Source organism: Gordonia alkaliphila (assembly GCF_039542465.1).
Taxonomy (GTDB): Bacteria; Actinomycetota; Actinomycetes; order Mycobacteriales; family Mycobacteriaceae; genus Gordonia; species Gordonia alkaliphila.
The window spans coordinates 1-394,935 of sequence record NZ_BAABIE010000002.1; the positions used below are offsets into that span (position 1 = coordinate 1).

366 protein-coding genes, 7 tRNA genes, 4 pseudogenes and 1 riboswitch are annotated in these 394,935 nt (G+C 69.1%); of the genes and pseudogenes, 129 read left to right on the plus strand and 248 right to left on the minus strand.

Annotated features, from left to right (window positions below; translation table 11 throughout):
* The 3 genes from ABD989_RS01885 to ABD989_RS01895 form a co-directional block, all read left to right on the plus strand.
* Positions 1 to 577: arsenate reductase/protein-tyrosine-phosphatase family protein (locus ABD989_RS01885; RefSeq protein ID WP_345312215.1), on the plus strand; the 577-nt coding region annotated here is incomplete at its 5' end.
* A 104-nt stretch (positions 578 to 681) separates the two neighbouring features.
* Positions 682 to 2,103, plus strand: coding sequence for an FAD-dependent oxidoreductase (locus ABD989_RS01890; RefSeq protein ID WP_345312216.1), 1,422 nt, complete (start codon positions 682 to 684; stop codon positions 2,101 to 2,103).
* A 99-nt stretch (positions 2,104 to 2,202) separates the two neighbouring features.
* On the plus strand, positions 2,203 to 2,700 hold the full coding sequence (locus ABD989_RS01895) for a GNAT family N-acetyltransferase (RefSeq protein WP_345312470.1): 498 nt from the start codon (positions 2,203 to 2,205) through the stop codon (positions 2,698 to 2,700).
* Between the two features lie 55 nt (positions 2,701 to 2,755).
* Here ABD989_RS01895 and ABD989_RS01900 read toward each other — a convergent pair whose 3' ends face one another.
* Positions 2,756 to 3,028: a type II toxin-antitoxin system RelE family toxin gene (locus ABD989_RS01900; RefSeq protein WP_345312217.1), complete on the minus strand. Its 273-nt coding sequence runs from the start codon at positions 3,026 to 3,028 to the stop codon at positions 2,756 to 2,758.
* Positions 3,025 to 3,297: a type II toxin-antitoxin system Phd/YefM family antitoxin gene (locus ABD989_RS01905; RefSeq protein ID WP_345312218.1), complete on the minus strand. Its 273-nt coding sequence runs from the start codon at positions 3,295 to 3,297 to the stop codon at positions 3,025 to 3,027. Before ABD989_RS01905 ends, ABD989_RS01900 begins: the two co-directional genes overlap by 4 nt.
* 85 nt (positions 3,298 to 3,382) lie before the next feature.
* On the opposite strand from ABD989_RS01905, the gene ABD989_RS01910 reads away from it, so the two are divergent.
* Positions 3,383 to 4,153: a nucleotidyltransferase domain-containing protein gene (locus ABD989_RS01910; protein WP_345312471.1), complete on the plus strand. Its 771-nt coding sequence runs from the start codon at positions 3,383 to 3,385 to the stop codon at positions 4,151 to 4,153.
* 18 nt (positions 4,154 to 4,171) lie between these two features.
* On the opposite strand, the gene ABD989_RS01915 is transcribed toward ABD989_RS01910, so the two are convergent.
* The 4 genes from ABD989_RS01915 to ABD989_RS01930 all read right to left on the minus strand — a co-directional run bounded on the left by ABD989_RS01915 (position 4,172) and on the right by ABD989_RS01930 (position 7,498).
* The gene (locus ABD989_RS01915) at positions 4,172 to 4,732 is read right to left on the minus strand and encodes a TetR/AcrR family transcriptional regulator (protein WP_345312219.1); all 561 of its coding nucleotides are present in this window, start codon (positions 4,730 to 4,732) and stop codon (positions 4,172 to 4,174) included.
* On the minus strand, positions 4,725 to 5,966 hold the full coding sequence (locus ABD989_RS01920; protein ID WP_345312220.1) for a cytochrome P450: 1,242 nt from the start codon (positions 5,964 to 5,966) through the stop codon (positions 4,725 to 4,727). Before ABD989_RS01920 ends, ABD989_RS01915 begins: the two co-directional genes overlap by 8 nt.
* A 65-nt stretch (positions 5,967 to 6,031) precedes the next feature.
* The gene (locus ABD989_RS01925; RefSeq protein ID WP_345312221.1) at positions 6,032 to 6,778 is read right to left on the minus strand and encodes a hypothetical protein; all 747 of its coding nucleotides are present in this window, start codon (positions 6,776 to 6,778) and stop codon (positions 6,032 to 6,034) included.
* A gap of 102 nt (positions 6,779 to 6,880) precedes the next feature.
* Entirely contained in the window at positions 6,881 to 7,498 is a 618-nt protein-coding gene (locus ABD989_RS01930) for an LGFP repeat-containing protein (protein ID WP_345312222.1), read from the minus strand.
* 193 nt (positions 7,499 to 7,691) lie between these two features.
* Here ABD989_RS01930 and ABD989_RS01935 point away from each other — a divergent pair, with 193 nt between their 5' ends.
* Genes ABD989_RS01935 through ABD989_RS01955 form a run of 5 tightly spaced genes read left to right on the plus strand, consistent with a single transcriptional unit; the run spans position 7,692 to position 12,994 of the window.
* On the plus strand, positions 7,692 to 9,473 hold the full coding sequence (locus ABD989_RS01935) for an HNH endonuclease signature motif containing protein (protein ID WP_246995989.1): 1,782 nt from the start codon (positions 7,692 to 7,694) through the stop codon (positions 9,471 to 9,473).
* A 41-nt stretch (positions 9,474 to 9,514) separates the two neighbouring features.
* Positions 9,515 to 10,108, plus strand: a complete 594-nt coding sequence (locus ABD989_RS01940; protein WP_345312223.1) for a DNA-3-methyladenine glycosylase I — start codon at positions 9,515 to 9,517, stop codon at positions 10,106 to 10,108.
* A gap of 40 nt (positions 10,109 to 10,148) precedes the next feature.
* Positions 10,149 to 10,661: a hypothetical protein gene (locus tag ABD989_RS01945; RefSeq protein ID WP_246995986.1), complete on the plus strand. Its 513-nt coding sequence runs from the start codon at positions 10,149 to 10,151 to the stop codon at positions 10,659 to 10,661.
* A 15-nt stretch (positions 10,662 to 10,676) separates the two neighbouring features.
* Positions 10,677 to 11,921 (plus strand): flotillin family protein, encoded by a 1,245-nt coding sequence (locus ABD989_RS01950; protein WP_246995984.1) that lies wholly within the window; start codon positions 10,677 to 10,679, stop codon positions 11,919 to 11,921.
* Positions 11,918 to 12,994, plus strand: a complete 1,077-nt coding sequence (locus ABD989_RS01955) for an NADH:flavin oxidoreductase (RefSeq protein WP_246995982.1) — start codon at positions 11,918 to 11,920, stop codon at positions 12,992 to 12,994. Before ABD989_RS01950 ends, ABD989_RS01955 begins: the two co-directional genes overlap by 4 nt.
* A 6-nt stretch (positions 12,995 to 13,000) precedes the next feature.
* On the opposite strand, the gene ABD989_RS01960 is transcribed toward ABD989_RS01955, so the two are convergent.
* Positions 13,001 to 13,972 carry a pirin family protein gene (locus ABD989_RS01960; protein WP_345312224.1) on the minus strand — a complete coding sequence of 324 codons (972 nt, stop codon included), beginning with the start codon at positions 13,970 to 13,972 and terminating at the stop codon, positions 13,001 to 13,003.
* A gap of 10 nt (positions 13,973 to 13,982) precedes the next feature.
* The gene (locus ABD989_RS01965) at positions 13,983 to 14,408 is read right to left on the minus strand and encodes a UTRA domain-containing protein (protein WP_345312225.1); all 426 of its coding nucleotides are present in this window, start codon (positions 14,406 to 14,408) and stop codon (positions 13,983 to 13,985) included.
* A gap of 150 nt (positions 14,409 to 14,558) precedes the next feature.
* Here ABD989_RS01965 and ABD989_RS01970 point away from each other — a divergent pair, with 150 nt between their 5' ends.
* Entirely contained in the window at positions 14,559 to 15,023 is a 465-nt protein-coding gene (locus ABD989_RS01970) for a type 2 periplasmic-binding domain-containing protein (protein WP_345312226.1), read from the plus strand.
* A gap of 89 nt (positions 15,024 to 15,112) precedes the next feature.
* Positions 15,113 to 15,519, plus strand: a pseudogene (locus tag ABD989_RS01975) (phosphonate ABC transporter permease); the annotation flags it as partial.
* Positions 15,520 to 15,523: 4 nt separating this feature from the next.
* Here the strand turns inward: ABD989_RS01975 and meaB are convergent.
* The 3 genes from meaB to ABD989_RS01990 are packed head-to-tail and all read right to left on the minus strand — an operon-like array spanning position 15,524 to position 20,627.
* Positions 15,524 to 16,504, minus strand: a complete 981-nt coding sequence (gene meaB / locus ABD989_RS01980; RefSeq protein ID WP_345312227.1) for a methylmalonyl Co-A mutase-associated GTPase MeaB — start codon at positions 16,502 to 16,504, stop codon at positions 15,524 to 15,526.
* Entirely contained in the window at positions 16,501 to 18,747 is a 2,247-nt protein-coding gene (scpA, locus tag ABD989_RS01985) for a methylmalonyl-CoA mutase (RefSeq protein ID WP_345312228.1), read from the minus strand. The genes meaB and scpA overlap by 4 nt, the downstream gene beginning before the upstream one ends.
* Before the next feature lie 5 nt (positions 18,748 to 18,752).
* Positions 18,753 to 20,627: a methylmalonyl-CoA mutase family protein gene (locus ABD989_RS01990; RefSeq protein WP_345312229.1), complete on the minus strand. Its 1,875-nt coding sequence runs from the start codon at positions 20,625 to 20,627 to the stop codon at positions 18,753 to 18,755.
* A gap of 125 nt (positions 20,628 to 20,752) precedes the next feature.
* Here ABD989_RS01990 and ABD989_RS01995 point away from each other — a divergent pair, with 125 nt between their 5' ends.
* The 3 genes from ABD989_RS01995 to ABD989_RS02005 all read left to right on the plus strand — a co-directional run bounded on the left by ABD989_RS01995 (position 20,753) and on the right by ABD989_RS02005 (position 22,742).
* A complete protein-coding gene (locus tag ABD989_RS01995; RefSeq protein WP_345312230.1) occupies positions 20,753 to 21,475 on the plus strand; it encodes a TVP38/TMEM64 family protein in 723 nt (240 codons plus the stop codon).
* A gap of 128 nt (positions 21,476 to 21,603) precedes the next feature.
* A complete protein-coding gene (locus tag ABD989_RS02000; RefSeq protein ID WP_345312231.1) occupies positions 21,604 to 22,188 on the plus strand; it encodes a hypothetical protein in 585 nt (194 codons plus the stop codon).
* Positions 22,185 to 22,742, plus strand: a complete 558-nt coding sequence (locus ABD989_RS02005; RefSeq protein WP_345312232.1) for a hypothetical protein — start codon at positions 22,185 to 22,187, stop codon at positions 22,740 to 22,742. The genes ABD989_RS02000 and ABD989_RS02005 overlap by 4 nt, the downstream gene beginning before the upstream one ends.
* A 15-nt stretch (positions 22,743 to 22,757) precedes the next feature.
* Here ABD989_RS02005 and ABD989_RS02010 read toward each other — a convergent pair whose 3' ends face one another.
* Entirely contained in the window at positions 22,758 to 23,588 is an 831-nt protein-coding gene (locus ABD989_RS02010; RefSeq protein ID WP_345312233.1) for a DUF3097 domain-containing protein, read from the minus strand.
* A gap of 66 nt (positions 23,589 to 23,654) precedes the next feature.
* Between ABD989_RS02010 and ABD989_RS02015 the strand changes: the two genes are divergently transcribed.
* A complete protein-coding gene (locus ABD989_RS02015; protein ID WP_345312234.1) occupies positions 23,655 to 24,404 on the plus strand; it encodes a serine/threonine protein kinase in 750 nt (249 codons plus the stop codon).
* A 4-nt stretch (positions 24,405 to 24,408) separates the two neighbouring features.
* On the opposite strand, the gene ABD989_RS02020 is transcribed toward ABD989_RS02015, so the two are convergent.
* The 8 genes from ABD989_RS02020 to ABD989_RS02055 all read right to left on the minus strand — a co-directional run bounded on the left by ABD989_RS02020 (position 24,409) and on the right by ABD989_RS02055 (position 32,410).
* Positions 24,409 to 25,458 carry a ferrochelatase gene (locus ABD989_RS02020; RefSeq protein ID WP_246995943.1) on the minus strand — a complete coding sequence of 350 codons (1,050 nt, stop codon included), beginning with the start codon at positions 25,456 to 25,458 and terminating at the stop codon, positions 24,409 to 24,411.
* A gap of 1 nt (position 25,459) precedes the next feature.
* Positions 25,460 to 26,293 (minus strand): NADH-dependent enoyl-ACP reductase InhA, encoded by an 834-nt coding sequence (gene inhA / locus ABD989_RS02025; RefSeq protein WP_246995941.1) that lies wholly within the window; start codon positions 26,291 to 26,293, stop codon positions 25,460 to 25,462.
* Between the two features lie 29 nt (positions 26,294 to 26,322).
* Complete coding sequence (gene fabG1, locus ABD989_RS02030) at positions 26,323 to 27,060, minus strand: 3-oxoacyl-ACP reductase FabG1 (RefSeq protein ID WP_246995939.1); 738 nt, start codon at positions 27,058 to 27,060, stop codon at positions 26,323 to 26,325.
* Between the two features lie 16 nt (positions 27,061 to 27,076).
* On the minus strand, positions 27,077 to 28,069 hold the full coding sequence (locus ABD989_RS02035; protein ID WP_345312235.1) for a VWA domain-containing protein: 993 nt from the start codon (positions 28,067 to 28,069) through the stop codon (positions 27,077 to 27,079).
* Complete coding sequence (locus ABD989_RS02040) at positions 28,070 to 29,002, minus strand: DUF58 domain-containing protein (RefSeq protein ID WP_246995935.1); 933 nt, start codon at positions 29,000 to 29,002, stop codon at positions 28,070 to 28,072.
* Positions 28,989 to 30,098 carry an AAA family ATPase gene (locus ABD989_RS02045; protein ID WP_345312472.1) on the minus strand — a complete coding sequence of 370 codons (1,110 nt, stop codon included), beginning with the start codon at positions 30,096 to 30,098 and terminating at the stop codon, positions 28,989 to 28,991. The genes ABD989_RS02040 and ABD989_RS02045 overlap by 14 nt, the downstream gene beginning before the upstream one ends.
* A gap of 122 nt (positions 30,099 to 30,220) precedes the next feature.
* Positions 30,221 to 31,675, minus strand: coding sequence for an NlpC/P60 family protein (locus ABD989_RS02050; protein ID WP_345312236.1), 1,455 nt, complete (start codon positions 31,673 to 31,675; stop codon positions 30,221 to 30,223).
* Positions 31,676 to 31,900: 225 nt separating this feature from the next.
* Positions 31,901 to 32,410, minus strand: coding sequence for an Rv1476 family membrane protein (locus tag ABD989_RS02055; RefSeq protein ID WP_345312237.1), 510 nt, complete (start codon positions 32,408 to 32,410; stop codon positions 31,901 to 31,903).
* Between the two features lie 172 nt (positions 32,411 to 32,582).
* On the opposite strand from ABD989_RS02055, the gene acnA reads away from it, so the two are divergent.
* From acnA to ABD989_RS02070, 3 genes are all read left to right on the plus strand, one after another.
* Positions 32,583 to 35,396 carry an aconitate hydratase AcnA gene (gene acnA, locus ABD989_RS02060; RefSeq protein WP_345312238.1) on the plus strand — a complete coding sequence of 938 codons (2,814 nt, stop codon included), beginning with the start codon at positions 32,583 to 32,585 and terminating at the stop codon, positions 35,394 to 35,396.
* Between the two features lie 6 nt (positions 35,397 to 35,402).
* Positions 35,403 to 35,969: a TetR/AcrR family transcriptional regulator gene (locus tag ABD989_RS02065; protein ID WP_345312239.1), complete on the plus strand. Its 567-nt coding sequence runs from the start codon at positions 35,403 to 35,405 to the stop codon at positions 35,967 to 35,969.
* 118 nt (positions 35,970 to 36,087) lie between these two features.
* Complete coding sequence (locus ABD989_RS02070; protein WP_345312240.1) at positions 36,088 to 37,632, plus strand: acyl-CoA synthetase; 1,545 nt, start codon at positions 36,088 to 36,090, stop codon at positions 37,630 to 37,632.
* On the opposite strand, the gene ABD989_RS02075 is transcribed toward ABD989_RS02070, so the two are convergent.
* Positions 37,616 to 39,244 (minus strand): ABC-F family ATP-binding cassette domain-containing protein, encoded by a 1,629-nt coding sequence (locus ABD989_RS02075; RefSeq protein ID WP_345312241.1) that lies wholly within the window; start codon positions 39,242 to 39,244, stop codon positions 37,616 to 37,618. The genes ABD989_RS02070 and ABD989_RS02075 overlap by 17 nt on opposite strands.
* A gap of 11 nt (positions 39,245 to 39,255) precedes the next feature.
* Positions 39,256 to 40,215: an endonuclease/exonuclease/phosphatase family protein gene (locus tag ABD989_RS02080; RefSeq protein ID WP_345312242.1), complete on the minus strand. Its 960-nt coding sequence runs from the start codon at positions 40,213 to 40,215 to the stop codon at positions 39,256 to 39,258.
* Between the two features lie 34 nt (positions 40,216 to 40,249).
* Between ABD989_RS02080 and ABD989_RS02085 the strand changes: the two genes are divergently transcribed.
* Positions 40,250 to 41,410, plus strand: coding sequence for a lycopene cyclase family protein (locus tag ABD989_RS02085; RefSeq protein ID WP_345312243.1), 1,161 nt, complete (start codon positions 40,250 to 40,252; stop codon positions 41,408 to 41,410).
* On the opposite strand, the gene trxA is transcribed toward ABD989_RS02085, so the two are convergent.
* The 9 genes from trxA to ABD989_RS02130 are packed head-to-tail and all read right to left on the minus strand — an operon-like array spanning position 41,343 to position 49,347.
* Complete coding sequence (gene trxA / locus ABD989_RS02090; RefSeq protein WP_246995917.1) at positions 41,343 to 41,717, minus strand: thioredoxin; 375 nt, start codon at positions 41,715 to 41,717, stop codon at positions 41,343 to 41,345. The two genes, ABD989_RS02085 and trxA, sit on opposite strands and share 68 nt — an antisense overlap.
* 40 nt (positions 41,718 to 41,757) lie before the next feature.
* On the minus strand, positions 41,758 to 43,080 hold the full coding sequence (locus tag ABD989_RS02095; protein ID WP_345312244.1) for a S1 family peptidase: 1,323 nt from the start codon (positions 43,078 to 43,080) through the stop codon (positions 41,758 to 41,760).
* A 22-nt stretch (positions 43,081 to 43,102) separates the two neighbouring features.
* The gene (locus ABD989_RS02100) at positions 43,103 to 43,438 is read right to left on the minus strand and encodes a metal-sulfur cluster assembly factor (protein ID WP_345312245.1); all 336 of its coding nucleotides are present in this window, start codon (positions 43,436 to 43,438) and stop codon (positions 43,103 to 43,105) included.
* 1 nt (position 43,439) lies between these two features.
* Positions 43,440 to 43,886: a Fe-S cluster assembly sulfur transfer protein SufU gene (gene sufU / locus ABD989_RS02105; protein ID WP_345312246.1), complete on the minus strand. Its 447-nt coding sequence runs from the start codon at positions 43,884 to 43,886 to the stop codon at positions 43,440 to 43,442.
* A gap of 2 nt (positions 43,887 to 43,888) precedes the next feature.
* Positions 43,889 to 45,151 carry a cysteine desulfurase gene (locus tag ABD989_RS02110; protein WP_345312247.1) on the minus strand — a complete coding sequence of 421 codons (1,263 nt, stop codon included), beginning with the start codon at positions 45,149 to 45,151 and terminating at the stop codon, positions 43,889 to 43,891.
* Positions 45,148 to 45,921 (minus strand): Fe-S cluster assembly ATPase SufC, encoded by a 774-nt coding sequence (gene sufC / locus ABD989_RS02115; protein WP_246995907.1) that lies wholly within the window; start codon positions 45,919 to 45,921, stop codon positions 45,148 to 45,150. The genes ABD989_RS02110 and sufC overlap by 4 nt, the downstream gene beginning before the upstream one ends.
* A 38-nt stretch (positions 45,922 to 45,959) precedes the next feature.
* On the minus strand, positions 45,960 to 47,150 hold the full coding sequence (gene sufD, locus ABD989_RS02120; RefSeq protein ID WP_345312248.1) for a Fe-S cluster assembly protein SufD: 1,191 nt from the start codon (positions 47,148 to 47,150) through the stop codon (positions 45,960 to 45,962).
* Positions 47,150 to 48,598 (minus strand): Fe-S cluster assembly protein SufB, encoded by a 1,449-nt coding sequence (gene sufB / locus ABD989_RS02125; protein WP_246995902.1) that lies wholly within the window; start codon positions 48,596 to 48,598, stop codon positions 47,150 to 47,152. The genes sufD and sufB overlap by 1 nt, the downstream gene beginning before the upstream one ends.
* The gene (locus ABD989_RS02130; protein ID WP_345312473.1) at positions 48,595 to 49,347 is read right to left on the minus strand and encodes a helix-turn-helix transcriptional regulator; all 753 of its coding nucleotides are present in this window, start codon (positions 49,345 to 49,347) and stop codon (positions 48,595 to 48,597) included. The genes sufB and ABD989_RS02130 overlap by 4 nt, the downstream gene beginning before the upstream one ends.
* Positions 49,348 to 49,464: 117 nt before the next feature.
* On the opposite strand from ABD989_RS02130, the gene mptB reads away from it, so the two are divergent.
* Genes mptB through ABD989_RS02150 form a run of 4 tightly spaced genes read left to right on the plus strand, consistent with a single transcriptional unit; the run spans position 49,465 to position 53,939 of the window.
* On the plus strand, positions 49,465 to 51,228 hold the full coding sequence (gene mptB, locus ABD989_RS02135) for a polyprenol phosphomannose-dependent alpha 1,6 mannosyltransferase MptB (protein ID WP_345312249.1): 1,764 nt from the start codon (positions 49,465 to 49,467) through the stop codon (positions 51,226 to 51,228).
* Positions 51,229 to 51,271: 43 nt separating this feature from the next.
* Positions 51,272 to 52,210, plus strand: a complete 939-nt coding sequence (locus ABD989_RS02140; RefSeq protein WP_345312250.1) for an ABC transporter ATP-binding protein — start codon at positions 51,272 to 51,274, stop codon at positions 52,208 to 52,210.
* Entirely contained in the window at positions 52,207 to 52,998 is a 792-nt protein-coding gene (locus ABD989_RS02145; protein WP_345312251.1) for an ABC transporter permease, read from the plus strand. Before ABD989_RS02140 ends, ABD989_RS02145 begins: the two co-directional genes overlap by 4 nt.
* Positions 52,995 to 53,939: a COX15/CtaA family protein gene (locus ABD989_RS02150; protein ID WP_345312252.1), complete on the plus strand. Its 945-nt coding sequence runs from the start codon at positions 52,995 to 52,997 to the stop codon at positions 53,937 to 53,939. Before ABD989_RS02145 ends, ABD989_RS02150 begins: the two co-directional genes overlap by 4 nt.
* Before the next feature lies 1 nt (position 53,940).
* Here the strand turns inward: ABD989_RS02150 and ABD989_RS02155 are convergent, their stop codons facing one another.
* Complete coding sequence (locus ABD989_RS02155) at positions 53,941 to 54,303, minus strand: hypothetical protein (protein WP_372493248.1); 363 nt, start codon at positions 54,301 to 54,303, stop codon at positions 53,941 to 53,943.
* A 33-nt stretch (positions 54,304 to 54,336) separates the two neighbouring features.
* Between ABD989_RS02155 and ABD989_RS02160 the strand changes: the two genes are divergently transcribed.
* Positions 54,337 to 55,302, plus strand: a complete 966-nt coding sequence (locus tag ABD989_RS02160; RefSeq protein WP_345312253.1) for a quinone oxidoreductase family protein — start codon at positions 54,337 to 54,339, stop codon at positions 55,300 to 55,302.
* A gap of 24 nt (positions 55,303 to 55,326) precedes the next feature.
* On the opposite strand, the gene ABD989_RS02165 is transcribed toward ABD989_RS02160, so the two are convergent.
* Positions 55,327 to 56,337, minus strand: coding sequence for a heme o synthase (locus ABD989_RS02165; RefSeq protein ID WP_345312254.1), 1,011 nt, complete (start codon positions 56,335 to 56,337; stop codon positions 55,327 to 55,329).
* Positions 56,338 to 56,556: 219 nt separating this feature from the next.
* On the opposite strand from ABD989_RS02165, the gene tkt reads away from it, so the two are divergent.
* The 5 genes from tkt to pgl are packed head-to-tail and all read left to right on the plus strand — an operon-like array spanning position 56,557 to position 63,017.
* Positions 56,557 to 58,656, plus strand: a complete 2,100-nt coding sequence (gene tkt / locus ABD989_RS02170) for a transketolase (protein ID WP_345312255.1) — start codon at positions 56,557 to 56,559, stop codon at positions 58,654 to 58,656.
* Between the two features lie 38 nt (positions 58,657 to 58,694).
* The gene (tal, locus tag ABD989_RS02175) at positions 58,695 to 59,813 is read left to right on the plus strand and encodes a transaldolase (protein ID WP_345312256.1); all 1,119 of its coding nucleotides are present in this window, start codon (positions 58,695 to 58,697) and stop codon (positions 59,811 to 59,813) included.
* Positions 59,814 to 59,818: 5 nt separating this feature from the next.
* Positions 59,819 to 61,369: a glucose-6-phosphate dehydrogenase gene (gene zwf / locus ABD989_RS02180; RefSeq protein ID WP_345312257.1), complete on the plus strand. Its 1,551-nt coding sequence runs from the start codon at positions 59,819 to 59,821 to the stop codon at positions 61,367 to 61,369.
* Between the two features lie 10 nt (positions 61,370 to 61,379).
* A complete protein-coding gene (locus ABD989_RS02185; protein WP_345312258.1) occupies positions 61,380 to 62,288 on the plus strand; it encodes a glucose-6-phosphate dehydrogenase assembly protein OpcA in 909 nt (302 codons plus the stop codon).
* A gap of 6 nt (positions 62,289 to 62,294) precedes the next feature.
* A complete protein-coding gene (gene pgl, locus ABD989_RS02190; protein WP_345312259.1) occupies positions 62,295 to 63,017 on the plus strand; it encodes a 6-phosphogluconolactonase in 723 nt (240 codons plus the stop codon).
* A 41-nt stretch (positions 63,018 to 63,058) separates the two neighbouring features.
* Here pgl and ABD989_RS02195 read toward each other — a convergent pair whose 3' ends face one another.
* The 12 genes from ABD989_RS02195 to ABD989_RS02250 all read right to left on the minus strand — a co-directional run bounded on the left by ABD989_RS02195 (position 63,059) and on the right by ABD989_RS02250 (position 78,369).
* Positions 63,059 to 64,753 (minus strand): cation:proton antiporter domain-containing protein, encoded by a 1,695-nt coding sequence (locus tag ABD989_RS02195; protein WP_345312260.1) that lies wholly within the window; start codon positions 64,751 to 64,753, stop codon positions 63,059 to 63,061.
* 55 nt (positions 64,754 to 64,808) lie between these two features.
* Positions 64,809 to 67,601 (minus strand): phosphoenolpyruvate carboxylase, encoded by a 2,793-nt coding sequence (gene ppc, locus ABD989_RS02200; protein ID WP_345312261.1) that lies wholly within the window; start codon positions 67,599 to 67,601, stop codon positions 64,809 to 64,811.
* A 15-nt stretch (positions 67,602 to 67,616) separates the two neighbouring features.
* Positions 67,617 to 67,850 carry a preprotein translocase subunit SecG gene (gene secG, locus ABD989_RS02205; RefSeq protein ID WP_246995871.1) on the minus strand — a complete coding sequence of 78 codons (234 nt, stop codon included), beginning with the start codon at positions 67,848 to 67,850 and terminating at the stop codon, positions 67,617 to 67,619.
* A gap of 84 nt (positions 67,851 to 67,934) precedes the next feature.
* Complete coding sequence (tpiA, locus tag ABD989_RS02210; protein ID WP_246995869.1) at positions 67,935 to 68,726, minus strand: triose-phosphate isomerase; 792 nt, start codon at positions 68,724 to 68,726, stop codon at positions 67,935 to 67,937.
* 3 nt (positions 68,727 to 68,729) lie between these two features.
* Positions 68,730 to 69,947, minus strand: a complete 1,218-nt coding sequence (locus ABD989_RS02215; protein WP_345312262.1) for a phosphoglycerate kinase — start codon at positions 69,945 to 69,947, stop codon at positions 68,730 to 68,732.
* A gap of 6 nt (positions 69,948 to 69,953) precedes the next feature.
* Positions 69,954 to 70,970: a type I glyceraldehyde-3-phosphate dehydrogenase gene (gene gap / locus ABD989_RS02220; protein ID WP_246995865.1), complete on the minus strand. Its 1,017-nt coding sequence runs from the start codon at positions 70,968 to 70,970 to the stop codon at positions 69,954 to 69,956.
* A gap of 83 nt (positions 70,971 to 71,053) precedes the next feature.
* Positions 71,054 to 71,797, minus strand: a complete 744-nt coding sequence (locus ABD989_RS02225; RefSeq protein WP_345312263.1) for an immunity protein Imm33 domain-containing protein — start codon at positions 71,795 to 71,797, stop codon at positions 71,054 to 71,056.
* Positions 71,798 to 72,781, minus strand: coding sequence for a DNA-binding protein WhiA (gene whiA, locus ABD989_RS02230; RefSeq protein WP_345312264.1), 984 nt, complete (start codon positions 72,779 to 72,781; stop codon positions 71,798 to 71,800).
* A 47-nt stretch (positions 72,782 to 72,828) separates the two neighbouring features.
* Positions 72,829 to 73,860 (minus strand): gluconeogenesis factor YvcK family protein, encoded by a 1,032-nt coding sequence (locus ABD989_RS02235; RefSeq protein ID WP_345312265.1) that lies wholly within the window; start codon positions 73,858 to 73,860, stop codon positions 72,829 to 72,831.
* The gene (gene rapZ / locus ABD989_RS02240; protein ID WP_345312266.1) at positions 73,857 to 74,753 is read right to left on the minus strand and encodes an RNase adapter RapZ; all 897 of its coding nucleotides are present in this window, start codon (positions 74,751 to 74,753) and stop codon (positions 73,857 to 73,859) included. Before rapZ ends, ABD989_RS02235 begins: the two co-directional genes overlap by 4 nt.
* 10 nt (positions 74,754 to 74,763) lie before the next feature.
* Positions 74,764 to 76,764: an excinuclease ABC subunit UvrC gene (uvrC, locus tag ABD989_RS02245; RefSeq protein WP_246995857.1), complete on the minus strand. Its 2,001-nt coding sequence runs from the start codon at positions 76,762 to 76,764 to the stop codon at positions 74,764 to 74,766.
* 138 nt (positions 76,765 to 76,902) lie between these two features.
* Positions 76,903 to 78,369, minus strand: a complete 1,467-nt coding sequence (locus tag ABD989_RS02250) for a bifunctional phosphatase PAP2/diacylglycerol kinase family protein (protein WP_345312267.1) — start codon at positions 78,367 to 78,369, stop codon at positions 76,903 to 76,905.
* A 58-nt stretch (positions 78,370 to 78,427) separates the two neighbouring features.
* Between ABD989_RS02250 and ABD989_RS02255 the strand changes: the two genes are divergently transcribed.
* On the plus strand, positions 78,428 to 79,252 hold the full coding sequence (locus tag ABD989_RS02255; protein WP_345312268.1) for a hypothetical protein: 825 nt from the start codon (positions 78,428 to 78,430) through the stop codon (positions 79,250 to 79,252).
* 9 nt (positions 79,253 to 79,261) lie between these two features.
* Here the strand turns inward: ABD989_RS02255 and ABD989_RS02260 are convergent, their stop codons facing one another.
* The 6 genes from ABD989_RS02260 to rpe all read right to left on the minus strand — a co-directional run bounded on the left by ABD989_RS02260 (position 79,262) and on the right by rpe (position 84,098).
* On the minus strand, positions 79,262 to 79,771 hold the full coding sequence (locus ABD989_RS02260) for a PH domain-containing protein (RefSeq protein WP_246995851.1): 510 nt from the start codon (positions 79,769 to 79,771) through the stop codon (positions 79,262 to 79,264).
* Positions 79,768 to 80,244 (minus strand): 6,7-dimethyl-8-ribityllumazine synthase, encoded by a 477-nt coding sequence (ribH, locus tag ABD989_RS02265; protein WP_246995849.1) that lies wholly within the window; start codon positions 80,242 to 80,244, stop codon positions 79,768 to 79,770. Before ribH ends, ABD989_RS02260 begins: the two co-directional genes overlap by 4 nt.
* Positions 80,241 to 81,518, minus strand: coding sequence for a bifunctional 3,4-dihydroxy-2-butanone-4-phosphate synthase/GTP cyclohydrolase II (locus ABD989_RS02270; protein ID WP_345312269.1), 1,278 nt, complete (start codon positions 81,516 to 81,518; stop codon positions 80,241 to 80,243). Before ABD989_RS02270 ends, ribH begins: the two co-directional genes overlap by 4 nt.
* On the minus strand, positions 81,515 to 82,141 hold the full coding sequence (locus ABD989_RS02275) for a riboflavin synthase (protein ID WP_345312270.1): 627 nt from the start codon (positions 82,139 to 82,141) through the stop codon (positions 81,515 to 81,517). Before ABD989_RS02275 ends, ABD989_RS02270 begins: the two co-directional genes overlap by 4 nt.
* A 55-nt stretch (positions 82,142 to 82,196) precedes the next feature.
* A riboswitch (FMN riboswitch) is annotated at positions 82,197 to 82,351 on the minus strand.
* A gap of 59 nt (positions 82,352 to 82,410) precedes the next feature.
* Positions 82,411 to 83,409: a bifunctional diaminohydroxyphosphoribosylaminopyrimidine deaminase/5-amino-6-(5-phosphoribosylamino)uracil reductase RibD gene (gene ribD, locus ABD989_RS02280; protein WP_345312271.1), complete on the minus strand. Its 999-nt coding sequence runs from the start codon at positions 83,407 to 83,409 to the stop codon at positions 82,411 to 82,413.
* Complete coding sequence (rpe, locus tag ABD989_RS02285) at positions 83,409 to 84,098, minus strand: ribulose-phosphate 3-epimerase (protein WP_345312272.1); 690 nt, start codon at positions 84,096 to 84,098, stop codon at positions 83,409 to 83,411. The genes ribD and rpe overlap by 1 nt, the downstream gene beginning before the upstream one ends.
* Positions 84,099 to 84,297: 199 nt before the next feature.
* On the opposite strand from rpe, the gene ABD989_RS02290 reads away from it, so the two are divergent.
* Positions 84,298 to 86,091 carry an HNH endonuclease signature motif containing protein gene (locus tag ABD989_RS02290; protein ID WP_345312273.1) on the plus strand — a complete coding sequence of 598 codons (1,794 nt, stop codon included), beginning with the start codon at positions 84,298 to 84,300 and terminating at the stop codon, positions 86,089 to 86,091.
* A 4-nt stretch (positions 86,092 to 86,095) separates the two neighbouring features.
* Here ABD989_RS02290 and ABD989_RS02295 read toward each other — a convergent pair whose 3' ends face one another.
* The 9 genes from ABD989_RS02295 to mihF all read right to left on the minus strand — a co-directional run bounded on the left by ABD989_RS02295 (position 86,096) and on the right by mihF (position 94,766).
* Positions 86,096 to 86,647, minus strand: coding sequence for a hypothetical protein (locus tag ABD989_RS02295; RefSeq protein ID WP_246995839.1), 552 nt, complete (start codon positions 86,645 to 86,647; stop codon positions 86,096 to 86,098).
* Positions 86,644 to 88,035: an RsmB/NOP family class I SAM-dependent RNA methyltransferase gene (locus tag ABD989_RS02300; protein ID WP_345312274.1), complete on the minus strand. Its 1,392-nt coding sequence runs from the start codon at positions 88,033 to 88,035 to the stop codon at positions 86,644 to 86,646. The genes ABD989_RS02295 and ABD989_RS02300 overlap by 4 nt, the downstream gene beginning before the upstream one ends.
* A complete protein-coding gene (fmt, locus tag ABD989_RS02305; protein WP_345312275.1) occupies positions 88,032 to 88,988 on the minus strand; it encodes a methionyl-tRNA formyltransferase in 957 nt (318 codons plus the stop codon). Before fmt ends, ABD989_RS02300 begins: the two co-directional genes overlap by 4 nt.
* Position 88,989: 1 nt before the next feature.
* Positions 88,990 to 90,930: a primosomal protein N' gene (locus ABD989_RS02310; RefSeq protein WP_345312474.1), complete on the minus strand. Its 1,941-nt coding sequence runs from the start codon at positions 90,928 to 90,930 to the stop codon at positions 88,990 to 88,992.
* 76 nt (positions 90,931 to 91,006) lie between these two features.
* Positions 91,007 to 92,224 carry a methionine adenosyltransferase gene (gene metK / locus ABD989_RS02315; protein ID WP_345312276.1) on the minus strand — a complete coding sequence of 406 codons (1,218 nt, stop codon included), beginning with the start codon at positions 92,222 to 92,224 and terminating at the stop codon, positions 91,007 to 91,009.
* Positions 92,225 to 92,293: 69 nt separating this feature from the next.
* On the minus strand, positions 92,294 to 93,520 hold the full coding sequence (coaBC, locus tag ABD989_RS02320; RefSeq protein ID WP_345312277.1) for a bifunctional phosphopantothenoylcysteine decarboxylase/phosphopantothenate--cysteine ligase CoaBC: 1,227 nt from the start codon (positions 93,518 to 93,520) through the stop codon (positions 92,294 to 92,296).
* Between the two features lie 6 nt (positions 93,521 to 93,526).
* Positions 93,527 to 93,823, minus strand: coding sequence for a DNA-directed RNA polymerase subunit omega (gene rpoZ, locus ABD989_RS02325; protein ID WP_246995829.1), 297 nt, complete (start codon positions 93,821 to 93,823; stop codon positions 93,527 to 93,529).
* Between the two features lie 20 nt (positions 93,824 to 93,843).
* Complete coding sequence (gmk, locus tag ABD989_RS02330) at positions 93,844 to 94,449, minus strand: guanylate kinase (protein WP_345312278.1); 606 nt, start codon at positions 94,447 to 94,449, stop codon at positions 93,844 to 93,846.
* A 2-nt stretch (positions 94,450 to 94,451) separates the two neighbouring features.
* Entirely contained in the window at positions 94,452 to 94,766 is a 315-nt protein-coding gene (mihF, locus tag ABD989_RS02335; protein WP_005939231.1) for an integration host factor, actinobacterial type, read from the minus strand.
* Positions 94,767 to 94,985: 219 nt separating this feature from the next.
* On the opposite strand from mihF, the gene ABD989_RS02340 reads away from it, so the two are divergent.
* The gene (locus tag ABD989_RS02340) at positions 94,986 to 96,062 is read left to right on the plus strand and encodes an alpha/beta fold hydrolase (RefSeq protein ID WP_345312279.1); all 1,077 of its coding nucleotides are present in this window, start codon (positions 94,986 to 94,988) and stop codon (positions 96,060 to 96,062) included.
* A gap of 20 nt (positions 96,063 to 96,082) precedes the next feature.
* Here the strand turns inward: ABD989_RS02340 and pyrF are convergent, their stop codons facing one another.
* Genes pyrF through ABD989_RS02390 form a run of 10 tightly spaced genes read right to left on the minus strand, consistent with a single transcriptional unit; the run spans position 96,083 to position 107,077 of the window.
* Complete coding sequence (gene pyrF / locus ABD989_RS02345; protein WP_345312280.1) at positions 96,083 to 96,913, minus strand: orotidine-5'-phosphate decarboxylase; 831 nt, start codon at positions 96,911 to 96,913, stop codon at positions 96,083 to 96,085.
* A complete protein-coding gene (gene carB, locus ABD989_RS02350; RefSeq protein WP_345312281.1) occupies positions 96,910 to 100,263 on the minus strand; it encodes a carbamoyl-phosphate synthase large subunit in 3,354 nt (1,117 codons plus the stop codon). Before carB ends, pyrF begins: the two co-directional genes overlap by 4 nt.
* On the minus strand, positions 100,263 to 101,438 hold the full coding sequence (gene carA, locus ABD989_RS02355) for a glutamine-hydrolyzing carbamoyl-phosphate synthase small subunit (protein ID WP_345312282.1): 1,176 nt from the start codon (positions 101,436 to 101,438) through the stop codon (positions 100,263 to 100,265). Before carA ends, carB begins: the two co-directional genes overlap by 1 nt.
* Positions 101,435 to 102,004 (minus strand): PH-like domain-containing protein, encoded by a 570-nt coding sequence (locus ABD989_RS02360; protein ID WP_345312283.1) that lies wholly within the window; start codon positions 102,002 to 102,004, stop codon positions 101,435 to 101,437. Before ABD989_RS02360 ends, carA begins: the two co-directional genes overlap by 4 nt.
* Positions 102,001 to 103,287, minus strand: a complete 1,287-nt coding sequence (locus ABD989_RS02365) for a dihydroorotase (protein ID WP_345312284.1) — start codon at positions 103,285 to 103,287, stop codon at positions 102,001 to 102,003. Before ABD989_RS02365 ends, ABD989_RS02360 begins: the two co-directional genes overlap by 4 nt.
* Positions 103,284 to 104,297 (minus strand): aspartate carbamoyltransferase catalytic subunit, encoded by a 1,014-nt coding sequence (locus tag ABD989_RS02370; RefSeq protein ID WP_345312285.1) that lies wholly within the window; start codon positions 104,295 to 104,297, stop codon positions 103,284 to 103,286. The genes ABD989_RS02365 and ABD989_RS02370 overlap by 4 nt, the downstream gene beginning before the upstream one ends.
* On the minus strand, positions 104,294 to 104,860 hold the full coding sequence (gene pyrR, locus ABD989_RS02375) for a bifunctional pyr operon transcriptional regulator/uracil phosphoribosyltransferase PyrR (RefSeq protein WP_345312286.1): 567 nt from the start codon (positions 104,858 to 104,860) through the stop codon (positions 104,294 to 104,296). The genes ABD989_RS02370 and pyrR overlap by 4 nt, the downstream gene beginning before the upstream one ends.
* Positions 104,861 to 104,918: 58 nt before the next feature.
* Positions 104,919 to 105,386, minus strand: a complete 468-nt coding sequence (nusB, locus tag ABD989_RS02380) for a transcription antitermination factor NusB (RefSeq protein WP_345312287.1) — start codon at positions 105,384 to 105,386, stop codon at positions 104,919 to 104,921.
* The gene (gene efp / locus ABD989_RS02385) at positions 105,373 to 105,936 is read right to left on the minus strand and encodes an elongation factor P (protein WP_345312288.1); all 564 of its coding nucleotides are present in this window, start codon (positions 105,934 to 105,936) and stop codon (positions 105,373 to 105,375) included. The genes nusB and efp overlap by 14 nt, the downstream gene beginning before the upstream one ends.
* A 22-nt stretch (positions 105,937 to 105,958) precedes the next feature.
* Positions 105,959 to 107,077, minus strand: coding sequence for a M24 family metallopeptidase (locus tag ABD989_RS02390; protein ID WP_345312289.1), 1,119 nt, complete (start codon positions 107,075 to 107,077; stop codon positions 105,959 to 105,961).
* Between the two features lie 43 nt (positions 107,078 to 107,120).
* Here ABD989_RS02390 and ABD989_RS02395 point away from each other — a divergent pair, with 43 nt between their 5' ends.
* Positions 107,121 to 107,624, plus strand: a complete 504-nt coding sequence (locus tag ABD989_RS02395; RefSeq protein ID WP_345312290.1) for a B-4DMT family transporter — start codon at positions 107,121 to 107,123, stop codon at positions 107,622 to 107,624.
* A gap of 147 nt (positions 107,625 to 107,771) precedes the next feature.
* Here ABD989_RS02395 and aroB read toward each other — a convergent pair whose 3' ends face one another.
* The 12 genes from aroB to aspS all read right to left on the minus strand — a co-directional run bounded on the left by aroB (position 107,772) and on the right by aspS (position 122,024).
* A complete protein-coding gene (gene aroB / locus ABD989_RS02400) occupies positions 107,772 to 108,878 on the minus strand; it encodes a 3-dehydroquinate synthase (RefSeq protein ID WP_345312291.1) in 1,107 nt (368 codons plus the stop codon).
* Positions 108,875 to 109,375, minus strand: coding sequence for a shikimate kinase (locus ABD989_RS02405; protein ID WP_345312292.1), 501 nt, complete (start codon positions 109,373 to 109,375; stop codon positions 108,875 to 108,877). The genes aroB and ABD989_RS02405 overlap by 4 nt, the downstream gene beginning before the upstream one ends.
* A gap of 11 nt (positions 109,376 to 109,386) precedes the next feature.
* Positions 109,387 to 110,595 carry a chorismate synthase gene (aroC, locus tag ABD989_RS02410; RefSeq protein ID WP_345312475.1) on the minus strand — a complete coding sequence of 403 codons (1,209 nt, stop codon included), beginning with the start codon at positions 110,593 to 110,595 and terminating at the stop codon, positions 109,387 to 109,389.
* Between the two features lie 26 nt (positions 110,596 to 110,621).
* Positions 110,622 to 111,371, minus strand: coding sequence for a DUF1906 domain-containing protein (locus ABD989_RS02415; RefSeq protein WP_425556462.1), 750 nt, complete (start codon positions 111,369 to 111,371; stop codon positions 110,622 to 110,624).
* Between the two features lie 57 nt (positions 111,372 to 111,428).
* Positions 111,429 to 111,818: a prepilin peptidase gene (locus ABD989_RS02420; RefSeq protein ID WP_345312293.1), complete on the minus strand. Its 390-nt coding sequence runs from the start codon at positions 111,816 to 111,818 to the stop codon at positions 111,429 to 111,431.
* Between the two features lie 89 nt (positions 111,819 to 111,907).
* A complete protein-coding gene (locus tag ABD989_RS02425; protein ID WP_246995797.1) occupies positions 111,908 to 112,723 on the minus strand; it encodes a shikimate dehydrogenase in 816 nt (271 codons plus the stop codon).
* Entirely contained in the window at positions 112,723 to 114,525 is a 1,803-nt protein-coding gene (locus ABD989_RS02430; RefSeq protein ID WP_345312294.1) for an endolytic transglycosylase MltG, read from the minus strand. The genes ABD989_RS02425 and ABD989_RS02430 overlap by 1 nt, the downstream gene beginning before the upstream one ends.
* On the minus strand, positions 114,518 to 114,970 hold the full coding sequence (ruvX, locus tag ABD989_RS02435; RefSeq protein WP_345312295.1) for a Holliday junction resolvase RuvX: 453 nt from the start codon (positions 114,968 to 114,970) through the stop codon (positions 114,518 to 114,520). Before ruvX ends, ABD989_RS02430 begins: the two co-directional genes overlap by 8 nt.
* Positions 114,967 to 117,633 (minus strand): alanine--tRNA ligase, encoded by a 2,667-nt coding sequence (gene alaS, locus ABD989_RS02440; RefSeq protein WP_345312296.1) that lies wholly within the window; start codon positions 117,631 to 117,633, stop codon positions 114,967 to 114,969. The genes ruvX and alaS overlap by 4 nt, the downstream gene beginning before the upstream one ends.
* Before the next feature lie 49 nt (positions 117,634 to 117,682).
* Positions 117,683 to 119,077, minus strand: coding sequence for a replication-associated recombination protein A (locus ABD989_RS02445; protein ID WP_345312297.1), 1,395 nt, complete (start codon positions 119,075 to 119,077; stop codon positions 117,683 to 117,685).
* A 5-nt stretch (positions 119,078 to 119,082) separates the two neighbouring features.
* A complete protein-coding gene (locus tag ABD989_RS02450; protein WP_345312298.1) occupies positions 119,083 to 120,216 on the minus strand; it encodes a hypothetical protein in 1,134 nt (377 codons plus the stop codon).
* Complete coding sequence (gene aspS / locus ABD989_RS02455; protein WP_345312299.1) at positions 120,213 to 122,024, minus strand: aspartate--tRNA ligase; 1,812 nt, start codon at positions 122,022 to 122,024, stop codon at positions 120,213 to 120,215. Before aspS ends, ABD989_RS02450 begins: the two co-directional genes overlap by 4 nt.
* Positions 122,025 to 122,178: 154 nt before the next feature.
* Here aspS and ypfJ point away from each other — a divergent pair, with 154 nt between their 5' ends.
* Entirely contained in the window at positions 122,179 to 123,066 is an 888-nt protein-coding gene (gene ypfJ, locus ABD989_RS02460; protein WP_345312477.1) for a KPN_02809 family neutral zinc metallopeptidase, read from the plus strand.
* Between the two features lie 30 nt (positions 123,067 to 123,096).
* Here the strand turns inward: ypfJ and hisS are convergent, their stop codons facing one another.
* Positions 123,097 to 124,368 carry a histidine--tRNA ligase gene (hisS, locus tag ABD989_RS02465; RefSeq protein ID WP_345312300.1) on the minus strand — a complete coding sequence of 424 codons (1,272 nt, stop codon included), beginning with the start codon at positions 124,366 to 124,368 and terminating at the stop codon, positions 123,097 to 123,099.
* On the minus strand, positions 124,365 to 125,066 hold the full coding sequence (locus ABD989_RS02470) for an MBL fold metallo-hydrolase (RefSeq protein WP_345312301.1): 702 nt from the start codon (positions 125,064 to 125,066) through the stop codon (positions 124,365 to 124,367). Before ABD989_RS02470 ends, hisS begins: the two co-directional genes overlap by 4 nt.
* Positions 125,067 to 125,268: 202 nt before the next feature.
* On the opposite strand from ABD989_RS02470, the gene ABD989_RS02475 reads away from it, so the two are divergent.
* Positions 125,269 to 126,246, plus strand: a complete 978-nt coding sequence (locus ABD989_RS02475; protein WP_246995777.1) for a peptidylprolyl isomerase — start codon at positions 125,269 to 125,271, stop codon at positions 126,244 to 126,246.
* A 92-nt stretch (positions 126,247 to 126,338) separates the two neighbouring features.
* On the opposite strand, the gene ABD989_RS02480 is transcribed toward ABD989_RS02475, so the two are convergent.
* The 13 genes from ABD989_RS02480 to ABD989_RS02540 all read right to left on the minus strand — a co-directional run bounded on the left by ABD989_RS02480 (position 126,339) and on the right by ABD989_RS02540 (position 139,410).
* Entirely contained in the window at positions 126,339 to 128,648 is a 2,310-nt protein-coding gene (locus ABD989_RS02480) for a RelA/SpoT family protein (RefSeq protein ID WP_246995775.1), read from the minus strand.
* A gap of 27 nt (positions 128,649 to 128,675) precedes the next feature.
* Positions 128,676 to 129,254 (minus strand): adenine phosphoribosyltransferase, encoded by a 579-nt coding sequence (locus ABD989_RS02485; RefSeq protein ID WP_345312302.1) that lies wholly within the window; start codon positions 129,252 to 129,254, stop codon positions 128,676 to 128,678.
* On the minus strand, positions 129,239 to 130,948 hold the full coding sequence (locus ABD989_RS02490; protein WP_345312303.1) for an ABC transporter substrate-binding protein: 1,710 nt from the start codon (positions 130,946 to 130,948) through the stop codon (positions 129,239 to 129,241). The genes ABD989_RS02485 and ABD989_RS02490 overlap by 16 nt, the downstream gene beginning before the upstream one ends.
* Positions 130,945 to 132,039, minus strand: coding sequence for a protein translocase subunit SecF (gene secF / locus ABD989_RS02495; protein ID WP_345312304.1), 1,095 nt, complete (start codon positions 132,037 to 132,039; stop codon positions 130,945 to 130,947). Before secF ends, ABD989_RS02490 begins: the two co-directional genes overlap by 4 nt.
* Positions 132,036 to 133,634: a protein translocase subunit SecD gene (gene secD, locus ABD989_RS02500; RefSeq protein WP_345312305.1), complete on the minus strand. Its 1,599-nt coding sequence runs from the start codon at positions 133,632 to 133,634 to the stop codon at positions 132,036 to 132,038. The genes secF and secD overlap by 4 nt, the downstream gene beginning before the upstream one ends.
* A gap of 55 nt (positions 133,635 to 133,689) precedes the next feature.
* Entirely contained in the window at positions 133,690 to 134,361 is a 672-nt protein-coding gene (locus tag ABD989_RS02505; protein ID WP_345312306.1) for a SecDF P1 head subdomain-containing protein, read from the minus strand.
* Positions 134,362 to 134,369: 8 nt separating this feature from the next.
* Positions 134,370 to 134,750: a preprotein translocase subunit YajC gene (gene yajC, locus ABD989_RS02510; protein WP_345312307.1), complete on the minus strand. Its 381-nt coding sequence runs from the start codon at positions 134,748 to 134,750 to the stop codon at positions 134,370 to 134,372.
* A 76-nt stretch (positions 134,751 to 134,826) separates the two neighbouring features.
* Positions 134,827 to 135,912 carry a Holliday junction branch migration DNA helicase RuvB gene (gene ruvB / locus ABD989_RS02515; protein ID WP_345312308.1) on the minus strand — a complete coding sequence of 362 codons (1,086 nt, stop codon included), beginning with the start codon at positions 135,910 to 135,912 and terminating at the stop codon, positions 134,827 to 134,829.
* The gene (ruvA, locus tag ABD989_RS02520; protein ID WP_246995759.1) at positions 135,909 to 136,505 is read right to left on the minus strand and encodes a Holliday junction branch migration protein RuvA; all 597 of its coding nucleotides are present in this window, start codon (positions 136,503 to 136,505) and stop codon (positions 135,909 to 135,911) included. The genes ruvB and ruvA overlap by 4 nt, the downstream gene beginning before the upstream one ends.
* Positions 136,502 to 137,104 carry a crossover junction endodeoxyribonuclease RuvC gene (ruvC, locus tag ABD989_RS02525; protein ID WP_246995757.1) on the minus strand — a complete coding sequence of 201 codons (603 nt, stop codon included), beginning with the start codon at positions 137,102 to 137,104 and terminating at the stop codon, positions 136,502 to 136,504. The genes ruvA and ruvC overlap by 4 nt, the downstream gene beginning before the upstream one ends.
* 79 nt (positions 137,105 to 137,183) lie before the next feature.
* Entirely contained in the window at positions 137,184 to 137,939 is a 756-nt protein-coding gene (locus tag ABD989_RS02530; protein ID WP_246995755.1) for a YebC/PmpR family DNA-binding transcriptional regulator, read from the minus strand.
* A gap of 17 nt (positions 137,940 to 137,956) precedes the next feature.
* Positions 137,957 to 138,559 (minus strand): pyridoxal 5'-phosphate synthase glutaminase subunit PdxT, encoded by a 603-nt coding sequence (gene pdxT / locus ABD989_RS02535; RefSeq protein WP_246995753.1) that lies wholly within the window; start codon positions 138,557 to 138,559, stop codon positions 137,957 to 137,959.
* Positions 138,556 to 139,410: an acyl-CoA thioesterase gene (locus ABD989_RS02540; RefSeq protein ID WP_345312309.1), complete on the minus strand. Its 855-nt coding sequence runs from the start codon at positions 139,408 to 139,410 to the stop codon at positions 138,556 to 138,558. Before ABD989_RS02540 ends, pdxT begins: the two co-directional genes overlap by 4 nt.
* 54 nt (positions 139,411 to 139,464) lie before the next feature.
* Here ABD989_RS02540 and ABD989_RS02545 point away from each other — a divergent pair, with 54 nt between their 5' ends.
* Positions 139,465 to 141,402 (plus strand): acyl-CoA dehydrogenase family protein, encoded by a 1,938-nt coding sequence (locus ABD989_RS02545; RefSeq protein WP_345312310.1) that lies wholly within the window; start codon positions 139,465 to 139,467, stop codon positions 141,400 to 141,402.
* A gap of 55 nt (positions 141,403 to 141,457) precedes the next feature.
* Here the strand turns inward: ABD989_RS02545 and ABD989_RS02550 are convergent, their stop codons facing one another.
* The 12 genes from ABD989_RS02550 to ABD989_RS02605 all read right to left on the minus strand — a co-directional run bounded on the left by ABD989_RS02550 (position 141,458) and on the right by ABD989_RS02605 (position 152,146).
* Positions 141,458 to 142,243, minus strand: coding sequence for a PP2C family protein-serine/threonine phosphatase (locus ABD989_RS02550; RefSeq protein ID WP_345312311.1), 786 nt, complete (start codon positions 142,241 to 142,243; stop codon positions 141,458 to 141,460).
* A gap of 41 nt (positions 142,244 to 142,284) precedes the next feature.
* Positions 142,285 to 143,190: a pyridoxal 5'-phosphate synthase lyase subunit PdxS gene (gene pdxS / locus ABD989_RS02555; protein WP_345312312.1), complete on the minus strand. Its 906-nt coding sequence runs from the start codon at positions 143,188 to 143,190 to the stop codon at positions 142,285 to 142,287.
* Between the two features lie 132 nt (positions 143,191 to 143,322).
* Complete coding sequence (locus ABD989_RS02560; protein WP_345312313.1) at positions 143,323 to 143,835, minus strand: NUDIX hydrolase; 513 nt, start codon at positions 143,833 to 143,835, stop codon at positions 143,323 to 143,325.
* Positions 143,836 to 143,845: 10 nt separating this feature from the next.
* On the minus strand, positions 143,846 to 144,970 hold the full coding sequence (locus tag ABD989_RS02565; RefSeq protein WP_345312314.1) for a glycosyltransferase family 4 protein: 1,125 nt from the start codon (positions 144,968 to 144,970) through the stop codon (positions 143,846 to 143,848).
* Positions 144,967 to 145,866 carry a phosphatidylinositol mannoside acyltransferase gene (locus ABD989_RS02570; protein WP_345312315.1) on the minus strand — a complete coding sequence of 300 codons (900 nt, stop codon included), beginning with the start codon at positions 145,864 to 145,866 and terminating at the stop codon, positions 144,967 to 144,969. Before ABD989_RS02570 ends, ABD989_RS02565 begins: the two co-directional genes overlap by 4 nt.
* Positions 145,863 to 146,528: a phosphatidylinositol phosphate synthase gene (pgsA, locus tag ABD989_RS02575; protein ID WP_345312316.1), complete on the minus strand. Its 666-nt coding sequence runs from the start codon at positions 146,526 to 146,528 to the stop codon at positions 145,863 to 145,865. The genes ABD989_RS02570 and pgsA (ABD989_RS02575) overlap by 4 nt, the downstream gene beginning before the upstream one ends.
* A complete protein-coding gene (locus ABD989_RS02580; protein WP_345312317.1) occupies positions 146,525 to 147,058 on the minus strand; it encodes an ATP adenylyltransferase in 534 nt (177 codons plus the stop codon). Before ABD989_RS02580 ends, pgsA (ABD989_RS02575) begins: the two co-directional genes overlap by 4 nt.
* The gene (gene thrS, locus ABD989_RS02585; protein ID WP_345312318.1) at positions 147,055 to 149,136 is read right to left on the minus strand and encodes a threonine--tRNA ligase; all 2,082 of its coding nucleotides are present in this window, start codon (positions 149,134 to 149,136) and stop codon (positions 147,055 to 147,057) included. The genes ABD989_RS02580 and thrS overlap by 4 nt, the downstream gene beginning before the upstream one ends.
* Before the next feature lie 57 nt (positions 149,137 to 149,193).
* Complete coding sequence (locus tag ABD989_RS02590) at positions 149,194 to 150,513, minus strand: glycosyltransferase 87 family protein (RefSeq protein ID WP_345312319.1); 1,320 nt, start codon at positions 150,511 to 150,513, stop codon at positions 149,194 to 149,196.
* Positions 150,514 to 150,589: 76 nt separating this feature from the next.
* On the minus strand, positions 150,590 to 151,090 hold the full coding sequence (locus ABD989_RS02595; protein WP_345312320.1) for a TIGR02611 family protein: 501 nt from the start codon (positions 151,088 to 151,090) through the stop codon (positions 150,590 to 150,592).
* Positions 151,091 to 151,287: 197 nt separating this feature from the next.
* A complete protein-coding gene (locus ABD989_RS02600; protein ID WP_345312321.1) occupies positions 151,288 to 152,016 on the minus strand; it encodes a helix-turn-helix transcriptional regulator in 729 nt (242 codons plus the stop codon).
* Positions 152,009 to 152,146 (minus strand): hypothetical protein, encoded by a 138-nt coding sequence (locus ABD989_RS02605; RefSeq protein ID WP_345312322.1) that lies wholly within the window; start codon positions 152,144 to 152,146, stop codon positions 152,009 to 152,011. The genes ABD989_RS02600 and ABD989_RS02605 overlap by 8 nt, the downstream gene beginning before the upstream one ends.
* Positions 152,147 to 152,307: 161 nt before the next feature.
* Between ABD989_RS02605 and ABD989_RS02610 the strand changes: the two genes are divergently transcribed.
* Positions 152,308 to 153,741: an amidase gene (locus ABD989_RS02610; protein WP_345312323.1), complete on the plus strand. Its 1,434-nt coding sequence runs from the start codon at positions 152,308 to 152,310 to the stop codon at positions 153,739 to 153,741.
* 65 nt (positions 153,742 to 153,806) lie between these two features.
* On the opposite strand, the gene ABD989_RS02615 is transcribed toward ABD989_RS02610, so the two are convergent.
* Positions 153,807 to 153,878: transfer RNA gene (locus ABD989_RS02615), tRNA-Val, on the minus strand.
* A gap of 265 nt (positions 153,879 to 154,143) precedes the next feature.
* Between ABD989_RS02615 and ABD989_RS02620 the strand changes: the two genes are divergently transcribed.
* From ABD989_RS02620 to ABD989_RS02630, 3 genes are all read left to right on the plus strand, one after another.
* A tRNA-Gly gene (locus tag ABD989_RS02620) sits at positions 154,144 to 154,216 on the plus strand.
* Positions 154,217 to 154,271: 55 nt separating this feature from the next.
* A tRNA-Cys gene (locus tag ABD989_RS02625) sits at positions 154,272 to 154,345 on the plus strand.
* A gap of 25 nt (positions 154,346 to 154,370) precedes the next feature.
* Positions 154,371 to 154,445: transfer RNA gene (locus ABD989_RS02630), tRNA-Val, on the plus strand.
* Between the two features lie 305 nt (positions 154,446 to 154,750).
* On the opposite strand, the gene ABD989_RS02635 is transcribed toward ABD989_RS02630, so the two are convergent.
* Positions 154,751 to 156,154 (minus strand): HNH endonuclease signature motif containing protein, encoded by a 1,404-nt coding sequence (locus tag ABD989_RS02635; protein ID WP_345312324.1) that lies wholly within the window; start codon positions 156,152 to 156,154, stop codon positions 154,751 to 154,753.
* A gap of 472 nt (positions 156,155 to 156,626) precedes the next feature.
* Between ABD989_RS02635 and ABD989_RS02640 the strand changes: the two genes are divergently transcribed.
* From ABD989_RS02640 to ABD989_RS02680, 9 genes are all read left to right on the plus strand, one after another.
* Positions 156,627 to 156,699 (plus strand) — tRNA-Gly (locus ABD989_RS02640).
* Between the two features lie 50 nt (positions 156,700 to 156,749).
* Positions 156,750 to 156,823: transfer RNA gene (locus ABD989_RS02645), tRNA-Cys, on the plus strand.
* Positions 156,824 to 156,864: 41 nt separating this feature from the next.
* Positions 156,865 to 156,939: transfer RNA gene (locus tag ABD989_RS02650), tRNA-Val, on the plus strand.
* Between the two features lie 82 nt (positions 156,940 to 157,021).
* Positions 157,022 to 158,257 (plus strand): esterase/lipase family protein, encoded by a 1,236-nt coding sequence (locus ABD989_RS02655; protein WP_345312325.1) that lies wholly within the window; start codon positions 157,022 to 157,024, stop codon positions 158,255 to 158,257.
* Between the two features lie 99 nt (positions 158,258 to 158,356).
* A complete protein-coding gene (locus ABD989_RS02660; RefSeq protein ID WP_345312326.1) occupies positions 158,357 to 161,830 on the plus strand; it encodes a helicase-related protein in 3,474 nt (1,157 codons plus the stop codon).
* A 57-nt stretch (positions 161,831 to 161,887) separates the two neighbouring features.
* Entirely contained in the window at positions 161,888 to 164,656 is a 2,769-nt protein-coding gene (locus ABD989_RS02665) for a DUF1156 domain-containing protein (protein ID WP_345312327.1), read from the plus strand.
* 133 nt (positions 164,657 to 164,789) lie between these two features.
* A complete protein-coding gene (locus tag ABD989_RS02670; RefSeq protein ID WP_345312328.1) occupies positions 164,790 to 168,200 on the plus strand; it encodes a DUF499 family protein in 3,411 nt (1,136 codons plus the stop codon).
* Positions 168,201 to 168,206: 6 nt separating this feature from the next.
* Complete coding sequence (locus tag ABD989_RS02675; RefSeq protein WP_345312329.1) at positions 168,207 to 170,072, plus strand: hypothetical protein; 1,866 nt, start codon at positions 168,207 to 168,209, stop codon at positions 170,070 to 170,072.
* A gap of 81 nt (positions 170,073 to 170,153) precedes the next feature.
* Positions 170,154 to 170,717, plus strand: a complete 564-nt coding sequence (locus ABD989_RS02680; protein WP_345312330.1) for a GNAT family N-acetyltransferase — start codon at positions 170,154 to 170,156, stop codon at positions 170,715 to 170,717.
* Positions 170,718 to 170,748: 31 nt separating this feature from the next.
* On the opposite strand, the gene zapE is transcribed toward ABD989_RS02680, so the two are convergent.
* A complete protein-coding gene (gene zapE / locus ABD989_RS02685; RefSeq protein WP_345312331.1) occupies positions 170,749 to 171,768 on the minus strand; it encodes a cell division protein ZapE in 1,020 nt (339 codons plus the stop codon).
* 103 nt (positions 171,769 to 171,871) lie between these two features.
* Here zapE and ABD989_RS02690 point away from each other — a divergent pair, with 103 nt between their 5' ends.
* The 5 genes from ABD989_RS02690 to ABD989_RS02710 are packed head-to-tail and all read left to right on the plus strand — an operon-like array spanning position 171,872 to position 177,679.
* On the plus strand, positions 171,872 to 173,128 hold the full coding sequence (locus ABD989_RS02690) for a tetratricopeptide repeat protein (RefSeq protein WP_345312332.1): 1,257 nt from the start codon (positions 171,872 to 171,874) through the stop codon (positions 173,126 to 173,128).
* Entirely contained in the window at positions 173,121 to 174,122 is a 1,002-nt protein-coding gene (locus ABD989_RS02695; protein ID WP_345312333.1) for an asparagine synthase C-terminal domain-containing protein, read from the plus strand. Before ABD989_RS02690 ends, ABD989_RS02695 begins: the two co-directional genes overlap by 8 nt.
* Positions 174,122 to 174,844 carry a dihydrofolate reductase family protein gene (locus ABD989_RS02700; protein ID WP_345312334.1) on the plus strand — a complete coding sequence of 241 codons (723 nt, stop codon included), beginning with the start codon at positions 174,122 to 174,124 and terminating at the stop codon, positions 174,842 to 174,844. Before ABD989_RS02695 ends, ABD989_RS02700 begins: the two co-directional genes overlap by 1 nt.
* On the plus strand, positions 174,841 to 176,409 hold the full coding sequence (locus ABD989_RS02705) for an alpha/beta fold hydrolase (protein WP_345312335.1): 1,569 nt from the start codon (positions 174,841 to 174,843) through the stop codon (positions 176,407 to 176,409). Before ABD989_RS02700 ends, ABD989_RS02705 begins: the two co-directional genes overlap by 4 nt.
* 31 nt (positions 176,410 to 176,440) lie before the next feature.
* Positions 176,441 to 177,679: a glycosyltransferase family 87 protein gene (locus ABD989_RS02710; RefSeq protein ID WP_345312336.1), complete on the plus strand. Its 1,239-nt coding sequence runs from the start codon at positions 176,441 to 176,443 to the stop codon at positions 177,677 to 177,679.
* 7 nt (positions 177,680 to 177,686) lie between these two features.
* Here the strand turns inward: ABD989_RS02710 and ABD989_RS02715 are convergent, their stop codons facing one another.
* Both ABD989_RS02715 and ABD989_RS02720 read right to left on the minus strand, forming a co-directional pair.
* Positions 177,687 to 178,205, minus strand: coding sequence for a lipoprotein LpqH (locus ABD989_RS02715; RefSeq protein WP_345312337.1), 519 nt, complete (start codon positions 178,203 to 178,205; stop codon positions 177,687 to 177,689).
* 41 nt (positions 178,206 to 178,246) lie between these two features.
* Positions 178,247 to 179,041, minus strand: coding sequence for a thioesterase family protein (locus ABD989_RS02720; protein ID WP_345312338.1), 795 nt, complete (start codon positions 179,039 to 179,041; stop codon positions 178,247 to 178,249).
* Positions 179,042 to 179,083: 42 nt separating this feature from the next.
* Between ABD989_RS02720 and msrB the strand changes: the two genes are divergently transcribed.
* A complete protein-coding gene (gene msrB / locus ABD989_RS02725; RefSeq protein WP_246995710.1) occupies positions 179,084 to 179,512 on the plus strand; it encodes a peptide-methionine (R)-S-oxide reductase MsrB in 429 nt (142 codons plus the stop codon).
* Between the two features lie 4 nt (positions 179,513 to 179,516).
* Here msrB and hemQ read toward each other — a convergent pair whose 3' ends face one another.
* Positions 179,517 to 180,212 (minus strand): hydrogen peroxide-dependent heme synthase, encoded by a 696-nt coding sequence (hemQ, locus tag ABD989_RS02730; protein ID WP_345312339.1) that lies wholly within the window; start codon positions 180,210 to 180,212, stop codon positions 179,517 to 179,519.
* Positions 180,213 to 180,724: 512 nt separating this feature from the next.
* Between hemQ and ABD989_RS17715 the strand changes: the two are divergent.
* Positions 180,725 to 181,141 (plus strand): annotated as a pseudogene (locus tag ABD989_RS17715) (DUF222 domain-containing protein); the annotation flags it as partial.
* A gap of 285 nt (positions 181,142 to 181,426) precedes the next feature.
* Here the strand turns inward: ABD989_RS17715 and hemG are convergent.
* Both hemG and hemE read right to left on the minus strand, forming a co-directional pair.
* Entirely contained in the window at positions 181,427 to 182,803 is a 1,377-nt protein-coding gene (gene hemG / locus ABD989_RS02740) for a protoporphyrinogen oxidase (protein WP_345312341.1), read from the minus strand.
* The gene (hemE, locus tag ABD989_RS02745) at positions 182,800 to 183,825 is read right to left on the minus strand and encodes a uroporphyrinogen decarboxylase (RefSeq protein ID WP_345312478.1); all 1,026 of its coding nucleotides are present in this window, start codon (positions 183,823 to 183,825) and stop codon (positions 182,800 to 182,802) included. The genes hemG and hemE overlap by 4 nt, the downstream gene beginning before the upstream one ends.
* Positions 183,826 to 183,984: 159 nt before the next feature.
* On the opposite strand from hemE, the gene ABD989_RS02750 reads away from it, so the two are divergent.
* Positions 183,985 to 184,623 (plus strand): DUF3000 domain-containing protein, encoded by a 639-nt coding sequence (locus ABD989_RS02750; RefSeq protein WP_345312342.1) that lies wholly within the window; start codon positions 183,985 to 183,987, stop codon positions 184,621 to 184,623.
* Positions 184,620 to 185,879 (plus strand): HRDC domain-containing protein, encoded by a 1,260-nt coding sequence (locus ABD989_RS02755; RefSeq protein WP_345312343.1) that lies wholly within the window; start codon positions 184,620 to 184,622, stop codon positions 185,877 to 185,879. Before ABD989_RS02750 ends, ABD989_RS02755 begins: the two co-directional genes overlap by 4 nt.
* On the opposite strand, the gene dxs is transcribed toward ABD989_RS02755, so the two are convergent.
* The 3 genes from dxs to ABD989_RS02770 all read right to left on the minus strand — a co-directional run bounded on the left by dxs (position 185,854) and on the right by ABD989_RS02770 (position 191,111).
* Complete coding sequence (dxs, locus tag ABD989_RS02760) at positions 185,854 to 187,722, minus strand: 1-deoxy-D-xylulose-5-phosphate synthase (RefSeq protein WP_345312344.1); 1,869 nt, start codon at positions 187,720 to 187,722, stop codon at positions 185,854 to 185,856. The two genes, ABD989_RS02755 and dxs, sit on opposite strands and share 26 nt — an antisense overlap.
* 69 nt (positions 187,723 to 187,791) lie before the next feature.
* Complete coding sequence (locus ABD989_RS02765) at positions 187,792 to 189,087, minus strand: class I SAM-dependent RNA methyltransferase (protein WP_345312345.1); 1,296 nt, start codon at positions 189,085 to 189,087, stop codon at positions 187,792 to 187,794.
* Complete coding sequence (locus ABD989_RS02770) at positions 189,084 to 191,111, minus strand: APC family permease (protein WP_345312346.1); 2,028 nt, start codon at positions 191,109 to 191,111, stop codon at positions 189,084 to 189,086. The genes ABD989_RS02765 and ABD989_RS02770 overlap by 4 nt, the downstream gene beginning before the upstream one ends.
* Before the next feature lie 39 nt (positions 191,112 to 191,150).
* Here ABD989_RS02770 and ABD989_RS02775 point away from each other — a divergent pair, with 39 nt between their 5' ends.
* The 5 genes from ABD989_RS02775 (at position 191,151) to ABD989_RS02795 (ending at position 194,734) form a co-directional block, all read left to right on the plus strand.
* Positions 191,151 to 191,822, plus strand: coding sequence for a potassium channel family protein (locus ABD989_RS02775; protein WP_345312347.1), 672 nt, complete (start codon positions 191,151 to 191,153; stop codon positions 191,820 to 191,822).
* Positions 191,819 to 192,481: a potassium channel family protein gene (locus ABD989_RS02780; protein WP_345312348.1), complete on the plus strand. Its 663-nt coding sequence runs from the start codon at positions 191,819 to 191,821 to the stop codon at positions 192,479 to 192,481. The genes ABD989_RS02775 and ABD989_RS02780 overlap by 4 nt, the downstream gene beginning before the upstream one ends.
* A 119-nt stretch (positions 192,482 to 192,600) precedes the next feature.
* Entirely contained in the window at positions 192,601 to 193,128 is a 528-nt protein-coding gene (locus ABD989_RS02785; RefSeq protein WP_345312349.1) for an RrF2 family transcriptional regulator, read from the plus strand.
* Positions 193,125 to 194,303, plus strand: coding sequence for a globin domain-containing protein (locus ABD989_RS02790; protein ID WP_345312350.1), 1,179 nt, complete (start codon positions 193,125 to 193,127; stop codon positions 194,301 to 194,303). Before ABD989_RS02785 ends, ABD989_RS02790 begins: the two co-directional genes overlap by 4 nt.
* Complete coding sequence (locus ABD989_RS02795) at positions 194,300 to 194,734, plus strand: hypothetical protein (protein WP_345312351.1); 435 nt, start codon at positions 194,300 to 194,302, stop codon at positions 194,732 to 194,734. Before ABD989_RS02790 ends, ABD989_RS02795 begins: the two co-directional genes overlap by 4 nt.
* A gap of 11 nt (positions 194,735 to 194,745) precedes the next feature.
* Here the strand turns inward: ABD989_RS02795 and ABD989_RS02800 are convergent, their stop codons facing one another.
* Entirely contained in the window at positions 194,746 to 195,120 is a 375-nt protein-coding gene (locus ABD989_RS02800) for an OB-fold nucleic acid binding domain-containing protein (RefSeq protein ID WP_345312352.1), read from the minus strand.
* A gap of 63 nt (positions 195,121 to 195,183) precedes the next feature.
* On the opposite strand from ABD989_RS02800, the gene ABD989_RS02805 reads away from it, so the two are divergent.
* Positions 195,184 to 195,882, plus strand: coding sequence for an alpha/beta fold hydrolase (locus ABD989_RS02805; protein WP_345312353.1), 699 nt, complete (start codon positions 195,184 to 195,186; stop codon positions 195,880 to 195,882).
* A gap of 3 nt (positions 195,883 to 195,885) precedes the next feature.
* On the opposite strand, the gene ABD989_RS02810 is transcribed toward ABD989_RS02805, so the two are convergent.
* Together ABD989_RS02810 and dut are read right to left on the minus strand one after the other, a co-directional pair.
* Positions 195,886 to 196,749: a DUF3710 domain-containing protein gene (locus ABD989_RS02810; RefSeq protein ID WP_345312354.1), complete on the minus strand. Its 864-nt coding sequence runs from the start codon at positions 196,747 to 196,749 to the stop codon at positions 195,886 to 195,888.
* Positions 196,750 to 196,752: 3 nt separating this feature from the next.
* Positions 196,753 to 197,244 carry a dUTP diphosphatase gene (gene dut, locus ABD989_RS02815; protein WP_345312355.1) on the minus strand — a complete coding sequence of 164 codons (492 nt, stop codon included), beginning with the start codon at positions 197,242 to 197,244 and terminating at the stop codon, positions 196,753 to 196,755.
* A gap of 58 nt (positions 197,245 to 197,302) precedes the next feature.
* Between dut and ABD989_RS02820 the strand changes: the two genes are divergently transcribed.
* Complete coding sequence (locus ABD989_RS02820) at positions 197,303 to 197,821, plus strand: DUF3093 domain-containing protein (RefSeq protein WP_425556463.1); 519 nt, start codon at positions 197,303 to 197,305, stop codon at positions 197,819 to 197,821.
* 126 nt (positions 197,822 to 197,947) lie between these two features.
* On the opposite strand, the gene ABD989_RS02825 is transcribed toward ABD989_RS02820, so the two are convergent.
* Entirely contained in the window at positions 197,948 to 198,247 is a 300-nt protein-coding gene (locus tag ABD989_RS02825; RefSeq protein ID WP_246995672.1) for a DUF4193 domain-containing protein, read from the minus strand.
* A 186-nt stretch (positions 198,248 to 198,433) separates the two neighbouring features.
* Between ABD989_RS02825 and cei the strand changes: the two genes are divergently transcribed.
* Entirely contained in the window at positions 198,434 to 199,090 is a 657-nt protein-coding gene (gene cei, locus ABD989_RS02830) for an envelope integrity protein Cei (protein ID WP_246995670.1), read from the plus strand.
* Positions 199,091 to 199,108: 18 nt separating this feature from the next.
* Here the strand turns inward: cei and ABD989_RS02835 are convergent, their stop codons facing one another.
* Entirely contained in the window at positions 199,109 to 200,047 is a 939-nt protein-coding gene (locus ABD989_RS02835) for an inositol monophosphatase family protein (RefSeq protein WP_372493240.1), read from the minus strand.
* On the opposite strand from ABD989_RS02835, the gene ppgK reads away from it, so the two are divergent.
* Together ppgK and ABD989_RS02845 are read left to right on the plus strand one after the other, a co-directional pair.
* Entirely contained in the window at positions 200,046 to 200,840 is a 795-nt protein-coding gene (ppgK, locus tag ABD989_RS02840; RefSeq protein WP_246995667.1) for a polyphosphate--glucose phosphotransferase, read from the plus strand. The two genes, ABD989_RS02835 and ppgK, sit on opposite strands and share 2 nt — an antisense overlap.
* Before the next feature lie 224 nt (positions 200,841 to 201,064).
* On the plus strand, positions 201,065 to 202,474 hold the full coding sequence (locus ABD989_RS02845) for an RNA polymerase sigma factor (RefSeq protein ID WP_345312357.1): 1,410 nt from the start codon (positions 201,065 to 201,067) through the stop codon (positions 202,472 to 202,474).
* 65 nt (positions 202,475 to 202,539) lie between these two features.
* Here the strand turns inward: ABD989_RS02845 and ABD989_RS02850 are convergent, their stop codons facing one another.
* From ABD989_RS02850 to ABD989_RS02865, 4 genes are read right to left on the minus strand one after another with little or no spacing between them, the layout of a single operon-like run.
* The gene (locus tag ABD989_RS02850) at positions 202,540 to 203,766 is read right to left on the minus strand and encodes an acyl-CoA dehydrogenase family protein (RefSeq protein WP_345312358.1); all 1,227 of its coding nucleotides are present in this window, start codon (positions 203,764 to 203,766) and stop codon (positions 202,540 to 202,542) included.
* Positions 203,767 to 203,822: 56 nt separating this feature from the next.
* A complete protein-coding gene (locus ABD989_RS02855; protein WP_425556464.1) occupies positions 203,823 to 204,839 on the minus strand; it encodes a phosphotransferase family protein in 1,017 nt (338 codons plus the stop codon).
* Entirely contained in the window at positions 204,832 to 205,644 is an 813-nt protein-coding gene (locus tag ABD989_RS02860) for an SDR family NAD(P)-dependent oxidoreductase (protein WP_345312359.1), read from the minus strand. Before ABD989_RS02860 ends, ABD989_RS02855 begins: the two co-directional genes overlap by 8 nt.
* Positions 205,641 to 206,399, minus strand: coding sequence for an SDR family oxidoreductase (locus ABD989_RS02865; protein WP_345312360.1), 759 nt, complete (start codon positions 206,397 to 206,399; stop codon positions 205,641 to 205,643). The genes ABD989_RS02860 and ABD989_RS02865 overlap by 4 nt, the downstream gene beginning before the upstream one ends.
* Before the next feature lie 157 nt (positions 206,400 to 206,556).
* On the opposite strand from ABD989_RS02865, the gene ABD989_RS02870 reads away from it, so the two are divergent.
* Positions 206,557 to 207,180, plus strand: coding sequence for a TetR/AcrR family transcriptional regulator (locus ABD989_RS02870; RefSeq protein ID WP_345312361.1), 624 nt, complete (start codon positions 206,557 to 206,559; stop codon positions 207,178 to 207,180).
* A gap of 89 nt (positions 207,181 to 207,269) precedes the next feature.
* The gene (locus ABD989_RS02875; protein ID WP_345312362.1) at positions 207,270 to 207,458 is read left to right on the plus strand and encodes a DUF7455 domain-containing protein; all 189 of its coding nucleotides are present in this window, start codon (positions 207,270 to 207,272) and stop codon (positions 207,456 to 207,458) included.
* Positions 207,459 to 207,536: 78 nt separating this feature from the next.
* On the opposite strand, the gene ABD989_RS02880 is transcribed toward ABD989_RS02875, so the two are convergent.
* The gene (locus tag ABD989_RS02880) at positions 207,537 to 209,312 is read right to left on the minus strand and encodes a DEAD/DEAH box helicase (protein ID WP_345312363.1); all 1,776 of its coding nucleotides are present in this window, start codon (positions 209,310 to 209,312) and stop codon (positions 207,537 to 207,539) included.
* Between the two features lie 86 nt (positions 209,313 to 209,398).
* Here ABD989_RS02880 and ABD989_RS02885 point away from each other — a divergent pair, with 86 nt between their 5' ends.
* The gene (locus tag ABD989_RS02885) at positions 209,399 to 210,466 is read left to right on the plus strand and encodes a YihY/virulence factor BrkB family protein (protein WP_345312364.1); all 1,068 of its coding nucleotides are present in this window, start codon (positions 209,399 to 209,401) and stop codon (positions 210,464 to 210,466) included.
* A gap of 26 nt (positions 210,467 to 210,492) precedes the next feature.
* Here ABD989_RS02885 and ABD989_RS02890 read toward each other — a convergent pair whose 3' ends face one another.
* On the minus strand, positions 210,493 to 210,741 hold the full coding sequence (locus ABD989_RS02890) for a DUF3039 domain-containing protein (protein WP_345312365.1): 249 nt from the start codon (positions 210,739 to 210,741) through the stop codon (positions 210,493 to 210,495).
* A gap of 86 nt (positions 210,742 to 210,827) precedes the next feature.
* Between ABD989_RS02890 and ABD989_RS02895 the strand changes: the two genes are divergently transcribed.
* Together ABD989_RS02895 and ABD989_RS02900 are read left to right on the plus strand one after the other, a co-directional pair.
* Positions 210,828 to 211,229: a DUF3099 domain-containing protein gene (locus ABD989_RS02895; protein ID WP_345312366.1), complete on the plus strand. Its 402-nt coding sequence runs from the start codon at positions 210,828 to 210,830 to the stop codon at positions 211,227 to 211,229.
* A 108-nt stretch (positions 211,230 to 211,337) separates the two neighbouring features.
* Positions 211,338 to 212,300: a sigma-70 family RNA polymerase sigma factor gene (locus ABD989_RS02900; protein WP_345312367.1), complete on the plus strand. Its 963-nt coding sequence runs from the start codon at positions 211,338 to 211,340 to the stop codon at positions 212,298 to 212,300.
* Between the two features lies 1 nt (position 212,301).
* Here the strand turns inward: ABD989_RS02900 and ABD989_RS02905 are convergent, their stop codons facing one another.
* Entirely contained in the window at positions 212,302 to 215,058 is a 2,757-nt protein-coding gene (locus ABD989_RS02905; RefSeq protein WP_372493238.1) for a bifunctional acetate--CoA ligase family protein/GNAT family N-acetyltransferase, read from the minus strand.
* Complete coding sequence (locus ABD989_RS02910; RefSeq protein WP_345312368.1) at positions 215,051 to 216,295, minus strand: acetoin utilization protein AcuC; 1,245 nt, start codon at positions 216,293 to 216,295, stop codon at positions 215,051 to 215,053. The genes ABD989_RS02905 and ABD989_RS02910 overlap by 8 nt, the downstream gene beginning before the upstream one ends.
* A gap of 96 nt (positions 216,296 to 216,391) precedes the next feature.
* On the opposite strand from ABD989_RS02910, the gene ABD989_RS02915 reads away from it, so the two are divergent.
* On the plus strand, positions 216,392 to 217,072 hold the full coding sequence (locus ABD989_RS02915) for an iron-dependent transcriptional repressor DtxR (RefSeq protein ID WP_345312369.1): 681 nt from the start codon (positions 216,392 to 216,394) through the stop codon (positions 217,070 to 217,072).
* A 13-nt stretch (positions 217,073 to 217,085) separates the two neighbouring features.
* Here ABD989_RS02915 and ABD989_RS02920 read toward each other — a convergent pair whose 3' ends face one another.
* On the minus strand, positions 217,086 to 218,888 hold the full coding sequence (locus ABD989_RS02920; protein WP_345312370.1) for an HNH endonuclease signature motif containing protein: 1,803 nt from the start codon (positions 218,886 to 218,888) through the stop codon (positions 217,086 to 217,088).
* Between the two features lie 322 nt (positions 218,889 to 219,210).
* Here ABD989_RS02920 and ABD989_RS02925 point away from each other — a divergent pair, with 322 nt between their 5' ends.
* Positions 219,211 to 219,768, plus strand: coding sequence for a hypothetical protein (locus ABD989_RS02925; protein ID WP_345312371.1), 558 nt, complete (start codon positions 219,211 to 219,213; stop codon positions 219,766 to 219,768).
* 32 nt (positions 219,769 to 219,800) lie between these two features.
* Here ABD989_RS02925 and ABD989_RS02930 read toward each other — a convergent pair whose 3' ends face one another.
* The 3 genes from ABD989_RS02930 to ABD989_RS02940 all read right to left on the minus strand — a co-directional run bounded on the left by ABD989_RS02930 (position 219,801) and on the right by ABD989_RS02940 (position 222,720).
* A complete protein-coding gene (locus ABD989_RS02930; RefSeq protein WP_345312372.1) occupies positions 219,801 to 220,817 on the minus strand; it encodes a TIGR03617 family F420-dependent LLM class oxidoreductase in 1,017 nt (338 codons plus the stop codon).
* 20 nt (positions 220,818 to 220,837) lie between these two features.
* A complete protein-coding gene (locus tag ABD989_RS02935) occupies positions 220,838 to 221,938 on the minus strand; it encodes a DUF4192 domain-containing protein (protein WP_345312373.1) in 1,101 nt (366 codons plus the stop codon).
* A gap of 155 nt (positions 221,939 to 222,093) precedes the next feature.
* Positions 222,094 to 222,720, minus strand: coding sequence for a hypothetical protein (locus tag ABD989_RS02940; protein ID WP_345312374.1), 627 nt, complete (start codon positions 222,718 to 222,720; stop codon positions 222,094 to 222,096).
* Positions 222,721 to 222,882: 162 nt separating this feature from the next.
* On the opposite strand from ABD989_RS02940, the gene ABD989_RS02945 reads away from it, so the two are divergent.
* Entirely contained in the window at positions 222,883 to 223,845 is a 963-nt protein-coding gene (locus ABD989_RS02945; RefSeq protein ID WP_246997054.1) for a proteasome assembly chaperone family protein, read from the plus strand.
* Positions 223,842 to 225,947 (plus strand): DEAD/DEAH box helicase, encoded by a 2,106-nt coding sequence (locus tag ABD989_RS02950; RefSeq protein ID WP_425556472.1) that lies wholly within the window; start codon positions 223,842 to 223,844, stop codon positions 225,945 to 225,947. Before ABD989_RS02945 ends, ABD989_RS02950 begins: the two co-directional genes overlap by 4 nt.
* 13 nt (positions 225,948 to 225,960) lie before the next feature.
* Here ABD989_RS02950 and ABD989_RS02955 read toward each other — a convergent pair whose 3' ends face one another.
* Positions 225,961 to 226,893: a hydrogen peroxide-inducible genes activator gene (locus tag ABD989_RS02955; RefSeq protein WP_246995627.1), complete on the minus strand. Its 933-nt coding sequence runs from the start codon at positions 226,891 to 226,893 to the stop codon at positions 225,961 to 225,963.
* 95 nt (positions 226,894 to 226,988) lie between these two features.
* Here ABD989_RS02955 and ABD989_RS02960 point away from each other — a divergent pair, with 95 nt between their 5' ends.
* Together ABD989_RS02960 and ahpD are read left to right on the plus strand one after the other, a co-directional pair.
* Complete coding sequence (locus tag ABD989_RS02960) at positions 226,989 to 227,576, plus strand: peroxiredoxin (protein ID WP_246995625.1); 588 nt, start codon at positions 226,989 to 226,991, stop codon at positions 227,574 to 227,576.
* Between the two features lie 14 nt (positions 227,577 to 227,590).
* A complete protein-coding gene (gene ahpD / locus ABD989_RS02965; protein ID WP_246995623.1) occupies positions 227,591 to 228,115 on the plus strand; it encodes an alkylhydroperoxidase, AhpD family in 525 nt (174 codons plus the stop codon).
* A 74-nt stretch (positions 228,116 to 228,189) separates the two neighbouring features.
* Here ahpD and ABD989_RS02970 read toward each other — a convergent pair whose 3' ends face one another.
* Positions 228,190 to 229,419: an aminotransferase family protein gene (locus tag ABD989_RS02970; protein ID WP_246995621.1), complete on the minus strand. Its 1,230-nt coding sequence runs from the start codon at positions 229,417 to 229,419 to the stop codon at positions 228,190 to 228,192.
* Between the two features lie 109 nt (positions 229,420 to 229,528).
* Between ABD989_RS02970 and hrpA the strand changes: the two genes are divergently transcribed.
* Positions 229,529 to 233,197 carry an ATP-dependent RNA helicase HrpA gene (gene hrpA, locus ABD989_RS02975; RefSeq protein ID WP_345312375.1) on the plus strand — a complete coding sequence of 1,223 codons (3,669 nt, stop codon included), beginning with the start codon at positions 229,529 to 229,531 and terminating at the stop codon, positions 233,195 to 233,197.
* A 44-nt stretch (positions 233,198 to 233,241) separates the two neighbouring features.
* On the opposite strand, the gene nrdR is transcribed toward hrpA, so the two are convergent.
* A complete protein-coding gene (nrdR, locus tag ABD989_RS02980) occupies positions 233,242 to 233,706 on the minus strand; it encodes a transcriptional regulator NrdR (protein WP_246995617.1) in 465 nt (154 codons plus the stop codon).
* Positions 233,707 to 233,736: 30 nt separating this feature from the next.
* Positions 233,737 to 234,285 (minus strand): LysM peptidoglycan-binding domain-containing protein, encoded by a 549-nt coding sequence (locus tag ABD989_RS02985; RefSeq protein WP_345312376.1) that lies wholly within the window; start codon positions 234,283 to 234,285, stop codon positions 233,737 to 233,739.
* 152 nt (positions 234,286 to 234,437) lie between these two features.
* Between ABD989_RS02985 and lexA the strand changes: the two genes are divergently transcribed.
* Positions 234,438 to 235,130 carry a transcriptional repressor LexA gene (gene lexA / locus ABD989_RS02990; RefSeq protein ID WP_345312377.1) on the plus strand — a complete coding sequence of 231 codons (693 nt, stop codon included), beginning with the start codon at positions 234,438 to 234,440 and terminating at the stop codon, positions 235,128 to 235,130.
* 7 nt (positions 235,131 to 235,137) lie between these two features.
* Here lexA and ABD989_RS02995 read toward each other — a convergent pair whose 3' ends face one another.
* Entirely contained in the window at positions 235,138 to 236,841 is a 1,704-nt protein-coding gene (locus ABD989_RS02995; protein ID WP_345312378.1) for a phosphoenolpyruvate--protein phosphotransferase, read from the minus strand.
* A gap of 86 nt (positions 236,842 to 236,927) precedes the next feature.
* Here ABD989_RS02995 and ABD989_RS03000 point away from each other — a divergent pair, with 86 nt between their 5' ends.
* From ABD989_RS03000 to ABD989_RS03015, 4 genes are read left to right on the plus strand one after another with little or no spacing between them, the layout of a single operon-like run.
* Positions 236,928 to 237,698: a DeoR/GlpR family DNA-binding transcription regulator gene (locus ABD989_RS03000; RefSeq protein ID WP_345312379.1), complete on the plus strand. Its 771-nt coding sequence runs from the start codon at positions 236,928 to 236,930 to the stop codon at positions 237,696 to 237,698.
* Positions 237,695 to 238,642: a 1-phosphofructokinase family hexose kinase gene (locus ABD989_RS03005; protein WP_345312380.1), complete on the plus strand. Its 948-nt coding sequence runs from the start codon at positions 237,695 to 237,697 to the stop codon at positions 238,640 to 238,642. The genes ABD989_RS03000 and ABD989_RS03005 overlap by 4 nt, the downstream gene beginning before the upstream one ends.
* A gap of 30 nt (positions 238,643 to 238,672) precedes the next feature.
* Positions 238,673 to 240,793 (plus strand): PTS fructose transporter subunit IIABC, encoded by a 2,121-nt coding sequence (locus ABD989_RS03010; RefSeq protein WP_345312381.1) that lies wholly within the window; start codon positions 238,673 to 238,675, stop codon positions 240,791 to 240,793.
* 59 nt (positions 240,794 to 240,852) lie between these two features.
* On the plus strand, positions 240,853 to 241,113 hold the full coding sequence (locus ABD989_RS03015) for an HPr family phosphocarrier protein (RefSeq protein WP_246995603.1): 261 nt from the start codon (positions 240,853 to 240,855) through the stop codon (positions 241,111 to 241,113).
* A 77-nt stretch (positions 241,114 to 241,190) separates the two neighbouring features.
* On the opposite strand, the gene hflX is transcribed toward ABD989_RS03015, so the two are convergent.
* From hflX to ABD989_RS03035, 4 genes are read right to left on the minus strand one after another with little or no spacing between them, the layout of a single operon-like run.
* A complete protein-coding gene (hflX, locus tag ABD989_RS03020) occupies positions 241,191 to 242,612 on the minus strand; it encodes a GTPase HflX (protein ID WP_246995601.1) in 1,422 nt (473 codons plus the stop codon).
* A 43-nt stretch (positions 242,613 to 242,655) separates the two neighbouring features.
* The gene (dapF, locus tag ABD989_RS03025; RefSeq protein WP_345312382.1) at positions 242,656 to 243,579 is read right to left on the minus strand and encodes a diaminopimelate epimerase; all 924 of its coding nucleotides are present in this window, start codon (positions 243,577 to 243,579) and stop codon (positions 242,656 to 242,658) included.
* A 14-nt stretch (positions 243,580 to 243,593) separates the two neighbouring features.
* Entirely contained in the window at positions 243,594 to 244,502 is a 909-nt protein-coding gene (gene miaA / locus ABD989_RS03030; RefSeq protein WP_246995599.1) for a tRNA (adenosine(37)-N6)-dimethylallyltransferase MiaA, read from the minus strand.
* On the minus strand, positions 244,499 to 245,239 hold the full coding sequence (locus ABD989_RS03035; RefSeq protein ID WP_246995597.1) for a class III extradiol ring-cleavage dioxygenase family protein: 741 nt from the start codon (positions 245,237 to 245,239) through the stop codon (positions 244,499 to 244,501). Before ABD989_RS03035 ends, miaA begins: the two co-directional genes overlap by 4 nt.
* 147 nt (positions 245,240 to 245,386) lie before the next feature.
* Here ABD989_RS03035 and ABD989_RS03040 point away from each other — a divergent pair, with 147 nt between their 5' ends.
* Complete coding sequence (locus ABD989_RS03040) at positions 245,387 to 246,751, plus strand: DUF349 domain-containing protein (RefSeq protein ID WP_345312383.1); 1,365 nt, start codon at positions 245,387 to 245,389, stop codon at positions 246,749 to 246,751.
* A 10-nt stretch (positions 246,752 to 246,761) separates the two neighbouring features.
* Here the strand turns inward: ABD989_RS03040 and ABD989_RS03045 are convergent, their stop codons facing one another.
* Complete coding sequence (locus ABD989_RS03045) at positions 246,762 to 247,430, minus strand: Rv2732c family membrane protein (protein WP_345312384.1); 669 nt, start codon at positions 247,428 to 247,430, stop codon at positions 246,762 to 246,764.
* A complete protein-coding gene (gene miaB, locus ABD989_RS03050) occupies positions 247,430 to 248,971 on the minus strand; it encodes a tRNA (N6-isopentenyl adenosine(37)-C2)-methylthiotransferase MiaB (protein WP_345312385.1) in 1,542 nt (513 codons plus the stop codon). The genes ABD989_RS03045 and miaB overlap by 1 nt, the downstream gene beginning before the upstream one ends.
* A gap of 113 nt (positions 248,972 to 249,084) precedes the next feature.
* Here miaB and ABD989_RS03055 point away from each other — a divergent pair, with 113 nt between their 5' ends.
* Genes ABD989_RS03055 through ABD989_RS03070 form a run of 4 tightly spaced genes read left to right on the plus strand, consistent with a single transcriptional unit; the run spans position 249,085 to position 252,444 of the window.
* A complete protein-coding gene (locus tag ABD989_RS03055) occupies positions 249,085 to 249,813 on the plus strand; it encodes an amino acid ABC transporter ATP-binding protein (protein ID WP_246997046.1) in 729 nt (242 codons plus the stop codon).
* Between the two features lies 1 nt (position 249,814).
* Positions 249,815 to 250,831, plus strand: coding sequence for a glutamate ABC transporter substrate-binding protein (locus ABD989_RS03060; protein ID WP_345312386.1), 1,017 nt, complete (start codon positions 249,815 to 249,817; stop codon positions 250,829 to 250,831).
* Complete coding sequence (locus tag ABD989_RS03065) at positions 250,832 to 251,515, plus strand: amino acid ABC transporter permease (protein ID WP_246995589.1); 684 nt, start codon at positions 250,832 to 250,834, stop codon at positions 251,513 to 251,515.
* Positions 251,512 to 252,444 (plus strand): amino acid ABC transporter permease, encoded by a 933-nt coding sequence (locus ABD989_RS03070; RefSeq protein ID WP_246995587.1) that lies wholly within the window; start codon positions 251,512 to 251,514, stop codon positions 252,442 to 252,444. Before ABD989_RS03065 ends, ABD989_RS03070 begins: the two co-directional genes overlap by 4 nt.
* 22 nt (positions 252,445 to 252,466) lie before the next feature.
* Here the strand turns inward: ABD989_RS03070 and ABD989_RS03075 are convergent, their stop codons facing one another.
* The 4 genes from ABD989_RS03075 to ABD989_RS03090 form a co-directional block, all read right to left on the minus strand.
* Positions 252,467 to 252,964, minus strand: coding sequence for a regulatory protein RecX (locus tag ABD989_RS03075; RefSeq protein WP_246995585.1), 498 nt, complete (start codon positions 252,962 to 252,964; stop codon positions 252,467 to 252,469).
* Positions 252,965 to 252,968: 4 nt separating this feature from the next.
* Positions 252,969 to 254,012, minus strand: a complete 1,044-nt coding sequence (recA, locus tag ABD989_RS03080) for a recombinase RecA (protein ID WP_345312481.1) — start codon at positions 254,010 to 254,012, stop codon at positions 252,969 to 252,971.
* Between the two features lie 240 nt (positions 254,013 to 254,252).
* Positions 254,253 to 256,970 carry a site-specific DNA-methyltransferase gene (locus ABD989_RS03085; protein ID WP_345312387.1) on the minus strand — a complete coding sequence of 906 codons (2,718 nt, stop codon included), beginning with the start codon at positions 256,968 to 256,970 and terminating at the stop codon, positions 254,253 to 254,255.
* Complete coding sequence (locus ABD989_RS03090) at positions 256,960 to 260,013, minus strand: BPTD_3080 family restriction endonuclease (protein ID WP_345312388.1); 3,054 nt, start codon at positions 260,011 to 260,013, stop codon at positions 256,960 to 256,962. The genes ABD989_RS03085 and ABD989_RS03090 overlap by 11 nt, the downstream gene beginning before the upstream one ends.
* 39 nt (positions 260,014 to 260,052) lie before the next feature.
* Between ABD989_RS03090 and ABD989_RS03095 the strand changes: the two genes are divergently transcribed.
* Complete coding sequence (locus tag ABD989_RS03095) at positions 260,053 to 260,340, plus strand: helix-turn-helix domain-containing protein (protein WP_345312389.1); 288 nt, start codon at positions 260,053 to 260,055, stop codon at positions 260,338 to 260,340.
* 103 nt (positions 260,341 to 260,443) lie between these two features.
* On the opposite strand, the gene ABD989_RS03100 is transcribed toward ABD989_RS03095, so the two are convergent.
* From ABD989_RS03100 to pgsA (ABD989_RS03120), 5 genes are all read right to left on the minus strand, one after another.
* Positions 260,444 to 260,638 (minus strand): DUF3046 domain-containing protein, encoded by a 195-nt coding sequence (locus tag ABD989_RS03100; RefSeq protein WP_345312390.1) that lies wholly within the window; start codon positions 260,636 to 260,638, stop codon positions 260,444 to 260,446.
* The gene (locus ABD989_RS03105) at positions 260,629 to 261,819 is read right to left on the minus strand and encodes a glycosyltransferase (protein WP_345312391.1); all 1,191 of its coding nucleotides are present in this window, start codon (positions 261,817 to 261,819) and stop codon (positions 260,629 to 260,631) included. Before ABD989_RS03105 ends, ABD989_RS03100 begins: the two co-directional genes overlap by 10 nt.
* 14 nt (positions 261,820 to 261,833) lie before the next feature.
* The gene (locus ABD989_RS03110; RefSeq protein ID WP_345312392.1) at positions 261,834 to 262,613 is read right to left on the minus strand and encodes a PspA/IM30 family protein; all 780 of its coding nucleotides are present in this window, start codon (positions 262,611 to 262,613) and stop codon (positions 261,834 to 261,836) included.
* Between the two features lie 67 nt (positions 262,614 to 262,680).
* Complete coding sequence (locus ABD989_RS03115; protein ID WP_345312393.1) at positions 262,681 to 262,980, minus strand: helix-turn-helix domain-containing protein; 300 nt, start codon at positions 262,978 to 262,980, stop codon at positions 262,681 to 262,683.
* Positions 262,981 to 263,073: 93 nt separating this feature from the next.
* Positions 263,074 to 263,673 (minus strand): CDP-diacylglycerol--glycerol-3-phosphate 3-phosphatidyltransferase, encoded by a 600-nt coding sequence (gene pgsA / locus ABD989_RS03120; RefSeq protein WP_345312394.1) that lies wholly within the window; start codon positions 263,671 to 263,673, stop codon positions 263,074 to 263,076.
* Between the two features lie 71 nt (positions 263,674 to 263,744).
* On the opposite strand from pgsA (ABD989_RS03120), the gene ABD989_RS03125 reads away from it, so the two are divergent.
* Entirely contained in the window at positions 263,745 to 264,278 is a 534-nt protein-coding gene (locus tag ABD989_RS03125) for an amino-acid N-acetyltransferase (RefSeq protein ID WP_345312395.1), read from the plus strand.
* A 34-nt stretch (positions 264,279 to 264,312) separates the two neighbouring features.
* Positions 264,313 to 264,597, plus strand: coding sequence for a YciI family protein (locus ABD989_RS03130; RefSeq protein ID WP_345312396.1), 285 nt, complete (start codon positions 264,313 to 264,315; stop codon positions 264,595 to 264,597).
* Here the strand turns inward: ABD989_RS03130 and ABD989_RS03135 are convergent.
* From ABD989_RS03135 to thyX, 6 genes are all read right to left on the minus strand, one after another.
* Positions 264,557 to 265,552: a TerC family protein gene (locus tag ABD989_RS03135; protein WP_345312397.1), complete on the minus strand. Its 996-nt coding sequence runs from the start codon at positions 265,550 to 265,552 to the stop codon at positions 264,557 to 264,559. The two genes, ABD989_RS03130 and ABD989_RS03135, sit on opposite strands and share 41 nt — an antisense overlap.
* Positions 265,553 to 265,757: 205 nt before the next feature.
* On the minus strand, positions 265,758 to 268,694 hold the full coding sequence (locus ABD989_RS03140; protein WP_345312398.1) for an FtsK/SpoIIIE family DNA translocase: 2,937 nt from the start codon (positions 268,692 to 268,694) through the stop codon (positions 265,758 to 265,760).
* Between the two features lie 97 nt (positions 268,695 to 268,791).
* Complete coding sequence (locus ABD989_RS03145; RefSeq protein ID WP_246997042.1) at positions 268,792 to 269,424, minus strand: TIGR03085 family metal-binding protein; 633 nt, start codon at positions 269,422 to 269,424, stop codon at positions 268,792 to 268,794.
* A 12-nt stretch (positions 269,425 to 269,436) separates the two neighbouring features.
* A complete protein-coding gene (locus ABD989_RS03150) occupies positions 269,437 to 271,278 on the minus strand; it encodes a ribonuclease J (protein ID WP_246995566.1) in 1,842 nt (613 codons plus the stop codon).
* Positions 271,278 to 272,183: a 4-hydroxy-tetrahydrodipicolinate synthase gene (gene dapA, locus ABD989_RS03155; RefSeq protein WP_246995564.1), complete on the minus strand. Its 906-nt coding sequence runs from the start codon at positions 272,181 to 272,183 to the stop codon at positions 271,278 to 271,280. The genes ABD989_RS03150 and dapA overlap by 1 nt, the downstream gene beginning before the upstream one ends.
* A 38-nt stretch (positions 272,184 to 272,221) precedes the next feature.
* Positions 272,222 to 272,971: an FAD-dependent thymidylate synthase gene (thyX, locus tag ABD989_RS03160; RefSeq protein ID WP_345312399.1), complete on the minus strand. Its 750-nt coding sequence runs from the start codon at positions 272,969 to 272,971 to the stop codon at positions 272,222 to 272,224.
* A gap of 109 nt (positions 272,972 to 273,080) precedes the next feature.
* Between thyX and ABD989_RS03165 the strand changes: the two genes are divergently transcribed.
* The gene (locus ABD989_RS03165; protein WP_246995560.1) at positions 273,081 to 273,911 is read left to right on the plus strand and encodes a tyrosine-protein phosphatase; all 831 of its coding nucleotides are present in this window, start codon (positions 273,081 to 273,083) and stop codon (positions 273,909 to 273,911) included.
* Here ABD989_RS03165 and ABD989_RS03170 read toward each other — a convergent pair whose 3' ends face one another.
* From ABD989_RS03170 to ABD989_RS03240, 15 genes are all read right to left on the minus strand, one after another.
* Positions 273,912 to 274,859: an intradiol ring-cleavage dioxygenase gene (locus tag ABD989_RS03170; protein WP_345312400.1), complete on the minus strand. Its 948-nt coding sequence runs from the start codon at positions 274,857 to 274,859 to the stop codon at positions 273,912 to 273,914. It lies immediately after the preceding gene.
* Between the two features lie 67 nt (positions 274,860 to 274,926).
* The gene (locus tag ABD989_RS03175) at positions 274,927 to 275,700 is read right to left on the minus strand and encodes an HAD-IIB family hydrolase (RefSeq protein WP_345312401.1); all 774 of its coding nucleotides are present in this window, start codon (positions 275,698 to 275,700) and stop codon (positions 274,927 to 274,929) included.
* Between the two features lie 10 nt (positions 275,701 to 275,710).
* Positions 275,711 to 276,670 (minus strand): beta/alpha barrel domain-containing protein, encoded by a 960-nt coding sequence (locus tag ABD989_RS03180; protein ID WP_345312402.1) that lies wholly within the window; start codon positions 276,668 to 276,670, stop codon positions 275,711 to 275,713.
* Positions 276,667 to 277,866: a CaiB/BaiF CoA transferase family protein gene (locus ABD989_RS03185; RefSeq protein WP_345312403.1), complete on the minus strand. Its 1,200-nt coding sequence runs from the start codon at positions 277,864 to 277,866 to the stop codon at positions 276,667 to 276,669. The genes ABD989_RS03180 and ABD989_RS03185 overlap by 4 nt, the downstream gene beginning before the upstream one ends.
* Positions 277,863 to 278,375, minus strand: a complete 513-nt coding sequence (locus ABD989_RS03190) for a hypothetical protein (RefSeq protein ID WP_345312404.1) — start codon at positions 278,373 to 278,375, stop codon at positions 277,863 to 277,865. The genes ABD989_RS03185 and ABD989_RS03190 overlap by 4 nt, the downstream gene beginning before the upstream one ends.
* A 61-nt stretch (positions 278,376 to 278,436) precedes the next feature.
* Positions 278,437 to 278,844: a VOC family protein gene (locus ABD989_RS03195; protein WP_345312405.1), complete on the minus strand. Its 408-nt coding sequence runs from the start codon at positions 278,842 to 278,844 to the stop codon at positions 278,437 to 278,439.
* Positions 278,845 to 278,933: 89 nt separating this feature from the next.
* Positions 278,934 to 279,338 carry a helix-turn-helix domain-containing protein gene (locus ABD989_RS03200; RefSeq protein ID WP_345312406.1) on the minus strand — a complete coding sequence of 135 codons (405 nt, stop codon included), beginning with the start codon at positions 279,336 to 279,338 and terminating at the stop codon, positions 278,934 to 278,936.
* Positions 279,338 to 280,564 carry a winged helix-turn-helix domain-containing protein gene (locus ABD989_RS03205; protein ID WP_345312407.1) on the minus strand — a complete coding sequence of 409 codons (1,227 nt, stop codon included), beginning with the start codon at positions 280,562 to 280,564 and terminating at the stop codon, positions 279,338 to 279,340. Before ABD989_RS03205 ends, ABD989_RS03200 begins: the two co-directional genes overlap by 1 nt.
* The gene (locus tag ABD989_RS03210) at positions 280,554 to 281,072 is read right to left on the minus strand and encodes a dihydrofolate reductase (protein WP_345312408.1); all 519 of its coding nucleotides are present in this window, start codon (positions 281,070 to 281,072) and stop codon (positions 280,554 to 280,556) included. Before ABD989_RS03210 ends, ABD989_RS03205 begins: the two co-directional genes overlap by 11 nt.
* A gap of 30 nt (positions 281,073 to 281,102) precedes the next feature.
* Complete coding sequence (locus tag ABD989_RS03215) at positions 281,103 to 281,909, minus strand: thymidylate synthase (RefSeq protein ID WP_308221361.1); 807 nt, start codon at positions 281,907 to 281,909, stop codon at positions 281,103 to 281,105.
* A 36-nt stretch (positions 281,910 to 281,945) separates the two neighbouring features.
* The gene (locus ABD989_RS03220) at positions 281,946 to 282,398 is read right to left on the minus strand and encodes a flavodoxin family protein (RefSeq protein WP_345312409.1); all 453 of its coding nucleotides are present in this window, start codon (positions 282,396 to 282,398) and stop codon (positions 281,946 to 281,948) included.
* Between the two features lies 1 nt (position 282,399).
* Positions 282,400 to 282,891 carry a hypothetical protein gene (locus ABD989_RS03225; RefSeq protein ID WP_246995542.1) on the minus strand — a complete coding sequence of 164 codons (492 nt, stop codon included), beginning with the start codon at positions 282,889 to 282,891 and terminating at the stop codon, positions 282,400 to 282,402.
* Between the two features lie 3 nt (positions 282,892 to 282,894).
* Positions 282,895 to 283,647: a 4-hydroxy-tetrahydrodipicolinate reductase gene (gene dapB, locus ABD989_RS03230; RefSeq protein ID WP_246995540.1), complete on the minus strand. Its 753-nt coding sequence runs from the start codon at positions 283,645 to 283,647 to the stop codon at positions 282,895 to 282,897.
* A 108-nt stretch (positions 283,648 to 283,755) separates the two neighbouring features.
* A complete protein-coding gene (locus ABD989_RS03235; RefSeq protein ID WP_345312410.1) occupies positions 283,756 to 285,249 on the minus strand; it encodes an amidase in 1,494 nt (497 codons plus the stop codon).
* Positions 285,246 to 285,698 (minus strand): MarR family winged helix-turn-helix transcriptional regulator, encoded by a 453-nt coding sequence (locus ABD989_RS03240; protein ID WP_246995535.1) that lies wholly within the window; start codon positions 285,696 to 285,698, stop codon positions 285,246 to 285,248. The genes ABD989_RS03235 and ABD989_RS03240 overlap by 4 nt, the downstream gene beginning before the upstream one ends.
* Positions 285,699 to 285,790: 92 nt before the next feature.
* On the opposite strand from ABD989_RS03240, the gene ABD989_RS03245 reads away from it, so the two are divergent.
* Together ABD989_RS03245 and ABD989_RS03250 are read left to right on the plus strand one after the other, a co-directional pair.
* Positions 285,791 to 287,254, plus strand: a complete 1,464-nt coding sequence (locus ABD989_RS03245) for an MFS transporter (protein WP_425556466.1) — start codon at positions 285,791 to 285,793, stop codon at positions 287,252 to 287,254.
* 66 nt (positions 287,255 to 287,320) lie between these two features.
* A complete protein-coding gene (locus ABD989_RS03250) occupies positions 287,321 to 289,366 on the plus strand; it encodes a neutral/alkaline non-lysosomal ceramidase N-terminal domain-containing protein (RefSeq protein WP_246995534.1) in 2,046 nt (681 codons plus the stop codon).
* A 50-nt stretch (positions 289,367 to 289,416) separates the two neighbouring features.
* On the opposite strand, the gene ABD989_RS03255 is transcribed toward ABD989_RS03250, so the two are convergent.
* The 5 genes from ABD989_RS03255 to ABD989_RS03275 all read right to left on the minus strand — a co-directional run bounded on the left by ABD989_RS03255 (position 289,417) and on the right by ABD989_RS03275 (position 294,256).
* Positions 289,417 to 289,644 (minus strand): hypothetical protein, encoded by a 228-nt coding sequence (locus ABD989_RS03255; RefSeq protein ID WP_345312411.1) that lies wholly within the window; start codon positions 289,642 to 289,644, stop codon positions 289,417 to 289,419.
* Positions 289,645 to 290,043: 399 nt separating this feature from the next.
* Positions 290,044 to 292,263 carry a polyribonucleotide nucleotidyltransferase gene (locus ABD989_RS03260; protein WP_246995530.1) on the minus strand — a complete coding sequence of 740 codons (2,220 nt, stop codon included), beginning with the start codon at positions 292,261 to 292,263 and terminating at the stop codon, positions 290,044 to 290,046.
* Positions 292,264 to 292,759: 496 nt separating this feature from the next.
* Positions 292,760 to 293,029 (minus strand): 30S ribosomal protein S15, encoded by a 270-nt coding sequence (gene rpsO / locus ABD989_RS03265; protein WP_246995528.1) that lies wholly within the window; start codon positions 293,027 to 293,029, stop codon positions 292,760 to 292,762.
* Between the two features lie 90 nt (positions 293,030 to 293,119).
* Positions 293,120 to 293,251, minus strand: a complete 132-nt coding sequence (locus ABD989_RS03270) for a hypothetical protein (protein ID WP_345312412.1) — start codon at positions 293,249 to 293,251, stop codon at positions 293,120 to 293,122.
* Between the two features lie 39 nt (positions 293,252 to 293,290).
* A complete protein-coding gene (locus ABD989_RS03275) occupies positions 293,291 to 294,256 on the minus strand; it encodes a bifunctional riboflavin kinase/FAD synthetase (RefSeq protein WP_246995526.1) in 966 nt (321 codons plus the stop codon).
* A 41-nt stretch (positions 294,257 to 294,297) separates the two neighbouring features.
* Here ABD989_RS03275 and ABD989_RS03280 point away from each other — a divergent pair, with 41 nt between their 5' ends.
* A complete protein-coding gene (locus tag ABD989_RS03280; protein WP_345312413.1) occupies positions 294,298 to 294,978 on the plus strand; it encodes a metal-dependent transcriptional regulator in 681 nt (226 codons plus the stop codon).
* Between the two features lie 41 nt (positions 294,979 to 295,019).
* On the opposite strand, the gene ABD989_RS03285 is transcribed toward ABD989_RS03280, so the two are convergent.
* Together ABD989_RS03285 and ABD989_RS03290 are read right to left on the minus strand one after the other, a co-directional pair.
* Positions 295,020 to 295,370, minus strand: a complete 351-nt coding sequence (locus ABD989_RS03285) for a carotenoid oxygenase family protein (protein WP_345312483.1) — start codon at positions 295,368 to 295,370, stop codon at positions 295,020 to 295,022.
* A pseudogene (locus ABD989_RS03290) lies at positions 295,300 to 296,442 on the minus strand (carotenoid oxygenase family protein); the annotation flags it as partial. The pseudogene ABD989_RS03290 and the gene ABD989_RS03285, both read right to left, overlap by 71 nt.
* 644 nt (positions 296,443 to 297,086) lie before the next feature.
* Here ABD989_RS03290 and ABD989_RS03295 point away from each other — a divergent pair.
* The 5 genes from ABD989_RS03295 to ABD989_RS03315 are packed head-to-tail and all read left to right on the plus strand — an operon-like array spanning position 297,087 to position 306,420.
* Positions 297,087 to 300,377, plus strand: coding sequence for a penicillin-binding transpeptidase domain-containing protein (locus ABD989_RS03295; RefSeq protein ID WP_345312414.1), 3,291 nt, complete (start codon positions 297,087 to 297,089; stop codon positions 300,375 to 300,377).
* Between the two features lie 13 nt (positions 300,378 to 300,390).
* The gene (locus tag ABD989_RS03300) at positions 300,391 to 302,421 is read left to right on the plus strand and encodes a hypothetical protein (RefSeq protein ID WP_345312415.1); all 2,031 of its coding nucleotides are present in this window, start codon (positions 300,391 to 300,393) and stop codon (positions 302,419 to 302,421) included.
* A gap of 41 nt (positions 302,422 to 302,462) precedes the next feature.
* Positions 302,463 to 302,708: a hypothetical protein gene (locus ABD989_RS03305; protein ID WP_345312416.1), complete on the plus strand. Its 246-nt coding sequence runs from the start codon at positions 302,463 to 302,465 to the stop codon at positions 302,706 to 302,708.
* On the plus strand, positions 302,705 to 304,423 hold the full coding sequence (locus tag ABD989_RS03310; RefSeq protein WP_345312417.1) for a hypothetical protein: 1,719 nt from the start codon (positions 302,705 to 302,707) through the stop codon (positions 304,421 to 304,423). Before ABD989_RS03305 ends, ABD989_RS03310 begins: the two co-directional genes overlap by 4 nt.
* On the plus strand, positions 304,420 to 306,420 hold the full coding sequence (locus tag ABD989_RS03315; RefSeq protein WP_345312418.1) for a hypothetical protein: 2,001 nt from the start codon (positions 304,420 to 304,422) through the stop codon (positions 306,418 to 306,420). The genes ABD989_RS03310 and ABD989_RS03315 overlap by 4 nt, the downstream gene beginning before the upstream one ends.
* Before the next feature lie 61 nt (positions 306,421 to 306,481).
* Here the strand turns inward: ABD989_RS03315 and truB are convergent, their stop codons facing one another.
* The 5 genes from truB to ABD989_RS03340 all read right to left on the minus strand — a co-directional run bounded on the left by truB (position 306,482) and on the right by ABD989_RS03340 (position 311,416).
* Positions 306,482 to 307,381 carry a tRNA pseudouridine(55) synthase TruB gene (gene truB / locus ABD989_RS03320; RefSeq protein ID WP_345312419.1) on the minus strand — a complete coding sequence of 300 codons (900 nt, stop codon included), beginning with the start codon at positions 307,379 to 307,381 and terminating at the stop codon, positions 306,482 to 306,484.
* A gap of 60 nt (positions 307,382 to 307,441) precedes the next feature.
* Positions 307,442 to 309,079 (minus strand): acyltransferase family protein, encoded by a 1,638-nt coding sequence (locus tag ABD989_RS03325; RefSeq protein ID WP_345312420.1) that lies wholly within the window; start codon positions 309,077 to 309,079, stop codon positions 307,442 to 307,444.
* A complete protein-coding gene (locus tag ABD989_RS03330; protein ID WP_345312421.1) occupies positions 309,052 to 309,549 on the minus strand; it encodes an acyltransferase family protein in 498 nt (165 codons plus the stop codon). The genes ABD989_RS03325 and ABD989_RS03330 overlap by 28 nt, the downstream gene beginning before the upstream one ends.
* 1 nt (position 309,550) lies before the next feature.
* On the minus strand, positions 309,551 to 310,246 hold the full coding sequence (locus ABD989_RS03335; protein ID WP_345312422.1) for a 4'-phosphopantetheinyl transferase family protein: 696 nt from the start codon (positions 310,244 to 310,246) through the stop codon (positions 309,551 to 309,553).
* Between the two features lie 195 nt (positions 310,247 to 310,441).
* Positions 310,442 to 311,416 carry a metallophosphoesterase family protein gene (locus ABD989_RS03340; protein WP_345312423.1) on the minus strand — a complete coding sequence of 325 codons (975 nt, stop codon included), beginning with the start codon at positions 311,414 to 311,416 and terminating at the stop codon, positions 310,442 to 310,444.
* Between the two features lie 77 nt (positions 311,417 to 311,493).
* Between ABD989_RS03340 and ABD989_RS03345 the strand changes: the two genes are divergently transcribed.
* From ABD989_RS03345 to ABD989_RS03360, 4 genes are all read left to right on the plus strand, one after another.
* Positions 311,494 to 312,360, plus strand: coding sequence for an endonuclease domain-containing protein (locus ABD989_RS03345; RefSeq protein WP_345312424.1), 867 nt, complete (start codon positions 311,494 to 311,496; stop codon positions 312,358 to 312,360).
* Between the two features lie 95 nt (positions 312,361 to 312,455).
* On the plus strand, positions 312,456 to 313,658 hold the full coding sequence (locus ABD989_RS03350; protein ID WP_345312425.1) for an NAD(P)/FAD-dependent oxidoreductase: 1,203 nt from the start codon (positions 312,456 to 312,458) through the stop codon (positions 313,656 to 313,658).
* A gap of 20 nt (positions 313,659 to 313,678) precedes the next feature.
* Positions 313,679 to 313,999 carry a GNAT family N-acetyltransferase gene (locus tag ABD989_RS03355; RefSeq protein ID WP_246995509.1) on the plus strand — a complete coding sequence of 107 codons (321 nt, stop codon included), beginning with the start codon at positions 313,679 to 313,681 and terminating at the stop codon, positions 313,997 to 313,999.
* Positions 314,000 to 314,062: 63 nt separating this feature from the next.
* Positions 314,063 to 314,290 (plus strand): hexameric tyrosine-coordinated heme protein, encoded by a 228-nt coding sequence (locus ABD989_RS03360; RefSeq protein WP_246995507.1) that lies wholly within the window; start codon positions 314,063 to 314,065, stop codon positions 314,288 to 314,290.
* 40 nt (positions 314,291 to 314,330) lie between these two features.
* On the opposite strand, the gene ABD989_RS03365 is transcribed toward ABD989_RS03360, so the two are convergent.
* The 7 genes from ABD989_RS03365 to rimP all read right to left on the minus strand — a co-directional run bounded on the left by ABD989_RS03365 (position 314,331) and on the right by rimP (position 321,956).
* The gene (locus ABD989_RS03365) at positions 314,331 to 315,617 is read right to left on the minus strand and encodes an MATE family efflux transporter (RefSeq protein ID WP_308221360.1); all 1,287 of its coding nucleotides are present in this window, start codon (positions 315,615 to 315,617) and stop codon (positions 314,331 to 314,333) included.
* 8 nt (positions 315,618 to 315,625) lie between these two features.
* Positions 315,626 to 316,582, minus strand: coding sequence for a DHH family phosphoesterase (locus ABD989_RS03370; protein WP_345312426.1), 957 nt, complete (start codon positions 316,580 to 316,582; stop codon positions 315,626 to 315,628).
* Positions 316,579 to 317,043, minus strand: a complete 465-nt coding sequence (rbfA, locus tag ABD989_RS03375) for a 30S ribosome-binding factor RbfA (protein WP_246995503.1) — start codon at positions 317,041 to 317,043, stop codon at positions 316,579 to 316,581. Before rbfA ends, ABD989_RS03370 begins: the two co-directional genes overlap by 4 nt.
* Positions 317,043 to 319,844, minus strand: coding sequence for a translation initiation factor IF-2 (infB, locus tag ABD989_RS03380; RefSeq protein WP_345312427.1), 2,802 nt, complete (start codon positions 319,842 to 319,844; stop codon positions 317,043 to 317,045). The genes rbfA and infB overlap by 1 nt, the downstream gene beginning before the upstream one ends.
* A 130-nt stretch (positions 319,845 to 319,974) precedes the next feature.
* Complete coding sequence (locus ABD989_RS03385) at positions 319,975 to 320,181, minus strand: YlxR family protein (RefSeq protein ID WP_281499840.1); 207 nt, start codon at positions 320,179 to 320,181, stop codon at positions 319,975 to 319,977.
* Positions 320,182 to 320,253: 72 nt separating this feature from the next.
* The gene (nusA, locus tag ABD989_RS03390; RefSeq protein ID WP_246995497.1) at positions 320,254 to 321,309 is read right to left on the minus strand and encodes a transcription termination factor NusA; all 1,056 of its coding nucleotides are present in this window, start codon (positions 321,307 to 321,309) and stop codon (positions 320,254 to 320,256) included.
* 74 nt (positions 321,310 to 321,383) lie between these two features.
* A complete protein-coding gene (gene rimP, locus ABD989_RS03395) occupies positions 321,384 to 321,956 on the minus strand; it encodes a ribosome maturation factor RimP (RefSeq protein WP_246995495.1) in 573 nt (190 codons plus the stop codon).
* 97 nt (positions 321,957 to 322,053) lie between these two features.
* Between rimP and ABD989_RS03400 the strand changes: the two genes are divergently transcribed.
* Both ABD989_RS03400 and ABD989_RS03405 read left to right on the plus strand, forming a co-directional pair.
* Positions 322,054 to 322,551 (plus strand): hypothetical protein, encoded by a 498-nt coding sequence (locus tag ABD989_RS03400; protein ID WP_345312428.1) that lies wholly within the window; start codon positions 322,054 to 322,056, stop codon positions 322,549 to 322,551.
* Positions 322,548 to 322,982: a ferritin-like domain-containing protein gene (locus ABD989_RS03405; RefSeq protein ID WP_345312429.1), complete on the plus strand. Its 435-nt coding sequence runs from the start codon at positions 322,548 to 322,550 to the stop codon at positions 322,980 to 322,982. Before ABD989_RS03400 ends, ABD989_RS03405 begins: the two co-directional genes overlap by 4 nt.
* Before the next feature lie 63 nt (positions 322,983 to 323,045).
* On the opposite strand, the gene ABD989_RS03410 is transcribed toward ABD989_RS03405, so the two are convergent.
* Positions 323,046 to 324,782 (minus strand): proline--tRNA ligase, encoded by a 1,737-nt coding sequence (locus tag ABD989_RS03410; protein ID WP_345312484.1) that lies wholly within the window; start codon positions 324,780 to 324,782, stop codon positions 323,046 to 323,048.
* A 56-nt stretch (positions 324,783 to 324,838) separates the two neighbouring features.
* On the opposite strand from ABD989_RS03410, the gene yaaA reads away from it, so the two are divergent.
* Positions 324,839 to 325,579, plus strand: coding sequence for a peroxide stress protein YaaA (yaaA, locus tag ABD989_RS03415; RefSeq protein WP_345312430.1), 741 nt, complete (start codon positions 324,839 to 324,841; stop codon positions 325,577 to 325,579).
* 43 nt (positions 325,580 to 325,622) lie between these two features.
* Here yaaA and ABD989_RS03420 read toward each other — a convergent pair whose 3' ends face one another.
* From ABD989_RS03420 to ABD989_RS03430, 3 genes are read right to left on the minus strand one after another with little or no spacing between them, the layout of a single operon-like run.
* On the minus strand, positions 325,623 to 326,090 hold the full coding sequence (locus ABD989_RS03420; protein ID WP_246995487.1) for a hypothetical protein: 468 nt from the start codon (positions 326,088 to 326,090) through the stop codon (positions 325,623 to 325,625).
* On the minus strand, positions 326,087 to 327,334 hold the full coding sequence (gene cobA / locus ABD989_RS03425; protein ID WP_345312431.1) for a uroporphyrinogen-III C-methyltransferase: 1,248 nt from the start codon (positions 327,332 to 327,334) through the stop codon (positions 326,087 to 326,089). The genes ABD989_RS03420 and cobA overlap by 4 nt, the downstream gene beginning before the upstream one ends.
* Before the next feature lie 60 nt (positions 327,335 to 327,394).
* Complete coding sequence (locus ABD989_RS03430; RefSeq protein ID WP_345312432.1) at positions 327,395 to 328,369, minus strand: acyl-ACP desaturase; 975 nt, start codon at positions 328,367 to 328,369, stop codon at positions 327,395 to 327,397.
* Between the two features lie 106 nt (positions 328,370 to 328,475).
* Here ABD989_RS03430 and ABD989_RS03435 point away from each other — a divergent pair, with 106 nt between their 5' ends.
* Positions 328,476 to 329,162 carry a response regulator gene (locus tag ABD989_RS03435; protein WP_246995481.1) on the plus strand — a complete coding sequence of 229 codons (687 nt, stop codon included), beginning with the start codon at positions 328,476 to 328,478 and terminating at the stop codon, positions 329,160 to 329,162.
* Positions 329,159 to 329,659 (plus strand): pyridoxamine 5'-phosphate oxidase family protein, encoded by a 501-nt coding sequence (locus ABD989_RS03440; protein WP_345312433.1) that lies wholly within the window; start codon positions 329,159 to 329,161, stop codon positions 329,657 to 329,659. The genes ABD989_RS03435 and ABD989_RS03440 overlap by 4 nt, the downstream gene beginning before the upstream one ends.
* 3 nt (positions 329,660 to 329,662) lie before the next feature.
* On the opposite strand, the gene ABD989_RS03445 is transcribed toward ABD989_RS03440, so the two are convergent.
* Positions 329,663 to 331,327: a GAF domain-containing sensor histidine kinase gene (locus tag ABD989_RS03445; protein ID WP_246995477.1), complete on the minus strand. Its 1,665-nt coding sequence runs from the start codon at positions 331,325 to 331,327 to the stop codon at positions 329,663 to 329,665.
* A gap of 25 nt (positions 331,328 to 331,352) precedes the next feature.
* Positions 331,353 to 332,864 carry a malate dehydrogenase (quinone) gene (gene mqo / locus ABD989_RS03450; RefSeq protein ID WP_345312434.1) on the minus strand — a complete coding sequence of 504 codons (1,512 nt, stop codon included), beginning with the start codon at positions 332,862 to 332,864 and terminating at the stop codon, positions 331,353 to 331,355.
* Between the two features lie 235 nt (positions 332,865 to 333,099).
* Between mqo and ABD989_RS03455 the strand changes: the two genes are divergently transcribed.
* Both ABD989_RS03455 and ABD989_RS03460 read left to right on the plus strand, forming a co-directional pair.
* Positions 333,100 to 334,095, plus strand: coding sequence for an alpha/beta hydrolase (locus tag ABD989_RS03455; protein WP_345312485.1), 996 nt, complete (start codon positions 333,100 to 333,102; stop codon positions 334,093 to 334,095).
* The gene (locus ABD989_RS03460) at positions 334,092 to 335,495 is read left to right on the plus strand and encodes a mycothione reductase (protein WP_345312435.1); all 1,404 of its coding nucleotides are present in this window, start codon (positions 334,092 to 334,094) and stop codon (positions 335,493 to 335,495) included. Before ABD989_RS03455 ends, ABD989_RS03460 begins: the two co-directional genes overlap by 4 nt.
* A 20-nt stretch (positions 335,496 to 335,515) precedes the next feature.
* Here ABD989_RS03460 and ABD989_RS03465 read toward each other — a convergent pair whose 3' ends face one another.
* Positions 335,516 to 336,343, minus strand: a complete 828-nt coding sequence (locus ABD989_RS03465) for an alpha/beta fold hydrolase (RefSeq protein ID WP_345312436.1) — start codon at positions 336,341 to 336,343, stop codon at positions 335,516 to 335,518.
* 65 nt (positions 336,344 to 336,408) lie between these two features.
* Here ABD989_RS03465 and ABD989_RS03470 point away from each other — a divergent pair, with 65 nt between their 5' ends.
* On the plus strand, positions 336,409 to 337,785 hold the full coding sequence (locus ABD989_RS03470) for a protein kinase domain-containing protein (protein WP_345312437.1): 1,377 nt from the start codon (positions 336,409 to 336,411) through the stop codon (positions 337,783 to 337,785).
* On the opposite strand, the gene ABD989_RS03475 is transcribed toward ABD989_RS03470, so the two are convergent.
* The 3 genes from ABD989_RS03475 to map are packed head-to-tail and all read right to left on the minus strand — an operon-like array spanning position 337,782 to position 339,729.
* Positions 337,782 to 337,988, minus strand: a complete 207-nt coding sequence (locus tag ABD989_RS03475) for a hypothetical protein (RefSeq protein ID WP_345312438.1) — start codon at positions 337,986 to 337,988, stop codon at positions 337,782 to 337,784. The genes ABD989_RS03470 and ABD989_RS03475 overlap by 4 nt on opposite strands.
* Before the next feature lie 48 nt (positions 337,989 to 338,036).
* Positions 338,037 to 338,852, minus strand: a complete 816-nt coding sequence (locus tag ABD989_RS03480) for a flavin-containing monooxygenase (protein ID WP_345312439.1) — start codon at positions 338,850 to 338,852, stop codon at positions 338,037 to 338,039.
* A 13-nt stretch (positions 338,853 to 338,865) separates the two neighbouring features.
* Positions 338,866 to 339,729 carry a type I methionyl aminopeptidase gene (map, locus tag ABD989_RS03485; protein WP_246995465.1) on the minus strand — a complete coding sequence of 288 codons (864 nt, stop codon included), beginning with the start codon at positions 339,727 to 339,729 and terminating at the stop codon, positions 338,866 to 338,868.
* A 106-nt stretch (positions 339,730 to 339,835) separates the two neighbouring features.
* Here map and ABD989_RS03490 point away from each other — a divergent pair, with 106 nt between their 5' ends.
* Genes ABD989_RS03490 through ABD989_RS03500 form a run of 3 tightly spaced genes read left to right on the plus strand, consistent with a single transcriptional unit; the run spans position 339,836 to position 342,697 of the window.
* The gene (locus tag ABD989_RS03490; protein ID WP_345312440.1) at positions 339,836 to 340,822 is read left to right on the plus strand and encodes a heme/hemin ABC transporter substrate-binding protein; all 987 of its coding nucleotides are present in this window, start codon (positions 339,836 to 339,838) and stop codon (positions 340,820 to 340,822) included.
* An 11-nt stretch (positions 340,823 to 340,833) separates the two neighbouring features.
* A complete protein-coding gene (locus tag ABD989_RS03495; protein ID WP_372493291.1) occupies positions 340,834 to 341,907 on the plus strand; it encodes a FecCD family ABC transporter permease in 1,074 nt (357 codons plus the stop codon).
* A 4-nt stretch (positions 341,908 to 341,911) separates the two neighbouring features.
* Positions 341,912 to 342,697, plus strand: coding sequence for a heme ABC transporter ATP-binding protein (locus ABD989_RS03500; RefSeq protein WP_425556467.1), 786 nt, complete (start codon positions 341,912 to 341,914; stop codon positions 342,695 to 342,697).
* A 3-nt stretch (positions 342,698 to 342,700) separates the two neighbouring features.
* On the opposite strand, the gene ABD989_RS03505 is transcribed toward ABD989_RS03500, so the two are convergent.
* The 6 genes from ABD989_RS03505 to dxr form a co-directional block, all read right to left on the minus strand.
* Positions 342,701 to 343,534, minus strand: a complete 834-nt coding sequence (locus tag ABD989_RS03505) for a hypothetical protein (RefSeq protein ID WP_345312441.1) — start codon at positions 343,532 to 343,534, stop codon at positions 342,701 to 342,703.
* Positions 343,535 to 343,610: 76 nt separating this feature from the next.
* Entirely contained in the window at positions 343,611 to 345,413 is a 1,803-nt protein-coding gene (locus ABD989_RS03510; RefSeq protein ID WP_246995459.1) for a penicillin-binding transpeptidase domain-containing protein, read from the minus strand.
* 31 nt (positions 345,414 to 345,444) lie between these two features.
* Positions 345,445 to 346,281: a GNAT family N-acetyltransferase gene (locus ABD989_RS03515; protein ID WP_246995457.1), complete on the minus strand. Its 837-nt coding sequence runs from the start codon at positions 346,279 to 346,281 to the stop codon at positions 345,445 to 345,447.
* A 43-nt stretch (positions 346,282 to 346,324) separates the two neighbouring features.
* Positions 346,325 to 347,476, minus strand: a complete 1,152-nt coding sequence (gene ispG / locus ABD989_RS03520) for a flavodoxin-dependent (E)-4-hydroxy-3-methylbut-2-enyl-diphosphate synthase (protein WP_246995455.1) — start codon at positions 347,474 to 347,476, stop codon at positions 346,325 to 346,327.
* A gap of 16 nt (positions 347,477 to 347,492) precedes the next feature.
* A complete protein-coding gene (locus ABD989_RS03525) occupies positions 347,493 to 348,701 on the minus strand; it encodes a M50 family metallopeptidase (protein ID WP_345312442.1) in 1,209 nt (402 codons plus the stop codon).
* Positions 348,702 to 348,745: 44 nt separating this feature from the next.
* On the minus strand, positions 348,746 to 349,915 hold the full coding sequence (gene dxr / locus ABD989_RS03530; protein ID WP_246995443.1) for a 1-deoxy-D-xylulose-5-phosphate reductoisomerase: 1,170 nt from the start codon (positions 349,913 to 349,915) through the stop codon (positions 348,746 to 348,748).
* An 81-nt stretch (positions 349,916 to 349,996) separates the two neighbouring features.
* On the opposite strand from dxr, the gene ABD989_RS03535 reads away from it, so the two are divergent.
* Entirely contained in the window at positions 349,997 to 350,263 is a 267-nt protein-coding gene (locus tag ABD989_RS03535) for a DUF2631 domain-containing protein (protein ID WP_345312443.1), read from the plus strand.
* 129 nt (positions 350,264 to 350,392) lie between these two features.
* Here ABD989_RS03535 and rlmN read toward each other — a convergent pair whose 3' ends face one another.
* Positions 350,393 to 351,499, minus strand: coding sequence for a dual-specificity RNA methyltransferase RlmN (gene rlmN / locus ABD989_RS03540; protein WP_246995439.1), 1,107 nt, complete (start codon positions 351,497 to 351,499; stop codon positions 350,393 to 350,395).
* A gap of 31 nt (positions 351,500 to 351,530) precedes the next feature.
* Between rlmN and ABD989_RS03545 the strand changes: the two genes are divergently transcribed.
* The gene (locus ABD989_RS03545; protein ID WP_246995437.1) at positions 351,531 to 351,911 is read left to right on the plus strand and encodes a LapA family protein; all 381 of its coding nucleotides are present in this window, start codon (positions 351,531 to 351,533) and stop codon (positions 351,909 to 351,911) included.
* Positions 351,912 to 351,932: 21 nt separating this feature from the next.
* On the opposite strand, the gene ABD989_RS03550 is transcribed toward ABD989_RS03545, so the two are convergent.
* From ABD989_RS03550 to rpsB, 5 genes are all read right to left on the minus strand, one after another.
* Positions 351,933 to 352,775, minus strand: a complete 843-nt coding sequence (locus ABD989_RS03550; RefSeq protein WP_246995434.1) for a phosphatidate cytidylyltransferase — start codon at positions 352,773 to 352,775, stop codon at positions 351,933 to 351,935.
* Positions 352,772 to 353,329, minus strand: coding sequence for a ribosome recycling factor (gene frr / locus ABD989_RS03555; RefSeq protein ID WP_246995432.1), 558 nt, complete (start codon positions 353,327 to 353,329; stop codon positions 352,772 to 352,774). The genes ABD989_RS03550 and frr overlap by 4 nt, the downstream gene beginning before the upstream one ends.
* Positions 353,330 to 353,391: 62 nt before the next feature.
* Positions 353,392 to 354,126 carry a UMP kinase gene (gene pyrH / locus ABD989_RS03560; protein WP_246995430.1) on the minus strand — a complete coding sequence of 245 codons (735 nt, stop codon included), beginning with the start codon at positions 354,124 to 354,126 and terminating at the stop codon, positions 353,392 to 353,394.
* Positions 354,127 to 354,287: 161 nt separating this feature from the next.
* Positions 354,288 to 355,112 carry a translation elongation factor Ts gene (tsf, locus tag ABD989_RS03565; protein WP_345312444.1) on the minus strand — a complete coding sequence of 275 codons (825 nt, stop codon included), beginning with the start codon at positions 355,110 to 355,112 and terminating at the stop codon, positions 354,288 to 354,290.
* 49 nt (positions 355,113 to 355,161) lie between these two features.
* Entirely contained in the window at positions 355,162 to 356,001 is an 840-nt protein-coding gene (gene rpsB, locus ABD989_RS03570; RefSeq protein WP_246995426.1) for a 30S ribosomal protein S2, read from the minus strand.
* Between the two features lie 248 nt (positions 356,002 to 356,249).
* Here rpsB and ABD989_RS03575 point away from each other — a divergent pair, with 248 nt between their 5' ends.
* Entirely contained in the window at positions 356,250 to 356,771 is a 522-nt protein-coding gene (locus ABD989_RS03575) for a M23 family metallopeptidase (protein WP_345312445.1), read from the plus strand.
* Positions 356,772 to 356,780: 9 nt separating this feature from the next.
* Here the strand turns inward: ABD989_RS03575 and ABD989_RS03580 are convergent, their stop codons facing one another.
* Positions 356,781 to 357,686, minus strand: a complete 906-nt coding sequence (locus ABD989_RS03580; protein WP_345312446.1) for a tyrosine recombinase XerC — start codon at positions 357,684 to 357,686, stop codon at positions 356,781 to 356,783.
* Positions 357,687 to 357,784: 98 nt separating this feature from the next.
* Between ABD989_RS03580 and ABD989_RS03585 the strand changes: the two genes are divergently transcribed.
* The gene (locus ABD989_RS03585; protein ID WP_345312447.1) at positions 357,785 to 359,242 is read left to right on the plus strand and encodes an MFS transporter; all 1,458 of its coding nucleotides are present in this window, start codon (positions 357,785 to 357,787) and stop codon (positions 359,240 to 359,242) included.
* A 62-nt stretch (positions 359,243 to 359,304) separates the two neighbouring features.
* The gene (locus tag ABD989_RS03590) at positions 359,305 to 360,672 is read left to right on the plus strand and encodes a WS/DGAT/MGAT family O-acyltransferase (protein ID WP_345312448.1); all 1,368 of its coding nucleotides are present in this window, start codon (positions 359,305 to 359,307) and stop codon (positions 360,670 to 360,672) included.
* A 1-nt stretch (position 360,673) separates the two neighbouring features.
* Here the strand turns inward: ABD989_RS03590 and ABD989_RS03595 are convergent, their stop codons facing one another.
* Positions 360,674 to 361,471: a siderophore-interacting protein gene (locus ABD989_RS03595; protein ID WP_246995418.1), complete on the minus strand. Its 798-nt coding sequence runs from the start codon at positions 361,469 to 361,471 to the stop codon at positions 360,674 to 360,676.
* Positions 361,472 to 361,538: 67 nt separating this feature from the next.
* On the opposite strand from ABD989_RS03595, the gene ABD989_RS03600 reads away from it, so the two are divergent.
* A complete protein-coding gene (locus ABD989_RS03600; RefSeq protein WP_345312449.1) occupies positions 361,539 to 362,717 on the plus strand; it encodes a winged helix DNA-binding domain-containing protein in 1,179 nt (392 codons plus the stop codon).
* A gap of 16 nt (positions 362,718 to 362,733) precedes the next feature.
* Here the strand turns inward: ABD989_RS03600 and ABD989_RS03605 are convergent, their stop codons facing one another.
* From ABD989_RS03605 to rpsP, 14 genes are all read right to left on the minus strand, one after another.
* Positions 362,734 to 363,402 (minus strand): zeta toxin family protein, encoded by a 669-nt coding sequence (locus tag ABD989_RS03605; RefSeq protein ID WP_345312450.1) that lies wholly within the window; start codon positions 363,400 to 363,402, stop codon positions 362,734 to 362,736.
* Between the two features lie 133 nt (positions 363,403 to 363,535).
* Positions 363,536 to 364,351: a hypothetical protein gene (locus ABD989_RS03610; RefSeq protein WP_345312451.1), complete on the minus strand. Its 816-nt coding sequence runs from the start codon at positions 364,349 to 364,351 to the stop codon at positions 363,536 to 363,538.
* Positions 364,352 to 364,464: 113 nt separating this feature from the next.
* Positions 364,465 to 365,604, minus strand: coding sequence for a DNA-processing protein DprA (gene dprA / locus ABD989_RS03615; protein WP_425556468.1), 1,140 nt, complete (start codon positions 365,602 to 365,604; stop codon positions 364,465 to 364,467).
* On the minus strand, positions 365,604 to 367,112 hold the full coding sequence (locus ABD989_RS03620) for a YifB family Mg chelatase-like AAA ATPase (protein WP_345312452.1): 1,509 nt from the start codon (positions 367,110 to 367,112) through the stop codon (positions 365,604 to 365,606). Before ABD989_RS03620 ends, dprA begins: the two co-directional genes overlap by 1 nt.
* A 10-nt stretch (positions 367,113 to 367,122) precedes the next feature.
* Positions 367,123 to 367,527, minus strand: a complete 405-nt coding sequence (locus tag ABD989_RS03625; RefSeq protein WP_246995407.1) for a YraN family protein — start codon at positions 367,525 to 367,527, stop codon at positions 367,123 to 367,125.
* A gap of 261 nt (positions 367,528 to 367,788) precedes the next feature.
* Positions 367,789 to 368,100 carry a DUF2469 domain-containing protein gene (locus tag ABD989_RS03630; protein WP_246995405.1) on the minus strand — a complete coding sequence of 104 codons (312 nt, stop codon included), beginning with the start codon at positions 368,098 to 368,100 and terminating at the stop codon, positions 367,789 to 367,791.
* Complete coding sequence (locus tag ABD989_RS03635; protein WP_345312453.1) at positions 368,100 to 368,759, minus strand: ribonuclease HII; 660 nt, start codon at positions 368,757 to 368,759, stop codon at positions 368,100 to 368,102. Before ABD989_RS03635 ends, ABD989_RS03630 begins: the two co-directional genes overlap by 1 nt.
* A 14-nt stretch (positions 368,760 to 368,773) precedes the next feature.
* Complete coding sequence (gene lepB, locus ABD989_RS03640; RefSeq protein ID WP_345312488.1) at positions 368,774 to 369,547, minus strand: signal peptidase I; 774 nt, start codon at positions 369,545 to 369,547, stop codon at positions 368,774 to 368,776.
* A 187-nt stretch (positions 369,548 to 369,734) separates the two neighbouring features.
* Entirely contained in the window at positions 369,735 to 370,076 is a 342-nt protein-coding gene (gene rplS / locus ABD989_RS03645) for a 50S ribosomal protein L19 (protein WP_246995402.1), read from the minus strand.
* 169 nt (positions 370,077 to 370,245) lie between these two features.
* Positions 370,246 to 371,460 (minus strand): hypothetical protein, encoded by a 1,215-nt coding sequence (locus ABD989_RS03650; RefSeq protein ID WP_345312454.1) that lies wholly within the window; start codon positions 371,458 to 371,460, stop codon positions 370,246 to 370,248.
* 58 nt (positions 371,461 to 371,518) lie between these two features.
* Complete coding sequence (gene trmD / locus ABD989_RS03655) at positions 371,519 to 372,199, minus strand: tRNA (guanosine(37)-N1)-methyltransferase TrmD (RefSeq protein ID WP_345312455.1); 681 nt, start codon at positions 372,197 to 372,199, stop codon at positions 371,519 to 371,521.
* A 2-nt stretch (positions 372,200 to 372,201) separates the two neighbouring features.
* A complete protein-coding gene (gene rimM, locus ABD989_RS03660) occupies positions 372,202 to 372,738 on the minus strand; it encodes a ribosome maturation factor RimM (protein WP_246995398.1) in 537 nt (178 codons plus the stop codon).
* A 14-nt stretch (positions 372,739 to 372,752) separates the two neighbouring features.
* Positions 372,753 to 372,995 carry an RNA-binding protein gene (locus tag ABD989_RS03665; protein WP_345312456.1) on the minus strand — a complete coding sequence of 81 codons (243 nt, stop codon included), beginning with the start codon at positions 372,993 to 372,995 and terminating at the stop codon, positions 372,753 to 372,755.
* Positions 372,992 to 373,519 carry a 30S ribosomal protein S16 gene (gene rpsP / locus ABD989_RS03670; RefSeq protein ID WP_246995394.1) on the minus strand — a complete coding sequence of 176 codons (528 nt, stop codon included), beginning with the start codon at positions 373,517 to 373,519 and terminating at the stop codon, positions 372,992 to 372,994. Before rpsP ends, ABD989_RS03665 begins: the two co-directional genes overlap by 4 nt.
* Before the next feature lie 253 nt (positions 373,520 to 373,772).
* Between rpsP and ABD989_RS03675 the strand changes: the two genes are divergently transcribed.
* Together ABD989_RS03675 and ABD989_RS03680 are read left to right on the plus strand one after the other, a co-directional pair.
* Complete coding sequence (locus tag ABD989_RS03675) at positions 373,773 to 374,426, plus strand: hypothetical protein (RefSeq protein WP_345312457.1); 654 nt, start codon at positions 373,773 to 373,775, stop codon at positions 374,424 to 374,426.
* Positions 374,427 to 374,540: 114 nt separating this feature from the next.
* Positions 374,541 to 376,019 (plus strand): cobyric acid synthase, encoded by a 1,479-nt coding sequence (locus ABD989_RS03680; protein WP_345312489.1) that lies wholly within the window; start codon positions 374,541 to 374,543, stop codon positions 376,017 to 376,019.
* 13 nt (positions 376,020 to 376,032) lie between these two features.
* Here ABD989_RS03680 and ABD989_RS03685 read toward each other — a convergent pair whose 3' ends face one another.
* The 11 genes from ABD989_RS03685 to ABD989_RS03735 all read right to left on the minus strand — a co-directional run bounded on the left by ABD989_RS03685 (position 376,033) and on the right by ABD989_RS03735 (position 390,732).
* Positions 376,033 to 377,106 carry an amidohydrolase family protein gene (locus tag ABD989_RS03685; protein WP_246995390.1) on the minus strand — a complete coding sequence of 358 codons (1,074 nt, stop codon included), beginning with the start codon at positions 377,104 to 377,106 and terminating at the stop codon, positions 376,033 to 376,035.
* A 7-nt stretch (positions 377,107 to 377,113) separates the two neighbouring features.
* Positions 377,114 to 378,703 (minus strand): signal recognition particle protein, encoded by a 1,590-nt coding sequence (ffh, locus tag ABD989_RS03690; protein ID WP_246995388.1) that lies wholly within the window; start codon positions 378,701 to 378,703, stop codon positions 377,114 to 377,116.
* Between the two features lie 18 nt (positions 378,704 to 378,721).
* The gene (locus ABD989_RS03695; RefSeq protein ID WP_345312458.1) at positions 378,722 to 381,094 is read right to left on the minus strand and encodes a [protein-PII] uridylyltransferase; all 2,373 of its coding nucleotides are present in this window, start codon (positions 381,092 to 381,094) and stop codon (positions 378,722 to 378,724) included.
* Positions 381,069 to 381,407, minus strand: a complete 339-nt coding sequence (locus ABD989_RS03700; protein WP_246995384.1) for a P-II family nitrogen regulator — start codon at positions 381,405 to 381,407, stop codon at positions 381,069 to 381,071. The genes ABD989_RS03695 and ABD989_RS03700 overlap by 26 nt, the downstream gene beginning before the upstream one ends.
* 46 nt (positions 381,408 to 381,453) lie before the next feature.
* Positions 381,454 to 382,788 (minus strand): ammonium transporter, encoded by a 1,335-nt coding sequence (locus ABD989_RS03705; protein ID WP_246995382.1) that lies wholly within the window; start codon positions 382,786 to 382,788, stop codon positions 381,454 to 381,456.
* Between the two features lie 128 nt (positions 382,789 to 382,916).
* Positions 382,917 to 384,539, minus strand: coding sequence for an acyl-CoA dehydrogenase family protein (locus ABD989_RS03710; protein ID WP_345312459.1), 1,623 nt, complete (start codon positions 384,537 to 384,539; stop codon positions 382,917 to 382,919).
* Between the two features lie 62 nt (positions 384,540 to 384,601).
* Positions 384,602 to 386,095: a signal recognition particle-docking protein FtsY gene (gene ftsY, locus ABD989_RS03715; protein ID WP_345312460.1), complete on the minus strand. Its 1,494-nt coding sequence runs from the start codon at positions 386,093 to 386,095 to the stop codon at positions 384,602 to 384,604.
* Positions 386,092 to 389,667 carry a chromosome segregation protein SMC gene (gene smc / locus ABD989_RS03720; protein WP_345312461.1) on the minus strand — a complete coding sequence of 1,192 codons (3,576 nt, stop codon included), beginning with the start codon at positions 389,665 to 389,667 and terminating at the stop codon, positions 386,092 to 386,094. The genes ftsY and smc overlap by 4 nt, the downstream gene beginning before the upstream one ends.
* A gap of 37 nt (positions 389,668 to 389,704) precedes the next feature.
* The gene (locus ABD989_RS03725; RefSeq protein ID WP_345312462.1) at positions 389,705 to 389,986 is read right to left on the minus strand and encodes an acylphosphatase; all 282 of its coding nucleotides are present in this window, start codon (positions 389,984 to 389,986) and stop codon (positions 389,705 to 389,707) included.
* A gap of 8 nt (positions 389,987 to 389,994) precedes the next feature.
* Positions 389,995 to 390,402 carry an OsmC family protein gene (locus tag ABD989_RS03730; RefSeq protein WP_345312463.1) on the minus strand — a complete coding sequence of 136 codons (408 nt, stop codon included), beginning with the start codon at positions 390,400 to 390,402 and terminating at the stop codon, positions 389,995 to 389,997.
* A gap of 63 nt (positions 390,403 to 390,465) precedes the next feature.
* A complete protein-coding gene (locus ABD989_RS03735) occupies positions 390,466 to 390,732 on the minus strand; it encodes a type II toxin-antitoxin system ParD family antitoxin (protein ID WP_345312464.1) in 267 nt (88 codons plus the stop codon).
* Positions 390,733 to 390,849: 117 nt separating this feature from the next.
* Here ABD989_RS03735 and ABD989_RS03740 point away from each other — a divergent pair.
* The 3 genes and pseudogenes from ABD989_RS03740 to ABD989_RS03750 all read left to right on the plus strand — a co-directional run bounded on the left by ABD989_RS03740 (position 390,850) and on the right by ABD989_RS03750 (position 393,272).
* A pseudogene (locus ABD989_RS03740) lies at positions 390,850 to 391,319 on the plus strand (prevent-host-death protein).
* 55 nt (positions 391,320 to 391,374) lie between these two features.
* Complete coding sequence (locus ABD989_RS03745; protein ID WP_345312465.1) at positions 391,375 to 391,713, plus strand: hypothetical protein; 339 nt, start codon at positions 391,375 to 391,377, stop codon at positions 391,711 to 391,713.
* 704 nt (positions 391,714 to 392,417) lie between these two features.
* Entirely contained in the window at positions 392,418 to 393,272 is an 855-nt protein-coding gene (locus ABD989_RS03750; RefSeq protein WP_345312466.1) for a hypothetical protein, read from the plus strand.
* Here ABD989_RS03750 and ABD989_RS03755 read toward each other — a convergent pair.
* Positions 393,265 to 394,323 (minus strand): IS630 family transposase, encoded by a 1,059-nt coding sequence (locus ABD989_RS03755; protein WP_345312467.1) that lies wholly within the window; start codon positions 394,321 to 394,323, stop codon positions 393,265 to 393,267. The genes ABD989_RS03750 and ABD989_RS03755 overlap by 8 nt on opposite strands.
* 152 nt (positions 394,324 to 394,475) lie before the next feature.
* On the opposite strand from ABD989_RS03755, the gene ABD989_RS03760 reads away from it, so the two are divergent.
* A complete protein-coding gene (locus tag ABD989_RS03760; RefSeq protein ID WP_345312468.1) occupies positions 394,476 to 394,619 on the plus strand; it encodes a hypothetical protein in 144 nt (47 codons plus the stop codon).
* A gap of 98 nt (positions 394,620 to 394,717) precedes the next feature.
* On the opposite strand, the gene ABD989_RS03765 is transcribed toward ABD989_RS03760, so the two are convergent.
* Positions 394,718 to 394,935: transposase (locus ABD989_RS03765; protein WP_345312469.1), on the minus strand; the 218-nt coding region annotated here is incomplete at its 5' end.

Genomic DNA, 394,935 nt, shown 5'->3' on the forward strand with positions numbered 1-394,935 from the left:
ATCCCGCCGAGCCTCCACCGCCAACCGAGTGGCCCGCTCCCTCAACTCCAACGGGTACTTACGCTGTGCTGCCATCTTCCTCTGTTCCTCCAGGTTTCGATGTCTCCATCAAACCCGGGGCGGGACAGAACGCCTCGCCGCCCTCGCGCAGTCCACCGGCGCAACCACCAAGACCGTGCCCGAAGTGCTGTTCATCTGCGTCCACAACGCTGGCCGCTCACAGATGGCCGCCGCGCTCCTGACCCACCACGCGGCAGGACGAGTGCACGTGCGTTCAGCCGGGTCTCTACCCGCGGCGGAAAACAACCCGATCGTCGAGCGAGCCATGACAGAGATCGGCCTTGATCTCGCCGCCGAGTTCCCCAAGCCGCTCACCGACGATGTGGTCGCGGCCGCGGACGTCGTGATCTCCATGGGCTGCGGCGACGCCTGCCCGATCTACCCAGGCAAGCGGTACCTGGACTGGCAAGTCGCCGACCCCAACAACCACACCATCGAGACCGTTCGTCTGATCCGCGACGACCTCACCTACCGCATCCGCAACCTCCTCACCGAGCTCCTACCTGCCACTACCTGACCGACGCTGATCGGCCTGCCCGCACGCTCCCGCGCCTTCTCACAGCAGCGCGGTGCCCTGCTCTACCTCACATACCCGTGTCCCTTCGGAAGGAGCCGACACTCATGCCTGCACGCAAGATCATCGCTATCGGTGGATCAGACGCCGGAATCTCCGCCGCTCTGCGGGCTCGCGAGCTCGACCCAACCAGCGAGGTCACCGTCGTCGTCGCCGACGCCTACCCGAACTTCTCCATCTGCGGCATCCCGTACTACGTCTCCGGCGAAGTTACGCACTGGAGCAACCTCGCCCACCGCACCGCCGCCGACCTCGCCGCCACCGGCATGACCGTTCATACCGACACCCGGGCCACCGCGATCGACACCGCCGGGCACCGCCTCACCGTCACCGGGCCCGACGGTGTCTCGCGAGACCTCGACTATGACGCACTCATCGTCGGGACCGGCGCGGTCTCAGTGCGGCCACCGATCACTGGCCTCGAGAAACTAGGCCCTGACGACGGCGTTCACCTCCTGCACTCGATGGGCGACACCTTCGCCGTCATGAACACCCTGACCACCACCGACCCGAAGACCGCGATCATCATCGGTGCCGGCTACATAGGCCTGGAGATGGCCGAAGGGCTCACCACACGAGGCCTAGCCGTCACCCAGATCGAAGCCCTCCCCGAAGTCCTCCCCACCGTCGAACCAGAACTCGGCACCCTCGTCCACAACGAACTGGTCCGCAACCGAGTCGACGTACGCACCAACACCCTGGTCACCGCCATCGACCGCGCCGACAACGGCGACCTGACCGTCACCACCGCGAGCGACGGCCACACCGACCACCTCACCGCCGACCTCGTGCTCGTCGTGGTCGGCGTGCGCCCCGACACCGACCTCGCCGCCGCCGCCGGCGCCAACCTCGGAATCAAGAACACCATCGCAGTCGACGAACAGATGCGCACCAACCTGCCGGACGTCTTCGCCGCCGGTGACGCCGTCCACACCCACCACCGCCAACTCGGCATCACCTGGCTCCCACTCGGAACAACCGCACACAAGCAGGGCCGCGTCGCTGGCGAAAACGCCCTCGGCGGCACCGCCCGCTACACCGGCTCCCTCGGAACCCAAGTCGTCAAAATCTTCGACCTCGTCGCCGCCCGCACTGGCCTCAAAGAAGCCGAAGCCCTCACAGCCGACCGCGGCTGGACACCCGTATCGACCACCTCGACACCCGACGACCACAAGGCCTACTACCCAGGCGCCACCCCCATCAACATCCGCATCACCGCAGACCAGAAGACCGGCACGCTGCTCGGAGCCCAACTCATCGGCCACCGCACCGCCGAAATCTCCAAACGGATCGACACCTACGCCACAGCCCTGCACCACGGCATGACCGTCGAAGCGCTCAGCGAACTCGACCTGTCCTACACCCCACCCCTGGGATCACCATGGGACGCCGTCCAAATCGCCGCCCACAACTGGGTACGCGAGCACCGCCTGCACGCCCAGCGCAGCGAACTGAACCCAAACCAGTGACCACCAGCAGCAACCCCACCGAGCCCCACAACACGCGCGGTCATCGCACCAAAGGCGCCCGAACACGGACCCCAAGTCCTCGCGATCTACAAAGCCGGTATTGACACCGGCAACGCAACCTTCGCGACCGCCGCCCCAACCTGGCCCGACTTCCACCGCGATCACCTACCCGACCACCGATTCGTTGCCCTCGACCCCAACGGCAACGTCACCGGATGGATCGCCGCATCACCGGCATCGAGTCTGTGCGTCTACACCGGCGTCATCGAACACAGTGTGTACGTCGACCCCAACCACTCCGGCAAGGGCGTCGGCACCGCCCTCCTACAAGCGCTCATCGACTCGACCAAAAACCGCAGGAGTGTGGACCATCGAAACAGGAATCTTCCCCGAGAACCACGCCAGCCTCGCACTGCACCACGCCCACGGATTCCGCACCGTCGGAACACGAGAACGCTTCGGCCAACACAACGGCTACTGGCGAGACGTCGTCCTCATCGAACGCCGCAGCAACGCCTAACATCGCCGGATACGCGCAATTTCGAGCGCACCAACCACAGCAATACGCATCGAAGTGATACGCAGGGTATCCAGTAATGGTCCAGGCGCCGCCGGCCACCATTCTCTGCGCGGGTCCCCACCTGTCGGTACATCAGCTTCGGTAGATGTGAGCTCGATGGTCGATGGCGAGGATGACGATGGTGTGTAGCTCGTCATCGATCCGAAACAGGACTCGGTAGTCACCGCGTCGTGCGCTGTAAGTGCCGGCGAGCTCGTTGCGAAGCGGCTTGCTGAGCTGGCGGGGATTCCCGGCGAGCGGCCCCGCAATGAACTCGATGACTGCATGGACAATGCGGCCCGGCAATCGTGCCAGGGAGCGCTTGGCTGCCGACGCGAACTCGACTGCGTACGGCCCGTCGCTCATTCGCCGATGTTGAATTCGGACCGAAGGTCCGCGAGCGAGGTGGTCTCCCCTGCGGCGTACTCGCGATCGCCGGTGGCGATGGTCTCGCGAACGCCTGACTGCGAGAGCCAGTGGATCGTCTCGTTCAGCTCGTCGAGGTCGTCGGCCGAGATGAGCACAGCCGCCGGCCTGCCGTGCTTGGTGATGGTCACGCGGTCGTGTGTCTTGTCGACACCGTCGATCAGTGCCGACAACTTGTCTTTCGCTTCGCCGAGCGGCACTGTCGTCATGCTTCGAATACTAGCCACTATTTAGGCCAGATTCTAGATGCGAGTGGACAGGTTGCGTGTTGCTGATAATGGGCAGGTGCCGGATATGGATGTGGAGCTGTACCTCGACGCCGTGGTGGCAGCTGCCCGTCAGGCGCTCGGTGCCGACTTCGTCGGTGTGTACGCAGCAGGCTCGTTGGCGCTGGACGCCTACCAACCTGGGCGCAGTGATATCGACATCGCCGTCGTCTCTTCACAACCGCTGACCATGTTCGCCAAGCATGACTTGGTCGCACGGCTACGACACAGCGCGTTGCCGTGTCCGGCTCGTGGCGTGGAGCTCGTCGTCTACACCCTTGCCACCGTGCAGTCCGGCACCGCCGATCCGGGCTTCGAGCTCGAACTGAACGACGGCGCAGCAATGGCGTTCCGGCAGACCTTTCACCCGGCAGACCGTCCGGCCGCTGATGGCGCCTTCTGGTACGGAATCGACCGCAGCATTCTGCACCAGAGCGGCCGGGCGCTGGCGGGTCCCCCGGCCTCGGACGTGTTCGCCGAGCTGCCGCCCGACGCGCTTCGAGAACTTCTCATCGAGTCGCTGCGTTGGTGGATGGCGCTACCCGGACAGGACGACGACAAGCCGGCGGTCGGCGCCGACGACGCGGTGCTCGGCGCCTGCCGGGCGCTCGTTCGTCACCGCTACGGGACATGGCTGTCCAAGGTCGCAGCGGGCCGCCGACTCCTCGCCGTCGGCGATCAGTGGAGTGACATCATCGAGCGGTCGATCGCAGCCCGCGCCGGTGGTCCCCCGCCCACCGGCCGACGGGCTCGGGAGTTCCAGCAGTCCGTTCTGCAGGAGATTCTCGCCTCGAATTGACCCGCAGCCGCGGATGGCTCAATCCTCGTCGAGCAGATGCGGCACGACGAAACGGTCGATGTAGGCCAGTTCTGCGTCGGCGTCGGGCTCGGGCAGGGTGATCAGTCCGACGATGGTGCGGGCCAGCCAGCGGGCCGTCGCTGCCGATTCCGCGGAGCTTGCCGAGTCCGCAGTGAAGCCGTCGAGCGCGGTGGCGATCGCCTCGTGCGAGATCGCAATACGGGCAGGTAGACCGGCCTCCAGCTGGAACCACGGACCGAGCGTCGGGTCCTCGCGGACCGCGGCGAGCGTGAACACCACGCTCATCCGCACCTGCTCGCGCCGCGGCGTCAGCGCCGCGACCTTGGCCGCCACCGCCGTCACGATCCGCTCGGTGACGAGGGCGATGTAGTCGCTGATCAGTTCGTCGCGGGACGGGTAGTACCGATACAACGTGGCGCGCGAGCAGTCCGCGGCGGCGGCCACGTCGGCCATCGTCACGGATTCCACCCCCGAGGTGGCGAACAGCTCTTCGGCGGCGGCCAGGATGCGCGCCGCGGCGAGCTGTCGGCGCTCCTGCGCCAGCCAACTCTCAGGCATGCGCGCCCATCCGCATCGGGACGACGGTGGGCCGTCGAACGTAGTTTCCGGCGGCGTACTCGATGCCGTCGACGTCGACCTCGAAGTCCGGATAGGCGATCAACAGTTCTTCCAGTGCGACGCGGGCCTGCATGCGCGCGGCGGCCGCGCCGAGGCAGTGGTGGTTGCCCTTGCTGAAGCTCATGATCTGGGTGGGCGCGCGATGGATGTCGAGGGCTGCCGCGTCGTCGCCCCAGCGTCGTTCGTCCCGGTTCGCCGACGCGTACAGCAGCAGCGTCTTCTTGCCGGCCGGGATGGTGGTGTCGCCGATGGTGATGTCGCGACTGGTGCAGCGCGCCAAGCCCTGGACCGGCGAGGTCAATCGCAGGAACTCCTCGATCGCGTCCGGCAGCAGCGCCGGGTCGTCGATCAGTTCGCGACGCTGATCGCGATGCTCGCTCAGCAGCGCCGACGCGCCGCCGAGCATGCCGGTGGTGGTGTCGTTGCCGCCGGCCACCATGGTGAAGGTGAATGCCAGGATCGACAGCAGGCCGCCGGGGTTCTCGGGATCGTCGGCCAGCCCGGCCGCCACCAGGTGCGAGACAGTGTCGTCGCCCGGGTTCTTCTTCCGGAACTCGATCAGCCCGCTGAAGTAGCCGAGCATCTCCCCGACCGCCTGGCCCGCGGTGACCATCGCGCCCGCGAGATCGCCGCCCGGATTGGCGCCGACCACCGATTCCGTCCAGCGATCGAACTGCTGCCGGTCGCTCTCGGGCACCCCGAGGTAGTGTGCGACGACCATCGACGGCAGTGGCTTGAACAGATGGTCCACCATGTTCAGCTCGTCGTCGGAGTCGATCGACGCCAATTGGCCGCGCACGTAGTCGCGGACGGTCGGCTCCACTTCGCGGACCTGCTTCGGCGTGAAGCCGCGCGAGACCAGCTTGCGGAAGTCCAGGTGCTCGGGCGGGTCGAGCATCACCATCGGTGGATTGTCGGCCATCCCGATCGCTTCGAGTTCCCCGTAGGTCACCGTCAGCCCGCGCCCGGAGATGAAGTCGGCGGCGTTGGTGGCGGCGGCGGTCACGTCGTGGTAGTGGCTCAGCACATAGAAGTCGGTCTCACTCCCCTCCTCGCCGACGCGGTGCACCGGCGAGTGATCGCGCAGCCACGCGTAGCTGCCGAAGGGATCCCGCCAGGTTGCTCCGGAGCGCAGGGAGAAGCCGGCGTCCGCGTAAGACATAACCTTATTCATGTCTCAACTGTGAGTCGTCAGGGCCTCAGTGTCAAGAGCCGCAGGGTGTTGCCGAACGCCGTGGGTCAGCCGAAGTCCTGCTCGCGTGCGGCGTCGACCTGCGCTTTGACCTCGTGGTATCCCGCGACCCGGGCGATCACTCGATCGGCGGCCGAGTCGCCCGTCGGTGACGGCATCGAAGCCTCGACGCCGTAGACCATGCCGTGGAGCTCGCTGTGCAGGCGTGCGCGTTCGGCGTCGTTCAGTGCGTCCTCGCGGTCCTGGCGGAGCGACTGGTCGACGCGGTCGGCCTCGGCCGCGCACTTCGTGATCAGGTCGACGCGCCGATTGGCGCCGGCTTCGAGCGTCTCGGCGGCACGCTGCGCATCGGCGAGGAGGCGGCGATCGTCGTCGTTGGGGCGCGGCAGCGCGGCGAGGCGTGCGGCGGTACCGCGCAGCGCATACGCCTGCGCGAAGGAATCGGTGATGCCGGCGAGGTCGGCGGAGAAGTCGACGTCGCCGAGCCAACCGGCTTGCGCCGCCTCCGACCGCGCGACCTGTTCGGCTGCGGCGACGGCGCCGTCTATCCGGGCGATGGCGCGTGGCCCGAGGGTGTCGATGCGTTGCTGCTTTGCGGCGCTGGCTTCCTCTTCGCGTCGGCGCGCGCGTGTGGCCTTGGCGGACGCGGTGCCGGCGGTGATCGCCCAGACCACGAGGGCGATGACGAGCGCCCCGACGATGATCGGCCAGAACCTGATGATCACGCCGAGTACGAGGACGACGGCGACGGTCGCGAAACACCCCACGTTGCTGCTGTCGGACTGCTTGGCCACGCTCGTGCACCTCCCCTTGTGAACGGTGTCCCCAGCCTATGCGGCCCCGCCGACAAAAAGGCCCGGCCGCATCGGCGGCCGGGCCCTTGAGGAGGTGCGGGGTCAGTTGGCGGCGACTTCCTTGCCCATCACGGTGACGGTGACCTTGTTGTCGGCCGAGTTCCAGGTGATGGTGCCGTGTTCGAAGGTCGACTCTCGGACGTCGCCGTTGACGGTTTCGTCGCTGGTCGCGGCGCCGAGCGGACCTTCCGAGCCGCCTTCGCCGTCGTCCGAGGGCTCGCCCTGCGCGTTGCGCTCGACGTTCCACGCGTCGCGGATCTTGCCCCAGGTGATGTACGCGGGGGTGCCTGCGTCGTCGTTGCGGGCGGTGATCACGCCGCCGTCGAACTGCTGGTACACCACGCCGTTGTCGCTGGTGCCGGAGGCGTCGTCGCCGGTGAGAGGCTTGCCCAGATCGGCCTTCTGTTCGTCGGTGGCCGCGCTGTACTTGGCAGCGATCGGGCCGGTGAGGGTCACGGTGCTGCCGTCGGCGGCGGTCAGTTCCACCTTGCCTGCGTCCTTGGCGTCGTCGACGGCCGACGAGGCTGCGGAGGCGACGGCTGAGGTCGCCGAGGCCGCGGTGTCCTTGTTGTCGTCGCTGCTGCAGCCTGCGGCGAGGAGGGTGACGGCCGCGAGGCCCGCGATGATTCCAGCTGTCTTGCGGTGAACGATCTTCTGCATGGTCCTCCTCCGTTGATGACTGGGACGACGGCGACCGAGCCTGCGCCCGGCCCCCCATCGAGGCTATCGGCCTGTCGGTAAGTCGGTGGAAAATTCGTGTCTCGAACACTTGAACTAATGGAGATTCGAGCGTAACGTCGAACATACGAACGACGACATAGTATGTGAAGGCATATTCTGAGGAGGTGGGCCGGTGGCTACTCGACGACCGTCGCGCCACACCGTCACCGTGCCGTGGTGTCCCCTGCCGCAGCCCGTGCCGTCGCCGTGGGTCTTGGAGGACCTGTCGCCGCTCGGGCTGGAGGATCCCGAGCCCACGCTTCCCGAGGCCGACCAGGTGAACGGACTCCTCGACGTGCTGGTGAACATCGCCGAAGGTGAGAGCTTCCTGGCCTACCGGCGGCTGCGGGCGGTCTGGGACATCGTCGACCTCGTCCTGCTCGAAGCCGGCGAGGAGCTGGCGGCGTCGCAGGAATCGGAAATGTTCGACCCCTATCGGCAGGCGGCGGCTCGGGTGGCGACCGCCCTCCGGATCTCTCGCGCGGCTTCCGAGAAGTTGGTGGCCTTCGCGGACGCGGGCACCAACCGGGTGCCCGCGTTGCTCTCTCAGCTGCGCGACGGCCGCCTCACCCCGATGATGTTCGAGACCTGCGTCCGACGTGTCGAACTGGTCAGTGTGGAACACATCGACGAAGTCGACTACACGCTCGCCGAGACTTTGGGCGGCGTCGGCGCACTCTCGCAGCGACGCACCGAAGCCATCGTCGACCGTGTGGTCTACAAGATCGATCCCGACGCCGACCGTCATCGCCGTGATCGTGCCGAACTGCGGAAGGATGCCCGGGTCAAGCCGATCGACGACGGGCTCGCGAGCCTCATGGTGATCGCGTCCGCCGAGGACGCGGCCCTGGCGATGGGTGCCGTGGAAGCACTGGTGGACGCGTGCTGCGACCACGATCCGCGTTCCAAGCGAGCTCGCCGGGCCGCCGCGGCGATCGCCCGGCTGCGCGGGCTGCCCTTCACCTGCGCGTGCGAGCGCGACGACTGCACGGCCACGCTCGACGACGACGGCCTGTCCACTGCGCAGGCCAAGATCGTGCTGTACGCGATCTGCGATTCCAGCACTCTCGCCGGCGGTGACGAACCCGGCTACCTGGACGGCCACGGCGTGCTCTCCGCCGAGCACGTTCGCGATATCGCCCAGCGTGACGAGACGATCGTCCGCCCGGTGGATCTCGCCGATCTGATCGAGCCTGCTGCGCCGGTGGCTCCGGTCGATACTTCGGCGGAGGCGTCTGATCCTCCGCCCGGCGCCCGACAACGACCCCGCCCCGACAACCCGGACGCCCGTCTGGGCGAGGAAACACGTCCCGAGCCGGAATTTCGGATCTCCCGGACCGCGCTACCCAGCGATCCGTACCGGCCCACGACCACCACCGCGGTGATCGCCCGATTCCTGTTCGGAACCTGCACCACGCCGGGCTGCACGCGGCCTGCGTGGCGGTGCGATCTCGACCACGTCGAAGAGTTCGACCAGATCTGCCCGGATCGGGGCGGGCCGACGTGCCTGTGCAACCTGAATCCGAAGTGTCGGCATCACCACCTGCAGAAAACCCATGGTCGGACGCGCATCATCGACGGCAGCGTGGGTGCCGAAGCGGACTGGCGCGTGGAGTCCTGGTGGTGCGACGACCAGTTCGTCGACGAGAACGGCGACTACTGGACCTCCACCACCACGCCGGAGGGCTACACGGTGGCGCAGAAGGCGCTCAATCAGTGGCTCTTCCCCGGACTGGGCCGGCTCCGCTGCCCGCACATCGAGAACGGCGTCCGAGTGTCGACGACGAGCAGCGCTCCGGCGCCGCGACGAGCGCAGACCCGGACCGAAGCCAAACACGCCTGGCGCCGGGCACACCGAGCACGCAACCGTAGGCGGTCGGAGGCCGAAGCGATCGCCAATCCCCCGCCGTTCTGACCGCGGCGGCGGGGCCCCGGCGACGGACCTACCATGCGTGCATGGACCTCTATGTCGCCCCGGACGGACAACCGCGCTGCGGCTGGGCCGCCGACGGGCCGCTGATGCTCGGCTATCACGACACCGAGTGGGGCTTCCCCGTGCACGACGACCACCGTCTCTTCGAAAAGGTCAGCCTGGAGGGCTTCCAGTCCGGTCTGAGTTGGCGCACCATCCTCACCAAACGGCCCGCGTTCCGGGAGGTCTTCGAGGGCTTCGACCCCGCCCGCGTCGCCCTGTTCACCGACGACGACGTGGAGCGACTCCTGACCGATGCCCGGATCATCCGGCACCGCGGGAAGATCGAAGCGGTGGTCAACAATGCGGCCCGTGCACTGGAGCTGATGGACGACGCCGGCAGCCTCGCCGAGTACTTCTGGACGTGGGCGCCGCCGGCGGGCGAGATCGTCGCGCCGGCGACCATGACCACCTCGCCGTCGTCGATCGCGATGGCCAAGGATCTGAAGAAGCGAGGATGGAAGTTCGTCGGACCGACGACGGCGTTCGCGTTCATGCAGGCGATGGGCCTGATCAACGATCACGCCGAGGGCTGCACCACCCGCGGAGCGGTCGAGGAGGCCCGTCACCGCTTGTGACAGACTGGGTTTACGTGACCAGACTCAAACGGGGAGAGTTGTGCTCGGCATCATTCTGTTGATCATCGGCGGAGTCGGTCTTGTCCTGACTCTGCTGTCGCTGGTCGGTGCCGAAATCGGCAGCTTCGACGTCGACCTGGGCGATTCCGGAGTCGGCTGCACCTCCATTCTCATGCCGTTCGTCACCGGCTTCGGCCTGCTCGCCGGCGGGCTGATCGTCTTCGCCGACGCCAATGCCGCCGGTGCACTGATCTCCGGTGCTCTCGCCGGCCTGGCCCTCGCCCTCGCGGCCGGCGTCACCGCGCGCTGGCTGTGGCGCTCGGGCCAAGAACTGCCGGAGATCGACGTGATCGGCAGCTCGGCTCGCATCGTCGACCCCGTCGGCGCGGGCCGCTTCGGCACCGCCGAGGTCTCCACCACGCTCGGCGACCAGCAGATCACCGTCACCGCCGACCGGGACTTCACCCACAACGAGCGCGTCCGCGTCGTCGCCAAGCTCGACGACCGCGACGCCTACCTCGTCGAACAACTTCCCTTTTCCGACCTCGATTAAGGAACCGCTTCACCCATGTCTTCGATACTGATCGCCATTGTCGTCGTTGTCGTTCTGCTGGTGCTGATCGTGCTGCTCCTGCTGTCCCGCTACCGCGTGCCCGGTGCGGAGGAGGCGTTCATCGTCACCGGTACCGGCAAGGGCCACCAGGGCAAGGTCTACCGCGGTACTGGAACCTTCGTCCTGCCCGTGGTGCAGCGCGCCACCCGGGTCCAACTGTCGTCGATCAAGGCCGACCTGGACACCTCGACGCCCGCCAACGACGGCATCGAGCTCAAGGTCCGCGGCGTGGCCGTGGTGAAGGTCGGCGATACGCCGGAAGCCATCCTCAAGGCCGGTCCGCGTTTCGGCGACGACCTCAACCGCGTCAAAGCCCTTGTCACCGAACAGCTTTCCGGTGAGCTGCGCTCCATCGTCGGCACCATGACCGCCAAGAGCATCCTCGTCGATCGCCAGGCGCTGGTGGATCAGGTGGCGCAGTCCATCAAGGAGATCCTGGGCAACCAGGGTCTGCTGCTGGACAGCTTCTCGATCAACGACGTCCAGGACTCCGACGGTCAGTACTTCAGCGACCTCGCGGCCAAGGAGCGGTCGGATCAGGCCGCCATCGCCGCGCAGTCGCGCGCCGAAGCGCACCGCGTCGCCGAGCAGAGCCGTATCGCCAACGAGCAGGCCATCATCGAGCAGCAGCGTGAGCTCGACATCGAGCGCGAGCAGGCCCGTCAGGCCACCGACCGCGCCGCCGCCGAAGCCGACGCCGTGCGCCCGCTGGTCGAGGCCGAGCGTCGCCGCATCCAGGTGGAGAAGGACAACGAAGTGGCCGAGCAGACCGCACGTCTGCGCGACACCGAGCTCGACGCCGAGGTGCGTCGCCCGGCTGAGGCCGAGCTGTACGCCGCGCAGCAGCGCGCCGAGGCTCGCAAGGCCGAGATCGTCGCCGAGGCCGCCGCGCGCGCCGAAGGCATCCGGATCACCGGTGACGCCGAGGCGCAGGCCCTCGAGAAGCGCGCCGAGGCCCTCGGCAAACTCGACTCGGTGGGTCAGCTCGAACTGGTCCTCGGCAAGCTGCCGGCCATCGTGGCCGCGGCAGCCGAGCCGATGCGCGACGCGTCGATCACCCTGGTCGGCGACGGCGTGGATCCCCTCTCGCGCAGCGCGGGCACCGGTGTGGCCAGCAGCCTCGAACTGATTCGCGGCACCACCGGCATCGACGTCGCCGAGATGCTGAACAACCTGGGCGGCAAGGACACGCAGGAATGAGCCTCGGCAGCGCGCTGTCGTTGGCGCGCGGACCCCAGTGGCGGAATCGGATGGTGTTGGCCCCGCTGACCAATCTGCAGAGCGGCGACGACGGCGTGCTGTCGAACGACGAGTACGACTGGTTGGTGCGCCGCGGCGACGGCGGCTTCGGCCTGGTGATGACCTGCGCGGCGTACATCCGCGACGACGGCCACACCTTCCCCGGTCAGCTCGGTGTGGCCGGACCGAAGCACCTGCCCGGACTGCGGCGCCTGGCCGACGGCATCCGCGCCACCGGGGCGGTCAGCTCGATTCAGCTGCAGCACGGCGGGCGCCGCAGTGACGGTGCCCTCGACTCGGCGCTCGTCGCGCCGTGGGACGACGCAGGCAAGGGCGCGACGGCGCTCACCACCGAGGGGGTGGAGCAGGTGGTCGCCGACTTCGCGGCCTCCGCCGCACTCGCCGAGCAGGCCGGTTTCGACGGCGTGGAGATCCACGGCGCCCACGGCTACCTGCTCTCCCAGTTCCTCGACGTCCGCAGCAATCAGCGCACCGACCGCTACGGCGGGAGCACCGAGAACCGGTTCCGCGTGATCCACGAGACGGTGGCCGCCGTGCGTGCGGCCACCGGCCCGAACTTCCAACTGGGGCTGCGCTTGTCGCCGGAACGCTACGGCGTGCCGCTAGTGGAGGGGCGGGCGCTGGCTGCCGAGGTGCTGGCCGACGGCCAGATCGACTACCTCGACCTCTCGCTCTGGGATGCGTTCAAGGAGCCCTACGAGGGCGAGCACCAGGGCACGGGACTGTTGGACTACTTCACCGACCTTCCGCGCGGGCACGTGCGGCTCGGCGCCGCAGGCAAGATCCTGTCCGCGGCGCAGGCCGCCGAGATCCTCGAGCGCGGAGCCGACTTCGCGGTGATCGGCACCGGCGCGATCATCCACCACGACTTCGCCCGGCGGGCCACCGCCGACCTCGGTTTCGAGTCCGAACCCCAGCCCTTCCCGGCTCAGCGCTTGCGCGACGAGTCGGTCGGGCCGGAGTTCCTGAACTATCTGTCGACCGGCTGGGACGATTTCGTCCTCGCCGACTGAGCTCGTCTACCGGGCGCGGCGGCGGGGACGCAGGCGGCTGTTCGGCAGCGGCGGCGCCGGGATCCGCTCGTCGGCGGTCCAGCCGGCGACGGTGCCGAAGCGCTCGGCGTGCTCCTCCCACTGCTCCCGGTATTCGACGATCTCCTCGTGGGTGCGGCCGACGAAGTTCCACCACATGATGAGGTCCTCGTCGAACGGCACGCCGCCGAGCAGGATGATCCGGGCCTGCGTGGCGCCGGGATTGGCCAGGGTGAGCGTGCTGCGCCCCGGTCCGGCGTAGCCCATCGCCGAACGCTCCAACTCCACGCCCTCGAACCGCAGGGTGTCGGTGTCGAGCAGCGCACCGTGCTCGAAGCTCGGATCCACCTCGACGGTCACCTCTGCGCCGGCATCGAGGATGATCTCGGCACCCAGCATCGGGGTCGACATGGACACCGGCGACGACGATCCGACCAGCGTGCCGATGAATACGCGCACGCTCCCGACGTCGCCGGGCAGCGGCACCGACTCGGGCGCATGGAACTGAAAGTCCTTCTGCCCGTTGCGATCTGCGTCGGGCAGTGCGAGCCATAACTGCACGCCGTGCAGCACGTCGGTCTCCGGCGTAGAGATCTCCGAATGGCTGATGCCGTAACCGGCCGACATCAGGTTCAACTCCCCCGGACGCACCATGGCATGCACGCCATTGCTGTCGGTGTGCTCGATCTCGCCCTCGAAGAGCCAGCTGACCGTCGCCAGTCCGGTATGCGGATGCGGCAGCACTCGCATGCCCCCGGAGTCGTCGACGCGATCGGGCCCGTAATGGTCGGCGAAGCACCACGCGCCGACCATCGAGCGGTCCTTGGTGGGCAGCGTGCGCTGCACCAGCATGGCGCGCGGACCGCCGAGCGGCACCTTGCGCGCCGGGATCACCTCGACGCAGGCCTCCGGTGCTCCGGTGCAGTCGGTCTCGATCGGCTCTGCCTCGACGTTGCTCATGCCTCCGATACTAGGCAAGAGCCACTGCGGAGGCCGGAGCCACGAGCGCGGGGAGGTCGGCGACCGCGTCGAGGATGTGGCCGGGCACGTAGCGGACGTCGGCCGACTCCAGGATGCGGCTGGTGGAATCGGCGGTGATCTGGCAGGCCCGTAGCAGCGGGGAACCGACGGGCACGCCGAGCTGTTCGGCGTCCTCGACATCGGCGGCCACGGCGTCGACGCGATGGCGGGCGCTGTCGAGGTCGACGCCGGTGGCCAGCAGGAAGTGGTTGAGCGATCCGGCATCGGGATCGAACTCCATCCGGAGACGGCCGACGTCCCAGATGAACGTCGAGCGCTCCAGCAGGGCTGGTGTGCCGTCGAGCCGTCCGCAGACGCACCAGCGACAGAACCGGATCGCCCTCGGCGATGTGCGGTTCTTCGGCGGTCTGCGCATTCGCGCGGTGCCGCGACTGCAACAGAGTGTGCTGCCCCGGTTCGCGACCCTGGGCCCGTGCTCACGCGGTGAACGAACCGAGCTCGCTCGACGGGTGGCGCCCAGAAGCTGCAGTACTCCACCCCCGGATAGGCCGGCGACGGCACCGCCATGCTGCTGCTCCTGCAGCACGTGATGGGTGAGCAGCAGGGCCTGGACTACCTCGGCACGCTGCAGGCCAACAACATGGGCCCGTCGGCGTCGACCGGCAAGCTCGGGCCCAAGGTGGCCAAGGGTGAGCTGTCGGTGGCTAACAGCGATGTGCTGATGGCGATGGCCGCGATCTCCGCGGACCAGGCCGCGTACGAGGTGTTCTTCCCGGCCGGTGCCGACGGAGTCCGCACCACCGTCGCCCTGCCCTACTTCCTGGGGCAGGCCGCCAGCGCACCGCACGCGGCCAACGCCGGGAAGCTGATCGACTTCCTGGTGTCGGTCCCCGTCCAGCAGACCCTCGCCGAGCAGGTATACGGCACGTCGCCGCGCGCCGACGTCACCGCCACCAGCCCGCAGGCTGCGGCGATCACCAAGGCTCTCGAAGGGGGGGCACGATCTGGGAGCCGGACTGGACCGCCGTGAACGCCCGCTTCGACGCCCTGATCGACGCCTACAACCAGGCGACCGGCCAGTGAGCGCCCCGGCTGCCGCGACGTCGACCGCCGCCATCGCCGCTGATCCTCAACGGCACCCCGTGGATCGTGATTCTGGTGCAGGCGCTGCTGGTGCTGTCGTTCGCGTTCTCGATGGTGTCGGCCGCGGCCAAGGGCCTGGATCCGGCCCTCGATCAGGTCGCCGGTTCGCTGGGCGCCTCGGGCCGACGCACCCTACCCTGCCGCTGCTCACCCCGGCCATCGCCGCGGCCGCCGGACTATCGGTGGCGCTGTGCATGGGCGAGCTCGGCGCGACGATCATGGTGTACCCGGCGTCCTGGCGGCCCCTGCCGGTCACCATCTTCACCCAGTCCGATCGCGGTGACCTGTTCGGCGCGGCCGCCAACACCCTGCTGCTGGTCCTGGTGACCGTCGCGATCCTGGGCGTGCTCAGCCGGTTCCGGTCGCGCGCCCAGGTGCGGTAGCGGATCAGAGCCCGGCGGCGGCCACGATCTGTTCGGCGGCCAACGCCGGGGTCAGGCTGCCGTCGAGCACACCGCGCTCGGCGGTGGCCCGGACCTGCTGCACCGCGGGATCGTCGGCCAGCTTGGACAGGAACGCCTCCTGCACCATGGACCACGTCCACTCCACCTGCTGGCGGGCGCGGCGCTTGTCGAACTCGCCGGCCGCGGTCAGCACGTCCCGGTGCTCCAGGATCTTGGCCCAGTACGCGTCGACGCCGGTGTTCTCCCGGGCGCTCATGGTGAGCACCGGAGGAGTCCACAGGGCGTCGTGCGGGTAGATCAGCCCGAGGGCGTTCCGCAGCTCGCGGGCCGCGCCGCGCGCCTCGTTGATGTGCTTGCCGTCGGCCTTGTTCACCACGACGATCTCGGCGAGCTCCAGCACGCCCTTCTTGATGCCCTGCAACGAGTCACCGGTGCGCGCCAGCGTCAAGAAGGTGAAGGTGTCGACCATGCCGGCCACACTCACCTCGGACTGGCCCACGCCGACGGTTTCCACCAGCACCACGTCGTAACCCGCGGCCTCCACCAGCACGATAGTCTCGCGGGTGGCCTTGGTGACGCCGCCGAGCGTGCCCGACGACGGCGACGGCCGGACGTAGCCCTGCGGCGCCGCCGACAGCTGCCCCATCCGGGTCTTGTCGCCCAGGATGGAGCCGCCGGTGCGGGTCGACGACGGGTCGACGGCCAGCACCGCCACCCGATGACCGAGGTCGATCAGGTGCATGCCGAGCGCCTCGATGGTGGTCGACTTGCCCACGCCGGGTACACCCGTGATGCCGACGCGGAACGACTTGCCCGCGTGCGGCGTAAGGTTCAGCAGCAGTTGCTGCGCCGCGGCCCGATGGTCGGGGCGTACCGATTCGACCAGCGTGATCGCGCGCGCCAGCAGCGAGCGGTTGCCGGCGAGCACGCCCTCGGTGAGGGCGTCGACGTCGACCTTGCTCATACAGACAGGTCCAGGCCCTGCTGATCGGCGAGCTTGCGGATCAGATCGACGGCCGAGTCGGCGATCACGGTGCCGGGCGGGAAGATCGCCGCGGCGCCGGCCTCGTACAGTTCGTCGAAGTCGCCGGGCGGAATCACACCGCCCACCACGATCATGATGTCCTCGCGACCCACCTCGGCCAGCGCCTGCTTCAGAGCGGGCACCAGCGTGAGGTGACCGGCCGCCAGCGACGAGACACCGACGACGTGCACGTCGTTGTCCGCGGCCTGGCCCGCCACCTCTTCCGGGGTCGCGAACAGCGGCCCGACGTCCACGTCGAACCCGAGGTCGGCGAACGCGGTCGCGATGACCTTCTGGCCGCGGTCGTGGCCGTCCTGGCCCATCTTGGCCACCAGGACGCGGGGACGACGACCCTCGGCGTCTGCGAAGGCGTCGACGACGGCCATCGCCTCGTCGATGTTGCTCACCGAATCACCTGCTTCGTTGCGGTAGACACCGCTGATGGTGCGGATCTCGGCCTGGTGGCGGCCGTAGACTTTCTCCATGGCGTCGGAGATCTCGCCGCCGGTGGCACCGTGGCGCGCGGCCTCGATGGCCAGCGCCATCAGGTTGTTGTCCAGGTCGCTGCCACCGGGCTCGGCGGCAGCGCGGGTCAGATCGGCCAGCGCGGCGTCCACGGCGGACTGATCGCGCTCGGCACGCAGCTTCTCCAGCTTGGCCAGCTGCTCGGCGCGCACCTTCGAGTTCTCGACCTTGAGGACCTCGATCTCTTCGTCCTCGGCGACGCGGTACTTGTTGACGCCCACCAGCGGCTGCTGGCCGGAGTCGATACGCGCCTGGGTGCGGGCGGCGGCCTCTTCGATGCGGAGCTTCGGCAGGCCCTCGTTGATGGCCTGCGTCATGCCGCCGGCGGCCTCCACCTCGGCGATGTGGGCGCGGGCCTTGTCGGCCAGCTGCGCGGTGAGCCACTCGACGTAGTTCGAGCCGGCCCACGGATCGATCGGGCGGGTGGTGCCCGACTCCTGCTGCAGCAGCAGCTGGGTGTTGCGGGCGATGCGCGCGGAGAAGTCGGTCGGCAGGGCGATCGCCTCGTCGAGCGCGTTGGTGTGTAGCGACTGGGTGTGGCCCTGGGTGGCGGCCATCGCCTCCACGCAGGTGCGGGCCACGTTGTTGAACACGTCCTGCGCGGTCAGCGACCAGCCGGAGGTCTGCGAGTGGGTGCGCAGCGACAGGCTCTTCGCGCTCTTCGGCTCGAACTTCTCGACCAGTTCGCTCCACAGCAGGCGCGCGGCACGGAGCTTGGCGACCTCCATGAAGAAGTTCATGCCGATGCCCCAGAAGAACGACAGGCGCGGCGCGAACTTGTCGATGTCCAGCCCAGCCTCCAGACCGGCACGGATGTACTCCACGCCGTCGGCCAGGGTGTAGGCCAGCTCCAGGTCGGCCGTCGCTCCGGCCTCCTGGATGTGGTAGCCGGAGATCGAGATGGAGTTGAACTTCGGCATCTTGGCGCTGGTGTAGGCGAAGATGTCGGAGATGATCCGCATGGACGGGGCCGGCGGATAGATGTAGGTGTTGCGGACCATGAACTCCTTCAGAATGTCGTTCTGAATGGTTCCGGCCAGCTTCTCCGGCGGCACGCCCTGCTCTTCGGCGGCCACCACGTACAGCGCCAGGATCGGCAGCACCGCGCCGTTCATGGTCATCGACACCGAGACGTTGCCGAGATCGATGCCGTCGAATAGCTGACGCATGTCCAGGATGGAGTCGATCGCGACACCGGCCATGCCGACGTCACCGGCCACGCGCGGGTGGTCGGAGTCGTAACCGCGGTGGGTGGCGAGGTCGAAGGCCACCGACAGGCCCTTCTGACCGGCCGCGAGGTTGCGGCGGTAGAAGGCGTTGGACTCGGCGGCGGTGGAGAAGCCCGCGTACTGGCGGACCGTCCACGGCTGGTTGACGTACATCGTCGGGTACGGGCCGCGGATGAACGGCGCCTCACCGGGGATGGAGTCGAGCGGGTAGCTGTCGGCCGCGGCGGTCTCGTCGCGGTCGGCGCGGGTGTACACCGGCGCCACGTCGATCTGCTCGGGCGTATGCCACACGGTCTGCTCGGCGGTGTAGCCGTGCGTCCCGGCGAGGGAGTCGACGAGGGCTGAGGAATCGTCGGCGTTCGGGGTTCCGGTGAGGCCGTCGAGATCCAGTTCGACGTCGGAGAAATCGGGAATCATGTTCTCGCTCATGGTCTTTACTCCCCCGCCTGCGCGGTGATGGTGTCCAGCAGCTCGGTCAGGGTGGCGACGGCGTCGATGCCGACGCGCAGGGAACCGTCCGGGGCGTCGCCGCCGTCGGGCCATTCCTTGTCCGGACCGGCCATCAGCACGCGGTCGATACCGGCGGCGCGGGCCGCGGCCAGCACGGCCGGACCGTCCTGCGCGTACCGCGCCTTGGTGCCGCACAGCACGGCGATGGTGCCCGCACCGGTCGCGACCTGCGCGACGGTGTCGGCGGTGACCGGACCGGGGTTGACGGCCTCGATACCGCCGGCGGCGAGCAGGTTGGCGACGAAGGTGGTGCGGCCGTTGTGCTCGGCGACGCTGCCCAGCGGCAGCAGCAGGACGGACGGGCGCACGGTGGCCGCGTCGGCGCGGTCGCGCAGCTGCTCGAAGCGGCGCGCGACGCGGGCCAGGCCCGCGGTGGCGGTCGGCACGTCGGTGGTGTCGGCGAGGGCTTCAGCGAAGGCCGCTTCACCTAGATTCGGGAACTCGGAGACACCGGTGATCGGGGCGCTGCGGTCGGCGACGGCGGCGTCGCGGGCGGCCAGCGCCTCGTCGATCCAGGTGCGGATCGAGGAGAGTGCCTCGGTGTAGCCGCCGAGACGCTCGACGTCGGTGAAGACCTTCCAGCCCGCCGCGGCCAGGTCGGTGGTGAGGTCCTCGACGAACCAGGAGCCGCCGGCCGGATCCAGCACACGGCCCACGTTGGACTCCTCCAGCAGCAGCAGCTGGGTGTTGCGCGCGATGCGGGCGGAGAAGGAGGCCTTGGACGAGCGGGCCGACAGCGGCAGCGCGGCGTCGTAGCCGAGGACGGTCACCTGGTCGGCGCCGCCGACACCGGCGCCGAAGGCGGCGACGGTGGTGCGCAGCATGTTCACCCACGGGTCGCGCTGGGTGAGCATCGACAGGTCGGTGACGGCGTGGGTGAGGGCGGCTCCGGCGTCGGGGGCGCCGAGTACCTGGGCGACGCGGGCCCACATGAGCCGCAGCGCGCGAAGCTTGGCGATGGAGGCGAACTGGTCGTCGCCCACCGAGACCGCGAAGGTGATCTGGCCGAGCGCCTGCACCGGGGTCCGGCCGGCGGCGACGAGATCGCGGACGTGGGCGAGTCCGGCGGCGACCAGCAGGCCGATCTCCTGGGCGTTGGTGGCGCCGGACTGGGCGAAGTCGGTGCCGTCGACGCGGAAGGTGCGCACGCGCTCGGGGGCGTTCACCGCGAGGGCGACGGCCGCCTCGACGGCGACGGTGGCTCGCCCGGAGAAGGCTGCGGTGTACGGCGACAGGCCCAGGCTGTGCGTGGTGGACGCCATCGCGGGCGCCTCCTGCGGCGGTGCCGGGCGGTCGGCGAGGACCCGGAGGAACTGCTCGGCGGCGGCGATGCCGTCGGCGCCGGCGTCCAGGGTCACCGGAAGCAGGTCGAGGTAGATGTCGGCCAGGATCGTCGCCAGTTCCGCGTCACCGGCGGCCGCGAGCCACACGCCGCTGGCACCGTTGCCTGCCGCCTCGAGGATGGCTTCGTTGAGGTCGGCCGCGCTCTGGCCGAGCAGATCGCCGAAGCGTTCGGTGACGCGCCAGCCCTGGTGGACGTCGCGCTGCGGATCCGCGCCGCGGACGAACGGGAAGCTGCCGGGCAGACCGCGTTCGCTGTTCTCATCCTTGCGGGTGTACAGCGGGCGGACCGTCACGTCGTCGCGGGTCGGCGTCGACAACAGAGCTTCCGGGGTGTCGGGCAGATCGGCCGGATCCACCCGGCGGCCCTTGGCGAGGACGGCCGCGGCGGCCGTCGACCACCGCTGGTAGTCCTGGTCGAGTTGCTCCCGCGTATGCGGTGTGCCTGCTGTGGTCATAGCTGCCGATGTCCTCCGTGCTCGCTGGCGGTGCGCCCTCGAGCACATTATCCGATAGTGACTGTCCCTCTATCCGCCCCGGCCTGTGAGGCCGCACACGTGGGGGCGGGCCCTAGACTCTTCGTGTGCGCCGCCATCTTCGTTCCCGAGTCGTCGAGGAGCCCGTCGACCTCGCGACCGGGACGGTCGGCCCCGCTGCCTCGCCCACCGGTCGGCGGAACGTCTGGCGGGCGGTCCTCGGTCTGGCCGCGGTTCTCGTGGTGCTGGTGGCCGCCTATTTCGTCCCGCTCCCCTCGATCGAGGTGGTGCGGGAATGGTCGGACTCGGTCGGTTCGTGGTTCGTGGTCCTCTTCTTCGCGGCGTACTTCCTCGGCGCGATCGCGCCGCTGCCGCGGTCGCCGTTCACCGTGATGTCCGGGCTCTTGTTCGGGCCGCTCGTCGGTTTCGCCGGTGCCATGCTGGCGTCCTCGGCGGCCGCCGTCGTGGCCTTTCTGCTCGCTCGACGACTGGGCCGCGCCCGCGTGCAGCGGCACTTGGACCGGGCGGTGTTCCGGTCCATCGAGGAGCGTTTGGAGCGACGCGGCTGGCTGGCGGTGGGGTCGCTGCGGATGATCCCGGTGGTGCCGTTCGCGGTGGTGAACTACGCGGCGGGCCTGTCGTCGGTGCGGCTGGTGCCGTACACGGTGGCGAGCATCCTCGGCACGATCCCGGGCACCGCGGCCGTCGTCTTCCTGGGCGACGCGTTGGCCGGCGAAGCCGATCCGGTGATGGTGATCGCCTCGGGTCTGCTGTTCGCGGTGGGCGTGATCGGGCTCATCGTCGACGCCCGTCTCCCGGTCGCCGAGTAGCCTTCGTCGGCAGGAACTCCCCGGGGCGGTGCGGGTCTCCGGTGATCAGCCCGAACCCTTGACAACCAATTTTCAAGCTTTAATACTTGATTGATAGAAGTCAAGATCTAGGGCTTGAGGGGTGCGGAATGATCGTTCTCACCGCAGATCAGCGATCCAGCCGGACCGACGTCGACCGGGTACCCGACCTGCTGCGCCGGTACGCCGACCTCCCCGCCGTGCGGGGCTTCGACCGCACCGCCGGCGACGAGGTGGAGGCCGTCTTCGACGACCCGGAACGCGCCGCCGCGGTCGCCGTGGACCTGGCCGCCTCCGGGTTCTGGAGCGTCGGCCTCGGGGTGGCCGACGTCGAAACTCCCCTGCCGTCGGTGGCGCGGGCCGGTCGCGGCCCGGCGTTCATCGCGGCGCGCGAGGCCGTCGAAGCGGCCAAGAACCGTCGCGTCCCGCTGCAGGTGGTGGGCCCGTCACCGTGGTGCGTGCACGCGCAGACCGCCGCGGCACTCCTGGTCGACATGCTGACCGAACGGACCGAGGCCGGGCGGGAAGCGGTGGCGCTGGTCGCCGGTGGCCTGACCCAGACCCAAGCCGCGAAGAAGCTGGCGATCACGCCGCAGGCGGTGTCGCTCCGACTGCGCACCGCGCGCTGGGATCTGCAGCGTGACACCGAACGACTCGTGGCCCGACTGTTGACCCTGAGCGAGGAGGATCGATGATCGCACTGATCCTGTTGGTGGTGGCGACCGTCGTCGCCGTGGCCGGGGTGCCGCTGCGCACCCGCCTCGTCGTCGATCAGCGGCGCAGCGATGCCGATGTCCGACGCTACGACCTCGTGATGGCGGTCGCGATGGCGGTCGTCGCCGCCGCTGCGGCGATCGACGTCGGGGTCTCCGGCGGGTTGAGCGGTGCGGCGGCCGTGGCCGGCCAGGTGATCGCGGTGCTCGCGTCGGCGGTGACCGGCGGTTACGTGGTGCGCACCGTCCTCGCGTTCGGCGGGATCCCGACGCGCAGTGAGAATTTCGACGATCCGACACCGGACCCGCCACTGCGCGGCGGCCGGGTGATCGGACTGATGGAGCGCGCCGGGGTGACGGTGAGCCTGCTGCTCGCGTGGCCGGCCGGCATCGCGGTGATCCTGGGCATCAAGGGTCTGGCTCGCTTCCCGCAGCTGCGCGAACACCATGCGAGCGAGCAGTTCATCATCGGCACCTTCGCCTCGGTGCTGTGGGCCTGCGCGCTCGGCGGGATCGGCTACCTGCTGGGCCGGTGAGCCGCCCGCTGCGGACTACTCCGGGGGCTCGGTGACGAAGTCGAGGAGCTCCTCGACGCTGCGGATCAGCGGGACCTCCAGTTCGCGGTAGCTGGACACCGCGTTCAGGACTCGGCGCCACCCGTCTTGCGGTGTGCCCCAACCCAATTCGTCGCAGATACCGGTCTTCCAGTCGGTGCCCATCGGAATCGTCGGCCACGCGTCGATCTTCACGGCGGCCGGCTTCACGGCCTGCCAGACGTCCACGTAGGGGTGACCGCACACCAACACGTGCGGGCCCACCTCGGCGGTGAGCTTCTCCTCCTTGGAACCGGACACCAGGTGATCCACCAGGACGCCGGCCCGACGATGCGCGGCGGGCTCGAAATCGGCCAGGGCAGCGTCGAGATTGTCCAGACCGTCCAGGCTCATCACCACGATGCCCTCCGCGCGCAGATCGTCGCCCCAGACGCGTTCGAGCAGCGTCGCGTCGTGCACGCCCTCCACGAAGATGCGGCTCGCCCGCGCGGTCCGCGCCCGCTGCTTCGGCAGCGCTCGCGAACCGGACGCGGTCCGAATGGTCTGCGGCGTGTTCGGTCCGCGCCCGCGCGGACGGACCAGCGTGACCGGCTTGCCGTCGATCAGGAATGCGGCGGGATACGCGTGAAAGACCCGGGTGGCGCCGCGCCGATCCTCCAGCCGCACCATGTCGGCGGCGTAGGTCTTCTCCCAACCGACCACGGCGCCGCAGAAACCGGTGGCCGCATCCTCCACCACCAGGCCCATCTCACCGGCCACCTCGGGAGCCTTCGGCTTGCTGCGGCGCGGCTGCGCCAGAACGTCACGTCCGTAGCGATCATTGGTCACGAGTCCCCAGGCTAGGCCACGCGGAGGGTTCGACGGCGACGACGCTCCGCGTATCGTGGAGAGGTCATGTCACGATCAGTTCCCAGCTCCACGACCGGCCTACTGCGGGCCTGGCCGGCATCCGCACTCGCCGTGTGGAGCGCCGCCTGGCGCGCCGGTCTCGCCTCCCCCGACGACGTCCTGCACACGCTCCACGACTACGCCGAGACGCACGACGTCGACACCGGCGGCACCGCGTTGGACCTGGTCCGGCTAGTGGGCGCCGCCCGACGCAGCGCGGTGGTGTTCCCCGCGCCCGGCGATGCGCAGGGCCTGCCGTCGGAGGCCGAGGACGTACTGATTCTGGACCGCGCGGACCGCCCGCCGCTCGCGCTCACCGCGCGCGGCACCGCCGAGCGGTGCCGCTGGAGCGTGCGGGAACTCGGCCCCGACGTGGACGTCCTGGCGCTCGGCGGCGACCAGACCGCGGGCGAACTGGAATACGACCTGCGGGAGGCCGTCGGCGAGGCGGCGACGGTGATCGCCGGCCTCGCCGGACCGCGAGTCGGCGGTCCCGCCGACCTCCGCGACGCACTCGCCGCGCGGACGGCGGCCGTCTCGCTGGACCTGCCGCCGCACGACCGGCAGCGCGTGGACCGGATGCTCGCCACCGCCGCACAGATCGACGCCATCGTCGGGCTCGCCGGTGGCGGTCTCGGCGCCTCCGCGCAGCAGGTGGAGAATGCCGACGCTCAGCTCCGCCGCCTCTCGACGCTGACCCGCCGGGCCCGCGCCGCCGCGATCAACACGCTCCTGCGCGACTACTACCGCGACTGACGCCCTACCGGGTGGGGCGCGGCGGCAGCTGGCAGCAGCCCGGCCGGCAGAGCGCGCCGTTGTCGCCGCAACCGAGTGCGGACGTGTCGCCGCCGCCGTCGGCGTAGTCCTCGATCAGATCGGCGATCATCGCCAGGAACGCCGGGTCGGTGCCGACCGTGTCGGCGCGGGCATAGCCCATCCCCAGTTCCTCGGCGCGCTGCCGGGCCTCGGTGTCCAGATCCCAGACCACTTCGAGGTGGTCGGAGACGAACCCGATCGGACACACCACCACGCGACCGACGCCTTCCTCGGCCAGCGCGTCGAGGTGGTCGCAGATGTCCGGCTCCAGCCAGGGCACCTGGGGCGGACCCGAGCGCGACTGCCAGACCAGATCGTGGTTCTCGACGCCCAGCTCGTCGGCGACGCGTTGCGCCGCCCCGGCCACCTGGCGCGAGTACAGGTGCCCGCCGTCCTCCGGCGGCCCGGCGGTCCGGTCGGCGCCGAGCGGAATCGAGTGCGCGGTGAACACCAGTCGAGCCGGGGCGCCCTCCCCCAACTCGGCCAGCGCACGACGGACCGCCGCCGCGGCCGCGGCGACGAAACCGGGGCGGTCCCAGAACTGCGGAAGTTTGCGCACCAGCAGGTCCGACGAGCCGTCCACCTGCGCCAGCGCACCGGCGAGGTCCTCGTGGTACTGGCGGCAACCCGAGTAACCGCCCCACGCGGACGTCGGGAACACCAGCACCCGACGGTGGCCGTCGCTCCGCAGAGCGGTCAGCGCATCGGCGACGAAGGGTGTCCAGTTGCGGTTACCGAAGTAGATCGGCAGATCCGTGCCGCGCGAACGCAGCTCGGCCTGCAGCGCCGCGATCATGTCCAGGTTCAGCCGGTTGATCGGTGAGATGCCGCCGAAGTGCAGGTAGTGCTCCACCACCTCCTCGAGCCGCTCGGGCGGCACCCCGCGACCGCGCGTGACGTTCTCCAGGAACGGACGAACGTCCTCGGGACCGTCCGGTCCGCCGAAGGAGTGGAAGAGGACGGCGGTGAACTGCTCGGATGCGGCCGCCGTCATGTCAGCTCAGCAGGTTCTCGGGGAACCAGGTGTTGTGGCTGGCACCGCCGTCGACGTAGACGATGGAACCGGTGGTGGCCGGGAGCCAGTCCGACAGCAGCGCGACGACGCTCTTGCCGACCGGGGCGGGATCGTCGACGTTCCAGCCGATCGGCGACGCACCGTCCCAGTACTCGTTGAGCATGTTCAGCTTCTTGGCATCGTCGGTCGCGGTGCCGGAGATCGCCTTGGCGGCCAGGGTCTTGATCGGACCGGCGGCCACCAGGTTGGAACGCACCTTCTTGGCGTACCCCACCTCGCGGGCCACGTAGCGGTTCACCGACTCCAGCGCGGCCTTGGCCACGCCCATCCAGTTGTAGTCGGGCACAGCGGTGCGCGGATCGAAGTCCATGCCCACGATGGAGCCGCCCTCGTTCATCACCGGCAGCACGGCGCGCGCCAGCGACGCGTAGCTCCACGCCGAGATCTCGAAGGCCTTGGCCGCGTCCGGGCCGGGGCCGTCGAGGAACGGCAGCGCATCCGGACCCATCAGGGTGCGCGGGGCGAAGGCGATCGAATGCACCACGCCGTCGATGCCCTCCGGGGCCAGTGCGCGCACCTGATCGGCCAGGGCGCCCAGGCTCTCCTCGTCGGTCACGTCCAGACCGATCGCGTCGGGCACTTCCTGCGGGAGGCGCTTAGCGATGCGGTTGATGAGCCGCAGCCGCTCCGGGATGCCGGTGATGATCACCTTGGCGCCGGCCTCCTGTGCCTGCGCCGCGGTGGCGAAGGCGATGGAGGCGTCGGTGATGATGCCGGTGACGAGAATGGTCTTGCCTGCGAGGATTCCGCTCACGGGATGCTCCTAGAAAGTAGTGGGGTGGGTCAGTGACCCATGCCGAGGCCGCCGTCGACGTTGATCACGTTGCCGGTGACGTAGGCGGAGTCGTTCGAGGCGAGGAAGCTGACGACGGCCGCCACCTCTTCGGGCTGGCCCATGCGCTTGGCCGGAATGGCCTGGTCCACCGCGGTCTTGGTGTAGTCCTCGGGCAGCGCGCGGGTCATGTCGGTGTCGATCAGGCCCGGGGCCACCACGTTGGCGGTGATGTTGCGGCCGCCCAGCTCGCGGGTCACCGAGCGCGCCAGACCGATCACGCCGGCCTTCGACGCGGCGTAGTTCGCCTGGCCGGGGGTGCCCATCATGCCGACGACCGAGCCGAGGTAGATGAACCGGCCCCAGCGCTTCTTCAGCATGTCGCGGGTGGCGGCCTTGGTGACGCGGAAGGCGCCGGTCAGGTTCGCGTCGAGCACCGTGGCGAAGCTGTCCACGCTCATCCGCATGATGAGGGTGTCCTCGGTGATGCCGGCGTTGGCGACGACCACCTCGACGGGGCCCTGGTGCTCGGCGACCTCGGCGAAGGCACGGGTCACCGACTCGTCGTCGGTCACATCGCACTGCACGCCGAACAGGCCCTCGGGGGCGCCGGAGCCGCGGTGGGTCACGGCGACCTTGTGGCCGTCGGCCGCGAGGCGCTGGGCCACGGCCAGGCCGATACCCCGGTTACCGCCGGTGACGAGCACCGAGCGCGGAGTGAATTCGGGGGTCTGTGCATTCTCTGACATGGTTGTCCAACCTATCTCACGGAAGTCGGCGGTTGAGGAAGAGGGCACCCGCGGTCCCGGCGAGCACCAGCAGCGTTCCCGCGATCATCCACGGGCGGGAGTTGTCGCCGCGCTGGCGTTCGGTGCCGATCTGTTCGCGCAGCGTCGAATACACCTTGTTCAGCTCGTCCAACGACGACGCGGTGTAGAAGTTGCCGCCCGAGATGTTCGCGATCTGGCGCAGCGAATCGTCGTCGACGGGCACCGGCACGCGCTGCATCTGGCCGTTCGGCCCCTCCAGTTCGACGGTGCCGGTGAGCGTTCCGAAGGAGATGGTGGAGACCGGGATGTTCTCCTCCTTGGCCTTGCGGGCCGCGGTGAAGCCGCCGCGTTCGGCGTTCGGGCTCTCCGGCACGGTCTGTTTACCGTCGGACAGCAGCACCACGTGCGCGGGCGGCGCGTGCGAGTCGCCGCCGAGCGCCGAGTTGAGCGTCTGAATCTGGTCGAGCGCCGCGAAGATGCCCTCGCCGGTGGCCGTCTTGTCGGCCAGCTTCAACTTTCCCAGCGCGTTCTTGGTGGCGTTGTGGTCGGGCGTCGGCGACACCAGGGTCGACGCGGTGCCGGCGAACGACACCAGACCCAAATTGATGCCCGCGGTCAACTCGTCGGCGAAACGCTTGCCCGCCGCCTGCGCGGCTTCCAGGCGCGACGGCGCCACGTCGGTGGCCATCATCGAGTTGGAGACGTCCACCACCAGCATCACGGTGGCGCGGTTGCGCGGCACGTCGCGTTCGGCCAGCGGACCGGCCATCGCAATGGTCAACAAGAGCAGGCCGACGGCCAGCACACCGAACGGCACGTGCCGGAACCGGTCGCGCGCGCCCGGCGTGACCGACCGCAGCACGTCCAGATTGGCGAAGCGCAGGGCGCGGGTCTTCCGCCGCCGCATCTCGATGACGTACGCCGCCACCAGTGCGACGACCAGCAGGATCGACAGCAGCCACCACGGGTGGCCGAACCAACGGCTCATCTACCGCACCCCCGCCGCACGACGTCGACGGCCCACGAATCGCACGGTGTCGGCGATCCAGTCGCGATCGGTCTGCAGCGTCAGCACCGCCCCGCCGCAACTGCGGAACGCGGCGTGCACCTGCTCCCGGTGGGCGGCCGCGGCGGCCGCGAAGTCCGCGCGCACCTGCGGCGTCACGTCGATTTCCAGGACGTCGCCGGATTCGGCGTCGGCCAGGGTCACCGGGCCCACCGGGGGCAATGCGATGTCCAGTGGATCGAGCACCTCCACACCGAGCAACTCGTGGTGGGCGCCGATGGCGCGCAGCGAACGCGTCCAGTCGAGGGGGCCGAGGAAGTCACTGATCACCACGGCCAGGCCGCGGCGTCGCTGCGGACGACGCAGGGCTTCCAGACCCGCGTTCAGGTCGCCGCGGACACCGGCGTTGCTGCGATGGGTGGTGGCGAGCGTCTTCAGCAGGTTGCGGTCGTGGGCGCGGCCCGAGCGTGCGGGCACGCGCGCGATGGTGTCGCCGGTGACGACGACGGCGCCGTGCCGATTACCGCCGCCGGCGGTCAGGTGGACCACCGCGGCCGCCGCGGCGACGGCGAGGTCGCGCTTGGTGTGCTCCCCCGACCCGAAGTCGAGGCTGGCGGAGGCGTCCATCACGAACCAGGTCTCCAGCTCGCGGTCGGCGATCATCTGCCGGACGTGCGGCTGCGTGGTGCGTGCGGTGACCGACCATTCCATCCGCCGGATGTCGTCGCCGGGCTGATACGGTCGCGCCTCGCCGGGCTCGGAGCCCGGCCCCGGAATCAGGCCGAGGTGGGCACCCTGGAGCACGCCGTCCAGCTTGCGACGGACCGTCAGCTCCAGGCTGCCCAGCGCCGCCGTCAGCTGCGGGTCGTCGAGGTCACCTCCGCGCAGAGACGGCAGATCGCTATTGGCCGACATGACCCTCCGGGGTCGGCGCCTGCTGCGGCGCCTGCTGCTGCTGCGGGACCGGCTGCTGCTGCGGTGCTTGCTGCTGCGTGACCGGCTGCTGCTGCGGTGCTTGCTGCTGCGGGGCCTGCTGGTACTGCTGGGGAGCGGGCTGCTGCGGCACCTGCTGCTGCGGTGCCGCGCTGACCTGCGGAAGTCCGACGGTCTGCAGGATCCGGGTGATGATCTGGTCCGGCGTCACCTCGTCGGCGAGCGCGTCGTAGCTGAGCACCAGGCGGTGACGCAGCACGTCCGGAATGATCTCGACGACGTCCTGCGGGATCACGTAGTCGCGGCCGCGGATCACCGCGAGGGCGCGGGCAGCGGCCACGATGCCGAGGGTGGCGCGCGGGGAGGCGCCGTAGCTGAGCCAGGTCGCCACGTCGGTCAGGCCGAGATCGGCCGGACGCCGAGTGGCGTCGACGACGCGCACCACGTAGTCGACCAGGGCGTGGTGCACGAAGACGCCGGCGGCCACCTTCTGCAGGCGGATGGTGGTGGCCGGGTCCAGGATCTGCGAGGCGGTCGGCGGCTCGATGCCCATCCGATAGACGATCTCGCGCTCCTCCTCCACCGACGGATAGTCGACGAGGACCTTGAACAGGAAGCGGTCGCGCTGCGCCTCGGGCAGCGGGTAGACGCCCTCGTTCTCGATCGGGTTCTGGGTGGCCATCACCAGGAACGGATCGGGCATCGGGTAGGTGATGCCGCCGATGGACACGTGCCGCTCGGCCATCACCTCCAGGAGGGCCGACTGCACCTTGGCCGGAGCGCGGTTGATCTCGTCGGCCAGCAGGAAGTTGGTCACCACCGGACCGAGCTCGGTGTCGAACTCTTCGCGGCCCTGCCGGTAGATGCGGGTACCGATGAGGTCGGTCGGCACCAGATCGGGAGTGAACTGGACGCGCGAGAAGTCGCCACCGATCACGGTGGCGAAGGTCTCCACCGCGAGCGTCTTGGCCACGCCGGGCACGCCCTCGAGCAGGATGTGGCCGCGGGCCAGCAGGCCCACCATGATCCGCTCGACCAGTTCTTCCTGACCCACGATGACGCGCTTGACTTCGTACATCGCCCGTTCGAGGAGTTTGACATCCTCGGGGGTGAGTGCGTTTTCCGCGGCGGCTGAACTCAAACCGGTGACTCCTCTGTAGCTGACGGTGCTGCGAGCGACTCTACCGACCGCCGCGACGGTCAGAGTAGACGCACGACATTCGGCATGGCGCCATCGGTCCGCACCGGCGAGATCTTCACGACGCTGCCCGACTGGGGCGCCTCGATCATGGTGCCGTCGCCCAGGTACATCGCCACGTGGGCGCTGGCGTTGGGGCCGTAGAAGATCATGTCGCCGCGGCGCATCTCGGCCAGCGGAACGTGCGGCCCGGAGGTGTACTGATAGCCGGAGTACTTGGGCAGATCGATGCCGACGCCGGCGAAGGCGTAGACCATCAGGCCCGAGCAGTCATAGCCGATCTTGTTGTAGTCGCCGTAGCTGTCGGCCACGCCGCCGTCGCGGATGCCGAGCGTCGGGCCGTCGGCGTTGCCGCCGCCCCAGGCGTACGGGATGCCCATCTGCGACTTCGCGCGATTGACGACGAGCTCGATGGCCTGCGGTCCCCGCAGACCCGGCCGGGCGATGCCGCCGCCGCCTCCTCCGCCGCCGAAGAGCGCACCCAGCGAACCGGTGCCGAGGCGGGAGATCACGCCGTCGGGACCGTCGCCGATGCTGGATCCGCCCAGACCCAACTCGTCGAGCAGTTCCGAATGCGGGATCTGCTGCTCGCCGATCAAGCCGGCGAGCAGTTGCGTGCCGGTCTCCAGAGCCAGCTTGGCCACCAGGGCTGCGGCCTCGGCGGCCGCGTTCTCGGTGCCCTCGACCTGTGTGGACGGGAGCTGTTCGAGGACGTCGCTCAGCACGGGCGGGGGCGACGTCGGGGTCTTGGTGCCCCGCTGCTTGTCGAGCTTGTTCACCAGTGCGGTGCGCTGGTTGAGCAGGCTCGACCGCTTGGTGTTCTGATCGGTGACGGCCTGGCGGGCGTTGTTCACGGCGGCGATCGCATCGGCGCGACGACTCTCGGCGCCCTTGGCGGCCGCGGCGGTCTGCTTCCGCGTCGCCGACGTCGCCGCGACCCGCTTGGCCTGCTGGCCGCGCATCGCCTGCAGTCGTGCGACGGTGGCGCGCTGTTCCCGGCCCATCTGCTCGACGCTGGTGAGCTGGTCGAGCACCTTGCCGGGATCGTCGGACGAGACGTAATCCGACATCGTGCCGAGGCGATTGTTGCCCTGCCGGTTGACAGCGCGCATGAAGTCGTCGAACGTGCGCTGTGCGTCGGCCACCTGCTGGTTGGTCTTGGTCAGTGCCGCCCGTGCGGCGTCGTCCGTGGCGGCGGCCACCTGCTGGGCGGCGAAGGCGTTCTGGAAGTCGACCAGCGCCTTGTTCACGGCCTGCTGCTTGATGGCGACCGTCGTGGTCAGCTGCGACAGGTTCTGGTCGATGGTCGCGATGTCGTTGATCAACTCCGCGACCGGGGACGGCTTCTTCGCCGGGTCGGCCACCGCGTGGCCTGCGGTCAGCGTGCCCACCACCAGCAAAGCGCTGAGAGTGCCGCCGCGCATCGCCTGACGTGCGGTACTGGTTGCTCGCTTCAACAGAAGTACTCCCTTTGTGTCCCTGCTGAGTACCCGCGACGCATCTGTCTCACTGACACGTCCAACCCCTGGTTACTCAAAAGTGTCTACTGCACCGTACGTCACATCGGACACACCAGGAACCCGACAGGATGAATTACAAACGAGTGATTACCTGCGGAAATGCACTGAACAGCGGAAAGAGTGCTCGCCCCTTGCCCGTCACAGTTGGGTAACGCCGAAGGCTCAGCCGCGACGGCGAACCATGGCGATGCGAGCGCCGACCGCACCCAGTACGACGAGCACGATCAGCAGGATCGTCAGGACGGTCCAGTCCACGTGCGGCTCGGTGGCGCGGTCGTAGATCTGCTGCGCGGCGACGGCCGGGCTGGTGCCCGCTTTGACCTCGCCGGTGCCGTCCTCGAGTTCGACGCGGCTGAACTCGTCGGAGGCGGTACCCATGCCCGACGGCCCGATCACCAGCACGGTGCCGCCCACCTGCGACTGCAGTTCGGTGGCGATGTCGCGGTACACGGTGAACGGCGAATAGCTGGTCTCGAGCACCACGATCTGCAGGTCGTATCCGTCGGAGGCGGCGCCTGCGACCACCTGCTCCAGCGCGGACACCTGGTCGGCGGGGGCGTAGACCCCGGTGGACTGCAAGGCCGCAGCGATCGCCGGAATGTCCAGATCTGCCCACTGCGCGGTGGTGTCGATCGGTGCGGCGAACACGAAGGTGGCCGGTGCCGGCGTCATCTGGAGCTCCTGCGAATCGGAGAGGTACGGACGCGCTCACCTTACGGCAGGCGTGTTCGCTCTCTTGATGGCGACGCGCTACCCGCCGTTCCCGCCAACCAGTACGCCCGTACTGCTATGATGTGCGGGTAGCAGTTCTTCCGTCGACACAGCCCGTCGGCGATCACCCGCGATGAGAGTGGAGCACACCTTGAGCAAGGATTCGTTTGGCGCCCGCGGCACGCTGGAGGTGGGAGACGACTCGTTCGAGATCTTCCGCCTGTCGGCCGTCCCCGGCACCGAGAAGCTGCCCTACGCGCTGAAGGTTCTCGCCGAGAACCTCCTGCGCACCGAAGACGGCGCGAACATCACCGCCGATCACATCAACGCGCTGGCCAACTGGGACCCCAACGCCCAGCCGAGCGTCGAGATCCAGTTCACCCCGGCCCGCGTCCTGATGCAGGACTTCACCGGCGTGCCCTGTGTCGTCGACCTCGCCACCATGCGTGAGGCCGTCAGCGCCCTCGGCGGCGACCCGAACAAGGTCAACCCGCTGTCCCCCGCCGAGATGGTCATCGACCACTCGGTGATCCTCGACGTCTTCGGCCGCGCCGATGCCTTCGAGCGCAACGTCGAGCTGGAGTACCAGCGCAACGGCGAGCGCTACCAGTTCCTCCGCTGGGGCCAGGGCGCGTTCGACGACTTCCGCGTCGTCCCGCCGGGCATGGGCATCGTCCACCAGGTGAACATCGAGCACCTGGCGCGCGTCGTGATGACCCGCAACGGCCAGGCCTACCCCGACACCTGCGTCGGCACCGACTCGCACACCACCATGCAGAACGGCCTGGGCGTGCTGGGCTGGGGCGTGGGCGGCATCGAGGCCGAGGCCGCGATGCTCGGCCAGCCGGTGTCCATGCTGATCCCGCGCGTCGTCGGCTTCAAGCTGACCGGTGAGATCAAGCCGGGCGTCACCGCCACCGACGTGGTGCTGACCGTGACTGACATGCTGCGCCAGCACGGCGTCGTCGGTAAGTTCGTCGAGTTCTACGGCGCCGGCGTGGCCGAGGTCCCCCTGGCCAACCGCGCCACCCTGGGCAACATGAGCCCCGAGTTCGGCTCCACCTGCGCGATCTTCCCGCTCGACGGCGAGACCATCAACTACCTGCGCCTGACCGGCCGCACCGAGGAGCAGCTCGCTCTCGTCGAGGCGTACGCCAAGGAACAGGGCATGTGGCACGACACCGAGAACGAGGCGCAGTACTCGGAGTACCTCGAGCTGGATCTGGGCACCGTGGTGCCGTCGATCGCCGGCCCGAAGCGTCCGCAGGACCGCATCCTCCTGTCGGAGTCGAAGGTGGCCTTCCGCAAGGACATCCACAACTACGTCGAAGAGCACATGCCCGCCGAGCACACCCAGCTCGACGAGGCCGTCGAAGAGTCCTTCCCGGCCTCTGACCCGGCTGCGCTTTCCTTCGCCGACGACGGCGCAGTGAACGTGCAGTCGGCCGCCAACGGCGCCGAAGGCCGCCCGAGCAAGCCGGTCACCGTCACCTCCGACGGCAACACCTTCGTGCTCGACCACGGTGCGGTCGCGGTCGCCGGCATCACCTCCTGCACCAACACCTCCAACCCGTCGGTCATGATCGGCGCAGGCCTGCTGGCCCGCAACGCCGTCGAGAAGGGCCTGACCTCCAAGCCCTGGGTCAAGACCAACATGGCGCCCGGTTCGCAGGTCGTGTCCGACTACTACGACAAGGCCGGACTGTGGCCGTACCTGGAGAAGCTCGGCTTCTACCTGGGCGGCTACGGCTGCACCACCTGCATCGGCAACACCGGCCCGCTGCCGGAAGCGATCAGCAAGGCCGTCAACGACGAGGACCTGACCGTCACCGCCGTGCTGTCGGGCAACCGCAACTTCGAGGGTCGCATCTCCCCCGACGTGAAGATGAACTACCTGGCGAGCCCGCCGCTGGTCATCGCCTACGCCCTGGCCGGCACCATGGACTTCGACTTCGAGACCGAAGCCCTGGGCCAGGACACCGACGGCAACGACGTCTTCCTGAAGGACATCTGGCCGTCGGCGCAGGAGATCGACGACACCATCAAGTCGGCGATCAACGCGGACATGTTCACCAAGTCGTACGCGACCGTGTTCGACGGTGACGAGCGCTGGCAGGGTCTGAACACCCCGGACGGCGACACCTTCGAGTGGGACGAGAAGTCGACCTACGTCCGCAAGGCCCCGTACTTCGACGGCATGACCATGGAGCCGGACCCCGTCGCCGACATCAAGGGCGCGCGCGTCCTGGCGCTGCTGGGCGATTCGGTCACCACCGACCACATCAGCCCGGCCGGTCCGATCAAGCCGGGCACCCCGGCGGCCCAGTACCTGGACGCCAACGGTGTGGCCCGCAAGGACTACAACTCGCTGGGTAGCCGCCGTGGCAACCACGAGGTGATGATCCGCGGCACCTTCGCCAACATCCGTCTGCAGAACCAGCTGCTCGACGGCGTGTCCGGCGGCTACACTCGCGACTTCACCCTCGAGGGCGGCCCGCAGTCGTTCATCTACGACGCGTCGGTCAACTACCAGGCCGCCGGCGTCCCGCTGGTGGTCCTGGGCGGCAAGGAGTACGGCTCGGGCAGCTCGCGCGACTGGGCCGCCAAGGGCACGGTGCTGCTCGGCGTCAAGGCCGTCATTACCGAGTCGTTCGAGCGGATCCACCGTTCCAACCTGATCGGCATGGGCGTCGTGCCCCTGCAGTTCCCGGAGGGCGAGTCGGCCAAGACCCTGGGCCTGGACGGCACCGAGGTCTTCGACATCACCGGCCTGGAGAAGCTCAACGAGGGCGTCACCCCGGAGACCCTGAAGGTCACCGCCACCAAGGAGAACGGCGACGTCGTCGAGTTCGACGCAGTGGTCCGGATCGACACCCCCGGTGAAGCCGACTACTACCGCAACGGTGGCATCCTGCAGTACGTGCTCCGGAACATGATCCAGAGCTGATAGACAGTGCCACGGGTCAGCGATGACCGGCTTGCCGCGCGTCGTCGGGAGATTCTCGACGGCGCGCGGCACTGTTTCGCCGAGTACGGCTACGACGGGGCCACGGTCAAACGGCTGGAAGAAGCCACCGCGTTGTCGCGGGGTGCGATCTTCCACCACTTCAAGGACAAGGAAGCACTCTTCCTCGCCCTGGCGCGGGAAGACGCCGAACGGATGGCCGACGTGGCCGCCCAAGAGGGTCTGGTGCAGGTGATGCGCGACATGCTCGCCCGCCCCAAGGACTTCGATTGGCTGGGCACCCGGCTGGAGATCGTCCGGAAGATCCGCAGCGATCCGGCGTTCGCCCAGGCCTGGGCCGCGCACAACGACGACCTGGAAGCGGTCACCCTCGCTCGCCTGCAGCGCAAGCGGGAGGACGGCAGCCTCCGCAAGGACGTGCCGACCGAGGTGCTGGTGACCTACCTGGACCTCGTGCTCGACGGGCTCATCACCCGCCTGGCCACCGGCCAGTCGACCGACGATCTGCACGCCGTGCTCGATCTGGTCGAAGCATCGGTCCGCACTGGGGACTGACACAGCGACAGGCGCCCGTCGGCGGTGGAGTCATACAGACCCGCGGGGAATCCCACCGCCGACGGGAAGTCGGGCTAGCGTGAGGCGTACCTCACCTTCCTGACTCACTAGGAGCCCCGTGTACCCCGGAAACCACCTCGCCGCCGCGGCCGACAAGGCCGCGCTGATCCGCCCTTCCACCGGAGAGAGCGTGACGTATGCCGAGCTGATGGCACGGTCGACGAAGATCGCCAATCATCTGCGTGAGCTGGGCCTGCGGCCGGGCGACACCGTAGCGGTGGTGTCCGACAACGATCTTCGCGTCTTCGACGTCTACTGGGCCGCGGTCCGCAGCGGCATGTACGTGACCGTGGTGAACAACCACCTGACCGCGCCCGAAGTGAACTACATCCTGGCCGACTGCGGCGCCGGCGTGCTGTTCGCCTCCGCGCTGGTGGCCGACGCGGTCGCGCTCGCGGCCGAGGTGATCGACCGCTCCGACCGCCGGATCGCTTGGGGCGTAGGCGGAATCGACGGATTCACCTCGTACGACGAGGTACTCGCCGTCGCGTCGGATGCGCCGCTCACCACCCAGCCGCGCGGCACCGACATGCTCTACTCCTCCGGTACCACCGGACGCCCCAAAGGCATCCGACCGCCGCTGCCGGAGGGGCAGGTCGACGAGATCCCGGACACCGTCAGCGCCGTCTTCGGACCGTTCTACGGTTTCGGACCGGACACCGTGTACCTGTCCCCCGCACCCGTGTATCACGCTGCGCCCCTTCGCTATTGCGCGATGGTGGCGTCGCTGGGCGGCACCGTGGTGATGATGGACCGATTCGAACCGGAAGAGGCTCTGCGCCTCATCGAGGAGTACTCGATCACCCACAGCCAGTGGGTGCCCACCATGTTCGTCCGCATGCTGAAGCTCCCCGACGAGGTGCGCGGCCGCTACGACCTGACGAGCATGCGGGCCGCGATCCACGCCGCGGCGCCGTGCCCTGCCGAGGTCAAGCGGAAGATGATCGAGTGGTGGGGTCCGGTGATCCAGGAATACTACGCGGCCACCGAGGCCGCCGGCGTCACGCTGATCGGACCGCAGGATGCGCTCGAGCGGCCCGGCTCGGTCGGTCGTGCGGCACTGGGCGTGATCCACATCTGCGACGACGACGGCAACGACCTTCCGGTCGGCGAGGTCGGCACGGTGTATTTCGAGCGGGACTTCGCCGCCTTCACCTACCACAACGACCCGGAGAAGACGCGAGCCTCGCGTCACCCGCAGCACGAGTTCTGGGCCACCACCGGCGACCTCGGCTACCTCGACGAGGAGGGGTTCCTGTATCTGACCGACCGCAAGGCGTTCATGATCATCTCCGGCGGCGTCAACATCTATCCGCAGGAGTCGGAGAACGTCCTGATCAATCATCCGGCCGTGAGCGACGTCGCGGTGCTGGGCCTGCCCGACGACGACCTGGGCGAGGTGGCTCGCGGTTTCGTGGAATTGGTCGACGGGGTGGAGCCCACGCCGGAGCTCGCCGACGATCTGATCGCCTACGCCACCGAGCAGTTGGCGGCGTACAAGGTGCCCCGGTCCATCGAGTTCCTCGACGACCTGCCGCGCACGCCCACGGGCAAGCTGGTCAAGGGGGAACTGCGCAAGCGGGTGCTCACGCCAGTTCGATGATCTCCTGATATTCGTCGGACCAGTGGTCCTCGGTGCCGTCGGGCAGCAGGATCACGCGCTGCGGATCGAGGGCCGCCGCAGCACCGGGGTCGTGGGTCACCAGGACCACGGCCCCGGTGTAGCTGCGCAGGGCTTCGAGAACCTGCTCGCGGGAGATCGGATCCAGGTTGTTGGTCGGCTCGTCGAGCAGCAGGACGTTCGCGGCCGACGACACCAGGCCGGCCAGGGCGAGACGGGTCTTCTCGCCGCCGGACAGCGTCCCGGCGGGCTGCTCCAGCTGGGCGCCGGAGAACATGAACGCGCCCAGCAGGCCGCGCAGGTCCTGCTCCCCCGCGTCCGGGGCGGCGTGGCGGATGTTCTCCCAGACCGTGGCCGCGTCGTCGAGGGTGTCGTGCTCCTGGGCGAAGTAGCCCAGCTTCAGCCCGTAGCCGGGCTCGATCGTTCCGAGGTCGGGTTCCTCGGTGCCGGCCAGCAGCCGGAGCAGCGTCGTCTTACCGGCGCCGTTGAGCCCGAGCACCACCACGCGGCTGCCCTTGTCGATGGACAGGTCGACGCCGGTGAAGATCTCCAACGACCCGTAGACCTTGGTGAGGCCCTGCGCGGTGAGCGGCGTCTTGCCGCACGGCGCCGGTTCGGGGAAGCGGATCTTGGCGGTCCGGTCGGCCACGTGCTCGGCTTCGAGCTCGTTCATCATCTTCTCGGCGCGCTTGAGCATCTGTTGCGCCGCAGTGGCTTTGGTGGCCTTGGCGCCGAGTTTGGCGGCCTGCACCCGCAACGCGCCGGCCTTCTTCTCGGCATTGGCGCGTTCGCGGCGTCGACGCTGTTCGTCGGTCGCACGCTGATCCAGGTAGCGCTTCCAGTTCATGTTGTAGACGTCGGCCTCGCCGCGCACCGCGTCCAGGAACCAGACGCGGTTCACCACGTCGTTGAGCAGTTCCACGTCGTGGCTGATCACCACCAGCCCGCCGTCGTGGTTCTGCAGGAAGGTCCGCAGCCAGGCGATCGAGTCGGCGTCGAGGTGGTTGGTCGGCTCGTCGAGCAGCAGCGTGGTGTCGGACTTACCGGAGCCGTCCGACGCTGCGAACAGGATGCGGGCGAGTTCGACGCGACGACGCTGACCGCCGGAGAGCGTGCGCAGTTCCTGTTCGAGCACGCGCTCGGGCAGCCCGAGGTTGCTGCAGATGCGCGCCGCCTCCGACTCGGCGAGATAGCCGCCGAGCGTGCCGAAGCGTTCTTCGAGCCGGGAGAACTTGGCGATGGCCCGGTCGCGGTACTTGTCGTCGGTCGCCTCGGCCATCAGGGTCTGCTGCCGGGCCATCTGCGCGAGGATCTCGTCGAGGCCGCGCGCCGACAGCACACGGTCCTTGGCGAGGATCGACAGATCGCCCTCTTTGGGGTCCTGCGGCAGGTAGCCGATCGGCCCATTGCGCCGGACCGAACCGGCGTACGGCTCGGTCTCACCGGCCAGGATACGCAGGCTCGTGGTCTTGCCTGCGCCGTTCCGCCCCACCAGGCCGATGCGGTCGCCGGGGGCGATGCGCAGGGCGTCGCCGGGCGCGGACAGCAGCGTCCGGGCGCCCGCTCGTACCTCAAGGTCGGTCGCGGTGATCACGTCGCACCATGCTACCGGCGCGTCGGCAGGCCCCGAAATCGTGCGATGACGCCGTAGTGGTCAGTGCCCGGCACCTCGAAGCTCGCGAAGTAGACCGGCTCGGGTCCGCCCCGGGACAGGACGTGATCGATGGCCAGCAGCGGCGGGAACCACTTGTCGGCCGGATAGGTGCGGACCATTCCGGCACCGGTCCCCTCGGCCGCATCGGTCATGGCCGGGCGCCCCTCGGACGTCACCATCAGTTGCCGGTACTGCCGGTGGTCGTAGGTGGCGTTGAAGTCGCCCGCCGCGATCACCGGACCGGTCTCCGCGGACAGCACCGTCGACAGTTCCTCCAGTTCCCTGCGCCACTGGTCGGCGGTGTCCGGGTACGGGGGCATCACATGGATGCCATAGACGGCGATCGGCCGGCGGCCCGGAACCTCCACCACCACACGCAGATTCGGCAGCCAGAAGCCGTCGAGGCGGCGCTGGTCGGAGATCGGGTAGCGCGACAACACGGCGCCGCCGTTGCCTGCGACGGCCGGATAGGCCACCGAATACGGCAGGGCCGCGGCGATCGGCGAGGCCTCCAATCGGCCCCACGCCGCCGGCGTCACTTCGGTGACGGTCAATACGTCGACCTCCTCGCGCGCCACCGTGTCGGCCAGTTCGCCGAGATCGGCCCGCCCCTGATCCAGATTGAGCTGCATCACGGTGAACTCGCCGGGTCCCGATGTCGCGCTGAAGTACAGCGGCGCCTGCGTCAGCAGGCCGACGAGCACCACGACCGCACCGATGCCGACCACCCACCATGCGCGCACGATCAGGGCCAGCAGCAGACCGATCAGCGCGACGGCCATGAGCATCGGCGCGAACGCGACGGCACTGGTGATCAGATCGCCGGTGAACTGCGTGTAGTGCAGATAGATGCCGAGGAGGCCGACCCCGACCGCCACTCCGGCGACCCACCTGCCACTGCGCACCCACACGGCCCTCACCCTACGGGTCCACTAGCCTGGAACGATGACCGATCTGCTGATCGTCGGCGCGGGACCGGCCGGGCGAGCACTGGCGCATCGGGCGGCGAGGCACGGCGTGCAGGTGACCCTGGTGGATCCGGCGCCGGAGGCCCGGTGGGCGATGACGATCGGCGCCTTCGTCGACGATCTGCCCGACTGGCTCGATCCGACCGTGGTGGCCGCGGCCGCCGATGAGACGGTGGTCTACACCCCGCGGCGTCGATCGCTCCCCCGCGCGTACGCGGTGCTCGACGCCGCGGCGCTGCAGGATGCCCTGACGCTCGACGCCGTGCACGTGGTGCCTGCGGCGGCAGCGCGGGTCACCGCCGATCGCGTACACACCGTCGACGGTCGGCAGTTCACCGCGCGGGTCGTGGTGGATGCGCGCGGCGCCGCCGAGGTGTCGACGACGATTCCGCGCCAGCGCGCGGTCGGGACGTTCGTGGCCGCCGCCGATACGGCCCCGGAGATGGTGCTGATGGATTGGCGCGCCACCCCGGTGCACCGGCCGTCGTTCAGCTATCGCGTGCGCGTCGACGCGCATCGGGACCTCGTCGAGGAGACGTCGCTCGCAGCGGACCCCACGGAGATCGGGCGCGCAGAACTGGCGCAGCGCAACGCCGCGCGCCTGCCGGGAGCTCGCGTCGGCCCAGCAGAATGGGGCGGGGACGAGTGGGTGGATTTCCCGATGTATGCCACCGCGGCACCGTGGCGGCAGACGCCGGTGCGCTTCGGGGCGGCGGGCGGATTGATGCATCCGGCGACCGGCTACAGCGTCGCCGAGTCGTTGCGGTGGGCCGACGTGCTCGCGGCCGATCTCGCCGCCGGGGGCGTCGGCGCCGCCCTGTGGCCGCGGTCGGCTCGCTGGGTGTATCGCCTGCGTCTTCGCGGGCTGGCGGTGCTGCTCGGCTTCGACGGACCGCAGCTCACGGCTTTTTTCGACGCCTTCTTCGCACTCCCGATACGAACACAGCGAGCCTATCTGTCCGGTCGCACCGACCTGACGGGGGTGCTGGCGGCGATGCTCGCTGTGTTCGTGCGGGTGCCGTGGCGACTGCGCGTCGCCGTGGCGTTGGGGTTTCTGCGACCCGGTTTTCTCAGGCCTGGGCGTCGGGTGCCTGCGCCTGGGCCTCGGCGATCGCCTTGTCCACGTCGAGGGCCTTGACCTGCTCGAGGAGCGAATCCAGGGCCTGCGGCGGCAGTGCGCCGGCTTCGTTGAAGACGAGATGACCCTTCTTGAAGACCATCAGCGTCGGGATGGAACGGATGCTCGCGGCCTGCGCGAGCTGCTGCTCCGCCTCGGTGTCCACCTTGCCGAAAACGATGCCGTCGTGCTTCTCCGCTGCGGCCTCGAAAGTCGGGGCGAACTGGCGGCAGGGACCACACCACGACGCCCAGAAGTCCACCAGGACGATCTCGCTGTCGAGAACGGTCTGCTCGAAATTGTCACCGGTCAGTTCGATTGTGCTCATGTCTTCCTTAACGTCGTCGCGTCGCTCGGTTATTCCGAGGCTACCGGTGCGGCGGCCCGCCCGGGGACTGCGGCGGAAGGTTGGGGCGCGGCTGATTCAGCACGGTGGGCTGCTCGCCCAACGGCGGTGACGTCGGCCGCGGGCGCGGCGGCGGCTGTTGGGCCTGGGGGCGCGGCTGTGGATTCTGCGGGGGCCGCGGATTGTGTTGGGGTCGGGGCTGCTGCTGGGGCTGGGGTGGCGGGGGTCGGGTCCAGTTCTGCGGCTGCGGCGGCATCGGCGGACGCGGCCCCATCTGCGGGCCGATCGGGGCGGCCGGCGCGGCCGGGCGGCGGCGACGGCGCAGCAGCATCCAGGTCATTCCGCCCAGCAGCAGCACGCCCGCGCCGATGAGCGGACCGATCCACACCCACGGATTGAGCGAACTGTCCTGCTTCGGCGCCACCGCCAGGGTCACGCCGTGGCTCTCCAGGTACGAGCGCAGCGCGATGTTGTCGGTGATGAAGTTGAAGGACGCCTTCTCATCGCGCAGGGCGGCGCCCGAGGAATTGGTACCGACCACCGCGCCGTCGGCGCCCACGGTCGGACCACCGGACATGCCCTGGCCGAGCACGGCGGAGATCTCGGTGCGGTACAGGCCGTTGTCGCTGTTCTGCCGCGACGAGACGGTGCCGTTCTTGTACGACGGCTGCGCGATGGCCGTGGACTCGTTGGTCGACTGCACAGCGCCGGGGAAACCGACGGCGACCACTTCGTCGCCCGGTTCGGGCGCCTCGGCGGAGATCACCAGGGCCCGGAGTCCGTCCCGCGGAGCGACCTTCACCAGCGCGTTGTCGCCCTCGTCGAAGCTCTGGTAGTTCACCACGTCGACGGCGGTCCACTCCGGGAACAGCTGATGGTCGCCGGTGGGTTGACGCAGACGCACGGTGGTGGACGCACCCGCGTCGCCGTTCGGCGCACGCACGGTCCATTCCTCGGCGGCGGCCTGTTCGTAGATCCGCGACGCCCACGCATCGTCGCGCCCCTGCGCGCGGGCGACCGTCTCCACGGCACGCTGCCGGAAGGCGTTGAGGATGCCCTCGTCGGACGGATCGACGCAGTGCCCGGCGGTCGCCACATAGCCGGCCGGGTCCACCACGTAGCCGGTGCAGTTGCCGGTCACGGTGAGGTCCTCGAGCCAGCGGTTGCCGCTCTCGAACGGGATCTGCACGGCCGCAGTGAACTCGGTCTGCAGGAAGACGAGCGACGGTCCCACCGTGTCCGCGATCGACCCGGAACCGTCGGCTCGCGCCATCCCCGCGCCCCCGGTCGTGAACGCGAGCACGCCTACTGTCAGCAGCGCCAGCGCGCGCGGAAACGTCCTCACGCGGCTGAAAGTATCACAGGCCTCAGACGGTGAACCCGAGGGCGCGCAGCTGTTCGCGACCGTCGTCGGTGATCTTGTCCGGGCCCCACGGCGGCAGCCAGACCCAGTTGATCTCCACGTCGGTGCACAGGCCGCTGCCGACGAGTGCGCCGCGCGTCTGATCCTCGATCACATCGGTGAGCGGGCAGGCCGGCGAGGTGAGCGTCATGTCCAGGCGCACGGCGGCGTCCTCGTTCACCTCGAAGCCGTAAACCAGGCCGAGGTCGACGACGTTGATACCCAGCTCGGGGTCCACCACGTCGCGCATCGCCTCTTCCACGGCGTCGTGCGACGGCAGAGCGGTGTTCGGTTCGGTCATCTCAGACTCCAGTCTTCTCGTCAATTTGGGCCAGCGCGTCCTTGAAGGCCAGCCAGCCGAGCAGAGCGCACTTGACGCGCGCCGGGTACTTGCTGACGCCGGAGAAGGCGATGCCGTCGCCGATGAGGTCCTCGTCGCCGAGGTCGGCGCCCCGCGAGGTCAGCATCCCGTGGTACGACTCCACGGCCGCCAGGGCCTGCTCGGTGGTCAGGCCGACGATCTGGTCGTAGAGCACCGAGGTGGAGGCCTGCGAGATCGAGCAACCCTGGCCGTCGTAGGAGACGTCGGCGATCACACCGTCGTCGACGGCCACCCGCAAGGTCACCTCGTCGCCGCAGGTCGGGTTGACGTGGTGTACTTCGGCGCCGAAGGGTTCGCGGAGACCGCGACCGTGCGGGTGCTTGTAATGGTCCAGGATCACTTCCTGGTACATCTGCTCCATTCGCATGGTCAGTCCTCTCCTCCCCCGCTAGTGCCGAAGAACTCCTGCGCCCGCCGGATGCCTGCGGCCAGGGCGTCGACCTCGTCGACGGTGTTGTACAGCGCGAACGACGCGCGGGCGCTGGCGGCGACGCCGAGACGTCGGTGCAGCGGCCACGCGCAGTGGTGGCCCACGCGGATGGCGATGCCCTCGTCGTCGAGGATCTGTCCGAGGTCGTGGGCGTGGATGCCGTCGACGACGAAGGAGACCGCAGCGCCGCGGTCGGTGCTGTCGGCCGGGCCGATCAGGCGCAGTCCGTCGATCGCGCCGAGCTGCTCCAGGGCGTGGTCGACGAGGACGTGCTCGTGCGCGGCGATCTCGTCCATGCCGATCGCCTCCAGGTACTCCACGGCGGCGCCGAGCCCGATCACCTGCGAGGTCATCGGCACGCCGGCCTCGAAGCGCTGGGGCGGCGGCGCGTAGGTGGAGCCCTCCATGGTGACCGTCTCGATCATCGATCCGCCGGTGAGGAAGGGCGGCAACTGCGCCAACAGCTGCGCGCGCCCGAACAGCACACCCACGCCGGACGGGCCGAGCATCTTGTGCCCGGAGAACGCGGCGAAGTCCACGCCGAGGGCGTGGAAGTCCACCGGCAGGTGGGGCACCGACTGGCACGCGTCCAGCACGGTGATCGCATGCACCGCGCGGGCCCGGGCCACCAGCTCCGGCACGTCGGTCACCGCACCGGTCACGTTGGACTGGTGCGTGAAGGCGACGATCTTCACTGAATCGTCGAGGGTCAGCGAGTCGAGGTCGATCCGGCCGTCGTCGGTCACGCCGTACCAGGCCAGCGTGGCTCCGGTCCGTCGGCACAGTTCCTGCCAGGGCACCAGGTTCGCGTGGTGCTCGAGCTCGGTCACCACCACGGTGTCCCCCGGTCCCAGCGGCGCACCGTCGAACACCGTGGCCGATCGCTCGTCGCCCAGGGCGTAGGCCACCAGGTTCAGCGCCTCGGTGGCGTTCTTGGTGAAGACGATCTCGTCGACTGCGGCGCCCACGAAACCGGCGATCGCCGCCCGCGCGTGCTCGTAGTCGTCGGTGGCCTCCTCGGCCAGCTGATGGGCCCCGCGATGCACGGCGGCGTTGCGGTTCAGGAGGAAGTCCCGCTCGGCGTCGAGCACCTGGAGCGGTCGTTGCGACGTGGCGCCCGAATCGAGGTAGACCAGCGGCCGATCCTCGCGCACCGTGCGCGCGAGGATCGGGAAGTCGGCCCGGATCCGGTCGAGGTTCACTTCGCTGCGACGGCGGAGGTGAACCGGACGTAGCCGTTCTCCTCGAGCTCGTCGGCCAGTTCGGGACCGCCAGATTCCGCGATCCGGCCGTCGACGAAGACGTGCACGTGGTCGGGCTTGATGTAGCGCAGAATCCGGGTGTAGTGGGTGATCAGCAGGACGCCGCCGCCTTCGCTCTCGCGGTAGCGGTTGACGCCCTCGGAGACCACGCGCAGTGCGTCGACGTCCAGGCCGGAGTCGGTCTCGTCGAGCACGGCGATCTTCGGCTTGAGCAGCGACAGCTGCAGGATCTCCAGGCGCTTCTTCTCGCCGCCGGAGAAGCCTTCGTTGACGCCGCGGTCGCCGAACGCCGGGTCGATCTCCAGCGCGCTCATCGCTTCGCGGTTCTCCTTGACCCAGTGGCGCAGCTTGGGGGCTTCGCCGCGGACCGCGGTGACCGCGGTGCGCAGGAAGTTCGACGTCGAGACGCCGGGGACCTCCACCGGGTACTGCATGGCCAGGAACAGGCCGGCGCGGGCGCGCTCGTCGACGCTCATGGCCAGCACGTCTTCACCGTCAAGGGTGATCGAACCCTGAGTGACGGTGTAGCGCGGGTGACCGGCGATGGCGTAGGCGAGGGTCGACTTGCCCGAGCCGTTGGGGCCCATGATGGCGTGCGTCTGGCCCGAATCGAGGCTCAGATTGACGCCCTTGAGGATGTGGATGGGCTCGGCGTCGGCGTCGGCCGGGGTCACGTCGACGTGCAGGTCGCGGATTTCGAGAGTGCTCACAGTTGGTCTCGTCTTTCTTCAGGCAGGCTGGGGCGCGCTCAGGCGCCGGCGGATTCGAGTTCGGCTTCGATGGCTGCTTCGAGCCGCTCGCGAAGTTCGGGGATGGTGATCTTGGCCAGGACCTCGCCGAAGAAGCCGCGGACCACCAGGCGGCGTGCCACGTCTTCGGGGATGCCGCGCGACTGCAGGTAGAACAGCTGCTCGTCGTCGAACCGGCCGGTGGCGCTGGCGTGTCCGGCGCCGCGGATCTCGCCGGTCTCGATCTCCAGGTTGGGGACCGAGTCGGCGCGCGCGTTGTCGGTCAACACCAGGTTGCGGTTGAGCTCGTAGGTCTCGGTGCCCTCGGCGGACGGCCGGATCAGCACGTCGCCGATCCAGACGGTGCGGGCCTCGCCGCGCTTGTCACCGGACGGGTCACCCTGCAGGGCGCCCTTGTAGGTCACGTGCGAACGGCACATCGGTGCGCTGTGATCGACCAACAGACGCTGCTCGAGGTGCTGGCCCGCGTCGGCGAAGTACAGGCCCCACAGTTCGGCGTCGCCGCCGGGAGCGTTGTACTGCACGCGCGGGGACAGCCGAATGGTGTTGCCGCCCAAGCTGATCGCGAAGTGACGGAGGGTGGCGTCGCGGCCGAGCGCGAGGTGGTGCGCGGTCACGTGCACGGCGTCGTCGTCCCAGTCGTGCACGTTGACCACGGTCAGATGCGCACTGTCGGCGGCGATGATCTCGACGTTCTCACCGATGGTGCCGCCGCCGCGCTGGTCCAGGACCACGGTGGCGTGCGAGAACGCCTCGGCGTGGATCTGCACGTGCGAGTAGGCCACCTGGCCCTCACCCGGGCCGGTCATGGTGATCACGACGGGCTCGGCGACCTGCGCCTCGCGCTCGATGGTCACCACGGTGGCCTCGGTGAACGACGAATAGGCCTGTGCCGCAACGCGATCGAAGGGCACGCCGGCGGTGCCGAGGCGCTCGTCCGTGCGGGTCACGGTCTCGGTGCGGACACCGTCGCCCGCACCCTCGACCACGACGGTCGTGGTCGAGGTGGCCTCGGCGGTGCCGTTGTGCAGTCCGCGCAGGCGGCGGAACGGGGTGAACCGCCACGCCTCTTCACGCTGACTGGGCACCTCGAAGGCGTCCACGTCGTACGAGGTGAACAGCTCGCCCTTGTTGACCACCACCGCGGCGGGGGCGTTGTCGGTGATCGTGCTCTTATCCGGGGCCGCCATCAGCCGACCGATCCTTCCATCTGCAGCTCGATGAGCCGGTTCAGTTCCAGTGCGTATTCCATGGGCAGTTCCTTGGCGATGGGCTCCACGAAGCCGCGCACCACCATGCCCATGGCCTCTTCTTCGGTGAGGCCGCGGCTCATCAGGTAGAAGATCTGATCGTCGCTGACCTTGGAGACCGTCGCCTCGTGCCCCATCGTCACGTCGTCCTCGCGGATGTCGACGTACGGGTAGGTGTCGCTGCGGCTGATCTGGTCCACCAGCAGGGCATCGCATTCCACGGTGGAACGGCTGCCGTGGGCGCCCGGATTGATCTTGATCAGGCCGCGGTACGACGACCGGCCGCCGCCGCGAGCCACCGACTTGGAGATGATGTTGCTCGACGTGTTCGGCGCCAGGTGGACCATCTTGGATCCGGTGTCCTGGTGCTGGCCGGGGCCGGCGAAGGCCACCGAGAGCACCTCGCCCTTGGCGTGCTCACCGGTCAGCCACACGGCCGGGTACTTCATGGTGACCTTGGAGCCGATGTTGCCGTCGACCCATTCCATGGTCGCGCCCTCTTCGGCCTTGGCACGCTTGGTCACCAGGTTGTAGACGTTGTTCGACCAGTTCTGAATGGTGGTGTACCGGCAGCGGCCGCCCTTCTTCACCACGATCTCGACCACGGCCGAGTGCAGCGAGTCGGACTTGTAGATCGGTGCGGTGCAGCCCTCGACGTAGTGCACGTAGGCACCCTCGTCGACGATGATCAGGGTGCGCTCGAACTGACCCATGTTCTCGGTGTTGATCCGGAAGTAGGCCTGCAGCGGGATGTCGACGTGGACGCCCGGCGGGACGTAGACGAACGAGCCGCCCGACCAGACCGAGGTGTTCAGCGCGGAAAACTTGTTGTCGCCGGCCGGGATCACGCTGCCGAAGTACTCCTGGAAGATCTCCGGGTGCTCCTTCAGTCCGGTGTCGGTGTCGAGGAAGATGACACCCTTCTCCTCCAGGTCCTCGCGGATCTGGTGGTAGACCACCTCGGACTCGTACTGCGCGGCCACACCGGCCACCAGGCGCTGCTTCTCCGCTTCGGGGATGCCGAGCCGGTCATAGGTGTTCTTGATGTCCTCGGGCAGGTCTTCCCACGACTGCGCCTGCTTCTCCGTGGACCGCACGAAGTACTTGATGTTGTCGAAGTCGATGCCGCTCAGGTCGGCGCCCCACGTCGGCATCGGCTGCTTGTCGAAGATGCGGAGGGCCTTGAGGCGCTGCTCCAGCATCCATTCCGGCTCGCTCTTCTTCGCGGAGATGTCGCGCACCACGGCTTCGGACAGGCCGCGCTGGGCGGAAGCGCCGGCGACGTCGCTGTCGGACCAGCCGTAGCCGTACCGGTCGAAGGACGCGATGGTCTCTTCCTGGGTCAGCGGGGCCGGAGCAGTGGTCGCGGCGGGGTCAGTGACCGTCATCGTGAGGCCTTTCCGTCGGTGTTCGGTGCTGTAGTGGATTTTGGGGCTGTAGCGGATTCTGGGGCGGGTGTTCGTCGTGCGATGGGTACGTGCGTGGTGCACACGCAGTCGCCGTTGGCGATAGTCGCCAACCGCTGAACGTGCGTCCCGAGCAATTCGGTGAATCGTACGGTCTCGGCTTCGCACAGCTCCGGAAACTCCGTCGCGACGTGCGCCACCGGACAGTGGTGCTGGCAGATCTGCACGCCGGTGCCCACTTCGCGCACGTTGGCCGAATAGCCGGCGCTGGTGAGTGCGTCGGCGATGTCTTCCACGGTGCGGACCACGTCGTCGTCGCCGGTGGCGGGCGCCACCGAGGCGACCATGCCGTCCACCCGATCGCGAGCGAACTCCGAGACGGCCTGCTCGCCGCCGACGTCGCGCAGCTTGCGCAGCGCGGCACCGGCGAGGTCATCGTAGGCGTGTCGCAGTTTGCCCCGACCGTTCGGGCTGAGCTGGAACCATTTGGCCGGACGGCCGCGGCCGCCCTTGCCGAAGCCGGGCGCCGCTGTCTGCACATCGCCCGCATCGACCAGTATGTCCAGGTGGCGACGGACACCGGCGGCACTGATGCCGAGTCGGTCGGCGATATCACTCGCGGTGAGCGGCCCCTCATCGATCAAGAGGGAGACGACGGCAGCGCGGGTCTGGCCGTCAGCGCCAGGCCCGTCTGCGAACTGCTCGATGAGCAGCGAGTTCCCACCGTCCATGCTTTTCACAACATTATTGTGACGTAATTATTCCCGGGCTTCCAGCAAGGGTGACCTAAGCGGGTCCGTGTCGACGGGTCGCCGGAACCGGTGCCCGGATGCCTTAGAGTCTGACGGGTGCGGAACGTTCCAGGAGTGCGCGCTGCGCTCGATCACCTCGGCCTGTCTCGGCCGTCGAGGAACACCGACATCGATGCGACCGGCGATTACGGCGTATCGCTGGCCCGGTTGCACGGCGAGGACGCCCACGTCGGACCGCTCAACCCGCTGGAGAACAAGCGGCTGCGTCGCATCCGGTTGTTCGGCACCACCGGCGCCGTACTGATCCTGATCGGTTCGCTCGGCACCGGCATGATGCCGGTGCTGCAGAACCCGATCGTCGGCATGCGAGTGCTCTCGCTGCCCTCCCGGATGTTCTCCACGGCACTGACCATCTCCATCGGCGGCACCATGATGCTGGTGCTGGCCTGGATTCTGCTGGGCCGCTATGCGATCGGCAGATACTCCGTGGAAGTGGCGGAGAATCGCAGTCCGGCCCGCCGGATGTCCCGCTCGCAGGCCGACCGCACCCTGGTGATGTGGATCGTGCCGCTGCTGTTCGCGCCGCCGCTGTTGAGCAAGGACGTCTACTCCTATCTCGCGCAGAGCGCGATCGGCTTCCGCGGGATGGATCCGTACACCTACAGCCCGATGCGCGGTCTCGGCGTCGATCACCCATTGAGTCTGTCGGTGCCGAACCTCTGGAAGGACACGCCGGCACCGTACGGGCCGCTGTTTCTGTGGATCGGTGAGCACATCACCTGGGTCACCGGCGAGAACATCACCGCGGCGATCGTCCTGCATCGCATGGTGGCCCTGTTCGGCGTGGCGCTCATCATCTGGGCGCTGCCCCGACTGGCCCGTCGCTGCGGGGTGTCGTCGGTGGCCGCCCTCTGGCTGGGCGCCCTGAATCCACTGCTGATCCTGCACCTGGTCGGCGGTATCCACAACGAGGCGCTGATGATCGGCATGATGCTGGTCGGCGTCGAATGGTGCTTCCGTGCCATCTACGACAGCGACAGTCTCTGGTCGCCGCAGCGGCGCCTGCCGTCGCGGGCGGGTTGGCTGCTGCTGGCCGGCTGCGCGGTGATCGCCGCCTCGGCGATGGTCAAGGTCACCTCCCTGCTCGCGCTCGGTTTCGTCGGCGTCGCCCTCGCGCGGCGCTGGGGCGGGACCCTGCCCGCGCTGCGCAACGCGCCGTGGCGCCAATGGTGGTCGCGCTCGCGGCAGACGGTGCGGGCATTGGGCGGCGCCGCGCTCCTCACCGGAGCGGTCGCGATCGGCGTCGTGGTGGCGATCTGCGTCGGCACCGGACTCGGCTTCGGCTGGACGTCGACCACCACCACCGGCGGCATCGTCCGCTCCTGGATGTCCATGCCCACCCTGCTGTCGGTGGTGGCCGGGCGCATCGGCTTGTGGCTCGGCCTGGGTGAACAGACCCAGGTGATCCTCGACGTGGCCCGGCCGATCGGTCAGCTCGTCGCGGTGGTGCTCGTGATCCGATGGCTGCTGGCGGTGCTCGCCGGCCGCATCCATCCGCTCGGCGGCCTGGGCATCGCGATGGCCACCGTCATCTTCTTCTTCCCGTTCGTGCAGGCCTGGTACCTGCTCTGGGCCATCATCCCGCTCGCCGCGTGGGCCACGACGCGCTGGTTCCGGGTCGGCACGGTTGTGATCTCCGCGATAATCGCCGTGGTCGTGATGCCCACCAGCTCGGATACTTCACCGATGGTGGTGGTGCAGGGACTGTCCACCGGCCTGCTGATGACCCTGGTGGCCAGCATCTTCTTCTTCATCGACCATCCGACACGTCGGTGGTGGGCCGCCCGCAGGCGGGTCTGACCCGAATACCGTGCTGCGGCGCTCGGGGCCTAGGCTGGGCTACGTGCAGTCCGCTTCTGTTTCGTCCCCGGCCGTCGAGATTCGGGGTCTTCGCAAGCAGTTCGGCGAGGTCACCGCGGTCGACGGTTTGGACCTGGTCCTGCCCCGCGGCCAGATCCTCGCCCTCCTCGGCCCCAACGGGGCCGGCAAGACCACCACCGTCGAGGCCTGTGAAGGCTTCCTCCGTCCCGATGCCGGGCAGGTCCGCGTCCTCGGTCTGGACCCGATCGCCGACAACGACCGCCTCCGCGCGCGGATCGGCGTGATGTTGCAGGGCGGTGGCGCCTACCCCGGTGCGAAGGCCGGCGAGATGCTGGCCCTCTGCGCCGCCTACAGCGCCGATCCCCTCGACCCCGATTGGCTGCTCGACATGCTGGGGCTGCGCGAGAACGTGCGGACGCCGTATCGACGGCTGTCCGGCGGGCAGCAGCAGCGTCTCGCGCTGGCCTGTGCCCTAGTGGGCCGCCCCGAACTGGTCTTCCTCGACGAACCGACCGCCGGCCTCGACGCCCACGCTCGGATCCTGGTGTGGGAGCTGATCTCCGCCCTGCGCGCCGACGGTGTCTCGGTGCTCCTCACCACGCATCTGCTCGACGAAGCCGAGCAGTTGGCCGACGAGATCGTCATCGTGGACCACGGCCGGGTGGTCGCCTCGGGTGCGCCGACCGACCTCACCGGCGCCCAGTCGCAAGACCGGTTGCGCCTGCTCACCGCGACGCCGATCGACCCCGACGAGCTCGCCGCCGCCCTCGGCGCGGGGTACCGCTGCGAGCGCGGCACGAGCGGCGCGTACGCGGTGATCGGCGCGCTCACACCGCGGTTGATCGCCGACGTCGCGGCCTGGTGCGCCGAGCGCGACGTGCTCGCCACCGAACTCACGGCCGCGCAGCGCAGTCTGGAAGAAGTCTTCCTCAACCTCACCGGAGCGGAGGTCCGCCGATGAGTACGGCACGTTTCCCGGTCGGGACGTTCACCCCGCGGCCGCAACCGGCGTCGCTGCCCCGGATGCTGGGCGCCCAGACCCGACTGGAACTGACGCTGCTGCTGCGCAACGGCGAGCAGCTGCTGCTGACCATGTTCATTCCGATCACCCTGCTGATCGGCCTCTGTCTGCTCCCCATCGGCACCGCCTCCGGCGATTCGGCCGCCGACCGCGCCGCGCAGTTCGTGCCCGCCATCCTGGCGGTCTCCATCATGTCGACGGCCTTTACCGGTCAGGCCATCGCGGTGGGCTTCGACCGGCGCTACGGTGCGCTGAAACGGCTCGGCGCCACGCCGATCCCACGCTGGGGCATCATCGCGGGCAAGACCTTCGCCGTGATCATCGTGGTGGCGCTGCAGGCGCTGATCATCGGGGCGATCGGCCTGGCCTTCGGCTGGCGCCCGGAGGCGGCGGGCCTGGCCATCGGCGCACTGGCTATCGCCCTGGGCACCGCGGCCTTCGCCGCGCTCGGCCTGCTGCTCGGCGGCACCCTCAAGGCCGAGGTGGTGCTGGCGCTGGGCAACCTCATCTGGTTCGTGCTGCTGGGCCTGGCCGGACTGGTGGTGTTCGACGATCGGCTGCCCGACGGGGCACGACTGCTCGTCGAGTGGTCCCCCTCCGGCGCTCTCACGCAGGCGCTCGCGCAGGCGGTGGGTCAGAACGCCTTCGACATCGGCAGTCTTCTCGTCCTTCTCGTCTGGGCCGTCGCCGGCGGTCTTCTCGCAATCAGGTGGTTCAAGTTCGAATGAGTACTTCCGTCACTCCGGCCTCCGGCTGGCTCGGTTTCCGCACGCCCTCGCTGCGGTTCCTCTACGGCTGGGCCGTGGCCAACCTCGCCGCCAACGTCCTACTCGTGGTGACCGGCGGCGCAGTCCGGGTGACCGGCTCCGGTCTCGGTTGCCCCACCTGGCCGCAGTGCGGCGACGGCAAGTACACGCCGCCGATGACCTATCACGGCGTGATCGAGTTCGGCAATCGCATGCTCACCTGGCTGTTGGTGGCGATCGCGGTGGCGACCTGGGTCGCGGCCATGCGCTACCGGCCGGTCGATCACGTGGCCCGCCGCCTGGCGACGCTGGTGGCCCTCGGGGTGCCGCTGCAAGCCGTGATCGGCGGCATCACGGTGCTGACCAAACTGAACCCGTGGGTGGTGGCGTTCCACTTCCTGGCGACCATTCTGATCATCTCGCTCGCCACCTGGATGGTGTACCGCACGCGCCCGAACGTCGCGACCGACCCCGATGAGGTGCCGGTTCCCCGCGACTCGGTGATCGCTCGGCTCGCCACGGCACTGGCGATCACCGTCTACGCGATCACCTGGACCACGATCTACCTCGGCACCGTGGTGACCGGATCCGGACCGCACTCGGGCGACGAGGACTCCCACCGCAACAATCTGGATCCGGTGCTGGCCACCCAGTTGCACGCGGATGCGGTGTGGGCCCTGCTCGGCACCGGTTTCGCGCTGCTGCTGCTCGCCGTGATCGCACGGTTGGCCATGCAGCGGTCGGCGTGGTGGTTCGCCGGCATTCTGCTGCTGCAGGGCGTGATCGGTTACGTGCAGTACTCCACGGGGCTGCCGGTGATCCTGGTGGTGCTGCACATGTTCGGCAGCGCCTTGCTGATGATCGGCGCGACGGTGCTGCTGCTGCAGGCCGTCGACGCCGATCGGACGCGCGAAACCGCCTGAGTCAGCGGTAGTCGACGACCTTGCGGTTGCGGGCCTTCGGGAAGCGGTGCGAACCGGCGACCCACCCGGCCATCTGACGCCAGTGCGACGGCTGCACCGTCGCCTTGTTGGTGAGGTCGCGGTCCCATTCGGCCACTTCCAGGCCCTCGATGCCGTCGACGATGCGTCGGGCTTCCTCCAGGGTGGGCACCACCCGGTCGGCGAGATCGCCGTCCTGCTCGCCCACCAGCGTGATGCGGACGCCGGCCGCACCCGCGGGCTGAAGGACGGCCTTGGCCGAGCCGCCCTCGGCGGCGACGTACTTGCTGATCGATTCGACCACGCCGTAGGCGGGCGTGGTCGGCGCTGCGGTGTTGTCGGTCATGTGGCTCATCATAACCGCGTGCCACACTGAGCTATGCGAGCGATCACTGTGACGTCCATCGGCGGTCCCGACGTGCTGACACCGGGACCGGCGCCCGATCCGAAGCCCGCTCCGGGGCAGGTCCTGGTACGCGTGGGCGCGGCCGGAGTGAACTTCATCGACACCTACCTCCGCAGCGGCCTCTACCCCATGCCCGTGCCGTACGTCCCGGGCAGCGAAGGCGCCGGCGAGGTCGTCGCGCTCGGCCCGGGCGTGACGGAGCTGTCCGTCGGCCAGCGGGTGGCCTGGTGCGACGTCCCCGGCAGCTACGCCGAGCTCGTCGCGGTGCCGGTGGCCCGCGCCCTGGTGATCCCGGACGGGGTGAGCGACGAGGCGGCCGGCTCCAGCCTGCTGCGCGGGCTCACCGCCCACTATCTGCTCGACGGCGCGGCCGCGCCGCGGTCCGGCGAGACCGTGCTGGTGCAGGCCGGTGCGGGCGGCGTCGGCCTGCTGCTGACGCAGTTGGCCACACGCGCGGGACTGCGCGTGCTGACCACCGTGTCCAGCGACGCGAAGGAGCGGCTGGCGCGCGCCGCGGGCGCCGACGAGATCCTGCGTTACGGCGACGATCTGGCGCAGCGGATCCGCGTCCTCACCGACGGGCGCGGGGTCGCGGTGGCCTACGACGGCGTCGGCGCGGACACCTTCGAGCAGTCGTTGGCGGCGACCGCGGTGCGCGGACGCGTGGTGCTCTTCGGCGCCGCGAGCGGACCGGTGCCGCCGTTCGATCTGCAGCGACTCAACCCGCTCGGGTCGCTGTCGGTGATCCGCCCGACGCTGGGCCACTACATCGCCGATCCGGCGGAACTGGCCTGGCGCGCCGGCGAATACTTCGGGGCACTCGCCGACGGTTCGGTGCAGGTGCGCGTGGGCCAGCGCTATGGCTTGGACGGCGCGGCGCAGGCCCACCGGGACCTGGAGGGTCGTCGGACCACCGGGACGACGGTGCTCGTTCCCTAGGAGTACGCGAGAAGTACGAGACGCCTAGAAGTACGAGGCGATCGTGGGCCAGTCGAGCACGGCGTCGACGGCCAGGCCGCAGAACAGCAGGGCCAGGTACTCGTTGGACTTGAGGAAGATCTTGAGCGGCTTCACGTCGACGCCGCGCCGGGTCTCGATGTACAGGCGCGTCACGTACCAGAGGAACCAGCCGCCGGCGAGGATCGCGACCGCGAAGTAGATCCAGCTCGTCACCGGAATCAGGAACAGCGACGTGATCACCGTGAGCCAGGTGTAGATCAGCATCTGGCGGGTGACGTGCTCAGGAGTGGCGATCACCGGGAGCATCGGCACCCCGGCGGCCTCGTAGTCGGCGCGGTAGCGCCAGGCCAGCGCCCAGGTGTGCGGCGGCGTCCAGAAGAAGACCACCAGGAACAGCACGAACGGCTGCCAGCTCAGCGAACCGGTGACCGCGGCCCAGCCGACCAGCGCGGGCATGCACCCGGCGGCGCCGCCCCAGATCACGTTCTGCCAGGTCCGGCGCTTGAGGATGAGGGTGTAGACGCCCACGTAGAAGGCGATGGTGATCATCACCAGCACCGGCGGCAGCCACGGGCGGACGTTGCCGTACGCCTGGGTGCCGAAGTACAGGACCAGGAACGACGCGACGGCCAGGACCAGGCCGAAGATCAGCACGTGGCGAACCGGTACCGCGTGGCGTGCCAGCGGTCGGCGCTCGGTGCGCTTCATCTTCTGGTCGATGTCGGCGTCGGCCACCATGTTCAGGCTGTTGGCGCTCGCGGCGCCCAACCAGCCGCCGATCACGGTGATCAGAATCAAGCCGATGTCCACCCGGCCGCGCTCGGCCTGCAGCATCACCGGGATGGTCGATACCAGCAGCAGCTCGATCACGCGCGGCTTGGTGAGCGCGATATAGGCGAGCAGCGTGGCCTTCAGGCGGGCCGGTACCGAGGTGGGCGCCTCAGCGGTGGCCGAAGCGGGCGATGCCTCGCCGCTGGCGGAAGCGTTCGTATTTACGCTTTCCCCGATCCTCAACGACTGGCTCCTTTGTTTCTGCGCAGCACAGCCACGACGACGCGATTGCAGATTCCGAATGCGCACTGGGGCTGATGATTTAAATGGTAACTCTCCCGGCGCTATGCGAAGAATCCGGCCGGTCAGGCAGTGGCGCACGACGCGGTCTCGGCCGGATGCCGGTACATGCCCTAGGCTGGTGGAATCCGCCGTTTCTACCCCACAGGAGATTGCCCGATCGTGGCCGTTACAGATGAGATCGCAGCGCTGACCAAGCCGGTGTACCCCGCTGATTGGACGGAGGTGGACACACGCGCGGTCGACACGGCCCGGCTGCTGGCCGCGGACGCCGTGCAGCACTGCGGGAGTGGACATCCGGGGACCGCGATGAGCCTGGCACCCCTGGCGTACACCCTGTACCAGCGCGTGATGCGCCACGATCCGACCGACCCGGAGTGGGTGGGCCGCGACCGTTTCATCCTGTCGTGCGGCCACTCCAGCCTCACCCAGTACATCCAGCTCTACCTCGGCGGTTTCGGTCTGGAACTGTCCGACATCCAGGCGCTGCGCACCTGGGACTCGCTGACCCCCGGGCACCCGGAGTACCGGCACACCAAGGGCGTGGAGATCACCACCGGTCCCCTGGGCCAGGGTCTGGCGTCGGCCGTCGGCATGGCGATGGCGGCGCGCCGCGAGCGCGGCCTGTTCGATCCGGACGCCGCGACCGGGCAGAGCCCGTTCGACCATCACATCTACGTGATCGCCTCCGACGGCGACATCGAAGAGGGCGTCACGGCCGAGGCCGGTTCGCTGGCCGGCACCCAGCAGCTGGGCAACCTGATCGTCTTCTACGACCAGAACCACATCTCGATCGAGGACGACACCACGATCGCCCTCACCGAGGACACCGCCGCGCGCTACGCGTCGTACGGCTGGGATGTCCAGGTGATCGAGGGCGGCGAAGACGTCGTCGCGATCGAGGCCGCCGTGGCGCACGCCAAGAGCGTGACCGACAAGCCGTCGATCATCCTGATCCGCACCATTATCGCCTGGCCGGCACCCACCAAGATGAACACCGGCGCCTCGCACGGCAGTGCGCTCGGCGCCGACGAGGTGGCCGCCACCAAGAAGATCCTCGGCTTCGACCCGGAACTGGACTTCGAGGTCTCCGACGCGGTGATCACCCACACCCGCGCGCTGGCCGAACGCGCCGCCGCCGACCGCGCCCAGTGGCAGGTCGGGTTCGACGCCTGGGCCGCCGACAACGCCGAGAACAAGGCCCTCTTCGACCGTCTCTCCGCCCACGAGCTTCCGGAGGGCTGGACAGACGTCCTGCCGACCTGGGCTCCCGGCGACAAGGCCGTGGCGACTCGCTCGGCGTCGGGCAAGGTGCTGTCCGCACTGGCTCCGGTGCTGCCGGAACTGTGGGGCGGCTCGGCCGACCTCGCGGGCTCCAACAACACCACGATGGACGGCGCCGTGTCGTTCGGCCCCGAGTCGATCAGCACCTCCACCTGGACCGCGCACCCGTACGGTCGCACCCTGCACTTCGGCATCCGCGAGCATGCGATGGCGGCGATCCTCAACGGCATCGTGCTGCACGGCCCGACGCGCGCGTACGCGGGCACCTTCCTGCAGTTCGCCGACTACATGCGCCCCGCGGTGCGGCTGGCCGCACTCATGGAGATCGATCCGATCTACGTGTGGACGCACGACTCGATCGGCCTCGGCGAGGACGGCCCCACCCACCAGCCGGTGGAGCATCTGGCCGCGTTGCGCGCGATCCCGGGCCTGGACGTGGTGCGCCCGGCCGACGCCAACGAGACCGCCCACGCCTGGCGGCATCTGCTGACCCGCCGCAGTCGGCCGGTCGGCCTGGCCCTGACCCGCCAGAACGTCCCGGTCCTGGAGGGCACGTCCTACGAGGGCGTCGCCCGCGGCGGTTACGTGCTCGTCGAGCCCGCGCAGGCCCCGGCCGTGGTGCTGATCGGCACCGGCTCGGAGGTCTCGCTCGCCGTGGAGGCCGCGGAAACCCTTGCCGCCGAAGGCATTTCGGCACGCGTGGTGTCCATGCCGTCGCTCGAGTGGTTCGACGAACAGGATCAGGCCTACCGCGACTCGGTGCTCCCCGCCGGTGTGCCGCGCGTGGTGATCGAGGCCGGCATCGCCATGCCGTGGTACCGCGTGGTGCACGGCGGCGGCGGCATCAGCCCCGCAGCGGGCGAGATCGTCTCGCTGGAGCACTTCGGCGCGTCGGCACCGTACCAGACGCTGTACACCGAGTTCGGGATCACCGCCGAGGCCGTCGCCGCGGCGGCGCACCGGCTGCTCGAGCGCTGACCCCCCGAGCGACTCTGAAGAGAGAAGGAGAACATTCGATGACGCAGAATGCGAAACTCGCCGACCTGTCCGCCGCGGGCGTCTCGGTCTGGCTCGACGACCTGTCCCGCGACATGATCGACTCGGGTGCGCTGCGCCGCGAGATCGACGAGCACTCGGTGGTCGGGGTGACCACCAACCCGGCCATCTTCCAGGCGGCCATCGCCAAGTCGTCGATGTACGACGACCAGATCGCCGCGCTCGCCGCGCAGGGCGCCGACGTGGACGCGACGCTCACCGCGATCACCACCGACGACGTCCGGTCGGCGTGTGACGTGTTGGCCGCGGTCGCCGTCGACTCCGACGGCGTCGACGGTCGCGTATCGATCGAGGTGGATCCGCGGCTGGCGCACGACACCGACGCCACCGTGGCGCAGGCGATCGAGCTGTCCAAGATCGTCGACCGCTCCAACGTGCTGATCAAGATTCCGGCCACCAAGGCGGGGCTGCCGGCGATCACCCGCGTGCTGGCCGAGGGCATCAGCGTCAACGTGACCCTGATCTTCTCGGTGGAGCGCTACCGCGAGGTGATGGAGGCGTTCCTCAACGGGCTCGACGCCGCGCTGGAGAACGGGCACGACGTCGCCGACATCGTCTCGGTCGCCTCGTTCTTCGTCTCCCGCGTGGACACCGAGATCGACAAGCGCCTGGATCAGATCGGCACCCCCGAGGCGCTCGCGCTGCGTGGCAAGGCCGGTCTGGCCAACGCCCGCCTGGCCTACGCGGCCTACACCGAGGTCTTCGATCTCGGGGTGCGCTTCCCCGACCTGAAGGCGCACGGCGCACGCCCGCAGCGGGCGCTGTGGGCGTCGACCGGCGTGAAGAACCCGGAGTACCCGGACACGCTGTACGTCAGCGAACTGGTCGCACCCGACACGGTGAACACCATGCCTGGCAAGACCATGCTGGCCTTCGCCGACCACGGCTGGGTGAACACCGAGTCGATCGTCGGCCGGGACGAGGAGAGCCGCGGCGTCTTCGACGCGCTCAGCCGCGTCGGCATCGATCTCGGCGACGTCTTCGCGCTTCTCGAGACCGAGGGCGTGACCAAGTTCGTCGATGCCTGGGACGAACTGCTGACCGCGACGGCGGCCCAGCTCACGAGCGCTAAGGCCTGACCCCGATGGCTCCCGCGGCAGGCTCGGGCGACGGTGCGTGGACCAATCCCCTCCGGGATCCGCACGACCGGCGCCTGCCGCGGATCGCCGGGCCGTCGGCGCTGGTGATCTTCGGCGTCACCGGTGACCTGTCCCGCCGCAAACTGATGCCGGCGGTGTACGACCTCGCCAACCGTGGTCTGCTGCCGCCCAGCTTCGCGCTGGTCGGCTTCGCCCGCCGCGAATGGAGTGACCGGGACTTCGCCGACACCGTCCGCGACGCGGTGAAGGAGCATTCGCGCACCCGCTTCGACGAGGAACGCTGGGAGCGACTGGCCGAGGGCATCCGCTTCATCGAGGGCAGCTTCGACGACGACGACGCCTTCGACCGCCTCACCACCACGCTCGCCGAATTGGACCGCGAGCGCGGCACCGACGGCAATCACGCCTTCTACCTCGCGATCCCGCCGAACAGCTTCCCGACCGTGCTCAACCAGCTCAAGCGCACCGGGCTGGCCGCCCCGGGCACCGACGGATCCTGGCAGCGGGTGATCATCGAGAAACCGTTCGGCCACGATCTGGAATCCGCCAAGGAACTGAACACCCTGGTCAACAGTGTCTTCCCGGAGGAGTCGGTGTTCCGCATCGATCACTACCTGGGCAAGGAGACGGTCCAGAACATCCTGGCGCTGCGGTTCGCCAACCAGCTCTTCGAACCGCTGTGGTCGAGCCACTACATCGATCATGTGCAGATCACCATGGCCGAGGACATCGGTCTGGGCGGGCGCGCGGGCTACTACGACGGCATCGGCGCCGCCCGCGACGTGATCCAGAACCACCTGCTGCAGTTGCTCGCGCTGATCGCGATGGAGGAGCCCATCTCCTTCTCCCCGCGGGAGCTGCAGGTGGAGAAGATCAAAGTGCTGATGTCGACGCGGAATCTGCTGCCGATCGACGAGAACTCCGCCCGCGGCCGCTACGGCCCCGGCTGGCAGGGCTCGGAACCGGTGCCCGGTCTGCTCGACGAGGGCTTCCGGGCCGATTCGACCACCGAGACCTACGCGGCGATCGCCGTGGAGGTGGACACGCGCCGCTGGGCGGGAGTGCCGTTCTACCTGCGCACCGGCAAGCGTCTGGGGCGTCGGGTCACCGAGATCGCACTGATCTTCAAACGGGCTCCGCACCTGCCGTTCGACGACTCGATGACCGCCGAGCTGGGGCAGAACGCCCTGGTGATCCGGGTGCAGCCGGACGAAGGCGTCACGCTCCGCTTCGGTTCCAAGGTGCCGAGCACCGGCATGGAGGTCCGCGACGTCAACATGGACTTCTCCTACGGCGAGGCCTTCACGGTCAGCTCGCCGGAAGCCTACGAGCGTCTCCTGCTCGACGTGCTGCTCGACGAGCCGTCGTTGTTCCCGGTGAACGAGGAAGTGGAACTCAGCTGGCAGATCCTCGACCCGGTGCTCGCCGAGTGGGCCACCGAGGGCGCACCGGAGACCTACGACGCAGGCACCTGGGGCCCCGCCGACGCGGACAAGATGATGGAACGCACCGGCCGGACCTGGCGGCGGCCCTGAGGAGGCAGCGATGATCGTCGATCTTCCCGACACCAGCACGCTCGACATCAGCAAGAAGCTTGTCCGCATGCGCAACTCCGGCGGCGAGGTGACCATCGGGCGGGTACTGACCCTCGTCATCGACACCGATGCCGGGGAGGAGGCCGAGGCCGCGGTCGACGCCTCCAATCAGGCCAGTCGCGAGCACCCGTGCCGCGTGATCGTCGTCAGTCGCGGCGACCGGAACCAGGCCACCCAGCTCGACGCCCAGATCCGCGTGGGCGGCGACGCCGGCGCCTCCGAGGTGGTGGTGCTGGGTCTGCACGGCGAGCTCGCCGACCACCCGCACGCCGTGGTGACGCCTTTCCTGTTGCCGGACACCCCGGTGGTGACGTGGTGGCCCGGCCGCGCGCCGGCCCGCCCCGCCGCCGACCCGCTCGGCCGGCTGGCCTCGCGTCGTATCACCGACGCCCGGTCGGCGGCCGACTGCGACGGCGCGCTCGCTGCGCGACGTCTCGGGTACAGCGCCGGCGACACCGACCTGGCGTGGAGCGCGACCACGCCGTGGCGCGCCATGCTGGCCTCTGCGCTGGACCGACCGCCGCACGCACCGGTGGACTCCGCGGCGGTGTGCGGACCGGCGCACATCCCGGGTCTGGACCTGATCGCCGGCTGGTTGGCCCACGCCCTCGGGGTACCGGTCACCCGCCGCGTCGGGGACTGGCGGGTCAGCCTCGAGCGCAGTGACGGTGCCGTGGAACTGGTCATGGACGACGCTGGCGGCGGCATCCTGCACTTCCCCGGGCGCCCCGACGGCCGGATGCCGTTCAAACGTCGCACCACGGCAGAATGCCTCGCCGAGGAACTCCGCCGTCTGGATGCCGACATCGTGTATCGCCATGCGCTGGAAGGACTTTCCAGCGTCACACAAGAGGACTGAGGGTTGATGAGTGAACTCGAAACGCTGATCTTCGACGACGCCCCGGCGCTGCTGGAGACCGCGGCCGCGCGGTTCGTCGATGCGGTGGCCCGCGCCCAGCAGGCGCGCGGACGCGCCGTGCTCGCCCTCACCGGGGGCTCCAACGGCATCGGGCTGCTGCGCGCCCTGGTCGCCGACCCGGCCGTCATCGACTGGAGCCGCGTCGACCTGTATTGGGGCGACGAGCGCTTCCTGCCTGCTGACGACCCCGAGCGCAACGCGTGGCAGGCGCGGCAGGCGCTGCTCGGTCAGGTACCGCTGGATCCGGCGCGGGTGCACATGATGCCCGCCAGCGACGGCGAGTTCGGTGACGACCTGGCGGCCGCCACCCGCGCCTACGCGAAACTGATCGACGACGACCTCGCCTTCGACGTGCACCTGCTGGGCATGGGCGGCGAGGGCCACATCAACTCGCTGTTCCCGCACACCGCCGCGACCGCCGAGAGCTCCGCGCCGGTGGTGGCGGTGTCCGATTCGCCGAAGCCGCCGCCGCGCCGCATCACGCTGACCTTCCCGGTGATCAACCGGTCCCGCGAGGTGTGGTTCCTGGTGTCCGGCGCGGAGAAGGCCGAGGCCGTCGCCGCTGCCCACCGCGGTGCCGATCGTGCCGACTGGCCGTGCGCCGGAGCACACGGCACCGAGCGGACGGTCTGGTTCGTCGACGCGGCCGCTGCCGCGGACCTGGCCTGATCCTTAGCGGCCTGATCCTTAGCGGCCTGATCGATCGGGGCCTAACCGTCCGGTAGGCGCGTGTCGTCGCGCACCCGCGTCTCGCGGGTGCCGAGCATGTGCCGATCGAAGCGGTCCGGCTTCCCCTCGACCGGCGGCAGGCGGTCGTCGTCGTCGTTGTCTCGGGCCCGTACCGCTTCCACGGCGCGGTCGGCGAGGGCCTCGCCGGCACCGGCGTACAGGTGGATCACCACGTCGGTGCCGAGCTCGGTCAGCTCCGCCACGTCCTCGCGGTAGAGCGCGACCGATGCCACCACTGCTCCCCCGTCGCCGATGCGCTGCAGTTCACGCAAGGCCTCGATGTTGGCGTACTGCGCGGGCATCGCGAGCACGATCATCTTGACGCCGCTACCGGTGACCACCCGGGTCCAGAAGTCGCAGTCGGTGGCATCGCCCTCGATGATCTGGAAGCCCTGCGGTACGAGCGCGCGAATTCGGTTGGGGTCGTGTTCCACTCCGAGGGTGTTGTACCCGTACTCCTCGGTGAGCCGGCGGTACACGGCCGACCCGACTCGTCCCATGCCGAGCACCACGGCCTCGGCGTCGCCGACGTCGATGGGCCGGTCTTCGGGGTGGATCTTGTCCGGCGGGCGGGTGGGCAGGCGCCGTGCCAGCCGGGAGATACCCGAGACGCTGGTCGGGTTCACGAGACCGGCGATCACGAAGCTGCCCGCCACGGCGATCACCAGGGAGAGCAGCCATTCCTCGGACAGCCAGCCGTCCTCGGTGCCGATCTCCGCGATGATCAGGGCGAACTCAGAGTAGTTCGCGAGGGCGAAGGCCGCGAGCAGCGACGTGCGGTTGCGCAGGCCGAGCAGCCAGAGCAATCCCCAGTAGAGGAAAGCCTGCATCGGCAGGAGCAGCAGCAGTCCCAGCCCGATGACCACGTTCTCCCAGGTGGGGATGCCGTGGAAGCCGATGGAGACGAAGAAGCCGACCAGCAGCAGATCCTTGATGCGGAACAGGGCGTTGGACAGGCGTTCGGCGCCCGAATGGCGGGCGAGAACCACTCCCATCACCAGCGCGCCGAGACTGCCGGACAGCCCGACTGCGGTGAACAGGAGGTAGCCCGGGATCACCGCCATACCGAGGCCGAACAGCACCTCCATCTCACCGTGTCCGAGACGACTCCAGTACTTGGTGGCCCACGCGAGGGCAGGCACCACCACCACGAGGATCAGCGCCCACAGACTCGGCGCCTCCCCGCGCGAGATCGACATCAGCACCACCGCACCGATGTCCTGCACCACGAGCACGCCGATCACGATCCGGCCGTACAGCGACTGTTCGTCGCCGCGCTCCTGCAGGATCTTCACCGCGACGATGGTGCTGGAGAACGACAGGACGAACGCGATCGCCGCCAGCACCGTCAGCGATTGCGGGCCGAAGGCGCCGAGCACGCCCATCAGTGAGAGGAAGCCGATGCCGATTCCGGTCATCACCGCCATGTCCGCCCCGGCGTTGAGCCAGACCTCCTTCTTGATCAGCGAACGCAGATCCAACTGCAGACCGATCGCGAACAGGAGCAGCGTGACGCCGACCTCGGACATGATGTCCAGCCCGCCGAGCATCTCCACGTCGGCCGCCTTCAAGATGAAGCCGGCCGCCAGGAAACCGATCAGCGGAGGAAGACGGATGAGCTTGGCGACGAGTCCGCAACCGAAGACCACGGCGAGGTAGACGGCCAACAGAGTCATGCGGTCAACCCTAGTGAGGCCTCGGGCGGACCTCGAATCAGCCGCTGTTACCCGCTCAACCGCTATTGCGCAGCGCGGTGGCCAGACCGTTCATCGTCAGCTGGATGGCGCGGCGGATCTGCGGCGAGTCCTGCCCGGAGCGGAACCGCCGCAGCAGCTCCACCTGCATCAGATTCAGCGGCTCCAAGTACGGGAACCGGTTGTACACCGAGCGCTTCAGCGCGTCGTTGTCGGCGAGCAGGTCGTCGGTCCCGGTAATCGCCGCGTACATGTCCAGGGTGCGGGCGTGTTCGTTGACGATCATCCCGAAGACACGCTCGCGCAGGTCCGCGTCGGGCACCAGTTCGGCGTAGCGCGCAGCCAGGCCCAGATCGGACTTGGCCAGCACCTGCGCCATGTTCGACATCACCGAGCGGAAGAACGGCCAGCGCCGGTAGTAGTCGGCCAGCTGTGCCAGGCGGTCCGGGTCGTCGCCCACCCAGGCGGAAAAGGCGCTGCCGGTGCCGTACCAGCCGGGCAGCATCACGCGGCACTGCGTCCACGACAGCACCCACGGGATCGCGCGCAGATCGGAGATCGCCGTCGTCTGTTTCCGGGAGGTGGGCCGGCTGCCGATGTTCAGCGCGCCGATCTCCGACAGCGGCGTGGAGTCGGTGAAATACTCGACGAAGCCGGGCGTACGGTGCACCAGGTCGCCGTAGGCGCTGCGCGCCAGCGCCGCCAGCTCGTCGAGCACCGCGTAGGCGGCGGCCGAGTCCTCCCCCAGGCCCTCGGTGTCGAGCAGCGTCGATTCGAGGGCCGCGGCCACCAGGGTCTCCAGGTTGCGGCGGGCGCTGATCGGTTCGGCGTACTTCGCGGCGATGATCTCGCCCTGTTCGGTGAGGCGCAGCGACCCCTGCACCGCGCCGGGCGGCTGCGCGAGGATGGCGTCGTAACTGGGCCCGCCGCCGCGTCCCACCGTGCCGCCGCGGCCGTGGAACAGCCGCAACGCGATGCCGGCCGCGGCGGCAGCGGCCACCAGGTCGAGCTCGGCCCGATACAGCGCCCAGTTGGCGGCGAGGTAGCCGCCGTCCTTGTTGGAGTCGGAGTAACCGAGCATGATCTCCTGCACGCCTTGCTGGACGTCGATCAGGGCGCGGTAGAAGGGCAGTTCCAGGGCGGCGGTGAGGATCGCGGCCCCGGCCTGCAGGTCCTCGATGGTCTCCAGCAGCGGTACTACGCGCACCGTGCACACCGGGGCGCCCTCGGCGTCGAGACCGTAGAGCCCGACCTCCTTGAGCAGCAGCAGCGCTTCCAGCAGATCGGACACCGAGGTGCACATGCTGATGATGTAGGTCGGCACCGCGGCGGGCCCGAACCGGGCCACCGCGGTGGCGGCCGCCTCGAGCACGCCGAGTTCCTTGACGGCGAGGTCACTGAGATCGGCACCGGCCTGCAGCAGCGGCCGCCGGGAGGTGAGCTCTGCCGACAGCAGTGCGACGCGCTCGGCCTCGTCCAGGCTGCGGTAGTCCGGGCACGCGCCCGCCCACGCCAGCAGTTCGGCGATCACCTCCTCGTGGGTCTCCGAGTTCTGGCGCATGTCCAGGCCGGACAGGTGAAAGCCGAAGGTGCGGACTGCTTCGCGGAGGGCCCCGAGGCGGTTGTCGGCGATCGACGCGTCGACCGCCGCCCGCAGGGCTGCGTCGACCACGTCGAGGTCGGCGGACAGCTCCGCGGGATCGGCGTAGGCGCGGGCGTCCTGGGCCCACTCGAGTTCGGTCGCCGTCAGGAAGTCGGTGCCGAGCAGCGCCCGTCCGGTGGCCGCCAGCCGGGCGCGGACCACGCGGAGCGCGCAGCGGAAGGGTTCGTCGTCGTCGAGGCATTCCGGCCCGCCGAGCCGACGCAGGTCGTCGGTGATCGGACCGACCAGGCGCGCGGACATCGCCAGTTCCTGCCGCAGCTCGTGCACCTCGTCGAGGTGATGGCGCAGCGCGGCCGCGGCGGCGGCCGACGTCGCCTCGGTCACCACCTCGCCGGTCACGAACGGGTTGCCGTCGCGATCGCCGCCGATCCACGAGCCCATCGTGATGATGGACAGCTCCTCGAGGTCGGCCGCCGGGTAGGTCTCGCTCAGCATGCGGCGGACGTCGCGGTTGAGCCGCGGCACCACCTCGAAGAAGGAGGCGTCGTAGTAGCGCAGCCCGGTGGTGATCTCGTCGCTGATGGTCAAGCGCCGCAGCCGGATCAGTGCGGTCTGCCACAGGCGCAGGATCTGCTCGCCGATCTCGGCGTCCAGGGCCGCCGCCTCGGCGGGCGTCAGTTCGGTGCGCGCGCGCACCCGCATCAGTTCGGTGATGCGGTTCTGGGCGTCGAAGACGCTGCGGCGGCGCGTCTCGGTGGGGTGTGCCGTGATCACCGGGATCACCGCACCGTGGGCGAGCGCGGCGCCCACCTCGTCGTCGGTGCAGTCCGACGCGGCGAGGGCGGTGAGGCTGGCGGCGAGACTGGAGGGCTGGGGCGGATCACCGGCCAGCAGGTGGATACGGCGTCGTCGTTCCCGATGCAGGTCCTCAGCGAGGTTGGCCAGCAGCGCGAAGTTGGAGAACGCCCGGATCACCGGAAGCAGTTGGGCCACACCGGGATCGGTGTAGCGAGCCGCGAGCACATCGCGGGAGAGTTCGCGATCCCGAACGGCGAACGCGTCGCGACGCGAATCCTCTACCAGGGCAAAGGTTTCCGCGCCGGCGTGGTCGGCGATCACCTGCCCCAGCAGACCGCCGAGAAAGCGGATGTCTTCGCGTAAGGGTTCGGTGGCAGCCCGTCCGGTGTCGTCTACGGCCAGGCGGCTGATCATCGGCAGAGTGCTCATGCCGAAGGGTATGGCTTAGGAGTACTTGATGTCCAGGCCGACGCCGACGATGAAGATCAGCCAGATCAGACCGACGAAGATGGTCAGTCGGTCGAGGTTCTTCTCGACCACCGACGAACCGGACAAACTCGACTGCACGCCGCCACCGAAGAGGGACGACAGGCCGCCGCCCTTGGCGCGATGCAGCAGCACCAGGACGATCAGCAGCAGGCTGGTGATGATCAGGCCGATGTTCAGCGCGAGAGTCACGAGGGGAGAGTCCGTTCGGTCAAAAGAACTGTGGCAGGTCGCTCAGAGAGCAACCTGCCACAGTCTACGCGATGGTCCTTCCGATCAGAGCAACGGCCCGCCCGCCGCGATGGCGGACAGTTGCGCGAACTCGTCGGCCTTCAGCGACGCGCCGCCGACCAGTGCACCGTCGACGTCGGGCTGCCCGACGATCTCGGCCACGTTCTTGGCGCTCACGCTGCCGCCGTAGAGCACCCGGACGCCGGCCGCGGTGGCCGGGTCGGCGATCTCGGCGAGAGCCTCGCGGACGGCCGCGCAGACTTCCTGCGCGTCCTCGGCGCTGGCGACCCGGCCGGTGCCGATGGCCCAGACCGGTTCGTACGCCACCACGAGCTTGCTGATCTCCGCGGCAGAGAGTCCGGCCAGGGAGGCCTTCAGTTGGGCCACGTTGTAGGCGACGTGGTCGCCTGCCTCGCGGATGTCCAGCCCCTCGCCGATGCACACGATCGGGGTGAGGCCGTGACGCAGCGCCGCCTTGGTCTTGGCCAGCACCACCTCGTCGGTCTCCCCGTGCAGGGTGCGACGCTCCGAGTGCCCGACGGCCACGAAGCTGACGCCGAGCTTGCTCAGGAAGGCGCCGCTGATCTCGCCGGTGTACGCGCCCGAGTCGTGCTGGGAGACGTCCTGCGCACCATAGGTGAGCAGGAGCTTGTCGCCGTCGACCACGGTCTGCACGCTGCGGATGTCGGTGAACGGCACCAGCACGGTGACGTCCACCTTGTCGTAGTACTTCTCCGGCAGCGCGAACGCGACCTTCTGCACCAGTGCGATGGCCTCGAAGTGGTTGAGGTTGCACTTCCAGTTGCCCGCGATGAGCGGCTTACGCTGCTGTGCCATGGACTAACCCTCCGTTTCGAGAACAGCGAGACCGGGCAGTTCCTTGCCCTCGAGGTACTCCAGGGAGGCGCCGCCGCCCGTGGAGATGTGCGAGAAGGCGTCGTCGGACAGACCGAACGACCGCACCGCAGCCGCCGAGTCGCCGCCGCCGACCACGCTGAACGCGCCGTCCGCGGTGGCCGCGACGATCGCCTCGGCCACGCCGCGGGTGCCCGCGGCGAACATCTCGAACTCGAACACGCCCATCGGGCCGTTCCAGAACACGGTCTTGGCCGAGCGCAGCACCGCGGCGAACCGCTCCACGCTGCCCGGACCGATGTCCAGACCCATGCCCTCGGTGAAGCCGTCGCTGGTCATCGCGATCGACGTCGCGGCGTCGGGCGCGAACTTGTCGGCCACCACGATGTCGTGCGGCAGGTGGATCACATCGCCGAACCGCTCAAGGAGGTCCTTGCACGTGTCGATCATGTCTTCCTGCAGCAGCGAATCGCCGACCGGGCTGCCCTGCGCCTTAATGAAGGTGAAGGCCATGCCGCCGCCGATCACCAGGGTGTCGACCTTGGGCGCCAGCGCCTCGATCACGGCGAGCTTGTCGGACACCTTGGAGCCGCCGAGCACCACCGCGTACGGCTGCTCGGTGTCGGTGGTGATCCGGGTCAGCACATCCAGTTCGGTGGCCACCAGGTCGCCGGCGTACGACGGCAGCAGCTTCGCCACGTCGTAGACCGAGGCCTGCTTGCGGTGGACCACACCGAAACCGTCGGAGACGAACGCGCCGTCGTCGCCGACCAACTCGACGAGCGCCGTGGCGAGCTTGGTGCGCTCGGCGTCGTCCTTGCTGGTCTCGCGCGGGTCGAAGCGGATGTTCTCCAAGAGCAGGATGTCGCCGTCGGTGAGGCCCTCGGCGCGCGCGAGCGCGTCCGAGCCCACCACGTCGCCGGCCAGCTGGACGTTGCGGCCCAGCTCGGTCGACAGGCGCGCGGCGATCGGAGCCAGCGACAGCGCGGCATCCGGCTCACCCTTGGGGCGGCCCAGATGCGCGGTGACGATCACCTTGGCGCCGGCGTCGAGCAGCTGACGGAGCGTGGGAACGCTGGCCAGGATGCGACCGGCATCGGTGATCTCGCCGCCCTCGAGCGGGACGTTGAGGTCCGACCGGACCAGCACGCCCCGGCCCGACACACCTTCGGCGAGAAGGTCTTTGAGAGTGCGTACAGCCATCGTCGGTTACAGCGACTTCGCGACGAGAGTGATCAGGTCGGCGAGGCGGTTGGAGTAGCCCCACTCGTTGTCGTACCAGGAGACCACCTTGACCTGGTTGCCCAGGACCTTGGTCAGGCCGGCGTCGAGCAGCGACGAATGCGGGTCGGTGACGATGTCGCTGGAGACGATCGGCGCCTCGTAGTACTTCAGGATGCCCTTCATCGGGCCGTCCGCGGCCGCCTTCATCGCGGCGTTGATCTCCTCCGCGGTGGCGTCCTTCTCCAGTTCCACGGTGAGGTCGGTGACCGAGCCGGTGGGGATCGGCACACGCAGGGCGTAGCCGTCGAGCTTGCCCTTGAGCTCGGGCAGCACCTCGCCGATGGCCTTGGCGGCACCGGTGGAGGTCGGGACGATGTTGATCGCGGCGGCGCGGGCGCGACGGAGGTCGCCGTGCGGCGCGTCCTGCAGGTTCTGGTCCTGGGTGTAGGCGTGGACCGTGGTCATCAGGCCCTGCTTGATGCCGAAGCTGTCGTTGAGGACCTTGGCGATCGGGCCGAGGCAGTTGGTGGTGCACGAGGCGTTGGAGATGATGTTCTGGCTGCCGTCGTACTGGTCGTCGTTGACGCCCATCACCACGGTCAGGTCGGGGTCGCCGGCCGGGGCCGAGATGATGACCTTCTTGGCACCCGCCTCCAGGTGGCCCTTGGCGGCCTCGCGCTTGGTGAAGATGCCGGTCGACTCGACCACGACGTCGACGCCGAGCTCGGCCCACGGCAGTGCCGCCGGGCCCTCGCGCAGGGCGAGCGCCTTGATGCGCTGGTCGCCGACCACGATGTACTCACCGTCGACGCTGACGTCCTCGGGCAGACGGCCCAGGATCGAGTCGAACTTCAGCAGGTGGGCGAGGGTGTTGATGTCGGTGAGGTCGTTGACCGCAACGATCTCGATGTCGGCCAGACCGGCCTTGTTCTGTGCCGCCACGGCACGGAAGAAGTTACGGCCGATACGACCGAATCCGTTGATACCTACCCGAACTGCCACTGTGAACTCCTATTACCAGGGTGAAGAGCCGGTGGGAATGTCCGGCCCGCTGACTTCCAGCCTAATCGTCGCGTCTACGCGCGTCAGCACAAGGCCCCGTTGCGGGCCGACGCGAGGATGGTCCCCGCCTCGCCCATCGTGGACTCGGCGTCGAAGTAGGCGGCCAGGTGCAGGACCCCTCCGTCGGCCGCGGCGATGCCGTACAGGGCGGGCACGCGGGCGTCCGGCGCCTCCTCGGCGAGCCGGTAGCCGACGTACTGGGCGTTCTGATAGCGCCATCGGCGGACGTCGAAACGCCGTTCCGCCGATTCGGCGGGCAGACGATCGACGTATTCGGCGGGGCTGCTGCCGTCCGGGAGGTCCCAGAGGGTGAGCCACAGCGTCAGTCCCGGCCGCCACAGCACCAGCGCCCCGTCTTCCATCCGGCGGTTCATCGGTTGCGGCAGGGTCAGCGACCAGTGCTCGGACAGTTGCGTGTGTCCCTGCGCCACCGGGTAGTCCGGGTGCAGGCCCGGCGGCACCGGTGACGGCGGGGGCATCGGTGACGTCGGGGGCGCGGACTCCACCGCGAAGCCCGTCGCGGTGCGCACCAGGGCGGTGCCGACCGGCGCCTGCAGGTGCGCGGCGATCCAGGGGTCGCGCTCGAGGAGGTCGTGCAGCGCGACCACCGGGAGGTTCGCCGGATCGTCGACGTACTCCTGCGTCTCGTCGCCGGCCAGGAAACTCCACCCGAGTTCGTCGCGCACCATGTACCCGACCGGCCGTCCGTCGGCGAGGATGCGCTGCGAGACGTGGCAGGTGGCGTTCTCGGTGTTCTCGGCGGTCACTCAGGCCTCGTCGAGCAGTTCCGCGGTGACCGCGGACTCGGTGTCGGGCAGTCCCTCGAGGCGCGCCTTCTTGTCGGCCATCGAGAGCAGTCGGCGGATGCGGCCGGCCACGGCGTCCTTGGTCATCGCGGGTTCGGCGAGCTGGCCGAGTTCTTCCAGCGAGGCCTGACGGTGCTCCACGCGCAGGCGACCGGCGGCGAGGAGGTGGTCGGGCACTTCGTCACCGAGGATCTCCAGGGCGCGTTCCACGCGGGCGGCCGCGGCGACGGCGGCGCGGGCGGATCGACGCAGGTTGGCGTCGTCGAAGTTGGCGAGTCGATTGGCGGTGGCCCGGACCTCGCGACGCATCCGCCGTTCCTCCCACACCAGCCGCGTCTCCTGGGCGCCCATGCGGGTGAGCAGCGCGCCGATGGCCTCACCGTCGCGGATCACCACGCGATCGCTGCCGCGCACCTCGCGGGCCTTGGCCACCACGGACAGCCGGCGGGCGGCGCCGACGAGGGCGAGCGCGGCCTCCGGGCCCGGGCAGCTGACCTCCAGCGACGACGAGCGGCCGGGTTCGGTCAGCGAGCCGTGCGCGAGGAAGGCGCCGCGCCAGGCGGCCTCGGCATCGCTGACGCTGCCGCCGACCACCTGCGCGGGCAGGCCGCGCACCGGTCGACCGCGCGGGTCGAGCAGGCCGGTCTGACGGGCCAGCGCCTCGCCGTCCTTGCCCACGCGCACGATGTAGCGGGCGCCCTTGCGCAGACCGCCGGAGCGGAGCACGTGCACCTCGGACCCGTAGCCGTACAGGTCGTGGATCTCCGACCGGAGTCGACGGGCCACGTTGCCCATGTCGACCTCGGCCTCGACGACCACTTTCCCCGCGACGATGTGCAGTCCCCCGGCGAACCGCAGCAGCGCGGACACCTCTGCCTTCCGACTGCTGAGGTGCGCTACCGCGAGCCGACTCAGCTCGTCTTTGACCGCCCCTGTCATGGCCAAATCGACCAAGCCTCCTTCGTGATGGATCGCTCTAGGTTACCGCGGCGTCAGTTTCGTGTCCCCGCCCCCAGGAAGCCGTCGAGCGCAATCGCCGACTTGACCGGATCGTGCACGTCCGGCCGATCGGGATGCACCAGGTCGACGCTGCGCAGCTGGGCGCCGAAGAGCTGGGCGGCGCGTTCGAGGTGTTCGCGTTCGCGACCGGCCGGCACGGAGGCGGCGTCGACCACGATGTCGTCGATCGGCAGCGAGCCGGAATGCGCGTTGAGCACGTGCAGATGGCGCTCGAGCGAGAACCCGGTGGTCTCCCCCGGCTCCGCGACGAGGTTCACGAACAGCACCTTGCGCGCCGCGGTGGTTCGCAGCGCCTCCAGCTGTTCGGGTACCAGCACGTGCGGGATCACGCTGGAGAACCACGACCCGGGGCCGAGGGTCACCACGTCGGCCGCGGCGATCGCGGCGAGCGCCGCCGGGCACGCCGCGGGCGCCTCCGGGGTGAGTCGCACCCGCCGCACCACGCCCGGCGTGGTCGCCACGGCGACCTGGCCGCGGATCACCCGGCTCATGCGCGGGTCCTCCTCCAGGCCGGTCACGTCGGCCTCGATCACCAGTGGTTCGGTGGACATCGGCAGCACGCGGCCGTCGATGCCGAAGAGGTCGACGAGCTCGTCGAGGGCGGACACGAGGTCGCCGCAGTACTCGTCCACTCCGGACAGCAGCAGATTGCCCACCGGATGACCGGCGAGGGCCCCGCTGCCGCCGAGGCGGTGCTGCAGGATGCGCGCCCACCGCGCGTGGCGCTCAGCGGCCGCCGGGTCGCTCGCGCGACAGTCCTCCAGCGCGGCCGGCGCCGACAGCAGGGCGGCCAACGCCATCCGCAGGTCCCCGGGCGGAATGCGACCGAGTTCGTGCCGCAGGCGTCCCGATGATCCGCCGTCGTCGGCGACGGTCACCACCGCGGTGACGTCGGCGGTCAGATAGCGCAGCGCGGTCAGCGTGTTGTACAGGCCGTGGCCGCCGCCGAGCGCGACCGCGCGCAGATCCCGCCGCGCCGGCGGCGTACCCGCGGCGGCGCTCACTCGCGCCCCAGATCGCGATGGCCGGCCTCGACCACGTAGCGCGGATTGCCGTCGTCGTCGGCAACCGCGGTGAGGCGCCGGGTCAGTTCCTCGGTCATCGCGACGCTGCGGTGCTTGCCGCCGGTGCAGCCGATGCCGATGGTCATGTACCCCTTGCCCTCGCGGAGGTAGCCGCGCGCGACGATGTCCACCAGGTCCACGTAGCGGTCCAGGAAGTCGTCGGCGTCGGGCTGGCCGAGCACATAGTCGCGCACCGGTGCTTCGAGTCCGTTGTGGTCGCGCAGTTCCGGGATCCAGTAGGGGTTCGGCAGGAAGCGGACGTCGGCCACCAGGTTGCAGTCGATGGGCAGCCCGTACTTGAACCCGAACGACTGCACCGCGATGGTCAGGCCCTGGCTCTCCGAGGACCGGAACACGCTGGAGACCATGGTGCGCAGGCGGGTGGCCGACAGGTCCGAGGTGTCGATGACGGTCTCCGCGTCGGCCTTCACCGCCGCCAGCATCTCGCGTTCGGCGGCGATCCCCTCGGAGAGGGTGCCGGTGCCCTGCAGCGGGTGGCGACGTCGCACGGCCTCGAAGCGGCGGATGAGCACCGGATCGGAGGCGTCGACGAACAGCAGGTGCGTCTGCGCACCGCCGGCCGCCAGTTCCTGGCGCAGGTGCGTCAGATCGGCGGCGAAACTCGGGCCGGTGGGGCGAACCACCATGGCGATCTTCGGCGGTGTCCCGGCCGTCGCCGGCACGCCGTCGATCACCTGACCGATCACCGCGACCGGGACGTTGTCGGCCACGTACCAACCGTCGTCCTCCAGGACGTTCGCCACCGAGGTCCGTCCGGCACCCGACATGCCGGTGACGAACAGGACCGTCGACGGGGTGTCCGCGTGGCTCATTGGGGAGACCTCACTGGGTAGACCTTTCTGCTGGGGCGGGCTGTACTGCCGGGGTGGGTTGCTCGTCGCGCAGTGCCTCGTAGACGCTGCGCGCGGTGGTCGCTCCGATGCCGGGGACCTGAGCGATCTCGTCGATGTCGGCTTTCTTGAGGTTCGCCACGGACCCGAAATGGGTCACCAGCGCGGTGCGCCGGGTGGCGCCGAGACCGGCGATGCCGTCCAGCGCCGAGGCGGTCATCCGCTTGCTGCGCTTGGACCGGTGGAAGCCGATCGCGAACCGGTGCGCCTCGTCGCGAATGCGCTGCAGAAGAAACAGCGCCTCGGAGTTACGCGGCAGGATCACCGGTTCATCGTCGCCTGGAACCCAGACTTCTTCCAGCCTTTTCGCCAGACCGATGATCGCGACATCGGTCACGCCCAGTTCGTCCAGGACCGCGGCCGCCGCATGCACCTGCGGCTGCCCGCCGTCGACGACGAACAGGTTGGGCGGGTAGGCGAACCGGCGCGGTCGGCCGGTGGCCGGATCGAGGGCCGCCTCCGGTGCCAGGTCTCCCCCGTTGCCGGGCTGCTCAGCGGCCTGCTCGGCCTGGTCCGCGGCGAGATCGGTGCGGTGGCGCTGGAAGCGGCGCCGGGTGACCTCCGCGATGGAGGCGACGTCGTCGGAGTGGCCGTCGCCGGCTGCCTCGCGGATCGAATAGTGCCGGTAGTCGGACTTGCGCGGCAGGCCGTCCTCGAAGACCACGAGGGACGCGACCACGTCGGTGCCCTGCACGTGCGAGATGTCGATGCACTCGATGCGCAGCGGCGCGTCGTCGGTGCCGAGCGCCTCCTGCAGTTCGGTCAGGGCGGCCGACCGCGTGGTCAGGTCGCCCGCCCGCTTGAGCTTATGGCGGGTCAGGGCCTCGCCGGCATTGCGTTCCACGGTCTCGGCGAGGGTGCGCTTGTCGCCGCGCTGCGGCACGCGCAGCGAGACGCGGCTGCCGCGCCGCTGCGACAGCCATTCGGTGAGTTCGTCGTGGTCGTCGGGCAGCACCGGGACCAGCACCTCGCGGGGCACGCCGGAGCTCATCTGTAGTTCGTCGCCGTAGAACTGCAGCAGGAAGGCCGCGACCTGCTCGCCCGGGGTGGCGTTCTCCTGGACCTCCACCACCCAGCCGCGCTCGCCGCGGACCCGACCGTCGCGGACGTGGAACACGGCCACCGAGTTCTCCAGTTCGTCGCCGACCATGGCGATCACGTCGGCGTCGGTGCCGTCGCCGAGGACCACCGCCTGCTTCTCCATCGCGCGGCGCAGCGCGGAGACGTCGTCGCGCAGTCGTGCGGCCCGCTCGAAGTCGAGTTCCTCTGCGGCACTGGACATTTCGCGTTCGAGGCGGCGAATCAGGGTGTCCGTCTTGCCGGCCAGGAAGTCGCAGAAGTCCTCGGCGATCCGCCGGTGCTCGGCGGCGTCGACGCGGTCCACGCACGGGGCCGCGCACTTGTCGATGTAGCCGAGCAGGCACGGCCGGCCCATCTGCGCGTTGCGTTTGAACACGCCGTTGGAGCACGTCCGCACCGGGAACACGCGCGTCAGTAGATCGACGGTCTCCCGGATGGCCCAGGCGTGCGCGTACGGGCCGAAGTACCGGACGCCCGGCTTGCGGGCGCCGCGGTAGACGAAGACCCGCGGATACTCCTCGTTCATGGTCACCGCGAGCATCGGGTACGTCTTGTCGTCCCGGTAGCGGACGTTGAACCGCGGATCGAACTCCTTGATCCAGTTGTATTCGAGCTGCAGCGCCTCCACCTCGGTGCCGACCACGGTCCACTCCACCGAGGCCGCGGTGGTGACCATCTGCCGGGTGCGCGGATGCAGCGTCACCAGGTCGGCGAAGTAGGTGGTCAGTCGGGCGCGAAGATTCTTGGCCTTACCGACGTAGATGACCCGCCCGTGTGCGTCGCGGAACTTGTAGACGCCGGGATCGGTCGGAATGGTGCCCGGAGCGGGGCGGTAGGTCGTCGGATCGGCCACGACTCCAGGCTAGTCGCCGGTGCCGACGGCTCCGGCCGACGGGAGGGCGAGGAGAGTGTCCGGTCGATGAGGTAGCTGCCACAGAGTGTGAGGTTGTGGTGCCTGGAGCACCACAACCTCACACTCTGCCGAGCATCATCAGCGCGGCACCTTCGCGGTGCCGAAGACGCGCAGGGAGCGGTAGTCCAGGCGGAAGTCGGCGCGGGTGGTCGGTTCCCCGGCTTCGCCGTCGTGGGCGACGCGGATCGGCTCGGCCGACTCGATGGTGAACTCCGGGACCTGGGCCTCCTGGTACAGGTGGGAGTTGCGGATGCGGCCGGACAGCAGCGAGGCCGCGAGGCGCAGCCGCTCGAAGCGGTGGCCGGTGGTGAGGTACCGGACGTCGATCAGGCCGTCGTCGAGGCGCGCACGACGCCCCGGGAACAGGCCGGGCGCGCCGTACCGACCGTTGCCCAGGAAGAAGAACAGCGTCGACACCTCGGCGCCGTTCATCGTCACGGTCACCGGCGAGCTGTGCCGCAGCACGTGCAGGGCGGCGCGGAACGCGGCGACGGGTTTGCGCGCGGAGTTCTGGTAGCGCTCGCGCATGCGGACGAACTCCGGGTAGGCCCCGATACTCGCAGTGTTGAGGATGACCGTCTCCTCGTTGAGCAGGAGCACATCCACCTGCGCGGCGCGCCCGTCGCGGACGGCTGCCACGGTGGCCTCGGCGGTGGCGGTGCCGACGTCCTTGGCGAAGTGGTTGAAGGTCCCGGCCGCGAACACCGCCAGCGGGAGACCTGCGGCGAGTGCGTGCCGAGCGACGGTCGCCACGGTGCCGTCGCCGCCGGCCACTCCGAGCACCTCGGCGCCGGCCGCGGCGTCGGCGGCCAGTCGGTCCAGATCGTCGGCCTCGGCCACCTCGACGATGCGGGCGGCGGGCAGCGCCTCCGTGATGTGATCGAGGACTCGTGCGCCGGTGCCGTCCCCGGAGGTCGGGTTCACCAGGACGGTGACGCCGGCGCCGTCCGGCCGGGGCGGTTCGACGGCCGGGCTCGGCGGCGCCACGATCAGCATGTTCTCGTCGACCAGCGGGACCAGTCGCGCGCCGAGTACGGCCAGGCCGCTACCGAGGAGGAAGCCACCGAGCACATCGCCCGGGTAGTGCGCGCCGGTGGTGATGCGCGAAAGACCCACCGCCCCGGCCAGTAGTCCAAGGGCGAAACCGACCGGCCGGTTCTCCGTGGCCACCGCGGTGGCGAAGGCTGCGGCGCTGGCCGAATGCCCGGACGGGAACGAGCTCGACATCGGCTGCCGACGCAGACGCTCCACGGTGATGCGACTGGCGTTGGGACGCCGTCGCGGATAGAGGCGTTTGCCGACCTGGTTGGCCAGCAGGCTCGCCGCGCCGAGGGTCACCACGCCCCGGACGGCCGCCCGCTGGAGATCGGTACGCCGCGTCAACGCCATTCCGCCGGCCAGCACGAACCAGAGACGTCCGTGATCGGCGGACGCGGACAGGGGTCGCATCGTGGCGTCCAGCAGCGGGCTGGGAGCGTGGGCGATGGCTTCGAAGACGCGGACATCCAGGTCGGACAGGCCTTCGGTGAACGGCAGTCGGATCATTGCTCCACGGTAACGGCGGACCGCGGTCGTGTCTGCCGTGCGCGACTACTCTGAGCCCATGAGGCGCCGGATGCTGGTGTGGCTGATCGTGGTGGCCGGGCTGGTGACCGGCTGCACGTTGAATGCCGGCACGGAGTTCGCCGCCGAGTACGAGAAGTACCTCGCCACCCGCGACGACGTGGCCGACTACGACGTCCGCGGCTACAACAACCTGCCTGGTCAGGGCAATGCCGACACCCGGGTGGACCTGCGAGACGGTCTGACCGACGACCAGATCGCCACCGCGATCAGCGAGATTGCGCGGTACCGGACCGACCAGAAGGTCAACCACCACAGTCTGTCCGTCTTCGTCACCACCCCGAACGGCAGTGGCGCCCCGGCGCGCGTCTCGGTGTTCGTCCGGACCGGCGACGAACCGGTGCAGGACACCGATCCGGCCGCGTTACGCGAGCGCGTCCAGCTGGTGCGTGCGTACGCCGCCACCGATCCCGGACTGATCGAGATGTGGGCGTCGGCCGGCGATCTGGACGCGCGGACCTCGGGTGACCCGTACGCGAGCGCCGACGCGCTGGTGGCGTACGCGCAGACCCGACCGCCGACTGTCCGGCGCCTCTCAGCACGCAGCGGTCACGTCGGGTCGTTGGGCGTGGTGAGCCTCGATGCGGACGGGTCGGTCCAAGCCCTGCGCCCGATGCGCCTGATTCTGGCGGCCTTACCGCCCGACGTCACCCCGCGGCGGTGGCGGGCGACGTCGCAGGAGCCGGTCGACGCACCGCAGTTCGAGCTGGATCTGCCCGCGGGTACCGATCCTGCCGTGCTCGCGGCCGTCGAGCAGCGGGCCGCCGCGCTGGGTGTACCGCTGCGGGCGATCATCGCGCGCTGAGCGACTCGGTCAGTCCTTGCGCTCGGTGGGGGCGGCCGTCTCCGCGGGCGGGGTCTTCCCGGTGGGGTCCGTCGCGTACTGCACCTGCAGTTCGCGGAATCGTCGCATCGCGGCGACGGCGGTAGCGCCGTCGCGTGCCTGCACGGCCATCACCGGGATGTGCTCGTCGTAGGCGAAGTCGAGGCGGCCCCACTGGGCCTTCTCCGGGTACGACAGCCCCTTGACCGCGTCCCATTCGTAGAAGCGCTCGGAGACCAGGTTGCGCACGCCGACACCCTCCGGTCCGACGCGCAGCCGGGAACGGGTGAACAGCAGCAGGGAGCAGCAGATCACCACGCCGATGCCGATCAGCGCGATCTGGTCGCCCCACCCGATGTTGACGCCGGTGTAGGAGATGGTCAGCAGCAGACCGAACGTGATGTGGATGGCGAGCACGACCAGAATCGCGATGATCACGATCCGCACGATCCCGGACGGCCGATAGACCATGTCCCAGTCGGTGGGTTCCTCGGCGGTCATCGCTGCGCGAGCTCCCGCAGCGTCAGCGCCGAGGCGAGGGCCGCGGTCATCGCCTGCGCGCCCTTGTCCTCCGACGACTCGGGCAGTCCGGCGCGGTTGAGCGCCTGCGCCTCGTTCAGGGTGGTGAGCACGCCGTTGCCGACCGGGGTCGACTCGTCGAGCGAGACCCGAGTCAGACCGGCGGTCACGGCATCGCAGACGTACTCGAAGTGCGGGGTCTCCCCCTTGATGACGACGCCGAGGGCGACGACGGCGTCGTGCGTGCGGGCCAGCGCCTGCACGATCACCGGCAGTTCGATGGCTCCGGCCACGCGCACCACGGTCGGGTCGGTGACGCCCGCGGCCGCGGCGGCGTTGGCGGCGCCGTCGAGCAGCGCGGTGCAGATCACCTCGTGCCATTGCGAGGCCACGATCGCGACCTTCAGTGCGCCGGCGTTCGCCAGCTCCAGGGTGGGTTCTCCGTGACCGCTCACGCGCCGGTTCCTTCCGTGTCCGGACCGTCCTCGAGGTCGGTCAGCTCGTGACCCATGCGGTCACGCTTGGTCTGCAGGTAACGCAGGTTCTCTTTGTTGGCGCGCACCGGCATCGGCACCCGCTCGAGGATTTCGAGGCCGTAGCCGTCGAGGCCGATGCGCTTGGCCGGGTTGTTGGTGAGCAACCGCATGGAGCGCACACCGAGATCCACCAGGATCTGTGCGCCGAGTCCGTAGTCGCGGGCGTCGGCGGGCAGGCCCAGCGCAAGGTTGGCGTCGACGGTGTCGGCGCCGCCGTCCTGCAGCTGGTAGGCCTGCAGCTTGTGCAGCAGGCCGATGCCGCGGCCTTCGTGTCCGCGCATGTAGAGCACCACGCCGCGGCCCTCTTCGGCGACGGCGGCCAACGCCGCGTCGAGTTGCGGACCGCAGTCGCAACGCAGCGAGCCGAAGACGTCGCCGGTGAGGCACTCCGAATGCACGCGCACCAGCACGTCGCTGCCTTCGCTGACATCGCCCATCACCATAGCGACGTGCTCGACGTCGTCGTAGGGGCTGGAGTAGCCGACGGCGGTGAAATCGCCGTGCGCGGTGGGGATGCGGGCTTCGGCGACACGGACCACGTGCTTCTCGTTGCGGCGACGCCACGTGATCAGGTCGGCGATCGAGATGAGCGCCAGGTCGTGTTCGTCGGCGAAGACGCGCAGTTCGTCGGTGCGCGCCATCTCGCCCTCGTCCTTCTGGCTGACGATCTCGCAGATCACGCCGGCCGGACGCAAGCCGGCGAGGCGGGCGAGGTCGACGGCGGCCTCGGTGTGGCCGGGCCGACGCAGCACGCCGCCCTCGCGGGCACGCAGCGGCACGACGTGGCCGGGGCGCGTGAAATCGTGTGCGGCCGTGTCGGTCTGGGCCAGCTTTCGGATGGTGACCGCCCGGTCGGCGGCGCTGATACCGGTGCCGATTCCCTCGCGGGCGTCGACGGTCACGGTGTAGGCGGTGCCGTGCTTGTCCTGGTTCACCGAGTACATCGGCGGCAGGCCCAGGCGGTCGCAGTCGACGCTCTCCATCGGCACGCAGACGTAGCCGGAGGTGTAGCGCACCATGAAGGCGACCAGTTCCGGGGTCGCCTTCTCGGCGGCGAAGATCAGGTCGCCTTCGTTCTCGCGGTCCTCGTCGTCGACCACGACGACGGCCTTGCCGGCGGCGATGTCGGCGAGCGCACGTTCGACGGTGTCGAGGGGAACCTTCGGGGTGGTGTCGTCGGTCATGTCGCTCATTCGCCCTTCTCCTGGCGCGCGATGCCCGCGCCCGTCAGCCGCTCTACGTATTTTGCGATCACATCCACCTCGAGGTTCACCGGGGTACCGACCTGAGCCAAGCCCAGGGTGGTTTCGGCGAGCGTGGTGGGGATCAAGGAGACTTCCAGCCAAGCTTGATCGTTCTCGTGGCCGATGGCCGAGACCGTCAGCGACGTGCCGTCGAGGGTGATCGAACCCTTCTCCACGACGTACCGCTCCAGGTCCGCGGGCAGTCCGACGCGCACGACGGTCCAGTTCGGGGTCGGCGAGATCGCCAGGACGGTGCGGACGCCGTCGACGTGGCCCTGGACGATGTGTCCGCCGAACCGGCCGTCGGCGGCCATGGCGCGCTCGAGATTGACCGGCGCGCCCGCGGCCAGCTCGGCGAGCGAACTGCGCTGGAGGGTCTCGGCCATCACGTCGACGGTGAAGACGCCGTCGACGTGTTCGACGACGGTCAGGCACACGCCGTTGACGGCGATCGAGTCGCCGTAGGAGGCGTCACTGGTGACCAGGGGTCCGCGGATCGAGAATCGAGCGGCTTGGTCGAGGTCTTCGCGGGCGACGATCTCGCCGCGCTCCTCCACGATTCCGGTAAACACTTGTCTCCTTTGGCGTCCGCGCTCGGGGATGACAAGTGACGACCGGGCGCCGCACTGCCGTTCTCTCGCTTCCGGACTATGACCGTCGGCTCCGGGATCACACCGGAATCTGCTGTCCCCGCGCACAGCGCGGGCGCTCGCGGGCTCGAATCAGTGTGGTACCGATCCATTACCGCCGGTGGGGAATTGCACCCCGCCCCGAGAACTCATCATCGACGCTAGCACGACGGCGTGTCGGCGTGTCGGCGCGGCATCGGTCCCCGGCGATTTCAGCGCGGCGACAGGGTGATGAGCAGGTCCTCACCGAGCTCGGTGACCGACTCTCGACGCAGGTGATGGGCCTGCGACAGCGTCGTGACGGTCGCATCGTGGACCGCGGAGTGGCCCGCGCCGAGGATGGTCGGCGCCAGATACACCTGCACCTCGTCGACGAGTTCAGCCGCCAGGAAGGCGCCGACGATGCCCGGGCCGCCCTCGACGAGGATCCAGAGCGCGTCGGGCAGCGCGGCCAGGACGTCGCGCGGATCGTGGGAGTGCACCTGCACCAGCGGTGCCGCGCCGTCGCGCAGTCCTGCGTCCGGTGGCAGGTCCCGGGTGCCGAGCACCACGCGCGTCGGCTGGTGCGTGTGCAGGGTGCCGTCCGGGCGGCGGGCGGTGAGCGACGGGTCGTCGGCCAGCGCGGTGCCGGTGCCGATCACGATGGCGTCGAGCTGGGCGCGGCGGGCATGGGCGTGCTCCCGCGACTGCGGGCCGGTGATCCACTGGCTGGTCCGGTCGGGCGCCGCGATACGGCCGTCGAGGGTCGCCGCGATCTTGGCGGTGACGAACGGCCGCCCGTGTTCTTGGCGAAACAGCCAGTGCCGCAACGGCCCTCGGCGGGCGTCGGCCTCGCCGAGACCGCCGGCGACGGTGACGCCGGCCGCGGCGAGGGCGGCTGCTCCCCCGGACGCCTGCGGGTTCGGGTCGGCCACGGCGTAGCGCACCTCCGCTACTCCGGCGTCGAGCAGGGCTTGCGCGCAGGGGCCGGTGCGCCCGGTGTGGTTGCACGGTTCGAGGGTGACCACGGCGGTGCCGCCCCGGGCGGCCGGGCCGGCCTGGCGCAGCGCCATCACCTCGGCGTGCGGTCCGCCGACCGGCTGGGTGTGGCCCACCCCGACCACGGCGCCGTCGGCGTCGAGGATCACCGCGCCGACGGGCGGGTTGGGCGAACTCACACCGACCGCCGCCTGCGAGGCGGCGATGGCGGTCGCCATCGCCTGCTCGCGCATCAGCGTGCTGCGGTGGCCAGCGCGCGCAGGGAGGCCACGCGGGCGGCAGGGTCGTCACCGCCGTAGACCGCTGAACCAGCGACGAAGCAGTCCACACCGGCTTCCGCGGCCTGCTCGATGGTGTCGGTGGCGATACCGCCGTCGATCTCGACGATCAGCTTCAGCTGCTCGGCGTCGATCTTGGTGCGCAGCTCACGCACCTTGTCGAGCACCTCGGGCATGAACTTCTGGCCGCCGAAGCCGGGCTCCACGCTCATGATCAGCAGGGTGTCGAACTCGGACAGGATGTCGAGGTACGGGGCCAGCGCGGTGCCCGGCTTGATGCCGAGTCCGGCCTTGCCGCCGGCGGCGCGGATGTCGCGGGCGACGCTGATCGGATCGTCGGTGGCCTCGGCGTGGAAGCTGACGTTGTAGGCGCCGGCCTCGGCGTAGGCGGGTGCCCAGCGGCCGGGATCGGTGATCATCAGGTGGCAGTCCAGCGGGATGTCGGTGGCTTTCAGCAGCGACTCGACCACCGGCAGCCCCAGCGTCAGGTTGGGCACGAAGTGGTTGTCCATCACGTCCACGTGCACCCAGTCGACGCCCGGGTCGACGTCGGACGGACCGACCTTGGCGATCTCGTCGGCCAGATTCGCGAAGTCGGCGGACAGAATCGAGGGCGCGATCATCGGCGCGGGGCGTTGGCACATGGGGACGAGTCTACGACCCCGCCGCGAAACGGCCCGCCCGCTCCGCTCGTGGCCACCGGAGAAGCCACTGGAAAATCCGCCGACAAGTCATGGAAATAGACCGCCTCGAATGCTTGTTCTATTAGGTAGATCGGCGTAACGTGGAGTTAGTACACCAGAACGATCGGTGTGGCTGACTCGCTTGGGGAGGTGAGTAGGCATGACGAAGCTCGCTGCTTCCGCCTGGCCGAAGGCGGACTTGGCTGCCGTCGGCATGCCCTCGTCCAGCGTTTCTCTCGCAGAACTGTCGACCGGCGACCTCGCCGAGGCCGTCCACGCGATCAAGAACGGCCACTGCTACCTCGATTGGCGGCTGTTCCAGTTCGCGCTCTCGATGTTCGACCACGTCCAGGCCGTCAGTAAGAACGTCGCGGTGACCCAGCGGTCGATCCTCGATCTCGAGGCTCAGACTGCGCTCGAACTGCAGATGAGTCTGGACAGCACCGATCACTTCGCCCACGCCTTGCTCGACGACGCCGTCTGCGCCCGCGATCGCCTCCCGGCGGTGTTCTCGACGATGCGACTCGGGCTCATCGATCGGGCCCGGTTCCACCGCATCGTCAACGAGACCCAACTCGTCCGCGACGACGAGACCATGGCACTCATCGACCAGACCCTCGCCCTGCAGATCATGGGCCTACGGGGTGGGGTGTCGTCGATGTCGATCACCAAGACCGGCCACATGGCCCGCCGACTCGTCGCCGAATACGACCCCGACGCCGAGAAACTCGACCGCGACCGCGCCAAAGCCGCCCGCACCGTGGGTTTCCAAGCACTCGACAGCGGCATGGCGCAGATCTCCATCACGGCCACCGCCGAAGACGTGCGTTTGGTACGGCAGATGCTCGACGCGGTGATCGCCGGCCTCTGCCCGGAAGATCCACGGACTAAGTCGCAGGCCCGCTCGGACGCGGCGATCGCTCTGCTGCAGCGCATCCCATTCACCTGTCGGTGCGACAGCGACGGCTGCACCGCACAGATCAGCGACGTGCAGCTCGACGCGCATGCTGCACGGATCGTCGTGCACGTCTTGTGTGACGCCACCACGTTGGACGGTGGCGATCAGTGCGGCTACCTCGATGGCTACGGCCCGATCTCCGGTGACCACGTCCGGCAGATCGCCGAGCGCGAGGACGCCGTGATCCACCAGCACGACCTGAACGATCTCCTCGAACCCGATCCCGCAGCCGATCCGAACGACGACGACGATCTCGACGAGGCGGCGGTCCACCGAAAAGGACCCCGCCCCGACAGCCCGGACGAGTGCCGGGCCGATGACGCACGCCCCGACCCGGAAAACGACGAAAACAGCACTCCCGCAAGCGAATCCGCCGCCGGAACCGAGCCGCCGCCACGCTTCCTGATCGCGAAAACCGCGTTCCCGAGCGATCCGTATCGCCCGAACCTGCTCACCGACCTCGTCGCGCGGTTCCTCTGGGGCACCTGCTCGATCCCCGGCTGCGAACGGGCCGCTTTCGCGTGCGATCTGGACCACGTCGCCGAGTTCGACAACATCTGCCCATCGCAAGGTGGCCCTACTTGCGTTTGCAATCTATTGCCCAAGTGCCGGTTCCATCATCTGATGAAAACCCATCTGACCGGCTTCCTCGACGACCTCTGGATCGACGACCACGGGCGCTACCACTCGTCGGTGACCACCCCGGGCGGTATCACCGTCGAGCTGCTCGCACCGAACCAGTGGTTGTTCCCTCGACTCGCCGACCTGCGGTGCCGCCACCAGCTCGGTCAGCACGGGACCGCGACGAGCAGCATCGAGGACTCGCCGCAGCGAGCTCGCACGCGGACGGCGGCCAAGCATGCGCGGCGGCGCGCGGAGCGCCAGGCCAACCACGAACAGCGCGCCGTCGACCAGGCACGACAGCAGGCCGCCGAGGAAGCCGCCATCTGGGACGACTACGAGGCGAAACGGGCGATGGGGGAACCGCCGTTCTAGTGGACTAGACGGTGCCGGAGACGTAGCGGGCGCGGGAGCCGACTACTGCCAGCAGCGCGTCGTGCAGTTCCGGTCCGTATTCCTCCAGCGGCGGCCAGTCCACCAGGACCAACCCGCAGTCGGTGCGGGCGTAAGCGATGTTGCGGATGTCCCAGTCACCGATCGGCGCGGTGAATCCGCACGACGGGCACTCCTCGACCGGCTCGTCGCCGCCGTCCCACCACTCGTGCGGATCCCACTGATCCAGCAGTTCGTGGCACTGCGGGCATTCCGGCGGCGCACTGTCGGAGAACGCGCTCACCGTGGCGCCCGGGCCCAGATCCACCGAGATCGCGGCGCGTTCGTCGAGCGGCAGCGGCACGCCGTCGCTCGCCCCCTGGTGGGCGATCGCCAGGATCTCCACGAGCGCCTCGGCGTCGACCTCCTGCTGGCCGGCCTCCACCGGATCCTCGTCCGGATCCGCGCTGAGGACCAGCCGCACCGCCTCGGTGAGCTGCTGCTCAGCCACGGCGCCCGCGTCGCCGAGCGAGAAATAGAACTGCACGAACTGGCTCACGGCGCGTCCTTGCGCAGCGCGGCCACGAACATCGCGTCGGTGTCCTGCCGGTGCGGCCACAACTGCACGTGCGGGCCGGCGCCGAGACTCTCCGGATCGAAGACGTCACCGGCGACGAACGGGCGCGCGTCGAGCTGCTGCACGTCGGTCTGCTCGGCCAGCACCGCAGCCACCACCTCGGTGGTCTCGGCCAGGTTCGGCGAGCACGTCGAATAGACGACGACGCCGCCCGGCCGCACCAGCTCCAGGGCCGCGGTCAGCAGTTCGGTCTGCAGCTGCACCAGGGCGGGCACCTCCTCGGGGGTCCGCCGCCAGCGGGCCTCCGGTCGTCGTCGCAGCGAGCCGAGACCGGAGCATGGCGCGTCGACCAGCACGCGGTCGAAGCCCGGCTCCAGACCGCTGTCGCGGCCGTCGGCGACGTGCACCTGCACGGGCAGGCCGTCGACGATCTTCTCGATCAGTGCGGCGCGGTGCTCGGACACCTCGACCGCAACCAGGTGGGCCCCCTGCAGGTCGGCGAGCGAACCGAGCAACGCCGCTTTGCCGCCCGGGCCGGCGCACAGGTCCAGCCAGCGGCCGGTGTCCTCGCCGAGCACCTCGGCGCGATCGACGGCCAAGGCCACCAGCTGGCTGCCCTCATCCTGCACGCCCGCGAAGCCTTCGCGCACCGCGTCGAGCTTCCCCGGGTCGCCGTCGGGCAGGTACACGCAGTACGGCGAGTAGCGTCCCTCGTCGCCGCCGCTGATCAGGGCCAGCTCCTCGGCACTGATCTGGCCCGGCCGCGCCACCAGGTGCACGATGGGCCGCTCGTCGTCGGCGGCGAGTGCGGCCTGCAGTTCGCCCGCGGACCGTCCGAGCGATTCGAAGAAGACCTCCGCGATCCACCGCGGGTGGGCGTACGACGTCGCCAGGTTCCCGATCAGGTCCTCGGTGATCGGTGGGGCGATCTGGTCCACCCAGTGCGCCTCGTCGCGCTGGGACACCTTGCGCAGCACGGCGTTGACGAAGCCGGACGGCCCCATCCCCTTCTCGCTGCGCACCAGGTCCACCGAGGTGGAGACCGCGGCGTGCGAACCGATGCGGGTGCGCAGCAACTGGTAGGTGCCCAGCCGCAGCACGTCGAGGAGCTCGCCGTCGATCTCGGCGATCGGACGTCCGGCGGCCGCGGCGATCACCTGATCGAGCAGGCCCATGCTGCGGGCCGTGCCGTAGGTGAGTTCGGTGGCCAGCGCGGCGTCCCGGGTGTCGAGTTTGCGCTCGCGAAGGAGCTTGGGCAGCAACAGGTTCGCGTAGGCGTCACGCTCGCGCACGGCGCGCAGCACATCGCGGGCGACGACGCGCTCGGGACTCAGATTCTTGCTGCGGAACTTGCGGTCGGGGTTGCTCATGCGAAGTGCTCCTCACCGGTCAGCCGCGCGCCGCGCGCCCAGTCCGCAGCGGCCAACGGCTTCTTGCCGGGCGGTTGCACCCAGCCGAGTTGTACTGCGCCCGAGGCGGTTCCGACGTAGACGGCCTTCTTTCCGGCTGAGATCTGGCCCGGCGCAAGGTCTTTCGGCGCCACCGAGCCGTTGACCAGCTCGTGGTGATCGGCGACGAGCACCGGCCCCAGCTTGATACGGACCTCGTCGAGCTGCGTCCAGGCACCGGGCGCGGGGGTGTGCGCGCGGATCGCGCGGTTGATCAGATGCGACGGCAGGTTCCACTTCACCTGCGCATCGGCGACGGTGATCTTGTGCGCGTACGACACGCCGTCGGCGTCCTGCGGCACCGGCGACAGTTCGTCGGCGGCGATGCCGTCGACCACGTTGCGGGTGAACACGGCACCGGCGTCGGCGAGGCGATCGAGCAGTTCCCCCGCGGTGTCCGCGTCCTGAATGCGTTCGGTGAACGTCCCGAACACCGGGCCGGTGTCGAGTCCCGCTTCCAGCGCGAAGACGCTCGCGCCGGTGATCTCGTCCCCGGCGGCCAACGCGGCCTGCACCGGCGCCGCCCCGCGCCACGCGGGCAGCAGCGAGAAGTGCAGGTTGATCCACCCGTACGGCAGGGCGCCGAGTACTGCGGGCGGGATGAGTCCGCCGTACGCGACCACCACGCCCAGATCGGCGTTCCACCGGCTCAGCGCCTCCGCCACTTCGGGGTCGGACATCTTCGCCGGCGTGAGCACTTCGAGCGCGTGCGCGTCGGCGAGTCGGCCGATCGGTGAGCGCACCGCGGTGCGTCCGCGTCCGGCGACGGTGTCCGGGCGGGTGATCACCCCGACCACCTGGTGCTCGTCAGAATCGATCAGCGCCTGCAACGTCGGCACGGCCGGTTGCGGGGTCCCGGCAAACACCACTCTCATGTCAACCGATGGTAGGCGGGTCCAACTGCACGCGGATACCCGCGGTGTCTTCGTGCCGAGCGTGCCGCACCACCTGGGCGGCCCGCAGCGCCGCCGCCAGCCCACGGCCGTGCTCGCGGGCGGTGCGCAGCAGCACCCGCTCGATCCCCTCGCTCGGGTCCAGCCCGGCCGGTGCACGCACCCCCAGCGGGAGCGGGACCGGGCCCAGCTGCTGCACACCGGCGGGCAGTTCGAGCATGCCGAGGAAGGCGGCGACGGCGGCCGGCGGACCGTCGATCGACGCCATGGTCACCGCGGGCGGGAAGGCCAACTCGCGCCGCAGACCGAGCTCGTGACCGGCGAAGCCGACGGGGTCCCAGCGCACCAGGGCCTGCACCGGCGTCAACGCCGCATCGGCGACGATCACCACCCGTCCGCCGTCGGTGTGCGGCCGCACCAGCGTGGCCACCGCCATCCACGCGCGGACCGCTTCTTCGGCCGCCCGCAGATCCTGCCGGTCCAACTGTGCCCACGTGTCCAACAGCACCGCCGCGCCGTACCCGCCTTCGGCACGCGGGGCGGCGCCCGGGGTGGCCACCACGACGCGGGCGCCGGGCGGGACGTCGTCGACGATCTTGTCGCCGGCCGAGGTGAGCACCGGCACGCCGACGAAGGCGCGCCCCAGCTCCTCGGCGGTGCGCTTGTCCCCCACCATCCGGGCCCGCACCACGGTGCCGCCGCAGTTGGGGCATACGAAGCGGTTCTCCGGGCGACCGCACCAGCGGCACGTCAGATCCCCGCGCTCGTTCATCTGCAGCGGGCCATGACATCGACGACAGCGGGCGTCCTCGCGGCAGCGTCCGCACGCCACCGACGGCAGATAGCCGCGTCGCGGCACACTGAACAGCACCGGCCGGTCCTCGGCGAGCGCACGTCGCGCCGCGTCGAAAGCGATGTTCGGGATGCGGGCGGAGCGGGCCAGCGGATCGCCGGCGATGCGCCGGTCGTCGTCGGAGACGCCCTCGATGCGGGGCATATCGCCGCGGATCACGTCGCGCGCGGCGACCAGGTTGCGCGCCCACCCGGATTCGACGAGGGCCTGGGCTTCGGCGGTCCGCGCGAAACCGCCGATCACCAGTGCCGACGCCGTCTGGTGAGCACGCAGCACCGCCACCTCGCGGGGATGCGGATACGGTGCGCGCGGCTCGTCGAGACTGGGATCGCCGTCGTCGAAGACCACCGTGAGCCCGAGATCGCGGACCGGCGCGAAGACGGCGCTGCGCGTCCCGATCACCACCCGCGCCGAGCCGCGCAGCACGCGCAGCCAGCGGCGGTAACGCGCCGTGGGCCCGAGCCCCGCGGCCAGGGTGACGCACCAGTCGCCGAGCAGTTCCGCGCAGGCGTGTTCGAGCCGGTCCAGGTCCCGTTGGTCGGGCACCACGATCACCACGCCGCGCCCGGCCGCGGCCACCACGCTGGCCAGCTCCGCCAGTCGGGTCGCGACGTCCTCACCGGGTCGCGCCTGCCACGCCACCCGCGGGTGCAGCCCGTCGCGCAACGCCGACAGGAAGTCGACGCCGCCGTCGTAGTCGGCCCACCGGCTCAGTTCGGCCTCGACGGGCTCCTCGGCCGGCGGGGCCGCGAATTCGGCCTTCTCCACGCGGGCGTGCCGCGGCGGCACGGCCAGCCGCACCACGTCGGGCGTGGTGCCCGCGTAGCGTTCGGCGACGGCGTGGGTGAGCTCGACCAGTTCCGGGGTGAGCACCTGCTCGGGCGAGACGACCCGCTCCAGCCAGGCGAGTTTGCCGCCGTGGTCACTGCTCGCGCGCCGCTCCAGGAGATAGCCGTCGACCAGCCGTCCTGCGAACCGGATCCGCACGCGGGTGCCCGGCTGGGCGTCGGCGTCCATCGCCTGGTCGACGAGGTAGTCGAACGGGCGGTCCAGATGCGCCAAACCGAGCATCGGCAGCACGCGGGCCACCGGATGCTCGGTTGCGGGCAGGCGCTGATTCTTGCTCACGCCTTGGTCCCCGAAAGGGTCAGGCGATGCCTGCGGCCGCGCGCAGCTCAGCGACGCGGTTGGTCTGCTCCCACGGCAGTTCGACGTCGGTCCGGCCGAAGTGGCCGTAGGCCGCGGTCGGCGCGTAGATCGGACGCAGCAGGTCCAGGTCACGCACGATGGCGGCCGGACGCAGGTCGAAGACCTCGGAGATCGCCTTCGCGATGGTGCCCGGGTCGACGTTCTCGGTACCGAAGGTCTCCACGAACAGACCCACCGGAGCGGCCTTACCGATGGCGTAGGCCACCTGGACCTCGATGCGCTTGGCCAGGCCCGCGGCGACCGCGTTCTTGGCCACCCAGCGCATGGCGTACGCGGCGCTGCGGTCCACCTTCGACGGATCCTTGCCGGAGAAGGCACCGCCGCCGTGGCGGGACATGCCGCCGTAGGTGTCGACGATGATCTTGCGGCCGGTGAGGCCGGCGTCGCCCATCGGACCGCCCAGCACGAAGCTGCCGGTCGGGTTCACCAGCAGGCGCGGGTTGGAGGTGTCCAGCGGGGTCGGCAGATCCAGCTCGGCGAAGACCGGCTCCAGCACGTGCTTGGCGATGTCCGGGGTCAGCATGCCAGCGATATCGATGTCGGCCGCGTGCTGGGTGGAGAGCACCACGGTGTCCAGGCGGACCGGAACGTCGTCGGCGTACTCGATGGTGACCTGGGTCTTGCCGTCCGGGCGCAGGTACGGCAGCAGGCCGGTCTTGCGGACCTCGGTGAGACGACGCGACAGGCGGTGCGCCAGCGCGATCGGCAGCGGCATGAGTTCCGGGGTCTCGGCGGTCGCGTACCCGAACATCAGGCCCTGGTCGCCGGCGCCCTGCAGGTCCAGCTCGTCGGCGTGGGTGCCGGTCTGCTTCTCGTGCGAGTCGGTCAGACCCTGCGCGATCTCCGGCGACTGCGCGCCGATGGCCACGTTCACGCCGCACGAAGCGCCGTCGAAGCCCTTGGTCGACGAGTCGTAGCCGATCTCCAGGATCTTCTCGCGGACGATGGTCGGGATATCGGCGTAGGCGGTGGTGTTCACTTCGCCGGCCACGTGCACTTGACCGGTGGTGACCAGGGTCTCCACGGCCACCTTGGCGCTCGGATCCTGCTCGAGCAGCGCATCGAGGATGGAGTCGCTGATCGCATCACAGATCTTGTCCGGATGCCCTTCGGTGACGGACTCGCTGGTGAACAGGCGGGACGCTGACGCGGTCATCGGTTCCTCTCGGAAGGTAAGAAAAAGCTGAAAAGTACGGGGTGGAGCGGCGGCGGGACCGGCCGAACACTACCTATCAGGCACGAGGGCGGCGACTTCGTCAAGGATTCTGCTCGCCATCAATGTCTTTGAGCCGTAAGGCAGTCCGGTTTCGGTACCATCCGCGCGCAACAGCCATCCGGAGTTGTCGGCGGTGCCGAAGGCGCGGCCCTCGCCGACCGCGTTCACCACGAGGACGTCGCAGCCCTTGCGGCGCAGTTTGGCCCGGCCGTGATCGAGGACGCCGCCGTCCGCGTCGCCGGTCTCCGCCGCGAAACCGACGATGACCGTCGACGACGGGATCTGCGCCGCGGTGCGCGACTGCACCAGACCCGCGAGGATGTCCGGGTTGGTGGTCAGTTCGATGGGCGCCGGACCTTCGGCGCCCTTCTTGATCTTGGCGTCGGCCACGCCGACGGGACGGAAGTCCGCCACGGCCGCGGCCATGATGATCACGTCGGAGTCGGCGGCGCGGACGTTCATCTCGCGGCTCAGTTCCACCGCGGAGTCGACGTGCACGATGTCGACCGCGGCGGGAGCGCCGGGTTCGCTCACTGCGCCGGACACCAGCGTCACGGCGGCGCCGCGCTGAGCGGCGACCCGGGCCAGGGCGTAGCCCTGCTTGCCGGAGCTGTGATTGCCCAGATAGCGGACCGGATCCAGCGCCTCGCGAGTGCCGCCGGCGCTGATCAACACGCGCACCCCGGACAGGTCGTAGGGCAACGCATCGGGGCGGGTCAGCAGCAGATCGCCGAGCAGACCGATCTCGGTCGGCTCGGGCAGGCGGCCCGCTCCGGTGTCGGCGCCGGTCAATCGACCGGAGGCCGGGGTGAGGACCGTCGAACCGTGGGCACGCAACGTCGCGACATTGGCGACCGTCGCAGGATGCTCCCACATCTCGGTATGCATGGCGGGCACGAACATCACCGGGCAGCGCGCGGTCAGCAGCGATGCGGTGAGCAGATCGTCGGCGCGACCGGCGGCGGCGCGGGCCATCAGATCGGCGGTCGCCGGGGCGATCACCACCAGGTCGGCCTCCCGACCCAAGGCAACGTGCGCCACCTCGTCGACGTCGTCGAAGACCTCGGTGGTGACGGGATTACCCGATAGCGCCTCAAAAGTGGCGGCGCCGACGAAGTTCAAGGCCGAACGGGTCGGCATCACGCGTACATCGTGGCCGGCTTCGGTGAAATGCCGAATGACCGAACACACTTTGTAGGCCGCGATGCCGCCGCCGACTCCGACGATGACGTGCAACGAGGACTACTCGCCTTCGGTGTGCTCGAGCAGGTCCGCATGGATCTCGCGCAGCGCGATCGACAGCGGCTTCTCGTGCACGCCCGGCTCCACCAGCGGTCCGACGTACTCCATCAGGCCCTCGGCCAGCTGGTTGTAGTAGTCGTTGATCTGGCGCGCACGCTTGGCGGCGTAGATGGCCAGCGCGTACTTGGACGACGCGCGGTCGAGCAGTTCGTCGATGGGCGGGTCGGTGATGCCCTGCGGGGTGTCGTAGACGGTTTCTTCGACGAGATCGACGTCGATCTCGGTTTCGGTGCTCACGCTTGTCTCTCCAACGTTCGTTATGTACGGCCCGCAGAGGGGCCGATCAGCAAGTTTACCAACTGGCGGGCCGAAGCGTCGACATCGTCGTTCACGACGACGTGTCCGAATTCGCCGATGGCGTCCATCTCGACGCGGGCCGTCTCCAGTCGGCGCGCACGCGCCTCCGGGCTTTCGGTGCCGCGGCCCAGCAGGCGGCGTTCCAGCTCCTCCCAGCTCGGGGGCGCCAGGAACACCATGATCGCTTCGGGCATCTGTTGCCGGACCAGACGGGAGCCGACCAGGTCGACCTCCACCAGCACGGGGTCGCCGTGCTCCAGCGCGGCGCGCACCGGCGCGGCCGGCGTGCCGGAACGCTGCAGGCCCCCGTGGATGTCGGCCCACTCGAGGAGCTCGTCGTTCTCGATCATCGCGTCGAACGCCGGGCGGGTCACGAAGTAGTAGTCGCGGCCGTCCACTTCGCCGGGGCGCGGATCGCGCGTCGTCGCCGACACCGAGAAGATCAGCTGCGGCAGCAGTTCGCGGAGGCGGGCCACCACGGTCGACTTCCCAACGGCCGAGGGGCCGACCAGTACAACCAGTCGGCCCCTCGACGGGGAATCCTGTGTGGATTGCTCAGCGGGCACGCTCAGGAGCTGAACTTCTCGAGCAGAGCCTTGCGCTGACGGTCGCCCAGGCCACGCAGACGACGAGTCGGAGCGATCTCCAGCTCGGTCATGATTTCCTGCGCCTTGACCTTGCCCACCTTGGGCAGCGCCTCCAGCAGGGCGGAGACCTTCATCTTGCCCAGGATCTCGTTCTCCTCGGCGTCGGCCAGGACCTGCTTGAGGTCGGTGCCGCCGCGCTTGAGGCGCTCCTTGAGCTCGGCGCGGACGCGGCGTGCCTCGGCCGCCTTCTGCAGTGCGGCCGCACGCTGCTCGTCTGTCAACTGGGGAAGAGCCACGGTTCCTCCGCCTTTCGTTGGTCTTGGTTCGGTGTGGTCCACCGACGCTATACGAGCGCCGGGTGGCTGTGCACCGCGGCCCGGCGGACCGGCGGTACTTCACGACGAGTGTATCCATTCGCGTCATGACCAGGAGCGACGGTACCCCGTCGCGCCGTTCTCGGCGACTACCGCCCCGGGCGCGTCGAACGATCCGCCCGCCGAGTAGCCTCGGGGACCATGCTCGCGTCCGACCTGGCCACACTCGCGCGGGTGCTCCGCGACGACATCGCCCCGCGCACCGCCTCCACCTCGGTGGTCATCGCCGACCACCCGCACGCTCGACTGATCCGATACGGCTCTGACCAGCAGCTCAACGCCGCGCGCGAGTCCGGCGCCGTTCCGGTGCTGCTGGTGCCGCCGCTGGCGGTTCCCGCGGGCTGCTACGACTTGGCGCCCGGCGTGACACCGGGCAATTCGGTCGTCGAATTCCTGCTGTCCACGGGCACTGTGGTCTACGTGGTGGACTTCGGCGACGTGACGCGCGCCGAACGGCACCTGGGTTTCGAGGACTATTTCGACACGTTCGTGCCGCGCGCGATCGGCGAGGCGATCGACGATTTCGCGTCCGGCGGCGACGCCGTGGACCTGATGGCCTGGAGCCTGGGCGGCACGGTCAGTCTGATGACGGCCGCGCACGACAAGAGCCTGCCGATCCGGTCGGTGATCACCGTCGGCACTCCCCTGAACTACATGCTGCTGCCGCCCTATCCGCTGGTGAGGACGCTGCTGGCCCCCACCGGCGGACGTCCGGCCACGTACGTGCTGCGCGCCATGGCGGGGATCCCCGCACCCATCGTGCGGACCGTGTACCGCGGTTTCGCGTGGGAACGCGAACTCAAGAAGCCGTGGTACATCCTGAAGAACCTCGACGACCCCGAGGCGCTGGCGCGCATGCAGGTGATCGACCGTTTCCAGCGGTCGCTGCCCGGCTATCCGGGCAAGGTGGCCCAGCAGATGCTGGTGAACTTCATTGTGCGCGACGAGTTGAGCCGCGGACGTCTCGAGTTCGACGACACGGTGGTGGATCTGACGTCGATCACCGCGCCGATCTTCATGGTGGGCTCGCACCGCGACGCGATCGCCAGCCACGCGGCGGTGCGGCACGGTGAGAAGATCTTCACCGAGTCGGCCCATGTGGAGTTCCACACGGTCGAGACCAGCCACCTCGGTCTGCTGACCGGTGCGGCGGCGGCCGAACAGACGTGGCCGGCGATCGCGGCGTTCCGCGCCCGGCTGGACGCGGAACGCCTGTAGATCGCTCTCGGGGGTCTCCCCTATCCCAGCGCGGCTTCGATCTCGTCGCGGGTGGCGGCCGTCGCCGCGGCCAGCGCCGCGGGAGCCGGGCCCGCACCCAGAATGCTGCGCGAGGCGGCAGGCAGCAGCCACGTCAGATCGGCGGTGTCGCCGAAGATGGCGGCCAGATCGGCGGCGGTCGCGCCCTGTGCACCCAATCCCGGCGACAGGATCGGTCCGGCGAGTGCGGCCAGGTCCAAACCGTGCTCGCGGGTCGCGCCGACCACCACACCCACCGTCGCCGAGCCGTCCGCGTTGACCGCGGCGGCGGCATCCACGATCGACTGGGCCACGGTCACCGCGTCACCGGTGAGAGCGGTCTGCAGCGCGTGGCCGTCCGGGTTGGACGTGCGGGCCAGCACGAAGACGCCGCGGCCGGTGGCGCGCGCCTGCTCCACGGCCGGGCTCAGGGCCCCGAAACCGAGGTAGGGCGAAACGGTGACGGCGTCCGAGCACAGCGGTGAGGCGTCGTCGAGCCAGGCGGTGGTGTAGGCCGCCATCGTCGACCCGATGTCGCCGCGTTTGGCGTCGGCCAGCACCAGGGCGCCGGCCGCGGTGCACCCGGCGATGGTCTCCTCCAGCACGGCCAGTCCGGCCGAGCCGAAGGCCTCGAAGAACGCGACCTGCGGTTTGATCACCGCCGCGGTGGGACCCAGCCCCGCCACGGCGGCCTCGGCGAAGGCCCGGAGGCCGTCGACCGACACCGGCAGTCCCCACTGCTCCAGCAGCGCGGCATGCGGATCGATTCCGGCGCAGAGGCGACCGCGGGCGGTCACCGCCGCGCGGTAGCGCTCGGCGAAGCCGGTGCTCACGCCTGCGTCCGCTGCAGGCTCGCGTGCCGACGCTGGAGCGACTCGACGCCCATCGTGGCGCCCAGCGCCGCTTCGATACCCTGCACCGCGGCGCCCGCTCCGGGCACGGTGGTGACGCACGGGATACCGGCGGTGATCGCCACCGCGCGGATCTCATAGCCGTCCGCACGCGGCCCGGAACTGCCCGCCGGGGTGTTGATGATCAGGTCGACGCGGCCGTCCCGGATCATGTCGACCACCGACTCCTCATCGGCGCCGGCCTCGAAGTGCTTGCGCACCTCGGTGACCTCGATGCCGTTGCGCCGCAACACATCTGCAGTGCCGGAAGTGGCGAGGATGGTGAAGCCGAGATCGGCCAGCCGCTTGGTCGGGAAGGCGATGGACGCCTTGTCCCGGTTGGCCACCGAGACGAAGACGGCGCCACTGGTCGGCAGGGCGTTCGATGCGCCGGCCTGGGCCTTGGCGAAGGCGCGACCGAAGTCGCGGTCGAAGCCCATCACCTCGCCGGTCGACTTCATCTCCGGGCTCAGCAACGTGTCGATGGCCGCGCCCTCGGGGGTGCGGAACCGGTTGAACGGCAGCACCGCTTCCTTGACCGCCACCGGCGAGTTCACCGGGATCACGCTGCCGTCACCGGACGGCGGGAGGATCCCCTGGCTGCGGAGTTCGGCGATGGACATGCCGAGCATGACGCGCGCACACGCCTTGGCCAGCGGCACGGCCGTGGCCTTGGACACGAACGGCGCGGTCCGGCTGGCGCGCGGGTTGGCTTCGAGCACGTACAGCACGCTGTCCTTGAGCGCGTACTGCACGTTCAGCAGACCGCGCACGCCGATGCCCTTGGCGAGAGCCTCGGTGGAGCGACGCACCGCCGCGATCTCCTCGGCGCCGAGGGTGATCGGCGGCAGCGCGCAGGCCGAGTCGCCGGAGTGGATACCGGCCTCCTCGATGTGCTCCATCACGCCGCCGAGGTAGATCTCGGTGCCGTCGTAGAGCGCGTCGACGTCGATCTCCACCGCGTCCTCGAGGAAGCGGTCCACCAGCACCGGACGGTCGTCGGAGATCTCGGTGGCGCGGGAGATGTAGTCGGCCAGACCCTGCTCGTCGTAGACGATCTCCATGCCGCGGCCGCCGAGCACGTACGACGGGCGCACCAGCACCGGGTAGCCGATCTCGGCGCCGATGTCGCGGGCCTGCTCGAAGGTGGTGGCGGTGCCGAACTTCGGCGCGGGCAGGCCGGCTTCGGTGAGCACCTTGCCGAACTCGCCGCGGTCCTCGGCCAGGTCGATGGCCGCGGGGCTGGTGCCGACGATCGGCACGCCCTCGGCTTCCAGGTGCGCCGCCAGCCCGAGCGGCGTCTGGCCGCCGAGCTGCACGATCACGCCGCGCACGGTGCCGGACTCGGACTCGGCGTGGATCACCTCGAGGACGTCCTCGAGGGTCAGCGGCTCGAAGTACAGGCGGTCGGCGGTGTCGTAGTCGGTGGACACCGTCTCCGGGTTGCAGTTCACCATGACCGTCTCGTAGCCGGCCTCGCTCAACGTCAGCGCCGCGTGCACGCACGAGTAGTCGAACTCGATGCCCTGACCGATCCGGTTGGGACCGGAGCCCAGGATGATCACCTTGGGGCGATCGGGCTGCGGCGCGATCTCCGAGGTGGCCGCGGGATCGAGCTCGTAGCTGGAGTAGTGGTACGGCGTCTTCGCCTCGAACTCCGCCGCGCAGGTGTCGACGGTCTTGTACACCGGGCGCACGCCCAGCCCGTGACGGTGGGCGCGGATCGCGGCCTCGGTGCCCAGGGCGTCGTCGCCGCGCGCGCTGCGCAGCGCCGCGATCTGCCGGTCGGACAGACCGGTCGACTTGGCCTCGCGCAGCAGGTCCTCGTCGAGCACGTCGGCGTCGCGCACCCGCGCGCCCATCTCGCCGATGAAGGCGATCTCGGCCAGGAACCACGGGTCGATGGCGGTGGCCTCGTACAGCTGCTCGATGGTCGCGCCGGCCTCCATGGCCTGCATGATCTTGTACATCCGGCCGTCGCGCGGGACGGCGATGTCGGCGAGCAGCGCCGGCAGGTCGATCGTCGCCGGGTCGGGACGGTCGGGTTCGGTCCAGAACCCGGCGGCCTTGGTCTCCAGCGACCGCATCACCTTGCCGAAGGCTTCGGTGAAGCTGCGGCCCAGGCTCATCGCCTCGCCCACCGACTTCATCGTGGTGGTGAGGGTGTCGTCGGCGCCCGGGAACTTCTCGAACGCGAACCGCGGGGCCTTGACCACCACGTAGTCGATGGACGGCTCGAATGCGGCCGGGGTGGCCTTGGTGATGTCGTTGGTGATCTCGTCGAGCGAGTAGCCGATGGCCAGCTTCGCGGCCATCTTCGCGATCGGGTAGCCGGTGGCCTTGGAGGCCAGCGCCGACGACCGCGAGACGCGCGGATTCATCTCGATCACCACGAGTCGACCGTCGCGCGGATCCTGGGCGAACTGGATGTTGCAGCCGCCGGTGTCGACGCCCACCTCGCGGATGATGGCGATCGACTGGTCCCGCATGAGCTGGTACTCGCGGTCGGTCAGGGTCATCGCCGGGGCGACGGTGATCGAGTCGCCGGTGTGCACGCCCACCGGGTCGACGTTCTCGATGGAGCAGATCACGATGACGTTGTCGCGGTTGTCGCGCATGAGCTCGAGTTCGAACTCCTTCCATCCGAGGATGGATTCCTCGATGAGGACGTTCGCGGTGGGCGACGCGGCCAGACCGCCGCCGGCGATCCGGTTGAGGTCGTCCTCGTCGTAGGCCATGCCCGAGCCGAGCCCGCCCATGGTGAACGACGGGCGCACCACCACCGGGTAGCCGAGTTCGGCGACGGTCGCACGGACCTCGTCCATGGTGTGGCAGACGGCCGAGCGTGCGCTTTCGCCACCGATCTTGGTGACGATGTCCTTGAACATCTGGCGGTCTTCGCCGCGCTGGATGGCGTCGATGTCGGCACCGATGAGCTCGATGCCGTGCTTGGCGAGGATCCCCTGCTCGTGCAGGGCCACCGCGGTGTTCAGCGCGGTCTGGCCGCCGAGGGTGGCCAGCACGGCGTCGACCGGATGGCCGGCGGCGGCTTCGGTCTCGAAGACCTTCTCGACGAACTCGGGGGTGATCGGCTCGACGTAGGTGGCGTCGGCGAACTCCGGGTCGGTCATGATCGTGGCCGGGTTGGAGTTGACCAGCGAGACGCGCAGGCCTTCGGCCTTGAGCACGCGGCAGGCCTGGGTGCCCGAGTAGTCGAACTCGCAGGCCTGACCGATGACGATGGGGCCCGAGCCGATGACCAGGACGTGGGAGAGATCAGTACGGCGTGGCATTAGGACTTGGTCCCTTCCATGGCGGCGACGAACTTGTCGAAGAGGTTGGCTGCGTCGTGCGGCCCGGACGCGGCTTCGGGGTGGTACTGAACGGAGAAGGCGGAGCCGTCGATCAGCTCGATGCCCTCCACCACGCCGTCGTTGGCGCAGACGTGGCTCACGCGGCCGCGGCCGAAGTCGGTGTCGAACTCGTCACCGGCCTTGCCTTCGAGCGCGAAACCGTGGTTCTGCGAGGTGATCGCCACCGCGCCGGTCGCGACGTCGAGCACCGGGATGTTGATGCCGCGGTGGCCGAACTTGAGCTTGTAGGTCTTCAGGCCGAGCGCGCGGCCGAGGATCTGGTTGCCGAAGCAGATCCCGAAGGTCGGCAGGCCGGCCTTCAGGACCGCGCGGGTCAGCGCGACGGCGCCGTCGGCGGTGGCCGGGTCGCCCGGGCCGTTGGACAGGAAGAAGCCGTCCGGCGCGATGGCGAGCACGTCGTCGATCGTCGCGTCGGAGGGCAGGATGTGCACCTCCACGCCGCGTGCGGCGAGCATGCGCGGGGTGTTGGCCTTGATCCCCAGGTCCAGGGCGGCGACGCGGAACTTGGGCTCGCCCGCGGCCTCGACCACGTACGGCTCCTCGGTGCTGACCTCGGCGGCCAGGTCGGCGCCGGCCATCGGGCTCTGCGCCCGCACCTGGGCCAGCATCTCCTCGGCGGTGGTGACGGCCGCGCCGGAGAAGATGCCGGCGCGCATGGCGCCGACCTCGCGCAGCTGGCGGACCACCGCGCGGGTGTCGATACCGCCGATACCGACCACGCCCTGGGCGATCAGTTCGTCTTCGAGGCTGGAGGTGGCGCGCCAGTTGGACACGCGCACCGTGGGGTTGCGCACGGCGTAGCCGGCCACCCAGATCTTGCCGGGGTCCTTGTGATCGATGAAGTCCGCCGACCATCGCACCTGCGAACGCTTGCCGAGCAGGCTCTCGCCGTCCTCGGTGTTCCAGCCGGTGTTGCCGATCTGCGGGGCCGTGGAGATCACGATCTGCTTGTGGTAGCTCGGGTCGGTCAGCATCTCCTGGTAGCCGGTCATCGCGGTGCAGAAGACCGCCTCGCCCAGGGTGACGCCTTCGGCGCCGAAACTGCGCCCGGTGTGAATGTTGCCGTTCTCCAGCACCAATACCGCTTTACTCATGCTTTCTTCCTCTTCGTCTCGGTGCCTGCCGCGTCAGCGGCGTCAAGTTCGGTGCGTGTGCGTGCGGTGATCTCCGCGTAGGCCGTGGTCCACGCCGGGTAGACGGACTTGTCGTCGCCGCGGATACCGGAGTCGACCTCCACCCCGGACGGCAGTCGCCAGCGGATGGCCAGCAGGCCGTCGCGGCTCATCACCTTTCCGGCCAGGCCGCTCTCGGTGCGGACTGCGGTGATCGCCTCGGTCGGGATCCAGATCGGCGATGCGCCGGTGCGGTCGAGCAGAATGCCCTCCGCGTAGCGCGAGTAGTGGACCAGCGCGCGGTCGCCGAAGTCCTTGACCGCCACGCGGGTGGCCCAGGTCGGTGCCAGGGTGCTGCCGACGTACACGCCGGTGTCCGGTCCGTCGAGGACCTCACCGAGCTGATCGGGCACCACGGGTAGCTCCCCCAGCTGGTCGGCCTGGGCGCGGCCGCGCTTGCGCCAGCCGCGCAGTCCCAGCCAGATCAGGAACAGCCAGAACAGCGCCACGCCGCCCACGATCAGGACGTCGACCAACCACGGGCTCATTCGGCGGTCACCGTGCCGCGCAGCACCGTCAGCGCCACGCGACCGGGCAGGGTCATCGCCGCGTACGGGGTGTTGCGGGACTTGCTGGCCAGCGCGTCCGGCTCGACCGTCCATTCGGCGTCCGGATCGACGACGGTGAGGTTGCCGGGCTCGCCGACGGCGATCGGCCGACCCTGGTCGTCGAGTCCGACGATCTGCGCGGGACGTTCGCTCATCACGCGGGCCACCCCGCGCCAGTCGAGCAGACCCGGGCGGACCATGGTTTCCACCACCACCGACAGCGCCGTCTCCAAGCCCAGCATGCCGGGCTTGGCCTGGGAGAACTCGCAGCACTTCTCCTGCGCGGCGTGCGGTGCGTGGTCGGTGGCGACGCAGTCGATGACGCCCTCAGCCAGTGCCGCGCGCAGGGCCAGCTTGTCGCGGTCCTCGCGCAGCGGCGGGTTGACGCGGTTCACGCCGTCGTAGGTCTCCAGGCGGGAGTCGTCGAGCAGCAGGTGGTGCGGAGTGACCTCGGCGGTGATGGCGATGCCCTGCTCGCGCGCCCAGCGCAGCAGGGACACGGTGCCCTCGGTGGAGGCGTGCGCCACGTGCACGCGGGCGCCGGCGTCGCGGGCCAAGAGTGCGTCGCGGGCGACGATCGACTCCTCGGCGGCGCGCGGCCAGCCGGCCAGACCCAGGCGAGCGGCGGTCGGGCCGTCGTGCGCCACGGCGCCCTCGGTGAGCCGCGGATCCTCGCTGTGCTGGGAGATCAGCACGCCCAGGCCGGAGCTGTACTCCAGGGCGCGCTTCATCAGCACCGGGTCGTGGACGCACTTGCCGTCGTCGCTGAACAGCTTCACCTTGGCGGCGCCGTCGGCCATCATGCCCATCTCGGCGAGTTGACGGCCTTCCAGTCCGACGGTGACCGCACCGACCGGGTGCACGTCGACCAGACCCACCTCTTGGCCGATCCGCCAGACGAGGTCGGTGATGGCCGCGTTGTCAGCCACCGGGCTGGTGTTGGCCATCGCGAAGATCGCGGTGTAGCCGCCGCGGGCCGCGGCGGCCGAACCGGTGGCGATGGTCTCGGTGTCTTCGCGGCCGGGTTCGCGGACATGGGTGTGCAGGTCCACGAAACCGGGCAGCAGCACGCCGCCGCGGCCGTCGACGGTGCGGGCACCCTCCGGGGCCGTCAGACCGGTCCCGATCGCGGTGATGACGCCGTCGGTGACGGCGACGTCCACCGGGTCGCCTTCGCCGTACGGCCGGACATCGGTGAGCAGGATCGAACCTGAGACCGTCACTGTTGCGCTCCTGTCGACTGGTGGTGGGCGGGCGCCTCGGCGCCGCCGCTGGCGAGTAGCCGGAACAGCACGGCCATGCGGACGTGCACGCCGGCGCGGACCTGCTGCAGGACCACCGACTGCGGGGCGTCGGCCACGTCGAAGCCGATCTCCATGCCGCGCAGCATGGGGCCGGGGTGCAGGATCAGCGCGTCCTCACCCAGCAGTGCGCGCCGGGCGTCGTTGAGGCCGTAGCGGACCGAGTATTCGCGGGAACTCGGGAAGAATCCGCCGTTCATGCGCTCGGCCTGCACGCGCAGCATCATGACCGCGTCGCTGCCGGGCAGTTCGGCGTCGAGTTCGGTGCTGACCCGCACCGGCCAGGTCTGCACCCCGGTGGGCAGCAGCGTGGGCGGCGCCACCAGCGTCACCTCGGCGCCCAGTGTGGAGAGCAGGTGCGCGTTGGAGCGAGCCACGCGGGAGTGCAGGACGTCGCCGACGATGGTGATCCGGCGGCCGTCGAGCGAACCGAACTTCGACCGCAGCGTGTAGGCGTCGAGCAGGGCCTGGGTCGGATGTTCGTGGGTGCCGTCGCCGGCGTTGATCACCGACGGGCCGGTGGTGAGCGGCCGTTCCTGGCCGGGTGCCAGGTCGGGCAGGTCGGTGCCGTCGTTGGTCCAGCGTGCGATCTGCGCCGCCGCGCCGGAGGCCGGGTGGCGCACGATCAGTGCGTCGGCGCCGGCGGCCCGCAGCGTCTTGGCGGTGTCGCGCAGCGACTCCCCCTTGCTGACCGAGGAGGAGGACGCGCTGACGTTGATCACGTCGGCGCTCATCCACTTGCCGGCCACCTCGAAGGAGACGCGGGTGCGGGTGGAGTTCTCGTAGAACACCGTCATCACGGTGCGGCCGCGCAGCGTGGGCAGCTTGCGCACTTCGCGACCGGCCAGGGCCTGTTCGAAGCGGGCCGCCTCGTCGAGCAGTTCGACGGCGTCGTCGCGACTCAGACCTTCGGTGGAGAGCAGGTGCTTCACTGTGCCGCCTCCACCGTGGTGCGGACGACGACCTCGTCGACGCCGTCGTGCTCGGCCAGGTGCACGTCGACGTCCTCGTCGCGGGCGGTGGGGATGTTCTTGCCCACGTAGTCGGCACGCAGCGGGAGCTCGCGGTGGCCGCGATCGACGAGGACCGCGAGCTGCACGGCGGCGGGGCGGCCCAGGTCGCGCAGCGCGTCGAGGGCGGCGCGAACGGTGCGGCCGGAGAAGAGCACGTCGTCGACGAGGATCACCAGCGCACCGTCGACGCCACCGGTCGGTACCAGGGTGCGTTCCAGGGGGCGGTGCGGCTTGTCGCGCAGATCGTCGCGATAGAGCGTGATGTCGAGGTAGCCGGTGGGCACCTGCACGCCGGTGAATTCCTCGATCTTCGCGGCGAGCCGCTGCGCGAGCGTGGTGCCGCGGGTGGGAATTCCGATCAGGACCACCTGTTGGGGATGGTCGCCGTCGAGCGCGGTCTTCTCGATCACCTGGTGCGCCATGCGCGCCACCGTCCGACCGACTTCTGACGCGTTCAACAAGGTGCGGGTGCGAGTCGTCACACCGACCTCCTTCTCCGCCTCACGGGACGGATCGTTAAAGGATGTGCCGGTGAGAACTCTACTCCGCCGAGCCCGCCGCTCGCACCTGGGGGGCCAACGCCGAAATGCGGTCCAAAACCCCGTTCACAAAGGCAGGAGAGTCGTCGGTGGACAGTTCCGTGGCGAGCTTCACAGCTTCGTCGAGGACCACCTTGATGTCGACGTCGGGCGCGTACAGCAGTTCCCACGTACCCAGACGCAGAATCGCGCGATCGACGGCCGGCAGGCGGTCGAACGACCAGTTCTCGAGATGCGAGGAGATGATGGCGTCCACCTGGCCGGCGTCGGCCACCACGCCCTCCACCGCACGCACCGCGTAGCCGGTCATCTCGCCGACGCTGTCGTCCGTGGCGAAGACCTCGCGACGCTGCGCGATCAGGTCGGTGGCCGGCACGCCCTTGGCTTCGGCTTCGAAGAGCAGATCCACGGCGCGACGGCGCTGGCGGTGGCGGCCGCGCGGCTCTCCCGCGCGATCAGCTGTTGACACGGCCGAGGTAATTCCCGTCGCGCGAGTCGATCTTCAGCTTGTCGCCGGTGTTGATGAACAGCGGCACCGCGACCTCGGCACCGGTCTCCAGGATGGCGGGCTTGGTGCCGCCGGTGGAGCGGTCGCCCTGCAGGCCCGGATCGGTCTTGGTGACCTCGAGCTCGACGGTGACCGGGAGCTCGACGAACAGCGGCACGTCCTCGTGGGTGGCGACCTGCACGGACATGTTCTCCAGCAGGAAGCGCGAGCCGTCGCCCATCACCTCGGGGGTGATCGACACCTGATCGAAGGTCTCGGCGTCCATGAACACGAAGTCGGTGCCGTCGTTGTACAGGAAGGTCATGTCGCGGCGGTCGACGTTGGCCGTCTCCACCTTGACGCCGGCATTGAAGGTCTTGTCGACGTTCTTGCCCGAGACCACGTTCTTGATCTTGGTGCGCACGAAGGCGGGGCCCTTGCCCGGCTTCACGTGCTGGAACTCGACGATCTGCCACAGCTGATTGTCGATCTTGAGCACGAGGCCGTTCTTGAAGTCGGCGGTAGTCGCCATGTGAAGTCTCCTTTGAAATCCGCTACAGGATCAGCAACGCCCGGGGGGCGTTCGTCAGCGACCGCGGCCCGGCATCGGAGACAACGAGCGTGTCTTCGATGCGGACCCCACCGCGGCCAGGCAGATAGATGCCCGGCTCCACGGTGACGATCGCACCGTCACGCAGTGTACCGCGCGCCGCGCTCCCGATCCCCGGCGCTTCGTGGATCTCGAGTCCGACGCCGTGCCCGAGGCCGTGCACGTACTGCTCGCCGTATCCCGAGGCGGCGATCACCTCCCGCGCGGCGGCGTCGATCTCGGCCAGCGCGGCCCCGGGCACCAGGGCCGCCCGACCGGCGGCCTGCGCCTGGCGCACGATCTCGTAGATCTCCCGCTGCCACGGTGCGGGCTCGCCGAGCACCGCGGTGCGCGTCATGTCCGAGTGGTAGCCGTCGACCACCGCACCGAAGTCGATCTTGACGAAGTCCCCCGCCGCGAGGACATCCGACGTCGGACGGTGGTGCGGGACCGCGGAGTTCGGGCCGGCGGCCACGATGGTCTCGAACGCGATCGCCGCGGCGCCGCGCGCATACATCTCCCATTCGAGGTCGCGCGCCACCTCGCGTTCGGTGCGGCCGGGCGCCACGGCGCCCCGTTCCACCAGCGCGGCCAGCGCTTCGTCGCCGATCCGGCAGGCCGCCTCTACCAGGGCCGTCTCCCCCGCGTCCTTGACCTCACGCAGCGCCTGCACCAGTCCGCGGACCGGGACCAGCTCCACCGGCGACGCCTCGACGGCCGTGCACAGTTCGCCGAAGTCACCGACCGTCACCGCATCGGCTTCGAAGGCCACGCGCACCGCCGTGCCCGCGGCCCCGGCGCGTTCGACCAGCGCACCGATGGTGTCGCGGGCGAGCATCGCCTCCAGGTCCGGGCTCTGTTCGGCCACCTGCGCGGTGTACCGGCCGTCGGTGGCGATGCGGTCGCGCGAGGGATCGTCGCGCCAGATCAGCACCGCGGCGTTGCTGCCGGTGAAGCCGGTGAGATAGCGGACGTTGGTCAGGTCGCTGACCACCACGGCATCGGCGTCGTGGGCGGCCAGGGCGGCCGCCACGGCGGCTCGTCGGGTGGGGTGATCGGGAACGGTATCGGGTGCAACACGCATACCTAAGATTGTTGTACACATCTCAGGCCGGTATGTTGACCCCATGCAATCCTGGCTTCTGCGCGGCATCGTCATGTCGATCGTTCAGATCATCGCCCGAGTGGCCCTCGGCTTCGCCATCATCGCCTGGCCCGTCCAGTCGCCCATCTCGCGGTGGATCGCCATCATCGCCGTCGTGCTGGTCGCGGTCATCTGGGGCGGCTACGACGGCATTCGCGATGCGCGGGCCCATCCGGACCCCGACGACTACGAAGATCTCACCATGCGGTGGCTCAAGGCCGGGTTCTTCGCCGGTCTGGTGGCCTGCTTCGTCTGCTGGCTGCTGGGTACCTTCTGGCTCGACGGTATCGGCCAGGCCTCGTTCTGGATCGAGATGATCGCCGGCACCTCGTTCATCACGCTGCTGGTGTACGCGCCCGCCTTCTTCGGCGTCAGCGTGGGACGCTGGATCGTCCGCCGCGACCAGCACAAGAACGACCCCGAAGAAGACTGGTCGGTGCACGCGCTGCACAACCAGCCGACCGAGGTGGTCGACGCCAACGCCTGAGCAGACACGAACCAGAAACGCCGCGGACTTCCTCTCGAAGTCCGCGGCGTTTCTCTCTCCCGGTCAGGCGTGTCGCGACCCCGCTGCCGAGTCGCCACGCGGGCTCCGCGAGCGACCCGCGATCAGGGTCGCGACACGCGAGCGTGGCTAGAGCGAGATGGTGGTGCCGGAGGCGCGCCGGCCGCCGATCGCGCCGTAGGCGGCGGCGATCAACGCCGGGTCCGGGGCTTCGAGCCGGCCGGGCTTGGCCAGTCCGTCGAGCACCACGAAGCGCAGCATCCCGGAGCGGTTCTTCTTGTCCCCGGCCATGTACTGCATCAGCTCGCCGAGCGCATCCGGGTCGTAGCTGGTGGGCAGGCCCACCAGCTCCAGCAGCGTCCGGTGCCGGTCGGCGGTCGCATCGTCGAGACGCCCGGCCAGACGGGCGAGTTCGGCGGCGAAGACCATGCCCACCGACACGGCGGCGCCGTGACGCCACTTGTACCGTTCCCGGCGTTCGACGGCGTGGCCGAGGGTGTGTCCGTAGTTGAGGATCTCGCGGAGCGAGGACTCCTTGAGGTCCGCGGACACCACGTCGGCCTTGACCTGCACGCTGCGCCGGATCAGTTCGGGCAGCACGGTGCCGGTCGGATCGAGCGCGGCGTCCGGGTCGGCCTCGATGAGATCGAGGATCACCGGGTCGGCGATGAAACCGGTCTTGATCACCTCAGCCAGGCCGGCGATGATCTCGTTCCGCGGCACCGATTCGAGGGTGCCGAGGTCGATGAGGACCGCGTCGGGCTCGTGGAAGGAGCCGACCAGGTTCTTGCCCGCGTCGGTATTGATGCCGGTCTTGCCGCCGACGGCCGCGTCGACCATGGCGAGCAGGGTGGTCGGCACGTGCACCACGCCGATGCCGCGCATCCAGGTGGCGGCGACGAAGCCGGCGAGGTCGGTGGCGGCACCGCCGCCGAGACTGACGACCTTGTCGTTGCGCTTGAGGCCGATGCGGCCGAAGACCTCCCAGCAGTACGACGCGACCTGCAGGTCCTTGCCGTCCTCGGCGTCCGGGATCTCCAGGCGGTGCGCCTCCTTCCCGTGTTCGCCGAGGAACTCGACGATCTGCTCGGCGGTCTGGCGCAGCGGCGGCTGGTAGACCACGGCCACCCGGTCGGCGCCGGTGACGGCCTCGGCCAGGTCGGTCAGCAGGCCGCGACCGATCGTCACGTCGTACGGTGCGGCCGCGCGGACGGCCACCTTAACCGGCTCGGTCATGAGGGGTTCTCCTGATTCGGGGGCAATGCGGTGAGGATCTGGGCGACGAGGCGGTCGACCGGCGCGTCGGCGTCAACGGTGTGGGCGGCCACGGCGCGGTAGGCGTCGACGCGTCCGGCCAGCAGTTCGGCGTAGCGCGCGGCCGGGTCGGTGTGCGCCAGCAGCGGGCGATCGGAACCGGCGACGCGGGCGAACCCGGTGTCGGCCTCGATCTGCAGATAGACCACGTGGTGGTCGGTCAGTGCGGCGGCGATGTCCGGGACGGTCACCGAGCCGCCGCCGAGGGCGACGACGCCGTCGGCGGTGGCCAGGACGTCGAGCACGGTCTCCCGTTCGACGGCGCGGAAGGCCGCTTCGCCGTCGGCGAAGATCTCCGGGATGCTGCGCCCGGCCCGACGCTCGATCTCGGCGTCGGTGTCGAGGTAGTCCACCTCGAGTGCGGCGGCCAGCGCCCGTCCCACCGTCGACTTACCGGATCCCATGAATCCGGTGAGCACGGCGCGGGGCGTCACGGCCGCGGCGGCCGCGCGTCGATCGCGTCGCGGTAGGAGCGCAGGTTGGCCGACGTCTCGCGCGCCGAGTCGCCGCCGAACTTCTCCAGCGCCGCCTGCGCCAAGACCAGGGCCACCATGGCCTCGGCGACGACGCCGGCGGCCGGCACGGCGCACACGTCGCTGCGCTGGTGGATGGCGCTGGCCGGTTCGCCGGTGGACATGTCCACCGTCGACAGCGCGCGCGGCACCGTGGAGATCGGCTTCATCGCGATGCGGACCCGCAGATCCTCACCGTTGGTCATGCCACCTTCCAGGCCGCCGGCCCGGTTGGTGGAGCGCAGCACGCCGTCGGCGCCGGGCACCATCTCGTCGTGCGCGGCACTGCCGCGGCGGCGAGCCGTGGTGAAGCCGTCGCCCACCTCGACGCCCTTGATGGCCTGAATGCCCATCAGGGCGCCGGCCAGGCGGGCGTCCAGGCGGGTCTCGCCGGACACGTGCGAGCCCAGACCGATCGGCACACCGGTGGCGATGATCTCCACCACGCCGCCGAGGGTGTCGCCGTCGCGCTTGGCGGCTTCGATCTCCTCGATCATCGACGCCTCGGCGTCCTTGCCGAAGGAGCGGACCGGGCTGTGGTCGATCGCCGGCAGATCGCTGTAGCGCGGGGCCGGGCCGGTGTAGTCGGCGCTGTCGCCGATCGAGATGACGTGCGAGAGGACCTCGATGCCGAGCACCTGGCGCAGGAAGTTGCGCGCCACGGTGCCTGCGGCGACGCGGGCCGCCGTCTCGCGGGCGCTGGCGCGCTCGAGGACCTGGCGGGCGTCGGCGAAGTCGTACTTGAGCATGCCCGAGTAGTCGGCGTGGCCCGGGCGAGGACGGGTCAGCGGCGCATTGCGAGCGCTGCCCTCCAGTTCGGCCGGATCCACCGGATCGGCCGCCATCACCTGTTCCCACTTGGGCCACTCGGAGTTGCCGATCTCGATGGCGATCGGGCTGCCCATGGTGAGGCCGTGGCGGATGCCGCCGACGACGGTGAGTTTGTCGGCCTCGAACTTCATCCGCGCGCCGCGGCCGTAGCCCAGGCGCCGACGGGCGAGTTGTTCGGCGATATCTGACGAGGTGACCTCGACCCCGGCCACCATGCCCTCGATCATCGCGATCAGGGCGGGTCCGTGGGATTCTCCAGCAGTAGTCCAGCGCAGCACAGTGACCGATTCTTCCAGAAGCGCGGCGGCGGTGCGTCAGCGGCTCAGCGCCACTGGCCGTAGTCAGCCTTCAGAACCGTGTTGACGTCGACGTTGATGCCGCCGACGGTGCGCTGGCCGGGTATTTGATGCAGGTGAGCGGCCGGGTGGAGGTAGCCCTTGGGCGTGCCCCAGTCGTGCTGCCAGAACCACCGCGCCAAGCCGGCGTTCGACGCCCACTGGATGGTCTGCGCGTTGCCGTACACGCCGACGCGCGCCGGACCGATCACCGAGTTCCACGCCAGCAGGTACGGCGCGATCCGCGTGACGAACTGACTGAAGCTGGGGTCGTCGTCGATCGAGACGTAGATCGGGGCGCCGGCCGGGCCGCCGGCCTCGGTGTGCAGCGCCGCGCCGCGACGCCCATGCCGCAAGCCCGCGGGATAGCCGCCGAGCCAGTCGGCGGTCTCGGCCTTGCCGAACTGATAGTTGGAGACGACGGTGAGGCCGGCCGCCCGCATCGCGGCGGCCTCGGCGGCCAGCAGCGGTTTGCCGGTCATGTACTCGGCTCCCGGCCGACGATCGGACACGTAGCGGATCACCCCGGCGTGCCCGGCGGCCGCGACGGCCTTCGGATCGGGCGTCCCGACGGCGTAGTCGAGCAGTGTGCCCAACGAGGTGCCGGGCGGCAGCGACGGCGGCAGTTCCGAGGACCCGACGGCCTGCACCGTCCCCGCGGGAACGAGCGCGCCGACACCGAGGCCGACGGCCCCGGCGGTGACGGTGGACAGGAAACGACGACGAGACAGCTGCACGCCCTCACCGTAGCGGGAGCCACTCCTACAACTCCAGACCCAATAACCTCATGAGTCTCAATAGTTACCGACCGGCACCAGCCACAGCATCACCGTCGCCAGGACGAGGGCCGGACCGTGCGGGACCGCCGACCGGCCCGTGGCCAGGCACGCCGCCGCAGTCAACGCTCCGGCCCCGGCCACCGCCAGCAGCGCGGTCAGCGGGTTGCCGAGCAGGGCGCCGCAGCCGACCGCCATCTTCACGTCTCCCCCGCCGCAGCCGCGACCGAAGAACCCGATCAGATAGGGCACGGCGGCCGCCACCGCAGCCGCACCCGCCGACGGCTCGGCCAGGATCAGCAGCACCGACGCGCCCAGCAGCGGCACGCTCAGCACATTCCGGATGCGCCCGGTCCGCGCGTCGATCACCGCCAACACCACCAGGTATCCCGCGACGAACCACCCCATGCCCCTCAGCGTGGCCGCCCGAGCCGACGACGCCCCCGCGGCCGTCCACAGGCTCGCCCGCCAGGCGCGGGCTGTCCACAGGCGGGACGTCAGGTCAGCGCGGTCGCCATCGCCGCGCGCGGTGCCGGCCGCCCGGTGAACTGCTCCACCTGGCTGTACGCCTGGTTCAGCAGCATGACGAGGCCGCCCACGACGATGCCGCCGGCCTCGTTCACCGCGCTCGCCAGCGGTGTGGGCCACGGATCGTAGATCACGTCGATCAGGCGACGGGAGGCCCGCAGCGACGCGAGCACCGGGGCCGTCGCGGTGGCCGGAACCGTGGAGATCACCACGTCGGCGTCGGCCGCCGCGGACGCCAACGGCGGACCGTCCTCGAAACCGACCACGGTGCAGGCCAGCCCCAGCCGATGCGCCAGATCCACCGCTCCGGACGCCCGTGCCGCGCTGCGCGCGGAGATCGTCACCTCGTGCACGCCCCAGTCGGCGAGCGCGGCAATGGTCGGCAGCGACGTGCCGCCGGCACCGATCACCACGGCGCGGTCCGCGTCGGCGGGCACCGCCGCTTCCCGCAGGGCGCCCGTCATCCCGTCGACATCGGTGCAATCGGCGCGCCACCGGCCGTCCGGCAGACGCACCAGGGTGTTAGCTGAGCCGATCAACGCGGCCCGCTCGGTGACCTCGTCGGCCACCTCCAGCGCGGCCAGCTTGCCCGGCATGGTCACCGAGAAGCCGACCCATTCCGGTCCCGCCGCGGCGACCCGCTCGGGCAGTTCCTCGGCGGTGGTCTCCAGCCGGTCGTACGTCCAGCCGTCCAGACCGAGCGCGGCGTACGCCGCCCGGTGCAGATCGGGCGAACGCGAATGCCGCACCGGCGATCCGAGCACCGCCGCCTTACGCGCCGTCATCAGCTGCAGCCGGTGGTGATGAACTTGTTCTTGCAGGCCACGTCGCGGTTCTTCTTGTGCCGCTCGTAGCTCTGCGCGAACAGCGTGGTGCCCTGCTTGTCCACGGTCACGAAGTACAGCCAATTCCCCTCGGACGGATTCTCCACCGCGGCCAACGCACGCTCGCCGACCGCGCCGATCGGCGTCACCGGCAGACCTTCCCGCTGGTAGGTGTTCCACTCAGTCTTCGAGGTGTAGGCCTCACCGAAGACATCGATGTTGGTGATGGCGGCCGTGTAGTTGGCTGTGGAATCCATCTCCAGCTTCTGGCCCTTGTCCAGACGGTTGAGGATCACCCGCGCCACCTTGGCGTAGTCGTCGGGCTGGCTCACTTCACGTTCGACGATGGAGGCCACCACCAGCGTGTCGTACGGCAACAGGCCCGAATCGTTGGCGCTGAGCAGCCCCCACGTCTCGAACCGGGTGGCACTGCGCGTGATGAGCGAATTCAGCAGTTCCTTCGCGTCCAACCGGGGATCGACGTCCTCCCACGCTCCGGACGCGATCAGCCCCTCGATCCGGCGGTGATCGCCGTCGAGCTTGGTCACCGCCGACGTCGCCCACTCGGGCACGCCCAGTTCGGCCGCCGACGACTGCGCCGCCGCCGTCTGCAACTGCTCGACGGTGACGCCGTACGTGCGTCCGTCGGCCTCGAGCGACGTGGCATCGGCGAGCATCTGGAAGATGCCGGGGGTCACCTTGCCGTCGACACCGGTCTTGGAGTCGAGCTGCAGGCCCTCGGGGATCACGACGCGTCCCACGCGGCTCTCGCCGCCGGCGATCCGATCGACCGCGGTCGTGGCCGAGATACCGGTCGGAAGTTCGTAGTAGCCCGCCGACAGCGCCTGGTTCCCGGCGGCGTCGACGAAGGCCCGCTGACTGCCGACCACGCCCGCGTCGGTGAGCAACCGCCCGAATTCGCGCAGGGAGGCATCCTCGGGGACCGCCACCAGCACCATGGCACCGCCGGTGGTGGAGTCGAAGTCCTTGCGCGAGTCGAAGACGCCGAGCTGGCGCATGCCGACCAGGCCCACCGACACCAGCAGCACGAGAACGGCCACCATGGCGAAGATCATCCGACCGCGCTTGCGCCGCGCGGGCATACCGGGGCCCGGCTCCGCGTCGTCGAGCCAATCCGGGTTGTCCGGCGGCTCGATCGGCGGCGCGGGCGCGGCCGGCTCCGCGGCCGGCGGCTCGGCGGCCAGCGGCTCGAACACGGCGGGCTCGGGCACGATCGGTTCGGCAGCGAGCGGGACGGGGACGAACGGGTCAGCGGGGGCAGCCGCGGCGGGCGCCGTCGCGACCTCGTCGAGAATGTCGAAGGTGGGCGCTGCCTGCGGGGCCGTGGAAACCGGCGCCGTAGGCGGGGCCGTGGAAGCAGGCGGCGGTGCCGCGGCAACCGGACGCTGCGGCGGTGCCGCGGGCGGTGGTGTGGGAGCCGGAGCCGCCGACGGCGCGGGCGGGGTCACCGGAGTCCGCGGTGCGGCCGGTTTCGTCGGAGCCGCGGGGGGCTCGGTGAACGTCGAGCCGAACTGCATCTGCGGCAACTCGGTCTGCGAGTAGCGGATCTCCAGATACGGGTTGGGCGACCGCTCGGGCCGTCGGTAGTCCACCGTCGGGTCGGGCATATCCGACGGCGTCCGCACGATCGGGATACTGCCCGTCGTCGTCGGATCACCCGGGGCACGACGACGCCGATGCCGCGTGGGCGGCTCAGCGCGATGCCCCGGAATCGGGCGTTCCGGGCCGTTCTCGTCAGTCACTTGCGTCCCGTCCTTGGTTGCGTCGGGCATCCAGCCATCCCTGAAGGATAGCCACCGCGGCGGCCTGATCGATCACGGCGCGCGCGGCTTTACCCTTCCGTCCGCTGGCCCGCAGCGCACCGGCCGCGGTCACCGTCGTGAGGCGTTCGTCGTGGTACAGCACCGGCACCGGGGCGACGGCCGCGGCCACCTGGTCCCCGAAGTCGCGGGCGGCCTCCACGGCCGGACCGTCGGTGTTGCGCAGCGTGCGCGGCAGACCGACGATCACCTCGAGCACTTCGTATTCGGCCGCCAGCGCCGCGACCCGCCGCACATCGGCGTCGTCGGGCGTGCGCTGCACCGTCTCCACCGGCGTCGCCAGGATGCCGTCCGGGTCGCACGTGGCGACCCCGACCCGCACGCTGCCGACGTCGATCGCCAGGCGCCGACCGCGCGGGGCGATCACTGCTCCCCGATGATGTCGCGAATCCGCCGCAGTGCGGCATCGATGCCTGCGGCATCGCTGCCCGAACCCTGGGCCAGGTCCGGCTTGCCGCCCCCTCGACCGGACACCAGCGGCGCCACCTCGCCCACCAGGGCACCGGCCTTGAGACCGCGGTCGCGGGCGGCCGCGGTGGTCGCCACCACGAACGGGACCTTGGCGCCGTCGACGGCGAACAGGGCCACGACGGCATCCCGGTCGGCCACCTTGCCGCGCAGTTCGGTGACGAGGGTCCGCAGACCGTTCGCGTCCACGCCGTCTCCCACCCGGCCGGCCACCACGAGGGTGCCGCCGACGGACTCGGCGTCGTCGATCAGGCTGCCGACGGCCGCGCGGGCCTGCTCGGCACGGACGGCGTCGAGCGCCTTCTCCGCCTCCTTGAGACGCGTGACGAGCTGCTCGACGCGGTCGGGCACCTGCTCGGACGGCACCTTCAGCGACGCCGACAGACCGGCCATCAGGGCCCGCTCCTTGGACAGGTAGCGCAGCGAATCCATGCCGACGTAGGCCTCGACGCGGCGCACACCGGAGCCCACCGACCCTTCGCCGATCACCGTGACCGGGCCGATCTGGGCGGAGGTGCCGACGTGGGTGCCGCCGCACAGCTCCATCGAGAACGGTCCGCCGATCTCCACGACACGCACGTCGTCGCCGTAGTTCTCGCCGAACAGCGCCAGCGCGCCCATCTCCTTGGCCTTGGCCAGGTCGGTCTCGAAGGTGTTGACCGTGTAGTTGGCCGCGACGGCCTCGTTGCTGATCTGCTCGATCTGCGCGCGCTGGTCATCGCTCAGCGGCGACGAGGCGTGGAAGTCGAAGCGCAGGTAGCCGGGACGGTTCAACGAACCGGCCTGGGTGGCGGTGGGTCCGAGGACCTGCCGCAGCGCGGCGTGCACCAGATGGGTGCCCGAGTGGCCCTGGGTGGCCCCGTGCCGCCAGCCGGAGTCCACCGAGGCCAACACCTCGTCGCCCTCGACGATCTCGCCGGCCTCCACCACACCGCGATGCAGCCAGACCTGCTTGTTGAGCTTCTGCACGTCCTTGACGGCCAGGCGCGCGCCGCCGGTGGTGGTGATGGTGCCGATGTCGGCGGTCTGGCCGCCGGATTCGGCGTACAGCGGCGTCCGGTCCAGCACCAGTTCCACCTCGGTGCCCGGGGTGGCCGCCAGCACGCGCTCGCCGTCGGCGACCATGCCGAGGACGCGAGCGTTGCTGACCAGTTCGGTGAAGCCGGTGAACTCGGTGGGGCCGCGATCGAGGAAGTCGCGGTAGGCCGACAGGTCGGCGTGCCCGGACTTGCGGGCCGCGGCGTCGGCCTTGGCGCGTCGACGCTGCTCGGCCATCAGCTCGGTGAAGCCTTCGCGGTCCACCTGCAGACCGGCCTCGGCGGCCATCTCCAGGGTCAGGTCGATCGGGAAACCGTAGGTGTCGTGCAGGGTGAAGGCGTCGTCGCCGCTGATCCGCTCCCGGCCGGCGGCCTTGGTGGCGCTAGCGGCCTCGGCGAACAGCACCGAACCCGAGGCCAGGGTGCGGCCGAACGAGGTCTCCTCGGCGACGGCGACGGTCAGGATGTGGTCGTGCTGCTCGGCGAGCTCCGGGTACGCCGGGCTCATGTTCTCGATGACCTTCTCCACGATGGCGGCCATCGTGGGTGCGGTGGCACCGAGCAGTCGCATCGAGCGGACCACGCGGCGCAGCAGGCGGCGCAGCACGTAGCCGCGACCGTCGTTGCCCGGGATCACGCCGTCACCGATCAGCATCACGGCGGTGCGCGAGTGGTCGGCGATGACGCGGAAACGCACGTCGTCTTCGGCGTTGCCTGCGCCGTAGACGCGGCCGCTGAGCGCGGAGGCGAGGTCGATGACCGGCTTGAGCAGATCGGTCTCGTAGACGTTGTCGACACCCTGCAGCAGGCAGGCGACACGCTCGATGCCCATGCCGGTGTCGATGTTCTTCTTCGGCAGCGGGCCGAGGATCTCGTAATCGTCCTTGCTGGTGCCCTCGCCGCGTTCGTCCTGCATGAACACGAGGTTCCAGATCTCGATGTAGCGATCCTCGTCGGCCTCCGGGCCGCCTTCGACACCGTATTCGGGGCCGCGGTCGTAGAAGATCTCCGAGCACGGACCGCACGGTCCGGGCACACCCATCGACCAGAAGTTGTCGGCCATCCCCCGACGCTGAATGCGCTCGGCGGGCACGCCGATCACGTCGCGCCAGATGCCTTCGGCCTCGTCGTCGTCGACGTAGACCGTGGGCCACAGTCGCTCCGGGTCCATGCCGTAGCCGCCCTGCTCCACCGGATCGGTCAGCAGCGACCACGCGAACTCGATGGCCTCGCGCTTGAAGTAGTCGCCGAAGGCGAAGTTGCCTGCCATCTGGAAGAAGGTGTTGTGACGCGTGGTGACGCCCACCTCCTCGATGTCGAGGGTGCGCACGCACTTCTGCACGCTGGTGGCGCGCGGGAAGGGCGGCGTCTGGTCCCCCAGGAAGTACGGCTTGAAGGGCACCATGCCGGCATTGACGAACAGCAGGTTCGGATCGTCCAGAATCAAGGAGGCGCTGGGCACCTCGGTGTGTCCGGCCCGGATGAAGTGATCCAGGAAGCGTTTCCGGATTTCATGCGTCTGCACTGGGCTGAATGTCCTTCGCTCAACAATCGCGGGTAGTCAGCCCGTCAGTCTACCGGCGACCGGTCAACCCGCGCACGATGGCCCGGAGGCGACCCACGCGCGGACCGAGTTCCCGCTCGAAGCCGTGTTCGGTGGGCGCGTAATAGTCGCGGCCGACCAGCGGATCGGGCGGATACTGCTGGGCGACGACGCCGCCCGGGTAGTCGTGCGCGTACTTGTAGCCGACGCCGCTGCCCATCGCCTCGGCGCCGCTGTAGTGGCCGTCGCGCAGGTGCGGCGGCACCAGACCGATGCGGCCGCTGCTGACATCGCTCATCGCCGCCCCGAGCGCCGCCACCACGCCCGGCGACTTCGGGGCCGTCGCGAGATGAATGGTGGCCTGCGCCAGGGCCAGCCGCGCCTCCGGCATGCCGACCAGCGCCACCACCTGCGCGGCGGCGACCGCGGTCTGCAATGCCGTCGGATCGGCCATGCCGATGTCTTCGCTCGCGTGGATCATCAGGCGGCGGGCGATGAAGCGCGGGTCCTCCCCCGCGGTGATCATCCGCGCCAGGTAGTGCAGGGCGGCGTCGACGTCGGAACCGCGGATGGACTTGATGAAGCCGCTGATCACGTCGTAGTGCTGGTCGCCGTCGCGGTCGTAGCGCACCGCGGCGCGGTCCACCGCGGCCTCGACGTCGGCCACCGCGATCTCCCGCGGCGCCGTGTCGGACTCGTCGGACTCCTCGCCGCGCAGCACACCGTCGGCGCTGGCCTCCAGCGCCGTCAACGCGCGCCGGGCATCGCCGCCGGCGATCGAGACGAGATGGTCGCGTGCCTCGTCCGACAACGCCACCGCGCCGCCGAGGCCGCGCGGATCGTCGATCGCCCGCTGCAGCACCGTGGCGATGTCGTCGTCTTCGAGGGGCCGCAGCTGCAGTACCAACGACCGGGACAGCAGGGGCGCCACCACCGAGAACGACGGATTCTCCGTAGTGGCCGCGACCAGCAGCACGATCCGGTTCTCCACGGCGTCGAGCAGCGCGTCCTGCTGGGTCTTGGAGAACCGGTGGACTTCGTCGATGAACAGCACCGTCTGCTGGCCCTGAGCGAGGCGGCGGCGCGCGAGGTCGATCACCGCGCGCACCTCTTTGACGCCGGCCGACAACGCCGACAGCGACTCGAAGCGCCCGCCGGTGGCGCCGCTGATCATCGACGCCATGGTGGTCTTGCCGGTGCCGGGCGGGCCGTACAGCAGGACCGACGACGCGCCGGACCCTTCGATCAGGCGGCGCAGCGGCGACCGTTCACCGAGCAGATGCTGTTGGCCGACGATCTCGTCGAGCGTCCGCGGTCGCATGCGCACCGCGAGCGGCGGGACCGCCGAACCCGGGTGCGGCGCGGCGGCGGGCGCCTGTGCGTCGTCGCCGGGGGCGGCGAACAGTCCGGGTTCGGGGTCGGTCATCGCGCTCAGTCGAACCAGAAGTGCGCCAGCGCCCGCTCCATCGCGGTGGCCGCCTCGGCGAGTTCGGCGTCGTCGACGGTCCGCGCCGCATCCGCCAGGTCGGCCCACCGAGTCAGCACCACGCGGGCGTCGGTGGTGTGCAACGCCCAGTCGTGGCCGCCGGTACCGCTGGCCACGATCCAATGCGTGCTCAGCCACACCCAGAGGGTGCGCGCGTGCAGGAGCGGCCGGACGAGTCCGGCGTCGCGGGTCAGATTGGGCCACAGGCCCTTCACCTCGGCGCGCCACGCGTCGACCAGTTTCCGCTCCAGGTCCGCGCGCCGACTCACCGAGGCCTCGCCGACGTAGGCCGGGAACGTGACCAGCGCGTAGGCGACGTCCAGCGAGGCATCGCGGAAGGCGGCGAACTCGTAGTCCATGAACTGCACGCCGTCGTCGTTGAGCAGGATGTTCTCCGGCCCCACGTCCGACGGGCTGAACGCGCGCAGGTCCCCGCCGGCGAACAGATCGCAGCCGGCGGTGAGTTCCGCGGCCAGTCGCGGCGAGAGGTCGATGCCCAGCCGCGCCACCAGTTCGTGCGCGCCATCGCGGGCCGCGGCGGCCTGTGCGGCCACCGCATCGGTACCGCACGCGTCACCGTCGTCGGTCCGGCCGACGGCCTGTCGGAGCAACGCATCGAAGTCTTCTTCACCGCCGACGGTGGCCGCATGCATGCGGCCCAGGGCCTGGCCCCACGCACTCACACCGCGAGCGGCATCGTCGAAGTCCTCAGAGAGCAGTTCGATCATGCCGCGGCCGTGGCCGAGGTCGGACAGCACCAGGATGCGGCGCGCCTCATCAGCCGCGAGGAGCTGCGGGCCCGGACGGGACTGACTCGGCAACGCGGTGGCGTAGCGGTACCCCGCCACTTCCCGGAGGAAGGGCGCGGTGGGCGCTCCGTCATCGAGCACCTTGATCACCACGGTGCGGCCCACGCCGAGCGGATTCTCGCCGAGTCGGGCGCGGACCACCGTGCTGCGGCCGGTGCCGCCGAGGTCTTCGGGGTCGAACACCTCGACGGTGGACCCGGCTCGCCGAGTCAGCAGCGCCTGCCCGGCGGCGAGTGCCTCGGACAGGAATTGCGCGACTACAGCGGTCATCGGTTGGTGCCGACCTCGACCTTCGGGTCCTTGGACGCAGGCTGCTTGGAAGCCGGCTGGGCGTCGATGCCCGACTCCTTGCGCTGCTGCGCGGTGATCGGCGCCGGTGCATCGGTCAGCGGGTCGACGCCGCCGCCCGACTTCGGGAAGGCGATCACTTCGCGGATCGACGGCTCACCGGCGAGCAGCGCGGTGATGCGGTCCCAGCCGAAGGCGATGCCGCCGTGCGGCGGCGCACCGTAGGCGAAGGCGTCGAGTAGGAAGCCGAACTTCTCCTGCGCCTCGTCGTGCTCGATGCCCATGATCGCGAAGACGCGTTCCTGTAGGTCGCGCCGGTGGATACGGATCGATCCGCCACCGATCTCGTTGCCGTTGCAGACGATGTCGTAGGCGTAGGCCACCGCGGCGCCGGGATCGGCCTCCAGGGTGTCCAGGCACTCGGGCTTGGGCGAGGTGAAGGCGTGGTGGACGGCGGTCCAGGCGCCGTCGCCCACGGCGACGTCACCGGACGCGGTGGCCTCGTCGGCCGGCTCGAACATCGGGGCGTCGACCACCCAGGTGAATGCCCAGTCGCCGTCCTTGATCAGGTCCAGCTTCTGCGCGATCTCGCCGCGGGCGGCACCGAGCAGCGCCCGGCTCGCCTTGACGGCGCCGGCGGCGAAGAAGACGCAGTCGCCCGGCTGGGCACCGACGTGGGCCGCCAGCCCCGCGCGCTCGGCGTCGGACAGGTTTTTAGCGACGGGCCCGCCGAGGGTCCCGTCCTCGCCGACCAGCACGTAGGCCAGACCCTTGGCGCCGCGCTGCTTGGCCCATTCCTGCCAGGCGTCGAGCTGGCGACGCGGCTGCGAGGCGCCGCCCGCCATCACCACGGCGCCCACGTACGGGGCCTGGAAGACGCGGAACGGGGTGTCGGCGAAGTACTCGGTGCACTCGACCAGTTCGATGTCGAAGCGCAGGTCAGGCTTGTCGCTGCCGTAGCGGCGCATCGCGTCCGCGTAGGTCAGGCGCGGGATCGGCGTGGTGATCTCGTAGCCGATCAGCTTCCACAGCGCGGTGAGGATCTCTTCGGCGAGGGCGATCACGTCGTCCTCGTCGACGAAGCTCATCTCGACGTCGAGCTGGGTGAACTCCGGCTGGCGGTCGGCGCGGAAGTCCTCGTCGCGGTAGCAGCGCGCGATCTGGTAGTAGCGCTCCATGCCGGACACCATCAGCAGCTGCTTGAACAGCTGCGGGCTCTGCGGCAGGGCGTAGAAGGAACCGGGCTGCAGGCGCGCGGGCACCAGGAAGTCGCGGGCGCCCTCCGGGGTGGACCGGGTGAGCGTCGGGGTCTCGATCTCCAGGAAGTCGTGTGCGGCCAGCACGGAGCGGGCCGCGGCGTTGGCCTGCGAGCGCAGCCGGATCGCCTTCGCGGGGCCTTCGCGACGCAGATCCAGGTAGCGATGACGCAGGCGCGCCTCCTCACCGGGCTGCTCGTCGAGCTGGAACGGCAGCGGAGCGGACTCGTTGAGCACGATCAACTCGCGCGCGTTGATCTCGATCTCGCCGGAGCTCAGGGCGGCGTTGGCGCTGCCCTCCGGGCGCACCTCCACGTCGCCGGTCACCTGGACGCAGAACTCGGCGCGCAGCTTGTGCGCGGCCTCGGCGACCTGCTCGTCGCGGAAGACCACCTGCACCAGACCGGAACTGTCGCGCAGGTCGATGAAGACGACGCCGCCGTGGTCACGGCGACGCGCCACCCAACCGACGACGGTGACACTCTGGTTGGCGTTCTCGGGACGAAGAGAACCGGCGAGGTGGGTGCGAAGCACTGAGTTCCTTTCAGCGGTGCCGGGTCAGCGATGCCGGACGGCAGGCATGACTCAACCCTTGATCTTAGAGGGCGCGGGCCATTACGGGCATCTCGCGTCCGGTTCGGCTCACTTGCACACCGAAGTCGCCCACGCTCGTGCCATCATGAGCCTTGTGACTTTCCAAGGTAGTGGTGGGCTCGATACCAGCGGCGTCAGCGCGGGCGGCTCCGGCGGCGGAGGCGGATTCGGCGGCGGAGGCGGATTCGGCGGCGGCAAGATCGCGCTCGGCGGCGGCGCCGGTCTGATCCTGACCATCGTGGCGTTGCTCTTCGGCATCAATCCGGGCGACCTCATGGGCGGCACCGGCAGCAGCGTCTCGCAGCCGTCTGACGTCGGGTCGAACGCCGCGCTGCAGGAGAAGATCGACAACTGCACCATCGAGCAGGCCAACACCGACGACGTCTGCCGGATCGTGGCCACGACCAACAGCCTGAACCGCGTGTGGCCGAAGCTGATGTCCGGCTACACCGCCCCCAAGACGGTGATCTTCTCCGGGTCGATCCAGACCGCGTGCGGCGCCGCGTCGTCGGCGATGGGCCCGTTCTACTGCCCCGCCGACGAGACCGCCTACTTCGATCCGTCGTTCTTCAGCGAGCTCAAGCGCATGGGCGGGTCCGACGGCCCGCTCGCGCAGGAGTACGTGGTGGCCCACGAGTTCGCGCACCACATCGAGAACCTCACCGGCGTCCTCGCCAAGGGCCAGCGGATGGGCAACGAGGGATCGGTCCGCATCGAGTTGCAGGCCGACTGCCTCGCCGGCGTGTGGGCCGCGCACGCCGACAAGGGCCCCGACGCCCTGCTCGCCCCGCTGACCGATCAGCAGATCGCCACCGTGATCCAGAGCGCCAAGGCGATCGGCGACGACACCATCCAGGGTTCGCGCTCCAACCCGGAGAGCTGGACGCACGGTTCGGCCGAGCAGCGCGTGCGCTGGTTCACCATCGGCTACGAGTCCGGTCAGCCCAACCGCTGCAACACCTTCGCCACCAACGACCTGTAGTCGCGAACCGGGCGGCGCCCCGCCGGAACCTCAGCCGAGGTTCAGGCGGGCGCGCACCTCGGCGACGATGCCGTCGAGGGCCACCTTGGTCTGCTGACCGTCGGCGAGGTCCTTGATCTCGATGGTCCCGTCGGCGAGCTCGTTCTCGCCCAGCACCAGCGCCAGGCGGGCACCGGAGCGGTCGGCGGCCTTCATCGCACCCTTGAGGCCGCGGTCGCCGTAGGCGAGGTCGACGCTGACGCCGTGCTCGCGGAGCCGCCCGGCCAGGGCGACCAGTTCGTCCTTCGCGGCTGCGCCGAGCGGTACGCCGAATACCTGGACGCGCCCCTCACCGGCCACCGACACGTTCTCGGCCGCCAGGGCCAGCACCGTGCGGTCGACGCCGATGCCGAAACCGATGCCGGACAGCTCCTGCTTACCGCCGATCGCGGCCATCAGGCCGTCGTACCGACCGCCGCCGCCGATGCCCGACTGGGCGCCGAGACCGTCGTGCACGAACTCGAAGGTGGTCTTGGTGTAGTAGTCGAGCCCGCGGACCAGGCGCGGATTCAGTTCGTAGGGCACGCCGAGCCGGTCGAGGTGACGGCGCACCTGGGCGAAGTGTTCCCCCGCCGAATCGCTGAGGTAGTCGATCATCAGCGGCGCGGTCGCGGTCGCCTCCTTGATCTCCGGGCGCTTGTCGTCGAGCACGCGCAGGGGGTTGATCCGGGCGCGTTCGCGGGTGGCCTCGTCCAGATCCAGACCGAGCAGGAACTCCTGCAGCGCCTCGCGGTAGCGGGGGCGGCAGGTGTCGTCGCCCAGCGAGGTCAGTTCCAGGCGGTACCCGGAGAGTCCGAGACGACGGTAGCCCTCGTCGGCCACCGCGATGACCTCGGCGTCGAGCGCCGGATCGTCGACGCCGATGGCTTCCACGCCCACCTGTTGCAGCTGCCGGTAGCGACCGGCCTGCGGGCGTTCGTACCGGAAGAAGGGGCCGGCGTAGCAGACCTTGACCGGCAGCTGGCCGCGGTCCAGGCCGTGCTGGATCACCGCGCGCATCACGCCCGCGGTGCCCTCCGGACGCAGGGTGACGCTGCGACCGCCGCGGTCGGCGAAGGTGTACATCTCCTTGCTGACCACATCGGTGGATTCGCCGACGCCGCGCGCGAACAGCGCGGTGTCCTCGAAGATCGGCAATTCGATGTGTCCGTAGCCGGCGCGGTGTGCGGCGTCGGTCAGGGCGTTGCGGACGGCCAGGAAGTCGGCCGAGGCCGGCGGGAAGTAGTCCGGCACCCCCTTGGGTGCGGCGAATTCTGCACTCACAGTCCGAAACGTCCCTTCTTGGTCGCGCCCGGCAGATCCTGCAGGAACGGGTTGGCGGCGCGCTCGGCGCCGATGGTGGTCTGCGGGCCGTGCCCGGGCAGTATCAGGGTCTGATCGTCGCGGCCCATCAGGCGTTCGTCGATCGAGTCGAGCAGCTGCTGGTGGTTGCCGCCGGGGAGATCGGTCCGGCCGATCGATCCCTGGAACAGCACGTCACCGCTGAAGCAGACGGCGGCGGGTCCGGCCTCGGTCGGCACGTCGATGGACAGCAGCACGCTGCCGCGGGTGTGCCCCGGTGCGTGGTCGACGCTCCAGCGCACGCCCGCCACGTCGACGTCCTCGCCGTCGACGAACTCGATGACCTTCTCCGGCTCGCGGAACTCCATGACACCGATCATCGACGCCAGGGCCTTGCCCATGCCCTCGCCGGGATCGACGAGCATGCCGCGATCGTCGGGATGGATGTACACCGGCACCGAGTACTCGTCGGCCAGTTCCTGCGCGTTCCAGGTGTGATCCAGATGGCCGTGCGTCAGGAACACCGCCACCGGCGTCAGACCGTGCTCGGCGAGCAGTTCGCGGACCTGGGGGGCCGCATCCTGACCCGGATCGATCACGACGGCCTCGCGTCGTTCCTCATCGGCGACGACGTAGCAGTTGGTCGAGAACATGCCAGCGGGGAAACCGGTGATCAGCACGGTGGGTGTTCCTCAATTCTGGAGACGGGGCGGGTCGGCGGCACTCCCATTGTCTCAGGGAGGCTCCATTGTCTCAGGAACCGGTCGGAACCCCGTCATCGGCGTGCCAGCCCCCGGCCCACCGACGTTCCTGCGATAGCATGGGGCGCCGATGGGCCGTCGTGGTGTGCACGTCGGCAGACCACCAGGAGGATTCCCCCGCGTGACGAGCAATGAGGAGCGCCGCGAAGCCGCGAAGCGCAAGCTGGAACAGCGATTGGAAGCCGAGCAGCAGCAGGTGCGTCGTCGTCGGCTCATGCTGGGCTCGGCCGCCGGCGTAGTGGTGCTGGTCGCCGCGGCGGTGGGCGGCTTCTTCATCTACCGCGCCTGGGACGACAGCCGCCGTGTGATCTGCACCTACAACGAGGCCGCCGATCCGTTCGAAACCCTGCCCGACGCTCTGCCCGCCAACGTGCCGGACGAGTCGAAGAAGCAGATGCAGGAACTCCTCGACATGTACAAGCAGGGCGAGAAGCAGCAACGCACTTCGCCCACCCCGCAGAACGATCCGCTCAAGGAAGGCACCGTGCAGGTGACCTTCGACACGTCGGTCGGCAAGATCGCGACCACGTTGAATCGTGCGGACGGCCCCTGCAACGTCAACGGCGTGATCTCGCTGGCGCAGGACGGTTACTACGACGACGTGCCGTGCCACGGCATCACCATCACCAAGGACGCCGGCGCCATCCTGTGCGGCGACCCGACCGGCACCGCGGGCACCTCCGGCGGTTGGGCCGGCGGCAACCCGGGCTGGACCATGCCCGACGAGGTGCCGACGAACCTGAAGCCGGTCGGCGAGCCCAGCCCGCTGGATCCGTCGCAGCAGTCGGTGGTCTACCCGCGCGGCACGGTGGCGGTGTTCAACGTCAATACCCCGGGCAACCCGATGCAGATGCAGCAGCCGGTGGCCAACACCGGTGCCGGCAGCCTGTACTTCTTCCTCAAGGACAGCCCGCTGCTGCCCAACTACACGGTGATCGGTTCGGTCGACGAAGGCAGCCTCGGCGTGCTCGACAAGATCACCGAGAACGGCATCGCGCCGGCGCCGGGAACCTACACCCCGAAGCCGGGCGAGGAACTGCAGTCCGGTGTGCCCAAGACCGAGGTGGTCGTCACCGGTGTGGGCGTCCGCGAGGACTGATCCCACCTGACACGCCGACACAGCCGGGCCCCGTTCGCGGGGCCCGGCTGTTCTGGTTTCCGGCTGTTTCTGGCGTCCGAGGGTCGGCGGTCTCAGGCCGCGGAGGTGACGCGGTAGACGTCGTATACGCCCTCCACGTTCCGCACCACGTTCAGCACGTGGCCGAGGTGCTTGGGGTCGCCCATCTCGAAGGTGAACTTGCTGATCGCCACCCGATCGCGGCCGGTCTGGACGCTGGCCGAGAGGATGTTGACCCGCTCGTCGGCGAGGACACGGGTGATGTCCGACAGCAGGCGGTGACGATCGAGGGCCTCCACCTGGATGGCGACCAGGAAGACCGACGACGGACTGGGCGCCCAGTGGACCGGCACCAGCCGCTCCTCCTGCGCGCGCAGCGCGGCGGCATTGGTGCAGTCGTTGCGGTGCACGCTCACTCCGCCGCCGCGCGTCACGAAGCCGAGGATCTCGTCACCCGGCACCGGTGTGCAGCACTTGGCCAGCTTGATGAGGATGTTGTCGACGCCCTCGACCACCACGCCCACGTCGCCGGTCCGTGAGCGTCCCTCGCGCGCGACGGTCGACGGGGTGGCCCGCGCGGCGAGCTCCTCCTCGGCGCGCTCGACCCCGCCCAGGGCGCTGACGAGACGGTGCACCACGCGGCCGGCGGTGAGATTGTGCTCGCCGACCGCGGTGTACAGCGTCTCGACGTCGGCGTAACCGAGTTCTTTGGCGACGGTGTTGACCGACTCCGCCGACAGCAGGCGCTGCAGGGGCAGTCCCCCGCGTCGCACCTCCTTGACGATGGCGTCCTTACCGGCTTCGAGCGCCTCCTCCCGCCGTTCCTTGGCGAACCACTGCCGGATCTTGGCCTTGGCGCGCGGGGAGACGACGAAGCTCTGCCAGTCCTTGCTCGGACCGGCGTTCTCGTCCTTGGCGGTGAACACCTCGATCACTTCGCCGTTCTCCAGCGGCCGTTCCAGTGCCACCAGACGCCCGTTGACGCGGGCGCCGATGCAGCGATGGCCCACCTCGGTATGGACCGCGTAGGCGAAGTCCACCGGCGTGGAACCCGCGGGCAGCGTCACCACGTCGCCCTTCGGGGTGAACACGAAGATCTCTTTGACCGCCAGGTCGTAGCGCAGCGACTCGAGGAACTCCCCCGGGTCCGCGGCCTCCCGCTGCCAGTCGAGCAGCTGCCGCATCCAGGCCATGTCGTCGACGTCGGCGGTGTCGGTTCCCTTGCGCCCCTTGCCTTTTCGGCCTTCCTTGTACCGCCAGTGCGCGGCGATGCCGAACTCGGCGGTGCGGTGCATCTCGTCGGTCCGGATCTGCACCTCCAGCGGCTTTCCTTCCGGGCCGATGACCGTGGTGTGCAGCGACTGGTAGACGCCGTAGCTGGGCTGGGCGATGTAGTCCTTGAATCGGCCGGCCATCGGATGCCAGAGCGAATGCACCACGCCGACCGCGGCGTAGCAGTCCTTCACCTCGTCGCACAGGATGCGCATGCCGACCAGGTCGTGAATGTCGTCGAAGTCGCGGCCCTTGACGATCATCTTCTGATAGATCGACCAGTAGTGCTTCGGGCGCCCTTCCACGGTGGCCTGAATGCGCGACGCGGCGAGCGCGTTGTTCAGGTCGCTGCGCACCCGCGCGAGGTAGGTGTCGCGACTGGGCGCGCGGTCGGCCACCAGGCGGACGATCTCCTCGTAGCGCTTGGGGTGCAGGATCGCGAACGAGAGATCCTCCAACTCCCACTTCACCGTGGCCATGCCCAGCCGGTGCGCCAGCGGTGCGATGACCTCCAGGGTCTCGCGAGCCTTCCGCGCCTGCTTCTCCGGCGGCAGGAAACGCATGGTGCGCATGTTGTGCAGACGATCGGCCACCTTGATCACGAGGACCCGTGGGTCGCGCGCCATGGCGATAATCATCTTGCGGATCGTCTCGCCCTCGGCGGCGCTGCCCAGCGCCACCTTGTCGAGCTTGGTGACCCCGTCCACCAGGTGGGCCACCTCGGAGCCGAAGTCGGCGTCAAGCTGTTCCAGGGCGTAGCCGGTGTCTTCGACGGTGTCGTGCAGCAGGGCGGCGACGAGGGTGATGGTGTCCATCCCGAGGTCGGCGAGGATGGTCGCCACCGCCAGGGGGTGGGTGATGTAGGGGTCGCCCGACTTACGGAACTGTCCTTCGTGGTGGACGGCGGCGACGTCGTAGGCGCGTTGCAGCACCGAGACGTCGGCCTTGGGGTACACCTCGCGGTGCAGCGCCGCCAACGGCTCCAGCACCGGGTCGATCGGACTCCGTGGGCCGGCGGTCATGCGGCGTGCCAGACGCGCACGCACCCGACGGGAACTCAGCGGTGCCGCCCCGGAGTCCTCGGGCCGGCGACCGGTGTCCGCTTCACTCATGCAGCGAGCTTATCCGCTGCACTCGGGTCACCCGGTGCAGAGTCCCCACACCGGTACGTCCGTCCCCAAACCGGCCGACAGGGTGCCGCGCCCGTCGAGTTCGGCCAGCTCCATGACCACGGCGAGCCCGTGCACCCGAGCCTCCATCTGACGCAGCAGACGGGCGGCGGCCAGCAGCGTGCCGCCGGTGGCCAAGACGTCGTCGACGACGGCCACCGACCGTCCCGCGAAGGCGATGCCCTCGGCGGGCAGTTCCAGGCGGGCACTGCCGTATTCCAGCTCGTAGTCGATGCCGACCACCGGCGGCGGCAGCTTGCCGCCCTTGCGCACGGCCACCAGCCCGACACCCAACTCGCGGGCGATCGCACCGCCCAGCAGGAAGCCGCGCGCGTCGACGCCGGCGATCAGGTCGGCCCCGGCGCAGTGCTCGGCGAGTGCTCCCACCACCGCGTCCAGTCCGGCGGCGTCGGCCAGCACCGGGGTGAGGTCCTTGAAACTGATACCCGGCGACGGAAAGTCCGCGACAAGCCGGGCATGCCGATCGATCGCCGCCTGCGCGCGCAGCACGGCTGCCGAATCCAACGAGTCGGTCACGTCAGTTCCCATCGATCCATGTTCCAGCCGGTGCCGGTGCGGGCCAGGCCGGGCACCACGCGTGCGACCTGCGGAGTGTGTTCCCGGGCCCGGACGGTGCCGTAGAGCGGGATCGAGGCCAACCGGTCCCACGCCGCTGTCTCCACCGTGCGGATCAGCGGGAGCCGGGTGCTGCCGACGTCGGTCAACGACAGGTCGTTGATGGCGCCGGCGGCCCGCGCATCGTCGAACCCGGACAGGTTCAGCGGATCGCCGCGGAAGAGCGCGAAGGCGTCCGGGAAACCGGAGGCCGTGCCCGCGGCGGCACTGCCGGTGGGCCCGTTGGTGAGTAGCACGTCCACCGACCGACCGAGGTCGCCCGGGGTCACCTCCGGCGAGGCCGCGTCGGTCACGGTGATGTTCGCAGCGCTGCACGACCCGCTGATGTCGGCCACCACGGCCGCAGCCACCGGGTCCGGACCCACGTAGCCGAGGCGGATGTTCACCTTCGGCCGCCGCCCGTTCTCGTCGGTGGGACGCTGGGCGAGCAGGGTGCGGGCCCGACGCACGTCCGCACGCGGGTAGCGGCGGGCGAACTGTTCGTTCAGGGCACCGCTGAGCGAGTCGGCGGGGGCCACCGTTCGCAGCGACCACACCAGCCCGTTGGCGCCGAAGCGCTGCGCCAGGCGGTCGCGGGGCACGCACGACGCGAAGGCGCGGCGCACCAGCGGATCGGCCATCACCCCGCGGGCGGCGGGCACCAGTTCGGTGACCGACAGCGGACGCGGATCCTGCTCGGCCGTGCGGTTCTCCGAACCGTCCAGCTCCGCGGTGGCCCGTCCGGCGACGCGGTCCCCGACGCTCAGGTCGGCGGTGTCGGCGACGTCGATCCGGCCCTCGTCGACCGCCTTGCCCGCGTCGGTGCCGCGCGGCCACACGGTGACGTTCTTGGTCACCGGGGCCTGCGCCCACCACTTGTCGTTCGCGGTCAGTTCCAGGCCGCCGTCGACGGTGTATCGCGCCACGCGGTACGGGCCCGCGGAGACGAAGTCGTCCTGGTTGATCTCCTGGCCGGGGGTCAGGGTGAAACCGGTGTTCCAGGCCGTGGCGATCTTGCCGATCCGGTCCTGATCACGGGAGTCGAGCGCCCCCACGAGGTCGTCCTCGCCGGCCATCCGGGCCACCACGTGCGAGGGCAGCAGGGCGCCGACACCGAACAGCGCGGGCCACTGGGCGTAGTCGCGACCGCGTGCGAAGGTCACCAGCGCGGTCTTCTCCCCCGGCGTGCAGTCCACCCGGGCGATGTCCCGGTATCCGGCGTGGGTCGCCGCGTCGAAACCGCGCAGCTTGCCGCCCATCGCGGCCGCCGCCAAGGCGATGTCGTCGCACGTCATCTGGGTGCCGTCGGAGTAGACGGAGTCCTTGGCGAAGGTGTACCGCAGCGTGAGCGACGGACCCTCTTCCACGGTGACCGAACCGATGTCGTGGTCGGGCACCACCTGGCCGTCCGGTCCGAGGTAGCTGAAGCCGGGCTGCACCCGGGCCAGCGCCATCACCGCGCCGGAGGCGTAGCCGGCGACCGTGTTGACGTTGTAGTTGCCGACACCGGCGTCGATCAGATAGTTCACCCGGTCGGCGCCGGAGTCGCCGCAGGCCGCCAGCGACGCGGCGAGGACCGCGGTGAGACCGGCGACGGCGACCCGAGTCCAGCGCCGGGCACGACTCACGCCGCGCTCCGCTCCCGCCGGGCCAGCACCTTGCGCGTGTGCTCGGCGACGTCCTTACGACGCTCCTTCATCGACACCAGCAGCGGCGACGCGAGGTAGATCGACGAGTAGGTGCCGACAATGATGCCGACCAGCTGCACCAGCGCCAGGTCCTTCAGGGTGCCGACGCCGAGCAGCCACACCGCGACGATCATCAGGGCGATGATCGGCAACACCGAGATGACGGTCGTGTTGATCGAGCGCATGAACGTCTGGTTGACCGCCAGGTTGGTCTGTTCGGCGTAGGTGCGGCGGAGCGTGGCGAACACGCCGCGCGTGTTCTCCTCCACCTTGTCGAAGACCACCACCGTGTCGTAGACCGAGAAGCCGAGGATGGTGAGCAGACCGATCACCATCGCCGGCGTCACCTCGAAGCCGACCAGCGAATACACTCCCGCGGTCACCACGAGGTCGAAGATCATCGAGGCCATCGCCGCGATCGACATCTCCCGGTCGAACCGGATCGCGATGTAGACGAACACGACCACCAGGAACACGACGAGCGCGATCACCATCTTGCGGGTGATCTCCTTGCCCCACGTGCTACTCACGTCGGAGCTGGAGACGTCGTTGACCGTGATGGCCGGCGCGAAGGCTTCGGCGAGCGCCTCGGAGACGATCGCGGTCTGCTGCTGGTCCAGGTGCTCCATGCGGATCTGGATGGTCGACGACGGTCCGCTGCCCGCGGTCTGCACCTGCTGCGGGGCGATGCCGAGTGCGTCGCTGACGACTTCCTCCACCGAAGAGGTGGTCATCGGCGCCTTGTTGGGCAGCGAGATCTGGGTGCCGCCCTCGAAATCGATGCCGAGGGTGAAGCCGCGGAAGATCATCGAGAGGATGCAGATCAGCAGGATGACGGCCGAGACCGCGTACCAGCGACGGCGCTTGCCGATGATGTCGAAGGCGCCGGTGCCGCTGTACAGGCGGGAGAAGAAGCCCCGCTCCTTGTCGGCGATGAAGGCCTCGTCGCTCGCGGTGGTGGGCGCCGTGTCGTCGACGACGGTGTCGGACCGACCGCGGTCGGCCGGGGTCGGGGGTTGCTGATGGGTCATCGGACCGACTCCTTCGTGGCGCGCTTGCTCGCGGCGGCGGCGCGCCGCTCGCGCGCCACCTCGCTGACCGCGCCGAGGCCGTTGATGCTGGGTCGCGACAGGAACTCGGACCGGGTGGCCAGCTCGACCAGCGGATGGGTCACCAGGAACACCACGAGCACGTCGAGGATCGTGGTCAAGCCGAGGGTGAACGCGAAGCCGCGGACCTCGCCGACGGCCAGCGCGTAGATCACCACGGAGGCGATGAAGCTGACGGCGTTACCGGTCCAGATGGTGCGTCGGGCACTGGCCCAACCGCGTGGCACCGCCGACCGGAAGCTCCGGCCCTCGCGCATCTCGTCCTTGATGCGTTCGAAGTAGACGACGAACGAGTCGGCGGTCATGCCGATACCGATGATCAGACCGGCCATGCCGGCCAGGTCGAGGGTGAACCCGATCCAGCGGCCCAGCAGCACCATGATGCCGTAGACCATCAGGCCGGCGAGCACGAGCGAGCCCGCGGCCAGGAAGCCCAACATCCGGTAGTACGCGAGCGAGTAGATCAGCACCGCGATGAGGCCGATCAGACCGGCGATCAGCGCCGCGCGCAACGCCTGCCAGCCGAGGGTGGCCGAGACGGTCTCCGCCTCCGACGCTGTGAACGACAGCGGCAGCGAACCGTACTTGAGGGCGTTGGCCAACGCGGTGGCCTCGGCCTGCGTGAAGTTGCCGCTGATCTCGGTGGTGCCGGAGATCTGCGACTGGATGGTGGCCGCGCTGACCACCTTCGAGTCCAGGACCACCGCGGTGTCGCGGCCGATGTTCTCGCCGGTGTACTTGGCCCAGGCCTTACGGCCCTCGCCGCGGTAGTCCACCGAGACCACCCAGGCGCCCGATTCGTTCTGGACGGCCGAGGCCTTCTCCACGTCGCGGCCGTCGATGATCATCGGCTCCAGCAGGTAGACCATCTTGCCGTCTTCGTCGCAGGCGACGAGGTATTCGTTCGGCTTGTCGTGGCCCACCAGCGGGTCGTTCGCGCTGCAGGTCACCTTGGCCATCTGGTCGCGCAGCTGCTGCAGGCGCGCCGGATCGGCATCGGCCGGTGCCTGCCGCAGACGACGCTGCTCGGCGATCGCCTCGGCCTGCTCCGCCGCGGTCTGCTCCGACGGGCGCGGGCCCTGGTCCTCCGGCGCCGGTGCGGCGTTCGCCACGCCGGCGGTCGGGTCGACGGGGCGGATGTACAGGCGGGCGGTCTGTCCCAGCGCGCGGGCCTGCTTGCCGTCGTCACCCGGAACCGTGATGACGATGTTGTCGCCGTTCACCACCACTTCCGAGCCGCCGACACCGAGGCCGTTGACGCGCTGCTCGATGATCTGGCGGGCCAGGTCGAGCTGTTCGCGCTGCGGCGCCTTGCCGTCGTCGGTGCGGGCGGTCAGCACCACGCGGGTGCCGCCCTGCAGGTCGATGCCGAGCTTCGGTTCGGGTTTGCCGTTACCGGTGAAGAACACCAGGGCGTACACGATTCCGAGCAGCACCAGGAAAGCCGTCAACGGCTGCCACGGCGGAACGCCGCGGCGCGCCGTGGACCGGCGCGGACGTGGGGTGGGATTGCTCACGAGCGGAAAGCCTACTTGTCGTTGAAGTGATTGTCGTACAGGGCGGTCGGCGTGGTCATCGGTCGCCGGTGAAGGCCTTGGCCAGTGCCTTCGCCTCCTGTTCGGTGAACTCGCCGCTGAGGTCCATCGTTCCGCCGATCCGGCTCTGGATCGAGGCGACGCTGAGCACTGTCGAATCCAGCACCAGGGCCGTGCTGCGACCGATGTTTCGGCCGGTGTAGTCGGCCCAGACGTCACTTCCGTCCGGGGTCAGCGTCACCGACACCACCCATGCGCCCGCAGCCGTGCGGGCGGCCTCCGCCGATTGCACCGCGGAGCCGTCGAACACGGCGGGTTCGAGAAGGTAGACCGTCGCGCCGTCCTCGTCACAGGTCACCAGGTATTCGTCGCGTGCTGCGGGGCCGCGGTCCGCGGCGCAGTCCACCTCGGACATCTGCGCGCGCAGGCCGGCCGGTGCGGTGTCGTCGGCGTCGGCGGGCGCCTGGAGCAGCCCGGGGCCCTGTGCACCCGGGTCGGCCTCCCGCATGCCGTCGAGCGCCACCGGCCGCATCGCGACCCGCTCCGGCTGCCCGTTCGGCGCCGCGCTGGTCGCGGACGCGGTAGCAGCCGGAGCTTCGTCGTCGGACGTCGAGGCGATGACCACCAGGACCACCGCGAGCGCCATCACCAGAACCGCCGCAACAGCCGTCAGCGGCTGCCACAGCGGGCGTCGGGTCGATGCACTCATGGCGAGGGCTACTTGTCCTTCGCCTCGGGGTCGTTGGGCGTATCCGGCGTATCCGCAGGGTCGTCGCCGGCCTTCTCCACGCCGGGGAGGTCCTCACGGGGGTTGTCGCCGGGCGTGTACTCGGGGGCTTCGTCGGCGATCACATCGCGGATGGCCAGGCGGTTCCACGTGGTGATGACGCCGGGGGCGATCTCCACCTCGACGGACTCGCCGCCGTCGTCGCTGTGCACGGTGCCGAAGAGGCCGCAGCTCAGCTGGATGCGGGCGCCGGGCACGGCCTGCGCTTTCAGTTCGTTCATCGCCTGGGTCCGCTTCTTCTGGTTGCGGAAGCTGATGAAGAGGAACACCACGAGAAGCGCCAGCATTAGCGGCAGGAAAAGTCCGTCCATGCCCTCCAGTGTGCCAGGCGCAGGCGCGCGGCCCGGTGGTCAGGGTCGGCGTCCGCCCTCTGACGGCGGACCGCGCTCAGCCCTTGTCGAACAGCGTGGGATCGACGTCGTCGCGGGCGCGCACGCCCAGCGCCGGGTGCAACGCCCCCGGGGGCGGCGTGAGACCGAGGTGATCCCACGCGGCAGCCGTGGCCACGCGGCCCCGCGGGGTGCGCGCCACCATGCCCGCGCGCACCAGGAACGGCTCGCAGACCTCTTCGACGGTGGCCGGTTCCTCCCCGACTGCCACCGCGAGGGTGGACGCGCCCACCGGGCCGCCGCCGAAGCCGCGGACGAGGGCGCCGAGGACGGCGCGGTCGAGTCGGTCCAGGCCGAGTTCGTCGACGTCGTACACGGCCAGCGCGGCCCGCGCCCCGGTCAGGTCCACCCGGCCGTCGCCGCGCACCTCGGCGTAGTCGCGGACGCGCCGCAGCAGCCGGTTCGCGATGCGGGGCGTGCCGCGGGAGCGGCGCGCCACCTCGATCGCGGCCTCGTCGGACAGGGCGATGCCCAGAATCGACGCCGACCGGCGCAGCACGCGGACCAGTTCCTCGGGTTCGTAGAACTCCATGTGCGCGGTGAACCCGAAGCGGTCGCGCAACGGTCCGGTGAGCGCGCCGGAGCGCGTGGTGGCGCCGACCAGTGTGAACGGTGCCACGTCGAGCGGAATGGAGGTGGCGCCCGGCCCCTTGCCGACCACCACGTCGACCCGGAAGTCCTCCATCGCCAGGTACAGCATCTCCTCGGCGGGACGGGCGATGCGGTGAATCTCGTCGATGAACAGGACGTCGCCTTCGACCAGGTTCGACAGCATGGCGGCCAGGTCGCCTGCGCGTTCCAGGGCCGGGCCCGAGGTGATGCGGATGGCCGCGCCCAATTCGGCGGCCACGATCATCGCCAGCGAGGTCTTGCCCAGTCCGGGCGGACCGGACAGCAGGATGTGGTCGGGGGTCCGGCCGCGGTTGCGCGCGGCGTGCAGCACGAGTTCGAGCTGCTCACGCACCTTCGGCTGACCGATGAAGTCGCCGAGCGCCTTGGGCCGGAGACTGTTGTCGAGCTCGGAGTCGCCGGGCACGGCCATGGCCGCCATCAGTTCGGCGTCGTCGAGCCCGTCCCCGCTCATCCGCGCCGTCCGAGTCCGGCCAGCGCCGCGCGCAGTGCGGTCTGCGCATCGGCGTCCGGCTGTGCCTCGAACACCTTCGCGACGGCCTGACCGGCGGCGTTCTCGGTGAAGCCGAGACCGATCAGGGCCTCGGTCACCTGGCCGCCGACGGCCGTCGCCGGAGCGCCGGTCGGCGCGCCCGGAACGCCGGCCGGTGCGGCGACCTTGTCGCGCAGTTCCACCACGAGGCGTTCGGCCACCCGTTTGCCGATGCCGGGCACCGATTGCAGGGCTTTCACGTCGGAATCGGCCAGGGCGCGCCGCAGGTGGTCGGGTTCGAGGACCGCCAGCGTGGCCATGGCCAGCCGCGGGCCGACGCCGGTGACGGTCTGCAGCACGCCGAACAGTTCGCGCGCGTCCGGATCGAGGAAGCCGTACAGGGTCATCGAGTCCTCGCGGACCACCATCGCCGTCATCAGCCGCACGTGCTCGCCGCGGCGCAGCGTGGCCAGGGTCGGCGGGGTGGCCAGCACCCGATAGCCGACGCCCGCGCACTCGACCACCGTGTGATCGAGTGCGATGTCGATGATCTCGCCGGAGACCGAAGAAATCACTGCCCCACCGCTTCCTGTCGTGCTTGTGCCAGCCGTGCCTGCTCGAGTCGCGCCTGCTCCAACCGCCGCCGATGCGCTTCCTGGGCGAGTTTCGCCTGCTCCGCCGCGGCCGCCATCCGGTCGTTGACCGGGCCGCGCCAACAGTGGCAGATGGCCAGCGCGAGCGCGTCGGCGGCGTCGGCCGGCTTCGGCGCCTGCTGCATCCCGAGGATTCGGGTCACCATCATGGTGACCTGCGCCTTGTCGGCGCGACCGGAGCCGGTGACGGCGGCCTTCACCTCGCTGGGCGTGTGAAAGCGCACCGGCACCCCGCGCTGCGCGGCGGCCAGGGCCACCACGCCTGCGGCCTGCGCCGTGCCCATCGCGGTGCTCACCTGGCGCTGGGCGAAGACCCGTTCCACGGCCACCACGTCGGGCGAATGCGTGTCCATCCAGTGCTGGGCGGCCGCGTAGATCGCCAGCAGGCGATCGGGCAGCTCCATCGACGCGGGGGTACGCACCACGTCCACGTCCAGGGCCACCACCGCGCGACCGGCGCCGGACTCCACCAGGGCGATACCGCACCTGGTGAGTCCGGGGTCCACTCCCATCACCCGCACCGCGACACACCTCCGCTACTGACGAACAACTGTTCGATATCGTAGCGCACCGGTGCGACGATCGGTGGGAGCGGCGCGGTCAGTCGTTCTCGAGCTCGGCGAGGACCTCGTCGCTGATGTCGACGTTGGAGTAGACGTCCTGGACGTCGTCGGAATCCTCCAGTGCGTCGATCAACTTGAGCACCTTGCGGGCGCCGTCGGCGTCGACGGGCACCTCCACCGAGGCGCGGAAGTCCGGATCCGCCGAGTCGTAGTCGATGCCGGCGTCCTGCAGCGCGGTGCGCACGGCCACCAGGTCGGTGGGCTCGCAGACCACTTCGAAGTGGTCGCCGAGGTCGTTGACCTCTTCGGCGCCGGCGTCGAGCACGGCCATCAGGACGTCGTCCTCGTCGAGCTCGTTCTTGGGCAGCGTCACCACACCGCGGCGGGTGAACAGGTAGGCCACCGAACCCGGGTCGGCCATGTTGCCGCCGTTGCGAGTCATCGCGATGCGCACCTCGCTGGCGGCGCGGTTGCGGTTGTCGGTGAGGCACTCGATCAGCAGCGCCACGCCGTTGGGGCCGTAGCCCTCGTAGGTGATGTTCTGCCAGTCGGCGCCGCCGGCTTCTTCCCCGGCGCCGCGCTTGCGGGCGCGTTCGATGTTGTCGTTGGGGACCGACGTCTTCTTCGCCTTCTGGATGGCGTCGTAGAGCGTCGGGTTGCCGGCCGGGTCACCGCCGCCGGTGCGGGCCGCGACCTCGATGTTCTTGACCAGCTTGGCGAACATCTTGCCGCGCTTGGCGTCGATGACGGCCTTCTTGTGCTTGGTAGTGGCCCATTTGGAGTGCCCAGACATGGTTGGTGCGCCTTTCTTTAGAGCATCTCGACGAAGTATTGATGGACCCGCAGATCGCCGGTGACCTCGGGATGGAACGACGTGGCGAGCACGTTACCGTCTCGAACAGCGACGATACGCCCCGCCGCAGGTCCGGTCGGCACGGTGGCCAGCACGTCGACGCCGGAGCCGACGTCTTCGACCCACGGTGCCCGGATGAAGACGGCCCGCATCGGGTCGGCGTCGGGCCGGTCGGTGATTCCGGCGAAGGCGAGATCGGTCTCGAACGAGGCCACCTGGCGGCCGAAAGCGTTGCGGCGCACCGTGATGTCCAGTGCGTCGAGGTGGCGGGCATCTGCACGGGTGTCCAGGATGCGGGAGGCGAGCATGATCATCCCCGCGCACGACCCGTACGCGGGCAGCCCGTCGGCCAGGGCCGCGCGCAGCGGTGCGTACAGGTCGAAGACGCCCAGCAGCCGACTCATCGTGGTCGACTCGCCGCCCGGCAGCACCAGGCCGTCGACGGCGGCGAGCTCGGCGGCGCGGCGCACCGGAACGGCCCGCACCCCGCACGAGGTCAGAGCGGTGAGATGCTCGCGCACGTCACCCTGCAACGCCAGGACACCGACGGTCGCCGTCACTGGCCGCCCTTCATGATCGAGACCTGATCGGCGGGCACGTTGGAGCGGGTCAGCCCCTCCTGGGTCACCGCGGCCACCATCGCGCCGGACCGATCGAAGATCCGGCCCTGCGTCAAGGCGCGGCCGGCACCGGCCGACGGCGAGGTCTGGTCGTACAGCAGCCAGTCGTCGGTGCGGAAGGGCCGCAGGAACCACATCGCGTGATCGAGCGAGGCGGTCTGCGTCCGCGCCTCCGGGTGCGGGGTCTTCGACGAGCCCAGGAGCGTCATGTCGCTCATGTACGCCAGAGTGCACACGTGCAGCAGCTGGTCGTCGGGCAGGCGATCGCGGTAGCGGAACCACACGCGCTGCTGCGCGGCGAGCCCGGGCACGGGCACCAGCTGATCGCGCGGCACGATCCGGACATCGAAGTTCTCCCACTCGGCGAACAGGCTGCGCTGCGCCTCGCTCATGGTGTGGGCGTCGTCGGGCAGTTCCTCGGGCGTCACCGCCGACGGCATCCGGTCCTGGTGTTCGATGCCCTCGTCGCCCACGATGTGGAACGACGCCGACATCGAGAAGATGGCCTCGCCGTCCTGGACGCCGGTGACGCGCCGGGTGATGAACGAGCGTCCGTCACGGATGCGGTCGACGAGGAACACCGCCGGGCGATCGGTCTTGCCCGGGCGCAGGAAGTAGCCGTGCAGGGAATGCACGGCGAAGTTCGGGTCGACCGTCTTGGTCGCCGAAATCAGGGCCTGACCGGCCACCTGGCCACCGAAGGTGCGCCGCAGTCCGCTCGGGAACACTCCGCCCCGGTAGATGTCATCATCGATCCGCTCGACGGCAAGGATCTCCTCGATACTCGGCACCGCTCGATTATCGCACCCGGCCCCCGTCGTTTCCGGATGGGTAGGTTGAAAACCATGACTGCGAACACCGACACCGCCCTGTCCGCATCCCTGCAAGCCGTTCTCGACGGCCGCTGGGCCGACACCCGCAAGGTGGTGCGCGACCACATCCAGGCCGCCGGCCTGGTCCCGCAGGCCGGCGTCCCGCTCGCCGACTACCGGGCCCGCATGCTCGAGGCGATGGCCGCCATGGTGCCGCTCGGCTTCCCCGCCCAGGGCTTCTCGTCCGACGACGCCCCCGGCGATCCGGGTGCGGCCATCACCGCGATCGAGACGCTCGGCTACGGCGACCTCTCCCTGATGGTGAAGGCCGGCGTGCAGTGGGGTCTGTTCGGCGGCGCCGTGGAGAACCTGGGAACCGCAGCCCACCACCGCGAATACCTGTCCGGCCTCATCGACCTCGACGTGCTCGGCTGCTTCGCGATGACCGAGACCGGCCACGGCTCGGACGTCCAGCAGTTGGAGACCACCGCGACCTACGACGCCGCGACGCAGGAATTCGTCATCGACTCCCCCACCCCATCGGCACGCAAGGACTACATCGGCGGCGCCGCCGAGCACGCCCGCTACGCCGCGGTGTTCGCGCAGCTGCGCACCGCCGGTCCCGGGCAGGACCGGCAGGGGTACGGTGTGCACTGCTTCGTGGTCCCCATCCGCGACGAGGCCGGCCACGATCTGCCCGGCGTCACCACGTCCGACTGCGGGTACAAGGGCGGCCTGCCCGGTGTGGACAACGGTCGCATCGTATTCGATCAGGTCCGCATTCCGCGCACATCGCTGCTGAACCGCTACGCCGACGTCGACCCCGACGGCACCTACCGCAGCCCGATCGAGTCGGACAACCGACGCTTCTTCACCATGCTGGGCACGCTGGTGCGCGGGCGGGTGACCGTCGGCGCGTCCGCCGGCGCCGCCGGGCGGCTGGCCCTGACCCTCGCGGTGAAGTACGCCCTGCACCGGCGCCAGTTCGAAGGACCCGGCGACGGCGGCGCACTGCTGCTGCTCGACTACCGGACCCACCAGCGTCGTCTGCTGCCGCTGGTGGCGCGCGCCTACGCCTTCGCCCTGGCGCAGAACGCGGTGACCGCGCAGCTGCACGAGGTGCAGTCGGTGCCCGCCGACACCGTCGACCCCGACGCCATGCGACGCCTGGAGTCCCGGGCCGCCGCCATCAAGGTGGGCCACTCGTCGTTGGCCTCGCATGCGGCGATCGAGGCGCGCACCGCGTGCGGCGGCGCCGGGTACATGGCCGAGAACCGCCTGCCGCTGATCCGCGACGACCTGGACGTGTTCACCACCTTCGAGGGCGACAACCTGGTGCTGACCCAGCTGGTGGCCAAGGACCTGCTGACCGCTTACGCGGCCGACGTCGACGACCTCGACACCGTCGGCTGGGTGCGCTTCGCCGCCTCGATGGCCCGCGACGTCGCGCTGGAGAAGACCGCGGTCCGGCAGATCCTGCAGTCGGTCCTGGACTCGTCGGACGAGGCCCCCGAAGACAGCGATCTCACCGACCCGGAGACGCAGCTCGCGCTGCTGACCGGCCGCGAGGACCACCTGGTCCGCACCGTGGCGGCTCGGCTGCGGCGCGCGACCGACGACGACGCGGACGCCTTCGAGGTGTTCACCCAGACCCAGGACCACCTGATCAAGGCCGGTCAGGCGCACATCGACCGGCTCGCCCTGGAGTCGTTCCAGCACGCCGTCGAGGAGTTGCCCGCCGACAGCCCCGAGCGCGCCGTGCTGGCGACCGTGCGCGACCTGTTCGTCTACTCGACGCTCGAAGACGACCTCGGCTGGTTCCTGATGCACCGCTTCGTGTCGGTGGAGCGCGCCAAGGCCATTCGCCGCGGGGTCAACGACCTGTGCGAGCGTCTGCGGCCGGTCGCCGACGACCTCGTCGACGCCTTCGGGGTGCCCGCGGTCGCGCTCGACGTGCCGATGCTCGGGTAGCCGGATGCGAGCGACCCCGGGGCAGGCGTGCCCCGGGGTCGGTCGGTCTCGATGATCAGTCGGCCAGGCGGACCAGGAGCACCGTGATGTTGTCGTGGCCGCCGCTGAGCAGAGCGCATTCGACCAGCGACTCGGCGGCGACGGTCAGGTCACCCTCGGCCCCGGCCACCACGGCCTCCACCTCGTCGTCGGTGAGTTCGCCGTTGAGTCCGTCCGAGCACAGCAGCAGCACGTCGCCGGACACCGCACGGAAGGCGAAGTAGTCGGCCTCCGGCGTGGTCATGCCGGCGCCGAGGGCACGCGTGATGACGTTGCGGCGCGGGTCCACGCGGGCCTGTTCCGGGGTGAGGACACCGCTGTCGACGAGTTCCTGGACCTGCGAGTGGTCCACGCTCACGCTGCGCAGCCGGTCGCCGGTGATCAGGTAGGTGCGGGAATCGCCGATGTTGAACGCCACCCAGTGCGGCTCGTCGTGCTCGGTGGCGAGCACGACGCCGGTGGCGGTGGTGCCCGCACGTCGCGCCGAATCGCCTTCGAGGGCGCCGATGCGGTTCTGAGCCTTCACCAGCAGGCCCTCGAGCGCACCGGAGGTCTGCGCGAGCGACACACCCACCGGGGCGTCGGCGAGGGTCACGAGGGCCGCCTCGCTGGCGAGTTCCCCGCTCTCGTGTCCGCCCATGCCGTCGGCGAGCAGGTAGCGACCGGGCAGGGCGACCGCCGCGTCCTCGTTGGCCGGGCGCACCCGACCCACGTGGCAGGCCACCGCCCAATCCAGACGGATGCCGTCGACCTCATCGGTACCACTGGCCGAGGTGTCCCGCAGGATCACCGCTTCGGTCATCGACACGTCCCCTTTACGCCGTCTGCTGCGATATCCGCGGATCACCAGCCGCGCTCAGCCAACCGGTGCGGCTGCGGAATCTCGTCGACATTGATGCCGACCATCGCTTCGCCGAGCCCGCGCGAGACCTGAGCCAGCACATCGGGGTCGTCGTAGAACGTGGTCGCCTTGACGATAGCCGCGGCGCGCTGCTCCGGGTTGCCCGACTTGAAAATTCCCGAACCGACGAACACACCCTCGGCACCCAGCTGCATCATCATCGCGGCGTCGGCCGGGGTGGCGATGCCGCCGGCGGTGAACAGCGTGACGGGCAGCTTGCCTTCGCGAGCCACCTCGGCGACGAGGTCGTACGGGGCCTGCAGTTCCTTGGCCGCGACGTAGAGCTCGTCCTCGGGCAGCGAGCCGAGCCAGCGGATCTGATCGCGCAGCTTGCGCATGTGAGTGGTGGCGTTGGAGACGTCGCCGGTGCCGGCCTCGCCCTTGGAGCGGATCATCGCCGCGCCCTCGGTGATGCGTCGCAGTGCTTCACCGAGGTTGGTGGCGCCGCAGACGAAAGGCACCGTGAACGCCCACTTGTCAATGTGGTTGGTGTAGTCGGCCGGGGTCAGCACCTCGGACTCGTCGATGTAGTCGACACCGAGGCTCTGCAGGACCTGCGCTTCGACGAAGTGCCCGATGCGGGCCTTGGCCATCACCGGGATGGAGACCTGCGCGATGATGCCGTCGATCATGTCCGGATCGCTCATCCGCGACACGCCGCCCTGGGCACGGATGTCGGCGGGCACGCGCTCGAGCGCCATGACGGCGACAGCGCCGGCGTCCTCGGCGATCTTGGCCTGCTCCGGCGTCACCACATCCATGATCACGCCGCCCTTGAGCATCTCGGCCATTCCGCGCTTCACGCGCGCGGTGCCGGTGGCGGGGGTGGTGGTGGGCTCGGTGCTCACGTAGTGACTCCTGAAACTCTGCGGATGCGGCGGGCTGCCGCCTTCTGGTGACGTGGTCGGGAGATCAGACCTCCCTGAGCGCACGCCGTGCGCAACATTATTGCCGATGCACTCGGACACGCGCGCTGTGGGTCAGCTCGAACTCACTCGTTCGCTGATCTCGAAATAGTCGGGCGGTCGTGCGTGCCCGCCCAGCCGGAGGATCCGCACCATCCGGCGCCCGGCCAGCGTCCGCGCATCCCGGACCGAATCGTTGTAGAAGCGCCGCGCGATGCTCACCCGCGCCTGGGCGTCGGCCAACTCGGCGGTCAGCGCCGACGGACGGTCCGCGGGGTCGGTCTGCGCCAGCACCGTGGTCAGCGTGTTCTCGGCGAACTCGCGGTCGGCGGTGTCGGCGTCCTCCGCACGGTCGGCCGCGGCCACCAGCGCCGTGCCCAGCTCCACATCGGTGCTCGTCGACGCGATGGCCCGGGCGACGACCGCCCGGCGGTCCAGCGCGGCCAGCAGTGAGGCGCGCGCCAGGTCGACCCGCACGTACAGGCGGTTGAGGCGGGTGGCGCGGGTGGCAGCCAGGATGCCCAGCCAGATCAGCGCGCCGCCGCCCAGCACCACCGCGGCGGTGATGCCGAAGTCTCCGAGTGTCATCGCGGGCCGCTCAATCCGAGACCACCACCGGGCCGGCGCCCAGCGTGACCGATTCGTAGACCTTCTCGATCTGGTCGGCCACCCGCGACCAGTCGTACAGGTCGGCGCGTCGGCGGCCGCGTTCGATCTGGGCCTGCCGGGCGCCTTCGTCGTCGAGCAGGCCGATCACCGCGTCGGCGAGGGCACCGGGCGAGCCGGTCTCCATCAGGGTGCCCGCGGAGCCCTCGTCCAAGACGCGACCGAAGGCCACCAGATCGCTGGCCACCACGGCGGCGCCGGCGGCCATCGCCTCCACGAGCACGATGCCGAAGCTCTCGCCGCCGAGGTTGGGCGCCACGTAGACGTCGGCGCTGCGCAGCGCGCGCGCCTTGGTCTGGTCGTCGACCATCCCGAGGAACTCGAGGTGTCCGGCCAGGTCCCCGGCGCGTCGGGTGAGGGCCTTGCCGTCGCCGCCGCCGACCACCAGCACGGTGATGTCCGGATAGCGTTCGACGATGCGCGGCAGCGCCCGCATCAGGACGTCGATGCCCTTGCGTGGCTCGTCGAAACGGCCCAGGAACACCAGCGTGCGGCCGGGCCGCGGGAAGCCGTCGAGCAGCGGCGCCTGCGCGAACTGGGCCACGTTGATGCCGTTGGGGATCTCCACGGCGTCGTTGCCGAGGGATTCCATCTGCCAGCGGCGGGCCAGTTCGGAGACGGCGATCTTGCCGGAGATCCGCTCGCGGAACTGGCGGAGCATGCCGTCGAACAGGGACAGCCACAGCGACTTTGTGGTGGCGGTGTGAAAGGTGGTGACGATGGGCCCGGTGGCGACCATCAGCGACAGCATCGACAAGCTCGGCGAGTTCGGTTCGTGCACATGCAGGACGTCGAACTCGTTGTCGGCCAGCCAGCGGCGCAGGCGGCGCAGCCCCTTGGGCGAGAAGTTCACCCGGGACACCGAGCCGTTGTACGGGATGGCCAGGGCGGGCCCGGCCGAATCGACGTAGTCGGGCAGGTCGGTGTCCAGCGCGGCCGGGGCCAGCACGCGCACGTGGTGGCCGCGTCGGATGAAGACCTCCGCGAGTTCCACGACATGCGCCTGCACGCCGCCCGGTACGTCGAACGAGTACGGGCAGATCATCCCGATCTTCATCCCAGGCGCTCCCGGCGGGCGGCCGACCAGTCGGCCTCCCACAGCGGCTGCAGCATGTGCCAGTCGGCGGGTGCGGTGGCGATCCCGGCGGCGAAGGCATCGGCCAGGCGCTGGGTGGTGACGGCGACGTCGTCGTCCACCTCGACGGGCGTGAGCACCATCTGGGAGGTGTCCGCGTCCGGGTAGCTGTGGTGCACCGCGACCAGTGCGGCGCCGGTGGAGATCGCCAGTTTGGCCGGGCCCGCGGGGATGCGGGTGCGTTCACCGAAGAAGGTCACTGGCACGCCGTGGTCGGACAGGTCGCGGTCGCCCATCAGGCAGACCACGCCCCCGGCGCGCAGGCGCTGCGCGAGGATCTCGAACGGCGGCTGCTCGCCGCCGGTCAGCGGGAACACCTCGAAGCCGAGGGATTCGCGGTACTGCACGAACTGGTTGAACAGCGACTCGGGCTTGAGGCGTTCGGCGACCGTGGAGAACTGGCCGTGATGGGCCACCAGCCACACGCCGCAGGTGTCCCAGTTCCCCGAATGCGGCAAGGCGAAGATCAGGCCGCGGCCGGCGTCGACGAGTTCGGCGACCAGCGCGGTGTCCTCCGGCGACAGGTACGTCGTGGCGACGATGTCCGCCGGATCGGTGCTCGGCAGCCGGAACGCCTCACGCCAGTACCGCGCGTACGACTGCAGCGACTGCTCCACCAGCGCGTCCGGCACCTGCTCGGGCGTCGTGCCGATCACCCGCGCCAGATTCTTGCGCAGCTGCTCGGGGCCGCCGCCGCGCGCGGCGAGCGTCCCGACGAGGTCGAAGCTCTTGCGCGCCACCGACTCCGGCGCGTGTCGGACCGCGGCCCAGCCCGCGCGGTAGCCGAGGTCGGCGATCCGCTCCTGCCAGCTGGTCACGAGGCCGCCTCTGCGTCGTCGTCGGTCCGCGGCGCCATCGGGATGAGTTCGCGGGCACCGGGCGAGGTGTAGATCGACCACATGCGTTGGCCGACGGTGATGACGCTGGCGAAGGCGAGCACCCACATCGCGACGTGGATGGCCCAGTCCAGATGCAGGCCCGGCATATCGGTGAACCCGGCGCCGACCAGCACGATGATGAGGCGTTCGGGCCGCTCGATCAGGCCGCCGTCACCCTGCAGTCCGGCCGCCTCGGCGCGCGCCTTGGCGTAGGAGATCACCTGCGAAGTGACCAGGCAGATCAGGGTCGCGACCAGGAGCCACGAATGCGGCTCGGCCACGGCGGCCCAGTAGGCCAGGGCGCCGAAGATCGCACCGTCGGCGATGCGGTCGCAGGTGGCGTCGAGCACCGAACCGAAGCGGGTGCCGCCGCCGCGTGCACGGGCCATGGCGCCGTCGATCATGTCGACCATGACGAACGCCCAGCACACCAGTGCCCCGATGAACAGGTAGCCCTGCGAGAACAGACCGATCGCGGCGGCGACCGTCACCACGGTGCCGAGGATGGTCATCGCGTCCGGGGTGAGCCCCATGCGGAGCAGGAATCGGCCGATGGGATCGGTCACCTTGGAGACGACGATGCGCCCTTTGAAACTGATCACTCGGACTCCCCCAGCGCCGTCCACGCCTGCGCCAGCAGGGCGCGGGTCTCCTGCAGCAACTGCGGGATCACCTTGGTGCCGCCGACCACGGTGATGAAGTTCGCGTCACCGGTCCAGCGCGGCACGATGTGCTGATGCAGATGCTCGGACAGCGAACCGCCGGCCGCCGAGCCGAGATTGAGCCCCACATTGAACGCATTCGGATTCGACACCGACTTGATGGCGCGAATCGTGCGCTGGGTGAAGGCCATCAGCTCCGCCGACTCGGCGGGCGTCAACTCCTCCAGGTCGGCGACCTGCCGGTACGGCACCACCATGGTGTGGCCCGGGTTGTACGGGTACAGGTTCAGTACCGCGTAGACCGCCTCGCCGCGGGCGATGACCAGGCCTTCCTCGTCGGACATCAGCGGGATGTCCAGGAACGGATGCCCGGTCAGCGGGGTGCCGTCCTCGGTGGTCCGCGGCGGCGGCGCCGAGGTGATGTAGCTCATCCGGTGCGGTGTCCACAACCGCTGCAGCGGGTCGGTCATCGGCGCTTCCTGGCCACCTCGAGCATGGCCCCCATCGTCTCGGCGGTCGGCGAATCGTTGCGGCGCGACTCCTCCCACTCGTCGATCGCGACGATGGCCTCGTCCACCGGCACGCCGTTGAGCTGGGTGCCGTCGCGGAAACGGAAGCTCACCGCGCCGGCCTCCACGTCGCGCTCGCCGGCCAACAGCATGAACGGCACCTTGGAGGTGGTGTGGTTGCGGATCTTCTTCTGCATACGGTCGTCGGAGTGGTCCACCTCGGCGCGGACGCGGCGGCCCTTGAGGCGATGCACCACCGACTCGAGGTGCGGCGCGAAGGCCTCGGCCACCGGGATGCCGACCACCTGCACGGGGGCCAGCCACACCGGGAAGGCGCCGGCGTAATGCTCGGTGAGCACGCCGAAGAAGCGTTCGATGGAACCGAACAGGGCGCGGTGGATCATCACCGGGCGCTGCTTGGTGCCGTCGGATGCGGTGTATTCCATGTCGAACAGTTCGGGCAGGAAGAAGTCGAGCTGGATGGTCGACATCTGCCAGGTGCGGCCGAGGGCGTCCTTGACCTGCACCGAGATCTTCGGGCCGTAGAAGGCCGCGCCGCCCGGATCGGGTACCAGTTCCAGGCCGGAGTCCTCGGCGACGGTGCGGAGGGTCTCGGTGGCCTCCTCCCACAGCTCGTCGGTGCCGACGTACTTCTCCGGATCCTTGGTGCTCAGTTCCAGGTAGAAGTCGTCGAGGCCGTAGTCCCGGAGCAACTGCAGCACGAAGCTCAGGGTGGTGCCCAGCTCCTCGACCACCTGGTCCTGCCTGCAGTAGATGTGGGCGTCGTCCTGGGTGAAGCCGCGGGCGCGGGTCAGGCCGTGCACCACGCCGGACTTCTCGTACCGGTACACCGTTCCGAACTCGAACAGTCGCAGCGGCAGCTCGCGGTAGCTGCGGCCCCGCGAGTTGAAGATGAGGTTGTGCATCGGGCAGTTCATCGGCTTGACGTAGTAGTCCTGGCCGGGCTTCCGCACGGTGCCGTCGTCGTGGTACTCCGCGTCCAGGTGCATGGGCGGGAACATGCCGTCGGCGTACCACTCCAGGTGCTTGGACGTCTCGAACAGCTGGCCCTTGGTCACGTGCGGGGTGTTGACGAACTCGTAGCCGGCGGCCGCGTGCTGTTCGCGGGAGTAGTCCTCCATCTCGCGGCGGATGATGCCGCCCTTGGGATGGAACACCGGCAGACCCGAGCCGAGCTCGTCGGGGAAGCTGAACAGGTCCAATTCGCTGCCGAGACGACGGTGGTCGCGCTTCTCGGCCTCGGCCAGCAGGTCGAGGTAGGCGTCCATCGCCTCGGTCGACTCCCAGGCGGTGCCGTACACGCGCTGCAGGTCGGCCAGACTCTGGTCACCGCGCCAGTAGGCGGCCGAGCTGCGGGTCAGCGTGAACGCCGGAATGTACTTGGTGGTCGGCACGTGCGGGCCACGGCACAGATCGCTCCAGATCACGTCGCCGGTGCGCGGATTCAGGTTGTCGTACGCGGTGAGCTCGCCGGCGCCGACCTCCATGATCTCGTCGTCGTCGGCCGCGCCCTTGTCGTCGATCAGTTCCAGCTTGTAGGGCTCGCCGGCCAGTTCGGCGCGGGCGGCGTCCTTGCTGTCGTACACGCGGCGGGAGAAGCGCTGACCGGACTTGATGATCTGCTTCATCTTCTTCTCGAGGGCCTTGAGGTCCTCGGGGGTGAACGGTTCCTCGACCTCGAAGTCGTAGTAGAAGCCGTCCTTGATGGGCGGGCCGATGCCCAGCTTGGCGTCCGGATTGATCGCCTGCACCGCCTGCGCCAGCACGTGCGCGGCCGAGTGCCGGATCACACTCCGGCCGGCCTCGGAGTCGGCGGTCACCGGTGCGACGTCGGTGTCGACGGTCGGCGCCCACGCCAGGTCGCGCAGCGTCCCATCGGTTTCGGCGACGACGACCACGGCCTGCGGACCCTTGTTGGGCAGGTCCAGCTCCCGCATGGCGTCGCCCGCGGTAGTGCCGGCCGGGACCCGGAAGGACTCCGGTAGTGCGACTCGTTCGGGCGCGGCTTGGTCGGGCACGGCGGGGACTCCTCGGTGTTCTGCGCTAATCAGCGCGTTGTGCGCTGATCGGGGTGGTCAGGACGACGTCACCGGCGCGGCGACGTCGTTCGGCTTGAATCGTATCGGGTCGACGCGGGCCGTCCACCACAGCGTGACAACCACAGTCGCGAGAAACACCCAAAGGTAGGCGCCGGAGCCGATCACGGCGACGGCCGTGTCCCAACCGCGGCCCTCCGGTGGCCAGAAGAGCCGGTAGCTGCCGAAGCGCCAGCGTTCCACCCCGTCCTCGAGCACACCGACCCGCCAGGTGTAACCGATCGCGACGACTCCCGCGGGCGCCAGCCACCACAGCCAGGTCCACGGGCGGTCGCGGCGCGCGGCGTCGGCCGCCTGCACCAGCGCGATGATCAGCAGCGGCACCAGCCAGACCCAGTGGTGGCCCCAGGAGAACGGAGAAACCGCGCAGGCCGTGAGTCCGGTCAACGTGATCGCCAGCATCTCGGCGCCGACCCGATACGCCCGCCAGGCGCCGTAGAGACCGAGCGCGGCGAGCACCACGCCGACCGGCAGCCACAGCCAGGTGGGTGCGTGCCAGACGCCGACGGTGCCCATTCGGGCGAAGAAGCCGTTGAACGATTGATTGGCCACCGCGTCGACCGGACCGATCCGGGAGGTGTCCTCGCCGATCCCGGTCCAGAACTCGGCGGCCTGGCCGCGCAGAACGGCGAAGCCGAGCGCGACGGTCAAGGCGAAGACGACCAGGGCGGTGACCAGTGCCCGCCACTGCTTGGTGACCAGGAGGTAGCCGGCGAAGAACAGCGGCGTCAGTTTGATGCCGGCCGCCAGGCCGACGCCGACCCCCCGCCACCGACCGAGCGGCAGGGTGAGGCACCCGACCACGAGCACCGCCAGGACCAGATTGATCTGCCCGTTCCAGATGGTGGTGCGGACCGGTTCGGCCAGAGTCGCCGCCACCGCGAGCGCCACCAGGGTGAGCCAGAAACGGCCGTCGCGGCGGAACCGCAGCGCGCGCAGCGTGAGGAAGATTAGGAGCAGGAGGCAGAGCACGTTCACGGCGTTCATCAGCCGGAACGCCTCGTACGGTCCGAGCAGACCGAGCGGGGTCAGCGCCAGCGCGGCGAACGGCGGATAGGTGAACTGCCAGACCTTATAGACCGGCTCGCTGTACAGCGGGGTGTCGTGCAACACCGCGCGCGCACCGCCGCGATACACCTTGGTGTCGATGCCGTTGGTGAACAGCCCGTAACCGGGTTCGGTGAGCGGGAGGTACCAGAGGTGCCAGACGACGGCCACGAGGGCGAGCACGCACGCGACCACCACCACCGGGGTGGCGACGGGGCGGAGCGGACGCGCTACGTCCGGAGCGTCGTGCACCAGCCGAGGGTACGCCCGAATGGTGCGCCGCCATGCGCGGCGCGCCGCAGCCCGGCCGCCGGGCAGAGCCGGGGCGTCAGCCCATGATCGGCCCGCGCAGCCAGTCCTGATCCACGCCGACCCACGACGCTGCGGTACCGACAATCCCGAACAGCCAGAGGAACACCAGGATGAGCACCACCAGCACCACGATCGCGATGATCTTCGCCGGCAGGCTGAGGCGGTTGTAGTGGTGCCGCACCCAGTCGTAACCGCGGCGCACCCAGTGGCTGAGCCGCTGTGCCCAGACGAATTCCGACGACAGGACGGCCAGGCCGAGGAAGATCAGGATCCATCCGAAGCCGGGCGTGGGCAGCGGCACCAGGAGGGCGCCGCACAGGATCATCAAGGTGCCGACCGCACCGACCCCGGCACGATAGGTGCGGTTCCAGTGCGGGTTCAGGCGCATCTTGTAGCGCTCCTGCCGGAACCGGATCTTGATCCGTAGACGACGGGAGGTCGATCGACGACGGGGCCGCACCGGCGCCTCCGCCTGGTTCACCGATGCGTCCGTCTCCAGTGGCGACTCTGCGCTCATCGACTCCCCCGCACTTCTTCTTTCACGGGCCCGTCTGCGCCGGAAAACCCACCGTCGCCATTCTGCCCGAAGCGCCCAAATCCGTCGGGCTGTTGGTCCTGCCGATCGGCTGTCCCCATCGTCGTCAGCGGCACTGGGCACCGATGGATCCGCGGCTCAATAGGCGCCTCGGAGTCCGCCTCTTCGATCCCGTGCGCTCAGAGGAGCAGCCCGATCCGGAGTAGGCCGTCGCGCACCGCGCACGCGGCCAGGGACGTGCGATTGTCCAGGCCTGTCTTGCCGATGAGGTTGGCCACGTGCGCCCCTACGGTCCGTGCACTCACGCCCAGGCGGTATCCGATCTCCTTGTTGGTCGCCCCCATAGCGATCAGCGTCAGGACGTCTAGTTCACGTCTGGTGAGGCCGGAGGGCACCGAACCGGGCTGCACCAGTAGCAGAGCCATACGTTGCCCGCCGGCCACGGTGATCACCACGTGCACCCGCTGCCAACCGGCGTGCGCCTGCACGTAGCCCCGGAGTTCACGCCCGTGACCCGCCCCGCCGTGCAGCAGCGCCCGAGCGGCCGCGATCGCCTCAGGTTGCGGTACGACCGGTTCCGTCGACTCGTCAGTCTCCGGGTGGACCTGGACGCTGGCACCGCTCGCGTCGACGATAAAGGCAGCCGCCGACGGGTCCAGCCGGCGCGCGAGCCACCGCGGCTCCGTCGAGTGGCCACACAGGCGGCCGAGTGCGCCCGCAACCAGGTCGAGCCCGTCGCGCACCTGATCATCAGCTTTCTGAGCGTGATCGAAGTTCATCGTCAGGAGGCCGGAAACCTGGTGCCCGGCGCCCCGCAGCACGAGGGTGACGCCCTCCCGGTACCCGGCCGGATGAAGGAACTTCTCATACACCTGCGTGTGATAGAAACTCGAGCCGAAATCACGCATCCGCATTGGCATCGCAGCCGGTGAGTCGCTGCAAGGGGGCGATCAGCGCAGCCACCTGCGCATCGTGGTGCAGCACTTCGGTGACCGTCGACGCGATCTCGCTGATCGCACGAACCTGGTCACGTTGCATCCGGAACACCCACTTTCATTTGCGCCCTCGCGCCACTCCCGACCGTGCCAAACCTATCAATCACTTCACTGTTGTGGGCTACGTCATATGACCGATGTGGGACGCGACCGACCTCGACCACAGTGGCGCACACCACACCATCAACCCCTAGGAGTGCGACCATGTCCAGCCGCACCGAACTCGCCTATCTGACGGCCACCGAAGCGATCCAGCGCTTCCGCGACCGCAGCCTGTCCCCGGTGGAACTGATGCGGGCAGTGATCACCCAGGCCGAGGCCTGGAATCCGACGCTGAACTGCATCACCTACGACTACTTCGACCGCACACTGAAGCAGGCGGCCGAAGCCGAGAAGGTCTACGCCACCGATCCCGAATCGGCACGCCCACTCGAAGGCATTCCGTGCGCCATCAAGGACTGGCACTCCGTCAAGGGCGAGATCACCACCTACGGCTCCCGCGTCTTCGCCGACTTCCGCCCGGACCAGACCGCCCCGGCGGTCCAGCGGCTCCTGGACGGCGGCGCCATCATGCACTGCCGGACCACGACGCCCGAGCAGGCGCACGCCGGCGTCACGCACAGCCCGCTGTGGGGCGTCACGCGCAACCCCTGGAATCCGGAGTTCAGCCCCGGCGGCTCCTCCGGCGGCGCGGGTGCGGCCGTGGCCGCCGGCCTGACGACCATCGCCGACGGCAGCGACGGCGGCGGCTCCATCCGCATTCCGGCCTCGGCGTCGGGTGTCGTCGGCTACAAGGCGCCGTTCGGGCGCAACCCCACCGACCGGGAACATCCCAGCGAGCGGGTGCTGCACTATGGTCCGCTGACCCGCAGCGTTGCCGACGCCGCCCTGATGCAGAACGTCATGTCCGGGCTCCACCCCGACGATCCGCACACCCTCCGCGAGTCGCTCCTGCTGCCTGACTCATTCGCACCGGTCGAGGGTATGCGCGTCGCGCTGTCGATGGATCTGGGCTACTTCGACGTGTCCGCCGAGGTACGAGCCAACACCGAAGCCTTCGCTGCCACGCTCGAAGGACTCGGCTGCGTCGTCGACGAGGTGTCGCTGGACTGGGATGAGAGCGCGTTCGAAGCCTGGCTCGTCAATTGGGAGGGCCTCTTCTGGTCCCTGGCGGGCGATCAGCTGACCGACCATCGCGATGACCTGGATCCGTTCGTGGTGAAGCTGATCGAGAGCGGTTCGCGGCGCAGCCTGAAGGAGTTCTACGACGTGAACGTCACGCGGGCCGAGATGTACACGGCCATCCGTGGCGTCTTCGATTCCTACGACGCAGTGATCGCCCCCACCCTCGCCGTCCCCTCGGTGGCGGCCGATCATGACTACGACAGCGATTCGTTCACCATCGACGGGCGCCCCGCGCCAGCCTACCTGAGCTGGGCGATGACCTACCCGTTCAACCTGCTCAGCATGCTGCCCGTCGCCTCGGTGCCGTCCGGATTCTCGCCGTCGACGGGTGTGCCGACCGGCGTCCAGCTGGTCGGGCCAGCCTACGACGACCTCACCGTCTTCCGGCTGGCATCCGCAGCCGAGAAGACGATGAACTGGAATTCGATCCACCCGACACTAGACAGGATCTGACCGGGGCGCCCGGCACAGCCGACGCATAACGCCAAAACCCCCTGCCTAAGCAGGGGGTTTTCTTGTGGTCCCGGCTGGGATCGAACCAGCGACCTTCCCGGTGTGAACGGGACGCTCTTCCACTGAGCCACGGGACCGTGTTGCGCGTTCCGGGTTTGACTCCTTCACACGAGGAACGAGATTACACACCGATCCACCGGCCGCCAAATCCCGTGCTGACGCCAGGTTTTGCGGGCCTGTTTCGCAGCGGTATCGCGGCAGTTCGCTCGTCGATCGGCGATCACGCTGCAAAAACACATGCGTGTAAGTCGCTGACCACACGATTTGTGTAACCGACGGTGGGGTGATTAATGTTCTGTTCCGTTGGTGAGCAGCAGTCCACAAGACGAAGTTCACCAGCGTGCGGATGTGGCGCAGCTGGTAGCGCATCACCTTGCCAAGGTGAGGGTCGCGGGTTCGAATCCCGTCATCCGCTCGACAGCGAGCACGTCTCGCTCTGCGAGATCGTGCCCGTACGGTGAAAGAACCGTGGTGACGTGGCCGAGTGGTGAGGCAACGGCCTGCAAAGCCGTGTACACGGGTTCGATTCCCGTCGTCACCTCCAGTTGGAGGACAACTTCATCAATCCCGCGCGATTAGCTCAGTGGGAGAGCGCTTCCCTGACACGGAAGAGGTCACTGGTTCAATCCCAGTATTGCGCACCACTTCGAGATCGAGGTCCGGCACCCGCCGGGCCTCGATTTCGTTTTCCAGACGTCGATGCCACTGGGCATCGAAGGCCTGCCGAGCCCGCGCCGCCGCCTTCCCGTGGCGATCCCGCGGCGCGGGCCCCTTCTTCGCTATGGACTTCTCAAACAACGCATCGCGTCGGAAGCGCGGCTTCCGGCACGTCATTCAGATTGTTCAGGTGCAGCTATCTCGCCGATCAGCAGCCGATCATGCCGATGACGAGCCTCGTTGGCGGACAGGGACTTTCAGTTCGTTATGCGCGACTCAACACCGGCAGCGGTCAGGCCGCACCGGGCAACAACGTCAACGTGCGCCTGGCGTTCGACGGAATCGCCTCTCGTCGACGACGTGGATGATCCGGATCCGCCGGCGGGACGAACCACGGGCGCCGGTCGTGCCCGATGAACACCTCCCACCCGCTGTGATGAATCAGCATGTGATGACGACGGCACAGCAGCACACCGTTGTCCAAGCAGGTCTGGCCACCGTGCTCCCAATGCTCCGCGTGGTGGGCGTCGCACCATGACGGCGGTAGCCCGCACCCCGGGAACGCACACCCGCGGTCGCGCAGCACCAGCGCCTTCCTGATCCCCGGAGTGAACAGCCGCTTCTCGCGACCCACGTTGAGCGGCACACCCTCGCCATCCAGCAACGCCACCGCGACGGACGCCTCACACATGATCAACTCCGCCGTCCGCGCCGAGATCGGCCCGGCGAACCCGAGCCACGGCACCTGCGCCTCCACGTCGGAGAACGGAATCCGCACCACCCGACCCGGCCCGACACCCGCCGCCGAATCGATCGATTGCCCGTTCACGATCACCGCGGCAGGCACCGACAGCGTGACGTGCGGCAGTACTCCCCCGGACTCCGGCCGGTCCGAATGCGACAGATAGGTCCGCACCACCTGCGTCATGGCGTCAGCTCGCCGCCGCTTCGCCGACCGCTTATCCTCCGACCCATCCGGCTCGGGAACCGGCCGCGTCAGCGGATCCAGCGCCGCCCACAGTTCCTCCGCGGCGAGCGCATCGAGATCCAGCGTCACCGCCAACCGGCCGTCATCGGTGCGGTCCATCGTCATCTCGTTGAGGTCATCGCGTTCAGCTACAGGCACCTGCCCGGACGCGGCGGGATCGGCGGGCGCAAACTTGATGGCCAACGCCCGCGCCTTCTCCTTCACCAGCGCCGGCGTCGTCTGCACCAACAGCGAGCTGACCACCCTGGCCCGCTTCTCCGCGGACAGGTCCACGCGATCGGTGACGTGCGCCAGTCCGGTCACCACCGCATCGGCCTTCTCCGCCGACAGCGCACCGTCCCGCATGCCGCGCGTCACCGGCCCCGAGCCCTCGTCGGTCATCGCCTTCGCCAGGCGGGCGGCCCGATACGCCACCGCGGGCGCGGCATCGAGTGCGGTCAGGATCGCCGCCCCCGACCGCACGTGCTTCCGAGCGGGCAGCCCCACGCCCTCAATCCCCGCACACAACGCAGCCAGACCGTGGTCGACCACGTTCCGCAGCCGCAAGAACGCGGCGGCGAGCGCCAAAAGTTCCCGGTCGTCGGTCACCGCCCGCAGATGGGCCAAGAAATGTGCGAGGCCGCCCGCCGATTCGGTGCCGGTAGCGACACCGACGGTCAGGTCGTCCGACAACAGATCGGTGAAATCGGTCAGTACTGCTGCGTCCATATCGGACCTCTCCGGGGTAGCGAGAAGACAGCGTTTGCGCTGGGCGAGTCACGTCTCTCGTGAAGAAGCGACCACTCAACACATCGAACATCAGTTCGTAAGGAGAAGGTACCGCCGACCTACGACAATCTGGGATCCGAGACCCCGACGGCCCAGTTCACTGTCACCGGCGGACCCTCCTTGGTCATATTGACCAAGGAGGCCTCGTATATGACAGCGCAACCTCCGCCCACCCCCGGGCGCCGCGTGACTTTGCTCATAATCGCAGCCCCCCTCGGTCCCCGCCGTCACGCTGAGCGCCCGCGGCCGAGTCAGCGATCCCGGCCGGCCTCCGACCCTTCCGGACCCGTTTTCCCAGTTCAGAGAGATTGAACTCACGCCACCGAACCCCGGTTTGCTTTTGCGGACATCGCCCCGCTAGTGTTTGTTCTCGCCGGTGAGCAACAAGGTTCACAAGACCGTTCACCGACATGCGGATGTGGCGCAGCTGGTAGCGCATCACCTTGCCAAGGTGAGGGTCGCGGGTTCGAATCCCGTCATCCGCTCGGAGCGAGATTTCTTCGCAGCGAGGATCGAGCAATCCTTTCTCGCACTTGGTGGCGTGGCCGAGTGGTGAGGCAACGGCCTGCAAAGCCGTGCACACGGGTTCGATTCCCGTCGCCACCTCCACTAAGCAGTAGAATCTGCCTCAGCACAACTGCACAGATCCCGCGCGATTAGCTCAGTGGGAGAGCGCTTCCCTGACACGGAAGAGGTCACTGGTTCAATCCCAGTATTGCGCACCAGAAACGAAGGCCCGGACATCTGTCCGGGCCTTCGTCGTCACTCCCCCTCAACCTTTCAGTGCACAGGCGTACGCTGAGATTCATGATCGACGCCGCCGACCAACGCCGCGCAGAAGTCCGCGCACTCACCGAGCTCGGCCTCACCGAGGCCGCCCAGGCCGCCGCCGGGGTGCACCGGACGCACCGGGCAATCTCCGATCGCGTCTTCGCTGTAGCTCGCCGCGGCGTCGGGCCGACGGCAACTCATATCCAGCGTGTGCACGACCCGATCACCGACGGCATCTACCGGACCATCGACGCCACCGTGACCACCGCCGCCCGGCTCGGCGGCCGGTGGGCCGATCTCCCCCTGTCCACGCCGCCCTCGACCAGCACCCGCGGCGCCGGGATCATCGGGGTGGTCCACGGCCTCATCGGCGACGAACTCGATGCCAAGCAGTCGACGCTGGCCGCCAACAACCTCTCGGTGCGCGTCGCAGGCCGTCCGGTGACCCCGGACGCCGCGGGCCTCGCGCACGCCTTCCCCCGCCCGACCCGCCGCATCGCCGTCTATCTGCACGGCCTGGTGGAAACCGAGCACGCGTGGCGACTCGGTCAGCGCACGAGCGCCCCGTACGAACTGCACCTGACCAACCGCGGCGTCACCAACGTGTTCGTCCGCTACAACACCGGCCGCCGGATCTCGACCAACGGCCACGATCTCGCCGAACTGCTCGACGACCTGGTCCGCTTCTGGCCCGTCGACGTCGACGGCCTCACCCTCATAGGCCACTCGATGGGCGGACTGGTGGCCCGCAGCGCCGCCCACCACGGTCGTCAGGCCGGCCATCTGTGGCCGGACAAGGTCCGCACCGCCATCAGCCTCGGCACACCGCACCTGGGCGCCCCTCTGGAGCAACTGGCGCACCATGCGAGTGCCGCCCTGACGACCCAGCCGGAGACCGACGCCCTCGGTCGGCTGCTGCGTCGTCGTTCCGCCGGAATCCGCGATCTGCGGGCGGGGTCGTTGCTCGACGACGACTGGCTCGACAGAGATCCGGACAGCCTCGCCGCAGCCGTCGCCGCCGACGTCCCGCTCCTGCCGGGCGCGGACCACTACTTCGTCTGGGCCACCCTGGCGCGCAACCCCCGCAACCTGCTCAGCCGGTCGCTCGGCGACGGCCTGGTCCTGCACCACAGCGCCGGTGGGCGCAACCGCACCCGCAACCTCGGCTTCGACCCGGCCCACGGCTTCCACCGCGCCGGCGCGCACCACATGACCCTGCTGAACGACCCCGAGGTGGCCCGCCAACTCGTCTCCTGGATCGCCCCCGACTGACCAACCGCGACTGACCAACCACGACGCGGACCTCCCCGTACCGACACGCATCCGCGATGACGCACAATATGGTGTGAAGCTGGCAGGGAGGGAGTCACCGTGGCGATCGCCAATCTTGAAGCGTTGCAACCCAACACGATCCTGACTGGGCGGTGGCCACACCCGGTCACGTTGATCTCGCGCACCCTCCACGGCGCCGACGCGGCAACGGTGATCCTTCGCGACGAAGACGGCGCCTTTCGCGAGGAGATGCTCTACGCGGACGACCTCCCGCACATTTCGATCAGCACACCGCAGGAACGCACGTGGACGTTCACCGCCGACCCGATCGAGTTCCGTCTTGCGACCGAGGCCCTCCGTATCTCGATGGCCGGCGTCGGCGACCCGCTGGTCGCCGTGTCCACCAGCGACATCTCACCGCTGCCCCACCAACTCCGTGCCGTGTACGGCGAACTCCTACCCCGGACTCCCCTGCGCTTCCTGCTCGCCGACGACCCCGGCGCGGGCAAGACGATCATGGCCGGGCTGTACGCGAAGGAACTGCTGCTGCGCGGCGACCTGACGCGCATGCTGATCGTCGCTCCGGGCGGCCTCGTCGAGCAGTGGCAGGACGAGCTGTTCACCAAGTTCTCCATTCAGGCCACCATCCTCAGTCGCGAGCTGGTTGCGGCGAGCCCGCACGGCGATCCGTTCCCGCACAACCCGATGATGATCGCCCGCATGGATCAGCTGGCCCGGAACCCCGATCTGCTCGCCCACCTCGAAGAGTCCGACTGGGACTTGATCGTGGTCGACGAGGCCCACCGCATGTCCGCAAGTTGGCACGGACCCGCGGGGGATCTCCACGAGACACATCGCTTCAAGCTCGGCCGACTGCTGGGACAGATAACGCGCAATCTCCTCTTGATGACGGCCACACCGCACGCCGGCAATGAGGAGAACTTCCAGCTCTTCCTGTCGCTGCTCGACGAGGACCGCTTCGCCGGGCGCCCCACATCCGGCGCCGTCGCCGATACCTCCGGGCTCATGCGGCGCATGGTCAAGGAAGAACTTCTCACGTTCGAGGGCCGCAATCTGTTCCCTGAACGCATCGCAGAGACGGTTCCGTACAAGCTTTCACCGGAGGAGCAGAACCTCTACGAAGCGGTGACCCACTACGTCCGCAACGAGATGAACCGGGTCAGCGAGGACGGCGACTCTCCGCGACGCCGTACCGTCGGCTTCGCATTGACTGTCCTTCAACGCCGGCTCGCCTCCAGCACCCACGCGGTCCTACGCAGCCTCGAACGGCGTCGCGATCGACTCACCCTCAAGCGCGACGACATCAAGCTGGGCCGAGCCACCGTCGACGACGAGGTTCGGCGGATCGGCGCTCCCGAGGATTACGACGATCCGGATGAGTACTCCGCCGAGGAGTACGAGCAGATCGAAGAGCAGGTGGTGGACGCCGCGACGGCCGCCCGCACCGTCGCTGAACTCGACACCGAGATCGCCCACCTCAACGACCTGGTCACCCTCGCCACCGACGTACGACGCCGAGGGATCGACCGCAAGTGGGGGCAGCTCCGCAGCCTTCTCACCGACCGCAACCTGCTCCGCGACGGCGACGGACGTCCCCGCAAACTCATCATCTTCACCGAACACCGCGACACCCTCGACTACCTCGCCCGACAGTTGCGGAATGTGATCGGCACCGACGCCGCCGTACTGACTATCCACGGCGGAACCTCGCGGACCGAACGCATCACTGTCCGCGAGCAGTTCACCAACGAGCCGGAGCGACAGATTCTCGTCGCCACCGACGCCGCCGGTGAAGGCCTCAACCTTCAGGCCGCACATTTGATGATCAACTACGACCTGCCGTGGAACCCCAACCGCATCGAGCAGCGCTTCGGTCGTATTCACCGGATCGGGCAGCGCAATGTGTGCCGACTCTGGAACATCGTCGCCGACGAGACGCGCGAGGGGCAGGTCTACGCCCGTCTCCTCGAGAAGATGGAGCAGCAGCGAATCGCGTACGGCGGCAAGCTGTTCGACGTCCTCGGCGACGCCTTCGCCGGTGAACCGCTGCGCGACCTGCTGTGGAAGGCCATCCTCTACGGCGACGATCCGCAGCGTCTCGAGGAGATCGAGCAGGTCGTGAACGCTCAAGTGGCGCAAGGCTGCCAGACCCTCATCGACGAGCGAGCACTGGCCCACGAAACCCTCAGCCAAACGCAGCTCGATCGCCTGCGCCGACAGATGGACGAGGCCAATGCTCGCCGACTACAGCCGTATTACATCGAGCAGTTCTTCACCGAGGGCTTCCATCGCGTCGGTGGCCGGTTGATCAAGCGCGAGAAGTCCCGCTTCCAGATCAGCAATGTTCCCGCTGCGCTCCGGCAACGGGACACCCGTAAGTCGCACGCCGGCCGCCCGGTGACCCGCGCCTATGAGCGCGTCACCTTCGACCCGGCAGCGGTTCCCGGCACGATCCGCGCCGAACTCCTCGCGCCGGGCCACCCGCTGATGGACGAACTGCTGGCGACCATCGTTGATTCCGGCAGTGTGGCCCTCGACACGGGTGCAGTCCTGTTCGATCCCAACGACCCCGGCGGCGAGCCGTACGTGATCGTCGCAATGACCGGCGAGGTGGTCGACGGCCACGGAACCGTCGTCTCGCGTCGCTTCGCGTTCGTTCGGATCGACGCCGATGGAACGGTGAGCGATGCGGGCCCAGCACCGCATCTCGACCTCGCTCCGCTTCCCGACGATCTCGCCAACACAGTTGGCCGCAGCGTGACCACTGACTTCGAGCGCCTCGCCACCGACTGGGCAGCCACCCGAGCCCAGCCCACACACTTGCGAGAGGTGCGGGAGCGACTGTTGCCGACCATCGAGAAGACGCAAGACGCGGTGCGATCCCGGCTGGTGGAGCAGATCAATCACTTGCACTCCACCGCTTCGCGCTTGCGGGAGGAGCGAGACGCCGGCGGTGGACGTAAGCGACGGCAGAGTCCGGAACGATTGACCGAACTCGCCCGCGAGCTCAACGTGCGTTTAGATCGGCGAACCGCAGAGCTCGCGCGGGATGCTTCGCTCTCGGCGAAGCCACCCGCACTGCGCGCAGCGATGCTCGTGGTCCCGGCAGGAGTCGGCAACGATGCGATCGCCGACCGCGCCCGTGACACCGCGAGTACCGACCGACGGGCAGTCGCCGCCGTCCTCGCCGCTGAACGTGCCCTCGGCCGCGTGCCGGAAGAGATGCCGCACAACAACGTCGGCTACGACGTGATCTCCGAGCCGCCACTGAACACCGACGGCGAGCGCCCACCGGCGATCTTCCTGGAGGTCAAGGGCCGCCTCGAAGGCGGCGAGACAGTGCACGTCAGCTACAACCAGGTGCTGCACGCCCAGAACACCGGCGTCAACCACCGCCTGGCGCTGGTGACGGTGAGTCCGGACGGGCCGCAATACGACGAGGTCCGCTACCTCACCGACTACTTCCGCACCACGCAACTCGGCAGCGCCGCCGTCTCCGGCGTCGAACTGAACTTCCGACAGGCCTGGCAGCAAGCCCTGCCGCCCCACTGACCACGCTCCATCTCCTCCGGCGGCAGGCAGTCGCTGCCCCTCACAGCAAGGATTCCCATGACCGGTTACGCACAACATGATGTACCTCGGCGCAAGCTGATCGAAGTCAGCATCCCGCTGCAGAAGATCAATCAGGAGTCGGCGCGTGAGAAGTCCATCCGGCACGGACACCCCTCCACCCTGCATCTCTGGTGGGCACGACGCCCGCTGGCCGCCGCACGCGCAGTGCTGTTCTCCCAGCTTGTGGACGATCCCGCGAGCCGCCCCGATCTCTACCCCACCGAGGACGAGCAGAACGCTGAACGCAAACGGCTCTTCGACCTCATCGAACGCCTGGTGGTCTGGGAGAACTCGAACGACGAGAACCTGCTCGCTGAAGCCCACCGGAAGATCCTGGAATCGACGGACGGCAATCCTCCGCCGATTCTTGATCCGTTCGCCGGCGGCGGCACTATTCCCCTGGAGGCCCAGCGCCTCGGATTGGAGGCACACGCCTCCGACCTGAATCCGGTGGCGGTCCTCATCAACAAGGCGCTGATCGAGATCCCGCCGAAGTTCGCTGGCCAAGCTCCGGTGTTTCCCGGAGCCGCCGCAGAAACGATTCAGGACTGGCCGCGGGCCACCGGGCTCGCGGAAGATGTACGCCGCTACGGACAGTGGATGCGTGACGAAGCCGAGCAGCGAATCGGCCATCTCTACCCGAAGGCCGTGCTGCCCGATGGCAGCGAGGCCACGGTGATCGCGTGGATCTGGGCGCGAACGGTGACCTGCCCCAACCCTGAATGCCGCATCGCCATGCCGCTGGTCCGCTCGTGGTGGCTCGGCAAGAAGAAGGGCAAAGAGGCCTACGTCGTCCCGGTGGTCGACGGCAAGACAGTCCGCTACGAGATCGGCCACGACCTCGCGCACGCGCCGACTAAGGACAACGACGGAACGGTTGGCCGCACCGGCGCCACCTGTATCCGTTGCGCGGCCGCGGTGGAACTCAAGTACATCCGCGCCGAAGGCCAAGCCGGACGCATGGGTGCGCAGTTGATGGCCACCGTCGCCGAGGGCAACCGCCGCCGCATCTATCTCGCCCCGACGGACACAGACGAAGCCGCTGCAGATGTGCCACACCCTCAATCATCACCTGCCGGGACCTTGTTCGACTGGCCCGGGCGGATCAACGTCGTTCGCTACGGCCTGACGGAGTTTGCAGACCTCTTCACTCCGCGTCAGCTGACCGCACTCACCACCTTCAGCGACCTCGTCGACGAGGCCCGCGACCTCATCCAGCGCGACGCCCTCGCCGCCGGGATGCCCCTCGGCGACCGATTGGCCGACGGCGGCACTGGCGCTGCCGCTTACGCCGACGCGGCATCCACGTACCTAGGCGTCGTTGTCAGTAGAACCGCCGACCGCTCGTCGAGCATTGCCAGCTGGGACAGTTCAGCATCGAAGATTCGCAATACTTTCAGTCGGCAAGCCCTTCCTATGAATTGGGACTTCGCGGAAACCAACGTGTTTTCTAGTTCAACGGGTAGCTTCGCTAGTCAACTCGGTTGGCCGATCGAGACTCTCGAATCAGCCACTGCACGTACTTACGCGAGCGTCGCACAAGCGTCTGCCACATCTAGCGTGAAGCAACCAGCCCTGCTGTCAACGGACCCGCCGTACTACGACAACATCGGCTATTCGGACCTCTCCGACTTCTTCTATGTCTGGCTCCGACGCTCGCTCGGCGACGTCCATCCGTCGATCCTCTCGACCATGCTGGTCCCCAAAGCCGAAGAGCTGGTAGCCAACCCCTACCGCCACGGCGGGAAGGACGGCGCTCACCAGTTCTTCGAGGACGGTTTCCGCGAAGTCTTCGCCACCGCGCGGAAGCACGCCTACCCGGAGTTTCCGATCACCGTCTACTACGCGTTCAAGCAGCAGGACGCCTCGAAGGACGGGCAGGCCTCCACCGGTTGGGAAACACTCCTCGAAGGCATGATTCGTTCGGGCTGGCAGATCACCGCCACCTGGCCGATGCGATCCGAGCTCAGCAATCGCATGCTCAGCCAAGGCACCAACGCTCTTGCTTCGTCGATCGTCCTGGCACTCCGCCCTCGGCCCGACGGCGCGCCCCGCACCGACCGTCGCGGCTTCCTCGCCGCACTACGCGCGGAACTCCCGGACAAGCTGCGCGAACTCCAACAGGGAGCGATCGCTCCCGTCGATCTTCCCCAGGCTGCGATCGGCCCGGGAATGGCGGTCTTCTCCCGATACAGCGGAGTACTCGAGGACGACGGATCCAAGATGACCGTGCGCACCGCTCTCCAGCGCATCAACGCGATCCTCGACGAGGTGCTGGGCGAGCTGGAGAACGACTTCGACGCACCGACCCGCTTCGCCCTCACCTGGTTCCGCCAGTACGGCTTCACCAGCGGCACCTTCGGCGAAGCCGAGAACATCGCCAATGCGCGCGGTATCTCGCTCGACGCACTCGAACGCGCCGGCATCCTCACCAAGGGCGGGGGCAAAGTCGGACTGATCGCCCCGGACGATATGCCCGCCGACTACGATCCGTCAGCCGACGATCAGATCAGCGAATGGGAGGTGGTGATGCACCTGACCCGCGTCCTGGCCGCGGAGGGTGTCCCCGCTGCCTCGGTCCTCCTGGGGCAGGTCCCATCCACCGTCGACGGCGAACTGTGCCGCGAGTTGGCCAGTCTGCTGTTCACGATCGCCGAGGGCCGCAAATCGACCGCACTCGCGAATCACTTCAACAATCTCGGTGCGGCGTGGTCGGAGATCGCTCGCGGCGCCCGGACGGCAGCCCAACAGGGAACGCTGCTGTAGCGGACCGGCTTCGCGCCGGAATTCAGGCAGCGCGCGTGCACGCGGATCGTCGACTCGGGCTACTCGCCAGAGTCGCGTCCACTAGGCTCACGCAGTGCTGCACATCATATTGTGAGTACAGGGGAGATGAGTTGTGGCACTGAGTAATCGGGATCGTATTCACCAGGCACTCGACCTGCTGGGGCCGGCATTGAACGCCTACCTCACCGAGACCGTCGGTTCCGAACTGCCAGAGGATTTCGACGGCGGTTGGATCGACATTCTGCGGGCAGTCAAGAGCACCGGGCCCGGCGCGAACAAGGACTTCAATCCCGAGGATCCCTACGACAGCCTGCGGATGATCACCGACAACGTCCCGTACCGGTACCGCCGCGGGTGGGACCCGATCAAGACCCGGCTCACGCGGGCCGACATCGGGCTCGCGACCGAACTCCTCGAAGTGCGCAACGACTTCGCCCACGCTGCCTCGTTCACGTCCGACGACGCACAACGCGCACTGGATACCGCCAGCCGTCTGCTGCTGGCGATCGGTGCACCCCGCGAGGCCGAAAAGGTAGCCAAGTCGCGCGACGACTTGCGCCGCGTCACCTATGACCGCGTGGACAGCAATACCGCGCGTCACAACCCCAAGCTCAATATCGGCTCGGACCGGCTGCCGCCGTGGCGCGAGGTTCTCGCCCCGCACCCGGACGTGCAGAACGATCAGTTCAATGCCGCCGAATTCGCCGCCGACCTGTACACCGTCGCCATGCGCAGCGGTGGGCACAAGTCCGAGTACACGGACGCGCGAGAGTTCTTCGCCCGCACCTATCTCACCGAGGGGCTGCGGGATCTCATCGGCCGCAACGTGGCTCGTATGAACGGCGACGCCAACGCGTCCCCGGTGATCAACCTGCAAACCAACTTCGGTGGCGGCAAGACCCACTCGATGTTGGCCCTCTGGCACCTGACTTCTGACCACGCCAGCACCGATTTCGGCGACGAAGTAGGCGAGCTGACGGCACCGCTGGATGACGTCAAGAAGTCGGTCGGGATCCGCCGGGTCGCGCTGGTCGGCAATCAGATGGAACCGGCCAATGTGGATCACTCGGACGGCCGGCCCGGCATCCGGACGATGTGGGGCGAGTTGGCCTGGCAACTCGGCGGCCAGGATGCGTACGACATCATCGCCACCGCGGACCAAGCCTCGACCAACCCCGGCGCCTCGCTACGTGAACTGTTCGAGCTGTACTCGCCCGCCGTGATCCTGATCGACGAATGGGTCGCGTATGCCCGCCAACTCGTCAACGCCAGCGGCCTTCCCGCCGGGGACTTCGACACGCAGTTCACCTTCGCTCAGACCCTCACCGAAGCCGCCCGCGCCACTGCCGGAATCCAGGTGGTGATCTCGATCCCGGCGTCCAACAACCCCAGCGACGCCGACGAAGTGAACGAAGAGGAGGTCGGCGGTGAACACGGACGTGTCGCACTGGCTCGGCTGAAGAACGTGGTCGGCCGCACCGCCGATCAATGGCAACCGGCGAACGCCCAGGAGAGCTTCGAAATCGTCCGGCGCCGCATCTTCTCGGTGCCGGACGCCGCCGCGATGAGCGAGATCAGTGTGATCGCGAAGAGTCTCGTCGAGTACTACCGCAAGCACCATTCCGAGTTCCCCAGCGAAGCTCACGAACCGGGATATATCGACCGCATCAAGCAGTGCTATCCGATTCACCCGGAACTCTTCGACCGCCTGTATCAGGACTGGTCCACGCTGGACCGTTTCCAGCGCACCCGCGGTGTGCTGCAGATGATGAACCGTGTGGTGGGAACCCTCTGGCGCGACCAGGACCCAGCGGCCTTGGTGATGCCGGGTACCGTTCCCCTCTCCGACGCCGACGTGGTCTCCGAAGTGGCGAAATACCTCGAGGACAACTTCAAACCCATCCTCAACAGCGACGTGGCCGGCCAGGATTCGGTTCCCTACCGAGTGGATCACGATCACCAACTGTTCGGCCAGCGCGGCACCGCGCAGCGCCTCGCACGCACGGTGTTCATGGATGCCACCCCCGGTCTGCACACCCCGCACAAGGGCGCGGAGAAGAAGCGGATCTTCCTCGGCACCGCACTCCCCGGCGATGTGCCCGGAAACTTCCATTCGGCGCTCGACAAGCTCGCCAACGAATCGACGTACCTGTACACCGACGGCGGCCGCTACTGGTACGACACCCAGGCCAACACCACTCGGGCTGCCCGCGACCACGCCGCAGAACTCCCGGAGGCCGACGTCTGGGCGGACGTGCAACGCCGCTTGGAGGCGTTGCGCCGCTCCACCGGAGACCACGTCTTCACCGGCTACCACCTCTGCCCCAACGGGTCCGAGGACGTACCCGATGACCCCGCGACGCGTCTCGTGGTGGTGCCGATGAACCACGCCCACTCGGCGCGGGGCGGTACGGACACTGCGGCCCGAAAGTGGGTGCGCGACGTCTTGGAACGCCGCGGCAGCGCCAACCGGATCTTCAAAAACTCCCTGGTGTTCCTCTCCGCCGATGAGAAGCGTGCCGCCGAACTCGACTCCGCCGTCCGCGACTATCTGGCGTGGACGTGGGTTGTCGAGAATGAAGAATCTCTCGGCCTCGGCGGTCAGCAGGCCAATCAGGCCAAAGCCCGCCGCGGCGAGGCCGATCAGATCGCGGAGAGTCGGCTGCTCGAGACGTTCGTCTGGGGTATCTACCCCGTCCAACCGCTAGGCGACCGCACCTTCTCGCTCGAGGTCACCAGCACCGGCGGCGCCGACAACGACCTCCTGCTCCGAACCTCAACCCGGTTGAAGGAAGAGATCAAACAGGCACGATCGTCCTCGTTGATCCGGATGGATCTCGACGGCCCACTGAGCGAGGCGTGGAAAGACGGCCACATCGAGGTAGGCCAGTTGTACCGCTACTACGCCACCTACCCATACCTGTCCCGACTCCGCGACCGGGACGTGCTGATCGACGGTCTCTATTCCGTGAAAGACGACCTGATCGGATGGCTACAGGACGGCTTCGCGTTTGCCGAGACCTGGGACGCTGAGAGCGAGCGGTACCGCGGCATTCACTTGCCGAGCCATCAGGGCACACTCCACATCAGCGACGCGACATTGATCGTGAAGCCGAAGGTCGCGGAAGAGCAGTACGAGAAGGAATCGGGTGAGGTTGGAGGTGGTTCGGACGAAGAGTGCGAATCCTCCGGTTCGGGTGGCACCAAGCACCGCACCGATACCGGTTCAGACGGAGGCGCCAGCGGCGGATCAGGCGGAACCACGACTCCGCCGCCACCAGTGCCGGATCCCAATCGTCGATATTTCGGGTCTGTCGTTCTCGATTCGGACCTCCCCGCACGCGATTTCGCTGAGATCCACCAGGAACTGCTCCGACACTTGGCGAAGCCCGGAGTGCACGTCGACATCCGACTCGAGATCAGCGCTACCGCTCCCGACGGATTCGACACCGGAACTCAGCGAACTATCAGCGAGAATGCTGCGAACCTCCACTTCACGGAGTCCGGGTTCGTGGAAGACTGATCGACCATGACCGCACCCGAAAAGCAATCCACCGAACTCGGCGTACGTTCCCTGGTGCGGGTGTTCGATGATCCAGCCTTCGTCGACAAGGTGCACCAGCAGATCTACTCCTGGTGCAAAGCTAAACGCTGGGATGCCGAACTACTCACCGGTCCCGGCTCGGTGGCCGAGATCGCCGAGGGAGTCACCGCGTCACTGGTCGGCGAAACGCGGCAAGACGGTTCCCTTATCGAGCGCTACCGGTTCTATCAGCGGTCCGACGACGGCACCTTCATTACGCAGATCACCAACGTCCACCAACCCGATGGATCCGGTTGGATCTGGACCGACCTCCAGCAGCCCACCGGGTTCGACAAGGCAGCGGTACCGAAAGTGGTGCGGCAGATCCTCGAGGTGACCGACGGTCGCGATGGCAGTCATCATCTCACTCCGGAACCGGCTTCGGCGCACCTCGACGACGTAGACGAGATCTACGCTGCCCTGCTCGATCCTGACCGACGCGGACACCTCTATCTCTCCGGAGCTTCGGCAGAGGCGGGAATCCCGCTTCCCACCTGGACCGGGTACGTCGGTCGCCTCCTCGCAAAAACGCGGGGCCTTGCCAGTGCTTACGTACTGGACGCCGAGGCCACCGAGGCACTCAACTCTCGGCTGCCGGAGAAGCACCAGGTAGGTGCGTGGACCATTCGGACTTTCCTGCCTCAACCGGAACTCGACGATCCACGCGACGGACTCCGACACCGTGTGTTGACGACGGCGCGCATCGCAGACGATCCTCCCGCTCGACTGAGTAACATTCTCGGACGCGCCGCATGCCGCCACTCCACCACCGCGGCGCTCCCGCGCGAACTGATTCGGATAGACCGGGCACTCCGCGAGCAGTTGGACGACGCAATCGTCGATCAAGTCGCTGGCCAGATTCAGCCCACACCGAGTGCGCCGACTTCGGCGCCCAAGCCCACGCCTGTCAAAGCGCCCATCCCACCGCGCGAAGAGATCCATGCTGAGGCGTCCAACGCGGGTCAATCGGTCGACCACTCCATCCTGAATGCCATCCGCGACGTTCTGGACCGGGTGGTCGGCAAGGCTGAAGTCACCGTCGAGAACATCGTGCACCTCGGCAAACGCGCCGGCGAAGCGCTTACGCTTCGGGACAATCTCAGTACCCTGCGGACCCGGCTGGGTACGGTCCAGGCGGAACGAAACGATCTCGAAGACCAGAACGCCGAACTGAACAGCCGCGCCGAAGACAGCCAACTCGAACTGGCCGTCGCTCGGCTCGACCTCGCTGAGCGAGATACCGAGCTTCGCCATCTGCGCAGCGAGCTCGCCAAACAACAGGCACCCGACACTCAGTGGGTTCCAGAAACAGATCCGCGCGATACCCCGCCCGACTCCTTCGAAGCGCTACTCGCCAGACTCTCAGAGTTCCCGCATCTCGATTTCACCGGAGACGAGAAGCATACGTTGGAACTGGACGTATTCAGTTCGTCCTCGTGGCCGATCGGCACCTGGACGTATCTCCGCGCACTGGACGACTATTGCCGAGTCCGCAGCAGTGGGGAGTTCAACGGCAGTATCGCCGACTATGTCGCGCAGCCGCCAGTGGGCTGCGTCCCACTCACGCCTGGAAGCCACGTCCCAGACGAGACTCCCGCAACACAGAACCGCCCTGAATTTCGGCGCCAGCGGGTATTCCCCGTTCCCACGTCGATCGCCGCCTCGGGCGAGAAGTTCATGGGCGAGCATATCCGGATCGCCAGCTACGGGATGATCAGTCCACGCATGCACCTGTACAACGATGCTACTAAGAGCGGCCGTATCTATATCGGCTACATCGGGAAGCACCTGAAGAACTTCCGAACCAACTAAGCGAGACCGACTAACCTCTCACCGGATTCGTTCATGGTCCCCCAAGGGACTGCGCCGCGATCGCTCGGCCAGAATGGACCCATGCACCACGACGCCGCTCCGGTCATCACCACCGTCACCGATCCGGCGCTGGCCGACGAGATCGCGGCGGTGGCCGCGGCGACCTTCCCGCTGGCCTGCCCGCCGCACATCACCGCCGAGAACATCGCCGTGCACATCGCGAAAGCCCTTAACCCGCAACGGTTTTCGGAGTGGATCGCCGCCGACGACGTCGACGTGATCGTGGCGCAGTCCGGCACCGACGGCCCGGTGATCGGCTACAGCCTGCTGGTGCACCGCCCGCCGGAGGCCGACGACGTCCGGGCCGTGGTGCCCGGCGCGCAGATCACCGAGATCTCCAAGATGTACGTGGTCCCCGACCACCACGGCACGCGAGCCGGCGGGCAGCCCGCCCACCTACTCATGGACGCGGCCCTGGCCGCGGCACGACAGCACGGCTCCACACTCGTGTGGCTGGGCGTGAACCGCGGCAACGAGCGCGCTCAGCGCTACTACCGGAAGATGGGCTTCACCGTCGCCGGGCCCCGCACCTTCGATCTGAACGGCACCATCGAGCACGACTACGTGATGACGCGCACGCCCTGAACGGCGCGCACCGCCAGGACCGGTACGAGAACTACGCGGCGGTCTCGGCGAGGCGAGACAGGGCGAGCAGACGCGAGATGGCGCGCAGGTACTTCTTGCGGTAGCCGCCGGCCACCATCTCGGGCGTGAAGATCTCGTCGAGCTTCACCCCGGAGGTCACCACCGGGATGTCGGCGTCGTACAGGCGGTCGGCCAGCGCCACCAGGCGCAGCGCGACGGCCTGATCCTCGGCCGGGTGCACGTCGCTGATGCACACCAACGTCACGCCGTCGACCAGCGACTTGTACTTGGACGGGTGCAGCTTGGCCAGGTGCGCGGCGAGGTCGTCGAAGCTGTCGAGCGTGGCGCCCGGGGTGGCCTCGGCCTGTGCGACGAGCTCGGCCTCGGTGGCCGGTTCCGGCGCGGGCGGCAGGTCGCGGTGGCGGTAGTCGGGGCCGTCGACCCGCACGCTCTCGAAGATCGACGACAGCTTCTGGATCTCGCGCAGGAAGTCCTGCGCGGCGAAGCGGCCCTCGCCGAGCTGGCCGGGCAGCGTGTTGGAGGTGGCGACGATCGAGACGCCGCGCGCACTGAGCTCGCTCAGCAGGCGGGAGACCACCATGGTGTCGCCCGGATCGTCGAGCTCGAACTCGTCGATGCACAGGACGGTGCGGTCGGAGAGTCGCTCCAGCGAGTCGGTGTAGCCGAGCGCGCCCACCAGGTTGGTGACCTCACCGAAGGTGGCGAACGCCCGGGGGCCGGGCATCGAATGGAAGATCGACGCCAACAGGTGTGTCTTGCCGACGCCGAAACCGCCGTCGAGGTACAGGCCGATGCCCTGCGGGGTCGTCGCCTTGCGGAACAGTCCACGCTTACCGCCGCCGGCGCGGATCTTGGACGCGCGCGCCACGAAGTCGCGGGCCGCGGCGACCGCGGCGGCCTGGCTCGGCTCGTTCGGGTCGGGGATGTACGAGTCGAAACTGACCTCGTCGAACATCGACGGAGGGACCATTTCGCCGATCAATGCGTCCGCAGCGATCACGGGATTACGGTCGGAGAGATGAGCCACCATGGGCAGAGCGTAACGAGTGACTCCCTGGTATCCCACTTACAAGCACGCTAAGCGACTTACCTCACACCGAAGGGCCCCGACCAGCCGCTGTTAGGGTGGCGCCATGGATTCTGTCGGGGATGTGGCGGGGGCGCTCGCTGAGGCGCGAGTGGCCGACGATCCGATCCGCACCAGCGCGAACATCGACGCCATCGCGGCGCGGCTGACCCGGTCCGACATGGATCGCCTGGCACTTCTCCTGCGTACCGACCCGGCGCTGCGGCACGCCGGCGCCGACGTGAGCGCGGCCTGGTTCGTCGCCCATCAGCCACCGGCCGACGGACAGCCCCGCTGGGACGACTATCTGTCGACGTGGCTGACCGCCCTGCGCGACGACGACAACGACGCCTTCGAGATGGCGTCGTCGTCGATCACCTGGCAGCTGCGCAGCCACCGTCCCGACGTTCTGAACGCACTGGCCCTGAGTCAGGTCATCGCCGAGCAGGAGTCGTCGTCGGACCTTTTCGACACCCACCTGTCGATCCTGTTGCAGGCCGCGCGCTACGACTTCAACTTCGAACGAATCGAACGCATCCTGTCCGCGGTCGGCGAGGGCGTCACCAACTCGTCGCTCTATTACCGCGCCATGCTGCAGTACAGCCGCCTCGGCCGCGGCAAGCAGGTCACCGTCCAGGAGATCTCCACCATCGCGACGGCTACCGACTCGGAGAAGATCCTCTCGCTGCTGCTGCACGGGCTGTGGTTCACCGCCGATCAGCGCTTCGCCGAGGAGATGCTCTCCATCTCCCGTCGTCTCCTCGTGATCAATCCGCAGAACGCGGTGACCTACATGCGGCAGGCTTCGGCGTTGCGCCGCGTCGGACGCTTCCCGGAGGCCGTCACCTCCATCAACAAGGCGATCGCGCTGAATCCGCCGACGGACCGGGAAGTGCACAACGACTTCAAGCTCGAACGCGTCACCATCGCCATCCAGCACGACGCGCAGTTGCGTCTGGAGCGCGAAACCGCCGCACAACTCGAACGTCAGGGCCGCGTGCAGCGCCGCAAGCTCAACGCGCTCATCGATCGCACCAACGACCAACTGTCGGACTCGCTGTTCAAGGTGGTCGAGATCCTCGGCGTCTTCACCGCGATCATCGGCGCCATCGCCACCATCGTGGCCGGCAACGCCATCGGCGACGGCATCTCCTGGTGGGCCCGCATCCTGCTGGTGCTCGCCGGTGGCGTCGTGATCCTCGGCTTCTTCGTGCTGCTGCGGTTCATCGTGCGCCCGCCGCCCCCGCTGTCCGACGAGGACCTCGACGATTTCGACGACGACGAGGACTCTCCCCTGCTGCACCAAGGAGCTGCCGGTGTCTGAGCACCGACCGGAAACCGGGATCGCCGCCGAATACGTGGCCGACGACGCCGCGACGATGGCCTATCGCAGCACCAGGGTGCTGACCGACCTGGATCAGGCCGCCGACGAGGTGACCGATCTCCTGCGCGCCCGGATCGCCGCGGTGCTCGCCGACCATCCCGGCCCGCCCGGGCTGATGCTCTCCGGCGGCATCGACTCGATCCTGGTGGCCGCGGTCTGCGCCGACCTGGGTGTGCGGCCGCAGGCGCTGACCGTGGTGACCGACGTCGACGGCGGCCTCGAAGACCTGCGCGGGCGGGACGTGGCCGCCCTGCTCGGCTTCGCGCACCACGTCGTCGACCTCGACAACGAGCGCCTCGCCGAGGCCGCTGCCGCGTGCATCGCCGCACTGGGCACCTGGGAGCTGTGGGAGATCACCTCGGCGATCCCGGTGCAGGCCGCCTTCGCCCGCTTCGCCGACCTCGGTGTCGGCCCGGTGCTCACCGGCGCGGGCTCGGATGCGCTCTTCCTGGGCGGTTCCCGCCTGGCCGTCGAACCGGACGCACCGGAGGCGATCGACGAACTGCGCACCCGGGTGCGCGCCAAGGTCACCGCCAATTTCACCCGCGAGCGCCTGATCCCGGACTACTACGAGCGGCTGCTCGACGACCGCGCGGAGGAGTTCGTGCAGGTCTTCCAGACCGCGGCGTTCTGGCGGTTCGCGATGGACACCCATCCCACGCTGCTGTGGCGTCCCGGCCCCGACGGCCGCGGCTACGACAAGGCAGTCCTGCGCCACGCCGCCGTCCGACTCGGCATCCCCACCGAACTCGCCTGGACGGTGAAGTCTCCGCTGCAGGTGTCCTCGGGCGTCATCGGCGCCCTCGCCCAGTCCGCGCGCACCGACCTCGCCGCCCAACCCCACCAACTCACCTACGAGGATCCGCGCACCGAACCCCTCGAGCACACGGTGGTCCGCATGTTCCTGCGCGGCCTCAGCGAAGGCGGCCGCTGATGGTGTCCACCCTGTCCCGGACCGAACTGCTCGACGCGTACGCCTGGCCGGCCGGCCCGTGGCTGCGCACCAACTTCGTCTACAGCCTCGACGCGAGCCTCACCCGCGACGGCGTGTCGGCCGGATTGTCCGGCCCCGCCGACAGCGCCGTCCTGCACCGGCTGCGCGGCGGCGCCGACGCCGTGCTCGTCGGCGCGAGCACCGCGGTGGCCGAGAACTACATCGGGGTGAAGCTGCCCGACGCCGAGCAGCAGGCACGCACCGCACGCGGGCAGGGCGGTCCGCCGCCGCTGGTGGTGGTGACCAGGTCCGGGCAGATCGGCGAGCCGTCGCGCTTCCTCACCCACACCACGACCGGCAACTACCTGCTGCTGACCACCGACGACCCCGCCGCCTATGAACGCGCCGCCGGGCACGTCGAACGCTCCGAGGGCACCATGACGCTGCTGCACGCCCCCGACGGCCTCGGCCAGGGCATCGGCCTGCTGCACCAGCGCGGACTGCTCCGCATCCTGTGCGAGGGCGGCCCCCATGTGAGCGGCGCGCTCGCCGCCGAGGGATTGATCGACGAGCTGTGCGTCACGCTGTCGCCCGCGGCAGGCGGCGAAGGGCGCGGCGGCACCACCCCGCAGGCCACCGACGAATACACGCCCGCGTTCGTGGCCGCCGTCGACCATTTCCTCTTCACCCGCTGGATCCGCCGTCAGGAAGGCGACGCGTGACCGACTTCTTCACCCGCTCCTCCCGAGGGGCGCTGCTGGCCGTGCTGACCTCGGTCACAGTGCTCGCGACCGCCTGCACCGCCGGACCGGCTCCGGGACCGAAGGTGGTGCACGGCGACGGCGGCGACTCCGCGGCGGAGGCCGACGCGAACCGGTTGCCGACGCTCTCCGCTCCCGAACGCGATCTGAACTATTCCGACTGCGGGTCGAAGCTGGCCGACAAGTACGACGTCGAGACGCCCGACACGGTGCAACTGGACTGTGCGGCGTTCCAGGTGCCGGTGAACCCCGACGACCCCGACAGCGCTCCCCTGCTGATCACCGTGGTGCGCGGCAAGCTCGCCGAGACGCCCGCCGATGCGGCGCCCCTGGTACTGACCACCGGTACCGACCTGCCGAGCTCGCGCCTCGCCATGAACTTCGGTTCGTCGACCTTGGCGCCGCTGCTGGCCAAGCATCCGATCGTGGCGATCGATCGCCGCGGCGTCGGTCAGTCCGCCCCCGTCGACTGCCTCACCTCCGAGCAGCGCTCGACGATCATCAACGACGGCGCGTCCGGCTCCCGCGACGTCGAGGCGCGCACCACCGCGCTCGCCAAGGCCGCCCGGGAGGGCGCCGACATCTGCAACGACACCCTCGAGCCCGACCAGCTCAAGTACGCCACCGTCGACGCGGCCGCCGACATCGAGCAGCTGCGCGCCCGCTGGCAGGTGGACCGCATCGGCATCGTGGGCGTCGGTCAGGGTTCGGCGGTCGCGTTGGCCTACCAGGCGCGCCACCCCGGCAACGTGGGCCGGCTGATCCTGGACTCCCCGATCGGCCTGAACACCCAGGCCGCCCCGGCCGCCGCCGCCACCGCCGCAGGCGTGCAGAACTCGCTGAGCACCTTCGCCCGACGCTGCTCGGATGTCGGCTGCTCCCTCGGCTCCGACGGCCGGGCCATGCTCAATCGGGTCATCGCGGCCGGCGCCAGCGGCGCTCTGCCCGGACTCTCCGACACGTCGATCCTGACCGCGATCACCACCGCGCTGGCCGTGGACCCCACCGGTCCGGACGGCCTCAAGAAGCTCGCCGACGCCATCAGCGCCGCCGACCGCGGCAACGCCGACGCACTGAAGGATCTGGCCGCCGCCAGCCGGTCCCTGCGCGACACCGACGGCCAACTCCTCTCCCGGTGCAACGACATGCTCGGCCGCCCGGGCCTGGCCGACATCCCGAAGCTGGCCCGCACCTGGGGTGCCGACGCCCCGATGACGGCCAACTCGGCGGCGCTCTCGCTGGCCCGCTGCGACGGCTGGGGCAATGCCGGTGCTGCGCCCGCACCGTCGTCGTTCCCGATCCCGCCGCTGGTGCTGCTGGGCCTGAACGATCCGATCAACGGCCTCAAATCCGCCGAGGCGCTGACCCCGCTGCTGGTCACCACCGGCGCCGAACCGGTGAGCGTCAGCTGGGACGGTCTCGGGTATTCGGTGCTCACGCGCAGCGAGTGCGCCGCGCAGCTCGTCGTCGACTATCTCGGCGACAAACGCCTCACCGGTCCCGCCGAGCGTGCGTGCCCTGCCTGAGGATGCAGCGACGTGTAGTAGGTTCGCTCAGGTGAGCGTCATGGACCGGTACCTGTATCCGCGCGTGGACACCCCGCGCATCCTGTCAGTGATGCTGTGGCCTGTCGCGGTGATGATGATCTTCCACCGCTCGGTGATCCTGGCGGTCAACGGCTCGCGCACCGACGATTTCAGCACCGTCTACAACGCGGCACTGAACTTCCTCAACCGCAACCCCGTGTACGCCGAGAACTACACCACGGTGGACCCGCACTACCTGTATTCCCCGTCCGGAACCCTGCTGATGGGCCCGATCGCGGTCCTCAACCCCGACCACGCGCGCTGGACGTTCATCGCGGTGTCGGTGATCGCCCTCATCGCGTCGGCCTACCTGCTGGTCCGCCTGTTCGGCTACCGCGCCGACTCGTGGGTGTTCCCGGCCGTGCTGTTCTTCTTCTTCCTCACCGAGTCGGTCGCGAACACGCTGATCTTCACCAACTTCAACGCCTTCGTGCTGCTGGGTCTGGTCGGCTTCCTGGTCCTGATCCGCAACAAGAAGGACTACTGGGCGGGCGCCTGCATCGGTCTCACCCTCGCGGTGAAGCCGGTCCTGGCACCGGTACTGCTCCTGCCGCTGCTGCAGCTGCGTTGGAAGGTGTTCATCACCGCGCTCGGCATCCCGGTGGCGCTGAACCTCATCGCGTGGCCGCTGATCGTCGACGCCCGGTCGTACCTAGACCGCACCGTGCCGTACCTGTCGGAGACGCGGAACTACTACAACAGCTCCATCTCCGGCAACGCCCTGTACTTCGGCGTCGCCGACTGGCTGGTCATCGTCCTGCGGATCGCGTTCGTGCTGATGGCGATCTTCTCGCTGTGGTTCCTGTACCGCTACTACGCCAAGACCGACGAGCTGCTGTGGCTCACCACGTCCACCGGCGTCCTGCTGGGCACCCTGTTCCTGTTCGGCTCGCTCGGCCAGGGCTACTACTCGATGCTGCTGTTCCCGCTGATCATGACCGTGTTCCTGTCGGGCTCGGTGATGCGCAACTGGCCGGCCTGGCTGGCCGTCTACGGCTGCCTGTCGTTCGACGTCTTCGCTTCCAGGGAATGGGAGCCGTTCGGCCGCTACCTGGAGTACAACAAGGTGCCGCTGGGCTGGTCGCTGCTGATGATCACCGTCTTCTGCGTCCTGCTGTTCCGCTGGCTGGACATTCGGAACGCCGAGGAATCGGGCGAAGACACGTCCGACGACGCCCCCGTCACCGCTCCATCGCCGGGCGCCGCGTAGAAACCGATCAGTCCTCGGGGCAGACGAACGTCGCGGTGAACTTCTTCACGGTGTCTGCCCGCTGAGCGATCATGCCGGTCGATCCCTCGACGGTGTACTGGGATCCATCGCGTACCACCGTTGGGGCGGGACCGCCGGACAGCTCGTCATACGACGGCACGAAGCCGTCAGCATTCTTAGGCAGCAGGACGCTCTCGACGACCGGCTCCGGCGAGTCCGACAACCTGACCATGAACCCGTCCATGGTGATAGCGCCATCCGGGGTCGAGGTGTATCCCGCCGACACGGTGAGGGGCCCGAGAATGTCGCGGCATTCCACATCATCGGACCCGAGTTTCTGCGGTTGCCCGTCGATCACGAGGGTGGGCGGCACCGCCGACGCCGTACTCGCCCCCGCCTCCGAGGTGGAGGTGTCGTCGGACGAGCAGCCGACGACAGCAAACGACAGTGCAGCCGCGAGGAGAGCAGCGGCGCTAGATCGACGATTCATGGTTTGTCCTTCGGACCGAGGTTCAGTGGACAGCAAGGTACCATTTCTCCCCTGCTGTCTGTGCGCTCACACGCCCGTCACAACTCCGTCGCCGGGCGCAGCGTCAGCGACTGCGCGAGCATGCCGACCGGGCCCTGCTCGTCGTGCAGCGTGGAACTCGTCAGGCCGAGTCCGCCCGCGCCGAACGCCGCCCGGGTGTCGTAGCCCACCCAGCGGCCCTCCGGCTGGCGGAACAGGTGCAGGGTCAGGTCGACGTTCGGGTACATCCACTCGGCCGGATCCTGCCGCCACGAGACGCCGTTGGCCAGGTCCAGGAACTTGGCGTAGTCGCCGAGCGACGTCGCGGACTCCCCGTCGATCAGTGCGACGTCAGAACTCGCCCATGCCTGCGCGCGACCCGGGACCGTCGCGGCCGACTGGACAGCCGTCACGCTGGCGATCATCCCGCCGCGCCACCGCTTGAGCCATGACTCGTCGACGCATTCGGCCCGGCTCGGCATCGGGTCGCAGGCGTGGCCGGCGGCCGCGGAGGTGTCCGACGACGCGAGCAGCCAGCCGCGGGCCCGCAGCGTGGCGCGGCCGCCGATCACCGCGGTCGCCTCGACCAGCTCGATGGTGCGACCGGGCCGGACCACCTCGATGTCGATCTCGATCTCCGCGCGGGCGATCTGCCCGAGTACCTCGACGCACACCCGGCTGAACAACAAGCCCGGGGCGTTCTCCAGGCGCCAGCGCTCCAGGTAGTCGATGACCAGGCCGGCCACCGGCGCGAGGTGCAGTTCATCCTCGCGCCAGGCGCCGACGGAATGCTCGGTCGGCAGGAAGCGGTGGTCGTCGATCCGGGTGAAATAGCTCTGGGCGGTAGCGGTCATGCCCCCAAGCTAACGCAGTGCGATGCGCGCTACCGTGGAGGCATGAGCGCATCGCCGGAATACCCCACCGATCCCCAGGCCCTCACCGACGCCGACTGGCGCGAACGCTTGAGCGCCGCCGAGTTCCGCGTGCTGCGGCAGGCCGGTACCGAGGCGCCGTTCGTCGGCGAATACACCGACACCACCACCGAGGGCGTCTACCGCTGCCGGGCCTGCGGCGCCGAGCTGTTCCGTTCGGACAGCAAGTTCGCATCGTCGTGCGGGTGGCCGTCGTTCTTCACGCCGCTGGCCGGCGACGCGGTGATCGAACGCCGCGACAACACCTTGGGCATGGAGCGCACGGAGATCCTGTGCGCCACCTGCCACAGCCACCTCGGCCACGTCTTCGCCGGTGAGGGCTACCCCACCCCCACCGACCTGCGCTACTGCATCAACTCGATCAGCTTGACGCTCGACGAGGCCGAGGCCTGAGCCGTCAGGGCAGGGCGTTGACCAGCGCTGCGGTCTCCACGCGCGGACCGGTGAAGAACGGGGTCTCCACGCGCACGTGGTAGCGGGCCTCGGTGGCGCGCAGATCGCGCATCAGGTCGACGATGCGGTGCAGTTCCGGCGCCTCGAAGGCCAGCAGCCACTCGTAGTCGCCGAGCGCGAACGCGGGCACCGTGTTAGCGCGCACATCCTTGTAGTCGCGGGCGGCCTTGCCGTGGTCGGCGAGCATCTTGCGGCGCTCGTCGTCGGGCAGCAGGTACCACTCGAACGACCGCACGAACGGGTAGACGCAGATGTAGTCGCCCGCGGCCTCACCGGCGAGGAAGGCCGGGATGTGGCTCTTGTTGAACTCCGCCGGGCGGTGCAGCGCAGCGCCGCTCCAGGTGGGGTCGCTGGCGCGGCCCAGCACGGTGGTCCGGCGGAAGTCGCTGTAGGCGGCCTGCAGCTGTTCGATGGTCTCGGCGTGCCACCAGAACATGAAGTCGGAGTCGCCGCGCATGCCGGCGACGTCGTAGACACCGCGGACCACGACGCCGGACTCTTCGAGCCCGGCCAGGAAGCGGTCGAGATCGGCGATCGCTGCGGCGCGGTCGTCGCCCAGTTCTCCCGCGCGGACGCGGAAGACCGAGAACATCAGGTAGCGGACAGTGGCGTTGAGTTCGGTGTAATCCAGGCGAGCCATACTCCCCATAGTGCCACTGCCTCGCCCCGGAACCGACACCAGGTAAGGCGACCCTTCTTCGGTCGGCATTCCCTCTTCCTGTGTTTCTCTCTCGGAGCTCTCGACCAGTGACCTCGCCGAGGCCGTCCACGCGATCAAGAACGGCCACTGCTTCCTCGATTGGCGACTGTTCCAGCTCGCGCTCTCGATGTTCGACCACGTCCAGGCGGTCAGCAAGAACGTGGCGGTGACGCAACGCTTCATCCTCGATCTCGAGGCCCAGACCGCCCTGGAACTGCAGATGAGCTTGGACAGCACCGACCACTTCGCCCGGTCGTTGCTCGACGACGCCGTCTGCGCCCGGGACCGCCTGCCGGCGGTGTTCTCGACGATGCGACTTGGGCTGATCGACCGGGCTCGGTTCCATCGGATCGTCAGTGAAACCCAACTGGTCCGCGATGACGAGACCATGGCGATGATCGACCAGACCCCTCGCCCTGGCGATCATGGGACTGCGCGGCGGAGTGTCGTCGATGTCGATCACCAAAACCGGCCACCTGGCCCGCAAACTCGTCGCCGAATACGACCCCGACGCCGAGAAACTCGACCGCGATCGTGCCAAAGCCGCCCGCACCGTCGGATTCCAAGCCCTCGACAGCGGCATGGCGCAGATCAGTATCACGGCAACGGCCGAGGATGTGCGCCTCGTCCGGCAGTTACTCGACACCGTCATTGCCGGCCTCTGCCCCGCCGATCCGCGGACTAAGTCGCAGGCCCGCTCCGACGCGGCGATCGCTCTGCTGCAACGCATCCCGTTCACGTGTCGGTGCGACAGCGACGGCTGCACCGCGCAGATCAGCGACCTCCAGCTCGACGCCCGCGCGGCGCGGATCGTCGTGCACGTCCTGTGCGACGCCACCACCCTCGAAGGCGGCGATCGGTGCGGCTACCTCGATGGCTACGGACCCATCTCCGGTGACCACGTCCGGCAGAACGCGGCTTTCGCGTGCGATCTGGACCATGTCGCCGAGTTCGACAACATCTGCCCGAGCAACGGCGGACCCACGTGCATTTGCAATCTATTACCGAAGTGCCGCTTCCATCATCTGATGACAACCCATCTGACCGGCTTCCTCGACGACCTCTGGATCGACGACGAAGGGCGCTACCACTCATCGGTGACCTCGCCCGGCGGGACCGTACGAGGCACAGCAGGCTGCGGGCGAGCCGCCGTTCTAGCCTTCGGTCAGGCCCGCAACGATGCGGCCGGCGGCGCGACGTGCGGCCCCGATACAGGCCGGAACACCTACTCCGTCGACGGCGGCCCCGGCGAGGGCCACGCCCGCCGGCAGCTGATCGAGGGCGGTCGCCATCGCCGCCAGGTGACCGGGGGCGAAGTGCGGCAGCCCGGTGGGCCACCGCTGCACGGCCACCGACTCCGGGACCGGCGCCGGCAGCCCGGCCGCGGCGAAGACCCGCTCGAGATCGGCGAGTGCGGCCGCGACCAGTAGATCGTCGGTCATCGTCACCGGCTCCCCCAGCCGTCCGAACGAGACGCGAAGCACCGGCGGCCCGGCCTCCGCCAGGTGCGGCCACTTCTGCGTCGACAGCGTCACCGCCTTCATCGCCAGATCCGCATCGGTGGCCACCAGGACCCCCGAATGGTCCGGCAGCACGGAGCCGGGCGCCAGCACGCAGGCCACCACCGCCGAGCCGGCCGCCTGCACCGCGCTCAGGGTCGCCGCGGCGTCGGCGGCCACCGAGGTCAGCATCGGTCCGGCCTGCCACGGCGGCACGGCGACGATCACCGCGTCATAGGACGCGGCCGCGCCGTCGGCGTCGGTCACCGTGTAGCCGGGACCGTCGGCGTCGATCGCCACCACCCGGGCGCCGATACGCACCAGCGCCCCGGACGCAGCGCGGAGAGCCTCGACCAGGGTTCGGTAGCCGCCCCGCAGCGCGCCGAAGACCGGTCCGGAGTTCTGTGCGGCGGCAACGCTGAGGCCGGTGACCGCCGCGGTGAGCGACGGCGCCCCCGCATCCAGTGCTCGGGCCAGACCCGGAATGGTCTCGACCAATCCGAGTTGGTCGGCCCGCGCCGAATAGACGCCGCCGAGCATCGGGTCGACGCTGCGCGCCACCACCTCGTCGCCGAACCGGTCGCGCACCAGGGCGCCGACCGAGATCGGCGTACCGGCCTCCCAGGTCCAGCCGCGCAGGGCCTCGTCGGCGATCTTCACGCGTACCCGGTCGTCGACCAGGTCGCCGAGCGACCCGGCTCCGGTCGGGATGCCCATCACCGCGGGCGTCGGCAACGAATGCAGTCCATCGCCGGACCACAGTGCCGGACGCAGCGGCCCCGGCGCACGCACGTGAGCGGCCAAACCGAGTTCGGCAACCAGCGCGGACGCCTCCGGACGACGAACGATGAACGCTTCGGCCCCGACGTCGACGGGCAGTCCGCCGATCAGCGGGGTGTGCAGCAGCCCACCCAGCCGATCGGTGGCCTCGAAGACCTCCACGAGGGCCTCGGCGCCGAGCGTGCGGCGCAGCGCGTAGGCAGCGGTGAGTCCGGAGACCCCGCCGCCGACCACCGCGACGCGCACGCTCACAAGGTGTGGATCAGCTCGACTGCGCGGGTGATCGCGTCCGCGTCGGTGCCCGGCATCACGCCGTGCCCGAGATTGAGGATGTGGCCGCGGGCGCCCGCCGCCACCGCACGCTCGCCCTCGCCGATGATGCGGCGCAGTTCGCGTTCCAGGACGGCGTCCCCGGCCATCAGGACGGTCGGATCCAGGTTGCCCTGGATGGCCACGCCGGGTTTGACGCGGGCGGCGGCCACATCCAGCGGCACCCGCCAGTCCACCCCGATCACGTCGGCGCCGACGTCGGTCATCGCGGACAGCAGCTCGCCGGTGCCCACACCGAAGTGGATGCGCGGCACGCCGTAGTCGGCGACCTCGGCCAGCACGCGCGCCGAATGCGGTGCCACATAGGTGAGGTAGTCGGCCTCCGACAGCGTGCCCGCCCAGGAGTCGAACAACTGCACCGCGTCGACGCCGGCGTCGAGTTGGGCGCGCAGGAAGGCGATGGTGACGTCAGCGATCTTGCCCATCAGCTGATTCCACAGCTCCGGATCGGCCCGCATCATCGTCTTGGTGCGCTCGTAGGTGCGGCTCGGTCCACCCTCGATGAGGTACGACGCCAAGGTGAACGGCGCACCGGCGAAACCGATCAGCGCCTTCTCCGCGGGCAGTTCGTCGAGGATCAGCCCGATCGCGGCGGTGACCGCGCCGACCTCCTCGGGCTCCAGTCGCGGCAGCGCCGCCACATCGGCGGCGGTGCGCACCGGATCGGCGATCACCGGGCCGGTGCCGGCCACGATGTCGAGGTCCACTCCGGCCGCCCGCAGCGGCACCACGATGTCGGAGAACAGGATCGCCGCATCCGTGTCGTGCCTGCGGACCGGCTGCATTGTGATCTCGCACACCAATTCCGCGTCGAAGCACGACTCCAACATGCCGCAATTGGCCCGGATCGCCCGGTATTCGGGCAGCGAACGCCCCGCCTGTCGCATGAACCACACCGGCCGTCGCGCCGGATCTTGCCCGTTCGCGGCCGCAATCAGCGGCATAGCGTCGCCGGACCGTCGCATCCTCTGCACCTGACTCATGGGGTCCACTGTGCCATGTCTGCGGAGCTCCGCAGAACCGGTGACGGCGCCCACACCGAGCACATCCGTCAGCGGCGCGCCTCCGGCCACAACGCCCCCGCGAGGCTTACCGTGACGCGTGTGACAACAGGAGCACAGCCCGAACCGGTCGACTTCACCCGCGCCGTCGCGTCCTTGGACGAGGCCGTGGTGCGCCCGGAGATAGAGGTCGGTTCCATCCGTCCGCCGCAGCGCTTGGCGCCGTACAGCTACGCCCTCGGCGTCGAGGTGGCGCCGCCGGAGGTGGGCGGCACGTCCTCGGCCGATACCGACGTGACCGGCAGCGCTTTCGGTCGCCTGGTCTTGCTCTACGACCCGGACGGGCAAGAGGCCTGGAACGGCACCTTCCGAATGGTCGCGTTCGTTCAGGCCGAAGTGGAGGCCGACCTCGCCAACGACCCGCTGCTGCCCGAAGTGGCCTGGGAATGGCTCACCGAGGCGCTCGGCGTCCCCAGCGGCAGCACCGAATCGGCGCCGTTGCTCGGCAGCGACACCCCCGCCGTCCTCGCGCTCGGCGGCACCGTCACCGCCACCACCTCGGTCCGGTACGGCGACATCGCCGGCCCGCCGCGCGCGCATCAACTCGAACTCCGCGCCTCGTGGACCGCGAGCAGCCCGGCCCTGGCGGGACACCTGGAAGCCTTCTGCGAGGTCCTGGCCAGCGCCGCCGGCCTGCCGCCCACCGGCGTGGCCACTCTCGGACGACCGGTCGGCCAGTGAGCGAGGCGGGGAACCCCGACACCGGGCACGTTGACGAGACGGAGAATCCGATCAGGCCGCTGTTGGCACCCGCCGACGGTGTTCCCGACCTGCTGAGCACCCCGGATCAGTTCGAGCGTGCGGCCGAACTCCTCGATTCCGGCACCGGCCCGATCGCCCTCGACACCGAACGCGCCAGCGGATACCGCTACTCGCAGCGCGCCTACCTGATCCAGGTGCGTCGCACCGGTGCGGGCAGCTTCCTGATCGACCCGATCGAGCATCCCGATGCGTTGGCACCGCTCGTCGAGGTGCTCGACGGCCCGGAGTGGATCCTGCACGCGGCCGACCAAGACCTGCCCTGCCTCACCGAACTGAACTTCCGCTGCGCCACGCTGTTCGACACCGAACTCGCCGGCCGCCTGCTGAACCTGCCCAAGGTGAACCTGGCCGCGATGGTCGCCGAGTTCCTGCAGCTCGGCCTGGCCAAGGGCCACGGTGCCGCGGACTGGTCGCACCGCCCGCTGCCCGACGAGTGGCTCAACTACGCCGCGCTCGACGTGGAAGCCCTGGTGGAGCTGCGCGATGCGATGACCACCGCCCTCGACGACGCCGGACGGCTGGACTGGGCCGTCCAGGAGTTCGCCTACGAACTGGTGAAGCCGACGCCGCCGCCGCGAACGGACCGCTGGCGTCGCACCTCCAACCTGCACACCCTGCGGACTCCGCGCCAGCTCGCCATCGTGCGGTCGCTGTGGACGGCCCGCGAGCAAGTGGCCGCCCGCCGCGATGTGGCGCCCGGCCGGGTCCTGCCGGATTCGGCGATCATCACCGCCGCCACCGCGGCCCCGACCACCGAGGCCGCGCTCACCAGGCTGCCGGTATTCGGCGGCCCCCGCCAGCGTCGCCAGGCCAAGGTGTGGATGGACGCCATCGCCGACGCGCTCGCCCTGTCCGACGCCGATCTGCCCCCGCGCAAACAGGCCGCCACCGGTCCCCCGCCGCTGAACCGGTGGGAGCAGCGCAATCCCGATGCTGCGCGCCGCGCACACGAGGTGCGGCCGGCGTTGAAAGAGCTCGCCGAGACCACCGCGGTCCCGATGGAGAACATGCTGGCCCCGGACACGGTGCGCGAGCTGTGCTGGCAGGGCCTGCCGCAGCATCGGGTGGCCGACGTGGACACCTGGCTGGCCGGCCGGGGCGCGCGGCCCTGGCAGCGCGATCTCACCGGGCAGCCGATCGCCGAAGCGCTCAGCCGAGCGTCGGATCCGAGCTGATCGTCTTCACCAGCGCGTCGGCGGTCAGACCGAAGTCGTCGAGCAGTTCGTCGCGCGTCGAGTGCGTCGCGAACTGCTGCGGCACGCCCAGCTGACGCACCGGGACGTCGACGTGCGCCGCCGAGAGCGTGCGCGCGATCGTCGCCCCGACTCCGCCCTGCACGCCGCCGTCCTCCAGCGTCACCACCAACCGGTGCGCGCGGGCCTGCTCGACGACGGAGTCCGGTACCGGAAGCACCCACCGCGGATCGACGACGGTGACGCCGACACCCTGTGCGGACAGCTCCTCCGCCACCTGAACGCCCAGGCCGGCGAAGGCACCGACCGCGACGAGCAGCACGTCGGGAGTCGTCGAGCGATAGAGCACGTCGACTCCGTCGCGGAGTCGTTCGAGCGCGGGGATCTCTTGCGGCACAGCGCCTTTGGAGAACCGCACTGCCGTCGGACCGTCGGCGACGTCGAGCGCCTCGCCCAGTTCTTCGCGGACGCGCTCGGCATCGCGCGGCGCCGCGACGCGCATGCCGGGCACGATCGCCATCAGCGACAGGTCCCACATGCCGTGGTGACTCGGCCCGTCCGGACCGGTCAGACCCGCCCGGTCGAGCACGAGGGTCACCGGGAGGTTCAGGAGCGCCACGTCCATCAGCAGCTGATCGAAGGCACGGTTGAGGAAGGTGGAGTAGATGGCGAGCACCGGGTGCATGCCGCCCAGTGCCAGCCCGGCGGCCGAGGCCATGCCGTGCTGCTCGGCGATGCCGACGTCGAACATCCGCGCGGGGTAGGTCTCGCCGAACGCCCGCAGGCCGGTGGGGCCGGGCATCGCGGCGGTGATCGCGACCACCTCGGGTCGCAGGTCGCCCTGCCGCACCAGTTCGGCGGAGAACACCGACGTCCAGTCCTCGGCGGCGGTGCCGTGCGCCACGCCGGTGCGCGGATCCATCTTGCCGGTGGCGTGCATCTGCTCGGCTTCGTCGTTCTCGGCCGGGGCGTAGCCCATGCCCTTGCGGGTCACCGTGTGGACGATCACCGGACCGCCGAAGGCCTTGGCCTGGGTGAACGCTTCTTCCAGCGCCGCCTGATCGTGACCGTCGACCGGTCCGACGTACTTGATGCCGAGGTCGGAGAACATGGCCTGCGGAGCGACGAGGTCTTTGACCCCGCTCTTGAGGCCGTGCAGCACGGCGTACGCGGCGGTGCCGACCACGGGCGTCTTCTGCAGCATGGTGCGGCCGCCGGCCAGGAACTTCTCGTAGCCCGGCTGCAGGCGCAGCCCGGACAGGTGGCTGGCGAGGCCGCCGATGGTGGGCGCGTAGGAGCGACCGTTGTCATTGACGACGATCACCACCGGACGGTCGCCGTCGGCGATGTTGTTCAACGCCTCCCAGCACATGCCGCCGGTCAGGGCGCCGTCGCCCACCACCGCGACCACCGTGCGGTCGCTGCCAGCCAACTCGAAGGCCTTGGACAGTCCGTCCGCGTTGGAGAGTGCCGCCGAGGCGTGCGAGGACTCGATCCAGTCGTGCGGGCTCTCCCGCCGATCCTGGTAGCCGGTCAGGCCGTCGCGCTGGCGCAGCGTGTCGAAACCGTCCTTGCGACCGGTGACGATCTTGTGGACGTAGCACTGGTGGCCGGTGTCGAAGAGGATCGGATCGGTCGGCGAATCGAAGACCCGGTGCAGCGCGAGCGTCAGCTCCACCACGCCGAGGTTCGGCCCGAGGTGCCCGCCGGTCGCCGCCACCTTCTCGATCAGGAATTCCCGGATCTCGGTGGCGAGTTCGAGCATCTCGTCGGCGCTGAGGGCGCGCAGGTCCGCCGGCGAATCCACCTGATCGAGCACTCCCATGCGAACCTCCTACGCGGTCGACGACCATACGTCCGTGAGCGCCGTCAATCGGCGCCGATGCCAGATAGTCTACGGACTCTCCAGAAGGGCGATCGCCTCCATATGGCGTGTCCGCGGGAAGGCGTCGAAACCCTGCCACGCGGTGACCCGATATCCGTGTGTGACGTAGTCACGCAGGTCGCGAGCGAAGGCGGCCGCATCACAACCGACGTGCACCACCGCGCGCGGCTGCGCGGCAGCGATCGCGGCGACCACCGCCGCGCCCGCACCGCGCCGAGGTGGATCGACGATCACCACGTCCGGCGTGCTCAGGCCGCCGATCACCGCCGCACTGTCGCCGCGATGGGCGGTGACCGGGGCGTCCCCGAGCGCGTCGGCGGCGGCCGCGAGCGCGCCCGGATCGGTCTCCACCAGGTCGATGTGCGCCACCGGGAGCGCGCCGTCGAGCAGTCCCGCGCCGAGGACGCCGGCACCGCCGTACAGGTCCCACACGCGCAGGCCCGCGGGCAGACCGTCCACGGCGCCGACGTAGCGGCGCACCGTCTCGGCGTAGGTCGCCGGGGCGGACCGGTGGGCCTGCCAGAAGCCGGTCACCGGAATCGACCAGGTGTGGCCGCCCACCGTCTGCGTCACCGCCCCGTCGCCCTCGAGGACGCGGGTGGTCCGGTCGCGTCCGGCGCTGTGCCGGGCCCGCTGGGCCGACGCCCGACGTCCACCGCGACGCGGCCTCGCCACCGGCGACAGTTGTGCGGCATGGCGGCGTCCGTCCGAGCCCATGGCGAGCACCAGTTCGCTCCCGGGCACTGCGCCCAGCGCGGCCGCCCCGGCGAGCAGTCCGTCGACCGGCGCGACGCAGGGTGTGGTGATCAGGTCCGACGAGCCGCGCTCCCGCAGCCCGACCGCGCCGTCGGCACCCACCGCGAGGCGGGTCCGCACCCGCCAGCCGTCGGCGTCCGGCCCGAGCGCCGTGACCGTCGGTGCGGCCGGGGCCGGGTCGTCGGGCCCGAATCGCCCGAGGCGGGTGAGTACGTCGGCCAGGACGCCGGCGTGCAGCTCCCGCGCGTACTCGGCGCTCACGTACGACAGGTCGCAGCAGCCGGCGCCGGCCGCGGAGGCGGGGCAGCTCGGATCGATCCGATGCGGTGAGGCGTCCAGCACCTCCAGCGTGACGGCGCGCGCGAAAGCGGCCTTCTGCTCGTCGATCCGCGCCCGCACCCGTTCCCCGGGCAGGGCGCCGGCGACGAATACCACTCGCCCGTCGTCCGCGTGGGCCACCCCGGCGCCGCCGTTGGCGAAGCCGGTGACGGTCAGGTCGAGGGTCGACGGTGCGGGGTTCGAGGATGCGGGGTTCGACGGGGCGGTCACGGCTGATCCCTCGGAGGAGTGACACCGAAGCCGCGGCGGGTGTCGCCGGGCGCGATGTATTCGACTTCGCTGCGCTTGGCGGCCCGGTTCGACGAGTCGAGCTGCCACGGCACCGAGGTGACCATGACGCCCGGTTCGAACAGCAGGCGCGTCTTCAGTCGCAGCGCGGACTGGTTGTGCAGGATGTGCTCCCACCAGTGGCCCACCACGTACTCCGGGATGAACACGGTCACCACGTCGCGCGGCGCGGCCGCGCGGATGCGGCGCACATAGGTGATCACCGGTCGGGTCACGTCGCGGTACGGCGAGGCGATCACCTTCAGCGGGATGCTGATGTCGCTCTCCTCCCACTTCGAGACCAGGATGCGGGTGGCCCGATCATCGACGTTCACCGTGACCGCCTCGAGCGTGTCCGGCCGCGTGGCGCGCGCATACCGCAGCGCCCGCAGGGTGGGGATGAGCAACGACGACACCAGCACGATGGAGTGGGTCCGACTGGGCAGCACCCCGTCGTCTTCCTCCGCCGCGGCCTCCAGTTCCGATTCGATGGCCGTGTAGTGCCGGTGCACCAGCTTCATCAGCACGAACATGATGACCATCACGAGCACCGCGATCCACGCACCGGAGGTGAACTTGGTCAGCAGGACCACCACGAGCACGGTGCCGGTCATCACCATGCCGACCGCGTTCACCACCCGCGAGCGGATCATCCGGCCGCGGGCGTCGGGATCGGTCTCGGTCTTCAGCAGACGCGTCCAGTGCCGGACCATGCCGGTCTGGCTCAGCGTGAACGACACGAAGACGCCCACGATGTACAGCTGGATCAGCCGTGTCACCTCGGCGTCGAAGGCGATCACGAAGCCGATGGCGACCAGCGCCAGGAACACGATGCCGTTGCTGAAGGCCAGCCGGTCGCCGCGGGTGTGCAGCTGACGCGGCAGGTAGCGGTCCTGCGCGAGCACCGAGCCGAGCACCGGGAAGCCGTTGAAAGCAGTGTTGGCCGCCAACAGCAGAATCAAGGCGGTGACGACGGCGATGACGTAGAAGCCGAGCGGGAAACCGGCGAACACGGTCTCGGCGAGCTGCGCCAGAATCGCCTTCTGCTGATACCCGTCGGGCAAGCCGGCCAGTTCGGCCTGCGGGTCGAGCACGTATTTGGCGTGCAGCTTCTCGCCGAGCACCACGATGCCGAGCAGCAGCGTGATCGAGAACGCGCCGAGCAGCAGCAGCGTGGTGGCGGCGTTGCGCGACTTGGGCTTCTCGAAGGCGGGCACGCCGTTGCTGATCGCCTCCACACCGGTCAGCGCCGCACAGCCGGAGGTGAACGACCGCGCGACGAGGAAGACCATGGCCAGCGTGGTGAAGTCGCTCTGGTCGGCCACCAGGTCGTACTGCGCGGTCCCGGCCTGCAGGTCCCGGCCCATCAGAAAGATCTGCACGAAGCCCCAGATCAGCATGCTCAGCACACCGAGAATGAAGGCGTAGGTCGGGATGGCCATCAGGAATCCCGACTCGCGGACGCCGCGCAGATTGACCGCCGCCACCAGCGCGATGCCGAGGATGCAGAACAGCAACTTGTGCTCGTGTACGAAGGGGATCGCCGAGCCGATGTTCTCCGCGGCGGCGGTCACCGAGACCGCGACGGTGAGGACGTAGTCCACCAGCAGCGCCGCGCCCACGGTGAGGCCGGCGTTCGGGCCGAGGTTGGCGGTGGCCACCTCGTAGTCGCCGCCGCCGGACGGGTAGGCGTGCACGTTCTGCCGGTAGCTGGCCACCACCACGACCATCACCACCGCCACCGCCAGCCCCACCCACGGGGCGAACGAGTACGCACTGATTCCGGCCAGCGACAGCACCAGGAAGATCTCTTGCGGCGCGTACGCCACCGAGCTCATCGCGTCCGAGGAGAAGACCGGCAGCGCAATGCGTTTGGGCAGCAGCGTGGACCCGAGTCGATCACTGCGAAAAGGGCGCCCCAGCAGCAGCCGTTTGGTCGCCGTGGTGGCCGAGGTGAATCCAGGCACCCCGCAACAGTAGGCCTGACGGGGGGTAACGTCCATCGAGTGCGAGTAATCATCATGGGCTGCGGGCGCGTAGGGGCCGGACTGGCCAGCGCGATGTCGCGTCGCGGCCACCATGTGGTCGTCATCGACCAGGATCAGAACGCCTTCGCCCGACTCGATTCCGACTTCACCGGCGAGGCCGTCACCGGCGTCGGCTTCGACCGCGATGTGCTCATCGAAGCCGGTGTGCAGACCGCCGACGCCTTCGCCGCCGTCTCCTCCGGCGACAACTCCAACATCATCTCGGCGCGCGTGGCTCGCGAGACCTTCGGCGTGCAGCACGTCGTCGCCCGGATCTACGACGCCAAGCGCGCCGCCGTCTACGAGCGCCTGGGCATTCCGACAGTCGCGACCGTCCCGTGGACCACCGAGCGGTTCATCACGGCGCTGGGCGAGACCCCGCAGGCGCCGCTGTGGCACGACCCGACCGGCGCCCTGGTGCTGGCTCAGGTGGACGTGCACGAAGAGTGGTTCGGCGTGAGCTGCGCCAAATTCCAGGAGCTGACCGGCGCCCGCATCGCTTTCCTGCAGCGCCTCGGCAGCCCGATGCTGCCGGAACCGCGCAGCGTGCTGCAGGCCGAGGACGACGTCTTCGTCGCCACGCTCGCCGCCCATCTCGACAACGCGCGCGCCGCGGCCAAACTCCCGCCCGCCGAAGGAGACAACACGTGAAGGTCGCGATCGCCGGAGCCGGCGCCGTGGGCCGGGCCATCGCCCGGGAACTCGTGATCAACGGCCACGCCGTCACCCTGATCGAGAAGAACGCCCGCAACCTCAAACCGGAGTTCCTGCCCGAGGCCACCTGGGTGCAGGCCGATGCCTGCGAGCTGCGCGACCTGGAGCGGGCGCAGTTGCAGACCTTCGACGTGATGATCGCCGCGACCGGCGACGACAAGGCCAATCTGGTGGTGAGCCTGCTGGCCACCACCGAGTTCGCGGTCAACCGCGTCGTGGCCCGCGTCAACGATCCCCGCAACGAATGGCTGTTCAACGACGACTGGGGTGTCGACGTGGCCGTCTCCACCCCGCGGCTGATGGCGGCCCTCGTGGAGGAGGCGGTCAGCGTCGGCGATCTGGTGCGGTTGATGACCTTCCGTCAGGGCCAGGCCAACCTGGTGGAGCTCACCCTGCCCGACGACACCCCGCTCGCCGGCAAGGCCGTCCGTCGTCTCCAACTCCCCCGCGATGTCGCCCTGGTGACCATCATCCGTGGGCGTCGCGTGATCGTGCCGCAGCCCGACGACGCTCTCGAGGGCGGCGACGAGCTCGTCTTCATCGCTCCGGAGGAAGCCGAAAGCGAACTCGCACAGGTCATCTGCGCAGCGCCCTGACCGGCACAGAAGGGTCCGGCCCCGGCCGGAAATACCCGCCCTGACAAGGACTTTCGTCCCGGTGAGAGCTTCGCCACTTAAATTGGTAGCGGGCATGCGGATTATGTTCTGATCGGTGCGTGCAACTGACTCGCTTCACCGACATCGGCCTCCGCGTTCTCATGCGCCTCGCCGCCGACGAGGCCGACGTCCTGCACACCAGCCGCGGCCTCGCGAGCGAACTCGAAGTCCCCTACGCCCACGTCGCCAAGGTGGTCAGCCGCCTCGCCGAGATCGGCGTGGTGCATGCGCGCCGCGGCCGCGCCGGCGGGCTGATGATCACCGAACTCGGCCGCACCGCGGGCGTCGGCTGGGTCACCCGGCAGCTCGAAGGCGACGCCGACGTCGTCGACTGCGACGGCCCGACGCCCTGCCCGCTGCGCGCCGGCTGCACGCTGCGCGGCGCACTGGCACGCGCCCAACGAGCCTTCTACGAAAGCCTCGACACCCTGACCGTCGCCGACCTGATCGTCGCCGGTCCCACCCGAGTGCGCTTCCTCAGCGATCCTGCACTCCCCCTCAGCTCCCGCGCGGACGACGCGCGGGCCCGGGCGGCCAGTGATGACCGTCTTCGTCCCTCCACCGCAGAGAACAGGAATCCACGATGATCTCCGACCAGACGCGCGCCGTCCTCGCCGCGACCCTGCCCGCAGTCGAAGGTGCCCTCGACGACATCACGCCGAACTTCTACCAGCGCATGTTCGCCGCGCACCCGGAGCTGCTCGACAACCTGTTCAACCGCGCCAATCAGAAGATCGGCACCCAGCCCAAGGTGCTCGCCGGTTCCATCGCCGCGTTCGCCCGCCTGCAGCTGATGCCCGACGCGGCGCAGCAGAAGTTCATCATCGAGCGGGTCGCGCACAAGCACGCCTCGCTCGGCGTGGTCGCCGACCAGTACCCGATCGTGCACGAGCACCTGTTCGCCGCGATCGTCGAGGTCCTCGGCGAGGCGGTCACCCCCGAGGTCGCCGCAGCCTGGGACGAGCTGTACTGGGAGATGGCCAATACGCTGATCGGCCGCGAGAACGAGCTGTACGCCGACGCCGGCGTGACCCCCGGCGACGTCTGGCGCGACGTGGTGATCGGCGAGCGCGAGCAGGTGGCCCCGGACGCGGTCTCGTTCACCGTCGCCGCCCGCGACGGCGCGCTGCCGTCGTTCACCCCGGGCCAGTACATCTCGGTGCAGGTGCCGCTGGACGACGGCGCCCACCAGATCCGCCAGTACAGCCTCACCGGCGCACCGAACGATCCGCAGTGGCGCTTCTCGGTCAAGCTCGACGGCGAGGTGTCCTCGTACCTGCACGAGCGCGTCTTCGAGGGCGACACCCTGCACGTCAGCACCCCGTTCGGCGATCTCGCGCTGCCCGAGGGCGACGCCCCGCTGCTGCTGGCCTCCGCTGGCATCGGCTGCACCCCGGTGATCGGCCTGTTGCACCACCTGGTGCAGACCGGCGACACCCGACCCGTGCACGTCCTGCACGCCGACCGGTCGCGGTCGCGTCAGCCGCACCGCGGTGAGCTTGCCGACCTCGTCGACAAGCTGCCGCAGGCCCGCCTGGAGCAGTGGTACGAGAACGGCCACGACGCCGGCGACGGCGCTCGGATCGGTTTCATGTCGCTCGACGACATCTCGATCGCCCCGGAGACGGTGGCTCTGCTGTGCGGCCCGGCCGGCTTCCTGAGTTCGGTCCGCGGTTCGCTGCTCGCCAAGGATCTGCCCGAGGAGCGCATCCACTACGAGACCTTCGGTCCCGAACTGGTGCGCGTCGGCGGCCGCGGATGAGTGCGACGCTCTCCACCGGGGTGGCCCTGGTGTTCGTGTGGCTCGGCATGGTGCTGGCCATCTCGTTCCTCGAAGCGCCGCTCAAGTTCCAGGCGCCGGGGATCACCATTCCCCTGGGCCTGGGCATCGGTCGCCTGGTGTTCCGTGCGCTGAATGCGGTGGAGAGCGTCCTCGCCGTCACCCTGGTGGTGACGGCTGCGGTGGCCGACGACTGGTCCCGCTCAGTGATCTACGGGTTGATCGTCGCGGTCGGCGCACTGGCACTGCAGGTGCTGGCCGTCCGGCCGGCCCTGTCCCGGCGGACCGCGGCGGTCCTCGCCGACCCGGAGAACGTCCCGGCGCAGCGGAGCCGTGCGCACCTGGCCTATGTGGCCTGCGAACTGGTGAAGGTCGGTGGCCTGCTGACCGCCGGTATCGCGCTGCTGTTGTAGAACTGCTGCGCTCAGTCTTGGAGGGAATGCAGCTCGTAGTACGGGTTGTAGATCACCTTCATGCCGTCGACGGTGGCTACCCGGCCGCGCACGGTGATCTTGCGACCCGGCTCGATCCCGGGAATCCGACTGCGGCCCAACCACTTCAGCAGCACGGTGTCGCTGCCATCGAAGAACTCGGCCTCCACGCCCGTCTTGGTGCTGCGCGAACAGGTCTGCACCGTGCGCAACTCGCCGATCATCGTCGCCTCATCGCCGCGCAGACAGTCCGCGGCGCGCTGCGCGCCCTCGGCCCGCGACTCGCGTTCAATACGGTCGGTGTCGAGGACCTCGAGGTCCTCGGTGAGCATCCGACCCAGGCGCTTGACGAGCCCTGACGTACCCATGCCATCCTCCGAAGCAACGGAACTAGTGCGACCACACTGTACAACGCAACGGAAGGCGGGGTTATGCCGACGGTGATCCTGATGGCCGGTACCGGTTCGGACGACGACTACCTGCGCCGCAGTTTCGGCCCGGCCGTGGCCGAAGCGGTGGCTGACCTGCAGGCATTGGCCCCCTCGGCCCGACTGATCGACGACTACCTCGACGCCCTCGACGCGGCCGCCGACGCCGCGGCCGCCGCGGGCACCACGGTCGTCGTCGGCGGCGTCTCGATCGGCGCGGTGGTCGCCCTGCGCTGGGTCCTCGACCGCGGCGGGGCGCACTGCAGCGGCGTGCTCGCGGCGCTGCCGCCGTGGTCCGGCCCGGTCGGCGACAGCCTCGCCGCGCTCAGCGCACGCGTGACCGCCGACGCCGTGGAACGCGACGGCCTAGAACCCACGATCGCCGCGATGGCGGCCACCAGCCCGCCGTGGCTGGCCGCCGAACTGAGCCGGTCGTGGCGCGCCCTGGCCGACCGCGATCTGGTGGGGCAGTTGCGCACTGCGGCCGCTTACCGCGCGCCGACTCTGGCCGAGATCGCCGAGCTTCCGGTCCCGTTGGCGATCGCGGGTGCCCTCGACGACCCGCTGCACCCGATCGAGGTGGCCCGCGACTGGGCGCGGGCGGCCCCGCACGCGGCGCTCACCGAGATCCCGCTGTCCGAGTGGGGCCCGCAGCCCCATCTCCTCGGCGCGGCCTGTGTGGACGCCTGGCGCGATCTCTAGGCGCTAGCGGCGACGACGCTTCCGGCTGCTGCGCAGACGCTGCATGGCCGAGCCCTCCGACGGCGGACTCACCTGCGCGTCCTGCTCCGCTTCGTCGTCGGTGACGAGGTCCGGCTCGGCCGCCGCCTCGTCGGTGAAGACCGTTGCCGCCGCAGCCTGTTCCACCGCGCCGCCGGGCACCGTCTCCGCGGCCGACGCTGGTTCGGTCGGTTCGGCCGTTGGCGCCGCGCTCAGCGGGGACGACGGTGCGCCCTCGGCCGGCACCTGTCCGGCCTCGGCGGCCATGTTCTGCTGGGCTGCGGCCACCTGCTCGGCAAGGACCTGCGGGAGCACCAGCGGCAGCAGGTCCCGCGGCGGGAACGGCTCGTTGCCGCGACGCACCACGGTCTCGGCCAGCACGGCGCGGGCCAGCTGCGCCAACTGCGGCGCGGCCTCGTCGGGCCCGCTCGCCACGCACCGCACCATCCAGCGGGGACCGTCGACCCCAATGAACCGGTGTTGACCGCCGGGCACCGCGGCCACCACTTCGCGACCCCAGTGGCCGTCCTCCGCGCTCGCCTGGGCGCCCTCGCCGCTCAGCGACTCCATCAGTTCCCGTGCCACCTCGCGCCACAGACCGCCGCTGCGCGGTGCCGCGAAGGCGTGCACGCCGATCCGGCCCACCGGGGTCACCAGGTAGACCGCTTCAGGTTCGTTCGCCGCGGACATCTCGACGGTCACTTGACCGCCCTCCACCACGGGCACCAGGACCGATCCGAGATCCAGGTGCGAATTGGCCAGGTCGGCGGCCGGGGTGGCCAACTCCCCCAGGTCGTAGGGTCCGGCGCCGTCGCCGATGGTGTGCTTGCTGGTGTCGCTGGTCGCCATTGCTCAACCCTCCGGAGTATCGGTCGCCGAATGCAGAATTGCGTGCCCGCCGCTGGAGCCGTAGCCGCCCGTCCCGCGCGCGGTCTCGTCCAGGGTGGTCACCTCGATGATCTCCGGCAACTCCACCTTCTGCACCAGCAGTTGTGCGATGCGGTCGCCGCGGGCGATCTGAATCGACGACTCGGGATCGAGGTTGATCAGGCACACCTTGATCTCCCCGCGGTAGCCGGCGTCGATGGTGCCGGGCGCGTTGACGATCGACAGGCCCGCGCGGGCGGCCAGACCCGACCGCGGGTGCACCAGGCCGACGGTGCCGTGCGGCAGCGCGATGGCGATACCGGTGCCCACCACCTGCCGCCGCCCGGGACCCAGCTCCAGGTCGGTGGTGGAGTACAGGTCGACACCCGCATCACCGGGGTGAGCGCGGGCCGGAAGCGGCAGATCGGGGTCGAGCCGCACCACAGGCAGCGGTTCGTAGTGGAGTTCTGAGGTCACGCACCGAACACTACTCGGGGCGGGCCGGGGCGCGGCCACCACCGCGACAGCCAGTAAGATGGGCCCCGTGACTGCTTCCGATTCCACCCCCAGCTCCTCGGCCGACCGGTACTCCGAACGGCTGACCGTGCCGGTGTGGTGGTGGATCCTCGCGGCCGGTCTGGTGGCGCTGCTGGGCTATCAGGCGCAGCTCGCCGCCTACATGCAGACCTGGAGTTACGTCTTCTACCCGATCCTCGGCGTGCTCGTCGGCTGGCTGCTGTTCACGATGAACCGCATGAAGATCCGGGTCGACGCCGACGGCGCCCTGCACGCACACAAGGCGATGCTGCCCGCCGAGGTAGTGGCCCGCGGAGCCGTCGTTCCGGCGACGGCCCGCAGCGCCGCCATGGGCCGACAGCTCGACCCCGCGGCGTTCCTCGTCTACCGCTCGTGGATCAAGCCGATGGTGCTCGTGGTGATCGACGACCCGGACGACCCCACCCCGTACTGGCTGGTCTCCACCCGCCACCCGGACAAGGTGCTCGCGGCGATGGGCATCGTCGACGCCGGTGCCGCGCCGTCCTCGACCGCCTGAGTTCCGTCGACCGCCTGAGTTCTCCCGCGCTCACGACCGCCCGAACAGGACAGTCGAAAACAGGACGAACGAATGAGGCCGACCCCGTACGGGGTCGGCCTCATTTCCTCTGCTCTGTTCTATCGCTCAGGCGCAGTCCACGCAGATCAACTGGCCGTCGCGCTCGGCACCCAGCCGGTTGCGGTGGTACACGAGGAAGCAGCTCGCGCAGGTGAACTCGTCGTCCTGCTTGGGCACCACGCGCACCGACAGCTCTTCGCCGGACAGGTCGGCACCGGGCAGTTCGAACGACTCCGCGGTCTCCGTCTCGTCGACGTCGACGTCGGCCGTGCTCGCCTCGTTGCGTCGTGCCTTCAGCTCCTCCAGCGAGTCCGTCGCCAGGTCTTCCTCGTTGCTCCGCCGAGGTGCGTCGTAATCGGTCGCCATGTTCTACCTCACCCTGGTCCTGTCGTGCTTTGCCATCTTCCCCACGGCCCGTGCGACACACACGTTATTCGCCCTAGGCGCGCCGAATACTAGGCGATCGATCGCAGCGAGTCAACCCCGACCGCGGGGGGACGGCACGTGCGTCGCTTCCCGCGGTTGCCTGCCGCCTGCCCCTACAGTGGTGGCATGGTCTCCAAGTTCGCCACCGGGTACTCGACCGATGCCCAGGGACGCCCGTTTCCGCGACGCAACTACACGCCCGCGATCGTGATCGCGACGGTGCTCGCGCTCGTCGGCATCGGGGCCTGGAGTTTCGCGTTCATCGGCGACGAAGAGGAGAGCCGCCCGACGGCCTGCAACCTGCCGACCAGCGCAGAAGGCCCCGAACTCAAGGTGGTCAATCGCTCGGACATGCTGAGTGTCGCACCGGCCGCGCTGTCGACGTTCACGGTCACGGTGCTGAACTCGGCCGCCGCCCACGGCGAGGCGCGCTCGGTGGCCGACGGCCTGGCGGCACAGGGCTACGCGCCCGGCACCCCCGCCTACGGCGACGACACGCTCTACCCCGAACGCGATCTGAGCTGTGTGGCGCAGATCCGGTTCGGCACCGGTGGCCAGACGGCCGCAGCGGCGGTGTGGCTGGCCCTGCCGTGCGCACAGTTGGTCAACGACGGCCGGGCCGGCACCGACGTGGACGTGGCCCTCGGCGAGTACTACACCGCCACCCAACCGACGCAGGACATGCAGGCCGCTCTCGAGTCGCTGCGCTCGGTGGACCCGCGCAACGCGAAGTCCGGCGTCGACCGGTCCCTGATCGAGGCCGTGCACGCGCAGTCCTGCTGAGTTCACCGCCCCATCGGCTCACTCCGGAAGCTGTCTCAATCCGTCGATGTCGGTGAGCAGCGCCAGGAAGTCGTCAGCGATACCGGGTGCCACCGCGACCGTCGCATGGCCGTCGGCGGAACTGGACTGCGCCGGCGGCAGCACCACCCGTGCGCCCGCCTCGGCGGCGATCAGTCCGCCCGCGGCCCAGTCCCAGGGCGCCAAACCGTGCTCGAAGTGGGCATCCACCGCGCCGGCGGCCACCATGCACAGGTCCAACGCCGCCGCGCCCATACGGCGCACGTCGCGGATCTGCGGTAGCAGCGCGGCCAACAGCTCGCCCTGCGCGCGACGCCTGATCGGCGAGTACCCGAATCCGGTGGCGACCAGCGCCAGCGCGACGTCGTCGACCGGATTCGCGGTGAGGCGGCGGGGCTCCTCGTTGGGTCCCGCGCACCAGGCGCCGCCGCCCAGCCACGCCCAGTAGGTGACGCCGCGGGCCACGTCGACCACGGCGCCGGCCTGCGACACCCCGTCGACCTGTGCGGCCACCGACACCGCATAGGCGGGTACCCCGTAGAGGAAGTTGACCGTCCCGTCGATCGGATCCACCACCCACCGCACACCGTCGGCGAGCGCGTCGGCCCCGCCCTCCTCTTCGCCGAGGATCGCGTCGTGTGGACGTACCACGGCCAGCAGTCCGCGGATGAGTCGTTCGCTCTCGGTATCGGCGACGGTCACCGGGTCGGTGGGCGTCGACTTGGTGCTCACCGCGGCGTCGTCGGCGCGGCGACCGGTGGCCGGGAACAGGTCGGCGCGGCGCACACGCACCTGATCGGCGGCCTCGCGCGCCACCGCGCAGGCGATCTCGCACAGTTCTTGCGGGGACACGGATGTGGACGAATCGGCGGGCTTCACAGCACCCGAGTCTAGTGGCGCGCAACGACGGCCGGGTTCGCGCCGTAAGGTGAACGCCATGTCTGACGTGACCTATCTCGGCGCCGACCGGGTGCCGAGTCCCGGCTCCGGATTGAGCTTCGGTATCGACATCGGCGGGACCGGCATCAAGGGCGCGATCGTGGATCTGCGGACCGGCGAGTTCGTCGGCGAACGCCACCGCATCGACACCCCGCAACCGGCCACGCCCGAGCGCGTCGCGCGCACGGTGAACACCATCGTCGAACACTTCGGCTGGACCGGACCGGTGGGTCTCACCCTGCCCGGCGTGGTGAAAGACGGCGTCATGACCACCGCGGCCAACGTCGACCGTTCGTGGATCGGCACAGACGTGGAGGCCCTGTTCCGGCGATCGCTGCACGGACGACGCGTCCGAGTCCTCAACGACGCCGACGCCGCGGGGTTGGCCGAGCAGGCCTACGGCGGCGGTGCGCACCTCGACACCGGCCTGGTGATCCTGCTGACGCTCGGCACCGGGATCGGCTCGGCCGTGCTGTACGACGGCACCCTGATCCCGAACTCCGAACTGGGCCACATGGAGGTGGACGGGATCGTCGCCGAGCAGCAGGCCTCCGCCAAGGTCCGCAAGGACCGCGACTGGTCCTTGAAGACCTGGGCCGGGCACCTGTCGACGGTGCTCGTGCACTACGAGCGGATCTTCTCCCCCGACCTGTTCATCGTCGGCGGCGGCATCAGCCGCAAGGCCGATCGCTGGATCCCCCACCTGACCAACGCCGTTCCGGTGGTGCCCGCAGCGTTGCGCAACACCGCGGGCATCGTCGGCGCGGCGATGGCCGTCGTCGACGACCGCTGATCAGGTCCGAGCCCGCCCATCTCGTCGCGAGTCGCCACCGGAGCGCCCCGGTTCGGCCGCGTTTAGTTACAATGGAACGCGTTGGTCCGGCTCCCTCCGGCCCACTCCCCTGACCAGGCACAATGCCCCAACGCGGCCGCGCTTGCGCCGTCGCAGCGATGCGATGCGACAGCGTTGCCGTCCAATGCATGCCGTGCCGTTGATAATTGTGTGAAAGGTCGTACGTGGCAACCACCAGGACCCCGGACGCCGAGACCGACGCCGAACCGGCACCGGTTCGTAAGGCAGCGGCCAAGAAGGCGCCCGCCAAGAAGGCCGCAGCAAAGAAGACCGCCGCCAAGAAGACGGCGGCCAAGAAGACGGCGGCCAAGAAGACCGCTGCGAAGAAGACCACCGCCAAGAAGACGGCAGCGAAGAAGACCGCCGCGAAGAAGACCGCCGCGAAGAAGACCGCGGCCAAGAAGACCGCGACCAAGTCGGCGGCCACGAACGAACTCGACGACGAGACGCAGTTCACCGGCGCCGACGAGGACGCTCCCGAGAACCTCGACGAAGCCGAGATCGACGTCAACGCCGATCTCGAAGCCGACGAGGAGGAGACGCCCGCAGAGGCGGCCAAGTCCGACAAGGACGAGAAGTCCTCGAGCGACTTCGTCTGGGACGAGGACGAGTCCGAGGCGCTCCGCCAGGCCCGCAAGGACGCCGAGCTGACCGCGTCGGCGGACTCGGTGCGCGCCTACCTGAAGCAGATCGGCAAGGTCGCTCTCCTCAACGCCGAGGAAGAGGTGGAACTGGCCAAGCGCATCGAAGCCGGCCTGTACGCCACCGAGAAGATCCGCCGCGTGATGGCCGACGGCGAGAAGCTGTCGGTGGCCCAGCGCCGCGACTTCAACTGGATCTCCCGCGACGGCAACCGCGCCAAGAACCATCTCCTCGAGGCCAACCTGCGCCTCGTGGTCTCCCTGGCCAAGCGCTACACCGGCCGCGGGATGGCCTTCCTCGACCTCATTCAGGAAGGCAACCTGGGTCTGATCCGTGCGGTCGAGAAGTTCGACTACACCAAGGGCTACAAGTTCTCCACGTACGCCACGTGGTGGATCCGCCAGGCCATCACCCGCGCCATGGCCGACCAGGCCCGCACCATCCGTATCCCGGTGCACATGGTGGAAGTGATCAACAAGCTGGGTCGTATCCAGCGTGAGCTCCTGCAGGATCTGGGCCGCGAGCCCACCCCGGAGGAGCTCGCCAAGGAAATGGACATCACGCCGGAGAAGGTGCTGGAGATCCAGCAGTACGCGCGTGAACCGATCTCCCTGGACCAGACCATCGGCGACGAGGGCGACAGCCAGCTCGGCGATTTCATCGAAGACTCCGAGGCCGTGGTCGCGGTCGATGCGGTCAGCTTCACGCTGCTGCAGGATCAGCTCCAGGACGTCCTGGACACCCTCTCCGAGCGCGAGGCCGGCGTCGTGCGCCTGCGCTTCGGGCTCACCGACGGTCAGCCCCGCACCCTGGACGAGATCGGCCAGGTCTACGGCGTGACCCGCGAGCGGATCCGCCAGATCGAGTCCAAGACCATGAGCAAGCTCCGCCACCCGAGCCGCTCTCAGGTCCTGCGCGACTACCTGGACTGAGTTCCACAGAACACTGCCGCCCCTCCCGATGTGTTCGGGAGGGGCGGCAGTGTTCTGTGGGCAGCTCAGCCGTGGCGGGCGGCCTGCTTACGCAGCTCGTACCGGGCCAGCGCGTTCTTGTGCACCTCGTCCGGGCCGTCCGCGAAACGCAGGCTCCGCACCCCGGCGACCATCTCGGCCAGCGGGAAGTCCTGAGACAGTCCGCCCGCGCCGTGCGCCTGGATCGCCTTGTCGACGATCCACTCCACTGCGGTGGGGGTGGCGATCTTGATCGCCTGGATCTCGGTGTGCGCCTTCCGATTACCGACGGTGTCCATCAGCCAGGCGGCCTTGAGGGTCAGCAGTCGCAGCATCTCGATCTTCACGCGGGACTCGGCGATCCAGTCCCGGATCACGCCCTGCTCGGACAGCGGCTTGCCGAACGCGACGCGATTGCTGGTGCGGTCGCACATCATCTCCAGCGCTCGTTCGGCGATCCCGATGCAGCGCATGCAGTGGTGGATGCGTCCCGGTCCCAGTCGGCCCTGGGCGATGGCGAAGCCGTCGCCCTCGGCGCCGATCAGGTTGGCGGCGGGCACCCGCACATCGGTGAACTTCAGCTCGGCGTGGCCGCCGTGGCTGTGGTCGTCGTACCCGTACACCTCCATGCCGCGCACCACCTCCAGACCCGGGGTGTCGCGCTCCACCAGGATCATCGACTGCTGGCGGTGCCGATCGGCGGTCGGATCGGTCTTGCCCATCACGATGAAGATCGTGCAGTTCGGGCTCATCGCGCCGGTGATCCACCACTTGCGGCCGTTGATCACGTAGTCGTCGCCGTCGCGCACGATCGACAACTCGATGTTGGTGGCGTCCGAACTGGCCACGTCGGGTTCGGTCATCGCGAACGCCGACCGGATCTCGCCGTTGAGCAGCGGCGTGAGCCACCGCTCCTGCTGCTCGGGGCTGGCGTACTGCGCGAGCACCTCCATGTTCCCGGTGTCCGGGGCGGCGCAGTTGAGCGCGGCCGGCGCCAGCTGCGGGCTGCGGCCGGTGATCTCGGCCAGCGGCGCGTACTGCGCGTTGGTCAGGCCCGCGCCGTGCTCGCCGGGCAGAAACAGGTTCCACAGGCCGCGGCGTCGTGCTTCGGCGCGCAGCTCCGCCAGCACTGGGACGCTGTCCCAGTCCCAGCGGTTCTCCAGTGCGGCGAGCTGGGCCGCGAACACCGGCTCGGCCGGGTACACGTGCTCGTCCATGAACTCCAGCAGGTTCTGCCGGTACTGCTCAGTCGTTTCGTCGTAGGCGAATTCCACGTCTGTTCCTCCTCGGTTGTCGAAGCAATGTCTCGTCTGGGCTCTAGTGCCCTGTACTACTGACCGCGCAGCGCGGCGAGTCCGGCGGCGAGCAGCGGATGGACGGAGTCGCCGACTCCGGCGAAGCCGGCGCCCACCGTCTGGCCGTTCACGTAGCGGTAGTGAATGCCCTCGACGATGCCGGCGAGCTTGAAGCAGGCCAGCCCCACGTAGAAGCCGAAGTCGCTCAGGTCGCGGTCGGAACCGGCGGCGTAGCGCGACAGCACTTCGTGCTCGTCGAGGTATCCGGGCGCGGCGGCCACGTCGGAGACCGCACCCGGCGACAGCTTGCCCATCCGGTCGTACACGCACATCAGCGCCACGTCGGTCAGCGAGTCGCCGATCGTCGACAGTTCCCAGTCGATGACGGCGGCGGGCCGGTCGTCGGCGTCGAACAGCACGTTGTCGAGCCGGTAGTCTCCGTGCACGATGCCGGGTGCGCCGTCGGCGGGCACCCGGGCGGCCAGCGCCTCGTGCAGCGCGATCATGTCCGGCAGGTCCCGCGTGTGCGCGGCGTCGAACTGCGAGCGCCACCGGCTCACCTGCCGGCCGAGGAAGCCCTCGGCGCGGCCGAAGTCGGCGAGACCCACGGCCGCTGGATCCACCGCGTGGACTGCGGCCAGCGTGTCGATCAGGCGCTCGGAGATCGCCCGCGTGCGCTCGGCGCCCAGCGGCTGCAGTTCCTTGGCCCGCCGGTACGGGGTGCCGGCCACGGACTCCATCACGTAGAAGGGTGCACCGAGCACATCGGCGTCGTCGCAGTAGCCGTACATCTGCGGCACCGGCACCGCGGTGCCGGCCAGCGCCGACATCATCCGGTACTCGCGGCCCATGTCGTGCGCGGTGGCGAGCAGCTTGCCCACCGGCGGCCGTCGCAGGATCCATTCGCCGGTGCCCGCGCGCAGACGGTAGGTCAGGTTCGACTTGCCGCCGGCGATGTGTTCGGCGGTCAAGCCGTCGCCGACGGCCCCGACGTGGTCGACGAACCAGGGCGTCAGTGCCGTCAGATCCAGGCCGGGCAGGTGCTCACTCACCGCCGGCGGCCTTCCCCGCGTCCAGCTTCTGCTGCAGTCGGTTCATGCCGGACAGCCAGCGGTCGGTGTCGTTCGCGCGTGCCCGGTAGTAGTCGGCGACGTCGGCGTGCGGCAGGATCAGGAACTCGTCGCCGTCGAGCGCGGACAGCACATCGGCGGCCACCTGTTCGGCCGTCAACGCCGTGTCCCGGCTGAGGATCTCCTCCAGCGGCCCGGATTCGGTCAGCATGCGGGTCTGCACGCCCTGCGGGCACAGTGCCTGCACCACGACGCCGCGGTGCCGGTAGGTGGCCGACAGCCACTCGGCGAAGGCCACCGCACCGTGCTTGGTCACCGAGTAGGCGGGCGCCTCGAGCATGGTGAGCAGGCCGGCCGCCGACGCCGTGACGACGAAGCGGCCGCCGCCGGCGTCCAGCCATTCCGGCAGCAGCGCCCGCGCGGCGCGCACATGCGCCATCACGTTCACGTCGAGGGACAGCGCCCACTCGGCTTCGGTGGCGTCCAGGCCGCGGCCGCGGTCGACGCCGGCGTTGGCGAACCACGCCTGCACCGGACCGAAGGCTTCGCGCGCGGTGCCGATCAGTGCGGCCACGCCATCCTCCGAGGCCGCATCGCCGGGTGCGACGACGGCGGTGCCGCCTGCGGTCTCGATGACGTCGACGGTGCGCGCGGCACTCTCGGCGTCGAGATCGGCGACCACGACGTGCGCGCCGCGCGCAGCGAGGGCGGTCGCCAGGGCCGCGCCGATGCCGTTGCCCGCGCCGGTCACGACGACGCAGGCGCCGTGGGGATCGAAGCCGCTCACGCGCCACCTCCGAGGAGGACGCCGCCGTCGACGACGAGGGTCTGACCGGTCATCCAGCCCGCATCCCCGGACAGCAGGAAGGCCACCACGGAACCGATGTCGTCCGGTTCGCCGAGGCGCTTGAGCGGGTAGGCCGCGGCGACCTTCTCCTCGCGCCCCTCGTACAGCGCGGTCGCGAACTGCGTCTTCACCACGGCCGGGGCCACGGCGTTGACCCGGATGTTCGGGCCCAGCTCCACCGCGAGCTCTTCGGTGAGGTGCAGGACGGCCGCCTTGGAGACGCCGTAGAAGGCGATGCCGGGCGCCGGACGCAGCCCGGCGATGGAGCCGAGGTTGACGATGGCGCCGCCGTGCTCGCCCATCCACGCGGCGTGCACCTTCTGCGCCCAGGACAACGCGGAGAGGACGTTGACGTCCAGGATCTTGCGCGCAGCCTCGACGTCCATCTCCATCAACGGGCCGTACACCGGGTTGATACCGGTGTTGTTCACCAGGTAGTCCACCGAACCGAAGTTCTCCAGGGCCGCCGCCACAGCCGCGTCCTGGTGCGCGGTGTTATCGGCGCCGCCGACCACGTACACCGCGTGCTCGGGTCCGCCGAGCTGAGTGACGGCCGCTTGCAGCGCCGGCTCCTTGCGCGCGGTGATGACCACCCGCGCACCTTCGTCGACCAGTCGCTGGGCGATCGCGAGACCGATGCCACGGCTGGCTCCGGTCACGATCGCGGTCTTACCGGCAAATCGTTTGTCACTCATCGGCACGGGGCTCCGTTCTGCAGTGTTCTGCACTGAAATCCTCGACTAAGCGCTCGCTTAGGCTCTAGTGCTCTACTCTGCCGGTGATGGCGGTGAACGTCAACCGTTGACACGAGAACGACGCATAGGCGACAGGGTAGGACAGACAGGGCGGGCAGTGACCGAGAACACTTCAAAGGCGCAGCAGACGCGGGCCCGGCTGTTGGACGCGGCCGTCGAGGCCTTCGCCGACCGCGGTTTCCACGGCACCACCACCCGCGATCTCGCCGCGGCGGCCGGCATGAGCCCGGCTGCGGTGTACGTCCACTACCCGTCCAAAGAGGATCTACTCTACCAACTGTCGCTGGGCGGGCACCGCACCACGCTGGCGGTGGTCGACGAGTACGACGACCCCGAACTCGCCCCGGCACCCCGTCTGCACCGCCTGATCCGCGGCTTCTCCCGCCACCATGCGGAGAATCACACCACCGCCCGCGTTGTGAACTACGAGCTCGCCTCGCTCAGCCCGGAGCACTACACCGAGATCCGCCAATTGCGCCGCGAGATCGCCCGCCGGATGCGCGCGGTGGTCGACGCCGGGATGGCCTCCGGCGACTTCGCGACCAGCGATCCTCGGGCGGTGACCCTGGCTCTGCTGTCGATGAACATCGACATCGCCCGCTGGTACGACGAAGGCGGCAGCCTCAGCCCCGAAGCCCTGTCCGATGCCTACGCCGACCTCGCGCTGCGGATGGTGGAAGCCGCCGGACGACACTCCCGAACCGACCCGGGAACAATGTGAGGCTCCCAAACGTCTGACAGAGTGAGAGTCGAGACGTCCGGGACCCCGGTCGTTCGGCAGAGACAGTGAATGAATGGAAGGGGAACTCCATGACCGACCACGCCACCTCCACGATCGTCGCCGCCCCGTTGACCAAGGCCGACCGCTGCGACCGCTGCGGCGCCGCCGCCAAGGTCCGCGCCACCCTCCCGGCCGGTGGCGAGCTGCTCTTCTGCCAGCACCACTACAACGGCCATGAGGCCCGCCTGGTGGAGATGGGCGCCGTCGTCACCGCGTGACCGACGCCGGACGAAGACAGACCGACACGCGAGTGCCCGGTCTCCCCGCGGGGAGACCGGGCACTCGGCGTTCTGCTGCTACTTCCAGGTGCGCAGGGCGCTGATGCGCTCGCGCAGCTGCTCGGCGGTGGCCATCGCCGTGGGCGGTCCGCCGAGGCGCTGCCGGAGTTCGTTGTGCACCTGCCCGTGCGCGCGGCCGGTGCGGTGGTGATGCAGGGCCACCAAGGTGTTGAGTTCCTTGCGGAGCGCGTGCAGGTTCTCCCCGGTGCTGCGCTCGGCCGCGTTCGGCGCGTCCTGGGCGGCCTGCTCGTGCGCCGAACGGGCGGCCGGCGCCGACCGCTTGGTGACCTGGGCGGCCTGGCGCTGCTGGAGCAGCGTGCGGACCTGCTCGGCGTCGAGCAGTCCGGGCAGGCCGAGGTAGTCCGACTCCTCCTCCGAGCCCGGCATGGTGGCGGTACCGAACGAGGCGCCGTCGTAGATCACCTGGTCCAGTTCGGCGCTCGCGTGCAGCGACTGGAACGCCGGTTCGTCCTCGCCGTCCTCGTCCTTGGTGCGATTCGCATCGGCCAGCGCGGCGTCGTCCAGGCCCGACTCTTCGCGGTGCGGCTTGCCGAGCACGTGGTCGCGCTGGGCCTCCAGTTCGCTGGCCAGCTGCAAGAGCACCGGCACCGACGGTAGGAAGACGCTGGCGGTCTCCCCGGGACGCCGCGAACGCACGAAGCGGCCGATGGCCTGCGCGAAGTACAGCGGGGTCGCGGCGTTGGTGGCGTAGACGCCCACCGCCAGCCGCGGCACGTCCACGCCTTCGGACACCATGCGTACCGCGACCATCCATTCGTCGTCGGAGGCCGCGAACGACGCGATGCGGGCCGACGAGCCGGCCTCGTCGGAGAGCACCAGGGTCGGCTTGCGCCCAGTGATCGACTCCAACAGTTCGGCGTAATCGCGGGCGCGCTCCTGATCGGTGGCGATCACCAGTCCCCCGGCATCGGGCACGCCGGAGGCGCGGAGCTTCTGCAGGCGCCGGTGCGCGGCCGTCAGTACCGCCGGAATCCAGTCGCCGTGCGGGTCCAGGGCGGTGCGCCAGGCGCGGGCGGTCTGCTCCGCCGACAGCGGCTCGCCCAGGCGCGCGGTGAACTCCTCGCCCGCACTGGTGCGCCAGCTCGCCTGCCCCGAGTAGGCCAGGAAGACCACCGGGCGGACCACGCCGTCGCGCAGGGCGTCGGAGTAACCGTAGGAGTGATCGGCGCGCGAGCGGGCGCCGCCGCCGGGCTCGGGGTCGTAGGTGACGAACGGGATCGGCGAGTCGTCGGACCGGAACGGAGTACCGGTGAGGGCGAGGCGACGTTCGGCGTCGGAGAACGCCTCCCGGATGCCGTCGCCCCACGACTTCGCGTCGCCGCCGTGGTGGATCTCGTCCAGGATCACCAGCGTGCGACGCGCCACGGTGCGCTCGCGATGCCGGTACGGATGCGCGGCGACCTGCGCATAGGTCAGCACCACACCGTTGAAATCGGAGCTGGTGGAGCCGGTGGAGTTGGAGAAGTTCGAGTCGAGGGCGATGCCCACCCGCGCCGCCGCCTGCGCCCACTGGTGCTTGAGGTGCTCGGTGGGCGCCACCACCGTGATGCGCTCGACGGTCTTGTCCGCCAACAGCTCGGCCGCCACCCGCAGCGCGAACGTGGTCTTACCTGCGCCGGGCGTTGCGACGGCCAGAAAGTCCGCCGGACGCGCGGTCAGGTACTTGGTGAGTGCGCGGCGCTGCCATGCGCGCAGCGATCCCCCAGCCGGTCGAGCCTGAGCAGGCTCGGACGGCGCGTCGGACACAGTGGAAATCAGCCCCGGTTCAGTCATATCGGGGTCGATTCTAGACCGTGCCGCCGACCGTCCCGCCACGCCGGAGACACGGCCCGGTGTCCGATTCCCCGCGGACATGGGCAATGCTGTTACTCATCAGCAACGATGAGCCGCGCTACGCCCAGCCGGACGCCGGACCCCCGTCCGACGACCGGCCCGGAGTGCTCGCCAAATCCTGGCGGCTGGTGTGGCGCACCACCGTGAAGTCGTGGGACGACGGCATCATCGGCTGGTCGGCGCAGGCCGCCTTCTGGCAGTCCCTGTCGCTGGTTCCGCTCCTACTCGGTGTACTCGGCAGCCTGGGCTACATCGGCGGTTGGTTCGGGCCCAACACCGTGGAGATCATCAGCGATCGCATCATCTCGTTCGCCGACAGCATCTTCACCGAGCAAGTGGTCGACGATCTGATCAAACCCACCCTGGACAATGTCCTCGGCCGGGGACGCGGTGCCGTGATCTCGGTGAGCTTCATCATGTCGCTGTGGGCCGGTTCGTCGGCGATGAGTTGCTTCGTGGCGGCCATCGTCACCGCGCACGACCAGCACCAGGTGCGCAACCCGGTGTGGCAGCGCATCTTCGCGCTGATCATCTACATCTTCTTTTTGATCACCGCGGTCATCGTGCTGCCGCTGGTGGCGCTGGGCCCCACCTATCTGCGCGAGATCGTGCCGGACGACTGGAGCAACGCGGTCAGCCTCCTCATCGAGTGGGGCTACTTCCCGTTCGTCGGTCTGCTGCTCATCGGCGCTCTGGTGCTGCTGTACCGCTTCGCGCTGCCCTATCCGCTGCCGTGGCTGCGCCTGGTGCCCGGCGCGTTCCTGGCCGGCGTCTTCTTCTGGCTGTCGGCGTACGTCCTGCGCGCCTACCTGACCGCTCTGGCGAACGTCGGGTACACCTACGGCGCCCTGGCCACGCCGATCGCGTTCCTGCTGTTCGGGTTCTTCCTCGGCTTCTCCATCGTGGTCGGCGCCGAGTTGAACGCCGCCATCCAGGAGCTGTGGCCGGCCGACGTGAACGGGCCGATGGTGCGTCAGTGGGTCTCGACGCAGACCACCGAGATCACCGATACCCTGCGGCGTCGCGCGATCCGGCCGGGCTGGCACCGGTCGAGCGGTCCTCCCGAGGGGAATGGACCGCCGCCGGATGCGTGAGCCCGGCCCGGGACTCGCGGACGGACCTACTTCTTGATGCGCGCGTACACCTTCTTGCATCGCTCGCACACCGGCGAGCCGGGCTTGGCCGACTTGGTCACCGGGAAGACCTCGCCGCAGAGCGCCACGACGTGCGTGCCCATCACCGCGCTCTCGGCGATCTTGTCCTTCTTCACGTAGTGAAAGACCTTGGGAGTGTCGTCGTCCTTCTCGGTCCGCTCGTCGTGGTCTGTGCGCTCGTCGAGATCGGGGCGCTCGATCGTCTTGGTGGTCATGGTCTCCATTGTGACGCACCCGGCGGCCGATGTGCACCGCGTACTGGGCATGTGCGCTGACCGCCCAGAAGTGGGACAGTGGATGCATGGCGACGGATATGGGTGGGACGAGCGGGCAGCACGACAATCGAGCGGATGCCTTCCTCATCACCCGCGCCGACACCAGCCTCGACGAACAGCACCGTGCACGCGTGCGGAAGTACCTGTTCATGATGAGCTTCCGACTGCCCGCCCTGGTGATCGCGGGCATCGTCTACGGCGTCACCGGCAGCGCCTGGTGGGCGGTGGGCATCATCCTGTTCTCCGTGCCGCTGCCGTGGATGGCCGTCCTGATCGCCAACGACCGACCGGCTCGCAAACACGGTGAGGTGCAGTACTACAAGTTCGGCGCCGGCCGCACTGTGGGACCGGGCGAACTGGCCGCCGAGGCTTCCGAGCCGGCGTGGCGGGTGATCGACGTCGAGCCCGACCAGCGCAAACCCGAGTGATCGGAGATTCCTTAGCGAACTCTCATGTCGGCCGGGAACCTTCTGGACCCGCGTGGCGTTAGACCAGATGAACGCATTGGTTGATCGTCGCCGACAGTAGGAGGCCGCATGTCCACCGCAATCCGCCCCGTCCCCACGCCCGAAGATCTGGACGCCCAGTCGCCGTCCGCGGATCTGGTGCGCGTCTACCTGAACGGTATCGGCCGGACCGCGCTGCTCAACGCCGAGCAAGAAGTGGAACTGGCCAAGCAGATCGAAGTGGGGCTGTACGCCAACCACCTCCTGAACACCCGCAAGCGCATGGGACCGGCGCGCAAGCGCGACCTCGCGATCCTGGTGCGTGAGGGCGAACGCGCCCGCGCCCACCTCCTCGAAGCGAACCTTCGCCTGGTGGTCTCGCTGGCCAAGCGCTACACCGGCCGCGGCATGCCGCTGCTGGATCTGATCCAGGAGGGCAACCTCGGTCTGATCCGCGCGATGGAGAAGTTCGATTACGCCAAGGGCTTCAAGTTCTCCACGTACGCCACCTGGTGGATCCGTCAGGCCATCACCCGCGGCATGGCCGACCAGAGCCGCACCATCCGGCTCCCCGTCCATCTGGTGGAGCAGGTCAACAAGATCTCGCGGATCCGTCGGGAACTGCACCAGCAGCTCGGACGGGAGGCGACCGACGAGGAACTGGCCGCCGAGACCGGTATCCCCGCCGAGAAGATCGCCGACCTGATGGACCACAGCCGCGATCCGGTGAGCCTGGACATGCCGGTCGGCAGCGACGAAGAGGCCCCGCTGGGCGACTTCATCGAGGACGCCGAGGCCACCTCCGCGGAGAACGCGGTGATCTCCAGCCTGCTGCACTCGGACATCCGTCTGGTGCTCGGCACGCTCGACGACCGGGAACGTCAGGTGATCACCATGCGCTTCGGCCTCGACGACGGGCAGCCGCGCACGCTCGACCAGATCGGCCGTTCGTTCGGGCTCTCCCGCGAACGCGTTCGGCAGATCGAGCGCGAGGTGATGGGCAAGCTGCGCGAAGGCGAGCGCGCCGACAAGCTGCGCGCCTACGCCAGCTGACTCAAGAACCCAGGCGTCGCGGTCCGGTGTCGGCGAGAGTCGGCACCGGACCGATGGCGAGTCGGGCGGCCAGCACCGCGGTGCCGTCGGCCGACGACAGGATCGGGTCCAGGCCCACCTCCCGGATCTCCGGGATCGCGTCGACCAGCGCCGAGACCCGCATCAGCAGATCCACCAGCGCGTCGATGTCGGCAGGCTGCTCACCGGCGGCCCCGGCGAGCAGTTCCGCCGAACGCGGTTCGGCCACCAGGTCGCGCGCATCGTCGACGGTGAGCGGCACCGCCCGGTAGCTCCGGTCGTCGAGCGTCTCGAACAGCCGACCGGACAGACCGAACGACACCACGGGTCCGAACGAGCGACTCTCGGTGACCTGGATGCAGACGCCCGGGCCCTTGGGCGCCATCCGCTGCACCTGCAGGGTGGACTCTCCGGTCAGGGCCTGCAGCTCGGCGAACGCGGTGATCACCGCGGTGGCGTCGGACAGGTCCAGGCGTGCGCCTTCACGGTCGAGACGACCGATCCATTCGCTGGCACCGGCCTTCACCGCCACCGGGAAGCCCAGTTCCCGCGCGGCCGCCGATGCCTCGTGGAGGGTGGACACTTCGCGGAACTCCACGATGTCGATGCCGTACCAGTGCAGCACCTCCGCCGTCTCGGTGGCGGTCAGTTCCCGTCCTCCGTCGCTCATCAGCTCGCGCACGTAGCTGCGCGCGTGCTCGGCGGCGATGCCGGGCAGTTCCACCGGAGCGGCATCCGGTCGCGACCGCCACTGGGCGTACCGCCAACTCATCGCGAGCGCGTGCGCGGCGCGTTCGGGCTCGGGGTACGACGGGATGGATCCGCGGGTGGGCACACCGCCCGGCCCCGGCACCGACAGACCGATCGGAATGCCTTCCACCGCAAGGAAAGTCGTCACGATCGGCTTGGTGGCCGACTCGGGCGAGTCTTCCGCGGCCGCCATCAACGACCGTGAGTACTCGGCGGTGTCGACGGCCACCGGGGGCACGAAGACCACGATCAGCGAGTCCACACCGGGATCGGCCAGCGCGTGCGACACGGCGTCGGTCAACTCCTGCTGCGGAGTCGCCGGCCCGAGGTCGACGAGCGACACCACGTCCAGACCCGAGCTACGCGCCGAATGCGCGGCCAGCGAGGCGATCACCGACGAGTTGCCGATGATCGCGGTCCGCGGTCCGGCCGGCAGCGGCTGATAGGCCAGCACGGCGGCGACGTCGAACAGTTCGGCCAGCGTGTCCACCTGCAGCACACCGGCCTGGGCCAGCACCATCTTCGCGATGCGGTCGTCGAGGGCGCCGAAACGTTCCTTCTGCTCCCCCACCCGCGTCATCGCGCCGCGCCCGGATTTGATGGCGACGACCGGCTTGTTACGGGTCACGCGCCGCGCGATGCGTCCGAACTTGCGCGGGTTGCCGAAGCTCTCGAGGTAGAGCAGGACCACGTCGGTGGCGTCGTCGGTGTCCCAGTACTGCAGCACATCGTTGCCGGACACGTCGGCACGGTTGCCCGCCGAGACGAAGGTCGACAGCCCGAGTCGACGGCCGGCCGCGTGATCGAGGATCGCGATGCCGAGGGCACCGGACTGACAGAAGAAGCCGACCCGCCCGGGTCCCGGGATCCGCGGCGCCAGCGTCGCGTTGAGCGCGATCTCCGGAGCGTTGTTCACCACGCCGAGGGCGTTCGGTCCCACCAGTCGCATGCCGTGGGCTCGCACCTGTTCCACCAGCGCGCGCTCGGCGACCAGGCCGTCGTCGCCGAGTTCGCCGAAGCCCGCCGACACCACCACGAGCGTCTTGACGCCCTTGGCCATACAGTCGTCGAGCACTTCGCCCATCCCGGCGGCCGGCACGGCCACCACTGCCAGGTCCACCGGGTCGGGGATGTCGATGACGCGCTCGTAGGCGCGGATGGCGCGCACCGAGCGCGCCTGGCCCGGGCCGTTGACCGGGTAGACCGGGCCGGTGAAGCCCGCGGCGATGAGGTTGGCCAACAGCACGTGGCCCACCTTCTTCGGATCGGTCGAGGCGCCGATCACGGCCACCGACTGGGGGCGCAGAAGATTCGCGATGCTGCGCGCCTCGGAGGCGCGTTCCCGCGCGTTGCGCACCGACGTCAGCGCGTCGGTGGGGTCGATCTCGAACTCCACGTGGACCGTGCTGCCGTCGAAGGCGCGGCTGATCTGATAGCCGGCGTCGCGGAACACGGCGACCATGTTCGGGTTCTCCGAGAGCACCTCGGCCTCGAACTTGGTGAAGCCGTTCTCCGCGGCGGCACCGGCCAGGTGCTCCAACAGCACCGGGCCCAGACCGCGACCCTGGTGCCCGTCGGCGACGACGAACGCGACCTCGGCCGAATGCGGCTTGCCGCTCTGCGCGAGGCCCTCGTACAGGCCCATGGCGATCACTTCGTCGCCCAGCCACGCGAGCAGCGCGACGCGGTCCCGATAGTCGACGGTGGTCATCCGCACCACTTCGCGGGGCGGCAGCTTCGGGGTGGGCCCGAAGTAGCGCAGGTAGCGGGTGCGTTCGGACAGCCCCTCGTGGAAACGCACCAGCGCGTCGGCATCGGCCGGGGTGATCGGACGCAGGTGCACCACGCCGCCGTCGGAGGCGAGGGCGTCCGCCGCCCAGTGCCGCGGATAGTCGACGGCCGCCGAACCGGTCGAAACCGGTTCGGTCACAACAGCTTCGGGTGCAGCAGCGTCGGCCGCGGCAGCGTCCGGTGTCGGCTGGTCAGTCACGAGGATCCTCCGGGTCGAGTCCGTGCAGGGGGAAGACGGCGCGTCGGGTCGCCAGAATGGCGCGATCGGTCTGCTGCTGGGCCGCCTCGGTGATGCCGTCGGGCGGGGCCGCCCCCGCGTCACCGTCCCAGGGCACGTAGTCCACGTCGCCGTTATCGCCCATCATGGCAACCGGCGGCCGCGCATAGTCGGGATGCACGTGCTCGGTCATCTCCACCGCGCCTTCCAGCCACTCGGCACCCACCGGTGTGGTGAAGTCCACGTCGCGGTCGAGCACGGTCGCGATCAGGTGCGTCCACGCGCGCGGCACCACGTTGATCACGCCGTAGCCGCCACCGCCGACCGCGATCAGCCTGCCTTCGCAGTACTTGTCGGCCAGATCGCGCAGTGCCCGCATGGCCATCGTCTGACCGTCGACGGTCAGCGCCAGATCGGTCAGCGGATCGGCGCGATGACTGTCCACCCCGACCTGCGCGAGAATGATCTGCGGTTTGAAGGCGGCGATCATCGACGGCACGGTCGCGTGAAATGCCCTCAGCCACAAGCGATCCTGGGTGCCCGGCATCAGTGCGACGTTGACCATCGAGCCGGCCGCGGCGTCCGCCCCCACCTCGGTGGCCCAGCCGGTACCCGGCCACAGGGTGGCCGGATGCTGGTGCACGGAGATGGTCATCACCCGCGGATCGTGCTCGAACTGCACCTGCACGCCGTCGCCGTGGTGCGCATCGATGTCGACGTAGGCGATGCGGTCGTAGCCCTGCGCCAACAGCCACTCGATGGCGATCGACGCGTCGTTGTAGATGCAGAAACCGGCCGCGTGTCCGGGCATCGCATGGTGCATGCCGCCGCCGATGTTCACAGCGCGTTGCACCGCGCCCGAATGCACCGCCTGCGCGGCCGCCAGCGTGCCGCCCACCAGCATCGAACCGGCCTCGTGCATGCGGTCGAAGACCGGATTGTCCTCGCTGCCCAGCCCGAACAGCCGCTCCAGAATCGGTCCGCTCAGCGACGCCGTGCCGGAACCGACCGCGCGCACCGCGTCGATGTAGCCCTGGGTGTGCACGGTGCGCAGGATGTCGTCGTCCACCGGCAGCGGCGGCAACGGATCCACGCCGTCGAGCACGCCGAGTCCGCGGGCCAGATCCATCGTCAAGGCGAGCCGGATCGGGCTCATCGGGTGTGTGAACGCCCACTTGTAGTCGAGGAACTCGTCGCTCCAAATCACCGCTGTCTGCACTGCACGATCCCTTCGCCCATCACACCCAGCACGCTAGTGCCTCACCTGTCACGTTATCCGGGTAACCTGGTCGTTGGCGAAAGGACTGAAGCTCACGTGAACGAACTCGTCGACACCACCGAGATGTATCTGCGCACGATTTATGACCTCGAAGAGGAGGGGATCATCCCACTGCGCGCCCGCATCGCGGAGCGACTCGAGCAGAGCGGACCCACCGTCTCGCAAACGGTGGCGCGGATGGAGCGCGACGGCCTGGTTCGCGTCGGCGGCGACCGCCAGCTCCAACTGACCCCCGCCGGCCGCGCGCTGGCGGTCTCTGTGATGCGCAAGCATCGCCTGGCCGAGCGCCTCCTGGTCGACGTGATCGGCCTGCCCTGGGACGAGGTGCACGACGAGGCCTGCCGCTGGGAGCACGTGATGAGCGAGAACGTCGAGCGCCGACTGCTCGAAGTGCTCGACAACCCCACGGTCTCCCCGTACGGCAACCCGATCCCCGGTCTCGAGGAGCTCGGCGTGAAGGTGACGCTGCCTGCCGACAAGTCCGAGCGGCTCGTCGAAATGCCCGCGGGCGAATCGGTGGTGATCGTGCGCCGGATGGCCGAGCACGTCCAAGCCGATGCCGAGCTCATCACCGAACTACGGGAGGCCGGCGTGGTGCCGAACGCCCGTGTCCGCGTGGTGGTCAGCCCACGGTCGGTGCAGATCAGCAGCCCCGGCCACGAGGGCCTCACGCTGTCCTCGGAGATGGCGCACGCGATCTTCGTCGAACGCGTCTAGCGCTCGTACCCGGCTAGAACGGCGGCTCGCCCAACTCACGGGCCGCGTCGTACTCGGCCCAGGTCGCCGCCTCCTCGGCGGCGACCTGCCGGGTCCGCTCCGCCGCCCGCTCTTCGTAATTGGCCGTGCGCTGCGCTCGACGACGGGCGTGCTTGGCCGCGGCGCGCGTGCGGGAACGCTGCGGACCGTCCGCCAGGCTGCTCGTCGCAGTCCCGGTCGCGGCCTGCTGGGCGAGTTGGTGGCGGCACCGCAGGTCGGCGAGTTGCGGGAACAGCCACTGGTTCGGCGCGAGCAGTTCGACGGTGATGCCTCCGGGGGTCGTCACGCTGGAGTGATACCGGCCGTTCTCGTCGATCCAGAGCTCGTCGAGGAAGCCGGTCAGATGGGTTTTCATCAGATGATGGAAGCGACACTTTGGTAGCAGATTGCAAACGCACGTGGGCCCGCCCTGGCTGGGGCAGATGTTGTCGAACTCGGCCACGTGGTCCAGATCGCACGCGAAAGCGGCCCGTTCGCAACCGGGGATGGAGCAGGTACCCCACAGGAAGCGTGCGACGAGGTCGGTGAGCAGGCTCGGGCGGTACGGATCGCTCGGCAGCGCGGTGTTCGCGATCAGGAAGCGCAGCGGCGGACTGGTTTCGTCGTCGGATTCGCTTGCGACCGTGCCGCTTTTGTCGATTTTCGGATCGGGGCGTGCGCCATCGGCCCGGCACTCGTCCGGGCTGTCGGGGCGGGGTCCTTTTCGGTGGACCGCCGCTTCGTCGAGGTCGTCGTCGCCGATCGGATCGGCTGCGGAATCGGGTTCGAGGAGATCGCCGAGGTCGTGCTGGTGGATCACCGAGTCGTCGCGCTCGACGATCTGCCGTACATGGTCACCGGAGACAGGGCCGTACCCGTCGAGGTAGCCGCACTGGTCGCCGCCGTCGAGGGTGGTGGCGTCGCAGAGGACGTGCACGACGATCCGTGCGGCGCGGGTGTCGAGCTGGACGTCGCTGATCTGCGCGGTGCAGCCGTCGCTCTCGCAGTGGCAGGTGAACGGGATGCGCTGCAGCAGAGCAATCGCCGCGTCGGAGCGGGCTTGCGCTTTGGTCCGTGGATCGGCCGGGCACAGCCCGGCGATGACGGCGTCGAGCATCTGCCGGACGAGACGCACATCTTCCGCGGTGGCGGTGATGGAGATCTGCGCCATCCCGCTGTCCAACGCCTGGAAACCTACGTTCCGCGATGCCTTCGCGCGGTCGCGGTCGAGTTTCTCGGCGTCCGGGTCGTACTCGGCGACGAGTTTGCGGGCCATGTGGCCGGTCTTGGTGATCGACATCGACGACACTCCGCCGCGCAGGCCCATGATCTGCAGCGCCAGGGTCTGGTCGATGAGCGCCATGGTCTCGTCATCGCGGACGAGTTGGGTTTCGCTGACGATCCGGTGGAACCGGGCCCTGTCGATCAGGCCGAGCCGCATCGTCGAGAACACCGCCGGGAGCCGGTCGCGGGCGCAGACGGCGTCGTCGAGCAGGCTGCGCGCGAAGTGATCGGTGCTGTCCAGACTCATCTGCAGTTCGAGCGCAGTCTGCGCCTCCAGGTCGAGGATGGAGCGCTGGGTCACCGCGACGTTCTTACTGACCGCTTGGACGTGGTCGAACATCGACAGGGCGAACTGGAACAGCCGCCAGTCCAGGTAGCAGTGGCCGTTCTTGATCGCGTGGACGGCCTCGGCGAGGTCACCGGTGGACAGTTCCGCGAGAGAAACGGTGGCCGCGGGCATGCCGACGGAAGCCAAGTCCGCCTTCGGCCAGGCGGAAGCGGCGAGCTTCGTCATGCCTACTCACCTCCCCAAGCGAGTCAGCCACACTGATCGATCTGGTGTGCTAACTCCACGTTACGCCGATCCACCTAATAGAACAAGCATTCGAGGATGTTTATTTCCCGGATCTTCAGAAATCTTTTCCGCCATCGGGCCGCACAGTTCGGCGCAGGCATGTCCAGATCTCTCCCTTCGATCAGATGAACTTCCGTCATCCAGAACGATGAACTGTCGACCTGGAACGTTGTCAGAACGTCGATGAGCAGCATTCCTTCTATAGCTTCGCCAAGAACACGTCCGACCGGGCGTAGTCAGATTGTCGAAGGGACAGAAGTTCATGAAGCATGCCACTCGTATGGCCACCGGTGTCGGGGCCGCGCTCGCCGTCGCCGGACTGATCGGCGGCGCCGGCCTCGCCGACGCCGCGATCAAGGCTAACAACCACACCGCGTCGGGCTCGGTGTCCGGCGACCGCATCACCGTCACCGTCAAGAACACCTCGACGACGACCGGGTATTACAGCGCCTCGGCAATGGCCGGCGACCTCGAGAAAGAAATGGATCTCATCCTCGACTGGAACCGCAACGGCGATCACGAACAGCCGGCGCCCGATGACGTCGTTGCGGCTAAAGCCAAGATTGAAAAGGCAGACACGACCAGCTCCGGCGAGCAGCCCACGCTGGTGCCCGCAGGACAGACCGGAAACCTTGCGCTCGCTACGCCGGGCACCGGAAGCGCCTACACGATCATGACTTCCTGCGTTACGGACGTGCTCGGCAACCCGCAGGCGGAACTCAGCACCTTTGTTCTCACGCGTTCGGGCGGCGGCAACACCGGCGGCGCGGACAGCGGCAGCTTGGGCGGCGGCCTCGGCAGCCTGAGCGGCCTGTTCTGATCCGCTGAGACGGTTCCGCCCTCCCCGGTCGCCTATGACGGCGGCCGGTGGAGGGCGGCCAGCAGCGCGGCGACCGCGTCGGGATCCGGCTGATAGGCCGGGAAGTAGCAGCACACTTCGTCGGCGAAGTCGCCGAATCGGCGACTGATCTCGGCGGCGCAGTCGGCGGGGCTGCCGACGACGCCGATCCGCGCGACCATGTCGTCGGTGATCAGCGCGCGCATCGCGGCGTAGTCGCCGGTCTTGGACAGCCGATTCAGTACCGGGTGCAGCTCGCCCCAGCCCTCGGCGTCGAGCACCGGGCGGTAGGCCGGCGTAGAGCCGTAGAAGGCGATGAGGACCGCGACACCGTCGATCGCGGCGCGCAGTTCGGCGTCGTCGCGTCCGACGGCGACCATCGCCTGGCCGATGATGGGGAAGTTCGCGCGCGTCCGCCCGGAGCGACGCAAGCCCTCGTCGATCGCCGGCAGGGTGCGGTCGGTGAGGTGACGAACCGTGTTGAACGGCATGACGAGCAGTCCGTCGGCCACTTCGGCCGCGGTCCGCGTCATGATCGGTCCGAGCGCGCCCATCAGCACGGGCGGCGGGCCGAACGGATTGGGCCCGGGGTCGAAGTTCGGCGGCATCAGCGTGTGCGTGTGGAACGTGCCGCGGAAGTCCAGCGGCTGCGCCCTCTCCCAGGCCGCGAGGACCGCCTGCACCGCGCGGACGGTCTCGCCGAGGAACCGCGCGGGCGGATGCCACGCGGCGCCGTAGCGTTTCTCGATGTGCACCTTGATCTGGGTGCCGAGCCCGAGCCGGAAGCGGCCCTCGCTGTAGGCCTGCAGGTCGTACGCGGAGTGGGCCAGGTGCACGGGGCTGCGCGGCCCGGCGATCGCGACGTTCGTCATCAACTCCAGCGACGTGGTGCCGGCGGCGACGGACAGCGGCAGGAAGACATCGTGCGGCCCCTCGAAGGTGAACGCACCGTCGGCGCCGAGCGCGGCGAGTTCCCGCGCGTGCTCGGCCGCGCGCGGCAGGGAACCGTCGAGCTGCAGATGTACCTTCACCGGTGCCACCCTTGCACAACTCAGCCGGCCGGGGTGCGTGTCTGCGGTGGAAGCCCGACGCCCAGGTCCTCGCCGAGGCTGAACGAATACTCCAGCACCTCCCCCAGCCCGGTCGGCCGCATGCCGTGCAGCAGCGCGGTGTGCACCAGCTGCGCGAGGTGGTACTCGGGATCCAGATCCAGTGCGCGTTCGACGGCGACGCTGGCGAACGCCCCTTCCCCGGACATGTAGTACAGGTGGCCGAGCAGGGTGGCCGCCGCGGCCCCCGGTCGACCGATCAGGCTGCGCGCCAAGCGCATCCACAGTTGTTCGGCCCGATCGCGCAGGTCGGTGAGCGAGAGCGCGAGGAGGACGTCGCGCGTATGCACCGAGCAGAGCGCCTCCGCGAGGGCATTCACCTCCGCGCACGACAGGTCGCCGTCGGCGCCGCGCCGCACCTGCCGCAGCACCAGCCGCGCGCCCGCCGCATCGGCTGCGCCCGGCGGCGCGGGCGCGACCATCGGCAGCACCGGCCGACAGGTGGTCGAATCGCAGTGTGCGCGCGGCTCGAGCACCGCGGCGAGGTCGTCGCGGCGCTCCAGGATGCGGCGTCCACCGAACACCGCGCGCTGCAGCGCGACGGGCGACATCAACGGATCGCTGAGCCGGCCGTGCGGCGCCACCTCCCCGGCGAACGGTGCGGGCGGACGCGAACGGCCCGCCCGACAGCGCGGCTCCCAACTGGTGAACCACCGTGCGCCCGTGGCCATTTCACCGATCACGAAGCCGGCCGACAAACCGCCCACCGCGGTGAAACTGCGTTCGACCGCGCGAAAGACCGCCGGATAGTCATCGGCCCGCGCATCGACCACCACCGCGACCACGCCGACGGCACCGTAGCCGGCGACGATCGTGCCCAGGTTCGCGATGCTGTCGCGCAGGACCGGGGCGGGCTTGCCGTCGGGCAGCAGCTCCAGATCCAGGCGCAGGGTCACCATCAACGTCCGGGAATCGGCGAAGGCCAGCAGGACCAGGGAGCGCTCGGGCCGGAAGCCGAGCAGCCCGGGGACCGCGGAGAGCAGTGGATCCGGATCGACCTGCAGGGCCGAGCCGTCGGACAGGAAGTGCGGTAGCGATGTCATGCATCCAGACTCGGCTCGGCGAGCGGGCCACGGCAGGGCCGAACCGCGGCGGTGTGGACAACAGTGGTTGCCCACAGGAGATCGCCGGGCCCCGGTGTGGAGCGCACGGGGCGGGGTCTAGCGTGCCCCGACCAGTCCGGTCGTCACACGCTGGGTCAGGGCTTCCCGCCGAAAGCGTGGGCCACCGCGGTCGCGAAGAAGTCGGCGGTCGCTGCGTTGTCGGTATCCGACGGCGTGCCGAGCATCCGCAACTGAACCACCAGGCGGACGTCGCCGCGCTGGGCCACCCACTGCGCCACGGTGGTCACCGTGTCCGAGCCCGGGGAGCGCAGCGTGCGCACCAGAGCCAGCGTGGTGACGTCGCCGTCGGCCCTCAGTTCGTCGGTGAGCTCGCTGCGGATCTCCTGCTGCCCCGTCGGGCCGCCGCGGAACTCGGGGCAGCCGCGCACCGCAGAAGCCAAGGCCTGCAACGATTCCGGCGATCGCACCACCATCTCGGTAAGCGTGCTGCTCTGGGCCGGCCCCGGACCGACGAGCACTACCGCGGTCGCGGTGTCGACCGCGGCGGGTGTGCACTCGGGCGGATTCACATCGCCGGTGGACGGTCGCAGCGTGATGTCGGAGACCGCGCCGGCCACCTGCGGGGCGGGCACCGGCGTCGCAGGCCCCGCCGGGAAGCTGTCCGCGGGCACCATCAGCGGGGTGTAGTCCGGTGCGGGTTCAGCGGATCCGGAGACCGAGCAGCCCGTCGCCAGGAGAACCACAGCGACAACTGCCGCCACAGAGGTAACAATTCTCACCACCCCACTGTGTCATCTTCGGGACCGACCGCGCGGGAATGACCCACCGTGGTTCGGCGTTACATGCATAGAGTTCCCGAACCTGGGACAATGCTCATCTGGTCTCACGCGCGGCGCGAGACCGCCGACGAAGGGAGCACCCCGATGGACGAGCAGGAGAACCGCTCGCTGTACGAGCTCGAGTTCCCCGCGCCTGCCGTGGCCGATCCGCAGGGCGAGGGCCCCGTGTTGATCCACGCGTTGGACGGCTTCGCCGATGCCGGACACGCTGTCGCGCTGGCCGCCACCCACCTGCGCGAGGCGCTCGACTGCGAACTCGTCGCGACGTTCAACGCCGACGAACTGATCGACTACCGCTCGCGTCGACCGCTGATCTCCTTCACCGGCGAGAAGTTCGACGGCATCGAGATGCCGCGCCTCACCATGCACGCCCTGGTCGACAACGAGGGCACCGGTTTTCTGCTGCTGGACGGCTCTGAGCCGGACCTGCGCTGGGACCAGTTCACCACCGCCATCGCGGCCCTCGCCGAGCGTTTCGGCGTGAGCCAGGTGGTCGGCATGAACGCGATCCCGATGGCCGTGCCGCACACCCGCCCGTCGGGCGTGATCGGGCACGGCAGCGACACCGCCGCTCTCGGCGACATGCCGCGCTGGGGCAACGAGATGAAGCTGCCCGCGAGCGCGTCCATGCTGCTGGAACTGCGCCTTGCCGAGGCCGGTTACCGCACCGTGGGCCTGTCCGCACATGTGCCGCACTACCTCGCGCAGACCAATTACCCGGCCGCCTCGGCCGCACTGTTGGCCGCTTTGGGTCAGGTCTCCGGACTCGACCTGCCGATCGCCGCACTCGAGAACGCCGCGGCCAAGGTGGCCGAGCAGATCGACGAGGAAGTCACCGGCAACGCCGAGATCAGCACCGTGGTGACAGCACTGGAGCAGCAGTACGACGCCTACCTGAAGGCCAAGGCCGACCGCGAGCTGCTGGCCGCCGACGAGGAGGATCTGCCCTCCGGCGACGAACTCGGGGCCGAGTTCGAGCGCTTCCTGGCCGAGCACGCGGCCGAGTTCGACCGCCCGAGCAATCCCGACGAAGAGGACACCCCCTGAGCGAGCAGAGTCCGCTTACTCCCCTGTCCGACGAGACCGCCGCCTTCGAGCATTTCCTTGCTTGGTGGGCGGCGCGGGGCATCGATCTCTACCCGCATCAGGAAGAGGCCTTGCTCGAGCTGATCTCCGGCGCCAACGTGATCTTGGCGACGCCGACCGGTTCGGGCAAGTCTCTCGTCGCCTCCGGCGCGGTCTATTTCGCCCGCTGTCGCGGTCAGCGCGCGTACTACACCGCCCCCATCAAGGCGCTCGTGAGCGAGAAGTTCTTCGATCTGTGCGAGCAGTTCGGCGCGGAGAACGTGGGCCTGATGACCGGCGACGCCAGCGTCAACACCGACGCCCCCATCGTGTGCGCGACGGCGGAGATCGTCGCCAACATCGCCCTGCGCGACGGTCCGAACTCCGACGTCGGCGTGCTGGTGGCCGACGAGTTCCACTACTACGGCGAATCCGATCGCGGCTGGGCCTGGCAGGTCCCGCTCATCGAACTGCCGCACACCCAGTTCCTGCTGATGTCGGCCACCCTGGGCGACGTCGACTTCTTCGCCGAGGACCTGACCCGTCGCACCGGCCGGTCCACCGTCGAAGTGACCGGCGCGCAGCGGCCGGTGCCGCTGGAGTACCGGTACGCGACCACTCCGATCCACGAAACCATCGAAGAGCTGATCACCAAGGGCCAGGCCCCGGTCTACGTGGTGCACTTCACCCAGGCGCACGCCGTCGAACGGGCCCAGGCGCTCACCTCGGCCAAGATCTGCACCAAGGAGGAGAAGGCGGCCATCGTCGAGGCGATCGGCGACTTCGAGTTCCGCACCGGATTCGGCGACACCCTCTCTAAACTGCTGCGCGCGGGCATCGGCGTCCACCACGCCGGCATGCTGCCGCGTTATCGCCGCCTCGTCGAACGGCTGGCCCAGGCCGGCCTGCTGAAGGTGGTGGCCGGTACCGACACCCTCGGGGTGGGCATCAACGTGCCCATCCGGACCGTGCTGTTCGCCGGGCTCACCAAGTACGACGGCCACCGGGTGCGCCGCCTGCGGGCCCGCGAGTTCCACCAGATCGCCGGTCGCGCCGGTCGCGCCGGCTTCGACACCATCGGCTACGTGGTGGCCCAGGCCCCCGAGCACGACGTGGAGAACGCCCGCCTCGTCGCCAAGGCCGGCGACGATCCGAAGAAGCTGCGAAAGCTGGTGCGCCGCAAGCCCCCCGAGGGCTTCGTCGGCTGGGGCGAGCAGACCTTCTTCACGCTGGTCGACGCACCCGACGAACAGCTGCGTTCGCACTTCCGGATCACCACCGCCATGCTGATGGAGGTCCTGGAACGGCCCGGCGACTGCTTCGCCGCGCTGCGCCACCTGCTCGAAGAGAATCACGAGCCGCGCAAGCGGCAATTGCGTCACATCAAGCACACCATCGCCCTGTACCGCGACCTCGTGGAGACCGGCATCGTGACCCGCCTGGACGCGCCCGCCGCCGACGGCAAGAGGGTGGAGATCTCGGTGGACCTGCCGGAGAACTTCGCCCTCACCAACCCGTTGTCGGCGTTCGCGGTGGCGGCCTTCGATCTGCTCGATCCCGAGTCGGACACCTTCACCCTCGACGTGGTCTCCATCCTCGAATCGACGCTCGACGACCCGCGGCAGGTACTGATGGCCCAGCGCAAGCGGGCCCGGGACGTCGCGATGGCCGAAATGAAGGCCGACGGCCTCGAGTACGAGGAGCGGATGGAGCGACTGGAGGAGATCACCTGGCCGCAGCCGCTCGCCGAGGAGATCGACTTCGCCTACCAGACCTACAAGGCCGGGCACCCGTGGCTCGCGAACACCCCGCCGTCGCCGAAGTCGGTGCTGCGGTACATGCGCGAGCGATCGATGACCTTCACCGAGCTGGTCAGCGAGTTCGGTCTGCAGCGCAGCGAGGGCGTGGTCCTGCGCTACCTCACCGACTGTTACCGCGCGCTGCGCAGCGGCCTGCCGATGTCGGCGGTGACCGACGACATCGAAGACCTCACCGACGAACTCGCCGACCTGATCCGCGGCGTGGACTCCAGCCTGATCGACGAGTGGGAGACGCTCACCGCCCAGGACGCCACGACCGCCTAGAGGTCCACTGACCCTAGACCAGGGTCACCTCGCCGGTGCCTGCGGCCAGCGCGGCGATCTCGGTGGCGAGTTCCGCGTAGGCCTCCCCACGCCCGGACGAGGTGCGATAGACCAATCCGATGCGACGGCCCGGCCGCGGCCGAGTGAACTCGGCGATGGACAACCCGCCGGAGGCCGTCTCCACCGCGACCGCCGTCCGGGGGATCAGCGTGACGCCGAGGCCGCCCTCCACGCACTGCACCGCGGTGGTCAACGATGCCGCCCGGGTCTGCCGCACATCCGGGTTCACCCCCGCGAGCTGGCAGACCTCGAGCGCCTGATCGCGCAGGCAGTGCCCTTCGTCGAGCAGCAGCAGCGGCAGGTCTTCCAGCATCGCCGGCGGCAGCCGCTTGCGGCCGGCCAGGCGGTGCCCGCTGGGCAGGGCGAGCACGAAGTCCTCGTGATACATCGGGATCTCGCCCATGCCCGGGGCGTTGGTCGGCAGGGCCAGCACCGCCGCATCGAGGGTGCCTTCGCGGAGCTGATCGAGCAGCCGAGCGGTCTGATCCTCCACCACCCGCAGGTCCAATTCCGGATGCACTTCCGGCAGGCCGTGCAGCAGGCGCGGCAGCAGATAGGGCGCGATCGTCGGGATCAGACCGAGTCGCATCGGGCCGCGCAACGGGTCGGCCTCACCGGCCGCGACGGCGAGGAGGTTGTCGATTCCGTCGCACGCGGCGATCGCCGACGGCAGTAGTCGCCGCCCCTCTGCGGTGAGCATCACGCGGCGCGTTGTGCGCTCCACCAGTTGCACGCCGAGACCCGCTTCGAGGCCGGCCAGGGCTTGCGACAGCGAGGGCTGACTCACGCCCAGTTCGGTTGCGGCAGAACCGAAGTGCAGCTTCTTGGCCACCGCGACGAAGGCGCGCAGTCCGCCCACCGACGGCTGATAACTCTGATTCATCATGCCTATCAATATAGTGCCTATCATCACGTTTCGCTTTTAGAGCGAATGAGGCAAAATAGAAGACACCGCACCCCCAACGATCAAGGAGTCATGACATGGCGCTGCTTACCATCGGCGATCAGTTCCCCGAGTACAACCTCACCGCTGTGATCGGTGGCGACCTCTCCAAGGTCGACGCCCAGCAGCCGGACGACTACTTCACCACCGTCTCGAGCGACGACTACAAGGGCAAGTGGCGCGTGGTCTTCTTCTGGCCGAAGGACTTCACCTTCGTGTGCCCCACCGAGATCGCTGCCTTCGGCAAGCTGAACGACGAGTTCGCCGACCGCGACACCCAGGTGCTCGGCGCCTCGGTCGACAACGAGTTCGTGCACTTCCAGTGGCGCGCACAGCACGAGGATCTGAAGACCCTCCCCTTCCCCATGCTGAGCGACCTGAAGCGTGAGCTCGTCGAGGCCACCGGCGTCCTGAACGCCGACGGTGTCGCCGATCGCGCGACCTTCATCGTCGACCCGAACAACGAGGTCCAGTTCGTCTCGGTCACCGCCGGTTCGGTCGGCCGCAACGTCGACGAGGTCCTGCGCGTCCTCGACGCCCTCCAGTCCGACGAGCTGTGCGCCTGCAACTGGAAGAAGGGTGACCCGACCATCGACGCCGGCGAGCTCATGAGCGCCTCGGCCTGATTCGGAGTACCACGATGAGCATTGACAACCTCAAGGAAGCTCTTCCCGAGTACGCCAAGGACCTGAAGCTGAACCTCAGCTCGATCAGCCGCACCACCGTGCTGAACGAGGAGCAGCTGTGGGGCTCCCTGCTCGCGTGCGCCGCCGCGACCCGCAACGCCACCGTGTTGCGCGAGATCGCCGACGAGGCGGCCGACAACCTGTCGGCCGAGGCCTACAACGCCGCCCTCGGCGCCGCATCGATCATGGGCATGAACAACGTCTTCTACCGGGGACGCGGTTACCTCGGCAAGTACGACGATCTGCGCCCGGGCCTGCGGATGAACATCATCGGCAACCCCGGTGTGGACAAGGCCCTGTTCGAGCTGTGGTCGATGGCCGTGTCGGCCATGAACGGCTGCGAGCACTGCGTCGCCGCCCACGAGAACGTGGTCCGCGAGGCCGGACTCGAGCGCGAAGCGGTGTTCGAGGCCCTCAAAGTCGCGTCCATCGTGCAGGGCGTCGCCCAGGCCGTCTCCATCGCCGAGACCCTGAGCTGAGCCGCCTGCTCTGAGAAGTCAGTACACGTGAAAGGCCCCCGCCGTAGCGGGGGCCTTTCACGTTGCTGTGTCGGTCAGGACAGCGCGGCGGCGAAGCGCTCGGCCATCTCGTTGACCTCGGCGGTGGTCATCACGAAGGCCGGCGAGATCTGCAGTGCGCCCATGCCCGCAGCGCGACCGGCGACGCCGTTCTTCCGCAGACGCAACACGGCGGCCTGAGCGTCGGACGGATCGGCCAGCTGCACGCCGGTCACCGCGCCCACGCCGGTACGCACCTCGGCCACCGCATCCAGTTCGGCGAGCGGTGCGAACGCCGCCGCCAGGTCGCCTTCGAGGCGGGTCGCCTCGTCGAGCAGACCCTCGCGCTCGATGATGTCGAAGTTGGCCATCGCCGCGGCGGCCGCGCCGTAGTGCCCGCCGTAGGTGTAGCCGTGTCGCCACCAGGTGCCGCCGGCGAAGAACGGTTCGGCGATGTGCGGCGCCGCGATCATCGCGCCCATGGGCACGTAGCCGCTGGTGAGACCCTTGGCCGAGGTGATCATGTCCGGTGCCAGATCGAAGCGGCTCGACGCGAACCAGTGACCGTGCCCGATACGGCCGTACCCGGTGACCACCTCGTCGGCGATGAACAGGACGTCGTGCTCGCGGCAAATGTCGCGCACCTCGCGGAGGTAGCCGTCCGGCGGCAGGTAGATGCCGCCGGCGCCGATGATCGGCTCGGCGATGAACGCGGCCACGTTCTCCGCGCCCACCCGCTCGATCACGCCGAGCAGCGCCTTGGCGTCGTCCCACTCGATGTTCTCGGTGTCCGGCATGAACTCGGGGCCGTAGCCCTCCCGGTTCAGCGGAATGCCGGCCAGCGCGGTACCGCCGATGTGCATGCCGTGGTACGCCTTGCTGCGGGAGACGACGAGCCGCTTCTCGGGCCGGCCCAGCTCCGTCCAGTAGCGGCGGGCGAGCTTCACCGCGGTATCGACCGCGTCACTGCCGCCCGAGGTGAACATCACCTTGGAGCCCGGCACCGGCGCCATCGCCGCCACCCGCTCGGCGAGCGCGATCAGACCGTCCCCCGCGTAGTCGCCGAAGTTCGAGTAGTGCGCCACCGTCGAGAGCTGACGGCCGACGGCCTCGCCGATCTCGGTGCGCCCGTGGCCCACGTTCGTGAACCAGAGGCCGGCGGTCGCATCCAGATACTCGTTGCCCGCATCGTCGTAGATCCGGACGCCCTCACCTCGAGTGATGACGAACGGCCCGTTGTCGGTGACCATGCCCATGTCGGCGAATCCATGCCAAAGAGAACCCATGGCTACCACTATTCCACGGCGACGTCCGATTTCCCGGCGGGCCCCGGTTCCCGGTCATCACGCTCGGATGCGCCGCTCGCCGATGCGGCCCCATAGACTCGGAGCCATCATGGCTGTCCCCGTCCTCACCTTCCCGCCGGAGCTTCCGGTCAGCGCCTCCCGCGACGAGATCTCCCGCGCCATCGCCGACCATCAGGTGGTGGTGATCGCCGGTGAGACCGGTTCGGGCAAGACCACGCAGCTGCCGAAGATCTGCCTGGCGCTGGGCCGCGAGTCGATCGGGCACACGCAGCCGCGACGCATCGCCGCCACCTCGGTGGCCCGCCGCATCGCCGACGAGACGCAGACCGAACTGGGCGACGTGGTGGGCTACAGCGTCCGGTTCTCCGACAAGTCCGGCAAGCACACCAAGATCCGCGTGATGACCGACGGTATCCTGCTGCGGGAGATCACCTCCGACCCGAAGCTGTCCCGCTACGACACGATCATCATCGACGAGGCCCACGAACGCAGCCTCAACATCGACTTCCTGCTCGGCTATCTCAAGCGCCTGCTGCCGTCCCGCCCGGACCTCAAGGTGATCATCACCTCGGCCACCATCGAGCCGGACCGCTTCGCCCGGCATTTCGCCGGCCCCGACGAGGACGTCCCGATCCTCGAGGTGTCCGGCCGCACCTACCCCGTCGAAGTGCGGTACCGACCGCCGGTGTCCGACGACGAGGACCATGCCGACCTCGACCAGATTGCCGCGATCGACGCCGCGGTCAGCGAACTGTGGTCGTCCGGCCGCGGCGACATCCTCGTCTTCCTGCCGACCGAGCGCGATATCCGCGACACCGCCGACGCCCTGTCCCGGCGCAGCGGAGCCGAGATCGTGCCGCTGTACGCCCGCCTGTCGGTCGCCGAGCAGCAGAAGATCTTCACGCCGTCCGACGGACGGCGCATCGTGCTGTCGACCAACGTCGCCGAGACCTCGCTGACCGTGCCCGGCATCCGGTACGTCATCGACACCGGCACCGCCCGCATCTCGCGCTACTCCACCCGCACCAAGGTGACGCGCCTGCCCATCGAGAAGGTCTCCCAGGCCAGCGCCCGCCAGCGCGCCGGCCGGTGCGGCCGCGTGGCGCCCGGCATCTGCATCCGCCTGTACTCCGAGGACGACTTCGACGCCCGCCCCGAATACACCGACCCGGAGATCCTGCGCGCCAACCTGGCCGCGGTGATCCTGTCGATGCTGTCACTGCGGCTGGGCGACGTCGCCGAGTTCCCGTTCGTCCAGCCACCCGAGCAGCGGGCGATCAACGGCGGCATGACGCTGCTGTCCGAGCTCGGTGCGGTCACCGGCACCGATTCGGCGCAGGCGCGGCTCACCAAGACCGGACGCGACCTGGCGCGCCTGCCGATCGACCCGCGCCTGGCCCGCATGCTGGTGGCCGGTCACGAGAACGGCTGTCTCGACCACATCCTGCCGATCGCCGCGGCGCTGTCGCTGCCGGACGTCCGAGAGTTCCCCTCCGACAAGCGCGAGGCCGCGCAGGCCGCGCACCGCGAGTACGCGGTGCCCGGCTCGGAGTTCCTCAGCCGCCTCAAGCTCTGGCACCACTTGCACGAGCAGCGGGAAGCCTTGTCGGGCAACCAGTTCCGGCGCCAGTGTGAGCGCAGCTTCCTGCACTACCTGCGGATCCGCGAATGGACGGATCTGCACCGTCAGCTCCGTCGTACGGTGTCCGACCTGGGCTGGGAGATACCGAAGACCGAGATCGATCCGTCGGCCATCCATCGCAGCCTGCTCACCGGCCTGCTCACCAACATCGGTGCGCGCCAAGGCGATACCCGCGAATACCTGGGCACCCGCGGCACCAAGTTCGCCATCTTCCCGGGTTCGGAACTGGCCAAGAAGGCGCCCTCCTTCGTGATGACCGCCGAACTGCTGGAGACCTCCCGACTGTTCGCGCACACCGTGGCCTCGATCGATCCGGAATGGGTGGAGCAGATCGCCCCCGACCTGGTGACGCGCACCTACAGCGAGCCCGCCTGGTCGTCGCGCCGCGGGGCCGTGACGGCCAAGGAGAAGGTCAGCCTCTACGGGGTACCGCTCATCGCGTCGCGCACGGTGAACTACGGCCGCATCGACCCGGTCGAGTCGCGAGCGTTGTTCCTACAGGCAGCGCTCGTCGAGGGTCGCTGGCGCACCCGGCACGAGTTCTACGCGCACAACCGCCGGCTCTTGGCCGACGCCGAGGACCTCGAGCACCGCGCCCGTCGGAACGTCCGCCTCAGCGACGGCGACCTCTACGACTTCTACGACGCCCGGATCCCGGCGCACGTCGTCTCCACCCGACACTTCGACACGTGGTGGAAGAAGGCCTCCCGCACCGATCCCAAGCTCCTCCACCTGGACGAGGCCGGTTCGGTCGCGGCCGTTCCGGCGGCCGCCGATTTCCCCGCCGCCTGGCAGCAGGGCCCGACCCGACTGGAACTGCGCTATCACTTCGCCCCCGGCGCACCCGACGACGGCGTCACCGTGCTGATCCCGCGTCCCCTGCTCGAGCACGTCCACGCGGGCGGCTTCGACTGGTTGGTCCCGGGGCTGCGCAGCGAGTTGGTCACCGCGCTGATCCGGTCCCTGCCCAAGGGATTGCGCAAGTCCCTCTCGCCGGCCCAGCAGTACGCCGATCTGGTCCTCAGCAAGATCACACCGCGCTCCGAGCACCTGCTGCCCGCCCTCGCGCGAGAACTCGGCGAGATCGCTCGCATCAGCCTGTCCCCCAGCGACTTTCGCACCGACGACCTGCCGGCCCACCTGCGCATCCATTTCGCGGTCACCGACGCCGGCGGCGCGATCATCGGCCGCGCCGACCGCTTGGAACCGCTGCGCGCCGAGTTCGGCCGTGCACCCGCCCCCGCTGCGGCCGCACCGGTGTACCGAGACTGGAAGCCGGACGGCATCGGCACCCTCGCGGAGCGCCGCGACGACGTGGTGGCCGGCCAACCCGTCGTCACCTACCCCACCCTGGCGCCCGTCGGCGACGGCGTCCGAGTGAGTGAGGCGACGTCGGCGAGCGCTCGCGACGCGGGCATCGCCGCCGGCGTCGCCCACCTGTTGGCGCAGGCGATCACCCCGTTGAACAAGAAGGTCGCCAACGGTCTGCCACCGGCCGAGCGCCTCGCGCTGAGCCAGAATCCGTACGCCGACCCGCAGCAGCTGTTCGCCGACTGCACACGTCGCGCCATCGCCGACACCCTAGCCAAGGAACCGGACGTGGCGTCGCTTCGCACCCCGGAACAGTTCGCCGCGCTGCGCGAGCGTCTGTCACCGGTGATCCGCGCCGCCGCACCGGAGTACTTCATGCACGCCGCCCGCGCCCTGGCCGCGCTCGGCCCCACCGCCCGCGCCGTCGACGCGCACAGCGGCAGCGCCGCGGCCGACGACGTTGCCGAGCAGACCGCGCACCTGATCTTCGACGGCTTCGTCGGCGAGACTCCGCTGGCGCACCTGCTCCATCTACCGCGCTACCTGTCGGCGGCCCAGGCCCGACTGAACGCGCTCCCCGGCTCCGCCGCCCGCGACAACGCCGGCCTCGACACGGTGGACCGGGTCATCGCGCACTGGAACCGACGACTCGCGGCGCTTCCTGCGCACCGGCACGACGCCCTCAACGACCTGGTTCACTGGCAGTTGGAGGAACTGCGGGTCAGCTTGTTCGCGCAGCAGCTGGGGACCTCGGGACCGATCTCGGAGAAGCGGGTGATGAAGGCCATCGAGTCCTTCGAGTGAGGCGGGCCTTCGAGTGAGGCTGATCCGCACGCAGCGGCGGTGGGTCAGCCGACCGGTTCGCGGCGCGAATCCTTGCGCAGATCGTCGATCTCGCGCTGAAAGTCGTCGGCGGATTCGAAGGACCGATAAACCGACGCGAACCGCAGGTAGGCCACCTCGTCGAGGTCCCGCAGCGGCCCGAGGATCGCCAGGCCGACCTCGTGGCTGGGGATCTCGGCCGATCCCGAGGCGCGGACGGTGTTCTCCACCGCGGCCGCCAGCTGCGCCAGCGAATCCTCGGTGACCGATCGGCCCTGGCACGCCCGGCGCACACCCTTCATCACCTTTTCCCGGTTGAAGGGCTCGGTGACGCCGTTGCGCTTGACCACCGCCAGCACCGCCGACTCGACGGTGGTGAACCGGCGACTGCATTCCGAGCACGACCGGCGGCGTCGAATCGACGCTCCGTCGTCGGAGGCGCGCGAATCAACCACTCGGGTGTCGTCGTTCTTGCAGAACGGGCATCGCATGCCCCCAGCGTACTCGGCGCCATCGCGGCCTCAGCGGTAGGCGGGCACCACGAGCGCCTGACCGGGGCGCAGTCCGCTGGCGTCGAGACCGTTCAGGTCGCGCACCGTGGCGATCACCGACGCCGCGGAGCGATCCGGAGCGATCCGCTCGGCCAACGACGACAGCGACTCACCGCTGCGCACGTGGACCACCTCGGTCTGGGCCGGCACGCCGCTGACGGCCTTCTCGTAGTCCTCACCGACCATGCCGAGCACGACGACCACGGCGGCCAGCGCGGCACCGAGGAGCACGCCGGCCGCCCAGCGACGACGCACCGCCGTCGAACGATCCACGGTGTTCGAACGGGCACGGGCCGCCCGAGCGGCGCTCGTGGTCGGCGACGCAGTGCGCTCGGCGCGCCGCGCCGGACGCGTTCGAACGCTCGGTGCCGGGCACACCGGGGTGGCGGCGGCGACCGCGCGCGGACGTCGGCCGGTGGCCCGGCAGGTGGTCTGAATCAGGGGAACGTCGCAGGTCATCGTGGTGGACTGCGGCAGCGTCGAGGCGGACGCGGGGCGGCGGGTCAGCAGCTCGGTCATCGTGGAACTCCCATCGTTCGTACGTTCGATGAACTCTTGTTCGATAGTTAACACCACGCCTCGGACATCCGCTACGACACGTCGAACAATTGTTTGATTTCTGTGACCTACTCGACTAAATTGGAGGGCGACCCCGATCGAAAGGAAGTTCGATGAACGACGGACCGCACACGTCGAACGTGGACCCGCTGTTGTCGACGGCCACCCTGGAGGCCTCACTGACGCAGCGTCAGCGCGAAGTTCTCGAGTACATCCGCTCCTCGGTGCGCGAACGCGGCTATCCGCCGAGCATTCGCGAGATCGGTGAGGCCGTCGGCCTCGCCTCCACCTCGTCGGTGGCGCACCAGCTGCGCACGCTCGAGCGCCGCGGGCTGCTCAAGCGCGATCCGCACCGTCCGCGCGCGGTGAATGTCCGCGACGAGCAGCGCACCCCGCCCCCGGCCGCCGATCAGGCGGATCCGAACGTCCCCGCACCGGCCTACGTCCCGGTGCTCGGCCGGATCGCGGCCGGCGGCCCGATCCTCGCCGAGGAAGCGGTCGAGGACGTCTTCCCGCTGCCCAAGGAACTGGTCGGCGAGGGCTCCCTGTTCCTGCTGCGCGTAGTCGGCGAGTCGATGATCGACGCGGCGATCTGCGACGGCGACTGGGTGGTGGTGCGTCAGCAGAACGTGGCCGACAACGGCGACATCGTCGCCGCCATGATCGACGGCGAGGCCACCGTGAAGACGTTCAAGCGGATCGACGGACACGTGTGGCTGCTGCCGCACAACGAGCACTTCGAGCCCATCCCGGGCGACGACGCCGCGATCCTCGGCAAGGTCGTCACCGTGATGCGGCGCCTCTGACGCCGGTTCAGCCCAATACCGCCCGGGCCGCAGCCCGGCCGTCGACGGGACTGTCGGCGGCCACTGCGGCCTGAGCGGCGGCGGCGCACTGGTCCAGCGTCACGGTCGCGAGCTTGCGACCCACCGGCGCGGCGGCGGCGGGCGCGCACGACAGCGAGCTGACGCCCAGCCCCACCAGAACGCAGGCCAACAGCGGGTCGGCGGCCGCCTCGCCGCAGACCCCCACCGGCTTGTCGGCTGCTCGGCCTGCCGCCCCGACCCGTTCCACCAGCGCCAGGACGGCCGGCTGCCACGGGTCGGTCAGCGCCGCCAATTCGGCGGACATCCGGTCGGCGGCCATCGTGTACTGCGTCAGATCGTTGGTGCCGATGGACACGAAGTCCACTTCGGCCAGGATCTTCTCGGCCTGCACCGCCGCCGACGGCACCTCGATCATCACCCCCGGAGTCAACCCGCGCTCGCGCACCTGCGCCGCGAACTCGCGGGCCTCCGCCACCGTCGCGACCATCGGGGCCATCACCCACGGCACCGCGCCGGCGCCGTCCGCGGCCGCCGCGATCGCATCGAGTTGGTGCTCACGGATCTCCGGGTGCGTCGCCACGATGCGGTTGCCGCGCACCCCCATAGCCGGATTGTCCTCGTGGGGATGGTTCACGAAACGCAGCGGCTTGTCCGATCCGGCGTCGAGGGTGCGGATCACCACCTTGTCGCCGTCGAAGGCGTCGATGACTTCGCGGTAGAGGCTCTGCTGCTGCGCCACCGAGGGCTCGTCGGGGCGCTCCAGGAAGGCCAGCTCGGTACGGAACAGTCCGACCCCGGCCAGAATGCCGAGATCGGCGGCGCTGCGCGCGGAGACACCGTCGGCCACGTTCCCCAGAATCGCCACGGCGTGCCCGTCGGCCGTGCGGCCGGGTCCGCGCCACTGCGCCACTTCGGCCGCCAACTGCTGTGCCGCCTCGACCGCCGCGGCGATCTGCTCCGCATCCGGGTCGACGCCCACCACGCCCCGTTCGCCGTCGACGAAGACCATGGCTCCCGTATCGACCCGATTCAGGTCGGCGACGGCCACGACGCACGGAATGCCGAGTTGCCGGGCGATGATCGCCGTGTGGCTCGACGGCCCGCCCAAGCGGGTGGCCAGGGCCACCACCAGCTTCGGATCCAGGCCGGCGGTGTCGGCCGGGGCCAGATCGTCGGCCAGCAGGACCGACGGCTGCTCGGGCAGTGGGATGCCCGGCTCCGGTAGGCCGAGAACCTCGGCGACCACCCGGTTGCGGATGTCGGCGAGGTCGGTGACGCGTTCGGCCATCAGCCCGCCGAGTTTGGCGAACATGTCGGAGATCGTGTCGATCGCCCGCACGGTGGCCGCGGCGGCCGGCGTGCCCTTCTCGATCAGTCCGGTGGCGGTGGCGATCCACGCGCGGTCCTTGGCCAGGGCGGCGGTCGCCGCCAGCACTTCCGCCGTACTGCCGGTGTTGGCCCGGGCCCGCGCGGTGAAGCGCTCCGCCACCGTCTCGGCTGCGGCGACGAAGCGTGCGGCCTCGGCCGCGCGCTCGGTTTCGGGAATCTCCGCGGCCGCGTCGACGTCGTACTCCGGCACGCCGGACACTCGGATCACCGGCCCGTAGGCGAGTCCGGATACGACCGGCGTGCCGACCACCGCGGCGACGGCCCCATAGTTCTGTGCGGTACTGCTCTCCACCTGTGCCATGTGATCGAGATTACAGTGAACCCTTGACTTGTCAACACGTTCACAGGTAAACACAGATATAACCAATCCAGGACGGGAGGGCTTCCGTGTACGCCGAAGAACGCCAACAGGCCATTGCCACCGAGGTGCGCAACCACGGCCGCGTCGCGGTGGCCGAACTCGCCGTGCGCTTCGACGTGACCGGGGAGACCGTGCGCCGTGACCTCGGGGTGCTGGCCGACCAGGGCGTCCTGGTCCGCGTCCACGGCGGCGCCGTCCGGCCGGATCTGGGCGAAGTGGTCGAGGAACCCGATCTGGGCCAGCGCGAACGGTCGCGGGCACCGGAGAAGTCGGCGATCGGGCTGGCCGCCCAGGCGTTCCTGCCACCCGACGGCGGCTCGGCCCTCTTCGATGCGGGCACCACCACGCTGCGCGCCGCACTCGCGGTGCCGCCCGAACGCCGCTTGACGGTGGTCACCAATGCGGTTCCGCTCGCCGGGCATCTGTCCACCCTGCCGAACTGCGAGGTGACCCTCGTCGGCGGTCGCATTCGCGGGAAGACGCAGGCCGCGGTGGGAACCGAGACCGTCGACGCACTCCGCCGGCTGCGGGTCAACCTCGCCTTCCTCGGCACCAACGGACTGAGCCGCACGCACGGCCTGTCCACCCCGGATGCCGACGAAGCCGCCACCAAGTCCGCTATGATCGCCGCCGCCGAACAGGTGGTGGTGCTGGCCGACTCCAGCAAGTTCCACCGCGAACACCTCGTGAGTTTCGGGGCGCTGAGCGACGTCGACGTGATCGTCACCGACGGTGGACTGAACCCGGCGGTGCGGCGGGAACTGCAAGACCTCGACATCGAGGTGGTGATCGCATGATCGTCACCGTGACGGCCAATCCCAGCGTGGATCGGACCATCTCCCTCGACGCACCACTCGCCCGCGGTCACGTGCAACGCGCCGCAGCGGTGACGAACCAGCCGGGCGGCAAGGGCATCAACGTGGCCCGCGCGGTGCACGGAGCCGGACTGAGAACCCTTGCGGTCCTGCCTGCGGGACCGTCGGACCCGCTGCGCATCCAGCTGGAGGCCACCGGCCTGCCGCACCGCAGCGTCCCGATCGATCAGCCGGTGCGCACCAACCTGACCATCGCCGAACCGGACGGCACCACCACCAAGGTCAACGAGCCCGGCCCCGGGCTGTCCGCCGGCGAGCTGGCCCGGCTGACCGACCTGGTCGCAGCAGCCGCCGCCGATGCCCGGTGGGTGGCGCTGTGCGGTTCCCTGCCTCCCGGAGTGCCGGACGACTGGTACGCCGCCGTCACCGCGCGCCTGCACGCGGGCGGACACCGGGTGTCCGTCGACACCTCGGGGCCGCCGCTGCTGGCGATCGCCGGTGCCCGACCCGATCTGCTCAAGCCCAACGCCTTCGAGCTCGCCGAACTGATCGGGGGCGATGGCGCCTCGCTGGAGGCCGCCGCCGAGGCCGGAGATCTGACGCCGGTCCAGTCCGCCGCGTCCGCGCTCGCCGCGCGCACCGGCGGGGCCGTCCTCACCACGCTCGGCGCGGCCGGTGCCGTGCTCACCACCGCCGAAGGCTCCTGGTTCGCGACACCGCCGCAGATCCGGGTGCGCAGCACGGTCGGTGCCGGTGACTCGTCGCTGGCCGGCTACCTCATCGCCGAGCATCGCGGGGCGTCGCCGGAGGACCGGCTGCGCACCGCGGTCGCCTACGGCTCGGCGGCTGCCGCGTTGCCCGGCACCACTCCCCCCGACCCCACCGATCTCGACCTGGCCGGCGTTCACGTCCGGCCCCTGTCCTGACGCCGCACGCACGAGAAGAAGGAACCCCTCATGGCCGAACCGATCATCACGTCCGAGCTGGTCCTGCTCGACGCGGACGCGGGTGCCGACGCGGAGGCGGTGATCGCCGCGCTCGCACAGACGCTCGGTGCCACCGGCCGGTGCACCGATCCCGACGAGCTCGTCACCGCCGCCCTCGCCCGGGAGGCGTCCTCACCCACCGGACTGCCCGGCGGCTTGGCCATCCCGCACGCCCGCGTCGACTCGGTGACCACTGCGTCGCTGGTGATGGCCCGGCTGTCGCACAAGGTCGACTTCGGCGCCGCCGACGGCCCGGCCGACATCGTCTTCCTGATCGCCGCACCGGGCGGTGCGGGCAGCGCGCACATGAAGCTGCTCAGTTCGCTGGCCCGGGCGCTGGTCCGGCCCGACTTCGTCGCAGCTCTGCGTGCGGCGCCGGACGAGGCCGCGGTCGTCGAACTGGTCGACGAGGCGGTGAACCCGCCCCCGAAACCCGCTCCCGACGCGGCACCCTCCGCAGCCGCACCGGTGCCCGCCGAGCCGGCGACCACCGCACCGGCCGAGTCCGCCGAGTCGGCGCAACAGCCCGTGCGCATTCTCGCGGTGACCGCGTGCCCCACCGGCATCGCGCACACCTACATGGCCGCCGATGCACTGTCGTTGGCCGCCGAACGCGCCGGGGTCGAGTTCAGCGTGGAGCCGCAGGGCTCGTCCGGAACCACGCCGTTCACCGCCGCCGCCCTCGAGCAGGCCGATGCGGTCATCTTCGCCACCGACGTGGGGGTCAAGGGCCGCGAACGATTCGCCGGTAAGCCGGTCATCGAATCGGGCGTGAAACGGGCCATCAACAGTCCCGACGACATGATCGCCGAAGCCGTCGCGGCCGCCGCCGACCCGCGGGCCCGGCGCGTCCCGGCCGGCAGTGGTGCCGCGTCCGAGGCCGCCGACGACGGCGGTTCGACCATCGGCCTCGGCGGCCGCCTCAAGCAGGCGCTGCTGACCGGCGTCAGTTACATGATCCCGTTCGTCGCCGCCGGCGGCCTCCTCATGGCCCTCGGTTTCCTGTTCGGCGGCTACGAGATCGCGAACGCGAGAGTCTGTGTGCCGCAAGGACTCGTCGACGGCGACGTCACGTACCCGGCGGGCTGTCTCGGCGGCATGAACGACGCCGCGTTCTACGCGCTCAACAACACCCTCTGGAATCTGCCGCCCGGCGGCCTGCTGCAGTATCTGGGCGCCGTCTTCTTCGCGATCGGCATCCTGGTGATGGCCTTCATGGTGCCGGTGCTCGCCGGCTACATCGCCTTCGCCATCGCCGACCGTCCCGGCATCGCCCCCGGTTTCGCGGCCGGTGCGGTCTCCCTCGCCGTCGGCGCCGGCTTCATCGGCGGCCTGATCGGCGGCCTCTTCGCCGGTGTGGTGGCGCTGTGGTTCACCCGCCTGAAGCTGCCGCGCTGGGCGGCCGGCCTGATGCCCGTCGTCATCATCCCGCTGTGCGTCACCCTCATCGTCGGCGGCATCATGTACATGTTCCTCGGCGGACCGCTGAGCTGGCTCAACGAGCAGATGGAAGACGGCCTCAACTCGATGTCGGGCAGCTCCAAGATCGTGCTCGGCGTGGTCGTCGGCCTGATGATGTGCTTCGACCTGGGCGGCCCGGTGAACAAGGCGGCCTACGCCTTCGCCGTGGCCGGACTCGGTCTGGCCGAGGCCGGCGAGGCCCAGTGGCAGATCATGGCCGCGGTGATGGCGGCCGGCATGGTGCCCCCGCTCGCCCTGGCGCTGGCGTCGACGGTGCTGCGTCCGAGCACGTTCACCGAGCCGGAGCGGGAGAACGGCAAGGCCGCCTGGCTGCTGGGTGCGTCGTTCATCTCCGAGGGCGCCATCCCGTTCGCCGCCGCCGACCCGTTCCGCGTGATTCCGGCGATGATGCTGGGCGGCGCGGTCACCGGCGGTCTGTCGATGGCCCTCGACGTCCAGCTCCGTGCCCCGCACGGCGGCGTGTTCGTGATGTTCGCGATGAACGGCACCTGGTGGAAGTTCCTCATCGCGCTCGCCGTCGGCACCGCGGTCTCCGCCTTCGCCGTGGTCGCCGCCAAGCAGTTCCGGCGCGCGGACGCCGAAGCCGCGCCACAGCCGATCCCCGCGTAATAGATTCAGCCCCAATCCCACCCGACACGACCCGTACCACCCATCGAAAGGTAACCCTCATGGCAACCAGCACCGTCACCGTCGGCTCGGCCGTCGGCCTGCACGCCCGTCCGGCCACGATCATCGCCGAAGCGGCCGCCGCCCTGTCCACGCCCGTGACCCTCGCGACCGAGGGCGGCGAACCGGTGGACGCCGGCAGCGCCCTGATGATCATGACCCTCGGCGCGGAGAAGGGCGCCACCGTGATCGTCGAGAGCGACGACCAGGCCGCCGTCGACCAGATCGCGGCACTGGTGGCCCGCGACCTCGACGCCGAATAGGCACCGGCACACCAGAAGGCGTCAGCCCCGCTCGTCGACGACGGCGGGGCTGACGCGTGCGGTGCTCGAGCGGGCTGCTACTCCGCCACCACGAGGTCGGCGTACTCGGCGGCGAGCGCCTTCGGCATCTGCACACGCAGCCGGGTGCCGGTCTCGGTGTGCTCGGTGTTCAGGACGTGCGCCTGCTGGTGCAGTCGGGCGATCACCTCGCCGCGGTCGAACGGCACCTCGAGGACGGCCTCCACGTCGTCGGCCGCCACGAATTCGGCGATCCGCGCGAACAGTTCGTCGAGGCCCTCACCGGATCGTGCGGAGACGAAGACCGCGTCGCGGTACTCGCCGCGGAGGGCGGTCATCCGGGTGGCGTCGACCGCGTCGATCTTGTTGATCACCAGCAGTTCCGGCGGCGGAGTCGCGTCCTCCTCGGCGAACACCTCGCCGAGAACCTTGCGCACCGCGGAGATCTGCTTGCCGGGGAAGGCGTCGGCGCCATCGACCACGTGGATCAGCAGATCGGCGTGCACCGCCTCCTCCAGCGTCGACCGGAACGCTTCGACCAGCTGGGTGGGCAGGTGGCGGACGAAACCGACGGTGTCGGTGAAGACCACCTCGTGTCCGTCGGCGAGCTTGCCGCGGCGGGTGGTCGGATCCAGGGTCGCGAACAATGCGTCCTGCACCAGCACCCCGGAGCCGGTCATCGCGTTCACGAGACTCGACTTGCCCGCGTTGGTGTAGCCGACCACCGTCAGTGCGGGCACTCCGCCGCGATCGCGCTGCGCACGCTTGACCGTGCGCGCGGTCTTCATGCCGCGAATCTCCTTGCGCAGCTTGGCCATTCGTTCGCGGATGCGACGTCGATCGGTCTCGATCTTGGTCTCACCGGGACCGCGCAGACCCACGCCGCCGTTACTGCCGGCACGACCGCCGGCCTGCCGGGACATCGACTCGCCCCAGCCGCGCAGCCGCGGCAGCATGTATTCCATCTGCGCCAGGGAGACCTGCGCTTTGCCTTCGCGCGAGGTCGCGTGCTGGGCGAAGATGTCCAGGATCAGGGCGGTCCGGTCGATCACCTTCACCTTGACGACGCGTTCGAGGGCGGTCAGCTGCGCGGGCGTGAGCTCGCCGTCGCAGACCACGGTGTCGGCACCGGTGGCCACGACGATCTCGCGGAGTTCGGCGGCTTTGCCGGAGCCGAGATAGGTGGCGGCGTCGGGTTTGGCTCGACGTTGAATCAGGGCGTCGAGGACTTCCGAGCCGGCGGTCTCGGCGAGCGCGGCCAGTTCGGCCATGCTCGCGTGGGCTTCGGCGGCGGTGCCGGAGGTCCAGACGCCGACCAGCACCACGCGCTCCAGACGCAGCTGCCGGTTCTCGACTTCGGTGACGTCGACGAGCTCGGTGGACAGGCCGACGACGCGCTGCAATCGTGCGCGGTCGTCGAGGTCCAGCTCACCGGTCGTCGGGGTGGACGGGGTTACGGGACGTTCATGCAGTTCAGTCATACGGTTCCCATGGTGCCTGAACCCGTCCGAGGATTGCATCTGATTAACCGCGGCCGACCCGGTAGTCGTCGGCGGCGAAGCCATCGATCAGCTCACCGTGGGCCACCAGGCGCGACGGTCCGCGCAGGAACGCCTCGCTGTCGGTGAGTCGCACTCCGACAGCGCCGCCGGGCACGGTGATGCCGACGACGCCGGTGGCGCGGCCGAGTCCGTGCAGGCCCGCGGCGGCGCCTGCCACCAGGCCGGTGCCGCACGAGCGGGTCTCCCCCACGCCGCGTTCGTAGACCCGGAGGGCCGCGGTGTAGTCGAGGCCGTCGCGTCCGTCGGCCGCGACCAGCGGGGTGAGGATCTCGACGTTGGCGCCGCGGGGGAACTGCTCGTCGTCGACGTCGGGGGCCGCACTGAGGTCGAGGGCGGCCAGCTCGCGCGCGCTGAGGCCGTCAACGACGCAGGCCAGGTGGGGGTTGCCGACGTCCACCGCCTCGCCGGTCAGGTCTCGGCCGGCGAGGGTGACGGTGCCCGCACCGTCGAGCCGAACCGGCCCCATGGCCACGGTCACGTCGGCGAGGCTCGCGTCGAAGGAGTGCACGGTCACCGGGCGCGCTCCCGCGCGCGAACCGACCACGAATTCGTCGGCGTCGACCAGTCCGGTGGCGCGGCAGTAGTGCGCGAACACCCGGACGCCGTTGCCGCACATCTCGGCGATCGAGCCGTCGGCGTTGCGGTAGTCCATGAACCAGTCGTCGGCGGCCACGCCGTCGGGCAATGCGTCGAGGACTCCCGCCCCCACCAGCGCGCCCGCGCGGGCCACCCGCAGCAGTCCGTCGCCGCCGAGGCCGCGCTGCCGATCGCACAGCACGGTGACCAGGTCGACGGTCAGGTCCAGGTCGGCGGTCGGGTCGGGCAGGATCACGAAGTCGTTCTGGGTGCCGTGCCCCTTGGCGAAACGCAGCGGTGCAGTACTCACCCGCACCAGATTACTCACTCCAGCGCGGTCAGGGCCCGGCCCAGCAGCTGGGCATCGGCCGCATCCAGCCAGGTGGTGCGCGGGTCACGCCGGAACCACGACCGCTGCCGCCGCACATAGCGTCGCGTCCCGATGAAGGTGAGCTCGCGCGCCTTCCCGACGTCGTACTCACCGTCGAGGTGCGCCAGGATGTGCGCGTAGCCGATCGCCTGGGCGGCGGTCTTACCCTCCCGCAGGCCCTGCTCGCACAGGGCCAGCACCTCCTCGACGAAGCCGCCGTCGAACATGGCATCGGTGCGCGCCGCGATGCGCTCGTCCAAGGCCGCGGTCTCCCGGTCCAGCGCCAGGATCCGGGTGCCCCACCGCGGCTCGCCGATCGTCGGCGCCGAGGCGGCGAAGGGTTCTCCGGTCAGTTCCACCACTTCCAGGGCGCGCACGATGCGCCGCCCGTCGCTCTCGCCGATGATCGCCGCGGCCGCCGGATCCACCGCGGCCAGTTCGCGGTGCAGGGCGATCGAACCGATCTGCGCCAGCGCCTCCTCGTACTTGGCGCGCACCGCCGGGTCGGTGGCCGGGAACGACCAGTCGTCGAGCAGGCCCTGGATGTACATCATCGAGCCGCCGACCAGGATCGGCGTCCGGCCCGCGGCGAGCAGGGCTTCGACGTCGGCGGCGGCGGCGGTCTTGTAGCCGGCGACGGTGGCGGTCTCGCGCACGTCGAGCACGTCGAGCTGGTGGTGCGGAATGCCGCGCCGCTCGGCGACGGGCAGTTTCGCGGTGCCGATGTCCATGCCGCGGTACTGCTGCATGGCGTCGATGTTGATGATCTCGCCGTCGAGAGCGGTCGCGAGGTCGAGCGCGAGGTCCGACTTGCCGCTGGCGGTGGGGCCGATGACGGCGACCGGGGCGAGCGGGCCGCTCATCGGTCGCTGCTCTCTTCGGTCGTGGTCACCGTGGCGACGAGGTAGCCGACACCGAACGGCGCCGCGGCGTAGTCGACCTCGGCTGCGGCGCCGGGCAAGCCGTCGAGAACACCGCCGAGTACCTGCCACGCCGCGCGCGTGCCGACGCCCTCGGCCGCGCAGTCGGCGGCCGACAGCGCGGCGAGCGCACCGCCGTCGGCTGCGGCGACCGCCGCCTCCAATGTGCGCTGCAACGCCCATGCCGAGGCACGCTCACCGCCGCCGGGAGCCGTCGGGCTCAGCGCGGTGGGGCCGTCGGCCACCACCAGCAGGCCCATCGGTTCGGCGCCCGCGGCCTCGGTCAGCAGTCGCGCGCCGAGGTCGGCGCAGGCGGCGGCGGTCGCGGCCGGATCCACCGCCACCGGCCGAATCGACTGCGGGGGCGGCGTCACCCGCTCGCCGAGCCACGCCGCGAGCAGCATGCTCAGCGGCAGCGGCGCATCCCCGCCGCCCGATCCGTCCGCGGCCAACCGCACCGGCACCGGCACGCCGAAGGCGCCGAAGTCCCCGTCCGTGCGAAAGCCGCCGGGTGCGGGAGCGCCCACACCGACCGCGATCCACCGCGCGGCGGCCGCGGCCAGACGCTCGCCGGCGGCGCGCACCGCCGCCCGCACCGGTTCGGTGTCGACGGCGTCCGGGCCGGCCAACTCGGGCACCAGAAGGGGCGCACTGGGAATCACCGCGATCTGAGCCAACACGGCACTGACGGTACCCAATGTCGCCTCCCTGCCCCATCGGCGATGGTGAACTGTTTGAATGAACAGCGGACGTGACGAGTTCGGGCCATCGGCTCGAGCTCACCGGCAGCCGTGACGCGCGGCGCGAGAATTGAAGGGCGACGACCGATGAGCACCCCCACCACCCCGAACGAGCCGACCACCGCACCGACCCCGGGCCCCCGGCCCGGTCCGCGGCCCGGCCCTCGGCCCGGTCCCCGCCCGGGGCCCACCGCAGGTGCCCATCCGCCGGTCCCCGTGCATCACGTCGAGCTCGGCGACCCGCGCGAGTTCGGACGGATCGACGCCGACGGCGCGGTCTGGCTGACCACCGCCGACGGTGAACGACAGATCGGCTCGTGGCAGGCCGGGACCGTCGACGAAGGTCTGGCGCATTTCGCCCGCCGCTTCGCCGACCTGGCCACCGAGACCGAGATCCTCGAAGAGCGCCTCGACGCGCGTTCGGGTGACCCGCGTAAGACGCAGGCCGCTGCGGCCCACCTCCTCGAAGAGCTGCCCACCGCGGCGGCCCTGGGCGACCTGGACGGCCTGGCCACCCGACTGCAGGCCATCGTCGACCGGGCAGGCGACCAGACCGGCGAGGTGCAGGCCGAACGCGACGCCGTCCGCACCGCTGCCCTGACGCGCAAGGACGAGCTGGCCACCGAAGCGGAGGCGATCGGCGCCGAGTCCACGCACTGGAAGAACGGCGGCGACCGACTGCGCGCCATCCTCGAGGAGTGGAAGACCATCAAGGGCGTCGACCGCAAGGCCGACGACGCCCTCTGGAAGCGCTACTCGCGAGCCCGGGATGCCTTCAATCGTCGACGCGGCGCGCACTTCGCCGAGCTCGACCGCGAGCGGGCCGTGGTCAAGACCCGCAAGGAAGAGCTGATCGCCGAAGCCGAGGCGCTGTCGAACTCCACCGACTGGGGTGCGACGGCCGCCAAGTACCGCGACCTGCTCGCCCAGTGGAAGGCCGCCGGCCGAGCGCCGCGCGACGCCGACGACGCCCTGTGGGCCCGGTTCAAGGCCGCCCAGGACGTGTTCTTCGGCGCGCGCAACGCCCTGAATTCCGAGCGGGACGCCGAGTTCGGCCAGAACGGCGAGGCCAAGGCCGCGTTGCTCGCCGAGGCGGAGAAGACGATCAAACCCCACGAGGACCTGGAGGGTGCGCGCCGCGCGTTCCGCGCGTTCCGGGACCGCTGGGAAGAGATCGGCATGGTGCCGCGCGACCAGATGAGCGCTCTGGAAGGACGGGTGCGCGCGCTGGAGAAGAAGATCCGCGAGGCCGAGGACAGTGCTTGGCAGCGCACCGACCCGGAGGCGCTCGCCCGCGTGGCGCAGTTCGCCGAGCGGTCGGCCAAGCTCACCGAGCAGGCGGACAAGGCTGCGGCCGCGGGCAAGGACAAGGACGCCGCCGACCTGCGTGCGCAGGCGGCGCAGTGGGACGAGTGGGCGCAGGCAGCCAAGTCAGCGGTCGACGACCGCTGACTCGGCGGGCCTACGCGGTAGTGGGCTCGTCGCCGGCGTCGTCGCCCTCGGGCGACGACGCCGGGCGCTGGGTGCGCTCGGGGAGCCCGGAGGCGCGCTTGTCGCGCAGCGCCTGGTAGAAGGCTTCGGCGATCGCCGCTTGTTCGCGTCGTTCCTCTTCCAGCGCCAACTGGTAGGTGCTGCGGGCCCACACCACGCGCGACCAGTGGAAGGTCAGCACGATGACCACGGCCCAGCCGAGGAGCAGACCGGCGCCGGCGCCGCTGGGCGGCTCCAGTCCGCCGACGCCGGTGGTGTTGCGGGTCCAGATCGCGAACATGCCTGCCACCGAGGCCACCGCGCAGCCGCACAGGGCGATCCACGCGAGAACCCACCGGCGGGTCGCCAGCGCCAGCATCGAGATCGCGATACCGAAGACCGCCAGCAGCCACACGAAGACCTGCGACGGCAACGCGATGCGCTCGGTGGTGGCGTCGGGCCCGTTGGTCAGCACCTCCAGCCCGCTGGCCGAGCCGGCGTGCATGAGCAGGAGCGACACCATGGCGAGCAGCACGCAGACCGCCACGACCATGCCGCGGGCACCGGGATCGATCTCCCCGGCGACCTTGCGCTCGGCCTTCGACAGATCCTTCTCATAGGCCCGCAGGGCCTCGCGGTCCCGGCTCGGTTGATCGCTCATCAGCTGTTCGCTCCTGTCATCGTCGCTCCCGCACCGCAAGCGTTCACCGGCTCCGGGACGTCCTTGCGCCCCAGGGTCGGCAAACCCAGCCCCACGCCGACCGGCGCGGTGGTCGGGGTGGATCCTTGTTCAAAACTGTCACCGGCGAGCGTCCGTCGATGCGCGGTGATGCCGCCGTCGGCCATCAGGTGGAAGGGCGCCGCCGCCGTGATGCGGGTATGCACCACATCGCCCGGACGAATCCCACCCGAGACTGCCCCGGTCGGCTCGAAATGCACCAGGCGACCGTCGCGGGCACGGCCGCTCATCCGTCCGGTCGCGGAGTTCTTCCGGCCGTCGGCGACCACCAGCAGCTCCACGTCGGTGCCGATCAGCGCCTCGTTGGCCTCCAGGCAGATGCGCTCCTGCAGGGCGATCAGCCGCTGGTAGCGGTCGGCCACCACGTCCGGCGGCACCTGGTCGGGCATGGTCGCCGCCGGGGTGCCCGGTCGCGGCGAGTACTGGAAGGTGAAGGCGCTGGTGAACCGGGCGGCCTCGACCACCTCCAGCGTCTGCTGGAAGTCCTCCTCGGTCTCGCCCGGGAAGCCCACGATGATGTCGGTGGTGATGGCCGCATCGGGCATCGCCGCGCGCACCCGGTCGAGGATGCCGAGGAACTTGCTGCGCCGATAGCTGCGCCGCATGGCCCGCAGGATCCGGTCCGATCCGGACTGCAACGGCATGTGCAGTTGCGGACAGATGTTGGGCGTCTGCGCCATCGCCTCGATCACATCATCGGTGAACTCGGCCGGATGCGGTGAGGTGAACCGCACCCGTTCGAGGCCGTCGATCTTTCCGCAGGCGCGCAGCAGGTCCGCGAAGGCGCCGCGGTCGCGGGGAATCTCCGGATCGGCGAAGGACATGCCGTAGGCGTTGACGTTCTGCCCGAGCAGCGTCACCTCCAGCACCCCCTGATCCACCAGGGCCTGCACCTCGGCCAGCACATCGCCGGGACGGCGATCGACCTCCTTGCCGCGCAGCGACGGGACGATGCAGAACGTGCACGTGTTGTTGCAGCCGACCGACACCGACACCCAGCCCGCGTAGGCCGATTCGCGTTTGGCCGGCAGCGTGGAGGGGAAGGCCTCCAGCGACTCCAGGATCTCCACCTGGGCCGCCTCGTTGTGCCGGGCGCGCTCGAGCAGCACCGGCAGCGAACCGATGTTGTGTGTGCCGAAGACCACATCCACCCACGGCGCCTTCGCCAGCACGGTGTCCTTGTCCTTCTGCGCCAGGCAGCCGCCGACCGCGATCTGCATGCGGGGCCGCTGCTTCTTCACCGGCGCGAGCGCCGACAGGTTGCCGTACAGCTTGTTGTCTGCGTTCTCCCGGATGGCGCAGGTGTTGAAGACCACCAGGTCGGCTTCGGTGTCCGGTTCGGCGCGCACGTATCCGGCGTCCTCCAGGAGTCCGGAGATCCGCTCGGAGTCGTGCACGTTCATCTGGCAGCCGTAGGTGCGTACGGCGTAGGACCGCGCGCGGTCGTCAAGGGCACTGCTCACCCTTCCAGAGTACGGGCCGAGGCAAATCAGCGACCCGCGCCGTGAGGCAAATGCCAACGAAAGTGCCGTCCGCCACTTAGGTTTTCCTTATGACAACGTCACGGGAGACCCCCATGATCGCCATGCGCGACGTGCAGAAGCATTACGGCGACCTGCATGTACTCAAGGACATCAATGTCGAGATCCCGAAAGGCCAGGTGGTGGTGGTCCTCGGGCCCTCGGGTTCCGGCAAGTCGACGCTCTGTCGCACCATCAACCGTCTCGAGCCGATCGACAGCGGCGAGATCCGTATCGAGGGCGAACTGCTTCCCGCCGAGGGCCGCGACCTGGCCCGCCTGCGCTCGGACGTCGGCATGGTGTTCCAGTCGTTCAACCTGTTCGCCCACAAGACGATCCTGCAGAACGTGACGATGGGGCCGATCAAGGTCCGCAAGATGAACAAGGCCGACGCCGAGAAACGCGCGATCGAACTCCTCGAACGCGTCGGCGTCGCCTCGCAGAAGGACAAGTACCCCGCGCAGCTGTCCGGCGGCCAGCAGCAGCGCGTGGCCATCGCCCGCTCCCTGGCCATGGCACCCAAGGTGATGCTGTTCGACGAGCCCACTTCCGCCCTGGACCCGGAAATGGTGTCCGAGGTGCTGGAGGTGATGGTCTCGCTGGCCCGCGAGGGCATGACGATGGTGGTGGTGACCCACGAGATGGGCTTCGCCCGCAAGGCCGCCGACCGGATCATGTTCATGGCCGACGGCGAACTCGTCGAGGACTGCGACCCCGAGAGCTTCTTCACCTCTCCCAAGTCCGAGCGCGCCCGCGACTTCCTGTCGAAGATCCTGGGCCACTGACATGAGCACACCTCGCACCGCACCGGTCGCCCGGCCGCGACGGCTCGCCGCAGCCGCCGTCGTCCTCGCCGTGGTCGCCGCCGTCCTCACCGCCTGCGGCAACTCGGGTCCGCGCGACCTGCTCAACAGCATCCGTTCCGGCAGCGTCGTCCTGGGCACCAAGTTCGATCAACCCGGGCTGGGCCTGCAGAACCCGGGTGGTGCCATCACCGGATTCGACGCCACCGTGTCGACGTACGTCGTCAACCGGCTCGCCGACGAGATGGGCGTGCCGCACCCGACGATCACGTGGAAGGAGACGCCGTCGGCCCAGCGCGAGACCTTCATCCGCAACGGTGAGGTCGACACCATCGCCGCGACGTACTCGATCACCACGAACCGCATGAAGGACGTCGACTTCGCCGGTCCCTACTTCGTCACCTACCAGGGCCTGTTGGTGCGCGACGATGCCAAGAACATCAACTCGCTCTCGGATCTGAACGGCAAGAAACTCTGCTCGGTCGCCGGTTCCACCCCGGCCCAGAACGTGAAGAATCTGCTTCCCGACGTCCAGTTGCAGGAGTACGACTCCTACTCCTCGTGCGTGGAGGCGCTGCGCCGCGACAAGGTGGATGCGATGACCACCGACGAGGTGATCCTGGCCGGCTACGCCAAGCGCTGGCCCGGCGAGTTCCGACTCGTGCCGATGACCTACCCGAGCGATGTCTGCGTCAAGGACGCGTGGAAGACCGCAGGCACCCCGTTCTCCACCGAGTACTACGGCATCGGCATGGCCAAGGAGTTCCCGAACGCCGTCGCGCAGGTGAACGACGCGCTCACCGCCATGCTCCAGGTTCCGGCCGGCCAGCAGTACTCCCCCTGGGAGCAGAGCCTGCGCGACCAGCTCGGCGACGAGACGGTCGACGACATGATCGCCCGCGCGGACGCCCCCGGATCGAAATACGTGTTCACCCCGAAGCCCGGCGACCTGAGCTTCCTCGAGGCACCGAAGACGCCGTGCCCGGAAGGAGCCGAGTAGATGAGTGACCTCTGGCAGGAGATGGGGCCACAGCTGTGGCCCGCCTTCTGGCTCACCATTCAACTCACCTTCTGGTCGGCGATCGGCGCCCTCATCTGGGGCGTCCTGCTGGCCGGCATGAAGGTGTCCCCCGTCCCGGTGATGCGGTGGTTCGCCACCACCTACGTGAACGTGGTGCGTAATACGCCGCTGACGCTGATCATCCTGCTGTGTTCGGTGGGCCTCTACCAGAACCTCGGGCTGACGCTGGCGCAGGACAACGCCGACTTCATCGCCAACAACAACTTCCGGCTCGCTGTGCTCGGCTTCATCGCCTACACCGCGACATTCGTCGCCGAGACCCTGCGCGCCGGATTCAACACCGTCCCGCTGGGTCAGGCCGAGGCCGCACGCTCCATCGGCCTCAACTTCACGCAGACCTTCTCGATGGTGGTGCTGCCGCAGGCCTTGCGCGCGGTGATCGCCCCGATGGGGTCGGTGCTGATCGCGCTCACCAAGAACACCACCATCGCCTCGATGATCGGTGTGGGTGAAGCGGCGCTGCTGATGAAGGAGGAGTTGGAGAACTTCTCCGACCAGATCCTCGTCATCTTCGCGATCTTCGCGGTCGGATTCATGATCATCACGCTCGCCGAAGGCGCTCTCTTCGGCTGGGCGGCCAAGCGTTGGGCGGTGCAGCGATGAGCGCGAATGCAACGGTCCTGTACGACGCTCCGGGCCCCAAGGCCCGGATCCGCAACCGCATCATCGCGGCGATCTTCGGCATCGCCGTGATCGCACTGGTGACGTGGATCGTCCTGGTGCTCCAGGACAACGGCCAGCTCACGGCGGAGAAGTGGAAGCCGTTCGTCCAAGGCTCCACCTGGACCACCTGGCTGCTCCCCGGACTCTGGGGCACCATCAAGGCCGCCGCCCTGTCCATCGTGCTGGCCATCGTCGTCGGCACGCTGCTCGGTATCGGGCGACTCTCCGACCACCGGTGGGTGCGGATTCCGTCGGCGATGCTCGTGGAGGGTTTCCGTGCCATCCCGGTGCTGATCCTGATCTACTTCCTGTACTTCATGTTCGCCGCCTACGCCTTGTTCCCGTCGTCGCAGCTGGCCTTCGCGGCCGTCGTGATCAGCCTGACCATCTACAACGGATCGGTCATCGCCGAGATCCTACGCGCCGGCATCCAGTCGCTGCCCAACGGACAGACCGAGGCGGCCAAGTCGATCGGTCTGCGGAAGGCGCAGACGATGTGGCTGATCCTGCTGCCGCAGGCGGTCACCGCCATGCTGCCGGCCCTGGTGGCCCAGATGGTCATCGCACTGAAGGACAGCGCGCTGGGCTATGCGATCGGCTACATCGAAGTGGTCCGGTCGGGCATGAAGGCCGGTTCGTACTTCGGCAACTACCTGCCGTCGTTGCTGGTGGTGGCCGCGGTGATGATCATCATCAACTTCTGCCTCACCGGCCTGGCCAATCTGCTGGAGAAGCGACTCCGCAGCGGCCGACGGCAGACCGACGCGCCGGACCCGGACGTCGCCGATCTCCGGGCGATGGAGAACGTGCCCGGCTACAGCGGGACCGGCCATGCCGCGCGGGTGGATCACCCCGACCGGAGGTTCTAGCCGGCTCAGGCGTCTGAACTGCTCACGAGTCCGCAGCGCCCGCCCGGAGAGTCTCGGCGACCACCGACGAGACCATCTCCGGCGGGTAGCCGCGGCGCCCGAGTAGCCCGGCCAGACGGCGGTAGGCCTTGGCCCGGTCGTTCCGGTCGGACAGATCCAGCGACGACGACGCGAGCTTCTTCTGCGCCAGCGCCGTCGCCTGCGCGCGTTCGTCGTCCGGATCGATCTCCGCCAGCGCGGTCTCGATCGTCTCCTCGGCGACGCCCTTGGTGCGCAGTTCCCGGCGCAGCGCCACCCGTCCCCGTCCGGAGTACTTGTGGCGCGAGGTCACCCATTCCTGGGCGAAGTCGTCGTCGTCGATCAGACCGGACTCGCTCAGTCGGTCCAGGACCTCGGCGATGACGTCGGGCTCGAACTCGCGGCGGGCCAGCCGCTCGGCGATCTCGGCACGACTGCGGGCCCGCACACCGAGGAGTCGCAGTGCGACGTCCCAGGCGGACGGGCCCGTGGTCTCCGGCACGAGGCTAGAAGTCGACCGGCGCCGGCACCGGCTCGTCCAGGTCGGCAAGGTTCGGTCCGATGCCCAGCTTGCTCTTGATCTTCAGCTCGATCTCGGCGGCGATGTCCGGGTTCTCGAGCAGGAACTTGCGCGCGTTCTCCTTGCCCTGGCCCAGCTGGTCGCCCTCGTAGGTGAACCACGAACCCGACTTGCGGATGAAGCCCTCGGCCACGCCGAGGTCGATCAGCGAACCTTCGCGGCTGATGCCGTGGCCGTAGAGGATGTCGAACTCGGCCTGCTTGAACGGCGGCGCGACCTTGTTCTTGACCACCTTGACGCGGGTGCGGTTGCCGACCGCGTCGGTGCCGTCCTTGAGCGTCTCGATACGGCGCACGTCCAGGCGGACCGACGCGTAGAACTTGAGGGCCTTACCGCCCGTCGTGGTCTCCGGCGAACCGAACATCACGCCGATCTTCTCGCGCAGCTGGTTGATGAAGATCGCGGTGGTGTTCGAGTTGTTCAGACCCGACGTCATCTTGCGCAGCGCCTGGCTCATGAGGCGGGCCTGCAGGCCGACGTGGCTGTCGCCCATCTCGCCTTCGATTTCGGCCTTGGGGACCAGGGCGGCCACCGAGTCGATCACCAGGATGTCCAGGGCGCCGGAGCGGATCAGCATGTCGGCGATCTCCAGCGCCTGCTCACCGGTGTCCGGCTGCGAGACCAGCAACGCGTCGACGTCCACGCCCAGCTTCGCGGCGTACTCCGGGTCGAGGGCGTGCTCGGCGTCGATGAACGCCGCCAGACCGCCGGCGGCCTGCGCATTGGCGACCGCGTGCAGGGCCACGGTGGTCTTACCCGAGGACTCCGGACCGTAGACCTCCACCACGCGGCCGCGGGGCAGACCGCCCACACCGAGCGCGATGTCCAGGGCCACCGAACCGGTCGGAATCACTTCCATCGGGGGACGGTTCTCTTCGCCCAGCCGCATGACCGAGCCTTTGCCGTAGTTCTTCTCGATCTGTGCGAGTGCCAGGTCAAGTGCTTTCTGGCGATCCGCCGAAACTGCCATGGTCTTGTCTCGATTCTTCTGCTTGCCGGTCATGTCCCCAGGGTAGGTCGCGCCTCGGACAATCGTGCTGTCCGCAGTGACCCGCGGTAGTAGTTAGACGCTTCGGGGCGCCGTTCGGTTCCCCTCCAGGATCAACGAACAGGTGTTCGAGCGCAAGTCGACACGCCGAATCAAGCAAGCGACCGAGAGCTCAGGACGGCGGTGTTGGCCCCTTGGCGCTCTGCTCGCCCCATCTGTCAATCACTGGCCACTCTCGATGTCGAAGACCTTGGTGACCTCGTCGCCGTAGTCGTTGATCACCTTGACGGCGATCCGACCGGATCTCGGCCGATCAAACGGGCGCGACTCGGTGCGATAGAGACTGGCCCACGCGTCAGCATCGATATCGGCCTTCAGCGTCGTCTTCAGCTTCTTGAGCGGATCTCCGCCACCGGTGAAGTAGCAGTGACGCACGAAGAAGGACTCTCCGTCGTAGTCCGTATCGATCATCCAGAGCGCGATCTGTCCGGTGTCGCGGCTGCGCACCTCACCCTTCGTCGGGTCGTAGACGTCGACGCCGCGAAGATCCACGAAGATCTGTCCGTCTTGCTCAACGATCTCGATGTCCGGTTCGCCGAACACGGTGAAGAGGTTGCCGGCGCCAGTCTTCTTGAGATCGTCGCCCATCAACAAGTCTGCGTTCATCCGGACCAGCAGCACCGGAAGCCGCCCGAGTTTGCGCTCCCCCGCTACTTCGGCGAAGCCCTCGTCCGAGGCATCGACACTAACGTTCTCGACCGTCGCGGCTTCGGTGGCCTTGGCATCGAAGGCGAAGGCGAGAACGCAGAGAAGATCGACATCGGGGTTGGCGAGTGCTTCCTTCGCCGCCTGCTTGATGAAGGCCCCGTCAACAGTCCCGTACTGCGGTCCGAGAGCCAGAGCAACGCTCATCGATTCACCGTCTTCGTCCTCAGCGGTATCGGCGATCGCCTGGACGTAAGAGCCAGCGTGGTCGTTCAGGACCGCAAACGTGAGACGCTCGTCCTTACGGCCGTTCTGGATGCCGGCCTGGGCGAGGTTGTCCAGAATCATCCGCTCGAAGTTCCCGCTGTCCGGATCCTCCGCACCGTGCGCTTGGCTGATTGACTCACGCGAGGCCGGATCATCAGTCTGGTCGAATATCACCGACCGGTACGGCGACAGACTTTCGACGGTGAACCGGCCGGAGACACGGACCTTCTTCTTGTCCTCGTAGGGCTTGTCGTAGAGGTACTCGAAGTCGGCGTGACGCTTGATCGCCGCATCGATCTCGTCGCGCGACATTCCTTCGACGATGTCAGGATTGTTCGCGATCGACTTGAGGGTGATGTGCTGGACGCGCTCGTAGACGAAGCCGTGCCGGATGTCCCCTGTAGTCGACACGTGTGGATCAGCCGGCACTCCGGTGACCTCCGCTTCCTTCGCCCTCCCTTCTGGGCTATCGGCGAGAAGATAGTACGGAAGGCGAGCCGTCATCAGCCGCTGCCGCGCCAACGCCAACGCCACCCGAGAGGTATCGATGGTGATCCACCGTCGCCCCCATTGCTCGGCAACGAATGCCGTCGTCCCCGATCCACAGGTCGGGTCGAGGACGAGGTCCCCCGGATCGGTCGTCATGAGCATGCAGCGCTCGATGACACGTGTCGCCGTCTGGACAACGTAGATCCGATCCTTTCCAGCCCCTCCTCGCGTCCCCGTCCAAACATTCTGAATCGGCGATGCCCGATAGTCATCGGGATAGCGGACGAATTGAAGGAGACCGCCCGATGTAATCCAGAGACGCTGAGCACGGGCTAGATTGTCTAATCCGCGACGATTCGTCTTGAATGTCGCTCGTCCCGGAGTGACAATCCGACCGTCGATCTCGTACTGCACCGTGTCGCCTGCTCCGGGCCTTCGATCGCTGGTCATCGGATCTGGCCGATACAACCGCGCACCAGCAGGAAGCTCCGCACCGGGCTGCCGCTCGGCGACAGTTGACGGTCGATCGCTACCGTCAGCGAATCGGATTCGCCGATACGTGAGAAGGTCGTCATCAGGCTTCAGCTCGAGGAGCTCGTGATACTTAAGGCGATCGACTTCTCTCGCGTACCAGATAACAAAGTCTGCGACTCTCCCCAGCGCCGCATCACCCGAGTTTGCCGCCTTCTGAACCGTGATCTGCGCTACGAAGTTTTCGGGCCCAAAGACTTCGTCCATCAGGCATCGAACGACGTGCACATTTGCGTCGCCGATCTGGACAAAACATGATCCCGAATCGGTCAATAGGTCGCGCGCGGAAATAAGTCGGTCCCGAAGGTATGTCAGGTACGAGTGAATGCCGTCCTGCCAGGTGTCGCGGAACGCCTTGATCTGCTCCGCTTCACGGACCGCATGTTCAAGCTTTCCATCAAGAATCTTCGGATTCTTGACAGATACCTGCCAGTTGGAGTTGAACTTGATCCCGTACGGCGGGTCGATATAGACCATCTGCACCTGGCCACGGAGGTCTTCGCGTTCGGCAAGCGACGTCATCACCTGAAGAGAGTCGCCGAGGATCATCCGGTTCGACCACTGCTGTGTGTGCTGATAGAACTCGACCTGCTCCAACTCATCGAGGCCACCGTCGAAATCGTCGAAGAGTGCCAGCTCGGGCTCATCGTCGGGGATATCGGCGGTGTCGCGCAGATTCTCGATCAGCACGCGCGGGTCGATCTTCTCCTGAATGTAGATCGGCGGTGCGTCGACGACGAGGTCCTCAGCATCGAGCTGATCCTTGCCGCGCCAGACCAATTGCGGATCCAGGTCGGGGTCCCGCGGGTAGCGAACCGGCGGCAGAGTGTCACCCTCGGCGTCATAGAACGTCTCAGCCGCGTCCGCGGTCGGATTGTTGACCCGCTCGTTCGCGTGCTCGTAGGCAACGACGTCGATCGGGCCCGAGGGCTTCTTGCTACGCGCCACGGCGTTCCTCCGGGTAGTCGAGCACATCGGGGTCACCGATGATTGGATCGTCGGCGTACACCGAACTGATCGCCTGATTGAGCTTTTCGGGAGCACTGACCATCTCGGTCACCTCGACGTATCCCCACACGCCAAAGGCTCCGTGGTTATTGACAGCTGGGCACCATGTATTTCGTGCGGTCGAAGCCTTCGCTTCCGTCTGAGCACGGTCCTTCTGCCCGCCCGACACCTCAACGATCAGGAACCTGTCGAAGTCCTCCCCTTCTGCTCGACGCAGACGCAGGAGGAAGTCCGGAATGTACAAGTGACTCCGTCCGTTGTGCACATACGGAATCTCGAAGCCGAGATGATCGTTCTTGACGAATGACTCCACACGCGAATTGAGTTCACATAGGTCCGCTAGGATCTGCTCCCAGGTATTGCCGCCGGCCGGCCCGTCAAGCACACAGTGACTCACCTGCGACTTGGTGGTCTCGATCGCCGCCTTCCGAGTGAGAAACGAGACCCCTGCGGTGGTTCCTACCGGATCATCGGCGCGAAGAATCGCCCGCGTACGGGCGCGCTGCTGGCCGCCGTACGTCTGGATTGCATTGACGATTTGCTCGCACGCGCGCGCCCGCAGCTCGGTGAGTTCCACGAGCGCCGCTGCCGTGCGTCCGTCCGACTCCACCACACACTCGTCCAACCAGCGAGCGACGATCCGTCGCAGCTGGGGAAACAACCATGGCCGGAGGTCGCCGCCGGTTTGGTAGTACCGCTCCATCAAGTGCTCGGCGACCTTGTAGACCACCTGCTGCCGACGAATCTGCGACAGGTCACGCATCTCGTCCTTCTCCACGATCCCGACGACACCTTGGGACTCGGTCCACGTCGGGACCTCCGACGCACCGATCGGGAACTCAGGCACGTCTGCGGTGTCGAACTGCAGGTCCGCATCAGGCAATTCCATCCGGTAGCCCTCGACGCGCGGGAATTGAATCTCAAGGGATTCCCTGCCCGGCAGTGCCTGCACGTGCAGTGTTGGCTGAGGCGGCTTCGGATCCACGGATGGCCGGTCCGAGGGAATGAAGGAGAACGGAATGCCGTAGACGTTGGCGTACTCCGCCTCGAACAACCCGTCGTCGTTCGCAACGTAGGACCTCCGTCGTAGCCCACGGCCGACTACCTGCTCACACAGGAGCTGGGAGCCGAAGGCTCGCACACCCAGAATGTGCGTGACGGTGTTGGCGTCCCAGCCTTCCGTGAGCATGGCGACACTAACCACGCAGCGAATATCCGCACCGAGCTTGCCTCTCTTACCTACGGTGTTCATCACCTCGCGCAGGATCTCCTCGTCGGTGATTTTCTCCGCATCAGCACCCGGGTTATCCAGCCGATACTGTGCCTTGAACCCACTGATCTCCGCTGCAGCAACCTTCTTGAAATCAGCTGACAGTGCCTCACCCGATTCCAGCTGTTTAGAGTCGACAAGGATCGTCCGCGGCCGGGCCAGGAGTCGATCGTCCGCATAGTTACGGAAGAGCTCCAGTCGTCCTTCCTGTACAGCGACCTGCTCACCGCGCGTCGCTTCCCAGCCCCCAATCCAGTCGTAGACAAGCTTGCTCACTGCTGTATTCGGGCAGACCACAATGAGCACTGGCGGAGTCTCTCCGAGAGGCTCCAACTCCCGCTGCCAATGCCCATACGAGCGCTCGTAGCTCCGGTACAAGCTATGTAGCGCCCCTTCAAGCACCTCAGGCAGCGGCTTCTCGTCCAAAGTCACCTTCGTGCTAGCGCGCTTGGGCAATCCATCCTTCACGTGCTCCCACAAATGCAGGTAGCTCACTTGCGATCCCGCTGCGTTGTCGTCGACCGGCGTTCTGGGCACCTTCACGATGCCGGATTCAATCGCGTCCATCAACGAGAAGTCACTGACCGTCCAGCCAAACAGTGTGCCCTGGCTGTGACCTGAGCCTGACAAGAAGTACGGCGTCGCCGACAGATCGAAGACCTTCTTGACGCCGATCTTCTTCCGGACGAAATCGATTCCCTCGAACCACACACGGGCGTCAGCGTCCTCCGCAGCCTCGTCTGCCGTGAGCTCGGCCGACGTGACGGGTTTGTCTTGGTAGCAATGGTGCGCTTCGTCGTTGATCACAACGATCTCACTCTTGCTCGAGCCGAAGTCGCGGAGCACCCTCGCCACAACCTCCGACTGCGTTTCCTTGAAAACTGCTTCGGGGTCTCCCGGCCGCAGGACCTTGCGGGTGTTCTTCGAGACGGCAGCGAACTCGCCTTTGATCTTCGGTTGGAACGCGTGCCAGTTCGTGATCACGATCTGCGCCTTGTCGAGTGCGCTCTCGTGTCCGGCTGGGATCAGGTCACGAAGCCGGTAGTAGTTGTCCGGATCACTCGGCTGCAGCACCTTGAGGCGATCGCGAATTGTGACGCCAGGAGTCACGATAAGGAAGCGGTTCGTGAAGCGCGCATCGCGCGGAGCTTGGACCTTGTTCAGAGTCTGCCAAGCGATCAGCATCGCCATCACGACCGTCTTGCCGGCGCCGGTCGCCATCTTCATAGCGATTCGCGGAAGACCTCGATTGAACTCGGCGTTGGTCTCCTCGATCCTTGCCTGCCAATCGTGCCGATAGTTCCGTCGGCCCGCGACCTCCGTCAGAAAGATCGCCGTCTCGGCAGCTTCGCGCTGGCAGAAGAGGACGCGGTTGTCTCTCTCCACGTCGGCCCAGTGCTCCAGGAGCTTGCGGGTAATCGGCGTCACACCTTCGTACCGGCCTGTCGTACGCCAGTAGCTGACGTCCTTCCGGATGTCGTTGATCAGCCTGTTCTCTTGGATCCGCTCAGTGAGCCCGAAATCCAACGACGTCTGAGATCCCTTGGTGCGCCGGCCTTTTCGTTCCGGAGCGATCGCGACGAACGATGCGCTCGGCCGGCGTCCGTGATTCAACGCCCCAGTCGGATGACCGTCAGCATTCAGGGCGAAGTGACGGGCAGGCACCTCGTACGGCGAATTGATCACAGGCTCGTCGATCGCATGCTCAGCCAACGCTTCCCCTCCCACTCAAACACGGTTCCCCATGTATACATGGTGGCCCTGACACGGGTGGTCGGCGAGGGTGAAATCGTGTCTGAATCACCTGCAGAACAGCTGCTTTCACAGCAGCTGGGAACGCAGATCGCCCGCCTACGACACGCTCGGGAGCTCAGTCAGGACGCACTGGCTGAACGGGCCGGAATCAGCACCAACCACCTCCAGCTCCTGGAGAGCGGCCTCAGCGACCGGTCCAAGAAGACGCCAGCGAATCCGCGACTAAGCACATTGATCGCACTCAGCGCAGCGCTTGACGTGCCATTGCCCGAGTTACTCGGGTGACCGGCAGGTTCGACCCGGGTACCGGTATCGATGTAGGTAAGTCGCGCGTAGGCCTCGCGCGTGTCCAAGACTGGACTGAACGACTCCCCTCACGTCCCTCGAGTTACCAGCGCTCCGGCGGCACGTCGAACTCTCGGCAGAGCGCCCGCCACACGATCCGGGGATCCACGCCCTCGTCGATGGCCACCGCACCGGTGCGGCCGCCGAGCTCCAGGATCGCGTAGTCCACCAGCATCGCGTCGGCCGCCCGCCGACCGAACTCGGTGTACATGAACTCGGTGAACTCGGTCAGTCGCATGCGTGCACCCGCTTCCGCTCGTCGAGAATTCGCTGCGCCTGCGCCACCGGATCGGTCGTCTGCCGGGCCGTGGCGGCCAGCGCCGTCGCGGCGGCCGCGTACGACAGATCCTCGAGCACCCGGATGATCGCCGCGGTCATCGCTTCCCTGGTCACCGGCCGGATCACTTCCCCGGCTCCCGCGCGTCCGACACGGTTGGCCAGCTCCCACTGGTCGCCGCCGCCGGGCACCACCACCACCGGCACCCGCGCCGACAGCGCCTTGGCCAGCAGTCCGTGCCCGCCGCCGCAGATCACCAGGTCGGCGTCGGCCAGCAGCAGGTCCTGCCTGCCCAGCCCGGACACCAGACCGTCGGGCAGTGCGTCCGCCTCGGCGGGCTGCGTCAACCCCGAGAAGACCACGCGCGGCGCACCGCGCCCCCAGGCGCCGGCGCGCTGCAGTTCGGCGAGCGCGGCGAAGGCCACCGGGGTGAGCTCGTCCGAACCCGATTCGGCGGTGGAGGGGCAGACCACCACCAGGGGGCCGTCCCCCGGCGGCACGGTGAACTCGTCGTCGGTCGGTTCGAAGAGGCAGGGCCCGATCAGGTGGGTGCGTGCGGGCCAGTCCGGACGCGGCTCCTCCAACCCGGGCAGGGTCGCCACGAACCGGGCCGACGGCGCAGGCACCGGCGGCAGCCCGATGCCGCGACGGGCCTGTGCGCGTTGCGCACGACCCCGCGCGTGCGAGCGGGCACCCAGGGCGCGCAGCACACCGTCGCGCAGTCGGCCGCGCCACCCGACGCCCACGGCCATGCCGGCGCCGATCGGCGGCAGCCCGCGGGATTGGTCGTACAGCACATGCGAGGACAACTCGATCCACGGCAGGCCCGTCAGCTCCGCGGCCCAGCCACCGGCCAGCGTGATCGAGTCGCTCACCACCAGGTCGATGCGCTCGAGCGCGAGGAGCGGCGCGAGCTCGAGTGCCATCCGTGCGGCGCGGACGCTGAGTTTGGCGCCGGCGTCGGAGTCGTCCTCGTCCGGCCGGGCGGCCAGCCCCGGCAGGTCGCGCACGAGAAGACCGCGGCGCGCAGCCGCGGTCTCCCAGCGCAAGCCGGTATAGACGATGCACTCGTGACCGGCCGCGGCGAAGTCGGCGGCCAGTCCGAGGCTCGCCAGTGCGTGGCCGGCGTCCGAGCCGGCCACGAAGGCGATACGACTCAGTTGCCGGCCTGACCCTGCTGCTCGGGATCGGCCTGCGGCTGCGAGTGTCCGGCGGGCAGGCCCATGCTCGCGCGGATCTGCTCCAGGCGGGCGTGACCGGCCATCTGCACGCTGGCCTGCTCCACCTCGATCATCCGACCGCTCACCGAGTCCTGGGCGAGCTCAGCCGAACCGAGGGCGTTGGCGTAGCGGCGCTCGATCTTCTCGCGCACCTGATCCAGGCTGGGGGTGTTCCCCGGTGCGGTCAGCTCGCTCATCTGGTTCAGAGAGGCGCTCACCTGCTCCTGCATCTTGGCCTGCTCCAGCTGGCCGAGCAGCTTGGTGCGTTCGTCCAGCTTGCCCTTGAGGATCACCGCGTTGCGTTCGACGGCCTGCTTGGCCGAGGCCGCCGCGTTGAGCGACTGGTCGTGCAGCACCTTGAGGTCTTCCACGCTCTGCTCGGCGGTGACCAGCTGGGCGGCGAACGCCTCGGCGGCGTTGGTGTACTCGGTGGTCTTGCGCGTGTCGCCGGCGGACGCGGCCTGATCGGCCAGTGTCAACGCCTGACGGACGTTGCCCTGCAGCTGCTCGATCTTCTCCAGCTGGCGGTTGAGCCGCATCTCGACCTGGCGCTGATTGCCGATGACGGCGGCAGCTTGTTTGGACAGCGCCTCGTGCTGACGCTGCGCGTCGCCGATGGCCTGCTCGATCTGGATCCGCGGGTCGGCGCGCTGATCGATCGTGTCATTGCCCCAGGCGGTCAGGTAGCGCCACAGCTTCACGAATGGGTTGGCCATTTTCGTCAGATTCCCTTGCTGGTCGAACGATTGTCGGTCGGGCGATGGTCGGGTTCCGCGCCGCGGGTCAGGCGGCGGCGAGCGCGCCGCCGGCACCGCCGGCGAGCGGGTCGGTCGGCACCACTTCGATGACCGGCGGGGTCATCGTGCGGCCGACCTCGGTCAGCACGGTGCCGACGGGGACTTCGAGTGCCACGCAGATGGCGGCGAGGAGCTCGCTGGAGGCTTCCTTCTGCCCGCGTTCCACCTCGGACAGATACCCGAGCGACACCCGCGCCGAGGTCGATACCTCGCGCAGAGTGCGTCCCTGATCCATTCGAAGTCGGCGCAATTCGTCACCGAGCGCCTCCCGCAGCAGTAAAGCCAACGACCGCTCCTTCTCGCTGTGTCTTGCAGTCTTCTTGTCTGTCGACCCTATCGGAATTTTCGATACGGCGTCGACGGGAATCGCGCGCGTCGGTCAGTCCGAAACCGTCGCCGTCCGGCGCAGCACCGTCGCCCGCCAGACGTAGTCCAGCCCGGTCAGCACGGTGACCGCCACCGCCGCGTACAGGATCCACAGCGCCACGTCGAAGGCCACTCCGGTCAGCGGCAGCACCAGCAGACCACAGCCCACCGACTGCAGCAGCGTCTTGATCTTGCCGCCCTGGCTGGCCGCGATCACTCCGTGCCGCACCACCCACAAGCGCAGCAACGTCACGCCGAGTTCGCGGACCAGGATCACCACGGTCACCCACCACGGCACGCTGCCCAGCACGGACAGGCCCAGCAGGGCCGCACCGATCAGTGCCTTGTCGGCGATCGGGTCGGCGAGCTTGCCGAAGTCGGTCACCAGTCCCCACGACCGCGCGATGCGCCCGTCGAGCTGATCGGTGATCGCCGCGACGGCGAAGATCACGAAGGCCGCGATGCGCCAGGGGGTCTCGGTGCCGTCGGCCACGAACAGGACCACCAGGAACACCGGCACCAGGACGATCCGGAACACCGTCAACCCATTGGCCACGTTGAGCACGGGAACCGCGGGCAGCGGCGATTGCGCCTGTGGAAGTGGGTCGGTCACACCGTCAGACTATCGGCCCCGGTTCGCGCCCGTCGCCGCGGGATGCCCGGACCGGTCTATTGTGTTCTTTCATGTCCACTGCGCAACCGGCCCGCCGTCCCACCGAGACGACCCCGCCGATCGTGCGACGAGCCCGGACCTCGGACGTGATCCGTATCAAGGAACTCGTCGACATCTACGCGGGAGAAATCCTCCTCGGCAAGAACCTGGTGACCCTGTACGAGTCGGTCCAGGAGTTCTGGGTGGCCGAGGTCGACGGCACCGTGGTCGGCTGCGGCGCACTGCATGTCTTCTGGGACGACCTGGGCGAGGTCCGCACCGTGGCGGTCGATCCCGCCGTCGCCGGCCGCGGCGTCGGCCACCACCTGGTCGCCCGCCTGCTGGAGGTGGCGCGGGAACTCGAACTGGCCCGGGTCTTCGTGTTGACCTTCGAGACGGAGTTCTTCGGTCGGCACGGGTTCACCGAGATCGAGGGCACCCCGGTGACCCACGCGGTCTTCGAGGAGATGTGCCGCTCCTACGACACCGGCGTGGCCGAGTTCCTGGACCTGAGCTACGTCAAGCCGAACACCCTGGGCAACACCCGGATGCTCGTCATCCTCTGACACCGGTGAGCAGCGGCCCGGCTAAAGTCGGCGCATGCCGAAATTCGCAGTCGAATACACCTACGGCGCCGCCAAGGCCGCCCTCCGCGACGAACACCGCCCCGTCCACCGCCAGTGGCTGCAGACCTCCTACGAGGCCGGCGACATCCTGCTGGTCGGGCCCTACAGCGACGGCTCCGGCGCGGTGCTGATCGTGGCCGCCGACGACGAACGGGCCGCTGCGCAGTTGATGGCGCAGGACCCGTTCGCGTCAGTAGGCGCCATCGACGCCGTGCGGATCACCGAGTGGAAGCAAGTTTTCGGGCCCTTCGGCGACTGACCACGAGGCTGGCGACGGTGGTCACCACCAGGGTGCCACCGATCACCGCCAGGCTCACCGGGGTGGAGATCTCCGGCACCGCGACGTGTTCGCCGCCGTTGATGAAGCTCAGGGTGTTCTCGTGCAGCGCGTGCAGCACCAGCTTCACACCGATGAAGGCCAGGATCAGCGACAGCCCGTACGACAGGTAGATCAGCTTGTCCAGCAGACCGCCGAGCAGGAAGTACAGCTGGCGCAGACCCATCAGCGCGAAGGCGTTGGCGGTGAACACCAGGTACGGCTCCTGGGTGAGTCCGTAGATCGCCGGAATCGAGTCCAGCGCGAACAGCACGTCGGTGAAACCGATGACGATCAGCACCATCAGCAGCGGCGTGGCCATCTTCTTGCCGTCGATACGGGTGAACAGCTTGTCGCCGTCGTAGGTGTCGGTGGTCCGCAGGAAACGCTTCGCGAAGCGTTCGATGCGGCCTTCCCGTTCCCGCTCGTGCTCCACCGGCTCGCCGCTCTCGGACAGCAGCTTCACGGCCGTCAGCAGCAGGAAGGCGCCGAACAGGTAGAAGACCCAGCTGTAGGCGGCGATGGCCGCCGCGCCGACCGCGATGAAGCCACCGCGCATCACCAGGGCCATCACGATGCCCAGGAGCAGTACCTTCTGCTGGTAGATGCGCGGCACCATGAACTTGGTCATGATCACCACGAAGACGAAGAGGTTGTCCACCGACAACGCCTTCTCGGTGACGAAACCGGCGTAGTACTCCCCGCCGAAGGTGCCGCCCCACTTCCACCAGACGAAACCGCCGAAGGCCAGGGCCAATCCGATGTACACCGCCGACCAGAAGCCGGACTCGCGCAACGTGGGTTCGTGCGGCACACGCACGTGCGAGAAGAAGTCGAAGACGAAGAGCCCGAGGATCACCACACAGGTGATCACCCAGGTGAGTAAGGAAACATCCACGGCAGAACCTCCAGCGCGCGTCACTAAGGAAGCGATGCTGGAGGTCTCTCCCATCCGCGGTGCGGACCGGCGTCCCGGACTGGGCGGTCCCGGTGTGATCGGCACATCGGGACAGCGCAATCGTATTGACGAGATCGCCGTCGGGGGGATACTCCCCTCCTGATCGTTAGATCGATCGTACTCTTCGACGACCGACCGCGCCCAATCAGAAGGGCGGCGTCTCCTCGTCCGGGTCGCCCCCGCCGGTGATCGACGCGATCACGCCGGCCAGGTCCTCGGGCTTGACCAACACCTCGCGCGCCTTGGAGCCTTCACTGGGGCCCACGACGCCGCGCGTCTCCATCAGGTCCATCAGTCGACCGGCCTTGGCGAAGCCCACCCGCAGCTTGCGCTGCAGCATCGAGGTGGAGCCGAACTGGCTGGACACCACCAGTTCGATCGCCTGCAGCAGGTCGTCGAGGTCGTTGCCGATGTCGGCGTCGATGTCCTTCTTGTCCCCGGCCTTGGCCGCGGTGACGCCTTCGACAAACTCCGGCTCGGACTGTTCCCTGGCGGCCTCGACGACGTCGTTGATCTCCTCGTCGGTGATGAACGCGCCCTGCATGCGGATCGGCTTGTTCGCCCCCATCGGCAGGAACAGTCCGTCGCCCATGCCGATCAGCTTCTCCGCGCCCGGCTGATCCAGGATCACCCGCGAGTCGGTCAGCGAGCTGGTGGCGAAGGCGAGCCGGGACGGCACGTTGGTCTTGATCAGACCGGTCACCACGTCCACCGACGGACGCTGCGTGGCCAGCACCAGGTGGATACCGGCGGCACGGGCCTTCTGCGTGATCCGCACGATCGCATCCTCGACGTCGCGGGGCGCGGTCATCATCAGGTCGGCGAGCTCGTCGACCACGGCCAGGATGTACGGATAGGGCTTGTACTCGCGCTCGGAGCCCAGCGGCGTGGTGATCTCACCGGTGCGCACCTTGGTGTTGAAGTCGTTGATGTGCCGCACGCGCGAGGCCTTCATGTCCTGGTAGCGCTGCTCCATCTCCTCCACCAGCCACGCGAGGGCCGCCGCGGCCTTCTTCGGCTCGGTGATGATCGGCGTGATCAGGTGCGGCACCCCCTCGTACGGGGTGAGCTCCACCATCTTCGGGTCGATCAGGATCAATCGGACCTGTTCGGGGGTGGCGCGCGTCAGCAGCGACACCAGCATCGAGTTCACGAAGCTCGACTTGCCCGAACCGGTGGAACCGGCCACCAGCAGGTGCGGCATCTTCGCCAGGTTGGCGCTGACGAAGTCGCCCTCGATGTCCTTGCCGAGTCCGATCACCATCGGATGGGTGTCGGCTTCGACCTCCGCGTCGGTGAGCACGTCGGCCAGGCGCACCATCTCGCGGTCGGCGTTGGGCACCTCGATGCCCACCGCCGACTTGCCGGGAATGGGCGCCAGCAGTCGCACGTTGTCGGTGGCCACCGCGTACGCGATGTTGCGCTGCAGCTGGGTGATCTTCTCCACCTTCACGGCGGGTCCGAGCTCCACCTCGTAGCGCGTCACGGTGGGGCCGCGGGTGTATCCGGTCACCGCGGCGTCGACCTTGAACTGCTCGAGCACGCCGTTGAGGCGGTCGATCATGTCGTCGTTGGCCGAGCTCCCGAGCTTCGGCGGGTCGCCGTGCACCAGCAGATCGGTGGACGGGAGCACGTAGCCGGAGTCCGAGGCCGCCGGGCGCGGTGCAGCGGCCGGCTTCGGTGTCGGGCGCGGCGCTGCGGGCTTGCGGGCGGCAGGCTTCGGCTGCGGCCGCGGTACCGGAGGCAGGGGCGCGATCGGTTCGGTGACCTGCTGCTCGATCGGAGTGTCCAGCAGCGGCTCGGTGTACAGGTCGGTCATGTGCTCGTCGCGGGTCGCGCCGGCGGTGGGGCGAGCCGGGCGACGGTCCGTGCGTGCGGTGGCCCGCGTCACCGGCTCGCGACGCGAGGGTTCACGGCGTGCGGATTCACTACGGGTGGGCTCGCGGCGGGCGCGCGACGCCGGTCGACGCCGCTCGTCGGGCGGGTAGTTCTCGTACGGATCGCCCCAGCCCGCGCGATCGTCGTCGCGAGGATCGGTGTCGCGGGGATCGGCCGGGAAGTCGTCGAGCACGCTCGGCTCGTCGGCGTCGGCGTCGGCGTCGGCGTCGTCGAACTCGGCGGCCTCGAATTCCTCGTCGTAGTCGTCGTACTCGTCGTAGTCGTACTCGTCGTCGTAGTCGTCGGCCGCGCCGTGGCGGTAGGCACCGATTCCGAGGTACGAGCAGGTGCCGTCGATCAGCTCGCGCACCGAGTAGCCGCTGAGCACGACGAGTCCGGCGAACCCGCAGAGCACCATGATCGGGACCGACAGCCAGACGGTGATCGCCTGGGTGAGCGGCGACCCGAGGGCGAAACCGAGGAAGCCCGCGGCCTCCGAGCGCGCCGGTGACTCGGTCGGTGCGCCCAGCACCAGATGGGTCAGGCCCAGGGCCGACATGCCGAGCAGCACGCCGCCGCCCACATTGCGCAGGCGTCGGGCCGGATTGGGTCCGTGGCGCATCACCGTGACGGCGATGACCAGCAGCACCACCGGCAGCAGGTAGGCCAGCGAGCCGATGCCGAAGCGGACCAGGGCGTCGACGAAGGCGCCGACGGCCTCCGGAACCCCGAACCACACGCCGGCGATGACGAGTGCGGCGAGCAGTGTCAGTGCCAGCCCGGCACCGTCGCGCCGCGCGGATCGCTGATGGCCGACAACGTTGTCCTCGTCGTCCGGGTCGACCTGCGGCGCCAGTCCGATGCGGGCGACACTGCCGAGACCGCGCGCAGCCAGGTTCCAGGTGTTGACCACGCCGCGACCGATGCCGCGACCCACCGTGCCCGCCGCCGACGGACGATGCCGCATCTCCTGCGACTTGTTGGTCCGCGCCGGTGGACGTGCATTCCGCTTACCCGCAGCGGAGCGGTTGCCGGTCGCCGCACGCTGTCCGTTCGCGGTACGCGGTCGACGTTCGCCGCCGCGAGCGCGCTCGGAAGTGCCGGCACGGCCGGAGGTACGGGAGCCGGAGCCCGAACCGGACTTGGCCGACGGCGCACGACCGGAAGTGGACGTGCGACTACGCGCGCTTGCCTGAGAAGCCATGGCTGTCAGCCTAGTGCCTCAGCGTCACTCCAGTAACACCCGCAACAGCGCGCGTCGGATCACAACTTCGACACGACCGCGGCGAAGCAGGCTGCGATCACAGGGAGCGGCGCGCCATCGACAGCAGCGCCACGGCGGCCGGTTCGCCGAGGAAGGCCACGTCGACCGGCGCACGACCGAACGCGAACAGCAGCAGTTCGCCGACGGTGCCGACCACGGTGACCGGCTCGCCGGAACCGACGGTCAGCAGGTCCCGCCCGTCCGGTGTGCGCAGTGTCACGCGGGCCGGCGATTTGCCCATCGTCATGCGGCCCATCATCTTCAGCGGCCGCTCCAACGCGGCGCTCAGGCCGGGCGCCAGCTCGCGGGGCGTCCACGGGCCGGTCGGATCGGCGCCGCCGCGCAGCACGTCCTCGTGGTGGACGAACATCTCCGCGAGGTTGAGGTACTTGTCGGGGAGGGCGAACAGCGAGAACCACGGCGGACCGGACTCGACGTCGTCGAGCAGGTCGTCGTAGTCGCGGGCCGCATAGCTCCGCGTGACCCGGCCGGTCCACGCCCCGAGGGGCGGGAGGAACATGCCGGCGGCGGCATCCGGGCGGCGTTCGCGCAGCAACAGGTGCACCGCGAGATCGCGGGTCGCCCAGCCGGTACACAGCGTCGGTGCGTCCGGCCCTTCGCGGCGCATGGCCTCGACCATGGCCCGACGTTCCACCTGCGCCCAGTTCACGCCCATCGGGGGTCAGCCCAGCTCGTCGTCGGCGGGCACCTCGATGACCGTCGGCACGATCATCGGACGGCGACGGTACTTCTGCGCCACCCAGCGGCCCACCACGCGGCGGATGCCCTGGGCGATGCGGTGGGAGTCGGTGACGCCCTCCCCGGCCAGCTCGGTCAGCGCCTTGTCGACCAGGTCGGCGGCCTCCGACAGCGCGTCCGGGTCGTCGGAGAAACCGCGGCCGGAGATCTGCGGGCGGCTCACCGCGCGCCCGGTGCGGTCGTCGACGGCCACGGTGATGGCGATGAAGCCGCCCTCCCCCAGCACCAGTCGGTCCGACAGCGTCGACTCGCTGACGTCACCGACGGACAGGCCGTCGACGTAGACGAAGCCCACCGGCACCTTGCCGGAGATCCGTGCGCGGCCGTCCACGAGGTCGACGGTCACGCCGTCCTCGGCGAGAACGATCCGGTCGGCGGGCACACCGGTCGCCTCGGCGAGCGCGGCGTTGGCGCGCAGGTGCCGCCATTCGCCGTGCACCGGCATGGCATTGGACGGGCGCACCGCGTTGTACAGGTACAGTAGCTCGCCCGCCGACGCGTGGCCGGAGACGTGCACCTTGGCGCTGGCCTGGGTGATCACCGTGGCGCCGCGCTTGGCGAGCCCGTTGACCACCGCGAAGACGGAGTTCTCGTTGCCGGGGATCAACGACGACGCGAGCACCACGAGGTCGTCGGCCCGAATGTTGATCTGCCGGTGATCGCCGCGCGCCATCCGAGACAGCGCCGACAGCGGCTCGCCCTGGCTGCCCGTGCTGACCAGCACCACCTTGTCGTCGGGCAGCGTGGCCGCGGTGTCGATGTCCACCTCGACGCCCTCGGGGATGTGCAGGTAGCCCAGGTCCTGCGCGATCGCCATGTTGCGGACCATGGAGCGGCCCACGAAGGTGACGCGGCGTCCGTAGCGGTGTGCCACGTCGACGATCTGCTGGATGCGGTGCACATGCGAGGCGAACGACGCCACGATCACGCGCTGGCGGGCCTTGCCGATCACCCCGTCGAGCACCACGCCGATCTCCCGCTCGGGAGTCACGAAGCCGGGCACCTCGGCGTTGGTGGAGTCGACCAGGAACAGGTCGACGCCTTCGTCGCCGAGACGGCTGAAGCCGCCGAGGTCGGTGAGGCGGTTGTCCAGCGGCAACTGGTCGAGCTTGATGTCACCGGTGTGCAACACGAGGCCGGCGGGCGTGCGGATCGCGACGGCCAGTGCGTCGGGAATCGAGTGGTTGACGGCGAAGAACTCGCAGTCGAACTCGCCATAGCTCGCGCGGTCGCCCTCGCGCACCTCGATCAGCGTGGGCCGCAGGCGGTGCTCACGGCACTTTGCGGCGACCAGCGCCAGCGTGAAGCGCGAGCCGACCACCGGGATGTCCGACCGTAGCTTGAGGAGGAACGGCACCGCGCCGATGTGGTCCTCGTGACCGTGGGTGAGCACGATCGCGTCGATCTCGTCGACGCGGTCCTCGATGTACCGGAAGTCGGGCAGGATCAGGTCGACGCCGGGCTGCTGGTCCTCGGGGAACAGCACGCCGCAGTCCACCACCAGGAGGCGACCGGCGTATTCGAAGACCGTCATGTTGCGACCGATCTCGCCGATGCCGCCGAGCGCGACGATGCGCAGTCCGCCCTCGGCGAGCGGCGGCGGCGAAGGCAGTCGCTCGAGATGGTCGGCGGTGACGCCGGAGCCGGTCGCGGCCTCGGCGGCCGGGTGCAGCTGCGCGCCCTTCGTCTTCTTGGCGGGGGCGTCGGCCGGCGGACCGGCCTTGCGGGACGAACGACGACGCTGGGAGCGACCCGGACCGGTCATCAGGAAACCACCTCTGCTTGGCGCAGGAGAGTCAGGATCTGTTCGATCTGACCTGGATCGGCCGCGACCTGCGGCAGGCGCGGATCGCCGACGTCGAACCCGGTCATCCGCAGCGCGGTCTTGACCATGGTGACCCCGCCGGTGAGGCCCATCGCCTCGACCAGTGGCGCCATCGAGTCGTTGAGCTTGCGGGCGGTCGCCAGATCGCCTGCGGCGACGGCGTCGCGCAGGGCGGCCATCCGGCCCGGCACCAGGTGGCCGATGACGCTCACGAAGCCGATCGCACCGACGGCCAGCCACGGCAGGTTCAGGGCGTCCTCGCCGCTCAGGTACTGCAGGTCGGTCTGCGCCATCACCTTGCGGGCCTGGTGCAGGTCGCCCTTCGCATCCTTGATACCCCGGATGTTGGGGTGCTCGGCGAGCGCGAGAATGGTCTCGAACTCCAGCGGCACCACCGACCGCGGCGGAATGTCGTAGAGCAGCACGGGCAGATCGGTCGCGTCGGCGACGGTCCGGAAGTGCGCGAGCAGACCACGCTGCGGCGGCCGTGAGTAGTACGGGGTCACGATCAGCAAGCCGTGCGCACCGATCTCGGCGGCTTCGCGAGCGCGCAGCACCGTCTCGGCGGTGTCATAGCTGCCGGCGCCCTGCACGATGCGGGCCCGATCGCCGACGGCGTCCAGGACTACCCGCAGCAGATCGTTCTTCTCGGTCGGGGTGGTGGTCGGCGACTCCCCGGTGGTGCCGGAGACGACCAGGCCGTCGAGGCCGCCGGTGACCAGCTGATCGGCCAGTTCAGCGGCCTTATCGAGGTCGATCTTCCCGTCGGCGCGGAACGGCGTGACCATGGCGACGGAGTTGGTTCCGAAGGGTGCAGCCCCTCCCCCGGTGGCAGGCGAATTCATGGGGCTCACGGTACCGCACCAGGCGGGTTCGGCAGCGATCAGCCCTCGTACGGGAACGGCGAGGTGGCGACCTCTGTGCCGTCGGCTAGAACGTCGATCTCGAAGTCGCCGAAAGCAGTGGGCGCCAACTCGATCAGCTGGCGCAGACATTCCACCGCCAGCTCCCGAATCTCGGTGTCGGCGTGCTCGGTGGCGCGCATGCCGATGAAGTGCCGCCACGCCCGGTAATTGCCGGTCACCACGATGCGGGTCTCGGTGGCGTTCGGGAGCACCGACCGTGCGGCCTGGCGTGCCTGCTTGCGGCGCAGGATGGCGTTGGGCACGCCCGCGAACTTCTCTTCCAGTCGGCCGAGCAGTTCGCTGTAGGCGGCGCGGCTCGCGTCGGTGGCCTCCTGGAAAAGCGCCTCGAGTTCGGCGTCACCGCGAATCGCCGGCGGCGGCACCACGTTGGCGTCGTGCTCTGGCACGAACCGCTGGGACAGCTGGGAGTACGAGAAATGGCGGTGCCGAATCAGCTCGTGGGTGCACGAGCGCGAGATGCCGGTGATGTAGAAGGACGCGCTCGCATGCTCGAACAGCGACGTGTGCCCCACCTCCAGCACATGACGCAGATAGCCGGCGTTGGTCGCGGTCCGCGGATTCGGCTTGTCCCAGCTCTCGTAGCAGGCGCGGCCGGCGAACTCGATCAGCGCCTCGCCGCCGTCGGCGTCACTGGACCACGCCACCTGCGGGGCGGTGAACGTCGTCGATGCCACCAACTGCACATTGAGCGCCACCAGATCGGGCACGGGATCCTCCTGGATTAGTCACGGTCGACGACGGAAACAAGGCCGGGCTTGCCTATACTCATCGACCAATATCGATAACCCACCTTTTCACGGAAATGAGCAACTCTGGATGAAGCCCCTCCCGACGGTCACCACCCGCCGTGCCGCCACCCTGGCCGTCACCGCAGCGCTGGGCCTGGCGCCCTTCCTGGTCGACGCCGCGCCCGCGAACGCCGTCCCGCAGGAGCAGCAGCAGAACCAGCCGCAGAAGCAGCAGGCGGTGCCCGCGCCCGAGCGGGTGAACCTGGGCGGCGTGTACAACGCCCGCACCTTCGGCAGCTACACCAACACCGACGGCCAGGCCCTGACCGACCGCGTGATCCGCAGCGGCGACCTGCAGAACCTGAACAACGCGGGCCTCGCGGAGCTGCAGCGTCGCGACGTGACCACCATCGTCGATCTGCGCACGTCGTTCGAGCGCCAGCTCAAGCCCAACCGCCCGGTGCCCGGCGCCAAGGTGGTCGTGGCCGACGTCATGGCCCTGGCCCCGCTCGCCGGCTCGGCCGATTTCCCCGGCATGTACCGGACCTTCGTCGACAATCCGGGTGCCCGCGAGGCGTACCGGACCATGCTGCTCCAGGTGGCCACGACCGTCGAGCGCGGCGACTCGGTGCTCATCCAGTGCAGCGCCGGCCGCGACCGTACCGGGTGGGGCTCGGCCGTGCTGCTGAAGATCGCCGGCGCCGATATGAAGACCATCGAGGCCGACTTCACCGCCAACAACACCGGCGCCGACGTCGCGTGGCTGCGCGGCGCGTTCGCACACGTCGACCGCATCTACGGCGGCTTCGACGGCTACCTGCGCAAGGGCCTGCGGCTGTCGACCGCCGAGATCGAGTCGATCCGCACCGCGATGATCGCGTCGGACGCGACCAGCGAAGCCGCCGTCACGCCCCAGTAGTCACTTTGCAGTGATGCCGAGGTTCACCGCGGCATAGACGGTGCCTCCGGACTGGCCAGCCTTGAGCAGTCCGGTGGCGTCGTAGATGCCGTCGTTCGCGTTGCGGGTGGCGCGGTTCGGATGGCCGTCGTACGGGCTGTGCGCCGCGAAGACCTCGTCGCTGAGCCCGTCGTCGAAGTACAGCTGGCTGGTGCGGGCGGTGGTCTTGTTCAGATGGACCCGCAGGTGGATGTGCACCGTCCGCCCCCGGTACCAGCCCGGATAGATGCTGGTGAACCGCACGATGCCGTCTGCATCGGTGGGCTGCGCGCCGCGCAGATAGGTCTTGGCATCCGACGGCGTGGACTCGCGATCTCCGGAACTGTAGGCGCCGTCCGAGACCGTTCCGTCCCTGTCTGTTCCGCCGGGCCCGCCCGGTCCCCCGCCACCCGGCGGCCCGCCACCCGGCGGCCCGCCGGCGGTTCCCGACTCGAAACCCGAGTAGTTGCCTTCGGCATCGCAGTGCCAGATCTCCACCACGGCATCGCGCACCGGCGCCGGGTCGCCGTCGACCCGGCAGTTCTCCAGATCCACCACGCGCAGTGCCAGTTCCAGCGGGACGCCCTCGCGGTCCTCGCGGATGTCGGCGCGGATGCGGTCCACGTCGAACCAGTACGGCCCCTCCGTGGCCTCCGCGGTGGTGGGGCACTGCGGTGCCTGCGCCAGCAACTCGTTCAGCAGGTCGCCGCTGCCGCCCGCAGCCGACGTCGTGGCGGAGTCCGCACCCGAAACTCCCGTCGCCGACGAGGCGGCCGGCGCGGACTTCTGGTCGACGCCGCAGGCGGCGAGGACCCCGGCCAACCCGAGAGCGCCGGTGCCGGCCAGGACTCCCCGGCGGGTCAGCGCACCGTCGAGCGGCGGATCGGAGGGAGCGGCAGCGGGTCGGTCGCGGCGAAATCGTGGGTGCATGCCAGTGACCCTAAGCGCCGTTCCTGTCCGGTCGCTGTGGGTCGCCTGCCGGTGTGCTGGAGGTGTGTCAGGCGCCGCGGACGATGGGCGCGAGCTTGGCGTAGGTGTCTTCCCAGCCGTGCACCGGGATCGAGTCGATGCCCAGATCCATCACGGGGCGGTCGTTGCCGCCCTCGTCGAGACGGTCGCCGAAGAACAGGATGTCGTCGGTGGTCAGGCCGAGGATCTCCATCAGGCGGCGGGCGCCGTACGCCTTGTCGATGCCCTTGGCGGTGATATCGACGGAGGTGGAGCCGCCGCTGCGAACCTCCAGGTCGGGCAGACGCTCGGCGGCGTAGGCGCGCAGCGACTCCTTCTTACGGCCGTCCGGATCCCACGCCGTCTTGGCATCGACGGGCGCCGACTGGCCCAGCGCGCTGAAGGTGATCTGGCTGCCGCGATCCTCCAGGATCGGGCCCCAGGTCTTGCTCTCCCACAGGCCGAGTTCCTTGGCGCCTTCCTCGACCACGGCGAGTGCGCGGGCCTTCTGGTCGTCGGACAGCTCTTCGGCGTAGACGGTCTCCCACTCCGGGTCCGCCCAGCGCAGGTAGCGGGTGCCGTTGGTCGGCATCAGGTGCAGGTTGCCGCGGTGCTCGAACGCGCCGAGCCGGTCGAGCACCTGGGTCTGGAACTGACCCATCTGGCCGCCGGAGATGACGCAGCCGAGGGAGGCGGCGAGCATCTCGCGGAACAGGTCGACCATCTCGTCGGCCATCGCCGTCTTGGACGGGGCGAGGGTGTCGTCGAGGTCGAACATGACCAGCTTGTAGGTCTTGCCGTTGTGCGTGAGTCCGTCAGCCATGCCGGGAACCTTAACCGAGAGCGCCGTCGGGGTTCTGCACGGTAGTGCGATTGACCCACGGGAAGGCCTCGGCGTTCGACGCAGCGCCCTCGGCCGCGCGGGACCGCGAGGTCTCCCCGAGTTCGGCGAGCAATCCGTTCCCGGCGTCGACGAGTGCGCCGAAGCGGGCCGGGGTGAGCCAGCCCGGGCGCAGCGCGAACAGCAGGTCCTCGGTGGCGGTGTTGCCGCTGGCGCCCGGTGCGAACGGGCAGCCGCCGAGGCCGCCGAGCGCGCCGTCGACCATCGCGGCACCCGCCCCGACCGCGGCGAGGGCATTGGCCACGCCCATCCCCCACGTGTCGTGGCCGTGGAACACCAGGCGCCGTTCACCGGCCGGATGGGCGGCTGCGGCGAACAGTTCGGCCACCTGGCCCGGGTACGCCTGCCCGAGCGTGTCGGCCAGCACCACGTCGACCGAGCCTGCGGTGCGCGGATCGGCGACGATCTCCAGGACCCGATCGGGGTCGACGGCGCCGTCGAACGGGCAGGTGAAGGCGGTGGCCAGGCACAGTTCGAGGCGCCCGCCGACGGCTTCGGCATGGGCGACCGCGTCCGGCATCGCGGCCAGCGAGTCCTCGGTGAGGCGGCCGATGTTGGCCTTGTTGTGGGCGTCGGACGCCGAGAAGCAGTACTGGAAGTTGCGGGCGCCGGCGGCGGCCGCCTTCGCCACGTGCCGCGGGGTGGCCACCCAGATCCAGCAGTGCTCCAGTTCCTCCGGGGTGAGCGCCTCGATCAGTTCCAGGCTGTTGGCCATCGGCGGCACCAGGTCGCCGCGCGCCATGGACCCGATCTCCAGTTCGGTGACGCCGGCGGCCAGCAGGGTGCGCACCAGCGCCGCCTTGGTGTCGACGTCGAGGAGCCCGCCGGTCAATTGCAGGCCGTCGCGCAGCGTCACGTCGCGCACCACCGTCGAGCGCGCCGTGCCCGTCACAGGAATCGCTCCCGGATCTCGTCGGTGTGCTCACCGATCTCCGGGCCCAGCGAGCGGATCGGCAGCGACTGTCCGCCGAGCACCGGCACCACGCCGGGGAAGCCCACGCGCACGGGCTCGGGCGCGCCGGTGTCGACGTCGAACTCCTGAATCATGTTGCGCGCCGAGTATTGCGGGTCGGCGACGATGTCGGCTGCGGTGTAGATCGGCCCGGCCGGCACGCCCGCCGCGTCGAGGGCGGCGAGGACCTCGTCGCGGGTCCGCGCGCCGGTCCACGCCCCGATCGCGTCGTCGATCTCGTCGCGCCGGTGCCAACGGCCGTCGTTGTCGGCGAGGTCCGGGTCGTCGGCCAGATCGGCGCGGCCGATGGCGCGCATGTAGCCGCCGAAGATGCCGTCGGCGTTGCCGGAGATCACCACCGAGAAGCCGTCGCCGCACACGTAGGCGTTCGACGGCGCGATGCCCTGCATGCGGCCACCGGTCCGTTCGCGGCGCACGCCGTAGGCACCGAGGTCGGGGATCAGCGACTCCATCATCGAGAAGATGGCCTCGTGCAACGCCACGTCGACGATGCGGTCGGCCACCGGCAGCGGCTCGGCGGCGGCGTCGCGGCGGCGCAGTCCCTCGTACAGCGCCATGACCGCGCCGAAGGCCCCGTAGAGTCCGGCGATCGAGTCGCCGATCGACACACCGGTGCGCACCGGCGGTCGGTCCGGGTCGCCGACCAGTTCCCGGAAACCGCCGTAGGCTTCGGCGACGGCCGCGAATCCGGGTCGCTCGGCGTACGGTCCGGTCTGCCCGAAGGCGGAGATCCGCACGATGATGAGTTCGGGGTTGTCGCGGCTGAGTTCCTCCGGCCCCAGACCCCACTTCTCCAGGGTGCCGGGCCGGAAGTTCTCCAGCACCACGTCGCAGTGTCCGGCGAGGGTGCGGACGTCCTCGCGTCCCTCCTCGGTGCGCAGGTCGAGCACCATCGACTTCTTGTTCCGGTTGATGGTGCGGAACAGCATCGACGTCTCGCCCGCGTACAGGCGCCAGTTGCGCAGCTCGTCGCCGCTCTCGCGCTCGATCTTGATCACCTCGGCGCCGAAGTCGGCCAACAGCCGACCGGCCGACGGAGCGGCGATGTAGTTGCCCAGTTCCAGCACCCGCACACCGGCCAGCGGCAGGCGGGGCGACGACGGTGCGTCGGTCATGGCTGCGGCTCGTCGTTGAACGAGTATGCGGGGTTGCGGATCAGGGCGTCGATCACCGTGATGAAGGCGTCGGCGGCGGCGACCGAACTGAACTCGGCGAGGTCGTGGGGTTCGGTCTCCGGGTCGAGCAGGCCCAACACGTCGCCGTCGACGCTGGGCACCACGCGCAGGCGCCGCATCGAGTGCCCGGCGATGCGGACGGCCGCGTTCTCGTCGTCGAGCAGTTCGTCGGGGGTCACCCACTCCACCCCGGCGTGTTCGGTGCCCGCCCCGGACAGCACTCCGTCGCCGCCGATCCGGGCGTGTTCGGGCATGCCGATGATGTGCTCGATGAGGCGGGCGGCGCGGCGCGCGGACTCCTCGTCGTAGGCGAAGGCCAGGGCCTCCCAGTCGCCGGCGTCGTTGTAGAGCACGGCGTACTGCTCCCCTTGCGCCGCGACCGCGAGGTGCGCGGCCGTGCCGCCGGGAAGTGGGGTGTGCCATTGGCCGTAGATCTCGATCTGACTCACACCTATTGACACTACGGCCCCGCGCGGGGCGCGCGGGACCGCAGGGAGGTGTCGGGCGGCGTCAGGAAGCGGCGTTGACCCGGATCATGTTCCCGGCCGGGTCGCGGAACGCGCAGTCGCGCGGGCCCCACGGCTGCTCGGCGGGCTCGGACAGCACCTCGGCGCCGGTGGCGACGACGCTCTCGAAGACGGCATCGAGATCGGCGACGGTGAAGATGTACGGCCCCATCACTCCCTTGGCGACCAGGGAGTGCAGCGCCAGGGCGTCCTCGGGCGAGCGGCCGGCCGCCGGTTGGGACAGCACGATGTCGCCGGCGCCGTCGGCCGGGCCCAGGGTGACCCAGCGGAGTTCGCCGTTGGGGACGTCGAGTTTCACCTCGAGTCCGAGGCCGTCGCGGTAGAAGCCGAGGGCGGCCTCCATGTCGTCGACGGTGATGGGAGTGGCGGTGAGGGCGATCGAAGTGGTCATGTCCTCCACGGTAAAACCCTGCGCGCCCGCTGCGCTTCTCCGATCCTGCTCGGTTTCGGCAGCGATCTGCTCGATTGCCGCCGCGTGGCTCAGTACCAGGGCATGGGTCGCGCGAGCACCTTGGTGATGCACGACGGCAGGGCTTCCATGCCGTCGTGCGGGCGGGCCCGGTACGACGACGGCGTCTCCCCCGCGATCTGGGTGAACCGGCTGCTGAACGAGCCGAGCGAGGAGAACCCGACGGCCATGCACGCCTCGGTGACGCTGGATCCGGCCCGGAGCAACGCCATGGCCCGTTCCACCCGGCGGGTCACCAGATAGCCGTAGGGCGTCTCGCCGTAGGCGGCCTTGAACTCGCGGGAGAAGTGCGCCGGCGACATCAGCGCGCGGTCGGCCATCACCGGCACGTCCAGCGGTTGGGCGTAGTCGCGGTCCATCAGGTCGCGGGCGCGGCGCAGGTGCGCCAGCGTCGCCGGCGACGGTTGCTGCGCCATCAGGCCGCCACCGCCTGCCGCAGCAACGGGGCGAGGTCGCCGCGCGGCTGCACGTCGATCTCGTCGAGTCCGCGCCACTGCGCGAGTGCCGCCAGGTCGTCGGCCAGTGCGTGCGCGACGGCACCGAGATCCGCATCGTCCTCGTGGTGGGCGGCCAGCACCTGCAGCACGCCGGTGCGGCGATCGGCTTTGAGGTCGACGCGGGCCTGCAGCCGGCCGTCGTGCAGATAGGGCAGCACGTAGTAGCCGTGCACGCGTTTGTGCGCGGGCACGTAGATCTCGATGCGGTAGTGAAAACCGAAGAGCCGCAGCGTCCGCGGTCGGTAGAAGACGAGCGGGTCGAACGGCGACAGCAGGCTCGAGCGCACCGGGCGGCGCGGGATCTTCGCGTCGGCGTGCAGGTAGGCCGGTTCGTTCCAGCCGTCGACGGTCACCGCGGTGAGGGTGCCGTCGTCGAGCAGGTCGCCGAGCACGGCGCGCACATCGGCGGTCGCCAGGCGGTAGTAGTCGGCGAGATCGGCGACGGTGGCGACACCGTGCGCGGCCGCCGCCCGGCGCACCAGCTCGGTGATCGCCTCGGGCTTGGGAATGTCGGCGGCGACGCGCTCGGCCCCGACCACGCGCTCGGCGAGGTCGTAGTGGCGCACGAACTTGTCGTCGCGCACCGCCGACAGCGTGCCGCCGGCGAACAGCGCCTCGCAGACGTTCTTCACCTCGCCGCGGTGCCACCAGGAACCCGGTGCGGAGCCGGATCGGTCCACGCCGAGCGCCGTCTCCAGACTGCGCGGAGTGCTCGCGCCGGCCTCGGTGATCGCCGCGAGGATGTCGTTCTGCAGAGCGGCGTTGCGCGCCAAGGCTTCTCGGACATGGCGCCAGCGGCCGCCTGCGAGCTCGGTCATCCGCCAGCGGAACAGCGGCCAGTCGTCCACCGGGATGAGCGCGGCCTCGTGCGCCCAGTACTCGGCCAGCAGACGCGGTGCGCGGGCCGCCGACCGCCAGGCGGCGGTGTCGAGGAGCTGGTCGTCGTAGGCGCCGAGTCGGCTGAACGCGGGCAGGTAGTGGGCCCGGGCGAGCACGTTCACCGAGTCCAACTGCAGGAGGCGTGTGCGCCCCAGCACCCGCTTGAAATGCGCGCGAGTCGGAGGCCTCGTCGGGGCCGGGTCGGTGAACCCTTGTGCCGCCAGCGCTATCGAACGCGCTGCAGCCGCCGAGAGGTCAGTGGGCACGGGCCCCGGCGGCCGGGTAGTCGATGCGCCGGTATTCGAGGAAGCGGTACAGCGTCCCGGTCCGCGAGCGGAGCCAGTCGGTGGCGGCGGCCTGCTCCCAGGTGACCGGATCCACCGCGGGCGCGAAGGCGTCGGCGCCGTCGACCAGCGTGCCGATCTCGGTGACTCGCAGCCGGGTGGCGTGTTCCATTGCGGCGCTGTAGATCTCGCCGCCGCCGATCACCGAGGCCACCCCGCCCACCAGATCGAGGGCGGACGCGAGATCGCTGGACACCTCGGCGCCGTCGGCGGCGTAGGTCGCGGAGCGCGTGAGGACGATGTTGCGTCGTCCCGGTAGCGGACGGAACCGCACCGGCAACGACTCCCAGGTCTTGCGCCCCATGATTACCGCGCCGGTGCCGGTGGCCTCGCGGAAGTGCGCCATGTCTTCGGGCACGCTCCACGGGATCGCGCCGCGGCGACCGATGGCGCCCACCCGATCCTGTGCCCAGACCAATGCGATGTCCATGTCCGGTCGTCCTCCTCTGGCTCGGTCGCGTTACACCGCCACCGGCGCCTTGATGGCGGGGTGGGAGGTGTAGTCGACCACCTCGATGTCGTCGTACTGGTAATCGAAGATCGAATCCGCCTGGCGCAGTCGCAGTGTCGGCGGTGCGAACGGCTCGCGGCTCAGCTGCTCACGGACCTGGTCGACGTGGTTGTCGTAGATGTGGCAGTCGCCGCCGGTCCAGATGAACTCGCCCACCTCCAGGCCCGCCTGCTGAGCCATCATGTGGGTGAGCAACGCGTAGGACGCGATGTTGAAGGGCACGCCGAGGAACAGGTCGGCGCTGCGCTGGTACAGCTGGCAGCTCAGCTTGCCGTCGGCCACATAGAACTGGAAGAACGCGTGGCACGGTGGGAGCGCCATCTGCGGGATCTCCCCCACGTTCCACGCCGAGACCATGTTGCGGCGCGAATCGGGGTCGGTCCGCAGCAGGTCGAGGGCGGCCTGGATCTGATCGATGTGCTCGCCCGAGGGCGTGGGCCAGTTGCGCCACTGCACGCCGTACACCGGGCCAAGCTCGCCGTCCGGCGACGCCCACTCGTCCCAGATGGTGACGCCGTGGTCCTGCAGCCATTGCACGTTGGAGTCGCCGCGCAGGAACCAGAGCAACTCGTACACGATCGACTTGAGGTGCACCTTCTTGGTGGTCACCAGCGGGAAGCCCGCGCTCAGGTCGAAACGCAGCTGCGCGCCGAAGACGCTGCGGGTCCCGGTTCCCGTCCGGTCGGCCTTCTCGGTACCGGTGTCCATCACCCGACGCAGCAGATCCTCGTACGGGGTGGGGATAGTCGTGCTCACGGTGCCGAGTGTACTGACCTGCGGGCGGTCGGCACCTTAAGCCATCAGCTGCGCCGCGACCGTGGCGCCCAGTTCCCAGCAGGCCTGAAGTTCGTCCTTGGACGGCTTGTTCGACACGATGAGGTAGTCGGCGGCCTTGGTCCAGCCCAAGCCGGTGGTGATCGAGTCGACGGCCCGCACTGCTCCCTCGCCACCCTCGTTGGAGTGCAGGTACAGGCCGAACGGGCGCCCCTGCGTGGAGTCGAGGATCTGGTAGTAGCTCACGTCGAAGGCGTGCTTGAGGGCCCCGGAGATGTAACCCAGGTTGGCGGGGGTGCCGAGCAGGTAGCCGTCGGCTTCGAGGAAGTCGGTGGCCGTGACCGCCAGCGCGGTCCGTCGCACCACCTCGACCCCCTCGATGTCCGGGTCGGCCGCACCGGCGATCACCGCCTCGAACATCGCCTGGCAGTGCGGCGACGGCGTGTGGTGGACGATCAGCAGGCGGGCCATGTCAGCTCTGTTCCTGCTTCTCCTGCTGGGCGGCGCGGTAGCCGGCCGCGGCGCGGCCCATCATCTCGCGGGCGCGCTTGCGGTCGCCGGCGTAGTCGTAGGCGCGGGCGATGCGGAAGGTGCTGATCCAGTCCGACGGATCGGCCTCCCACTCGGCCTTGACCTGCGCGAACAGCGCATCCGCGGCCTCGACCTCGATCCGACCGGACGGGCGGTGCGGCAGGTCGTCGACCTTCAGCTCACGACCGGCGTCGACCACCGCGGCCGCCATCCGCTGGTGCTCGATGCCGGCCTGCAGGGTCCGCACCAGAATCCAGATACCGACCACCGGCAGGAGGAAGACGCCGACGCCCAGCGCGATGCCCACCGGCGTGCCGGCCTGAATCAGGCGCACCGCGTTGCGGCTCAACAACCAGAGGTAGACCACGATGGCCACCACCATGAAGCCGATCATCAGCACGATCGGCCGGGCATCCTTCTGCTTGGCTGCCATCGGCTACAGGTCCATGAACTGGTCGAGTCCCACCGTGAGGCCGGGGTGCGCCGCGATCTCGCGCACGCCGAGCAGCACGCCGGGGACGAACGAGGTGCGGTCCATCGAGTCGTGGCGGATGGTCAGCGTCTCCCCCTGGGTGCCCAGGAGGACCTCCTGGTGCGCGACGAGCCCGGCGAGACGCACCGAGTGCACGCGCACACCGTCGACGTCCGCGCCGCGCGCGCCCTCGAGTCCGGTGGAGGTGGCGTCGGGCATGGGCGCGCTACCGGCCCTGGCGCGGGCGGCGGCCACGAGCTGGGCGGTGCGGCCGGCCGTGCCCGACGGCGCATCGGCCTTGTGCGGGTGGTGCAGCTCGATGATCTCCACCGAATCGAAGTACGGCGCCGCCTTCTCCGCGAAGTACATGGACAGGATGGCGCCGATTGCGAAGTTCGGCGCGACCAGGACGCCGACACCCGGCGCCCCGCTCAGCCACTTCTCGACCTGCGCGAGGCGCTCGGCGGTGAAGCCGGTGGTGCCGACAACAGCGTGAATCCCGTTGTCGATGAGGAACTTCAGATTGTCCATCACCGCATCGGGATGGGTGAAGTCGACGACCACCTGAGTCTTCGACTCGACCAGCGCGGTCAGATCGTCGCCGAAGTCGACGCCCACGGTGAAGTCGGTGTCCCCGGCGGCCTCGACGCCGGCGACGATCGCCTGCCCCACTTTGCCCTTGCTGCCCAGCACTCCGACCCGGATCGCACCGCTCATCTACTCCACCTCTTGCCGCTCGACATCGTTGCCATCGAGTCTAGGTGCATCGCGTCCGGACGCCGGCAGCGGCGACGGCCGCGGAGGTCGCGGGAACCGCTTCGCCGTCTACTTCGCCGGTGTCGGGCGGGCCGGAAAGCGGTCGATCCACGGCCGGGCGGCCTCGAGCTGCGCTGCCAACTGCAGCAGTGCGCCGTCGGCCCCGAGCCGCCCGTTGAACTGCACGCCCAGCGGCAGGCCGTCGTCGGCCCAGTACACGGGCACGTTGATCGCGGGCCGTCCGGTGAGGTTCGCCATCTGGGTGTACGGCACCCAGCCGAGGTTCTCCTCGATCATCTGGTCGATGATTCCGGACTTGATCAGGGCCTTTCCGCCATGCACGCGGTGCGCCACACGAGCACCCGCCTGCAGGGCCTTCGGAGTGTCCAGAGCGCCGATCTTGATCGGCTTCTGCGCGATCGTCGGAGTCAGGAAGTAGTCGTGGTCGGTGTAGAAGCGCTCCATCGCGTGGGTGTATTCGGCGATCTCGCCGAGCGCCCGCAGCGCGGCGACAGCACCGTTCGCCCTGCCCACTTCGACCATCGCCAGGGTGTCGGCCTCGAAGTCGAAATCGCCGGCGCCGGTGCGCTCCTTGATGTCGGCGACGTCGGCGGCGAGGTGTGCGAACCAGATCGTCAGGAACGTCTGCGCGAGTGCTTTGTCGTCGTACGGCGGGTCGACGGCCACCACGTCATGACCGAGTTCGGTGAGCAGTTCCGCGGTCGCCTCGACGGCGGCGAGCGCATCCGTGGAAGCCTCGCCGCTGATCGCGGACCGGGCGGAGTAGCCGATCCGCAGCCGGCCGGGCGCCTCGGCGATCAGTTCGGCGAAAGGCCGTTCCGGCTGCGCCGATTGGTAGTCGGCCAGTGGATTCGGGCCGACGATGGCGTCGATCAGGCCCGCGGTGTCGCGCACGGTCCTGGTCACCACGCCCTGCACCGCCATGCCGAACATCGGCTCCCCCGTGTGCGGTCCATACGGAGCGAGGCCACGACTGGGCTTGAGACCGACGAGCCCGTTGCAGCCCGCCGGAATACGGATCGACCCGCCGCCGTCGTTCGCGCCGGCCGCGGGCACCACCCCCGCAGCCACCGACGCCGCCGAACCGCCGGATGACCCACCGGTGGTCCGCGCGGGATCCCACGGGTTACGCGCCGGTCCCCACAGGTCGGATTCGGTGATGCCCTTGGCGCCGAGTTCGGGAGTGTTGGTCTTACCCAGGATCACCAGACCGGCGTGCAGAAACCGGTCGGTCACCAGAGCGTTCTGGGATTCCACCACGTGGCGCAGCGCCTTGGAGCCCGACGTGGTCGGGTAGCCCTTGTATTCCTGCGCCAGATCCTTGATGAGGAAGGGCACACCGGCGAACGGCCCGGACAGCTCGCCGGCCACCTGGCGGTCGGCGGCGACGGCGGTCTCGATGACGACGGCGTTGAGCGTCGGATTCACCTCGCGCATCCGAGCACGGGCCAGCTCCAGAAGTTCTTCCGGCGTCACCTGTTTATCCGAGACCAATCCGGCCAGAGCCGTCGCGTCGTAGGCCATGTACTCGTCGAGGTTCATTCCTTCAGTGCACCACTAATCTGCCGCCCGTAGGCGGCAACGAACCTTTCCACGAGGTCGACCAGTACGGCCGCGTCCGACGGCCCCAACTGCGCCAGCGTCTCGTCGATCACGTCGAGTGCGCGCTGCGCGGCGGCGTCGAACGCGGCCCGCCCGATCTCGGTCAGGTGAACGCAGTGCGCGCTCGAGTGGGGCACCCGCTCTTTGGCGAGCAGTCCGGCATCGACCGCGGCATTGACCTGGCGGTTCACCGTCGACCGTTCCAGCCCGAGCGCCCCGGTGATCTCACTCAGGGTCTGCGGCCCGGACTCCACCAGCAGCCACAGCAATCGAAGGTCGGCGGCGCCGATGCCCCCCTCTTCCCGACGATGCCGCCGATAGGTCTCCATTCGGGCCAAAGCCCCCGCAAGCCGACGACTCTGATCGTCGCCCACCGTGTCCTGCGTCACGTCGAACCTTCCTGGGTTCTACCTCGAACCATCAATGTGTAACCTACACACTTTAGCTGTGTAACTTACACACAGCGGATAAGGACACCTACGTGAATCTCTCCGGCAAGGCCGCGACCCCGCGCGCCACCAGCTCGGTGAACCCGATCCTGATCATCGGCGTCTTGGGCCTTTCGAGCCTCTTCGCCTCGCTCATGCAGTCGCTGGTGATCCCCATCCAGGTGGAACTCCCCGAACTGCTCGGCACCTCGTCGTCGAACGCCTCCTGGGTGGTCACCGCCACCCTGCTCGGTGGCGCGGTGGCGATGCCGGTGGCCGGTCGCCTCGCCGACCTGTTCGGCAAGAAGCCGGTGCTGGTGGCATCGGCCCTCATCCTCCTTGTCGGTTCCCTCATCTGCGCCCTCTCCGACTCACTGGCGCCGATGCTCGTCGGCCGCGTCCTGCAGGGCCTGGCCATGGGCTACATCCCGGTCGCCATCAGCTTCGTGCGCGAAGTGGCGCCCGTGCGGATGATCAACACCGCGGTGGCCGCCATCAGCGCCATGCTGGGCGTCGGCGGCGCCCTGGGCCTGCCGCTCGCAGCCTGGATCGCCGACTCGCTCGACTGGCACGCACTCTTCTGGGTCTCGCTCGGCCTGGCCGCGGTGATGGCACTGCTCTCGCTGTTCCTGCTCCCCCATGTGCGTGACGCCCAGGAAGGGTCCTTGGACTGGCTCGGCGCGATCGGCCTGGCGACTGGTCTCGTCGCCTTCCTCGTCGGCGTCTCCAAGGGCAACGATTGGGGTTGGACCAGCGGCCTGACCCTCGGCCTGCTGATCGGCGGCGTCGCCGTGCTGCTGCTCTGGGGCTGGTTCGAAATGCGCAGCGACGATCCGCTGGTGGAACTGCGCACCCTGTCGCAGCGCCCCGTGCTGATGACCAACCTCGCCGCCGTCCTGATCGGCTTCGGTATGATGGCCCAGGCCATCGTCGTCCCGCAGCTCCTGGGAATGCCGGCGGCCACCGGATTCGGCCTCGGCCAGTCGATCCTGGCCACCGGCCTCTGGATGGCGCCGGGCGGCCTCATGATGCTCGTGTTCGCACCGGTGTCGAGCAAGCTGCTGTCCACCATCGGCGGTCGACGCACCCTCGCCCTCGGCGGCTTCGTACTCGCCGGCGGCTACGTGTTGGCCGTCTTCCTCACCGGCGCGCCCTGGCAGCTGTTGATCGCCACGTGCATCGGGTCGGCGGGCGTGGGCATCGGCTACGCCGCGATGCCGACGTTGATCCTGGAGAACGTGCCGCCCGCCGAGGCCGCCGCCAGCGTGGGCCTCAACGGTCTCGCCCGCTCGGTCGGGACCACGCTGGCCGGCGCGGTGATGGCAGTGGTCTTGACCAGCAACACCATCGACCTCGGCGGGCACCCGCTACCGACGCTGGACGCCTTCAAACTGTGCTTCATCATCGGTGCGGCCGCGGCAGCGATCGGCGCAGCCTTGGCCCTGTTCGTCTACCCCCTGCGCGGCAAGAAGATGTCCGGACAGGAGCTGCAGGACGCCATCGACGCACGCGCGTGACAGCGGTCGACGGCGGTCGGCTATCCTGACGCGAGTTAGAACAGGTTCTATTTCTCGGGAGCATGGTTGTCCGACTTCTCGCGCCGCAGTCTTCTGCAGGCCACCGCCGTCACCGCTGTCGGAGTCGGAGCCCTCGCGGCGACCGGCAGCATCGACTCTCCGGCGGCCGCCGAACCCGGCGGCTCCGGCTACCTGGTGGGCGCGGGCAAGGGCGACATGACCGGCGCGATCGCGGGCCAGGGCATGATGGGCTACTCGGATGCCGAGCAGGTGGCCGAGGGTCTCCTGCAGCGCACCTGGGCGCGCGCCTACGTCATCGCCGACGCCGCCACCGGCCACCGCGTCCTGTTCATCACCGCCGACATCGGCTGCGTGTTCACCTCGCACCACATGCGGTTGCTGGCGGAGCTGCGTCGTCGCTACGGCAACCTGTACAACGAGCACAACGTCAACATCAACGCCACGCACAACCACAACTCGTGCGGCGGTACCTCGTGGGACTACGCGTACACGCTGGCGTCGATGGGCCACCGGCACAACTCGTTCGAGGCCGAGCTCGCCGGTCTGCTCGAGGCCGTCGCGCAGGCGCACGACTCGCTGGCACCGGGCACCGTCGAGCTCGGTTTCAGCGAACTGCACAATGCCAGCGCGAACCGTTCGCAGCCCGCGTTCGACCGGAACCCGGCGGCCGACCGCAAGTACTTCCCGGAGAAGATCGACCCGCAGGTCACCGCACTGCGGCTGCGTCAGGGCGGCACGTCGATCGGTGAGATCGTCTGGTTCGCCACGCACGGCACGTCGCTCACCGACGCCAACTTCCAGATCGGTCCGGACAACAAGGGCTACGCGTCGTACCTCGCCGAGCAGCGCGACGGGACCGCGATCGTGGCGCACGCGCAAACCAACGCCGGCGACATGACGCCCAACCTGTGGCTGCGCAAGATGAATCCCGGCGGCCCCACCGAGAGCAACCGCACCAACAACATCATGATCGGTCAGCGCCAGGATCACGCCGGGCAGGCCGCGCTCGGCGCCGCCCGCCCGATCCGCGGTGGCATCGATTCGGCCACCAAGTACGTGAACATGGCGGACACCCGAATCGACGGCGCCTACACGCCCAACGGCAAGGCCGCCCGCACCGCCCCGGCCATGATGGGTCTGGCCTCCGCCGCGACCAGCATGGAGGACAACACCCGGAGCCAGCTGGCGATCCTGAAGGAGGGCATGCGCAATCAGCTGACCCTCGCGCTCGGTGCCGGCGCGGTGCCGACACCGGATCCGTGGATGGTCTACGCGCAGGCGCCCAAGGCCGAGCTGTTCCCGCTCGGCATCCTGCCCCCGCGCTCGTGGGTGGAGCAGAATCTGCCGATCCAGCTGATCCGCATCGGTGATCTGGTGCTGGCCGCGATGCCCGCCGAGTCGACGATCGTCGCCGGTCTGCGGATCCGTCGTATCGTCGCCGACGCGCTGAAGGTCCCGCTGGAAAACGTTCTGCTGCAAGGCTATTCGAACGGCTACAGCCAGTACGCCACCACGCCGGAGGAGTACGGCGAGCAGCAGTACGAGGGCGGCGCGACGCTGTTCGGTCGCTGGACGCTGTGTGCGTACATGCAGGAGTTCGACCACCTCGCCCGCGCCATGGCTCGCGGCCGTCGCGTGCCCGTCGGCACCCGGCCCAGCGACCGCAGCGGGCTGCAGCCCGACCTGCTCGGCGCCCAGCCGGCCGACACCCCGATGCCGGGCAAGCGCTTCGGCCAGGTGGTCTCCAAGGTGCCCGGCAAGGCGAAGCCCGGGGCCACCGTCGCCGTCGACTTCTGCGGCGCCTACCCCACCAACAAGATCCGCCGCGGCCGCAACACCAAGGGCTACTTCGCCGTCGAGAAGCACACCGACACCGGCTGGCAGGTGGCCTACGACGACGACCACGAGTCCACCGAACTCAAGTGGGTCCGCCCCGGCGGCAGCCCGTCGGCCTCCAAGGTCACCGTGACCTGGCGCATCCCGCGCTCGGCGGCCGGTCGCTACCGAATCCGCTACTACGGCGACGCCAAGGCGGCGTCGGGCAAGCTCACCGAGTTCAGCGGCAACTCCGGCCCCATCGAGGTCGGCTGACCCCGTAGGTTCGTCGACCGGTCGGCATCCCCGACCGGTCGACTACGGCGTCATCGCCGCAGCGACGTGATGGCGACGACGAGCGCGCTCACCAGAATCACCGCGAGGAACCGGTCAACGGTCTTGTCGTCGCCGGCGTCGACGCTCAGCAGCGTGACCAGCGCAGCCAAGAACAGCAGCATCGCGGCCAGGTAACGGAGGCCCGTCTGCCGGTCGAACCTCTCGCTGCGGCGCTCAGTCGCCTGCGCCGTGCTCACGGACTCCCGATCGTCGCTCATCTCCCCAGTCTCCCCCACACCTTCGCCCCACCACGCACCATCCCCTCCTCCGCGTACGAGTTCTCAGAGTTCGCTGACACCGGCGGGGTCACCTTGGTCAATATGTCCACGGTGACCCCGCCGGTGTCACTGAACCGCAGAATTCTGGCGTCCACGCCCCGAACCTTCCCCGCATACCGCAGGCGCACACCGCGCCGCCACTCCCCTCCCCGACCATTCTTCCCCGCGTTTCGCGACTCTGTTGCCGGGTCGAGCGCGGGGCTCCGTCGGCGACCCGGGAGCAGGGTCGCGACACGCCAGAATCGGGCGGGGTGCAGACGACTCCGGCCCGCGGCTCCCAGTGGGAGTCGCGGGCCGGAGTGGCGTTACCGGGCTAGCCGGTCATGCTGATCAGCGAGATCAGGCGTCGGCGGGAGCCTCGGCCTGCACCGGAACGAGGCTGATCTTGCCGCGCTCGTCGATGTCGGCGATCTCCACCTGCAGCTTGTCGCCGACGTTTACCACGTCTTCGACCTTGCCGATGCGCTTGCCGTTGCCCAGCTTGCTGATGTGCACCAGGCCGTCACGACCGGGCAGCAGCGAGACGAAGGCGCCGAACGGAGCGGTCTTGACGACCGTGCCGAGGAAGCGCTCGCCCACCTTGGGGAGCTGAGGGTTGGCGATGGCGTTGACCTTGTCGATCGCAGCCTGCGCCGAGAGACCGTCGGCGGCGCCGATGAACACGGTGCCGTCGTCCTCGATCGAGATGTTGGCGCCGGTCTCCTCGGTGATACCGTTGATCGTCTTGCCCTTGGGGCCGATCAGCTCGCCGATCTTGTCCATCGGAATCTTGATGGTGGTGATCCGCGGAGCGTACGGGCTCATCTCGTCCGGCTCGTCGATCGCCTCGGCGATGACGTCCAGGATGGTCTGGCGAGCCTGCTTGGCCTGGCTCAGCGCGCCGGCCAGGACCGACGACGGGATGCCGTCGAGCTTGGTGTCCAGCTGCAGAGCGGTCACGAAGTCCTTGGTGCCGGCGACCTTGAAGTCCATGTCGCCGAAGGCATCTTCGGCGCCGAGGATGTCGGTGAGGGCGACGTAGCGCGTCTCGGTCTTGCCGTCGATGGTGACCTCGTCGGAGACCAGGCCCATGGCGATACCGGCGACGGGAGCCTTCAGCGGCACACCGGCGTTCAGCAGCGACAGGGTCGCGGCGCAGACCGAGCCCATCGAGGTGGAGCCGTTGGAGCCGAGTGCCTCGGACACCTGACGGATCGCGTACGGGAACTCTTCCACGCTCGGCAGCACGGGCACGATAGCCCGCTCGGCGAGCGCACCGTGGCCGATCTCGCGGCGCTTGGGCGAGCCCACGCGACCGGTCTCACCGGTCGAGTACGGCGGGAAGTTGTAGTGGTGCATGTAGCGCTTGGAGGTCTCCGGCCCGAGGGAGTCGATCTGCTGGGCCATCTTCACCATGTCCAGGGTGGTCACACCGAGGATCTGGGTCTCGCCGCGCTCGAACAGCGCCGAGCCGTGGGCGCGCGGGATGACGCTGAGCTCCGCGGACAGCTCGCGGATGTCGGTGATGCCGCGGCCGTCGATACGGAAGTGATCGGTGAGGATGCGCTGGCGCACGACCTTCTTGGTCAGCGAACGGAACGCACCGCCGATCTCGCTCTCGCGGCCTTCGAACTTGCCGCCCAGCGCCTCGAGGACATCGCCCTTGAGTGCGTCAGTGGCGTCGTCGCGCTCCTGCTTGCCCGCGATGGACAGCACCTCGCTGAGGCGATCGGTCGCGAACTCGGCGACGGCGGCGTAGACGTCGTCCTGGTACGGGAGGAACAGCGGGAACTCGCGGGTAGCCTTCGACGACGCGGCAGCCAGCTGCTTCTGCGCCTCGCACAGCTGCGCGATGAACGGCTTCGCGGCTTCCAGACCCTCGGCGACGATGGTCTCCGAGGGAGCCTGGCCGCCGGCCTCGATCAGCGCGAGCACGTTGTCGGTGGCCTCGGCCTCGACCATCATGATGGCGACGTCACCGGCGTCGGTGACGCGACCGGCGACGACCATGTCGAAGACGGCGCCTTCGAGCTGCTCGACGGTCGGGAACGCCACCCACTGGGTGCCGATCAGCGCGACGCGGACGCCGCCGACCGGGCCGGAGAACGGCAGACCGGCGATCTGCGTGGACGCCGAGGCCGCGTTGATCGCGACGACGTCGTACAGGTCGTTCGGGTCGAGCGACATGATGGTCTCGACGACCTGAATCTCGTTGCGCAGGCCGTCGACGAAGGACGGGCGCAGCGGACGGTCGATCAGACGGCAGGTCAGGATCGCGTCGGTCGACGGGCGGCCTTCACGACGGAAGAACGAGCCCGGGATACGTCCGGCGGCGTACATCCGCTCTTCGACGTCGACGGTCAGCGGGAAGAAGTCGAAGTGATCCTTCGGGTTCTTCGACGCGGTGGTGGTGGAGAGGATCATGGTGCCCTCGTCCAGGTAGGCGACGACCGAGCCGGCGGCCTGCAGGGCCAGACGGCCCGTCTCGAAACGGATGGTCCGCGTGCCGAACGAGCCGTTGTCGATCACACAGGAGACCTCGGTGATGGTCTCGTCGAATTCTTCGATGACATCAGTCATGGAGTGGGTAAAACCTTTCGTTGCGCGGAACGAACTGTGCGTACCGCGAGATATGCAGCAGCGGCCCTGCGCGGATGCGCAGCGCCGAAACGAGAACTGCTGGAGAGTGGCCGGAATGTGTGCCGCGACTTCTGCGGCTCGCCGTGTGCGAGCCTGCGGCATGCGACGGCCTTCGATCGAAGCAGCCGGAACGTCGACGATTCCCTGACACGGGAATCCATTAACAGTCCGGCAGCCACTACCGAAAACCGGTCTGCCTACACGTCCGAAACACCGTCACCAGTGCGTCGTTCCCGGCAATTCTAGCACTTGACGACCACAAACACCCTTCAGACGACGCCGACACCGCAGGCGTGATCAGGCCCACTGCGCGATCGGGATCCCCAGCGCGGCCTCCGATCGGCCCGCGGCGGCCATCCCTCCTGCCTACTGCAACGACGACGGCCGCCGCACCGGAATGGTGCAGCGGCCGTCGAAGAGAACTTCGCGAGGTCGGTCAGCGACGCAGGCCCAGGCGCTCGATGAGCGCACGGTAGCGGTTGACATCGACGCTCTGCAAGTACTTGAGGAGACGACGACGACGGCCGACCATCAGCAGCAGTCCGCGGCGGCTGTGGTGATCGTGCTTGTGGAAGCGCAGGTGCTCGGTGAGGTCGGTGATGCGCTTGGTCAGCAGCGCGATCTGTGCCTCGGGCGACCCGGTGTCGGTCTCGTGGACGCCGTACTCAGCGAGTACGGCCTTCTTCTGCTCAGCAGTCAACGACATGGTTGATCTCCTCTTTCAGTCCCGTGCCCATGGATCTCCGCACAGGCGGAGGGCGTGCCACCACGGACTGCAGCAACGCCTCGTGGCACTCTACCAGCCGGGGCGACCCGAACCCGCATCGCCGGTGAGCACCCGGCTCGTCTCGTCCGACACCGACAGGCCGATCACGTGCACGGGCACCGCATCCTCCAGCGACCACACGCCGATCGCCAGGGCGAGCACCCCGAGGCGGGCGCCACCGGGACGGACGTCACCGGGTCGCTAATCGTCGACGCCGAGGATCACACGGGTGCGGTCCACGTCGTCGCGGATCGCCGCGATGAGCGCGTCGAGGCTGTCGTAGGCGTCCATGCCGCGGATGCGGCTCACGAAGTCGACGGCGACGTGCTGGCCGTAGACGTCGACGTCCACATCGAGGATGTAGGCCTCCACGGTGCGATTGCGGCCGGAGAACGTCGGATTGGTGCCGACCGACACCGCCGCCGGGTACCGCCGCCCGATCACCATGCCCTGCGGCTCGTTGGCGCTGGGCAGCACGGTGAACCAGGCCGCGTACACCCCGTCGCCGGGGATCGCGGCGTGCACGGTCGCGGCCACGTTCGCGGTCGGGTAGCCGAGGTCGCGGCCGCGCTTGGCGCCGTGCACCACGACGCCCTCGACGCGGTGCGGGCGGCCGAGCGCTTCGGCGGCGAGTTCGACGTCGCCGGAGGACACGCACGAGCGGATGTAGGTGGACGAGTAGGTCACCGCGTGCTCGCCGAAGAGGGACACACCGGTCACCTCGAAGCCGAACCGCTCCCCCAACTCGGTGAGCTTGGCGACGTCGCCGAGCGCCTTGTGCCCGAAGGTGAAGTTGTCACCGACCACCACCGCCGCGGCGTGCAGCTGCTCGACGAGGACCTCGTGGGCGAACTCCTCCGGCGACTGCGCGGCGAGCGTCGGCGTGAACGGGATGACGCAGAACACGTCGATCCCCATCTCCTGCGCCAAGTCGGCACGCCGGTGCAGCGTCGACAGCTGCGGCGGGTGCGTTCCCGGCCGCACCACTTCGGACGGGTGCGGATCGAATGTCATCAGTACCGACGGAATGCCGCGCTCGGCGGCGGCCCGCGTGGCCGCCGCGATCAGCTGCGCATGTCCGCGGTGCACCCCATCGAAGACACCGATGGTGACCACGCATCGACCCCAGCCCGGAGGCACGTTCTCCAACCCTCGCCATCGCAACACGCATCCAGGGTACGGCCCCGCAGTTGAGTAAGCTCACCACCATGCCCCACACACGTCCGGTCGGTGACCTCACTGCGGTGACCCAGGATTATCTGAAGGCCATCTGGATGTCCCAGGAGTGGAGCGAGGTCAAGGTCACCACCAAGCTGCTGGCCGAGAAGTTGAGCATCTCACCGTCGACCGCGTCCGAAGGCATCCGCAAACTCGCCGATCAGGGCCTCGTGGAGCACGAGCCGTACGGTGGCGTCTCGCTGACCGACGACGGCCGGCTCGCCGCGGTCGCCATGGTGCGACGACACCGACTGCTGGAGACCTTCCTGGTCCGCGAACTCGGCTACGGCTGGGACGAGGTGCACGGCGACGCCGAGGTGCTCGAACACGCCGTGTCCGACGTACTGATGGCGCGGATCGACGCGAAACTCGGTCACCCGCAACGGGATCCGCACGGCGACCCGATTCCGGCGGCCGACGGTCAGGTCCCGCGCGCCGAGTCCCAGCGCCTCGTGGACCTGGAGGTGGGCGCGCGCGCCACCATCGCACGGATCGGCGAGGACGATCCGGAGATGCTGCGCTACTTCCAGGAGATCGGCATCGACCTGGACTGCGCCGTCGAGGTGGTGGAGAAGCGACCGTTCGCCGGCACCATCTCCATCTCGGTGGACGGCGGCGAACTGATCCACCTCGGCGACATCGCCGCCCGCAACATCTTCCTCAACGTCTGACGCGCCGCGCGGCACCGCAGTTCAACCTGCCATCGCCTGGCTCACGCCGGGACATAGGTGCCGTGAAAGCCCATCGGCAGGTGGTGCGGCAGTTCCGCGGTCGCCACCGGACCGTCGCCCAGACGCTCGGTGTCGAGCACCAGCAGGCGCGAACGTGCTTGCGACGCAACGTGTTCCACCGACAGCAGCCACCCGGCACCGCGATCGGACCGGGCCGGGTCGGCGGCGAACAGCGGCTCGCAGACGCTGTGCCCGGTGCCCGGCGGCCACCGTGTACGTCCCCACGCCGCCGGCGGCGTGGTCCACCGCGACGATCGAGTCCGGCGCTCCCGCCGGCACCGAAGCCGCCGCCACGTACGTGGCCGGGTGTTCGGCGGTCTCGAAGCGGTGATCGATCTGCGGGAACTCGCACCCCAGACCCTCCAGCAGCGGCTCCCGGTGCACGCGTCCGCTCGCGGTGATGCGAATGCGCTCCAGCCGCCCGCCGAACGCCGTGCCGTCCTCGGTCTCGTAGTCGCGCACATGCTGATTCCAGCCGAGCCAGCCTTCGCCGGGGTCGTGGCTGACGATCTCCACCACCACGTCGCCGCCCGGTTCCTCGTAGGCGTTGTTGGCGTGGAAGTGGAAGAGCGCGTCGGTCTCGAGGATGCGCGCCTTGCCCCCGTCGCGCGGGATCAACGCCACGCGCGTGCCCAAGTCCGCGTTGAACGTCAGACAGTTGTCGATCGAGTCCAGACCGAGGAGAGCACTGATCGGCCGCCCCACCACGATGGGGTCGACGAGGAAGACCAGGTAGCGCTCGGTGATGGCGAAATCGTGACAGAACGACGGTCGACTCACCGGGAAGGTCGCCAATTGCGTCAGGGTGCCCGACCGATCGCGGCGATAGCAGCGGATCATCGGACGCGGGAACACCTCGATGCCGAAATTGAACATCTCGCCGGTGCGCGCGTCGATCTTCGGGTGCGCGGAGAACGCGCCGAGGAGCTTCAGCGCGCCGTCGAAGTCCTCGCGACCGAGGGTGGCGAGCGTCTCCGGATCCAGCCGGTAGGGTCGCCCGCCCTCCCACAGCGAGAACAGGCCGCCGGCGTGCGCCACCACATTGGTGTTGGAGACGTTGGCCGGCATGCGAAAGATGTTGGCCGCCAAGCCACCTGGGCGCAGGGTGCCGATGCCGCGACCGATCCAGTCCTGGGACGCCTTGTTGAAGTGGCGGGTGCGGACATAGCGATTGCGGAAGCCGATGCCGTCGTCGTCGATCGCGAACCGGGACACCATGCCGTCGCCGTCGAAGATGTGCCCGAGGCGATGGCCGCCGATCTCCAGGCGGCCCGGCCCGATCCGGTAGAGCACCCCGCGCAGACCGTCGGGAACGGCACCGGTGACCTCCTCGACGCGGTAGTCGTGCTCGGAGGTGAGCGCATCCCACGGACCGCTTCCGACTTCTGCTGCTGAAGTGACCATGACGCCAGCCTCGCACAGTTAGACACAACTGTCATTATTTGTTTCAAGAAGTCCGGGCGGCCGCACCGCACCCGGGCCCACACGCCACGCTGGGCCGACAGCACCGCGCGAGATCGCCGTCCCCCATACGGATGATTTGGGCCCCGAATATGAACATGGTTCCACCGGAAAGCTCTACACTTCCCTCGAGTTCCCGTGCCGCATTCGATCCGGCACGCTCAGAAGTGGAGGAATGGTAGTTGGGCAACGCCGCTAAGCAGTTGTTCCTCCACTTCGCGCTACCTCCCTTCGGCTGGTCCTACACCGCAATCTTCGTCGGTCTGATTCTCGCCATCGGAACCGCGCTCGCGTTCTCCGTCGGCCGACTCGCCGTCGACCCTGCCGCGCTACGGCATCCTGGGCGCCCGCCTTCCGCGCCGCGCCCGTTCGCACGTCGACGCAAGGATCCGGCGCACCCGATTCGATCCGACCATAAGCAACGTTTCGGGTACGCGACGATTCCTCGGGAACGCGTCGCCCCTACGCCTACACCGTCGACAGCACGCCGTCGAACCTCGTGGCGCCTGGCCACCTATCTCCCGTTCGCACTGATCAGCGCCGGGTTCATCCTCTCCAGTTTCGCCAGCACCCTCTGGGTCGCACTCGTGTTTGCGGCAATCGTCCTCAACACGGAACTTGCGGTCCGGCTCCTCGCGGTGCTCACCCGACCCGATGTGCCGATTTCTCGGCATGCCCTCGCCCTGGTGCAGACGACGCTGACAGTGTTCCTCTTCGGATCGCTGTTCATCGCTCGCCTCAATGTTCTTCGCAACCCGGGCGCCCTGTATACCGAGCGCGCCGACATCGACTGGGTGGGCGACAGTCTCGTCGAATCGGTCAAGGCCATCCTGGTTGCGCCCTACGGATTAGCGCTCGCACTCGGCGTCCTGCTGTGGCTCAGCCGCCGCACCCACCTTCTCGGCCGGATTTCCGACTGGACGGGATCGAGGATCCGGCACCACGCCCCCGCCACGGCGTGGACCTTCGCCGTGGCGACGTGTCTGCTGTACCTGCTCCCCACCTTCGGGCCCGGCGCGCCGCTGACGATCGTCGGAGTGGCGACCCCAGAGATTGCGAAGATCACCTACTTCGTCACCCTCGCGATCATCCTCGGAGCGTTCAGCCACCGATTCCGCGACACTTCCCGTGGCCAGCGGGGGCAGCCCGAAGACGCCGAAGCCGCGCCAGACCTTCCCGAGTCTGCACGGTCCGGTCCCGGATGGTTTCACGCCAACCCACAGATCTGGGCACCGATAGCTCTGTTCGCTGCGATCTCCGGAATCAATGTGTTGCGCGATGACCTCGGGCCCATCGTTCCCGTGTTCTTGGCCACCGTGGCGACACTCGTTCTTGTGATGCGCCACCAGGTCCTGCAGACCCTCCGGCTCAGCAGCAGCGACGCGACCGGACGAGCCCGCACCGAATTCCTCAGCGCCATCGCCTACTCGAAGAAGCCGGCGTTCTTTCTCGTCGGGCTGTGCGTGGTGATGCTGGTTGGAATCCTGGTGAACTGGAGCTACGTCGGCGCCCGAGTAGCAGCCTGGCAGAACACCTGGACCTACCCCTGGGGCGTGACGTGCGTGGATGACGTTCCCGAGGGGTGGGGTGCGCCGCCGTCGGCCGAACCGGACACCGCACTCGGACAAACCGGCGTCGTCGATTTCCCCACGGAAACAGCCAAGCCCTGCCTGCAGGCCTACGAGTCGGTGCAATACAGCAACCAAGCACAGATCGCCCGCGGTCTCGGCGCCATCGCCGACGGTGGGCTCTGGGGACGAGGGCTGTACGACCAGACCTCACAAACCGTGCCCATTGCCAGATTCGACCTCATTCTGGCCGCCATCTGGAGCAAACTCGGCGGCATCGTCGTGGCTCTCCTGTCCGTCCTGCTCACGTTGATCGGCTATTCCCTCGTCAAGCTCGGTCTCTCGCGACAGCGCGGCACATCCGACCAGTTCCTCTCGACCGCCTCCATCTATGCGATCGGGATCGGCTGGGTCATCGTCGCGCAGTATCTGTTCCAGGTGGTGATGACGCTCAACGCGTTCCCGCACTCCGGAATCACCGCGCCCTTCCTCTCCCAAGGCTTTCAAGCCAACCTCGCACTCCTGCTCGGGATCGTCACGGCCGTGTGGGCGGTCTACCGATCGACCGACGGAGATCCGGTCCCGCCGGATGACTCCGCGCGCCCGCTCGGTTCCCCGCTGCGTCCACAGTTGCCGGTGACGTCGGGGGCCCTCATCGTGATCCTGGCGCTCATCGCAGCGATCACCATTTGGCCGTATCAGGGACTTCCCGAAGACCGCGACCTGTGCACGACCGCCGACATCGATGACTACCTCGTCGACCCGCAGAACTGCAGCACCGACCTGACCGCCCTCAGCACACCTACCGCGTCCGTGCAGATCGACGGCCGAGAAGCCTTCGTCTACGACGGCAGTTGGACCGCCACCGGTGATTCCCCGGTGAGTTCTCCATCGATGGCCACGCTCCTCGCCCCCGGTGTGATGAACCGGTTGCTGAACAATGCGGTCGGAAGCAGTGCAGGGCAGCCGACGTCCGGATTGTCCCGCAGACTGCTTCCGCCACCCCGTATCACCAACAAAGAGGTCTCGGTAGATCTGACGATCGATGCGAGCCTGCAGACGGCACTGGCGAAGACCGCGACGAGTTCCACGGAGTCCGGAGTCGGCCCGCTACCGGTCGGCATGACCGTGGTCGACACTCGAAACGGTCACGTCCTCGCAGCGGTGAGTGCACCCGCTCAGGGCGAGTCGGACAGCAGCGAGCCCGGTGAGCAACCAGCCTCGGACACCGACACCCGCACGCAATACAACAACAGAATGCTCGACGAGTGGTTTGTGGACGGTCAACCCGTCACCCTCGATCAATGCCAGGCTGCCAGCCGATCCGGCAAACTGTGCGCACGGTGGCAGGGTGAAACTGCCGTCACCGCCCCCCTCGACGACGACTACCGTCGGCGCTATGTGGGCGGGGACGAGTCGGTTGCGCTGCCCGGGGATACCGTCAACCGCGCATTCGGCCAGGCGTACGGGCTGGGATCCACGTTCAAAGTGATTCTGGCCGCGACCTACCTTCAGCGGCCGGACAGCCTCGCCACCGACCTGATCCCGGCTCCGTTGACCTCCGAATACGACGGAATCACTTTCCGGAACTACGGCCGGGGCGCATGTCCGGGCACCGTCGACGGCCAGGTGAGCCTGCGCGACGCCTTGGCGTATTCGTGCAACACCGCATTCATCGAACTGGCCAACACGATCGGATGGGAGTCGGTCCGCACCACCGCCCTCGCCTTCGGCTTCGAACTGCCACAGACTTTCGGTGTGGGCGCAGGCCTGGCCGGCACCACCCTCGGAGTGCCGTCCGAGGTACCGTCCCAGGCGTTCGGAGCTCAGCTCGCCGTGTCCGCGTTGGGCGGCGGCGAGGTGGTCGGCACCCCGCTCCGCATGTCCTCGGTTCTCGCCACCGTCGCCAACAACGGCACCCTGGTTCAGCCCACCCTCGTCAACGGCATGTCCCGAGACGGCTCTACACTTCCTGCGCCGCCGCAGACGCGCACTGCGGTCCTGACGCCGGCCGCTGCGGAACAGCTTCAGTCCGCACTGTCGGCCACCACCGAGGTCGGAACCGCCAAGCTGTTGACCGGCCCGGACGATCGCCCTCTCTTCGTCAAGACCGGCACCCATGAGATCGTCGAAGGCGACGACCCCACGCCAGCGGGCCAATTCGAACGACAGATTGCCTGGATCGTCGGATACATCGACCATTTCGCCTTCGCTGTCGCGGTGACCACCCGCGATGAGAAGGTCGGCGGTCAACACGCTCGCCTGCTAGCACAAACCATCATCGATCAAGTGACTGGGACGACCCGGTGACGAGGAGGAACCGATGACCAACCCATCCACCTCCGTTTTGAACGATTTGCGGTCGCAGATCGTCGAGGAGTTCACGGCACGCCGCGCCCAGGATCGCGCGAGCGCAGACCGCGGCATCTTCATCTGGACCCGGGACAAGCTCCCGAGTGCTTTACGCATGCAGATCCACGATGCGATCGAACACGTGCATGGGGGCGAGGTCCCCATGCAGTTCCACGCGACGAGTGATCTCCCCGACAACGCCTGGTTCCGGATCACCTTCGTCGGCGAACTGGACCACCCCGCGACCCAGACCTGGCGCGGACCCACCGATCCCGCATGGGATCGAGAAGCCCGCGTGCTGTCGATCACCACGCTCGGCACACCGGGCTCGTTCGATACCGTGATCATGCCCACCGCAGGCGAAACTGAATGGCAACCCGTGCCGTCGCCGGGACGCCACCAGCACTCGTATCTGCAGTATCAGCTCACACCGACGATCCCCGAGGGCACCGACCACCGCCTGCGACTGCGCCGGTCCGCGCAGGCCGGGCGACTGCAGATCACGGCGGAAGGCCGAGATCTGGGCGGACCCGACGGCAGCGCCGACTACCTGCTGCCCGACCGGGCCATCGTGCACATCGAAATCGACGACGGGCAGCAACATCGGACGATCGCGCTCTCCATGGTGCCGATCCGCGACTTCCAGCTTCCACCGGGGACGATGAGCCCACTCCAGCAGGAGTACATCGACATCGATTTCCCCGGCATCGGGCAGGTGACGGTCCGCAGCCCCGAGATTTCCGGCGGCACCTTGAAGCAATTCGCCGTGCCCGACGATGACCTGAAGACGAACGTGTTCTTGGCAGCGGTGCTCAGCGCAGAAGGACGATCGATCGACGGTAGCCGCTGGCACGTCAAGCTCTATCGGACCGCGACGAAAGCGCACACTGCTGCCCTCACCGACCTCCTGGGTCGTCAGATAGCCCACCTCGCCGCCGCGGGGAGCGAGTTCCTCCCGATGGTCCATCTCGCCGGGGCAATCGACCCGCACTCCGACGACAGTTCGCCGCGCGGAGCCGGAGTTGCACAGCCCCCGCTGTACGACCAGGGCCTTTCCCGATGGTTCGGTATCGCGCCGTCCGGCGACCTCTCGGCATTCACCGCGGTAGCCAGCCGGCACCTCACCACGATTCCCTGGCACCAGGACAGCGGCCGGGGCCTGGTGATCCATACCGCTACTCGCTATGCAGGCCTCGCGGCTGCCCTCGACCTGCTGCACAGCACCGGCTCGGTGCACGGCGACCTGAAAGCGGACAATGTCTGCGTCCGCCCCGATCTCCCCGGTCAGCCCTTCGTCCTCATCGATTCCGACGCCGTGGCGCTGATCAAACAATCCCAGGACTATCTGCGCGGCACTCTGTTCACCTGCAGCCCGAATTTCCGGAGGGGCGCACCCGACGCCGATCCCCACCTGCTCCGGACCAACGAGCGGTATTCCTTCGTACTCCTGGTACTCCGCACACTTCTCGACGCCCAGGAGTTCAGCCGACTGGCACCGGACCGCACCGGCGCCCGCCCCATCGAGGATCTGCAGTTCGTGGTCGACACGCTCACGCACCGGTGGAGTCCGGCAGCGAGCCACCAGATCGATGTGATCAGGTACGGCCTCGATGAGCGCGTATGGCGCGACGACGATGCGTCCCTGGCCCACTGGCTGACGAACCTGGTCGCGCAGCCGCCCGCCCCCCACCGGCCGCCGACTTCCCCGCCCACGACCGCGCCGACCGATGTCCGCGCCGCCCAGCATGCACCACCGCCCGCACAATTGCTGGCCCAACAGCTGAAGCCCGAGTTTCGCACTCTGGCCGATGGTCTCCTCCAAAAGACGCGAGGCGCCAACCGCGGACAGCTACAAAGAATCGTTCTCGACGAACTCACGAAGCAAACCCAAAACCTCACCTATGACAGTTGGCGAAAACACTACTATCGATATGCCACAGCAATCATTGTCACGGCAATAATCGTTCTCATCGCTTATACCGCTGGAGTCTTTCTGATATGAAATCACTTGTCACTCAAGAACCGTCGACGTCGAGCGACTTCGTGTCGACGATCAGCGAATCCGCCGACCTGTCGTTGCCGACACTTCTTCACGATGTCGCCAACTGGGCCCATTTCCCGACCGACCCGAATGCCGCCAATCGAGCAGGTAGCGGCCTCAACCAATTGTATGACGCCGCAACGCGGTCCGGCCGCACGGCCGCGGTGCGGGGCGCTGTGATCACCGCACTGCTCATCTTCGTCCCGCTCATCGCCGTCTTGATCGCTGCAACGATGGTGATCCGATGAATCCCTGGGAGCTGAACTTATGCGTCATCTGCGAGGGCAACCTCGTGACCACTCCGCACCACTCACAGTTTCCCGCGATCGAGTTGATTGTCGCAGAACTGCGGGCCGGTGGTGACCACGCCGTGTCCGCCCGCCGACTGGATGGCGAAGGGCTGGCCTACGGTACCGCTCAAGTCGATGCGAACACGGTTCGCGAAAGTCCCCACCTTCGCTATGTGATCTGCGGAAATGGACATCTGTTCTTTGCCGGTTACGGCGGAATGCAAGGTTCGAACCAGCCGCCGCCGCTCACTCCCCAAGTGGTCGCCATGATCGGCAGCCCTGCCGCCGGAAAGAGCTACCTTCTCATCCGTACGCTGCACCAGTCACTCCCCGGCGAACCGTCGATTCGCAGCAGAAACGAACGGTCGTTGACCAATCCCGTCTTCGCCTCGCTGAGTTCGCAATACACGCTATCTGCCGCCGACGGCACCGTGTTGACACCCACGGGCCTGGGAAACACTCCGGGTGAACTCATCCCGCAACTCCTCGACTTCGACGATTCCTGGCAATATATCGTCGACGCGATTCATGCATGGAATCCCGAGATCGACGATGCAAAGATTCGCGCCACGTGGCGGCACAGCATTTTCCAGCCGGTCATTCGTGATTACCAGGTGTATCCGTCAACCGATAACCACGCGAATCGCACCCCGGGCCACCGAATTCAGCTGTATGTCACCGATCTAGCCGGCGAACAGTTCACTCCAGCCGACCTCCCCTTCGACATGATCGCCCAGCGCCAACGCGCGATCCATCTCGCAGGTTTCGACGCGCTGGTATGGACTATCGATACCGCGATCTGCGATTCGTTTCGTGAGTGGGCTGACGACGGCGCCGTCACCGCACTCCTCGGCAGCCTACGACCAGAGAAGGCAGACCTCTACCAAGCAGTCGAAGACCGTCGAGCCACCCAAGAGGAACTCGCGACCACCATTAGCGACGATGGTTTCAATGTGAGCGGCGGAGGACGTCAAGAATTCATCGTCACCATCGCTAAAGCCGACCTCTTCCACCACACCTTGGCGAACCGGTCCTTGGCCGAGCTCGGTGCGACGCCCGGTCTCGTGCGCAGAGGTATCGAGCGTTATCTTCGGTCGATGTTCAGCGAGGGGGTGACCCTGCCACTGTTCAAGCTGGTGAACGTGATTCCCGGGCCTACCGGTATCGATCCGGAGATGCTCCATACCCGTATCGGGCAGCTGTCGCAGGCACTGGTATCGCAGTTCAGCAATCCCGACATCTTCTGGAATCTGGTTGAGACCGGAGAACCATTCACGGTCACCGTGGACGTGCACGAGCCCAATGTGCACCATCCGAACTGGGAATTCGACGTCATGTCGGAAGCGGAATCGATCGCGACTCAGCGCAGATTCAACGTCCATGTCACGGCGCGAACAGCCATGATATCTGCGCTCGGGGCCGGGTTGTGTTACGGCCTCGGCCTGGGTGACACCATCGACGCGCTGCTTCAGCAGCGCGACCGCCGGACTTCCTTCGCGGTGGTGTCGGCGTTGGGCGGCGTGCCCTCCACCGTCGAAGGTCCCGACGGAGAACTCCGGTTGTCGGGCGAGCATGCCGACAGCACCCACACCGTGGGGTTGGCTAACGCACGCGACAATTCCGCCGGCCTCCAGCACCTACTCATGTCGATGATCCGAAGGGTGGCATCATGACCGTGCTCTGGTGGGGTCTCAGCGCAGGCGGTTTCCAAGCGGCACCGGCGAATCAGCAGGCCGCACCCGGATACAACACGGCGGCACTCGCGCTGCTTCAGAATCACACGCCACAGCCACCGGAATCGCTACGAACAATCCCCGGCTACCCGGCACTGAGCCTGTTGACAACAGCGGTCGGCAACGATCAGCGGTGGTGTCTGGTCTACCGTGGCCGCAACGGCGAAGGCTTCGCGCGCGCAGGCGGCTGCCGCTTCGTTTTCGCCGACGGACCGGACTCGGCCGACGCTGTCTGGGCGACGGCCATCGACGAGTTCCCCGAACTGGTGATCAACCACCACCCCACCTCGGCCGTCTTCGCCGCCGCATGTCGTCAATTGGTACACGCTGTTCTCACCGACACGACGCAGGGCGTCATCGAGGCAACCAGCGGGAATCCGACCGCCACCGCGATAACGGCCATTCGCGCCGTCGTCCGTGTGCTACCGCCTGCTGTTGCCGGGCTCTACCGATGGGATTCGTTCGCCCTCACGCGACCGCCTCGTGGCGTCCGAATTCTCGCCGGCGCCCTGCCCCGCGAATACTCGTCGACTGATTTCGGCACCCCGGTGACGGCCTGGGAAAGCCAACACAGCTTGGCAACGACGCCAACGGGAACTCTGCACGACGACCGCGTGGTGGAGTGGCTCGTCCAGCAAGCAGCCAGCGGCGCTGACTGCGTGGCGCCGCACGCTCAATCCATGGCCGAGTTCGTCAGGATCGTGCACAACGACTACCTTCCCATCCTGGTCGACGACGTACCTCAGTACCTCAGCCATCCCTCCGTGCTCGTCACTCGCGGACGCCGCGCACTACAAGAATGGGCCGAGCGCGCCCCCGTCGAGGCCATGAAAGCGGTGGTCTCCGCCCAGACCAGCGATGCCGTTCGGTCCGAGCTCACGTACGAACTCCTTGAGCTGCACACCGCGGCCCCGGCCGCGAGCAACCCCATCGCCTTTCCCCCGGCGCGACAGCCCGTGCCCAACTGGTCTCAGCACCTGGCCGCCATCATCATGGCCAACTACCCGGATCTCGGCGATCGACAACACTATCTCCTCCAGGAGGCGTTTTCGCCGGGGCGGCCACTCAGCCGTTTCGAAGACCGCTGCGACTTCGACGACTGGCTTCTTGAGATGGACGTCGATCACATCGCTCTGATGACACCCATTCCGGTGATCGCGGACGAAATCGCCGTCAACCACTCATTGCCTCAGCCGTGGGTCAAAGCGCTACGTCGTCGCACCTCCTGTGAAGCGGTTCTGCGCGATGTCGCGGCATACCTGCAGTACGAGCCGGCCGCAGTCGCCTACATGACCACCATCACCAGAAAGCCCGACGTCCTGATCCGCGACATCGACGATGAAGCCGTTGGCAGCATCACGCCGTCGTGGATCGCGAGTTTCGAGAGTTTCCAGCCACACCCGGTAGCTGCGCAGTACCTCGGTGCCAAATATCGGCCGGCACCGCCCCCACCACCGCCCCCACCTGTCACCTCGCCCGCGCGTCCGGTGGCACAGGCTGCCGAGGGTGTCGCCACTGCGCGACCGGCGCAAGCACCCAACCTCGATTCGGTGATCGATCACCTGAAGCGGATCGAGGGGGGCACGCGACCCGAGGGCATCACCCCCGACGAGGCCTGCGTCATTCTCGACGAATTGGCGAACCACGGATCAGCCCCACCGGCCATCCCCCCCGGCGCCGTCCCGAAGCCTCCCGCACCCAAGCGGTCACGTGCACGCGGTGGATACCCGAACAAGGAGCCGTGGCATCCCGCCCAGAACCCGGAGCTCCCCTCCTCGAAGAGGTTCGCGACCAACGAGGAGCCGATCGACGAGGCCGAACTCACCACTGCAGCGCGGCTCAGGCAATTCGCGGCCGCAGGCTACGCGGTCCTCTACTTCGTCATCGGTCTTCTGATCGGCTTCGCCATCGCGTGGATCTTCACCGGAATGGGGTGAGCGCGGCTCCCGGGTGCGGCATGATTCCCGCACGGGTTCTCGCGCCCCTAGGCGAAGTCGGTCAACGGAGCGTGGCCGGGCGCACCACCATCACCGAGGCCGCGCGACGACCCCTCTCCTGCACCAGCGCGATGGCCTGACCTGCCGGGTCGACCACCGTGTAGATCTCCTTGCGGCCGATCGGCTCCAGCCATCGGCCCTGGCTGATCGACTCGGCTTCGTCGTCGGAGATGTCGCGGTGCGGGAAGCAGAGTTTGGCCGCGGCGTCGATCCCGAGGCTCACGCCGGGTTCGGCGATCACCTCGTCCAGGGAGCGCGCATGCTCCAACGTGAAGGGCCCCACCGCGGTGCGGCGCAGCGCGGTGAGGTGCCCGCCGACGCCGAGGTCGGCGCCGAGATCGCGTGCGAGAGAACGGATATAGGTGCCCGCCGAGCAGTCCACCGCCACGTCGAGGTCGACGAACTCGCCCTCGCGTCGCACCTCGAGCACGTCGAACTTCGCGACGGTGACCGGCCGCGGCGGCAGGTCGAACTCTGCGCCGGTGCGCACCAGCGCGTGCGCCCGGCGCCCGTCCACCTTGATCGCGCTCACCTTGGCCGGCACCTGCTGCAGGTCGCCGGTCAGCGCGGCCACGCCGGCCGCGATCTGCTCGTCGGTGACGGCCGACGCGTCCGCGGTCTCGACCGTCTCGCCCTCGGCATCGTCGGTGGTGGTCGACGCACCCAGGCGAATGGTCGCGGCGTAACTCTTGGTGGTCAACGACAGCAGGCCCAGGAGCTTGGTGGCGCGTTCGATGCCGATCACCAGGACACCGGTCGCCATCGGATCCAGCGTCCCCGCGTGGCCCACCCGGCGCGTGCCGAATGCCTTGCGGCACTGGGCGACCACGTCGTGACTGGTCATGTCGGGCGCTTTGTCGATCACCAGCAGCCCGGCGTTTTCGATGGAGAGATCAGCCATTGCCTCATCGTGCCAGTCCCCCGACCGAGATCCCGCATCGTCGGGGTCGGGGCACCACAGCTAGTGCGCGCCGGGAGCCTCGAACCACCCCAGCGTGCGACTCAATTCCCGCTCGAGGAAGGGCCGCATCGACAAGACGAACGTTTTGGTGAAGTGGTGGGCGTCGCGATAGACCAACACATTGCCGACCACCACCGGACACTCTTCAGGCCCGCAGTACTGGTCACTCGCATCGATCAGGGAAACACCGGGCAACGAGCCCAGCGCCTCGATCGCCGGATCGACCGGCGCCAGCGACCAATCTCGCGATACCCCGCACGCCACGGCGTCGTCGCGCACGGCCATGCAGTCGAACGGTTCGATGGTCTGGTCGTCGGCGGTCATCAGCCATGGCAGATCGCGGATACCGACCACCGGGATGCCTGCGTCCGACAGGCGGGTGAACGCGTCGACGTACCACTGCGGCACGTGGTCGCCGGTGCCGAACGGTTTCGCCGGGCGGGTCGAATTGGTGAACACCGCGTCGGGGCGAGTGTCGACGATGTGGTCCATCGCTTTGGCCTGCCACTGCACGCACCGCTCACTGTCGTGCGAGGTGGCCGCCGTCGGGCCGTATCCGAGGGAGCAGCCCACCATGACCACCAGCTCGACAGTGAAGCCCTGCTCCTTCCCGATCAGGTCGACCGCGGGCAGGAAATGGTCCACATGCGAGCCCCCCACCATGGCGAGCACCTTGCGGCCCGGCGCGCGCGGCGCGCCGTAGTCGCAGCTGACCACATCGACCGGGCCCTCGCGGTCGTAGTACGCCACGCAGTCGTCAAAGCCCGATTGCGGCAAATCCATGCGTGCGGCTTCCGCCCGCGGGGCAAACTCCACGCCCCGCGGCACGGGCGCGCCCGCCGCCGCTGCCGCCCCCGGATACAGTGCCGGATCCAAGTCGTCGGCCGACACCTGAGGAATCGGGGCCAGCCAGGCGGTGATCGCCACCGTCAAGGCCGCCGCGGTGGCGGCCAGAATCACCGGAACCCGAATACGCAGACGCCGGACCGGTGAGTCGGCTTTGAGGAGGAAGTCGGTAGCCGCCGCAAGGACCAGGGACACCGCGATGATGGCGAGCCCGTCGACCAGGCTGACCTGCGTCACCGCGGCACCCCGGAAATTGCGGTACACCAGAAACAGCACCAGCAGTGGCCAATGCCATAGGTACAGCGGGTACGCGATCGACCCCAGATAGACGATGGGCCGCGAAGCCAGCGCGCGCGTCACCGTGCTGCCCCCGGTGGTGCCCGCCACGAATGTCAGCGCGGTGCCGCCCAACGGCAGCAGGGCCGCCGGCCCGGGGAAGGTCGCGGCGCCATCGAGCACCAAACCGGTGATGGCCAGCATGGTCAGTCCGGCCACACCGGCGAGCTGTCGTGCCCAGGTCGGCAAGTGCACCCGAGTGATCACCAGCGCCACCAGACCGCCCAGCGCGATCTCCCAGAAACGCGCGAAAGTGCTGTAGTAGTTCAGGGTCTGGTTGGCCGGGCCGACCAGGGTCGCCCAGCCGAAGGAAGCCACCGTTCCGGCGATCAGCAATCCCACCAGGATGCGCCCGACCGCGTCCGAACGGAGACGACCGCGCCGCACCAGCACGCGTAGGAATAGGCCCAGGAGCGTTATCCCGCCGATCAGGACCGCGAAGATCTGTGCCTGCACGGCCAGCGACCACAGGTCTGGAACGGTGAGGGAAGGGACGTGGCATCGACGTAGCTGTTCCCCGCGAGGCCCAGCGCCCAGTTCTCGACGAAAAGATCCGACCACAGCGCATCCACCAGGGTTTCCGCGCGCCGAGTGAAGGGGTACACCCACCACACGGCCGCTACGGTGACTGCCACCACCAACGCCATGGGAATCCAGAGGCGCTTGAGGACCCGCCACAGCCGCGGCAGCGGATTACCCACCGGGTCACTTCCGGTCTGCGATCGCAGCAGCGACGGGATGAGGAAGAAGCCGGAGATGAACAGAAATGCGTCCACGCCGCCGGATACCGTGCCCATCCAGATGTGGAAAACCACCACCAGCATGATCGCGACGCCACGCAGTCCTTCGACGTCGAGTCGTCGGCCGGCCTTCGGACGTACGGCAGCCGCGGGCTGTGCTGCCTGCGCAGCAATGGATTCGGTCATCTCAGTGCAGCGCTATCGCAGTCAGAATCAGTCCATCGGAAATCAACCAGCGGCCGGGCAACGTCAACAGCGGCGGGCCGCCATCGGTGGCTGCCCCGTCGATCAGGATGGTCGAGGTGAAGGTGCCGGCGGCGACGATACTCTCGGGACCCACGCCGGTCTCGGTCGTCACCTGCTCGTCTCGGGTGAAGGTGATGTGCGCGTCGGCGAATCCGAGCCAGCGGCCGGTCAACGGGAACCACGCCTTGTAGGTAGCCTCTTTCGCGCAGAACAGCAGCCGATCCCAATGCAGATCGGTGCTGCGGCGCGCCAACACCTCGCGTTCGTCCGGGAGACTGGTGTGGTCGAGCACCCCGGCGGGCAGCGCCGCATGCGGCTCGGCGTCTATGCCGAGCGAACGCACCGCCAATGCGTAGGCGGCCACCGCCGCCCGGTATCCGTCGCAATGGGTCAGACTGCCGACCACATTCGGCGGCCACAGCGGAGTGCCGCGCTCGCCCCGCAGGATCGGCACCGGATCGATACCCAATTTGCCCAGCGCCTGCCGACCGCAATGGCGGGCAGTGGTGAATTCGCGACGACGCTTGTCCACCGCCTGCGCCACCAGCGACTCCTCGCCCGGCAGCAGAACCGCATCGACCGGATCACCGAATGCCTCCGCGGTGGCGACGCCGCGGGAAAACAGCAGCTCAATCATCGCAGCGCCTCCTTCGGTACTCCGGCACCCGCACGCGCCGAGTCGATACGGCGACGCCCCCACGAGCACACGACCCCTCATGGTGCCAGCGCCACCTGAGGAACAGCCAAAATCATGCCGCCGAATCCGGACAACTGTGACAGGCGTCATCTTTTCCGGTCGTCGACGCGCCGACGGGACTGACCTCGCGGTGCACTACCGCGCGCGATCGGCTGCCCGTTGTGCGCGACGCTCACGCAACTTGGCTACCCGCTCCTGGAATTGCCGCGACTGCTCCTCGTAGTCCGGCGGCAGTTCGAAACGGACGCCCAGTTCGTTGAGGTCGTCGGCGACGGTGCCGTCGTCCGGGATGATTTGCCGCAGCAGCGGCGACGGGAGGCCGCGGCGGTTCCATTCCCGGGGGTAGCCGACCGACACCTCTTCGAACCGCACGCCGTCGTACCAGGTGGTGCGCGGGATGTGCAGGTGCCCGTATACGCAGGCGGCGGCGTGGAAGCGGGTGTGCCAGTCGGCGGTCAGTTCGCTGCCGCACCACAGCGCGAACTCCGGGTACATCAGGGCGTCGCACGGTTCGCGGCGCAGCGGCCAATGGTTGATGAGGACGGTGCGTTCGCTCGGATCGATCGCCTCCAGGCGCTCGCGCGTCGCTTCGATCCGCGCCCGACTCCACGCATCCCGCGTCCCGTACGGCTCCGGCGACAGCAGGAACTCGTCGGTGGCCACCACGTTCGCCTCGCGCGCCACCGCCAGCGCCTGCAGCGCCGTGGTGGTGCCCTCCGGACGGAAGGTGTAGTCGTACAGCAGGAACATCGGCACCACGCGGACCGGCTCGCTGCCGTCGCCGGGATCGAACAGCGGGTAGCGGTCCTCCGGGGTCACCACGCCGATGTCCCGGCTGGCCTGCACCAGGTAGTCGTAGCGCGCGACGCCGAAGATCTGCAGCGGGTCCTTGGCCGTGGTGTACAGCTCGTGGTTGCCGGGCACCCAGATCACCGTGTCGAAGCGAGCCTTGAGGCGCCGCAGGGTGTCGATGATGTCGTCGGTGCGCTCGGCGACGTCGCCGGCGACGATCAGCCAGTCCCCCGGCTCACTCGGCCGGATCTGGTCGATGATGTTCTCATTGCCCCGATGCGCGACGTGCAGATCGCTGACTGCCCAGAGCTTCGCCATGACGGCCAGTCTGCCACCCCGCCACGCCCGGGTGACGGCGTAGGGAACCGCGGCGCCCCGACTCGCGTCCAAATCCCATGGGAGATGCGCACCGTGCCACGCAGTTTCTGACCGTCGGGGAGGGCGGCGCCGGCCACGGGGTCTACCACCGCGGCGAGTTCGCCGACCTCGACATCGATCCGCGCGAGCGCCGGCGCATGCTCCGCCGGGGCGACCTGACGTCGCCGCGTAAGGACTGGTTCGCCGTCCGCGGCCACGCCCCGGCCGTCGCGGCAGCGGTGGCCGAAGGCGGCGTGCTGTCGTGCGTGTCGGCGTTGCAGCGCTACGGATTCTGGGTGCCGCCGGGCTACCCCGAGCAGCATGTCCGCAGCGGCCGGTGGAGCACGCACGCAACGACCTCGTGTCGCGGCTTCTCGGCGATTCCCGCAGCTGTCACCGCCGTGGACTCGATCGCGGTGGCCCTCGAATGCGCCGCGCACTGCATGACCGCCGAAGATTGGATCGCCGTGTCCGACTCGGTGCAGAATCAACTCGGTCTGTCCGCGGAGGCGTTGCGCAGCGAGATGGGCCCGCTGCCGCAGTACGTGCAGGCACTTTTCGACAAGACGGACGGTCGCTCGCAGTCGGGCACCGAGTCGATCACTCGAGTGCGGTTGCGCGCGTTGGGCTTTCACGTGGTGGTCCAACCGCAGGTCACCGACCTCGCGCGCGCCGACCTGCGAATCGGGCAGCTGATCATCGAATGCGACAGCCGCCAGTACCACACCGATGCCGTCGCCTACCAGAACGACCGGACCCGCGACCGGAAGTCCACCGTCGGAGGCTGGCTGACCTTCCGCCTCACGTGGGACGACATCCTCTACGGCTGGGACGAGGTGATCCAGGACATCCGCGCCATCACCCGCGCGGGCCGGCACCGCCCCGGTAAAACAACGGCGTCCTGACCGCCACCGATGGCATATATCCATCGGCGACCGCTATAACGCCGTTGTTTTACCGGCGGGCTGGACAACCCGCGGCGCGGGCGTAGCGTGAGGTCATGGACGGCTCATTTGTGATCATCGGTGGCGGTCTGGCCGCAGCGAAGACCGCCGAAGCACTCCGCGACAAGGGATTCGACGGCGCCATCACGGTGATCGCCGCCGAACACCATCTCCCGTACGAGCGACCGCCCCTGTCCAAAGACCTGCTCGCGGGCACAGTCGAGGCCGCCTCGGTCTACCCGCTGGACTCCGACTGGTACGCCCGCTACCGGGTCACCGTGCACAGCAGCGTGCGGGCCACCAAGATCGACCGCGCGGGCCGATTCGTCCTCACCGACGACGGCTCGGCGATCCACTACGACAAGCTGGTCCTTGCCACCGGCTCGCGCCCGCGCCCGTTCCCGGGGTCGCCGGACGTGGCCTACCTGCGCACCCTCGACGACTCCACGGCACTGCGCGCGCGACTCGGCGAAGGCAAGTCGCTGGTGATCGTCGGCGCCGGCTGGATCGGCCTCGAAGTGGCCGCCACTGCGCGCAGCGCAGGCACCGCGGTGACCGTGCTCGAACCGCAGGAACTGCCGCTGGCGACGATCCTGGGCCCCCAGGTCGCCACCCTGATCGCCGACCTGCACCGCCGCCACGGCGTGGACCTGAACCTGGGCACCGGCGTCGCCTCGATCGAGGTGGACGCCGCCCCCGGCGGCCGCGTCACCGCCGACGACGGCACCGTCTACCAAGCCGACACCATCCTGGTCGGCATCGGCGCGATCCCGGAGACCGACCTGGCGGAAGCGGCCGGCCTCGCGGTCAGCAACGGCGTCGACGTCGACGCGGGCCTGACCACCAGCGACCCGAACATCTTCGCCGTCGGCGACATCGCCCATCAGGACCACCCGCTCCTCGGCCGCCTGCGCGTGGAGCACTGGGACACTGCGCTGCACCAACCGGCGACGGCCGCGGCCAACATGCTGGGCCACCGGGAGGAGTACACGCGCGTGCCGTACTTCTACACCGACCAGTACGACTTCGGGATGGAGTATCGCGGCCACGCCTCCGGCGAGCATCGGGTGGTCCTCCGCGGTGACACCGACAAGCTCGAGTTCCTCGCCTTCTGGCTCGACGACACCGACCGCGTCCTCGCGGGCATGAACGTGAACCTGTGGGACGACGGCGCCGACATCGCCGCTCTCGTCGCCGCGGACCGGCCCGTCGACCCGGCCGCACTCGCCGATCCGTCGGTTCCCCTCGGCAACCTCTGACGCCGACTACCGTGGGAGACATGGAGATTCCGGTTCCGCCGCCCACCGTCACGCTGGACCCGACGCCGGTGCTGAGCGACAACCCCGACCGCGACCGCTACGAACTCTGGTCCGGCGACGAGCTCGTCGGCGTGGAGGGCTACGAGCACACCGACGACGGCGGGCTGATCCTGCTGCACACGGTGGTGACCGAGAAGTTCGGTCGGGCCGGGTTCGCTCGCCTCCTGGTGTCGCAGGTGCTCGACGACGTCGCCGCCCGCGACGTCAAGATCACCCCGGTCTGCACGTACGTCCAGAAGTTCCTCGAGCGCTACCCGCAATATCAGGCAACCGTCCGATAACCCCGAACGTCCGATAATCTGTAGCGGGAATGCACTAAATACCTCGCAGACTAAGGACCTCTCATGACCGACGCCTGGTTGACCTCACTCATCACCGCCACGCCCCAGGAGGGCTTCGAGCTGGCGATCACCCTGAGTCGTCGCGGCGTGAAGTACACCCAGCCCGACGGCGAGGTGCTCCACCGGCTGCGCCCGGAGTACGCCGAGAATGCCGACTCGCTCATCGCCGGCTCGCAGGTGGTGGCACTGAACTTCCAGACGGTGGCGGCCGCCAACAACTACTGGCGCTGACCGACTACTGCCACGGGGCCCGCCGCCATCGGCGGCGGGATCATCGCAGCCAGGAGCCGGACCGCACCCGCCACACCACGGCGCCCAACCGCGCGAGCATGAACACGAGCAGCCCGCTCCAAATGCCCGCCAGACCCCAGTCGAAGACCAGCGCCAGCCAGATCAGCGGCAGGAAACCGAGCAGTGCGCCCAGCAGGGTCGCCGTACGTAGGAACGCGACGTCCCCGGCGCCGAGCAGCACGCCGTCGAGCGCGAAGACCACGCCGGCCACCGGCACCATGACCACGAGGAACCACCACGGCACGCGGGCGGCCGCCAGGATCTCCGGGTCGTCGGTGAAGATCCGCGGGATCAGCGTGACCCCGACGGCAAAGACCGCCGCCAGCGTCACGGCCATCGCGAACGACGACACCACCGCACGCCGCGCGTTCGCCTTCGCGAGCCCGAATGCCTTGGCGCCCAACGCCGCGCCGACCAACTGCTGCGCGGCGATCGCCAACGAGTCCAGCAGCAACGCGATGAACTCCCACAGCTGCAGCACCAACTGGTGCGCCGCGACCTGGGCCACGCCGAACCGCGCGGCCACGGCCGCCGCGGAGACGAAGCAGATCTGGAACGACGCGCTGCGCAGGATGAGGTCGCGCGCCATCACCAGCTGCGCCCGCATCACGGGCAAGTCGGGCCGCCAACGCCCATCGGACTCGCGCACCAGACGCCCGACGAACAGCACACCGGTGAGACCCTGTCCGATCAGGTTGGCCACGGCGCTGCCGGGCAGACCGAGCTTCGGCGCACCCGCCAGCCCGTGAACGAGGACCACGCACAGCACGGCGGCCAGCGCCAGCCCCACCGTCACATAGACCACCGGGGGCCGCGCCTCCTGGACCCCGCGCAGCCAGCCGTTCCCCGCCATCGCCAACAGGATCAGCGGTACACCGAACATCGCGATCCGCAGCCACTGTGCGGCCGCACCGGCCACCGCATCGTCGGGCACCAGCGCCCGCATGATCCACGGTGCGGTGGGATAGACGACGGCGATGATCGCCGCACCCGCGACGAGCGCGATCCAACTCGCCTGCACGCCCTCGGCCACCGCGGCGGATCGACGACCGGCGCCGAACTCGCGCGCCGACCGCGCCGTGGTGCCGTAGGCGAGGAAGGTGAGCTGCGTGCTGACGATGGCGAGCACCAGCGTGCCCACGGCGAGCGCGGCGAACTCGTCGCCGCCGAGCCGACCGACCACCGCCAGGTCGAGCATCAGGTAGAGCGGCGGCGCAATCAGCACCACCAGTGCCGAGCCCGCCAGCTTCGCGAAGCCGGTCGACACGGGTACGACTACAGGGCCGCGCGCAATCGCGCGACGACCTCGTCGGCCGTGCCCCGATCGCTGTAGCCGGCCGCGCGGGTGTGTCCCCCGCCGCCCAGAGAACCGGCGATAGGCACCAGATCGACCTGCGCAGTACTCCGCAGCGAGACGTTCCAACGTCCCGGCGTGGCCTCCTTGAATACCGCCGTCACGTCGGCCTCGCGCGCGGTGCGCACGATGTCGACGACGCTCTCGCCGTCTTCCCACGACATCGGCGCCATCTGCTCGGCGTCGACCACGGCGTAGACCAGACCGGCTCCGCCGCAAGCGGTTTCGTCCAGGCGAGCGGTGGCGAGCACCGCGGAGACCATGGCGAACCAGCCGAACGGATGGGAGTCCATCAGCACCCGACTCCAGTGCGCCGAGTCGACCCCGGCGGCGGTGAGCCGACCGGCGACGAGAAACGACGCCGGGCGCGCCCACTTGAACGAACCGGTGTCGGTGACCAGCCCGGCGTACAGGCAGGTCGCGACCTCCTTGGTGAGTTCGGCGCCGAGGGCGTCGAGCACGTCGAGCACCAGGACCGCCGTGCAGTCGGCGGTGGCGTCGATCAGGTCCAGGTCGGCGAAACCGCTGTTGGACACGTGGTGGTCGATGCACACGGTGCGCTCGGACGCGCTGAACACCGACGCCAGTCCCCCGAGCCGCTCGACCGTGGCCGCATCCACGGCCACCGCGACCGGCGCAGGCGCCAGGTCGGCGTCGTCGACGATCAATTCCGATCCGGGCAGCTCCCGGAGCGTGTCCGGCAAGGCCTCCGGACCGGGAAAACTCACTGCGACCTGCACGCCGCGCGAACGCAGCGCCAGGCCCAAGGCCAGTGCGCTACCGATCGTGTCGGCATCGGGCCGGATATGACTGAAGATGGCGACCGCCGACGTCTCTCGCAAGACGTCGGCGATCTCCACTGCTGAAGCAGGATTCACCCGCGAGCCTCGGCTTCTGGGCCGGAGGCATCCTCGTCGTGCCGGTAGGGATCGCTGTCCCCGGCCGGCTTCGCGTCCTTGGCCGAACGCGCGACGAGCTCGTCCTGGGCACGAGCCCGAGCGAGGAGTTCATCCATCGCCCGCGTCGCATCCGGGACCGTGTCGAGCTCGAACCGCAGAGTGGGCGTGAACCGCACCCCGGTGCCTGCGCCCACGAGGGAACGCAGGGCACCGGTCGCGGCGGCCAGGCCGGCCGCCGCTTCGGCCACGTCGGGCTCGTCGTCGACCGTCGCACCCATCACGGTGTAGAACACCGTGGCGTCGTGCAGGTCGCCGGTGACCCGACAGTCGGTGACTGTCACGTGAGCCAACCGCGGATCCTTGATCTCGGTGCCGATCGCCGAGGCGACGATCGTCGAGATCCGCTTGGCGAGCCGCGCGGCCCGTGCGTGATCGACCATCAGCTCCGCGCCTTCTCCACCATCTCGTAGTTCTCGATGATGTCGCCGACCTTGATGTCGGAGTAGGTCAGCGTCAGACCGCATTCGAAGCCCTCGCGGACCTCGGTGACGTCGTCCTTCTCGCGGCGCAGCGACGAGACCGCGAGGTTCTCGGCGACGACCACGTTGTCGCGCAGCAGGCGTGCCTTGGCGTTGCGACGGACCACGCCGGACTGCACCATGCAGCCCGCGATGTTGCCGACCTTGGACGACTTGAAGATCGCGCGGATCTCGGTGCGGCCCAGCTCGACCTCTTCGTAGATCGGCTTGAGCATGCCCTTGAGCGCCGCCTCGATCTCCTCGATCGCCTTGTAGATGATCGAGTAGTAGCGGATCTCGACGCCCTCGCGGTTGGCCAGCTCGGTGGCCTTGCCCTCCGCGCGCACGTTGAAGCCGATGATGATGGCATCCGAGGCCGCCGCCAGGTTGACGTTGGTCTCGGTGACGCCGCCGACACCGCGATCGATGATGCGAAGCTGCACCTCGTCGTCGATCTCGATCTGCATCAGGGCCTCTTCGAGGGCCTCGACCGTACCGGAGTTGTCGCCCTTGAGGATCAGGTTCAGCTGGCTGGTCTCCTTCAGCGCCGAATCCAGATCTTCCAGGCTGATCCGCTTGCGGCTGCGAGCGGCCAGCGCGTTGCGCTTGCGCGCGCTGCGACGGTCCGCGATCTGCCGCGCGATGCGGTCCTCGTCGACCACCAGCACGTTGTCGCCGGCACCGGGCACCGACGTGAAGCCGATGACCTGCACGGGACGCGACGGGTAGGCCTCTTCGACGTCCTCGCCGTGCTCGTCGACCATGCGACGAACGCGACCGTAGGCGTCGCCGGCGACGATCGAGTCGCCGACGCGGAGGGTACCGCGCTGGATGAGCACTGTGGCCACCGGACCGCGACCGCGGTCGAGGTGCGCCTCGATGGAGACACCCTGGGCGTCCATGTCCGGGTTGGCACGCAGATCGAGCGACGCGTCGGCGGTCAGCAGGACGGCTTCGAGCAGCTGCTCGATGTTGGTGCCCTGCTTGGCCGAGATGTCGACGAACATGGTGTCGCCACCGTATTCCTCGGGCACCAGGCCGTACTCGGTGAGCTGACCGCGGATCTTGGCCGGGTCGGCGCCTTCCTTGTCGATCTTGTTCACCGCGACGACAACCGGCACGTCGGCCGCCTGCGCGTGGTTCACGGCTTCGACCGTCTGCGGCATGACGCCGTCGTCGGCTGCGACCACCAGGATCGCGATGTCGGTGGCCTTCGCACCGCGGGCACGCATGGCGGTGAACGCCTCGTGACCCGGGGTATCGATGAAGGTGACCAGACGATCCTCGCCGTTGAGCTGGGTGTTCACCTGGTACGCACCGATGTGCTGGGTGATGCCGCCGGCCTCGCCCGCGCCCACGTTCTCCTTACGGATCGTGTCGAGCAGTCGGGTCTTACCGTGGTCGACGTGACCCATCACGGTCACCACCGGCGGACGCTGCGCGAGATCGTCCTCGCCGCCCTCGTCCTCGCCGTAGGTGAGGTCGAAGCTCTCCAGGAGCTCGCGGTCCTCGTCCTCGGGGCTGACGACCTGGACGACGTAGTTCATCTCCGAGCCCAGCAGCTCCAGGGTCTCGTCGTTCACCGACTCGGTGGCCGTGACCATCTCGCCGAGGTTGAACAGCGCCTGGACCAGCGATGCCGGGTTGGCGTCGATCTTGTCTGCGAAGTCCGACAGCGATGCACCGCGCGCGAGGCGGATGACCGCACCGTTGCCGTGCGGCAGCCGAACGCCACCGACCGACGGCGCCTGCATCGAGTCGTACTCTTGCCGCTTCTGCCGCTTCGACTTGCGTCCCTTGCGGGGAGCGCCGCCGGGACGACCGAAGGCACCCGCGGTTCCACCGCGACCACGCGGGCCGCCACCGCCGCCGGGACGGCCGCGGAAGCCGCCGCCTGCTGCGGGTGCACCGGTGCCGCCACCGCCGCCGCCGGGGCCGCCGCGGTATCCGCCGCCACCGCCGCCGGGACCACCGCGACCGGGGCCACCGCGGCCGCCGGGACGGGCGTCCGGACGAGCCGCACGTGCGGGCATCGCACCCGGGCTCGGGCGCGGGGGCATGCTGCCCGGGCTGGGACGCGGACCGCCGGGACCGGCTGCCGGACGACCCTGCGGAGCAGGACGACCGCCGCCGGGGCGCGGACCGGCCTGACCCGGACCCGGGCGCGGGCCCTGCGGGCGCGGCGCGGGTGCCGGAGTCGACGAGTACGGGTTATTGCCGACGCGCGGAGCACGCGGCATCGGGCGCGGGCCCGGACGAGGCGCGGGCGTCGCCGGAGCGTCCGACGCTGCCGGAGCCGCCGGAGTCGGCTTGGGACCGGCCGGCTTGGGACCGGCGGGCTTAGCGGCCGGGGTCGCCGGCGCGGCGGCCGCAGCCGGAGTCGGAGCTGCCGGAGCCGGCGCGGCGGGAGTCGCCGCGGCCGGAGCACCGGGCTTGGGTCCGCCCGGCTTGGGTGCGCCCGGCTTGGGGCCGGACGGCTTCGCGCCGCCGGGCTTGGCGCCGGGCGACGGGGTTGCTGCCTTGGTCGGCGTCGCCGCCGGGGCACTGCCACCCGCATCGTTTGCGGGGGCGAAAGATTCGCGGAGTCGACGGGCCACCGGGGCCTCGACGGTCGACGACGCGGATTTGACGAATTCTCCCTGGTCCTTCAGACGCTCCAGCACTGCTTTGCTGGTGACGCCGAGTTCCTTGGCCAATTCGTGGACGCGGGCCTTGCCTGCCACTGCTCTCCTCACTTGGAGGCCGAGCGGGCTTCCGCTACGGCCTCGGGTTATTGAACCAACATGCTCATCGTGGCGACTTCACGGTGTGCTCATGTCTTCCACTCACCTGTCCTGGCTCCCTGCGGAGCCCCTATGGCGCCTCGCCGAAAATCTCGGCGAGGTCGGCCGGGTCCACGGTCAGCCCGCGTACCCGGAGTGCCGGTCCGAACGCCCGTCGCCGCACCGCCGTCGTCACACAGGACTCCGACGGGTGCAGCCAGGCACCACGTCCCGGCAGGTTCTTCCGGTGATCGATCACCAATTCTGGCTTCGCGTTCACCGCCACCCGGACCAGCATGGATTGTGGACTGCGTTGACGGCAGCCCACGCACATGCGGATCGGATGTGTCGACTCTGGAAGAACCACCGATCAGTCTAGCTCATTTTCGACGGCCTGCGCGCCATCGGACGCGGGCTGGGCCGGGGCTGCGGGCTCGGCGGTCTCCGCATCCGAACGGATATCGATGCGCCAACCGGTGAGGCGTGCCGCCAGGCGGGCGTTCTGCCCTTCCTTGCCGATCGCGAGAGAGAGCTGGTAGTCGGGAACGATGACGCGCGCCGCGCGGGTCGCCTCGTCGACCACCGTCACCGAGACCACCTTGGCCGGCGACAGGGCGTTGCCGACGAACTCGGCCGGGTCCGGCGAGTAGTCGATGATGTCGATCTTCTCGCCGCCGAGTTCGCTCATCACGTTGCGCACGCGCTGGCCCATCGGTCCGATGCAGGCGCCCTTGGCGTTCAGTTCGGCGAGGCGGGTGTGCACGGCGATCTTGGAGCGATGACCGGCTTCGCGCGCCACCTCGACGATCTCCACCGAGCCGTCGGCGATCTCCGGGACCTCCAGTGCGAACAGTTTGCGCACCAGGTTCGGATGGGTGCGCGAGAGGGTGATCTGCGGACCGCGGACACCGCGTGACACGCCCACCACGTAGCACTTCACGCGGTCACCGTGCTGCAGGTTCTCGCCGGGCACCTGCTCGGCGGGCGGGATCACCCCCTCGGTGACGTTGGCCTCGGTGCCGATCTCGACCACCACCAGGCCCTTGGCCTTGGCGCGGGCGTCGGCCTGCACCACGCCGGCGACGATCTCGCCTTCGTGGGCGACGAGTTCGCCGAACTGCTTCTCGTTCTCCGCGTCGCGCAGCCGCTGCAGGATCACCTGGCGGGCGGTGGTGGCGGCGATCCGGCCGAAGCCGTCCGGGGTGTCGTCCCACTCGTGCACCAGCACACCGTCGTCATCGCGCTCCTGCGCCATGACGCGCACCTGGCCCGACTTGCGGTCGATGTCGATGCGGGCGTGCGGCGCGTAACCGTCGGTGTGGCGGTACGCGGTCAGCAGAGCCGTCTCGATGGCGGTGATGACGGTATCGGCGGGGATACCCTTCTCGGCTTCGATCAGCCGCAATGCGGTGACGTCGATGTGCATGGTGGCGACTCCTATTCGCTTGTCGGATGCAGTTGTAAGTGAGGGGGGTCTAAGGGTGCCGCGCGGGCGCGGCGTCAGCTCGCGGGGGTACGACGACGAGCGATCTCGTCGTCGTCGAGGCCGCAGCGGCGCAGTTCCGCCTCGCCGGGCCGGGTGAAATCCACCTCGATCTTCGCGGACTCGATGTCGGCGAACGGGATCGACTGTGTGCGCATCCGGCCCTTGTCGTTGTGGAGCAGCGCGACGGTGTCGTCGTCGATCTCCGCGACGCGGCCCTGCACCGTCGACTTCGCGCCGTCGACGAGCAGCCGCACGGCCACCTTGCGGCCGCGGGCGCGGCGCCAATGGCGCGGCAGCGACAGCGGACGCCCGATGCCGGGAGTGCTCACTTCCAGGTCGTAGGCCTGTTCGCCGAACAGGTCGGTCTCGTCGAGCGCCTCGGACAGCTGTCGGCTGACCTGAGCCAGTTCATCGAGCCCGATGCCGCCGTCCCGGTCCACGATGACCCGCACGGCCCGCACCTCGCCGGTGGGGCCCGCGGTCAGCTCCTCCAGGTCGTACCCCGCCTCGGAGAGGATCGGGCCGACCAGTCGTTCGAGCTTCTCGGCCGCGTCGCCGGTGGCGGCGGGGCCACTGCTGGTGGTCACTGGATTCTCCTCATCGGGCGGTCGTGGCGGCCGAACCGGGGCCGCTGCACGGACCTTTCACCATAGTCGATCCGGACGGCTGGCAGAATCGGGCGATGTGACCGCTCGCCCGCCTGGCCCCGAACCCGCCGTCGTCTCCCGTCGCACCGTTTTTCGCGGTGGCGCAGGCCTGACCCTCGCGATCGCGGCCGGTGCCGCGGTGACCGCGTGCAGCCCCGGCCCCTCCGACCGGCAGCGCGACGCCGAAGCGCTGGTGCCGCTGGCCCAGGCCGCCGATCGTCAGCGTCGTCAAGCCGAGCAGCTCGCCCCGCGCGAGACCGAATACACCGCTGCCCTGGGCCAAGTCGCTGCCGAGCGCGGCACCCACGCGCAGGCGCTCACCGACGAGATCAATCGTCTCCACGCACCGGCCGCCTCCGGGATCACCGCCCCCGCCGGGGTGGGCGCCGGGACGCTCGACGACCTCCGCGCGCAACTGCAGAAGTCGGCCACCGCAGCCTCCGCGGCCGCCGCCGCGGCCGACGGCTTTCGGGCCGGACTGCTCGCCTCCATCAGCGCCTCGTGCACCGCATTGAAAGAGGTTCAACTGCCATGAGCACCATCGAGGCACTCGAGAACGCGATCGACGCGGAGAACGCGGCGATCTTCACCTACGGGGTCAGCACCGCGTTCATCGGCTCCGGCGACCGGGCGGCGGTGGGCGAGTACATCGCCGCGCATCGGGTGCGGCGCGACGAACTGAACGAGGACCTGGTGGCCCTCGGCGCACCGGCGCGCCAGGCGGCGGCCGGCTACCGCCTACCGGTGGAGGTGACCGGCCCCGATTCGGCGGCCACCGCCCTGCTGGGCGCGGAGACCGAGTGCGCCCGTGCCTTCCGGGCGATGGCCGAACAGGTCGACACCGCCGCGCTGCGCGTGCGCGCCGTCGACGGTCTCACCGACTGCGCGCTGCGCGCCGCGCAGTGGCGCCGGTCGCTGGGCCGGAGTCCGGTGACCACCGCGTTCCCCGGCACCGCCCAGGCCTAGATCCCGGGCCGGGGCCCGGGCTCAGCGGCCCGGGCTCAGCGGCCCGGGCTCAGCGGCCCGGGCTCAGGCCTCGCCGCGCACCGCGGCCAGCACGGCGTCGACCGCGTCGGCGATCGGGACGGCCGTGGCCGTGCCGGTGCTCCGGTCGCGGATCTCGACGGTGCCGTCGGCCCAGCCGCGGCCGACCACCACGACGGTGGGCATGCCGAGCAGTTCGGCGTCTTTGAACTTCACGCCCGGCGACGCCTTGCGGTCGTCGAACAGCAGCTCCAGCCCGGCGGCGTCGAGCTGCGCCGCCAGTTCCTGGGCGCCGGCGACGGCGGCCTCGTCCTTGTTGGCGATCACCAGGTGCACGTCGAACGGCGCCACCCCGCGCGGCCAGACCAAGCCCTTGTCGTCGTGCATCTGCTCGGCGAGGACCGCGACCAGGCGCGATACTCCGAGACCGTAGGAGCCCATGGTGACGCGGACAGGCTTGCCGCTCTCGCCGAGGACGTCGAGTCCGAAGGCGTCCGCGTACTTGCGGCCCAGCTGGAAGATGTGGCCGATCTCGATGCCGCGCGCGGTCTCGAGGACACCGCGTCCGTCCGGCGACGGATCGCCGGCGCGCACCTCGGCGGCCTCGATCACACCGTCCGGGGTGAAGTCGCGGCCGGCCACGAGGCCGACGACATGCTTGCCGTCCTCGTCGGCGCCGGTGATCCACGACGTACCGGTCACCACGCGCGGGTCGGCCAGATAGGTGAAGCCGGACTCCTGCACGCCCTTCGGGCCGATGTAGCCGCGCACCAGCCCCGGGTTGGCGGCGAAGTCGGCGTCGGTGAGCAGTTCCACGTCGCCGGGCTCGACGGCGGCTTCCAGGCGCTTGAAGTCCACCTCGCGGTCGCCGGGCACGGCGATCGCGGTGATCTCCCACTCCTCGCCGGGCTTGCGGATCTTGACCATCACGTTCTTGAGGGTGTCGGCGGCGGTGTACTCGCCGTCGAGGGCCCCGTTGGCCCAGTCGACCAGCGTGTCGATGGTGGGGGTGTCACCGGTCTCGTGCACCGTCGGCGCGGGCAGTCCGTCGATCGGGAGCGCGGCCGGTACCGGCGTCACGACGGCTTCGACGTTCGCGGCGTAGCCGGACTCGGTGCTGCGGACGAAGGTGTCCTCGCCCACCTCGCACTCGGCGAGGAACTCTTCGGAGGCGCTGCCGCCCATGGCGCCGGAGGTGGCGGCCACGATCACGTACTTGACGCCGAGGCGGTCGAAGATCCGCTGGTAGGCATCGCGATGCAGCTGGTAGGCGTGCTCCAGGCCGGCGTCGTCGACGTCGAACGAGTACGAGTCCTTCATCACGAACTCGCGGCCGCGGAGAAGGCCCGCGCGGGGACGTTCCTCGTCGCGGTACTTGGTCTGGATCTGGTACAGGATCACCGGCAGATCCTTGTACGAGCTGTACTCGCCCTTCACGAGCTGGGTGAACAGCTCTTCGTGGGTCGGGCCGAGCAGCATGTCGTTGCCCTTGCGGTCCTGCAGGCGGAACAGGTTGTCGCCGTACTCGGTCCAGCGGCCGGAGGTCTCGTACGGATCGCGCGGCAGCAGCGCGGGCAGCAGGATCTCCTGGCCGCCCATCGCGTCCATCTCCTGGCGGACGATGTTCTCCAGGTTGCGGTACACCTTCAGACCCAGCGGCAGCCAGCTGTAGATGCCGGGGGCGGCACGCCGGATGTAACCGGCGCGGACCAGCAGCTTATGGCTGGGCACCTCGGCATCGGCGGGGTCGTCGCGCAGGGTGCGCAGGAACAGGGAGGACATACGCGTGATCACAGGTGGTCAGAGTAGTCGCCGCCCCTCCTCGCTACGGTGTTCGGGTGCGTGTGATCCTTCCCCCCTCCGAAACCAAGTCCGACGGCGGTGCCGGCGTACCCCTCGACCTGGAGAAACTGTCCCTCCCTGAGCTGGCCGCGACGCGGCGCCGGGTGGCCGACGCCCTCGTCGCGTTGGCCGACGATCTGGACGCGTCGCAGCGCGCCCTGGGCCTGGGCAAGTCGCAGCTGGCCGAAGTCGATCGCAACGCCGAACTGTTCGTCTCGCCGACCCGCCCGGCCATCACGCGGTACACCGGGGTGCTCTACGACGCCCTCGACTATCGCGGCATGACCCGCGCGAGCAAGGCCAAGGCCGCCGACCGGCTGATGATCGCTTCGGCACTGTTCGGGGTGGTCGCGGCCACCGATGAGATTCCGGCCTATCGCCTCTCCGGCGGCTCCAAGCTGCCCGGCTTCGGCACCCTCGCGGCGGTGTGGAAACCGGTGCTCTCCCCCGCACTCGAAGCGCTCGACGACTTCGTGGTGGACCTGCGTTCGGGCGCCTACCTGTCGCTGGGCCCGGTGCGCGGCGCCGTCACCGCCACCGTCGTCACCGAGGCGGCCGACGGTTCACGCAGCGTGGTGAGCCACTTCAACAAGCACTACAAGGGCCTGATCGCCCGCGATCTGGTCAGCACCCGCGCCCAGGTCGCCGACATCGGCAAGCTCGCCGCCGTCCTGTCGTCGGCCGGGCACCGGGTGGAGATCACCTCGCCCACCGAGATCACCGTCATCACCGACTGACCGCCCGCACGCACGGCCGCCCACACGCACTGACCTGCCGCCCTCACTGCTGGGGGAAGAACCACTCCTGCGCCGGCGCGGCGTCGGCCTCGTCCTCGGACTCCTGCTCATCGCGGGCCGCGCCGTAGCGCTGCTCGGAGATCTGCACGTTCTGCGCGCGGACGCGGCCGTAGCCGTAGGCGCCCGCCATCCCGACCACGCCGGTGGCCAGGCCGATGAGAGTGCCGACACTGCCCGACTCGCCGCCGGCGTCGGCCGAGATCCGATAGATCCAGCCGTTCAACGCGATCACGGCGAGCGCGCCGAAGGTCAGCGGCCAGATGTAGACGGTCCAGACGTTCTGCGCGGCGGGCTCGATGTGGTGGGCGCGCCGGTAGAGCTGCCACCCGGTCATCGCGACCACTGCGACGCCCACCAGCACGGCGGTCACCACAGGCGACACCCACCACGCGGCGACGGCCGCGACCAGCAGGATCAGGCCCGAGACGACGCCGACGACGCGGCCGATCATGCGTCCTCCCCCGGCTGCGGCGCGACGGACGAGGCGTCGAAGGCGGCGGTCGGTCCGATGACGACGATCGCCGGCGGCACCAGCTTCTCGGCGACGGCGGTGGCCGCCGCGTTGGCCAGGTCGGTGCGGATCAACCGCTGATCCGGGCGCGATGCGTTCTCGATCAGCGCGACCGGGGTGTCGGCGGCCTTGCCGCCGTGCAGCAGCGCACCGGCGAAGGCGTCCAGGCGCTGCACCGCCATCATCAGCACCAGGGTGCCGCGCAGCTTGGCGAGCGCCGACCAGTCGGTCAGCGAGTCGGGATGGTCGGGGGCGACGTGCCCGGAGACGATCACCACCTCGTGCGTCATGCCGCGGTGGGTCACCGGGATCCCGGCGAGTGCGGGCGCGGAGATCGGCGAAGTGATGCCCGGTACCACCGTCACCGGCACGCCGGCCTCGACGCAGGCTTCGAGTTCCTCGAAACCGCGGCCGAAGACGTACGGGTCGCCGCCCTTGAGGCGCACCACGAACTTTCCGGCGCGCGCCCGGTCGACGAGGAGCTCGTTGATCTTCTCCTGCCGGATGGCCCGCCCGTACGGCACCTTCGCGGCGTCGATCACCTCCACCTGCGGTCCCAGCTCGTCGAGCAGGGCGCCGGGCGCGAGGCGGTCGGCCACCACCACGTCGGCTTGAGCCAGTAGTCGACGACCGCGGACGGTGATGAGTTCCGGGTCGCCGGGGCCGCCGCCGACCAGGGCCACGCCCGCCGCGTGCGGCGCGGCCGCAGCGACGCTGAGTCCGGTGCCCTCGGCGAGGGCCACCCCGATCGCCGCCCGCGTGGCCGCGCTGCGGCGGTGGTCGCCGCCGGCCAGCACGGCGTACTGCAGGCCGTCGTACCGACCGGAGGCCGGGGTCACGGCGGTGCCCTGCCGGGCATCGTCGGCCCGGACGCAGAAGATGCGCTGCGCGGTGGCCTCGGCGCCCACCGCGGCGTTGACCGCCGGATCATCGGTGCAGGCCAGCACGTACCACGCATCGGCCAGTTCGCCCCGGGTCAGATCGCCGTCGGCCCACGCCCGCCGATGCACGGTGACGGCCGGCTCGGCCTCCACGGTGGGGCGCGGATCGATGGCGATCACGTGCACGTCGGCACCGGCGGCGATCAGATTCGGCAACCGCCGCTGCGCGACGGAACCGCCGCCGACCACCACTACCTTGCGTCCCCGCAGGTCCAAGCCCACGAGATAATGTCCTTCGCCCATGTGCAGAATCCTACTGTCGGGCGATCGCACCCCGGTCCCTGCGCCGGTCGAAGGGGCGACTCAGGCGGTACGTGCGCGCTCGCGGGCCAGAGCACGATCGCGGGCGGCCTCGAACTTGCCGACCTTCACGTTCATCTCCTCGAGGAACTCGGCGAGCTTCTCGCGGTACATGTCGCCGAGCGGGCCGAAGTCGTTGCGCTCGAAGATCCGCCACTTGCGCAGCACCGGCATGATGACCTCCTCCATGTGCTGCGGCAGGTCGTAGATGCCGCCCTTGGCGATGAGGACCGCATTGCGGCGGAAGTTGGGCATGGTGGCGCCCGGCATCTGGAAGTTCGAGACGATGCCGTAGATCGCGGCCATCGCCTCGTCCGGCACCAGGTCGAGGGCCCCGGCCACGATGTTGCGGTAGAAGAGCATGTGCAGGTTCTCGTCGGCGGCCACGCGCTGCAACATCCGGTCGGCGATCGGGTCGCCGCAGGCCTTACCCGTGTTGCGGTGGCTGACGCGGGTGGCGAGCTCCTGGAACGACACGTAGGTGACGGCGAAGAGCATGTCGTAGCTGTGGTCGCGCTGGCCGTCGTCGTTCGGCAGCGGGTTGAAGCCGCCGGTCATGTGCTGCATGCGGATCTCTTCGAGTTCCACCGGATCCACCCCGCGGGTCACCACGAGGTAGTCGCGCATCACGATGGAGTGCCGCATCTCCTCGGCGGTCCACCGCCCCACCCAGAAGCCCCAGGCGTCGTCGAGGCTGAAGTTGTCGGCGATCACCCGGTGGTACGACGGCAGGTTGTCCTCGGTCAGCAGGTTGGTGATCATCGCGGCCTTGGCGGTCTCCGACAGCTGCGACTGCTCCGGATCCCAGTCGACACCGCCGAGCATGGCGAAGTTGCGGCCGTCGTCCCACGGCACGTAGTCGTGCGGATGCCAGTCGCGGGTCATCGTCATGTGGCGTTCCACTTCCGTCTCGCAGACCGGAAGGAGTTCCCGCAGCAGATCCGAGCCGCTCATGTTCTTCGTCATCAACGTGGTCATGGCTTCCATCGTGTCCCGTGCCCTCGCGGGTTCCCACCGCCCAAAGACCCGATCCACCCGGGCCTGACGTCGCTTCGGGTCCCGGGACCTGCGGTAGATTCAAGGCATGTCTCCCTCGACGAATCCCGCGACACCCGCCGCTGACGGCGCGCCGGTGCGCGTCTTCCTGGTCGACGATCACGAGCTGGTCCGGCGCGGTCTGCGCGACCTCCTCGGCACCGCCGGGGACCTGGAGATCGTCGGCGAAGCCGCGACCGTGGCCGAAGCGCTCACCGGCATCGACGCCACCTCGCCGGACGTCGCGGTCCTCGACGTCCGACTCCCCGACGGCAACGGCGTGGAGCTGTGTCGGGAGATCCGGTCCCGCAACCGCAACGTCCGGGCCCTGATGCTCACCAGTTACGCCGACGACGACGCCCTGCTCGCCGCCGTGATGGCCGGCGCCTCCGGCTTCGTGCTCAAGCAGATCCTGGGCCACAACCTGATCAACGCGGTGCGGACCATCGGACACGGCGGCTCGCTGCTCGACGACCGGAGCACCGCCGCCCTGCTGGCCCGCCTGCGCGACGACAAGAAAGACGAAGTCGATCCGCTGGCCGAGCTCACCGGGCAGGAACGCGAAGTGTTCAAGCTGATCGGCGAAGGCCTCACGAATCGGCAGATCGCCGAACGAATGTTCTTGGCGGAGAAGACGATCAAGAACTACGTCTCGCACATCCTGGCCAAACTCGACATGCAGCGCCGGACCCAGGTCGCGGTGATGGCCACCAAACTCGGCGAGCGCGGCAGATGAGCGCGCCCGCGCCGGACCGCCCGGACTTCCCCGAGGGCTACGGGCTTCCGGAGAGCACCGACGGACTGCTCTCGTGGTCCGCTGTCGAGCCCAAACTCGTTGCGGCCAAACACTATTGGCTCGCCAGCGTGCGACCGGACGGCCGCCCGCACAGCGTCCCGCGCTGGGGCGTGTGGGTGGACGGCCGCTTCTACTACGACGGCGCCCCGACCACGCGGCACACGCGCAACACCGAGGCCAACCCGCACGTCACCCTGACGCTGGAGAGCGGCACCGACGTGGTGATCGTGGAGGGAACCTCGACCGCCACCCGCGCCGCCCCGGAGACGCTCGGCGCGCGCCTGGCCGAGGCCTTCGTGAAGTATCACGGCGACGACTACGCCCCCGCCGCGGACGCCTGGTCCGGTGAGGACGGTGGCGGGCTGCGCCAGATCGTGCCCGAGCGAGCCCTCGCCTGGACGTCGTTTCCCACCGACTGCACGCGCTTCCGTTTCTGACCCTCAGGCGGGCCGCAGCGGTACTTCCCAGATGAGCGTGGTGCCGCCGCCCGGGCGGGATTCGACGGTGAAGTTGCCGTCGCACTCGTCAGCGCGCCGGGTCAGATTGTCCAGGCCGCGATAGGCCGCGTCCGTCGGAATGCCCGTGCCGTTGTCGGAGATCTCCACCGTCAGCACGTCGTCGGCGACGATGCGCACCGCGATCCGATCGCCGCCGGAGTGGCGCAGCGCGTTGGACAGTCCTTCGCGGAGCACCGCCTCGATGTGCGGGGCCAGGATGTCGGGTACCAGGGTGTCGACCGGTCCGACGAAGGCGACGCTGGGGACGATCGGCGCGTGCCGCGCCAGCTCGGCGACGACGTCGAGCACCTTGCGCCGCAGCGTGATCTCGCTGCCGCTGCGGTGCGCCGACTGCAGATCGAAGATCGACGTGCGGATCTGCCCGATGGTGGTGTCCAGATCGTCGATCACCTGGGTCAGTCGAGACTCCACCTGCTCCGGCGCGGCCTGCATGGTCTGCAGCGACATGCCGATCGCGAACAGTCGTTGGATCACATGGTCGTGCAGGTCCCGAGCGATGCGGTGCCGATCGGACAGCATCTCCATATCGCGCACGATCTGCTGTTGGTCGGCGTAGGCGACGGCGAGCGCCGCGACCCGCGCCACCCCGGTGAGACCGGCGACCTCCTCCGGTTCCCACGCGGGCCGGTTCGCATGCGTCAGGACGATGGCCCCGAAGTCCCCGGGCGCGCGCTGCATGGGTTGCGCGGTCTTCCACCGCGCCCGTCCCCGCATCCAGTCGGCTCCGTCCCCGTCGGCCTCACTCACACTGAACGCCAGACCGGGCCACGTGATGCCGGCCGGATCCACGGGCGCACCGGTGTGCCCGTGCAACTGCAGCGCCCCCGTGTCGGAGGTGACGATGAAGACGTCGACGGCGCCGGTGAGGGCGGCCACGTCCGCGCACAGGCCGTTCAGCGTGTCGGTCAGTGCGATACCGGCCATCGGTTCGGAACCGCGGTGCGCCAGGATCTCCATCCAGCGTCGGCGCGTGAGCTGCCGCTCATACAGGCGGGCGTTATCGACGGCGATGCCGACCGCGACGGCGAGCACCGACACGATGTGCTCATCCTGCTCGGTGAAGCCCGCGCCGGTCAGCTTCTCGGTGAGGTAGATGCTGCCGAACAGTTCACCGCGCACAATGATCGGCGCACCGAGGAAGGAGTCCATCGGCGGATGGTTCGGCGGGAACCCGATCGAGGCGGGGTGCCGACCCAGGTGGTCGATGCGCAGCACCTCGGGGTGGTCGAGCAGTTCGCCGAGCACACCGTGCCCCCGCGGCAGGCGGCCCATGCGCTTGCGCACCTCGGGCGCGATGCCGGTGTAGACGAAGGCCTGCAAACCGCGTTCCGGGCCGCGGACGCCGAGCGCGCAGTACTGCGCGTCGAGCACGGAGGCAGCGACCTGGGTGATGCGTTGCAGCACTTCGGCCAGGTCCAGCCCCTGCCCGACGAGTAGGACGGCTTCGAGGAGCTCCCCGAGCACCTTCGGATCGGTCTGCTGCGCGGTCAGCGCATCGAGCGCCGCTCGCAGCGTCGCCGAACTGTCCTGGTCGAAGGCACGACCTGCTTCGAACAGCTGGGCGGTGAGGTCTGCGTAGTCAGGCATGTCGCGTCACCTCCCGCCCGCTGGATCAGTCCGTCTGTTCCGGTGCCGCGTGCCGCCCGCCCCGACCGGTCAGCTCGAGGCTGCGGTTGGTCCAGTCCCACATCTGGCGGAAGAGCGCCGGATTGTCGTTGAGCTTCTGGCCGTACGACGGGATCATCTCGGTGAGCTTGCCCTGCCAGCCGTCGAACCGGTCGCCGAAGCACTGCTGCAGCACCGAGATCATCGCCGGCACGGCGGTCGACGCGCCCGGGGAGGCGCCGAGCAGGCCGGCGATGGTGCCGTCGCCCGCAGCCACCACCGCGGTACCGAACTCCAGGTTGCCCTTGGCGCCCTGGCCGCGGATCACCTGGACGCGCTGGCCGGCGGTGATCATCTCCCAGTCGCCGCCGGTGGCCTCCGGCACGAACTCGGACAGCGTCTTGACGCGGTCGGCCGGGCTGGCGGCCAGCTCACCGATCAGGTACTTGAGCAGGCCGAACTCCTTCGGCGCGATCGACATCATCGGCAGCAGGTTGCCCGGCTTCACCGACTTCGGCAGGTCCATGATGCCGCCGGTCTTGAGGAACTTGGGCGACCAGCCGGCGTACGGGCCGAACAGCAGACCCTTCTGATGGTTGATCACGCGGGTGTCCAGGTGCGGCACCGACATCGGCGGCGCACCGACGGCGGCCTGGCCGTAGACCTTGGCCGAGTGCTCGGCGATGAGATCGGGGTTGGTGCAGCGGAAGAACTCGCCGCTGACCGGGAACCCGCCGAAGCCCTTGGCCTCGGGGATGCCCGACTTCTGCAGCAGATGCAGCGCACCGCCGCCGGCGCCGACGAAGACGAACTTGGCTTCGACGCGGAAGGTCTCACCGCTGCGGGTGTTGCGGACCTTGATGACCCAGCTGCCGTCGCTCTGCTGCGTCAGGTTCCGGACGTCGTGCCCGAAGTACAGGGACGCGTCGCGGCCGACGAAGTTGAGCAGCTGCTGCGTCAGCGCGCCGAAGTCGACGTCGGTGCCCTCGGTGTACCAGTTGAGGGCGACTGGGTCGGAGTAGTCGCGGCCCTTGCCCATCAGCGGCAGGCGATCGGCGAAGGTCGCCTCGTCGGTGATGTACTCCATGCCCTCGAACAGCGTGTGACCGGCCAGGGCGGCGTGGCGCTTGCCCAGGTAGTCGACGCCGCCGTCACCGTGCGCGAAGGCCACGTGCGGGATGGGGTTGATGAACTCGTCCGGCGCACCGAGCACGCCGTTGTCGACGCCGTGCGCCCAGAACTGGCGCGACTGCTGGAACTGCTCGTTGATGTTGAGTGCCTTGGTGATGTCGATCTGACCGTCGGCGCCCATCGGCGTGTAGTTCAGCTCGCACAGCGCCGAGTGACCGGTGCCGGCGTTGTTCCACGGATCGCTGCTCTCGGCGGCGGCCGCATCCAGGCGCTCGAAGAGGCTGATGGACCAGCTCGGCTCCAACTGGCGCAGCAGGGCCCCGAGCGTCGCGCTCATGATGCCCGCTCCGACCAGCGCTACGTCTGTTCTGATCACCTTCTGCGCCACGAAATGCTCACTTCCTCCACCGCCCGACCGCTTCGTCCGGGTTCGCTCCTCGATATTGTCCACCATGGGCGTCTTTCCACCCGAATCGGTAGCGCAATTGTGGGATGCATGACACGCCGAACGACCCTGGCGCGCGCACGTAACTACTGTGTAGGCCGTGAGCATTACCGATTCCTCCCGCACCGAGCGGCCCGCGCATCATTGGCGCCCCGACCAGTTCCTGGACACCTACGAGATGCTGACCCTGCCCCTCGGGCCGGATCCCGACGGCGAAGACCCGATCAGCGCGACGCTGGTCCGTCGGGTCGACGCCGCCCCCGCCCGGAACGGCGCGGTGCTGTACGTGCACGGCTTCACCGACTACTTCTTCCAGACCGCGCTCGCCGAGTTCTTCGCCGACCGCGGTTACGCCTTCTACGCGCTGGATCTGCGCAAGTGCGGGCGCTCGTGGACCGCGCACCACACGCCGCACTACGTCTCCGACCTCGCGATCTACGACGAGGAGCTCAACGCCTCGCTGGACATCGTCACCGGGGACCTCGCCGAGACGGGCGGCGCCGACCGGGTGGTCGTCGTCGGCCATTCCACCGGCGGACTGGTGACCCCGCTGTGGCTGGACCGGCTGCGTCGCACCGACCCAGCCCGGCATGCGCAGGTCAGCGGCCTGCTTCTCAACAGTCCATGGCTCGATCTGCAAGGCGAGGCGGTACTGCGCACCGGTGCCGCCGCCCGCGCTTTGGCGGCCGTGGGTCGCCTGCGCGGCACCGCCCCGCTGCCCCGTGATCTGTCCGCCTCCTACGGCGAGAGCCTGCACGAGTCGGCCCACGGCGAATGGTCCTACGACCTCGAACGCAAGCCGCTGGGCGGGTTCGGCCCCCGCTTCGGCTGGCTCAGTGCGATCCGCAAGGGTCACCTCGCCGTCCACGCCGGCCTCGACGTCGGCGTCCCGGTGCTGTCGCTGCGGTCGGACAAGACCCGCTTCCGGAAGAACTACGACGTCGCCGTCGATACCGCCGACTGCGTGCTCGACGTGAACCACATCGCTCGCTGGTCGCCGTTCCTGGGCCGCCACGTGCTGTCGGTGGCGATCGAAGACGCCCGGCACGACGTGTTCCTGTCCCTGCGGGATCCGCGCGAGCATGCCTACGCCGTGGTCGGCGATTGGCTGGCCGCCCACGTCGACCGGCCCGCCCAGATCGACCGCACCGCCGACGTGGAGGCGGCCCGATGAGCGCACCGCAGCTGGTCGACCTCGCGATCATCGGTTCCGGCAGCGGCAACTCGCTGCCCGACGACCGGTTCGCGCAGACCTCCATCGCGATCTTCGAGGAGAGCATCTACGGCGGGACCTGCCTGAACGTGGGCTGTATCCCGACCAAGATGTTCGTCTACGCTGCCGACGTCGCCGAAGCGATCGCCGGCGCCGGCACCTACAACCTCGACACCGCACCCGCCACCGTCCGGTGGCCCGACATCGTCGACCGCGTGTTCGGACGCATCGACCCGATCTCCGCGGGCGGCAAGCGCTACCGCATCGAGGACTGCGACAACATCACCGTCTACTCCTCGCACGTGGTCTTCGACGGCCGCGACGCCGAGGCCGGTCGGTACCGCCTGGTCACCGCGGACGGCGACGTGGTGCTGGCCACCGAGGTGGTCATCGCCGCCGGCGCCCGCCCGCAGATCCCGGACGTGATCGCCGAGTCGGGGGTGCGCTACTACACCAACGACGACGTGATGCGGCTGCCGGAACTGCCCGGCACCATGGCGATCCTGGGCAGCGGCTACATCGCGAGCGAGTTCGCCCACGTCTTCGCCGGTCTCGGCACGCAGGTGTCGACCATCGCGCGCGGACCGCGACTCCTGCGCAAGCTCGACACCGAGCTGAGCACCCGGTTCACCGAGGTCGTCAGCGAGCAGTGGGACGTCCGGCTCAACACCGACATCGCCGCCGCCTCCTCGCTGCCCGGCGGCGGCGTGCGCCTGGTCTGCAAGGACGGCTCACATCTCGACGTCGACGTCCTGCTGGTGGCCACCGGCCGCACGCCCAACGGCGACCGGCTGGCCCTGGACACCATCGGCCTGGAACTGACCGACGACGGCCGGGTGTCGACCGACGAACACGGCCGCACCGCCGCGCGGGGCGTCTGGGCGCTGGGCGACGTGTCGTCGCCGTATCAGCTCAAGCACGTCGCCAATCAGGAACAGCGCGTGGTGCAGGCCAATCTGCTCAAGGGCTGGGACGGCGAGAACCTGGATACCTTCGCGCACCAGTACGTGCCCGCCGCCGTCTTCACCCGCCCCCAGGTGGCCACGGTCGGTCTCACCCAGGATCAGGCGGTCGCCGCCGGATACGACATCACGGTGAAGGTGCAGGCCTACGGCGACGTCGCCTACGGCTGGGCGATGGAAGACACCGTCGGCTTCTGCAAGGTGATCGCCGACCGCAACACCGGGCTGCTGCTCGGGGTGCACATCCTGGGCGCGCAGGCGTCGTCGATCATTCAGCCTGCCATTCAGGCGATGTCCTTCGGGCTGGGCGCGGCGGACATGGCCCGGGGCCAGTACTGGATCCATCCGGCGCTGCCCGAGGTCCTGGAGAACGCCCTCCTCGGACTCGAACTGGACTGACCGTCAGCCCCGGCTGACCGTCAGAATTGGGCCGACCGCAGCGCGATCTCGCTGGCCACCGCCTCCGGGGCGCGCTGCGGCACCCAATGATCGACGCCGGCCAGTTCCGAGAATCGGAAGTCGGAGTAGACGAAACGGCCGCTCATCTCGGCCTGCTCCCGGCCCAGCGCGGCGTCGGCGTCGCTCCACAGCATGGTGGTGGGCACGTCCACCGGCGGGCAGGCCAGCGTCTTCGCGATGTCGCCGGTGAAGTTGGCGCGATACCAGTTCAGCGGTCCGCGCAGCCCGTCCGGGGCCAGGATCGGGCCCAGTTCGTCGGCGTGCACACCCGCGCGCCGCAGCATCACGCCGTTGCGCGCGGACAGCACCGCCTCGGCGCCGTCGGCCACGAAGTTCTTGATGTAGGCCGAGCGGGTGCGCTGATCGTCGCCCTCGGCGAGCGCCGCGGCCATCGCCGACGGATGCCCGGTGCTGATCGCCACCAGACCGGTGAAGTGCTCGGGATGTTTGGCGGCCAGATGCCAGGCGACGATGCCGCCCCAGTCGTGTCCGACGAGCATCGAGTAGGCGATGTTCAGGTGTCCGAGGACCCCGAGCACGTCGTCGACCAGCTTGTCCAAGCGATAGTCCTCGACCGCCTCCGGTCGGGCGCCCGGGCTGTAACCGCGCTGGTCGATGGTCAGGGTGCGCAGCCCGGCGTCGTGCACGCGCGGCAGCACCGCGTCGTAGCAACTCGAGTTCACCGGAAAGCCGTGGAGCAGCACCACCCACGGGCCCCGGGGCGGGCCGCTGCGGTGTACGTCGAAAACCAGTCCGTCGTGCTCTACCTTCAGATGTTCCGATTCCACGACAGCCAGCTTAGGGGGTCACCGATATCATCAGCCTCGTTCACGCCGAAGCAGGAGGAAAGTAGATGACCGGTCCGGTGCCCGGCCGCGCCTTCGCCGGCTACGACGTGCAGTCCGAGCTCGGCCGAGGCGGCATGGGGAGAGTGTTCCTCGTGGTCAACCCGCACCTCGGCCGCCGCGAGGCCCTCAAGGTGCTCAACCTCGATGCCGACGGCGACTTCGCCGCCCGGTTCGCCGCGGAGGCCCGCACCGTCGCCTCGCTCGACCATCCCGGCATCGTCACCGTCTACCACCACGGCATCACCGACGACCGCCCCTGGTTCACCATGCAGTACCTGCAGGGCCGCGACCTGTCCGGCATCGGCCGCCTCCCGGTGCCGCAGGTGGCCGAGATCGCCCGGCAGGCCGGCGAAGCCCTCGACTACGCGCACGCCCGCGGCGTGGTGCACCGCGACGTCAAGCCGGGCAACCTGATGGTGACGCGCCGCCCCGACGGCGAGATCGATCGGGTCACCGTCCTCGACTTCGGCATCGCCCGACTCGCCGGGGCGACGTCGCTGACCGCGGCCGGCTCGTTCGTCGGCACCCTCGCCTACGCGGCCCCGGAGACCGCGGGCCCGCACGGCAGCGGTCCGGCCGCCGACCAGTACTCGCTGGCATGCACCGCCTACGAGTTGCTCACCGGGCGCCCGCCGTACGCCGGCCAGTCCCCCGCGGCCCTGTTGCACGCCCACCTGCACGGGGAACCGCCGTCGATCAGCGCCGCCGACCCCGCCCTCGCCTACCTCGACGAGGTCTTCGCCCGCGCGCTGGCGAAGGATCCGGCCCAGCGGTATCCGTCGTGCCGCGAGTTCGCCGCCGCCCTGGCCGGGCACGGACCGCCGACGCGGCGGCACACGCGCGTCGGGCCGGTCCCCGGCCTCACCGAGCCGCCGCTCCCGCCGGCGCCGCCGGCGGCCTCGTCCCGTCGTTCCACCGCGACGCTGGCGCTGTCGGCGCTCACCATCGTGATCGGACTCGGGGTCATCATCGCCGCGATCGTGCTGGCCACGCGCGACGACGGCGGCGACCCGCCCGCCGCCGCGACCAGTACCGTGCGCGTCACGCCCAGCACCAGCGCGGCGCCCAGCGAGGTCTGGGGTCTGGTGGTGAGTCCGGAGGGCCGGGTCGTCCGGTTCAAGAACTACGACAGCACCTCGGCACTGCTGGCGGCGGCGGCCACCCACGGCTACGACGATTCCTGGGGCCACGTCACCTTCACGTCCGGCTGCGCGGCCGTCGCGCACGCCACCGGGACCTCGGCCACCGATTTCGGCTACTACGCCGCCGCAGGCGAGACCCGGGCGCAGGCATCGCAGTCGGCGGTGACCCGGTCCGAGCAGGCCACCGGCCGCACCAGCGCCGCCGTCTCCACCCTCTGCGTCGGCGACGAACTCTCCTAGAGCCTGCGGGCCACCTCGCGGGCGGCACCGCGACCGGCCCGATTGGCACCGACTGTGGAGGCCGACGGGCCGAAACCGATGAGGTGCACGCGCGGCTCGTCGCGCACGCGCGTGCCGTCGACCGCGATGCCGCCGAGTTCGTTGCGCAACCCCAGCGGGTCCAGGTGTTTCAGGTCGGCGCGGTAGCCGGTGGCCCACAGCACCGTGTCGAGCGCGGTGAACGAGCCGTCGGCCTCCCGTACGCCGCCGGGTTAGAGTGCGGTGAACATGGGGCGGCGATCCAGCGCTCCGCGACCGGCGGCGTCGATCGCGTACGGCGTCCACAGCAGCCCGGTGTAACTCACCACGCTGGAGACCGGCCGGCCGGCGACGACGTCGGCGGTCACCTTGGCGATGGTCTCCCGCCCCTCCACCTCGGGGCGGAAGTCGCCGTCGAGGAAGACCGGCTCGCGGCGGGTGTACCAGTGCACCGTGGCGACCCGCGAGATCTCCGCCAGTTGCTGCAGCGCCGAGATCCCGCCGCCCACCACGCCCACCTGCTGCCCGGTGAACGCGTCGGCGTCGACGTAGTCCCGCGAGTGCAGCTGGCGACCGAGGAAGCGGTCGTGCCCGGGGTACTCGGGCAGCACCGGATTGTTGAAGGTGCCGGTGGCGTTGATGATCGCGCGCGCCGTCCACGTGCCCGCGGACGTCTCGACCCGGAGATCACCGTCGTGATCGTCGTCGACGCGGCGCACCGCGGTGACCGTGACCGGCCGCCGGATCGGTAGCTCGCTGTGGGCTTCGAAGTCGGCGAAGTAGCGGGGCACCGCATCCCGGCTGGACTCGCACGGGTCGATCGGCGGTTTCGGGAAGTCCGGCAGATCGAAGATGCCGTTCACCGTCGACATCCGCAGACTCTCCCACCGGTGCCGCCACGCCCCGCCGGGACCGCTGCCGGCGTCGAGGATCACGAACGTCGGCTCGCCGGTACCGGTGCCGACGGGAACGAACCCGCGTCGGGCGAGATGGAAACCCGCCGACAGCCCGGCCTGTCCGGCCCCGATGACGACGACATCGACCTTCACCGCGGCGCGCACCTCACGCGTCGGGCAGGGTGAGGATCTCCGAGCCGGTGTCGGTGACGACCAGGGTGTGCTCGAACTGCGCCGTCCACTTGCGGTCGGTGGTCACCACGGTCCAGTCGTCGTCCCACTGCTCCCAGTCCAGACCGCCCAGATTGATCATCGGCTCGATGGTGAAGACCATGCCCGGCTCGAGGATCGTGTCGACGTCGGGCTGGTCGTAGTGCAGCACGATCATGCCGTTGTGGAACGTCTCACCGATGCCGTGCCCGGTGAAGTCACGCACCACCTGGTAGCCGAAACGATGAGCGTAGGCCTCGATCACGCGGCCCACGACGTTGAGTTCGCGGCCCGGGCGAACCGCCTTGATCGCCCGTTCGGTGGCGATGCGGGTGCGTTCCACCAGGTCCCGGTGCTCGGTGGACACGTCGCCCGCCAAGAAGGTCGCGTTGGTGTCACCGTGCGCGCCGTCGAGGTACGCGGTCACGTCGATGTTCACGATGTCCCCGTCCTCGATCACCGTGGAGTCGGGGATGCCGTGGCAGATCACCTCGTTGAGTGAGGTGCAACACGATTTCGGGAAGCCCTTGTAACCCAGCGTCGACGGGTAGGCGCCGTGGTCGATCAGGTACTCGTGCACGATCCGGTCGAGCGCATCGGTGGTGACGCCGGGGGCCACCGCGCGACCGGCCTCGGCCAACGCGTTCGCCGCGATCTTGCCAGCTACCCGAACCTTTTCGATGGTCTCCGGGGTCTGCACCCACGGCTCACTGCCCTCTTGAACGGTCGCCTTCCAGGCGTACTCGGGACGGGCGATGGCGGAGGGCACCGACAGTGTCGGGGCGACGACTCCGGGCTGCAGAGGGGCACGAACGGTCATGACAACCCATTCTACGGGTCGGTACAAAGGGTAGGTAAGGTAGTCCTAAACCACCGGCTGCTTCATTCCGGCCGCTGGATCTGCCGCCCGCCCAAAGGAATCCCCCGTGCCGTCTGCTCGTCGCCCCCTGCTGGGAATCTTCCTCGCCGTGGTCGTCGCACTCGTTGCAGGCTGTACGACGGCGCCGCTGAACGTCGAGGACCGCTCCGCACCGACCGCCGCGCACCTGAAGGACGGCCCGCAGGTGGTGACCTTGCCGAGCGACGATCCGGTGCCGGTGGAGACCGATCCCGCCTTCGCTCCGCGCGCCGAGCGCATCATCGCCCTCGACCGCAACGGCACCCTCGGCGCCATCGTGTACGCACTCGGCCTGGGCCCGAACCTCGTCGGCCGCGACCGCTCCACCACCTTCCCGTCGGTCCACCACCTGCCGGTGGTGACCGACCCGGGGCACGCGATCAACGTCGAACGCGTGCTAGCGCAGAAGCCCACCATCATCCTCGCCGGCACCGACGCCAACCCGAAGGGCGTGCTCGGCCAGCTACGCGCCACGCAGGCGGACGTGGTGTCCTTCACCGAGGAGCGCAGTGTGGCCGCCACCCCCGCGCTGATCCGCGACGTGGCCGCCGCCCTCGGCGCGGAGGCGGCAGGCGAGAAACTGGTGCGCCGCACGCAGGAGCAGATCGCGACCGCCGAACGGTCGCTGCCCGATCCCACCGGCGATCCCAGCATCGGTTTCCTCTACATCCGGGGCGAGCGCTTGATCCTGCTGGCCGGCCCCGACTCCGGAGCCGACGACCTGATCGAAGCGCTCGGCGGCCGGGACGCGGGTACCGAGGCCGGCCTGACCGCCCCCTTCACCACGGTCAGCTCGGAATCGCTCATGCGCGCCGACCCCGACGTGATCCTGGTGATGACGCAGGGCGCGGACACCGTCGGCGGTATCGACAAGGTGGCCGAACTGCCCGCCATCGCGGGCACCCGCGCCGGCCGCGCCCGCCGCATCATCGCCATGGACGAGACCCAGTTACTGGCCTTCGGTCCGGATACCGGTCTGGTTCTGCAAGCGCTCGGAAAGGCCATCTACCAGTGACCGATACGGCGATCCGCAACCGGCAGCGCGCCCGGCGGCAAGCCGCTCTGCGTGCGCCGACCGGCTGGAGTCGCGCCGCCTGGGTGCTGGCCGCCACCCTGCTTCTGCTGGTCGTCGTCGTCGTGATCTCGGCGGGCACCGGACAGATCCGCATCGCCCCGAGCGAGGTGCTCGGCTCCATCGCCCACCACTGGCATCTGAACATCGGCCCCCTACCCAGCCAGCAGGGCGAGGACGCACTGTGGGTGTCCCGCTTCCCGCGCATCGTGCTGGGCATTCTGGTGGGCGCAGCGCTCGGCGCCGGCGGCTGCCTGCTCCAGGGCATGCTGGCCAACCCGCTCGCCGAGCCGGGCATCATCGGCGTCTCCTCGGGTGCCGCGGTCGGCGCCTGCCTAGTTTTCGTGCTCGGCGGCAGCGACACCAACGGCTGGGCGGTGGCCGGCGCCGCCGCACTGTTCGGCCTGTTCACCACGTTCGCGGTGTACGTCCTGTCGATGCGCGACGGCGGCACCTCGACGGTGATGATCGTCCTCACCGGTATCGCCGTGAACGCCTTCGCGCTCGGCATCATCGCCTACCTGACGTCAATCGCCTCCACCGCGACCCGCGAGCAGATCGTCTTCTGGCAGCTCGGCTCGTTGGCCGGGGCCGTCACCTGGGGACAGGTGCAGGTGGTGGCACCGCTGGTGATCGCCGCGATCGCCGCGTCGATGGTCCTGGTGAACAAGCTCGACCTGCTCGCCCTGGGCGATGTCCAGGCCGCCGCACTCGGCGTGAACGTGGAGCTGGTGCGCCGCCAGGTGATCGTCCTGGTGGCGATCCTGACCGCGGGCGCGGTGGCCTTCACCGGCATCGTGATGTTCGTAGGTCTGATCGTGCCCCACGTGATGCGGCTGCTGGTCGGTCCGCGCCATCGCGTCCTGCTGCCTGCGTCCGTGCTCGGCGGGGCGCTCGCGATCGCCGCCGCCGACCTGGCGGCCCGCACCATGACCGCCGGCGAACTGCCGCTGGGCATGCTGACCTCGCTGATCGGCGGTCCCGTGTTCTTCATCCTGCTGCGTCGTACCTCGAAGGCCGGGTGGTGAGATCGTGTCCGCCACCGGCCTCTCGCTGACCGCCCGCGACATCCACATCGACCTCGGCGGCCGACCCGTCCTGCACGGAGTCACCCTCGCCGCTGCGCCCGCGCAGATCACCGCGCTCGTGGGCCCCAACGGCTGCGGTAAGTCGACGCTGCTGTCGATCCTGTCCGGGGTCCGCACCCCGAAATCGGGTCGTGTGCTGCTGGATCAGCGCGACCTCGCCGACATCCCCACGCGCGAACTGGCGCGCCACCGCGCGCTGGTGACCCAGCTCAATCGGACCGACACCCCGTTCACGGTCCGTGAAGTAGTACAACTCGGGCGCTACCCGTGGCTGCGCAGCCCGGAGGCCGCGCACTCGGAAGAACTGATCGACGCCGCCATCGCGGCGTGCGAGATCGGCGATCTGGTCGACCGACCGTTCCCCCAGCTGTCCGGCGGCCAGCAGGCACGAGTGTCACTGGCGCGTGCGCTGGCGCAGGACACTCCGATCCTGCTGCTCGACGAACCGACCGCCGCGCTCGACATCGGGCACACCGAACATGTGCTCCGGATTCTGCGCGAACGCGCGGCGGCAGGCACCACGGTGGTGCTGATGGTGCACGACCTGTCGTTGGCGGCGGCCTACGCCGACCACGTCGCGGTGATGAAGGGCGGCCGTATCCTGGCCGACGGCACCGTGGACGAGGTGATGACGGCGGAGCTGCTGAGCACCACCTACGATCACCCCGTCACGGTGGCCCGACATCCCGAGTCCGGCGAGCTCATCGTCTCGCCGGACCGGTCTGCGTAGTTCTCAGGCGTTCTTACGCACGAGCGTCAGGGCGTACCCGCCCGCGGCCACCAGGCCCACACCGGCCACCAGGGTGAACCACAGACCGAAACTAGATCCGGCGTCGACTTCCGCCGCCAGGCCCGGCATGGCGTCCTCCAGGTCACCGGCCATGCTCGCGATGTCGATGATGTCGTACAGCGAGATGGCCGCGATGATCACACCGGTGACGATGGAGCCGACTGCCGCCACCATCTTCAGCACCGGTACCTGGGCTGCGGCGAACAGCGCACCGAGCGCCAGACCGGCGGCGATGAGGCCCAGAATCAGCGTGAAGATGCCGTCGTCACCGTCCAGGCCGCTGACCGTCTCGCTCTGGCTCGCGGACTGCCCGAACATGCTGGAGCTGACCGACACCGTGGCCCACGGCAGGAACGCGCAGATGAACGCCAGCAATCCGAAGCCCACCGAAGCCCAGTAGGCGGGTGCCGCGGCTCCCGACATCAGGCCGACACCGGCCGCTCCGCCCGCCGCCGGCATCGGCGACTGGCCGAATGCCTGCGGCTGCCCGAAGCCGGGCTGCTGACCGTAACCCGGCTGCTGCGGCGGCTGCTGGCCGAAACCGGGCTGCTGGGGCGGCTGCTGACCGTAACCGGGCTGCTGGCCATAGCCGGGCTGCGGGGGCGGCTGCTGACCGTAACCCGGCTGCTGACCGTAGCCGGGCTGCGGGGGCGGCTGCTGACCGTAACCGGGCTGCTGCTGACCGTAGCCGGGTTGCTGCTGACCGTGGCCGGGCTGCTGGCCACCAGGCTGCTCTCCCCCGGGCTGCTGTCCCCCGTACGGATTCGGTCCACTCATGCGTGTCGTCCTCTCGTCGACGCACCGGCGGTCGGCCCGTCGGTGTCGTTGCGAAAACAATAACCTGAGAGCCTTCTCAGCGACCGGGAGGCAGCAGCGAGAAGAAGTCGCGCGTCACGTTGACGGCGTTGGTGGAGTCGCCGCCGAGCACGATCAGGGTGGCGAAGGCCAGATCACCGCGGTATCCGGCGAACCAGGCGTGCGACCCGCCGGCCACCTCGGCTTCACCGGTCTTGCCGTACACGGCGCCGACGCCGCCGATCGAGGTCGCGGTGCCTTCGGTGACCACCGCCCGCATCATGGGGCGCAGCGCTGCGTAGACCTCCGGATTCAGCTCCGGACGCGGACCCACCACCTTCGTGTCGCGACCGTTGATCAGCACCGGCACCGGAGCCTTGCCGGTGGCGGCCGTCGCCGCCACGATCGCCATACCCATCGGCGTGGAGAGCACGGTGCCCTGGCCGAAGCCGTCTTCGGCGCGCAGCACCAGATCCGGCTCGATCGGGACCGACCCGGCGGCCGAGTCGATACCGGCGATGTCGTAGTGGGCGCCCAGCCCCATGGCCGCCGCGGCATGCGCCAGGTCCGACGGCCCCATCCGCGCGGCCAAGTCCGCGAAACTGGTGTTGCACGAGTTCGCGAAGGCGCGCTGCAGCGGCACCGGTCCCAGCGAGAAGCCGTTGTAGTTGGGGATCAGACGCGGCCCGATCTGAATTTCGCCGGGGCACGGCACGATCGAGGTGGGCGTCACCATGTCGGCGCTCATCGCCGCCGCGGAGGTGACCATCTTGAACGTCGAACCGGGCGGATAGGTGCCCATGGTGGCCAGCAGTCCTCCGCGGTCGGCAGCTGGGTTCTGCGCGATCGCCAGCAGTTTGCCGGTGGAGGCCTGCAGCACCACCATCATCGCCTGCCGCCCGACGACGTTCACCGCACGCTGCGCGGCGTCCTGCACCGACCGCGACAGCGTCAAGGCGACGGCGGGCGCCGGTACCGCCGGATGGTCTTCCAGTACGTCGGCCACCAGCCCGTTGGGGTTGAGCACCGAGATCCGCCAGCCCGATTCGCCGCCCATGTCGTCGGCGACGCGGGTCCGGACCTGATCGAGCACCGCGGTCGCGAAGCCGGGCGCCCGGTTCACCAGTACCGCCTGATCCTGGGTCACCACTCCCGGGACGGCGAGCTGATCGCGCAGGCGATCGAAGTCGGCACTCGGGATGGTCCCGAGCGGCAGCGGCTCGGCGCTGGCCGTCGCCTTCTCGGCGAGGCCTTGCACGGTGAGCCCCGGAATCAACGGTCCCAGGACGGTGACCAGCCGTGCTGCGGAGTCGACCACCGAACCCTGCGCCGCGGCCTCGCCGGCGTCGAAACTGATCGCGACCACCGTGCCGGTGCCCATCACTTCGCTGCCGTCGGCCTCGTTGACCGCGGCCCGCGGCGGCGCGAACGTCGACAGCGCCAGCCGTTGGTCGGCACCGAGGGCGGGATGCACATCGGTCGACGCCCAGCGCACCGACCAGCCCGCGTCGCTGCGGCTCATGGTCACCGTCGCCGGGTAGGTCCACTCGCGTTTGCCGGGCAGCGTCCACGTGTAGGTCACGTCGACGTCGGCGATGTCCTGGTCCATCCGCACCCGGCCGATGCGCGCGCTCATCCCCTCGGCTTCCAGGCCCGCCCAGGCGGCACTCAGCACCGGCTCCGCACGCCCGGGCGCGGTGGTCCGGGCGGCGGCCGCGGCGAAGTCCTGGGCGGCGAAATCGCGCAGGAAGTCCTGCGCGATGCGGCGCGGGCCGTCGTCCTCGGAGCTGCAGGCGACGAGAGCGCCGACCAGCGCCAGGATGAGCGCGACCGCAACGGTCCGCAGTTTCAGATGAGCCATCGCCGCTGATCTTAGGTTGCGTCGTCGGTGGTCAGTCGATCAGGACGGTGGCGAACGTGCCGACCTGCCGGAAACCGACGCGGCGATAGGTTTCGCGGGCGACGGTGTTGAACCCGTTCACGTAGAGGCTCGCGATGCGGCCCTGCCGGGCGATCGCGGCGGCCACCGCTGCGGTTCCCGCGACGCCGTGCCCGCGGCCGCGGAACTCGGGGTCCACCCACACGCCCTGAATCTGGCCGACGCGGCGCGACAGCGCGCCGATCTCGGCTTTGAAGACCACTCGCGGTCCGTCGAACCGGGCGAAGACCCGGCGTGCGGCGATCAGCGACGCCAACCGTCGACGATACGAGCGACCGCCGTCGCCGGCGCAGGGATCCACGCCCACCTCGCTGATGAACATCGCGACGGCGGCCGGAAAGTAGACGTCCAGGTCCGCCGCGGTGACCAGCCGGAGCTCACGATCGACCGGGACGTCCGGATAACCGTCCAGCGCGAGCAGTGGCTGGTCGGCGCGGATCTCCCGCGGCTGCGGCCAGTGCGCGGCCAGCCGCTCCCACAGCGGCAGCGCCAGGTGATCGGGACCCACCACGGAGGTGCAGACCCGCGCCCCAGCGAGGGCCCGCTCGGCGAAATGATCGAGGTCGGCGGCAGTCCCGGACAACGGAATCAGATTGGCACCGGCGAAACACAGCGACGACTCCGGGCAGTCGGCGGTCCACAGCTGGCCGCCGAGGAACCGCGGCGACAGTCCGTAGGCTTCCACGCGCGCGGCCACCATGACCGAGGACACCGGGTCGACGGCCAATGCGCGACTCACCGCGGCGGCATCGCGAGACCCGAGCGGCCGATCACGCAGTAGTCCCAGCACGACCCTCTCCTCTACCGGTTCCTACCGAACCCCCGAGCGTGTGTCAGCTGATCGTCACCACCGGGGATCCCTCCCCAGTCTCCCCCGTCTCGGCGGCGATGCGCATCGCTTCTTCGATCAAGGTCTCCACGATCTTGGCTTCGGGGACCGTCTTGATCACTTCGCCCTTGACGAAGATCTGGCCCTTACCGTTGCCCGAGGCCACACCGAGGTCGGCTTCACGTGCTTCGCCCGGTCCGTTCACCACGCACCCCATCACGGCCACGCGCAGCGGGACCTCCAGGCCCTCGAGCCCGGCGGTCACTTCGTTGGCCAGCTTGTAGACGTCGACCTGTGCGCGGCCGCACGACGGGCACGACACGATCTCCAGCTTGCGCGGACGCAGGTTCAGCGACTGCAGGATCGCGTCGCCCACCTTGATCTCCTCCACCGGCGGCGCCGACAGGGACACGCGGATGGTGTCGCCGATCCCCTCGGCCAGCAGCGAGCCGAAGGCGACGGCCGACTTGATGGTGCCCTGGAAGGCCGGTCCGGCCTCGGTGACGCCCAGGTGCAGCGGGTAGTCGCACTGCGCGGCCAACTGGCGGTAGGCCTCCACCATGATCACCGGGTCGTTGTGCTTCACCGAGATCTTCAGGTCCTCGTAGCCGTGCTCGGCGAACAGGCCCGCTTCCCACAGCGCCGACTCGACGAGCGCCTCCGGGGTCGCCTTGCCGTACTTGGCCATCAGGCGCGGATCCAGGGAGCCGGCGTTGACGCCGATGCGGATCGGGATGCCTGCGGCACCGGCGGCCTGCGCCACTTCCTTGACGCGGCCGTCGAACTCCTTGATATTGCCCGGATTCACCCGCACCGCGGCGCACCCGGCGTCGATGGCGGCGAAGATGTACTTGGGCTGGAAGTGGATGTCGGCGATCACCGGGATCTTCGACTTACGCGCGATCTCGGCGAGCGCGTCGGCATCCTCCTGCCGCGGGCAGGCCACGCGCACCATGTCGCAGCCGGCCGCGGTCAGTTCGGCGATCTGCTGCAGGGTGGCGTTGACGTCGTGCGTCGGCGTGGTGCACATCGACTGCACCGAGATCGGCGAGTCGCTGCCGACGCCCACGCCGCCGACCGACAGCTGTCGGGTCTTACGACGCGGCGCCAGTACCGGCGGCGGGGTGGGCAGTCCGAGTCCGATCGGTCCGCTCATGTTCAGCTCCTTGCGATCAGAAGATCTGTATCGGGTTGACGATGTCGGCGGTGAGGGTCAGCACCATGAAGGCGCCCATCACCGCGACTACCGCATAGGTCAGCGGCAGAAGTTTGTAGTAGTCCACGGGACCGGCCTTGGCCTTGCCGAACCAACCGCGCACGGTGTCGCGGATCCGCTCGTACAGGGCGATCGCCATGTGCCCGCCGTCCAGCGGCAGCAGCGGCACCAGGTTGAACGCGCCGAGGAAGAAGTTCACGCTGATCAGCAGCAGGAAGAATACGTCCCAGTAGCCGTGCTCCACGGCCTGCCCGCCGGTGACCGATGCTCCCCACACGCTGACCGGGGTGTCGACGGCGCGCTCGCCGCCGGTCACCGCGGTCCACAGATCGTCGATCTTCGACGGCAGCGCGATGAGCGCCTTGTAGGTCTCGGCGAACATGTCGCCGGTGAACGACGCCGCGCCGCCCCACACGGTGAGCGCGTTGTAGTGGTTCTGCGTGGTCTGTTCCAGGCCGACGCCGATCGCGCCCACCTCGACCGGCGACAGCGTCTTGTCCGGGTTGCGGGTCATCCGCTGCACCTGCGTCACCGGGACCGTCAGGTCCTGTTGGACGCCGTCGCGCTCGATGGTGAGCCGGACCGAGTCCGTCGACTGCTGCACGCGGGTGATCAGGTCGGTGGAACCGCTCACCGTCTGGCCGTCGACGGCCAGGATGCGGTCGCCCGGCTGCACACCGGCCGCGACCGCGGGGCCGGGACCGGTGCAGTCTACGAGCGTGCCGTCCGGGTGGGTCGACGGGGCCACGCAGCCGACGCTGGTGGCGTGCACCGGGGCGTCGCCGAGGACCGGCAGGCCCCAGCCGAGGCCGACCACCACGACCAGCGCGAAGCCGAGGAGGAAGTTCTGTGCGGGACCGGCCAGCAGCACCACCAGGCGCTTCCACGTGGACTGCTTGTACATCGCCCGCTCGCGGTCCTCCTCGGCGAGTTGGTCGTACGGCGTCATGCCTGCGATGTCGCAGAACCCGCCGAGCGGCACGGCCTTGAGGCCGTATTCGGTCTCCCCGCGCTTGGTGGACCAGACCGTCGGCCCGAAGCCGACGAAGAAGCGACGTACCTTCATGCCGGTCGCCTGGGCGGCCCACATGTGGCCGAGTTCATGCCAGGCGATCGAGATCAGCAGAGCGAGTGCGAACAGCACCACGCCGAGAACAAAACTCACTTCTCGGAACTCACCTTCTCCGGTCCTGCCTTACCGTCACTTGATCACGACCGCTGCGCGATCAGGGCTGCTGCGCATGCGCGCGCCCACCGATCGGCTGCCAATACCTCTTCCACAGTACCTGGCTGCGCCGACCACTGATCTGCCTGCGCGAGCACGTCGGCGATGATCGCCACGATGTCGGGGAAGGCGATCGCGCCGGCGAAGAACGCCTCGGCGGCCACCTCGTTGGCGGCGTTGTAGATCGCGGTGAGGCACCCGCCCGCGGTACCGGCCTGCCGCGCCACCCGGATCGCCGGGAAGACGTCCTCGTCGACCGGTTCGAACGTCCACGACGAGGCGGTGGAGAAGTCCAGCGGCGTCGACGACCCCGGAACCCGGTCCGGCCAGCCCAGGGCCAGCGCGATGGGCAGTTTCATCGACGGCGGGGACGCCTTCGCGAGGGTCGCGCCGTCGACGAAGGTGACCATCGAATGCACGATGGACTGCGGGTGCACGGTCACATCGATCCGGTCGTACGGCACGTCGAACAGCAGGTGCGCTTCAATCACCTCGAGCGCCTTGTTCACCAGCGTCGCCGAGTTGAGGGTGATCATCGGCCCCATGGACCACGTCGGATGCCGACCGGCCTGCTCCGGTGTGACGCCGGCGACCTGCTCGGCCGTCCAGCCGCGGAACGGTCCGCCGGACGCGGTGAGCACCAGCCGGTCCACCTCCTGCGCGGTGCCACCGCGCAGGCACTGCGCGATCGCCGAGTGCTCGGAGTCCACCGGCACGATCTGGCCGGGCGCGGCCGCGTCGAGCACCAGCCGGCCACCGGCCACCAGCGACTCCTTGTTAGCGAGGGCCAGACGAGCCCCGGACCGCAGTGCGGCCAGGCTCGGGGCCAGCCCGATGGAGCCGACCACACCGTTGAGGACCACATCGGCCTCGGTGTTCTCGATCAGCTCGACCATGGCGTCCTCGCCACCGAAGACCGGGCCGCCGACGCGGTCGGCCAGCACCCCGGCGGCGCCCGCATCGGCGACGGCGAGCGCCTCGGGGGGCAGGCCCGTCTCGGCCACCTGCCGGGTCAGCAGATCGAGGCTCCCGCCGCCCGCCCCGAGGCCGACCACCTCGAACACCTCCGGATGTTCGGCGATCACCTCCAGGGCCTGCGTTCCGATGGAACCGGTCGAACCCAAGATCAACACGCGCGTCGTCACACCCGCCATTGTGGCGCACGAGGCTCGGGTTATGCTTATGCCCTGTCAGTCTGCGAAATGTCCGCAGTTGCCGAACACCGAGGAGTTCCTGTGGCAAGCACCGAGGTCGACACCATCGATACCGGCTGGGTTCGGGAGGATCCCGAGGCCCCGTCCGCACGTTTCGGCTGGTCCGGCACCGCTCCCCGCACCTACGCGATCGCCGCCTTCATCAGCGGTCTGATCATGTTCGGCATGCTGGCGGGCAACCACGTCGGCCGTGTCGAAGACATCTGGCTGATCGTCATCGGCGTCGTGCTGATCGGATACGCAGCCTTCAAGATGCGCCCCCGCAAGAACGCCTGGAAGCGCGCTTAACCGTACCGGTATAGGTCACGGCGTGACCTACACCGAAGAAAATGCTCACCAGCCTCCCATCGGCGGCTGGTGAGCATTCGCGTGTTCGGACTGTGTATGGCGGACTAGGTATTCGGGGCGTGCGACGCCCTAGCCTTCTTCGGCCGCCAGCTGGCCGCAGGCCGCGGCGATCTCCTGCCCACGCGTGTCGCGCACGGTGCAGGACACGCCCTGCTCCTGAACGCGGCGAACGAATTCCCGCTCGACGTCCTTCGGGCTCGCGTCCCACTGCGAACCCGGCGTCGGGTTCAGCGGAATCAGGTTCACGTGCACCATCTGGCCCAATGCCTTCCGCAGCTTGGCACCCAGCAGGTCCGCGCGCCACGGCTGATCGTTCACATCGCGGATGAGCGCGTACTCGATGGAGACTCGTCGACCGGTGGTGTCGGCGTAGTAGCGCGCCGCCTCGAGGACCTCGGCAACAGGCCAGCGGTTGTTCACCGGCACCAGTGTGTCGCGGAGTTCGTCGTCGGGCGTATGCAGCGAGACGGCCAGGGTCACCGGAATGCCCTCATCGGCGAGCCGTCGGATCGCCGGCGCCAGGCCCACCGTCGAGACGGTCACCGACCGGGCCGAGATGCCGAAACCGTTCGGTTCCGGCGAGGTGATCTTGCGGACCGCGTCGACCACGCGCTTGTAGTTGGCCAGCGGCTCGCCCATCCCCATGAAGACGATGTTCGACAGCCGTCCGGGCTCCCCCAGGTCGCCGTCGCGCAGCGCGCGCGCCGCGGCGCGGACCTGATCGACGATCTCCGCGGTCGACAGGTTGCGGTCCAGACCGCCCTGGCCGGTGGCGCAGAACGGGCAGGCCATGCCGCAGCCGGCCTGTGAGGAGATACACAGCGTGTTGCGCTCCGGATAGCGCATCAGGACCGATTCGAGCAGCGTGCCGTCGTGCAGTCGCCACAGGGTCTTGCGCGTGGTTCCCGAGTCGGTCGCGACATGCCGGATCGGCGTCATCAGCGTCGGGAAAAGGGCCTCGCCCACCTCTTCGCGGATGGCTGCCGGCAAGTCGGTCATCTCCGTCGCGTCGGCGTTCAGGCGCGCGAAATACTGCTTGGCCAGCTGATTCGCCCGAAACTTGGGCAACCCCAGCTTCTCCGCGGCTGCGATCCGGCCGGCCTCGTCGAGGTCGGCGAAATGCAACGGCGGCTTACCGCGCGCCGGGGCGTTGAACACGAGGGGAAGGCTACTCACGACGTCCATTGTCTCATGCCATGATGAGGGCGTGACCTCTCGCGATCCTGACGCCGACCTGCCGCTGACCCCGCCGACCGCGGCCGAGCAGCCCGCTGCGGCCCCCGCTCCACGCCCCGAGCCGAAGGTCGACGAGGCTCATCGCGTCAAGCACACGCGTTCGCGCGCCACCTATTTCGGGTGGATCGTCGGCTTGATCGTCACCATCCTCCTGCTGTTGTTCATCCTGCAGAACCAGGACTCCCAGGAGATCGACCTGATCTTCGGGAAGATCAACCTGCCGGTGGGCGTGAGCCTGCTGATCGCGGCCATCCTCGGCGCGATCATCACCGTCGCGATCAGCGCCGCACGCATGGTGGAGCTGCACCGGGCCCTGAAGAAGGTCGACAAGGCCCGCAAGGAGCAGAACTAGCCGTTCTACCCGCGGACGGGCTCACATCAGGGCGGTGAGGATCGCCCAGGTGATGAACGCGCCGGGCAGCAGCGAATCGATGCGGTCCATCAGACCGCCGTGGCCGGGCAGCATGGTGCCCATGTCCTTGATGCCGAGGTCGCGCTTGATCTGCGACTCGATCAGGTCGCCGCACGTGCCGACGATCACCAGTACCGGGCCGAGGACCATGCCGATCCACCAGTGCGTGTCGAGCAGCCAGATGCTGCAGCAGACGGCGCCCGCGGTGGCCAGCACCAGCGAACCGCCCAGGCCCTCCCACGACTTCTTCGGGCTGATCGCCGGCACCATCGGGTGCTTACCGAACAGGATGCCCGCGGCGTAGCCGCCGACATCCGAGCAGACCAGCACGATCAGGAAGGTGAAGACGCGGTACCGGCCGTCCTCCTGCTGCACCATGTCGACGGCGAAGATCGCCATCAGCGGCAACCACGCCAGGATCAGCAACGACAGTGAGACGTCACGCGTGTACTCGCGCGGCGCCTCGGTGAGCCCCTGCGCGAACAGCTTCCACACCAGGACCGCCAGCGCGGTGCCGCCGACGGCTACCAGGCCGCCGGTCAGACCCCACGGCCAGGTACACCAGATGATCGCCTGCCCGCCGACCAGCAGCGGAATCAGCGCGACTTCCCGCTCCCCTTCGCGCAGCCGCTTGGCCACCTCCCAGGTGGCGATCGCGATCGCCACCGCGACCACCCCGAACCACACGCGGGGGGCCAACGCGAGGACGGCGATGAGTCCGGCGCCGAGCGCGACGCCCACACCGATGGCGGCGGGGAGATTGCGGCCGGCGCGGGACGTCTTCGACTGCGCGGGTGCGGTCATACTTCGAGCAGCTCGGCTTCCTTGTTCTTGACCAGTTCGTCGATCTGCTCGGTGTAGCCGTGGGTGGTCTTGTCCAGATCCTTCTCGGCGCGCACCACTTCGTCCTCGCCGGCTTCGCCGTCCTTCTGGATGCGCTTGAGCTCGTCGACGGCCTTGCGACGCACGTTGCGCACCGCGACCTTGGCGTCCTCGCCCTTGCCGCGGGCCTGCTTGCCCAGTTCGCGACGCCGCTCCTCGGTGAGCTGCGGGATCGACACGCGGATCACGTTGCCGTCGTCGGTCGGGTTCACGCCGAGGTCGGAGTTGCGGATCGCGGTCTCGATGTCCTTCATGATCGACTGCTCGTACGGCTTGATCACGATCAGGCGGGGCTCGGGCGCGTTGATGCTCGAGACCTGGGTGATCGGGGTCAGCGCACCGTAGTACTCGACCATGATCTTGTTGAACATCGCCGGGTTGGCGCGACCGGTGCGGATGGACTGCAGGTCTTCGCGCAGGTGGTCGACCGCCTTATCCATCTTCTCTTCAGCGTCGAGCAGAGCGTCGTCGATCATCAGCGGTTTCCTTCGTCGTTAGGTCGTGAGTGGCTGGCGGGTCAAGGGTGGAGTCGGGTCCGTCAGGACGAGACCAGGGTGCCGATCGCTTCGCCGGCCACGGCGCGTGCGATGTTGCCCTGCTGGAGAAGATTGAACACCAGAATCGGCATGTTGTTGTCCATGCAGAGCGAGAAGGCGGTCGCGTCGGCCACCTTCAGTTCCTGTTCCAGGACCTCGCGGTGGGTGATCTCGCGGTAGAGGGTCGCGTTCGGATCCACCCGCGGGTCGGCAGAGTAGACGCCGTCGACGGCCTTGGCCATCAGTACCGCTTCGGCCTTGATCTCCAGCGCGCGCTGGGCGGCGGTGGTGTCGGTGGAGAAGTACGGCATGCCCATGCCGGCGCCGAAGATCACGACGCGGCCCTTCTCAAGGTGACGCACGGCGCGCAGCGGCAGGTACGGCTCGGCCACCTGCCCCATGGTGATGGCCGTCTGCACGCGGGTATCGATGCCGCGTTTCTCCAGGAAGTCTTGCAGCGCAAGGCAATTCATCACGGTGCCGAGCATGCCCATGTAGTCCGAGCGGGCCCGGTCCAGGCCGCGCTGCTGCAGTTCGGCGCCGCGAAAGAAGTTGCCGCCGCCGATCACGATGCCGACCTGGGCGCCGCTGGCGACCACCTCGGCGATCTGGTCGGCCACGGTGCCGAGCACGTCGGGGTCCAGACCCACCGAGCCTCCGCCGAACATTTCACCGCCGAGCTTCAGCAGTACCCTGCTGAAACCACCGCGCCGTACGGGTGCCGCCGAGTCGGTCATTTTTGAACTTCGCTCCTCGCGCTCACGGGATGGGCACAACTCTCGTGTGCCCAAAACTCTCCTAAGCATAGTGGCCGGGCGCGCCGAAAACACTTCGGCCCCGGACCTTCCCCACGCTTGTCGCGCGGGGAACGTCCGGGGCCGAAGAAGTGGTGCGGCGCTTAGGCCTGGCCGACCTCGAAGCGGGTGAAACCGACGACGCTGGCGCCGGCCTCTTCCAGGATCTGCTTGACCGTCTTCTTGGAATCGGTCACCGAAGCCTGATCCACCAGGACGACGTCCTTGTAGAAGCCGGTCACGCGACCCTCGACGATCTTGGGCAGTGCCTGCTCCGGCTTGCCCTCGGCCTTGGCGGTCTCCTCGGCGATGCGACGCTCGGCGGCGACGACATCGGCGGGCACCTCCTCGCGCGACGCGTACTTGGCGCGCAGCGCGGCGACCTGCATGGCGGCGCCGCGAGCGGCCTCAGCCGCCGCATCGCCTACACCGGTGTACGAGACCAACACGCCCACGGCGGGGGGCAGGTCCGAGGCACGCTTGTGCAGGTAGACCGCGACCGGGCCGTCGTACGCGGCGACGCGACGCAGAACCAGCTTCTCGCCGATCTTGGCCGAGAGAGCTTCCACGGCGTCGGCCACGGTGCCGTCGCCCAGCGGGGCGGCGTTCAGCGCGTCGAGGTCGCTCGAGCGCAGCGCGGCGGCGGCGGTCAGCACGTCGTCGGCCAGCTTCTGGAACTCTTCGTTCTTGGCGACGAAGTCGGTCTCGGCGTTGATCTCGATCATGACGCCGTCACGAGCGGCCACGAGGCCCTCGGCGGTGGCGCGCTCGGCGCGCTTACCGACGTCCTTGGCACCCTTGATACGCAGTTCCTCGACAGCCTTGTCGAAGTCACCGTCGTTGTTCGCGAGGGCGTTCTTGCAGTCGAGCATGCCCGAGCCGGTGAGCTCGCGCAGACGCTTGACGTCTGCAGCGGTGTAGTTCGCCATGGGTGGCGACTCCCTTCAGAAAAGAAGTGGTGGGACTAGTCGGTGTCGACTATTCGGCGGCCGCGGGGGCCTCGGTGGCGGCAGCCTCGGCGGCGGGCGCCTCAGCAGCGGGAGCCTCGGCCGAGGTCAGCAGATCCTGCTCCCACTCCGGCAGCGGCTCGCCGCTGCCGGCCTCGGGCTTGGTGTCGCCACCGGACTGGCCGGCACGTGCCTGCACGCCCTCGGCGACAGCCGAGGCGATGACGCGGGTCAGCAGCGCGGTGCTGCGGATGGCGTCGTCGTTCGCCGGGATCGGGTAGTCGACGACGTCCGGGTCGCAGTTGGTGTCCAGGATCGCGATGACCGGGATGTTCAGCTTGCGCGCCTCGCCGACGGCGATGTGCTCCTTGTTGGTGTCGACGACCCACATGGCCGAGGGAACCTTGGCCATGTCGCGGATACCGCCGAGGGTGCGCTCGAGCTTGTTCTTCTCACGCGTCAGCATGAGGATTTCCTTCTTGGTGCGACCCTCGAAGCCACCGGTCTGCTCCATCGCTTCCAGCTCCTTCATGCGCTGGAGACGCTTGTGCACGGTGTTGAAGTTGGTGAGCATGCCACCGAGCCAACGCTGGTTCACGTACGGCATGCCGACGCGGGTCGCCTCAGCGGCGATCGACTCCTGGGCCTGCTTCTTGGTGCCGACGAACAGGACGGTGCCGCCGTGGGCGACGGTCTCCTTGACGAACTCGTAGGCGCGATCGATGTAGGTCAGCGTCTGCTGCAGATCGATGATGTAGATGCCGTTGCGGTCGGTGAAGATGAAGCGCTTCATCTTCGGGTTCCAGCGACGGGTCTGATGTCCGAAGTGCGCGCCGCTGTCGAGCAGCTGCCGCATGGTCACGACTGCCATGGGTATTCCTTTATCTCGGTTGCACCGAACGTCGGTCGACGATCGGCCCTGGCGTCCGCTGACCGAGGCCGCCCGGAATGCTCCGGGACCGTGTGCTTCGGTCGTGGTGTCCGGCCGGAAGGGCCGGACGCGCGAACGCGCGTAGTCACCTCGTCGACATGCGACGAGATGCAGTTGTCCACCTTACTCGTCGACACGCCCGGGATCCAAAAGGGGATCCGCTCGCGACCGACGAACGTCTAACCGGCATGAGTTCTGCGCGACGACGCGCCGTCGGACTGGCGGGTGCACTACTGATTCTCCTGGTGGCCGGAGCCTGGGCTCACGCCGCCCCGCGTGTGCGGTACGACTGGCCGCTGGCTCCGCGCCCGGCGCTGACGCGCGGCTTCGATCCCCCGGCGCAGCGCTGGCTGGCCGGGCACCGCGGGGTGGACCTGGGCGCGGCACCGCAGGCCGCGGTGATCGCCGCCGGTGCCGGCCGGGTGCGGTTCGCCGGTTCGGTGGCCGGTCGTCCGACGATCTCGGTGCTGCACCCCGATCAGATCGCCACCACCTACGAGCCGGTGCGGGCGGTGGTGCGCACCGGCGACTCCGTGCTGCGTGGCCAGGTGCTGGGCTACCTCGAGCCGGGCCATCCGGGCTGTCCGGTGGCCGCCTGTCTGCACTGGGGTGCGCGGCTCGGTTCGGGATCGTCGGCCCGCTATCTGAATCCGCTGGCGTTGGTGGGCGCGGTCGTGGTCCGACTCAAACCGGTCGGCGACTGGCCGTGAGCGCTGTTGTCAGGCCCGCGGGTGCGCCTGATCGTGCACCGCCCGGAGTCGTTCGACGCTCACGTGGGTGTACAGCTGGGTCGTCGCCAACGACGAGTGGCCCAGGAGTTCCTGCACCACGCGCAGATCGGCGCCGCCTTCGAGGAGGTGGGTGGCGGCGCTGTGCCGCAACCCGTGCGGGCCCACCTCGGCACCCTGCGCCGCCGTCGCCCGGTGCACCACGGTGCGGGCCATCCGCTGGTCCAGGCGACCCCCCCGCGCGCCGAGGAGCAGCGCCTCGCCGGAGGCCGCCGTGGCCAGCCCCGGACGCCCGGTCCGCAGCCAGTCGTCGATCGCGGTGGCCGCCGGGGCGCCGAACGGCACCGCCCGCTGCTTGTCGCCCTTGCCCACCACCTGCACCACGCGCCGGTCGAGGTCGACGTCGGCCAGGTCCAGACCGCAGAGTTCCCCCACGCGAATGCCGGTGGAGTAGAGCAGTTCGACGATCAGCCGGTCCCGCAATTCCATCGGCGAGTTCCCGTCGCCCTCGCCCTCATCGGCGCTGACACCGGAGGTCTGCACCGCTGCGATCGCCTGGTCGGGGGTCAGTACCGCGGGCAGCACGCGATGGGCTTTGGGCGCCTTCAGCCGGGTGGCCGGATCGGCGGGCAGCAGACCCTCGCGGGCGGCCCAGGCGCAGAAGTTCTTGGCCGAGGACACCTGGCGGGCGACGGTGGTGCGCGCCGCGCCGCGTCGACTCTGCTCGGCGAGCCAGGCCCGCAGCAGTGCGAGGTCGAGGTCCGCGATCGCCACCCCGCGCGCGCCGGCGAAGGTGATCAGGCCGCGCACGTCGCCGACGTAGGCGCGCACCGTGTGCGCGCTGCGGCCCATCTCGAAGCGGAGATGTTCCGCGTAATCGTCGAGCACCCCGGACATGGGTCCGAGTCTACTGGGGTGGAGATATCACGACCGCGGTATAGCGTGTGAGAAGCGAACGCTTACTCGCCACTCCTCCCACCCACAGAATTGCCGCCGTGACCTCCTCTCCGCCCGAGCAGCACCCGAGCCTGGCCGTCGCCGTGCTCTGCGGCGCCGGCATCGTCGTCTCTCTGATGCAGACGATCATCGTGCCGCTGATCCCGCTGCTGCCGACGCTGCTCGAGACCTCCCCGACCAATGCTTCGTGGGCGCTGACCATCACGCTGCTGGTCGGCGCGGTGATCACGCCGATCGCGGGACGGCTCGGCGACATGTTCGGCAAGCGGCGAGTGTTGGCCGCCAGCATGGCGGCGGTGGCGTTGGGCTCGGCGGTCTGCGCGATGGCCGGCGGTCTGCTGGTTTTCCTCGTCGGACGCGGCTTGCAGGGTCTCGGCATCGGCGCGGTCTCTGTCGGCATCTCCCTGATGCGCGACATCGTGCCCGCCGCGCGGCTCGGTCCCGCGGTCGGCGCGATGAGCGCGTCACTGGGGGTGGGCGGCGCACTCGGGCTGCCCTTCGCCGCGGTCATCGCCCAGCAGTTGAGCTGGCAGGCGCTGTTCTGGGTGAGCGGCGCGGTGGCGCTGCTGGCGCTCGTCGCCGTTCTCGCGACGGTACCGACGCACGGCGAGGCCACCGGCGGTCGATTCGACGCGGTCGGCGCGGTCGGCCTCACCGCGCTGCTCACCTGCGTGCTGTTGGCCCTGTCCAAGGGCGCGGCCTGGGGATGGGCCAGTCCCACGATCCTCGGTCTGTTCGGCGCCTTCGTCGTGTTCTCGGCGCTGTGGTGGCGGTGGGAACGCCGACACCGGAATCCGCTGATCAACCTGGAGTTGAACATCGCCCGGCCGGTGCTGCTGACCAACATCTCGTCGGTCGCCGTCGGCTACGCGTTCTACGCGATGCAGATGATCCCCATCCAGCTCCTGATGGATCCGACCTCCGCCATGTCGGCAGGCAGCGTCGGCATGGGTCTGTCGATGGTCCTGGCCGCGCTGGTGCTGATGCCCGGCGGCCTGGTGATGTTCGCGTTCTCGTACGTCTCCGCCGAGATCACCCGGCAGCGCGGCCCCCGGATCTCGCTCTCGCTGGGCGCGGCCGTCCTCGGCGTCGGCTACGGCCTGCTGCTGCTGATGCTCGGCGGGCCGTGGCAGGGCGCCTGGTGGTGGCTGCTGTGCATCAACATCGTCGTGGGCGCAGGTCTGGGCATCGCGTTCTCTGCCATGCCCGCGTTGATCATGCTGTGGGTGCCCGTCTCGCACACCGGTGAAGCCAACGGCGTGAACGCGCTGATGCGGTCGATCGGCACCTCGGCGGCCACCGCCGTGGTCGGCATGATCCTGGCCGCCTCCCGCGTCGTCGTGCCGGGACCCGACGATGTCGGCCCGGTGAGCGTACCGACGTCGTCGGCCTACCTCTGGGCGGCCGGTATCGCGCTGGCGGCCTGCGTGATCTCGGCTCTGACCGCCTTCGCCGTGCCCAGGCAGCCACCCATCGAGGAGCACCGCATCCTTTGATGTGAATCACCCGGGCGGCGATCCTCCGGAAGGAATCCGAACCCGGGCCTAGGATTCACAGCATGAAGCTCCTCACGCCGCTCGATCACGCCATGCTGCGCATGGAGTCCGCGCGCACACCGATGCACATCGGCGCGCTGGCGATCTTCCGCCTTCCCGAGGACGCCCCCGACGACTTCGTGCGCCAGGTCTACGAGGCCTTCTCCGCGCTCGCCTATCTCCCCTTCCCATACGACAGCGAGATCGCCCACGTTCCGATCGCGGTGGCCGCGTACTGGAAGAAGGCCGACCCGGACCCGAGCTACCACGTGCGCCTGCACGCACTGCCCGCCCCCGGCGGCGAGGCCGAGCTCGGCACCCTCGTCGAGTACCTGCATTCGCGTCCGCTGGATCTGTCGCGACCGGTGTGGGAGGCCCACCTCATCGAAGGTCTGTCGGACAACCGCTTCGCCTTCTACTTCAAGGCCCATCACTGCGCCACCGACGGCGCCGCCGCCGTCGAGACCATCCAGAGCTGGCTCAGCACCGATCCGACGGGCCTGCCGCCCACCGGCACCCCGGACGAGAGCCCAGACATGGGGTTCTTGCAGAAGCTGACGATTCTTCCGCGCCGCTTCACCGAGGGCACGCTGGCCACCGCCGAGGTGCTCAACCGGGTGGCCCGGATGACGTTCGGCTCCGAAAGCGTGATCCGCACCGCGGTCAGCACGCCGGATTCGCAGTTCAACCAGCACCTCGGGCCGCACCGTCGCGTGGCCATCGAGAACATGGAGCTGGCCACGCTGAAGGAGATCGCGAAGGCCACCGGCGCCAAGGTCAACGACGTGATGCTGTCCATCATCGGCGGCGCCGTGCGCCGGTACCTGCTGGAGCAGGACGCGCTCCCCAAGCAGAGCCTCACCGCGTCGGTACCGATCGGGCTGACCCGCGAATCGGACACCCGGAACGCCGCGACCGGCATCGTCGCACCGCTGGGCACCGACATCGCCGATCCGCTGGAGCGGATGAAGGTGGTGGCCGCCCACACCCGACGCGGCAAGGACGACATCGACCATCTGAGCCGCACCGCGCAGGACTACTTCGCGCTGATCGGGCTCACTCCGCTGCTGATCGCTCAGCACACCGGCCTGGGCGACCGGACGCCCACGCTCTTCAACTTCACCGTCTCGAACGTGGTGTTGGGCAAGGACAAGCTGTACCTGCTCGGCGCGGAACTGCTGACGCTGGTGCCGATCTCGTTCCTGGTCGACGGCTACGGCCTCAACGTGACGCTGGTGGGGTACGCCGACACGGTGACGCTCGGCTTCGTCGGCTGCCGCGACACCCTGCCGCACCTGCAGCGACTGGCCGACTACACCCGCGAATCGATGGCCGAGATGCTCGATGCGATCGCCGAGCTCCCGGCCCGCGAGGCACCACCCGCCGAGTGAGTCAGTTCTGGCCGGCGGCGCGTTCGTCGGCCTTCCACTGGCGGAAGCCCTCTTCGGTGCGGCCGCGTCGCCAGTAACCGGAGATCGACGCCGCACGCTGCGCCGAGACTCCGCGTTCCTTGCGAACGTAGGGACGCAGGTTCTTCATCACCGCTTGCGCCTCGCCGTGGATGAAGACCTGCGGTTCGCCGTCGAGCCAGGGCGCGGCGCGTACGGCCGCGATGACCGGGGCGTTGTCGCCGCTGGCATCCTCGCCGGCCGCGTCGGGTGTGGCCCCGCGGTGCACCCAGGTGATCGTCGCTCCCGCAGGCGCGATCAGCTCCAGCTCGTCCGCCTCCCCGGCGACCTCGATGAAGACCTGCGCGACCGCGTCGCCGGGCAGCGCCTCCAAGGCTGCGGCGAGTGCCGGCAGCCCGGCCTCGTCGGAGACCAGCAGGTGCCAGGGCGCGGTCGGGTCGGGCCGGTAACCGCTGCCCGGGCCGCGGAAGGTGACGCGTTCACCCGGCTGGACGCGGGCCGCCCAGGGTCCGGCGATGCCGTCGTCGCCATGGACCACGAAGTCGATGGCCAGTTCGCGGGCGTCCGCGTCGTAGCGGCGCACGGTGTAGGTGCGCAGGGTCGGGTCGTCGGCGCCCTCGACGGGGAAGGCGATCTTGACGTACATGTCGGTGTCGACGCCGTCGGCATCGGCGGCGGGGGCGAAGTCGTCGAATCCCTCGCCGCCCAACCACACTCGGACCATGTGATCGGTCAGCCATTCGGTGCGCAGGACCGACATCGTCTGGAATTTCTTGGACATGAGCTTCACCGTACCGGCATCCGTCGGCACGAGTAAGGCACCCCTAACTGACGCTAGTCTCGAGGGCATGGCGATCACGGTGACCCGCGAGCAAGTGATCGCCTTTCGGGCTCGTCGGCATCACCTCACGGCGCCGGCCTCGAACCTGGCCTCCGCCGCCGGGGCCTGCGGAATCGGCGACTCCCCGCCCGGGGCCGCGCTGCTCGCCCTCGGCGCGCGCCTGCCGACGCTGACCGCGCAGGACCTCGACGACGCTCTGGATTCCGGTGCGCTGATACGGACCTGGTCGATGCGCGGTGCACCCTTCCTCGTCCCCGTCGCCGATCTACCGGTCTTCACCACCGGTGTCCTCGGCGCCACGGAAGATGTTCGCGCACAACTGATTCGGGGCGTGATCCCGGCCCTGGCCACGCTCGACCTGACGCTCGACGAGGCGGTGGCCCGGTGCCGGGACGCCGTCACCGCGGTCCTGGCCGGCCGCCGGATGCCGATCGGCCCGCTCGGCGCGGAGGCAGCCGCCGCCATCGCGCCGCAGCTGTCCACCGAACGACGACGCCACTGGCTGGCCGAAGGCCCGCACGCACCCGGGCAGCCGCTGGGTGAGGCCGTGGTGCACTTCTGCCTGCGGATTCTGACGCTGGAGCGCCTGGTCTGCTTCGCGCCGCGCGAGGGCAACACCGCGCCCTTCGTGCTGTGCCGCGAGTGGCTCGGCGACCTCCCCGCCGCCGATCCCGAACGCGCCCGGGCAGAACTGGTGCGGCGCTACCTGCGTTGTTACGGCCCGTCGACGCGGCACGACTTCGCGGCCTGGCTCGGTGTCCGCACCGGCGACACGGGCGGCTGGTGGTCGCTGATCGACGACGAATTGACCGCCGTCGACTACGACGGCGAAGCCTGGCTGCTCACCGCGGACCTCGATGACCTGCGCGAGTCTCCCCCGCCGCGCGGCGTGCACCTGCTGCCCGCGCTGGATCCGTACCTGGGTCAACGGGACCGGGCGACGATCGTCGATCCGGCCCACCACCGGGCGGTGTTCACGAACCTCGAAGGGCCGGGCGCCGTGCTGGTCGACGGCCGCGTCGCCGGCACCTGGCGGCCCCGCAAACGCGGCACCTCCCTCACCCTCACGGTGACGGAGTTCACCCCGCTCACCGACGAGGTCCAGTCCCAGCTGACGTCGGCGGCCGAACGTATGGCGCACCTGCGTGGCGCCGATATCGTGCACGTGCTCAGGCCAGACGACTAGGTGAGACCCTGCGTCCCTAATCTTCGATGCGTCGCCGTCCGTCCAGACCGAAGGTGACGAGCTGGACGGATTCGAAGGCTTCCGATGACGTCGCCAGCGTGAAGAGCTCGCGCGCGTGCCGGGTGCATACCGTTTCCGAGTCACTGACGTACAGTTCCGCGATGGCGGCCTCCGGCGTGAAGCGTCCGCCGAGGACGTCTGGCCCGCCCCGTCGCTCCCACCACCGGCGAAGCGCACGACTTCGGCACTCCGATAGGTCGACCTGAACATCGACGATCTCCAGGTGCGCGTAATCCGCCTCCACCAGGCGGCCCATCAGCTGCGCGGCGATTCCCGACCATCCGAGTGTGCCGTGAATGACCACGTTCTCACCGTTGCTCAGGCATTGCCTTTGCAGTTCGTCGGCGACAATTGTCGACTCGCGATGCACCAGCGCTGCCAGTTCTCGCGGGGCTACTGGACGGTCATCGGCGAGCACAAGGTCGAACAGGTCCTGGTAGATCCCATCGGCCATCGCCTGCAGTAGTAGCGAGTCCTTCACCTCGTCCGGATCGATGTCACGAAAATCCGGCCGAGCAGACTCGCGCAAGCGCGTAGATTTCCCCGCGCCGGGCGGTCCCGCGGTAACGACCGCGCGCCGGTCTCGACCGACCCCGGTGTGGCGCGCAAGATGCGAGCGGATCACTTGGCGCCTGATCAATGCACGCGCAGGATCGGCGATGTACAGCCGCTCCGTGCTCCGAACGCTGTCCGTAGACGCCGGCCCACCGGTTCGGTGAGCCTGGCCAGCTGGCCGGCGACGACTGCGGACGCAGCGCTCACTGGCCGCTACTATTTCTCAACTCTTGCGCATGTGCCTGGACGATGAGCCGGTACTGCTCGTAGGTGATCCGCCCACCGTGGAACGCCGACTCGATCTGGTTCCATGTACCGGGCACAAAGGCGTCGACCGCCGCATTGCCACCGTCGGGATACTGGTTGTAGGTGCAGTCGATCTCGATCAGACGAGCCAGCATTTCTGCGTCATCGATCTCACCTGCGTCACGTTCGTCGATGATCTCGTTGGGCGTCGGGGTGAGCATGTCGGCACCCGCAGCCTTGATGATTCTGCTCACCTGCGCCTGTGAAATTTCGGCGAGCACCGCAACCTCGGATTGACTCATTCCCTCTTCGGTCACACCGGTCACGATTGCGCGTACCCGTCGTGCCTTCACCAAGCGCTCTTGCGCCTTCACCGCGGCAATCAACTGCCGGGCCGATTGCTTCGCAGTGTGCTTCGCTCTGGCATCACGTAGTCCTGCGTGTCCGGTCGCTGCCAGCGCGGAAATAATGTCGGTGCCCTTCAGCGGATTGCCCTTACCGTCGTAGAGAACCAACTTCGAGGCCTCCGCGACGCCATATCGAACAGCACCCTTCGGGCGTCCGCTTGTTGTCGACTTTCCGGTCGTGGCTCTGCGCATCCCGGCGACGACGATTCCCGTGGCCGTGCCCCTGACCATCACCGGCTCGCCGTCCGCACCGTGCAGCTTCAAGCCGCCGCTCGCGAAGGCACCTCGCGCCGCACCGGCTACGACCCGGCGTCCGCCGATGCGCCCGGATCGCATTCGCCCGGCCATCCTGGTCGATCTCTTCACGCCAGGCATATGCTCACTCCACCATCGTCCTTCGCGCCCATACATTCGAGTATATACCCAGGTAGAACGTGCAAACAGCGAAGGCGCAGGCCCCGACCCCACGCGACCGCGGATCACCAGGACTCCGCAAGACGCCACACCCCGGAAGACCCGTCGACGAGCCCCTTGACCTCCAGGACGGCGAGCGCGGTCAGGACCGCGGCGACCGGCTTGCCGGCGCTGAAGGCGATCTCCTCGACCCGCAGGCCGCCGTGCGCGGGCAGCGCCTCGATCACCTCGAACTGGTCCGGTGGCAGGCCGTCGATCGGGGTGGCCGGGGATCGTACGAAGTTGTCGTGCCCGCTGGCCTCGACGAGCGCCAGGACCGAGGGCGCGTCGATCACCAGCGCGGCCTGCCCGTCCGCGATCATCTGATGGCAACCCACCGACATGGCCGACGTGATCGGACCCGGCACCGCGCCCAGCGGTCGCCCCAGGTTCCGTGCCCAGGCCGCGGTGTTCGCCGCGCCCGACCGTCGTCCGGCCTCGACCACCACCAGCGCCGCCGACAGTGCCGCCACCAGGCGGTTCCGCGTCAGGAACCGATGTTTGGCCGCAGTGGTGCCGGGCGGGTACTCGCTGACCACCAGCCCGTGGTCGCCGATCTCTTCGAGCAGGCGCGCATGCCCGCTGGGATAGTCCCGGTCGATCCCGCACGCCAGCACCGCCATCGTCCGACCACCGGTCGCCAACGCTCCCCGATGGGCGGCGCCGTCGATCCCGTACGCCCCGCCCGACACCACCGACGCGCCCTGGTCGGCCAGCCCGGACGCCAACCTGCCGGCAACGTGGGTTCCGTACGACGTGGCCGCACGCGACCCGACCAGCCCGACAGCCACCGCACTCGCGTCCCCCAGGTTCGCGGGGCCACGCACCCACAGCGCCAGCGGTCCGCCGCCGCGCACCGACGTGCTCGCTTGGTCCAGCGCGAGCAGCGCCCAGCCCGGCCACTCGTCGTCCTCCGGCGTCACCAGCCGGGCTCCGCGACGGTGTGCGGTCTCCAGATCGGTTGAGGCCGAGTCTGTTTCACAGCGTGCCTGCGTGGCCGTGAGTACGGCAGCGTTGCCCGCGGGCAGCTTCCGGGCCTTGATCATTCGCGCGGTCTCGACCGCCCCGTACCGCGCCGCCAGTGCGATCAGCGGGGCACACGGAGGCTCGGCCACCGCCGCCAGATATGCCCATGCACGCCGGTCGTCGTCACTCATCGCACTCATCAGAAGTTCCTGTCCCGATACATCAGGGCCTGCGCCACGTCGTCGAGCTCCGGCGACGTGCCGCCCCGCAGGTCGTTGAGTGTCCACGCCAACCGCAGTGCGCGATCCGCCCCGCGCGCGGTGATCCGCCCGTCGCGCAGATAGCGTTCGATCGGTGCGAGCGCCGCCCGGCTGAGCGGAAAGTCTTGGCGCAGAGCATTTCCCGGCACTTCGGCGTTGGTGGTCCACCCCTGTTCCCGCCACCGTTCCCGCGCCTGCGCTCGGGCGGTGGCCACCCGCGCGGCGATCGCCGCGCTGGGCTCGCCCTGTCCGGTCAGCAGCATGGTGGGTCCCGGCGGTTCCATCTGGACGCGGATGTCCACGCGGTCGAGCAACGGACCCGACAGTTTGCCCAGATACCGTCGGCGCACCACCGAGCTGCACACGCAGTCGATGTCGTGGGCGGGCGCGCACGGGCACGGGTTGGCCGCGAGCAGCAGTAGGAACCGCGCCGGGTACTTCGTGTCACCGTCGCGACGGGACAGGCGGATCTCGCCTTCCTCCAACGGTTGTCGCAGACCGTCGAGCACTTTTGCCCCCATCTCGGCGCACTCGTCCAGGAAGAGCACGCCGCGGTGGGCTCGGGAGACGGCGCCCGGGCGCGCCATCCCGGTTCCGCCGCCGAGCAGCGCCGCGGCGCTGACGCTGTGGTGCGGTGCGACGAACGGCGGCACCGTGATCAGCGGGTGCGTGTCGGGCAGGGTGCCGGCCACCGAGTGAATCGCGGTGACCTGCAACGACTCCGCGGGGTCGAGCTCGGGCAGGATCCCGGGCAGACGCGCGGCAAGCATGGTCTTGCCGATCCCCGGTGGCCCCACCATGAGGACGTGGTGCCCGCCCGCCGCGGCCACCTCGAGTGCTTGCCGGGCCGCGGACTGGCCCACCACGTCGGCCATGTCCGGGACCGACGGCGCCGGCGGCACCGGATCGTCGCTCACCGAGTCCAATGCCCCGTCGCCGGCCAGCCAGGCGACCACCTGCGAGAGCGATTGCGCCCCACCGACTTCCAACTCGTCGACCAACGCGGCCTCGCGCAGATTCGCCACCGGCACCACCGCGCGGACGAAGCCGTGATCCCGCGCCGCCAGCAGCAACGGCAGCACGCCGCGCACCGCGCGCACCCGGCCGTCGAGCGCCAACTCACCGAGGAAGACCGTGCCGCGCAGCCGCTCCGTCGCCGCCTGTCCCCCGGCAATAAGCAGCGACAGTGCCATGCCGAGATCAAATCCCGATCCTTCCTTGCGCAGTTGGGCGGGTGCCAGCGCCACCGTGACGGCCAACTCCGGAAACTTGAAGCCGCTGTTGACGATCGCCGCGCGGACTCGGTCCTTCGCCTCCCGCAGGGACGCGTCGACGCTGCCGCTGACGGTGAACTTCGGCAGCCCCTGCCCGATGTTGCCCTGAATCTCCACCGGCTGGCCGGTGAAGCCACCCAGCCCCATGGAGTGCACATTCCCGACGACGCGCATGCCGGCCGCCTCACTCCACCAGGCCGCGGTGGTGACGCAGCCGGGCCGCCGCCCGATCCTCGGGGTCGCGCACATCGAGTTGCACGGAGATCGCGTCGAACCGGACCACCTCCCACCACGGCGCCGGATCGGGCTGGGCCGCCAACCACTGTCGTGCCAGCAAGCGCATGCGCCGCAGCTTGGTCGGCGTGATGGCGGCGACCGGATCGGTGTAGGTGTGCGAGGCCCGCGTCTTCACCTCGACGATCACCAGCGTGCCGCCGTCGGCGGCGATCAGGTCGAGTTCGCCGTAGCGCGTGCGCCAGTTCCTGTCGAGAATCTTCCAGCCGATCGAGTCGATGAACTCGGCTGCGAAGTCCTCCCCGATCCGACCCACTTGTCCACGCCGGTCGCGGCGCACCGTGTTCTCCCCCATGCCAACCAGCCTGCTGCGAGCTCGCTGCGGGAAGAACCGGGAACCCTCACGCCCTGTGGACCGCGCCACCTGTCCACAGCACCCCGACCATCACAGCAACCAACCAAGCAAACGCTTCACAGCCCGCCGGACAGCGCTGCCGTCTGGTGCAGTCACCAGACGACTGCACCAGACGGCAGAGGGCCGCCGACTGGTACAGCACTGAGCCCGACGAGCTCAGTGCTCGTCGGGCTCAGTGTTCGTCAGGATCAGGGCTCGCGATCAGGGCTCGTCGGGCAAGCGGAGTTCGGAGCGTTCGAGCTCCTCGATGTTGACGTCCTTGAACGTCACCACGCGCACCTGCTTGACGAACCGCGCCGGGCGGTACATGTCCCACACCCAGGCGTCGGTCAGGTGGATCTCGAAGTAGACCTCGCCGTCGTTGTTGCGCGGCACCATGTTCACGCCGTTGGCCAGGTAGAACCGTCGTTCGGTCTCCACCACGTACGAGAATTGGCCGACCAGGTCCTTGTACTCGCGGTACAGGGACAGCTCCATCTCCGCCTCGTACTTCTCGAGGTCCTCAGCGCTCATTACGCCAGCCTATCCGAGACGTTTCGGTACGACAGCCGGTGCTCCGGCGACGGCCCGAGGACGTCGAGCCGAGCCATGTGCCGGGCCGTGCTGTAGCCCTTGTGGACGCCGAAGTCGTAGCCGGGATGCAGGTCGTCGTAGCCGGCCATCACCCGGTCCCGGGTGACCTTCGCCAGCACCGAGGCCGCGGCGATACAGGCGGCGTTGGCGTCGCCGCCGATCACCGGCAACGACGGCGCAGGCAGCCCGGGCACGGCGAAGCCGTCGGACAGCACATACCCGGGCCGGATCGACAGGCCGGCGACGGCCTGGCGCATGCCGCGCAGGTTGGCCACGTGGATCCCGATCCGGTCGATCTCCTCGGCCTCGATCGCCACCACGCTGAAGGCCAGCGCATGCTTGGTGACGGCCGTGTACAGGCGGTCGCGCGTCACGGCGCTCAGCTTCTTCGAATCGTCAAGATCGGCAAGCGATTTCAGCTGCTGCGGCCGCAGGATGCAGGCGGCCACCATCAGCGGTCCCGCGCAGGCGCCGCGGCCGGCCTCGTCGACCCCGGCCACCGGACCGAGCCCGCTGCGTTCGAGCGTGAACTCCAGCGTCCGCAGGCTCGCCGAACGGCGCACCGTGGTGCGCGGCGGCCAACTCGTCGACCTCGACACGTGCGCTCCCGGCACTACTGGGGGTCGACGGACCCGACCCCACCGAACCGGGAGAACGGGTACAGGATGAAGCGCACCTTGCCGCGGACGTCCGAGACCGGCACGGTGCCCTGGAACTCGTCGTCGATGTGGGCGCGCGAGTCCGCCGAGGAGCTGCGGTTGTCGCCCATCACCCACACGTTGCCGTCGGGCACCTTGATGGGACCGAAATCGCCGCCGTAGCAGCTGCCGCCGCCGAGGACACCGGTCGAGTCGCTGTAGGTCTCGTTCTGCAGTTCCACGTCGATGTACGGCTCGGTCAGGGACTTGCCGTCGACGGTGACGCCCTTGCCGTCCTCATTGCGGCAGGCGACGGTCTGGCCGCCGGTCGCGATCACGCGCTTGACCAGGTTGTTCTCGTCGGGCGGCGCCAGCGCGAACCACGACAGCACGTTCTGCATACCGCGCACCACGGCGTTCGACGACCGCGGCGAACTCCAGGCACCGTCCCACGACGAGGTGGGCGCCTTGAACACGATCACGTCGCCCGGCTTGGGATCGGTGAAGCGGTAGGTCAGCTTGTCGACCAGGATCCGGTCGTTGGTGCAGCCGTAGCAGCCGTGCAGAGTGGGCTCCATCGACTCGCTGGGCACCACGTACTGGCGGAACAGGAACGTCGACGCCACGAACATCAAGATCAGGACGGTCGCGACGACGATGGCCAGTTCGCGGAGGAGTCCGCCCTTGCGACGCTTGCCGTCGTCGTCCGCATCCTTGCCGGTGGCCGCCCCCGGATCCTGCGCCGGAATCTCGGGCTCGGTGCCGCGGTCGTCCGGATCTACGGCGTCGTTGTCACTCACGAGATACCAGCCTAGCGGCAGCGCGACGCGGCGCGCCGCCGCACCGAACGGTGCGCCGCGGTTCCCGGTCCCTCAACGCCGGAACCCCGGCACCGAAAGTCGGTGCCGGGGTCCCGGGAAGTCAGGTCAGCGCAGGTCAGCGCTTTTCCTTGATCTTGGCAGCCTTGCCGCGCAGGTCGCGCAGGTAGTACAGCTTGGCGCGACGCACGTCACCGCGGGTGAGGACGTCGATCTTGGCGAGGTTGGGGCTGTGCACCGGGAAGGTACGCTCCACGCCGACGCCGAACGACACCTTGCGGACGGTGAAGGTCTCGCGCAGGCCGCCGCCCTGGCGACGGATCACGACGCCCTTAAAGACCTGGATACGCTCCTTCGAGCCTTCGATGACCTTCACGTGGACGTCGACGGTGTCGCCGGGGGCGAACTCGGGGATGTCGTCACGGAGAGACTGCTTGTCGAGGAAATCGAGAGTGTTCATGGAGTGTTCCCATCTGGCTTAGCGTGGAGCAGAGGAACCTGGCGCCCGGAGTGCTGCGCACCCGCCCGGGACCAACCGGTTCGTACCCGTGTCAGTAGTCGCAGCGCGTCCAGCGGACACGCAACGGGATGCAATTCTGCCAGAAGAGAACCCGAGAGCGAAATCCCGGTCACAGGGTGAGATCCAGCTCTTGATCATCGTCGTCGGTGGGGCTCTGATCAGGTTCGTCGACGGCCACGTCCGACGACGCCGGCTCAGGCTCTCCCAGCACCGCCGGACCGGCCACCGGCATCGGCCCCACCAGCCTGGCGAACTCCAACGACGACAGCAAGTAGCCGGGACGACGACGCTTCTCCTCCTCGGCACCGGCCCCGCGCACCCCGCCCGAACCCAACGGTCCCGCACCGTTCCCGGTGCCGCCGCGGCCGGACGGCACCGCGCTCGCCGGCCCCGCGGTCGGCGACCCGAGCGGCCGCACCGGCGGGGCCGCCGCGGTGGTCGGCGCGCCTGGACTCGGCGCCGCGGGCACACCAGGCAGCCGCAGCGTCGACCCCACGACCGGAAGGACCGGACGCACCGAGTACACCGGCGCCGGTCGGGTCGGCACGGTCGACGGCGGCGGCACCGCCACGGGTGGGGCGCCGAGCGGCGGCGAGCCCGTCGGTCCGGCGCCTGCGGGAGCTCCGGTAGGTCCGCCCGGCGGCGTCGGGCCACCCGCCGGACCACCCGACGGTGCAGGACCACCGGTGATGGACCGGTCCACACCCGCGGGACCGGTTCGTCCGCCCGGGCCCGACGCCGCCGGCGCACCCGCAGTCGGCGACCCGCCCTCCGGGGCGAGACCGGCGGGCCTGTCTCCCCCGCCCCCGACCACGCCATTGCTCGCGGCGGTTCCCGCAGACATCGGCCCCAGCGCCGGCCCGCCGACCCCGGCGGCGCTTCCGGACTGCCCGGCGAGACCGTCCGAACGCGGGCTCATCGGGTCGCTGTACAGCTGCTGCATCACGCGCTCCCGAGCCACCTGCGCCGCGGCGGCGCCCCCACCGCTGGTCACCGTGGCGAGCAGTGCGGGGCGCGCAGCGACACTCGCGGCCAGATCACCGCTGGCGGCGTCCACGGCGATGGCGACCGGACTCAAACGATCGGCGACTTCGCCGATGCGCTTGCCCAGGGCCGTTCCCTGCTCGTCGGCGGCCACCGCACCGACACCAGCCAAGCCGTCCATCTGGTCGAAACGCAGCAGCAGCCGCACGGCAATCGCCCGCGCGGCATTCATGATCCGCCGGATCTCCGCGGCGTCAGCGGTCGCTCCGCCCGGATCCATCGAATCGATGCGCGCGAGAAGTTCGGCGATATCGATATTCCAGTTGGAGCGGGGGCCCATGTGTCTTGGACGTGCCGGAAGCCCCGCCGGTTCCGCAACGCACCGGAGAAGAAGGAAGTCAGTCGTCGAGCAAGTCGGGTCGACGTTCCCGGGTCAGCGCAAGCGACTGCTCGTGCCGCCAGGCAGCGACCTTGGCGTGGTCGCCGGACAGCAGGATCGGCGGGACCTCCAGGTCGCGCCAGAGTTTGGGCCGCGTGTAACTGGGGCCCTCGAGGAGTCCGTCGGAGAACGAGTCCTCGCGGTGCGACTGCGGGTTGCCCAGCACCCCGGGAATCAGCCGGGTGGTGGCTTCGACCATGGCGATCACCGCCACTTCGCCGCCGATGAGCACGAAATCGCCGAGCGAGACCTCTTCGACGCGCACGCGGCGGGCCGCGTCGTCGAACACCCGCTGGTCGATGCCCTCGTACCGCCCACAGGCGAAGACGAGATGCTTCTCGGTGCTCCAACGCTCGGCCGTGGCCTGCGTGAACGGTCGCCCCGCAGGTGTCGGCACCACGAGCAGCGCGTCGTCGGGGCACACCTCGTCGAGCGCGGGGCCCCACACGTCCGGCTTCATGACCATGCCGGGGCCGCCGCCGTACGGGGTGTCGTCGACGCTGCGATGGACGTCGTGCGCCCAATTCCGCAGGTCGTGAACGCCGACGCTGATCAGTTCAGCGTCGATCGCCTTTCCCAGCAGCGCCGCATGCAGCGGCGTGAGGTACTCGGGGAAGATGGTGAGAACGTCGATCTGCACGGTCAGCCTTCGACAGGCTCGGCGGGCAGGTCTTCGAGCAGGCCGGCCGGCGGATCGACGACGATCCCCTCGCGGGTCACGGTCGGCACGATCTCGGTGACGAACGGGATCAGGATCTCGCGTCCGTCGGCGCCGGTCACGGCGAGCAGCTCGCCGCCGGGCAGGTGCAGGACGTCGGCCACCGGGCCCACGGCGTCACCGTCGACGGTGGTGACGGCCAGACCGATCAGTTCGTGGTCGTAGAACTCGTCGGGGTCGTCCCCGGAGTCGACGCTCGCGGCGTCGATCAGGAAGAGCACGCCGCGCAGCGCGTCAGCGGCGGTGCGATCGGCCACGCCGGCGAGAGTCAGCAACAGCCGCCCGGCATGGGGCCGGGCGGCTGTCACCGTGTAGTTCTTTTCGCCGCCACCCTTGGGCGCGCGGCCGCGCAGCACCGAACCCACGGCAAAACGAGTGCCGGGGTCATCGGTGCGCACGTCCACCACGAGTTCACCGCGAACGCCGTGCGTCTTGGCCACACGGCCGATCACGAGATCCATCGTGGCGGACCCGATCAGCGGTCGGTGTCGACGATGTCGACGCGCATGCCACGGCCGCCGACACCGGCGACCAGGGTGCGCAGCGCGGTGGCGGTGCGACCGTTACGGCCGATCACCTTGCCCAGATCCTCGGGGTTCACGTGCACCTCGAGCATGCGGCCGCGTCGACCGGTGATCAGTTCGACCCGAACGTCGTCCGGGCTGGAGACGATGCCGCGCACCAGGTGGTCGACGGCGTCAGCGATGACGGCACTCACGCCTTGGCCTCGTCACCGGCCTCGATGGCCTCGCCAACGGTCTTGCCGTCAGCAGCCAGATCCTCGGCCACAGCGGCGGTCTCGGGCTCGGCCAGCTTGACCTCGTCCTTGACCTCTTCGACCTTGTCAGCCTTCTTGGCCGACTTCTTCTTGGCGGTGGTGGCCTCGACCGAGGGCTCGTTCTCGGCGGCTGCGAGGGCAGCGGCGAACAGCTCCTGCTTGGTCGGCTTGGGCTCAGCGGTCTTCAGGGTGCCCTCGGCGCCCGGGAGGCCCTTGTGCTTCTGCCAGTCACCGGTGATCTTCAGCAGGTTCAGAACCGGCTCGGTCGGCTGCGCGCCGACGCTCAGCCAGTACTGCGCGCGCTCGGAGTCGACCTCGATCAGCGAGGGCTCTTCCTTCGGGTGGTACTTGCCGATGGTCTCGATGGCACGGCCGTTACGACGGGTGCGGGCGTCGGCGACGACGATGCGGTACTGCGGGTTCCGGATCTTGCCGAGCCGGGTGAGCTTGATCTTGACAGCCATGAAGCATTCCTCTTGAGTCACTGCGCAATTCAGCGATCCACAGTGCGTGGATCCGGTTTTGCGATCTCTTACGGGGTGACCGCCGGTCGGTGCGTAACCGGTTCCGGCGAACCAGCGTTCTATTCTGCCACGCGCTCCAGCCAGGGCCAAAAGCCGTCGTTCGCTCTGCGCACACGCAACCGTTAGACTCGCCTCCGCCGGGGCAACCGTCGCCGGCGACAGACGAGGACGAGGAACGGAGAGCACCCTACGCATGCTCAACGCCCTCGCCTATGCGTTCGTGGACGCGATCAACGTCCTGCTGATCGGCGTACTCGTCGCTCTCGCGATGATGCTGCCGCCCGGCCGCTACCGCTGGATCGCGACGCTGCTCGTCATCGGCGACTGGCTGGGCGTGTTCCTGCTGGCGCTGGTCACCCTCCTGGTCTTCGACGGCTTCGGCGAGATCGTCGCGCACATCGTCGACTCGCCGGTGTTCGGCGTGCTGCTGATCCTGACCGGCGTGGTCACCGCGATCCTCACGTATCGGGGCGGCGACTCGTCGGCCATGATGGATCGGATCCTGACCCCGCTGAAATCCCCGTCGCCGCTGACCGTCCTGGTCGGCATGATCTTGGGCGGCATCCAGTCGGCCACCTCGGTCCCCTTCTTCGCTGGCCTGGCCGTGCTGTCGGCCAGCGACATTCCGGCAGGCGAACGCTACGCCGGTATCTTCTTGTTCGCCACGGTCGCGTTGAGCCTGCCCATCCTGTGCGCACTGCTCCTCGGCCTGGTGCGCCGCTTCCCCCACTCGTGGGTGGGCCGTGTCTTCGCGAAGGCCCGCGCCAATCAGGGCGCCGTCGCCCGCGGCGCCGGCTGGCTGGTCTCGGTCATTCTGATCGTCATCGGCATCCTGCGCCTGCTCTGAATCGACACTTCGCTGTACAGCCCGCCGAAGGGTCAGGCACAGCCGTCAGTGGTGCCGGCCGGAGCAGACGCGTGTGACAGTGTCGTTGCCATGCGGAAGCACGAAGATGGGCCGGTGAGCGGCCTCCTCGTCGCCGGCACCACCTCGGACGCCGGCAAGTCGGTCGTCACAACAGGACTGTGTCGCGCGTTCGCGCGTCGGGGCGTGAAGGTGGCGCCGTACAAGGCGCAGAACATGTCCAACAACTCGATGGTCTGCGCCGCGCCCGACGGCAGCACCGCCGAGATCGGGCGCGCTCAGTGGGTCCAGGCGCTGGCTGCCGGGGTGGTCCCCGAGCCGGCCATGAACCCCGTCCTACTCAAGCCCGGCAGCGACCACCGCAGCCACGTCGTCCTGATGGGGCAGCCGGGCGGTGTCGTCGACGCCGGTGACTGGGTCGAGGGACGGCGCCGACTCGCATCCGCTGCCCACACGGCGTACGACGACCTTGCCGCACGCTTCGACGTGATCGTCGCCGAGGGCGCCGGAAGTCCGACCGAGATCAACCTCCGGACCAGCGACTACGTCAACATGGGCCTCGCCCGACATGCGGACCTGCCGACCGTCGTTGTCGGCGACATCGACCGGGGCGGTGTCTTCGCCTCGATGTACGGCACCGTCGCCCTTCTCTCCCCCGAGGACCAGGAGCTGATGGCCGGCTTCATCGTCAACAAGTTCCGCGGGGATCGGGCGCTCCTCGCGCCCGGCCTCGACTCGCTGGCGCGGTTGACCGGCCGCCCGGTGTTCGGCGTGCTCCCCTGGGACCCGACGCTGTGGCTCGACTCCGAGGACGCGCTCGACCTCGACGGGCGGCGCTCACCCGGCGAGGCGGCACACCGAGTCGCGGTCGTACGCCTTCCTCGGATCAGTAACTTCACCGACGTCGACGCACTCGGCCTCGAGCCCGACCTCGACGTGGTCTTCGTCTCCGATCCCCGCGACCTCGCCGACGCCGCCCTCGTGGTGCTGCCGGGCACCCGCTCCACCATCAACGACCTCGCCTGGCTTCGCGCTCGCGGACTCGACGTAGCGATCGCCGAGCACGCCGGGCGTGGTCGGCCGGTGCTCGGGATCTGCGGCGGCTTCCAGATGCTCGGGCAAGTCATCGCCGATCCGGACGACATCGAGGGCTCCTCCGGTGTGGAGGTCGAAGGCCTCCGGCTGCTCGATGTACGAACGGACTTCGTCGCGGAGAAGACGCTTCGGCTGCCGACCGGAGCTGCACTGGGCGTGCCGGCCTCGGGCTACGAGATCCACCACGGACGGATCACTCGAGGCGCTGGCGACGAGTTCCTCGGCGGAGCGCGATCGGGAAACGTGTTCGGCACGATGTGGCACGGATCGCTGGAGGGCGACGAGCTACGCGGCGCGCTGTTGGCGACCATGCTGGACCGGATGCCGTCGACGGTGAGCTTCCCGGCCGCCCGGGACGCGCGCCTCGACCGGCTCGGCGACCTGGTCGAGGAGCACCTCGACGTCGACGCGCTCCTGACACTCGCCCGCGACGGGGTCACAGCCGGTCTGCCCCTCCTCCCTCCCGGAGGTGCCGGATGAGAGTTCGCAGACGTCAGAGGTGCTGACCGGAGCAGACGATGTGGCGGGGCCGCCGCAGGGTGCTCAGGTCCGACGCCGGGTCGGCGTCCAGCACCAGGAAGTCGGCGCGGGCGCCGTGGGTCAGCCCCTCGACCCCGAGCCAGGTCCGGGCGTCCGTGGACGCGGCCGCGAGTGCCTGCAGTGGTGACAGTCCGATCCCGGTGAGCGCCTCCACCTCGTCGACGATCCGGCCGTGCTCGACGAACCCGCCCGCGTCGGTTCCCGCGTAGATCGCCACGCCGGCCTCCCGGGCGGCGGCGTAGACCTCGCCCGAATTCGCGTACAGCTTGCGCATGTTGGCCTGATACGTGGGGAAACGGTCGGCGCCGTCGGCGATGCCCGGGAAGTTCTCCACCTGGATCAGCGTCGGCACCAGGCCGATCTTGCGGGCCGCCATCTCGTCGATGAGGTCCGGTGTGAGGCCGGTGCCGTGCTCGATGGAGTCGAATCCGGCGGCGATGATGTCGCCGAGCGCGTCGTAGCCGAAGACGTGCGCGGTGATGCGGGCGCCCGCCTCGTGGGCGGCGGCCACTGCGGCGTCGAGCTGGGCTCGGGTCCACAGGGGCGCCAGGTCGCCTGCGTCGCGGTCGATCCAGTCCCCCACCAGCTTCACCCAGCCGTCGCCGGCTGCGGCCTGACGTCGTACTTCGTCGGCGAGCTGATCGGGGTCGTCGAGTTCCACGCCGTAGTCGCGCAGGTACCGCTTGGGGCGGGCGATGTGCTTGCCCGCTCGCAGGAAGCGCGGACAGAGCGGGTCGTCGTCGAGCGGGTGCGTGTCGACGGGCGAGCCGACCTCGCGGATCAGCAGCGCCCCCGCCTTGGCGTCGGCGTAGGCGTAGCCGCGGGCCCGCTCGATGGTGACGCCGAGGCCCGGCGCGATACCCACGTGGTTGTGGGCGTCGACCAGACCGGGCACCAGCCAGCCGTCGGCGGAGACGGTGGTGGCCCCGGCGACGGGTTCGGTGGACAGCACGCCGTCGGCCACCCACAGTTCCAGCGCCTCGCCGGTGAACGGATCCTGGCCACGGTAATGCTCGGCGACGCCCATCGGTGCCCTACTTGTTCTTCGGCAGCTTCAGATTGGACAGGTCCAGGCCTTCCAGGCCCGGCGGCAACTGGTCCAGGCCGGGCGGCATCTGCGACAGGTCGAAGCCCGGCGGCATGCCCATCCCCGGCATGCCCGGCATACCCATTCCGGGCATGCCTCCGCGCATTGCCTTCGGCGGAGTGGGACCGCGGCCCTTGCCCTTGCGACCCTTCGCGCCCTTCTTGCCCTTGCGCGCATTCCGCTTACCGGCGCCCGGCATGCCCATGCGGCCGGACATCTGCGACATCATCTTGCGCGCGGCGAAGAAGCGGTCCACCAGCTGGTTCACGTCGGTCACGGTGACGCCGGAACCGTTGGCGATGCGAATGCGCCGGGAGGCGTTGATGATCTTCGGATCGTCGCGCTCGGCGGGGGTCATGCCGCGGATGATCGCCTGGATCTTGTCGAGCTGGCTGTCGTCGACCTGGGACAGCGCGTCCTTCATGTCGCCGGCGCCGGGCAGCATGCCCAGCAGATTCCCGATCGGGCCCATCTTGCGGATCATCAGCATCTGCTGGAGGAAGTCGTCGAGGGTCAGTTCGCCCTGGCTGATCTTCTCGGCGGCCTTCTCGGCCTCGGCCACGTCCCAGTGCTGTTCGGCCTGCTCGATCAGGGACAGCACGTCGCCCATGCCGAGGATGCGGCTAGACATGCGGTCGGGGTGGAAGACGTCGAATTCTTCCAGCTTTTCGCCGGTCGACGCGAACATGATGGGCCGGCCGGTGATCTCGCGGACCGACAGCGCGGCGCCGCCGCGGGCGTCGCCATCGAGCTTGGTCAGGACCACACCGGTGAAGTCGACGCCCTCGGCGAAGGCCTGCGCGGTGGCGACCGCGTCCTGACCGATCATCGCGTCGAGGACGAACAGCACCTCGTCGGGGTGGGTGGCGTCGCGGATGTCGGACGCCTGGCCCATCAGGACTTCGTCGATGCCGAGGCGACCGGCGGTGTCGATGATGACCACGTCGTGGTGCTTCTCGCGGGCGAAGTCGACGCCCGCGGTGGCGACGGCCACCGGATCGCCGGACCCGTCGACGCCGAGCTCGCCGGCGCCGCCGACGGAGGTACCCGCATGCGGGGCGAAGACCGGCACGCCGGCCCGCTCGCCGACGATCTGCAGCTGCTGCACCGCACCCGGTCGCTGCAGGTCACAGGCCACCAGGATCGGGGTGTGCCCCTGCTTGGTGAGCCAGTTGGCCAGCTTGCCGGCCAGCGTCGTCTTACCGGCACCCTGCAGGCCGGCCAGCATGATCACCGTCGGCGGGGTCTTGGCCAACTGGATGCGACGGGTCTCGCCGCCGAGGATCTCGATGAGCTCCTCGTTGACGATCTTGACGATCTGCTGCGCCGGGTTCAGCGCACCGGAGACCTCTTGGCCCTTGGCCCGCGACTTGATGCGCGCGATGAAGGTCCGCACCACCGGCAGCGAGACGTCGGCCTCGAGCAGCGCCAGCCGGATCTCGCGCGCGGTCGCGTCGATGTCGGCATCGGTCAATCGGCCCTTGCCACGAAGGTCTTTGAGGGCACCTGTCAACCGGTCGGAGAGTGACTCGAACATTCCCCCATCCTTCCATGATCAGTCCGGGCGCGACGCAGGGCCCGGGCACACGCGCAGCACCGCGGCCCCGATCGAGGCGCGGGCCGCCGACGAGTCCACCGTCGGTTCGACGCAGAACGTGTCGATCACGGTCGCGCCGAGCGTGTTCACCTTGGCCCACACCACCGCGGCGCCCGCCCGTTCGAGCACCGCCGTGATCGCGGCCAGCAGTCCCGGCCGGTCCGCCGACCGCACCTGCAGCAGCACGGCACCGGTGGCCGGATCGTCGATCCACTCCGCGTGCGGGGGTGCCGTGACCACCACCTCGTCGTCGGTCGACGACGGGGGGAGGTCCAGGCGCCCGTCCAGCGCCGCGCGGAACCGCTGTCGCAGCACCGCCACGTCCGGCGGGCCGCCGAACACCGTGGCCACCGCGAACGTGTCGAGCGCGTGCCCGTGCGCGGACCGAACCTGCGCCGCATGCACGGTCAGGCCGGCCACTGCCAACACCGCCGCAGCCGCCGACAGCACACCGCGCCGATCCGGCGCCACCATGGTCACCAGGTAGGTGGTGCCCTCGCCCGCCTCCAACTGCACATGCAGGCCGCCGCCGCGGGCCAACGCGTCCTGCTCCTCGGTCAGCGGCTCCGGCGTCGGCACCTCGCCGCCGCCGATCAGCGTCGCCACGCGCGCGGTCAGGTCGGCCACCAGACCGGCCTTCCAGTCGCTCCACGCGGCGGGGCCGGTCGCCTCGCCGTCGGCCTCAGCCAGCGCGCCCAGCAGTTCCACCAGGTCCCGGTTGTGGCCGAGCGTGTCGGCCACCTCGGCCACCACCCGCGGATCGGTGCAGTCCCGCCGTGTCGCCGTCGACGGCAGCAGCAGGTGGTGCCGGACGGCCGCCGCCAGCAGTTCGACGTCGGCGGGCCACACGCCGAGTCGTCGACCGATGTCCCGCGCCAGTTCGGCGCCGAGCACACTGTGGTCGCCGCCGCGTCCCTTGCCGATGTCGTGGATCAGGGCCGCCAACAGCAGCAGATCCGGCCGCGATACCCGGGTGGTGAGCGCGGCCGCGCCGATCACGGTCTCCACGCTGTGTCGGTCGACGGTCCAGACGTGCACCGGATCGCGCGGGGCGAGGTCGCGGATGCCGTCCCATTCCGGAAAGAGCTTGCCCCACAAGCCGATTCGGTCGAGCGCCTCCACGGTGCGGGCCGTCGACGGCCCGGACGCGAGCAGCACCAGCAGGTCGCTGAGCGGCTCCGCGGGCCACGGCACCGTCGGTGCGGGCGCGTAGCGCGCCAGCCGTTCCAGCGCCGGACCGTTGATCGGGAGGTCGTGGCGCGCCGCGGCCGCCGCCACTCGGAACACCAGGCCCTCGTCCTGGCTGGGCAGCGCCGAGCGGGCCAGTGCCACCTCGCCGTCGTGCCGCACCACGCCCTCGTCGAGCGGCGTGCGCACCGGCAGCCTCCGCAGGCGGGACAGGCCCCGTCGACCGACGGCGTGGCCGGCGGTCCGGATCCCGGTCTCCACCGCGAAGTCGACGGTGCGGGCCGCGTCGCTGAGCAGCCGCGCCAGCGCGAACCGATCCTCCAGGCCGAGCGCCGCGGCGAGCTGCCCGGCGTCCTCGGCGGGCAGCCGATCCCGGGATCGCCCGGTGATCAGGTGGTGCTGGGTCCGGACGTCGAGCAGTCGACGGTAGGCCAACGCCACCGGCGTGCCCGGCTCGTCGGCCCGCAGCCGGGACAAGCCGTCGGTGAGCTGCGCCAGCGCGAGCGCGTTGAGCAGTTGGACGTCGCGCAGTCCCCCGCGCCCGTTCTTCAGGTCCGGTTGCGCGCGCTGGGCGTTGTCGCCGTTGCGGCCCCACCGTTCCCGCGTGAGTGCCAGCACTTCGGGCAGTCGCAGGCGGGCTTCGATGCGCCAGAGGTTCCGCACGGCGTCCACCAGGAGTGCGGCCAGATCGGCGTCGCCGGCGATGAACCGCGCGTCCAACAGTCCCAGCGTGGCGGTCGGCTCGCCGCGTGCCGCCTGCACGGCGTCGGTCAGGGTGCGGACGCTGTGGTCCAGGCTCAGCCCGGAATCCCAGATCGGGTACCAGAGGCCGTCGGCGATCGAGCCGAGCCGTTCGGGGTGGCGATCCTCGTGCAACAGCACCAGATCCAGGTCCGACCCGGGTACCGTCTCGCGGCGACCCAGGGCGCCCACCGCGATGATGGCGAACCCGCTGCCGTCGATCACGCCCAGTTCTTCGGCGCGGTGGCGCAGCCACTGCTCGTAGGCGGCCGTCAGCGCCTCGCGCAGCGGCGCCCCGGCCGGGGCATCCGGGGAGAACCCGGAAAGCGCGCCGGCCCGCGCCGCCGCAAGGGCGCGGGCCGGATCGCCGGCGCTCTCAGAGCGCGTCGGGGCCGCGTTCACCGGTACGCACCCGGACCACCGACTCCACCGGTGTGGTCCAGACCTTGCCGTCGCCGATCTTGCCGGTCCGCGCCGATTCGACGATCACGTCGACCACCCGGTCCACGTCTTCGTCGTCGACCACCACTTCCACGCGCACCTTGGGTACGAAATCGACCGCGTATTCGGCACCGCGGTAGACCTCGGTGTGCCCCTTCTGGCGGCCGTAGCCCTGCACTTCGCTGACGGTCATGCCGACGATGTCGAGCTGTTCGAGTCCCGACTTCACCTCCTCGAGCGTGAACGGCTTGATGATGGCGGTAATCAGTTTCATGACTACATTCTTCCTTTTCTGCTTCGGACGAGCGCGGAGGCGCAGCTCAGGCGAGCTCGTAGGCGGTCTCGGCATGTTCGGCGGAGTCGATGCCGGTGGCCTCGGCCTCCCGGTCGACCCGCCAGCCCAGCGGGCGCAGGGCCAGAGCGATCACAGTGGTCATCACCGCGGTGAAGGCCAGGGCGACCAGCGCGATAACCGTCTGCACGGCCAACTGCTTGGCGTCGTGCCCGTAGAACAGGCCGGTGTCCTTGGCCAGCAGGCCGATGGCGACGGTGCCCCACAGACCGGAGACCAGGTGCACGCCGACCACATCGAGCGAGTCGTCGAATCCGACCTTGCTCTTGAGTCCGATGGCCAGTGCCGACAGCGCGCCGGCCACCACACCGAGCCCGAGCGAGCCCAGCGGGGTCAGGGCCCCGCAGGCCGGGGTGATCGCGACCAGACCGGCAACGATGCCCGACGCGGCACCCACGCTGGTGGCGTGGCCGTCACGCCGCCACTCCACCACCAACCAGCCGACGATGGCGGCGGCCGCCGCAGCGGTGGTGTTGACCCACACGACGCCCGCGGTCGCGTCGGCGGCGAGCTCGGAGCCCGCGTTGAAACCGAACCAGCCGAACCACAGCAGCGCGGCGCCGAGCATGACGAACGGGATGTTGTGCGGACGGTACGGGGTGCGGCCGAAGCCCATCCGCTTGCCGACGAACAGCGCCAGGATCAGCGCGGCCATACCGGCGTTGATGTGCACCACGGTGCCGCCGGCGAAGTCGATCGGCACCACGTTCGCCTCACCGTCGGTGGAGCCGAACATCCACGCGGCGATACCGCTGTCCGACCCGGAGAGCAGTCCGCCGCCCCACACCATGTGCGCCAACGGCAGGTACACCAGCGTGGTGAAGACCACGGTGAAGACCACCCACGTGGAGAACTTGGCGCGTTCGGCGATCGCGCCGCTGATCAGCGCCACGGTGATCACGGCGAAGGTCAGCTGGAAGGCCATGAAGACCACGGCCGGAATGCCGGTCTCGCCCCACATCACCACCTGCGTCACGCCGTCGATCTCCCTGGTCTCCATGAGTTGTTCGGAGCCGAAGAGCGCGAACGGGTTGGAGAAGATCCCCCAGATCCCGTCATCGCCGGTGAGCGAGTTGCCGAACGACATCGAGAAACCGAACAGGATGTAGACGACAGTGACCGACGCCAGAGCGACGAACGACATCATCATCATGTTCAGGACGGCCTTGCCGCGGCACAGACCTCCATAGAAGAACGCCAGCGCCGGAGTCATCAGCAGCACGAGGGCCGCGCTGATCAGGACCCAGGCGGTGTCGCCGGTATCGAACGTTCCGAAAACGCTGTCGGGTAGCGCCGTTGTCACGGTGGACCTCCTCATCTACGCCGGTTTCGGCGTGTGAGAAGACCTTGTCGCGCGCAGATTTCACCGAATCGCGCGCAACCGTGACGGTGGTGTTACGCGGGTCCGCGTTCGGTGAACGCTGCGTTTCGTCAGGCGCGCGCGGCGATCCCCGCCAGATCCAACCGCGGATCGAGCACCCCGTACATGTGCCCGGGATCGACGATGCGGCCGGCCACGAAGGCGTCGGTGATCTCCGACGGCGCCTGCCGGATCAGCACCGAACCGGCCAGCGCGATCGCCATCGACTCGGTGAGCCGACGGGCCATCGCCGGGGCGCGGCCCGGATCGGCGGCGGCCTCGGCCAGCAGCTTGCGGGTGCGCTCGACGTGCAGGTCGTAGTCGCGGTACTCGCCGAGGGCCTGGGCCATCTCGTTGTCGACGGCCTCCACCGACTGCGGGTCGCGCATCATGGCGCGCAACACGTCGAGGGCGATCACGTTGCCCGAGCCCTCCCAGACCGCCATCACCGGCTGCTCGCGGTAGCGCCGCGACAGCGGGAAACCGGTCTCGGTGTAGCCGTTGCCGCCGAGGCATTCGAGCGCCTCGTAGGCGTGGTTCGGGCCGCGCTTGCACACCCAGTACTTCCCCACCGCCGTCGCCAGGCGACGGAACGCGGTCGACTCCTCGGAGTCGTCGTCGTAGGCGGCGGCCAGGCGGATGCCAGTCCACACCGCGGCCTCTGCCTCCACCTGCAGGTCGGCGATCACCGCGGTCATTGCGGGCTGATCGATGAGGGTGGCGCCGAACGCGCTGCGGTTCCGCACATGCCAGGCCGCTTCGGCCACCGACTGCCGCATGCCCGCAGCACTGCCGAGGATGCAGTCCAGGCGCGTCTGATTGACCATCTCGATGATCGTCTTGACGCCCGCGCCCTCGTCACCGAGGCGCCAGCCGACGGTCTGGGCGAACTCCACTTCGCTGGACGCGTTCGACTTGTTGCCCAACTTGTCCTTGAGACGCTGCACGGCGAAGACGTTGCGTGTGCCGTCGGGCAGCACGCGAGGCACCACGAAGCAGGTGACGCCCGGCTCGGTCTGCGCCAGCACCAGGAAGGCGTCCGACTGCGGGGCCGAGCAGAACCACTTGTGCCCGGTGATCAAGTAGGTGCCGTCGGCCTGAGCCACCGCGCGCGTGGTGTTGGCGCGCACGTCCGAGCCGCCCTGCTTCTCGGTCATCGCCATGCCGAAGATGGCCGACGGCTTGTGACCGGTCCCGAGGTCGTGGCTGTACTCGCGGGAGAACACCCGCGGCAACCACTGGTCAGCGAGCACCGGATCCACCCGCAGCGACGGCACCACCGCGTGCGTCATGCTCACCGGGCAGGCGTGTCCGGGTTCGATCTGCCCGAACTGCATGAACATCGCCGCGCGGGCCACGTGCGCGCCGTCGCGCGGCTCCGACCAGCAGCTGGTGTGCGCGCCGTGGGCGATCGCCTCACCGATGATGCGGTGATAGGCCGGGTGGAACTCGACGTCGTCGATCCGGTGGCCCCAGCGGTCGTGCGAGACGAGCTTGGGGGTGATGGTGTTGGCCAGTTCCGCGTCGCGCTGGAAGTCGCCGCGGCCCGCCAGTTCGCCCGCCGCGGTGAGCGCCTCGGTCGCCCACGCGCCGCCGTAGACGTCCACGGCCTCGGTCAGCGCGACATGGCTGGTGTACTCGTTGACGTCGACGCGCGGCGGCGCCTGGTTGAAGACGTCGTGGGTGGCGGTCATGGTGGGACTCCCTTTCGGCCGGTTCCCCACCAGTATGGCCCTGCGCCGCGACCGCCCCGCTGTTACAGCAGAGCGTCGACGAAGGCGCCCGGGTCGAACGGCGCGAGATCGTCCGCGCCCTCGCCCAGACCGACCAGCTTCACGGGCACGCCGAGCTCGTCCTGGATCCGGAACACGATGCCGCCCTTGGCGGTACCGTCGAGCTTGGTGAGCACCACGCCGGTGAGGTCGACGACCTCGGCGAAGACCTTGGCCTGCGCCAGTCCGTTCTGGCCGACGGTGGCGTCGAGGACCAGCAGCACCTCGTCGACCGGCGTCTTCTTCTCCACCACGCGCTTGACCTTGCCGAGCTCGTCCATCAGGCCGGTCTTGGTGTGCAGGCGGCCTGCGGTGTCGATGAGGACCACGTCGACGCCGTCGTCGATGCCGGTCACCACCGCGTCGAAAGCGACCGACGCCGGGTCGGCGCCTTCCTTACCGCGCACGATGCCGGCGCCCACGCGCTCGCCCCAGGTCTGGAGCTGGTCGGCGGCGGCCGCGCGGAAGGTGTCCGCGGCACCCAGCAGGACGCGGCGGCCGTCGGCCACCAGGACGCGGGCCAGTTTGCCGGTGGTGGTGGTCTTGCCGACGCCGTTGACGCCGACCACCAGGACCACGGCCGGGCCGCCGGCGTGCGGCAGCGCCTTGACCGAACGGTTGAGCTCCGGGCGCAGCTGGTCGACGAGGACGCGGCGCAGCGCGGCGCGCGCATCGTCGGCCGAGCGCACCTTGTCCGAGGCCAGCTCGATGCGCAGCGCCTCGATCACGGCGGTGGTGGCCGTCGTACCCAGGTCGGCCATCACCAGGGTGTCTTCGATCTCCTCCCAGCTGTCCTCGTCGAGGTCGCCGGCGCCCAGCAGGCCGAGCATCGACGAACCGATGGCGCCCTGCGAGCGCGACAGCCGGCCGCGCAGACGCGAGAGGCGGCCTTCGGTGGGCGCGATCTCGTCGAGCTGCGGTGCGGTCTCGACGGCGGGCGCGGCGGTCTCGGGAACCTCGACCTCGGGAGTCTCGACCGCGGGTGCCTCCGCCTCGGGAGCAGCCTCCGGTGCAGCTGACTCGGGTGCAGCAGTCTCCGGTGCGGCGGTCTCGGGCTCGACGGTCTCGACCTCGGCGGCCTCGACGGCCTCTTCGACGACGAGCGGCTCCGCAGCCGTCTCCGCGTCGGCGTCGGTCTCCAGAATCTTCTCGGCCTCATCGGCCACCGACGGCGCCGGCTCCGCGGGCTTCGTAACCTCAGGCTTCGGGGCTTCCGGCTTCGGGGCGGGCGTGGGCTCCACCGGCTTCGGCGTCTCCGGTTCCAGGGTGGCGGTGCCGCCCTGGGTGAAGGAGAAGCCCGAGCCGGTCTGATAGCCGCCGGACTTGTCGACCTCGCGCTCGCCGTCGACCGTGCGCGTGGTCGGCGCGTCCGAGAGCGAGATGCGACGACGACGCTGCAGCACGATGCCGGTGCCGGCGATCAACGCCACGAGCAGGACGACGCCGATGACGATGCCGATGATGACTTGAGTGTTCACGCGGAGCCTTTCAGGCGCTGGGAGATGACCTCGGTGATGCCGTCGCCGCGCATGCTCACGCCGTACAGCGCGTCGGCGATCTCCATGGTCGGCTTCTGATGGGTGATGACGATGAGCTGGCTGCGCTCACGCAGCTGCTCGAAGAGGCTGATGAGTCGGCGGAGGTTGGCGTCGTCGAGCGCTGCTTCCACCTCGTCCATGACGTAGAACGGCGAGGGACGCGCACGGAAGATGGCCACCAGCATGGCGACCGCCGTCAGCGACTTCTCGCCGCCGGACAGCAGCGACAGCCGCTTGACCTTCTTGCCCGGCGGACGGGCCTCCACCTCGACGCCGGTGGTGAGCATGTCGCTGGGGTCGGTGAGCACCAGGCGACCCTCGCCGCCCGGGAACAGGGTGGCGAAGACCTGGGTGAACTCCTTCTCCACGTCGGCGTACGCCTCGGTGAAGACCTGCAGGATGCGCGCGTCCACTTCGGCGATCACGTCGAGCAGGTCGGCGCGCGCGCCCTTGACGTCCTCGAGCTGGGTGGAGAGGAACTCGTACCGCTCGGTGAGGGCCGAGAACTCTTCCAGGGCAAGCGGATTCACCTTGCCGAGCGTCGTCAGGTCCTTCTGCGCACGCTTGGCGCGGGCTTCCTGGGTGGCCCGGTCGAAGGGCATCGCCGCCGGAGCGACGACGAGCTCGCCGCGCGCCTTGGCGTCCTCGTACTCGCGGAATTCCAGGTCCGACGGCGGCATCGGCACGTCCGGGCCGTACTCGGCGACCAGGTCGTCGGGCGCCACCGCGAACTGCTCGAGGATCTGCTCCTCCAACTGCTCGATACGCAGCGCGGCCTGCGCCTTGGCCAGCTCGTCGCGGTGCACGGCATCGCGCAGCGAGTTCATGGTGGCGGTCGCCGCATCGACGCGGGCGCGCAGCGTGTCGACCTCGGCGGCGTGGACCGTGCGGGCGGCCTCGAGTTCATCGCGTCCGGCCGCGGCGTCGGCGACGGTGAGCGCCACCGCGGCCACCACCTTGTCGGCGGCGGCGGCCACCGCGGCGGCGACGCCGGCGGCGTACCGGCGCTGCGCGTCCTGGCGTTGCTGTCGTTCGCGGTTGCTGCGTTCGGCGGCGGCACTGCGGCGCAGTCCCTCGGCCTTGCCGCGGAACGACGCGAGCCGCTCCTCAGCGGTGCGCAGCGCCAGGCGGGTCTCCACCTCCACCGAGCGGGCAGTGGCGACTTCGGCGGCGGCGGCTTCGCGGAGAGCGCGGTCGGCATCGTCGTCGTGCACGGCACTGCCTTCGTCGACGGCCAGCCGCAGGCGCTCTTCCAGTTCGGTGAGTTCGGTCAGGTTCGCCGCGCGGCCGTCTTCGGCGCGCTCGCGCTGGCGTACCAGCCGCTGCGCTTCCTGCTGCGCGGCGCGGATCTCCGAGCCGAGGCGGCCCAGTAGTTCGTAGGCGGCGCCGACGTTCGCGTCGGACTCCCCCAGCGCGGCGAGCGCGCCTTCGGCGTCCTCGGCGGCCTCGCGTTCGTCGGTGAGCGCCTGGGTGAGGTCGGCGTCGAACTGTTCGGCGGAGCGGCGGGCGCGGGCCAGGTCTTCGGTGGCGGTGTCGATGGCCGACTGGACTTCCAGGGTCGACGGCCGCGCCGAGACGCCGCCCTCCACCACCGCCGCACTCACGCGGTCGCCGACCCGGGTCACGGCGAGGACGTTGTGCTTGCGGGCGACGGTCATGGCGTCGGCGGCGTCGTCGACCAGCACGATCTGCGCGAGTAGCAGGTCGAGGGCACCGGCGATGGAGCCGGGCGCGGTCACCACGTCGCGGGCCCACACCGTTCCGGACGGCAGTTGCGGCAGGTCGCCGCGCACCTGATCGGGCAGGCCGCCGACGATCAGCGCGGCGCGGCCGCCGTCGCCCACGCGCAGCGCCTCCAGCGCGGCCAACGCCGCGGCCTGGTCGACGGTCGCGACCGCGTCGACGGCCCGGCCCAGCGCACCGGCGATCGCGGTCTCGTAGCCCGGCTCCACCGTGATCAGCTCCGACAGCGGCGCCAACAGCCCGTCGGTGCCGCGCTCGAGGAGCCAGGCACCGCCGTCGGCGCGCTCCAAGCCCACGGCGAGCGCGTCGATGCGGGCGGTCAGCGAGGCGATCTGCTGCTGCGTCTCCCGCTCGGACAGGCGCAGTTCCTCCACCTTGGCCTGGGCCTTCGCCAGCGCGGCGGCGCAGCGCTCGTGGTGGGCGTCGAGCCCTTCTTCGCGGTCTTCCAGTTCGCGCATGCGCTCGGCGGCGGCGTCCAGCTCGCGCTGCGCCGTGGCGGCGCGTTCGGCGGCGGCGTCGATCGCCTCGGTGAGGCGCAGCGTCTCGCCCTCCACCGACTCCACGCGGCTGCGCAGCGTGGCGGCCTGACCTTCCAGTCGGGCCAGGCCTTCGCGGCGGTCGGCGACGGCCTGCACCGCCGCGAGATGGGCTCGTTCGGCCTGGCTGGAGGCCTGCTCGGCGGCGGCCAGCGCCGCGGTGGCGTACTCCAGCTGCCCGGCGGTCTCTTCCACCACGGCGTCGTGTTCGGCTTCGGCGAGCGCGGCTTCCTCGGCGCGGCGTTCCAGTTCTTCCGGGTCGGGGCCGGTCGGCGCGGCGCTGGGGCCGGCCAGGTTGGTGGCGCGCTCGGCCGCGAGTCGCCGGGTGCCTTCGACGCGTTCGCCCAGCGCGGAGAGGGTGTAGAACGCCCGGCCCGCCTCGGAAGCGGCGGGCGCGACCTGCGCGAGCTGCTCCTGGGCGACGGCGAGCGCGGCAGTGGCCTCGTCGAGTTCGGCGGCCACTTCGTCGGCCTTGCGGCGGACCTCTTCCTCCACCGCCGAGTGTTCGGCCATCTCGGTGCGACGCTGCACCAGGTCGTCAGCGGCCAGGCGCAGCCGCGCGTCGCGCAGTTCGGCCTGCACGGTTGCGGCGCGTCTGGCCACTTCGGCCTGTCGTCCGAGGGGCTTGAGCTGGCGGCGCAGTTCGCCGGTCAGGTCGGTCAGTCGGGCGAGGTTACCGGCCATCGCGTCCAGCTTGCGGGCGGCCTTCTCCCGGCGTCGACGATGCTTGAGGACACCGGCGGCCTCTTCGATGAAGGCACGTCGTTCCTCGGGACGGGATTCGAGGATCGTCGAGAGTCTGCCCTGGCCGACGATGACGTGCATCTCGCGGCCGATACCGGAGTCCGACAGCAGTTCCTGCACGTCCAACAGACGGCAGGGCGTGCCGTTGATCTCGTATTCGCCCGCGCCGTCGCGGAACATCCGGCGGGTCACCGACACTTCGGAGTATTCGATCGGCAGCGCGCCGTCGGAGTTGTCGATCGTCAGCGTCACTTCGGCGCGACCCAGCGGGGCCCGCCCGGACGTTCCGGCGAAGATGACGTCGGCCATCTTGCCACCGCGCAACGCCTTGGCGCCCTGCTCACCCATCACCCACGTCAAAGCGTCGACGACGTTGCTCTTGCCCGAGCCGTTGGGACCCACCACGCAGGTGATCCCCGGCTCGAATCGCAGGGTCGTCGCCGACGCAAAGGACTTGAAGCCCTTCAGGGTCAGGCTTTTCAGGTGCACGAGGACCAAGAATACCCAGGGTGACGGCCCGAACCGCTCACCGCTCGCGGAATCCGGTGTGTTCCCCGCGCGGCGGGTCGAAGATTTCCACCACCAGGTCCACGCGCCCGGCGGTGTCCCCCGACCGCAGCGCGGCCAGCAGCGCATCCAATGCCGGCCGCGGCCCCTCGGCCACCACCAGCACCCGACCGTCGGCCAAGTTCTTGGCGTAGCCGGTCAGCCCCAGCTCCAGCGCGCGCGACCGCGTCCACCACCGAAAGCCCACGCCCTGGACGTGTCCGTGCACGTGGGCGGTCAGGCGCTGTACGGATTCGGACATCCCGGCGCTCAGTCCGGAACGATCGTCAGGTTCACCTCGGCGCCCGCCTTCAGCGTGCGACCCACGGTGCAGTACTTGTCCACGGCCTTCTGCACGACGGTCAGCAGTCGCTCGGCGGCGGCCGGATCCATCTCGGACAGATCCAGCTCCATCACCTCGTCCAGGCGCGGATACACCTCGTTCGCCCGGTCGGCCTCGCCGGAGACCCGGATGGTGGCGTCGAAGTCGTCGCCCAGACGACGGCTCAACGTGAAGTCGGCCGACAGCCCCGCACACGCGGCCAGAGCGATCTTCAGCAACTCGCCGGGCGAGAAGACACCCTCGTCGCCGGCCGAACCGATCAGCACTTCCGCGCCCCGGTCGGATCGTCCAGTGTAGCGGCGGGTGCCGGTGCGGGTGACCCACAGTTCGGTCATGTGTCGTGCCTTTCGATCGGGACGCTCGCCGACGCGGTGGACGGTCGGCTCTCCCCATCGAGCCTAGTGGCGGACGGTCGAGACGCTTGTCCCAGCCTCACCGGTCTTCGCTGCGATGAACGCGTCGAAGTCAAAGGGCTCCGGCTCCCCGCTCTCCTCGCCCGAAACGAGCTCGCCACGGAGTGCGTCCAACTGCGTCTCTCGCTCCTCCAGAACACGAAGTCCGGCTTGGACGACCTCGCTCGCCGACCGATAGCGACCCGAGGACACCTGACCGGCAACGAAGTCCGCGCAGTGGTCGTCCAGGCTGACGGAGATGTTCTGAGCCATGTCCCCAAAACTACCGACAATCGGCGACGTCAGTGAGCGCGAAATCGACAACCAACCACGGATGGCTGGATGAATCGCCCGGGAATTCCGAACACATTCCGAAGCATCATAAGGTTCATGACCACCTCGGCGTATCTCCCCGTCGCCACACGACGCTCCTCGGACCTGAGTAAGCACTCCGCCGAGGTCTTCGCCGAAGCTGAGGACCATCCCGTCACCGTGACCCAGCGAGACGGCGAGTCGCTGGTCCTCATGTCGCAGCGCGAAGCCGAAGGACGCGCGCGCCTTCTCGACTTGGCCACGCAATTGATCACCGTGACCTTGGATGACGCGGGCACGCTCACCGAGCGCATGGCGAAGGCCTTCCCGTGGATGCTGGCGCTTTCCCCCCGCCGAACCGTGACACCTGCGCGCAAGATCTCGTCAACGCAGCCCGCGCTTCGCTTTCGACCAATCAACCGCACCTGGCGATCTCCGAGTTGACGTCCTGGAAGGAGACGGCGACCGCCCTCGCAGCAGGACTGGGCACCGCCGACCTCGAATGGCTCGACAGGGAAGACGCCAGAGGGAAGGTCGAGCGTCCCTGATCGTGGGAGCAACGAAAGGTGATGAAGGACAGCGCGGACACTTCGTCGGTCCTCGGTGAACTACCGGAAGCTCGCGAGGATTCCACCACGCCCGGAATACCCTGACTCCCTGACCCAACTCAGTCCGACTCCCCCGCCCGGCGCCGTCTGGGGTGATCCGATCACCGTCGACGACCAGACCACGATCGTCCACGCGACCCGCGAGGCACGCAGTGGCCGGATGGTTCCGGTCGGCACCCTGACTGTCTCCGGTGGCACCTCGACGTGGACCCCGGCGTACGACGGCACGCTGATCGCCCTCGGCGGGATCTGCGTAGGCCTCGCAGCCGCCGCGATGGGTGGTCTCGCCATCGTGCGCCGACCGCCATGGCAGCAATCCACCCCCACCAGCTGACACGAGTTCAGCTCGGACCGTCGGGGCGTTCCGAAATGATCCGCACGACGGTCCTGCGCTGATCAACACTGAGCGGCTTCATGTCGTAGCCGTCGATCACCACAGCCCACCAGACCGTGGACGTCATCGGACACTGCGGGCCCGTTCGTTGCGACAACACTCCCCACTCGCCGATGTGAGGTGGATAAGTCTCACCCCGCGTTGAACGCGCCTTCAGACGTCAGGACTCCGGTGGAGCCGCACACCTCGCACCAATGGTCGAACGAATTCGTCTGCTCCTCCACGATTCCCCTTGAATCGACGGCCTATGGGTCCCGGACTAGTCCTTCCGCAGACCCCACCTTCTCCGCTGGGTGCGACAATCCTGGCGAATGCAAGCGGTCAGATCCCATGCCGTTCAGCCATCTAGCCCCGCACGCAGAGCTTGGCGGGTCCCTCGAAATTCACCTCACGTACCAGCGCAACGGCCTCGGGAGTTGCCGTGAGGGTCGGATCGCGCCTACTTCTCAGCCCTCGGAAGCAAGGGACGAGAATTCACCGACTGCCTCGCAATGCTCCGCAGCGCCGCTGACGTTCGCGTACAGCGCATCGAACAAGGGAATAGTCACTCTGCGCGATAGAGTCCCCAGCACTTTTCGATAGGCTCATTGCCAGGCGACTGGACGCCTCACGATGATCGAGGGTGAACACCAATGGCAGTAGAAATGGGCCTGTGGCGCGCAGACGGTGGCCAACTCAGCCGCATCGTTCCGACCTCGATCAGCCTCGAATCCCACCTAGAGACATACATCGAGTCCGACCCCTCGATGCTCGGCGAGACGCTCCTGATCATTGGCCGCCAGGTCCCCACAGCTTTCGGCGGTTTCATAGATCTGCTCGCGCTCGACGAGACCGCCGCGGTGCACGTCATCGAGCTCAAGCGCGACAGGACTCCGCGCGATGTCACAGCGCAGGCGCTGGACTACGGCTCGTGGGTTGCGGGGTTGGGCCGCACCCAGATCCAGGCCATCTTCGAGGCATACAAGCCCGGCGTTGCATTGGAGGAGTCCTTCGCGGAGTGCTTCAACGAGACCCTCCCCGATGAGATCAACAGCACGCAGAGTTTCACCATCGTCGCAGCGAGCGTTGATGCGGCCACCGAGCGAATCGTGCGATTCCTCAACGAGGGCTTCGCGGTACCGATCAACGTCGTGTTCTTCCGCCATTTCGAAGACAACGGGGCGAAGTACTTGGCCCGCACCTGGCTGGTCGAGAACGAGGGTCAGCAGGCCGCCAGCGCTTCTCCCGCCCGGCAAACAAAGACCCGCGAGGCCTGGAATGGCAGCGACTGGTACGTCGCGTTCGGCGAGGACAGCGGCACCCGCCAGTGGATCGACGGGCAGAAGTACGGCTTCGTCTCGGGCGGCGGCGGCGCGTGGTTCTCCCGCACACTGAAGAACCTGCCGATCGGCGCTCGGGTCTTCGTGCACATCCCCAAAGCCGGCTACGTCGGCGTCGGGACCGTCACCGGCCAGGCCCGCCGCTTCGACGAGGCGCTAGTGTCTCGTGTCATTAATTAGTTTTCGGTTGAGCTTTCTTCAGAATGTCCTCGGCGGTCTTGGTCCAGATGAAGGGGTGTTTGCGGTCGTTCCAGCCGTTGATGAAGGCTCGGATCTTTGCATTGAGGTCTTTGACGGAGGTGAAGACGCCTCGGCGGATGGCTTGGCGGTCGATAATGCCGAACCAGACTTCGACGAGGTTGAGCCATGATCCCGAGGTGGGGGTGAAGTGGACGTGGATGTTCGGGTGCTGTTCGAGCCAGTTGCGGACTTCGGCCTTCTTGTGGGTGGCGTAGTTGTCCATGACCAGGTGTAGCTCCTGGTCGGGGTAAGTGCGGTCGATCTGCCGCAGGAAGGACAGGAACTCCTGGTGGCGGTGTCGGGGTTTGACCGCTGCGGTCACCTGCCCGGTCGCGATCTCCAGCGCCGCGAACAGGGTGGTGGTGCCGTGGCGTTTGTAGTCGTGGGTGCGGCGTTCGATCTGCCCGGGCTGCATCGGCAGCATTGGCGCAGTGCGGTCCAGGGCTTGGATCTGCGATTTCTCGTCCACGCACAACACGATCGCGTTCTCCGGGGGCTCCAGGTACAGTCCGACGACATCGGTGACCTTGGCGACCAGTTCCGGGTCGGTGGAGAACTTGAATGTTCCCGACCTCCATGGCGCAACCCCGTACTCGCGCCAGGCGCGGGCGACCGTGGCGTTCCCGATGCCGAGATGCCTGGCCAGCAGCCGCGATGACCAGTGCGTGACCCCGTACTTCTTCGGTGGCGGCATCAACGTCGCCGACACGATATCGGCGTGATCGAGATGCCGTGGCCGCCCGGTCCTTTCGGCGTCGAGGAGTCCTGCGAGTCCGTCCTGGAGATACCGGGAACGCCACTTGATGACCGTCGGTAGCGAGGTCCCCACAACCTCACTGATCCGAGAATTAGCCATCCCGTCGGCAGCAAGCGTGACGATCCGCGCCCGACGCACCAGACCGGCCGGCGTTGTGGTCGACCTCAACAACTGATCGAGCTCATCCGCATCGCCATCACGCAGTTCCAGTGCCGGGGCAGGAGAATTCGCCATAGCCAATTATCTCAACCCAGGAACCATAAACTAATTAACGACACGCGACACTAGTCGACTTCGACGGCGTCGAGACCCCGCTGCACAGCCTTTCGCTCCTCGGCACCTACCGCCACGACGGCGACACCGAGGACGAGTATGCCGAGTGGGTCGTGCCCGTCGAATGGACCAAGACGGTGCCGCGTGAGCAGGCATTCTGGAAGAATGGAATGTTCGCGAACCAGAACACTGCGGCGAAGCTGCGCCAGAAGTTCACAATCGAGCAGGTGACCAACGAGTTCGGCCTCGACGACTGACTTGTATCCGGGCCATGATGTTCTTCTGGATGGCACACATGGAGCTAACCATCCGAATTTACCCTAATCGACCAGGCTTGTAAGCGGCTCTTCGTATTTCAGAGTGCGTTGACCCTTTCGGCGAGCTGACCCGAGTGCAGTAGGGACCGCAAGATGTAGTGGTCGAGGTTGCGGAAGCCTTGCGCGATTCCGCGGAGGTGTTCGAGGCGTCCGTTGATGGCTTCGACTGGCCCGTTGGAGACGCCGACGTCGAAGTAGGCGAGGATGTCGGCGCGCCGGGACCACAGGCTTCGTCCGAGTTGGGCCAACTCTTGCA

Excerpts from the sequence above, each read along its gene's own strand:
- ABD989_RS01890 (WP_345312216.1), top strand. The coding sequence starts at position 682 with ATGCCTGCACGCAAGATCATCGCTATCGGTGGATCAGACGCCGGAATC.
- ABD989_RS01900 (WP_345312217.1), bottom strand. The coding sequence starts at position 3,028 with ATGAGCGACGGGCCGTACGCAGTCGAGTTCGCGTCGGCAGCCAAGCGC.
- ABD989_RS01905 (WP_345312218.1), bottom strand. The coding sequence starts at position 3,297 with ATGACGACAGTGCCGCTCGGCGAAGCGAAAGACAAGTTGTCGGCACTG.
- ABD989_RS01910 (WP_345312471.1), top strand. The coding sequence starts at position 3,383 with ATGGATGTGGAGCTGTACCTCGACGCCGTGGTGGCAGCTGCCCGTCAG.
- ABD989_RS01915 (WP_345312219.1), bottom strand. The coding sequence starts at position 4,732 with ATGCCTGAGAGTTGGCTGGCGCAGGAGCGCCGACAGCTCGCCGCGGCG.
- ABD989_RS01920 (WP_345312220.1), bottom strand. The coding sequence starts at position 5,966 with ATGAATAAGGTTATGTCTTACGCGGACGCCGGCTTCTCCCTGCGCTCC.
- ABD989_RS01930 (WP_345312222.1), bottom strand. The coding sequence starts at position 7,498 with ATGCAGAAGATCGTTCACCGCAAGACAGCTGGAATCATCGCGGGCCTC.
- ABD989_RS01940 (WP_345312223.1), top strand. The coding sequence starts at position 9,515 with ATGGACCTCTATGTCGCCCCGGACGGACAACCGCGCTGCGGCTGGGCC.
- ABD989_RS01950 (WP_246995984.1), top strand. The coding sequence starts at position 10,677 with ATGTCTTCGATACTGATCGCCATTGTCGTCGTTGTCGTTCTGCTGGTG.
- ABD989_RS01955 (WP_246995982.1), top strand. The coding sequence starts at position 11,918 with ATGAGCCTCGGCAGCGCGCTGTCGTTGGCGCGCGGACCCCAGTGGCGG.
- ABD989_RS01960 (WP_345312224.1), bottom strand. The coding sequence starts at position 13,972 with ATGAGCAACGTCGAGGCAGAGCCGATCGAGACCGACTGCACCGGAGCA.
- ABD989_RS01965 (WP_345312225.1), bottom strand. The coding sequence starts at position 14,408 with ATGCGCAGACCGCCGAAGAACCGCACATCGCCGAGGGCGATCCGGTTC.
- ABD989_RS01970 (WP_345312226.1), top strand. The coding sequence starts at position 14,559 with ATGCTGCTGCTCCTGCAGCACGTGATGGGTGAGCAGCAGGGCCTGGAC.
- meaB (WP_345312227.1), bottom strand. The coding sequence starts at position 16,504 with ATGAGCAAGGTCGACGTCGACGCCCTCACCGAGGGCGTGCTCGCCGGC.
- scpA (WP_345312228.1), bottom strand. The coding sequence starts at position 18,747 with ATGAGCGAGAACATGATTCCCGATTTCTCCGACGTCGAACTGGATCTC.
- ABD989_RS01990 (WP_345312229.1), bottom strand. The coding sequence starts at position 20,627 with ATGACCACAGCAGGCACACCGCATACGCGGGAGCAACTCGACCAGGAC.
- ABD989_RS02000 (WP_345312231.1), top strand. The coding sequence starts at position 21,604 with ATGATCGTTCTCACCGCAGATCAGCGATCCAGCCGGACCGACGTCGAC.
- ABD989_RS02005 (WP_345312232.1), top strand. The coding sequence starts at position 22,185 with ATGATCGCACTGATCCTGTTGGTGGTGGCGACCGTCGTCGCCGTGGCC.
- ABD989_RS02015 (WP_345312234.1), top strand. The coding sequence starts at position 23,655 with ATGTCACGATCAGTTCCCAGCTCCACGACCGGCCTACTGCGGGCCTGG.
- ABD989_RS02020 (WP_246995943.1), bottom strand. The coding sequence starts at position 25,458 with ATGACGGCGGCCGCATCCGAGCAGTTCACCGCCGTCCTCTTCCACTCC.
- fabG1 (WP_246995939.1), bottom strand. The coding sequence starts at position 27,060 with ATGTCAGAGAATGCACAGACCCCCGAATTCACTCCGCGCTCGGTGCTC.
- ABD989_RS02035 (WP_345312235.1), bottom strand. The coding sequence starts at position 28,069 with ATGAGCCGTTGGTTCGGCCACCCGTGGTGGCTGCTGTCGATCCTGCTG.
- ABD989_RS02040 (WP_246995935.1), bottom strand. The coding sequence starts at position 29,002 with ATGTCGGCCAATAGCGATCTGCCGTCTCTGCGCGGAGGTGACCTCGAC.
- ABD989_RS02045 (WP_345312472.1), bottom strand. The coding sequence starts at position 30,098 with ATGTACGAAGTCAAGCGCGTCATCGTGGGTCAGGAAGAACTGGTCGAG.
- ABD989_RS02055 (WP_345312237.1), bottom strand. The coding sequence starts at position 32,410 with ATGACGCCGGCACCGGCCACCTTCGTGTTCGCCGCACCGATCGACACC.
- acnA (WP_345312238.1), top strand. The coding sequence starts at position 32,583 with ATGAGAGTGGAGCACACCTTGAGCAAGGATTCGTTTGGCGCCCGCGGC.
- ABD989_RS02085 (WP_345312243.1), top strand. The coding sequence starts at position 40,250 with ATGACCGATCTGCTGATCGTCGGCGCGGGACCGGCCGGGCGAGCACTG.
- trxA (WP_246995917.1), bottom strand. The coding sequence starts at position 41,717 with ATGAGCACAATCGAACTGACCGGTGACAATTTCGAGCAGACCGTTCTC.
- ABD989_RS02100 (WP_345312245.1), bottom strand. The coding sequence starts at position 43,438 with ATGACCGAACCGAACACCGCTCTGCCGTCGCACGACGCCGTGGAAGAG.
- sufU (WP_345312246.1), bottom strand. The coding sequence starts at position 43,886 with ATGCGAATGGAGCAGATGTACCAGGAAGTGATCCTGGACCATTACAAG.
- sufD (WP_345312248.1), bottom strand. The coding sequence starts at position 47,150 with ATGGCGGCCCCGGATAAGAGCACGATCACCGACAACGCCCCCGCCGCG.
- sufB (WP_246995902.1), bottom strand. The coding sequence starts at position 48,598 with ATGACGGTCACTGACCCCGCCGCGACCACTGCTCCGGCCCCGCTGACC.
- ABD989_RS02130 (WP_345312473.1), bottom strand. The coding sequence starts at position 49,347 with ATGGACGGTGGGAACTCGCTGCTCATCGAGCAGTTCGCAGACGGGCCT.
- ABD989_RS02145 (WP_345312251.1), top strand. The coding sequence starts at position 52,207 with ATGAGTACGGCACGTTTCCCGGTCGGGACGTTCACCCCGCGGCCGCAA.
- ABD989_RS02150 (WP_345312252.1), top strand. The coding sequence starts at position 52,995 with ATGAGTACTTCCGTCACTCCGGCCTCCGGCTGGCTCGGTTTCCGCACG.
- ABD989_RS02155 (WP_372493248.1), bottom strand. The coding sequence starts at position 54,303 with ATGACCGACAACACCGCAGCGCCGACCACGCCCGCCTACGGCGTGGTC.
- ABD989_RS02160 (WP_345312253.1), top strand. The coding sequence starts at position 54,337 with ATGCGAGCGATCACTGTGACGTCCATCGGCGGTCCCGACGTGCTGACA.
- tal (WP_345312256.1), top strand. The coding sequence starts at position 58,695 with ATGACGCAGAATGCGAAACTCGCCGACCTGTCCGCCGCGGGCGTCTCG.
- zwf (WP_345312257.1), top strand. The coding sequence starts at position 59,819 with ATGGCTCCCGCGGCAGGCTCGGGCGACGGTGCGTGGACCAATCCCCTC.
- ABD989_RS02185 (WP_345312258.1), top strand. The coding sequence starts at position 61,380 with ATGATCGTCGATCTTCCCGACACCAGCACGCTCGACATCAGCAAGAAG.
- pgl (WP_345312259.1), top strand. The coding sequence starts at position 62,295 with ATGAGTGAACTCGAAACGCTGATCTTCGACGACGCCCCGGCGCTGCTG.
- ABD989_RS02195 (WP_345312260.1), bottom strand. The coding sequence starts at position 64,753 with ATGACTCTGTTGGCCGTCTACCTCGCCGTGGTCTTCGGTTGCGGACTC.
- ppc (WP_345312261.1), bottom strand. The coding sequence starts at position 67,601 with ATGAGCACTCTGCCGATGATCAGCCGCCTGGCCGTAGACGACACCGGA.
- tpiA (WP_246995869.1), bottom strand. The coding sequence starts at position 68,726 with ATGGCACAGCAGCGTAAGCCGCTCATCGCGGGCAACTGGAAGTGCAAC.
- ABD989_RS02215 (WP_345312262.1), bottom strand. The coding sequence starts at position 69,947 with ATGGCTGTACGCACTCTCAAAGACCTTCTCGCCGAAGGTGTGTCGGGC.
- rapZ (WP_345312266.1), bottom strand. The coding sequence starts at position 74,753 with ATGAGCCACGCGGACACCCCGTCGACGGTCCTGTTCGTCACCGGCATG.
- ABD989_RS02250 (WP_345312267.1), bottom strand. The coding sequence starts at position 78,369 with ATGATCCGACTGCCGTTCACCGAAGGCCTGTCCGACCTGGATGTCCGC.
- ABD989_RS02255 (WP_345312268.1), top strand. The coding sequence starts at position 78,428 with ATGAGGCGCCGGATGCTGGTGTGGCTGATCGTGGTGGCCGGGCTGGTG.
- ABD989_RS02260 (WP_246995851.1), bottom strand. The coding sequence starts at position 79,771 with ATGACCGCCGAGGAACCCACCGACTGGGACATGGTCTATCGGCCGTCC.
- ABD989_RS02270 (WP_345312269.1), bottom strand. The coding sequence starts at position 81,518 with ATGAGCGACATGACCGACGACACCACCCCGAAGGTTCCCCTCGACACC.
- ribD (WP_345312271.1), bottom strand. The coding sequence starts at position 83,409 with ATGCGCGAGCAGGCGATGGCGACCGCCATCGCCGCCTCGCAGGCGGCG.
- rpe (WP_345312272.1), bottom strand. The coding sequence starts at position 84,098 with ATGTGCCAACGCCCCGCGCCGATGATCGCGCCCTCGATTCTGTCCGCC.
- ABD989_RS02290 (WP_345312273.1), top strand. The coding sequence starts at position 84,298 with ATGACGAAGCTCGCTGCTTCCGCCTGGCCGAAGGCGGACTTGGCTGCC.
- ABD989_RS02300 (WP_345312274.1), bottom strand. The coding sequence starts at position 88,035 with ATGAGCAACCCCGACCGCAAGTTCCGCAGCAAGAATCTGAGTCCCGAG.
- fmt (WP_345312275.1), bottom strand. The coding sequence starts at position 88,988 with ATGAGAGTGGTGTTTGCCGGGACCCCGCAACCGGCCGTGCCGACGTTG.
- ABD989_RS02310 (WP_345312474.1), bottom strand. The coding sequence starts at position 90,930 with ATGCTCGGTTTGGCGCATCTGGACCGCCCGTTCGACTACCTCGTCGAC.
- metK (WP_345312276.1), bottom strand. The coding sequence starts at position 92,224 with ATGACCGCGTCAGCGTCCCGCCTGTTCACCAGCGAGTCCGTCACCGAA.
- ABD989_RS02340 (WP_345312279.1), top strand. The coding sequence starts at position 94,986 with ATGCTCGCGTCCGACCTGGCCACACTCGCGCGGGTGCTCCGCGACGAC.
- carB (WP_345312281.1), bottom strand. The coding sequence starts at position 100,263 with ATGCCACGCCGTACTGATCTCTCCCACGTCCTGGTCATCGGCTCGGGC.
- carA (WP_345312282.1), bottom strand. The coding sequence starts at position 101,438 with ATGAGTAAAGCGGTATTGGTGCTGGAGAACGGCAACATTCACACCGGG.
- ABD989_RS02360 (WP_345312283.1), bottom strand. The coding sequence starts at position 102,004 with ATGAGCCCGTGGTTGGTCGACGTCCTGATCGTGGGCGGCGTGGCGCTG.
- efp (WP_345312288.1), bottom strand. The coding sequence starts at position 105,936 with ATGGCGACTACCGCCGACTTCAAGAACGGCCTCGTGCTCAAGATCGAC.
- ABD989_RS02390 (WP_345312289.1), bottom strand. The coding sequence starts at position 107,077 with ATGCGTGTTGCACCCGATACCGTTCCCGATCACCCCACCCGACGAGCC.
- ABD989_RS02395 (WP_345312290.1), top strand. The coding sequence starts at position 107,121 with ATGCAATCCTGGCTTCTGCGCGGCATCGTCATGTCGATCGTTCAGATC.
- aroB (WP_345312291.1), bottom strand. The coding sequence starts at position 108,878 with ATGACCGAGCCGGTTAAGGTGGCCGTCCGCGCGGCCGCACCGTACGAC.
- ABD989_RS02420 (WP_345312293.1), bottom strand. The coding sequence starts at position 111,818 with ATGGGGTGGTTCGTCGCGGGATACCTGGTGGTGTTGGCGGTGATCGAC.
- ABD989_RS02425 (WP_246995797.1), bottom strand. The coding sequence starts at position 112,723 with ATGACGGCGCGTAAGGCGGCGGTGCTCGGATCGCCGGTGCGGCATTCG.
- ABD989_RS02445 (WP_345312297.1), bottom strand. The coding sequence starts at position 119,077 with ATGACCGACCCCGAACCCGGACTGTTCGCCGCCCCCGGCGACGACGCA.
- ABD989_RS02450 (WP_345312298.1), bottom strand. The coding sequence starts at position 120,216 with ATGACCGCTGTAGTCGCGCAATTCCTGTCCGAGGCACTCGCCGCCGGG.
- ABD989_RS02480 (WP_246995775.1), bottom strand. The coding sequence starts at position 128,648 with ATGAGTGAAGCGGACACCGGTCGCCGGCCCGAGGACTCCGGGGCGGCA.
- ABD989_RS02485 (WP_345312302.1), bottom strand. The coding sequence starts at position 129,254 with ATGGGAACTGACGTGACCGACTCGTTGGATTCGGCAGCCGTGCTGCGC.
- secF (WP_345312304.1), bottom strand. The coding sequence starts at position 132,039 with ATGACCCATCAGCAACCCCCGACCCCGGCCGACCGCGGTCGGTCCGAC.
- ABD989_RS02505 (WP_345312306.1), bottom strand. The coding sequence starts at position 134,361 with ATGAGTGCATCGACCCGACGCCCGCTGTGGCAGCCGCTGACGGCTGTT.
- yajC (WP_345312307.1), bottom strand. The coding sequence starts at position 134,750 with ATGGACGGACTTTTCCTGCCGCTAATGCTGGCGCTTCTCGTGGTGTTC.
- ruvB (WP_345312308.1), bottom strand. The coding sequence starts at position 135,912 with ATGAGCGGGGACGGGCTCGACGACGCCGAACTGATGGCGGCCATGGCC.
- ABD989_RS02530 (WP_246995755.1), bottom strand. The coding sequence starts at position 137,939 with ATGTCTGGGCACTCCAAATGGGCCACTACCAAGCACAAGAAGGCCGTC.
- ABD989_RS02545 (WP_345312310.1), top strand. The coding sequence starts at position 139,465 with ATGACTGCGAACACCGACACCGCCCTGTCCGCATCCCTGCAAGCCGTT.
- ABD989_RS02550 (WP_345312311.1), bottom strand. The coding sequence starts at position 142,243 with ATGACCGAAGCGGTGATCCTGCGGGACACCTCGGCCAGTGGTACCGAT.
- ABD989_RS02560 (WP_345312313.1), bottom strand. The coding sequence starts at position 143,835 with ATGACACTCGGAGACTTCGGCATCACCGCCGCGGTGGTGCTGGGCGGC.
- ABD989_RS02565 (WP_345312314.1), bottom strand. The coding sequence starts at position 144,970 with ATGAAGATCGGGATGATCTGCCCGTACTCGTTCGACGTACCGGGCGGC.
- ABD989_RS02580 (WP_345312317.1), bottom strand. The coding sequence starts at position 147,058 with ATGACCGACCCGCTGCAGCGGTTGTGGACACCGCACCGGATGAGCTAC.
- ABD989_RS02595 (WP_345312320.1), bottom strand. The coding sequence starts at position 151,090 with ATGAGCGCAGAGTCGCCACTGGAGACGGACGCATCGGTGAACCAGGCG.
- ABD989_RS02600 (WP_345312321.1), bottom strand. The coding sequence starts at position 152,016 with ATGCGTGATTTCGGCTCGAGTTTCTATCACACGCAGGTGTATGAGAAG.
- ABD989_RS02605 (WP_345312322.1), bottom strand. The coding sequence starts at position 152,146 with ATGCAACGTGACCAGGTTCGTGCGATCAGCGAGATCGCGTCGACGGTC.
- ABD989_RS02610 (WP_345312323.1), top strand. The coding sequence starts at position 152,308 with ATGTCCAGCCGCACCGAACTCGCCTATCTGACGGCCACCGAAGCGATC.
- ABD989_RS02635 (WP_345312324.1), bottom strand. The coding sequence starts at position 156,154 with ATGGACGCAGCAGTACTGACCGATTTCACCGATCTGTTGTCGGACGAC.
- ABD989_RS02655 (WP_345312325.1), top strand. The coding sequence starts at position 157,022 with ATGATCGACGCCGCCGACCAACGCCGCGCAGAAGTCCGCGCACTCACC.
- ABD989_RS02665 (WP_345312327.1), top strand. The coding sequence starts at position 161,888 with ATGACCGGTTACGCACAACATGATGTACCTCGGCGCAAGCTGATCGAA.
- ABD989_RS02675 (WP_345312329.1), top strand. The coding sequence starts at position 168,207 with ATGACCGCACCCGAAAAGCAATCCACCGAACTCGGCGTACGTTCCCTG.
- ABD989_RS02680 (WP_345312330.1), top strand. The coding sequence starts at position 170,154 with ATGCACCACGACGCCGCTCCGGTCATCACCACCGTCACCGATCCGGCG.
- zapE (WP_345312331.1), bottom strand. The coding sequence starts at position 171,768 with ATGGTGGCTCATCTCTCCGACCGTAATCCCGTGATCGCTGCGGACGCA.
- ABD989_RS02690 (WP_345312332.1), top strand. The coding sequence starts at position 171,872 with ATGGATTCTGTCGGGGATGTGGCGGGGGCGCTCGCTGAGGCGCGAGTG.
- ABD989_RS02700 (WP_345312334.1), top strand. The coding sequence starts at position 174,122 with ATGGTGTCCACCCTGTCCCGGACCGAACTGCTCGACGCGTACGCCTGG.
- ABD989_RS02720 (WP_345312338.1), bottom strand. The coding sequence starts at position 179,041 with ATGACCGCTACCGCCCAGAGCTATTTCACCCGGATCGACGACCACCGC.
- msrB (WP_246995710.1), top strand. The coding sequence starts at position 179,084 with ATGAGCGCATCGCCGGAATACCCCACCGATCCCCAGGCCCTCACCGAC.
- hemQ (WP_345312339.1), bottom strand. The coding sequence starts at position 180,212 with ATGGCTCGCCTGGATTACACCGAACTCAACGCCACTGTCCGCTACCTG.
- hemE (WP_345312478.1), bottom strand. The coding sequence starts at position 183,825 with ATGCCGCTGATTGCGGCCGCGAACGGGCAAGATCCGGCGCGACGGCCG.
- dxs (WP_345312344.1), bottom strand. The coding sequence starts at position 187,722 with ATGGGAGTGCTCGATCAGGTGGATTCGCCGGCGGACCTGCGCGCCCTC.
- ABD989_RS02790 (WP_345312350.1), top strand. The coding sequence starts at position 193,125 with ATGATCTCCGACCAGACGCGCGCCGTCCTCGCCGCGACCCTGCCCGCA.
- ABD989_RS02795 (WP_345312351.1), top strand. The coding sequence starts at position 194,300 with ATGAGTGCGACGCTCTCCACCGGGGTGGCCCTGGTGTTCGTGTGGCTC.
- ABD989_RS02800 (WP_345312352.1), bottom strand. The coding sequence starts at position 195,120 with ATGGGTACGTCAGGGCTCGTCAAGCGCCTGGGTCGGATGCTCACCGAG.
- ABD989_RS02805 (WP_345312353.1), top strand. The coding sequence starts at position 195,184 with ATGCCGACGGTGATCCTGATGGCCGGTACCGGTTCGGACGACGACTAC.
- ABD989_RS02810 (WP_345312354.1), bottom strand. The coding sequence starts at position 196,749 with ATGGCGACCAGCGACACCAGCAAGCACACCATCGGCGACGGCGCCGGA.
- ABD989_RS02820 (WP_425556463.1), top strand. The coding sequence starts at position 197,303 with ATGGGCCCCGTGACTGCTTCCGATTCCACCCCCAGCTCCTCGGCCGAC.
- ABD989_RS02825 (WP_246995672.1), bottom strand. The coding sequence starts at position 198,247 with ATGGCGACCGATTACGACGCACCTCGGCGGAGCAACGAGGAAGACCTG.
- cei (WP_246995670.1), top strand. The coding sequence starts at position 198,434 with ATGGTCTCCAAGTTCGCCACCGGGTACTCGACCGATGCCCAGGGACGC.
- ppgK (WP_246995667.1), top strand. The coding sequence starts at position 200,046 with ATGTCTGACGTGACCTATCTCGGCGCCGACCGGGTGCCGAGTCCCGGC.
- ABD989_RS02835 (WP_372493240.1), bottom strand. The coding sequence starts at position 200,047 with ATGGCGTTCACCTTACGGCGCGAACCCGGCCGTCGTTGCGCGCCACTA.
- ABD989_RS02865 (WP_345312360.1), bottom strand. The coding sequence starts at position 206,399 with ATGAGTGACAAACGATTTGCCGGTAAGACCGCGATCGTGACCGGAGCC.
- ABD989_RS02875 (WP_345312362.1), top strand. The coding sequence starts at position 207,270 with ATGACCGACCACGCCACCTCCACGATCGTCGCCGCCCCGTTGACCAAG.
- ABD989_RS02880 (WP_345312363.1), bottom strand. The coding sequence starts at position 209,312 with ATGACTGAACCGGGGCTGATTTCCACTGTGTCCGACGCGCCGTCCGAG.
- ABD989_RS02885 (WP_345312364.1), top strand. The coding sequence starts at position 209,399 with ATGCTGTTACTCATCAGCAACGATGAGCCGCGCTACGCCCAGCCGGAC.
- ABD989_RS02890 (WP_345312365.1), bottom strand. The coding sequence starts at position 210,741 with ATGACCACCAAGACGATCGAGCGCCCCGATCTCGACGAGCGCACAGAC.
- ABD989_RS02895 (WP_345312366.1), top strand. The coding sequence starts at position 210,828 with ATGGCGACGGATATGGGTGGGACGAGCGGGCAGCACGACAATCGAGCG.
- ABD989_RS02900 (WP_345312367.1), top strand. The coding sequence starts at position 211,338 with ATGTCCACCGCAATCCGCCCCGTCCCCACGCCCGAAGATCTGGACGCC.
- ABD989_RS02920 (WP_345312370.1), bottom strand. The coding sequence starts at position 218,888 with ATGACGAAGCTCGCCGCTTCCGCCTGGCCGAAGGCGGACTTGGCTTCC.
- ABD989_RS02925 (WP_345312371.1), top strand. The coding sequence starts at position 219,211 with ATGAAGCATGCCACTCGTATGGCCACCGGTGTCGGGGCCGCGCTCGCC.
- ABD989_RS02935 (WP_345312373.1), bottom strand. The coding sequence starts at position 221,938 with ATGACATCGCTACCGCACTTCCTGTCCGACGGCTCGGCCCTGCAGGTC.
- ABD989_RS02945 (WP_246997054.1), top strand. The coding sequence starts at position 222,883 with ATGGACGAGCAGGAGAACCGCTCGCTGTACGAGCTCGAGTTCCCCGCG.
- ABD989_RS02955 (WP_246995627.1), bottom strand. The coding sequence starts at position 226,893 with ATGATGAATCAGAGTTATCAGCCGTCGGTGGGCGGACTGCGCGCCTTC.
- ABD989_RS02960 (WP_246995625.1), top strand. The coding sequence starts at position 226,989 with ATGGCGCTGCTTACCATCGGCGATCAGTTCCCCGAGTACAACCTCACC.
- ahpD (WP_246995623.1), top strand. The coding sequence starts at position 227,591 with ATGAGCATTGACAACCTCAAGGAAGCTCTTCCCGAGTACGCCAAGGAC.
- ABD989_RS02970 (WP_246995621.1), bottom strand. The coding sequence starts at position 229,419 with ATGGGTTCTCTTTGGCATGGATTCGCCGACATGGGCATGGTCACCGAC.
- hrpA (WP_345312375.1), top strand. The coding sequence starts at position 229,529 with ATGGCTGTCCCCGTCCTCACCTTCCCGCCGGAGCTTCCGGTCAGCGCC.
- nrdR (WP_246995617.1), bottom strand. The coding sequence starts at position 233,706 with ATGCGATGCCCGTTCTGCAAGAACGACGACACCCGAGTGGTTGATTCG.
- ABD989_RS02985 (WP_345312376.1), bottom strand. The coding sequence starts at position 234,285 with ATGACCGAGCTGCTGACCCGCCGCCCCGCGTCCGCCTCGACGCTGCCG.
- lexA (WP_345312377.1), top strand. The coding sequence starts at position 234,438 with ATGAACGACGGACCGCACACGTCGAACGTGGACCCGCTGTTGTCGACG.
- ABD989_RS02995 (WP_345312378.1), bottom strand. The coding sequence starts at position 236,841 with ATGGCACAGGTGGAGAGCAGTACCGCACAGAACTATGGGGCCGTCGCC.
- ABD989_RS03005 (WP_345312380.1), top strand. The coding sequence starts at position 237,695 with ATGATCGTCACCGTGACGGCCAATCCCAGCGTGGATCGGACCATCTCC.
- ABD989_RS03010 (WP_345312381.1), top strand. The coding sequence starts at position 238,673 with ATGGCCGAACCGATCATCACGTCCGAGCTGGTCCTGCTCGACGCGGAC.
- ABD989_RS03015 (WP_246995603.1), top strand. The coding sequence starts at position 240,853 with ATGGCAACCAGCACCGTCACCGTCGGCTCGGCCGTCGGCCTGCACGCC.
- hflX (WP_246995601.1), bottom strand. The coding sequence starts at position 242,612 with ATGACTGAACTGCATGAACGTCCCGTAACCCCGTCCACCCCGACGACC.
- miaA (WP_246995599.1), bottom strand. The coding sequence starts at position 244,502 with ATGAGCGGCCCGCTCGCCCCGGTCGCCGTCATCGGCCCCACCGCCAGC.
- ABD989_RS03040 (WP_345312383.1), top strand. The coding sequence starts at position 245,387 with ATGAGCACCCCCACCACCCCGAACGAGCCGACCACCGCACCGACCCCG.
- ABD989_RS03045 (WP_345312384.1), bottom strand. The coding sequence starts at position 247,430 with ATGAGCGATCAACCGAGCCGGGACCGCGAGGCCCTGCGGGCCTATGAG.
- ABD989_RS03055 (WP_246997046.1), top strand. The coding sequence starts at position 249,085 with ATGATCGCCATGCGCGACGTGCAGAAGCATTACGGCGACCTGCATGTA.
- ABD989_RS03060 (WP_345312386.1), top strand. The coding sequence starts at position 249,815 with ATGAGCACACCTCGCACCGCACCGGTCGCCCGGCCGCGACGGCTCGCC.
- ABD989_RS03065 (WP_246995589.1), top strand. The coding sequence starts at position 250,832 with ATGAGTGACCTCTGGCAGGAGATGGGGCCACAGCTGTGGCCCGCCTTC.
- ABD989_RS03070 (WP_246995587.1), top strand. The coding sequence starts at position 251,512 with ATGAGCGCGAATGCAACGGTCCTGTACGACGCTCCGGGCCCCAAGGCC.
- recA (WP_345312481.1), bottom strand. The coding sequence starts at position 254,012 with ATGGCAGTTTCGGCGGATCGCCAGAAAGCACTTGACCTGGCACTCGCA.
- ABD989_RS03095 (WP_345312389.1), top strand. The coding sequence starts at position 260,053 with ATGGTGGCCCTGACACGGGTGGTCGGCGAGGGTGAAATCGTGTCTGAA.
- ABD989_RS03100 (WP_345312390.1), bottom strand. The coding sequence starts at position 260,638 with ATGCGACTGACCGAGTTCACCGAGTTCATGTACACCGAGTTCGGTCGG.
- ABD989_RS03110 (WP_345312392.1), bottom strand. The coding sequence starts at position 262,613 with ATGGCCAACCCATTCGTGAAGCTGTGGCGCTACCTGACCGCCTGGGGC.
- ABD989_RS03125 (WP_345312395.1), top strand. The coding sequence starts at position 263,745 with ATGTCCACTGCGCAACCGGCCCGCCGTCCCACCGAGACGACCCCGCCG.
- ABD989_RS03130 (WP_345312396.1), top strand. The coding sequence starts at position 264,313 with ATGCCGAAATTCGCAGTCGAATACACCTACGGCGCCGCCAAGGCCGCC.
- ABD989_RS03140 (WP_345312398.1), bottom strand. The coding sequence starts at position 268,694 with ATGGCTTCTCAGGCAAGCGCGCGTAGTCGCACGTCCACTTCCGGTCGT.
- ABD989_RS03150 (WP_246995566.1), bottom strand. The coding sequence starts at position 271,278 with ATGACCGGTCCGGGTCGCTCCCAGCGTCGTCGTTCGTCCCGCAAGGCC.
- dapA (WP_246995564.1), bottom strand. The coding sequence starts at position 272,183 with ATGAATTCGCCTGCCACCGGGGGAGGGGCTGCACCCTTCGGAACCAAC.
- ABD989_RS03165 (WP_246995560.1), top strand. The coding sequence starts at position 273,081 with ATGAAGCCCCTCCCGACGGTCACCACCCGCCGTGCCGCCACCCTGGCC.
- ABD989_RS03170 (WP_345312400.1), bottom strand. The coding sequence starts at position 274,859 with ATGCACCCACGATTTCGCCGCGACCGACCCGCTGCCGCTCCCTCCGAT.
- ABD989_RS03175 (WP_345312401.1), bottom strand. The coding sequence starts at position 275,700 with ATGGCTGACGGACTCACGCACAACGGCAAGACCTACAAGCTGGTCATG.
- ABD989_RS03185 (WP_345312403.1), bottom strand. The coding sequence starts at position 277,866 with ATGACCGACGCACCGTCGTCGCCCCGCCTGCCGCTGGCCGGTGTGCGG.
- ABD989_RS03195 (WP_345312405.1), bottom strand. The coding sequence starts at position 278,844 with ATGACCACTTCGATCGCCCTCACCGCCACTCCCATCACCGTCGACGAC.
- ABD989_RS03200 (WP_345312406.1), bottom strand. The coding sequence starts at position 279,338 with ATGGCGCAGCAACCGTCGCCGGCGACGCTGGCGCACCTGCGCCGCGCC.
- ABD989_RS03210 (WP_345312408.1), bottom strand. The coding sequence starts at position 281,072 with ATGGACATCGCATTGGTCTGGGCACAGGATCGGGTGGGCGCCATCGGT.
- ABD989_RS03220 (WP_345312409.1), bottom strand. The coding sequence starts at position 282,398 with ATGGCCCGCCTGCTGATCGTCCACCACACGCCGTCGCCGCACTGCCAG.
- ABD989_RS03225 (WP_246995542.1), bottom strand. The coding sequence starts at position 282,891 with ATGGCAGCCAAGCAGAAGGATGCCCGGCCGATCGTGCTGATGATCGGC.
- dapB (WP_246995540.1), bottom strand. The coding sequence starts at position 283,647 with ATGAGCGGTGCGATCCGGGTCGGAGTGCTGGGCAGCAAGGGCAAAGTG.
- ABD989_RS03235 (WP_345312410.1), bottom strand. The coding sequence starts at position 285,249 with ATGAACCTCGACGAGTACATGGCCTACGACGCGACGGCTCTGGCCGGA.
- ABD989_RS03255 (WP_345312411.1), bottom strand. The coding sequence starts at position 289,644 with ATGAGCGACGATCGGGAGTCCGTGAGCACGGCGCAGGCGACTGAGCGC.
- ABD989_RS03260 (WP_246995530.1), bottom strand. The coding sequence starts at position 292,263 with ATGACTGATGTCATCGAAGAATTCGACGAGACCATCACCGAGGTCTCC.
- rpsO (WP_246995528.1), bottom strand. The coding sequence starts at position 293,029 with ATGTCGTTGACTGCTGAGCAGAAGAAGGCCGTACTCGCTGAGTACGGC.
- ABD989_RS03280 (WP_345312413.1), top strand. The coding sequence starts at position 294,298 with ATGCCCCACACACGTCCGGTCGGTGACCTCACTGCGGTGACCCAGGAT.
- ABD989_RS03300 (WP_345312415.1), top strand. The coding sequence starts at position 300,391 with ATGACCAACCCATCCACCTCCGTTTTGAACGATTTGCGGTCGCAGATC.
- ABD989_RS03310 (WP_345312417.1), top strand. The coding sequence starts at position 302,705 with ATGAATCCCTGGGAGCTGAACTTATGCGTCATCTGCGAGGGCAACCTC.
- ABD989_RS03315 (WP_345312418.1), top strand. The coding sequence starts at position 304,420 with ATGACCGTGCTCTGGTGGGGTCTCAGCGCAGGCGGTTTCCAAGCGGCA.
- truB (WP_345312419.1), bottom strand. The coding sequence starts at position 307,381 with ATGGCTGATCTCTCCATCGAAAACGCCGGGCTGCTGGTGATCGACAAA.
- ABD989_RS03330 (WP_345312421.1), bottom strand. The coding sequence starts at position 309,549 with ATGACCGAATCCATTGCTGCGCAGGCAGCACAGCCCGCGGCTGCCGTA.
- ABD989_RS03335 (WP_345312422.1), bottom strand. The coding sequence starts at position 310,246 with ATGATTGAGCTGCTGTTTTCCCGCGGCGTCGCCACCGCGGAGGCATTC.
- ABD989_RS03340 (WP_345312423.1), bottom strand. The coding sequence starts at position 311,416 with ATGGCGAAGCTCTGGGCAGTCAGCGATCTGCACGTCGCGCATCGGGGC.
- ABD989_RS03345 (WP_345312424.1), top strand. The coding sequence starts at position 311,494 with ATGGGAGATGCGCACCGTGCCACGCAGTTTCTGACCGTCGGGGAGGGC.
- ABD989_RS03350 (WP_345312425.1), top strand. The coding sequence starts at position 312,456 with ATGGACGGCTCATTTGTGATCATCGGTGGCGGTCTGGCCGCAGCGAAG.
- ABD989_RS03355 (WP_246995509.1), top strand. The coding sequence starts at position 313,679 with ATGGAGATTCCGGTTCCGCCGCCCACCGTCACGCTGGACCCGACGCCG.
- ABD989_RS03360 (WP_246995507.1), top strand. The coding sequence starts at position 314,063 with ATGACCGACGCCTGGTTGACCTCACTCATCACCGCCACGCCCCAGGAG.
- rbfA (WP_246995503.1), bottom strand. The coding sequence starts at position 317,043 with ATGGTCGATCACGCACGGGCCGCGCGGCTCGCCAAGCGGATCTCGACG.
- ABD989_RS03385 (WP_281499840.1), bottom strand. The coding sequence starts at position 320,181 with ATGCTGGTCCGGGTGGCGGTGAACGCGAAGCCAGAATTGGTGATCGAT.
- nusA (WP_246995497.1), bottom strand. The coding sequence starts at position 321,309 with ATGCACATCGACGTCACCGCATTGCGGCTGATCGAAGCCGAGAAGGGT.
- ABD989_RS03405 (WP_345312429.1), top strand. The coding sequence starts at position 322,548 with ATGAGCACCATCGAGGCACTCGAGAACGCGATCGACGCGGAGAACGCG.
- ABD989_RS03410 (WP_345312484.1), bottom strand. The coding sequence starts at position 324,782 with ATGTCCTCCCTGTTCCTGCGCACCCTGCGCGACGACCCCGCCGATGCC.
- ABD989_RS03420 (WP_246995487.1), bottom strand. The coding sequence starts at position 326,090 with ATGATCGGCCGCGTCGTCGGCGTCGTCTCGGGCCTGATCCTGCTGGTC.
- cobA (WP_345312431.1), bottom strand. The coding sequence starts at position 327,334 with ATGGGCGAAGGACATTATCTCGTGGGCTTGGACCTGCGGGGACGCAAG.
- ABD989_RS03430 (WP_345312432.1), bottom strand. The coding sequence starts at position 328,369 with ATGACCACGTTGATGACGAAGAACATGAGCGGCTCGGATCTGCTGCGG.
- ABD989_RS03435 (WP_246995481.1), top strand. The coding sequence starts at position 328,476 with ATGTCTCCCTCGACGAATCCCGCGACACCCGCCGCTGACGGCGCGCCG.
- ABD989_RS03440 (WP_345312433.1), top strand. The coding sequence starts at position 329,159 with ATGAGCGCGCCCGCGCCGGACCGCCCGGACTTCCCCGAGGGCTACGGG.
- ABD989_RS03445 (WP_246995477.1), bottom strand. The coding sequence starts at position 331,327 with ATGCCTGACTACGCAGACCTCACCGCCCAGCTGTTCGAAGCAGGTCGT.
- ABD989_RS03455 (WP_345312485.1), top strand. The coding sequence starts at position 333,100 with ATGCTGACCCTGCCCCTCGGGCCGGATCCCGACGGCGAAGACCCGATC.
- ABD989_RS03460 (WP_345312435.1), top strand. The coding sequence starts at position 334,092 with ATGAGCGCACCGCAGCTGGTCGACCTCGCGATCATCGGTTCCGGCAGC.
- ABD989_RS03470 (WP_345312437.1), top strand. The coding sequence starts at position 336,409 with ATGACCGGTCCGGTGCCCGGCCGCGCCTTCGCCGGCTACGACGTGCAG.
- map (WP_246995465.1), bottom strand. The coding sequence starts at position 339,729 with ATGACCGTTCGTGCCCCTCTGCAGCCCGGAGTCGTCGCCCCGACACTG.
- ABD989_RS03505 (WP_345312441.1), bottom strand. The coding sequence starts at position 343,534 with ATGAGTGGACCGAATCCGTACGGGGGACAGCAGCCCGGGGGAGAGCAG.
- ABD989_RS03510 (WP_246995459.1), bottom strand. The coding sequence starts at position 345,413 with ATGGCTCATCTGAAACTGCGGACCGTTGCGGTCGCGCTCATCCTGGCG.
- ispG (WP_246995455.1), bottom strand. The coding sequence starts at position 347,476 with ATGAGCGGACCGATCGGACTCGGACTGCCCACCCCGCCGCCGGTACTG.
- dxr (WP_246995443.1), bottom strand. The coding sequence starts at position 349,915 with ATGGCGGGTGTGACGACGCGCGTGTTGATCTTGGGTTCGACCGGTTCC.
- ABD989_RS03550 (WP_246995434.1), bottom strand. The coding sequence starts at position 352,775 with ATGACCGCACCCGCGCAGTCGAAGACGTCCCGCGCCGGCCGCAATCTC.
- frr (WP_246995432.1), bottom strand. The coding sequence starts at position 353,329 with ATGATCGACGACGCTCTGCTCGACGCTGAAGAGAAGATGGATAAGGCG.
- pyrH (WP_246995430.1), bottom strand. The coding sequence starts at position 354,126 with ATGACCGACTCGGCGGCACCCGTACGGCGCGGTGGTTTCAGCAGGGTA.
- tsf (WP_345312444.1), bottom strand. The coding sequence starts at position 355,112 with ATGGCGAACTACACCGCTGCAGACGTCAAGCGTCTGCGCGAGCTCACC.
- rpsB (WP_246995426.1), bottom strand. The coding sequence starts at position 356,001 with ATGGCAGTCGTGACCATGCGGCAGCTGCTCGACAGCGGCGCGCACTTC.
- ABD989_RS03575 (WP_345312445.1), top strand. The coding sequence starts at position 356,250 with ATGAGTTCTGCGCGACGACGCGCCGTCGGACTGGCGGGTGCACTACTG.
- ABD989_RS03580 (WP_345312446.1), bottom strand. The coding sequence starts at position 357,686 with ATGTCCGGGGTGCTCGACGATTACGCGGAACATCTCCGCTTCGAGATG.
- ABD989_RS03590 (WP_345312448.1), top strand. The coding sequence starts at position 359,305 with ATGAAGCTCCTCACGCCGCTCGATCACGCCATGCTGCGCATGGAGTCC.
- ABD989_RS03595 (WP_246995418.1), bottom strand. The coding sequence starts at position 361,471 with ATGTCCAAGAAATTCCAGACGATGTCGGTCCTGCGCACCGAATGGCTG.
- ABD989_RS03600 (WP_345312449.1), top strand. The coding sequence starts at position 361,539 with ATGGCGATCACGGTGACCCGCGAGCAAGTGATCGCCTTTCGGGCTCGT.
- dprA (WP_425556468.1), bottom strand. The coding sequence starts at position 365,604 with ATGAGTGCGATGAGTGACGACGACCGGCGTGCATGGGCATATCTGGCG.
- ABD989_RS03620 (WP_345312452.1), bottom strand. The coding sequence starts at position 367,112 with ATGCGCGTCGTCGGGAATGTGCACTCCATGGGGCTGGGTGGCTTCACC.
- ABD989_RS03625 (WP_246995407.1), bottom strand. The coding sequence starts at position 367,527 with ATGGGGGAGAACACGGTGCGCCGCGACCGGCGTGGACAAGTGGGTCGG.
- ABD989_RS03630 (WP_246995405.1), bottom strand. The coding sequence starts at position 368,100 with ATGAGCGCTGAGGACCTCGAGAAGTACGAGGCGGAGATGGAGCTGTCC.
- rplS (WP_246995402.1), bottom strand. The coding sequence starts at position 370,076 with ATGAACACTCTCGATTTCCTCGACAAGCAGTCTCTCCGTGACGACATC.
- ABD989_RS03650 (WP_345312454.1), bottom strand. The coding sequence starts at position 371,460 with ATGGGCCCCCGCTCCAACTGGAATATCGATATCGCCGAACTTCTCGCG.
- rimM (WP_246995398.1), bottom strand. The coding sequence starts at position 372,738 with ATGGATCTCGTGATCGGCCGTGTGGCCAAGACGCACGGCGTTCGCGGT.
- rpsP (WP_246995394.1), bottom strand. The coding sequence starts at position 373,519 with ATGGCTGTCAAGATCAAGCTCACCCGGCTCGGCAAGATCCGGAACCCG.
- ABD989_RS03675 (WP_345312457.1), top strand. The coding sequence starts at position 373,773 with ATGCTCAACGCCCTCGCCTATGCGTTCGTGGACGCGATCAACGTCCTG.
- ABD989_RS03685 (WP_246995390.1), bottom strand. The coding sequence starts at position 377,106 with ATGGGCGTCGCCGAGCATTACCGTGGCCAGGATCCGTTCACCGGCGAG.
- ffh (WP_246995388.1), bottom strand. The coding sequence starts at position 378,703 with ATGTTCGAGTCACTCTCCGACCGGTTGACAGGTGCCCTCAAAGACCTT.
- ABD989_RS03700 (WP_246995384.1), bottom strand. The coding sequence starts at position 381,407 with ATGAAACTGATTACCGCCATCATCAAGCCGTTCACGCTCGAGGAGGTG.
- ABD989_RS03710 (WP_345312459.1), bottom strand. The coding sequence starts at position 384,539 with ATGACCGCCACCCACGACGTCTTCAACCAGGCGCCGCCGCGCGTCGAC.
- ABD989_RS03725 (WP_345312462.1), bottom strand. The coding sequence starts at position 389,986 with ATGTCCGAATCCGTACAGCGCCTGACCGCCCACGTGCACGGACACGTC.
- ABD989_RS03730 (WP_345312463.1), bottom strand. The coding sequence starts at position 390,402 with ATGACCGAACTGTGGGTCACCCGCACCGGCACCCGCCGCTACACTGGA.
- ABD989_RS03735 (WP_345312464.1), bottom strand. The coding sequence starts at position 390,732 with ATGGCTCAGAACATCTCCGTCAGCCTGGACGACCACTGCGCGGACTTC.
- ABD989_RS03750 (WP_345312466.1), top strand. The coding sequence starts at position 392,418 with ATGGGCCTGTGGCGCGCAGACGGTGGCCAACTCAGCCGCATCGTTCCG.
- ABD989_RS03755 (WP_345312467.1), bottom strand. The coding sequence starts at position 394,323 with ATGGCGAATTCTCCTGCCCCGGCACTGGAACTGCGTGATGGCGATGCG.